Below are 461,373 nucleotides of genomic sequence, written 5' to 3'. Positions count from 1 at the left end.
AAGTGTGATAAATGGAAAACTATTGATCCGTAAATGCGCTACTCCCCACTTGCGCATAATGGTATGCTGTTGACCGTCACTATGTCATAGCCCGATCACAGTCTATTTCTCTAAAAATAGCGTCAAACACCTATCAATGATCGGGAAATATTACACAAAAGGAGTTATCTGTGTCTGAATTCCATTCTGAAATCAGCAAGTTATCACCTGCCCCTGTGTGGCAGTTTTTCGATAAGATTTGCTCAATTCCACACCCTTCAAAACACGAAGAAGCTTTGGCGCAATACATTATTGGCTGGGCCAAAGAACAAGGGCTGGATGTTCGCCGCGATCCAACCGGCAACGTTTTCATCAAAAAACCAGCTACCCCGGGTATGGAACATAAAAAAGCGGTCGTGCTGCAAGCGCACATCGATATGGTTCCACAAAAGAATGAAGACACAGATCATGACTTCGCTAAAGATCCGATTCAGCCATACATTGATGGCGAATGGGTCACCGCCAAAGGCACCACTCTGGGCGCAGACAACGGCATCGGCATGGCAACCTGTCTGGCGGTACTGGCATCCACAGAGATCAAGCACGGTCCACTCGAAGTGCTGCTGACCATTGATGAAGAAGCGGGCATGACAGGCGCATTCGGCTTGGAAGCCGGCTGGCTGGAAGGTGAAATCCTGCTAAACACCGACTCTGAACAGGAAGGCGAAGTCTACATGGGCTGCGCTGGCGGCGTGGACGGTGCATTAACCTTTGATATTCAGCGCGAAGCACTGCCAGCGGGTTACGTGACTCGTCAACTGACCCTGAAAGGGCTCAAAGGTGGCCACTCAGGTTGTGACATTCACACTGGTCGTGGCAACGCCAACAAGCTGATTGCGCGTTTCCTTGCGGGTCATGCGCAAGAGCTGGATCTGCGTCTGATTGAATTCCGCGGCGGCAGCCTGCGCAACGCGATCCCGCGTGAAGCATTCGTCACAGTGGCGATTCCTGCCGACAATCAAACCAAACTCGATGAACTGTTCACCACTTACACTGAGTTGCTGAAAGCCGAACTTGGCCGCGTGGAAACCAATCTGGTGACGTTCAACGAAGCCAAAGAAGCGGCTCTGGGCGTTTTTGCACTGGCAGATCAGCAACGCGTTATTGCGGCACTGAATGCTTGCCCGAACGGCGTGATCCGCATGAGTGATGACATCGAAGGTGTGGTAGAAACCTCACTGAACGTGGGTGTGATCACTACAGACGAACAGCAGATTAAAGTGTTGTGTCTGATTCGTTCACTGATCGACTCTGGCCGCAGCCAAGTGGAAAGCACGCTGACGTCTGTTGCAGAACTGGCAGGCGCGGATATTGCGTTTTCTGGTGCTTACCCGGGCTGGAAACCGGACGCCGATTCAGAAATCATGCACATCTTCCGCGATATGTATGAAGGCATTTACGGTCACAAACCAAATATCATGGTGATCCACGCAGGCCTTGAATGTGGTCTGTTTAAGAAGCCATACCCAGAAATGGACATGGTTTCGTTCGGCCCAACCATCAAATTCCCGCACTCTCCGGATGAGAAAGTGAAGATCGACACGGTCGGTCTGTTCTGGGAGCAAATGATTGCTTTGCTGGAAAATATTCCGGCTAAAGCGTAATCAAAAAGCCGGGGCCAAACCCCGGCTTTGTTTTGCTAAACTATCAATAATTTTTGTCGACACGAAAAATTTAATTCATTAGATTGAATTTATTGTTCGCTGCTAGAGTTCGCGTCCTTGAAGTTCCCAGAGTTATTCACCAAACTCTATTCAAGCGATAACTCCATTATGAAGTTGTATCGGGGATGCTGCTTAAGCCCAACTCTTTCGGGTAAATTCCTGAGCAGTATCTGAAATTCTCAAACTAATGAAATTGCGATGAAAGAAAAAATGATTGTCGGATGGCGAGAAACACTCAGCCTTCCAGGGTTAGGTATTGATAAAATTAATGCAAAAATCGATACCGGAGCCCGAACGTCTTGCTTGCACGCATTCAAGGTAGAGAGCTTTACCAAAGAAGAGGCTCTTTGGGTTCGTTTTTGGATCCATCCCTTGCAACATAATGTAGATAAAGTCACTGTGTGTGAAGCAGAAGTGGTGGACGAGCGTACGGTCCGCGATTCCGGTGGCCACGAAGAGACGCGATTTGTGATCAAATCAGACCTCTCTCTCGGCGGCGAAACCTGGTCAGCAGAGATCACGCTCACCAACAGGGAAAACATGGCGTTTCGCATGCTGTTAGGCCGCACTGCCATGCACCACAGAATTGTTGTCGACCCAACTGAGTCGTTTTTAATCCCTTTCGAGGAGCCTAGATAATGAAAATTGGTATTCTGTCGCGTAATTCTTCGTTGTATTCAACCAAGCGATTGATTGAAGCATGTAAGCAACGCGGGCACGAAGTTAAAGTGATCGATGCATTACGCTGCTATATGAATATCAATTCAGATAAGCCCGAGATTCACTTCAAAGGTGAAGAGCTTGCGGGCTTTGATGCCGTGATTCCTCGTATCGGTGCATCAGTGACCTTCTACGGTACGGCGGTTCTGCGTCAGTTCGAGATGATGGGCGTGTACCCAGCCAACGAATCGGTCGCCATCAGCCGTTCGCGTGACAAGCTGCGTTCGATGCAATTGCTATCACGCAAAGGCATCGGCATGCCGATCACCGGTTTTGCCAGCAAACCTGATGATGTCAAAGACTTACTCGACATGGTGGGCGGTGCTCCGGTGGTGATTAAACTGCTTGAAGGCACCCAAGGCATCGGTGTAGTGTTAGCGGAAACCCGCAAAGCAGCGGAAAGTGTTATCGAAGCCTTTATGGGCCTGAAAGCCAACATCATGGTTCAGGAATACATTAAAGAAGCCGGTGGCGCAGACATCCGTTGTTTTGTGATTGGTGATAAAGTGATTGCCGCGATGAAACGTCAGGGCGCTGAAGGGGAATTCCGTTCCAACCTTCACCGTGGCGGTACCGCCTCGCTGGTAAAAATTACTCCACAAGAACGCAAAACCGCAATCGAAGCCGCCAAAGCAATGGGCCTGAATGTCGCGGGTGTTGACCTGCTGCGCTCAGATCGTGGTCCACTGGTGATGGAAGTAAACTCCTCACCGGGTCTGGAAGGCATCGAAGCAGCGACCGGTAAAGACATCGCAGGATTGATTGTCGAATTTATTGAGAAGAATGCGGCCAGTAAAAGGACCCGAACCCGTGGCAAAGGTTAATAGCAAGAATAAACCGTATCAGTTTCTGGGGGAGTCCATTCCCCCAGGAAGCAAAAAAGTCATAGAGCTGGAAGCAGCCAAACTCTACACCCACTCACCGCTTTCTATTCCCGTTGAAATCATTCATGGCTCGGCCCCTGGCCCAGTGCTGATGGTCAACGCCGCTATCCACGGTGACGAGCTCAACGGCGTCGAAATTGTTCGCCAACTCATCAACCTCATCGATCCGAAAAAGCTTAAAGGTACCCTGATCACGGTCCCGATCGTCAACGTGTTCGGCTTTATTCATAAATCCCGTTATCTGCCGGACCGCCGCGATCTCAACCGCTGCTTTCCCGGCAGTGAGAAAGGTTCGCTCGCCTCGCGTATGGCGCACACCTTCTTCTCTCAGGTAGCCCTCAACTGTGATTACATCATTGATCTGCACACTGGCGCGATTCATCGTACCAACCTGCCACAGATTCGCGCCGACCTGAGCAACCCGGAAACGCTGCGTGTTGCTCAGGCATTTGCTACGCCCGTGATCCTAGATTCGCCGCTGCGTAACGGCTCGCTGCGCAGTGAGGCGGAAAAATCGGGGATTACGGTCCTGACTTACGAGGCGGGTGAAGCGTTGCGCTTTGAACCGATTGCCATCAGCGCCGGCATCGTCGGTATTAAACGCGTGATGCAGGCGATCGGCATGATGCGTGTCAGCCGGAAAAAGCTACCAACATCGGTGATTGCAAAATCCACCAGTTGGCTGCGTGCCGAAGCCGATGGTATCTTGCGCACCGTCGTCTCACTTGGCGACCGCGTTGAACGTGGTCAGGTCCTGGCTTACATCAACTCGCCACTGGGTAACGTCGAAGTGGAAATCAAAGCCAACAAAGGCGGCATCGTAATTGGCCAGCAAACGCTGCCACTGGTAAACGAAGGCGATGCCGTGTTCCATCTGGCCTACTTCAGCCAGCGTGATGATATGGTGGAACAAGTGGTGGGCGACTTTATTGAGGAAGTTATCGACACCGATTTGGAACCACTGACCACTGGTCAGTTGATGCCACCATCACCAGCCTGATGGATCCGAGATAGCAAAAAGCCCCCGATCAACGGGGGCTTTTTTATTGCTGTTACCAGAGCTTAACCAAATGAAGCCCAGATAACTGCGGCCACCAGCAATGGACACACAAAGCGTACATACCAAGGCCAGATTTTACCAAACAGGCTTTGCGTAAATTCTGGGAAGCCCTGCTCCAGCTCTTTAAACTTAGCGTTGCGGTTCCATACCCAGCCACCGAACAGACAGAACATCAGTGCGGCGGTAGGTTGCAGATACTGCGTTGCCGTTGTTGCTACCAAGCCAAACAGTGCTCCGAAGTTGTAAACAATCACCACGCTGAACAGTGCAATTATCCCACCCAATACCCAACTGGTTGGCGTACGTTTGGTATTAAAGCGCTCGCCGACCAGAGCCACCGGGCACTCCAACATCGAAATCGACGACGTCAGCGCAGCAATCGTCAGCAGCAGGAAGAAGACAATCGAAAACAGCTGGCCAAACAACCCAAGGCTATCAAACATCAGCGGCAGAACCGTAAATACCAAGGTATCGGAGCTGAGCAATGAACCATCTTCCGCATAAATTTGTACGCCTTTGTGCATCGCGACAAACATCGCTGGCATCACCACCAGACCCGCAATAAACGCCACACCGGTATCGACCAAAGTCACGTTCATCGCCATCTTTGGCAAGTTCTCTTTCTTACTCAGGTATGAACCATAAATAAGCATCGAACAGCCACCAATGGTCAGAGAGAAGAATCCCTGCCCCATAGCCGCCAGAATCAGTTTGCGATCCCAGACTTTCTCAAAATCCGGTACCAGATAATGCTGCAGCCCTTCCATCGCACCTTGCTGCATCATGATATAGATGAACAAGACTCCGAACAGCACGAACAGCGCAGGCATCAGCCGTGTCGACCATTTTTCGATCCCCTGCTTAACGCCACCTTGCACAATCAGAATAGTCAGAACGTAAAAAATGAGAGTACCAAGAAGGTTACGTTCTACCGAAAAGCCTTTTAACCACGCTGTGACGCTTTCCAGACCGATGATATCCGTCACTGCACCCAGCATGAAACAGATGATCCAGCCACCCACAATGCTATAAAACGCCAGTACGGCACTCGGTACACTCAGACCAATCCAGCCCACCAGACCACCGATACGTTTGGCAAACGCATTGCCCGTCAGCGAACGCATACTATCGACCGGGTTAGCCTGACCATAACGGCCAATGGCCATTTCGACGACCAGCATCGGGAAAGCGACGACGAAAATCAGAACCAGATAGACCAACAAGAACGCGCCACCACCATTGCTGGCCGCCTGTGTCGGAAAGCCCCAGATGTTACCAAGGCCAACTGCCGCGCCTGCTGCGGCTAAAATGAACCCAAGGCGAGAGCCAAAAGTTTCACGGGTATTATTCTGTGCCATTACCACTCACACATATCATCAAACTAGTTGGCTAGTACACTAATACAAACCAACAAAATACTCAATGAGTAATAGGATGGTTTGCCGGATAAACACGAGAATAACGGGAAGTTATATCGTAAATGTTAATTTACATGGTTGTTCTGTTCATCTTTTGAACAAAAGTCGGTAATCACGTACTGAGCTCGTCCCAGCTCTTTGGCCTGATACAAGGCTTGATCCGCCTCGTGAAACAGTAACTGATAGGTTTCTCGACCCGGCTTACACGCCCTTACTCCGCCGATACTGATCGACAGGATTGGTTTGAGTGGCGAGACGCTATGCTCAATCGCCAACTGATCGACATAACTCATCATCTGTAATGCGAACTGATGCGGATCCAGTTCGTTGTCGCTCGCCAGCACCACACAAAACTCTTCGCCCCCAAAGCGAGCCAAGACCTTCGCTCCGGCAAAAGAGACCTGCTCCAGTGCGTTTGCCACTCGTTTTAGCGCGCGATCGCCTTCGAGATGGCCATAGTGATCATTGTAAAGTTTGAAATAATCCACATCGATCAGATACAGCACGATCCAAGGATATTGCTGCTCCACAATGAAACTGGTGAGCTCACTTTCCAGTTTACGCCGATTGGAAATACGGGTCAGTGGATCGTGTTCAGACTGCCAGCGCAGCTCCTCCCGGCTTTGCTCCAGCTCGGAAAAAATCTGGTTGATGGTCCGGGCGAACGCTTTCATTTCCCGTGAAACAAAAAAATGTTCATCCGGGATTTTGCCACCCGAAAGTTTGAATCGCTCCAACACTCGGTTGGCATCCGTGATGGGTCGGACCAAAGAATCGACCACCAGCAGGTTGATGAAATACATCAGCACCGAAAACGTCATCAAGGCGACAATTTCATCCGTTCGAATAAAAGTCGGTAGCTTAACCTTGTGCACCAGTTTGATAAGTACGCTGGAGTGACCGCTGAAATCGAGCTTTTCCAGATAGCTGATATTGGGTTCGGGTTTGGGCTTTGGTGCAAACGGCGCACGGCTCAACACATCAATATCGATACCGGTGGCCTGTTCAATGACGCTGGCGAACTGGCTGCGCACTTTCTTGACGAAAATCAGATAACCTTTATCACAGCCCGAACCTTCGCTGTTACACACGCGCGAGGTCGCGGCCAGATACGGCTCCTGCCCCACCACAACAAAACGCACCGACGCTTCCACATAATCGCTGCGGGACCGTTTCGGCTCACTCAATATAATCGGAAAGTAAGGGACGAAGGGTTGGTAATCACCCACTCTACTCTGCTCAAAATCATACTTCATACCCCACACCAACTTTTCCTGCGGGGTAAAAATAAAAATGCCATCCAGAGCTTTCGACTGAAATGCATGAATACCGATGCTGTCGTCGATGAATTCAGGATTGGGATGGGCAATGTAATCCGCCATATCATTCCAGGCCGCGTAGTCAGCCATGGAAGCGCCCATTTCCTGCTTCTCCAGCGCAATGATGGTTTCCACGCGCTTAGTCTCGGCCAGTTGCAACTGGCGTGCGTGCTCAAGCTCACGGTCAAACGACCAGAAGTATTTGAAGGCGAGATAAAAAGCCACAAAGCAGGCAACCACCGCCAGTGCAGTCAGCGCAGTTAACGAACGTAAACTGATATTGGAGAGAGTCATGGCACCTTTGCTAATTGTTCAGGACGATGAAAAAGAGCGCCGAAGCGCTCTTTTCAGTTTAGATGGTAAAAACTTGATAGTTCTTAAGTTCAGGAATTTTTTGATGGAGTTTCTGTTCTTGTTCAACCACATCGTCCAGCGAATCGCACAATTCCCGGCGCTCTTTCTCAATGGTTTGCGAGTGTTCATTGAAGCGCTCTTCCAAGCGAGTCTTGAGGTCAGCCATGGTATTGCCCAATTCGGTCAGATTGATACCGCCGTCTTCTTTCATCTTGGTGGCAATCGCATCAAACGCCCCCGTCAGGAACTCCTGGGTAAACAGGGCGCGAGCTTTATCAAAATCCTGCTGCCATTGTTGGCTCATCGATTCAAACGTATCTGCAGGCAGTACCCAGTCGCCGTTCTTGTTATAGCGGGCTTCGATATCCGCCACAAACGCTTTCAGGTTCTGCTTCACGCTGTCAAATGCCTGAGGCGAATCAATACTGGCAGCCACATCATCTAGAATATCGTTTGCCATTGCCAAACCATCACTGGCTACCTGACGCGCTTTCGGTAAAGCATTCGCCAGACTCTCACGGTACGACTCTACAGCTTGCTGCTGTTGAGGCGTCAGAGACTGCTTTTCACCGGACAAGTAGAGGTTGTTATTCTGATCCATCACGGCAGTTTGTCCGTTAGCAGCATGAATTTCCACATTCGAGCCACTGAGATGAATTTCGTTCTTCACGTCCACCTGTTGGCATTGTGCCGCCCATAATGAGGTACTGCACAGTAAAGAGGTTACTAAAACTAGTTTTTTCATCATCATTCCGGTCTGTGACATTGAGCTCTCTCCAAACAAAGTGGGCGCAATTGGCCAAGCGTTGAGTTCGATAAGTGCCGCTACCGCCCATTAGAGGGCAATCTTGCACTGATATCATGTTGTTAGTACAGGACGAGGCTAACCATACCCAAAACTGCGTCTCGCTAAGTTAACGGCTTGTCAGTTATTGATTCGCTATCGACCATTTAGCTGGCTGATGCGCAGGATAGGGGCAGAATCGTCAGATCGCAAGCGTTTAAAAAAAGCTCAGCTGACGAATCTGCTCCTCTGGCTTAAGCATCACGTTGAGGCCAAGCAGGCGAATCTCACGTCCTTTCTGACGTTTCAGTACTTCTGCCAACAAGGTTTTGAAGTCTTCCAGTTCCAACTCAGGGTGAATATGTTCAATGGTGGTTTGCTGAAAATCAGCAAACTTGACTTTGATACCCTGTTTGATGATTGCCCGCTCCGGTGAAGCCCGGGTTAATCGCTCATCCAACTCGGGATACAAACGTTGTTCGATGACCTGCCAACACTCTTCGTAAGTTGAGATATTTTCACTGAACGTACGCTCAACTCCGACCGATTTGCGTTCACGCTCCGTAATCACTTCGCGATTATCAATGCCCTGACTCTTCTTCCACAATGATGCCCCTAATCGGCCAAAGCGGCGCAGCAGTTCCCGATAGTCACTGTTCTTAATGTCCTCACACAAAAAAAAGCCTGCCTGATTGAGCTTCTCCAGACTCACTTTACCGACCCCGGGAATTTTCCCCAGCGGCAGTTTATCGACCACGCTCTGCACTTCATCCGGCGTCACCACATACAGACCATTGGGTTTATTGATATCGGAGGCCACTTTGGCCAGAAACTTGACCGGCGCGACGCCCGCAGACGCCGTCAGTTGCAGTTCATTCCAGATGTCACGTCGAATGGCTTCCGCAATCAGTGTCGCGCTGCCATGACAGGCGGTAGCCTCGGTAACATCGAGAAAGGCTTCGTCCAGGGACAACGGTTCGATAATATCGGTGTAGCGCTGAAAAATGGCGTGAATCTCACGCGAAACGGACTTATAGACTGACATACGCCCCGGCACAACCAGCAGTCCCGGACATAATTTGATCGCTTGCGCGGTCGGCATCGCTGAACGAATACCAAATTTTCGCGCTTCGTAGTTACAGGTACTGAGCACGCCACGCTGTTTTTCATGGCCGCCGACTGCCATAGGCCGACCTCGATACTCCGGGTTGTCACGCATCTCAACGGCCGCGTAAAAGCAGTCCATATCAATATGGATAATCTTTCTGATCCGCTCTGACATTGCCCACTCACTCAACCACTGTTTAAAAAAACAGTATATAAGCGATAGGACCGTTTGCAAAGACAGATGACAACCTGACTATTTACGCAGCATGACATCCAGCTGATCCACCAGCTCTGCCCAGTCTGCATCTTCTTCAATGGCCTGACGCAAAAAACTGGCCTGCGCATCTGTCCAGAAGCTGGCTTTATGCAGCGGTGTGGTATCACGGTGATGACGATGCGATGCAATAAAATGTTCGATTTCGTGCGATGAACTGCCCAGCCCCAACTGATCAAACAGTTCAGCCATACCATGTTGATGATGTTCCATAATGCCTCCTGATGCCGCAACTATGCTTTGAGTATAGTGCCTGAGCTTTACGGGCTGCCCGAACTGGCTGGAAAAAAATAACCCAGCCGAAGCTGGGTTATGCAAATCCGAATTGGAATATTACGCGATGCGGTCTTTTTCCCACGCAGCAATACGCTCTGCACGCGCCGCTTCTCGTGCTTCACGTTTTTTGCGCGCGTCACACGGTTCCGGGCAGTTACATACTTTTTCGATGCCAACCGCACCCAAGCCGCCACAGCTGCCTTTGACCACTTTCTTCTGGAAGATATAACCCACTGCCATCGCAGCAATCACCGCCAGAAACACCCCAAAGGTAATCAGAAAGGTATTCATAATTCCAAGCTCACTCAGTTAATTATCGGTTGAGATACGGCTTAAACGCACTTGATGCGATTTCTTTGAATCCGTCGTCGGTTTTCACAATCATGAACACCGGAATATGATTCTGCTCCGCAATCTCAATCCCTTTTTCGTCACCCAACACCATCAGTCCTGTCGCCAGGCCATCCGCTGTCATGCACGATTTATCCAGTACAGTCACCGATACTACACGGTTATGGATTGGACGCCCAGTCTGAGGGTTAATAATGTGCGAATAACGAACACCATCACGCTCAAAGTAGTTACGGTAATCACCAGAGGTAGCAATCGCCATGTCACCCGGTTCAATAATTTCCTGAATGCTGCGCTCGTCTACGGTCGGTTTCTCAACCGCAATACGCCACGGCACACCATCACGATTCAGACCTTTCAGGCGAATCTCGCCGCCCACTTCCACCATGTAGTTGTGAATGCCCTGAGATTCGATGTAATTCGCGACCACATCGACGCCCCAGCCTTTAGCGATCGTCGACAGGTCCACATACAGATGCGGCAGGTCTTTGCTCAGTTTGTTGCCATCAACACTCAGGTGATGAATACCGGTGTTGGCTTTACGCTCAGCGAGTTCTGCATCCGTCGGCACCACTTCAGGGCGCGCTTCCGGACCAAAGCCCCACAGATTCACCAGCGGGCCAACGGTGACATCGAGCGCACCTTCTGTCAGACCATTGAGGCGAATCGCCTCTCTCACTACGGTCGCAGTTTGGTTCGACACTTCAAATGGGTCAATACCTTGATACTGGTTGAAACGACTCAGCTCTGAATCTTTGCGGTAAGTCGACATCTGATCGTTCACCTCTTCCAGTAAACGGTCGATCTCCTTATGCAGCTCATCAGACGACGGCAAACCGTCTTGTTGAAGATATTTGATGTTGTAGCTGGTACCCATCGTCGGGCCACTTAAATGCACTTGCTGTGGCGGTTGTTCACAACCTGCCAGCAGCAATAAAGAAGCTAACGCAACAAGCCAAGTTTTCACTTGTTTACTCCTCAGATAATGTAAATAGATATAGGAAAATCCGAATCCTGACGGCTGGAAGGCTCCTCGCCTTATTTGCCTATAGCTACTCTGACTCACTTGAAAAAAGAATGGCTGACTCTAACGAGCCAGCCATGGATTTAGCAAATTATCGTGGATTAACCACCGAAGTCATCCAACAGGATGTTTTCGTCTTCAACACCAAGATCTTTCAGCATACCGATCACGGCTGCGTTCATCATCGGTGGACCACACATGTAGTATTCACAATCTTCAGGCGCTTCGTGGTCCTTCAGATAGTTTTCGTACAATACGTTGTGGATGAAGCCAGTGTAACCGTTCCAGTTGTCCTCAGGTTGAGGATCAGACAGTGCACAATGCCACACGAAGTTATCGTTCTCAGCCGCCAGGCCGTCGAAATCTTCTACGTAGAACATTTCACGTTTAGAACGCGCACCGTACCAGAACGACATCTTACGTTTAGACTTCAGACGTTTCAGTTGGTCAAAAATGTGTGAACGCATTGGTGCCATACCTGCACCACCACCGATGAAGACCATTTCTGCATCAGTGTCTTTCGCGAAGAACTCACCAAATGGACCAGAAATTGTACATTTGTCACCGGCTTTCAGAGACCAGATGTAAGAAGACATCTGACCCGGTGCAACTTCTGGGTTGTTTGGCGGCGGAGTCGCGATACGTACGTTCAGCATGATGATGCCAAATTCTTCCGGGTAGTTCGCCATTGAGTAAGCACGGATAATCGGCTCATCAACTTTAGATACGTAACGGAACAGGTTGAACTTGTCCCAGTCACCGCGGAATTTTTCCGGTACATCGTAATCTGCATACTTAACAGTGTGTGCAGGCGCTTCGATCTGAATGTAACCACCCGCACGGAATGGTACTGACTCACCATCTGGAATCTGCAGCTTAAGCTCTTTGATGAATGTCGCTTTGTTATCGTTAGAGATAACGGTACATTCCCACTTCTTAACGCCGAAGATTTCCTCTGGAAGTTCAAGATCCAGGTCGTTCTTCACTGCAACCTGACAAGCCAGACGCTCACCTTCACGTGCTTCACCTTTAGTAATATGGTCAAGCTCGGTAGGCAGAATGTCGCCACCGCCAGATTTGATTTTTACGCGGCACTGACCACAAGAGCCACCACCACCACACGCTGACGATACGAATACACCAGCACCAGCCAGCGCACTCAGCAGTTTACCGCCAGGCTGTGTCACGATCGATTTTTCAGGATCGCCATTGATAGAGATTGTAATGTCACCTGTTGGTACCAGCTTAGATTTGGCGAACAGAATCACCAGCACTAGAGCCAGAACAATCAGAGTAAACATCACTACACCAAGAATAATGTCCATTGACTATTCCTTTATTGTTGCGGTTTACCCGACTTACAGTTGAACACCAGAGAAAGACATAAAGCCCAGCGCCATTAAGCCAGCAGTGATGAAGGTAATACCTAGACCACGCAGACCCGGAGGAACGTCAGAATACTTCATTTTCTCACGGATACCTGCAAGAGCGACGATAGCCAGCATCCAGCCTAAACCTGAACCGAAACCGTACACGACAGATTCGGCAAAGTTGTAGTCACGTTGTACCATGAAAGATACACCACCGAAGATTGCACAGTTTACTGTGATCAGCGGTAGGAAGATGCCCAGCGCGTTGTACAGAGGCGGGAAGAAGCGATCGAGGATCATTTCCAGAATCTGTACCAGTGCCGCGATTACACCGATAAAGGTAATAAAGTTAAGGAAGCTTAGGTCAACTCCCGGAGCCAGTGCATCTGGCTTCAGCACTAGGTTGTAAACCAGATTGTTTACCGGAACAGAGATAGTCAGAACCACTGTTACCGCAATACCCAGACCGAATGATGTCTTAACTTTCTTAGATACCGCCAGGAAGGTACACATACCCAAGAAGAAAGACAGTGCCATGTTCTCGATGAAAATCGATTTAACCAGCAAACTAATATAATGTTCCATGACGACCTTACTCCTTCGCTTCTACTTGTTCAGGTTTGAACGTACGAATCGTCCAAATCATGAAACCGATCAGGAAGAATGCAGAAGGTGCTAGCAGCATCAGGCCGTTTGGCTGATACCAGCCGCCTTTGCTAATCAGAGGCAGTACTTCCATTCCGAACAGTTTGCCTGAGCCAAGTAGCTCACGGAAGAAACCAACAGAGATCAGTACGAAGCCGTAACCCAGACCGTTACCAATACCGTCGATGAACGATGGGATTGGTGCAGACTTCATCGCGAACGCTTCTGCACGGCCCATTACGATACAGTTCGTAATGATCAGACCAACGAATACAGACAGCTGTTTCGAAATGTCGTACAGATACGCTTTCAGGATTTGGTCAACCACGATTACCAACGATGCGATGATCGCCATCTGAACGATGATACGCACGCTGTTAGGAATGTGGTTACGGATCAGTGAAACGAAGAAGTTAGACAGTGCAGTAACGAACATTACCGCCAGAGTCATAACAAACGCCGTTTCCAGTTTGGTTGTCACTGCCAGTGCAGAACAAACACCAAGAACTTGTAGCGCGATTGGGTTGTTGTCCAATACTGGCGCTAGCACGCTCTTTTTAAGATCTTTTGCGCTAGACATTAGTTCAGACCTCCGTCACGGACTTTAGTCAGGAATGGACCAAAGCCCATATCACCCAACCAGAAGTCGAATGTGTGTTGAACGCCGTTACTGGTCAATGTTGCGCCTGATAGAGCGTCAACACCGTGTTCAGAACCTGCTGGAGCGCCACCTTTTACGACTTTAATCGCTGGTTTGTGGTTTTCATCAAACAGTTTCTTACCAACCCATTGTGCACGCCAAGCCGGGTTCTCAACTTCACCACCCAATCCCGGTGTTTCACCTTGTTGGTAGTAAGTGATGCCAGACACTGTGTTGCCGTCAGTTTCAACTGCAACAAACGCGTACATCATTGACCACAGACCGTTACCGTGAACAGGCAGGATCACTTTAGACACTTTGTCGCCATCTTTTACTAGGTAAACGATGCCAGTGTTCGCACGACGAATGATTTTCGCAACGTCTGCATTGGCAGGAAGCTTAATAGAATCCGCTGGATCTTTTGCTTCTTTACGTTGGTCAAATTTCGCTGCATCACCTTCAACAAAGTCGCCGGTTTTGAAGTCGATCAGACGAGGTTCGATGAACTTGTTGTACAAATCCTGAACCTTACCTTTCTCCGTGATACCAGCTACTTCAACGATCTTGCTTTGCTTATCCAGCACAGCATTCTCTTTTTGCTTATCACGCAGACCTACTGCCGCTGCCGATACGATGATTGAACAAACAAGGCTCAACCCGACAACAACAGCCAGCGTCTTTTTAATGCTGTCGTTATTACTTGCCATAGCGCGCTTGTCTCCGCTTGATGTTTTTCTCAACAACGATGTGGTCGAACAGAGGGGCAAATAGGTTAGCGAACAGAATCGCTAGCATCATGCCTTCTGGGTAAGCCGGGTTCACAACACGGATCAGAACACACATGAGACCAATCAGGATACCGTAAGCCCATTTCGCTTTGTTGGTAAACGAAGCCGATACCGGGTCAGTCGCCATGAAGAACATACCGAATGCAAAACCACCCAGAACCAGGTGCCAGTGCCAAGGCATGTTGAACATTGGGTTAGTATCTGAACCGATCACGTTGAACAGGGTAGACAGAGCAATCATACCGATCATCACGCCTGCGATGATGCGCCATGAAGCGATACCCATGTAAACGATAAACGCAGCGCCGATAGCCAGAGCCAGAGTCGAAACTTCACCAATTGAACCTGGGATGTTACCGATGAACGCGTCCATCCAAGTGATTGCTTGGCCAGTTGCTGCGTTAACCAGTGCACCGTTACCACCTTGTGCCCATTGGCTCAGAGCTGTTGCACCAGAGAAACCATCCGCAGCAGTCCAAACCAGGTCACCCGAGATTTGAGCTGGGTACGCGAAGAATAGGAACGCACGGCCTGCCAGAGCAGGGTTCAGGAAGTTACGACCTGTACCACCGAAAACTTCTTTCGCTACAACAACACCGAAGGTAATACCCAAAGCGGCTTGCCACAGAGGAAGCGTTGGCGGAACAATCAGTGCGAACAGGATAGAAGTCACAAAGAAGCCTTCGTTTACTTCGTGTTTACGCACCATACAGAACAGCACTTCCCAGAAACCACCAACGATGAATACCGTCGCGTAGATAGGCAGGAAGTACGTCGCACCCAGAAGCATTTTGCTGCCCCAACCTGCGTCGGCGGCCAGTGTGCCACCCAGCATTTGAGTCAACCAGTAATGCCAGTTGCCACCAATGATTGCTGCAAGTTGATCGCCAGCATACATATGATTGAGTGCTGCAATTGCCTGACCACCAGCATTGTACATACCCCAGAACATTGCTGGGAATACTGCTAGCCAAACCATGATCATGATACGTTTCAAATCCACGCTATCACGAACGTGTGAGCTTTTTTTCGTCACCAAACCAGGAGTGTAGAAAACTGTCGCGACAGCTTCGTACAGGGCAAACCATTTTTCATGTTTACCACCCGGCTCAAAGTGATGCTCGATATCTTCAAGAAACTTTTTGAGGCCCATGAAAATTACCCTTCCTTCTCAATCTTGTCGAGGCATTCACGCAGTAGCTGACCGTACTCGTATTTACCAGGACATACAAAGGTACACAGCGCTAGATCTTCTTCATCCAGTTCCAGAGCACCTAAGCTTTGAGCACTGTCTAAATCTCCGGCACAAAGATCACGAAGCAACAGAGTTGGCTCCATGTCCAGCGGCATCACTTTTTCGTAGTTGCCGATTGGTACCATTGAACGATCACTACCGTTCGTTGTCGTGGTCATGTTGAACAACTGACCTTTGAACAGGTGACCTAGGAATGAGCGGGTTACAGAGAACTTGTTCTTACCAGGCATCGCCCAGCCAAGGAACTCTTTGTCACGACCTTCGCGTAATACAGAAACTTGCAGATGGTAACGCCCCAGATATGCATGTGGACCTGTCGCTTTCGTTCCTGACAACACAGAGCCAGAAATCACGCGAACTTCGCCAGGCATAATTTCGTTGTTCGTTAGCTCTTCTAGGCTGGCACCTACAACAGTACGAATCAGACGAGGGTTGTTCACAACTGGACCTGCCAGCGATACAACGCGTTCGTTGTATAACTCACCAGTCAGGAACAACTTACCAACCGCAATAACGTCTTGGTAGTTAATGCTCCAAGCCACTGTTTCTGCATTTACCGGGTAAAGGAAATGCATGTGAGTGCCAGGAAGACCTGCAGGGTGAGGGCCGTCAAAGACGTGCTCTTCTACGTTTGACTGAGCAGAACGCGGCAGGCTGGTACCTTTTTTACAAACGTACACTTTGCCTTCAGTCAGAGCAGACAACACATCCAAGCCAGCAACGAAGGCTTCGGATTGCTCGTTGATGACCACAGTAGGCTCCGCTGCCAATGGATTGGTGTCCATTGCCGTTACGAAGATAGCCTTTGTGGTTGAATCAACTGCTGGAACCTTGCTGAACGGACGAGTACGCAGCGATGTCCAAAGACCAGATTCAACCAACTGAGTTTTCACCGCTTCACGGTCAAGACTCGCTAGCTGATTGGCTTCGTACTTGTTGAACGTCACCTGGTCATCACCTGCCACTTCAATCACAACGGATTGAAGAACACGTTTTGCACCACGGTTCACTTCAACAACTTTACCGCTGACTGGTGAAGTAAATAGGACACCCTTGTTCTTCTTGTCTTCAAAAAGAACTTGAGCTTTCTTTACTTCATCACCTACGCGAACATGCATTGTAGGACGCATGCCAACGTACTCTTCGCCAAGCAAGGCGACTTTTTTGATGGTTTTACCATCATTAATCACCTGGGAAGGAGTTCCTGCGATAGGAAGGTCCAAACCCTTTTTTATTGTAATCATACGCACTTGCACTACTTTTTTATCGGGAAAAAGATTCTTTCATTGCGTAAATTCGAGACGCACTAAACTCTGCTGGCTAATACGAGAACCGAAGCCACAACAGAGTTTAACTATCTCTAGACACGACATTTTCAGTGTCCGCTTCTGGCCGTTTGAAACGCCAAAACCGCAACATCCTTTTAAAAATCTCATCACATATATGAAGTGAGATTTATCAGGTGCGATAGTCTAGCATCTTTTGGGAACTTGATGCCATGACCAATGCCCTGATTGGCTGCTTTATTTGGAAGGAAATGAAGAAACTGGCCATAGTATTAACGATAATTTTGATGTATCGCACAATTAGTTATCGCGGCCAACAGTAGGCCTTACATCACAAAATTATTGATTAAAACAATAACTCAATGGGTTACTATTCCTTCCAATTGTTGAATCAGTGTTAAATATTTGCTCAAAAGTTCAACGTTCTGAGCCCTAATTCGCACCATGGACGAATTAGTGACCACCGCCCAAACACATCGGACTATCAGGCGCACCGTTCTCCAATTCATGCCACTCTTGCGGCGTGTAAGTATGAATGGCGAGTGCGTGAATGTGGTTAGAGAGCTCTTCCATCAGAGCCTGATTGACTAAACGATGACGCGCAATCAAACGTTGTCCGACAAAGCGTTCGCTGACCACTATCACCTTAAAATGGCTCTCAGAACCAGGGGCTACGTTGTGCATATAACTTTCATTCAGCACTTTAAGATAGTCAGGCTGAAAAGCATTGTGCAATTTGGTTTCAATCACTTCTTGAAGCATAGGTTTTCCTTGTCACACCACAACGAGTGAACAACACGATTTAGGAGATGGCGATAGTGTACTCGTGCCTCTCTGGAAGCGAAAGGTTTTGGTTTCATGATCTACGCCCATTTGAGAGAATAGGTCGGTTGATGATTTAATTTTATTCCAAATATGAAAACTGAGCTTACGCTTCACGACCGCACTCTGACACTGCATCGGTATCCCAAACGCAGTAATGAAACTCTACAAGCCTGGGATGCAGGTGACGAATACCTAATCAATCACGTACATGATCTGAACCTGCCTGCTGGCAGCCGTATCTTGATCCTGAATGACAACTTTGGCGCCCTGAGTTGCTGGTTCGCTCAGCATCACCAAGTCACAATGATGAGTGACTCGTTTATTGCCCATCAGGCAACCTTAAGCAACTTAGAACAGAATCATTGCACCCCGGTGACATTGCTGCGCACCTTCGATGCTATTCCTAACGATATCGATATAGTGCTGTTGCAGATTCCGCGCAATAACCGTCATCTGATTTGGCAGTTGAGCCAGTTGCGTGCAGCACTAGCTGAAGATTGTCCCGTCGTTGCCGTGAATAAAGCCAAGGAAATTCACAGTTCAACACTCAAACTGTTTGAAAAGCACTTAGGACAAACCACGACTTCGCTGGCCTGGAAAAAGCATCGTTTAGTATTTTCTCAGCCCAACGGTCAGCCAGTTATCGATGTGTCACCAGATACCCGCTGGCAAGTGGAAGGCAGTGATATTGAGCTCAACAACCTGCCCAATGTGTATTCCGGCGAAAGCTTGGATCAAGGCGCGCGTTTTCTTCTGCCTCACTTACCCAGTGATGAAAATCTGAAACATTTTCTTGATTTGGGTTGTGGTAACGGCGTGCTGTCTGTTCGTATGGGACAACTCAACCCGCAAGCGGCCGTCACCTGTGTGGATGAGAGCTTCATGGCGGTAGAATCTGCTCGGCAGAATCTGGTCGCCAACCTGGGAAACGAAAGAAAGATTGAATGCATCGCCAACAATTGTCTGGATGGTTTTGAGCCGGCCACGACTGAGCTGGTCGTGTGTAACCCCCCTTTCCATCAACAGCAAGCCATCACCGACCATATCGCCTGGCAAATGTTCTGTGACTCAAAGCATGTTCTTCGCAAGGGAGGGAAATTATTGGTGATCGGTAATCGCCACCTCGGCTACGATGTAAAACTAGCAAGGTTATTTGGCCGTTCTCAAGTAAAGACTGTCGCCAGTAATAAGAAATTTGTTATCTTACAAGCTATTAAGCAATAAACATTTTGTAACATGCTCACTCAACGAAAGGAATTGACCATGAAGAAACTGGTTCTCGCGGCTTCTATCGCACTGTTGACTGCCTGTGCAGCGCCTCAGCAGCAACAAATTAACTTTATGCCTCAGCCTGTACTGAGCAACAGCGATATCGTGAAAGGCAGTACATTTACCCTTGTCAGCAAAGATGTTCGCTCTGCGCAATACGTAGCGCTGGTTGACAGTGGTCGTCACAACATCGAGCCGGTTCATGCGAAACAAAACGTGCGTATTGCACTGGAAAATGCCCTGTCTGAGCAGTTTGGTTCTCAAGGTTTCCGCCTAACCGTCAACAGTGAAAACACACTGACGGTGGAAGTTCAAGAAGCACTCGTCAACGTAAAGCACTCTGTGTTTGAAAACGAAATGGATGCGAAAGTAACGCTAGAACTGACAGCGGAAACACCAAAAGGCAAAATGGTAAAAAGCTACAACGGCACAGCAAAACGAACTGCGCCACTAAGTGCCTCAGATGAAGACATCGAGATGGTACTGAATGACGTTGTGAATCTGGTCCTAAAAGAGATCGCCAACGATTCTGAATTGAAAACCTATATGAAGGATCACTTCCATGGCTAAGTTATGGCTCACTGCTTTGGCGCTGCTAAGTACCAGCGTTTGGGCTGGCCCGAAAGTCGAGTTTGACACTACGCTCGGTTCATTTACTGTCGAGTTAAACGACGAAAAGGCGCCGATCAGTAGTGCAAACTTCCTCAAGTATGTGGAAGACGGCAGTTACGTGGGTAGCCAATTCCACCGCGTTATTCCCGGCTTTATGGCGCAAGGTGGCGGTTTTGATGAAGACATGAACCAACTGAAAACCTATGCACCGATTAAAAACGAATCCAGCAACGGACTACGTAACGACACGGCGACCATTGCTATGGCACGTACGGCAAACCCAAATTCTGCGACTCGTCAGTTCTACATCAATCTGGTTGACAACGACTTTCTGAACAACGACCAACGTCCGCCGGGTTATGCGGTATTTGGTAAAGTGATTCAAGGCTTTGAAGTCATTCAACAAATGGCCAAACAGCCTACACACTCACTGGGCCGTATGGGCGATGTCCCTGTCACACAAATCGTGATCACTAAAGCCACGCTTATCAAGTAATCTCATTTGAGCTCTGACATTCGTCAGAGCTCACTCCTTAAGGAATGCTCCATGCCGAACGACCAAGTGCAAACCTGGAAAGAGACCGTTCTCAGCTATTTTGATCGCCGCCTGTTGTGGGTATTTATGTTGGGCTGCTCCAGTGGTTTTCCTTGGGTATTGATTGGCTCCAACATGTCAGGTTGGTTGAAAGATGCGGGGTTGACGCTCTCTGCTATCGGTTATTTTGGCAGCGTCTTCTCTGTCTATGCTATCAATTTTCTTTGGGCCCCATTGGTCGACCGGGTTAAGTTACCCCTGCTGACTCCCTTACTGGGCCAGCGCCGCAGTTGGATATTTCTCTGTCAGTCAATGGTATTGGTCTGTACACTATTCATCGCAGGCGTAAATCCCGCTAACAATTTAATGGTCACTTCCATGTTGGCTCTCGGAATTGCCATTGCCTCGGCCACGCAGGACATTGCGGTCGATGCCTTTCGTATTGACTCGTTTCCCAAATCAGAACCGTCCAAGCTGCCCCAAGCTTCCGCTATGGCTGTCATAGGTTGGTGGACGGGTTACTCTCTACCGGGTTACCTTGCCTTTATCAACGCGGATGCAATTGGTTGGAATAAGGTCTACTACGGTATGGCGGCGATTGTCGTGATTCTGATGCTGTTCACTCTGTTGGTTGGTGAACCAAACACGCAACGTGAAGCGCTGCAGAAGCAAGCCGAATCTCGCCATGAACACTATGTTCATTCTCGCTTAATGCGTTGGCTCAGCGTCACCTTGTTTGAACCTTTCTTTGATTTCTTTCGCCGCAACGGGACCCAAGTCGCCCTGACATTACTCTTGTTCGTTTTCTTGTTTAAAATCGGCGAAGCGTTTCTCGGTCGAATGTCGATTGCGTTTTACAAAGAGGTCGGCTTTAGTAACGAGCAGATTGGTTACTACTCCAAGCTCATTGGTTGGGGCATGACGATGCTGTTTACTTTTGTCGGCAGTATGTTCAACGTCCGTTTCGGAATTGTGCGTGGTTTGATGATTGGTGGTATCGCCATGTCAGCCAGTAATCTAATGTTTTCGTGGATTGCTCAAGTGGGACCGAATGAACATCTTCTGCTGGCCACGATTTTTGTCGACAACTTTACGACCGCATTCTCAACCGTTGCGTTTGTCTCTTTCCTTACTGTCGTGACAGGACAAGCCTTTTCCGCCACTCAGTATGCGTTACTCGCGTCACTCGGCAACTTTGGCAGAACGGTACTCGCGTCATTCAGTGGTGATTTGGCGGAGTACTTAAATAACTGGTCACTGTTCTTTATTTTAACGGCAGTCATGGTGATCCCAAGCCTGATCATGCTCTATTCACTGCGCCACTATTTCACAGACATGTTAAACAGAGCACACCAGAAACACGATGCTGAAATGGAATCGCTGAAGCAAAACGAATAAAGAAAAACCGCCAATCGGCGGTCTTTCTTTATTGAGCCATTACTTTTGCGCTAAACCTTTATCGTTCAGGTAGCCCATCATGAAAGGCCGCGATTCCTGACTGAGCTTTGCGGTGATCTGTTCAGACCAGCCTTGTTGTTTTGTGTTGCTTGAACGGCTTTGGTAGTAGTCAATCATGGTTTGATCGTACTGCTCAATTAAGCTCAAATCTAACGGCTGATAACGGTTTTCGTGCACGATCACTTGCGGACTTAAACGCGGTTTCAATTGAGGGTCCTGATCCGGATGCCCCAAACACATACCAAACAAAATAGCGGTATAAGGTGGCAATTCCAGCAGGGCATCCACCTCTTTCGGAGAGTTACGCAGACCACCAATATAAACACCACCGAGTCCCAAAGATTCGGCCGCCAGCAAGCAGTTTTGTGCCATGATGCCAGAATCGACAGCGCCAATCAGAGTCAGTTCGATAAACTCTGGCTTCACATTAGGATTCATCGCATAGTGACGCTGGTAATCAATACAAAACACCAGAAACTCTGCGGCACTTTCGACATAAGCCTGATTACCGGCCAACTTCGCCAATTCAGCACGCTTTTGCTTATCGGTGACTCGAATGATCGACACCACCTGCAACAAGCTGGATGAAGATGCAGAAATGCCCGAGGCAATAATCGTATCTAATTGCTCAGGGGTTATTGGCATCTCTTTAAATGCCCGAATCGAGCGGTGCCCCTGAATCGTGTCGATGACGCTGTTCATTCACACTTCCTTATGCTTAGTAATGTTCGCCGTTGTCGTAATATTCGTTTGGTTTGAGTGCGGTGAAAATCACAGCCACATTCACATCTTCTCCTAGCACCTCCCTTACCTGACGCGTGATAATGGCGGCAACTTGATCCTGTGTCTCTTGCCCACGATCAAACCACAGTACTTCGACAAATGGATAGGCTGGCGAGACTTCGCCTTCAAAGAAAAACGTGGTGTAGATATACTCAAATGTGAAATCGACACGAGGTGATTTCATTAGTGGCTGTAGTTCGTCAATCAAACTTTTAGACAGAACTTGTACGGTCTGCGGTTCAACCGCACGTAAACGAAAATGTGGCATAACGTGACTTCCTCTTTTTCCGAGCATCATAACAGCTAAGAAAATGAGGTTCGAGGTTACAGCCCTCAATTTGTTATCTATTTCATCAAGGGCTGTTAGCCATCAGGACAAATGACTGTCAAAGAAGATCAGCGTTTTACCCCAAGCAGACTCAGCGGCTTCTTCATTGTAACGAGCGGTTGAGTCGTTGTGGAACCCATGATTCACGCCAGGATACACGATTGCTTCATATGGTACTTTGTTGGCTTGCAGCACTTTCTCATAATCAGGCCAGGTCGCGTTGACGCGCTGATCCAGCTCCGCAAAATGAATCAATAGCGGTCCTTTGACGTTATTGCGCAAGCTCTCCGCTGCTGGGGTACCATAAAAGGGTACCCCAGCATCGAGTTTATCCGGGATAGTGGCGGCAAGCATATTGACGACATAGCCGCCAAAGCAGAAACCGACCGCTCCCAATTTTCCGGAGCAACTCGGATGAGCTTTCAAAAATAGGACAGCGGCAATGAAGTCCTCTTCAATTTTTGCTTTGTCCATACTGCTTTGCATGGTGCGCCCATCATCATCATTGCCCGGATAACCACCCAGTGGATACAAAGCATCAGGAGCAAAAGCGATAAAGCCATTCATTGCCAGACGTCTCGCTACATCTTCGATATAAGGGTTCAAACCGCGGTTTTCATGCACTACGAGCACAGCAGGCAAGTTGCCTTTGATTTCAGCTGGCATCACAAGATAGCCACGCCCTTTGCCATGTCCTTTAGGTGAATCAAACTCGACATAAGTGGCTTTGATCTTCGGGTCGTTGAACGACACTTGTTCTGCTAAAGCATAATTGGGTAACAATGCCGATGTCAGAACTGACATCGTAAAACCTAGTGCAACCAGGCCAGATAGCCGCCTCATAAACTCACGACGGTCAATCAAGCCATGAGCGTATTCGTCGTACCAATCAAAAGCTTCCTGCGGGATTTCGCGGGCCTGATGCGCCGTTTCCAACGACTTGTCTGTTTGTATCTGCATAACCTTATCCTTGATATAAGCAAATGATTCACCTCAGTAACTCAAAGCTTAGGCGAATCCTGATAAGTTGCATCTCAGTGAGAGAAGTAATTAGTAACGATTTTTATCAGCGAAAAGAAAAAACACACAAAGAAAAAGCCTCAGTCTTTCGACTGAGGCTTAGGATAGATGGCAGGGGTGGAGAGATTCGAACTCCCAACACGCGGATTTGGAATCCGCTGCTCTGCCAATTGGAGCTACACCCCTGTTGTTCGTGTTTAATGAGACGACTCTCGAATAAAGTGGCGGAGCGGACGGGACTCGAACCCGCGACCCCCGGCGTGACAGGCCGGTATTCTAACCAACTGAACTACCGCTCCGCACTGGTTAGACTCAAGAGTCTAAATTTAAAGCCTGGCGATGTTCTACTCTCACATGGGGAGACCCCACACTACCATCGACGCTGTTTCGTTTCACTTCTGAGTTCGGAATGGAATCAGGTGGGTCCAAAACGCTATGGTCGCCAAGCAAATTCTTAAAATTCGGAAAGCTGTTTTCGTTCTCACAACATGATAACATTACTACGTAATGTTGAATTGACTGTGCTCGATACCGAAGTATCAAATTGGTCACTCAGTTCATTGATAAATCTTTTGCGATTATCATCAACGAGTGCCCACACAGATTGATAGGTTTATATTGTTAAAGAGCGTTGCTTTTCGAAGCTTTCTTCTCAAAGCGGAGGTGCATTCTAGCGAGATAACTGAGAGTGTCAAACACTTTTTTCAATTTTCTTTTTCAGAAGCTTTCACCTCGATGACAACCGCTGAAGCCTTGTGGCGTCTGCCGTGTCAGTGAGGCGGCATTATAGGGAGGAATTAAAACAGCGCAAGTGCTTTTTTAAAAAAACTTTAAAAAAAAGACCGTTCGATGAATAAACCAGCAAAAAGACGAAAAAGAGGGCATTTTTGCCCTCTTTTTCTTATTTAACGCCATTTAGATACTAGATAAAGGCATACGCGTCCGCGAACATTCGTTCGCTACGTGCTTGTTTGTTTTGCGTAAACTGTTCACGTGCGGCACCTGCCATTTCAAAACGGCCAGCAATATAAATGTCAAACTCTGCCAGTGAATCGAAATCCTGCTCTATCGCCTGAAGTACGTTACCCACTTTACCCGTCCACTGAGGTGCTGGGTTTTCGACAACAGGAATAAAGTGAACATTCTCATTCTGAGCAGCAATCGCTTCTAACTCGGCTTTTGCATACAGTTGACTCTCATCGCGCCCACCCCAGTAGAGATAAAGAGCGTTAGGCATCTGTTGAGCGACACAATGATCCAGAATAGAACGCACGTAACTAAAGCCTGTACCGCCGGCAATCAGCAGCAACGGACGGTCACTGTCTTCTTTTACCCACGCATCGCCATGCGGCGCATCGATAATAATGTCGGATCCCTGTTCCAGCGCATGGCGCATGGCTTGCACGACTTCCAACGCATAAGCGTTATGTTCGGCGGCGCCGATATGCAGCTCCAGCTCGCCTTCATGACGACATGGGCTGCTGGCAATGGAAAACGGACGTTTGTCTTTCTCGCCCATTACGACCATCAGATACTGACCTGCGTGGAATGCGACCGGTTGTTCCGGATGCAGCAGAATCTGAAACGTATTGCTGGCTAATGGCTGAATAGACTTTACTTTACATTTAATGGTCATGAGCTTCCTTCTTACTTACTCTTCAAAAGTAAGTACTAAATGACTTTCTGCGAAGGCTTGGCAGGGAAATATCCATCCTTGAGCTTGCTCTTTCTCTGTAAGCATAGGTTCAAGATGGTAACTGACCTCACCTTCGACTTTGCGGCATAGGCAGGCGGCACAAGCACCGACCTGGCAACGGTGTGGAAATGAAATATGCTGGTTGAGCGCAGCGTCCAACACCGTTTGCCCTTCTTCTACCTCAAACTGAATATTGCTCGGAAGCAAACGGACAGTGTGGGTCATAGAATACTTAACTCATCCCAAATCGCATCGATTTTCGCGACCAGTTTAGGATCTTTCTTAATAGGCGTGCCCCACTCGCGTTGGACCTCACCTTCAAACTTATTGGTGGCATCCATGACGAGCTTAGATACTCGGCCGCCTTGTGCATGCATACGCACAGTATCACGGGCAGGATCCATTCGGGTAGTAATGGCCCAGATAATGTCATGCCAGTCGCGGATATTGACATCGTCGTCACACAGCACCACAAACTTCACATCAGCGTATGGCGCCAAAAATGCCAATACTGCCTCCATCACTGGCTGAGACTGACCCGCTTGCGTCTTATCCATTTTGACCAGCGCGAAGCGATTATTCGCTGAAGGCGGTAAGTACAGATCGCATACCAGCGGGTTCTGCGATTTGAATGCTTCGATATCGGCTTCTGCAACGATTACCTGATCAGTGCTGTCCTCCGGTTCAGACATCGCCAGCTCCACCGGCCACTTGATGGTCGCATCCATGCCCATCTTCGAACCTAGCCCTACCACGGATGAAGCAAAGTCCAGCGAATCAATCGGCGTGTGCTCTATCATCAAGGTATCGCGTACCGGATCCATATGCTCAGTCATGGCTGCAATCACACAGCCCCAGTCTCGGGCATTCACCGATTCATCACAGACAATGACATATTTGGTGTACATAAACTGACGCAGGAAAGACCAAACACCCATCATGACGCGCTTCGCATGCCCCGGATACTGTTTTTTCATCGTCACCACCGCCATGCGGTAAGAGCATCCCTCCGGTGGCAGATAGAAATCAGTAATTTCGGGAAACTGCTTTTGCAGAATCGGCACAAACACTTCGTTGAGTGCCACACCCAGTACCGCAGGTTCATCAGGTGGACGTCCGGTATAAGTACTGTGATAGATCGGTTGATTGCGCATAGTAACATGCGTCACCGTGAACACATGGTGGCGTTCGACTTCATTATAGTAGCCAGTGTGATCGCCATACGGGCCTTCATCAGCGTACTCGTTAGGGTCGATATATCCTTCCAAGACGATTTCCGCGCTGGCAGGCACTTCCAGATCATTACTGATGGACTTCACTACTTCGGTTTTGCTGCCACGCAGTAAACCGGCAAATGCGTATTCCGACAAGGTGTCCGGTACCGGAGTGACCGCCCCCAGAATGGTGGCCGGGTCAGCACCAAATGCAACAGAGACCGGGAAAGGTTCACCCGGATGGGTTTCCATCCAGTCACGAAAATCTAATGCGCCACCACGATGAGCAAGCCAGCGCATGATAATTTTATTTTTGCTGATTTTTTGCTGACGGTAGATGCCTAAGTTCTGGCGCTTCTTATTGGGACCACGCGTGATGGTCAATCCCCAGGTTAATAGTGGCGCAACGTCATCCGGCCAGCAGCTCATTACTGGTACTTTATCGAGATCAACATCCTCGCCCTGCCAAACAATATCCTGGCACGGGGCGCGGCGTAATCGTTTGGCCGGCATATTGAGAACCTGTTTGAATACAGGCAGTTTGTCGATTGCATCTTTAAAACCGCGCGGTGGCTCTGGCTCTTTCAGGTAAGCCAATAATTTGCCGACCTCACGCAATTCCTGAACCTGATCTCGCCCCATCCCCATGGCGACACGCTCTGGCGTACCAAACAGATTGGTGAGCACGGGAATGTCAGAACCAATCGGGTTTTCAAATAACAGAGCCGGGCCACCAGCACGTAAGGTGCGATCGCTGATCTCCGTCATTTCATAGTGAGGGTCAATTGGGTGCGTAATGCGTTTCAACTGGCCATGTTTGTCCAGATGATCGAGAAATTCACGTAAATCCTTAAAACTCATAGGTCTTCTGATGATTGGTTAATCTGCGCGCAGTATAACAAAAAGAAGGACTCTCGGTCCCTCTTTTGCTGTTTTTGTGGCGTACCAATACGTTATTGCGCCAGTACCTGCAAAATGGCGTGACTCTTCACCTGACGATTACTGGCCAGAATCTCCTTCAGCCATGATTGGTATCCCTGATCGGCCAGTGCCTGCGCGACAATCGGAGCTTCATCAGAATTGCCCAATCGCTCGACCAGAAATGTTTTCACTTCTTCCGACATCGGTTTAGAACGGGCCAGCTCTTTGAGGGCCTGATTTTTCAGACGTGGATTATCCACGGCCACCATCATCTGTTGCAGCGCGAATTCATCTCCTTGCTTGGCGAGCCTGTCTAGCTCCTGCTCGACATGAAAGTCAGCACGCATCAACCACAGTAACTTATATACTTGCGGATCTTCACTGACCTGAGCCATGCGCACCATGACGGAAGAAGAAGGTAGCCAACTGGTCACAGAGGCCTGAGTGAGTTGGTCCGTCAACGCCTTCACCGCCTCCGCCGACAAGCTGTCAAACTCACGAATTAACAGCGCTTCACGAGCCTGGACCTGATGTTCATTGCCCGATAGCCATTGGTGCAGGTTAAGTTCATAACGCTCCGCTTTGAGAACAAAGTCCAGTACGCTCTGATCCTGATTCCATTGTTTAATCATTCGATTAGCAATACCGAGATAATCAAAGGCAGGAACAGAAAACTCGTAGCCTTCCCCTTTTTCCATCACTTGATAAACGGGCGCGATTTGACGCTGCGCATCAACAAAATTGACCATTCTCGGAGACAACACCAAACGGCTTTGATCCAAATGTTGTAATAGCAGGTAGCGCACCGCTTCCTGCTGCGGCAGAGCTAAACGCTGTAACGCAAAACGGAGTGCATCGATATCATCTTTCACCGCCAGTTCCATTAGTTCTGCCACTTTTTGCTGCAGTTGATGGTCCTGCAACAGTTGCTGACGTTCCTGTGGAGCCATTTCCACCGCCGAAGCGGGTGTCATCCAGAGTGAAAGAGATAGGAGAAGTGTAAACAACATTCCTTGTTGCATATTAACCTCCTGTTAACATTCTTAGCCATTGTGGGCGGTTCATGGCGAGAATGCAAACAAAAACACCACCCAGAGGGTGGTGTTTTTTAATTCGCTGAAATCTTACTGACGGCGCATCGCGTCAAAGAATTCATCATTGGTTTTGGTCATGGCCAGTTTGTCGATCAGGAATTCCATCGCATCAGTTTCGCCCATAGGGTGAACAATCTTACGTAGAATCCACATTTTCTGCAGTTCATCCGGCTTAGTCAGTAGCTCTTCACGACGAGTACCACTGCGGTTGAAGTCGATCGCTGGGAAAACACGTTTTTCAGCAATCTTACGGTTCAGGTGCAGTTCCATGTTACCTGTACCTTTGAACTCTTCGTAAATGACTTCATCCATCTTCGAACCGGTATCAACCAGCGCAGTGGCGATGATCGTCAGGCTACCGCCTTCCTCAACATTACGCGCCGCACCAAAGAAACGCTTAGGACGATGCAGTGCGTTCGCATCCACACCACCAGTCAGTACTTTACCTGATGAAGGCACGACCGTGTTGTAAGCACGAGCGAGACGAGTAATCGAATCCAGCAGGATCACCACATCTTTCTTATGTTCAACCAGACGTTTCGCTTTCTCGATCACCATTTCAGCCACTTGAACGTGACGTGATGCCGGCTCATCGAAAGTCGAAGCAACCACTTCACCTTTCACCAAACGCTGCATCTCAGTCACTTCTTCCGGACGTTCGTCAATCAGAAGAACCATCAACACACACTCAGGGTGGTTGCTGGCGATACTTTGTGCAATGTTTTGCAGCAGCATGGTTTTACCCGCTTTTGGCGGAGCAACGATCAGACCACGCTGACCTTTACCAATGGGTGCCGCCAGGTCGAGAACTCGCGCCGTAATGTCTTCAGTAGAACCATTACCACGTTCCATCACCATACGTTCGTTGGCATGCAGAGGAGTTAAGTTTTCGAAAAGGATTTTATTGCGGGCGTTGTCTGGTTTGTCGTCGTTAACTGTGTTCACTTTTAACAGTGCAAAGTAACGCTCACCTTCTTTAGGCGGGCGGATTTTCCCGGCGATCGAGTCACCCGTGCGCAGGTTAAAGCGACGAATCTGGCTCGGTGACACATAGATGTCGTCAGGACCAGCCAGGTATGAACTGTCTGCACTGCGTAGGAAACCAAAACCGTCTTGAAGAATTTCCAAGACCCCGTCACCAAAGATGTCTTCACCACTTTTTGCATGTGCTTTGAGGATGGAGAAGATAATGTCTTGTTTTCTCAGACGCGCAAGGTTTTCAAGGCCCAGGCTCTCACCAAGTTTCACAAGATCAGACACAGGTCTGTTCTTCAATTCTGTTAGATTCATTGTGGTGGATACTTGTTTAGTCAAAATAGGATCTGTTTTCTAGTTAAGATGGATTTGGTCGCAGGATTGACCAAGAAGTGAACATTTGTTTAATTAACGTGCGATAAACTAGCACTAAATATTAGCCTAGTCTAGAAAATGTTTTTTACCAAAAACAAAACCGCACATATTGCTATGTACGGTTTCTGGGCGTTCCCTTATAGGTTCGCGTCTAAGAATTCTTTCAGTTGAGTCTTAGATAGCGCACCAACTTTGGTTGCTGCAACGCTACCATCTTTAAACAGAAGAAGCGTTGGAATGCCACGAATACCAAACTTAGGCGGAGTTCCCGCGTTGTGGTCGATATTCAGTTTACCGATAGTGAGTTTGCCTTCGTACTCGTCTGCGATTTCATCAAGAATCGGCGCAATCATTTTACAAGGACCACACCATTCTGCCCAAAAATCAACAAGAACCGGGCCTGCAGCTTTGATCACATCGTTCTCAAAACCTTCATCAGAAAGCTGCAAAATTTTATCACTCATCATCCACTCCAATGTGTTTTTCTGAACTGGTTGCATACTAACCAGTAAATAGATGCTCTATTGGAATGTATTTACTTCCGTATTGCAAGCCTAAGCTGATATTCTATACCTATGAAAAAGACGCATATCACAGAGCAAAAGTTCGCCGACTTCGGTTTACATCCGCAAGTCATTGAAGGATTGGAAAAAAAAGGGTTCGAACACTGCACCCCTATCCAAGCCTTGGCGCTGCCGGTACTGCTCACCGGCCAAGACATCGCAGGCCAGGCCCAGACGGGTACTGGTAAAACGCTCGCGTTTCTTACTGCTACTTTCCACCATTTATTGACTACACCAGAAATTGAGGGCCGTCAGCCAACGCAACCTCGTGCGATCATTATGGCTCCGACCCGTGAACTGGCGATTCAAATCTATAACGATGCCGAGCCTCTGATTGCCAGCACCGGTATTAAAGCAGCGCTTGCTTATGGCGGCGAAAGCTACGACAAACAGTTGGCGAAACTGCAAGACGGCGTAGACGTGCTGATCGGCACCACTGGCCGTATCATCGATTTCTACAAACAGCGCGTCTTTAACCTCAACAACATTCAGGCTGTGGTACTGGATGAAGCCGACCGCATGTTCGACCTTGGCTTTATTAAAGATATCCGCTTCCTGTTCCGTCGTATGCCGGAGCCGAAAGACCGTCTCAACATGCTGTTCTCAGCGACGCTGTCTTACCGCGTACAGGAACTGGCGTTTGAACACATGCACAATCCTGAGCACGTGGTGGTGGAGCCAACGCAAAAAACCGGTCACCGTATTAAAGAAGAGCTGTTCTACCCATCGAATGAACACAAGATGGCGTTACTGCAAACTCTACTTGAAGAAGAATGGCCGGATCGCGCGATTGTATTTGCCAACACCAAGCACCGTTGTGAACAAATCTGGGGCCATCTGGCTGCCGATGGTCATCGCGTAGGCCTGCTGACTGGTGACGTTCCGCAGAAAAAACGTGAACGTATCCTTGAGCAGTTCACAAAAGGCGAAGTGGACGTTCTGGTCGCTACCGACGTCGCGGCTCGCGGCCTGCACATTCCTCAGGTAACACACGTATTTAACTACGACCTGCCAGACGATTGTGAAGACTACGTTCACCGTATCGGCCGTACTGGTCGTGCAGGTGCCAGCGGTCACTCAATCAGCTTCGCTTGTGAAGAGTACGCAATTAACCTGCCAGGCATCGAAGAGTACATTGAGCATGCGATTCCAACGTCTGAGTACGACCCGTCAGCTCTGCTGACCGATCTGCCGAAAGCGCTGACGATGCGTTCATCACAGCAACGCCGCACCAACACCGGCGGTCAACGCAACAACAATAACGGCAACCGTAAATCTCAACGTCGTCCGCGCTCACCTCGTCCGCGTCAGAACAAGGATTCGTAAGCCGCCTATGAGTCAAGCCGTTTCTTCACCGCTGTATGCTGCTATCGACCTCGGGTCGAACAGTTTTCACATGTTGATTGTGCGCCATATTGATGGCAGCGTTCAGACTATGGCAAAAATCAAACGCAAAGTGCGTTTAGCCGCTGGTCTGGATGAAAACAATGCGTTGAGCTTTGAAGCGATGCAGCGTGGCTGGGACTGTCTCAGTCTGTTTGCTGAGCGCCTGCAAGATATTCCTGATGAGAATATCCGCATTGTCGGTACTGCCACACTGCGCACAGCTACGAATGTCGATGCGTTTCTTAACAAAGCGAACGCCATTCTTGGTCACCAGATAGAGGTGATCTCCGGCGAAGAGGAAGCGGCCACGATTTACAAAGGGGTCGCCCACACCTCCGGAGGCATGGGCCGTCGACTGGTGGTGGACATTGGCGGCGCCAGCACCGAGCTGATTATCGGTGAAGGTTTTGAAGCCAAAGCCCTGACCAGCCTGAAAATGGGCTGCGTTACCTGGTTGGAACGTCATTTTAAAGACCGTCAGCTCAATGCGACCAACTTCAATAACGCCATTCATGCTGCCAAGCAGATGCTGGATCCCATTCTGGAACAGTACACGCAACTAGGCTGGAATGTGTGCGTTGGCGCCAGCGGAACGGTACAAGCGCTGCAAGAGATCATGTTGGCGCAAGGCATGGATGAGGTGATCACGCTAGCCAAGCTCAAGCGTTTGCAAAAGCAAGCCATGCTGGCCGATCACCTGGAAGAACTGGAAATTGAAGGGCTGACGCTGGAACGGGCCTTAGTCTTTCCAAGCGGCTTGTCTATTCTGATCGCGATTTTCGAATCACTCAATATTGATGCAATGACACTGGCCGGCGGCGCGCTACGTGAAGGTTTGGTGTATGAAATGGTCGAAGGTCTGCGTCAGGACGATATTCGTGCCCGCACCATCGCCAGCATTCAGAACCGCTACCAGCTCGATACCGCTTACGGGGAACAAGTGGCTACGCTGGCCGCCAAACTACTGGCTCAATGCGGTGGTGAAGAGTGGATTAGCGAACCGCAGGCGGAAATGTTGCTGAGCAGTGTGGCACAGCTACATGAAATCGGGCTGTCTATCGATTACAAAAAAGGCGGCGAACACAGTGCTTATCTGCTCCAGCACCTTGAGCTGCCGGGCTACACCCGAGCGCAGAAGCATTTTCTCGCGGAACTGGCACGTCGCTATCGTGAACAACTGACTTCGCTGCCAGAGCAATACGCCCTGTCCGGCACCAGTGGTAAACGCGTACTGCGTCTGTTCCGTCTTGCCGTTCTGCTCAGCCATCGCCGCAACGCCGCACTGGAACCTCAGGTAACCTTGGTTGCGGAAGGCGACAAGCTGACGTTAAGTCTCGATGCCGATTGGCTGGAGCAAAATCCGCTCACCCACGCGGAACTGGAGTTGGAAGCCAACCGCCAAACTGATATTGGCTGGCCGCTGACCATCAATACGCTGTAAAAAAACGCCCTTGCAGGGCGTTTTTTATTTCGCACTCATAGGCTTATCCAACACGATTGAGCATCGCGCGCAGTTTTATCGGTTTGACGGGTTTCGCAATAAAGCCAAAGCCGTTGGATTTAATCCCATCAAGAATATCCGCGCTGCGATCAGCACTGATGATAATGCCCTCAAAGCAGTCGCCCAAACGCAAACGGCATTGCTGCAAGACTTCTAATCCTGTGCGGCCATTGTCGAGTCGGTAATCGGATAAAATCACATCCGGAATCCACTGATTATCGAGCGCTTTCAAACTGCTCACCAGATCGGTGGCGGTCTTCACTTCGCAGCCCCAGCGCTCAAGTAAATCTCGCATGCCCACCAGAATGTCTTCTTCATTATCCACGCACAGCACACGCAGATAACTGAGATCAGACACAGCCTCGGCCACCGCCACAATCGGCGCTTCTTGTACCACTGGCTGTGACTGTTCCAGCGTCAGCGAAAATACGCTGCCGCGTCCCGGCCAGGAGCGCATGGAGATCTCGTGCCCCAGCACATGGGCGATACCTTTAGAGATTGCCAACCCCAGCCCAAGCCCTTGGTCTGAACGCACCTGACCACCACGGTTGAACTCTTCAAAAATCTCCTGCTGTTTGTCTTCTTCTATGCCGATGCCGTTGTCCCACACGTCAATCCGCACCTTGCCATTAATGCGGCGTACGCCGAGCAACACTTTACCTTTCGGATTATAGCGAAACGCGTTGGTCAGGAAATTCTGCACCACACGGCGCAGCAACTTAGGATCGGAGCGTACATATAAAGAAGAGGGCACCATACAAAAGTCGACACCTTGCTGGCGCGCCAGCGCGCTGAACTCGGCATTGAGATTGGCCAGCACATCTTTAATCGCAAAGCTCTGCGGATGAATCTCCAGCTTGCCCGATTCAAGGCGGGAGATATCCAGCAAATCGCCAATTAAGTCTTCCGCCGCACTCAGCGCACTTTCGATATGGTGCGACAGGCGTTTCACTTCATCGTCTCTGGCGACTTCGGCCAGAGACGAGGCAAACAGGCGCGCAGCATTGAGGGGTTGCATCAGGTCGTGACTGACCGCAGCCAGAAAACGCGATTTGGACTGCGATTCTCGTTCCGAGCGTTGCGTGGCGGAGACCAGCTGTTTGTTGAGTTTTTCCAACTCACGGGTTCGCTCGAGTACCCGTTCTTCGAGATTTTCATTGGCTTCTTTGAGCGTCTGCTCGGCATCGCGGAACACAGTAATATCGGTGAAGCTCATGACGAATCCGCCGCCGGGCATCGGGTTACCCTGCACTTCAATCACACGGCCATCGGGACGCACACGCGATGAAGTATGACGAGAGCCCTGCTCAAGGTGATACACGCGGCGGCGCACGTGGTCTTCCGGGTCTCCGGGGCCGCACAGCCCTTGCACTGCGTTATGGCGAATCACATCTGCGATTGGCCGGCCGACCTGAATCAGGCCGAGCGGGAAATCAAACAGCTCAAGATAACGTTGGTTCCACGCCACCAGGCGCAGCTGTTTATCCACCACGGCGATGCCCTGCCCGATGTGTTCAATCGCCCCTTGCAGCAGTCCGCGACTAAAGTCGTACAGCTCCGAGGCTTCATCAACAATGGTGGCGACCTCTTCAAGCTGCATGTTGCGGCCCTGCAGCGCCGAGGTCAGCACCAGTTTGGCCGAAGATGCACCAAACACCCCGGCGAGCACCCGCTCGGTATGGCGAATCAGCGTGGATGGCGCTTGCTGGTTGGGCATCAGGGTTTCACGTTGCTGTCCCCAGTATTGAGTAAAGGCAGCGCGCACCCGAGTTCGACCAACAAACCGCGACGCGAGCATTTCCAGCTCGCCCACCGTCACTCGGCTCTGATACAAGCTCATGTTTTCGTTTTCAGGCAGCGGCGTACCGACAAACGCGGCCGATTGCAGCCGTTCACTCAGGCTTGAGCGTGTTCCCCACGACACCAGCACGTAGCACAGCGCATTGAGCGATACGCTGAGGATCATCCCCCAGTCGGAATTCTTCAGCCCCATGCTGCCCAGTACATCCGGCGGCGTGATCAACCACAACAAGATGTTGCTCTGTTCATCCCCGGCCAACATGTTGGTAGCGGTCATCAGGGTTATCAGCCACAGCGTAAAACCAACCGCGAGGCCGACATACACCCCTTTGCGGTTCCCTTCGCGCCAGTACATCCCGCCAATCAGCGCTGGCGCAAACTGAGTGATCGCCGAAAAGGAGAGAAAACCAATTGCCGACAATGACGGAATGGTATCCAGAGCGAGGTAAAAGCCCCACGCTCCCAGCAATAACAGCAGGATCAACGTGCGGCGAATAATCACCAGCAACCCGGAGAAGTGACGGTGGTTGCGCTGAGACAGCCGCATGCGGCGCAGCAATAACGGCATCACCAAATCATTGGACACCATGATTGCCAACGCGATGGTGGAAACAATCACCATGCCTGATGCCGCCGACGTGCCGCCGAGGAACGCCAATAGCGCAATATCTTCAGCGCCGACCGACATCGGTACACTAATCACAAACGTATCCGGTGACGTGCCGCCAAGCAAGCTTTGCCCGACCCAGGCAATCGGCAATACAAACAGCCCCATCAGGATCAGATAAATCGGAAACAGCCAGCGTGCAGTATGCAGATCCTGAGCTCGCTCGTTTTCCACCACCATGGTATGGAACTGACGCGGCAGACAGATGATCGCGATCATCGTCAGCACCGTGTGGACAAACAGGGTCGGCCAGTTTGGCGTCTGATAAGTTGCCCGTGCTGTCTCAATCAGGTTGACACTGTCGTGGCTGAACGCCAGAAACAGAATGAACAGCCCGACCACCAAAAAGGCCACTAGCTTGACGATCGACTCAAACGCGATCGCCATCATCATGCCACGGTGATGTTCGGTGTTATCGATATGGCGGGTACCGAACAGCATGGTGAACAGCGCCAGCGCCAGTACCACAAACCAGGAAACATGATCGTCCTGATACCCAAACTGCTCACGCAGATCCGGAGCAACGATGTTGAGCCCCATAGTGATGCCGCGCAGCTGCAACGCGATGTAAGGCAGGATCCCTGCAACCGCAATCAGTGTGACCGCAACCGCCAGGCCTTGGGATTTACCGTAACGCGCACCGATAAAGTCGGCAATGGAAGTGATGTGTTCGCGCTTGGCGATCAGAATCAGCCGGGCCAGAATACGCCAGCCAAAGGCGAACACTAAAATAGGGGCAATATAGATGGGCAGAAATGACCAAGGGTTGGCACTTGCCTGGCCGACCGTGCCGTAAAAGGTCCAAGATGTACAGTACACCGCTATCGACAGACTGTAGATCCACGGACGCCATTTCGCCAGCCAGCGGGTCTGCCGGTCACCATACCAGGCAATTAAAAACAGTACGCCCAGATACATGAGCGACACGGGTATCACTAACCATCCTTGCATTGCTTATCCTTGTTGCTGCACCGCAGTGACAAAAAAGTCCCTTCCCAGCGCAAGGCATAGTGAAGAGACTTTTATTAAACAAAGGATTAGCGAATTGCTCAATCAGCCAGCATTAAATCTGTGCTTCAGGCTCCGCTTTCTGCATTGAGACCGAGGTTTGCGGCTGTTCGACTTTCACCAGCAGCGCCAGCAGTCCCATCGCCGCCATCGCCCAGAACACTGATGCACCCCAGTGTTCGTATCCCCAGCCACTGAGTGTTGTCATCAGCGCAATGACGGCCCCCAATGGAATAGCGTTATACAGCGCCTGCAACGCCACCATTTTGTTCTGCGGTGCGTGCTGGATGTACTGAATGGCTGCAATGTGCGCCATCGCAAACGTCACGCCGTGCAGCAGCTGAATCGCCACCAGCGCAACAATCGCCGTGGTCGAAGCCGTCATGCCCCAACGCGCTATCACGCCCAGTGAGGCAATCACAAACAGCGTACGCAGACTCCAGCCGGAAAACAGACGCTTGCTGAATGCAAACACCAGCACTTCCGCCACCACGCCCAGGCTCCACAGATAGCCGATCACATCTTCCGAATGACCCGCCTGTTTCCAGTAGATAGAACTGAAACTGTAATACGCCGCATGGCTGCCTTGAATCAGGGCCACCAGCAACAGGAACTTCAGCACCGGCCATTCACGCAGTAATGACATCAGTTTGAGACGCTCAGCATGCTCACTATGCTCGGTCACTGGCATCGGATTGGGATTACGCAAGCTGATGATGAGTGAGACAAACACACCGAACAGCGCGGTATACAGAATCATGGTCGCGCCGTAATGCGCAACCAGAAAGCCCACCACGGTTGAACCGGCGATAAACGCCACCGAGCCCCACAGACGGGTACGGCCGTAGTCGAGCATTTTACGTTTGGCATAGTAGTTAGCCATCGCATCCGACAGCGGCACCACCGGACCACAACAGAGGTTAAACAGCACGGTAGCCAATGCCATCAGCCAGAAACTGCCGCCGGTAAAGAAATGAAACGCAACAAACAGCAGCGCAGCCAGACTCAGCCAGCGTAGCGCAGGTAGCAGCAGCTCCGCTTTGTGCACGCGCGGCGTGATCACCAGGTTGGCGACACAACGGGTCGCAAAACCAATGCCGACTAACACACCGATATCGGTCGCTGACACGCCCTGGTCGGCAAACCACAGCGACCAGAACGGCAGATACACGCCGTAAGCAAAGAAGAAACCGATAAAATACTGGGATATCCATCCAAAAGGTGAAGGGTTTAGCATTAGTGATCCTAAAATGAAACCGTCGTTAAAAGCGTGGGTATTATGCAATGAGTCCCGTTGGCGAAAAAGGGATCTTTGTTCAACGCACTGTTTCCCTATTCACACTTAATCCGTTTGGCGGCCGCATCCATTAGACCAAAGTCGTCTGGAGGCCGGAAAGAAATTCGTCACACTTACCATAGATGATTCTCTAAGGTGAGCTTGCGTCATGCCGGATAAATTCAACATGCAGTCCCCGCCATTTGACCGCCTGACGGCCAGTCAACAGCAATACCTGCGCGCCTCGTTGGACGTCGCCTATTTTCGTGAGCGTGAAGTGATTCTGCACAGCGGCCAGCCGTGTGCGCATCTGCATGTGTTAATCAAAGGAACCGTGGAAGAACGCTCCGCTGACGGCAAAGAGATTTATGCTCATTACGCCAACGATGACCTGTTTGATGTCCGGGCGATCTTTGAAGGCAACACCAAGCATCATTATGTCGCGCTGGAAGATACCCTCAGTTACCTGCTGCCCCAAAGCGTATTTCTCGAGCTGTACAATGAAAATGGTCAATTTGCGGCGTACTTCGATAATAATCTGGCCAAACGTCAGGAATTAATCGAAGCGGCGCAGCAACAGAAAAATATCGCCGAGTTCATTCTGACCAAAGTCGATCAGTCGATTTACCTGTCGCCGATGCTGCTCACTCCGGATCAGCCACTGCAGGCCGTCACTCAAATGATGAAAGACAACGGGGTAGATGCCGCTTTGGTGCAACTGGCCGAAGGCGACCCCAGACTGCAAAACAGCCATGCCCATCCCTACGCCATCGTCACCCGGACCAACATGCTGCATGCGGTGATGCTGGACGGATTTGCCCTCGATACTCCCGTGGGGCAGATCGCGACGTTTCCGGTCCTGCATGTCGATGAGGGGGACTTCCTGTTCAATGCCATGGTGATGATGACCCGCCAGCGCGTCAAACGCCTGATGGTGTGCGAAGGCAACCAAGCGGTCGGCATCCTGGACATGATTCAGATCCTCAGTGCTTTCTCAACCCATTCCCATGTTCTGACACTGGCGATCGCCCGAGCTTCGAGTGTTGAGGAGCTGGCGCTGGCATCCAACAAGCAGCGCCAACTGGTGGAGAGCCTGCTCAGTCGTGGCGTACGCACCCGTTTTGTGATGGAACTGATCTCGGCGGTGAACGAACAAATCATCGAAAAGGCATTTGAACTGGTAGTGCCACCCGCGCTGCATGATCACTGCTGCCTGATTGTGCTCGGTTCGGAAGGACGCGGAGAACAAATTCTCAAAACCGATCAGGATAATGCCCTGATCATCAAAGACGGGCTGGAATGGCATCAGTGCCAACCGATCATGAACGAGCTGTCTCACACCTTATTGCAACTGGGATATCCACTCTGCCCCGGCAAAGTGATGGTCAACAACCCGAAATGGGTTAAGTCGCAAGCGGCCTGGAAGCAGACTTTAACCGACTGGGTCAAGGCCGCCCGATCCGAGCAAGTGATGGACATCGCCATCATGGCCGATGCTCATGCTGTTGCGGGCAACAAAGAGCTACTGACCCCGGTCAAACAACACCTCCATCATCTGATGGCCGATCAGGAGCTGATTCTGACCGAGTTTACGCGTCCGGCGCTCAACTTCTCAGTGCCGCTGACCCTGTTTGGTAATGTGAAGAACTCTAAATCTGGCCTCGATATCAAACAGGGAGGAATCTTCCCCATCGTGCACGGCATTCGTGCTCTGAGCCTCGAACACAACATTGAGGTCAACAACACGTTTGAACGCATCGAAACTCTGGTCAAACGTAAGGTGTTAGAACAAGAGACTGGCGATAATCTCAGTGAAGCACTCAAGCAGTTCTTTAAGTTGCGTCTCGCCCAGCAACTCAGCAACCAGCACAGCGCCAACACGCTTGATTTAAAACAGCTGGATCGGGCAGAACGCGATTTACTGCGCCACAGCCTGCATGTGGTGAAGAAGTTCAAGCAGTGGCTGGGTTACCACTATCAGATTCGGGACTGAGCGATGAACTGGATTGCCCGCCAGTACTGGCATTACAAGCTTCGCGGTTCACCCTATCAGGCACTGTTCACCGCGCCTGGCGAACAGGAATATGTCTCGCTCGATTGTGAGACCACCAGCCTAGATCCCAACCGCGCGGAGCTGGTCACGATCGCCGCCACCAAAATCATCGGCAACCGCATTCTGACCAGCCAGCCGTTTGAAGTGCGGTTGCGCGCACCACAATCGCTCGACTCAGGCTCAGTGCGTATTCACCGCATGCGTCATCAGGATCTTATCGATGGCATCAGCGAGCGCGAGGCATTAACCCGATTGCTCGATTTCATCGGTAATCGTCCGCTGGTCGGCTATCACATCCGCTACGACAAAAAGATTCTCGATATTGCCTGTCGGCGCCATCTTGGCTTCCCGCTACCCAATTCTTTAATCGAAGTCAGCCAGATTTATCATGACAAGCTGGAAAAACATCTGCCGAATGCCTATTTCGACCTCAGTCTGGATGCGATTTGCCGTCATCTGGATTTACCACTGCAGGACAAACACGATGCGCTGCAGGATGCGATTGCCGCAGCTCTGGTGTATGTCCGTCTGACCAATGGTGATTTACCCACGTTTAGATCGTCGTCACACCATGTGTCTTAGCCCTAACGCTCAAATTGCGTTGTGCAAGCTTAGATCCACTTCTCAAAAACCAGCTTAACTGCCTATTTTCGCACAACAAATCGACCATTCATCCTAAAGTCTAATTGTGAAAAAACCTCCCCTGACTAAGAGTTATAGGCATATCGAATTTCCTCCCTCGTGTTTGAAACGCGGTGTGAAAGGGAAATTTGCTGTATTCACAAGGAGAATATGCAATGAGTGAAGCCCACATTTATCCGGTTAAAGAAAACATTAAAGCGCGCACCCATGCCGACAACGATACCTACCTGGCGATGTACCAACAGTCAGTATCCGATCCGGAAGGGTTCTGGAGCGAACACGGTAAGATTGTGGATTGGATTAAGCCATTCACCAAAGTGAAACACACCTCTTTTGATACTGGCCACGTCGATATTCGCTGGTTTGAAGACGGCACCCTGAACGTGTCGGCCAACTGTCTTGATCGCCATCTGGCGGAGCGTGGCGACGATGTCGCCATCATCTGGGAAGGTGATGACCCGGCCGATGATAAAACGCTGACTTACAAAGAACTGCACCGTGAAGTGTGCCGTTTTTCTAACGCGCTGAAAGCTCAGGGCGTACGCAAAGGCGACGTGGTGTGTCTGTACATGCCGATGGTACCGGAAGCGGCTGTGGCTATGCTGGCATGTACCCGCATCGGCGCCGTTCATACCGTGGTGTTTGGTGGCTTCTCTCCAGAGGCACTGGCGGGCCGCATCATCGATTCGGATTCCAAGATTGTGATCACCGCCGATGAGGGCGTGCGTGGCGGCCGTGCCGTGCCACTGAAGAAAAACGTCGATGAAGCACTGACCAACCCGGAAGTGAAAACGATCAGCAAAGTGATCGTCTTCCAACGTACTGGCGGCAACGTCGCATGGCACGAACATCGCGACGTCTGGTGGCACGATGCTGTGGCTGCAGCCTCTGATATCTGCCCGCCAGAAGAGATGAAAGCGGAAGATCCGCTGTTCATTCTGTACACCTCTGGCTCAACCGGTAAGCCAAAAGGTGTCCTGCACACCACTGGCGGTTATCTGGTTTACGCGACCATGACCTTCAAATACGTATTCGACTACCAGCCAGGCGAAACTTTCTGGTGTACCGCCGACGTGGGTTGGATCACTGGCCACACTTATCTGATTTACGGACCACTGGCGAACGGCGCGAAAACCATTCTGTTTGAAGGTGTGCCGAACTACCCGAGCACGGCACGCATGAGCGAAGTGGTCGATAAACACCAAGTCAACATTCTGTACACCGCACCCACCGCGATCCGCGCCCTGATGGCGAAAGGCGATGAAGCTGTAAAAGGCACCTCGCGCAGCAGTCTGCGCATTATGGGTTCAGTAGGCGAACCGATTAACCCGGAAGCGTGGGAGTGGTACTACAAAACCATCGGTAATGAAAAATCACCGATCGTCGATACCTGGTGGCAAACCGAAACGGGCGGCATTCTGATCACGCCACTGCCAGGTGCAACCGCACTGAAACCAGGCTCAGCGACACGTCCGTTCTTTGGCGTGCAACCCGCACTGGTCGACAACATGGGCGAAGTCATTGACGGCGCAGCAGAAGGTAATCTGGTCATTCTCGATTCATGGCCAGGCCAGATGCGTACTGTGTACGGCGACCATGAACGTTTCGAGCAAACCTACTTCTCGACCTTTAAAGGCATGTACTTTACTGGTGACGGTGCGCGCCGTGATGAAGATGGCTACTACTGGATCACTGGCCGCGTGGATGACGTACTGAACGTCTCTGGTCACCGTATGGGTACCGCCGAAATTGAATCCGCTCTGGTGGCGTTTGATAAGATTGCTGAAGCCGCTGTGGTGGGTGTGCCGCACGATATTAAAGGCCAGGCGATTTACGCCTACATCACCCTCAATGATGGCGTATATCCAAGCGCAGAACTGCATAAAGAAGTGAAAGATTGGGTGCGTAAAGAGATTGGCCCGATCGCCACACCGGATGTACTGCACTGGACAGACGCGCTGCCAAAAACTCGTTCAGGTAAGATCATGCGCCGCATTCTGCGTAAGATTGCCACGGGCGATACCAGCAATCTGGGCGACACCTCCACCCTCGCCGATCCAAGTGTGGTCGACAAACTGATTGCCGAGAAAGCGCAGTTAGCCTAACTCTGCCGCAAATCTCTTGATGACCAAGCACCTTCCTCTGGAAGGTGCTTTTGTTTCTGCGCGTTATTACCCTGCCACCAAAGCCTGACTGAATGCGCTCTGTCGTTAGCACCAGCACGGAGAAAGCCCCGTCTGCTCTGCCGCTATCCTTCTATCGCCGTTTTCGCGCGAAAGAAATGTTATCGTGATGCTACGAGAGTCAAACAAAGTGATAAGACCAGTAAATTGCTGCCATTTGCTATGAATTAGCTATAATCTTGGTCAATTTAATAAAAACCGCGAACTTTTGACAAAAAAGTTGTGTCGAATAAGCGATAATATGGGAACATTCGCAATAACTACATAATAAAGGGAGATAGCAACACAATGGCAGCAAAATCACGCATTCTGGTTTTAAATGGTCCAAACTTAAACTTATTAGGTTTACGTGAACCGGCACACTACGGCTCACAAACTTTGGACCAAATTGTAGCGAATCTACAACAACAAGCAGAAAGCGCTGGCATTGAGTTGGAACATCTTCAGTCAAATCGCGAATACGAGCTGATTGAAGCCATTCACCGTTCATACGGCAAAGTGGACTTCATTATTATTAATCCGGCAGCATTCACTCACACGAGTGTGGCGTTACGTGATGCTTTGCTGGGGGTTGCTATTCCATTTATCGAAGTGCATTTATCAAATGTACATGCTCGTGAGCCGTTCCGTCATCACTCCTACTTGTCTGATAAGGCACAAGGTGTGATTTGCGGTCTTGGTGCACAAGGCTATGAATTCGCTTTGTCGGCGGCCATTCGCGCGCTGCAAACAAAGTAACCCCAAACACTCTGCAGCTCACTTGAGCTGTCTTACTCACAAGATAAAAGAGAAAGAAACAATGGATATTCGTAAAATCAAGAAGCTTATCGAATTGGTTGAAGAGTCTGGCATTGCTGAGCTAGAAATTTCTGAAGGTGAAGAGTCGGTACGCATCAGTCGTCACGGTGTCGCACCGGTTGCACCGATTCATTACGCAGCACCTGCTCCAATCGCAGCGCCAGCTCCAGTAGCTGCACCTGCGGCGGCTCCAGCAGCTGAAGCACCAGCAGCTTCTAAAACTCCTGCGGGCCACATGGTTCTTTCTCCAATGGTTGGTACTTTCTACCGCTCTCCAAGTCCAGATTCAAAAGCGTTCATCGAAGTGGGCCAAACTGTGAAAGCGGGTGACACTCTGTGCATCGTTGAAGCGATGAAGATGATGAACCAAATCGAAGCAGACAAATCTGGTGTTGTTACCGAGATCCTCGTTGAAGACGGTCAGCCAGTTGAATTCGACCAGCCACTTGTTGTCATCGAATAATCGAGGCGCGTAGTTATGCTAGATAAGTTAGTCATCGCGAACCGAGGCGAAATTGCGCTTCGTATTCTTCGTGCATGTAAAGAATTGGGCATCAAAACTGTTGCCGTTCACTCCACTGCAGACCGCGATCTGAAACACGTGCTGCTGGCGGACGAAACCGTGTGTATCGGTCCTGCGAAAGGCATCGACAGCTACCTAAACATCCCACGTATCATTTCTGCAGCAGAAGTAACCGGCGCAGTGGCAATCCACCCGGGTTACGGCTTCCTGTCTGAAAACGCGGACTTCGCTGAGCAAGTTGAGCGCAGCGGCTTTATCTTCGTAGGCCCGAAAGCCGACACCATTCGCCTGATGGGTGACAAAGTGTCAGCGATCACCGCGATGAAGAAAGCAGGCGTTCCTTGTGTACCAGGTTCTGACGGTCCTCTGGACAATGATGAAGCGAAAAACAAAGCGCACGCGAAACGCATTGGCTACCCAGTGATCATCAAAGCCTCTGGTGGCGGCGGCGGTCGTGGTATGCGTGTGGTTCGCAGCGAAGCGGAACTGGTCAATGCTATCAGCATGACCCGTGCAGAAGCGAAAGCGGCGTTCAACAACGATATGGTTTACATGGAAAAATTCCTGGAAAACCCTCGTCACGTTGAAGTGCAGGTTCTGGCTGATGGTCAGGGCAACGCAATTCACCTGGGTGAGCGCGACTGTTCAATGCAGCGTCGTCACCAGAAAGTGGTGGAAGAAGCTCCGGCACCAGGCATTACTGAAGAGATGCGTAAGTACATCGGTGAACGTTGTACTCGTGCATGTATCGAAATCGGTTACCGCGGCGCAGGTACGTTTGAGTTCCTGTATGAAAACGGCGAGTTCTACTTCATCGAAATGAACACGCGTATTCAGGTTGAACACCCAGTGACTGAAATGGTGACTGGCGTTGACCTGATTAAAGAACAGCTGCGCATTGCGGCGGGTCAGCCACTGTCGTTCACTCAGGATGACATCAAAATCCGCGGCCATGCGATGGAATGTCGTATCAACGCGGAAGACCCAGAGCGCTTCCTGCCTTGTCCAGGCAAGATCACCCGTTTCCACTCACCAGGTGGTATGGGCGTTCGTTGGGAATCGCACATCTACTCTGGCTACACCGTACCAGCGTTCTACGACTCAATGATCGGTAAGCTGATCACCTTCGGTGAAAACCGTGACGTCGCAATCGCCCGTATGCGCAATGCGCTGGACGAGATGATTGTGGAAGGTATCAAAACCAACATTCCACTACAGCAAGTCATTATGAAAGATGAGAACTTCCAGCACGGTGGCACCAACATCCACTACCTGGAGAAAAAGCTGGGCATTCACTAACCCGGTCTTCTTATCGCAAATGCCCACTTCGGTGGGCATTTTTGTTTCCCCCCGACGCTCAAGCGGACTAGCCCTATAAAAACGGGCCAAATCTGCTACACTTTGCGCCAATTGAACGAACTGAAGAGAGCAAGAGCAATGCCTTGGATTCAAATTAAACTTAACGCGACCAACGAAAACGCTGAACGCATCAGCGATATGTTGATGGAAGAAACCGGCGCGTTATCCATTACTTTCCTGGATGCGAAGGATACGCCTGTGTTTGAACCCCTGCCGGGTGAAACCCGTTTGTGGGGCGATACCGATGTTCTTGCCCTCTACGATGCCGAAGCCGATACCTCATGGGTTCTGAGCCAAATTCGCGCCAGTAACCTGCTGGCGGACGATTTTGCCTACAAAGTTGAGCAAATTGAAGACAAAGACTGGGAACGCGAATGGATGGATAATTTCCACCCGATGAAGTTTGGCCAGCGTCTGTGGATCTGCCCAAGCTGGCGCGATGTACCTGATCCAGATGCGGTTAACGTTATGCTCGACCCAGGTCTGGCGTTTGGTACTGGTACTCACCCAACCACAGCGCTGTGTTTAGAGTGGCTGGACTCTCTCGATCTGTCCGGCAAGACCGTGATCGACTTTGGGTGTGGCTCAGGCATTCTGGCCATTGCGGCAATCAAACTGGGCGCCGCGAAAGTGATCGGTATTGATATCGACCCACAAGCCCTGCTGGCGTCGAAAGACAACGCAGCGCGCAACGGTGTCGAAGATCAAATCGAAGTCTACCTACCACAAAACCAACCTGAAGGCTTAGTGGCTGACGTGGTCGTGGCTAACATTCTGGCCGGTCCACTGCGTGAACTTTCACCCGTCATCAAGAGTCTGATGAAACCAGACGGCCTGCTGGCGATGTCTGGAGTCCTCAACACCCAAGCTGAAGATGTGGCGGATTACTACCGTGACGAACTGCACGTTGATCCTATCAAAGAGAAGGAAGAATGGTGCCGTATCACGGGTCGCAAGCAAGGCTAGATAAGACTTTGCGTGCTAATTGACTGAAAAATAGACCATTTACAAAATGTTTTTGTAAATGCTCAAATATTAGTCTTTTCACGCATCGAAAAAATGCGTAAAATGCGCGCCCTTGCTGGTATGAAGCTGTGAAGACGTTTTGAAAATCGGAAATTATCAACTTAAGAACAATCTCATCGTTGCACCGATGGCCGGTGTCACCGACAGACCGTTTCGAGAGTTGTGCCTCCGCTATGGCGCGGGGATGGCCGTCAGTGAAATGATGTCCTCCAATCCTGCGCTGTGGAAAACAGACAAGTCCAGAAACCGCATGGTACATGAAGGCGAATCGGGCATTCGCTCTGTACAGATTGCTGGTTCCGATCCACAGCTGATGGCCGATGCGGCCCAGTTCAGCGTTGAAAACGGTGCGCAAATCATCGACATCAACATGGGCTGCCCAGCGAAAAAAGTGAATAAAAAGCTGGCCGGTTCTGCGCTGCTGCGCTATCCGGATGTCATTGAAGACATCCTGAAAGCTGTAGTGAATGCAGTGAATGTTCCTGTAACACTCAAAACCCGCACTGGCTGGGACCCAGAAAACAAAAACTGTGTCCAAATCGCTAAACTTGCCGAAGACTGCGGCATTCAGGCACTGGCGCTCCATGGGCGAACCCGTACCTGCATGTACAAAGGTGAGGCGGAATACGACAGCATTAAAGCGGTCAAAGCGGCTATTCAAATTCCGGTCATCGCTAACGGTGATATCGATTCTCCGGAGAAAGCCAAACATGTGCTGGAGTACACCGGCGCTGACGCTTTAATGATTGGACGACCTGCCCAAGGACGTCCATGGATTTTCCAGGAAATCCAACACTATTTGGAAAACGGCACCACGATGCCTGATCTCCCGACTTCGGAAGTGAAAGACATCCTGCTTGGTCATGTGAACGCTCTGCATCAATTTTATGGAGAGTATTTAGGCCCTCGCATAGTGCGGAAGCACGTTGGGTGGTATCTCAAAGAACATGAACAGGCAAGTGAGTTTCGCCGTACCTTCAATGCCATCGACCTTGCAGCAATGCAAATCGAAGCATTAGAGGGTTATTTTGATAACGTTGCATCATAATTAAGAGAAGAGCTAGACCGAATATGTTCGAACAAAATCTGACTTCAGAAGCTTTAACAGTAACAACCGTAACTTCACAAGATCAAATCACGCAAAAGCCACTACGTGATTCAGTTAAAGCGTCTCTTAAAAACTACTTGGCTCAACTGAATGGTCAGGAAGTGACAGAACTATACGAATTAGTTCTAGCTGAAGTTGAACAACCACTACTGGACACCATCATGCAGTACACTCGCGGTAACCAAACTCGCGCAGCAACGATGATGGGTATCAACCGCGGTACTCTTCGCAAGAAACTGAAAAAATACGGCATGAACTGATACGAATTAGTTAAGCCACTGAATATCAAGCCACATTCTCTTAAAGGGGGTGTGGCTTTTTGTTTATATGTACCCCCATATGTACCCTAGGATGTGGGCTTAAGAGTAAAGGAGTATTTACGTTGAGCAAGCGTAGCAGTGTCAATAAGGTGATTACGATTGACTTTGAACCTGTAGATTGGAGACCATTCCCAACCGTTGGTGGCCGCCATAAGGAAAAGCAGACTCAGAAAGTCAAATCTCTCGTGACCAAACTCACCACCAAATCTAATGCTGAAAAGTTAGGTTCGGAGGTAGAAATCGCCCTGATGGACATGATTAGAGCCGCGTTGGAAAAACATCGCACGCCTTTAATGGTATCAACCGTGTTTATGAGAATGAGATTGCATCCGGAAGTGCGAGAGCTCATCGACCGCTCACTCCAGCCATCGAATATTGAACTCAATAGACTCCGGCACCTTGTCGCCACGACTATTGGCGGTATGCTCAGTCATAAACGGCAACGGAACTATAAATTGCTTATATCCGAAGCCGCTTCGTTGTTTTATTCAACGCCAGCCCACCATCATGTACGTCTTGGCTGCTTTGCAAAAGGCATAAAAGACTTAGCCAGTGAGGGCTTGTTTCCAAACATAAAGTTTGTCGCGCGTATGAGTGAAAAAACGATTAAAAAATACGCTTCGGAGCACGCTACTGATATTGCTCAATCACGAGGGCGCAACGGCGCCAATGAATTGCAGCTAGTCCGAGACTTCCTAAAGCGGCATTTCACCGCCAAAAACAAAAATTAATGGAAATCAGTATCGACTGACCAGCATCATGTTCTCCGTTACTTCATTCTGAAAACGATTCAATACCATCATGAACAATTCAGAACCGGAGAACATGGAATGCAACAGATGAATCTTAATGATAAGCAACGTCCTGATTTACTGATAGCCAGCGATCGCTTAGTGAGAGAAGTCGAACGCAAACATATTACCTCGATATCTCGCAGTCAGGCTTGGAAGTTAGAACAACAAGGTCGCTTCCCCAAGCGGATAACTCTGGGCAACCGTTCTGTATGCTGGAGATTGTCTGATTTAATCGCGTGGGTTAACGGTGAATTTGCCGGTGAGGAACTGTAAGCATGGAATACGATTTCGCCCGTGACATGGTCAAACAGCTACCACAGCATAGTTTAAGAATTATCCGAAAAACGGAACTGGCAAAGAAATTGGGAGTCAGCGTGCGCACGATTCATCGCATGGTTAAGCAAAACCGCCTACCTAGACCGCTTTACTCTCCATGCGGCAATATTAATGGATGGCTAGTCAGCGACATCGACGGATGGCAAAAAGAACGACTCCGAAACACACAGCAATAGAGCAAGGGCTTAGGCCCTTTTTCTTGGTCAATACGTGTCTTATTTTGTCCTTATCTGACACAGAAAACGAACTTTTATCTCAATGTCACGGCAACGGCTAAGCACCATCTGTTGCGATGTGGTACCTAGTCTATCCACCAAGTCGATGCAGGTAATATATATTGTATGCCCCGCCTTTCACTGCACCCAACCAAATCGAAACTGGCCATTTATGAACATAATCAGGCGTCACAACTTGTATTCATGAATCCGGAAGGCATTAACCTAAAGATACTTAAAGCGGGTTTTGAACAACTAGATGTGATGTTGGGTTATTACTCCAAGGTGACGGTTGTTCTATTACAATTGCATCAGCACACGTTCACGAAGGGCAATCAGGCTATCTCTGCCTTGTTCAAAAAACTGGTCACGCAACTCAAAAAACACTACCGATGTCGGATTGGTTATATCTGGGTTCGAGAGCAAGAACAAGCGGCAAGCCAACACTACCACGCCGCAATAATGCTAAGTGGTCATGTATGTCAGAAAAGTTATGAGATTGACAAACTGACGAAGGAACTATGGCATCAACTAGATCCGGGCAACTTTTCCTATAAAGTCAAAAACCGCATCTATCGTATCCAAACCTACCTAAAAAATCATGAGCTCAATGCGGCACGGCTTCGCCTAAGCTACATGGCAAAAAATAAAGGCAAATCCGCAGACAAAGGAGCGCAAAACTATAGCACCAGTCGCCTTAAGCCAAAGCAATATCACCGCACACGGTCAAATAATCGAAACTGATCCGATAGGTGATCACAATTGTCGGCCTAAGCCTTATGCAGCAAGGCCTCAAGCGCCATTAGAAAAGTGATATAATCAAGTGATCACAAAGCGATATTTCGATCACAACTAGATGAGTCGCCATCTGCCTGAAGTAAAGCATGCTATTAATGCCAAACACATCGCCATAGCGACGAAACCCGCGATTCAAATCGCCGCAGAGTCCAAAAATGTGGAGAACTCACTCCCCCAAATACAACTCAGCCATACCATCTAAACGGCTTTTTACTTCTTGCCAATTGGGCATCACACTAATCAGCAATCGCCAGAATTTGTCGCTGTGGTTGTGCTCAGCGATATGGCAAAGCTCATGCAGAATGACATAGTCAATACACTCTTTGTGGGCTTTCACCAAGTGCGGGTTGAGCATTAAATTGCCCCTAGTCGAGCAGCTTCCCCATTGCTTGGCCATAGGCAGAACACGGAAGCTGGGTATGCCTTCAACCCAAGAGGTTTGTGGCAACAAAGCGGCTAAACGTTCGTGAAAGATGCGCTCAGCACGCATGCTGTACCAACCAGAGACCAGAGCTTTGGTTAATGCTTGCTTGTCTTCATTAAAACGATTCAAGGTAACCACCAGCTTACCGCGTTCCATTTTGACGTTGGCAATAGCATCACGATCTTCGACCACTTTCAAAACATAGCGGCGACCAAGATAGAACTGCATCTCTCCGCTAACGTAGGCTTTAGGCTGCACATATTTCAAATGGCCACGAAACTCTTTCAGAGCGTCATAAATCCACTTGGCCCGTTTCATCACTGCATCATGAATATCACTACGCTCGGCATCTTCGGGGGCATTCACGACCACTTCGCAATTGGGGTGAACTTTGATGGCGATTTTGCGCTTTTTGCCCTCTGGATGGGGTTTCCGCACGACCTCATAGGTGACGGCTTCCTCCCCATAGATGAAGCTGTATTCCTCTAGTTTGCCTTCATTCGAACTCACTGATGTCATTAATGATGGCCTGCCACGCCCAAGCGGGTGATCTGGATGATATCGGTAATGATAGCTTTGGCTTTATCCATCCCCACCACCTTAAACAAAATAGGAAGTAATACGCGTCGGATTTGGTTTTCAATTTCCGATGGGTTAATCGAAAACTCCGCTACGGCTGCCGTCACAACCTCATCAATCTGCATCGAAAAATCAAAACATTCCGGCTCTGACAATGGATTTTCAGTGGCATGTTGTAGGAACAAACCATAGTAGGCCTGAACATGGCGTTTGATTTTCGGGTCAAGTTCAGCAAAAAGGTCGGTGGGGATACCTTCCACATTGCGCTCTTTAACTTGCTCTTCAAAATCGGCAAACAACAGATATTGCTTCACTGGTGCATCGAACATCTCTTTGGCTTGCTCGATAGCCTTTTTGAGCAAATTGGAGAAATATTCCTGCGCATATGGATCATCCGCCAGTTCTTGTTCAATCATCTTGGTCACACGGCCTGTAATCACATCTTTCTTATTCCGTGCTTCGTCGTCACTCATCTCTTCTGGCTTCGGGGCTTTGCCCATATTGCCAACCAGATAAGCACCTTTCGACTCTTGAATTTCCACACCTGCAATATGCTTATCCAGTAAAGTCCGGATGCTCTCGGCAAACTCATCATAGTTGACGGTTTCTTCAGCATCTTCGCGCACTTGCTTGCGCAGTTCCGACATGGATTTGAGCGTCTTTTTGTACAAATCACGCTTGTTATCGAAACTCTTATCTTCAAAATAGGTGGCGGACTGTAACGCCACTTTCAGACAGTTGGCAAACTCTGTCAGCGCAGAATAGAAGTCTTCGCGTTTTTTCAAATTGGTATCGGTAAGCTGGCCGTCAATAGTATCGATTTTGGGTGCTAATGCTTGGCGAAGGGCTTGCCCATCTTGCTTGTTCTGCACGCCATCGAAAATCGCCCATAAGCTGTTGTAAAGACCGGGTAGCTTCTTGTATTCGGTATCCATACGAGCATACAGCCCTTTCAGATCATCGATATCAAATCCGCTTTGAGTGCGTTCTGCCAGTTCTTGGTAATCGGCAATGGTGGCATCTAACTCTTTGAGAATGCCGCGATAGTCAATCAGGTAACCAAACTGTTTCTTCTGGTGCAGACGGTTCACCCGAGCAATTGCTTGGATCAGGTTATGTTGTTTTAGGGGCTTGTCGATATAGAGTACAGTGTTTTTCGGTTCATCAAAGCCTGTCAGTAACTTATCAACCACAATCATAATGTCGGGGCCATCATCACTACCAAACGCTTCGATGATCTGCTTGGTGTAGGCTTTTTCGTCCATACTGCCGACGTTCTCTTTCCACCAATTCTGCACCAAGTCTTTGCTGTCGCCATCCACGGTATCGTGACCTTCACGTGTATCAGGTGACGACATGGCAACGACTGAGGTGACTTTACCGATTTGGTCGAGCAATTTCTTGTACTGAATGGCGGAAGCCCTGGAGTCACACGCCAACTGGCCTTTTAATCCCTCACGTTTGAAGTTTTGAAAATGGTCAGAAATATCGTGTGCAATGAGCTCCAAACGGCCTTCAGTTTGGTAAATCTGGCCTTTCTGCGAAAACTTTTTCTTTAAGTCGGTGCGCTGATTTTCAGAAAGTTTATCGGTGATGCGGTCGAACCAGGCATCTATCGCTTTGTCGTTAGTACATAACTCAGGGATACGCTCTTCATACAGCAATGGCGTCACGGTTTTGTCTTCCACCGCTTGCTGCATGGTGTAAGAGTGGATGATTTTACCGAACTTGTTCTCAGTTTTGTCGTCTTTGAGCAGCGGAGTGCCAGTAAAGCCGATATACGCCGCTTTCGGCAGGGCTTGCTGCATAAAGATATTGTTTGAACCGTTTTGGCTGCGGTGGCCTTCATCCACCAACACAATAATGTCGGGGCTGTCGTTATAACACTCAGGTAGGGCAACTGCGGTACCGAATTTATTGATGATAGAGAAGATAATCCGCTCGTTGCCTTTACCAATTTGTTCAGCAAGGCGTTTACCTGTGGTCGCCATCGCATCCTTTTTGTCTTTATCAGACAACGCACCGCCAGAGGCAAAAGTGCGAGCAAGCTGGTCTTCCAAATCGACACGGTCGGTTACCACCACCACGCGGCATTTTTTCAGCGCTTCAAGCCAGATTAGGGCTTTCGAGAGAAAAACCATAGTAAAGGACTTGCCAGAGCCCGTGGTATGCCAAATCACGCCGCCATTGCGAGCGCCTTTATCATCGAAAGAAGTCACGCGCTCTATCAACGCTTTAATGCCAAATACCTGCTGATAGCGAGCCACAATTTTGCCAGCCTTTTTATCAAACAATGTAAATAAGCGCGTCATTTCTAGCAGACGGTCATGGCGCAGCAGTGACACGAGTAAACGGTCTTGGTCGGTGACAACCAGTTCACCACCAGCAATCAGTGACAGATATTCATCTCTTACTTTAGACGGACGATGGTTAAACAATAAGTCGAGTTTATCCTGCGTCAGCGGGGTGTTTTTCAGCCGTTGGTAAGTGGCTTCCGTGATTTGTTCTTCTTTCCATTTCGCCCAAAATTTTTCAGGTGTACCGCTGGTGGCATACAACCCATCGCTGCCGTTAACCGACAACAGCAATTGGCTATAGGCGAACAGATGAGGAATTTCATCGTTTTTCTGGTTACGGATATTTTGAGAAATACCTTCAGAAACCGTCGGTTTACCTTCATGGGAAGAATCGGGGCGCTTCGCTTCAATCACCACCCAAGGCAAGCCATTAACAAAACAGACCACATCGGGAATGCGCTTGCCCGTACCGTGGGTGTTTTCGATGCCCATCTCTTCGGTGAAGTGAAATTGGTTATTCGCAGGCGTTTCCCAATCGATGATTTGAATGGTTGGGTTGGCTTTTTTGCCATCAATAAATTCCGTCACGCTGATGCCGTAGGTTAAAGCATCATAGAGCTTTTCATTCGCCGCTTTTAAACCCGCATTCATCGCAGGATTAGCCAGCTCCTGAATGATTTTATCGATGGCCGATTCGGAGAGCGGATAGTCCTTACCCATAAAGGTATGGGTTTTGTGTTTCAGAACACTGCGCAATACATTAGGCAAGATCACCGACGACATACTGCCGCGCATCGCAAGGCAATCACTTGGCGGAATAAATTGGTAGCCGAGATTAGTGAGCAACGTCAGTGCAGGAATTTTGGCACTAAACTCTTCACGGAAATTGGGTAGCGGTGAACTCATCAATCCTCTCCCTGATAATCACGCTCAAACCGCTCCAGCTCAGAAAGACGTGCGCAAATGAATTGAATGATGTCCTCTTCCGTCATTGCTGCGACTTTGGTTCGATAACCACGATATTGGCCATTGCCTTCAACCCAACGTTCCACATTGGCATTGGTCAGGATCAATGAGTCTGCTTTGTGTTCGTCATAACCTTCACACAAGTGGGCATAAACATTGATCGAAGATTCACCTTTCTCACCAGAGAGAAACAGCACTACATCCGACTCCGTATCTTTCCAACAGGATAAGGCAAATCGCAACGCAGGATAACCACCCCAGTGATGCAAGCGAATCACAATATCCTTGCCTAACTTGCTTTGGATAGCCGTTTGTAAACGTTGATGGTATTGGTTAATCGCTTGCTGTTTGGTTTCCTGAATCTCTTTGATTGCAGAAAGGTTATTTAAGACAAAATCGAGGGTTTGCTGATTCACAGATGGTTGAGACATAAGGCTCTCCAGATGCAAGATGAACTCACGCAGCAGCAAAGTCCATTTATTGATAGGTTGGGAAAGAAACTGTTCTGCTAGCTCGACTTTTAAAGCAGCAATTAGCTCAGGATAGCTGATGCCATACCATCCGCTTGGTAAGACTTCACCCGTAGGGGAAAGCACCACAAAAATCTTCCGTTTGTCATGAAAACGAGTTTGATTTTGCGTTTCATGAATAAAACGCTGGTAATCATCGAACGGATTGTTTTGTTGATGGTAGATTTTATTTTCTATCACCATCACCCAATCAGTACCTTCCAGTAGCAAATCAATGCGCTTGCCCGCTTGAGTTTTTACTTCACGCTCAGGCGCTTCGATTAACGAGCTATCCAAACGGTCTTTTTCAGGTAAATGCAGACAACTTAGAAGCGCCTTTAGCACGGTATCACCAAGTTGATGTTGACCGTTGCTGTCACAAAAGAACGCTAATATGTCTGTCGTCGGGTTTTCGTAATAGCCTTTACTGCCAATACTAAAAATCGTGGGTTCTGCAACCGCCATAGGTTCAAGTCGCTTGAACTCAGCCAGCAGTTGCTCAAACGTTGAGAGTTGTGTCTCCATACCTAGCCTTATTGATGTTTTTTGATGGTTTTGATTGTTGTTATTTCAGGTTATTTGTTGCTCTTATTAGCTCGGGCCTGATTAAAATCGAGCATATTATCGGGAATCGAAGGTCGGCTTTCGTAATACTCATTTAACGCGCTATCCATCATCGCGTTCATTTCGGCTACTTGTTCTTGCTCAGGAAGCAAAGGGCACATTTGCACACGTAGCGAATGAAAATATTGACGAATCAGCGGCACCTCGCTGTGGTCTAGATCGCCATACTCGCTTATCCAGTCCAAAAACATCTCTTCATCAGGATGGAAATAATCTTTCTGTGTTTTGGTCGAACGAATCATGCCGTTAACCCATTCATCAAACGACGCACACTGCTCCTGAGCGTCAGGCAAACTGCCGATCTGATGAACACGATATTCAAAGTGCCACGCGACATCATTAATGTGGCTTTGCACGCTGCGATCACCACGCTGGCAAAAATAGGGTTTCGAGTGCAAGCGTATAAACTGATTAAACATGGTGTGGAAACTGGCTTCATCGCACAGTTCAAACTCTTCACCGAAGAACTGCATATTATTAAACAACCGCTCCAACGATTGATTGAAAAACTCAGCCCAGTCGCCTTTTCTCAGGCCCGTAAACACCATGACGTAACGAGTCTGCACATGCATGGCAATTAACACGTTTTTACGCTGAACCTTGATGGCATGCACCAGCCATGCACTGACAGGTTGGTTATCGTACTGCGTATCGCCAACCTTAGGTGTTGGCGATGGTTCGAGTGGTGGCTATTTTTTACCCTGACGTGTCACGGTAAAAACTCCACTGCCGTTTTGGTGCAGTTAAACACTAACATTCAGATTTATCCCTTTCCGCCTTTTCTCTGTTGCTTGAATTAGGGACATGTAGGGAACTCACGGCTGTCCTCGGTGGTAGGCAGCTAAGTCACTATCGAGAGACCAGATGAACACTTCGCTCATAGAGAACTTACCGACACACTTTTTAAACTCTTCGATGATGCTTAAATCACCAAAGCTAGTACCCTCATTCTGTTTTGTTGCTGATTTGCTTGCTCCAGCGTGTTGTGGGTAACTGTCTAGCCAAGTTAAAACCTCTGCTGAGTTTGGAAATTCACTTGGCTGATAAGGCGCAGCACCTGTGAACGCACCCTTTACCGCCGCACAAAATCTCTCAGCCGTTTTGCGTCTGGTTCCGCCGTTCCCATTTTGGGCTATATGGTTACCTGTCTCGATAATCGTGGCCATAGGTAAAATAAACGTAACGCCTGATTGAGCGTATACAGTGAAATCCTCGACTACCTTTTCTTTGTCTTGATTTTTGCCAGGTACATTCAGAAGATTTAAAAAGATCGATGTGTCGATGATACAAACAGAGCTCATTCATCCTCTCCTTGCATCTTAGCCAACCAATCCAAGGCATTTTGCTTTTTCTCTTCAGGTGTCACCGGTGACTTTACAAAGCGATCAACGATACCGTTGGTAACTAATTCACCGAGAGGTCCTTGGGCAACTAAACCTGGATAATCGTTTAGGTCTGACAATCTAATCAGCTCACTATCACCACTCTTAGGGTTACGATAACAAAACACCACATCACCGAGAGCTGAATCTGGCAGCGCATCCATTAGGGCAGGGTTATGCGTCGATAGCAAAAGCCGAACATTCCGTTTCTCCGCCTGCTCTCGCATTGTCGATAACAGCTGTTTTGCACGAGATGGGTGAACGCCGTTATCCACTTCTTCAATAACAACCGTCGAACCTTTGGGCGCAGAAAGCAGTGCCGCAGCTATGGCCAATACCCTTAGAGTGCCATCCGATAATAGCTCGACCGACCAAGTACGCTCTTCATTACCAAAACTCTCTACAAGTTCAAGCGATACCTGACCTCGGCGATCTTCAAAGAACGAAATATTTTTCACATCTTGCTCTGGCAAACTTTTGATAAAGTCCACAATTACCGCCCGCATACTCTCCTCTCTCCAGAGTGTATAAAGCACGCCAGACAAGTTCGCACAATCCCCTCTAAGCGAACGTTCAGGAAAACTATCTCCCCGCATTAATGCAGGGACAGGATCAAGAAAGAGCGTGTTAGATAGCAACTTTTGAAACTGCTCAGTGACCATCGGGATCTCTTTTTGCGCTTTCTTGTGGCCAGATTCAAACATGGCGGAAGAAACCAGTTGGCTCAAAACGGTGATTTGATCCGTTCCTGGTACTTGAGGCTTTTTACCACCGCGAGCAAAATTGTTGTAAGCAATGCGTACATCCGTACCCAAACCTGATGAAGGCTGGGCAATTTTGTAGAGAGGGAAACTCTCTTTTGGTGAGCTGATGCTTTCTTGAGAAATGTGTAATTCATCATCACGTAAAGAAATTTCAACCTCAAAGTGATTCCACACCTCATCATCGGTCATACACCCCAAAGAGAATGCTTGCGCTCCCAAATAGCCCAAATCTTTCACTTGCCCTCGCAAGATTTGCTCGGAATCATCGACTCGGTGCTTTAAAACCGACAGTTTTTGCCCTTGCGTAATCCAAGCAAGAAAGCGAAACGCTTCCAACGCGTTACTTTTACCTGAGGCATTCGCACCAATCATAAGAGTTAAGGGCGAAAGATGAAGCACCTGCTCTTGATAGCTTTTGAATTTTTTAATCTGAATTTGGGTCAGCATGTGACCTCCTCCGTATGTTCCACTTTCACTTGGCGCTTGCCCGTCAACAACTGCTGCATTAACGCCTTTTTTTCCTCTTTGAGGTGCGCGAGTTTGACTTCTAGTAATTCGATTTCTTTATCGGCAGCGGTAAGGACTGAAGCGATTTTTTTTACTTCCAAGTCATCGTAAGGAACTTTAAATTTAAACTTGTGTAAATCACTTGTATTAATTGAGTTAATTGTCGCACCCAAATTCATACTTACTTGCTTATAAAATTGCGGTGTTTGGAATAATTGATAAATAAGCTCAGGGTATTTACCTCGGAACAAAGTCATGAAAGCCCCGTGAGTCAAACCAATCGCTCGGTCAGTAATAAAAGCACTTTTCCCGATTAAGTTACGACTACCGTTTCGAACACAAACTAGGATATCCCCATATTTGGTTTTTACTTCATCCTTAACTTCTTTATTAACAAAGACATTATCATCAAAACAAAGTTTACCATTTTGAATATTCGAAGAGCGTAAAACTAATATTCCTTCTTCTCGAACATCATCAGGTGAATATGTTAGGCCTGTCAAACACTTGCCAAGTTTTTTCAACTTAACCTCTTCCCAATCCCCCTCAAACACCATCCCCGTGTCAGGATTAACCAAACGCTTTTTCCCCGTCAGCAACTGTTGCATCAGGGCTTTTTTCTGCTGCTGGCTGGTTGCAATCAATCGCTCGGTAGTGGTAATCGCTTTATCCCAAGTGGAGAGGATTTTGGCGATTTTTTGTTGTTCTGGGAGGGGGGGAAGAAAAACGTCAAGATTTTGCAAATCGGTAGTATCTAGTTTGCCTGCACCTATCCCAGTGCCTGTCACCATACTCATCAAACGATGTTCATTGTTTAAAAACCAATAAAGTAAAAATTCTGAATCAGTTTTGCTAATGTCAGGCTTAAGGCATTTAACATCTTGGTTAAACGACACTTTTCTTGTTGCAATTCCGACTGGGATTTTGTTCCAAAGCATGCTCCCACGAACAAGCAAAAGTAAACTGTTCTGTGGAGCCATCTTAGCTCCGTTACTTACCGCCTTTTCTGTTATTTTTACCTCAGAATCACCGAAATAATGACCGCGCATTGAAGCAGCACTAATCCAAGGAACGTCTCCATTCCAAAAAGCAGGATTACTTTTTGACGGAGTTCCTCCTGATGACCAATTAGTAATATCGTTTAGAGATTTGACTAGCCAACCATTAGGCACCATATCCCAACTCCTCCAAATAACCCGCCATTTCCGCTTCCAGATCCGCCAGTTCACTTTGCAGCGCCAAACGTTCACTGCGCACTGCCATCAGGTCGATCTCTTCCTCTTCCTCAAAGGTATCGACATAGCGCGGGATATTGAGGTTGTAGTCGTTCTCGGCAATCTCTTCTAACGTGGCAAGGTAAGCGTATTTATCCACGCTTGCACGGGCTTTGTAGGTATCGACAATCTTCTGAATGTTTTCTTCGGTCAGTACGTTCTGGTTTTTGCCTGATTTAAACTCACGCGAGGCATCAATAAACAGCACTTTGTTATCGTCTTTATGCTTTTTGAAAATCAGAATCGCCGCAGGAATACCTGTGCCAAAGAACAGTTTTTCTGGCAGGCCGATGACGGCATCAAGCAGGTTTTCTTCAATCAATTGTTGGCGAATTTTACCTTCTGATGAAGCTCGGAATAACACCCCATGAGGAACCACCACACCCATACGGCCAGTTTGCGGTTTTAGGGTTTCAATCATATGCGAGATAAACGCATAGTCGCCTTTGGTTTTTGGCGGCACACCACGGCGGAAGCGACCAAAGTGATCGTTCTCGGCATCTTCATGGCCCCATTTATCTAAGCTAAATGGCGGGTTGGCGGTCACCACATCAAAGTGCAGCAGGCCACCGTTGGCATCCTGAAGCTTAGGGTTGCGAATGGTGTCGCCCCATTCAATGCGGTGGTTATCTTCACCGTGCAGGAACATGTTCATTTTTGCCAGTGACCAGGTAGAGCCAATCGCTTCCTGACCATACAGGGCGTATTTCTTAGACCCGTTAAAGTTCTTCTGCACCTGTTTGCCACATTTCATCAATAGTGAGCCAGAACCACAGGCAGGGTCGCAAATCGTATCGCCTTCTTGCGGAGCAAGGATAATCGACAATAGATCGGAGACTTCCGCAGGGGTATAGAATTCACCCGCCGATTTACCGCTGCCTGCGGCAAAGTGTTTGATCAGGTATTCGTAGGCGTTGCCGATCACATCCAGTGAACCCACACGGCTTGGGCGTAAGCTCAGGGTTGGTTTACCGAAGTCTTCTAACAGATGGCGCAGAATGTCGTTCTTCTGTTTTTCATCACCCAGTTTATCGGTGTTAAAGCTGATGTCTTGGAACACGCCTTTGAGTTTGCTGTTCGCTTCTTCAATCGCGTGAAGTGCGGTATCAATACGTGTGCCGTTACCTGCTTCAAAACGCGCTTCGTACAAATCCCAGAACGAGCTGCCCATTGGGATTTTAAACGACTGGCTTTCCAGCATTTCGGCAATCAGCTCAGGAATGTCGCCAAACTCTTTTTTCAGATCTTCCACTTTATCCATATGCACATCCGAGATGTACTTTAAGAACAGCATGGTAAGGATAAAGTCTTTGTAAATGGAGGGATCAACGGTACCACGGAAGGTATCGCAAGCGTTCCACACGGCTTTGTTGATTTCACTTTGGTTTATTGGGTTATGTGGCATAAATCCTAGCTCTTAATTTTTAGGTCAATTCGTTGGACCAACAGCAAATTCATTCAATAGCGGCTGGTGGTTGTTTGTTCTCTAATGCAGCAGGGTATGATCTTTTATATTCGCTTCCTAAGGTGCTTCGCGTCTTAATCTTGAGCCAGCAGTCGGCGTTACCACCAGCACAGGTTTACTTATGCTGGTTTGAAAACGGCCTTTAACACTGCGCTTAAGACAATACTGGACCAGAGTTCAGTTAAGCTGCCAAGTCAAAAACTGGGGAGCGCGACAATCGTACTAAAAGGCGGTTTGGATTCGATTTTATCGTTTTACTCAGAACACCTAAAGCTAGTGAATGGCACAATGTTCGAATCATCACAAGTAACATCCAAGTGTTCTAGCCACATATCAAGCGCTTGCCTCTTCTCCGGCAGATACTGACTACGATTGTAAATCGCCATCACACCACCCAAGCTATGCCCCAAAAGCTGTTCGACAATATAAGGCGCGACACCCAACTCATTAAGACGCGTTGCGAATGTTCGACGGATATCATGCAACGTCCACGCCTCTTCGTGCTCCAAGCGTTGCCAGAAAAAACGACCTTGTTGGCTGACGGTTTCAGGTGCTTTCTCCTCTCCTAAAATAAATGCTTCTTTGGAACTGTTTGCCTTAAGTACAAGCAGCCAAGGTTCTAACTCAGCGGGAATCGGACGGATAATCTTTTCACCCGTTTTGCTATGCTCTTTCGGCACCGTCCACAGCAAAGCATCAAGATCCCACTCTTTCCATTTTGATAAACGTACCTCTTGGGTGCGAGCACCAAACACCACCAAGAATTTGACCAAATGGCAGTAGTAGGGAAGAAACTTTGTGGGCGTCTGAACCGCATTCCATAAGCCCATGAGCTCGCTGGCCGTCAGAACTCGGTCTTTTTTCCGTTGCTTCTTACCAACATCATTGATGGTTAAGTCGTCCAAAACACGGCTGGTGGCATAGCGGCGCACTCGGCAGAAACGCAGCGCTTGTTTTGCATTTTGCAGCACATATCCGGCTGCAACAGGCGCTGGACGCTGCTTGCCCGCAATCCCTTTGCGAACACGATCAAAACACTCAACCCAATGGTGTGTTTCTGTTTGCGCCAATGGCAAAGCGCCAATATAGGGATAAATGTGTCTTTGAAATTGAGCTCGGTGTTTGCCAGCATTAGCGCGGTTGGACTCTGCATATTCCACCAGCCAATACTCTAACGCATCTTGCACCGAAACGGGCTTCAGGGTTTCTTGTCGTGTGACAGAACGTTGTAGTTTAGGATCATGACCTTCAGCTAACCACTCTCGGCACTTCTGCGCCTCTTCGCGTGCTTTTAACAAGGACAAATCCGGGTAATCACCAAGATCGATACGCTTGTTTACGCCATTAATCTTATAGCGAAATTGCCAACGCACATTCCCCTTCAGGGAGACCCTCGCCCCCAGTCCTTCACCATCAGTCAAAATGAACACTTTCGGGTGAGATTTATTTAAAGCGGTTTTTAAATGCTTGTCGTAGAGTTTGCCCATAACGTCCTTTCCATCGGGGTACATAACCGTGTTTCATGTACCCCCATATGTACCCCGAGAACATAATAAGACCAGAAACGAAAGAAGACAAATCAATACAAAAATAAATACAATTAACTGAAAAATAACAATAAAATATAACAACAGGAAACCATCAAAAACTAATGAAAACAGCCGTTCAGTTTCTACGGCATGAACTAATACGTTCTGACCCTTTTTTATAAACCGAGCCTCTGGCTCGGTTTTTTATTGCCTACAAACTGCACGCCTTCTGCTGCAAACACACCATGATTTCGTTGAAAACAAGACCCAAGTTGCAAGTTATTGATTGTTCACCTTAAGTCTCATTTACGCTCATTTCCTCCTTTTGTTACAGTGCACAGTGCGATTAATAATTCTTCAATAACAACATCGCCTCTGTTTAACAGCCTGCATTACAAGGAGTGATGCTCATGAATTTTTCCAGTCTGCGTCAGATCAGTATCCGCGCCCGCCTCTACTTGCTGGGTGGTACGATTACATTACTTTTGCTGATCCCATTCACACTGCTCGTGCAGGACTATCAGGATGACCTGATGGATGCCAAGCAAACCAAAACCCGCCATCTGGTTGAAAGCACCACCTCTTTGCTCAACTACTTTTATCAGCAGCAAACCAGTGGCGCCCTCACCGAACAACAAGCGCAGCAACAAGCCAAACAGGCCATTGCCAGTGCCCGCTATGGTGCTGATGATTACTTTTGGATCAACGATCTGACTCCAACCATGGTAATGCACCCATTTAAACCGCAGTTGGATGGCAAAGCCTTATCTGGCATTCAAGATCCCAACGGCAAAGCACTGTTTGTCGATATGGCCAATATCGCCCGTGATCAGGGAGAAGGGTTTGTCTATTACCTGTGGCCGAAGCCGGGTGCCGAAGTCGCTGTCGAGAAAGTCTCCTACGTCAAACTGTTCAAACCCTGGGGCTGGGTGGTCGGTTCCGGTGTGTATATTGATGATGTGCAAGCGCTGGTCGCGACACGGATGCAGACCGTGTTGCTACAACTGGCGATGGCCATTGCGGTAATGTTTACCCTCGCCTACACCATCGGTCGCAGCATTACGAAACCCTGTCTGGCAACGCTGTATGCGATGGAAGATATTGCCAAGGGCGAAGGTGACCTTACCCGTCAACTCGATACCAGCGGCAGTGACGAGCTGTCGCGCATCGCACGCGCCTTCAACCAGTTTACCGGCAAGATTCGTCATATCGTTCAAGACATCGCACCAATCACCGAGAGTGTTACCGGCAGCGCTCAAGAGCTGACGCAAGTGGCACAGAGTGCCTCTGGCAAAGCGATGGAGCAGCAGCAGTCGGTCGATACCGTTGCTTCGGCCATGAACCAGCTGCACGCCAGCAATCAGGAAGTGGCAAATGCGGCGCAGGAAGCTGCAGTAGCCGCGCAAACTGCCAGTGCCAAGGGTCAGGAAGGCAGTAATGTCATCGCCAAAGCCTCCGGCTATATGGGCTCTCTGTCTGAGCTGCTGAGTAAAACCGATCGCGACACTCAGGCGCTAGCCAGAGAAACAGAAGAAGTGGGCGCGGTGCTGGAAGTGATTCGTGGCGTCGCCGAACAAACCAACTTACTGGCGCTTAATGCCGCGATTGAAGCCGCCCGCGCCGGTGAACAAGGACGTGGCTTTGCCGTCGTGGCTGATGAAGTACGCACGCTCGCAACACGCACACAAAGCAGCACCAATGAAATCGAAGAGATCATCGCCAGCTTGCAGCAGCGCACTCGCGATGTCAGCGCGTCCATGGAGCAAACACAGCAGCAATCGAAAGCCACGCAAGAGCAAGCGGATTTGGCTCAGCAGGTTCTCAATGCGATTGATCAGCAGGTCAGCACCATTCTGACTCTCAATCAGCACATTGCTGAGGCGAGTAACCAACAGTCGCTTGCCACCGATGAAATCAGCCGCAACCTGACGCAAATTGCCGATCACAGCACTCAATCCGCCGCACAAGCCCAGCAAGTCGCGGCTGCCAGCGAACTATTGATGGAAAACGGCCAGCAGCTGATCCACAGCTTCTCAACGTTTAAGGTGTAAATCGAGGGCTTCGGCCCTCTTGTTAATGCAAGCCCGTTCAGCCAGCCGAGGCTTAATGTTATAGTGTGCGAACGCTCAACAAGCCAACTCATGGCTGTCGTCTACATCAATAAGGAACATTCAGAGTGAAAATCGTTGCTGTCACGGCCTGCCCAACCGGAATCGCTCACACCTACATGGCTGCGGATGTGCTGCGAAAAGAGGCGCACAAACGTAACATCAGCATTCAGGTGGAAACGCAAGGCGCGATGGGAATCGAAAATGCCCTGACAGTCGCGGACATCGTATCTGCCGACATTCGTATGATTGTGTCTGACATCGAAATCGAAGCAAAAGAGCGCTTTCGTGGTTGTAAAACCTTCACCTTCAGCATTGAAGAGGTTCTGATCAACGTTCATCAGGTCATCGACCAGTGCTTATCTGACGTATGATCACATCGCGTATCACTTTCGTACTTGAGCACGATGGCCTCGCAGGATGGCAATTGCAAGAACTCAAGCAGCTAACCGACTATTTTCATTCCCTATTTGTGTTTTACAATGTGACCCGTGGCAAGCAAGCGACACTCAATGAATCACTGCGAATCATGAGTTTGGGAAGCTGTCGACACGACCTCTGTCAGCTCGCCATAGAAGGGCTCGACGCAGAACTCGCTTGCATCGTATTTACTGAATATTTGCGAGAACATGCTACGCTAATCTCCACCTCACATAAACCCAATCATCACGCGAAGCGCCTGTTTACTGAACATTCCGCCTTTCAACTGCCTTTTGTTTACGACTGGCACTATCAACGCTCGCAAATCCTGTCAGACAAACGCTCAGCGCTAACACGTATTGCGGAGCTCGCAAACCCCAATGCCACATCCGGCCTACTGACACAATTACTCGCACGTGAATGCATCTCTTCAACCGCTATGGCCGGTGGCATCGCACTCCCCCATGTCGTCAGTGAACACATCGACCGACCGTGTTTGATTGTGTTCTCGCTGGACGAGGCGCTGGATTGGCAATCGGCACATGAACCCGTTCACTTGGTGTGCTCAATTCTTCTACCCGCCGCGTTGCATCAGGAATGGCTGATTGCCGTCACTCGGCTGACACGCTGGTTCATTGCCGATGCCAGCACACATCTATTACTTTCGGCCCGTCGAGAAGAGACCATACAGAGTATTTTGTTGCACATCATGGCTCACTATCAACCGAGCTAAACCACCACTATTGAACCTGAACTCGGTATTGGGACGGCGTCATGCCAGTACGCTGCTTAAACACACGAAAGAAATAGTTCACATCCTGAAACCCACAACGTGTGGCCACTTCAGCTAACCGAAAGCGATATTTTTTCAGCATAAACTTGGCCCGTTCCATCCTGACCCAAGTAATGTAATCGGCCAGAGTCATATGTCCCTGTTGACGAAACAGACGCGATAAATGATTCGCAGAAATGTTAAAGCGCTGCGCAATGCTGTCGCGCGTAATCGCGCGATGAAAATTCTCCTGAATGTAAATGCAGATTCCCTGATACAAATCTTCACTGCGCTTTTTCGAGGAAAGCGTTGGCGGTTCCAAGATCATCAGTGTGTAATTGAGCAGCGCACGCAGAAGATGTTCGTCCATCGGTGTTTTGCGCGGTTCGCGCGCCAACGCACTCAGACTTTCCAGAATATTATCGATCGCATACCCCGTGCGAGTCTGAATACTGTGCTTTTGTACGTCATAAAATCCGACCTCACCTTTTCGCTTAGCGACGAAACTGAACCCCAATTGGCGACGGCCAAACAACAAGCTCAACACCGAGCAATCCCCCTCCCAATCCGGCTTGTTCCAGCAGTTGGGAGGAATGTACAACGCATCCCCCTCCATGATGTCAACCATCTGTGCGCCATGCTCCCCATCTTCAATTTGATTGCGATAACACCCTTTAAGCACTAACTCTAAACGCGGAAAGTTAACCTGATAGCTGAATGGAGGTGGCGTATGCTTATCTCCCGCAAACCAAATCCGATGACAACTGTCTCGTTCATCCACTAATGCTTCAATAATGTGGGTAAAAACTTGGCTCATTACGCCTCCAAACCACGCACCAATAGTCCAATTCTATTCATTATCTCCATATAGAACCAGATGACACCATAAAGAAATCAGTTAACAAAATAAACATAACAACTTGTTTTTATTGAATTTTAATATTAAAAACTGACTATAAAAACTAATCCATCAAAAGAGAGCAAGATCACGTTTAGGTATAGAGGTTACAATAATCCAGTAAATGCATTGTTTGTACACTACCCCCTACTTACCTTCACGCTCACAATTAGAGCATTAGAAAACAAGAAACCAAGGGAACGACAATGATCACCGAACTGATTAATGAGCGATTAATTCGGCTCAATCTAATTGCACAGGACAAAGACGGCGTGCTGTCTGAACTGGTTGATGTATTGGATCAGGAAGGCCGCCTTCACGACAAACAACAATTTTTGGCAGACATTTATGCACGTGAAGAATTAGGCAATACCGGCTTTGAAGACGGCGTAGCCATTCCACACGCGAAGAGTCGCGCGGTGAAAGCACCAGCCGTGGTCATCGGTATCAGCCGCAACGGGATCGAATACGGCGCGGAAGATGGGTTACCATCTAAATTGTTTTTCATGATTGCGTCACCTGACGGCGGCGCGAATCATCATATCGAAGTGTTGGCCGAACTCTCTTCCAAACTCATCGAAGAGGGCTTTATTGCCCAATTTCTTGCCGCACAAAACGAACACCAAGCACTTGAATTACTGCTGGCCCAATCTGAAGCTCGCACAGAAAGCCTTGGTGAAAACGGCTTTTTGATCGGCGTAACAGGTTGCCCAACGGGAGTTGCGCATACTTACCTGGCGGCGGAAGCACTAGAAAAAGGCGCGGCAGAACTGGGGTATCGCATCAAAGTCGAAACCAATGGCTCAATCGGAATAAAAAACTCCCCAAGCGCAACAGAGATTGCCGAAGCGGCCGCCATTATGGTTACCAGTGACAAACAAGTGGATATGGCGCGATTTGCCGGTAAACGACTGATTGAAACAGGAGTGAAAGAACCGATCCGTGACGCAAAAGGTCTGATTCAACGTGCATTGCAAGCACCGATCTATCAACCGGATGCACGCACACAAGCGAGTGCCGACGCGAAAGGAAAAGCTTCGCAGACCCGTTCTGATCTATATCGCTACCTGATGAATGGCGTCTCGCATATGATTCCGTTTGTTGTGACGGGCGGTCTATTGATTGCCTTGGCACTGGCGATTGGCGGACAACCGACGGAAGCAGGCATGGCCATTCCCCCAGGCAGCATGTGGAATAAAGTGTTGGATGTCGGTGTGGTCGCGTTCACGCTGATGATTCCAATTCTGGCAGGCTACATTGCATACGCGATTGCTGACCGGCCAGCGCTCACCCCGGGCTTAATTGGCGGCTGGATTGCCAACAACGGTTCGTTCTACGGCGCCGATGCAGGTACTGGCTTTATCGGTGCCATCATCGCAGGTTTGTTAGTAGGCTATTTTGTAAAATGGCTCACCAGCATTCACTACCATAAATTTATCCAACCTTTGGTGCCCATCATGATCGCACCGATTGTTGGATCGCTATTTATTTCTGGCTTGTTCATCTTTGTCATCGGTGCGCCGATTGCCAGCTTGATGGATAACATGACAGCACTGCTGACCTCGATGAGTTCAGGTAACTTGGTGCTACTAGGTATCGTGCTTGGTGGGATGGCAGGCTTTGATATGGGCGGCCCATTCAATAAAGTCGCCTTCCTGTTCTCGGTCGGTATGATCGCCAGCGGTCAAACTCAATTTATGGGCGCCATGGCGTGTGCGATTCCCGTTGCGCCATTGGGCATGGGACTTGCCACCATTCTTGGCCGCAAACTAAACTTGTTTGAAGCGTCAGAAATTGAAGCGGGTAAAGCAGCGGGAGCAATGGGCTTAGTGGGTATTTCTGAAGGCGCCATTCCATTTGCCGCGCAAGATCCAATGTCAGTAATTCCGGCTAACGTCGTTGGTTCGATGGTGGCAGCAGTAATGGCGTTCTCTTTTGGTATCACTAACAGCGTGGCACATGGTGGACCAGTTGTCGCTCTGCTCGGTGCGATGAACAAACCATTGCTTGCAATTATGTGTATGATTGCTGGTTCAGTTGTCACAGCGCTAGTGTGTGTGACATTGAAAAAGATGCGTCAGGCTAAGTTGCAGCAAGTTGCCGCCTAAAAATATAAATCACCCTCTTCCGCCTGACTATTCGGGCGGAACTTGACAACAATCATGCTCCTAATCGTTAGGTTCTGTTGTACTCCTGCACCAAGCAGGAGTTTTTTGCTATAAATGCGAAGTAATTTTTCGGGGACCTGGAATGAATACCATCACTACTCCGTTCTTTGTGATGAAGAACAAAATTCAAAACTACGCTTGGGGAAGCTCAGACTCCATCGAACAGCTGTTTGATATTGCTAATCCAAATAAACACCCCCAAGCTGAAATCTGGATGGGCGCACACCCAAATGGATGTTCGGAAGTAGAGCTGAATGGCTCATCTTTATTGCTGAGTGAACTCATCGCGCAAGATAAATCGCGTTTTCTATCCCAACAAACTGCCGCTCAGTTTGGTGAACTTCCTTATCTGTTCAAGGTACTGGCAGCTGCTCAGGCACTATCGGTTCAGGTACATCCAAGTAAAGAAGAAGCGCAGGCTGGCTATGCCAAAGAAAACGAGGCAGGAATTGATATCAAAGCGGCTAACCGCAATTACAAAGACCCAAACCACAAGCCCGAACTGGTTTATGCGATAACGCCTTATCAGGCAATGAACGGCTTTCGTTCCATCTCGTCCATCATTGATCATTTTGAACCGTTGAAGATCGAGTGTATTCAACCGTTGGTAGAAGAACTACGCAACAACCAGCATGAACAAGGTCTGCAACAATTCTTCACCCTACTGTTGTCGTTGACTGGTGACGCCAAGCGACAAGCCGTCGAAAAGTTGCTCGCGTATGCTCAGTCGCATCAGTCTCAAAGCATATCTACGTTGATCCTTGAACTGGCTGAACAATACCCGAATGATATCGGCTTATTCGCCCCATTGATGCTCAACGTTCTCACGCTACAACCAGGTGAAGCCATGTATCTGGATGCGCGCACACCGCATGCTTACCTGAAAGGCACCGGGCTGGAAATCATGGCAAACTCAGACAATGTATTGAGGGCAGGACTTACACCAAAACACATGGATGTACTGGAATTAGCAAAATGTACTCGTTTTGCCGAAAAGCCAGAGAGTACACTCCTACTTACTCCAATAGAACAAGACGGTGCGCTGCTGTATCCTGTTCCCGTCGACGATTTCAAGTTCGCGTTATACACCAAACCAAGCCAGACCTCGGTGACTGTGAGTAGCGCCGAAATCATTTTCCCAATCGATGAGGATGCAACGCTAATCAGTGACGAAGGTATCGAAGTCACCATCCGCAAAGGGCAATCTGTATTTGTTCCGGCTTATACTTCTCATTATCGGCTAAGTTCTGCTGGCCGCGTTGCACGAGCATACAACTGATCACCGCCACATGCCCACGGCAGTCAATGTAGAAACGAATGAAGGCGGCATAACTTGGCCGCCAGTTCAGATAAGGACGCAAAATGAGAATTGGCTTTGATATCGGCGGTACAAAAACAGAAATCTGCGTACTCAGCCTATCCGGTGACATGATTTGGAACCATCGCGTTGCAACCCCGAAAAGTTATGACGGCTTAGTCACCGCGATTGTTGAACTCGTTACCTTTGCAGAGCAACACCATGGTCAAGCCAAAGCCATTGGGCTGGGGTTGCCTGGGGCTATAAGCCCAGTCACCGGCCTCATCAAAAATGCCAATTGCGCGTTTTTAAACGGGCGCGATCTGCAGGCAGACCTTACAAAGGAATTGGGTAGAGCGGTGAACTTGGCTAATGATGCCAACTGTTTTGCTTTATCTGAAGCCATCGATGGTGCGGGTAAAGGTGCCCCAGTTGTGTTTGGCGCCATCCTCGGCACCGGATGTGGCGGTGGCATCGTCATTCACCAGAGGTTGCTGGTTGGTCCCAACGCCGTTTGTGGCGAATGGGGACACAATCCGTTGCCGGGATACCATGAGCCTCAAGACGGCCCCGCTCGTTCATGTTATTGCGGGCGCAACAATTGCATTGAAAGCTACATTTCAGGCACTGGGTTACAACAAAGCTACCAGTTGAAGACTGGTCACACACTGAGTGCAGAACAGATCATTCAAGCATATGAGCAAGGGCAAACGGCGGCCATCGACTGCTATCATCAACTCATTGATCACATGGCGCGCAGCTTTGCCGCGCTAGTCAATGTCCTTGATCCAGATATCATCGTATTGGGTGGCGGCTTGTCTAATGTTATCCAGTTATACAGAGATTTGCCGGACGCCACAGCCCGTTACGTGTTTTCGGACACTGCGCAGATACGCTTTGCACAAGCGAAATATGGCGACAGCAGCGGCATTCGCGGCGCTGCTTGGCTCGGCCTATAAACTTTCCAGCGCTGCCAGAATGGAGCAATGGCTGGCGTCGTCATCCCGATGACCGCAGCAGGCATCATTGATTTTTTTCAGGGCGCTGCGAATGCGCGTCAGCTCAGCAATTTTTTCATCGATTAACGCCAGCTTAGCGGAAGTAATCGATTTGACCTCCGCGCAGCTGTGCTCAGTCGCTTCCAACCGAATCTCAAGCAGTTCCTTAATTTCTTCCAGACTCAGCCCCAGTTCTTTGGCTTTGAGGATAAAACTCACCTGCTTCTGATTCTCTTCATCATACAAACGGTAACCCGAATCGCTGCGACCAGCTGGCGAGATCAGCGCATTTTTCTCGTAAAAACGCAGCGTATCGGTGGAAACTCCGCACCGTTTCGCCAATTCACCTATCTGAAACATAATTGTGCCTATTTACTCTTTGGTTACTTTTTTCGCTTGAAAAACCTGTTTTTAGCTATTATTTTTCCCATGCCAAACGATTGCGCGAGATCTTTTGTAATAAATTGGTTAGAATACGCGCCATCCAAACTCCTGGAGAAAAAGGTCTTTACCAAAACTGGCCAAGTTGTGATGCTATGCCATCACCCATGAACAATTTTGGCAAACATCTTTCGTCATTAACTCCGTGAATTTAAGGAAAATGGAAGCATGAATAACGCTCGTCCAATTCGCCGTGCACTCATCAGCGTATCAGATAAAACTGGCATTGTTGAGTTTGCAAAAGCGCTCTCTGAGCGCGGTGTCGACATCCTGTCTACTGGTGGTACCGCTCGCCTACTTGCCGAGCAAGGCATTGCAGTAACCGAAGTCTCTGACTACACCGGTTTCCCAGAAATGATGGACGGGCGCGTGAAAACGCTGCATCCGAAAGTTCATGGTGGCATTCTTGGCCGTCGTGGTCAGGACGACGATGTCATGAACACGCACGCCATTAATCCAATCGACATGGTGGTAGTGAACCTTTACCCATTCGCGCAAACCGTGGCGAACCCGAACTGCACCCTGGCAGATGCGGTGGAAAACATCGATATCGGCGGCCCGACCATGGTGCGCTCTGCGGCAAAAAACCACAAAGATGTGACCATCATCGTGAACGCGAGCGATTACGACCGCGTGATCGCCGAAATGGATGCAAACGACCAATCACTGACGCTGGACACACGTTTTGACCTCGCCATTGCTGCGTTTGAACACACCGCGGCTTACGACGGCATGATTGCCAACTACTTTGGCACCATGGTCCCGAGCTATGGCGAAAACAAAGAAGGCGATGAGGAATCAAAATTCCCACGCACCTTCAATCAACAGTTCATCAAGAAACAAGACATGCGTTACGGCGAAAACAGCCACCAAGACGCGGCTTTCTACGTGGAAGCAAACCCAGAAGAAGCGTCGGTGTCTACCGCACGTCAGATTCAGGGTAAAGCTCTGTCTTACAACAACATCGCCGATACCGATGCTGCGCTGGAATGCGTCAAAGAGTTCGCAGAACCAGCCTGTGTGATCGTCAAACACGCCAACCCGTGTGGTGTAGCACTGGGCGGTGACATTCTGGAAGCGTACAACCGCGCCTACCAAACCGACCCAACCTCCGCATTCGGCGGCATTATTGCGTTTAACCGCGAACTGGATGCCGCAACAGCCACGGCCATTGTGGAACGCCAGTTTGTTGAAGTGATCATCGCACCAAGCGTCTCAGCAGAAGCGATTGACGTGGTGGCGGCGAAGAAAAACGTGCGTCTGCTGGAATGTGGCGAATGGCACAGCAAAACCACTGGTTTTGATGTGAAACGTGTTAACGGCGGCCTGCTGGTTCAAGACCGCGATCAAGGCATGGTGACACTAAGCGACCTGAAAGTGGTTTCTCAACGTCAACCGACCGAAGAAGAGCTGAAAGATGCGCTGTTCTGCTGGAAAGTCGCGAAATACGTCAAATCAAACGCGATTGTGTACGCCAAAGGCGACATGACCATCGGTGTTGGCGCTGGCCAGATGAGCCGCGTCTATTCCGCGAAAATTGCTGGTATTAAAGCTGCCGACGAAGGTCTGGAAGTGGCTGGCAGCGTGATGGCATCCGATGCGTTCTTCCCATTCCGTGATGGTATCGATGCCGCCGCAGAAGCGGGCATCAAATGCGTGATTCAGCCAGGCGGTTCAATGCGTGACGATGAAGTGATCGCCGCTGCGGACGAACACGGCATGGCGATGATCTTCACTGGCATGCGTCATTTCCGTCACTAATTCTTCGAGCCGTCACTTGGGAGCCCGTCAGCTTGGCCGAGCTCCCAATGATTAAGAGATCCGAATTTAAAATTAAGGAATTCATTTATGCGAGTTTTAATTATTGGTTCTGGCGGTCGCGAGCACGCGCTGGGCTGGAAAGTCGCGCAAAACCCTGCCATTGAAACCGTATTTATCGCTCCGGGAAACGCGGGTACCGCGCTGGAAGCGAAACTGCAAAACGTCAACATTGCGGTTGAAGATGTCGCAGGCCTAGTTGCCTTTGCACAAGACAACGGGATTGAGCTGACGATCGTTGGCCCTGAAGCGCCGCTCGTGATTGGCGTGGTGGACGCATTCCGCGCCGCTGGCCTGCCAATCTTTGGTCCGACTCAAGCCGCTGCGCAATTGGAAGGCTCGAAAGCATTCACCAAAGATTTTCTGGCGCGTCACAACATTCCAACCGCCGCTTATGCCAACTTCACTGAAATTGAGCCTGCACTGGCTTATGTGCGTGAACAAGGTGCACCGATCGTCGTCAAAGCCGACGGTTTGGCCGCAGGCAAAGGTGTGATTGTCGCCATGACGCTGGAAGAAGCGGAAGAGGCCATCAAAGACATGCTGGCGGGCAACGCGTTTGGTGATGCAGGCAGCCGTGTTGTGGTTGAAGAGTTCCTGGATGGCGAAGAAGCCAGCTTCATCGTGATGGTCGATGGCGAAAACGTTTTGCCAATGGCCACCAGCCAAGACCACAAACGTGTCGGCGACCAAGACACCGGCCCGAACACCGGCGGCATGGGCGCTTACTCACCAGCGCCTGTGGTGACCCAAGCCATCCACGACCGCGTGATGCAGGAAGTGATTTACCCAACCGTGCGTGGCATGGCGGCCGAAGGCAATCCATACACCGGATTCCTGTACGCTGGCCTGATGATCGACAGCACTGGCGCGCCAAAAGTGATTGAATACAACTGCCGCTTTGGTGACCCAGAAACACAGCCGATCATGATGCGCATGCAGTCTGACCTGGTTGAACTGTGTCTGGCGGCGATTGACGGCAAACTGGACCAAGTGGAATCGAAATGGGATCCGCGCGCGTCCATCGGTATCGTACTGGCCGCGGGCGGCTACCCGGGTGATTACGCCAAAGGCGACATCATTTCCGGCCTGCCAACCACTGAAGTGGAAGGTCAGAAAGTGTTCCACGCCGGCACCACCGACAAAGATGGCCACGTCGTCACTAACGGCGGCCGCGTTCTGTGTGCGACTGCACTCGGCAATACCGTTTCAGAAGCGCAGCAACGTGCGTACGAACTGGCGAAACAGATCAGTTGGAATGGCATGTTCCACCGCAACGACATCGGTTACCGCGCGATCGCTCGCGAGCAGGAAAACCAATAACTTCCAAAGTTGATTAGCAGAAAGGCGCCGTTAGGCGCCTTTTTTATGTTCGTAGTGTCCGCTCAAATGAGAACGTGATTATTCGCTGATCAGATTCGGACGACTAATGCAGTCGTGGTTATCATCAGCCAGCATCAGTAACTCTTCGACATACACTTTGTCGTTACGGATTTTGCCCAGAAAGGCGACATAGCTGTCGAGCGATGAGAGACGGTTGACTACAAAATTCGGTAAGGTCTGATTAAATTCAATCCTGCGATATTCTCGCCCGGTACAGGTTTCGAAAACCTCACCATCCCACACACCCTGAATCAATTCCAACCCTTGTGCATCCTGAGATTTGGTCATCTCTGCCAGAGCATTCGCCTGCTGCTGATAGTGCGACAACTGATCCTGATTAAGTGGCAGCACTTTACCATCGACACGGTATTGCTGATACACCGCTTCACCATCTTTATTGAAACGCAGCTGCACACGATAAGGGACTAAGGTTTGGTTCTTGGGCTGAACGCCTTCACGCACCACTTCTCGCACCTGGCCTTCATCCCAGCGATAGCTGGATTGATACCAGCCAAAGCGTTCAGACGAAACATAGTCGGCGGCGCTGCTGGGTTGATTCTGACGTTCGGTGTACCAATAGAAACTGGTGGCGTCTCCCATACTCTGACCACCCGTGTAGTCATTAATTTGCTCGAGATTAGCCGTCGGGAGAGAAGATGAGCATCCGGCCAGTAGGCCAAACGCAAAAATAGGAAACAGAAGTTTTTTCATAAAGGGAAAAACGCCGAGATACATATCTCGGCGTAGTATAGATTACTTCACTGAATCTTTCAGTGCTTTACCAGCGACGAATGCAGGTACGTTAGCTGCTGCAATTTTGATCTCTTCGCCAGTTTTTGGGTTACGACCAGTGCGTGCTGCACGGTGGTTTACTTTGAATGTACCAAAACCAATTAGTTGAACTTGGTCACCCTCTTTCAGTGCGCCTTCAACCGCGCCAAGAGTAGCTTCAAGAGCAGCTTTAGCCTGAGCTTTAGATAGATCTGCTTTCTCTGCGATAAAGTCGATTAATTGGGTCTTGTTCATTAGGTTTCCCTTCTCATAGGTTATCGAATTCAGTTCACTCTAAAGCATAAATGCCCCGTCTGGCAAAGGTTTGTCGCGTAACTTGTGCCTCTCTGACGTACTTTTAACCATAATATGAGTAATAACTCACAATTTGTTACCCATTGAACGAGGCGCCTGACTTGTTTTTAACGCAAAATGTCTCCAAATATTTCCGGTCAAACACCCGCTAAGCCTGATATATCAAGGTGTTTCGGAAATAAGATTGTTCACAATCAATACCGATGCGTAACAAATCCAGCACACTTTTTTGCGGAAAAAACGTCATCAATCTGAATGTTTAATCGTTGGATAACACCATTAAGGAACCAGCATGTTTTTGCTTACGATATACGTCACTGTGGCGATTGGCGTATCGTTTATTTGTTCTGTACTCGAAGCCGTTTTACTCAGCCTGACGCCCAGCTATCTCGCCCAGCTCCGCCAGCAGTCACACCCGTCGGCCGAGAAACTGGCCCAACTGAAAGGCGACATCGACCGCCCACTGGCCTCGATTCTGACCTTAAACACCATTGCTCACACCATTGGTGCCGCAAGTGCCGGTGCGCAAGCCGCCGTTGTCTTTGGCAGCCAGTGGCTGGGGGTTTTCTCTGCCGTGCTGACGCTCGGTATTCTGGTGTTGTCTGAAATCGTGCCGAAAACTATTGGTGCAACCTATTGGCGCCAGCTCGCACCAGCCAGCGCCGTGATCCTTGGCTGGATGGTGTGGTGTCTGACGCCGTTTGTGTGGTTCTCGCAGCAAATCACCAAACGTCTGGCACGCAACATTGAAGTGCCGCGTCTGCGTGACGAACTGTCTGCCATGGCGCTGCTGGCCAACGAAAGTGGTGAACTGGCCGAAGGCGAATCGAAGATACTCAATAACCTGCTGGCCATCAGCGACGTGCCCGTCACTCAGGTCATGACGCCGCGTACCGTGCTGTTTCGTGTTAATGCAGAACTGAGCATCAACGAGTTCCTGCTTGAACACCGCGATACGCCGTTTTCCCGCCCGTTAGTCTATAGTGAGGACAGCGATAACATCATCGGCTTTGTGCATCGCTTAGAGCTGTTCAAGCTGCAACAAAGCGGCTTGGGCGAGCAACAACTTGGCGCTGTGATGCGGCCGATCCATGTGTTACTTAATACTCAAACCCTACCCAAAGCCTTTGCTCAGATGATGAAAAACCGTCTGCAGCTTTCCTTAGTGGTGGATGAATATGGCACCGTACAAGGTCTGCTGACGCTGGAAGATGTGTTTGAACACTTGCTCGGTGAGGAAATTATCGATGAAGCCGATAAGACCACCGACATGCAGAAACTGGCGACAGAACGCTGGGAAAATTGGAAAAAGCAACACGGTGTGATTGAAAGCCGTGACGAAGATGACCCGCAAGAGAGCCGTAAATAAGCACTCAGCTTGCAAAGACAACGCCCCTCGATAAGAGGGGCGTTTTTGATTGGCTAGTTCGCGTGCAATTGTCGGAAGTCGTGCCCTGTCGGCGCCTGAGCAACCCGCAAGCCGAAATCTGGCAACACGGCATACAAGTGGTCAAAGATATCGGACTGAATACGCTCGTACTCGACCCACGCGGTGGTATTGGTAAAGCAGTACAACTCCAACGCGATGCCTTCATGAGTCGGTGCCAGCTGGCGTACCATTAACGTCATACGCTGATGGATTTCCGGATGTGCACGCAGGTAACGCTCCAGATAGGCTCGGAAACTGCCCAGATTAGTCAGTCGGCGGCCGTTGATCAGACACTCTTCATCAAACTGCTGGCGATGATTGTATTGCGTGATCTCTTCCAGTTTGGTTTTGATGTAAGGTTCCAGCAACTTGGCCCGGGTTAAATGGCCAATATCCTGCTGAGACAGAAAATGTACGCTGGTCGCGTCAATCAGCACACTGCGTTTAATGCGGCGTCCGCCCGAATCCTGCATCCCTTTCCAGTTTTTAAATGAATCGGAAATCAGTGCATAAGTGGGAATAGTAGTGATGGTTTTGTCCCAGTTCTGCACTTTCACTGTGGTCAGGCTGATATCAATCACGTCACCGTCGGCACCATACTTCGGCATTTCCAGCCAATCGCCTACGCTGAGCATCTTATTGGCCGAGAGTTGAATTCCAGCCACCAGCCCGAGGATCGGGTCTTTGAACACCAACATGATGACCGCGGTAAGAGCACCGACCCCACTCAACAGAATGAGCGGCGATTTACCCACCAGAATCGATGTGGCCAGCAACGCCGCAATCACAAAGAAAACGATCTTCAGACTCTGCACAATGCCGCGCACGGGCATGTTGCGGCCAAGCGGCGTACGTGACAGCAGCGTATCCGCCACGTCAAGTAGCGAGAACATCGCCAGCAAGACAAACAGCACGATCCACAGCGCCACCAACGTCAGAATCCAATCACGGATTGCGCTCTCCGGCGACAGCCACATGCTGGTCTGAACCGCAATCAAAATGCCTTGAATGACCAAAGCAATCCGGCTGAACAACTTGCCGGCAAACAGCGCATGACGCCACACCGCCTCAGATTTGGTTGCGCGTCGTTTCAACCACGCGACCACTCCGCGATGCAATACGAGATGCACCACTACGGCAATCAGAACAATTAAGCCTAATGCTTCTGAAATCTTAAGAAACTGAGACATCTCAATACCAAACTGACTCAGCCAAGTCTCCAGAGACTGCAACATGTTTAACTCCTGCATTGGGACAACGTGATACGCATCGTAACGCATTCTGCACTGCAGAACTGCGGCGGCAACAATTTATGACAATATTCGGACGCAATGAGGCGATGAATGAAGGATGTTGTGGGTAAGGGAACGGATAAAGAAAAGGCAGGAGAGAGTCTTCTGCCTTGGGGAAATATTACAATGACACGCCGATATTGCTGATGCAGTCGTCGCGCAGCTCCTGACGCAGATCTTTGATCAGATCGATATCGCGCTCACTTGCTTCACGCAGTGGTCGGTAGATGGCCCATTGCACATCCCACTCTTCGCACACGGCTTCGTTCTCTTTCTGATTGTCGTTGGTGATGGTTTCACCGGTTTGCGCTTCTTCCAGTTGCGCGACGGTTTGCACCGAAATCTGGCTGACTTTCTGCATCGATTCGTACAAATCATCGCGATCCAGCAGGCCATGCAGCGCCGTTGCGAGCGCTTCACACGCATCAATCGCAGGATAAACCGCGTACAGATCAAACTCGTCTGAGGTCGGGATCAGCTCTTCCAGCTTTTCCAATTGACGCTCAAAGTTAATCTTGGCGTTTTTCACCGTCATCAATTCCCAGATACTGTCGAGAATTTCACGGTAACGGCGTGGCTCAGCGAATTGGGTATGTTCACAGAACATGGCGTAATTCGGATACATGCGTTCACATAGACACGCCATAAAGGTAATCTGTTGCCAAGGTTCAAACTTCTCAAGGCGAAGTTGCAAAGGGTTCTGTAACCCATTTGATGTCTGTAACATGGTCACTCAATTCGTTGCGGATAAAGACAGCGGAAGTGTACTGGATAACCAGCAGGGAAAAAAGGCGCATCTATGAACAATTTCACTCATCAGCTGTACATTTTAACGGAGCACAATGACCTCTATCGTGACGCCATTGAAGCGCTGCAGCTGCCCGATCTGGTGATTACCGAAGATCGCAGTCAGGCAGACTTGTTACTGGCCGCACCGCCGATGGCTGCTCGCTGCCTGGAGGAATTTCCGCGTTTAGAGTGGTTGCAATCGGCTTACGCTGGCGTCGATGCGCTTATCGCCCCGGCACTGCGCCAGGATTACGAGCTCACCAACGTGAAAGGCATCTTCGGCCAACAAATCGCGGAATACGTGCTCGGTTACACCATCGGTCACTATCGCCATTTCGCGCGTTATCAGCAGCAACAGCAGCATGCGCAGTGGCAGCCGCACTTATATCAATCGCTGACTGGCCAGGTGATGACCATTCTCGGCACGGGCTCAATCGGTGCCCATCTGGCTGATGTGGCTGCCGCATTTGGCCTAACGGTGATTGGCGTCAACAGCTCCGGCATTCCGCCCAAGCAAGGCGCCTTCAGTCAGACGTATCACATTAATGAATTACCTGCCGCACTCGCTCAGGCGAATATCGTAGTCAACACATTGCCCAATACGCCAAGTACGATTGGATTGTTGGGCCAAGAGACCTTGAGCCATTGCCAGCAGGCGCTGCTGTTCAACGTCGGTCGGGGCAAAACCTTAGTCGAAGATGAGCTGATTCCACTGATTGAACTTGGTCATATTCAGCACGCGTTTTTAGACGTATTTGTGGCTGAACCGCTCGCCGAATCACATCCATTCTGGACACATGCGGCGATCACCGTCACGCCGCACATTGCTGCGCTGAGCTTTCCGCATCAGGTGGTGGAAATCTTTGCCGAAAATTACGCGTTATGGCGCGATGGCTTCCAGCTCAATAACCGCATTGATTTTGCCAAGGGGTACTGATGCTCTGTGATCTGCTGCGAGAAGTTCGTCAATGCCGGGTATGTGAGCCCGCACTGCCGCTGGGTGCCAATCCGGTGATTCAGGCGCATGAAGAGGCGCGGATTTTGATCATCGGTCAGGCACCCGGTATTCGCGTACATGAAAGCTCGATACCGTGGAACGACCCGAGTGGCGATCGCCTGCGCCAATGGCTGAACGTGGACAAAGAGACGTTTTACGATCCAAAGCAGATTGCCATCATGCCAATGGGACTGTGTTATCCGGGCAAAGGTAAGAGCGGCGATCTGCCGCCACGTAAAGAGTGCGCGCCGCTATGGCATCAGAAAGTGCTGGCGCAACTGCCCAACATCGAAATAACGCTGCTGATTGGTCAGTATGCGCAAAACTACTACCTGAAAGATAAACCATCCACCCTGACTGACACCGTCCGTCAATGGCAACGCTGGGCGCCACACTACATTCCTCTGCCGCATCCTTCACCACGCAATACCTTGTGGTTAAAGAAAAACCCGTGGTTTGAAGAAGAAGTGGTGACGTATATCCGCCAACATTTCCATACTCAGCTCAGCGCTCACTAGCGGTTCGGGTGTTATTCGATGACGTTGTAGCCTTTGTCACGCAGCAGTTGAGCGAACGCTTGCTTGGCCTCTTGCTCACCGTGGATTAGGTGCACTTCTTTTGGCTTCTCATCAATACCTTCGATAAATGCCAGCAGATCATCCTGGTCTGCGTGCGCGGAATAACCCGACATGACATGAATCTGAGCATTCACTTCAACCTCTTCCCCTTCAATCATCACCACTTTGTCGCCCTGCTTAATGGCGCGCCCCAGAGTCCCTTCAGCCTGAAAGCCAGCGAAAATAACGTCGGTCCGAGGATCAGGAAGCAACGCTTTAAGATAATCAACAATTCGCCCGCCTTCACACATGCCGGACGCGGCCACCACTATCGATGCCTCTCCGGTCGAAACCAGTCGGTTCACCAAGGCTTCATGCGAGCGATAGTCCTGAACCAGTACACACTGATCGAACGCCAGCGGATGGCGATGCATTTCTAAACGCTCTTTGGCTTCTTCACCCCAGAGCTGTTTGAATCGACGATAAGACTCGGTGACTTTTTGTGCCATTGGAGAATCGAGAATGATAGGTAAATCAGCGTTGATCTGATGTTCATACACCAATTGCTCAATATCGAACAACAGCTCTTGCGTGCGGCCAATACTAAAGGCGGGGATGAGAATCGTGCCACCATCGGCCAATGAACGATCGATGATTTCACGCAGTTTGTTGGCGCGCTCTTCAACGCCATCGTGATGGGTGTCGCCATACGTCGTCTCAATGACCAGATAATTTGCATGCATTGGCGGCACCGGATCGGGCAGTAACGGCGTGTTGCTCGGACCTAAATCACCAGAGAAGACAATCACTTCCTGATTCGGGAGTTGAATTTCAAGATAGGCGGAACCCAGAATATGCCCGGCAGGTACAAACTGGCACTGCAACATGACGCCGGAATCAGACTCAATGCGAAAACGCTGTTCGTATTCAATCGGCTCAATCAGGTGGTCAATCTTATCCAGTACCACCTCCCGCTGCGCACGCGAGAAGCCGGATTGTAACTTCATACCATCATCCAGCATCAGAGGAACTAATTCTGCTGTCGCCGGTGTGCAATAGATTGGTCCGGTAAAACCCGCTGCAATCAACCAAGGCAACCGACCGATATGGTCGATGTGCGCATGTGTCAGAATAAGCGCCTGGATGTGTTCAATCGGGAAATCCGGTTCGATATCCAGCGCATCTTTGCCCTGAAACAGACCACAATCGACAAGAATCGCCAGATCATCAACAACCAGTTCATGACAAGAACCAGTCACCGTCTGTTTGCCACCATGATGTATGAGTTGCATGTCCTACTCCCATGTATTTAAAAGTAAACACATTTAGAAGTAAGACACAGAAAATGAAGAAGGAAAAGCGCTGAGGAGAATAGATGAGAAATAGCACCAAGTTTACATATGAAAAGAGCAGAGACTGTCAATCTCTGCTCTTTCGAATCAGCTTTCTTTTCTGAAGGCAAATCTAATCAATACTATCGCTATACCAAGCATTCCACCAAGTAGTGTACCCAAGACAACAATCAAAGCGCGTTTCGGCTTATCACGAGAAATAGGCTGTTCAACATTCTCCAAAAAGCGGAACGTTTGGAACTTAACATTGCGATCAATATGCAGATTATTCAACATATCCAGCTTAGCGTCGATTTGTTGCAAACGCGGTTCAATTACGCTTAGGTTCTTAATGGATTCCAGCACCTTCACTTTTTCTGATAGCGCCTTGGTACCCATATCTATTGAGAAAATTTCAGAACCATTGTTACTCTGGATTGGTGTCGTCACATCTGCCGCTTTGGCAATATCTAACGCATACTTTGCTCTTTCGGCTTCTACTTCAAGGCGGTTCTTCGCTTGTGACTCTAGGATTTTCTTTTGTTGCACTAGCTCATTGCGTTTTGAGGCAACAATAGCTTGCAAGTTGCTTAGCGCACCTTCTCGCTCTTTCTGGCTGATGTCATCAAGGTATTCGTTAAGTAAAGAATAACTACTTTCCTTCGTAGTTGACTGAAAACTCAGATTATAAGGTGACAGCTCTGCCTTTTTATCTTCAGCTTGTGCCACTATTTTTTCGAACCAACTCGCGTAGAGCCGACGACTCGCATCTTTTCCTTCATCAGTATCAGAGTTCGCAACACCAATAGCGGATTTATACTGTTGAAACTCTTCACTTGAATCTAAAAACTCTCGCTTATTATTGTTTGAATTATAGGCGTCGACAGCTCGTCTAAATAGAATTTCAGAATCGATCAAGTCATCAAGCTCTTCGCTCACAAGAACCGTTCCATCTTCTTGATAAATATCAAATACCGGTTGAAACTGTTTCACTTGCTGTCGATAAGCGGCAATATCCTGCGGCTGAGGCTCAGCAATTTTGGCAGTTGATGACCACCATTCTTGAGCACTCAAGGAGTAGGTAATAGCACAGATAACTACAATACATGTCGAAATAACGATAGTTAACTTACTAGTCCATAGCGCAGTAAGTAGCTCTCTTAAATCAATTTCGTCACTAGATTGTTGAATCATAGCGGACTTGGGATAGTGAGAACCTGACACATTGAATCCTTTAATTATCAAAGTATTATAATAATAAAACTAAAAATCACCTGCTACTTTAACACAAGCTTAAAAAGATAAGAATGTCGATTTAAGTGAATGCCCTTCAAAAAGCATAATCCACCTAATTTTCAGTAAAAATTTGCTCCTCATGTGTTAGCAAATCTGCTCTTTATTCAAAGGATAAATTCTACTAGAATTTCCACCTATTTATTACTTGGGGCTCATAATAGTGCTTGTTTCATTCGTCGACCTAGCTTTCTTGTTTTTCTTCTCTTTAGCTTCATTGTTTTTGCTCCGCAAAGTAGCAAAAGCTATCGGCCTAGTTGACAAGCCTAATTCCCGAAAGCTGCACAATGGTTCAGTTCCATTAGTGGGAGGAATCTCGATCTGCCTTACACTTATGTACTTTCTCTTTAACCATCAAAATATTATACCAAACACAACACTCTATGCTGGGTGCATTCTAATTTTGGTGTCAGTCGGTGCAATTGATGATAAGTATGACATCAGTTTTAAGATTCGTTTTTTAATACAAGCGATTCTTTCCATCGCCATGATGGTACTTGGTGGTATAGAGCTCCACACGATAGGCAATGTACTAGGGGCGGGAAATGTTACACTAGGCCCTTTGGGTTATTTCGTTACTATTGTTGCGGTAGTAGGCGCGATCAATGCGTTCAACATGGTAGATGGCATTGACGGTTTATTAGGTGCTCTTTCTGTTGTGACGTTTGGTGGCTTGGGGATAATGCTTGCGCACGATGGTCAAACAAACATTGCTTATCTATGCTTAGTCATGGTTGTAATAATAATCCCCTATATCCTTCTAAACTTGGGGTTGTTTGGAAGAAAGAGAAAAGTATTTATGGGGGATGCGGGAAGCATGCTAATTGGATTTACTGTCATTTGGTTACTTCTGCTTTCAAGCCAAAATGGTAAAGCACCTCCTCTTCGTCCGGTAACGGCACTTTGGCTAATAGCCGTACCATTAATGGATATGGCTGCAATCATGATTCGTCGCATACGTAGAGGGGACTCACCATTCAAACCAGACAGAGAGCACTTGCATCATATATTTCAAAGACTTGGACTTAGCTCATCACAGACCTTGATTACTATCTTCCTAATCTCTACAGCTTTCGCATCAGTAGGGATACTCAGTGAAATTTATAATGTTAGCGAAGCTGTAATGTTTTATAGTTACGTCTTATGTTTTTTGATTTATGCAATAATTTTAAATTATGTCTGGAGAATAACCACTTGGATTCGAACACTAAAAGAAAAATAATTAGCATTTTAAAAATTCGTAGCACTAATAATAGTGCTACGCTATAAACCACTCTTAACTAAAAGATATGTTTTTTATTTTCAAAAGGACAGTTTGTACAAGAGACTTCGCTTTTTCAACGGTATCAGACTCTGCATAGCATCTTAATTCTGGAGCATTACCTGATGGTCGCAAGTGAATTACATCATTGTTAGCTAATGTAATTCTCAAGCCATCTATTACATCGATAGACACAATGTCACTATCATATCCCAACTTACTTAATAAAAGTCTTTCTTTCCCATAAGATTGCGTTAATATTTCTTGACTCCTTTGGTTAGAAAAATTTGGTATGCGATCACTGTCAGTATAACGGGTTGATACTTTTTTAACTAGTGGTGCAATTCCTTGCTCTATACCAGCGCTTAATACCATCAATGCCGGTAATACGGCATCACGAGTGGGGAGCGCTTTTAAGCATTTTGAGTTGATAGAAATATCAGTACCTAATAGAAATCCTCCATTAGCCTCAAAACCAGCAACTGTGGAGTATTGCTTAGTTAAATTAGAAAACTCATTAATAACAAATGGTGAACCAATTTTAGTTAGAACCACAGTTGAAAAAACCGACGACTTGCTAATAATCGTATTGCAACTTACAGGAATAGCTACTGCTTCAACATTCATTTCTTGCGCAGCCAAGAAACCAAGAATATCGCCTCTAAGCCATTCACCATCCTCGCCAGCTACTAAAGGTCTATCACCATCACCATCGGTGGAAAAAATAAAATCAAGCTGATATTGGTTTGACCAACTTTTTGCCTTGGACTTGTCTTCATCTGTAACGGCTTCTGTATCAATTGGCACAAAATCATTACTACGGCCCAATGATATTACTTCTGCACCAAGCGTACCAAATATTTCTGGATAAAGATCTCTACCAGCACTTGAGTGTTCATAAATGCCAATCCGCTTACCCGATAGAAAACAACTATCAAATAAGCTCGTGTATCGTTCAATATATTGTTGTGCGGCATTTTTAGATATTATTAAGACCGGAAAGTCTTGGGGTGGTTCAAATTCACAATCAATGTTTGTAATTAGTTGTTCATCAGATTTAGTTATCTCGCCTCTAGGCGTATAAAACTTCAACCCATTGCGATCAAAAGGAATATGGCTACCTGTCACCATTATACAAGGAATCCCTTCTTGCATCGCAGAATAAGCTAATGCAGGCGTAGGTATTACTCCATAATAAACATGTTCAATACCTACATTCATTAAAGCTGCAATACATGATTGGGCTATTTTGGGGCTGCTCGGACGATTATCAATAGCAATAGCTATGCGTTTAAACTGATATACCTCTTTTAAACTAGTAACAAAAGCAATAGTATATGCTGCACACGCTTCTGGAGTAAACTGCGTTACTAAGCCTCGAGCACCACTTGTACCAAATTGAATACCTGATTTCGCAATCACTTGTTTAGTGTTTAACACTTTAATAAACCCTTTAATAACCTATTCCATACTCTTCTAAGCGAACAATATCATCTTCTTCGAGATAACTTCCGGATCTCACCTCAATTAAATGAAGATCGACCTTTCCGGGGTTTTCTATGCGATGAGCAGACCCCAAAGGAATATAAGTCGACTCATTCTCACTCACCAAGTACGTTTTATCACCGTTTGTCACCTTTGCCGTGCCTTGCACAACAATCCAGTGTTCTGCTCGATGGTGATGCATCTGAAGCGCCGTTTTCTCTCCGGGTTTTACCTTGAGATGCTTCACATGAAAACGCTCACCCTCAGCAATCTCATCGTGAGACCCCCACGGTCTATATACTTCTCTATGTTGTTCACATTCAGAGCGATTTTGCGCTTTAAGCTTGTTGACGATGTTTTTTACATCTTGCACTTTGTCTCTTTTGGCCACCAAAACAGCATCTTTTGTTTCAACGATCACAAGGTCATCGACCCCAACCGTTGAGACTAATTTATTCTGTGCATAGATATAGCTATTGTTCGTCTGCTCCGTGATCACATCACCGACAATCGCGTTACCTGCCTCATCCTTTCCAGAGATCTCCCATAACGCACTAAAAGAGCCGACATCACTCCATCCAGCATTCATTGGGACAACTAACGCATCTTGGGTTTTCTCCATTACCGCATAATCGATTGATTCATCCGGACATCCAATGAACTCACACTCTGCGACACGAATAAAATCTAAATCAGGTCTCGCACCGTCCATTGCCGCTTTACAGGCTTGCAGAATATCAGGACGATGTTTTTCAAGCTCCTTGAGGTAACGAGACGCTTTAAACATAAACATCCCGCTATTCCAATAGTACTCACCACTATCTAAATAAAGCTGTGCGGTTTTCAAATCTGGTTTTTCGACAAATCGTTCAACGCGGAAAATCGACTCTTTCACCACAGCGCCCTGCTTGATGTAGCCGTATCCGGTCTCTGCCGCCGTTGGCACAATACCGAAAGTGACCAACATACCTTCCTCGGCGGGTTGCATTGCATTTTCGACAGCCGTAACAAAGGCTTTCGAATTTTGAATCACATGGTCAGCAGCCAAGACAAGGAGTAACGGATCATCGCCGTCGCGAATCGCATGCAAAGCAGCTAAAGCGATTGCAGGAGCGGTATTACGGCCTGTCGGCTCCAGAATAATTCCACCATGTTGGACTTTATTTTGTCGTAGTTGCTCCGCAACAATGAAGCGATGTTCTTGATTGCAGATCAACATTGGAGCGTTATGCTCAAGGCCATCTAATCGAGCGATGGTGTCTTGAAGCATGGTTTTATCACTAGCCAAACTGATAAATTGCTTCGGATGCAGGCTTCTTGAAAGCGGCCACAATCGGCTTCCTGATCCGCCAGCCATAATTACAGGTAATAGCATTTCACTTACCTAATTCATTTATAATGTTCAGAAAAATATGCTTTGGTATTGCGATGAACAAGAGAAGAGCTCAATAACTCTTCTTCATTCCACCATTTATAATTATTATGCTGTTCAACAGGTAGCGCATCTAAATCAATATCCAAAACAATTTGATATCCAAGTACAACGTAATGTGTACTGAAATCTGTACCGGAGAAGTTGTCGTTGTACAGATGCTGATATGGACCCATAAATTGGGCTTTTGACCATGAGACTACCTGACCTAATTCAGCTTTTGTCAGGCGTTCGAAAGCTTGCTCAAACGTTTCGTCTTTGCATATACGTCCACCAGGAACAAACCAAAACCCTTGTGCTGGTCGATTTGTTCTCAGACCTAACAGGATCTGGTTGTCCGAATTACGAATAACCAGATCGATAGAGACTAATGGCGTCGACGCAACAACGGTTTTAAACGTTTCATCATTGAGTCGTTGCATCATTTTGCGAATACCTACTTACGGAAGTTGTTCTGGTTTGCCAAAAACCACTGATAGGTTTTTGCTAATCCATCTTCTAACTCGGTGCTGAATCGCCAACCTAAACTCGCCAAACGCGAAACATCCATCAGCTTACGCGGTGTGCCATCAGGTTTTGTCGAATCAAAAACAACATCCCCTTTAAAACCAACGACACGCGCCATCGTTTCAGCCATTTCACGAATCGTACAGTCAACGCCAGTACCAACGTTGATATGCGACAACATAGGTTGAGTATTGGCTTGATAAGTCTCCTTGTCTAATTCCATCACATGAATCGACGCAGCAGCCATATCATCCACATACAGGAATTCTCTCATGGGTGTACCAGTGCCCCATACGACAACTTCGGCATCACCACGTTCTTTTGCTTCATGGAAACGACGCATCAATGCGGGAATTACATGAGAATTCTCTGGATGGAAATTATCATTTTCACCGTACAGGTTCGTCGGCATCACACTGCGGTAATCTCGACCGTACTGACGGTTATATGATTCACAAAGCTTAATACCCGCAATTTTAGCGATAGCATAAGGTTCATTTGTCGCTTCCAAAATTCCCGTCAGCAGCGCCGATTCTGACATCGGTTGCTCTGCCATCTTCGGATAAATGCAAGAAGAGCCCAAGAACAACAAATGCTGAACATCGTTCTGGTGAGCAGCGTGAATTATGTTGCATTCCATCATCATATTTTCGTAAATAAATTCTGCTGGATACGTATTATTCGCATGAATGCCACCCACTTTCGCCGCAGCAAGGTAAACTTCATCAATAGACTCTTTCGCAAAGAAATTATTCACGTCATTTTGATTCAAAAGATTCAACTCACTGCGAGTTCGAGTCACGATTTCAACATCATCACGAACGGCAAGCTGTCTTACAATTGCTGAACCCACCATGCCGCGGTGGCCAGCAACAAAAATTCTTTTTTTCACAATCAGCCTACGTCTTAGCTTTCTACCGAGATGGACACGTCAAAACCGCTCGCTTTAAGAAGTGCATGCTGTTTTGCTTTATTGATGTCTGCCCGAACCATCTCTGAACACATTTCTTCAACGGTAATTTCAGGAACCCAACCCAACTTCTCTTTTGCTTTGCTCGGATCACCCAGCAACGTTTCCACTTCAGCTGGACGGAAGAACTTAGGGCTCACACGAACAATCACATCGCCAACATTGACGTGTGGCGCAATCGCAGAGTCAACCGCTGTTACTGTCGCGATCTCATCGACACCAGTACCAGAGAATACCACGTCGATACCCGCCTCTTTGGCAGACATACGGACAAACTCACGAACAGAGATTTGCTTACCTGTTGCAATCACGAAATCGTCCGCTTGCTCTTGTTGCAGCATCATCCATTGCATACGAACGTAGTCTTTTGCATGGCCCCAATCGCGCAGTGCATCCATGTTGCCCAGGTATAAGCACGCTTCCAAACCTTGAGAAATGTTCGCAATCGTACGAGTGATCTTACGGGTTACAAACGTTTCACCGCGGCGTGGAGATTCATGGTTGAACAAAATCCCGTTACACGCATACATTCCGTATGACTCGCGGTAGTTCACAGTGATCCAATACGCGTACATTTTCGCAACAGCGTAAGGGGAACGAGGGTGGAACGGAGTTGTTTCTCGTTGAGGGATTTCTTGAACTTCACCATACAGCTCAGAAGTAGACGCTTGATAAAAGCGAGTTTTCTTTCCCAATCCATTAATTCGAATAGCTTCAAGCAGGCGAATCGTACCTAACGCATCGACGTCTGCAGCGTATTCTGGAGATTCAAAAGAAACAGCAACATGAGACATTGCACCTAAGTTGTATACCTCATCAGGTTCAATTTCTTTCACTAGGCGAATCAAGTTCGAAGTATCCGTCAGATCACCATAGTGAAGGTGAACCTGATCGCTTTTGCTACGAAGAGCATCGATACGCTCAGTATTAAACGATGATGCGCGACGGATAATACCATGAACCTCATAACCTTTATCGACGAGGAACTCAGCCAGATATGAACCGTCTTGACCCGTAATACCAGTAATAAGTGCTTTTTTCAAAATTTACTCCTATATGTGAAAATACACTAATAATATATATGGTTTAGATTATAACTGATGAGCTTGGCTTTGTTAAACCTCTACGACTAGACAAAAATCTAAAAACACTTCTAATATGCCAAAAAAAATGTCTGGAGAACAATCTTCTATTTGAATGTTTAGCAAGATGAAGAGCGAAAATATCAGGATAAAATATAGGTTTATGTCCTAGATTTCCGCTTCTTAAACAAATGTCTGTATCTTCACAGTACATAAAATATTTTTCATCAAATCCAAACAAAAACGCGTAGTGACTTGCCTTAAACGCCAGAAATGATCCGGCAGCCCAATCGACTTCTATTGAGCATTTGATATTTTTTTTATCTAAAATAGTCGAATTTCCTAATCCCAAAAATGAGGATACAAAATCGAAAAGTTGTGGAAATTTCCGCACAGAAAAATCATAAATAAGTGGTTCAAATGACTTACATAAGTTTATCGTTGCTATTAAAACACCGTCAGCGTTCATTCTATTTATTAGAGAAAAAACATCCTTATTATTAACAAGAACGTCTGGATTGAGGACAATAAAAATATCATCTGGGTTCATCCCCAACACGGACTTGCAGTAATTATAATTTACGTTATTGTTTTTCCCAAACCCTAAATCATAATTATCATTAATCCAATGAAAATTTTGGCTACAAACAAATTCCTTATAGTCATCTCCAGACTTATTACTTTTAACGATTACTTGAAAATCATCGATAAGATTAGACACGCAATTCAACTCACGAATTAAATCGCCATGCCCATGAGAAACAATTGAAACAAAAACAGTCATAATTAAAAATCTATATTACATTAAAAAAGTTTCAAATGGAGTTAACTTATATACATTACCATTCTGTGCCAACACCACGACATTATAAGTTAAAATTAATAATAAAAAGGTAAAAATAAACAAAAATCTAGTTGTCTTATCAAAGAGAATGAATATATAAGGAAGCACTACCATTTCAACCCAAAATATTGACTCGATGAATCTCATTCCATGTAATAACGGAGGTCCAATATAGGTAACTAGAAATGATACCCCGGAAAGCATGAGAAGCAATGAATATAAAACCCCATATTTACGCTTGTCTATTTTATCTCTTACGCTTTGAAACAGATATATTTCTATAATAGAAAGAATGAAAATCATCAAATAAGGTAAATAAAACCCACCAAAATCATCGAGATATATTCGATACTTTGTGAATTCCAAAAACTTGTATCCTATTATTCCAACAGGAACACCAGCAATAATTAATAAATTAATCACTCTTTCTTTAATATTAAATTTAAACAATAATAACAAGAGAGACAAAAGAACCACTGATAAATGTACAAGTGGAGCCAAAAAAATCGCGACAACGGATGAGATCCTATAGCCTTTAATGTACAAAGCATAGCCAAACATTATAAGTGATATAGCCAACCACTGCCTAATATGATTAAATGTCGCCAAGTAAAAAACCGTAACCAACAAAAATATCAAAAAGGAAACTTCTTTACTTAATGACAATACCTTAAATGAGTAAGAAATTAAGAAAATGGTTACAATAGAGTAAAAGCCAAACACTGCATGTTCACCACCGAAGTTGTAAAAAATTTTTATTATTATATTATTAACAACCTCAAATTGGTTATTAAGTCCTGATACAACTAGAGGAAATAAATCTGAATATTCTTGATAATCGACACCGACTCCTTCTCTTAATGATGCAAATATAGCCACAACTAAAACTGAGAAAAAGTAAAAAAAGTCAAGCTTGTATCTAGAACTGATAACCAAAAATGATATAGAAACTACATAGAGAACCAAATAGTAAATCATATCGACAACCTATAACTATCTATTTGAAATTTTTTCAAATAAATAATAACACACTTTAACGAACCCCATGCTCTTTGCAACTAAATAAAAAACTTTTGCCATGTTGAAATATTTTTTTTCAAAAAAACACACTCTTAATTTAACATTAATTAAATAACCATCAGAGGATTTCGAACTAAAATACTCTGATTTAGAAACTAAGAAATCATCACACCATAAACTTGATATTCTGCCACTAGCAACACGTTTGGCTAAATCATTTTGGGAAAAAATATATTTTGATGTCGCTATATTAATGAATTTAATCTCCACTCCAAGTTTCTGAGCTCTCATCATAAAATCAGAATCTTGATGACGAGTAAGAGTTTCGTCAAATAGAACTTTTTTTGCAGTCGAGGTTTCAACGACAAACGTTGATGTTTGCATATGCTGCCCATGAAAAAAAACATACTCCGAGACTAACTCTCCTGGTGACAATGGTCTTTTAGGTCTAATATCTCGTTCCAAGCCACTCGTATCAGTCAATATAAATGGGCTAAAAAATATGACATTTACTGGGAAACTAAGATTTAAAATATTCTTATAGTATTTTTCAATGTGGCCATCCAACCATACGTCATCTGCATCGAGAAAAGCTATATATTTTGAATTAGAGTTTTTTATTCCTACATTACGACTATAAGAACCATTTTTATTCGACTCATTCCTAAGAAAAAGAATATCGAGAGAACATCTAAAGCTTTCTATTACTTTGCATAATTCATTACTATCAGATGAACAGTCATCTACAACAATTACTTTAGAAATTAAATCCCTATTCTGTCGACAAACAGAATCAAGGGTACTCTTAATTGTGGAACTGGAATTATAAGTGGGAATAACAACGGTAAACACTTACTTCCTCCTAAAAATAATAGAATTAAAAATAATTTTAAAATATGGGTATAAAAAATATATTGGCATTAATAAACCGGCGTGTCTCAATAGCAAATGCATCCTTTCACGAGGAGGGAAATTTTTCACATTATGCAATGATTTCAATTTTTCATGTAATGTAAGGCTTGAATCCTCCCATGTATTCAACTTAGTATTTCTTGGGCATATTCCTATATATTCCGGAAGTTGAACAATGTTAAATCCAGCTTTCTTTGCTCTTAGCCCAAAATCAAAATCGGCCATTGAATGAGTAAACGTTTCATCCAAAAAACCTATTTTGTCTATAACTGGCTTGGGAATGAGAGCAAAGTTCATATTCAATGTATCACCAAACTGAAAAGAATTACTGAAAGGTAATACTTCAAATGAATAGGGCAGAAATCTATTCTTTCTAATCTGAACACCATATGTAACATGGTGAATTTCGCCATCAGAAAAGGCACCAACCATTATAGAATCATTTAGATTACATCCGGATGTTTCTACCAAACTGAATACATCAATTAGTTTTTCAACATTAAAGTCAGAATCATCATTAAAGACTAAAACATGGCTATATTCATCACTCCAAGATTTTTTAAAACCCTTGATCATTCCTCCAGCCCAATAAAGATAACCATTGCCTAGTATTATCTCTATATCCGGAAAATTAGTATTCAACATATGAATAGTATTATCAGTTGAAGCGTCATCCACGACTATTATTTTGTGGTGAATAGCATTTACATGCTCCAACGCTATTTTTAATTTCTTTATGCTATTAAATGTTTTTTCTGACCTATTTCTTACCGTACACAGGCAAAGAATATTCACTTTTTTGCAATCCAACTTAACAACCTTTTCTGATAAAAATCTACCTGACAGAACCTGAGTACAGTCCCAAACTAAATAATAATCTTTTCACGCTAAACTTTAAGAAAGCAACTAATGGATGAGAATCTCTGCATCGATAAAAAACAGTGCCGTAGTTGTAACTGTAATTAGACGCTTTAAATAGCATTCCGTTCTCTAAATTGTATACAGCACCTAAACTAGGATTAAAATTGTTTAAACCAGAATATCCCCCGGGGTACTGTCCCAGCTGTGTAGGATCCCTAAATGCGCTGAAACCATATGACTTGTATAATAGACTAAATAAAGACTGGTCATGACGATGGTCAATGAAATGATCATATTTCTCACATGATTCTGAATCGGATATATAACTTTCGTTACAACACAAATTAAGCCAATCGTCGACAAATGCTATACTTTTATTCGACTTTTTTATGATGAAGACTGAGGCCATGATCTGATTTGTGTTTCTAAGACTAGAAAACCTAGCATTTTCGATACTGAACAAATCTGGCTTTGTCCATTGTTTTTCTATTAATGGAAGCTCAAATGCGATTACGTCTTGTTTTTTTGAGTCTATACTATCAAGGATGGTGTTTATGTTTTTTAAAAAAAACAAACCTGCATCTGAATAAACAATATAGTCACCATATTTTATGTTTTTTAGTTTTTTTTGTACAAGATATGGTTTCCACAACCAATATCCACCGCCTCTTTTAGAAGACATTATACTATGATTTTTTTTAACGAACTCTATGTCTATATCATCTGGACCAAACGCAGTTATTGATTCAAATTGGTTCAGAAATCTAGCAGATAGTACAGCAAAGTCCATTTGTTTTTTGTATTTTTCATCACCATAGGTGATATAATGAATACGTCTTACCATTAATTAACTACCAACCAAAACATGACCAATTGAAATATACGAGCACTTTAATAAAACATGGCATTATATCACCCTCCCCTTATGGGTAATTCTGTAAACATATAACTTTATTGATTTTTTAAGCAACTCAACTCGTTTAGGTTTGTATAATTTCCCAGTAGAACCCGAGCAACCAAAAATTTCAGGGTATTTATTCATTACAATTTTATCCACTTTAAAATTATTATTTTTAAACGTGCTAAAAAAAACATCTTCTAAATGAATTCGATTAAGATCTTCGACTCTATTATGGACATTGATTAAATTTTCAAAATAAAATTTCTTAGATGTAATATAGAATCGTGTATCGATACATATCGGATTATCATACCGAGCAAGAGTTGGTAGAAACGCTGCAAAATTATTGTAAGAATTAATAATCTCCATTAAATTTTCTACCCACAACTTCCCTGTCAGTTTCGCAAAATGTTGATAGCCAGAAAGTATTGCGCTATTTTTTAGCGCATACTCAACAATTTCGCCCTCACCGAAGCCTTTTCCTTTTAAAGCGACTTCTTTTTCGGAATTTAAAAATGATAGGATTTCAACTTCATTAAACAATGCATTTATTTCATCCTGATAATCTGCAAAATCAAATCCCGAACCATCACATATAACCACCTTGACTTTACGATTTGTAACTCGACTCAACTCTCGCACCCCATTTAGAGTGCTATCAATTCTCTTGTCGATATCATTTAAAACTGTAAAAGGAGCTGATGGCTTTATACATGTTGTTAACAATATTGGAATGACTTTCATTTCAACCTACTTTTATCTATCACAATAATCCTTAATTATTTTTATTAACTTTCTGTATCTTATTATTTTTAAATTATTATCTCTATGAACCATATATAAGAAAATAAAAACAACAACTTCGGACAGAACACTTGCTATTGCCCCTCCCATGGCCCCAAAAAAATAAACAGTAGGGATAATCATGATCATGGTGATAATTGATGCTCTTATTACAGCTTTACCGAAATCATCCTTCATACCTAAGGGAATTAATGTTTGAACACCATAAAAGTTATTAACTGCGGAAAAAAGCACAGTGAACATAAGAATTTTTAATATATTATTAGCACTTTCAAACTCATCGCCAGATAGAATATCTATAACTATACCTGATATAAATAAGTTCGACAGGCAACCTATAAAAATTAGTCCTATCAAAATTAAAAATGATTTATTGATAACATTTTCCACCTCTTCATTACTTCCATAATGTACTTTCCTAGATATATTTGGGAATAGAACTCGAAAGAAAACATTGATAAAGTTTTGTGCAATATTTTTAATTGTATTGGCAACATTGAATACACCAACCAATTCATACCCGTAGAAACCTCCTATAAAAAGAGGTATTGAATTGGTGTATATTGAAGAGGCGCAAGAAGTTTTGAAAATCATTAAACTGTCAAAAAAAGAAAACTTTAATGTCCGTATATTTGTCTTACATAAAAAACTTTTACATGAAATATTTAAATATATAAAACTAGTTATTCCTATTAGAAAAGCGCTTAGTGACTGTATATATAATGCCACTATGATATCTAACTCACTATTAACTAGAAAATATATCGATGGAATCGTTAGCAATCTAAAAAAAATAGTTATTAAGGACATATGCTTAAGCAAGTTGAATGCTTGAAATATGTATACAGAAGAAAAAACCATCCCAAATAACATAGGTAACAACGCGGCAATATTTTGAGCTTGTTCCCAGGGAATTATATTAAGGAATATTAATATAGATAATATGATTACTACAATAATGAAAAATATAAATTTCAAAATATATATAGATGTGACATATTCATTTAGCCTGTATCTACACCCCTTCAAGCTTACAATCGTTACTGTAGCTGACATGTCAAAGCCAAAACTTATTAACATCAAGGGATATGCCATCAACGCAATCACATAACTATACTCACCAAAGCCAGATACACCTAACGTTCTAGTAAGATAAGGGAAAGTAAATAACGGAACAACGTAGTTCAAAAATTGAACCACACCTAAATATTTTACATCGGATATAAAGCGAGACTTGTCTGACATTTCATTTTACACTAAGTAACCAATACACTTATTTTTATTCAAATTCTAATCCAATCAGACGGAACAATATCAATGCTAGATTTATTTCTATACCATTCTTTAGGTGCTACAACTAATTTTTCTCTGTTTTCTCCCAACCATGCTCCCCACCAACTAAATGTACTATTTGCAATAATATGCGCATCACATTTTGACATAAAATACAGGTCTTCGTAATCTGTATCGTTCGAAGGGTACACAACCATTTCACATTTCAAAAAATCATACTCTTTTTTAACCCAACTTAGATCATCAGAAAAAACCATAAAAGTCACATTATTACCAAATTTATTCTTAATATACTCCACTGCTAGTTTGTAATAATTTTTCCCGCAAACTCCACCTAAAATTTTATTATATTTTGGATTACTTATATAATCTCCTCTACGGACATGTAGACTAACTATCTTTTTATTTCCCTCAATATTGCAATTTAGACGAAGCCATTTTTCATCCAGAAGTTCATCATGAAGAGAGTAAGAATTTCTCACATCCGTACCTATTTCTTTGAAATACTCCTCGGATTGCCATAAACCTCTTATGTAATAGTCTTTACCGGTATCTAGCTTGCTCAAATCACGTTTGCACTTCCCATCAACTTCTAGAATGAAGCTTTCCTTTGCACCAAAGATTTTTCGTCTGACTTTAGATCTCAATGATAGATTTTCATCCAGATATTGACTTACGTCCTCGGTAAACACCCTAGACTTACATGATGTAAAGTAACTTCCTATCTGATATCCTTTATTATCTTCAGTATCATTAAATCTACCTAAATAAATATACGTATTCTGATCGCCATAAATTTTTTTGAGTTTTAAGTATAATGCATACTGAAACATCTGATTGCCTAATCCACCGATAATCTCAACTATTTTTTTACCTTCCATTACAATGCCCTAAAATTTAATGTCGATTGATTTTCAATTTTTATTGATTTCTATGAATTCATTGAGTGTCAATGCTTCATTGTCTTTATTGGATAAGAATGGCTTATTGGTTAATGGCCAGTTAATATTAATTTCCGGATCATTCCACATAATAGACACTTCAGCGGAAGGATTATAATAATCCGTACACTTGTATACAAACTCAGCTTCATCAGTAGTTACATAGAATCCATGAGCAAAGCCTTTCGGAATCCACAATTGACGTTTATTATCAGAAGAAAGGTATTCGCCCACCCACTGTCCAAATGTTGGTGAGTTTCTACGAATATCCACTGCTACATCAAACACTTCTCCGCAGACAACCCGCACTAGTTTTCCTTGAGTATTTTCTGTCTGATAATGCAAACCACGTAAAATTCCTTTTCTTGATTTTGAATGATTGTCTTGGACAAATTGAGTCGATTTACCTGTTACCCTTTCTTCAAAACGCTTCTGGTTCCATGTTTCCATAAAAAATCCGCGTTCATCACCAAACACAGTGGGTTCAATAATTTTCACATCAGGGATTTTAGTATCGATAACTTTCATATTTTAATTACTTATATGCTTGAATATTTTTTAAGGCATCTTTCCAATCGCTTGGTTTAATACCAAACTGATTTTTAATCTTAGAGCAATCTAATCGAGAATTGGTTGGACGTTTAGCGAGTGTAGGATAATCCGATGTAGGTATAGCAAAAATTCGAGGAGATACAGAAATTGCGTGATACTGCTCCGCAGATAGAAAGATTATTTTGGCGAACTCATACCAACTTGTGTAAGGCATACCTGAGAAATGGTAAACTCCCCACTCAGGAACATTGCCATCTTCGACATATTGAATTATATCAATCAAAGCATCAGCAATATCTCCAGCATAGGTTGGCCCACCTATTTGATCAGCAACAATAGTGATCTCATCACGAGTCTGAGCAAGGCGCAGCATAGTTTTTACAAAATTATTCCCATATTCCCCAAATACCCAGGCAGTGCGTAGAACTATATATCTATGACAATTTTCTGATACCGCTTTTTCGCCAGCAAGTTTGCTTTTCCCATAAACACTTTGAGGCCTAGGATTATCGCATTCCAGGTAAGAAACCTCCTTTTTACCATCAAAAACATAGTCGGTAGATATATGAAGTATTACGGCCCCATATTTTTCAGCTGCTTGGGCTAAGTTACGAGGCCCATCACAATTAATTGCATATGAAAGTTCAACTTCTTGTTCTGCACAGTCTACTGCAGTATACGCCGCAGCATTAATAATATATCCAGGATTGAAATTCCCTACAGCATTCATGACGGCTTCAAGATTGGTGATATCCAAAGCTTGATGATCTAGCGCTAGTACATCAACTTTATCTTTTAAACGTTCAGTAAGACAGCGACCGACTTGACCACCACAGCCTGTAATTAACACTTTCATTATTATATCTCACTGTTTAATTAGTGACCGTAAATATTGCCCATAACTATTTTTCAACATCGGTTTTGCTATTTTTATCAGCTGTTCACTACTAAGCCAGCCGTTACGCCACGCTATTTCCTCTAGGCACGCAACTTTTAGCCCTTGTACGTTTTCAATAGTTTGCACAAAAGAAGACGCCTCATGTAGGCTCTCGTGAGTGCCAGTATCCAACCACGCAAAGCCCCGCCCCAGTAGCTCTACATTCAGTGAGTCATCGCTGAGATACATTTCGTTTAAGGTCGTGATTTCAAGTTCACCCCGAGCAGATGGTTTCACCAGTTTTGCCATCTCAACGACGCGATTATCATAAAAATACAGGCCTGTTACTGCATAATTGGATTTGGGTTGTGTAGGCTTTTCCTCAATAGAGATAGCCTTCATGTGTTTATCAAATTCAACTACTCCGAAGCGCTCTGGATCTTTAACTTGATAACCAAACACCGTCGCTAATCCTTTAGACGTTAGCTCTCGAGCATGGTTCAATTGCCTGCTGAATGACTGACCATAAAAAATGTTGTCGCCCAGAACCAAGCAAACAGAATCGTCACCGATAAACTGTTCACCGATAAGAAATGCTTGGGCTAAACCGTCCGGACTTGGTTGGATCGCATATTGCAATTGAATACCAAAATCACTGCCATCACCTAACAAACGTTTAAAACTATCATTATCTTCTGGAGTCGTAATAATTAAGATTTCTTTGATACCCGCCAGCATAAGTGTTGAAAGTGGATAGTAGATCATTGGTTTGTCGTAAACGGGTAACAACTGTTTAGATACACCACGAGTGATGGGATACAAACGTGTACCGGAACCGCCAGCTAATATAATACCTTTCATACTACTCTCCAGCCCCCAAACGTTCACAACTATACGAACCATCAAGAACTCGGCTCCACCACTCTTTGTTGGTTAGATACCATTCCACTGTTTTTCTAATGCCAGATTCAAAGGTTTCTTGCGGCTTCCAGCCTAATTCTCGTTCAATTTTCGTTGCATCAATCGCATAGCGTACATCATGACCAGGACGGTCCTTTACGTAGGTGATCAAATTTTGGTAATGCACAACTCCTTGAGGTTTAGTTGGCACCATTTCTTCCAACAGTAAACAAATAGTCTTCACTACTTCAATGTTAGCTTTTTCGTTGTGACCGCCAATGTTATAGGTTTCACCGACTTTGCCTTCGGTAACAACCTTATATAATGCTCGGGCATGATCTTCTACGAATAACCAATCTCTGATTTGCATACCGTCACCATACACAGGTAGTGCTTTTCCATCCAACGCATTGAGAATCATTAGCGGGATAAGTTTTTCAGGGAAATGAAAAGGCCCGTAGTTATTCGAGCAATTCGTTACTATCGTCGGCAGACCATAAGTACGTAACCAAGCTCGAACTAGGTGATCACTCGATGCTTTAGACGCAGAATAAGGGGAAGAAGGCTCGTAAGAAGTTTGTTCGGTGAATAGATCGTCAGTTCCTTGTAAATCACCATAAACTTCATCAGTAGAAATGTGGTGAAAGCGAAATGATGCTTTTTTTTCACTATTCAATTGGTTCCAATAGTTACGGGTAGCTTCTAATAGGGTATAGGTACCTACTATATTGGTTTCAATAAATGTAGCGGGACCATCAATTGAGCGGTCTACATGTGATTCTGCCGCTAAGTGCATTACGGCATCAGGCATATAGTTTGCAAACACACGGTCTAACGCTGTGCGATCACAAATATCAACTTTTTCAAATACGTACCGCTCATTAGACTCAACATCGAGCAAAGATTCTAAGTTACCAGCATAAGTTAACTTATCCACATTGACTACGCTATCCATTGTATTTTGAATGATATGGCGAACTACCGCTGAACCGATAAAGCCAGCCCCACCCGTAACTAAAATTTTCATACCTTTACCCAACAATCGCTATTTTAATTCTTTGATAATGAGAGAATAAACATGCTACCGCCCTTGAGTCAGGCAATCTCACGTTCCATTAATCACAAAGTCAAAGATGTGTCATTTTCCCAAAGTCAGCGTAGACTACCCGAAAAGAAAGTATCTATCGACCTTATTCATATTGAACAGATATTCATCTCAACGAACATGTGCACTATTTTATCGGTTCAATTGATTAATTCTACTTTGCACCAATAGTAGCACGATGCATGGAGTGACTAAATTGATCGTGTTCGTTCAACTTGTTCTCTATTGCCATACCCTACCTAAGTCACATTTTTCCCATTCTTTTATTAAATCAATCATCAGTTAAAAGGTTTAGCAAACTATTCACATAGGTGATTATTAGTCCCGATAAATCTTTTGCCGTTTGCAGTAGGGGGCAGTTCGCTTCCCTTCAACATGTGATTCCTGCTACTATTCCGTGCAAATGTTTTAGGCGTAACGGAAAGACTATGATCATCGTAACTGGCGGCGCTGGCATGATTGGCAGCAACATTGTTAAAGCTCTGAATGAAAAAGGTATCACTGACATTCTGGTTGTTGACCATCTAAAAAATGGCCGCAAGTTTAAGAATTTAGTGGATCTTCAAATCGCGGATTACATGGATCGCGACGATTTCCTGACTCAGATCATGGCCGGAGATGACTTTGGGCCAATTGATGCCGTCTTCCATGAAGGTGCTTGTTCTGCCACCACCGAATGGGATGGCAAATACATGATGCTCAATAACTATGAGTATTCAAAAGAATTGTTGCACTATTGCCTTGAACGCGAAATTCCTTTCCTTTATGCCTCATCTGCCGCCACATACGGCGACACCGATACCTTCGTTGAAGAACCTCAATATGAAGGAGCGCTGAACGTTTATGGTTATTCAAAACAGCAGTTTGACAATTACGTACGTCGCCTGTGGTTAGATGCTGAAGAACACGGTGAAAAACTGTCTCAAATTACTGGTTTCCGTTATTTCAATGTGTACGGCCCGCGCGAACAACACAAAGGTTCCATGGCATCCGTCGCCTTCCATCTCAACAATCAAATGAATGCAGGTGAAAATCCAAAATTGTTTGCGGGTAGTGAACATTTCAAACGAGACTTTGTCTATGTTGGTGATGTGGCAGCCGTTAATCTATGGTTCCTGGAACAGGGTGTTTCTGGGATTTTCAACTGTGGTACAGGTAATGCAGAATCATTCAATGAAGTCGCTAGCGCCGTCATAGCTCATCATGGAAAAGGGCAGATTGAAACCATTCCGTTCCCAGAACACCTCAAAGGCGCCTATCAGGAATATACGCAGGCAGACCTGACTAAGTTACGTTCTGCAGGTTGTGATATCGAATTTAAGTCGGTGGCACAAGGCGTCGCCGAATACCTATCTATCATCAACGAATGAATTAACAATACAACGTCATCAAGCTTTAAGAGAGAACAACATGAAAATCGCAGTCGCGGGGACAGGCTATGTCGGTCTGTCGAATGCCTTACTCCTAGCCCAACACAATGAAGTGGTGGCTCTGGATATCGTCCAAGATAAGATAGAGATGCTCAACCATCAGCAGTCTCCGATTGTTGATAAAGAGATCACGCAGTTTCTGACCGAAAAGCAACTGAACTTTACAGCGACAACCGACAAAACGTTGGCCTATCAAGACGCAGCATTTGTGATTATCGCGACACCGACCGACTACGATCCCAATACCAACTACTTCAACACGTCATCCGTTGAAGCGGTGATTCGTGATGTCATGGCCATCAACCCTGATGCGGTGATGGTAATTAAATCCACGATTCCTGTCGGCTACACCGAAAAATTAAAACAGGATCTCAACTGCTCAAACATTATTTTCTCGCCTGAGTTCCTGCGTGAAGGCAAAGCGCTGTACGACAACTTGTACCCCTCACGCATCATTGTGGGTGAACAAAGCGAGCGTGCCGAAACGTTTGCAAACCTATTGAAAGAAGGCGCCATCAAACAAGACATTCCGGTTTTGTTTACCAACTCAACCGAAGCAGAAGCGGTGAAGCTGTTCTCGAACACGTACCTCGCTATGCGTGTGGCGTACTTCAATGAATTGGACTCTTACGCTGAAGTTCATGGCCTTGATAGTCGCCAAATTATCGAAGGCGTGAGTCTTGATCCTCGTATCGGCAATCACTACAACAACCCCTCCTTTGGCTACGGCGGTTACTGCCTGCCAAAAGATACCAAGCAACTTCTCGCTAACTACCACGATGTGCCAAACAACATTATTGGCGCTATCGTGGATGCGAACCGCACTCGTAAAGATTTCATTGCAGACTCTATTATTCAGCGTCAGCCAAAGGTGGTGGGTATCTATCGCCTAATTATGAAGGCAGGTTCCGATAACTTCCGAGCCTCTTCTATACAAGGCATCATGAAACGTATCAAGGCGAAAGGTATCGAAGTGATCGTATATGAGCCAGTACTGAAAGAAGAGCACTTCTTCCATTCACGTGTTGTGAACGATATTGAAGCGTTTAAACAGCAAGCAGACATCATTGTCTCAAACCGTTTAGCAGAAGAGCTCAAAGATGTGGAAGCCAAAGTCTATACCCGTGACCTTTTTGGCAGTGATTAAAACCTCAAACACACAATAAGTTGCTGGATTCGGCAGATTGGATGGCTACCTTAAGGTGGCCGTTTTTATTCATCAACAACAAAAGATCTATTTACATAGGGGTGTCCAGAAAATAACCTCATACTGAACTTACCCCTACATTGCTTACTGTTTCCCGCACAGTTAACTGTTATACTCGGTCACAATTTTACTCGAAAAGCAATCGAATCCGAGCCTCTTATGTCGTCATCAAACTTTTCATCATCACCACGCAATGACCATGATGATTACGCCTATAATCCGCAGTTCAGTTGGCACTTTCTTCATCCTCGTTATTGGGGGACCTGGCTGGCGGTGATTTTCGCCTGTCTACTGAGTTTTCTTCCAATTTGTTTGAAAAAAGTACTTGCCCAAAGTCTCGCCAAGATCGCTGTGAAAGTAAAAAGTAAGGCGAATACTCGGGCACGGGTCAACTTGCAAATGTGTTTCCCCGAAAAATCCGTTGATGAGCGAGAAAAGATTCTGCAAGAGATGTACATCACCTCTGTGATGTTCTTAATTGGATTTGCGTCCACATCACTGCGCAGTAAAGCATGGCTGGAACACAATACAACCATGCGTGGCTTTGAGCATGTAGAACATGTATTGGAGCGGGGTGAAAACGTTATTCTTCTCGTACCACATACTTGGGCTATCGATATTCCTGCTATTTTACTTGCCTCACGAGGTCACCCGGTTTCTGCAATGGCGAAAAGTCAGAAAAATAAGGTCTCGGACTGGTTAATGCACAAACAACGTGTTCAATATGGTGGCCGAGTTTACGATCGCAGCGTCGGTATCAAACCCTTTATCAAATCTGTGCGCAAAGATGGCTATTTGGGGTACTACTTACCTGATGAAGACTTAGGTCGAGAACACAGTGTATTTGTGGATTTTTTTGCTACGCAGAAAGCAACCATCGCGGGTTTAGGTCGTCTTTCTACATTGAGTAAATCGAAAATCGTCCCTCTGTTTGCCATGTTTAACAGCAAAACCGGGCAATATGAATTGGATTTCTACCCTGAGCTTCCATTCCCAACCGGAGATGAGCATCAGGATGCGAGAATGATGAACGAATGCATTGAAAACTATGTTTCACAACGCCCAGAACAATATATGTGGATTCTTCGACTGCTAAAAACGCGTCCAGATTCAGACATCAACCCATATCAAGTAAAGCTGTAAATAATGAACAATCCAATAACCAAGAAAAATTTGAGCGAAACAGTACTGCTGCTACCTTTCGTTTTTTCTTTCGTGTTGATGATTTGGTTTGAAGGTGCAAGTAAAGTTTTAGTGATTACCACTGTGCTTTCTTTGCTGTGCGCGATAACTGTATACCGAAAAAATATCAAGACTTTCATTAGTGAGAATCTGCGCCAACCATTTCATATACTCATTTGGGTCCTCGCCCTGTTTATATTCTTTCAATCATGGCTAAACGGAGTGAGTTCACGAGAAATTAGAACCATTCTTTGCTTGTCTCTTATTGCTCTCTATTTCCCTTTTCAAAGAATACGACCGTCTTATTATGAAACGATTGTGATTCTTGGTTGTTGCACGATTTTTCTCAATAGTGCCTATTTCAATATCGTCTTAGGACTCAATCGAGAATCGGGCGTGGTTAATGCGATACCTTATGCTGGTATCGCCGCACTGTTAGCCCTTTGGGCTCTTCATTTTTCTTTTGAGGCACACACCTCTAAAATGAGGTTTCTATTTGGGATGCTCGCAATGCTGCCGATCACCTGCTTGGTCCTGACCGAATCTCGCGGAGTTTGGTTAGCGTTTATCTGCGCATCCTTGGTTTTGTCTTGGGGTAAGTTCAAGCTGACTTTCAAGAAAATGCTCGTTGCTGGTGTCGTGGTATCTGCAGCCATGTTTATGCTTTCTGGTAGCTTTATTGAACAGCGCATCGAGAAAACACACTATGAAATCGAGCAGATCCAACAAGGCAATATGAATACTTCAATTGGTCTCAGACTTCAGATGTGGCAAGCGTCACTCAAACTGGCTGATGACAATTGGTTATTCGGACTAGGAACAGGACACGCTGATAAATTAGAGCAACTGTATCAACAACATCAGATATCAAAAGCGCTCTATGAGTTTCATCCTCCACACTATCACAACCAGTTTATCGACAGCATGGTAAAGTCTGGACTTGTTGGTCTTATTTTTTTGCTATTGATGCTGTGCATACCCTTCTTTCTGACCAAACACGCTGACAAGAGAATAAAAAGCATGGTCTGTTCTGTCATCATGCTGTATGTGATCATGGGCCTCACTGATGTGCCATTTTATAATGGCCAAACATTTATTTTGTACGTCCTCACTATGCTTATTTTGATCAACACTTCCTTTCAGTCCACAAAACAGACGAACCATGTGAGATTCAGCGGTGCTTAAAAAATTAAAACAGCTCAACAGAGCATTACGCAACAAGCAGAAGAAACTCAAGTTGAGCTACTACTGTCAGCGCTTTGATAAGGCTCCGCAAACAACCGTTCCACTTCGTGACATCAAGAGTTTGGCTCTATTGCGTTGGGACAACAAACTGGGCGATGCAATCATGAGTGGTTTATTGATCCAAATGTTACAACAATACCGCCCAGATATTCAGATTTCCGTCATCACACCGAATTTTTGCGCAAGTTGGTTTGAACAATCAACCCATTGCAAGATCATTCCTTGTGGGAAACGCGGGGTGAAGACTGCGCGAGCATTCAGCCAATATCGCGGGCAATTTGATGCGGTGGTTGAATTAGGAACCAGTTTTGACTTTAAGGAATTGCTTGCTCTACATGAATTGGGCGCGGCTTATAACATCGGATTTAATAAAGAATCACATCCGATTTTCAACGTTTGTCTGCCCAATGAGCATGTACACTTTAAGGATCGCTACCTTGCGGTCGCCAGGCTATTTTGTGATGTGCCAGAATCCGCAGACATTCCGTTGATTCCTTATTCAACGTCAACGATCGTCGATCCTCATACGACGACCGTTGCAATCAATCTATTTGGCTCCAGTAAATATCGTCAGTTTTCCAAAACGGAAGCCAACAAGTTGCTGAATCATTGGTTACGCGATTTCCCGCAAGACACCCTTTATCTGATTCCTGTCCCGGGTAAGATTGAATTTCTGAAAGAGCTCGTCACTGAACTCGAGAATCCACGCGTGCAATTGTTAAGCGAAACACCTTCGCTGGAGTTTTCGCTTCAACTGCTCAGTCAAGTCGACTTGTGTGTCACGCCCGACACCTCTGTGGTTCATATGGCCAGCGCTTTGAACACACCCATTCTGGCGATCTATGCCGACGACCCTCGCAATTTCCAAGAGTGGCATCCTCTGTCAGATAAAGCAGAAGTGGTGTTTAACCCACCCGCCAAAGACCGAAACGACCGTGTCTATGTGCATGATTTTGAATGGTCAGAGCTAAAGAAAAAGCGTGAATCTCTGCTATCTTCACACTAAAAGAGCAAAACGCTTGTGTTCATTCTTCCTCTACCGCCAGAATGAACACAGCATCAAACGAATCGAAGTATCGAATGAAAATTCTAGTGATTGGCCCCTCTTGGGTCGGAGACATGGTGATGTCTCAATGCCTCTATACTCGCATCAAGCAACAACATCCCGACGCCGTCATCGATGTCATGGCGCCAGCATGGTGCAAACCCATTCTGGAACGCATGCCCGAAGTACATCAAGCGATCGAAATGCCGTTAGGGCATGGTGATTTTAACTTTCTTGGTCGCCGAGCCATCGGTAAGTCGATGCGTGGTCAATATGATCAGGCTTATATTCTGCCGAATTCAGCCAAATCCGCGCTGATACCTTGGTTTGCCGACATTCCAATCAGAACTGGCTGGAAAGGTGAGATGCGTTACGGGTTGCTGAACGATTTACGCCCAAATAAAAAATCCTTCCAATACATGACCGAGCGTTATGTAGCCTTGGCACACCCCAAAACCACCATGGTGGACTCCGCATCATTGGGCGGCCTAGACACCTTACCACGCCCAAGTCTTTACATTGATAAGGATGCTCAGCAACAAACTCGCGATAAGTTTGCCCTTCACTCCTCTCGCCCAGTCATTGGCTTGTGTCCTGGTGCTGAATTTGGACCGGCGAAACAATGGCCGACCGAACATTACGCCGCCGTCGCAGCGGCGATGATCAATGCAGGGAAACAGGTATGGCTATTTGGTTCAGCGAAAGACAGTAAAACCACGCAAACCATTGTGGCCGACCTCAGCGACGACCAAAGATCACACATCGTCGATTTGGCGGGCAAAACCAGTTTGATCGAAGCCGTCGACATGCTGGCCTGCTGCGAGAGCGTCGTCAGCAATGACTCGGGGTTAATGCATGTGGCCGCAGCAGTCGGTTGCCAAGTGGTCGGGGTGTATGGCTCCACTTCGCCAACATACACGCCGCCTCTGGCAGAGAAAAAAGCCATCATTCATACCGATATTGAATGCAGACCGTGCTTCAAACGGGAATGTCCGTTAGGGCATTTGAAATGTCTGAAAGATCTCGCTCCGCAGCGTGTCATCAACGCGTTGATGCAATTCGACAACGCAGAACAGGAGTAATTTGAACAATGCGCCTGATCTATACTCTGTTGCTGATTGTCGCTAGTCCATTACTGCTCTATTCATTGTATAAAAAGAAAGTCGGCAAACCGGCTTTTGGTGCACGTTGGAAAGAGCACTGGGGAATGACACCAAAAGTTAGTTCTCAGAATCCTATTTGGATACATGCGGTTTCCGTGGGTGAGTCAATCGCCGCGATTCCCGTGATCAAAGCCATGAAGCAAGCGCAGCCGGATCAGGCGATTGTCGTTACCACCACCACCAGCACTGGTGCGGAACAAATCGCCAAACTGGGCGACCTGGTTGAACATCGCTACATGCCGTTGGACTTTGCCTGGTGTGTGCGCCGCTTTTTGCAAGCTGTTAAACCGTCTCGACTCCTGATCGTTGAGACGGAACTGTGGCCGAATACCGTACACACAGTGCATCAACATAACATTCCAATAACCATCATTAATGCTCGCTTATCAGAGCGATCTTGCCTTCGCTATCAAAAGTTTTCCGCGCTATTTAATCTGATTCGCCCCTACGTCGATCGCATTCTTTGTCAGTATGAAAGTGATGCTGGGCGTTTTGTTCGCTTGGGTTTTCAACCAGAGCAAGTTCAAGTGACCGGCTCGATTAAGTTTGATATTGAAATTGCACCCACGGTACTCGAACAAGGAAAACAATTGCGTGAAGAGCTGGGCTTAGACCGTCCGGTATGGATTGCAGCCAGCACCCACGAAGGTGAAGATGCCATTCTCCTCGACGCTCATCAAGCCCTGTTAGAGCATTTTCCCCAGGCTTTACTGATCTTAGTTCCACGCCATCCGGAACGGTTTAATTCCGTCTTTGACCTCTGCATAAAGCGAGAGTTTATAACTTGTCGCAGAACGTTCCCAACACCAATGAAACAAGATTGTCAGGTCTACCTTGGCGACACAATGGGCGAGTTACTAACACTACTCAGTGCGGCGGACATCTGCTTTATGGGAGGCAGCCTTATCGGTGATAAAGTAGGCGGGCACAACTTACTTGAACCTGCTGCTCTCGGAAAACCACTACTCAATGGCCCAAGTTATTATAACTTCAGTGAAATTATGCAATTGCTGCAGGACAATGATGCCGTAACTATTTGCGAAAATGCCCAGCAGATTACGTATAATCTTCAACAACTTTGGACAACTTCCCATCTGCTACAAGTTAAGGGAGCTAACGCACAGAAAGTCGTTGAGCAGAATACAGGCGCAATTTCTCGTACAATCGCCAATATCGCCTAGAACAACTACAAGATGGATTTGAACGCAGTGATGGTTAACTCATGAACATAAAATTTTTAATCAGAGACTTAAAAATCGAAGGCGTACAGGTGGTAACGGTGCGCCTGGCTAGACTGCTGCAGGCGAACGGACACAACGTACAAATCATCACTCTGTTCGATCACATTGAGTTACCGGAATTAAGTGATTTAAACATCTCTTGTCTGAATATTCCTCAGAACAATAAATGTGAGAGAGTACTGCTGTCGCATTTTAAATCCTGGTATCAGGACGCTGAGTTTGACTATTTGATTGCCCCACACAGTGAATGTATCAAGTTAATCGCACATTTTTCTGATCAGCGTTTAGTTCCATTTATCCATAACTCGGACCAGTATTCCTACAGTCAACGCAACTGCTTCAAACGCTTTCGATACCGCAACAGATTGGCTAAGCGACTCAAAGGAAAGCATGTGTTGTGCGTCTCCGAGAGTATAAAAAAGTTTACTGAGCAGTGTTGTGGGAAACACATCCAGCCCGCTAGCGTGCTTTATAATCCGTTCGACATTGAGACCATCCGACATTACGCTTGTGATGAAAGCGCACAGGCTTCTCAAGAAAACTACCTGCTTTTCGTTGGCCGCCTAGAAAAACAAAAACGTGTTGATCGCTTGCTTACTTCGTTTTCTTACGTAAAAAATCCGTCCATCAAGCTAGTGATCTTAGGTGAAGGCTCTTTGGAGCAAAAGCTAAAAATACAAGCAGAAGAGTTAAATCTAGGCGAACGAGTAGAATTCAAAAAATTCGACACCAATCCGTACCCAATTATTAAAGGTGCGAAAGCGGTCATACTGACCTCGGATCATGAAGGTTTACCAACCGTTATCATTGAAGCTTTGATTCTCGGCATTCCCGCTCTCAGTGTGAACTGCCCTTCCGGCCCAGATGAAATTCTTACCGGAGAGCTATCGAAATATCTGATTCACTCTTACGATGAAAAAGTCATCGCGGAGAGAATCGATGCATTGTTGGAAGACCGCGACATTCCAGATCTTTCCGCGGGTTATGAAAAGTTTACCGAAGAGAAAGTCTATCAGTCTTTTATGACTATCGTAGAGCAATGGAATAACGATAAGCATTAAACTGTTGCTTGGTAACCGTCCAGCAACGCTTGCCATTCGGCGTCTTGCCATTTGATATTGGCGCGTAACTGCTCTTTGCGAAACGAACGCAGCAGTCGTGCCAAATTTTCTTCTTTCCAGTTATTCCCGTATTGAATGGCACATTTATCAAAATCAATGATCCACACATGGTCGTGATCATCGAGCAGAATGTTGTGAATATTCAAATCGGTGTGATTGACCTGAGCACGATGCAGCTTCGCCACCTGTTGACCAATGCGATGATAAAGCGCCTCAGGCAAAGCTTCGGTTTGTAACACCGCCACCAAGTCCCGCGCATTGGCGACTTTCTCACTGAGAATATCGGCTTGATATACACAGCCCCGACGCAAGGCGCGGGCAGCAATCGGGCGCGGTACATTCACCCCCTGCTCACGCAAATGATGCAGCAATTGAAATTCGGCGCAGCTGCGGGTTTTCTCCCACCCTTGAAACCAATAACTGTCACTGACCAATTTGCCAAACAAGCCGCCGCGGCGATAATGGCGTAACGCAGCTGGCAACGCCGCCATTTGAACAAACCACGTGGTGCCACGCCCTTGTGCGCTGCCAATCACCCGTTGATTAGCTTGCCAATATTCAGGGTCAAACAGCGACGCCAACGGTTCATTGACCCATTGGTCGTCGTACCAAATTGTCTGATGTTTGCTGAGCTGTTGTTGTTTGATCACGTTAGGTTCCCGCTATGGTGATTGGCACATAAGGTGGCTGCTCTCGTCAGAATTGGCATCTTCACACCAATAAAGAGAGGAAAAGAATGCGGTTATTTTACATTTATCGGCGGACTCTGCATAATTTAGCCTCATTAATTGAAGAGCTTATTTGATGCCACTGTTCACTGCGCCTCCGAAGTCGGTCTGTTTTCTGCGCCTGTCGGCGATTGGCGACGTTTGTCATGCCGTTGCCGCAGTTCAAAACCTGCAACAACACTGGCCAGACACCCAAGTGACCTGGGTGATTGGCAAAGTCGAAGCCCAACTGCTCCAAGGTTTGCCGAACGTTGAATTGATCGTCTTTGATAAAAAAGCCGGCTGGTCTGGTATCAAAGCGGTTTGGCAGCAACTGAAAGGGCGTCATTTTGATGCGCTCGTGCACATGCAGTTAGCCCTGCGCGCCAGTTTCGTCACGCTGGGCATTCGCGCGCAGTACAAAGTGGGATTCAACCGCAAACGGGCCAAAGAAGGTCAGTGGTTGTTCACTAACCGCAAGATTGCTGACACCGAATCGGCGCACGTGCTCGACAGTTTTTTCTCGTTTACCGAATTTCTTGGCGTGCCACGCCAAACACCAACCTGGAACCTGCCGATTTCCGAACAAGATAGGCAATTTGCCCGTGCGCAACTGGGTAACCAACCGACCATCGTCATCAGCCCGGCCGCCAGTAAAGATGAGCGCAATTGGGTCACGGAACGCTACGCGCAATTTGCCGATTACGTTATCTCTCAAGGGTATCAGGTCGCCTTATGTGGCTCTCCTGCGCCGCGCGAGCAGAAACTGGCAGAGCAAATCAGCGCCTTGATGACGCACCCGGTACTCAATCTGGTTGGCAAAACCAATTTAAAACAACTGGCCGCCGTCTTGGGCGAAGCGAAGTTAGTGCTTGCTCCGGATTCTGGCCCGGCACATATTGCCACCACACAAGGAACGCCCGTACTGGGCTTGTATGCCCACAGCAACCCGAAGCGCACGGGGCCATACTTTAATATCAAAGATGTGGTGAGTGTGTACGAACCGTTCGTGACCGAGCAGCAAGGCAAACCGCTGGAACTGCTGGCGTGGAGCACACGCGCCAAAGGCACAGACCTGATGCAGGCCATCTCGCTCGATGCGGTCATCACCACCTTTGATCGCATGATGTCAGCGACAACACAGTTAGGTAACCCAAATCATGGCTAATACCACTCCAACATTGGCGGTCGCCCTGATCGTGAAAAATGAAGCCAAGCACCTGCAAGCCTGCTTAGACACGGTGTATCAATGGGTCGACGAAATCGTCATTCTTGATTCCGGCAGCAGCGATCAAACTGAAGCCATCGCTCGCCGCTATACCGATAAATTTTTTGTCAACACCGAGTGGCCCGGCTTTGGTCCTCAGCGCCGTTTGGCGCAATCGCACATTACCTCAGACTATGTGTTGTGGCTCGATGCCGATGAACGCGTGACCGATGCGCTCAAAGAACAAATTTTACAAGCGGTCCACGCCGACAAACCCAACACCGTCTACCAGATTGATCGTCTCACCACCGCGTTTGGCAAACAGATTCGCTATTCCGGTTGGTCCCCCGACTGGGTCACGCGTCTTTACCGCACGCGCGACACACAATACAACCAAGCCTTGGTGCATGAGAGCGTAGAAATCCCATCCGGATTTCAACTGCGGTCGTTAAAAGGTTATCTCGAGCATTACACCTTTGAGTATCTGCCACAGTACACCGCAAAAACGCAGCAATACATGAAAGCGTGGGCTGACCAACGTGAAGGACGCAAGAAAGCGTCGTTGGGCGGCGCAGTCCTGCATGGCTTTTTCCGCTTCTTTAAAATGTACGTGATTAAACGCGGGTTTCTCGATGGTCGCCATGGCTTACTGTTGGCGATGTTAAGCGCCAACACCACGTTTACTCGGTATGCGGATTTGTGGCTGCGCGACTACGTGCGCAAGCAGGAGCAAAAACAGAAATGAACATCTGCCACGTTAACTTGGCATCCGGCTATCACGGCGGAGAAAACCAGACACTGCAACTCATCAAGCAGCAGATTCGCATGGGCTATCAGCTGACAATTGTCGCTAACCCCAAAAGCCCGTTTTTTGCGCGTGTGTCCGAGCTGCCTTGTCGAGTCATCGCCGCCAGCCATTATTTACTCCAACATGGCAAACGCGTGACCGACGGCTGTGAATTGATTCATGTGCATGAAGGCCGAGCCATTTACTGGGCGTGGCTGCAACACGCATTGCATGGCGTGCCGTATATGGTGACGCGTCGCATCGACAATCCGCTGCGCAAAAAATGGTTATCGAACCAAGCATACCGCCAAGCCGCGTTATTGGTTGGCCTGAGCCATGAAATCGCGGCCCGCATTCGTGACGCGTACCCAACCCAAAGCATTGAGATCATTCCCAGCTCGCCAGTCACCTACCCGATTGATGACGCCAACGTGGCACAAATCAAGCAGCAATTCAGTGGCAAATTTCTGGTCATCCATGCCGCTAACATGCTCAAACACAAAGGTTTTGATGTCACCCTGAGCGCAGCAAAAGCGTTGGTTCAGCGCGCCCCTGAGGTTCATTTTGCGCTGTTAGGAGACGGCAAAGAGCGAGCCGCCTTAGAGCAGCAAGCCGCAGGCTTAACCAACGTGTCGTTCATGGGTAAACAGAGCAACATGGGCGATTGGTTTGCCGCAGCCGACTTGCTGGTTCACCCCTCCTACAGCGAAGGTTTGGGTTCAGTGATTCTGGAAGCGATGGGCAATGGCTTACCGGTGATTGGTGCTCGCGCGGGCGGTATCCCGGATATTATTGACCACCAAGAGTCAGGGCTTTTGATTGAGCCCGGCGATGGCCTCGGACTGGCCAATGCGATTGAAACTATTCGCAGCGACGCCACGTTGCGTGAAAAGCTCGCCATCGGACGTGAGAAAAAACTGCAAGGCTTTCTGATTGAGAATACCGCCAAACGCTATGAGCAGCTTTACGCTCGCGTTGCGGCCGGAAAGTCATAATCTGGGCTCGCGACGCGAAAGCGTGTCAGCCACCAAATTTGAACACCGCTGCAGTTTCGCTGCGGCTGAGGTAATGTGAGACCATGAAAATCTTAATTTTTAGCTCCTATCGTGATGCCTGGAACAGCGTGCGTCCGGAAGCGGAGATGTTTATTGAAATGGCCAAGCTCGGCCATGAGGTGACCATCATGACGCAAGGCGATGCGGAGTATGTGCCGCGTTTTCGCGACAACGGCGTGAAGATCATCGACTGTTACCCGAAGAAAAAGATTTGTCTCAACACGATCAAGACGTTACGTCACGCGCTGCATCAAGAACGCTATGACGTGGTGTACGCCATGAACTCCAAAACCATTCCCAACGCGGCATTTGCCTGCATCGGTTTCAAACACACCAAACTGGTGAGCTATCGCGGCACAGTCGGCGGGTTGTATCGTCACGATCCCACCGCCTACCTGACCCATTTGCATCCTCGTATCGACGGCATCAGTTGTGTGGCACAGGCAGTGACTGACGATGTGCGCAAACATGTTTGGAAACGCGCCGACAAAGTGGTCACGATTTACAAAGGCCACGACATTGCTTGGTATCAGGCGCAGCCAGCGAATTTAAGCGCACTGGGCTTGCCGGATGACGCGTTCAGCGCCATCTGTATCGCCAATGCGCGGCCAAGTAAAGGCGTGCACGTGTTGCTTGAGAGCGCGAAACAACTGGCGCCATTACCAAATTTGCACCTGCTGCTGGTCGGTCGCGATATGGATACCGAACAGAACCTGAAATTGGCCGAAGCAAGTGGCATGCGCGATCGCATACATTTCCTCGGTTACCGCAAAGATGTACCGGAACTGCTGGCGGCAAGCCAAGTGCAAGTTCAGCCTTCGATTAGCGGGGAAGGCTTACCCAAAACCATCATTGAAGCCATGGCGATGGGCATTCCTTCCGTGGTGACCACCACCGGCGGTGGTAAAGAACTCTTGATCGACGGCGAAACCGGATTCGTTGTTCCGGTGAATGATGCCTCAGCCATCGCCGATAAAATTCAGTGGCTGTACGCGTCTGAGCAAAATCGCCAAGAGATGGGGCGCAAAGCGCAGCAGCGGATGATCAACGATTTCTCCTGTCAGGAAAGCGCTCAGCAACATCTGGACTTTTTTCAATCGCTATTGGATGAAAAATAATCACACTTGCCGTCAGATTGTCATGATTTGGCGGTACAGTTTTGTTTAGCATACCCTTACACGCACAAACACTGAGTAGAACATTGTGAATTCAAAAAGTATTTCCCGCGTTATTTACCCGGGCACCTTTGACCCTATTACCAACGGCCATCTGGATTTGATTGAGCGTGCTGCCAGCATGTTTGATGAAGTGATCATCGCGGTGGCCGCCAGTCCAAGCAAAAATACCCTGTTTACGCTGGAAGAGCGCGTGGCCTTTGCCAAAGCGGTCACTTCACATCTGGATAACGTTACGGCAAAAGGGTTCTCTGGCTTGATGGTGGATTTTGCCAAAGCCGAAGGCGCCACCGTATTGGTGCGCGGCCTGCGCACTACGGTCGATTTTGAATACGAATTCGGCCTGACCAACATGTACCGGCGCTTGATGCCCGGGTTGGAGAGTGTTTTCCTCACCCCGGCGGAAGAGTACGCATTTATCTCCTCATCGCTGGTACGCGAAGTCGCGATTCATGGGGGCAACGTGGATGCGTTTGTGCCTGAGTTGGTGGCCAACGCGCTGCACAGCAAAAAGATTGTGGAATAACGTCACACCTCAAAAAAGGGCTGCTCACTGAGCAGCCTTTTTCTTGATGTGTTGCGCCAGTTTATGGCGTCATCGGCAACACTTGCGAACGCAGGTAATAATCTTGCAGCAACGAGTACTCTTTGCCCCAGTCCGTCTCTTGCGGTGGGTTCTTCTCCGGTCGGGCTTGATTCAACAGCGCATTGTGTTCGTCCCACGCATAAAACAACCCCGAGCCACTGCTACTGAATGCGCCCTTTTCACTGATAGTACGCGAGGCATTAAAACCGATGTTACTCACTCCGTCTTTGGCCAACAGGTTTTCGCCGCCTAAACTGATGTAATCCTGATTCGACAAACTGAAATGATACAGGGTCGGAAACAGGTCGCGATGCGAACCAATGCGCTGCGGATCATAGGAAAATGGCGTGTGATCCAAAATCGGCTGTGGCACATCAAGGAACAGTGGCACAGCAAACGTCAGGCCGTATTCGGTCGGCTCATCGGTGCTGCTGTAACGCATGCGATGATCCCCGGTCACCGCAATCACGGTATTGTCCTTCAACTTGTCTGAGGCTTTGACTCGGCCGATAAACTGTCCCAACGCATCCGACGCATACTGGAATGTGTTGAGTAACACTTTGGCCTGATCGCCCTGATAACCAATCAGCGAGGACAAACGTTCACTCATGGCCGTTGGCTTCGGCTGATAATAATCCGGCACTTTGTACGGCGAGTGGTTGGTCACCGTCATAATAAAAATCAGCGTCGGTTTTTTCGCCTCCTCCAAAACCTTGTTGGCATACTTAAACAAGTAGCCATCCGGTACGCCCCAAGTTCCGGAATATTGGGCCGCCTCCGGAAATGCCTCAATAATGTCGTTCTCATCGTACACGCGGTCAAACCCTTGTACCGGCAAATAGTTGGCCAAATTTCGCCACATGCCATTGCCGCCATACAGGAATGTGACTTCATAGCCCGCGCGCTTATAAGGCAGAACAGCTGAGCTTGGCAGCGCAATGTTTTGGATCGATGAGTGGCTGATCGTCGCCACCGGGCTGTGGAACAACGTCATGACAATGCTGTCGATGGTCGCCGACGTGCCCGCCATAAAGCGCTCGAATAAGAAACCGTTCCCCCAATACGGACGCAGGCTCCCCAGTAAATCGTTCGTCTGCGGATCGTCTTCCACCAAAATATTCATGCCCATGCTTTCCATCATCGCGACCACGACATGCGGTGGATTGTCAGCAAGGAAAGGGTTGGTCGGTACATGATAATTTGGCGTCGGCTGACCGAGCATCTTTTCCATCTGCGCGGTCAATATGCGTTGTGACACAGGGTCAAAACGGCGCTGCTCTTTGTAATCAGTTGTCGCCCAATCAAGCGCCATAAACACGTTCGGCGTGATCATATTCAGCGGTTTGTACTGCGACACACTGGCGTGATAGCGCTTAAGCGGATGGCTATCGAGCGAACCGCGTGCGACCGCGAACGTGACCACAATCGTCAGCAAGACCACCAGAGAGGTCATGCTCCAATGCCAATACATGCGTGGACGTAACTGTCCCAGCGTTGTACGCAAGAACCAGCGCGAAGAGACATAAGCCAGCAATGCGGCCAACACGGCCAGCAACGAACCGCGCATGATAGGGTAATCTTGCCACATATTGATCAGTACGGCGTTAGTGTCATCCTCCCACAGACCAAAGACAAACAGGTCAACGTAGCTGCCATAAGTCAGGTAATAGTAGTAATTACCGATGCCTCCGACTACATACAAAAAGGCAATCACGCTGTGATAACCCAAGGCAAATTTCAGCCAGCGGCGGTAGATATTGTGAAACGCAGCGGCAATTAAACCGCTGAGCAACAAGGGGGCGTAAGCAATAGCGGTGACCTTGGCATCAAACCGCCCACCGACCCAGAACGCCCGCCCAATATCATCACTGACCCCGGCCTCCGGCAATACATCGCGAATGTGAAGAAAAAACACCACACGGGCAATCAGCAACAGGCTGAAGGAGAACAGGAAACACTGGAGTAACAGCAGACACAGCTGGCGCAGATGAGATGGATACTTCATTTTTATGGACAACAAACAGGTGGACAATCTGACGAGCGAAAAGCGAGTGTTTTCTTGGTCAGGGAATAAAATCAGTCAGTCACATTAGCAAGAATGATACCGAATTCAGGGCATCAAATTCAGGGAATAATATGGCGTTGAGCCAGAGTTGGCTCATCAATATCTGAGCATCCGGCAAAGCGGAAGATTATCGTTTACAGCACGGGACACAAGTCCCGGCCGCAAAGAGTGTGTGAAGTATCGCTATACAGAATAGAATTCTTTGTACCATTTCACAAAATTCGCCACGCCTTGTTCAACCCCCATCTGAGGTTTGTATTGCGTCGCGTTGAATAGGTCTTGAGTGTCAGCGTACGTCACATACACATCACCCGGCTGCATCGGCAGCATGTTTTTCTTCGCTTCTATACCCAACGCCGATTCCAGTGCTTTGATGTAATCCATCAGTTTCACCGGGCTGCCGTGACCAATGTTATATACACGGTAAGGTGCTGAACTGGTCGCTGGCGATCCTGCTTCCACGCTCCACTCTGCATTCGGCTCAGGTACCACATCTTTGATACGCAGGATGCCTTCAACGATGTCATCAATGTAGGTGAAATCACGCTTCATATCGCCGTTGTTATACACATCGATAGCGTCACCATTGATGATAGCTTTAGTGAATTTAAACAGCGCCATATCCGGACGTCCCCAAGGACCATACACGGTGAAGAAACGCAGCCCTGTTGTTGGTACACCGTACAGGTGAGAGTATGTATGCGCCATCAGCTCATTAGACTTTTTGGTCGCAGCGTAGAGGGAAATCGGGTGATCCACACTATCCGACGTGTTGAATGGCGTTTTGCGGTTCAGACCGTACACCGAACTCGACGATGCATAGACCAAGTGCTTGATTTTGTGATGGCGGCAACCTTCCAGAATGGTCAGATGGCCGACCAGGTTGCTGTCGGCATACGACATCGGGTTATCAATCGAATAACGTACGCCCGCTTGCGCTGCCAGATGAATGACCTTATCAAACTGTTCAGCCGCAAACAGATCGGCAATCGCTTCGCGATCCGCGATGTCCATTTCAAGAAACGAGAAACGTTCATGTGCAGCTCGCTCCAAGCGCGCGTCTTTCAACGCCACATCGTAGTAGTCGTTCAGGTTATCAATGCCCACCACATCGTGGCCTTCGGCGCACAGACGCTCAACGACCGCTGAGCCAATAAAACCCGCGGCACCAGTTACTAAATATTTCATACCATTCTCTCTTCAGAACGAAAGCTACACGCGTTATATCATAATTTTGCGGTATTTTCCGGCTCGGCAGGCTGACAATGCAAGCAAAAGAACGAGTTGCGTTGGCCAATTTTCAGCTCGGCGATTTTCTCGCCGCAGCGAGGGCAAGGTTGACCCTTCTTGCCATACACCTGTAACTCCTGGGCAAAATAGCCTGGTTTTCCATCCGCTTGGGCAAAATCTTTCAGCGTGGTGCCACCTTGCGCAATAGCGGTAGTTAAGACCGCTTTGATGTCAGCCACCAGAGAAATCCACTCGGCTTCACTCAGAGAATGGGCAGGTCGCAGCGGATGAATATGAGAGCTGAACAGCGACTCATTGGCGTAGATATTGCCCACACCGACGACAATTTTGTTGTCCATGATAAACGACTTCACCGCCACCCGCTTATTACGCGCCTTATTTTGCAGATACTCAGCATTAAACGCCTCCGTCAGTGGCTCTGGCCCCATATGGCCCAGCACTTCGTGACTCTCGCCGACCGGACACCATAACCAGGCACCGAAACGGCGCGGATCGTTGTAGCGCAGTACTTTGCCATTGGTCAGCGTCAGATCCACGTGATCGTGTTTGGCGGGTGGAAAATCGCCATCCAACACGCGCAGTGACCCTGACATGCCTAAATGGACGATAGCGCTGCCCACCGGTGTTTCAATCATTAGATATTTGGCGCGGCGAGAAATGGCGGTGATGACCTGCCCTTCCATCTGCTTCAATTCAGCGGGAATATCCCAACGCAGTTTAGGCGTACGGAACGTCAGCGAACGCACTGTTTCTCCCACCAGATGCGGCGAGATACCCATTCGGCTGACTTCAACTTCCGGGAGTTCTGGCATGTTGTGTAATTAAACCTCTAATGATGGAGCGGTGCTCAGGATGACGGCAGCAGGTAACCATTGTCGACAGAGATGGCGATCCACTTATCCTGCCAGTTCTTAAACAGCCAGAACTGTGGCGTACGGTAATAAGTGATCCTTTGCGGCTCTTCCTGATCGCTATACCACACTTCGATCGTCTGCGGACTGCGTAAATTCGGTTGCAACGACAGATAGGTCTCATCGTTCACTTCCGTACCAACCAGCTCTTGCCAACGTTTCACCAGCTCTTCCGGAGCCACCTCTGTCGGTGGTGTGGCTCGCCAGCGACCCTGATTCAGCTCCAGTGACAAACGGGCAAAATGCATAGCCTGTAACTTGGCGTGCGGATTGAGTAAGGTTGGATACGAGCTAACCTCCGGTTCGATCAAATACGATTTGATGAACGCAGGCAGATTCAACACTCCGATAAACACAATCACCGCCAGAATCAGAATGTTATTCCATCGGCGACGACGATGAGGCGCGACGCGCATAATCGCTGTCCTTAGTTGATTACGATACCGCTAGAGTAGCAGAGGAAGAAAAGAGATCCTAGATAAGTGCTTGGCAGGACACCGAAAGCAGAAAAGAAAAAACCCAGCCAAGAGGCTGGGTTTTTATCGTTCCAAGGAAGCCATCAATTACTTGATTTTCGCTTCTTTGTATACAACGTGCTGGCGTACAACTGGATCAAATTTCTTGATCTCAAATTTGCCTGGCATGTTGCGTTTGTTCTTGTCAGTTGTGTAGAAGTGACCAGTACCAGCAGAAGATACTAGACGGATTTTCTCACGAATGCCTTTAGCCATTGTTTAATTCCTCTTAAACGTTTTCGCCACGTGCACGGATATCAACAAGAACAGCATCGATGCCTTTCTTATCAATGATACGCATGCCTTTAGCAGTTAGACGTAGTTTAACAAAACGTTTTTCGCTCTCTACCCAGAAACGATGAGTTTGTAGGTTCGGCAGAAAACGACGCTTAGTAGCATTTCGTGCGTGTGAACGGTTGTTACCCGTTACTGGACGCTTACCAGTTACTTGGCATACTCGGGACATGAATGTCTTCTCCAAATCGTTTCAGCTCGATATCAACCTTGGTGGCCGAACCTCTCTCTTTCTACATAAGAAGTTGAGGTTAAAAACCGTTATGGAAAATCCATACAAGGCTATCAAAGGTCGCGCATTATACTAACTTGACACGCATTGCTCAAGACCCGAACAGATCCTTTTTACAGGATTACCTGATCTTTTTTGTGTTGAGCTGAATTGGGGTTAAAAAATGTGTGCGAATCATACCAGAAAACCACAGAAAGCTAAGCATTTTTTGTGCATTCAAGTGAATTGCTGATAAGGGCTGTCGGAATTTTCCTGATAAAAAGTGAAAGTTTGTCCCTACAGCCTTGTATTTGCTCAATAGTTTAAACTTTCAACAACCCGAAATTTATTTTTTGTGTCGCTTTATATCCAGCCCCGCTCCGCAAATGAGACCACGTCACCGTCACCCACTACGAAGTGATCCAACACGCGAATGTCCACCAGCGCTAAAGCATCGGTTAGACGCTGCGTGATCCTTCGGTCCGCCTGACTGGGTTCCGCAACACCGGACGGGTGGTTGTGTGCCAGTATCAGCGCCGCCGCGTTGTGGTACAGTGCGCGTTTGACCACCTCTCGCGGGTAGACGCTCGCCGCATCAATCGTACCTTCAAACAGCACTTCATCACGAATCACGCGGTGTTGGTTGTCGAGAAACAGAATGTAGAACGCTTCACGCTGGCGATCGCGCAGCACACTCGACAGATACAGTTTGGTCTGCTGCGGACTGGTGAGCGCTTCGCCGCGTTTGAGCGTTTCTGCCAGATAACGCTGAGTCATCTCCAACACCGCCTGCAACTGAACAAATTTCGCTTCGCCAAGCCCTTTGTGGGCACAAAACTGATCCTTGGTGGCGGAAAACAGGGCGCGCAGCGATCCAAACTCGCGCAGCAGAAAGTCGGAGAGTTCGAGGACATTCATACCCTGAGTGCCAGTGCGCAGAAAAATCGCCAGCAATTCAGCATCGGATAATGCCTGAGGGCCGCGTAACAACAACTTTTCACGCGGCATGGATTCGTTGGGAAGGGATTTGAGGCTCATGTATGGCTCCTGTGATTTGCCATACTCAAGCCGATCTCTCCCTCAGGCTGCAAGCGGCCTGAGGGATCTTTAGAGCGGCGTCATTCAGCGGTGCAACGCCGTTGTCAGTTAAAGCTTAAAGTGACCGACCAGGTTCCCCATTTGCTGGCCCGATTGTGCCAAACGGGTGCTGATCGATTCTGAACGCTGCAGGTTATCGCTAAGCTCATTGACTATCTGCTGAATCGCGACCAGGTTTTGGTTGATGTCTTCCGCCACTGCGCTTTGCTGCTCAGCGGCAGAAGCGGTCTGAATCCCCATATCGTGAATGACACTGACCGCATCGGAAATGCCAGACAAACTGTCTTTAATCTGCACCGATTCCAGCGCGGTTTTTTCGCCGCGATCCTGACTCAGTGCCATACTGCTGACCGCTTTACTCACCCCTTGATGCAGCGCCTGCAGCATCTCACCGATTTCCTGTGTGCTGTTTTGCGTGCGGCTTGCCAATGAGCGTACCTCGTCGGCCACGACGGCAAAACCGCGGCCCTGCTCGCCAGCGCGTGCTGCTTCAATTGCCGCATTCAATGCCAGCAGGTTGGTTTGTTCAGCGATATCCCCAATCACGTTCAGAACTTTCGTGATCTGCTCCGTTTGCTGGCTCAGTTCCTGAATCGCATCCGAAGTCAGGTTGACTTCATTCACCAGCTCACCAATGCCTTCTATCGCCAGATTCACCTCTTTCTGCGCATCCATGATCTGGCGGTTGGCAGAATCAATCGCCTGAGCGGTAGAGTTGGTGTTATTGGCCACTTCACGGGCTGTGGCGCTCATTTCGGTTACCGCGGCAACCACTTTGTCGGTCTCCATGCAGTGGCTGTTCATTTGCTGGCTGGACTGCGTGGTTTGCACATCGAGATCGGCCGCGGCAGACTGCACGTCCTGCGCCGAGGTACGCAGATCGACAATCAGCGGATGCAGTTTGTCCATAAAGGCATTGAATGCTTGCGCAACTTCGCCCACTTCATCGTGGCTTTCGACTTTCAAACGCGCGGTGAGATCGCCGCCACCCGCCGCGACCGCTTTCAGTGAGTCCACCACGTGCTGCAACGGCGCCACGCCGCGCGCAACCAGCACGCTCACCACGATGATAGTCAGCACAAGGCCGACGACGGAAAGACCAACTGCCGACAGGGTTTGTTCATACAGCTGCGCTTCGCGCTGCGCCTTAAACTGCGCGACCTGAGTATCGATGTCATCAATATAGATACCAGTTCCCAGCACCCAGTCCCATTTCGGCAGATATTCCGCATACCCCAGTTTAGGCGCCTGCGCATCAATCGACGGTTTGTGCCACGAGAAATAAAGGAAGCCGTCGCCCGATTTTGCCGCTTGGATCAATCCGGCGATCACCGGCACGCCATTTTTATCTTTCAGATCGTAGAGATTCTTGCCTTCCAATGACGGATTGATGGCGTGCAGCGTGTTGATGCCTTTGGAGTCATAGGCAAAAAAGTAGCCATCGCTGTCAAAGCGCATCGCTTTGAGAATCGTTTTCGCCTGCGCTTTGTTTTCCCCGCTCTGATCGGCGTCGTACAGCGATTTCACTGCAGTGACACCCATCATCAGGTAGGCTTTGAGCTCCGCTTTGCGGCTGTCGACCAGCTGCGCGCGGTATTGAGTCAGTTCTTGGTCGAGGGATTTCATCCCATTCCAGTAATACACCGCCGTGACCATGGCAGTAATTATCACCAAAGGAATGACCGTTAGCAGTAAAAGTTTAGTTCGGCTTCTCAGGGAGGTAATCATAAAGGTCCTTGTGCTTTATTATTGGTTTTTATAAAACAGTATGTTGCATAATCCAGAAAGAATATCTGTGAGGCTGGCATAACTTTGCAGCGTCCGGCTGAGGATTTATTACCTCCACATGCCGAGATTTGACACAGCTCCGACATCTTTCTGGAGTTGTGCTAACATAGCGCGCAGAATTTTTGAGGAATCCAGCATGCAAACATTGGCAGGAAAAAAGATTCTGCTTGGTATCAGCGGCGGTATCGCGGCGTACAAATGTGCAGAATTAACCCGTCGCCTGATTGAGCGCGGCGCCGACGTTCAGGTCGTGATGACCAAAGCGGCAAAAGAATTTATCACGCCTTTAACGATGCAAGCGGTCTCCGGTCGCCCTGTCTCTGACAGCCTGCTCGACCCGGCCGCCGAAGCGTCGATGGGCCACATCGAACTTGCCAAGTGGGCCGATCTGGTTCTGCTGGCTCCGGCCACCGCCGATCTGATCGCGCGCATGGCCGCAGGGATGGGCAATGACTTGCTCACCACTCTCGTACTGGCGACGGATGCGCCTGTGGTCGTTTCTCCGGCAATGAACCAGCAGATGTACCGCAATATCGCGACTCAAGAAAACATTGCCACTCTGGCTCGTCGCGGCATGCAGATCTGGGGACCAGCCGCCGGTGAACAAGCGTGTGGCGATATCGGCCCGGGCCGCATGCTCGAACCGATGGATCTGGTGCATCGCTGTGAGGATTTTTTCGGCCCAAAGCCGCTCGCAGGTAAACGCGTCCTGCTGACCGCGGGCCCGACCCGGGAAGCGCTCGATCCGGTGCGTTACATCACCAATCACAGTTCCGGAAAAATGGGCTTTGCGATTGCCGATGCGGCGGCGAAACTGGGAGCGCAAGTGACGCTGGTCAGTGGCCCGGTGAATTTAACAACGCCTGCCAACGTGTCGCGTATCAATGTAGACAGTGCCATCGACATGCACCAAGCGGTGATGGCGCACGCAGGCGAGCACGACATTTTTATCGGCTGCGCGGCGGTGGCAGATTACCGTCCGCAGAGCATGGCACAGCAAAAAATCAAAAAAACCGACGACAGTGATACGCTCAGCGTCACTATGGTCAAAAATCCGGACATCGTCGCCTCGGTCGCCGCGATGACCGATAACCGACCATTTACCGTCGGTTTTGCCGCCGAGACACAGGATGTGGAAAAATACGCGCGCGGCAAATTGGTGAAGAAAAATCTCGATATGATCTGTGCCAACGACGTCTCCGTCGCCGGCCAGGGGTTCAACAGCAACGACAATGCCCTCACGGTGTATTGGCGCCCGAGTGAACCAAGTGCACCCAGTGAGCAATCACTGCCATTGGCCTCCAAAGCCGAATTGGCACAAGCACTGATGCTGTTGATCAACGACAAACTGTAAGCGGCTCCCCGCCTGCTTACACCATTTTATCGAAACGCTCTGAAGTGAGGTTGGGGCGCGAAACAGTGACCGTTTCGCCCGACTCATTTCTAACCAAGCAGTGGTATTAAAAGGAAACACGGTTATGGCCGTCAGTAAGAAAAGCAATCGACGTGAAGAAATTCTCCAAGCCTTAGCAGAAATGCTGGAGTCGCACGAAGGCGCCTCGCGCATCACCACCGCCAAACTGGCAAAACAGGTCGGTGTCTCTGAAGCGGCGCTGTATCGTCACTTTCCCAGCAAAGCACGCATGTTCGAAGGTCTGATCGAGTTCATCGAAGAGTCGTTGATGTCGCGCATCAACCGCATTCTGGATGATGAAAAAGACACCCTGAACCGTATTCGTCTGGTAATGCAACTGCTGCTGGCGTTTTCAGAACGTAACCCCGGTCTGACAAGAATTTTGTCCGGCCATGCTCTAATGTTTGAAAATGAGCGTCTGCGTGAGCGCATCAATCAGCTGTTCGAGCGCATCGAGACCTCACTGCGTCAGATTCTGCGTGAACGTAAAATTCGTGAAGGCAAATCATTTCCTGTTGACGAAAACATTCTGGCCGCCCAGTTACTCGGTCAGGTCGAAGGCAGTCTGAACCGCTTCGTGCGTTCCGATTTCAAATACCTGCCCACGGCCAACTTCGACGAATACTGGTCGCTGCTGAGTGCTCAGATTAAGTGAACCCCATGAGTCAAGACAAATACGGCAAACCTCAATTCACCCTGTCTCTGCTGCACCCTAAAAACTGGGGCGTGTGGCTGGGATTCGGCACCCTCGCGCTGATCGTTAACCTGCTGCCTTATCCTGTATTGCTGAAACTCGGCCAGAGCTTAGGCTTGTTGGGCATGCGTTTGGGTAAAAAACGCGTGCACGTGGCCAAGCGTAACTTTGAACTGGCGTTTCCTGACAAAGGCAGCGACGAGATCGATCAGATGGTGGTCGAGAACTTCAAAAATACGGGTCTGGCACTGATTGAAACCGGCATCACCTGGTTCTGGCCCACCTGGCGGTTCAAACGTCGTATTGTTGAGAAAGACTTGGCGGTCTTGCGCGAATACAAAGCCAACGGCCAAGGCGTGCTGCTGTGCTGCGTGCATGCCCTCAACCTGGAAATTACCGCGCGTGCGTTTGCCGTGCTGGGTCTGCCGGGTTATGGCGCGTTTCGCCCACACAACAACCCCGCCTACAACTTCATTCAGTATTGGGGCCGCACACATAATGGCAACGTACTGATTGACCGTAAAGACGTGAAGAAAATGATTCGCGTTATGCGCCAGGGTGAGCTGCTGTTCTATTTGCCAGACCACGATTACGGGCGTAACAAATCGGTATTCGTACCGTTTTTTGCAGTGCAAGATGCGTGTACCACCACCGGCACCAGTATTCTGGCGTACACCAGCCACTGCGCCATCGTGATGGGATCCGGCTTTCGTAACGACGAAGGCAAGTATGAACTACTGGCCGACATCTCCGTGGGAGACAACTACCCACAAAAAGATGAAGTCGCCGCCGCGGCCTATATGAATAAGTACGTGGAAATGGTCATCATGCGCGCGCCAACGCAATGGATGTGGCTACATAAACGCTTTAAAACCATGCAGGATCCGAATGTGCCGAAAGGTATCCGTTACCAATAATGCCTGCAACGCCAGCTTGAAATAGAAAGCCCACCAATCGGTGGGCTTTTTGTTGTCCGTCCATTCCCCTTTGAGGAGGTCGGTATCAGATACCGTATTGCGCGCGGTACGCTTTCACCGCGTCGAGGTGTTCGCGGTTACCGCCTTGCTCTTCCAGATAGGTGATAAGGTCGGTCAGGCTGACAATCGAAATCACCGCGCAGCCAAAGTCACGCTCAACTTCCTGAATCGCCGATAATTCGCCTTTGCCTTTTTCCTGACGGTCAATCGCCACCAGCACACCGGCCAAATCTGCGCCGTTGTTCTGAATGATTTCCATCGACTCACGAATCGCCGTGCCTGCGGTGATCACATCGTCTACCAGCATGATACGGCCTTCCAGCGCGCTGCCCACCAGATTGCCACCTTCGCCGTGATCTTTGGCTTCTTTGCGGTTAAAGCAGTATGGCGTGTCCACATCGTGGTGATCCGCCAGTGCCACGGCGGTGGTGGTCGCAATCGGAATCCCCTTGTAGGCTGGGCCAAACAGCACATCGAATTCAATCGCTGAATCCACCAGCGCCGCCGCATAAAAACGGCCGAGGCGCGCTAAATCGCGGCCAGTGTTGAAAAGACCAGCGTTAAAGAAATATGGGCTTTTACGGCCAGACTTCAAAGTAAACTCACCAAATTTCAGTACTTCCTTTTCTAGGGCAAACTCAATAAATTCACGCTGGTATGCTTTCATCACTTTCTCTCTATGTTTACATGGTTCTGGTTTGAGCATCGTCAAACTCAACGGTGGGCGTTTACGTCAACAAGCGCCCAAGGTTTCTTGCTGCCGCTCACGCGGCAAAAAATTCAGACAAAAAAATAGCCCCCAATCGGGAGCTAAATATCAATTCTCTAACGACGCCTTCTGCGCCGAGACGATATCTGCAATGCCTTTCTTGGCCACCGCCAACAAATCAAGCAACTGTTCGTGACTGAACGGTTCGCCTTCGGCCGTGCCCTGAATTTCGATCATCTTGCCTTCTTCGGTCATCACCACGTTCATATCGGTGTCTGCCGCCGAATCTTCAACGTATTCGAGATCGCACAATACGTCTTGACCCAGGATCCCCACTGAAACTGCCGCGACATGGCCTTTCATCGGGTTCTTCTTCAGTTTGCCGTCCGCGACCAGTTTGTCGAACGCATCAGCCATCGCAACACTGGCACCAGAAATCGATGCGGTACGTGTGCCGCCGTCGGCTTGAATCACGTCACAGTCCACAGTGATCATCAGTTCGCCCATCGCTTCCAGGTCAACCACAGCACGCAGACTGCGCGCGATCAGACGCTGAATTTCCATGGTACGACCGCCTTGCTTGCCGTTCGCCGCTTCACGACGTGTGCGCGAATGGGTGGCGCGTGGCAGCATGCCGTATTCTGCGGTTACCCAGCCTTTACCCTGACCTTTCAGCCAGCGTGGCACACCTTCTTCTACCGTTGCGTTACACAGCACTTTGGTGTTGCCGAATTCCACCAGCACAGAGCCTTCTGCGTAGGCCGTGTAGTGACGAGTAATGTTAATCGGACGAACCTGATCCGCAGCGCGGTTATTTGGACGCATAAGGTTTTTACCTGTGTTGGGTGAACCGCCATCGAGGGGGCGGATTTGATTGGGGCAGAATTATAGCGGAATTCGAACGTCAATCCTAGGTTTGCGTCCCATCGTTACACTAAGTTGGCCACGCAACTGGGAAGTGCATCTCGCCACCGCAGGGTTTTTCTATGCTAGTATTAGCGCCAGTTCATTTAAAAAAATTCAAAACCAAGGACATATCGATGATCTACAGCATGACGGCGTATGCACGCAAAGAAGTCAAAGGCGATTGGGGCAGTGCCGTGTGGGAAATTCGCTCGGTTAACCAACGCTATCTGGAAACTTACTTCCGCCTGCCGGAGCAGTTCCGTGGCCTGGAGCCCGTGTTACGCGAACGTTTCCGCCAACGTCTGGCGCGCGGTAAAGTCGAATGTCATCTGCGTTTTGATGCCAACCCTGCAGCGCAAAGCAAGTTAAACATCAACGAAGCGCTGGCCGAACAAGTGATTAAAGCAGCGAGCCAAATCATGCACATGACCGGAGAACTGAGCCGTATCAACCCGTTCCAGGTCATGCAGTGGCCGGGCGTGATGGAAACTCCTGAGCAGGATATGGATGCGATCAACAAATCACTGCTGGAAGGTTTCGACGAAGCGGTGAGTGAATTCATCGAAGCGCGTGGTCGCGAAGGCGAAAACATGAAAGCGCTGATTGAGCAGCGTCTGGATGGCATCAGCGCCGAAGTGGTGAAAGTGCGCGCGCGCATGCCGGAAATCATCGACTGGCAACGTGAACGTCTGGTCAGCAAATTTGAAGAAGCCAAAGTGGAGCTTGACCCGAGCCGCATCGAACAAGAGCTGATTCTATTGGCGCAGAAATCCGATGTAGCCGAAGAGCTGGATCGCCTCGATTCGCACGTCAAAGAAACGCGCAATATTCTGAAAAAAGGTGGCTCGGTCGGTCGCCGCCTCGATTTCATGATGCAGGAGTTCAACCGCGAGTCGAACACACTGGCTTCCAAATCGATCAGCACCGACATCACCGCCTCTGGCGTAGAACTGAAAGTGCTGATTGAGCAAATGCGCGAGCAGATCCAAAATATAGAATAGATTCTCCCCTACTCCACACCCTTCCACAAAGCCCTTATTTATAAGGGCTTTGTTATTTTCATCATCCATATACATCCATAAAATTCATCAACAGCCATGAACAAACGGGGAGTATCTTGGGTAGTACTTTGCTATTTACTCCCCATCGTAGTATAAATATCACAATATACTCCCCACTTCTGGAGGGTGATGTAATGATAACTTCGATTAGAGCTATAAATTCAAGGAGATAGAGATGGGGAATCTCACCGTCAACCAAGTTAAGGCGATAGTAAAAGACCAAAAAACAGGTCGTCATGCCGATGGTGATGGTTTCTATCTAATGATTCCTAGAATAGGTCGACCATACTGGATGCTAAGGTATACCCTTTTTAAGAAAAGAAAGGAGGTGACTATTGGCAAGGTCGATGAACTTTCTCTTGCAGATGCAAGGTTGAAAGCATCTGAGCTTCGAAAGCAAATCAGCGAAGGGATTAACCCAATTGCAGAAAAAAAGCGGAGTAAGCAAGCCGATATACAAATAATCGATGATCTCTTCGAAGACTGGTACAAGGATTTGTCCAAAAGGCTCAAGCACCCAAATATACCTAAGCGTATCTATCAGAAAGAGATCTCTCCGCAAATTGGTCAATACACGTTGAAACGTGTCACACCTTTAGATATCCGTAATATCATCCAAATAGTCGCTGACAGTGGCCGTCCAACCACAGCTAACGACACGCTAATGTATTGTAAGCAGCTTTTTAAACACGGTATAAAGATTGGTGTTATTGAGTCTAACCCCGCACTAGCATTTTCTAACTATGATGCTGGTGGCATTGAAGAAAGCCGAGATCGGGTCTTAGAACTGGAAGAGATTAAACATGTTTTTTCCGTCTTCAACCAAAACATTTATAGCTTCAATCGAGACAACTACCTAGCTTGTGCACTGCTTCTTTGTCTTGGCGTTCGTAAATCAGAGCTAACAGAAGCAAAGTGGGCTGAGTTCGATCTAGATAATGCTTTATGGCACCTACCAGCGGAGAGAAGCAAATCTGGGACAGGTTTCACTATTCCGCTTCCGGAGCTGTGCATACAGTGGTTTAAAGAACTGTATATGCGAGCTTGTGGTTCAGAATACGTCTTCCCTAACAGAAGAGAAAGCAAAGTACCGCACATGGGCAAAGACACATTGAACAGAGCTATTTCAAAGCTATTTGGTCGAGAGCCCGGCCGTAAGGTACAACCACCAAATAAAATGGGCGATATCAAACATTTTGCGGTTCATGATCTACGCCGCACATGCCGTAGCCTACTCGCTTCGGTAAAAGTTCCTAGCCATATCGCAGAGCGCTGTTTAAATCATAAGCTGAAAGGAGTCGAGGGTATCTATGATCGGTATGACTACTTGGAAGAGCGCAAAGAAGCACTGGAAAAAGTCACAGATCTGGTTAAGAGTCATATTGTCATTTAGACATAAGCAAAAAAAAGAGGATGCCAGTGGCATCCTCTTTTTAAATGTGCGGACTCATACATAATCTAACAATTTTGATTTAGTAGTACGACAGAATCGCTTGGTGAGCAGTAACACGTTTCTGGACAGAAACGTTTCAGTGATTTTACTAATTTAGAATAATGCGGATAACCTCAGGTATTGCGGTGTATCTTACTTGCTCCGTTCACTTCTCATTTGTGACATCCTTTTTTGGAGTTCTTTCTTTAGGATGTTCAGAGCATAAGGTTTCAGTGTTTTCCATTTCTGACATTCATCTCGAGTTCTGGCACAACCCAAACACCAACCTTTAGGATTCGAGAAATCGCAAAGATCGACGCAAGGACTCTTCTGCTTTTTCATACCGTTAACCTTAAATTAGCTGTGTTCAAGTAACCATATTTATAAGCGAATCATATTAAATAGCCCCTACGAAACTCATCTCCGTAGAGGCTAGACTTAGCTTAATTACAGAACACGCTTCATTTCTGCGTAATCACCATTCGTTTTCAGAATAACCATTACTGTTTTGTCGTTACGGTTACGGAAGAACCAGCCGTGATTACCCGTGAAAGCAGCTTCTAACTCACCTTGATCGTCAGGTACGCCACGGCCTTTTTCGTAGCTAATCGAATTGCCATTGCCATCACCATGAGTGTCGTAATTGACAGGGCCACCTTTCGATGTCCATTCAAATTGAGCAATTTGGCCTTTTTCCATGACCAACTTAACTTCCGCACCTTGGCCTGGTTTCAGTGAAAGCATAATTTTGTCTTTCCAAACTGGCTCCACTGCAATAGCAACGTCAGGTTTTGTAGAAGACACCTCAAGTTGTTGAGGTGCTACTTCAGGTTCCGCTTTAACAGGCTCGCTTTGAACGGTTTTAGTGGCGACTACGACTGAGCTATTGGCTTGGTCTTCTTCTGCTTCTTGGGCTAATTGAGCCTTAATCTCACCCATTTCAGTTAATCCCAGTGCTCTGCCCATTCCTGTTGGGTCAAGAGCGTACTCAGCAGGCAGAATGACGGTGATGAGCAGTACAATAGCGGTTCCTAGAGCAATAAAGGTTGAGCGAACAAGCTGTTTGGTTGTCGGTAGCTCGGCACGATTTGGCATATCTGTGTTGTACATGATTGATTCCTTTTTCTTTTTACTGAGCAACAACGTAGCCCGTTAGTTGATAACCGATAAGCATGAAACCCAAGCTCATCATAACGACATTGACTGAGTAGGCTTGACTATAAAAACTGGTATGTCGTCTCCAAAAGCCCATCACAATCAAAATGGTGCCTAGGGCAATCAATTGCCCAATTTCTACACCTATGTTGAACGCCAGTAGATTAGGAATTAATCCATCAGGAGAAATATCATATTCGATGATCTTCGACGACAACCCAAAACCATGACAGAACCCGAACAACAAGGTTGCGAGTTTTGTATTGGGCTGTACGCCAAACCATCGCTGAAATGCGCCTAAGTTATCCATTGCCTTGTAGACCACAGATAACCCGATGATGGCATCGATAATGTAACTGTTAATGCCGATATTGAAGTACACACCAAGCAGCATGGTAGACGAATGTCCGAGCGCAAAAAGGCTTACATACAACGCGATGTGTTTCATTTTGTAGAGGAAGAAAATCACACCAAATAGAAACAGGATATGATCGTATCCTGTTACCATGTGCTTCGCACCTAGATACATAAAGGCAATGATATTGGTGCCTGTGATTTCTTGGATATAACCTTTGTCACCCTGTGCCACAGCATGAGCAAAAACGTCAGTGCTCATCACCATGAGTAAGGCGAGAATGAGATAAAGCATCCCCTTACGAAGCGACGTCGCCATACCGATAGGCAACGTACTCACTTCGCGTAAAGAGAGTAAGTTCATAGTAACTCCATTGTTTGTTGAATCTTCTTTAGCCGCTGATTGCGGCAGTTATCAAGTAAACAACAACGCTCTTGGAGGACGCTCTATTTTGAAGGGTTTATGGATAGGCGTTCCGCTGACTTGCCTGCCATAGGTTGACACCATCACTCTCGTAAAGACGGAATGACTCAGCGCTTTTAATGTTGCACTGTCATACGTGTGATTATGATTACTCGCATCATGTTGAAATGAATACTCATCATCGACGTCATGTGAATGACTGGAGGAATGGGAGTGTGCATGGTCACTATCGATAACCGATATCGCCGACAAGCTATGAGAACGAAATTCACCTATCGCAGACGTAGTCGTCCCCAATGCGACGATAAGTAGCATCAGCAAGCTAATACATTGTGTGAGTGCTTTAGAAACCATACACCATCGCCGACATTGAGATAATTCATTGAGAATGACAAAACTTGAAGTGTTATATTATAACAAAACCAAGAGTTCAACCGTCATTTGTTAATTTATGTAAGTTCTATGCCAAACTCTTTAACCACAATTGCCACGATAAAAAAGCAGACGATTGAAATAATGGCACAAATACCTAACGAGAACCAAAAGGAGTATCGACTCAATAGAAACGGAAAGATCAGAAACATTGGCAACGTAGGCAGCACATACCAGAAGGTGTAGTAGGCATGATTGGCGAGCTTTTCCTGACCTTGCCCTTCGATATACATCCAAATCAAAGCCAAAATAGTCACTGTAGGCAGTGCGGCTATTAGCGCTCCCGCTTTATCACTTCTTTTAGCTACTTCAGATATCAAAACCACAATCCCAGCGGTTAATGCGTACTTAGTAATAATCCACAACATGAAATCGTTACCTTTATTAAAACTGTAAGCAAAGTCATCATTACCACAGAGCTTAGCTCATCAGTGATGTATATCCGTGCATACCCATGTATAAGCCAACAGCACTGATCAAAACGCCCGATAAGTAAGGTGCTCGGCGTGCAACATCGTTCAAACCACTCCATTTAGATGTCGCTTTTTTCACCCCCACGGCAGCCACAACGCCGACTGCAACCAGAGTCAGAGCTAAGCCAATGCTGAATGACACAACCAAAGTCGCACCAAGTGTCATCGCCTTTAGCTGCAAGCAGATAAGCAAAACCGTTACCGCAGCAGGACATGGAATCAAGCCACCTGTTAAACCAAAAAGCAGTATTTGCCCATTAGTGACGTCTCGGTTCTCAAAACGTTTTTGTATGTCTAAAGCGTGAGCGCGTTCATGAGCATCTTGATATTCCTTGTTATCACTTCCTGGATGAGATCCTGAACTAAAATGTACATCAAAATCATGGGTATGATCGTGGTGTCCGATAATCAATGTGACAGATAAATCATCAGAGGCTTCGATACATGAGGCCGATTCTAAGTACCCATCACGCTCAATAAAATGATAGATGTCAGCAGATTGAGAATCGTTGCTTGGTACTGAAATCTTGACACCTTCAGCCGTTAAAGGCTTGCCGTTGAGTGTTCGCAACTGAAAACGATGATGAAACCCTTCTTCTGTGATAGAGAGCGAAACATGTCCATGTCCTGTATCGACAACTTGAGTAGTCCATTCATGAGCATGGTTATGAGCTTTATGCCAAGCACGCTCATCGCTCCACGTCCGCCAGAACATCCATAAACCTGTCGAAACGATAATGACGCCTGAGATGAGTTGCATCCACGGCTCAGCAGCTTCAGCCGTGAATTTCTGGCTGATATACATCCCGCCAACAGCGATTAACCACACAATAGCCGTGTGAGAAAGTGTGGCAGCCAACCCCAGCATCACTGCTTGTTTGACCGTTCCTTTAACCGCGACAATGAAAGCCGCCATCATCGTTTTCGAGTGTCCAGGCTCAAGACCATGCAAAGCACCAAGTAAAATGGCACTGGGAATAAAGAACCACCCATTACCCTGTTGTAGTAGTGCGACAAAATCCATTGTTATTCTCTGTTGCTATTTCAAATTTGACGCAAACTATACTCCCCCCTAGTATTAAATACTACCCCCCAGTATAAATTGAGTGCTACATTATCGGTTAGAATCGCTCAGCCCGTAACATAAAGAAGATAAGCCATGTCGCATACAACCAGAGATCAGAAGAAGCTCAACACCCGAGTCAGTAAAATACAGGGTCAGGTGAATGGACTTAAAAAAATGCTGGAAGAAGAGCATGAGTGCCAAGATGTGTTGCAGCAGATAGCTGCTATTCGAGGCGCGGTAAATGGCTTGATGCGAGAAGTGATCAAAGGTCACTTGCTTGAGCACGTTGTACTTGAGGAAGACAAAGAGCAACGTGAAGTAGATATGGAAATAGTGCTGAAAGTTCTGGATTCTTACATCAAATAACGAGGTAGTTACAATCAGTGACCATACTTTGGTTCGAGTTGGAAATGTATTAGTTTTTGTTATTCAAAATTCAGCTCTCGTGGCTCAGAAAGGGGCATAAATCATTTAGAGTAAAGAATCAATAAATTGTGATCACAAGCGATTCTGTCCTACCCTCTCTCATTCTAACGCCATCAGCTTTCCTCCTTAAAACTAACAGCCCTTATGCTCTCATTAGGAGCTCGCAACCTCCTTCTTCTTGCCTACAATAGCCCTCCACCCTAAATCCAAAAATATTCAGGCATATGTCATCAATGTGAATAACCACTATTGATTCCGACAGGAGCCTGAAATGAATACCAAAACTCCCGATTACCAAAAGCAGCAACGCTATCAGGAAAATGAAATCCTAGAGCATGCCGCTGAGATACTGGCTACACGCTACGTGCGTGGCGATGCCCTAACCAATCCTGATGCCACCAAAGAGTATGTGCGCTGTAAGCTAGGCAGCCATGAGCGTGAAGTGTTTGCCTTATTGCTGCTGGATAACCAAAACCGACTGATTGAGTTTAAAGAGCTGTTTCATGGAACGGTGGATGCGGCCAGCGTTTACCCACGTGAAGTAGTGAAAGCAGTGTTAGAAGTGAATGCCGCAGCGGTGATATTTGCCCATAACCACCCATCTGGTGACTCAACGCCGTCTCAAGCCGATAGACGCATAACCGAAAGACTCAAAGATGCTTTAGCTCTGGTGGATGTTCGCGTTCTCGACCATATCGTGACAGGCGATACCTGCACATCATTTGCTGAAAGAGGTTGGTTATGATTGAACAACATTATGGTGAGCTTTCTATTGATGATGCATTACATAAGTCACTAGAAGCACTCATGAATCGATACACTCTCCCAGATAATGCCGAGAGACTCGTGCTGAACTGCCGCCAAATGAGTTACTACCGACATAAACAAGGTTTACATCCGATTGAAGTACAGCTTAAACGTGAGTCAGTCTCAAGCCCTTGGCTGGTGGTGTTCTTTGCTAGCTTCTCTTATCCCGATGACAACAGTACAACCGTTGAGCCTGAGTTGTACTTTCACCTTGCTAATCGCTGGTGCTATCAACCCGATGTGGGAAGCACTGATTTATCCCATCCTGAAGTACAAGAGCTACTCTCGGTATGGATGAAAGCCTTTGGTCGTCATCTCTCCAGAAACGTCTTTGATGACGTGCAACTGACGATGGTCGGTACGTTTCACTAAATCCTAATCTCTCATTTCTTATTTGAATCCTGAAACAAGGAGGACTCACTATGTCCAAATTAAACTTCACAGCATCATTACTACCTGTGTCAAAGAAACTGCATACACTACTGAGTAAGCAACTCACCACTCATTTGCTGAGTAATGAAGCACTGACCACCAGCCGTTATCTGGTGTTTAACTTTCGCGATAAAAGTTACAGCGCGGATGAAGGCGGCTTCCATCCGGTTGAGATGGCGATTTGCCAAACTTCAACCGGAGAATGGAGCATCGAGTACATCACCGACTTTGCTTACATGGGGAACTACTATCCAGAGCTAGAGCGCAACTTGGATTTTGATTTTCGGGTTGGGCAGTTCTTTGTTGCTTATCGTGGCTGGCTACCAATGCAAGGTAGCCGTGATGCTAAAGAGCTGTATCGGCTATGGGAGAATAACTTTCTTGCCTATGTCGACATGGACTCCTACAACGAGATAGCCGTCACCCCGCAATAACTCATGACTTCCCTTCTTCTACAAACCATCAAACTTGTCACTGCCCTTATCACGCTGTTTTCACTTTCCCCGTTCTTCGGTGCTATTGGAGCCCTATCCAGTTTAGGGTTTTTGGTGGTGCTGTTGATTGGGTTATTGGCAGCCATTGCCGAGCTCAGTGATAAGCATAAGCCTCGTTAATGTTAATCGGCTCACTCTTTGGTGATGCCGATTGATGCTGTTTTCACCGTTGGACATTATGTGTCTGACCCACCTCTATTCTCCCGACATTAAATGTCCGACTCCGGTGTGGAGCTTTGATGTATTGAGAGCGTAGTCATGAGCAATAAAACCAGCATTGAAGGGTTATCCGCTTTGCTGCACACGCTGATGCTTATTCCTCAACATCGATGGATTACCGTTAGGGAGTTGCAGCAGCAGTTAGCCCTACTCGATATCCACCGCACCACTCGCAGCATTAAACGCTACCTCGATGACATCATTGTGGAGGTGTTTAACGTTGAGTGTGATTCGATGAGCATGCCCCATGTTTATCGAAAAACCTCAGAGCAATTACTGAAGCTCAACAAACAGGAAATGCTCTATTGGCAACTGACCAACAAGTACTTACTACCGCTAGTACCTGATGCACTGAATTACGGGCAAGGGTCCTCCTCGGAGAGAGACAAACCCTTGCCACACAAGGGTTCAGCACATTCAAAAGAGCAAGCATGGTTAGCCAAAGTACATGTGACATTGCCCACTATTCGCGAGTGGAGTGACGAGCAACGGCACGTGTTGAATGCGGTACACACGGCATTACTGCACAACCGTATGCTCAAGATATCGAGCCAAGTATTGCAGCAAGAGAAGGCGCTCATTGAGCCACTGGGACTCTCGGTTCAGTGTGACGCGCTCTTGCTGCTCTTTCGATTATCCGGTCAACACACGATACGTACCCTAGCCTTGCCTTTGATTGATGAGGCCAGTGTATCGACGTTTTCTTTTACCTATCCGACTGATTTCAATCTTGAGCGGTTCATGCGTGAACACGATGGAATCAGTACACCCTGAATTTCCCTCACCGATAAGGAGAGCACCGTTATGACATTAACCAGCACCCTACTCCGATACGCCGCTATGACCATCCTGTTTATCGCGCTCACCGCTTGTGGCGACCAAGAAGAGACTCAAGCAGCAACAGCAGATATTGAAGTGTCGATATCGACTAACTCGCATTGGGGAACATTGGTTTTTGACCTGCAAGCTATCGCCGACAACACCGTAATCAGCAATGTGGTGATTAACCGAGGCAACTGCCGATTACCCGCAGGTACAGCCTCAGAGCTATCAAGAAACGTTTCGTTAAAGTTCGGCCAAACCTATACCGGATACAGCAACAACTGCACCGTGGACAACGTGAAAGAAATCGAAGTCACCTCCAGCGCTGGCACCTTTGTCTACAACTTCTAACTTCCAATATCCAAATAACACACTCAACCAACTCGTAAGGATAAACTATGAACAAGTCATCTCTACTCATCACAGCAGCGTTAGTTTTCTCAACCTCTTCCGCCTTTGCTGGTGGAACACTGGGCGGCAACCCATCAGCAGATTCGGGAGTCGTCAACGTCAGTGTTGGCAAATGCACTCAATACAAAATGGATGTGAAAGCGGCGCAGCAGGCAGGCAAAGACATATCGACCATCACCGTGCCTAAAGGCTGTGAATCAGTCGAAGAAAAGTAACGCCACCAACAGCGGTAAAAATGATAATGGGGAGCAATCACGCTCCCCATTTTTTTCTTCTGTGCATTCTGCCCATCCAAAATAAAACAAAATAGCAGATTGCAGTAGCCAAAATCTCAGACCGGCTTCTACTGAATCTTAAAATCAACTCCCAATCTCGCTAAGGAAGTCATAAACGCGCTTCAACTTTATCTTCAACAGATATACCAATTAGTTTTTTAAGTATGCTTAACAACGGTTCGATCTTGCATTCATCAAGGCCAATAAAGCCTAACTGAGGTTTTGAGTCTTCTACCAAACGATTAATACTACCTACATGGGGATTTCTGAACATTGATACGTAAGCTGACGATTCACCCGAATACAACAACGTGACTGAATCAGGTACAGTTAACTGCGGGTGACCATTCACGACATTGTACATCCGTGTTTCTAATCCATATTTCCTCGCACATTCAGGCATGTGTCGTTCTTCTACCGTTTTGCGATTGGAATACTTTGCATCCAGAATATGGCATTCGGTACTATTTTCGCTTATGACGCGTAACTGGTAGTCGGGGCGCCATGTTTTAGTCCTAACAACATGCTTCATGTCATAAAGTCGACCAACAACTGGATTTTCTAAATCATCAATACGACCGGTTTGCAGATCATAAAGCAACTTAATCACAACACCGCTGAAATGCTTAAATACATAAACATTGCAGGGTTCATTTATTGGGCGATCAATCTCTACCCCGCTAATATCCACATAGCGTGATTCATCCAAGTTGAACCCCATCTCAACTAGCGATTTGTGAATGTTAATCAGACTCACAAATTCGTATAGCTTACTGATGTTGCGAATTCCATAAAGTTCACTAGTACCACGCCATGAGGGCTCACCAATCCTGTAAAACTCATCCATAAACCGATACAGCGTAATATAGTGAGATTTACTCAAAACCTGTTGTGTGGGTATTGGCATTAAATTTCGAGTGGTATCTAACACGCATTTGAAATCTCGCTGCATTCGATTCAGAGCCAATCGGGCCGCATTATAGGCCACTTCTATTTTTTCTTGCTGAAATGTTATGAAGATCCCCGAATCCCTCAACACTTGATCCAGAGAGATATAGTCGATCCCATTAACCGAAATGGTCCCCTGATTTATTTGATTTTTGGCCAGCTCAGATTTAAGTTGCGTTACGAACTGATGAAACGTCTTCAGAAAGAACAAAATCACCTGATTTTCGAACACATTAAGGTTCTGGATAATCTTGTTTTGCACCATCTGTTGAATGGCGTAGTGCTGCCCTCGGATTAGTACATCACCCGATTGCGGATCTGAACGCGTTAAACTGTCTGGATGCGTCGAAAGATAGGAAATCGTCCGATCATCCACTGGCATCGACTTTGAAAATGGTCTGATTTCCGACTTGGCGCTTTTTTTCACGCAAGGATCATGGTGAAACCTACCCCATTCGTTATTCAAATACTCAACAACGCGTAATCCCGCGATCAACTTCTCTGAGAGATTGTTCGTTGAACGATTAGCATCACTACCACCTTTGGTGACGGTGAAACAAACAGAGCTAATATCCTCGTTGTTGAGGATAAAACGAAGATATCCAAGCGCACGCTCATAGCTGAGCTTACTGGCAAAGACGTTGATCGGGCGAGATACGGCAATGATCTCCTTGTCAGAGTCGAAACCATCTACTATTTCAGCATGCGTAAACCCAACAAAGTTTTTGAATGGCTGACTTGGGGTGCTTTCGTACACATGGAGCCCGTCTTGCATGAAATGATTTGTGAGCAATAAAGAATAATCGCCCAGTAGCATCATAGGCTTCATTGGCTCATCGACCACCAGACGATAAGACACAGTTTCGTATTCGTTGACCGTGATATAGGCTTCATCCCGATCTAACAAATCCACCACATTAGGGCCGCTATGTAGAGAAAATTCAAGCACATTCATGATTCTTCCCATCTCTGTCCTAGTAATGAAAGAAGTTATATGTTTCCAAGTTCTGCTCACCGCGTAATAAAATATCTTCCAGCTTAGCGGAGGACAATTCGAAATCTTTGTCCTGAAGCCATTCACTCAGCAATGCCAAACGCTGTTTAATTCCGGAACCTGCACCTTGAATTGATGGCAACACGTAATACAGCATGCCGTAGTCAATAGCCTTCTCTAACGCCGGACTCTCGCTTAGCTTTTCGGTAACCATTAATACCGAAGTCAGGGTGTAAACATAATCTTTCAGGTTTGAGATCTTACGACGACTCAAGATAATTGGAGAACCTAACCTAGGATCTGTTTTTTTCAGTATACTGAGAGCTTCTTCCAATAGTTGTGGCAAACCATCACTGGTTATAGCGAGTTGAGTACGCAAGAATGCATTTCGACCGAACATCCCCGAAAATGCTTCATATGATAGTTTTTTGTAACTGTCGACCTCATCGATGTAGTCCACAGTATCGTTGATGAAACTATCGAATGGAATCACTGGGGCACGGTCAATTAATCGAGGTGAAAGTGCTTCTGTGGTTAAATCATGGTTAATCGTTGCAATGATCCTTAGTGAATCAGGAATAACGATTTCCTCTTTCGACAACCGTAACATTTTGTCAGCTTCATCATCACTAATATTGATAAGGAACGCCCCATAGTGCTCGATGGCAGATAAGTTCGCCTCATCAAGCAGCATTAAACTTAGCGGAGCGGTTTCTGGCTGATCTTTACTTACCCCTTTAAGGAATTGATATACACCAGAGGAAGATGGCGAAAATGAATTTGAGAGGCTGTTGAAGAAACCAATAAACTCACGCTCAGATACCCAACTACGACCCACAGGCACTTCAAGGAAACGCTCATCCATTTTCAGCATTCCTTTAAGCAAACGAACAAATGATGTTTTTCCAAGACCTGGTGCACCAGTGAAGATACTGATCAATGATTGAGCATTAGCCACCAGCACTGAAGAAATAAACTCATTTGAATAGGATCGGTCGTACTTTGACATTTGACCAGCAATATAATTGACAAACTTAGAAATTTCGGATTGCGCGACACTCATTTCCCTAAATTTCAGCGATTGCAATTCTGGCATGCTGAACGGCAAAAATTTGTCATCAGTTGCGATCGGCGCTTGAATAATTGTCGAAACAAAAGGTACCAACTGACGCAGCTGCGTTTGCAACTCTGATTCATTAGTACGTAATGTTTGCTCGACCTTCTGAATGGATTGTTTTAACTCATTTTCACGGTTAAGTAGATACGATTGCTGAGTTTCGAGCACTTTGATCGCTTCAGCAATTGTTCCATACTGTTCTAATTGCTTATGCTCTAATCTCAGTCGCGCCAACTCAGCTTCACTTTCTTGGACCTGAGAGTCTAACTCCTGACGTCTCTCTTGTATTCTTTGCTCTAAATCTACATTGCTTTCCGCTTTTTCTAGCAACGCTTCATACTCGTTTTGCTTGTTCACGAGCAACTGTTCTTGTTCCGCAACTTTGGCTTTAGTTTCGGTTAAACGCAACTCTACGTCCTTAAGTTTGCGATCTATGGCTGAGTGCTTCTCGGCAGCAACTTTATCCCAGTTAGCCACATAGCTTTCTTTAGTGGCTTCAACATAGTTTTCAATGAGCTTTTTACCGCGGTCGTCATTACTAACAATATCAATGATCGCTTTCTGCCAATCAGAGTCATCGGCAGCAGCGTCGCAAATCTTGTAGATTGCCTCCTTGCCTTCTGGTGTCAGTGGGTAGTTTTTGTTTTGGAGCTCAAGACGTACTGCTGCCACCACCTGACCGGTAATTTTGCGTCGGTCTTTCAACCTATTGAACAACGCCATAAAGTCGTTACGCATCATATACTGATGAACAGTGTGGGACGCTTGTTTAAGAACAGATACATCTAGTAGATATTGCGAACCATGAACGGTGATTAAGTGTGGTTCTATGTCATTAAAATTAATTTTCGAGATATATGTAGACTTGGTATTTAATGGATCAATTCCTGTACTTAATTGCAAATTCCCTTCATATGGCCCAGAAAAGCTCATGTTTTTGTCCATGTTTTTCCGGCATTCATTGGAAGGTTCAAACTTGAATGGACCATAGGCAAAGCCTTCATCGACAATGTAAAAACTACGCGTTGAAGGTAAAAAAGGAAGAATGATATCGTTGCAATCAAGCGGAGATGGCAATTTCATATGTAGCATGCCAAAAACGACTGTAGAAAACTCTCTAATATTGTTCTTAAACGTGACGTATCGAGTTACATCACTTTTTTCTTCATACTGATTGTTTGGTATAACGTCAGCGGCTATTAGTGTTCGGTGGTGTCTTACTTTTACGTCCTGAAACCCATCAATTACAAATACTTTTTCAATATCATCAAAGAACTGGTTACTGTTGATTTTAGTTATTGTTCCATCATCTTCTTCAAACAAAACATCTATAAATCCTTTACTAATTTTGGTTGTTTCATCTTCGCCATACATAGGCTTCGGTTCATCTAGAAAGCCGATGATACGTCTAAAGTTGTTGTCGCTATTCATCTAAACACTATTCCCTGTTAGTTAATTATGGAAAACTTATATATCTTGTATTGAAGGGACTATGTAATTGTCATTTATTCAGTCCTTCTTAGAAGTGATTGGACCATCGCAGGATGAGCTATAACTCTCTAACATTACAGGAATTCGGTCAATTATTCACACTCGCAAAAGCTTGTCTCTGACGGTTCGATCAAACTTTGAAGGCAACACGCTAACAGTTGGGCTAATCTATGCCCCGCATCGTATCCATCTTCAGATATATGTTATCTAGAAAAACGCAAATAACAGGCAATAGCGGCTTGTTGGACTATGCCTACAAGCCGCCTTACATACATCAATCTATACCACTTCTAGCAGCATCAACTGCTAACGAATCCGCTATCTCATTACCTCTAACACCAGAATGAGATTTGACTTTAAGTACCTCGACATACTTTCTAGAACGCAGTTCATCGACTTGTTTCCAGAGTTGCCGATGCTTAACTGGCTTCTTATTCGCTTTACGCCACCCTCGGTCTTTCCAGTCATCAAGCCAAATGTTGAAACCTTTCACACAGTAATCATTATCTGAATAGATGACATCACCGTCTTCGGCATACTCTAATCCTTCGATAAACGCCAGTAACTCCAGTTCCGCACAATCCGTCTCTCGGTCAATGGTGATGCTCTCTTCATGGACTATCTCATTGTCTTCATCCATGACCACCAGCCCTATACCACCTCGCATACAGACGTGTTGATTGTTTGGTGCTGCGCCGTCTACGTAAATTGAATAGCTCATTTTTTATCTCTCTAATTGAAAAAGGGCGCATGACTTTGCTTAGCCAGCGCCCTGTTGATGTTTGTGTTACTGAAAGGATTCTTGGTTGTCTCGCAGTGCTAGACGTTGCTCCATCCATTCCTCGATTTCACTTTCTACCCAAGCCACCGCTCGTCCACCGAGTGGCACACTCTTCGGAAAATCGGTTTCATCAGCCATGAACTTGTAGATAGTGGAGCGGCCTAGCCCTGTAATCGCCATTACGTCTTTAAGTCGTAGAAATCTCATGGGAATTGTCTCCTCTTGTATATACCCATGGATAAGCCGCCACGGTAAAAAAGTGCAGTCGGCCTAATCTAATCTAGGCTAGAGCCAAAGCAGTAACGCTCTTCTTTCCACGCTTCAGCAAAGCTACTCAGACGGTGGAAGACACAACGCTTTATATTGGTATCTTTGCTCTTACAGCGTGTTCCTAGTCCATAGTTCCCTCGGTCGTTAAACAAGATCATTGATCGCTCTTTGCCTTTGTAGTGCTTTTCTATCGCTTCCTTCCAAGCTGTTTTTAGATGATCCACAAGCTGATTACCTTTATCCCAACAAATGGCAGGGCCGAAGTACTGACTATCATCAAGAAACAGCATTACTCGGTAGTTATGTGAAGGGGTTTTATCAGCTCGCTTACGCCATACATAAGGCAACGAATCGGCATCGATTTTCTCTTTCAGAATGTCAAAGTAATCATTGAGGATGCTGAGATCGGTGTCTTGATGATCTTTAGGCAGGTATAAATCCAAACGCATCGCAAGAGTACGTTGATACTGAGTCAGAGCCTGATCAAAGACCTTATCCATCGTGGTAAGCGCTGATTCATAAAGTCCCTTATTGCTGTAAAACAATGGATAATCTTTAAATGTTCTAGCACGAGTAATGGTTGGAAGGTGGGTTGTGTTCGACATGAGTAATACCTCTCAGTGTGTGAATGACATAGGCATTACTCGCTCTGTATTTTTTAAGGTGAGTCGTGACTGCAACCAAAACTCTTGTTGGGGTAAGCGTTCCGGTTGGCAATGGGCTTCGCGAGACGACTGATTCGATAAAAGAACTCGTTTAACTGTAACGGGAACACTTCAGCATCAGACAACAGCTCAAAACCTTCATTCGTAGGAGAGTAGGCTAATCCTGGGCATGGTTGGCTGTAATAAGCTTCAACCACCCTATCCCATGTCTTCCTCACTTTTTTGTAGAGAAAACGTCCCCAACCCTCTCGGCCAGTGCCTAAGTTTTGAAAGAGATCCCTATCAAAGAGCAAGATAAGATGATGGTGATCGCTGGTGGATTCACTGGCTTTCGTCCAGATATAGCGAATGACCGTTTGCTGGTATTGATAAGTTCTGTCGGTGTATTTGTCTCTACAGAGCTCATTAGTCTCCGATTCTAAAATACGAAAGAAATGGGCAAACACCGCTAGGTAATCTTCTCCGAAGTCACTCGGTAGGTTTAGGTTGATGTGAACAACAAAGATTCTTGGGTATTGGTTTAGTGCTTCAGTCAGCACTCGGTCTATCTCCTCTAGGTATTCGAGAACGAGACCATCCTTGTGGTAGTAGAGTGGCTTTCCATTAAAGGTTCGGTCATGAGTGATGGTGTGGACTCTTTGATGAGCCTCGTTGAGTTGATGAATCATGATTGGTTCCTGTGGTTTGTTGTGATTCCCACAGGAACTGGTACTACCGTTACTTTTTAAGCTACTTATGACTATGACCGAAATTTCGTCTACCGCTACCAAAGTGCTTAGTGTTCTCTTTTGCTAGATAGCTAATGTGCTTGAAGAACTCATCAAACGCATCATCAAAGTCATCAGAGTTACAATTCAAGCGGTGGATGACCACACTGTCGCTATTCTTTCTCTTTGAAAAATGAACCAGTCCATTGGCTTCCTCGTAGTCGACACCAGCCACCCTCGCCCATGCCTCTACGATAAAAGAGCCTAAGTTCTCCTGTTGTGTTTGAGTTTTACCCAACCAGTTAAATCTATCTTTGTTGAACATGAGTACTAGGTGATAGTGGTCGTTTATCGAGCTAGAGCGCTCCCTCACCCAAGCAATCCGCACTTTGCAGGGATGCACTCTAGCACTCCCTTCTCTTTTCTTTCGTTTTCCGGAGTGATCAATCTGCGACTGTAACGAGCGTAGAAAGTCGGTCATGACATTACCGCTCTTTTCATTGTTCCTGAGCTTAGGAAACCTCAAATCCACTCGAATAGCCATCAGCCGAGGGTACTCGCCCAATGCGAGATCAATCGTATCGTGCATTTTCTCTAAGTAGTCGATGTAGAGTGGACCGTGCTCGGTCTGGATAGGTCTACCCAGAAACGTTTTCTTGTTGGTCAGTCTGAGGTTTTTGTTTTTTCTAGAACGTACATTCATTCCTATCTACTCCTGTGTTTAGGTTCATAGATAGGTCTGTGTCGTTAATTTTAATTGCGTACTGTGAGTCACTAGGGATGACTCAGTTGATGAGCTTATGCCGATGAATGGGTGTATTGATAGGGTAGATATGACTGTAATAATACTAACCAGACAGACAATGCAAAAAACTGCTACGTATACATTTCCTGTCCATCTAAAGGGGCAAGTGCTAGTTAACCATCAACATCTAGGCACTGAACAGTGGAAAATCGATGTCCTCTCCCCACTTTCGAATCCAAGTAAGTTACAAGTTAAATGACAATCCGTTGAGCTAGTAAATGAAGAGAGAGCTCATAATGCCCACGACTTCAACTGCAATCCATCACTCCAAAACAACCCCACGCATCCTCATTTATTGTCAAAAACTTCAGTTCATACGTTTTTACTTCTGGAGCTTACTCACATAAAAAAGTGAAAAAACCATTTTATCTATATTATTGATTTTTAATCGGACTACACTAAAATATATAATATAATCTGCTAGACAAACAACGGCTAGAGGTCCTTATAATGGAAGAAAGTGAAAACCTAAATCTGGAAAAGAATGACACTCATCAGCTACACAATTTCATCAATCCGTACGATAGGGAAGGCGGATATATTTTGTTTTCTGGAGGGTATTCAAAAGAAGAAAAGATCGATAGGAAATCCTACTCTCCTATTCGTTATTTGATGATGAAAGATTGGCATGAACTGAAGTCAATACTGCCATACTTCACTCCTTATGCTGATACTTACCTTCTTCCTTCTTGTCCATTGAGCGAGTCTAAGTTTCGCTCAAATGTTATCTCAAAAGATCTTGTTGAATATAAAAACATCTACAACTTTTTCGAACAAAGAGACGACATTGGGCAGCAACGTAAATCAACCCTGATTAGCCTGTGTTTCCTGTTAGCGGAAAACTATGTATTTGAGTTTGGAGGTATTCCGAGGGGTATAAAATGGCTCGCTGCTCGCTTAGGGACCAATAGCCGAAAGATCACTGACTGTATAAAATCGCTCGTAAAGATGGAGCTAATCATTTTTCATAAGAAAAGAGCGGATATCGACAGCGTAACTCTACCGTGCTTCATTGAACCTACAAGGACATTTCTATTCACTTTTACATCTTTATTCGTAGAGGATAAGACAAAAGAAGAATCTGGAGAAAAGGCGACTCATCGTGAGAAAAATTACCAAAAAAGAATGAGTATCATCGCCAAAAAAGAGTCCATCTATACATCTAAAGATGAAAGCTCAAATACTTCAAGCATTGACTATTATCTTTATGGTAAGGAGGGATTTTTCTGGTACCAAAACCAGTTATACACGCTGAAAGTGAATCTGTTGAAACTGGTAAGAGATCCACAAGTGGATGATGCAGTTAAAGTCCACGCTTATCGCATTTTGCTCTAGAAACACAGATGAAACATTCCTGTATTAGTGTATGTTTTCTTGCTAAATCTTACAGATCGTACTAGAGGGTTAACATCCGTCAAAGGCAATAGATTTACCTTGGAGTGCAAAGATTATCCACACCCACACGCTAATAAAAATGAATATCATTTACATTTATATCATGCCAAAATCTACCTAAATGGTAATTTATGCGGATAATGTGTAAATCATTAGATATCCACCAACTGTTAAATGCGGCGACATCTCTATTCGCAGTAGTAGACAAAGGCTGGGGGGCTGAATCTCAAGACAGTACGTAAAAAATGTGATATTACCTAGACTAGCACTGGAAGACTCAATCATCAAAAGTAAAACTATTGTTAATGTAAAAACGCGATGATTTAAACCAACTGGGTAGTATATTGGGTAGTAAGATCCTGAAACACACAAAACAAAAAACATAAATTACTGTTTTTAAAAAATAAAAAATAAACACTCAACGAACAGATCCAAAACATCGAATAATCGCCGCTGCATACTTGCCAAGCCCTGCTTTTGCAGGGCTTTTTGTTTTCTGCTTGCTGCGATTTCGCTCCTCAGGCAATGGAAAAATTTTACCGTTTGCCGATAGTCAAACCCGCGGCAATCAGAGTAATATCGCGCCATTACGGTGGGCACTGTGCGCACCGCTGTCTAATAACAACAAATCGGCTTCTTCATGATGGAAAATTTAGTGGAAAAACTTTTGTATTCAGCGCGTTGGATTATGGCGCCTATTTATCTTGGCCTCAGTTTGGTTCTGCTGGCGCTGGGTATTAAATTCTTTCAGGAGGTGTTTCACCTGCTGCCTATCATCTTCTCAATTAAAGAAGTGGATCTGATTCTCGTCACTCTCTCGCTGATTGATATTTCGTTGGTTGGCGGCCTGATCGTGATGGTGATGTTTTCCGGTTACGAAAACTTCGTTTCGAAGCTTGATGTGGATGAGAACGACGACAAGCTGGGCTGGCTGGGTAAACTCGACACCAGCTCACTGAAGAACAAAGTGTCAGCGTCGATTGTGGCGATTTCGTCGATTCATCTGCTGAAGGTGTTCATGAATACCGAGCACATCGACAGTGAAAAAATTCAGTGGTACCTGCTGCTGCACGTGACGTTTGTGTTGTCGGCGTTCGCCATGGGCTATCTGGACAAGATCACCAAGAAGTAATGATAAAAAAACCAGCCGAAGCTGGTTTTTTTGTGGGTCATCAGAAATCGTAGCTGGCTGACAGAACAAACGTGCGTGGCGCGCCCTGCACCAGGTAGTTGCTGCCCGGGTAGCCACCTGCTGAAGCCCAGTAGCTCTTGTCGGTCACGTTGTCGACGCGTGCGCGCAGCGTCAGTGCATTATCACCCAGCTTCATGCCGTAACGCGCCCCCAGGTCGAAACGAGTCCACGATGGCAGTTCCAGTGAGTTGTCCGCACTGGCGTACTGAGAGCCGGTGTACAACGTACGACCTTCCAGAGTCAGGCCTTCAACAAACGGGGTTGCCCACTCAATGTTAACGTTGGCCTGCACTTTCGGCACACCGATCGCCTGTTTCCCTTCACTCGCCGTCGTCGCACTCTTAACAATTTCCGCATCAATCAGCGTCACACCGCCCAGCACTTTTACGCTTTCAATCGGTTCACCAAACGCAGACAGTTCGATACCACGGTTACGCTGCTCGCCGTTGTCGGTATAGCTGTTGTTGCTGTCGTACATGTAACTTGGCTTGCTGATTTGGAACAGGCTCACCACAGCACCGTAGCTGCCATTGTCGTATTTCGCGCCCACTTCATACTGTTCTGAGCGGTTTGGCTTCAGTACTTCACCGGCGTTCGCCACATCGCTACCATTATTGGTCGACGGCGCAATTTCACCTGGCAACAGCGCTTCTGAGTAGTTGGCGTACAGAGACACATCCAGCATTGGCTGGTAAACCACACCGACCGATGGTGTTAACGCTGTGCTGCCGTAACTGCTGCTCTCGTCACCGCTGTTGTAATCAAAGCTCTTGGTCTCCACACGCTGCAGGCGCGCGCCCAGCATCACTTTCACCTGATCATCAAACAGCGACAAGGTGTCTGCCAGCGCAGCACTGCTGTAAGTCACGCGTTCGGTTTCTTTTGGATCGCTGAGCGAACCGCCGTAGTACAGACCGGCAAATTGATCGAGTGAGTCATAGTCGTACAGTGAGCCAACGTCAGTGCTGGATGACATCACGTAGGCGTTTTTCGAACGAGACTGATAGACTGAACCCGACACCACCACAGTGTGACCTACACTGCCGGTTGAGAATTCATGACGTACACCGGTATCCCCTGACATGACGGTGTCTTCACGTACGTTCTCAAATAGGTAAGCCGTCAGGTTGCCATCGGCATCCGCCGTTGGGTTAGCCAGCAGGTTGTGTTCTTTACCGCGGCGCATGCCGCCAGCAATCCAACCAGTCGTCTGGCTGGAGAAATCGTATTCGCCACGCACAACACCAAACAGTTGTTTTTCGTCAGTGTAAGTCCAGTCCTGCGCATAGTTGGCCTCTGAACTTGGTAACGAAGGAATTGCGCTGCCCGGTGTCACACTTGGGCGCGGCGCATCAATGTGATGATCCTGATAGCCAAGATCGGCGGACATACGGAAATTTTCACCTTGGTGGTCAAAGCCTAAGCTCAGCACACCCAATTGGGTTTCCTGATCGTCCACAGCGTCATCACCGTTACGCGCCACGACGTTCACACGCACGCCATTTTCCTGGTTATCACCAAAACGGCGAGCCACATCCATCGCGCCATATGCCTGGCCACCGGATTGCGTACCCAGTGTCACGCGGGTCAGCGGTTCACTACCCGCCCGTTTTGGAACCAGGTTAATGGAACCACCGATCGCACTGCCGCCCGGCGCTGCACCGTTGACGAACGAGTTCGCACCGCGGAACACTTCCACGCGCTCCAGCATCTCTGCCGCCACATACTGACGAGGCAGAATACCGTACACACCGTTCAGCGTCATGTCGTCGGAATAGACCGGAAAGCCGCGAATCATGTACAGCTCCTGGAAGTTACCGTAACCCACAGCCTGACGCACCGTCGGATCATTTTTCAGCACATCGCCAACACTTTTGGCCTGCTGATCTTCGATCAGCTTCGAAGTGTAGTTACTTGATGAAAAAGGAGTATCCATGAAATCTTGGTTGCCGAGAATACCGGCGCGGCCTGAGCGTGCAACCTGACCACCCTGATAGTCGCCACCTAAGTCGACCTGAGAACCAACGATGGTGATGACCTCTTTCGCTTCACTGCTTTGTGTGGCGGTTTCTTCCGCGCCAACATAGCCAGTTTGTCCAAGCGCGAGCGCGGCGACCACACCAAGCCCGACTGGAGAAAGACGGAACGATTTCATAAATACCCCTGCTTTAATTTATAAACTAATCATTAAAATTTTTACGAATGATATTGCCAATGAGAACGATTTGCAATGCCATAAAAATAATCAATGTGGGGAAAAGTGAGATAACTATCAGGAAGACAGAAGGAATCGCGCCGCCATTCCTTCTGTTTGCGTAAAGGGAAATGAGATCAGCGCTTCGCCAGACGATTAACAATCAGCAGCGCGAGGAAATACAGCGCGCCGAGAATCGCGACCAGCGTGCCGGCGGCAATCTGATTCGGAAACAGCAATACCTGCCCGAGCCAGTCTGACCACAGCATGGTCGTCGCGCCAATCAGGCTGCCGAGCAGCAACTGCGCTTTGACCTGCTGCGCACCGAGCATGCGCGCCAAATGCGGCGCGATCAGGCCGACAAAGGCCACCGGGCCCATGGTCGCCGTCACCACGGCGCACAGCATGGCCACCAACACCAGCAAGCCGAGCGACATCCAGGCGCTATTGAGGCCGCGTGCCGTCGCAAACGAACGGCTGATGGAAATCAGCGTCAGCGCGCGGCTGCTCATCAGGCTCAGGACAAACAGCGCCAGCACCAGACCAGACAGCAGTGTCGCTTGTTCGGCAGTCACTCGGTAAGTCGACCCTGCCAGCCATTGCAGAATTTTGTAGCTGTCCTGATTGCCTTTCGCCAGACAGAACTGCACAAACGCCTGCAGCAGCGCTGTCATCGCGATCCCGGTCAGAATCACACTCGATGGCGCGAACTGATGTTTTCGCCCGAGCAAGATCAGCACCAACAGCTCCGCCAGACTGCCTGCCAGCGCCGTCCCCCACTGGGTCGACAGCAGCGACTGGCCAAGAAACAAGCTGGAGAACACCAGCGCAAATGTCGCTCCGGACGACACGCCGAGAATATCCGGGCTGGCTAACGGGTTGTAAATCAGACGCTGCAAAATGGTCCCCGCCAGCGCGAGGCCAATGCCGGTGCACAGCGCCGTCAGCGCGCGCGGCCAGCGCAGCGACCACTGATAATCACTCGGCAATGCCAGCCAGGTGTGCGTGCTGTCTGGCTGATAGCAGAAATAGAGCACCACCCCCGCCGCCAAGAGCGCAGCGACGGTGACACTCAACCCACGGCTGACGCGCTGACGCGAGCCTGGCAGCGCCACGGCAATGCCATCCTGCGCTTTCAGCTGACGGCGACTGAACCAAATCAGCGCAGGCGCGCCAATGGCGGCCGCGGTCACACCACTCGGCACCACCTGACCAAACCATAAGGTCAGCCACTGTGCCAGCATATCCGTCAGTAGCAGTAACAACGCACCAAACACGACACTTGCCACCAGCTCCATACGCGGTGTGCGCGCGCCAAGCGCACGCACAATATTGGGGGTCAGCAGGCCGATAAAACCAATCAGGCCGACAACCGTGATCGACGCGGACACCAGCCAGATGCCGATGATCATCAGCAGGAAAAACGCCGGAATAACCGACAATCCACGCGCCTGCGCGCCCTGATGACCCAAGCGCAGCAGCGTCAATACGCGGGGCGCCAACAGCAACAGCAGCACCAGCGGCGATAAGCGCGGCACCAACCACTCGATCATCTCCCAGCCATTCTGCGCCAGGTCGCCTGCGCCCCACATGAACACGTTCTGCGCGTAATCCTGATGCAGCAAAATGATCGCGCCGGCAATCGCGCCAAGCAGAATGTTGATCACCATACCGGAGATCACCATCGGTAAACCGGTCATGTTGTCCAGCCCGGCGATCAGCAGAATCAGACCGAATGCCAGCAGCGCGCCAGTCATCGCCGCCAGCGCACTGTAGTCGGCAATGGCATCCGGCCACCAGATGCTGACAATGATCAGCGCCAGCCAGGCACCGGACGACGTTCCCATCGTCAGCGGAGAGGTCAGCGAGTTCTGCGTCAGTTGCTGCATCAGGCTGCCGACCAGCCCGAGCATGGCGCCGACAATCAGCGTCATCACCAGCCTTGGCAGTTGCGCGTAAGCAAAGTTGAAATCATCAAACGATTCAGCCAATTGCGGACTCCCGATCAGGCTCCACTGCTGACTGAGCGCTAATGGCTGATTGAACTGCAGGCTCGCCAGTGCGGCGGCGGCCAATAACATCACCACCGCGAGCAGATGTTTGGCACTCATGACGCGGGGGCCATTTCAAGCAGGCTGGTGGTGATGGCTTCCGCGGTATACAGCAGTGACATCGCGCCACCATAGCTCCAGACCGACTCGACCGAGTTGACATGTTGCTGGCGCACAAACGGCATCGCTTTCCACAGCACCGAGTTTTTCAGTTTTTTCTCTTCATTGAACGGTTCGATGTAGAGCACATAACCATCACGCACGTTACGTAAATCAGCGATCGGCTTTTGCACGATGCCCCACTGCTGCGGCGCTTCCACCAGCGCCGGAGTCAGGCCGAGTTTTTCCACCACGTAGAACGCCATCGAATCTTGGGTGTAGATAAAGGTCGATTTAGTGTCGGCAAAACGCATCACCAGAGTACGCGGCAGCGGCGAGCCAAAATGCGCATTGAGCTCGGCTTTCAGTTCGGCAAAACGCTGGTCCATCATGGCCAGTTTTTGCTCGGCGAGCGCTTGCTGACCAAACACCTGCGCCAGTTGTTTAAATTGGGTGATCGCCACTTCGGCTTGCGCGTCATTGGCGCTGAAATTGGTGTAGAGCAACACTGGCGCGATTTGCTCCAGACGCGGTTTGAGATCGCGCTGTGAACCGGTGATCAGAATAATGTCGGGTTTCAGTGCCGCGATTTTTTCCAGATTGGGCTCACCGCGCGTGCCGACATTTTCCGCCGAAGCCGGAATAGCCGGCTTCACCACCCAGTCACGGTACGAATCGGCATCGGTGACCGCAATCGGCGTCACACCCAGTTCAATTACCTGCTCAAGCAGGCTCCAGTCCAGCACCGCCGCACGCTGAGGCACGGCATTCAGTGTCTGCTTGCCGAGCGAATCACTCACCTCAATGACCGCCAGAGCGGAAGATACGCCGCAGACCAACAGGCCAAACAGCAGCAGAGTTTGCTTCACAGTCGATTTCAGGCACATACAATCGCGACCTTATTGGTAGTGGCCTCGCTCACCGCATGCGGGTGATCGATCAGCGTAATCGGAGTTTGGTACAAATCGGAAAGTCGTTGCTCATCAGCCAGCGTCGTTGCCGGGCCGTCAAAGGCAATCCGCCCTTGCTTGAGCGCAACAATATGGGTCGCGTAGCGCAGCGCCAGATTGAGATCGTGCAGAATCACAATAATGCCGCAGCCCTGCTTCTGATTCAGTTCTGCCAGCAGCGCCATCAGTTGGTACTGATGCTGCACATCCAATGCCGAGGTCGGTTCATCCAGGATCAGTACCGGCGATTCTTGCGCGAGCAGCATCGCGACCCAGGCCCGCTGGCGTTCACCGCCCGACAGCTCATCAACAAACGTATCGGCAAACGCACTGACGCCGGTTTTGTCCATCGCCGCTCTGATAATATCGGCATCCTGCTGACGCCAGAAGCCGAGTGCGCCGCGCCAGGGAAAACGGCCAAGGCGCACCAGTTCCCGTACCGTCAGGCCCGCACTGGCAGGCAGTTTTTGCGGCAGGAATGCGACGGCTTTGGCGAGCGATTTGCTGCTCAGTGACGTCAGCGGCGCGTCATTCAGCCATACCGACCCGGTATCCGGTGCCTGTTGACCGGACAGCAAACTGACCAGCGTTGATTTGCCGGATCCATTGTGGCCCAGCACCACCGTCAGTTCGTTGGTGGGGATGTTCAACTGCTCAATCGCCAGAATGCGGCGACCTCCGCGGACCATCTCCACGCCAGATAGGGTGAACATTCGCTTACCTCCCGCCTCTCAGATCACCCAAAGGTTATTGAGAACCGTTTTAATTATCATTACTATACCAATTCCGCCATTTTACTGATTATTCTGTCGATGAAAAGTCAGTAACCACATTCAAATTGCAACTACTCCTCAAAGAGCAAGGTCACTTTCATGTTTCACTGGTTTGAAAATCTCACCAACGCGTTTCCGGATCACGAGCCGCAACAACCGCCCAAAACCCTGTTTGGCTTCTGCCGTTATTACACGCGCGGGTTTGAAAAACCGCTGCTGCTGATGTCACTGCTCAGCGCCTGTGTGGCGATCGCAGAAGTCACGTTGGTGCGTTACATGGGTGAACTGGTCGACATGCTGAGCAACAGCTCACGCGCCAACTTCTGGGCGGAAAACGGCAGCGCGCTGCTGTCGATGGCGCTGTTGGTATTGGTGGTGATGCCAGTGCTGGCGTTTGTGCACTCCAACCTGCTGCATCAGGCGATCCTAGGCAACTACCCGATGTCGATTCGCTGGCTGGTGCACCGTTACCTGCTCAAACAGAGTGTTGGTTTTTTTCAGCGTGACTTTGCCGGGCGCGTGGCCACCAAAGTGATGCAGAGCGCCCATTCGGTGCGCGAAGTGGTGATGAAACTGGTCGATCTGTCGGTCTACATCGCGGTCTACTTCGTCTCGATGCTGGTGATGATTGCCAGCGCCGACGACGTGTTAGTGCTGCCGATTCTGGTGTGGCTGTGTCTGTATATTCTGATCCAGGTGTTCTTTATTCCGCGCCTGAAACGCATCTCTACCGCTCAGGCCGACGCACAGTCGAGCATGACGGGCAGCATCGTCGATACTTACACCAACATCACCACCGTGAAGCTGTTCTCGCATTCGCAGCGCGAAACCCAACACGCGCAAAAAGGGATGAAAAACTATCTGGCAACGGTCTATCAGCAGATGCGCACCCTCACCAGCCTGCTCTACAGCGTGGATTTGATTAACTACCTGCTGCTGTTTTCGATGGCGGCGCTGTCAATTCATTTGTGGCTGGCGGAAAGCGTAACTGTCGGCGTGATCGCGATTGGCATCAGCATTGCGCTGCGCCTGCAAGGCATGTCGAAATGGATCATGTGGGAAATCCGCGGCATGTTTGAAAGCATCGGCATGGTGATCGACAGCATCAACACCATCGCCAACGACATTGAAATTGAAGACGCAACGCACGCCAAACCGCTGACCGTCACCCAAGGCGACATTCGCTTCCATCAGGTTGGTTTTCAATACAACGACCAGAAAGCGGTGTTTGACGGGCTCGATCTGCACCTCAAACCGGGCGAGAAAGTTGGCATTGTCGGTCGATCCGGCGCGGGCAAATCGACGCTGGTTAACCTATTGCTGCGCTTTTACGATTTAAACGCCGGCCGCATTGAGATCGACGGTCAGGACATCGCGCAGGTCACGCAAGAATCGCTGCGCCAGCAGATCGGCATGATCACCCAAGACACGTCACTGCTCCACCGCTCGATTCGTGAAAACATTCTTTACGGCAACCCGCACGCCAGCGAAGCAGAGCTGATGCACGCCAGTCGTCAGGCCGAAGCGCACGATTTTATTGAACTGCTGCAAGATGAAAGCGGCCACTCAGGCTACGACGTGCAAGTGGGCGAACGCGGGGTGAAACTCTCCGGTGGTCAGCGCCAGCGTATCGCCATCGCGCGCGTACTGCTCAAAGACGCGCCGATCCTCATCATGGACGAAGCCACCTCTGCGCTGGACTCGGAAGTGGAAGCGGCGATTCAGGAGAACCTGGACAAGCTGATGGAAAACAAAACCGTGATTGCGATTGCGCACCGTCTGTCGACGATTGCCGCCATGGACCGTTTGATTGTGATGGACCAGGGCCAGATCGTGGAGCAAGGATCCCACCAGGAACTGCTGGCGCAAAACGGCGTGTACGCGCAGTTGTGGGTGCACCAGACCGGCGGCTTTATCGGCGAAGCCTAACTGATGAGACAGAAAAAGCCCCGTTTGGGGCTTTTTTTATGCGTCCGCTAGGCCTCTTCAGCGCAATGCATGCGATGAAAAACGCGGTGAATGATCGGCGCAAACAGCGTGGCGAGCGCAACGAAGAATACGGTTTCGATGAACAGGCTATAAAACGCGAGAAACAGATGCAGCGACGCTGATTGGTGAAAATCCGCCACCGGATACGGCAGCTCCAGCCCGCTGACCATCGACAGCGCATTGAGCCACGCCTGCACAGCGGTGAGTTCCGCCAGCAGCAGAAAACCGAGCACGCCCGGCAACAGGCCCAGCAGCAACAAACCCAGCGCGATCAGCGCGTAACGGATACAGCGCCCGATAAAACGCTCAAACGAAATGACATCCTGATGAATGGATTCCAGACGCATGGTGCTCTCCTTGTTCTAAGCCGAGTAGGAGTAGCATAAGCGTTGAAAAATAAAGAAAAAGGGAAATGGCGACGAGATGGAACAGCCGTCGCGCTTTGGCACTCAGATGCCGCGGCGCAGTAAACTGGCGATAAAATCGAGCTCTTCTTTGGCCAAGCCTTCCCCCATGGCTTCGAGCCACACACATTCGCTGTAGTGTTCGGCACGCAGCATCAGGTGGCAGCCTTCAAAATCAATCAGCCACGAGTGCAAATCGGCATCGCTCTGCTTTTCCAGCACGCGCGCCGACAACAGCGCGACCAAACGCTCACCGAGCGGCGGAAAGGAGTCAAAATCAAACGCGGGCGTTGCCACAATCAGGCGGCCGTCACTGGCCAGATAATCACGTAAACCAAACTCAGCCATGATAGGTCAGATGCTCCTGAATTAAGTCCAAAAACGGGTCGGCGTATTTTTCCAGTTTGCGCTGGCCCACACCGCTCACCGCCAGCATTTCGCCATACGATGTCGGCAGAATGTCCGCCATATCAATCAAAGTCGCGTCACTGAACACCACGTACGGCGGTAACCCTTCTTCATCGGCAATCGACTTACGCAGCTTGCGCAGTTTGGCGAACAGTTTCTTGTCGTAGTTTTTGCTCGACAGTTTATCCGCTTTGGCCGCGCGCACCGCGGTATCCAAACGCGGCACCGCCAGTTCCAGCGACATATCGCCGCGCAGCAGCGGACGCGCTTCTTCGGTCAGTTGCAACGTCGAGTTGCGCGTGATGTTCTGATGCAGCATGCCTTTGTGGATCAACTGGCGAAAGATACTTACCCAGTAGTCGTGGCTGTGATCGCGCCCGAGCCCGTAAGTCGAAATCTTGTCATGGCCATGCTCGCGAATACGAATGTTCTGCATGCCGCGCAGCACTTCCACCACATAGCCGATCCCAAAGCTCTGATTGACGCGATAGACACACGACAGCGCTTTGCGCGCCTCTTCGGTGGCATCGAAATGCTTGGGCGGATCAAGGCAGATATCGCAGTTGCCGCACGGCTTGTCGCGATATTCACCAAAGTAGTTGAGCAGCACCTGACGGCGGCAGGTTTGCGCTTCAGCAAAGTTGCTCATGGCGGTCAGCTTGTGCGTTTCCACCTGCTTTTGCGGGCCGTCGTTTTTCTCATCCAGCATGCGGCGCAGCCAGGCAATATCCGCCGGGTCATACAGCATCACGGCTTCTGCGGGCAAGCCATCGCGGCCGGCGCGGCCGGTTTCCTGATAATAGGATTCGATGTTGCGCGGAATATCAAAGTGAACCACAAACCGCACGTTGGGTTTGTTGATGCCCATGCCGAACGCCACGGTGGCGACCACAATCTGAATGTCGTCGCGCTGAAACGCTTCCTGCACATACGCCCGTTCATCGGCGTCCATCCCGGCATGATAGCCGGCGGCGCGAATGTGGTTGTTGCACAGTTTTTCCGTCACCATTTCCACTTTCTTGCGGCTGCCACAGTAGATGATGCCGCAATGGCCTTTTTGCGTGTCGAGATAACGAATCACCTGCGACACCGGCTTGTGTTTTTCCATCAGCGTGTAGCGAATATTTGGCCGGTCAAAGCTGCCGAGATAAACGTGCGGGTCAGTCAGGTTGAGACGCGACAGAATGTCGCTGCGGGTGGCATCGTCGGCGGTCGCCGTCAGTGCCATGATCGGCACCTGCGGAAACTGCTGTTTGAGCTGGCCAAGCGCCGCGTATTCCGGGCGGAAATCGTGTCCCCACTGGGAAATACAGTGCGCTTCATCGACGGCAATCATCGCCAGCGGCAAGTTGTGCAAACGCTCGATAAATTCGCCGGTCAGCACGCGCTCTGGCGACACATACAGCAGCTTGAGTTGGCCAGAATGCATGCGATTGTAAATGCCAATCAGCGCCTCGCGGCTCTGGGTCGAGTTGACGCACTCCGCTGCCACGCCGTTGGCTTTAAGCTGATCGACCTGGTCTTTCATCAGCGAAATCAGCGGCGAAATCACTACCGTCACGCCTTCGCGAGCCAACGCCGGAATCTGATAACAGAGCGATTTACCACCGCCAGTGGGCATGATCACCAGCGAATCACGACCCGCAACAGCCGATTCGATCACTTCCTGCTGACCATCACGAAAAGTCTGGTAGCCAAACACATCGCGCAGAATGGCCTGCGGATCGGGCAACGCGTCGGATTGTTCAGCGATTAAAGTAGCGGTCATGCTGGGTCTCAGTGGCGGTCTGCAAGCAGACGATTGGGCATTTCAATAAGCCGGATATTGTAGAGGCGTTTAGCGGTGAATTAAACCGCTATTGGCAAAGTAATTGCGCCGCAAGCGTGGGCAACGTGCTCAGGCCAGAACGTGCGCAGGCGCATAATGGTTCGAGGAAAACGATTTGCCCTGTATACTGCCCGGTAACTCGCCACCCTTCGGTGCGCGATCTTAGTGAGAAGTAAAGCATGACACCCGAAGAACAACAAAACGCCAAAAAAGGCGTGATACTGGCCATCAGCGCCTACACCATGTGGGGCATTGCGCCCATCTATTTCAAAGCGATCAGTTCGGTTTCCGCTCTGGAAATTCTCAGTCACCGCGTGATTTGGTCTTTCTTCCTGCTGGCCGCGCTGCTGCATTTCGGCCGTCAATGGCGCAGTGTAGTGAGCGTATTCCGCGACAAAAAGAAGATGGTCTATCTGCTGACCACTGCTCTGCTGGTCGGCGGCAACTGGCTGATTTTCATCTGGGCGGTCAACGCCAATCACATGCTCGACGCCAGTTTAGGTTATTACATCAACCCGCTGCTCAACGTGGTGCTCGGCATGCTGTTTCTCGGCGAACGGCTACGTAAATTGCAGTGGTTTGCGGTGGCTCTGGCAACCATTGGCGTCGCCATTCAGTTGGTAGTGTTCGGCTCGGTGCCGATCGTGGCGTTCTCGCTGGCCATCACCTTTGGTTTGTACGGCCTGCTGCGCAAAAAAGTCGGCGTGAATGCGCAAACCGGCCTGTTTATTGAAACGCTGGTACTGGTTCCTGCGGCGGCGATTTATCTGTTGTGGATTGCCGACTCGGCCACCAGTTCCATGCTGGCGAACGACTGGCACCTCAATCTGCTGCTGATCTCAGCCGGTATCGTCACCACGCTGCCGTTGCTGTGCTTTACCGGCGCGGCGACCAAGCTCAAACTCTCGACGCTGGGCTTTTTCCAGTACATCGGCCCAAGCCTGATGTTCCTGCTGGCGGTATTGGTGTACGGTGAAAACTTCAGTGCTGACAAAGCGATTACCTTTGCCTTCATCTGGAGCGCGCTGGTGATCTTCAGTGTCGATGGTCTGACCCAAGGGCGCAAACGACCATTGGCCAACGCGGTCGCCAAGTAACGCGGCGGCGAAGCGCCACCGCACAGAAATAATTTCGCGCTGAAGCCATTCAGCGCTGAAAACACATCGCAACGGCGGGTGATCGTTTTTTACAAGACAAACGGCGCCCGCCTCGCTACGCTAGAAGTGTTTGACGACTTTTTCACCACTGTTTCATTCTATGGCATGCCGCTGCGCATGCCTTCAGCGCCGGGCACACACATCATCATGGACAAAGTTCGCTACAGTACCACCCCTCATCAGGCGATCAGTCTGATTGAAGCGGACTATCATGAGTTCGCGTTCGAGCGCCATTATCACCTCGATTTTCACCTCGGGCTCATCACTCAGGGGCAGCAGCGTTTTCTCCATCAGGGCACACATCACAACGTCGGCCACGGCGAGCTGGTGATCATGCCACCGGATGAATTGCACGACGGCCGTTCACTGCTCGATTCCGGCTATCAGGTACGCGTGTTCGCTATTGAACCCGAATGGTTTCACCAAACGCTCGAACTGAGTAAACCCAGCGATGTGATGAGCTTTGATCGCCTGATCGTCAGCGACCAGCAAGTGTTTGCGTCCCTGACCCAGTTGCATCAGAAACTGGCACAGCCGGATTTGTGTCAACTCGCCAAAGATTGCCTGCCTTATGAAGGGTTTTCCGGTTTAGTGTCGCGCTATGGTGCCATCAAAGAAAAAGATGCCGTCGCGCTTGGCACCCAGTCGCTGGCCACCTTAAAAGAGTATCTGCTCGCCAACCTCGATCAGGCCGTGCGCTTAGAGCAACTGGCCACCTTGTGCAATCTCACGCCAACACAATTGCAGCGCCATTTTAAAGCGCGCACCGGCATGACGCCGTATGCCTGGCTGACCCGCCTGCGTCTTGAGCAAGGCATGAAGCTGGTGAAAGCGGGACTGCCCGGCACCGACGTGGCTCATCAGGTCGGCTTTTACGATCAGGCGCATTTCACCAAAGCGTTCAAACACACCTACGGCGTCTCTCCTTCCGCGGTCAACTCGCACTGAGTGTCAGAATTTTACAAGCGGCGCGAACGCGCGCTTGGCACAATGACGACATCTGTTGTTGGAGATCCTTTCATGAATGAAGCCAGTATTCTTATTACCCTTGCGACGGTGCATTTTATCGCCCTGATGAGCCCCGGCCCCGACGTGGCGCTGGTGGTTCAAAATGCCACGCGTTATGGCCGCCAGACCGGTGTCTACATCGCCCTCGGTTTGTCATTCGGCATTTTACTGCACTCGCTGCTGAGCCTGACCGGCGTCAGTTATCTGGTGCATCAGCAGCCGCTGCTGTTTGCCCTATTGCAGTTGTGCGGCGGCAGCTATCTGCTCTATCTCGGCAGCGGTGCCTTGCGTGCGACGCTGGCCAACTGGTCACAAGCCCCGGGCGAGTTATCAAGCAAACCGGAGCTGCTGCTGAGCAACAAACGTCAAGCCTTCTCGCGCGGCTTTATGACCAATATTCTTAATCCGAAAGCGCTGGTGTTTTTCGTCAGCCTGATGTCGACCTTGGTGCCGGCAGGCATGTCACTGGGTGGCAAAAGCCTGGCCTTGCTGATCTTATGGAGCCTGTCGCTACTGTGGTTTGCTGCTCTGGCGTGGATGCTGTCAACCCAGCGTTTGCAGCGTAAATTGCAGGCCGCCAGCCGTTATATCGATCTGCTGTGCGGCGCGATCTTCACCCTGATCGGCGTGATGATTCTGTGGCAATCACTGACAGGCTTGCTCGGTTAACCTCAATTCTGAGTCAAGGTTGCATATTTATCATCTTTGGCTAGAAAAACACCACGTCCACTGCCACTCTGAATGTTGACCATTACAACAAGGAGAAGAGTATGCAGTGGACTCTCGCAACGCTCGCTACGTCAGGGCTGATATTTTCTTTCGCCGCGCAAGCCGCACCGAATCAAGTCACCGACGCGATTGCACCTGAGCAAAGCAGCGGACTGGCAAGCAAACAACTGGTGAAATCCCAGAACTGGATGGTGACCGCAGCCAACCCGCTCGCCGCCGAAGCGGGCGCGCAAATTCTGCGCGATGGCGGCAATGCCATCGACGCCATGGTGACGGTGCAGCTGATGCTGGGTTTGGTCGAACCGCAGTCGTCCGGCATTGGCGGTGGCGCCTTCCTAGTATATTGGGACGCCAAGCAAAAGGCGCTCACGACCTTTGATGGCCGCGAAACCGCGCCGATCGATGCGACGCCGCAGCTGTTTCTCGACAGCGCCGGCCAGCCGCTGAAATTTTACGATGCCGTGGTCGGTGGCCGCTCCGTCGGCACGCCGGGCACTGTCAAACTGCTGTGGGAAACCCATCGTCTGTACGGCAAAATGGCCTGGGCGCGCCTGATTGAGCCGGTAGTCAAACTGGCACAAGAGGGGTTTGAAGTCAGCCCGCGCCTTGCCACGCTGATTGCCGACGATCAGCAGCGTTTGAGCCGTATCCCCGCCACCAAAGCCTATTTCTTTCAGCCCGACGGCTCGCCGCTGACCGCAGGCTCCGTGCTGAAAAACCCCGAGTACGCCGCCACGCTGAGCGCCATCGCCCAGCGCGGTGACAAAGCGTTCTATCAGGGCGAAATCGCCGAAGACATCGTCCACACGGTTCAGACCGCGATGGGCAATCCGGGTGTGCTGGCGCAGCATGATTTCGATGCGTACCAAATCAAACAACGTGCAGCCGTGTGCGCGCCGTATCAAAGCTATCAGGTGTGTGGCATGGGGCCGCCAAGCTCCGGCGCCCTGACCGTCGGCCAGATTCTGGCACTGACCGAGCAATATGACCTCAAAGGCTGGGGCGCCAGCAGCGCCAAATCGTGGCAGGTGATTGGCGATGCCTCACGCCTGGCGTTTGCCGACCGCGGCTTGTACATGGCCGATCAGGATTATGTGCCGATGCCAACGCAAGGACTGCTCGACAGCGGGTATCTGGCGCAGCGCGCCAAGCTGATTCAGCCGGGCAAAGCCCTGACCAGCGCCGAAGCCGGCACGCCACCTTGGCAACATGCGATGCTGCAAAGCCCCGATCAGTCCATCGAACTGCCGTCCACCAGCCATTTCAACATCGTCGACCGTGACGGTAACGTGGTGTCCATCACCACCACCATCGAAAACGCGTTCGGCTCTCGTCTGTTTGTACGCGGCTTTTTGCTCAACAACGAACTGACCGATTTCTCCTTTGCGACCCACGATAACGGCCGCCCAATAGCCAACCGTCTGGAGCCGGGCAAGCGGCCGCGTTCTTCGATGGCCCCCACGATTGTGCTGCACAACGAGCAACCTTACTTAGCCATCGGTTCACCGGGTGGCAGCCGCATCATCGGCTATGTGGCGCAGGCGTTGATTGCCCATCTGCAATGGGGCATGGACATTCAGAGCGCGATTGACCAGCCACATGTGCTCAACCGCTTTGGTGAAACCGATGTCGAACAGGGCACCCAAGCGGAGCAGCTCAAACCGGAACTGGAGAAGATGGGCGTGAAAGTCGCCGTGCGCGATCTCAACTCCGGCTTGCACGCGATTCGCATCACAGCGCAAGGTCTGGAAGGCGCGGCGGATCCTCGTCGTGAAGGGGTCGCGATCGGCGAGTGATCCTTGCGTAATCGATCGCCCCACCGCTTTGTAAGAGATCTCGCACAAAGCGGTGGGGTAATCTCGCTTTTTATCTGGCAAAAAGGACAACAACAAACCGTAAGTGGTTGTTTTTAAATAAACTCAATGTATTAGAGCAAAATAAATCGCTACGTAATCGATTTCCTCACATTGCCCCACAGAGCGAAATCCGTAAGATGAATCGTGTCGGAAGGATGCTGACACGGAACAGGAAATCACTACGGATTGGTGATCTTCAGGAAGAAGATACGGTTATTCAGGATGAATGATCGGCAAGGATAGCAAACAGGACATTGAACGGACTCAATCGTTACCAGGAAGGCGACGACAAGGGAATGACAATGGACTCCTCTGGACGAGGCAAGGACTCAGCATCAGGATGATGCCAAGGACACCGCTCAGGGAACAAGTGATGAGAGCTAACCAGGATAGTTAGCAGATCAGGAAGATCAAGGACACCGCTAGGATGGCGATGAACGGATTACGCTGACGGATACAGCATACTTATCAAGGAATAGATGCAGGGAGCACCTATTAGTAGCCGGATTGCTGCGAGTAAGACTATAACCCCGAAGGGCTTTGGCCCCTCGGGGTTTTTCTTTTGCTATCGCTCAAAAATGGCGTGTTATCCGTCGTCGGCGGCGGACATAAAAAACCCGGTACACTGACCGGGTTCTTCGTGACTCATCCGTCGGGTCAGACTTTTTCCAGCTTGGCGTAAGCCGTCACCAACCACTTGATGCCTTCGCCATTAAAGGCGACCTGCACCCGGCTTTGCGGACCGCTGCCTTCAAAGTTAATGATGGTGCCTTCACCAAATTTCGGATGCTGCACACGTGAGCCGAGTGTAAAGCCAGTTTCGTTGAAGTTCTCTTTCACCGCGCTCTGGCTGAAACGGCCGCTGCTGGCCGGACGGCTGACTTGCGCTTTCATGCGCACTTCATCAAGGCAGGTTTCCGGCAACTCGCGAATAAAGCGCGATGGCTTGTGGTATTTGTCCTGTCCGTACAGACGGCGCATTTCCGCATAGGTGATGTACAGCTTCTGCATCGCACGGGTCATACCCACGTAGCACAGACGGCGCTCCTCTTCGAGACGCCCCGCTTCTTCGGCCGACATCTGGCTGGGGAACATGCCCTCTTCCACGCCCACCATAAACACCAGCGGAAACTCCAGACCTTTCGCACTGTGCAGCGTCATCAGCTGCACGGCATCGTCGAATTCATCCGCTTGCCCTTCACCCGCTTCCAGTGCCGCATGGGTCAAAAACGCGGTCAGCATGGTCATTTCGTCCGCTTCTTCCGGCTTTTCAAACTGGCGGGTCGCAGTGACCAGCTCTTCCAAGTTTTCAATCCGCGCTTTGGACTTCTCGCCTTTTTCCTGCTGGTACATATCAAACAGACCCGAAGTCTTGATCACATGGTCGGTTTGGCTATGGAGCGGCATCTCGGCGCTGTCATCTTCCAGCGCGTTGATCAGTTCAACAAAACGGCTCAGTGCCGAGGCCGCGCGGCCCGTCAGCACTTTTTCGTCCAGTAGCTGCACACTGGCTTCCCACAAGGTGCAGCCGCGATCGCGCGCCGCAAAGCGCACGGTATCCAGCGTCTTATCGCCCAGACCACGGGTGGGCGTGTTGACCACGCGCTCAAAGGCGGTGTCGTCGTTGCGGTTGTTCATCAGGCGCAGATAGCTCAGCGCATCTTTGATTTCCTGACGTTCGAAGAAGCGCATGCCGCCATAAATGCGGTACGCCAATCCGGTTTGCAGCAGGGCTTCTTCCAGTACCCGCGACTGGGCGTTGTTGCGGTACAAAATCGCGCAGTCATTAAGAATGCCGCCTTTGTCCTGCCACTCTTTGATTTTGCCCACCACAAAACGCGCTTCATCCAGCTCGTTGTACGCCGAGTAGACCGAAATCGGCTCGCCGACGTTGCCGTCGGTCCACAGCTCTTTGCCCATGCGTTCGGTATTGTTAGCGATCAGGGTGTTGGACGCTTCGAGAATGGTTTTGGTCGAGCGGTAGTTCTGCTCAAGGCGAATGGTGTTCACACTCGGAAATTCCAAGGTGAATTTCTCGATGTTTTCCACTTTCGCCCCGCGCCAGCCGTAAATCGACTGGTCGTCATCGCCCACGATCATCACGTGCGACTGCGGCCCCGCCATCATGCGCAGCCACGCGTATTGAATGTTGTTGGTGTCCTGAAATTCGTCGACCAGAATGTGCTTAAAGCGCGCCTGATAATGTTCGCGAATGTGTTTGTTGTCGCGCAGCAGCTCGAGCGCGCGCAGCAGAATTTCGGCGAAATCGACCAGACCCGCGCGGTCACAGGCATCCTGATACGCGGTGTAGAGTTGCAGGTACGTCTGAGTCACCGGATCGCGATAAGCGTCGATGTGCGCCGGGCGCAACCCTTCGTCTTTCTTGCCGTTAATCCACCACGACACCTGACGCGCAGGCCACTGTTTGTCGTCCAGATTCTGCGCTTTGATCAGACGTTTCAGCAGACGCTGCTGGTCATCGCTGTCGATGATCTGAAAATCTTCCGGCAGTTTGGCATCAAGATAATGGGCGCGCAGAATACGGTGGCAGATGCCATGGAACGTACCGTTCCACATCCCGGACGAACTGCCCATCATCAGTTCTTCAATACGGCCGCGCATTTCCGCCGCCGCTTTGTTGGTAAAGGTCACGGACATGATGGAGAACGGCGAGGCCTGTTCAACCGACATCAGCCAAGCGATGCGGTGCACCAGCACCCGGGTTTTGCCACTACCGGCCCCTGCCAGCACCAACAGGTTTTCAAGCGGTGCCGCTACCGCTTCGCGTTGTTTGTCGTTTAAACCGTCAAGTAAAAGAGAGGGATCGATCATGGCTTAGCTACTGGTTATTTATACATAATTTGAACGATTATACCCCTAAACGCAGCGAGACCCAAGCGAGCGAAATTTCCCTCGGATTTCCCCTCTCCTCGCACAAAACTTCTGCTCTCAGGTAAAAAATATCAAAAATTTTCCCAGATTAAATTGTTCGATAAATCATCACCTTAATTATAAATTTCATCAATATTTCACTTTTCCCTATTTTCGTTGTGAAAGTTTTCTGCGCGCCTGCCTCTCTTTTTGGGTAAGCAAGCCACAACAACGGCCTGCGACAATAACGACCAAGGAACAGTCTCGAGGAAATGAAGATGAAAAAATCAAACCTAGCAGTCACAGCAGCAATCACTGGCCTACTGGCAATGGGCGGCACTCTGTTGACCGCAGCGCCAGTCGCCGCCGCAGAGAAAGAAAAATGCTACGGCGTGGCGAAAGCGGGCAAAAATGACTGCGCGACCAAAACCAGCTCCTGCGCAGGCACGTCAAAAATGGATCATCAGAAAGATGCGTTTGTCGTGGTACCAAAAGGTCTGTGCGACAAACTGGCTGGCGGCAGCACCATGGACAAGTAACCGCACTCTGCGACTTGAGTGCGCGGCGCTGGCGGCGCACTCGATTTCTCTCCCTGACCCCGCGATAAGGACACGCCCATGCACTCAACGCACTCTCACCCTCAGGTCGGCGTGGGGTTACGCAGCCCACACATGAGTCATTTTCTCAGCCAACCGACCCCGTTGAACTGGCTGGAAATTCACAGTGAAAACTATTTTCAGCCTCACGCCCCGGCCAGGCGCGATTTGCGCCGCCTGCGTGAACGCTACGACATCAGCTGCCACGGCATCGGCTTATCACTCGGTTCGGTGGCGGCGGTCAATACGCAACATCTGGCGCAGCTCAAAACGTTAGTCGATGACATCGACCCCATCCTGATTTCCGATCACCTCAGCTGGAGCGAAAACGGCGGCCACTATTTTAACGACCTGCTGCCACTGCCCTACACCGAAGAGGCGCTGGCGGTGTTCTGCCGCAATGTCGATCAGGTGCAACACGCACTGGGTCGCCCGCTGCTGATTGAGAACCCGTCCAGCTACCTGCGTTTTTCCCACTCAACCATTCCGGAGTGGGAGTTTTTGCGCGCGGTGCAACAGCGCACCGATTGCCGTTTGCTGCTCGATCTCAACAACGTGCATGTGTCCGCGTTTAACCATGGCTTTGACAGCCAGACATACCTTGATGCCATTCCCGCCAGTGCAGTGGAGGAAATTCATCTCGCGGGTTACTCCGTCAAAACGCTGCCGCAGGGCGAAATCTGGATTGATACGCACAGCCGACCGGTGAGCGATGCGGTGTGGCAACTGTTTGAACGCTGGTGTCGTCAACACGGCACGCGCCGTACCCTGATTGAGTGGGATCTGGATATTCCAGCGCCTGAAGTCCTGCTGGGCGAAGCGCACCAAGCGGCCGCACGCCTGCATGCGATTGATGCCGAGCGCGGCATAAGGAGAGCCTCATGACGCTGGCGCAATTGCAGGCGCAGTTTGCCCGCGGCCTCAACTATCAGGCGGGCGGCGACGAATGCGCGATTATCGCGGACGGCTTAAGCGCCGATGAGCGACTGCAGATTTATCGCAACAACCGTGTGATCAGCCTGAGCGAAGTGCTCGAAGCCACCTATCCGATGCTGCTGGCGGTGCTGGGCAACGAGTGTTTTGCCGCGCTGGCACGCGAATACGTGCTGTCGCATCCGCTGACCCGTGGTGATGTCAGCCACTATGGCGAAGGGTTTGCGGCGGTGATTGAACGCGCGCAGCCCGTGATGCAGGCCGCGCCGTATGCCGCGGCACTGGCGCGGTTTGAATGGGCGCTTGACCACGTGCAGCAACAATACGCACAGGCACCGCGCAATGAATATCAGCCACTCAGCACGCTGAGTCAGGTCGCGCCGGAACAGCAGCCACAACTGGTGTTTGAGTTAGTGCCGTGGGCCGCACCATTTTGCGCGCCGTTTGCGCTGTTTGATTTGCAGCGTGCGATTCGGGATGACGACTTTAGCCAGCTCACTTTAAATGCGCTTCAGTCGGGGATCATCGCCTGCACTGCCGATGGCGAGCCGTGGACACAAGCGCTGGATGAGCCGACTTATCAGTTGTTGCTGGCGATGCATCATCGCGCGCCGTTGGGGCAGATTCATCCGGATGCACTGGCGGCGTTGCCCGCCATCATGGCGATGGAGATTGTCGCCGGCTTTCGTGTAGCCGCCCCCAATACCCACGATTAAATTAAGGAGCCCGACATGTCTGACTTCATGCACCGTTATCAAGCCCTGTGCCATTGGCTGCAACGCGACTTCGCCAGCCTGGTTTTACTGCTGTGCCGCGTCTGGGCTGGCTGGGTGTTCTGGCAATCAGGGCTGAGTAAAATCGCCAACTGGGACAGTACGCTGTACTTGTTTGAACTGGAATATCAGGTCCCGCTGCTACCGTGGCAGCTTGCCGCGTATCTGGCAACCGGCGCCGAACTGGCGCTGCCGCTGCTGTTGATGCCGGGGCTTTTCGGTCGACTCAGCGCACTGGCCCTGTTTGCGGTCAATACGATGGCGGTGGTGTCGTATCCGCTGTTGTGGCAACAAGGATTTACCGACCACCAGCTGTGGGGATTAATGTTATTGATGGTGTTCGTGTGGGGGCCGGGCAATCTGTCGCTGGATAACTGGCTGAGCCGCAAGTGGCAGCGCGTTATTCTGCAGAATTGAGATCGTCTTTCACCGAGTTAACCGCATCGCGCGTCGCATGCCCAATCGCTTTGGTGGTGTCGCGCGTGGCATGGCCAATGGCTGTCGCCGCATCACGGGTCGCGTGACCGACGTCGGTGCCTGCCTGTTTCATTTCGGCACAGCCCGCCATCGTCAGTAACGCACTGACCGATAACGTTTGAATCCACAACTTAGCGCGTTTTGTCGTTTGCATGGCGAATCTCCAACTAATCCATAGGGTCGCGTAATATCGCTTACTGTAACAAATAACCCCGCTCAATGGAGCGGGGTTATTGTCATGCTTTGGTTAACTGCGCCAAGAGCGCGACTCAGGCCGCAATGCCGGCGTGGCGCAGCAGCGCATCGATCTGCGGTTCACGGCCGCGGAAGCGTTTGAACAGCTCCATCGGCTCTTCGCTGCCGCCCATTTCAAGAATGTTATTGAGGAAGCTCAAACCCGTTTCGCGGTTAAAGATACCCTCTTCTTCAAATCGAGAGAACGCATCGGCCGACAACACTTCAGCCCACAGGTAGCTATAGTAACCCGCGCTGTAGCCGCCAGCAAAAATATGGCTGAAGCTGTGCGAGAAACGATTCCATTCCAGGCTTGGCAGCACCGCCACTTTCTTCTTCACGTCGGCGAGCGTTTCCAGCACTTTCGGGCCTTGTTCCGGATCGTATGTAGTGTGCAGGGTGAAATCGAACAAGCCGAATTCCAATTGACGCAGAATAAACATTGCAGACTGGAAGTTCTTCGCAGCCAGCATTTTTTCCAGCATCGCTTTTGGCAGCGGTTCACCGGTTTCGTAGTGACCGGAGATAAACGCCAGCGCCTCTTCTTCCCAGCACCAGTTTTCCAGGAACTGACTTGGCAGCTCGACAGCATCCCACGGCACACCGTTGATGCCAGACACCGAACCCACCTCAACTTGCGTCAACATGTGGTGAATGCCGTGGCCGGTTTCATGGAACAGAGTGACCACTTCATCATGGGTAAACAGCGCCGGTTTGTTGCCCACCGGACGGTTGAAGTTACAGGTCAGGTACGCGACCGGCGTTTGCAGCTCGCCTTCGCCATTAATGCGACGCACGCGGCACTCATCCATCCACGCGCCGCCACGTTTGTGCTCACGGGCATACAAATCGAGGTAGAAGCTGCCACGCAGTGTGCCTTCGCTGTCGAAAATATCGAAGAAACGCACCGATTCGTGCCAGGTATCAACACCTTGACGCTCTTTCACTTCCATACCGAATACGCGATTGAGTACTTCAAACAGGCCATTCACCACTTTGTGTTCCGGGAAGTAAGGGCGCAGTTCTTCGTCTGAAATATCAAACAGATGCTGCTTTTGTTTTTCACTGTAGTACGCGATATCCCACAGGTTCAGCGCCGTCACGCCAAACTCTTGCTCGGCGAACTGGCGCAGCTCTTCCACTTCGCGCTCGCCCTGCGGCTTGGCTTTGGCGGCGAGGTTGTTCAAAAAGCCCAGTACCTGCTCTGGCGATTCGGCCATTTTGGTCGCCAGCGATTTTTCGCTGTAGGTGTTGAAACCGAGCATGCGCGAGATTTCGTGGCGCAGTTTCAACTGCTCGGCAATGATTTCGCTGTTGTCCCATTTCCCGGCATTCGGACCGCGATCCGAGGCGCGGGTCACATACGCTTCGTACAGTTCCTGACGCAGCGCCTGGTTGTCACAGTAAGTCATCACTGGCAGGTACGACGGAATGTCAAGCGTCAGCAGGTAACCTTCCAGCCCTTTGGCCTCTGCCGCTGCTTGCGCGGCCGCCAGCGCCGATTCCGGCATGCCTGACAGCTCACTCACGTCCGTGACGTGTTTGGTCCAGCCCATGGTGGCATCAAGCACGTTGTTGGAGAATTTCGAGCCCAGCTCCGACATGCGTTTGCTGATTTCGCCGTAGCGTTTTTGCTCTGCCGCTGGCAGGCCGATGCCCGACAACTCGAAATCACGCAGGCCGTCGGTGATGGTTTTCTGCTGCGCGCGGCTCAATGTGGCAAACGCTTTGCTGGCTTTGATTGCTTTGTAGGCCTCAAACAGCCCTTTGTGCTGACCGACCCACGTGCTGTATTCCGACAAAATCGGCAGGCAGCTTTCGTAGGCATCACGCAGCTCATCGCTGTTCATCACCGAGTTCATATGGCTGACCGGCGACCAGATACGGCTTAAGCGATCATCCACTTCTTCAATCGGCGCAATCACGCTCTCCCAGCTCGGCTCGGCGTTGCCTACCAGCACCGCATCAATGCGCGCGCGGCAATCTTCAATCGCCTTCTCAACCGCTGACTTGACGTGTTCCGGTTTAATCGCAGAAAACGGTGGCAAATCCGTAAAGGTAAGAAGTGGATTAGACATATAACGTTCCTTTTAATAAAAGAGAGTACGTGACGAACCATCACGATACCTGAAGTCATGGATGCTGGCGCAACGCGGCAGCCGGCGCGGCTAAGCACCTAAAATAATTCGATGATTTGCTGAGCGTACGTTATCAATAAGTCACTACGCCAGCAAAGAAGGATATGGCTATTACGTTAATAGATATAGTCAGGTTCAGCAATTTTCAATACTGGCGTATAATCGGGCGAACTGTTTTTTGAACTGACCAGCACCTGGTTTCGGGTGAGAGAGCGCAATTTGTTAAGTTACCGACACAGTTTCCATGCCGGAAACCACGCAGATGTGGTGAAACACATCGTACAGAGCCTGATCCTGTCTTCCCTGCAGCAGAAAGACAAACCCTTTGTCTACCACGACACGCACTCGGGTGTCGGACGCTATGATCTGACCCACGAATGGTCAGAAAAAACCGGTGAATACAAGCAAGGCATCGCCCGCCTGTGGCAGCAAACCGAGGTTCCGGAAGACATTCACAGCTACCTCGATGCAATCAAAGCGCTCAACGACGATGGCGAGCTGCGTTACTACCCGGGTTCACCGCGTGTAGCGCGTGCGCATCTGCGCAGCCATGATCGCATGGTGCTGACGGAGCTGCATCCGAGCGATTACCCGCTGCTGGAGCAGGAGTTTCACCGCGATCGTCAGGTGGCGATTTTCAAAGAAGACGGGTTTGCCCGTCTGAAAGGCAGCCTGCCGCCGAAAGAACGCCGTGGTCTGGTGCTGATTGACCCACCGTATGAGCTCGCCAAAGAGTATCGTGATGTGGTACAGGCGATCGCGCAAAGCTACAAACGTTGGGCGACCGGCATTTACGCCATCTGGTATCCGGTGGTTAACCGCTGTGACATCGATGACATGATTGAAGGCCTGCAAGGTCTGGGCATTCGCAAAATCTTACAAATTGAACTCGGCGTGTCACCCGACACCAACGAGCGCGGCATGACCGCCTCTGGCATGATTGTCATCAACCCGCCGTGGAAACTGGAAAGCCAGATGCAGAGCATACTGCCGTTCCTGAAAGAAGCAATTGCGCCGGCCACTGGTCACTATAAAGTGGAATGGATTGTTCCTGAATAAGGTCGCGACCGCTCAAAATTACTCAGCGACTGAGGATTGCAATTTGGCAATCCACCCCCAACTAACCTAGATTAGGTCGTTGGATACATGCATAACAGAGGCTTGGTGCGGACCTGTTCGCGATGAGCCCAAATTGGAGAAAGTAATGGCAACACATTTTGACTATATCTGTATCGGTGGCGGCAGCGGCGGTATCGCCTCAGCCAACCGTGCAGCCATGTACGGCGCCAAAGTCGCCCTGATTGAAGCCAAAGATCTTGGCGGTACCTGTGTGAACGTCGGCTGTGTGCCGAAGAAAGTGATGTGGCACGGCGCTCAGGTAGCAGAAGCGATGAACCTGTACGCGGCAGATTACGGTTTTGATGTGGACGTGAAACACTTCGACTGGGCCAAACTGGTGGAAAGCCGTCAGGCGTACATCGGTCGTATTCACCAGTCTTACGATCGCGTGCTGGGCAACAACAAAGTGGAAGTGATTCGCGGCTTTGCCAAATTTGTCGATGCAAAAACCGTGGAGGTAAATGGTGAGCACTACACCGCCGATCACATTCTGATCGCCGTTGGTGGCCGCCCAACCATTCCCAACATTCCGGGTGCCGAATTCGGTATCGACTCCAACGGTTTCTTTGAACTAAACGCGCAGCCAAAACGTGTCGCGGTCGTCGGCGCGGGTTACATCGCGGTGGAAATCGCGGGCGTACTCAACGCACTGGGCACCGAAACGCACCTGTTCTGCCGTAAAGAGTCGCCACTGCGCAGCTTTGATCCGATGATCATCGACACGTTAGTGGAAGTGATGGCGGCAGAAGGCCCGCAACTGCACACCCACAGCGTGCCAAAAGAAGTGGTCAAGGAAGCCGATGGCAGCCTGACCCTGCATCTGGAAAACGGCGAAAGCTGCAATGTCGATACTCTGATTTGGGCCATTGGCCGTCACCCAGCGACCGACGCGATTAACCTCGCGGCGACGGGTGTGGAAACTAACGCGCAAGGCTACATCAAAGTGGATGCTTACCAAGCCACCAATGTTAGCGGCATTTACTGTGTCGGCGATATCATGGAAGGCGGCATCGAACTGACGCCTGTGGCCGTGAAAGCAGGTCGTCAGCTGTCTGAGCGCCTGTTTAACAACAAGCCGGATGCGAAAATGGATTACGATCTGGTGCCGACCGTGGTGTTCAGCCACCCGCCAATCGGCACCATCGGCCTGACGGAAACCGACGCGATCGCGAAATTCGGCGCAGACAACGTGAAAGTGTACCAATCGGGCTTTACGGCCATGTACACCGCAGTGACTCAGCACCGTCAGCCATGCAAAATGAAGCTGGTGTGCGCAGGACCAGAAGAAACCGTGGTTGGTCTGCACGGCATCGGTTTTGCGGTGGATGAGATGATTCAAGGCTTTGGCGTCGCGATGAAAATGGGCGCCACCAAAGCCGATTTCGACTCTGTCGTCGCGATTCACCCAACGGGCAGCGAAGAATTCGTTACCATGCGTTAATGCATTAAGCATTCATTTGGCGTGGCGTACGCCAAGAGATATCAAAGCCCTGCACTTGCTGCGGGGCTTTTTTATGCCTGCTGTTTGGCGTTCTGGTTAAATCGCGCGTTGATTCTGCTCGACTTTCCCCATATAGTTTGAATTCAAACTATATCAATCAGAACTATTATGTCCCGACAAAAATTTGGAATTCAGTTTTCTATTGCCGCCCGTCTGTGGCGCCGTCATCTCGATCAACGCCTTGCGCATGCAGGCATCAAAGACATCAGTTGGGCACCATTGCTGCACCTGGATGAGTTTGGTGATGGTATCAGCCAAAAAGATTTAGCGGCATCAGTCGGCATGGAAGGCTCAACCCTAGTACGCTTATTAGATACGCTGGAGCAGAAAGGGCAGATTGAACGTCAGGCGGATAGTCATGATCGCCGGGCAAAACGCATTTATCTGACTGACGCCGGGCGCGAACAAGTAGGCGCGCTGCGTGCAGAGCTGCTGCAGATAGAAACGGAGATGTTGGCGGATGTGTCCGATGAGCAGATTGACGTGATGCTGGAAGTACTCGACGGACTGATCACCAAATTCAAGCATTGATTGCTGAGGGCAAATCATGAAAGCTCAACTTGCAAATCTGGGACTCGATTCCGGACGTCTTGCCTTTGCACTGCGCACTGCGCTGGCATCGTGTCTGGCACTTTTTATCGGCTGGAAGCTTGGTCTGGAGCATCCGCAATGGGCAGCGATGTCTGTATGGGCGGCGTCGCAACCGGGGCGCGGTATGCTGTTGGAAAAAAGCCTGTTCCGTTTTGTCGGTACCGTGATTGGCACCCTGGCCGGGGTTGCGCTGGTGTACCTGGCGGGTGACAACATTCTGCTGCTGGCTCTCGGCTTATCGTTGTGGGTCGGGTTGTGCGCCGGTGCGGGCAATGTGATTCATGGTTTGTTCAGTTACGCGACGCTGTTGTCTGGCTACTCGGCCTCGCTGGTGGCGCTGCTCGGTACCGCCAATCAGACCAACATGCTTGAGCTCGGCATGGACCGCCTGCTCACGGTACTGACGGGCGTTATCATCGCTCTGCTGGTCGGCCTGATGTTTGCCCGTAAAAGTGATGAAGATGCATTGGTGTGGCGGGTGCGAACCCTGACTATCTCCGTTCTGCAAGCGCTATTGCAGCACGCGCGTCAGCAGCCGTTCTCGCAACCACTGGAGCACCTGATGCTCGAAGCCGCGCAGATCGAAGAAGCGCTGGAACCGCACAGTGCCGGTTCGCTGCGCTCAAGACGTTCGGTGCAGTCGCTGCGTTCGGTGGTGTTTTCTCTGATCTCGATCCTGACCTGGCTGACCCATCAACGCACCCGGATTGACGGCGAGGAATTCGTGACTCAAATCCAGCAGGCGATCAATGTGCATGAACTCCAATCCCCGCTCGAACAGGTCGTGACACATTTAAAACTGGCGAATGAAGCGTGTGATGATCTGACGCTGTCGCAAGCCCTGACCGAACTGGGCCAAGCGTTAAGCGGACGTCACACATTTCGTGAACGCGGTAAACTCGACAACTATTCGGTCAGCGGTAATGTGGTGCTGCACCGCGATTGGGTCGGCGCCAGTCAGGCGATGTACCGCACCACCAGCTTAATGGTCATGCTCGGCCTTGGCTGGGCGTTATCAGGCTCGCCGGTTGGCGCGTACGTATTGCTGGGAGCATCGGTGATGGTGACGCTGTTTTCCACTTTTGAAAATCCAGCGCTGATTATGACCCACATTTTCTGGTGGCAGCTGGTCGGCGCGGCCGCCAACCTGATTTGTCAGTTGTGGCTATGGCCGCTGGCCGCCAACGAGTGGCAGATGCTGCTGATGATGGTTCCGTTTATTCTGCTGGGCGTGGTGCCATTTGGTCACCGTCGCCTCAGCTCCGGTTCGATGGATTATTTCATGATCTTTCTGCTGCTTTCTCATCCGCAGCAACCTTACAGCGCGGACAGCACCCATGCCATCGTGATGGCTCTGGCAGTGGTGGCAGGTCCGATGCTGGCGCTGCTGGCGTTCAAACTGATTTTCCCGACCAATCTGGTGCGCCGGCAGCAGCTGCTCATGGAAGCGATGTGGCATGCTCTGCCGAGCCTGATTCAACACGGCACGCCGTTTAATTTCTGGCAGGCGCGCATGAAACACCGGGTTCTAAAGCTGATCGCGATGACACGCAAAAACGGCCTCAACTGGGCAGAACACAGTGAGACCGGGCTGACTCTGGTGCTGCTCGGCCAGTGCCTGCATCATTGGCAACAAATCGCCAGCCATAGCACCAGTGAATACCACCAGCAACGCCATCAGGTGTGGTTAAAGCGGCTGCAACATGCGCTGAATCAGTCGCCGCAGGCTACCATTGAACTGCTGCACCGTTATGCGCGCCAGGAGCAACAGCGCACTCCGCAACCCAGCCTGATGGCTGAACGCGCTGCGCTGCGCCTGAGTGAGTATCTACCCCGATGGCAACGGCTCAAACGTCGCTGAGCGCTTCTCTCCCAAGCGGCTCTTGCCTACAAAGAGCCGCTTTCCTCCTTTTAGATCACCCTTTTCTAAGAATGAGAAAAATGCCAGAGAACAAAAATGCACATGCATCAAAGTGCATTCAGTGCGACAATCATTCGCTCAAAATGGTCGCAAAGTAGACACCCAAAATTAATTGTCCGTTTGTATAGTAAAATTTACTTGTCCATTTGTGCAATAAATGACAGAGTTCTGTCAGCAGCCAATTCATTACGATTCTTAACCCGTTGTTAACTGTGGTTACATTATCTTGTCGAGAGGCATTGCGATTTTTTAGCATTCTCACAAAGACATTTAAGCCTGTGAATCTGAGTGGTGGGTTGTACGTATACCAGAATGGATCACTGAGTTTAATGCGTTCGAAGTGGTAAAGGAGAGAGAGATTATGGGCGACGGTAAAGCCTTTTCTAAACAATGGCTAACCGCAATTGTTGCCGCAGTTGCGCTTGCTGGATGTCAGCCAGAAGCCACACCACAAGCCGCCAGTAACGGCGCGCCGCCGCCAGTTGCGGTGGATGTGGTCAAGATTAACACCCAACCCGTTGAAGTCACCAGCACACTGCCGGGCCGTACCAGTGCATACCGCATTGCCGAAGTACGTCCGCAAGTGAGCGGTATTGTCACCAACCGCCTGTTTGTTGAAGGCAGCATGGTGAACAAGGGCGATGTTCTGTTTGAACTCGATCCTTCAACCTACAAAGCGGCGCTGGCCAGTGCCAAAGCCAACTTAGCCAAATCAGAAGCAACTCTGGCTCAGGCTGAATTCCAGGCGAAGCGTTACCGTGAACTGGTGGCGAAGAAGTCTGTCAGCCAACAGGATTACGAAGATGCACAGGCGAGCTACAAAGAGGCGCTAGCGTCGGTAGAAGCATCAAAAGCCAACGTGAACTCTGCGCAAATCAACTTAGGTTACACCAAAATTGCCGCGCCGATTTCAGGTCGCATTGGCCGTACGCTGATCACCGAAGGTGCGCTGGTTACCGCTAACCAAACTGATGCGCTGGCCACCATTCAGCAATTGGATCCGCTGTATGTTGACCTGTCTCAGCCAAGTAATGAACTGCTGAAGCTGCGCCAGTCAGCGGGTAAAGGCAATCAAGAGCTGAGTGGTATTGAGCTGTTCCTGGATGACGGTACGCCGATTGAACAGCGTGCGACGCTGCAATTTGCTGAAGTATCGGTGAACGAGAAAACCGGTACGGTGAATGTGCGCGCAACCATTCCAAACCCGGATCAGTTCCTGTTACCAGGTCTTTATGTGCGTGCCTCGGTTCCGACTGAACACCGCGATGACGGTATTCTGATCCCTCAATCTGCAGTCAGCCGCGACGCGCGTGGTCAGGCTTCGGTCCTGATCGTTAACGATCAGAACCAGGTTGAGAGCCGCAACATTGTTGCAAATCGCACGATTGGCAATCAATGGCTGGTGGACTCAGGTCTGAACGCGGGTGAACAAGTGATTGTAAAAGGTCTGCAGAAAGTTCGTGCGGGCAGCAATGTCACTCCTAACGTCCTGGAAGCTTCTAAGGAACAATAAGACATGGCTCGATTTTTCATAGATCGCCCCATCTTTGCGTGGGTGATCGCCATTATCATCATGCTAGCGGGCGTGTTGTCGATCATGACACTGCCTGTCTCGCAATACCCGGATATCGCGCCGCCTTCGGTGTCGATTTCGGGTTCATACCCAGGTGCCTCTGCGGAAACGGTGGAAAACAGCGTAACCCAGACCATCGAGCAGAACATGAACGGTATCGACAACCTGCTTTACATGTCGGCGACCAGTGACTCTGCGGGTAACTTCAGCATCATGCTGACCTTTGAATCAGGCACCGATCCGGACATCGCGCAGGTACAGGTACAGAACAAACTGTCTCTGGCCGAAGCGACACTACCAACTGAAGTGACTCAACAAGGGATTACCGTTGCGAAATCCTCGACCTCATTCCTGATGGTGGTCGGCTTTATTTCCAGCGATGGCAGCATGGACAACACCGAAATCGCGGACTTCATGGTATCGCAGGTCAAAGACCCGCTCAGCCGAGTTCAGGGTGTCGGTGAAGTGCAGGTGTTTGGTGCTCAGCACGCAATGCGTATCTGGCTGGATCCGAACAAACTGAACAACTATCAGTTAACGCCGGCGCAGGTTAAATCGGCCATCAGCGCGCAGAACACACAGGTTTCTGTGGGTCAGTTGGGGGCAACACCGTCTCTGCAAGGTCAGCAGCTTAACGCCACGATTACCGCGCAAAGCCGCTTCACCACCGTGAAAGAATTTGAAAACATTCTGCTCAAAGTGGACACCGACGGCGCGCAAATTCGTCTGAAAGATGTCGCTCGTGTTGAACTGGGTGCAGAAGACTATCAAGCCGTCGCGCTGTACAACGGTAAATACGCATCGGGTATCGCGGTTAAACTGGCGACGGGTGCCAACGCTCTGGAAACCGCAACCGCGGTGAAAGCGCGTCTGGCAGAACTGCAGCCAATGTTCCCGGCGAACATTGAAGTGGTTTACCCATACGACACCACCCCATTCGTCAAAATCTCGATTGAAGAAGTGGTACATACGCTGTTTGAAGCGATCGTACTGGTCTTCCTGGTGATGTACCTGTTCCTGCAAAACTTCCGTGCGACCCTGATTCCAACCATCGCAGTCCCTGTGGTTCTGTTGGGTACATTCGGGGTTATGGCGGCGTTTGGCTTCTCGATCAACACCCTGACGATGTTTGGTCTGGTGCTCGCCATCGGCCTTCTGGTTGACGATGCCATCGTTGTGGTGGAAAACGTTGAGCGGGTGATGAGCGAAGATGGCCTGTCGCCACGTGAAGCCACCCGTAAGTCGATGAGTCAGATCACCGGCGCGCTGGTTGGTATCGCAATGGTACTGAGTGCGGTATTCATTCCGATGGCGTTCTTCGGTGGCGCGGCGGGTGCGATTTATCGTCAGTTCTCGCTCACCATTGTCTCGTCCATGGTGCTGTCGGTACTGGTGGCCATGATTCTGACGCCAGCGCTGTGTGCGACCCTGCTTAAGCCAATCAAAAAAGGCGAAGATCACCACGTTCATCGCGGCCCGCTGGCTTGGTTTAACAAATGGTTCGACCGCAGTACGCAAGGCTATCAGAACACGGTAAACCGCGGCGTCAATCAGCGTATTCGTTACATGCTGGTGTATGCGGCGATCGTCGGCGTTCTGGCGACCTTGTGGACGCGTCTGCCAACCTCATTCGTGCCAGAAGAAGATCAGGGTATTTTCCTGTCTATCGTTCAATTGCCGGTCGGTTCGACGCAAGAACAGACTCTGCAAGTGATGGATAAAGTGCGTAAGCACTTCCTCGAAGATGAAAAAGACGCAGTAGAATCGGTCTTTACCGTCGCGGGCTTCAGCTTCGCGGGTCAAGGTCAGAACATGGGTATGGCGTTCGTTCGCCTTAAAGACTGGAGCGAACGGACCAATCCAGCGCTGTCGGTCAGCGCCGTCGTCGGCCGCTCTTACCCTGCGTTTGCACCGATCAAAGAAGCGCAAATCTTCTCGTTTAACGTCCCTGCGATTCAAGGCCTGGGTAGTGCGAGTGGTTTCGATGCGTATCTGACCGACAACGGTAACCTTGGCCACGAGCAGCTGATTGCCGCGCGTAACCAGTTACTGGGTATGGCAGCCAGCAACCCGAACCTGACATCCGTGCGTCCGAACGGTATGGAAGATACGCCGCAATTCCGCATCAACATCGACTACGAAAAAGCGATGGCGATGGGTGTGTCGGTATCTGACATCAACTCTACCCTATCAACGGCACTGGGTTCGAGCTACGTCAATGACTTCATCGACAACGGTCGTGTGAAGAAAGTGTACGTGCAGGCCGATGCGCCGTACCGTATGAATCCGGATGACTTAAAGCTGTGGCATGTGGCGAACTCGGATGGCGATATGGTGCCGTTTGATGCGTTTGCAACCACCGAGTGGACATTTGGCTCACCACGTCTGGAACGTTTCAACGGGGTGTCGGCGGTCAACATTCAGGGTTCTGCGGCGCCAGGTAAGAGTACCGGTGAAGCGATGCAAGCGATTCGCGATATCGTTGCTCAGCTGCCACAAGGTATTGGCCTGGAGTGGACTGGCGCGTCCTATCAGGAAATTGAATCAGGTTCTCAGGCTCCGCTGTTGTATGCGCTGTCGATTCTGATCGTCTTCCTCAGCCTGGCAGCTCTGTACGAAAGCTGGAGTGTACCGTTCTCCATCATCCTGGTGGTTCCGCTGGGTGTATTCGGGGCGATTGCCGCGGCTACTGTTAAAGCGCTGTCGAACGACATCTACTTCCAGGTGGGTCTGTTGACGACCATTGGTTTGTCGGCGAAGAACGCCATCCTGATCGTCGAGTTCGCCAAAGACCTGTATGACGAAGGGATGGATCTGGTCAAAGCGACCGTAGAAGCATGTCGTATGCGTCTGCGTCCGATCATGATGACCTCGTTCGCGTTTATCCTTGGCGTACTGCCACTGGCACTGAGCACGGGTGCTGGTGCTGCCAGCCGTAACGCGATTGGTTGGGGTGTGGTCGGTGGTATGTTGGCCGCCACGATTCTGGCGATTTTCTTCGTACCAGTGTTCTTTGTGATGGTGATGAAACTGTTCCGCACTAAACCACATAAGATTCCAAAAGACGCCTAACCTGAACGCTCAGTACAAAAAAGCCCAGTGATTTCACTGGGCTTTTTTTATTTGACTGTTTTGCGGTTATTTAACGCACAACACATTCAGCAGCGACGTCCCTTTGAGGTTGGTAATCTTGCCGCTGGTAAACAATCCTTTTTTATTGAATCCCCAGTAAGGCAGATAGACCGGCCACTGTTCTTTTTCCATCACTTTGGAGCTGAGCAGCTGTTTCCACTCCTCTTCCGTCGCCAGGCGCATGCTTTGGCTGCGGCACAATTTCTCCGCATCGTCATAGCTGAGGCGGTTCCACGCCAGATTGTGCTCCATGTAAAACTGCACGTTATCCGCCATGGTGTAAGGCACCACATAGGTGAGACCATTCAATGCGGTCTGATGACGGATCACCACATCACCGCCTGAACTCGCGGCTTTCGGTGGCGTCTGTAGCGTTTTGCCAGTAGGTGCAGGTGCCGCAGGTTTGGTAACAGGCGCGGCAACGGGTGCCACTTTAACTGGTGTCGCTTTGACAACCTTTTCCGCTTTCGGCGCTGGTTTAGGGGCAGGCTTTTTCACTGGCGCAGCCACTCCGGCCGCCTCGCTGCCGTTCTTACGCACCTCACGAATAAACGCTTCTTTATAGCCCGGCACACTACGCACGCCAGCCAGGTCTTTCTTTGCTTGTGCGTAATCGGTGTACGGCCCAATCAGGCAACGCTGGCCTTTCTGTTCCGGCTTCATCCAGACGTCCGTTGAGATTTTCTGATACAGCACTTTGGCTTTATCGACCGGCAGTGGCTCCTTCAGCAAGCCACACTGAATCCAGAAATTCGAGTCTCTCTTTTTCGGGGCCGAGTTTCCCCACAAACCTTGCCCAATAGGGCAGGCTTTATCCAGCACAGGCAATTGATTACTCGACGCTTGTGTGGCATCGCATAGAAAGTCCTTGGCGTGCACCGGTAGTGAGAATAGCGGAACGGTACAGCAGGACAGACTTAATAGAACTCGATGGCTGATTTTAGGCATCACGACCACTCTCATATCCATAGTTATCCTATTCTTAGTGACAATGGTTACTGCTCAATGTTCAGCGATAGATGCAAAAAAAGAGCCGTAATCACTTACGACTCTTAGTTTAGGTAGGTTATGTGAACAAAATCAATCGACTCTGATCACCCTTTATAGATTTTCGGGTTAAATACATCACGCAACCAGTCGCCTAGCAGGTTAATCACCAGCACCAGCGTCACCAGTACGATACCCGGGAAGATGGTGATCCACCATGAACCGGAGAAGATGTAGTTAAAACCGATACTGATCAGCGATCCCAGTGACGGTTGGTCAACCGGCAAACCCAGACCAAGGAAAGAAAGTGCCGCTTCTGACATGATGGCATTTGCCACCTGTACGGTTGAAATCACCAGAATTGGCGACAGACAGTTTGGCAGAATGTGGCGGAACATGATGCGAGGCGATTTAAAGCCCATCACTCGTGCCGCTTCAACATACTCTTTCTTCTTCTCAGCCAATACCGATGCACGAATGGTACGCGCGTACTGCGGCCATTCCGCCACACCGATGATTACCACCAGCATAATCACCGCGTATTCGCTGTAAAATTCGCTACCAAAGCTGGCTTTAAAGATGGCAGAAACGATGATCGCGACCATCATGGTCGAGAACGACAGTTGCACATCGGCAAAACGCATCAGGAAGCTGTCGATACGGCCACCGAAGTAACCCGAAGACAGACCAATCACAATGCCGAGGAACAATTGCAGCGCCACAGCAAGGAAGCCGATGGTCAGCGACAAACGCGATCCGTAAAGAATCGTCGACAGAATATCGCGGCCTTGGTTGTCGGTACCCAGCAGGAAGCGGGCATCACCGTCAGCCATCCATGATGGTGGCAATTCAGAGTCCATGATGTCGATGGATGACAAATCATACGGGTTGGTCGGCGCCACCAGCGGCGACACCAGAGACAGTACCAGCACCACCATAAACACGGTAAAGCTGAACATCGCCACTTTGTCGCGCAGGAAGTAGTACAGAAAATCGGATTGTTTGAAACGCTCCCAACGTGAAGGAGCAGCAGCTACTTGACTCATGATTATGCTCCTTTACCAGTCAGGTTAACGGTTGGGTTGATCAGACCATACAACAGGTCAACGATAGTGTTGGTGACCACGAAGATCAGGCCGACGAAAATAACGTAAGCGGTGATCAGTGGCGTATCAACACGGTTGATCGCCTCAAGGAACAAGAAGCCCGTACCCGGCCATTGGAATACCGTCTCGGTCAGAATGGTGTACGCCACCATGGTACCGATTTGCACCCCGCCGACGGTCAACACTGGCAGCATGGTATTTTTCAGCGCGTGCTGGTAGTAAATCTTGTTCATTGGCAGACCTTTTGCAGTCGCGAACTTGATGTACTCCGAGCTCAACACTTCGAGCATTTCCGCTCGAACCAGACGGATGAACAGCGGCAGCATGATCGACGCCAGTGACACACACGGTAAAATCAGGTGCGCCAGACCATCAAGTGTAAAGTAGCCCGAATCCCAGCCCAGCCAGTTGGCGGTTTCACCCCGGCCGTAGGACGGTAGCCAGTTGAGTTCAATCGAGAACACATACATCAGCATAATGGCCGTCAGGAACACCGGGATCGAGATACCGATACTACTGCCCGCCATAATGAGTTTGGTAAAGAAGCTTTTCGGATGTATTGCCGAATACACCCCAAGCGGAATCGAACAGATAACAATGATTAACGAAGCACCGAACACCAGTTCCAGCGTCGCTACCAGTTTATCGAGGATCACTTCAACCGCAGGACGCTTGAAGAAGTAGGATGTGCCCAAATCACCGTGCACAGCAGCGGTAACAAAACGAGCGTATTTAGTAACGAAAGGATCGTTGAGGCCCAGCTCGTCACGCAGCGCTTGACGCTCTGCTTCCGAAACCGATTGACCGACAAGCTCACGCAGCGGATCGCCCAGGTTATCCTGAATGGCAAACGCCACCAAACTGATCACAAACATCACTATCAGTGCCTGAAACAGGCGCTTGACCAGAAACGAAAACATTCCTTGCCCCTTAACTTTCCATGACGAATTCACCGCGGGTCAACGCACCGCCAGTGAACTAACTTCAGTCTCAAAAATGGCACCTAACCCGACTGAAACAAAGTTAAGTACCAAAGCTTTAAACAGGCCTCCAGAACCGAAGCTCTGGAGGCCCTATTCACGAACGAAGAACGTGATTACTGTTTAACCACCAAGTCACCGAAGTATGGGAATTCCATCGGGTTGACGATTGGTTTGATATCCAGAGTTGATTTCGCGCCCCAAGCCAGGTTCTGCCAGTGTAGAGGAACGAACGCTGCGTCGTTGTACAGCGTCGCTTCAACTTTCTGCAGCATCTGTGCACGTTTCGCCGGATCGGTTTCTACGTTTGACGCTTCAACCAGCTTGTCGACTTCTGGGTTTGAGTAGTGACCACAGTTGTACTGACCTTTACCTGTCTCTTCGTTACGAGTCATAGTCAGGAATTCAGAGAAGTTCGCTGAATCTTCTGTGTCTGAGTGCCAGCCGATCATCAGCATGTCTGCCGCACATTTGTCGAACTCAGGCCAGTATTGCGCTTTAGGCATGGTTTTCAGGTCAACTTTGATGCCGATCTTAGACAGCATCGCAGAAGCAGCCTGTGCCACTTTCGCATCGTTCACGTAACGGTTGTTCGGTGCGATCATCGTTAGAGTGAAGCCTTTCTCGTAGCCCGCTTCCTTCATCAGCTCTTTCGCTTTCTTCAGATCGTAGCGAGGAACCAGCTCAGGGTTGTAACCTGCGTAGCCTTTAGGGCTTTGCTGGCCAGCTGCTGTCGCGAAACCTTTCATGATCTTGTCAACGATACCTTCGTTGTTGATCGCGTAAACGATCGCCTGACGAACGCGTACGTCTTTCAGCGCTTCGTTGCTAGACTGGTTCATTTGGAACGTGATGATACGAGTACCTGGCAGAGTCACCAGATCAACACCTTTCGCTTCTTCCACACGTTTGTGGTCGTTAGGAGCAACCGGTGCAATCATGTCTACGTCGCCAGACAGCAGCGCAGCAACGCGAGTCGCGTCTTCTTTGATTGGTACCAGAGTCAGGTGATCCACGTTACCTTTTGAATCTTTGTCCCAGTAATCTTTGAAACGTTCGAATTCAACTTTCACGCCTTGTTCACGCTGAGTCACGATGAACGGACCAGTACCTGAAATGTGCGTTGATGCGAACGAGTTACCGTGCTTAACGATTTCGCTCTTGTCTTTACCGTCTTCAGTCTTACCCGTGTAGAACTTGCTGTCCATTGGGAAGATGTAAGTAGCGGTTTGCAGAACCAGTGGGTATGCGCCTTTTGAAACCAGATCAACGGTGTTGTCATCAACTTTCACCATCTTCTCGTACGGTTCAAAGATCGCTTTGAAATCTGGAGAGTTCTGAAGACGTTGGAATGTCCATACCACGTCGTCAGCAGTCATTGTGTTACCTGAATGGAATTTCACACCTTCACGCAGGTGGAAACGAACGGTTTTGTCATCCAGACGTTCCCAGCTTTTTGCCAGGCGTGGTTCAAAATCCAGGTCTTGCGTGTAACGAACAAGTGGATCAAACACCATGTGAGACAGTTGCAGCGTGCCGCCTGACAGCTGCTCATGCGGGTCGAGAGACACTGGGTCTGCGTCGTAAGCCACTGTGATGTCTGCAGCACTTGCCGCAAAGCTCAAGCCAGCTGCCATTAAAGCCACTACTAGTTTGCTTTTCATGGTTTTCATTGCATAACTCCTTATGCGGGAATCCGAATCCCTAGTTGTTGTATTTGCTTCTGTTTATCAATCCCCATCCCGAAGGATGGGTAATCCAGTACGGCTTTAAGCCGTTTTTACATCTTCTCTCAAGCCTGTAAATTCAGGCATCAAGGAAATCAGTTGTTTGCTGTATTCATGCGACGGTGAATTAAAGAGCTGTTCGGTCGGCGCCACTTCCAGCAGCGTCCCCATCTTCATCACACCCACGCGATCACACATCTGGCGAATCACCGGTAAATCGTGACTAATAAACAGCATGGTCAGATTCAGCTCATCCTGAAGATCTTTGAGCAGGTTCAGGATTTGAGCCTGAACCGATACATCCAGCGCCGACGTCGGTTCATCACAGATCAACAGACGTGGACGGGTTGCCAGTGCGCGCGCAATCGAAATACGCTGGCGCTGACCGCCGGAAAATTCGTGCGGGTATTTCACACCCGATTTGCGTCCCAGACCAACGTGATCCAGCAGGTCGCTCACGATTTGACGTGTTTCCGCTTCACTGTTGGTCAGTTTGTGGAAACGAATCGGCTCCGCGATGATGTCAAAAATCTTCATACGCGGGTTCATTGAGGTGTAAGGGTTCTGGAACACCATCTGCATCTGACGACGCATCGGACGGCGTTCTTTCTCTGATTTCAGTGCCGTGAGGTCAATACCTTCAAACGTCACGCGACCATCATTCGGCTCATACAAGCCGGCAATCACTCGGGCAATGGTCGATTTACCTGAACCAGATTCGCCCACCAGACCGAAAGTTTCCCCTTCAAACACGTCAAAACTGACATTGTTTGATGCCTGCACGTATTCACGGCGGCTTTCAAACAGCGAATCTTTGGTCACGAAACGCAGGTTCACGTTTTCCACTTTCAGCAGTGGTCCCGTGTATTTGCGCTGATCCTGACTCTGTCCCAACCAGTGATTCTTGATATCCAGCGTTTTATGTTCAGCAACATCTTCGATGTAGGTGACCAGCGGGAATCGATCCAGTTTGACATCAGAACGTGGTACGGCCGAAATCAGACTGCGGGTGTAAGGATGATCCGGGTCACCCAGCACTTTCGCCGTCGGGCCAAATTCTACCAAGTCACCACGGTACATTACCGCAACACGGTCAGTGACATTCGACACCACACCCATGTCGTGCGTAACCAGCATACAGCCTACATTGTTCTTGATACACAACTCGCGGATCAGGTTCAGAATCTGGTCCTGAATGGACACGTCCAGTGCCGTTGTCGGTTCATCGGCAATGATCAGATCCGGCTCGCCCGCCAGTGCAATCGCAATCACCACGCGCTGACGCATACCGCCCGAGAATTGGTGCGGGTATTGTTTAAGACGGTTTTCCGGTTGAGGAATCCCCACCTGTTTCATCAGAGACAGCGCACGTTGATACGCTTCGTCATCACTCACCTTCATGTTGGCGTGAATGGTCTCTTTGAGCTGCTGCTCAACGGTAAACAGTGGGTTTAGGGAAGTCATTGGATCTTGGAAGATAAAGCCAATTTTAGACCCACGTACAGCACGCATCTTCTCAGCGGACAAGCCGGAGATTTTCTGACCATCAAGAAAAACCTCACCACCAGCGATGGTGCCCGGAGGGCTCAACAAGTCGATGATCGCATTGCCGACGGTCGATTTACCCGCCCCGGACTCGCCCACTACGCCAACGATCTCGCCACGCTCAATGTTGAACGACAGCGATTTTACCGCAGCGTGTACGCCATGACGTGATGGGTATTCAATACGAAGGTTTTTAACTTCTAAAAGTGACATCTAAACCAGACCTCTACTGCTTCGGCAGTTTTCTGCCCTGTCTGCGACTCGGTGCCCACAGCACAAAATGGCGTGGGGGCAACGAGTACAAGTGAATCCATTCTTGCCAGTACATTATTCTGGCAATTTACAAGGTCATCAATTTGGCAAATATTTCACAGAAAAGCAACATTGAGAGGATAAAAAATCGATAACACGCAAAAAGAAAGCAGCATTATCGAATTTTTATGCATTTAAATTACATATATAAATTATTGAATCATTTTTCTGGCACGTAAATTCACACCGATTCATATAGATTTAAACTCTATTTTCTGGTTAAAAACAAAAATTTTGTAAACCAGCATCCGCGCATATTTCTGCACAATCGTCCGACACACCACATTTAACATTAAAGAAACAAGTACCGAGTGAAAACCATTACTTAAGCCAAACAACACTGCATTAAAAACAAAACCCAGTGTTTGAATCTAGTTATAAAAACATAAACAGCATGATTATCGGTCGCTTAATCTCATTAAAAAGCAGGGAAATCACCGCCAGAAAGAAAATTTCACCGCCACTTCGCACAAAATATCCAATTTGAGCTTAGATGCGTTTTTTGAACGCAAAACGCATAAAAACAGAAAGTGTTAAATAAGCCACATAATCAGCAACTTTTAATGACTAGACAAAAACTAACCACTGAAGGGCTGAGTTTATACAGCAGAATTACTCTTATCCGCCGGATTCCGAGCAACCATTAATGATACAAACCATCACGATGAGGAAAACCTTTTCACTGCATGACATATAGTGAGTGAACGCTATCGCGACCCAGTCCAAGCTGGCGATCCGCGGCAAGCACCGGGAGCGCGCACGAAGCGAAATAAAACGTGATATGCGAATCCGTGAAGAAGAAGAAGAAGAAGAAGACGGCAGACATTCCAAAACGTGTCCAAAATGCGATGAAGCCGAGCCCAGAATCCAAACCACAAGTGCAAAAAACGTCATGTCTAACGAAGCCTTAAATGGTAGCTGGTGAAGGGGCATTCGATCGGACTGGCGCTCCAGCCCACGACCTGAGTGTGATGAAAGCGAACTCAGCTCCCAAACCATCAATGCAAAAAAGCCCCGTCATTTCTGACGAGGCTTTGAATGGTGGTCGGTGAAGAGGGATTCGAACCCCCGACCCTCTGGTCCCAAACCAGATGCGCTACCAAACTGCGCTATTCACCGAGCTTTTATTCTTTAGAAAAGAATGGGGTGGCTAACGGGATTCGAACCCGCGACAACCGGAATCACAATCCGGGACTCTACCAACTGAGCTATAGCCACCATCAATTTGTGTAACCGGCTGTTTGCCGAACTAGTCACGCTATCAAAGCCTAACTATTAAATAGTGGTCGGTGAAGAGGGATTCGAACCCCCGACCCTCTGGTCCCAAACCAGATGCGCTACCAAACTGCGCTATTCACCGACGAATGGGGTGGCTAACGGGATTCGAACCCGCGACAACCGGAATCACAATCCGGGACTCTACCAACTGAGCTATAGCCACCACTATAAATTTTACCGATAATTCCTCCGGGAAATGGCGCGCCCGAAAGGATTCGAACCTTCGACCTTTGGCTCCGGAGGCCAACGCTCTATCCAGCTGAGCTACGGGCGCATGCCCTATCGGCGGAGTGGAATAATACGTATATCCCCCTAGGCCGTCTAGTACTTTTTCAACTTTTTTTATCGTTTGACGTCTTTTTCGTCAGTTACTTGCCAATAACCCCACACAAAGGATGTGACTAAGCCCCTGAAGATCGCAACTTGTTGTTTATTGCAACAAGTTATCGGGATATAATCACCCAATATTTACATTGATTTAACAGCCTTGATCGCTATTTAAATCGCCCTACACTAAATAATAATTGGGTAAGCAGCACTTACCTTTGGAATGTAAAGTGAGTTTAATGGATATGTCTCGATCAGTCTTAAGCGTATTGTTCGCTGCACTAACCTTTTCTACTGCAGCTTTTGCCACCAGCCAAGCCGATTACGACGCTATTGCCGAGCGCATCAAACCGGTTGGTGATGTGTATCTGGCCGGTAGCGAGCCGGTTGTGGCTGAACCAACCGGACCACGTGATGGCGCTAAAGTTTACGGCACATTTTGTATCGCCTGTCACGCATCTGGAGTAAACGGTGCACCGAAAGCGGGTAATGCAGCCGATTGGGGCCCTCGTATCGCCCAAGGTAAAGATGTTCTGAAAAACCATGCTCTGAATGGCTTTAACGCAATGCCACCAAAAGGCACCTGTATGGATTGTTCAGACGATGAAATCGTTGCAGCCATTGAGCATATGATTGAAGGCTTGTAAGCAAACCGGACACAAAAAAGGCTTGGGAATCCCAGGCCTTTTTTATTGGGCGCTATTTCTTGAACATCGCCCGAATGTTGGCAATGTGAGCCTGACCTTTGGCCATACGCTCTTCCTGTGAAAGCGGCTTTTTCTTTATTTCCCACTCCACATCATCATACGGCAGCTCGTCCAAAAAGCGGCTTTGTGTCGGCTTGAGTAACTCACCAAACTGGCGACGCTCTTTACACATAATAAAAGTCAGTTCACGCTGGGCGCGAGTGATGCCTACGTACATCAGACGGCGCTCTTCCTCAACGTTGTCTTCATCAATGCTGGTTTGATGGGGCAAGATGCCCTCTTCCGCCCCAATCAGGTACACGTAAGGAAACTCCAGACCTTTGGATGCATGCAGCGTCATCAGTTGTACCGCATCACTATCATCATCTTCTTCGCCACGTTCCATCATGTCGCGCAATGTCAGGCGCTGTACCACCTCTTTGAGGGTTTTCTCTTCCTGGTCATAGTTATCGCCTTCCAAATCCGACACGATCCACGAATACAGGTCAGAGACGTTTTTCATCCGCATCTCTGCCGCTTTAGCGCTGGACGAGGTTTCATACAACCAGTCTTCGTAATTGATGTCACGCACCAATGAGCGTACCGCGTCCACGGTATTACCCCGTTCGGCATTGTCAGCAATGGCGACCAGCCATTGAGTAAAGCGGCGCAAATTCTCCAAACCACGGCCGGAAAGGTGCTGTTCCAAGCCCAACTCAAAACTGCACTCAAACAAGCTTTTGCCACGCATGTTGGCATAACTGCCGAGCTTTTCCAGTGTCGCCGGACCGATTTCCCGACGCGGCGTATTGACGATACGCAGAAACGCATTGTCGTCATCCGGATTCACCAGCACCCGCAGGTAAGCCATGATGTCTTTGATTTCTGCGCGCGCAAAAAACGATGTTCCGCCGGAGAGCTTGTAAGGCACCCGGTTCTGCATCAAGGATTTCTCAATCAGACGTGACTGGTGGTTACCACGGTACAAAATGGCGTAGTCACGATACTCAGTACGATTCAGGAACTTGTGCGCGATGATCTCAGCAGTGACTTTTTCCGCCTCATGATCTTCGTTGTTGGCCAGGATCACTTTGAGTTTTTCGCCATCCGGGATCTCGGAAAACAGCGACTTGTCGTACACGTGCGGGTTGTTGGCAATCAGAATGTTCGCGGCACGCAGAATACGACTGGTTGAACGGTAGTTCTGCTCCAGCTTGATTAAGCGTAAATTCGGAAAATCCTGACCGAGCAACACCAAGTTCTGCGGTTTCGCGCCACGCCAGGAGTAAATCGATTGGTCATCATCGCCCACCACCGTCAAACGGCCACGCTCACCCACCAACAGTTTCACCAGTTCATACTGGCTGGAGTTGGTATCCTGATATTCATCCACCAGCAAATAGCGAATGCGATTGCGCCAACGCTGACGCACCTCTTCATTGGCGCGCAGCAGGAGTACAGGCATCAAAATCAAATCGTCAAAATCCAGCGCATTATAAGCCTGCATCTGTTTTTGATACATTTCATAGCAGAACGCGAATAGCTGCTGCTGTTCACCCAGTGCCTGAGCTTTGGCCTGATCGGGCGACAGCATGTCGTTCTTCCAATTCGAGATGGTGCTCGTCAGTTGGCGCAGCAAATCTTTGTCGCCATCAAGCTGTTTTTCCGTCAGCTCTTTAAGCAGCGCCAACTGGTCTTGATCGTCAAACAACGAGAAGCCGGCTTTCAAGCCCAGCTGTTTGTATTCACGGCGAATGATGTTCAACCCCAGCGTGTGAAACGTTGACACCATCAGACCACGGGATTCGGCTTTACCCAATGTCTGCCCCACCCGCTCTTTCATTTCACGGGCCGCTTTATTGGTAAATGTTACCGCGGCAATATTGCGCGCTTTGTAGCCGCATTGCTGAACCAAATAGGCAATTTTATTGGTGATCACCCGGGTTTTACCCGAGCCAGCACCCGCCAGTACCAGGCACGGGCCGGATACGTATTTCACGGCTTCATCTTGTCTTGGATTCAGCTTCATATTGCTCTCTGGTCTGTGTATTCAAGGCGCTAATGATAATGCCCGTTGGCGCCGCTTTCCACCCAAAGAAAAATCATTATTTACATTTTTACTGCACAAGTGTGTTGCAAAAATGCCTACGTTATAAGCTATAATGTGTGAACGTTCATTCACCGCGGAGTTTTTCTGTGCCCGATCAACAAGCTGACAAACGTCTGGCGATCATTGAATCAGCGGAAACCTTGATTGCAGAACTGGGGTTTCGCGGTTTATCGATGCACAAACTGGCCCAGAAAGCCGGGGTCGCAGCGGGAACGTTGTATCGCTACTTTGATGATAAGGAACATCTGCTCCTGGAAGTGCGTTTACATGTCAGCCGCCGTATTGCGGAGGCTGTGCAGGCGAATGTCAGTGATGACATGCCGCTGAAACAGCGCTTTCGTACCATGTGGCTGAACATCTGGAGCTTGGCTAGTTCCGACGGCGATCTGATTTGCAACCGACTTCAATATGAATCACTACCCACAACAACGGGTTGCAATACCAGGGAACTTGAGAGGAAAATGTTTACCAAAGTCGATTTGCTGTTTGACCAAGGTAAAAATCAAGGCTTATTCAAACCACTGGATAATCAAATTCTGGCGGCGTTAAGTTTTGAAACGACTGTCGTTCTGGCACAAAAACATGTGTCGGGGCTGTATCAACTGGACAATGACCAACTGCAAGCCGTCATTGAAGCCAGCTGGGACGCAATCATTCAACACTAATTTGGGGTTCTCACGAGAATGAAAAAGTGGACATTCTTCATGATACTTATCGTGATTCTGCTGTTTGGCAGCGTGATAGGTTTCAATCTGTTTAAGCAAAAGAAAATTGCTGAATACATGGCTAATCGTCCGGAAGCGGAATTTCCCGTGACGGTAACCGAAGTGAAGCCCGTGGACTGGGTTCCGGTCATTGAAGCGATCGGCTTTATCGAGCCTAATCAAGGCGTCACCCTGACGACTGAAACCAGCGGCGTGATCGATAAAATTGCTTTCGAATCAGGCGCGCAAGTTCAGCAGGATCAGCCGCTGGTGCTGCTGGATTCAGAAGTGGAAAAAGCCAACCTGAAAAGCTCACAAGCTCGTTTGCCGGCCGCCAAAGCCAAATATGAGCGTTATAAAGGTTTGTATACTAAAGGCTCAATTTCTAAAGAATCTTTCGATGAAGCCGAAGCAAACTACTACTCACTGTCTGCAGACATTGAGAGCCTGAAAGCCTCGATTGCGCGTCGTGAAATCAAAGCACCATTTGCGGGCGTAGTGGGTATTCGTAATGTGTATCTGGGTCAGTACCTGCAACCGGGCACAGACATTGTGCGCCTGGAAGATACCAGCGTCATGCGTTTGCGTTTTACCGTGCCACAAACAGATATCTCGCGCATTTCCATCGGTCAGGAAGTCGACATCGCCGTGGATGCTTACCCGCAAACCACATTCCGCGGTTCGATCACCGCGATTGAGCCAGCAGTCAGCGTGCAAAGTGGTCTGATTCAGGTTCAAGCCGACATTCCGAACAGCGACGGTAAACTGCGCAGCGGTATGTTCGCGCGTGCCAACATCATTCTGCCGAAACTGGACAACCAGGTCACTCTGCCACAAACCGCCATCACCTTTACTCTCTACGGTAACAATGTGTTTATTGTCACTGAAGAAGAGGGTGTGCAACGCGTGCAACAGCACGTGGTGAAAGTCGGTGAACGCACTGAGGATATCGCCCACATTCTTGAAGGTGTAAAACCGGGTGATATGGTCGTGACCTCTGGTCAGGTTCGTTTAAGTAATGGCGCGAAAGTTCGCATTGTGGAAAGTGATGCCACTACGCCACCTGCTGAAACCCCAATGCTGTAAGCGGAGGACGTATGCGCTTTACTGATGTTTTTATTAAACGTCCGGTACTCGCGGTTTCGATCAGCTTTTTGATCGCCCTGCTTGGTTTGCAGGCCGTGTTCAAAATGCAGGTCAGTGAATATCCGGAAATGACCAATACGGTGATCACCGTCAGCACCAGCTACTACGGTGCGAGTGCCGACCTGATTCAAGGCTTTATTACCCAGCCGTTGGAACAGGCGGTTGCTCAGGCGGACAATATCGACTACATGACATCGCAGTCGGTTTTGGGTACTTCGAAGATCACGGTCAACATGAAACTCAACACCGATCCGAATGCGGCGTTGTCGGATGTATTGGCCAAAACCAACTCGGTGCGCTCTCAGCTTCCAAAAGAAGCGGAAGACCCGACGGTGACGATGTCGACCGGTTCCACAACGGCGGTACTCTACATCGGTTTTACCAGTCATGAACTGGACTCAAGCCAGATCACCGATTACCTGCAACGCGTGATCAACCCTCAGTTGTACTCGATTAACGGCATTTCCAGCATCGACCTGTACGGTGGGATGAAATACGCCCTGCGCGTGTGGCTGGATCCGGCCAAGATGGCGGCTTTCAACCTGACGGCCACCGATGTCATGGGCGTACTGAGCGCGAACAACTACCAATCGGCCACCGGTCAGGCGGTAGGCGAATTCGTGCTGTTTAACGGCAGCGCGGATACTCAGGTATCGAACGTCGATGAACTGAAAAATCTGGTGGTGAAAAACGAAAATGGCAGTGTCACTCGCCTGAGCGACATCGCCAACGTAACTCTGGCCAAGAGCCACGATACCTACCGCGCGAGTGCGAACGGTCAGGAAGCGGTGGTTGCAGCGATTAACGCCGCACCAAGTGCTAACCCGATCAACATCGCGAAAGATGTGCTCGACATTTTGCCGGAACTGAAACGCAACATGCCAAGCAACATCTCGATGAACGTGATGTATGACTCGACGGTAGCGATCAACGAATCGATTCACGAGGTCATCAAAACCATCGTCGAAGCGGCCGTGATCGTACTGGTGGTGATCACGCTGTTCCTTGGTTCGTTCCGCGCCGTTATCATTCCTATCGTCACCATTCCGCTGTCGCTGATTGGTGTCGCGATGGTGATGCAGGCAATGGGTTTCTCCTGGAACCTGATGACGCTGCTGGCAATGGTACTCGCCATCGGTCTGGTGGTGGATGATGCGATCGTGGTACTGGAAAACGTTGACCGCCATATTAAAGAGGGCGAATCACCGTTCCGTGCCGCCATCATTGGTACGCGTGAAATCGCCGTTCCGGTTATCGCGATGACGCTGACGCTGGGTGCGGTATACGCGCCAATCGCGCTGATGGGCGGTATTACCGGCTCGCTGTTTAAAGAGTTTGCCCTCACGCTGGCAGGTTCGGTGTTTGTGTCCGGTATCATCGCCCTGACTCTGTCGCCAATGATGTGTTCAAAAATGCTCAAAGCGAATGAAAAACCCAATCGCTTTGAACAGAAAGTACACCATGTACTGGATAAGATGACCAACCGTTACGAGAAAATGCTTGGCGCGGTAATGCAACATCGTCCGGTGGTGATTGCGTTTGCAATCATCGTATTTGGCAGCCTGCCGGTACTGTTCAAGTTCATCCCAAGTGAACTGGCACCGTCGGAAGATAAAGGCGTGGTCATGCTGCTCGGTACCGGTCCTTCTAACGCGAACCTGGATTACCTGTCTAACACCATGGCGGACGTGAACAAGATTCTGTCCGATCAGCCAGAAGTGCAATTTGCGCAGGTCTTTACCGGGGTGCCGGATTCCAACCAGGCATTTGGTATCGCTTCGATGGTCCCTTGGAGCCAGCGTGAAGCAAGCCAGGCAGAAGTGACCACACGCGTGGGTAACTTGGTGAAAGACATTCCGGGTATGGCCGTAACCGCATTCCAGATGCCTGAATTGCCAGGTGCGGGTTCGGGTCTGCCAATCCAGTTTGTCATTACCACTCCGAATGCGTTTGAGAGCCTGTTTACCATTGCGACCGACGTGCTGACCGAAGTGCAGAGTAGCCCACTGTTCGTGTATTCGAACCTGGACCTGAACTACGATTCCGCAACGATGAAAATCAACATCGATAAAGACAAAGCGGGTGCGTATGGCGTCACCATGCAGGATATCGGTGTCACGTTGGGAACTATGATGGCGGACGGTTACGTCAACCGTATCGACCTGAACGGTCGCTCGTACGAAGTGATCCCACAGGTCGAGCGTAAATGGCGTCTGAACCCGGAATCGATGAACAACTACTATGTTCGCGGCGCCGATGGTAAAGCCGTCCCTCTGGGCAGCCTGATCAGCATTGACGTGATTGCAGAGCCACGCGCACTGCCACACTTCAACCAGCTGAACTCGGCGACAGTGGGTGCCGTGCCTTCACCGGGTACAGCCATGGGTGATGCTATCAACTGGTTTGAAAACATCGCTGAGACCAAACTGCCGAAAGGCTACAACCACGACTACATGGGCGAAGCTCGTCAGTACGTGACCGAAGGCAGCGCGCTGTACGCGACGTTTGGTCTGGCACTGGCGATCATCTTCCTGGTTCTGGCGATTCAGTTTGAATCTCTTAAAGACCCAATCGTGATCATGGTGTCGGTACCACTCGCCATCTGTGGCGCGTTGATCGCGCTGGCTTGGGGCATGGCGACGATGAACATCTACTCACAAGTCGGTTTGATTACTCTGGTCGGCCTGATCACTAAACACGGTATTCTGATCTGCGAAGTGGCCAAAGAAGAGCAGTTACACAATAAGCTCAGCCGCATTGATGCCGTAATGGCCGCTGCGAAAGTGCGTTTGCGTCCGATTCTGATGACCACAGCCGCGATGATTGCTGGTCTGATCCCGTTGATGTACGCCACTGGTGCAGGTGCGGCGCAGCGCTTCAGTATTGGTATCGTTATCGTCGCTGGTCTGGCGATCGGTACGATCTTTACGTTGTTCGTACTGCCCGTGATTTACAGCTATCTGGCTGAAAAACACAAGCCACTGCCGGTGTTTGTCGAAGACAAAGACCTGGAGAAGCTGGCCCGTGTCGATGAAGCCAAAGCAGCGCACCGCCAATTGGCTGAGAATAAGTAAACCAATAAAGAGTTTCTGACTCACAAAAGGTCACTTCGGTGGCCTTTTTTATTGTCGCAATTAACGACATTGCACGGTGAATTGCATAGAATGAGCGGAATAAATATAGGAGTGAAGAACGAATGTTTGATCCAAAGAAACTTGAGCAAATTGCCAAACAGATTCACGAATCTATGCCTCAGCCAGTGAAAGACCTGGGGGCGGATGTGGAACAGAAAGTACGTCAGGTTATTCAGGGACAACTGAACAAACTGGACGTGGTCAGCCGCGAAGAGTTCGATGTGCAGACTCAAGTTCTGCTGCGTACGCGCCAGAAGCTAACCGAGATGGAAGCCAAACTGGCGGAGCTTGAAGCGAAACTGGCTGACAAATAAGCAGCGCCCCCTGCTTTGCGGGTGGTTGATTGAATATATAAAGGGCTTAGTCTTGCGACTAAGCCCTTTTTCTTTTTTATGTTGTTGTGTTTGCTTTTGTAATTCTTTTAAGCCGAGTGATTAATCACCTACCGCGATGCGCTTCATGTCTTTCATGTAGCCACGCAGTTCTTCACCGATGTATTCCACTGGGTGATTACGGATGATGCTGTTCACTTCGATCAGAGTGGCATTGTCCACCTGATTAGATGTTTCGCCCAGACCTTTACCAATCACGTCAGTACCCACGTTCGGCATGAATTTTTCGCGCAGTAGCGGAGTCGCTACGTTAGCGAATAGGTAGTTACCGTACTCAGCAGTATCAGAGATAACCACGTTCATTTCGTACAAACGCTTACGAGCGATGGTATTAGCGATCAGCGGCAGTTCATGCAGTGATTCATAGTACGCAGACTCGTCAATGATGCCTGATGCGGTCATTGCTTCAAATGCCAGTTCAACCCCAGCGCGAACCATCGCGATCATCAGAATGCCGTTATCAAAGTATTCTTGTTCAGCAATCTTCACATCCGTTGCCGGGTAGTTTTCAAACGCCGTTTCCGCCGTTTCTGCACGCCAGCCCAGTAGGTTCACGTCATCGTTCGCCCAGTCTGCCATCATCGTGCTGGAGAAGTGACCAGAGATGATGTCATCCATGTGTTTGTTATACAGAGGACGCAGCAGATCTTTCAGCTCCTCAGACAGTTCAAACGCTTTAATTTTCGCTGGGTTAGACAGGCGATCCATCATGTGCGTGATGCCGCCGAACTTCAGCGCTTCAGTTACGGTTTCCCAACCAAACTGCAGCAGTTTACCTGCGTAACCTGGTTCGATACCGTCAGCAATCATTTTCTCGTAACATACGATAGAACCCGCTTGCAGCATGCCACACAGGATAGTCTGTTCACCCATCAGGTCAGATTTCACTTCCGCCACGAAAGACGATTCCAGACAGCCAGCACGGTGACCACCCGTCGCCGCAGCCCATGCTTTCGCGATGTCCCAACCTTCACCTTTTGGATCGTTTTCTGGGTGAACCGCAATCAGTGTCGGAACACCAAAGCCACGTTTGTACTCTTCACGAACCTCAGTACCCGGACATTTAGGTGCCACCATAACCACGGTCAGGTCTTTACGAATTTGCATGCCTTCTTCAACAATGTTGAAGCCGTGTGAGTAACCCAGAGCAGCGCCTTCTTTCATCAGAGGCATAACCGTCTCTACAACGTTTGAGTGCTGTTTATCCGGAGTCAGGTTAACCACCAGGTCAGCTTGTGGGATCAGATCTTCATAGCTGCCAACCACAAAACCGTTGTCTTTGGCGTTCTTGTAGGACTGACGCTTTTCATCGATGGCTGCTTGGCGCAGAGCATAAGAAACATCCAGACCAGAGTCACGCATGTTCAGACCTTGGTTCAGGCCTTGAGCACCACAACCTACGATGACGACTTTCTTGCCTTTGAGGTAATCTGCTTCTGTTGCAAATTCTTCACGTGCCATAAAGCGGCAGCGGCCAAGTTGGTCTAATTGCTCGCGCAGGTTTAGCGTATTGAAATAGTTAGCCATGAGGGTGCTCCTTTATCGTTATTCCATCAGGTCGGTGGCTCTGCACCGAATGAATTCATACTAAAACAGACAGCAAGTTGCTTAAAGTGATATATTCACAATTAGTTATTGCAATTAATGCAACATGCGAGTGCACATGAACATTAAAACCTTACAACTGTTTCTCCACCTTTGCGACAGTATGAATTTCAGCAAAACCGCCACTGCGATGCACGTCAGTCCCTCGGCGCTCAGTCGCCAGGTACAGAAACTGGAAGAAGAGATTGGTCACGTCCTGTTTGTCCGCGACAACCGCAGCGTCGAGCTGACACCAGCGGGCAGCAAGTTACTACCAGTCGCGATGCGCATGATCAATGAGTGGCGCCAGTTTCAGTCGCAACTCAACGATCAGGAAGCAGAGCTAAAAGGAGAGATTCGTCTGTTCTGTTCCGTCACCGCCAGCTACAGCCACTTACCTGAACTGCTCAATGCTTTTCGCCTCAAACACCCTTATATTGAATTCAAACTGCTGACTGGCGATCCAGCACAAGCGATCGATAAAATTCTTAACGACGAAGCGGACATTGCGATTTCCGCGATGCCAGAAAGTCTGCCATCCCGAGTTGAATTTGAAACGATCAGCGAAATCCCATTGTCGGTGATCGCGCCTATTGGTATCAGTAGCTTTGTCGAAGAAATACAAAAAGAGCACCCAGACTGGACGCAAGTACCCTTTATTGTTCCTGAAGCCGGGACCGCGCGGGACCGCGCCAACGCTTGGTTTAAAAAGATGAAGATTAAGCCCAGCATCTATGCACAGATCGCGGGCCATGAAGCGATCGTCAGTATGGTCGCTCTGGGATGTGGCGTCGGAATTGCGCCGGATGTGGTGATCAACAACAGCCCAGTGCGAGAGAAAGTACAACGCCTCTCCTTTTCACCGATCAAGCCATTCAAACTCGGAGTGTGCTGTAAGCGTTCACAGCTCGATGATCCGTTGGTCAGAGCGTTGTGGCGAGTGGTGTCATCCAAACGCAGTATCGTTGACTGAACGTTCTAGCCGCCATCACCGCGGCTTTTTTACAATGTATTTTCATCAGGACAAATAGCAAAAAACCCGCTGATTGCTCAGCGGGTTTTTTAATAGTGGCGGAGAGATAGGGATTTGAACCCTAGGTACGCTATTAACGTACGCCGGTTTTCAAGACCGGTGCTTTCAACCACTCAGCCATCTCTCCACAAATTGTCACTAAAAATCGAGTCTTATACTTACGATGCTGGATATTTAGCTGTGCTCTCAGACTATTCAATTTAGATGGATATCTGAAAACGATATTAAAGCCTGGCGATGTTCTACTCTCACATGGGGAAACCCCACACTACCATCGACGCTGTTTCGTTTCACTTCTGAGTTCGGAATGGAATCAGGTGGGTCCAAAACGCTATGGTCGCCAAGCAAATTCTTAAAATTCGGAAAGCTGTTTTCGTTCTCACAACAGACAATAAACAGCAAGTTAGGCATTTTCACTATATTAGTAATTTGTGATGAACTTAAAAGATGCCTACTCGTTGCGTATTGGTTATTCATTCAGGAATGAAATTGATTTTACATAAACCATAATAATGCGCACTGAAATGGTGACGCTTTAACCTCGGTCGCATACAGCGCAAAACTGCTCGTTTCCACCAAAGTGTTTGTTAATCTGCTGTCGCATTTCTCTACGGTTTTACTGCTTGATCATTTCGTCGCTACACTTTCATGCTGTGTGCAAATAATGTTCGTCCGTGATGCGAGTTGCCACATGCTTCATCATGGCGTTGAGCATTCCAAGTAACTAACTCTATGGTTCGACGTTCGCTGACTGTTCAATCGATGACAGAGAAATTACTCCGGTTTAAACCGCGTTTTGTCCGCTGCCAGTCATGCCTAAACGCGCGTTTTTAACCACATCCAAATTCCAAATACTGAATGACACTTGAAATCTTTCTCCGTTGCCATTCACGCGCCATCAAATTAAGACAGAAGCACTCACCATGTTTCAAGCCTTCTCCATCTGCGCGATAAGCACACGAATCTTAATCAAGTGACGTTGTCACCTGGTGTGTTTTATGCTGTATTGCGCTTGTCATTAGCGACCAAATCAAATCTTGATGCGATACCTTTCGATTGGCGGTTGGATCGATTGTCATTTCTTCCATGTTTAATTCAATGATTGTTACTACGGTGGATATGACGACAGTGAGTAATCACACCGTAACGCATTAGGATAATAAACTGGCTTTTATTTTGAGTGTAATTTGATGTGTAATAAAATTACAAAATAGTGAAAACTAACCCTTGTATTAGGACTTTATCCTGTCGTAAGTGATTGTTATAAATTGATTTATTTTGGTTTCTTGGTGTTTTTGGTGGAATTATTGATTTGAAGCGTGACTTGTAAGTCTAAATGAAAGGCAAAAAAAAGAGCACTTACGTGCCCTATTCTTTGGTTTGTTGCTCTGTTTGTTGTTGTCTTATTTCTTGAGCAACGATTTTTATTGCTTCTGCAGTGCTGATTCCTTGCGCCATAAGCGCCTGAATCTTTTCTACTGCCGCCTGCTGTTCGGCGTGAGAAAGAGTTGGTATATCGTCAAACATAAAAAAGGCTCCTTTTAAGGAGCCCAACTATAGTGTTTCGCTTAATAACTCGCAAGGAAGTTTACGTAAGCACCCATTGCTTGTTCATTGGTGTAACTTGCGCCAATGTCTAATTGGAATAGGTTGAGTGGCGAAATACCCACACCAGCCGTTACCGTCCCTTCACTACCGCTGTAGGCCAGATTTTTGTAATAACCAGCACGCAGTTTTAGCTGGCGTAGTAAATCAATTTCACCACCGACACGAATCATTTGCGTGTTGTCAGCAAAATTTTTGTAACGCTCGTCTTCGTTGAGATCGTAGTCCACGCTCAGAGTGACATAGTCGGCAACCAAACCGGCACCAACTGTGTACTGTGGACGAATCTGATAGGAGTACTGCAGATTGGGATTGCCTGAAACTTTTGACGCTACGGTTTTGGTTTCAATGTCTCGACTGATCAAGTTGGTTGCTGCAAAACCGATTCGAAATGGGCCATAGAACCACAAGGCACCAGCATCAATATTGAACGTTGTTTCGCCCGTGCTGTTTTCGCGAAGATCTTTAAAGTCATAATCGCTGATGCTGGCTTCATACACGTATGTGTAGATACGTTGCAATTTCGGGCTGATACCAAACGAAAGATGCTGTCCCATAAAGGTTTGATATTTGGCTAATGAAATCCCTACTTCGGTCACAGCGACAGATACCGCATTAACGGTACTGTTCTGGGCTTTTTCGAACGTACACTCGTCGGAGCCTTCGCTATAACTTGGGCAACTATCGGCAATATTGGTGGTTGCAAATGATTCAGTGTAAGCCTTACCAAAGATGTTCATGGCCAGATATTGGTTTGGAATACCAAATGCCACCACGCCACCAAGATGTGCGCTTAGAACATCGCCACTGACGTCATTCATTGCACTCTGTAGTTCGTCGACTCGAGAAACGTCATTGCTATCGAGAATGCTTGAGATCTGATCAAGGCCGTCGACCATTTTATCTGGGTCATTATACGAACCACCGATACTTGGCAGGATCATACCGGCATCGTCATTGCGGCGGTATATTGCAACAATCGCTGGGTTGTAGAAAGGAGCTGTCAGATAGTTTGCTGATACGACACCAACACCACCCATTGCATCACCGCGAGCTTCGACGGCGTAGTTGGCTGCGAAAGCACTTGGTGCTGCCAATGCGACAGACAGTGCGAGAAGTTTGATTTTATTATTCATGCCGATATAAACCGTAAGTTCCGTTTCGTTTTATAACGGCATATTGTCCATTATCTTTAGTTATTCCTCTAGCGAAACGTCATATGTTTTGCTGATAACTTGAGATTGCTCAATGGTGATTGGCCCTTGCCAACGTTGATGGGTCATCGAGATTGCCAATACATAGCGATCGGACGGCAAATTATTTAGCCCTAGCGATGTCGGGTAATCCGATTCGTAACTCTGGCTCCAAATTTCCTTATATTTGCCGTCTACGTAATCAAAGACCGACACGCCAAGTTTTGGTAGTGGACAGAATCGATTTAGGAGTGCATTTTTCTCCACAATCCACTGATCTTTGGATGCCCAGCGAACAGTTTGCTTCGCTTTGGGTTCACCAAATATAATCCACGCGCTCCAGGATTCTTGATCACTCGCCGTAATATCCAGTCGGTACAAGCCCATACTTAGCTTAGTATTCAAGTTGTAACGTTTAAGATAGGAAATGGTTGAGCTAGTGACGTTGTCACTATCGGTTTTGGTGAGCGTACTGTCTGTGGATAACGGTTTATCTACCCACTGAGTGAGTCGAATGTCAGAAATATTCTTTTTGGTTTTCGCGTCAATAATTACCTGATAGGCGTCTCGACCAGGGCTTTGTATGTCGACCCGACGAATAAGAACAGACTTAATCCACTCTGGGAAAGGTTTGGAATCGAGTCCTTTTCCACAATCGACAGTCAGTGACTGAACTAACAGATCGTTCAGATGTGCAGTTATGCTTTTGTTGTGCTCCAACTGCCACACCTCAACTAAGGAAGCGAACATGCTTTCCAAGTCGTTGTTGAGCAAATGTTGGTGTGCTTGGGTTAATGGCGTGTTTTTCTCAAACCATTCGACCGCTTGTGTAGATAAGGGCACGCATAATAGCGTGCCCATTAACAATGCTGATTTCCGCATTCGTTACGCTTTCATCTTATAACCGACACCACGTAGGGTTTCGATTTCCAGACCGGGCAACTTTTGGCGCAACTGAAGTACGTGAGTATCTACAGTACGGGTTGTTGGGAAATGGTTGTAACCCCAAACGTGGTCCAGCAGCTCGTCACGGGTAAATACACGGCCTAAATTGCTTGCCAAAAACAGCAATAGATCGAATTCAGTACGAGTTAGTGTTACCGATTCGCCGTTGAAATAGACTTCACGTGTTGCTTTATCAATCGTCAGGTTCTCGGTGACCACTTTGCTGTCGTCCTGATCTTCATTTTCAGGCGAACGAAGCTGAGCGCGCACGCGTGCAAAGAGTTCTGCTTCGGCAAAAGGTTTAGTCAGGTAATCATTCGCACCTGCGTCCAGACCTGTTACTTTATCTTTAACCGTCACCAATGCAGTCAAAAGAATCACAGGGACATCTTTCAGTTTTTTCCAATCAGCCAAGTGCTGTACTGAATCACCATCAGGTAGCTGGCGGTCCAGAATCACTAAATCCGCTTTCTCCCAGTATTGCTTTACACCAGCAATCGTTTCTGCATGTAAACAGTCATATCCTGCTTGCTCCAAACTAACCAGAAGTCCGTCAGCTAGGTTTTTATCATCTTCAACGAGAAGCAATGTCTGTTTCACAGGGTATCTCCAATATAAAAGTGGTCGGCGGTCCAACAAGGGTCATTGTTCCCCCCATTCTTCCGACCATCGATTCTACTATAGTTAAGCCAAGTCCTAAGCCACTTTTACTGACAAATGGCTTGCGTAAATGACGCCAATCCTTGTTTGTAAGCGTTCCTTGGTCCGTAACCTTAATTGTGACAGCGTTAGATTTTGTTGTTACTTCTAGTGTCACTGGAGCAACGCCGTATTTCACCGCGTTGCGTATTAAATTATCTACACAGGTTCCTAGCCAGTAGACATTGAGTTTGGCCGCTATGTCTTTGTCTATTTTAAGTTCTACGGGATCTACGAACTCTTCTTCAACTTTGTATCTTAACCACTCTTCAACCGACGGAACCCAGTCTGTTGCAAGAGGTTTGTTATCGGATTGCAAATAATCTTTGCTTGCTTCCGCTAATTGACGTAATCGGCGTGAATCTTCACACAGTCTACGGAACTCATCGTATACAGACTCAGGCAAATGTTCAAATTCGCGACGAAATCCTTCTACGGTCAATGAGAGACTTGCGATCGGTGTACGCAGCTCATGAGTCAGAATTTGCAGGATGAGCATTCGGCTCTTCATTTCCTGACGCTTTGAATTCCAACGATAAATTGACCAGCCAAGTACCAAGAGTATGTTGGCAATGACTAGGGCAACCATGCTGATACGCAGCAAGTCAGAATGGTCTTCTATATCCCAACAAATGTTACCACGCTGTACGAAACAGGTGCTTTCTGAGGTTGCGATACTGTAGGAAAGCCCCGCTTTGCTTGCGTTACGGTTCCAAGTCTCTTCGTCGAAAACGTAATATTCGTCCCCTTTTCTCAGCCAAAGTTCCGTATCGTCACCAAACATTACCGCGCCAGCGATTAACGCGGTCATGGTATCTTCATTCATACTTTGCAAGCGGCCTAACAATGAATCTTTCGCTGCTTTCGGGCGTTCCTGAATATGCATGTATTGCTGCAACTCATTCAGTTTGTCCGGGTGCATCTCAGCATATCGTGAAGCATAAGTGCCTCCGCCTGGATGGATCAACGCACTTCTTGCAAACCAACGCATCGGCAGTTGGGTACCTTTACATATGGCACGTGTAAACACTAAAGGTTCAGTTACCAGCGGGTTCAGCGGCAGTTTACCGGTACAGGTTTGAGCCAGACTATAAAGTTGCTGGATATCTTTTAATGGATACGCTGATGTTTGCGGCAGCATGCTGTCTGGGGTCAGCAAACGTGTTGGATAATCATTCTGAATGCCGCGAATGTCGTAGGAGACCGCCGCCGATTTGTAGTCAAATAGCGATACGAACAGATCTATGCGCTCAGGCAGAGAATCCGCGTATGAGGAGGATGTGGTAAACAGCCCTACAACGACTAGGGTTCTTAGTATCGCTTTAATCAATTTGAATCTTCGGCAGATCATAGGGTTACAAAACTATAACGTATTATCCTAGAAAGATACATTTGGCTTGTTATATTGCTGTCAATAATGCATCAACGAAAAATAAAGAAGCCAGCGAAATGCTGGCTTCTTAGAGGTCTTAACCGGAAGGTTACAGTGCTTTAGAAATCGCGTCTACACTATCCTTCGCATCGCCGAACAACATATGTGTGTTCTCTTTGAAGAAAAGTGGGTTTTGGACGCCAGCGTAACCCGTATTCATCGAACGTTTGAATACGATAACGTTTTGCGCGTGCCACACTTCCAACACTGGCATTCCCGCGATTGGGCTGTTTGGATCTTCTTGTGCGGCTGGGTTCACCGTATCATTCGCGCCAATCACCAGTACGGTATCCGTATCTGAGAAATCATCGTTGATTTCGTCCATTTCCAAAACGATGTCGTAGGGCACTTTCGCTTCAGCAAGCAGTACGTTCATGTGGCCAGGCAAACGACCAGCTACCGGGTGAATACCAAAGCGCACTTCAACACCCATGGAACGAAGTTTTTCTGTGATTTCATACACTGGGTACTGAGCTTGCGCTACCGCCATACCGTATCCAGGAGTGATGATGACAGATTTTGAGTTCTTCAGCATATCTGCCACATCTTCAGCGTTGATTTCGCGATGCTCGCCCTGCTCTTCCTCACCGCTAATCACCACTTCTTGGCCAAAGCCGCCGGCAATAACACTGATAAATGAACGGTTCATAGCCTTACACATGATGTAAGACAGAATCGCACCCGATGAACCAACCAATGCACCTGTTACGATCAGTAGATCGTTTGCCAGCATAAAGCCCGCTGCCGCGGCTGCCCAGCCTGAGTATGAGTTCAGCATTGAAACGACGACTGGCATGTCAGCACCGCCAATCGATGCTACCAGGTGGTAACCGAAAGCAAACGCGATCAGAGTCATCACGATCAACGCAAACATGCTGCCGTCTGCGTTAACAAAACGCGTCAGTAGCAGTGCTGAAATTACAATAGCAGCCAGATTCAGTTTGTGTTTATGAGGTAAGTTCAACGGCGACGATTTAATGATGCCGCGCAGTTTACCGAATGCCACGATAGAACCCGTAAAGGTTACCGCACCGATGAATACACCGATAAATACTTCAACAAGGTGAATGACATGTTCGGCATGGGTGGCCACTTCTGGAGCATCCAGATAGCTGTTGTAACCAACCAAAACGGCAGCCATACCCACGAAGCTGTGAAGAATCGCCACAAGTTCTGGCATCTCGGTCATTTCAACTTTCTTCGCGAAATGCATACCGATAGCACCACCAATCACCATAGCCAGAATGATCCAAGCAAGGCCAGATGCACCCGGGCTGAAGATCGTTGCCAGCAGCGCGATGGTCATACCCGCGATACCGTAATAGTTACCTGCCTTTGCAGATTCCTGCTTAGACAGACCCGCCAGACTCAAAATGAAAAACAGAGCAGCAACAATGTACGCCGCTTGTACTAATCCTGCAGACATTGTGTACTCCCTTAGTTTTTACGGAACATTTCAAGCATACGTTTGGTCACGGTAAAGCCACCAAAGATGTTAATGCTTGCAATTAGAACTGCGATGAACGCAAGGAAGGTGACTGCACCATTGCCTTGCCCGATTTGCAGTAGTGCACCTACCACGATGATGCCTGAAATCGCATTGGTTACGGACATCAGAGGCGTGTGCAATGAATGCGTTACGTTCCAAACAACGTAGTAACCCACAACACATGCGAGAACAAATACAGTGAAGTGACCAAGGAATGCGGCTGGCGCAACCGATGCGATCCACGCGAAGGCGCCAACGCCAATCACCAGCCCAGCAAGTTTCTTGATTGGAGAAACGGGTTCTTCAACTTTTTTCTCTTTGATCGGTTGTACTTTTGCCTGTTGCTGAGGTTGTGCAGAGACCTGAATGGGTGGTGCTGGCCAGGTAATTTCACCACCTTTCACCACTGTGACGCCACGCAGTACCACATCTTCAAAGTTGATGTCGATGTTGCCGTCTTTCTCTTTGCATAGCAGTTTCAGAAGGTTGACAAGGTTCGTTGCGTACAACTGAGAAGATTGCGTTGGCAGGCGGCCGACCATATCGGTATAGCCAATGATTTTCACGCCATTTGGAGTAACAAATACTTGGTCTTTGACTGTGTATTCACAGTTACCACCGTTTGCGGCCGCAAGGTCAACGATCACACTACCCGGCTTCATGCTGTCGACCATCTCTTTGGTCACCAGTTTTGGCGCTGGCTTGCCCGGGATAAGGGCGGTCGTAATGATGATATCAACGTCTTTGGCTTGCGCGGCATACAGCTCCGCAGCTTTCTTGTTGAAGTCATCGGACATTTCTTTCGCGTAACCATCACCTGAGCCCGAATTTTCCTTGTAATCGACTTCAAGGAACTCTGCACCCATAGACTGTACTTGTTCTTTTACTTCAGGGCGAACGTCGAATGCGCGCACGATAGCGCCAAGGCTACCAGCCGCGCCGATAGCCGCAAGGCCAGCAACACCCGCACCCGCTACGAAAACTTTCGCTGGTGGTACTTTACCTGCAGCCGTGATTTGGCCAGTGAAGAAACGGCCAAACTCGTGAGCAGCTTCAACCACGGCGCGGTAACCTGCGATGTTGGCCATTGAAGACAACGCATCAAGAGCTTGTGCGCGTGAAATACGTGGAACGCAATCCATCGCCATCACGTTGATGTTCTTAACGGTCAGTTTTTCCATCAGCTCAGGATTCTGAGCAGGCCAGATAAAGCTAATCAGTGTAGCGCCTTCCTTGAGCAAAGAAATCTCATCAACTTCTTCGTTGCTAACAGGAGCATTCACCTTTAAGACGATGTCTGATTGCCATACGTCATCTTTACTCACCACTTTCGCGCCCGCTGCTTCATAAGCAGTATCTTCGAAACTGGCCAGTGATCCTGCCTGAGACTCGATAGCGACCTCAAACCCTAGCTTAATGAGCTGTTCAACCGACGTTGGTGAAGCAGCGACTCGCGTTTCTCCTGCGAGTATTTCTTTTGGTACACCAATTTGCATAGCTGTTCCTTGACTATTGGCACAATGATTATTCTGTTTTTATCTAACGACTAACCTAACTTCAAGCTATTTGTTATATAAATACAAACTTTCATTAGTTATAACGTTAGGTAGTAAAGGATTCTGTTGACTCTGCCCATGGAATACAACATCACTTCAACACAGCAGAGGTCAAACCAGTATAGGCAAATATCTATAAAAACAGGAATTTGCAAAGTGCACAGAAAAACAAAAGAGCCACAAGCATATCGACTTATGGCCCTTTTATTTATGATTTCTGTCAACGACTGGATGAGTTAAGAGAAGATCTGACCACTCATTTGGTCGATAAACATCTGCGCCTTTTTCAGCATCAGTTCTTTGGCATCTTCTTTACTTGGCAGTACATCGGAACGAATAAAGCGGTGGGTTTTCAATTCACCATCGACTTCTTTGGTTATGCGCCCGGCAATACGATATTGCCCGCCTTCAGCAAGCGGCTCCTGATAAATGAGAAAGCCTTTGTATTCGACAGGCTGAACGACTTCGATTTGGTTTTCTGACTTACCGCCAAACAAACGAGAAAACAGTCCCACAACAACTCCTTTGGGTAATCAATTTTAGGCTGGATCTTTATGGCCGAGAATCGGCTTTTCGTACCACTCTAATTCTGCATCGTCATCAAAACGCGTCTGAGCGATGACAACCGGCAGGTCATCATCACGATTTTTTCGACGATCATCAACGATCATCGATTCTGCGGCCTCAATAGCTGTTTCGGCCCTTTTCTTCAATATCACCAAACGAGCCTCGGGCAATGCCGATAAAAAATCGATGTCATGGCGAATGTAGATTGGGCGAATCTGGCTGAGCGCGAGGCATGCCAAATCGGCTAACTGCTCATTGGAGTAGTTTTCCACGTAATACTCTTGGGCTAACACCTGGCCTACCAGAGCTTCCATATAGTTGTGTACGTCGACACTGATTTGCATCTTGACTCTCCTGAACACAAATAATCGGCGATCCTACGCGCGATTTGATGTTTTGCTACACTAGCCAACACTTAACCGATAGGCAATCAATGTCGCGTATACAAGATTAAATGTATGGTCAAGCACCCTCTTTTACGACTTAAGTTTAGCAAAAAGCTTGGAAAATCATTAAATAGAAGTATGCTAGCGAACATAACTATTTTTGAATTTATCATTAAGTCAAATGGCTAGTTGTTAGAACATGTCGTCGAGTCTGGTTACCTCGTATTGGTTTCGTTTTTCATTTCCCATCATTCTGCTGGCTGCACTGTGGTTCGGAATGAACAACGTCATTCTTATTACCCGCTCAAATCTCGGATTTGCGGGCAACTTGCCCTACGTGCTATTTATTGCCGCTATTGCGATCGCGCATCTCTTTAAGCAAAGTCGTATGGCTATGGTGGCCTGTGCGATGATGATATGTTATTGGGTGATTCAGTATCGTTTGCAAACCCCGCTAACGACAGGCACCACCCTGCTCGAACTGTCTCTGTTGGCTATTTTACTGCCTATCGCTTGCTTGCTCAGCTATGCCTTTAAAAACGGCGGATTATTTAGCCGTGGATTTGCGGTGTACTTAGGTATTCTCACTCTATTCGGCGTGTGGTGTTATCTCATTATCACGCAATATCAATCCGGTGGCTTTGCGGATCTTAACGACGGCTTGCTCTATTCAGTTGAACAAGTATCTAAACTGCCGTTCATTTTGGTGCTCTATCTTGCGGCATTGACGGGCATCACCAGTATTTTTGTGTTAACCAAAAATCGTCTAATGGATGTGGTGATTTACACCTCAATTCTGTTGGCGTCGAACACCTTCATTTTCTTTCAGGTGCAGTATGTCTCCAGCACCATGTTCTCGTTAGCGGGTGTGCTGCTGATACTGTATTTGCTATCGGCCAGCCACGAGATGGCATTTAACGATAGGCTGACGCAGCTACCTGGGCGTCATGCACTGGATCTTGATATGCGCTATCTCGGGCGACGTTTTACGGTAGCAATGGTGGATGTGGACCACTTCAAGAAGTTCAACGATTCCTATGGCCATGAGACCGGCGATGACGTGCTCAAGTTAGTTGCGGCCCGGCTGCGCTTGGTTCAGGGGCGCGCTAAAGTGTATCGCTACGGCGGCGAAGAATTTACCGTTCTGTTTAAAGGTAAAACCGCCGATCAAGCGGCGGATTTTCTGGAGCTGCTGCGCTCTGATATTGAACAGTATGATCTTGTGATTCGTAATTTTGATTCGCGGCCAAAGAACGATAAAGATGGCGTGAAACAGCGCTCTGATGCAAAACGCACATCGGTGAACATCACCGTCAGTATTGGTGTCTGCGACAGTACCGTGGAGCGCAATCCTATCTCGGCAATCAAATTGGCAGACCAGGCGCTCTACTCGGCGAAAAAAGCGGGTCGAAACTGTGTCAAAGTGGCGAATCAGTCCTGATTGAAAAACAGCACAATACTGCCGCCTTTGAATGCGCTGCCGTAGTTTAAGGCCAATCCAATTCCAATATTGTCTATAAAACTGATTTCAAATGGTGGTGTCATTAACCATCCAACGCTTGCCTCATAGTACATCGATGTGCCCAGAGGCTGGTTGATGTCTCCACCCACGTCCACCCTTTTTAGGCTTGAGTAGATAGACTGAACAGAACGACCGAGCTGTGAAAAGTCATAAGCTGCAGTTACTCCGTTGGCGATATACCACCCTTCGGGATGACCGATATCGCCTTCATTCGCTTCCCCCCATCCATAGCCATAAAAGTAGTGCCAGGAGGATGAAACTTGCCAACGCCCCCAGGATTCTTCTGACTTATATTTCACTTTAAAGTGCGGCTCATAAACGTTGGCCCACGCTGTGGTATTGAACAATAAATTGTCAAGAAACGGCGCAATTTGTTTTCCGGTTGGGCTGTTGTAATCCATGCTATTTTCATAGCGCAACAAATGAGCTCCAAATCCGGGCTCAAACGACCAGTGTTCATCGAAATGGTGTGTAAATCGGTAGGCGACATATAAGTCAGCGATCACCTGACGAAAATCGTCTTTCGGCTCGTCAGTAGCAAACTGCACCGTTTCTTCAGATACCATCCCGGATAAGCGCAGTAAAATGCTGTGCTGATTAATGGCATCCGCCTCGCTGAGTTCAAACGTATAAGGTAGTGTCGAAACAGCATATTTCTTGCGGTTGTCGAGCGACTCCTCCGTGCCCCATTCTTCATTATCAGTGTTGAGCAACTTGTTAGGATCAAAATCGCTGATGCCAACGGTAAATACATCACTGTCGCTCAGTACGATCGTTGCCGCAAAGCTGTTCTCCAAAAAATTCTGGATGGATGAGTAACCTGCGATGGCCCATGAGGAGTAAGTAAAAAGGAAAGTCCCAAGAGGTATAGCGAAGTTGCGTTTCAACATACGTCTGCAAGTCATCTGTATTCAGTTGAATATTAAACTTATGTTAGTCGATACTCGGCACCGAGGACATCAAAGTTTTTCCGTATGTCTCCATGTTGAGAACTGGCGCTACTCTAAGTGCTATCGTGGTGCAATCTTATGATTTATGTCAAATTTCTTTAATCAACTTGTAAGTAAATGAATAAAAACTCAATAACGACTTAGTGAGTTATTGTTCAGTAACTACTATTAAATAAGCCTACGTCATGCAGTGAAGGTCAAGGAGGACATTTGGCTGTTAATCAAGATGTTCTGTCGATTTATGACAAATGGATGCGATCAATTTCTCTACGCCCGATTTTGGTCGCTTGTGCTTGGCTTATCATGTGGCGGGCTGCTGCTCTGATGGAATATGAGCCACACGTCAGTGTCTGGTTTCCTCCCTCCGGTGTAACATTCGCTATCTTTTTGGTTTTGGGCTGGTCGTATTTACCCGTTCTCATTTTGTGCTCAATTACTGCGACCTTTTGGGAAAATAGCATTTACGGTGCCAATCAGTCATTTACGACATTGGTTTCCACCGGTTTGTTATTCGCAGGTATTCACAGTTTCGCATACTGGCTTGGTGCTTCGTTGCTTAAGCAGATCAGTGCAGAGCAAGACACCGTTAAAGTTCCCAATCTGATTTTGCTATTTTTGATCTTAGCCGTGTGCTCCTCGTTGGTTGCCGCCATCGGCGGCTCGACTGCCTTGGCGATGACCGGCATCATCGATTACTCCGACATCATGCAATTGTGGGTCCCTTGGTGGGTGGGTGATTTGATTGGTGTTGTGGTCATCACACCGCTGATCGTATCAATTCTCGGGAAATTTTACCCTTCTGAAGGCCGATGGTTGATAAAGCATTTCAAACCATTGTTGGATGATTTACCGCTGAAGCCTTTTATTTATAAGCTGATTACCGCAGGCCTTATTTTATTGAGCATCAGTATGCTTGTGGCCGCCTATCCTTCTTCACAGATTGTGTTCATGGTGTTCTTTCTTGGTATTGCACAGATGTGGATTGTGTTTACCGAAACTGCCTCACGTTCGTTCATCAGCTTGGCAGTGCTCAGCACGCTAACGGCGGTGCTGGTGGATGTTCTGGGATTATCTGAACGCGCGATGGTGTATCAGTTCACCATCTATTTACTGGCGGCCAACACTTATTTCGGGCTCTGGGTGCCGCACATTTTAGTCGACAATCAGAAGCTACGCCGCCTTTCCGAGCAAGACATTCTGACGGATGTACAAACCCGTCAGTTCTTTATTCGTAATGTTCATGACGAAGTTGTTCGCGCGCGTCGTTATAACCAGCCGATTTCAATGATTTTGTTCGATATCGACAAGTTTAAAGTGATTAACGATAATTACGGCCACATCATTGGCGATAAAGTATTGATAGCCATTGCAAATCTCGTTAAGCAGGAGATTCGCCCTTCCGATAAAATCGGCCGATTTGGTGGCGATGAGTTTATGCTGTTGTTACCCGGCGATGACCTACCGGGAGCGTTACAGGTTGCAGAACGCCTGTGTGAAGCAATCGGAAAGTTACGCGTCCACGGAATGAGTGACATTGTCACTTGTAGTTTCGGTGTCACTGAGATAAAAGATAACGATAACTTCGTTTCGGCGTTTGAACAGGCAGATAAATTGCTGCTTGAAGCTAAGAAAGAAGGACGTCATCGAGTGAAGTCCTAACGACAAAGGAGCCGATTGGCTCCTTTGTCGTTTATGGCGTAAGTCTATTCTGCCCGCGCATAAACAGATTGCTTAAGTACAATGTGTTGCTGTAAAAGTTCGTCAAACGTCTGCTCAACAATCAGGGAGTGGATTTCGGGATTATCAATACGTGTCGAGTCATACAGCACCGCGCACAGTTCATCACCGGATTGTAATTGGTGCTCTTCACCGTATTTCGTATAGCGAGATGAACCCAGTGAGATCAACATGCGTTTGGGGTACCCTGCCTCGCCAATCAGCTTGGTGAGGTTATGCAGTGCTCCTTCGTTTTTCTGGGTGTTGAGCTGTTCTATCAACCAAGAAATCAACTGTTCATAGCAATAACTGTAATCACTCAATGAGACGTCATGGCAACACGCTGACCAAACGCCATCTCGGCGATGAAAGCTGCAGAATCGGTACTTCCCGAGCCCATCTTCGGAGCTGAAACTGGTCAGTGGCCACGCTTTTTTCGCAATGCCTTTTGATGCCAACCCCCAGTTTTTCTTTTCAGCCAATTTGCTAACAACGGCATTGCGATGAGTCAAATCGTTGAGCAGCGTCATCGATTCTGGTTCCAGCCCGATAACGGTTGTGCCAAGATAGTTCACCTTAACCACAAGTGCGATTTCAGGCTCCATCTGCACCCGTGCCGTTGGAGCATTAGGTAACAGAACACTGTCAAACGAATACGGATTAACCGTTAAGTATTCGTCGCTGGCGTCCGTGACATAAAAGGGAAAAAGCGCCTGCGGGCGACTGGTATCCACGTCACCTTGAAGCGCTTTTGCTTCGCCAGTCTGTTGTAAGTGGCCAGCGAAATTGCCGGCAATCCCGATCCCAAATAATGGGACTTTTTTACTGCTGTTCGGGCTCAAGTCTTCCTCCATGAAGCTTAAAGTTACGATGTCACGGCAAGGCCGCGTAAAATCATATCGACAAGAAATTGCTGTGCCTGTTCAAACTCTTCTTCGGACATGGGCGCACCTTTGATGAGCTGAATTTCAGTATCAAAATCAGCGTAAAATTGGGTGGCTCCCCATATCAAAAACAGCAAATGTAGCGGATCGACCGGGCGAATTAGCCCCTGTTCTACCCACGCGTTGATCACACTTGCTTTGCCCGCTGCCCAGTTGACGACCGGAAACTGAATTTCATCACGAATCACCGGCGCGCCCTGAATAATCTCTTGAGCGAAGATCTTCGACTCTTGAGGATGCGTTCGGCTATAGCGCATTTTGCCGACGATATAATTGCGAAGCACAGCTTGTGGCGAACTGTCGATGGCACTTTCTGAAAAACCTTCATTCCACAGCGTGAGAATATCCTGCAATAACGCTTTATACAGTCCCGTTTTGGACTTGAAGTAATAGAGAATATTGGCTTTGGGCAAATTCACTCGATCGGCAATCGCTTGAACCGATGTGCCTTTGTATCCATGTTTTACGAATTCATCAGCAGCAGCCTGCAAGATTAATTCCTGGTTGCGACGACGAATTTCTCCCGAAATAGAGCGTTTCTGCTGTCCCAGTTCAGTCTCCAAGAGAACTCCTTTCATATTGGCCCTTTATTACAGTAATCATTGCTTACGCATCGGTTGTCAAGTGTCTAAATATGCACCGTTTTCAGGCATCTGCACATTTATGGTTCAGCAGGTTGCGACATAGCGCAGCGCAGCCCTTGTTGCCACTCTATTTGAACACTTGGTCAAGTTTTTGCATTTACCCTTTCGAAAAAAATAGAAAGGAATCTGCTCAAAATGACTACACCACTTCTCGAACTGTGGAATCTCAGTAAGTTCTTCCCGGGTGTCGTGGCGAATGACAAAGTGAATCTCAAACTGTTTCCCGGCGAAATTCTCGCTCTACTGGGTGAAAATGGAGCCGGAAAGTCAACGCTGGTGAAAATGATTTATGGGGTCAACACGCCCAGTGAAGGTGCGATTTTATGGAATAATCATGAAGTCAGCATGACATCCCCCAATCAGGCTCGCGCCATGGGGATTGGCATGGTGTTCCAGCACTTCTCTGTGTTTGAAACCCTGACGGTGTTAGAAAATATCCAGTTGGGGCTAGATAAGGAATTTCTCGACTCCTTGGATGATTTACGCCAAACCATTGTCGAAAAAAGTGAACAATATCAGTTACACGTTGACCCGGACCGTTACGTTCACAGCCTGAGTATCGGGGAGCGCCAACGAGTCGAAATTTTGCGTTGTTTGATTCAGAACGTAAAACTGCTGATCCTTGATGAACCGACCTCGGTACTGGCCCCTCAGGAAATCGAAGGGCTGTTTACCGTGCTCAATCAACTGGCGTCGGAAGGTTGCGCGATTTTGTTCATCAGCCATAAGTTGAAGGAAGTCACCACGCTTTGTCATCGCGCCGTTATTCTGCGAGGCGGCAAAGTGACTGGGGAATGCAACCCTTCACACGAAACGCCCAATTCAATTGCGCGCATGATGGTTGGCGATGAAACCCAGTTGTCGGAAACGTATCCGAAAACTGCCGGTGAAGCAGTGGTGCTGCGCACGGTCAATCTGTCACTCGCGCCGTCTCATCCGTTTGGATGCAGCTTAAAGCGCATTAATCTTGAGCTTCGCAGTGGCGAAATCTTTGGTTTGGCTGGCGTTGCAGGCAATGGTCAGGAAGACTTGTTGGCTGTGCTGAGCGGCGAAGATACTCGCGCCGATAACGACTCTATCCAGTGGCAAAATGCGCCGATTGGCCATTTGCATGCGGGACGCCGCCGCCAACTGGGCTTAGCCTACGTCCCTGCCAATCGCTTGGGGCAAGGCGCCGTGCCGGAGATGAGTTTAGAAGAGAATACCTTGCTGACGCATGCGCGTTCGCTTTGTCGCAGCGGTGTGATTCAATTTCCCAAACTCAAAGACATGGCCCAAAAACTGATTCAAACCAATCAGGTCAAGTGCCGCAATGAGCAGTCGCAAGCGAAAAGTTTGTCTGGCGGGAATCTGCAAAAATTCATCATGGGGCGTGAGGTTGCACAAGCACCGCGTTTGTTGATTTGTGCGCACCCTACTTGGGGTGTGGATATCGGTGCGGCCAGCGCGATCCACCGACAGTTGATCGCATTGCGCGACGAAGGCGCTGCCATTCTGGTGGTGTCTGAGGATATTGATGAGCTGTTCGTTCTTTGCGATCGCCTCGCCGCAATTTATGAGGGCCACGTCTCTTCGGCGGTGAAAACGGCGGACACATCCATTGATCAAATCGGTGAATGGATTGCAGGCGGCTTTATTGTGTCGCAGGAGGTGGCCCATGCTTAACGTGCAACCTCGTCTAGAAAGTTCAAAGTTGATGATGTGGCTCTCTCCTTTTATCGCCGTTACCTTAACGTTAGCCGTCTCCAGTGTGCTGTTTGTGTGGTTGAACGTCAGCCCGCTGAAAGCGTTTCAGGTGTTTGTGATGATGCCCTTTTCCGACAGCTACAACTTGGGCGAATTGCTGGTGAAATCCGCGCCGTTGATGCTGTGTGCCGTGGGTTTAGCGCTCTGTTATCGAGCCAACATCTGGAATATTGGCGCTGAAGGCCAGTTATTGATTGGCGCCGTGGCGGCAAGTGCGGTAGCGGTAAATGCCGATGATACCTCAGGAATTGGCATGCTACTGGCGACCTTAATTGCGGGCATGGCTGCAGGCGCTGGCTGGGCCGCGATTCCGACGTGGCTGAACCGTCGTTTTCACACCAACATCATTCTCACCACCATCATGCTCAACTACATCGGTTTGTATGTGCTGCTGTGGGCGGTGCATGGCCCGCTTCGCGATCCGCAAGGGTTCGGCTTTCCTGAATCCCAAATGTTTGCCGATGCTGCGCTGCTGCATCCGCTGTTTGACAGCGGACGCGCATCAGCATCGATCATTGTTGCAGTCGTGATTGCGATGGTTTCGGGTGTTGTGCTGTTCAAAACCCTGCCCGGCTTTCAATTGCGCGTGCTCGGTTCTGAGCGTGCGGCTGCCAAATACGCCGGTTTTTCAGAGCATCGCCTAGTTTGGGGCGTGATGTTGTTTGCTGGCGCATTGGCAGGTTTTGCAGGGGCAGCCGAAGTCGCGGGCCCGATTGGTCAACTGGTGCCGTCCGTTTCGCCTGGCTATGGTTACGCAGCCATTATCGTGGCGTATTTGGGGCGCCTGAATCCGATCAGTGTCATTGTTGCGTCGCTGTTTATGGGCGCGCTCTATATGGGAAGCGATCTGGCACAAATCGAACTCGGGCTGCCAACCGCGGTCACCGGGCTGTTCCAAGGCACGCTGCTGTTTTTCCTGCTGGCGTGTGATTTTCTGATTCACTATCGCTTTGTCCCCAAAAGCGCGTTACGGGCGCCCGCGCAAACTACACTTGTTGACGAAAAAGGAGCCGCATAATGGATGCGTTATTGATTCAATCGCTGTGTATTGCGGCACTGAAAACCGGAACCCCGTTACTCATCATCGCATTGGGCGAGTTGATTTGTGAAAAAACGGGCGTATTGAATTTAGGCCAAGAAGGCATGATGTTGATGGGTGCGATGGCAGGCTTCGCGGGCGCCTATTTCTCCGGTAGTTTGTTGGTTGGCATTCTGGTTGCCATGTTGGCCGGCATGCTGATGGCGTTGCTGTTTAGCGTCCTGACCTTAACTCTGAACACCAATCAGGTGGCGACTGGGCTGGCATTAACCATCTTTGGCACAGGTCTCAGTGCGTTTCTCGGCGGCAGCTTGGTTGGATCCACGATCGTCGGCTTCAAAGCGATGCCGATTCCGCTGCTGAGTGACATTCCGTTCATTGGTCCATTGCTGTTCAATCATGACTTGCTGGTCTACCTCAGCTTCGTGTTGGTCGTTGGCGCTTGGTGGGTGCTGCACAAGACGCGTGCGGGGCTGATTATTCGCGCGGTTGGCGAAAATCCTCACTCAGCCAATGCGCTTGGCATTGAGGTGATTAAAGTTCGTTACATTGTCACGTTAATCGGGGGGGCATTGGCAGGTTTGGCTGGCGCGTATATGTCCCTCGCCTACACGCCAATGTGGATGGAGAACATGACCGCAGGCCGCGGCTGGATTGCGCTGGCTTTGGTGGTGTTCGCGTCGTGGCGAATTGGCTATCTGGTTTTGGGCGCGTATCTGTTTGGTTTCACGTCGATCATGCATTTGATGATGCAAGGTGTGGGCGTGGATATTTCACCAAACCTCTTAGCGATGACGCCTTATGTGGCAACGGTTGTGGTGATGGTGCTGCTCAGTTCAAACGAGCTGCGCCAGAAATTGGCAACGCCGATGAGTTTAGGCAAACCATTCGATCCCAAACGCCACTAAATTGTATCGTCATGAAGTTTCATCGTAATTAAAACCAAAACGTCACGACATGAAGAAGCCCGCCACTGCGGGCTTTTTTAATCGCGGCTGATTTAAGCTGCATCAAATGTGTGCACATCGTGAATCACTAAGCACCAAAATTACGCATTCTCCCATCCGTTCCAACGTATGTTTTCCATGTTTGAAGCACGTCTTTCGCTTTCGGTGCCTTACTGCGTAAGGCTTTTTCTCATCAATGAAAAATAAATTTTCAAAACACGACCAATTGGTCAAGTTTTTGCTTTATCCATTCATAACGATGCGTTGTAAACCGAAAGCCTTAATTCAAACAGCAACAATCTCAACTCAAACCATAAAATGAAAACGGAGAATTTCATGAAACTAAATCAGTGGATGACTGCTGCGGCACTTTCTGTGTCTGCACTGCTCTCAACTTCGGCACTGGCGGATGATCCGCTGAAAGTCGGCTTCGTCTATGTCGGACCGATTGGCGATCATGGCTGGAGCTATGAGCACGACCAAGGCCGTATTGAAATGGAAAAGTACTTCGGTGGAAAAGTCAAAACCACGTTTGTTGAAAACGTACCGGAAGGTGCGGATGCGGAACGCGTGATCACGCAGTTGGCGAAATCGGGCAATGACGTAATTTTCACCACCTCTTTTGGCTTTATGAACCCAACGGCGAAAGTGGCGAAACGTTTTCCGAAAGTGACCTTTGAGCACGCCACCGGCTACAAGATGGATAAAAACCTGGGCACGTACGTGCTGCGTACCTATGAAGGTCGTTATGTATCTGGTGTCGCTGCGGGGATGGCCACCAAAACCAACACGCTGGGCTACATCGCAACGTTCCCGATTCCGGAAGTCATTCGTGACATCAACGCCACCTATCTGGGCGCGAAGAGCGTCAATCCAGACATCAAACTGAAAATTGTTTGGGTCAACACCTGGTATGACCCAGGCAAAGAGTCGGATGCAGCGAACGCACTGATTGACCAAGGCGCAGACATCATCATTCAGCACACCGACAGCCCGGCGCCACTGATTGCCGCTGAAAAACGTGGCGTGATGGGGATTGGCCAAGCGTCTGACATGAGCCATTTTGCGCCGAAAGCGCACATGTTCTCTGTGCGTGACCACTGGGCGCCGCACTACATCAAAACTGTCGAAGGTGTGATGGATAAAAACTGGAAGCCACAGGATTACTGGGGCGGCCTGAAAGATGACGTTCTGCAGATCGTGTCAATTAACCCTGACCTACCTGCTGAAATCAAACAGGCTATACTCAGTACAGAAGACAAAATTAAATCTGGCGCTATCGTTCCGTTTACCGGCCCGATGAATGATAACCAAGGTCATCAAGTGATCGCTTCAGGTCATTCTCTGACGGATAAAGAACTTGCAGGCGTGAACTGGTACGTCGAAGGTATCGACGCCAAGATCCCTAACTAATCTCACCTCCGGCTCGCGTCTCCTGCTCACGGTGCGCGAGCCGTTTTTTACCTAGCAAGTTGACCAATTGGACAAGTTTTAAAAAACAGAGGAAGTTATGTTAGAGCTCATGATTAACAGCGAAGTGATCAAAGTGGAGTCGGCCAAGGCGGATTCCATGCTGCTCAACTATTTGCGAGAACAAAAACAGATGACAGGCTCTAAAGAAGGATGCGCCAGTGGCGATTGCGGTGCCTGCACCGTCGTCATGGTTGATCTGGATGAATCTGAGCACCTTCGTTATCGTCAGATCAACGCCTGCATTACGCCGATTCATGCACTGCATGGCAAACAGATCATTACCGTCGAACATCTTAAACAGGGTGACACCTTGCACCCGGTTCAGCAAATGGTGGTCGATAAACACGGCACGCAATGCGGTTTTTGTACGCCGGGGATTGTGATGTCGCTGTACGCCCTTTCAAAACAAGAAACAGCACCAGAAAAACCCAGTGACTTTCTCGCCGGAAATTTATGCCGCTGCACAGGCTATGGCCCGCTGATTGACGCCGCCAACACCATTGCTCATAGCCAAATCGACGACCCACTGAGTCGTCATGACGACACGCTGAAAGTCTGGCTCGGCTCTGTGGCCGAAAGCAGTGAGCCGCATTATGCGCGTCCTGCTAACCGTCAAGCGTTAGCCGAAGCGATAGCCGCCATGCCGGATGCCAAAATTATCGCGGGCGGGACCGATCTATCGCTCGAAGTGACCCAACAAATGAAATCGCTGCCTCAGCTCATCGATATTTCTCATGTGGATGATCTGCTGGGGATTTCTGAAACCACGTCAGGCTGGCGAATTGGCGCTGCGGTGCCGATGAATCAGGTTCACGAGTTCGCCAAAGCGCATTTCCCAACGGCAGATGAAGTTATTGAACGCTTGGGCAGTTTAACCATTCGTCACCGCGCAACGCTCGGTGGCAGCCTTGGTCATGCCTCGCCAATTGGCGATATCGCCCCGCTTCTGATTAGCCTCAATGGTCGTATCGAAGTCGATGATGGTGAAACCCGCATTCTGTTTGCACCCGAAGATTACATTACCGGCTATCGCGAAACGTTATTGAAGCCAAATCAATGGATCAGCGCGATTCACCTGCCGCGTTTAGCACCGAATCAGCATCATGCGATCTACAAAATCAGTAAGCGTTACGAAGACGACATTGCGACCGTGACTCTGGGCATCAATATGACCATTGCCACCGATGGTCGTGTCAAGAACTGCATTATTTCAGCAGGCGGCGTCGCAGCGAAATCAGTGCGATTGCATGAGCTGGAAAAAGTGTTTGTCGGTCGTCCGTTGACACTGCCAATCGTAAATGCCGCGAAAGCGTTAGTGCCAACATTGATTCAGCCGCTGAGCGATGTGCGTGGCAGTGCTGACTATCGGGTGAAGTTGGTACAAAACCTGCTGCAACGCTTTTATCTTGAATCGCAACACGTTGAAACAAGGTTGGTGCAACATGCGTAAGTTAACGTCGATTGAATCCTCACACACGCAGTCGCATACCGCGTTCCAGGTGGTTGGGCGTTCTCAGAAGCACGAAAGTGCTGAAAAACAAGTCAGTGGTGAAGCGCAGTTTCTGGATGATTACGCCACGCCACGCGGTTGTTTGCACGCTGCCGTCGTTACCAGCACGATTGCAAAGGGCCAAGTCAGCTCGGTGGATCTGAGCGCCGTCAGTCAGGCCGACGGTGTCGTTCGAGTGCTCACGGCGGACGATATTCCGGGCGAAAAAGACATCGGGACCATCTTTAAAGGTGACCCGTTGCTGGTGCTGAACGGAGAGATTCGCTATTTTGGTCAACCCATCGCTTTGGTGCTGGCGACCAGTCATGAACTGGCCTGGAAAGCGGCTCGTCTGGCGAACGTCGAATACACAAAAAGTGACAATGTCACCCTGAGTTATGCCGAAGCGAGCCTTCTCGAACCTTTACTGGCTCGCCATCAAATGGGCCCGAATCCCGATACGACGCTGTTCGACCAAGCCGACATTCATCTTGATGGCGACCTGCATGTGGGCGGTCAGGAGCACTTTTATCTGGAAGGCCAAGCGAGCCTTGCTGAACTCACGGAAGATGGCGGCATCTTTCTGCGCTCTTCAACCCAAAACCCGTCGGAAGTTCAAAAGCTGGTTGCCGAAGTGCTGGCAGTTGATTTTAACCGCGTCACCGTCGATATGCGCCGCATGGGCGGCGGATTTGGCGGTAAAGAGAGCCAGGCTGCGCAGTGGGCATGTATGGCGGCGCTGGGGGCGTTCTACACTAAACGTGCGGTAAAAATGCGTTTGCCACGCGCCGTGGATATGACGGCGACGGGTAAACGCCACCCCTTCTATAACCGTTATCAACTCGCGGCGGATAAACAAGGTGTGATCCAAGCCGCCAGTATCGAAGTCAACGGCATCTGTGGTCACTCGCCGGATCTTTCGGATGCCATTGTCGATCGCGCGATGTTCCATGCCGACAATGCTTATTCCCTCGGCAAGGCCACGGTGGTTGGCAATCGTCTCAAAACCGATATGGTCTCTCACACTGCGTTTCGAGGCTTTGGGGGCCCACAAGGCATGATCGTGATTGAAAAAGCGATGCAGGATCTGGCGCTAGCCACCGGACTCGATGCACTGGATGTGCGCCTGAATAACCTGTATCGCGCGGGCAAGAACATCACGCCATACGGGATGGAAGTGGATCAGTATGACGAGATGCGCGGCATCATCGAGCAGTTAGAAGCTGATGCTGACTACCGCGCGCGCCGCTTAGAAATCGAACAGTGGAACATGCGCAATCCGGTGCTGAAAAAAGGTCTGGCGCTTACCCCCATCAAGTTCGGTATCGCGTTTACCGCTACTCACCTCAACCAAGCGGGCGCGCTGATTCACATCTACACCGATGGCACGTTGCAGGTGTCGCACGGCGGGACGGAAATGGGCCAAGGTCTGCACACCAAAGTTCAGCAGATTGTGGCGCAGTCGATGGGGATCTCGCTTGATAAAGTGCTGGTGACATCAACGCGCACCGACAAAGTGCCAAACACCTCGCCAACCGCCGCCTCTTCGGGTGCTGATCTCAATGGGATGGCAGCTCACAATGCGGTCATGACCATCAAGGAACGTTTACTGGCGTTTGCTCGCGAACATTATCACTGCGATGACTTAGATATCGTCAACGACACTTTAGTGGGTGCCGCGAACCCTGTTTCTTGGGCGGAGCTGGTGCAACAGGCCTACATGCATCGCGTGTCGCTCTCGGCCAGTGGTTTTTATCAAACACCGAAAATCGGTTACGACCGCGCCACCGCGACCGGTCGTCCGTTCTTCTACTTCTCGCTCGGCGCCTCTTGCTCAGAAGTCACCATTGATACGTTGACGGGCGAACTGCGCGTGGATCGCGTGGACATTTTGCATGATGTGGGTAGCAGCCTTAACCCAGCAATTGACCGCGGCCAGATCGAGGGCGCGTTTATTCAGGGGTTGGGTTGGCTGACAACCGAAGAATTGGTGTGGGCCAAAGACGGTCGCCTGCTCAGCAACAGTCCGATGAACTACAAAATTCCGACCATTGGCGATTATCCAAAACAGATGCAGATTGCGCTGTATGACAAAGCCAATCCGGAGCACAGCATTTATCGCTCGAAAGCCGTTGGTGAGCCGCCGTTTATGCATGCCATCAGTGTTTGGTGTGCCATTTACGATGCAGTGGCGTCGATTTCTGAGCATCGCTGCGCGCCGCACCTGCATGCGCCGGCAACAGGCGAAATGATTTTGAGCGCCTGTGAGCATCAACAGCAGTGGCTTGAAAGCCATCCAGTGAAGGAGAACGCCGATGTCATTCTCTCATAACACCTTTCTGGCAAGCCCAGGCCTCAATTGGCTGGCGGCGTGTCAGCAGCTAGAACAGCGCGGCGAAGCGTACTGCATCGCAACGGTTGTCGCTTATGTCGGCTCCGTGCCCCGTACCAGCGGTGCCAAAATGGTGATCACAGAGACGGCGCAGTTTGACACCTTAGGTGGTGGCAATCTGGAGTTTCAAGTCATTGCGCTGGCGCGTGAATATCTCAAAGCCAAGCACAGCGACGTCACGATTGAACGCTTTTCTCTCGCGGCGGATTTGGCGCAATGTTGTGGTGGCGCGGTGCAAGTGATGTTTGAGTACTTTCAAACGCAAACGCCGCAAGTGGTTATCTTCGGCGCAGGCCACGTGTGTCAGGCGTTGACGCGTGTACTCTCAGAGTTACCGTGTCACGTAAGAGTGGTGGATAACCGTGCTGAGTGGCTCACGCCGCTCGCTCAACTTGGTGTCGAAACACGCCATTACGACGACCCGCGTCAGGCGATGATCAGCCTGAACGATAACGCCTATCTCATCATCATGACCCAAGATCACGCGCTGGATTTCGAACTGACGCTGTCTGCGCTAGAAGCTCGGCGCTTTGCGTTTGTGGGTCTAATTGGTTCGCAAGGCAAGCGTCAGCGTTTTGAGTTTCGTCTCAAAGAACAGCTGAGCAATCCGGCATGGATTGATGCCCTGACCTGCCCGATCGGTCACCCGGATGTGCAAGGAAAGTTGCCGATGCAAGTGGCAGTGTCTGTCGCGGCGCAATTGATTGGCCTGTTCGCCCTTCAAACATCAACGCCATCATCCGGTGATGCGCAGTGGCAGCAGGCCAACCAAGCCCGCAAATCACTCAAGGAAACGCACGAATGAACTCCACCCAGAATCAACTCGATTTGAGTGAAGAACAGCTGGCACAAATTTGTACCAGCAGACGTTGGCAGCAACTCACGCAAGCTGCCATGCCGTTTGAGTCGGCCGCGGTATTGAAGAATGCCGCAGATGCCGCGTTTGCCCAACTTGATGAAGCCGATTGGCTGGAAGCCTTTGCCGGACACCCTATGATCGGTGACATGGCCAGTCTTGAGAAGAAATACGCGCAGGGTAAAGCGCTGAGTGCGAAAGAACAAGGTCAGGTTCAGCTCGCGTCCAACGAAACGCTGCAAGAACTGTTGGTGTTGAATCAACAATACCGCTCGAAGTTTGGTTTTATTTTCATTGTCTGCGCCACCAACAAAAGTGCCGACGACATGCTGTGCCTGCTCAAGGCGCGCATTCACCGAACTTACCAACAAGAGCTGCAACAAGCTGCAATTGAACAACAAAAAATCAGTCATATCAGAATGGAAGCGTATCTATGAATCAATTAAGTTGTCATGTACTCGACACGGCCAATGGCCGCCCGGCCGCAGACATTACCGTTAAGCTGTTTCGCTTGGGCAGTTTTGAGTGCCTTGCTGAAGCGCAAACCGACCAAGATGGTCGAGTCAAATTTTCCGAGGTCTCACTCGATACGCACAACTACACCCTACGATTTTTGGTGCAACCCTACTGTGAGGCGCAATTTGGACAGGCATTTTTCCCGATGATCGACGTTCATTTCACGGTGAGTGAAACGCGTAACTATCACATTCCATTGCTGCTCTCGCCTTATTCCTACTCGAGTTACCGAGGCAGTTAATATGGTGAAAGACAATTCAGCATGGCAAGTTCACCGGGGAAGCATTCTGCACTTCCCTAAAGTGACATTGTCACCAAAAGACAACTATGAATACTGGAACGACGGTGTTTTAGTCATTGTACATGGTCGTATACAGCATGTGGGGGATGCGAAAGCATTCTTCGCTGTGTCGGCCAATAAAGCGTTGCTGATCCAGGGCAACGTGGTCCAGCACCGCGGGTTGTTGATCCCCGGCATGATTGATTCACACGTGCATTTTCCACAAGTCGAAATCATCGCCAGCTACGGCAAACAATTGCTCGACTGGCTCAACACCTACACGTTCCCGACCGAACTGCGCTTTTCCAATTACGACTACGCAAAAGTTCAGGCGCAATTTTTCCTGCAACAATTGTTTGCGCATGGGACGACAACGGCGAGCGTTTACGCGACGGTGCATCCTCAGTCGGTCGACGCCTTTTTTGAAGCGGCCGAGCAATACGACGCGCGCATGGTTTGCGGCAAAGTGATGATGGATCGCTTCTGTCCTGACGAGCTGCAAGACACGCCTGAATCGTCGTATCGCGACAGCAAAGCGCTGATCGAACGCTGGCACAATCAGGGCCGCTCCCTGTACGCAATTACGCCGCGTTTTGCGCCAACCAGCACGCCGCAACAGTTGGCAAAAGCCGGACAGTTGGCCGATGAGCATCCGGACACCTTCATTCAGACTCACTTGAGCGAAAACATCAACGAAGTGGCGTGGGTGAAAGAGCTCTATCCGCATGATGATGATTATTTGGGGGTGTATGAACGTAATCATCTGGTGCGCGACCGTGCGCTGTTTGGCCATGCGATTCATCTGAGCGAGCGTGAACAACAAACGCTGGCCAGTAGCGGCGCGTCCATCGCCTTCTGCCCGTCTTCCAACCTCTTTCTCGGCAGCGGGCTGTTTCCGTATGACAAAGCGAAAGACGCCGGCATTCCGGTGTCGATTGCCAGCGATGTGGGTGGTGGAACCAGTTTGAGCCTGCTGCGCAATCAGGCCGATGCCTACAAAATCTGTCAGTTACAAGGCGTCAGCCTGGATGCGTTTGAATCGCTCTACCTCTGCACTCAAGGCGCCGCCGCTTCAATGGGACTCGATCACCTGATTGGGAATTTTAACATCGGCACTGAAGCCGACTTTATCGAACTCGATCTCACTGCATTTCCGATGCTCAAGCAGCGCACATTGCGTTGTCAGGATTTGTCTGAGCAGCTTTTCGCCCTTATCACCCTTGGCGATGAGCGAGTGATCGAGAGAACTTACGTTCATGGAAAATTAGTCTATCAAAAGGATATGTTGTTATGTGGCCACAACTCTACGAATGGTTTGCGTTATTCATCAAATGGTTTCATGTAATTTGTGGCATCGCATGGATTGGTGCGAGCTTTTATTTCACTTGGCTGGACAACAGCTTAGAAACCCCGCCCCAATGGAAAAAAGACAAAGGTATTAAAGGCGATCTTTGGGCTGTACACGGTGGCGGTTTTTACGAAGTGGCCAAATATCAGGTTGGCCCGGAAAAAATGCCGGAGAAACTGCATTGGTTTAAATGGGAAGCCTATTCGACCTGGCTGACGGGTTCGGCATTGCTGATTTGGATGTATTACTTCAACGCGCAAGCGTATCTGGTCGACCCACGTGTGATGGAACTCACCTCGCTTCAAGCGGTTGGTGTGGGTGTGGGCGGTATTTTGCTTGGCGTCGTGGTGTATGAGGGTTTGATGCGATCTCCGCTTGGCCGCAACACGCTGTTGTTCAGTGGCGCGTTAATCGCCTTTGGCGCGCTGTTTTTCTATGGATTTACGCACCTGTTCAGCGGCCGCGGTGCGTTCATCCATATGGGGGCATTAATTGGCTCCATTATGGTCAATAACGTCTTCTATAAGATTATTCCGGGTCAGCGCAAAATGGTTGCGCAGGTGGCCGCGGGTGAACCTGTCGATCCTGCGCCCGGCCTGGAAGGCAAACGCCGCTCGATTCACAATAACTACTTCACACTGCCGGTGATTTTCCTGATGATCAGCAACCATTACCCGATGGTGTATCAACATGCGCACAGCTGGTTGGTGGGGATGCTGATTCTGGTGATCAGTGCTTACATCCGGCACTACTTCAACCTCAAGCATTCCGGTGAGAAAAAACCGTTCGTGATGTTTTCCGGTGCGGCCGCGATGTTTGCTCTGGCCATCGTGATTAGCTGGCAAGCGACCGAACAGATGCACATGGCGAAATCACTTCCCCGTGAAGCTGCGCTTGCCAGCGCGACGGTCACGGCCTCGCTCAATGCGGAGCAACACATTGCGCAGCAGATCATTGAGCAGCGGTGCAGCCAGTGTCACAGCGCCACGCCAACAGATGATGTATTCAAAGTGGCGCCGAGTGGCGCGGTGTTTGACAGTTGGCAAGACATTGACCGCTGGAAATCTCGCATTATTGCCCGCGCCGTAGACAGCGGTGATATGCCGTTTCTCAACAAAACCCAGATGACGGACGAAGAGCGCCAGCAGCTTAAGCGGGCATTGTCCGCACTCAATTAATTAAAAAGACGAACATAAGTAAAAGCCACCTAGGTAACTAAGTGGCTTTTTTATCGGCTATGGACTAACCATGGTTGCTGGTTAAAGGGGGGGAAAAGAAGTGACCAGAACAGTGACTTAATTTCTCGCCGAGGAAACTTGGTGAATCATCGCAGAAAGCGATAATTCCGGTAGGTTTAACAATGCGAAGACCACCAACGCAACAATCATGAAGGTTGGTAACAACTGCATAAAGTAGGAAAACAAAAAGCCTTCACTGTAGTTTGAAGAGGAGTATTTCTTTTTCATCACTCTAGCCTCAATCTCCATCGCCTATGGAGCGGTTTGACGTCGTTAATTTGGGTTAACGCATGGTCACTGCTTGTCATTCCGAAAACATCAATGAGGGCGATTGAACTTTGCCAATTTGTGCCGTTCATTTTTCATGAATATTGAAACCATACGTACGCGAGTAGCGTGATCTTTAGGTCGTGAGTTGACAGACTTCAAGGTGATCACATACCTACTTCTCCTGTTCGGGAGGATGATATTAATGCTAGTGCATATATTTTGAATTGCCACTTAACACAAATAAAAAACATTCTTATTTGCTGTTTCTTATTTTAGAGACACAAATGCGGCAGATTGAACCTCAATGTAAAGCATTGTAAATCGACGAACCCTTTTTCTGTTGGATGCTCCAATGCTGAGTTCGATAAAACGAACGGCATTAAATATTCCAATAAATTAAGGACTAACACATGAAATCTGTTTCGCTTTTTGCCTTACTGGGCTGCGCTTTGTTGTCGACTTCAACCATGGCACAAGATCAACCCTCTGGTCGTCCGGACATGGGGCCGCCTCCGAGCTTTTCGGATATGGATAGCAACGGCGATGGCGTATTGACGCAAGATGAAGTTCAGGGACCCATGCAGCGTGATTTCAGCGACATGGATACCAACAATGATGGGCAGTTAACCGAAACCGAAGTGGATACGTTTATGAAGAACCATCAACCACCACAGCGTCCAAACCACGATGAATGACATCGGATTGCGATAGAAAGAGAAAGCCCGGTTATTACCGGGCTTTCAGTTGAATTATCCGATGATGACGGTTAGCGAAAGCGTTTCACCATCTCAATAAAGCAGCTGAGCGCAGTCAGCACATCAGCTTCCATTACTTGTTCTCGCGGATTATGACTGATTCCTTTCTCGCAGCGCACAAACAGCATGCCAATGTCGGTGAGCTTGGTCATTGCCAGCCCGTCATGCCCTGCGCCACTCGGCAGGAAACGTGGCGCGATCTGCGTAACAGTTTCGACCACATCCGCCCATTGTTGCTGAAGCTTAACGTTGCACAGTACCGCTTCGGCCTGGTAGATGTTTTCGTGGTGAAAAACCAAGTTGCGATTGTGTGCAATGTCGGTCAACTGCTTCAGCAGATCAACCGTGCACTGCTCCAGCGATGGTTGAGACAGGCTGCGAATATCAATCGTAAAACGGGTTTCGCCGGGGATCACATTGACAGCGCCCGGCAACACGTCACATTTACCAACGGTGGCAACAATCCCATTTTGCTGCGCAAACTTCTCGATGGCGATGATCATTTCCGCAGCGCCACACAACGCATCGTGGCGTAAATCTACCGGCACGGTGCCAGCGTGGCCTGCCATGCCTTTTACTTGGCATTGAAAGCGCTTCGCGCCCGCGATGCCCGTGACCACTCCTACTGGCAGGTTTTCCGCTTCCAAAACCGGGCCCTGCTCAATATGCACTTCCAGATAGGCCAGAGTTTCCTTTGCTGTCCGTGCATCGCAGCCCGCTTGGTTCGGGTCAAGGCCAAAGGTGCGCATCGCTTCCGCCATCGAAATGCCATCAGCATCTTTCACGTTCAGCCATTGCGGATTAAAGCATCCGGCCACGCCGCTGGAACCGATCAATGTGGTGTTAAAACGGGTGCCTTCTTCATCGGCAAACGCAACCACGTCGATATGAAATGGAAACGCTTCATCCGCCAGTTGAGCGAGCGTTTCGATGGCCAACAGTACGCCTAAATTGCCGTCATATTTGCCTGCATTAGTGACGGTGTCACTGTGAGAGCCGAGGATCAGCGTCGGTTGGGTTGGATTAGCGGACACTTTACGCCCCCACTGATTGCCGACACTGTCTTGCCATGTTTCAAGGCCCGCTTCACGCATCCATTGCGCCAATTGGTCATGGGCGGCGCGATGCTGTGGCGTCAGATAGGCGCGCGTAATTGCGCCCTCGTCAGCGCTGAATTGAGCCAGCGCGTCTGCTTGCTCCATCAGCTTTTTCGCCTGCTGCGCCATGGTATTTTTTTCTGCTGTAATCATCAGCGCTCCTTGCGTTGAACCACCAAACTCACGTTGTGTTCTGTATGCACCTTACTGGTGTGATTAGGCATAGAATTCCATCGCTGCAATGACGGATTGCCCCGGCACAATCGCCGCTTTGTGTTTGATCAGAATCGCTTCCAGCGCCGCAAGCGTTGCCAACACGCATTCTTGGCGAGCGTTATACCCCATGGTACCGATGCGCCAAATTTTGCCATGCAGCGGACCAAACGAGGTGCCAATTTCAATCCCGAAGCGTTGCAGCAGCTCAAGGCGAATCGCATCACCATTCACATTTGCCGGAATGTAGACACCTACCACGTTGTTCATTTTGTAAGCTTGGTTGCCGAACAACTCCAAACCCATGGCACGAAGGCCTGCCGCCAGCGCATCCCCTGCTTGTTTATGGCGTGCAATCACCTTGTCTGCGCCTTCTTCAAGGAAAAGGCGCGCACATTCACGTGCGGCATAGAGCATCGACGTCGCTTCCGTATGGTGGTTCAAACGTTCCGGGCCCCAGTAATCCATGATCATCGCCAAATCGAAGTAGTTGGACTGAATCATCGCCTCTTCACCTTGGGTGTGATGGTCGGCACGAATGCCCGCTTCGACGTGTTTACGGCGGTTAATCAATGCTGCGCAGCGATCGCTTAAGGTAATGGGCGCAGAACCGGAAGGACCGCCAAGGCATTTCTGCAAGCCAGCCGACACCGCATCAAGATGCCATTCGTCGACTTTAAGATCGTTCCCCGCAATTGACGCGGTGGCATCACAATAGAACAGCACGCCGTAGCGCTGACAGATTTCGCCCATCTCTTTGAGCGGCTGGTTCATTGTGGTGGAGGTATCGCCCTGCACGGTCGCGAGTAGCTTAGGTTGAAACGCTTTGATTGCTGCTTCGACTTTTTCCGGCGGGCACACTTCCCCCCATTCGATATCGATGGTCTTCACTTCAGCGCCAACGCGTTGGGCAATTTCACACAGCAAGTGACCAAAGCGACCAATCACCGGCACCAGCACCTTATCGCCGGGCTGCAACACCGAAACCAATACCGCTTCAATGCCGGAGCGCGCCGTGCCATCCACCAACATGGTTTGCTGGTTTTGGGTCTGGAAAACACCACGATACAGTGACTGTACCTGATTCATGTAGCCGGTCATGACCGGGTCGTACTGGCCAATCAGAGATTGAGAAATGGCCTGATGAACGCGCGGGTAGGCATTGATTGGTCCCGGGCCCATCAGCAGACGCTGCGGTGGGTTCAGGGTTTCAAAAAGTTCGTTTTGAGCGGTCATGTTATTCTCCAAGTAAACTGGTTCCATCACTACGAGGATCGCTGGTCGCACACGCCTTTCCATGCGTATCGAGAATGATTGCGCCAGCGTGTCCCATGAGTTCGTTACAATCGGCCACAAAGGTGACATCGTGGCCACGTTGTTTTAAGGCATCGCCATATTGCTCATACAGCGATTGTTCAAGTCGTAAATTGTTGGTGCTGTTACCCCATGTGCGGCCAAGAAGCCAGCGCGGTGCAGCAATCGCATCACTGAGCGAGAAATTTTGATAGTGGTAGCGACTAAACAGGCACGCTTGTGTTTGTGGCTGGCCTTCGCCGCCCATGGTGCCGTAACTCATGCGGCGTCCATCGGCGAGTTCGGCATAGGCCGGGTTCAAGGTATGGAACGGCTTTTTACCCGGCGCCAACACATTGTGGTGACGCGCATCGAGCGAGAAACTTTTTGAGCGAATGTTCCACAAGATGCCCGTTTCTGGCAAAAACACGCCCGAGCCGAACTCCCAATACACGCTTTGAATAAAGCTCACCATGGTGCCGTATTGATCGCTCGCGCCCATCCAAATGGTATCGCCCGGTTTGGCCTGATGCGGCCAAGGCAGCGCCCCATTTAAGGAAACATTGGCCGCACATTGGTCGACGACGGAATCGATGAGCCATTCCTGCAGCGGCTGGCTTAAAAACTCTTCGTCGCACACTTCGCGATCACGAATAATGAAGGCTTGTTTGGTCGCTTCAACCAGCAGATGAATATGGTCGACTTCGCTCTGCGCTTGTGACGCCAGCCGGTCGTAAATCGCCAGAATCAGCAGTGATGCCACACCTTGCGTAGGCGCGCCAAAGTTGTATAAGCGCCCTTTTGCGGTGTTGACGGTGAGCGGTGCCATCACTTTTGCCTGATGAGCGTGAAAGTCGTCCAACGTCAGCGGGCTGCCTGCGGCTTGCAGCTCTTTCGCCGCGGAGGCGGCGATCTCGCCACGATAGAAATCATCCAGCCCACGTTCAGCCAGAGCTTGTAGTGTGTTGGCGAGCGCCTCGTTCACCAAGGTATCGCCGACTTTGAGCGTTTTGCCTTGCTTGAGAAAGTTCTGCGCAAAAGCTTGCAATGAGGCCAGGCGTTCAAAGGTTTTTTCGCTGGCGTTGACTAAGCTTTGCGTCACTACCACACCGTCACGGGCGGCATCAATGGCAGGTTGCAGCAGTTCGGTTAACGTGAGCGTACCCGCGTCTACTTCCAGCGCTTTTTGCCAAGCCGCAATGGTGCCGGCCATGGTAATCGCCGATTCACCGCCGCTGAATGGCAGTTCATCACCCAGCGCGCGATAGTGTTCGACATCCACATTCAACGCTGCGGCGCCGCAGCCATCGATGGCAACGGGTGTCTGGCCAGCTTTGGCGATCAGCCAAAAACTGTCACCACCTATGCCGTTCATGTGCGGGTATTGCACCGCAATCATCGCGGCAGCGGCGACCATGGCTTCACTGGCGGTGCCGCCAGCGTCGAGAATTTGCTGACCGACTTGCGCGGCCTTAAAGTGCGGGGCAGTAAATGCCGTTTGATGCTTCATTCACGTTCTCCTTAACATTAGCCGTTGTAGACGGCTTCACCCGTTACGAACAGAGTCTCTTCCTGATGAGGCAAGCCCATTAGTGAGATACCGCACGGGCCTTCTAATAATTCTTCCATAGGCAGATGGAGTTGCGGTAATCCCGACAGTCCTGCAATGCTGGTCAGTCCCATCAACTGTGAGCGATAGACCGCCAGTTCATCAGCCGGCATCGTCAGTGACGGCGGACCCGATGGCGTAGTCGGCATTGCCCATAGGCAACGTTGTTGTTTCAGGTGTGTCAGCACCTGTTGCTGAAAGTCCTGTTGCCGGGCTTTCGCGTGTTCATACTGCTCATGAGTGATGGTTCTGGCCCACTCCACACGCTCCCAGATCGCCGGATCCAGGCCGTCGCCATACAGCGTGAGCCACGCATCGTGATGTTCGATAATTTCAAAACCTTGAATGGTGCGAAACAGTAAGCTCAGTTCGGTCAGTGACCAGCCGTTTTGTGCCAGGACATTGCCTTGAATAATCTCAATCCCCGCGCGCTGACACTGCTGACTCAAACGTTCAATACGAACAGCGCTCATCACCGCTTGGCACTGCGCATCGAGATAAACGCGCGTCACCCGTTCGCCAGATTGATGACGTGCCGCCAGCACCGACCACACATCGCGCATCAGGCGTAATTCGCGCGTAAAAATGCCGGCGGTATCGAAACTTTTCGCTAATTCAAAACAGTGGGAAAGATCAAGCGTGCCGAGGGTTGGACGCAAGCCAAACAATCCGCAATAACTGGCAGGCACTCGGATCGAGCCACCAGTGTCGGTGCCGATAGCAAAGTCACACTCCTCATTCGCGACTGCGACAGCGCTGCCACTGGATGAACCACCGGGAATGCAATTCGGCGCTTTCGGATTGATGGGCGTGCCGTAATGAATATTCTGACCATTGAGGCTGTAGGCCAACTCGTCGGTTTGAACGCGGCCAACGCATTCAGCGCCCTGCCCGAGCAGCGCGGTGATCAGTGGTGACGTGGCCGTCGCAATTTGATGGGTTTTCAGCCAAGTTGGATTGCCAGCGCCTGTGGCGTAGCCTTCGACGTCGAATAAATCTTTGAAGACAAATCGGGTGCCAGAGAGCGTTCCCTGCGCGGTAGCGGGCAGCGTGTCAGGCCCCTGAGAGCAATAAATACGAGCGTCCTTACTCATTGTGCATCCTTACGTGGTGTTCCTTTCAGGCGCTGAATCCGCCGCGCCTGACCTAGTGTTGATTTTTTGAAGCGTTTTGGCTGATGCTACTTAATTGGTCACCGTCTTCAGGGATTCGCTTTGGCGCGCGTATCGGTTTGCCAGTACCGCGCAGTAGAAAATCTGAATCGGGTGATACAGCATGATGGGCAGCAGAATCATCCCCAGCGACGGATCCGCGCCGAAAATCACCTTCGCCATCGGAATTCCCGCGGCCAGCGTTTTCTTCGTACCACAGAACACCGCAGCCACTTCATCCGGTAACGTAAACTTGGTGCGGCGCGCGCCCCACTGAATGAGGTGTACCATGACCAACAGAATCACGGTACAAATGATGATTGATGTAGCCAGCAGGCCAACCGAGAACTCACTCCAGATGCCATTCACCACAGAATCACAGAAGGCGTTGTAGACGATTAAGAGAATGACGTATTTGTCGACTTTATTAACCACTGCTTTGTGACGGTCAACCCACGCAACCAAGTATGGACGCATGATCTGACCTGCAATCATCGGCAGCAGCAACAGTTTGGAAATTGAAATGACCGAGTCCAGCAAATCCAGTTGTACGCCTTCAAATCCCATGAAAAGTTGAATCAAAAGTGGAGTGATGAACACGCCAAGAATGCTGGAAAGCGAAGCGTTAAAGATAGCGCCCGGGACGTTCCCTTTGCCGACACTGGTCATCGCCACCGACGACGAAATGGTGCTTGGCAGAACCAGCAAATAACAGAAACCGAATGCCAATGCAGGAGGCATGTAAGCCAGGAACGCTTCGCCGAAAATCACCCACAGAATCGGGTAAACCACGAACGTTGCCATTTGGATATAAACGTGCAGGCGCCAGTTAGTCAGCCCCGCTTTGATTGCTTGTGGAGAAAGCCCCAGTCCGTGGAGGAAGAATACAATCGCGATACCAATTCCGGTCAGTTGATCCAGATGGATCACGCCACCAGAACGGCCAAATTCAGACGTAACAGTCGCCAGCGCGATGGCGACAACCATCCCGACAAGAAACCACTCCTTTTTTAGTTTTGCTAATACATTCATATTGTTATTTTTGCTCTTTGTTGTGTTATTCAACGGTTCCTGTTATTCCACTTCGTTCAACTGCGCATAGCTTTGTGAGATATGGCGACTGAGTTTCGCGGCATTCTGTCCAAGGTGTCGATACACCTTGTTAACCAGATATGATATTAAGCTCATGGGCACCGCATAGCTATCCAAAGGTGCCTGATTATTCATGTGACAGACCAGAAAATGTGCAACGGAGTCTGCGTACTTCTGCCCGGATTGATCCGTAATTAACAAACTCGGTTTGCCATTCAGATGTTGAATGATTTTCTCAAACTGAGCGATGCGACGACGGATACCAATCACAATCACAAAATCGTCGTCCGTAATCGAGACCAGATCTTCTCCCAAGGTCTGGCCTGGTAACGGCAGCAATTCCACGTTGGCGCGGCACTGCATCAGTTGCTGACGAAAATGCATCGCCAACGGATAACTGTTGCGATAGCCGATGATTTTCACCCGTTTGGCGTTGGCGATGGCCTCAACCAATTCCGTGACATCCAGCGTCGCTAACTGCGCCCACAGCTGTTCCAAAGCGCGCATATCGTGTTGAATTTCCGGGTCTTCGATGCTGGATGTTAATACCGGAATCCCCTTTTCACGCTCCTGCATCAATTCCTGACGGAGTGCAACATGATCGTCATAACCCAGTTGACGAATAAAGCGACTCACACTGGTTTTCGATACTGAGCAGGATTCAGCGATTTCTGCCGTCGACAGCATTAAAATCTTTTCCGGATTCAGTTGTAGATAGTCGGCCACCCTGCGGCTGCTTTCGGTCAAGCGTGAATACTGCTGGGTAATTCGTTCACTGAGTGAGTGGTGATTATTGGTCATGCTGACTCCATCTGGATGATTAACGAACGGCGGACAAAAAGCTTTGCAGTTCCGGGGTCTGAGGCGCGGCAAACACGGTTTCACTCGGTCCGGTTTCCCACACTTTACCCTGATTCATAAACACCACGCGATCGCCCACATCACGGGCAAAGTTCATTTCGTGCGTCACCAGAATCAGAGTCATCCCTTCCGCTTTCAGTTGTTCCAGCACTTTCAGCACTTCGCCAACCAGCTCCGGGTCCAGCGCTGACGTGATTTCATCACACAACAGCACTTTCGGATTCATGGCTAATGAACGTGCAATCGCCACGCGTTGTTGCTGCCCGCCGGACAGATTGGTCGGATACGCATCAAACTTATCCGCCAGACCGACTTTTTCGAGCAGTTCACGGGCCAGTGTTTCACACTCTTCACTGTTTTTCTTTAATACCAGCTTTGGCGCCAGCATCACGTTTTCGCCGACAGTCATGTGCGGGAACAGGTTGAAGCTTTGAAACACCATGCCCACACTGCGGCTCAACAGACGTAATTTGTAATCGTCGTTTTCTACCGCTTGGCTATCCACAATGATCACGCCTTCCTGATAGTCTTCCAAGCCATTCATACAGCGCAGCAGCGTACTTTTCCCCGAGCCACTGCGGCCGATGATCGACACCACTTCACCCGGATTTATTTTTAAGTCGACCCCTTTCAGGACGTGGTTTTCGCCATAATATTTATGGACTTGTTCAACACTAACGAGTGACATGGTTTCGTGTCTCCAAATATCGGGCTAACGCAGAAAGCGGAAAGCAAATGGCAAAGTAAAGCAATGCAACCAGCGCGAACACTTTGAACGGCTGGAATGTGGCGTTGTTGAGCATGGTGCCGGCTTTGGTCAGTTCAACGAATCCGATGATGGACGCCAGCGCAGTGCCTTTGACAATCTGCACTGAAAATCCGACTGTTGGCGCAATGGCCAGACGCGCTGCTTGCGGCGCAATGATGTAACGCATGGTTTGCAGGTAGCTCAGCCCCAAAGTGCGGCACGCTTCCCACTGGCCTTTTGGCAGTGATTCTATACAGCCGCGCCAGATATCGTGAAAAAAAGCGCTGCTGAATAACGTCAATGACAACACGGCGGCTGTCCAGGCACTGACTTCCACGCCCACCAGGGATAAACCAAAGAAGGCGAGAAACAGCTGCATCAGCAGCGGCGTGCCCTGAAACAGTTCCACATACAGCTTGATGACGCTGGTAAACACGGAGTGTCGCGTGCTACGTAGCAAGGTAATAAACAGTCCGAGCAACCCGCCGCCCACAAAAGCGATCAGCGACAGTGCGACAGTCCAACGAGCGGCCATCAACAGGCTGCGAAAAATATCCCAATCGGTAAATTGCATCATGGTGGCGCTCTCCTACAACGACGGATTCTTAAACGCGACACGCTTAACGAACGCAAACATCTGGCGCATCACAATTGCAAGCACCAGATAAATCGCCGCCGTCAGCATGTACGATTCAAAACTCAGAAAACTGCGCGACTGGACGAAGTTGGCCGCAAACGTCAGATCTTCCACCGAAATTTGTGACACCACCGCAGAACCCAACATCACAATGATGCACTGGCTGACAATCGCCGGATAAACGCGTTGATACGCAGGCGGAATCACAATGCGTGTAAAAATCTGCATGCGGGTCAATCCCAGCGTTCTTCCCGCCTCCCACTGCCCTTTTGGCGTCGCTTCGATGCCAGCGCGAATGATTTCCGCCGAATAGGCACCCAAGTTAATCACCATCGCAATGACGCCCGCCTGCCAGGCGCTGAGTTTGATACCGAGTGCCGGCAGACCAAAAAAGATAAAGAACAACTGCACGATAAACGGGGTGTTACGAATCACTTCGATGTAGCAGGTGCAGACAAACTTCAGCCATTTGGCCTGACTGGTTTTTGCTCCCGCACAAAGCGTGCCGAGCAACAGTCCGCCAACGGTTGAGATGATGGTCAGTTCTACGGTGGTTCCCAACCCTGCCACAAACTGTGGCAGGTAAGGCGTCAAACCGCTAAAGTCCAACTGGTAGCTCATGCTTCGTCCTTCACGTTACGCACCCAGGTCCGCAGGAAACGGTGCTTTTAACCATTTTTGCGAAAAGCCTTCCAACACACCGTCTTGTTTTGCTTCGGTGATCAGGCGGTTCACTTCTTTTAGCAATGCTTCTTCGCCCTTCATCACACCCACATAACATGGTGAGTTTTTGAGCAGAAACTTCGTTTGTGGCGCTTTGGCCGGATAACGGGTTGCGATTTCTGTCACCACCAGATTGCCGGTAGCAATCAGGCTCACCTGTCCAGACAGGAATGAGGACAACGTTGCGTTGTTATCTTCAAAACGTTTGATCGTGGCGTCACTCGGCGCAATCTTGCTCAGTTCCAAATCTTCCACTGATCCGCGTGTCACACCGATGGTTTTGCCGCTCAAATCCTGCGCGCTGGTCACCGCTTCATCCGATGAGCCGAATACGCCGAGATAGAAAGGCGCATACGCCGCACTGAAATCGATCACTTTTTCACGTTCCGCATTCTTACCCATGCTCGAAATCACCAAATCCACTTTACCGGTTTGCAGGTAAGGAATTCGGTTCGCACTGGTAACTGGCACCAGTTCCAGTTTGACATCGAGCTTTTGGGCAAGATACGCGGCCATATCAATGTCGTATCCGTGAGGCTTTAGGTCGGTACCGACAGAACCAAAGGGCGGAAAGTCTTGGGGTACGGCAACTTTCAACACACCTTTCTGTTGGACAGACTCCAGTTGGTCGGCTTGCGCTGTGGTCGCGCCGAACAACAGGCTGGCGGACATGAGTACACTCGACATCGCTGCAAATAATTTCATTGTGAATCTCCTTATAGATAATGAAACGTTTGAAACATTTATCAAGTAGTTTGCAACGATTGTGCCAACTTGAGATAAAAATAAAAACCGCAATGATTTTATTAGGTTATAACCAACTACGATTTTTCTGGCCTTACGAATTGCTCAATTTATGAAACTTTTGGTGCAGAATCGATCAATGGTGGTGCAATCGTTTCAAAACAGTACCTAGTTCCTGTGCTTAAATGGCGGCTGAAGTTCAACCGCCTTTTCTAACCGTAGGGATTCAAAGACTTACGCTTTGTTCTTGCTTAAACGCAGCGCTGGCACCCAGGAGAATTCGGTTTCCATCAGGTAACGATAGACAATCGCCGCCACCCCGCCACCGATAAACAGTGCGTAGTTCGCCAAGTCGGACACCACAAACGTCGCGACGATGGCGAGCAAGCTGGCGCACACCAACGCATACACGCTGTTCATGTTCACCCCGTTGTGATACCAGTATTTGCCCTGCTTCGATTCGGTGTACAGCGACGCCACATCGATCTCGCCTTTCTTCACCAGGTAGTAATCGACAATGATGATGCCGTACAGCGGACCAATCATTGCTGCCAGCACATCCACCGTGTAGTGAATCACTTCAGGATTGTTGAACAGGTTCCAAGGGGTCAGCAGCACCGAACCGAACGCGGCAATAAAGCCACCGGTTTTAAAACTGATTTTCTGCGGCGACACGTTGGAAAAATCAAATGCGGGCGCAACAAAGTTCGCCACAATGTTGATACCGACCGTCGCGAAGATAAACGTCATTGCACCCAGCACCGTAATTAATCCCGAATCGAGACGTTTCACCGTTTCGACCGGATCGGTGATCATCTGGCCAAATACCGGAATCGACGCCGACACAATCACTACGCTGAACACTGAGAACAACAAGAAGTTCAGCGGCAGGCCGAGCAAGTTACCCAACTTCAATTTTTGGTAACTGCTGCAGTAACGGGAAAAGTCACTGAAGTTGAGCGTTGGTCCGGCGAAGTATCCGGCAACCAGCGCGCTGGCAATGAACATCTGCACCACGACATCCCAGCCTTCGAGCTTTTTCGTGCTCAGGTTAAAGCTGATGTTGTCCCAACCCGCAAGATCAATCATATACAGACACAGCGCGAACATGGCGACGTAAATCGCCGGGCCCGACCAGTCGATGACCTTGCGAATCATGTCCATGCCGAACATGAACACGATGCCCTGAATAACCCACATGGCACTAAAACCAATCCAGCCAAGGTAGGAAAGCCCTAAAAACGTTGGCTTAGCCAGGCTTTCCAGCCCGGGGAAAAAGTACAGTAACAGAATGATAAATGAACTGGACGCCAAAAAGGTCTGGATGCCATACCACACGACCGCAATCAGGCCGCGAATCACCGCGGGGATATTAGCGCCAAATACGCCGAACGACATCCGCGCCACCACCGGAAACGGCACACCCGCTTTCTGACCCGGTTTACCCATCAGGTTGGCAAACACCATCACAATCGAAATGCCAACCAATAAACTGATAAACACCTGAATACCGTTCAGACCCAACGCAAACAGGCTGGCGGCAAACACGTAGCCACCGACGCTGTGAACGTCTGACATCCAGAAAGCAAAAATACTGTACCAGCCCCACTTCTGTTCTTTATCCGGAAGCAAATCTGCGTTAGCGAGTCTGTCGCTGACTGGGAATTCCTTTTTCATCATGTCGCATCCTTGTTTTACATTGTATACAATCCTAAATACAAGGAGCGTGCCAAAATCGAAATGTATTGAAATCACTGGCTTTCAGTGATGATACCTACTTTGGACTAGACTTAGAATGCACCACGAAAGTTCAGCGCGCCACAAGTTAGTGCATAAAACTTCAACAAATTTAAGCTTCAATGCAGGCTATGACCGATTTATTGGCTTGTATGCCTTCCACAACATGGTATACATATTGCAGCGGTAAGTTGTATACAACAGTAAAGAGAATGCGTATGTCTAACGACGAAAAAATTTATCAAAAGATGCTGAAAGCGATCGTCGAGCACCAGCTTCCCCCGGGCGAACGACTGCCAGAAGATAAGCTTTCAGAAGCGTTTGGTGTGAGCCGGACGGGCATTCGAAAAGTGCTGCAACGTTTGGCGCTGGAGCGGTTTGTGGTGATTCAGCCCAATAAAGGCGCACAGGTTAACCGCCCCAGCCGCCAAGAAGCGGAAGAAGTGCTGGATAGCCGCATTATGTTGGAGCCGCTTCTGGTGCCTGAAATCAGTGAAAACTGGAATCTGAAAGTCGCGCAGCATTTTCGAGACATGGTGGAGTTGGAAAAACAGGCAGACAATGAAGGCAATCTCTCTAAGTCGATTCAACTGACGGCGAAGTTCCACTATGAACTGGCGCGTATGGGAAACAATCAGGTGTTGTCAGAGTTTATTGAGCAGTTGTGCTATCGCTCATCGTTAGTGATTGCCGCCTACGGTACGCGCGAAAGTGTGAGCTGCGATTGTGGCGATCATGTTGAGCTGATTGATCTGCTCGACCAACGTAAAGTCGTCGAAGCACAAGAATGGATGCGTCACCACCTACTTCACATCAAACAGTCGATCTCGTTAACCGGCAAACAGGATGCTCAGGTGGACTTTAACTCGCTGTTCGCGCAAATGGATTAATCAATGAAGATTCAGCTTATCAACCCCAATACGTGTCAGGGCATGACCGACAAAATAGCGCTTTCTGCGCAATCTGTATGTTTATCCAGTAGTGAGATAATTGCCCGCAATCCGGCGCATGGCCCGGAAAGTATCGAATGCGCCTTGGATGAAACCATTGCCGCCGCGGCGTTGCTCGATGTGATTGCACAAGGTGAAGCAGAAGGCGTTGATGCCCATATTATCGCCTGCTTTGGCGATCCGGCGATAGATGCCGCGCGCGAACTGGCTTCGGTGCCTGTCATTGGCATCGCGGGCGCCGCGTTTCAATTGGCAAGCCTAGTGTCACACCGCTTTGGAGTGGTGACCACCATGTCGCGCACGCTGCCTACAGCCGAGCATCTGTTGCATCGTTACGGTTACCATCATCTGTGCTCAGGCGTTCGCGCAACCGACATCGCAGTGCTGGATCTGGAACAGATTCAGGCATCGGCCTATCAACAGTTGTTGCAAGAATGCCGGGCAGCGGTCAACCAAGACGGCGCGGAAGCAATTGTGCTCGGCTGCGCCGGAATGTCTGATTTAGCGACGGAACTTTCGGCGGCACTCAATGTGCCGGTGATAGATGGTGTGGCTGCCGCCGTTAAGCTGGCCGAATCATTACACGCACTCAAACTTACTACGTCCAAAAGTGGCAACTACGCCGCTCCACTCAGCAAATCGTTTCACGGCCGTTATCAACATTGGAGCCGTTAAGTCAGTGACAAGGAACTTCGATATGGAAATCTCAAATCCTCGCGATTACATCGGCTACGGCCGCGACAAGGTGCCGGATGCCAACTGGCCAGGCGGCGCAAAGATTGCGCTGCAATTTGTCTTGAACTACGAAGAAGGCGGAGAAAACTGCGTCTTACACGGCGATCCGCACGCCGAGACCTTTTTATCGGAAATTGCGGGCGCCGAGCCGTTCCCCGCTCGCCACATGAGCATGGAATCCCTGTATGAATACGGTTCGCGCGCTGGGGTGTGGCGCATTCTTAACGAATTTAAAAAGCGGGAATTACCGCTGACCATTTTTGGCATCGCCACTGCGTTACAACGTAACCCAGAAGTAACACAAGCCTTCATTGAAGATGGGCACGAAATCGCATGCCACGGTTTAAAATGGATTCATTACCAAAACATGCCGATCGAGCAAGAGCGCCAGCACATGCATCAGGCGCTCGAGCTGATTGAAACCCTCACGGGGAAACGCCCAATCGGTTGGTACACTGGCCGCGATTCTCCCAACACCCGCGAATTGGTCGCTGAACAGGACAGTTTGCTTTATGACTCGGATTACTACGGGGACGATCTGCCGTTCTGGACCCAGGTGCCTGACAAGAAGCATCCCGGTTCAACGCGCCCTCACCTGATTGTGCCCTACACCTTGGATACTAACGATATGCGGTTTTCCTCGCCTTATGGGTTTAGCCACGGGGAGGAATTCTTTCAGTATCTCAAGGAGAACTTTGACTGTTTGTACGCTGAAGGTGCCGAGAAACCTAAAATGATGTCGATCGGTCTACACTGCCGCGTCATTGGTAAGCCCAGTCGTTTTATGGCATTAAAGAAATTCCTCGATTACGTCGCGCGGCATGAGGGCGTTTGGGTGGCGACTCGTGAACAAATTGCTCGTCACTGGATCGAGCATCACCCTGCTTAACCCGTTGATTCTGTCTTTACAAACCGCCGCGACGCCCTTCCTGTCCGGCGGTTTTTTTATGCAACCCAATTTAATGCAAGTGCACCACAATCGAACAACATTTCAGCGCCAATATTCGTGCGTTATATCCTAACTCGCTGAATTACCTTGACTAACTGGTCAGAAATTTACTGGCATAGTGTTTGCTGTATTGATGAAAAATATGTCAACAATATTGTATACAAGGAAGTCAGAATGTCTCACAAGGAAAGTCACGACCTGATTTACGGGCTCGACGATAAGCCGACGCCCGGCGCAGCACTGTACGCCGGCCTACAACATGTGCTGGCCAGTTTTGTCGGAATCATTACGCCTACGCTGATTATCGGCGGCGTGTTGGGATTGGGCGACCATGTGCCTTACCTCATCAGTATGGCGCTGATTGTGTCCGGTATCGGGACGTTTATTCAAGCGCGCCGCATTGGGCCAATTGGCGCAGGCATGATCTGTGTGCAAGGCACCAGCTTCGCGTTTTTGAGCTCAGTGCTGGCCGCAGGCTTTATCGCCAAAGCCAAAGGCGGAGGCCCGGAAGAGATTCTGGCGCTGATCTTTGGCGTCTGTTTCGTTGGGGCATTCATCGAAATCGTGCTTTCACAATGCATTGGCAAGTTACGGCGCATCATCACGCCGATGGTCACGGGCATTGTGGTCACCACCATCGGTATTTCCCTGATTAAAGTCGGCATGACGGATTTAGCCGGCGGCGTCAACGCACCCGATTTTGGCCAATGGCACAACTTAGCGCTCGGCGCAGTCGTGTTAGTCACCATCATTGCGCTCAACCGCTCTCGGCATTTGATGGTGCGCCTCTCTTCGATTCTGGTCGGCATGGTATTGGGTTATGTGGCCGCCGCCAGCATGGGCATGGTGCATCTGGGTCACGCATTTCATCAGCCGTTGGTCAGTATTCCTGTGCCATTCAAATATGGCTTTGACTTCGACTGGTACGCTTTTGTGCCGATTGCCGTGATTTATGCGATTACTGCGATTGAATCGATCGGCGACATCACCGCCAACTGCATGATCACCAAGCAGCCCGTCACTGGCCCAACGTATTTAAGCCGCGTGAAATCCGGCATTCTCGGCGACGGCGTGAATTCAATGCTGGCCGCGATATTCAACACTTTTCCAAACACCACGTTCAGTCAGAACAACAGCGTGATTCACCTGACTGGCATTGCCAGTCGCTACGTAGGTTACTTTGTCGCTCTGATCCTATGCGTACTGGGTTTGTTCCCGCTGATTGGAGCCATTCTCACCACCATTCCCAAACCGGTGATTGGGGGCGCAACCTTGGTGATGTTCGGTACCGTCGCGGCGGCAGGCATTAAAATCATCGCGCGTGAGCGTTTGGATCGCCGTAATCTGATGATTCTGGCCGTTTCGTTCGGGATCGGTTTGGGCGTGATGCTGGTGCCGGATGTGATGAAGGAGATGCCTAAGTTGCTGCAAAGCGTGTTTGGCTCTCCGGTGACGACCAGTGGCATTGCTGCCATCGTGATGACTTTGGTTCTGCCGGAAAACCAAACGGATGCAGCCGAAAAAACCGCTTCATCGGTGGCCGCCGTCAGCGAAAGCTGATCCAGCCGGATTCCCATACTGCCAAAGCCTGCGTTCAAGCAGGCTTTTTATTGCGCCTGATCGGGTTTCTCCCGTCGCGTCAATTTGCTAGAGTCGCACCACATTCATGACGTTGTAGATGTGAACAATGGAAGAAATTTATTTTGCGGGCGGCTGCCTGTGGGGCGTTCAGGAATTCATGCGCCATTTGCCGGGCGTAACGCACACCGAAGCCGGACGTGCCAATGGCACTACTGATACCACTCAAAGCGAATATGACGGCTACGCCGAGTGCGTGCGCACCCAATTCGATCCCGCGCAAGTCAGCGTTGAGCAGTTGATGGATTACTTGTTTGAAATCATCGACCCATACAGCATCAACAAACAAGGTATCGATGTCGGCCCTAAGTACCGTACTGGTGTTTACAGCGACAATCCGGCACACCTTGAACGAGCGATAAAGTACATCGACGAGCGTCCGGACGCCGACAAAATCGCGGTTGAAGTGTTGCCACTGACCAACTATGTCAGAAGTGACGATGAGCATCAGGATCGCCTGACACTACATCCGGATGATTACTGCCATATTCCGGTTGATTTGCTGCACAAATATCGCAATCAGGAGTAATAACAGGTTGTTAGCGGTGGGTTGCGATCAGAATCTTCTTCAATCAGCAACAATTCTGTAAGACAGCAAGGTTAATGTACAAACGCTTAAACACGAGTCTTGTTTACGCATTACTCCATTTAAGGTCCATGTCCTTTTCTTACACCGCTTCTGTTAGGTACACGCCAGCCCCCTGGCGTGTTTTTTTTGCCTGTTTAACATGAATATCCGCGACGTCAGAAGAAGCTGATTGGCAAATAGAAGTCGATTTCGAACCGTTCATCCTCATTGAGGAAATGGTTCTTGTGGTAATGCACGTAAGCGGGCGTTGAACGCAGCTTATAACCGGAGTTCGGCAGCCATTTTTCAAATATCTTGCTTACCTGAGGCAGTAATTCACCGTACACGCCGCGCAGACGAAACACCGCATGCAGCCCGCCGGGTATGGTCATTTGGTTCACCACGCCGCGTACTTTCAACGGCTCATCAATTTCCAGACACGCCACGTAGCGACACTTATCCAATTCTACCCATGCCGGGTTTGAGTGATGCAGACCAAACAATTGTTCAAACGTGCGCCCTTCTTCTTTGGCCCACGCTTTAAGAACTAACCAGGCGCGACGAATGGAACGGTTATAGCCTTGGTGGCGCACATAGGCGGTGATCCGCTCTTTGGTCTCTACAATTTTCGGTGTCGGCAAATCAAGATTCGCGACCCGATTGTAACCGGCGGCGACTTCCGGATCTTTCAGATACGGCTTGCTATCGAGATGCTGCTCGCCATGTCGCCAGTTACCCGGCGCCATATGAAAAGTCGCTTTGAACGCTTTGGAAAATGATGACAATGAGCTGAAGCCGCACTTGTTGGCGATATCAATCACCGATGCGTTGCCATCAAACATCAGTTGGTTAGCGGCATATTCCATGCGAGTGCGGCGAATGTACTGATGAATCGATTCTCCCACTACCTGTTTAAACACTCGGTGAAAGTGCTGTTCGGAGTACGCAGCAAGGTCTGCCAGATGTTTTGCCGACAGATCGTTGGTGATGTCCTGATGGATGTAGTACAGAATGTCGTTAATACGGGAGACGTGCTGCTGATTCATTTCAGTAGATCGCATAAATGGACAAGTATTTGAGCATAAATGGACAAACAAATTTACGCAACGAGTCGTACTATTCGAAAGATAAAAAAAGCATAAATACAGGAAGCACACATGGAAATCGCCCGTTCACTGCAACAGATCAAATCCTCTTATATTCGCGAAATTTTGGCTGCAGCAAGTGACCCAAACGTTATTTCTCTCGCTGGCGGTCTGCCAGATGAAAAAACATTCCCCATCGATCTGATGCGTTCTACGCTCGCTGAACTGGCGGAAAGACCTGAAGTTTTTCAATACGGTGCAACCGCAGGTTACGCGCCACTCATCGCGTTTCTGAAACAGTACTTTGATTTACCACAGACACACGAAGTCATGGTGTGTACGGGTTCTCAACAAGGTCTGGATTTGATTGCCCGTGCTTACATTAACCCTGGCGACAAGGTTGTGATGGAAGCTCCGAGCTACCTGGGTGCGATGCAGGTGTTTGGTTTGGTGCAGGCAGAAATCGTCACTGTAACACAAACATCGCAAGGTCCGGATTTGGCAGAGCTGGAAGACGTATTCCGTCACCAGAAGCCTAAAATGTTCTACGCGGTTCCGGATTTCCATAACCCAACAGGCATCAACTGGGCATTGGAGACGCGCAAAAAAGTGGCGGAGTTGTGTGAAGTGTTTGATGTGGTGATGGTAGAAGACGTGCCTTACCGCGAACTGCGTTTTGAAGGCAGTGCTTTCCCGCTCGTTTCTGATTTCTGTCCGAACAAATCGATCGTACTGCGTTCTTTCTCGAAAATTGCATCACCAGGCCTGCGTTTAGGTGCAGTTTCTGGCCGTAGCGAATACCTGACGCCGATGATCAAAGTAAAACAAGGCGCAGATTTGCACTCCAGCGTACCGATGCAAGCTCTGTTACATGCCCTGTTGGCGCACCCTCAGTTTCCGGAGCACCTGACGCGCATTCGCGAACTGTACCAATCTCGTTACGAAGTATTGTCTAACGAACTGAATAAACAACTGCCAGAAGGCTGCGAACTCAAACCTGTTGAAGGCGGCATGTTTGTGTGGATGACGATTCCTCAATGCGACACCTTTGAACTGGCTAAACAGCTGCTGGCAAAAGGCGTAGCGGTCGTGCCGAGCCCGGTATTCTACCCGAATCCGGACAATGCACCTTCCGCACTGCGTTTGAACTTCACAAACTCCACGCCACAAGATTTGGCTGACGCTGCAGAGCGCCTGACTTCAGTGCTGCGTTCGCTGTAATGGTTAAATGAAACAAGCAAAGAAAAGCCCGGTTATACCGGGCTTTTCTTTGCTTGTTGAGTATGCATGAACCTCGATTTACGCGCTCTTTGGCTTAAACTTTTTCGTCATACCGTGACTGGCCGGCGCAACCAGTTGATAGCCCAATTTTTCGTAGAAGCCCGGTTCATCAGCAATCATCGAGACGTATGACCCTTCCAGTACCACCGAGGCGAGATAGTTGTCGATGTATTCCATGATTTCTCGTCCAAAGCCGTTTCCCTGATAGTGCGGGTCGACGGCAACATCGACAATTTCAAAATTGCACGCACCATCACCCACCACGCGTCCCATGGCAATGAGCTCTTCTCCATCTCTTATTGAGATGCCGTACAAGCTGTTCGGCAGTGCGATCGTGGCCGCTTGTAATGACTTAGGCGATAAGCCCGCTTTGACGCGCATATCGCAGAATTCCTCTGGGCTTGGGACTTTCTCTTCGTATTTAATGGCCATTCCTTTACTCACTCTTTGATCAATCTTGCACCCTGTTTTCGCTACCAGATACATGCGTGACATTGTAACCAATGTATCTGCCATATCCTTAAGCGATAACCTGTTTTATATCTTTCTTTAAATCAATAACATAGTTACTGATTAGAAGCATCAGGTCAACGTTAATGCGAATAGCGAATTCGCCGCAGTGTTAAGCTATCGCGACCAACACGATGATGTCTGCCGGTTTGCTGCATCCTGCGCATTAAATGAGTGATTCATGAGTATAAAAAAGCCCAGTGAATGCCGGACTTTATTCTTCCTCTGAAACGGTTACTTAAATAAGCTGAATTTTCCCGTGAACTCTTTCAGCTCGGCGGCATCACCGAACATACAAATACCAAAGTATTCGAGATCTTGTTCTGCGGTTTCTGCGGTCGCATTCACCTGTTCCTCTGACGAACCGACAATCATGGTATGAGTAAAATCAGTAAAGGGAAGTCCACGCTGCAGCAGTTCTTCGCGCACTTTTCTAATTTTATTGGAGTTGTCCGCTTTCAATACGATGAATGGATAATGAGAAATGGATGGATGCGTGCCGCCATCCTTATCTTGATATTGTAGAAAACAAAGGTCATCGACTTTTTCAATTTGACCGACCAGCCCCGCGGTCATGTGACCCAGCGCGTTAAACAGGCGCCCCATCTCCACTTTTTTATTCAGTACGGCGATAAATCGCTTTGAGTTTTCATCAGGCAAAGTAGAAAAATCGATCATAAACGTCCTTAATTGTTTGAAATATTGTGCTTTGTTTAAACGGTAAGTGGTGTGAACATGAAAATACTAACCGGGAGCACGATGTTAGAAGTATGCGGGTAATGGGCGTTCGTAAACCAACGGGTCAGCATAGATACACATGCAATCTGAACCTTGTAACCGGCAAAACCCGAGTTTTTCGTAGTAGCGATGGTCGATTTCACAATGCAAGTAAATCGCTTTCGCTTGTTGATTATTAAACAGTTCAGCTTTGACCAAATTCACTAATTCAGCGCCATAACCTTTATTGCGCTGCTCAGGAAGCGTTGCTAACGAACCGATACCAAAGCAGTCATTTTCCAGGCCAAACATGCGGGAATAAACTATCAGGGAAGCGACGATTTGCTCGCCTTGAGCCAACACATACCAGGTACCGGAACGATACTTTCCACTATCGCGGCAACCAGCCAGGTATTGTTCAAAACCAAGGCCACCATTCCACACATCGAACCCCATTGCGTAGATGGTATCCAATTCATCAACTTTGGCTTTTCTTAGAGGCATCGTCAGTGCTTTCCTTGGTGAGTTTAAATTTGCTTTGTTAATCGTGTAGTTTCTTGGAGAGTATGTTGAACTGCACATTTAGACAAAATACCCGCGGTCGCTCCTAGACTGCCATGGCCACAAGGATTGCCGGAAGCTGACTCGCCAACAAACACATCATAAATATCTAGTTCAATAACCCACCACCTTCACTTCCTTATTGCGTTGAAGCTAAAGACTTATACCGCCTTCGCCTTAATTATTAAACCAGGTGAATATTATCCATAAATCCTAGCTAATTCAGCCCTTTAGCCTGGCAGCATATATCGTGTGCTGCGGCCACCAGCGTCGGATTTAACTAAACAGCCCAGTTCCACCAGCGCGGCTAAGTGGCGGGTTGCGGTGGGTTTACTGACTTTGGCAACTTTATGATATTGGGTGGTGTTGATGCCCTGTTCGAAATCACCATCCAGCATGCGGTTCAAGACCTTAACCTGTTCTGCAGTCAGTTTGGTTTGATCCACTGTACGCCAGAAGTTGGTTTTGAATAGGGTTTGATCGATCTCTTTCAGTACGTCCGCAAAGGTTTCATTCAGCGTATTAAAAAACCAAACCAGCCAGGGCGTGATGTCTATATCGCCCTTTTGAGTCTGTTCGAGGATCTCATAGTAGCTTTTGCGGTTCGCCAGAATGCACACCGACATTGCGTAAAACCGGACTGATTGCTGCTCGGCCTGAGCGAGCGCCAAGTCGGTGAGTAAGCGCGTTATACGTCCATTACCATCATCCAGCGGGTGCAGCGTAACAAACCATAAATGGGTGATGGCCGCTCTTACCAATGGATCAAGCGAAACGTTTTGTTTGGAGCTGTTGAACCATTCTAAGAACATCGCCAGTTCGTTATCGAGCCGCTCACGATCCGGCGCTTCAAAGTGGATCGTCGGTTTATCGATACGGCCAGACACCACCTGCATTGGCGCGTCACCACGCAGTTGGCCACCAATGACGGGATTAAACATGGTGTAACCTTCAGGAAAAAGCCTGTCGTGCCAGTGGAGAATACGTTCCAGAGTCAGTGGAGCCTCAAGGTTCTCAACAGCGTCGAGCATGATTTCGGCCAAACCGTCCGTCTGCTCTGTGGTTGGAAATGGTCTTTCTTCCGTCAGGCCAAGTCGGTTCGCCAGCGACGAGCGCACCGAAAACGCATTGAGCGTTTCTCCTTCGATAGCGCTGGAATGGACGATGTTCGCCAGTAAAGTATCAAGCATACTTTGCTTTTGATCCTGAGACTGACTGGTGATTTTACCCAACAGGATGCCTTGGTTAAGGCGTGTTTGCCTCACCATGGGTTCGATGGTGTTCTTATCCCACGTAAAGTGAGGCCAGTTATCCTGCTGCCAGATCCACATAATGCTACTCTTGATGCGAAAATCGTTGTTATTCAAATCACAATGTAATGCGATTAATTACAATAATCAAATCACAGATTGATTTGTTTAAGTGAGATATTCGAATCATGGCTTGGTTTGTATCGGTAAATGCACTATCCGGCCTAGCACTTCGCTCGTGTTAGAGCGATAATCCCGCCATTCGTGAGTGTTACGCTCGACTCTTAGCAATACAGAAGTAGAACAACATCAATGACAACACAGTCAACGGTCATTATTGGACTGCATAACCCGAAAAGCCCGACCAATGTGGGCGCGGTCATACGCGCAGCAGGATGCTATAACGCCACTCAGGTACGTTACAACGGCAGCCGCTACAATCGCGCAGCGAAATTTCAAACTGATACACAAAACATGCAGGAACGTATCGATTTAGTCGAAATGGACGAACTCACCGCAGGCCTTGGCAGCAACGTGGAGATCGTCTGCGTTGAGTTGGTGGTTGGTGCAACAGCGCTGCCGCATTTTGAGCATCCGGAAAACGCCATTTATCTGTTTGGTCCGGAAGATAGCTCGCTGCCGCAAGAGGTGGTCGATCAGGCTCATCATGTGGTTTACATCCCTACCCATGGCTGCATGAATCTGGCGGCCACAGTGAATGTTGTGATGTACGACCGCTTAGCGAAAACCCTGGGGGCAATAGACGACCGGGAACAAGTGATCGCCAATCGTGACAACAAGAACCGCTTAATAGTGAAAGAATTCGCTTAAACGTGAAAAGGGCCATAGGCCCTTTTTTGTTGCGGCTTACTCTGTTTAACGTGGTGTTATCGAGCCTGCTACACGCTCACTCTAAAATGCTGCGATAAAGGTATGAGAGCATACCTTGCGAACCGTTAAAGTCGATGAGAAGCAACGATGTCAGCAGGACTGCCATAATCGGCGTAACCAGTTGTGATAAACGGCGCTTTGAAGCCTCACACCGAGCGTTTTCATCAACGGGGTCGTGTTTCGTATTGATATAACGATGACCGGATTGCGCTTCGCCATTCAACTTAACAGACTCGGCTCCCTCCTCTCGTGAGGTTTCCACCAGATCGTCCAGCGGAATCTCAGAATACAGCGGATCAACCGGTGCAATGAACCGATAACCGATGCGCGACTCGGTCTTGATGTATTCGGGTTTCGTTGCCTTATCGCCCAACATTTTGCGCAGCAGTGAGATAGACTGCGTCAGGCTTGAATCATCCACTTTGCCGCCTCGTTCCGTCCATACCTGCCGGTAGATCTCTTCTCTGCTCAGCACTGAATTGGGATGGTTGACCAACAGTGAAAGTATTTGTGCTTCATTAGTGCCGATGATGATTTTCTCGTCATACGCGTCGGTTAAGCTTCTCTCTACCACATCGAACAGGAAGCGCGAGTTAATGACAACTTTTTCGTTTGGTGTTTCCATTGGGAATAGCAACCTCAACTAACCATATTTTTCATAAAGTTGTTTCAGGGTTTGATTCAACGAATCATACCATTTGAGAATTTCGCTATTTGTGTAGAATCTTGAATGACTTTATTAGAAAAATTATTGCGTTATCGTTATAAGAATTGAATCAGAATCTGAGTTCTGTTGCCAGCAGGCACCGTCGAGGCGTCAACTGGCAACAGTGTAACCTATTTTTTATGCAAGATGCTGCTGAAAAAATGCGGTAATTTTGTCGAATGGAATGACATCCATCTGATCATAAAGGTCAGTGTGGTTGGCACCCGGGATAATCATCAGCTCTTTTGGCTCTGCGGCCGCTTCGTATGCTGTTTCACTAAAGTAACGCGAATGCGCCTTCTCTCCGTGAATAAACAGCACCGGGCGTGGCGAAATTTCTGCGATGTACGTCAGGATGGGCATGTTCATGAACGACAATGGAGTCGTGACTGTCCATGATGCATTCGAGTTAATCGCGCGAGGATGGAAGCCACGTTCAGGCGATTTATAATAAGCTGCGTACTCCACCACAAACTGAGGTTCACCACCTTTAAGCTCAAGAGATACCGGGCCATAAGCGGGTTCACCTTTTTCGGCATCAGCCCAACGCTGCTGGCCTAGTTGATCTAATGCAGCGGTACGTTGCTCAAGCGTGACGCTATCGAAGTAGCCTTTAGACATCACACGTGTCATATCATACATGGTGCTGGTCACCACGGCTTTCACGCGTTTGTCGATAGCAACCGCATTGAGAGCCATGCCGCCCCAACCGCAAATACCAATAACGCCAATACGTTCGCGATCCACATTTGGCAACAAGCCAACAAAATCGACCGCGGCACTGAAATCTTCAGTGTTGATATCCGGTGAAGCCACATTACGAGGCTCACCACCACTTTCGCCAGTGTAAGACGGGTCAAATGCGATAGTGACGAAGCCACGTTCAGCCATCGTCTGCGCATAAAGGCCGGAAGATTGCTCTTTCACGGCACCAAACGGGCCGCTCAGGACTAGGGCTGCAAGCTTACCGCTGGCATTTTTAGGTTGGTACAAATCAGCTGCCAGAGTGATCCCGTAACGGTTCTTAAATGTCACTTTCTGATGGTCTATTTTGTCGCTCTTGGCAAATGTTTTGTCCCACTCGTCACTCTGTTTGAGTTCCGATTGCGCGATCGCTTTACTTGAAGTCATCGTACCTACTCCTAATGCAACTAAACCTGCGCCCGTTAATTTAAGTACGTCGCGGCGTGCTTCATTTGGCGCTTTTTCTGCGTTATCGGCCATAGCCGTTTCGCTGTGTGATTTCATGATCAATTTCTCCAAAAATAACATTCAGAACAACAAGGAAATGTCGCAACTGAATACCATCAAATACCGTTTTCTGACCGAGCAAGAAAAATAAACGTGACGTTTAAAGTTGGAATTTACTGGCCTTCTTGATGTTCGTATTGTCGCTTTTTATTCCGCTAATTCGGTAGCGCGATAGTCTTGACTTCTTGCCTGATATTCCAAATTTCTCATTGACCACTGAGGTACTGCTCGTCCGTAACTTTCTCTTTCCAGATGACGTTTTTTCCCTCAGCTGACGCCGTTACCACAAGATGTGTCATGGCCGCATCCGGTGTCGCTCCGTGCCAGTGGTCAATACCGGGTGGACACCAAACGCTTTCACCAGCATGGAAATGGATGACATTGCCGTCGCGAGTACCAGTTAAAGCCTCGCCCTGAGTGACAATCATGTGCTGACCTGCTGGATGAGAATGCCATGCAGTTCGTGCACCAGCTTGAAAAGTCACGTACGCCGCGCTGTAATGGGCGACCTCGTTTTCCGGAAACAACATGTCGACGTTCACGCTGCCAGTGAATAAGTTATCTGGCCCAGTGAAAGATTGCAGATCCTGCGCGCGATACACTTGTTGGCCGTCTGCGGCCTGAGCTTGGGTTAGCGTTACGCCGCTCACAGCAGCGATCAATAACATCATTGACCTTGTATTTTTCATCATATTGACTCCTGATTTGATTGATTTTTCCGATGAGATGTCATCAGGCTATTGTTTACTCGCAAGCACCTGATCCAACACCTGCTGGGCATTGACTGAAATGGCTTCGCCACAATACGTCTTCAGTACGGAAATGAATGCCTTCAGCTCCGCCGGAGAAATGTGGTTGTTCATGCTGATGTTGAAATGGGCAGCCAGCTGGCTGTTTACACCATGGATATTGGCCAGCGCAGCAATCGTCGCCAGTTCACGTTGTTTCCAGCTCAGTACGTCACGCTCGAAAATGTCACCAAACAGGTGTGCTTTCAGGTATTCATCAACCTGAGGAGAGAAATCGAATAGCGCTCCTTTTACTTCCACTCCAATCAACTTGGTTTGGTTCTCGGTACCCAATTCAAGGCTGGATTTATCTGTGGGGAGCGGAGATGACTCTCGACCTAACACATCCTGAATACCCTGGCTTTTACGTGCATCCAGCACGGTCATAAACGTTGCCAAGCCATTCAAACTACGTGGAAACCCAGCGTAGGCGTAGAGTTGAACCAACACCTCTTTGAGTTCGTTAATGGTTAAGCCAGCATCCAGCGCTTCGTTCAGGCTGATTTTCAGTTTTTCGCTTTCACCGCTTGCCGTAAAAGCGGCAACAGGAATGATTGCGCGATCTTTCGCGCTTAGGATTTCGGACGACCAAGCACTGGCCGCACTGAATAACGATGTCATCGCAAATATTAGCGAGAGGGATTTTATATAGGCTTTTAACTTCGACATTCTGATTACCTTCCGTTAGTGAATGAGAACTGATTGAACGGGTTGATTTAATCTAGCGTGACTGCTTGCCTCATCCATTGCCTATAAGCTTCTATTTTTTGCCTATTCTTCCGAGTAGAAACATCCAAAGCCTCTGATGAATTCAATCCAAACAGAAAATTACATTTAGCAACATTTGGCGGAATTTTTTATATTCCGTTGGTGGATAGTTATTCGACGTTTATAAAAAGCAGCGAGCAAGTTCCATCAGAGAAAACGGATATAAGTAGTGAGCAAATTAAGATGCGAAAACGAATAAATATTTTCTGGCAAACTTTAAGGAGGAATGGGCAACGAGCTCACCGCATCAGACCTTTACAATAATGCTATCCGCTGAATCAGCCGTTATTCATCTCAAGGACTCTTGCGTGCAAATCACTACTAATCGATTTTCTTTTGTGAGCGCTTCACTTGCTCTGATGGTCACCTATGTGACCTCTGCCGTTCCGATTCCGTTATATGGAACCTATCAGTTGTACGACCATGTCAGTTACTGGCAGCTCTCGCTGAGCTCTGTGGTGTATTTCATTGGTGCCGTGACGGCATTAGTACTGCTCGGACGTTTGTCCAATCATTGGGGACGAAAACCTGTGGCTCTGCTCTCACTCATGCTCGCCGCTCTATCGGTCGCGGTGTTTGTGAATGTACACAGTGCGCCGCCTTTAATTGTCGGGCGTTTGCTGCAAGGATTGTCGTGCGGGTTGGCGTCTACAGCTTTGGCTTCCTGGCTGGTCGATCACGCGCGTTCCGTGCCTAGCTGGATTCCTGCTGCTGTCATCAGTTGCGGGCCAATGACAGGCCTGACACTAGGAGGCGTCGGCTCTGGCTTTCTGATCGAATATGCGCCCTATCCACGCCAATTGCCTTTCGTCACCGCACTGGTTCTTATTGCTGGCTGTTTACTGTTGGTGGCAAAAAGTCAGGAAACCATGCCACGTAAACCGGGCTCGCTCAAATCACTCAGGCCAAACTTCACATTACCTGCCAGAGCCAAAAAAGCGTTTCCTCTGGCGGCGTGTACCTTTGTTTGTACCTGGGCACTGGGTGGGTTCTTTCAGGCATTTGGTCCTGCGATGGCACGTGAACAACTTCACTCTCAAAGCGCTATCGAGGCGGCTCTGGTCTTTGCGTCAATCATGGCGCCCAGTTCTGTTGGTGCATCATTGGCAGGACGAATGACTGCGGCCAAAGCGCAGTTTACAGGGATGCTGATGTTCAGTGTGTTTGTGGGTGGTGTACTGCTCGCTTTGCAGCACGGCGTTTTAACTGGCTTTCTGATTGCAAGCATTTGTGCGGGTATTGCACAAGGCATGGTACTCACCGGCAGCATCGGAACAATGGTGAACGGCTTACAACCCGAAGAGCGGGCCAACGTCTTTGCCGTTATCTATTCCACATCCTACGCGGGTGCCGCGATACCGACGCTTATCTCTGGCCAGCTCTCTTCCCACTTCAGCTTGCTACAAATCGCGAGCGGTTATGGTTTGCTCGCTCTGTTCGGTTCGGTCATCGTATTGACCAGTCGACTGATAAAGAACCCACGGCAAACCTCTCGTGAAATACTTTAAACACAAAAAAGCGCCTTTGATTTCTCAAAGGCGCAGCCACTTCATTCCTATAGGGGGAAGGATGAATCAGCTTAAATCGACATTCTTGCTGCCGACGAAGTAAGTCGCAATAAAACCCACAACATAAGAGATAAGCAGGCCAGTAACGAATACCGCCATGCCAGCAAAGATACCGCTGTTTGAGGTCATCAATGGGATCGCAACGATACCTGACGGACCAAAGACGGTGTTCAGACCCACTGGCAACCCAAGGTAAGAAACCAGACCGATAAAGAAACCCCCGGCCGCACCGCCCACGCAAGCGGTCACGAATGGTTTTACGCGAGGAAGCGTAACACCGTAAATCAGTGGCTCACCGATACCGAGAATCCCCGGAATGATGGCCCCTTTCACCTGAGTTCGCAGCACCGCATCTTTGTTGGCTTTAAAATACAGCGCGAGTGACGCTCCCACTTGTCCGGCACCCGCCATAGCAAGAATCGGGAACAGCGAGTTAAAACCTTGCGCTTCCATCAACGCGAAGTAAACCGGTACAAACCCCTGGTGAATACCAAATACGACGGAAATCAGAAACAGACCAGCCAGAACAGCGGCACCCAGCGGGTTATCGTTGAGGTTCATGAATAGCCACGACATACCTTTAAACAGCTCGCCACCGATTGGCATGATCACCACGTAAGTGACTACGCCCATGATGAGCAGCGTGACCACAGACGTCAGAATCATATCGAGGTCATCCGGCATGTATTCACGTACTTTACGTTCTACCTGCGCACCAATGATCGCGGCCAGCAGTACACCAATGATGTTCCCGCGCGGGTCAATGGTGTAGCCGAAGAACTCACTCATCCCGGAATAGATCCCCGATGTCGCATCCGGGTTATAGCCGAGCACGAACAGAGACGCGAGTATGGCGCCGTTCACACCTGAGCCACCAAACGCCTGTTGCGCGTTGTAGCCAATCAAAATACTCAGGAACGCAAACAGGCCTTTACCAAACACTTTCATGTACGCAATCAAATCCAACATGAACTGACTTGGCGTCTGATCGACCACGTAGATTTGTTCCAGCAACGTGGCGAATCCCAACAGCAAACCCGCAGCGATAAAGCCTGGGATCAGCGGCGTAAAAATGGTGGCGAACTTGCTCAGAAAACGTTGCACCGCGCTGGTTTGCTTACTTTTGATTTGTTTTTTCTGCGCTGCCGCCACAGAAGAGAGATCCTGAGAGTCGTTGGCCTCAATAGGCTGCGCGTTTCCACTGATGATGCTTTCTATCAGTTGATTCATCAGATCCGCCGCTTGTTGGGCTTTGCCCGGGCCGAGAATGATCTGAAACTGCTCATCACTTTCCACAACCCCCATGACACCGGGAATTTGTTTGAGCGTTGCCTGATCCGCTACCCCATTGTTGGCCAGAGTCAGGCGCAACCGGGTCATACAGTTGCCACATTTGTTGACGTTACCGCTCCCCCCGACTGCCGCCAGAATCTGCGATATCATTGTTTGGCTAATCTTTGCCATAACGCTCTCCTTGAGAACCTGAATACTTTATTGGTCGTTAAGTGCAGCGCGAATAAATCCATTGTGCTGCTGTAATTTGGCCGTTGCTTGTTTTGCATCAAGCCCGGATAGAATCATCAGAATCGCGGTTTTGCAGTGACGATTGCACGCGTTCAACGCCGATTCCGCTTCTTCGGCCGAAGCACCTGTCGCTTCGACTACGATGTTGGTTTGGCGTTGAATCAGCTTGGCGTTGGTCGCTTCAACATCCACCATCAAGTTGCCAAATACTTTTCCGCTGCGAATCATTGCGCCCGAAGTCAGCATGTTGAGCACCAGTTTTTGCGCCGTTCCCGCCTTCATGCGAGAAGACCCGGTCACCACTTCGGGCCCGACAACGGGCAGAATCGCTATCTTGGCCGCATCGGCCATCGGACATTCCGGATTGCAAGCCACAGAAACCGTCGTCGCGCCCATCTCATTGGCGTAGTCCAGTCCACCGAGCACATACGGCGTACGTCCGCTGGCGGCGATGCCTACCACCACATCACGTTCGGTTAGGTTGAGCGATAGAAGGTCTTGCTTGGCCAGTTCGCGGTTGTCTTCTGCATTTTCCACTGCTTTGAGAATAGCCTGATGTCCGCCAGCAATCAGGCCCACCACCAGTTCGTGCGGCGTGCCATACGTTGGAGGACATTCGCTGGCATCAAGAATGCCCAAACGGCCAGACGTGCCAGCGCCCATGTAAATCAAACGTCCACCTTCAGCAAAAGCGCGGGTGATTGCATCCACTGCCAGCGCAATGTTCGGTAGCACCGCCTTCACCGCCAGTGCGACTTTCTGATCTTCTTGATTGATGACTTTTAACATCTCAACCGTAGATAACGTGTCTATAGCAGCGCTTGCCGGATTGCGGCTTTCGGTGACCAAACGGGTTAAATCAATTTTCATTACGACATCTCTAAACGGAATTGAACTGAGGGCGATTCTATGGAATAAAATATTCAAATTAGGTGATAAAAATCACACTTGAGGTTATTCTTTAGACGCTAAAACTCTGGAATAATGCCCAGTTAAATCGCGTTACAGTTGAAGAAATTTGGCCAAACAATCTTTGGCGTGAGTAAGTTAGCGTATTTGACTTTTATTTATTGATTGGAATAATTTATTTCACTTTTTTGAGATTTTCACATGTCAGTCATCCATAAAATCGTATCGAGACGTACTCAGTTATCGCACAGTGGTCGCCAGATTGGTGATTGGGTTGTTGAACACACGGCTCAGGCTGCCCAGTTAACCAGTCAGGAGTTAGCTCAAGCGGTGAATGTGAGTCAGTCAAGCATTGTGAAATTTACCCAGCGATTGGGGTTTAAGGGCTACAGCGCGTTTAAGCTGGCGTTAACTGAAGAGATTGGCCGTAAACAGGCGATGCAAAATACGCCGCTACACAGCGATATTCTGGCCGATGACCCTATCGCCGTGATCGCGCAAAAGCTGGTGAAAGCCAAAACCGACGCGATGTTTCACACCACCAACGCCTTGTCGATGGAAGCGTGTCACCAAGCCGTGCAGTGGTTAAGCGACGCGCGCCGAGTGCAGATTGTGGGCATTGGCGGATCCGCACTCACCGCCAAAGATCTCAGTTATAAGTTGCTCAAACTCGGCATCACCGCATTGGCCGAACAAGACAGCCATGTCCAGATTGCGGTCGCGCGTACGCTGACCGAGCAGGATGTACAAATCGCGATTTCGTTTTCCGGCGACCGAAAAGAGATTTTGGTGGCGGCCGAAGCGGCAAAAGAACAAGGGGCGAAAGTCATAGCACTCACCTCGCCCAACAAAAGCCGGCTACGCCAGTTGGCGGACATGACGTTCGACACCATTGCCAACGAAACCGAGCATCGAAGCTCAGCCATTGCTTCGCGCAGCGCTCAGAATGTGATCACCGATTTGCTGTTCATCATTCTGGTCCAGCTACGTGATGAGAGCGCAAGAGAGATGATCAGCAACATTTCGTCCGATATTCGGCAGATTTTGTAATGTTAGACAAAGGAGCCGGAACGAAACGTTCCGGCTTTTAGCTTACTCAGCATCCCAATTTATCTCGCGTTGTACGCCAGATTCTTCGGCGAATGTTGGATCGTGGCTGATCAACATAAAACCACCTTGGTATTGTTGTAGCGCTTGTGCCAGCATGAGTTTGGAATCGAGATCGAGATGGTTATCCGGCTCATCCAGCAACAAAAACGGTTGTGCGTTCTGATGGCTGGCAATCAGCATTGTCAGTTTCATCTTTTCGCCACCGCTCAGCGCTTTACCTTGGCGAAACACACTGTCACGGCGAAAACCGATGCCAGCCAACAAGGTTCGCGCATCCGGTTCTTTCATTCCCGCGCACTGTTGAAGTAGGTTTTCAAGCACCGACCAGTCTTCACGAACCGCACCAAAATGTTGGTCGAGATAATACAGCGTGCTATTCAACTGTAACTCGCCGCATGCCAGCGCCACGTCTCCAAGTAGGGTTTTCAGTAACGTCGATTTACCGCAACCATTGCTGCCGGTCAGGTGAACTTTTTCGTGAGCATACACCCTGAACGTTTTAGGTTTTGCATTACCAAACGCCAACACCGCTTCGGTTATCGTGATCGCTTTGCCGGTATTTTGAAGGGAGCCAGCCAAGTACAACTTCTGGCCTTTCAGTTGCTCCTTTCGCGCGCTCAAGGATTGTGCCTTCGCTTGCAAGTGGCTTTGCCGTAGCTGTTCATTCTTACTGCGGTTTGCCGCTCGAGCCGTTGCTTTATCCTTTTTACCATCGAGCAAAATGGTCGCCTGACTGCCCGCTCTGCGCAGTTTGTTTCCTTGCGACGCTCTTTGCTCCGCTTTTTCACGATTACGCTGCGCCTGTTCTTCCAGTTGTTTTTGTTGCTTGGTGACACAAGCTAACTGACGCTCTACCGCCAACAATTCGCTACGCTTTTGCTCGGCGTACACATCATAATTACCGCCAAACACCTGCAAACCGAGGCCAGACAGCTCCCAGATTTCGTCCATTTCGCGCAGCAACTGGCGATCGTGACTGATCAGTAAAATGGCGCCTTGGAAAGATCGCATGGTTTCGATCAGCCACTGCTTGGCATGGGTGTCGAGGTGATTCGACGGCTCATCAAAGATCAGCAGCGCTGCATCGCTCGTGAGCAGTTGCCACAATTGAAGCCGAGCAAGTTGTCCTCCGCTTAGCTTGGCACATAAAAAGGCCGGATCTTGTGGCAAGTGCATGCTGGCCAGCTGTTGGTTGAGCTTCGCGGGCAGATCCCACTCATCCCCCACGATATCAAACCAATGTTGAGAGCAATCACCCGATTCAATCCGTTTGAGCGCATCAAGAATCGTCTGCTTACCCAGAAACTCACCGATTGAGCGCGTTCCTGACAGCAATTCAGACGGTAACTGGCGATAAATGGCAACGGAATTAGGTAACGCGACGCTGCCTGTTGATGGCTGGCGTTCGCCGCTCAATAGTTCAGCCAGCAGCGATTTTCCCACACCGTTTCGCCCAACCAATCCCACACGGCGCTGGGTCATGGAACAGGTGATGGAATGAAACAGCGTGTCGCCATTATCGAACTGGTAACTGATTTGGGTTGCTTGTAAAAATGGCATCGTTTGCCTCCTGTGTGACAGGGGCAATAGCCGTAGCTGAATGAAGCTGAGCGCACGAATCAATGCGCGCGATGACAAAGAATGTCGGAAAGTGAGCTACGCCTACTAACCCTGTATATCCAAAAATAAAATCAAACATGGATGACAGGTTTAGTTGTTCATATTGGCGTAAACTCCGAAAGAAATGATGGCGAAACCTTAACCAACTTACCGATACGCGTCAAGCTGCTTACCGAGAATACTGTTCCTGGAATAAGCGCAGCGCAATATCACTGCTAATCGGCTCGCTCGATAGTGACGCTCATTGAGCCGTTGCTGGTAAAGCGATCCAAACCACCATCAATCTTACCCAAATTGATCAGTCCAGAGGCGTAACCAAAGTCTTTGTAGAAAACGACTAAATTTCCCCATGGCGCATAATAAGAAATATCACCCGCTTTTGAGCTGGTGCCGGATGGTGCGCCTTGGCTGGTTAGTTTAGCGGGCAAATAGGCAATTTTTTCCGTACGCGCGTAATCTTCCAATTCAAAGCTCAACGGCAGTTGACGAAGGAAATCCTGCGTAGACGGTGAATCACTGAGTGTTGCAGTCACGGTGCGATCGTCAAAGACGAAACGGATCTTCATGGTTTGTTCTCCTTGGACGGGCGCAGTGTTGGCGCTCGCCGTTTTGATTATCAATGTATTGAGTAGAAACAACCCAAATCGCAATGAACGTGAGAGTTTTCTCATTCAATGTCACCTAGTTCAATTTGCTTATCACTACGCGAAGTCGGTTTAAACCGTCTATCAATTGCTCGCGTGGGCACGCCATGTTCAGGCGCAAATACCCTTCTCCCGCGCCGCCATACACGGTGCCAGCATTGAGCATGAGTTTGCCTTCACGGCGCAGCATGTCGGTCAGTTGAGCAGAGTTCATTGTCAGGCTTCGGCAGTCAATCCACGCCAGATAGGTCGCCTGCTGTTGAGTCAGTTTGAGCTGTGGTAAATGTGTGGCGATAAAATCACTCACCACTAAGTAGTTCTGATGTAAATACCCGGTCAGAGCATCCAGCCAGGCTTCACTGTCGTTATAGGCCGCAATCAGCGCGGTGACACCAAACGGGTTCACATCGCACACTTCGTGAATATTAAGCGCGCGCTCGATCTTCGCTCTGAGAGTTTCATCCGCCGCTACAATATTGGCGATTTGCAATCCGGCGATATTGAACGATTTACTCGGCGAATGGGTCGTGACGCTGTTACGCAGGAACTCTTCACCTAACGCCGCAAACGGTTGATGCGTTTGCCCCGGAAATATCAGATCGCAATGAATTTCATCACTGATCACCGTTACGCTATGTTTAAAGCAGATCTCACCAACACGTCGCAACTCTTGCTCACTCCATGCTCGGCCGACCGGATTATGTGGATTGCACAAAATCATCGCTGTCACATGGGGTTGCGCCGCTACTTGTTCCAGATGTTCAAAATCCATCTCATAAAAGCCATCACGATTGACGAGCGGATTTTCCACCAACTGACACTGCATATTACGCACGGAGCTGAAAAAGCAGTTGTATGCTGGCGTTTGCACAATGACGCCATCGCCCGGCTCAGTCACACCTTTTAATATGGCCGACAGCGCGGGCACGACACCGGAGGTATACAAAATCCATTCACGCCGCATGGCAAATTGATGACGTCGTTCAAACCAATCCAATGCCGCCTGAAAATAGGCGTCCGGTACACTGGCATAGCCAAAAACACCGTGCTCCACTCTGCGCTTCAGCGCGTCAATAATCGGCTCTGCAGCGCGAAAATCCATGTCGGCGACCCACATCGGTAATACCGATTCATCTTGTGGGCTGTCCCATTTCACACTGCCGGTTTGGTGCCGGTTGATGATACGGTCGAAATCAAATTGCGTCATTGCGTGCCTGCCTTGGTTTGCGTTTCAATCTTACAGGCATAGGGATCTCGGCTGTTTTCGTCGATGATGATGTCACCAATCGAGCGCGCCTTGATGTAGCCTGACAGTGGGTTCTTGACGCTCATAATGTCAGAAATAATCTCAGCATTCAGTGTTGCATACTCAAAACAGAGATCCGTCTCTTCCATCACGCAATTTTCCATCACTAGGTCCTGCGCGTAGCACAGAGGTTGCTCACCACGAATGGTGCAATTAACCAAACGCAGATTTTTTGAGTGCCAGCCAAGGTATTCACCGTCGAGCACACTGTCATATACCGTGACATTCTCCGCTCCCCAGAAGGCATCTTTGGAATCGAGATAGGCATTGCGGATGGTGACGTTTTTCGCGTCCTGAAATGAGTAGTTACCTTGCAGTTTGAAGCCATCAATTTCCACATTTTCGCCATTCATGAACACATAATCAGCACCGCGCATTTCCACATTGTTGAGTGTCACATCATGGCAATTCCACAATGTTTCACCTGCGTTCGGGAAACGGGAGTTCTCAATATAGATGTGCGAGACTCGGCGAAACATCTTCGGCGCCTCCACCACACAGTTTTTCATGATCAGATTGTCGGTGTACCAAATCGCAGCACGCGCATAAACAGTAAACAGGCACTGTTCTAATAACACATGATTGCTGTGCCAAAATGGATACTTGCCCATGAATTCACATTGCATGGCTGTCATATTTCTGGTGTGCTTCATCGCCGACTCGCCCGGATAGAAGCGGACTTTGTGTAGATATTTGTTTTTCTCTGCGTACAAAGGACGTTCACCTTCGTAAAAACGGTCGCAGATTTTTTCCTGAGTTTGGATAAAGCTTTTCATAAGTTACCTGAGCTTAGCGATGAAGAGAGAAAAGAAGCGCCAGACTGATTCTGGCGCAAAGACGTTGTCGTGCCAGCGTTTAGTGCAATGCGTTGTACTCTTCGTCCGAAACCGGCTCACACCATTCATTGCTTGAACCTTCTGCCGGGATTTCAACCGCCACATGAGCAAACCAACTGTCTTTGGCCGCGCCATGCCAGTGTTTAGTGCCCGGCGCAATGTGAACGACATCGCCGGGGTTGAGTTCTCGTGCTGGTTGACCCGCTTCCTGATACCAACCACGACCTCCTGTCACCAGCAGGATCTGGCCACCTTTGTGGTGAATGTGCCAGAAGTTGCGGCAACCGGGTTCAAATGTCACATTCGCGACTATCAGACCTGGCATATTCAGCAGAGCCAAATAACTGGTTCCGGTAAAATAGTCGGCATACGCGACGTTCTCTTCACCAAAGTCAAAAATGCCTTTGCCGTTAAAATTGCCCGCTTTCAGCGCTTCCGGGATAAACGTTTTTTGTTCATTACTCATCATAAACTCCAGTGATTTCTTAGTGTCATTCGCAAATGGTGCGGAAAACGATTCAATTCAGCACGGTGTTGAGAACATCCGCGGCGTTTAATGCAATGTGTTCTCCACACTCTTCGCGCATAACGTCGATAAAATTCTTTAATTGAGTCGGCGTGACACCATTGTTCATTGCAATCAAATAGTGCGCTTGCAGTTGGCTGTTCACCCCGTTCATATTGGCCAGTGCTGCGATGGTGGCGAGCTCCCGCTCTTTCCAACTCAACACTTCACTTTGGAAGATATCGCCAAACAAGTGTGCTTTGAGATACGCATCGATGGCGGGAGCGAACTCAAATAGCGCGCCAGACACTGGTTGGCCAACCAACAGGGTCTGATTTCGAGTACCGACTTCCAGGCTGTCGCCATTAGTGATCGCCCGCCCGACATCGCCTTCCTCGTCAACAATGCCGCGACGTTTACGCGCTTCCAACACAGCCATGAACGCCCCTAATCCGTTCAGGCTGCGTGGAAACCCTGCGTACGCATACATTTGTACCAACACAGATTTGATGGTGTTTACCGTCAGCCCGGATTCCAGCCCGTGTTCAAGGCTGGTTATCAGTCGTTCGATTTGCCCGCAGGCAGTAAATGCTGCGATTGGCAAAATGGCGATTTCTTTATTATTCAAGGCTTGTTCACTTTGGGTTTGCATAAGCATCTCCGGCAGGACGGGAAAACACGGATCCAGTTTGATCTTGATATCAGCCGCATGAGCTTAATCGCCAAACTGTGAGAACAATTTACGCCTGAGGGGGGAATTTACGTTAGCCTATTCAACGCTAATTCTTGCCCATTCCTCCAATCATCTTTTAGGGAAAGGAAAAACAAGCCATGTTCCCAACCAAGTAGAGAAACCCGCAAGGTAACTATAACTAATTGTATATAAATGAATACGTGTTCAACTCGCGTTGATTTTCTTAGCCCAAAACCAGCTAAATAGTTGCCTCTGAGCAAGACAAGGATTCAAACTACCTTTGCCTGATATTCTTTACATACGCCGATTTGCTGTTATAACTACTGACATTAATCACAGCCAAAATGACCCTTTGCGTCACTCAGGGAGCCGCGATGACACGTTCAAATTCCATAGCAGAAGCCACCGCAACGTTTGCCAGGCAAATCGAAAAATGGACTCACAATACCAATCAATTTGAGACTGCGATTCCAGGAGTTCGGTTGAGTCATTGGACGGCGCCGACCCCACCGACCAGCTACACGCATAAGTCCAGTATCTGCTTGATTGCACAGGGTAAAAAACGTGTTCTGCTCGGCGAAGAGAGTTTTACTTATGACGCGAACCACTTCCTGATTTCTTCTGTCGACTTGCCTATCATTGCCAACATCATCGAAGCCAGTGGAGAAACACCGTATCTCGGCTTAGTGATGGAACTCGATCTGCAGGAGATCTCGCAGTTGATCGTCGACAGTGAACTGTCGTTCAATCCGAGCAAAGAAGCGCAAAAAGGGATAGCGGTTGGCGAACTGTCTGAACCGCTACTGAATGCTTTTGTGCGTCTGATGGAGTTACAGGACGATCCGGCAAGCATCAAGATTCTCGCACCAGTGATTAAACGCGAAATTTTCTACCGCCTGCTTACGTCCGAACAAGGTGGACGTTTGAATCAAATCGTGACCGCTGGCAGCCACAGTCACCAGATTTCCAAAGCGATTGATTGGCTGAAAAATAATTTTGTGAAGCCGCTTAGCGTCAGTGAACTTGCCTCCTACACCGGGATGAGCAAATCGGCGTTTTATACTCATTTTCGAGCCATGACATCGATGACTCCACTGCAATTTCAGAAGAAACTGCGCTTAAGTGAAGCCCGCCGTTTGATGCTGACCGAAAATCTCGACGCAATGGCGACCACTTTTCGGGTTGGCTACGAAAGCCCTTCCCAATTCAGCCGCGAATACAGTCGTCTGTTTGGAGCGCCGCCTTCTAAAGACATTAAAGCGCTGCGCGAAGCCGACATTGTGTGATAGCAAGCCCGCCGATACCAGGCGGGCTTTTATTTCCTTTGTCTGCTACTTCAAAAATAAAGAAGATTAAGCAATGATTTTTCATTAATTTGGTTAATTAATTCATCCCGAAAGGCATACATCTAAATTAAAACAAAAACTTACAAGAGTTAATGTTAGTTTTCGCTCTGGGGCGTTCATATACCAACTAAATAACGATTGGACGATAAGGCAAGAGTCAAAGACGATCGGACATTCACCATTACACCCTCTCGCCGTAAACTTTGCTTCATCTCAACGACGTTGCCTGACTTATTAGGTAGCGACGATTTATGAATGTCGCATTGAACACTGAGTCGATAACGCCTCAGTAAGCGGCCGAAAAAAGAAGGATGTGACAATGCAACTCGACTTTTCTTACTACAATCCAACCACTATTCATTTTGGCAAAGAGTCTCTGACCAAACTGGCCGATGAACTGCCACATTACGGTGAAACCGTCCTGTTGGTGTATGGCCGCAATGCGATTAAATCGAACGGTCTTTATGATGACGTGATGGCGATTTTGTCCGCTGCGGGCAAAAACGTAGTGGAACTTTCCGGTGTGATGCCTAACCCGACGTACGACAAGATGATGGAAGGCGTAGCGCTGGTACGCGAACACAATGTCAGCCTGATTCTGGCGGTCGGTGGCGGTTCGGTCATTGACTGCGCCAAAGGTATTTCCGTATCAGCTCACTGCCACGATGCAGACCCATTCCAGAAATACTGGGTGGAATTCAAAGATGTTGACAACGATGTCGTGCCAGTGGCCTCAATACTGACCATGGTTGGCACAGGTTCCGAGATGAACGGTGGTTCAGTGATCACACACGAAGCCACCAAATACAAAGCAGGCCGAGTATTTCCGGCGCATGTGTATCCGAAGTTCTCGATCTTGAACCCAGAGTACACCTACAGTGTTTCTCAATATCAAATGGTCAGCGGCGTTTTCGATACCATGTCCCATCTGATGGAGCAGTATTTCTCGGATCAAGGTGCAAATACCACCGACTATGTGATTGAAAGCCTGCTGAAGTCGTCAATTGACAACCTGCGCGTGGCGCTCAGCACGCCTGACGATTACGAAGCGCGCAGTAACCTGATGTGGAACGCCACTCTGGCACTCAATACCATAACTGGCCTGTCTAAAACTCAAGACTGGCAGGTGCATATGATTGAGCACCAACTGGGGGCTTACACAGACTGTGCACATGGTATGGGACTGGCGGCAGTATCTCTGCCTTATTACCGCCTGATTTATAAGTTCGGCATTGAGAAGTTTGTTCGCTTTGCCACTCAGGTTTGGGGAATCTCAACCGCAGGCAAATCTCAGGAACAAATTGCCCAAGAAGGTCTGGACGCGCTGGAAAACTTTACTAAAGAGTGCGGTATCGTTACCTCTCTGGAAGCTCTGGGGGCGACCCAAGAGATGCTGCCAGCGATTGCTGATTCCACCATCATTCTGGGCAACGGCTACAAAACGCTGACTAAGGAAGAGGTGCTGGATATTCTGCAAGCGTGCTTCTGAGCGAATTCAACACAAAAAAGCGAGCGGATATCCGCTCGCTTTTTCATTTAGCGAATTCGTACCGCCAGCGCATCAGCATTTCAGGCGTGTCAATATCGAGAGCAGCATTGGGAAGTGAGATTTCTCGGACTGAGGTAGTGTCTCCACGCAACAGACTGCGGGCACCATGCTCTCCGTTGAGCATGGTTAATTGAGAAAAGCAGCTGGCCGGAAACAGTGCAGGAACGCCACGGCGCTGATTATAGTAGGCGCAAACAATGTGCTGCGAAGAAGCAGCTTCAACAAGTTGCTGAAAATCTTCACTTTGCAGTGCCACTTGGTCGGCCAACGTAATCAAAACAGCATCGAAATCCGGTGCCAGTTGACGAACGCCATAAGCAATAGAGGCCCCCAAACCTTGTGACCATTGGGGGCAATAGATCAGCGGCACGATGGGTACTTGCCCTTGCTGCTGAGCGAGCTTTATCTCCTGATGCCAGCGCCCGGTAACAACGAAAACCGGGCCGACATCGCTCTGCAACGTTTGTTGAATCGAACGAGAGAGCAGGTTTTCTGTTTGGCTAACCGCAGTTAACAACTTACATTCGCCAAAACGCCGGCTCTCTCCCGCTGCCATGATCATGACTGCGATCTTCATGACATCGTAACCGGCAAAACACCACTCAGTGATTGCGCATTGGTGCAAGTCACCGCCGCCTGACATTCTGCCAGCATCGCCAACGCGATGGTTTCTGGCAGGTCTGCACCGATATTCAGGCCAGCGGGTCCGGAAAGCGGCACCGACAGTTGATTCAATTCGATGCCCGATTGCTCGATCACACGTTCACGCCGATTTACCGGCCCTAAAAGGGCGATGTATTTCATCGGCAACCCCGCGACAGCGGCCAACGCCGCAGCATCAAACGTGACGTTGTGACTCATCAGAATCACGGCCTCCACGCTGTGTTGCTGGCAGTAATGCGTAAGTTCACTGGCATCGCCACTGAGCTTATTCTCCAGATTGGGAAAATACTCCATTCGCCCGTTGGCAGGCCGCGGATCCCACAAGCTCACCTGCCAGCCTAACTGATGTGACAAGTGAGCAACGGGTCTTGCATCAATACCACCGCCGACAATTAGCAGATGCAGTGGCGCTTCTATCGGCGTGCACAGCCATAGGCCATCATCCTGTTCCATCAACTGTGCGCGCACGTTATGCTGCTCATTCATTGGTTCTGGCATAAAACGGGCTGAGATTTCTTTATTGGAAATCTTCTGAAAATAGTGCCCTTTCTGATGCCTCCGTAACGCGTCCAACACTTGGGGAAGCCCAAGGTAATCATTTTCTGCCGTTAACGGTTGTAAAAGAATGTGAACCGTGCCGCCGCAGCCGATTCCAAGCTGAAAAGCCAGATCATCTTCGTCGCTGCCATCGTAGGTCAGAGTGACAGGCTGACAACTCAACGTCACTTTGCGTGCATGTAAGTGAATGTCCGATTCGAGACAGCCACCACTGAGCATACCGAGTTGATGTCCGGCATCGCTAAACAGCATCATCGCACCGGATTTTCGATACGCAGGCCCCTGCGTTTTATAGACAGTGCCCAGAACCCAGTTGGCCTGGTCTTTAAGACCAAGCCACTGAGTCAGCAGATACATCAAATGATTAGACATCATGACCACCTGAAGTCGTTATCTGAATAAGTCATACATCATCATGAAAACGGCGGCCTACGACGTCGCCAATTTCAATGGTAACGTATGCAGGCGCTGACCCGTTGCTGCGGCCACGGCATTCGCCACGGCAGGTGCAATCGGAGGGACACCGGGTTCACCAACACCAGAAGGCGCTTCCGCCGAAGGGACAATGTGTACTTCCACGTCCGGCATCTGGTTCATTCGCAGCACCTGATAGTTATGGAAATTCGACTGTTCGACCATGCCGCCTTCGCCGAGCGTGATGGCACTCATTAATGTCGGAGACAGACCAAAGCCAATTCCCCCTTCCATCTGAGCAGCGATCACATCCGGGTTAACTGCAACACCACAGTCGACGGCACACACCACTTTGTCCACCGAGATCTGACCATTCTTGACCGAAACCTGAGCCACCTGCGCCACAAAAGTATTGAACGACTCATGCACTGCAACGCCCATGCCGCTTCCGGCAGGCAGGGTTTTCCCCCATCCGGCTTTTTCGGCGGCCAGTTTCAGCACACCTTGCCAACGTGGATGTTTGGCCAGCAGTTGCATGCGCATTTCCACCGGATCTTTCCCGGCGTTTGCGGCCAGTTCATCAATCATGGTTTCCACTGCAAATGCGGTGTGTGTACTACCCACCGAGCGCCACCACTGAACCGTTGGCCCGTCCTTGACCGTCGTCAGTTGAATTGAAAGATTGGGAATCGCGTAAGGAATATTCGATGCCCCCTCAACGGAAGTGCCGTCAATGCCCTCTTTCACCGCAAAAGCTTCAAAAGCAGTGCCCGTCAGAATCGACTGACCAACAATGTGCTGCTTCCAACTGGAAATATTGCCGTTCGCATCCAGACCAGCCTGAATACGATGCACATAAGCCGGGCGGTAATAGCCGACTTGAGTATCATCTTCCCGGCTCCACACCATTTTGATTGGCGTGCCTTTTTTCTGTCTGGCGATTTCGACCGTTTCAATCAGGTAGTCCGAATGTGGGTTGGCGCGGCGGCCAAAACTACCACCCGCTAACAGCATGTGCAGCGTGACTTGTTCCGGTTTCAAGCCCAGCAGCTGAGCAATGTTCATCTGATCAACGGTTTGGAATTGCTCGCCATTCCAGATTTCGCATCCCTGATCGCTGACCTGAGCGACACAGTTCATCGGCTCCATCGGAGAGTGAGACAAGAACGGGAACTCGTAAGTGTTGTCGATAACGCTATCGGCTTGCTTGAGCGCAGAGACCGCATCGCCTTCATTGCGGGCAGAAAGGCCCTCTTTCTGGCTGAGCGTTTTGTACTCCGTCATAATTTGCGCGGAGCTCTTGGTGAACGCCTGACTTTCATCCCAGGTGACTGAGAGCAAGTCGCGGCCTTTCTTCGCACTCCAGTAGTCTTTCGCCAGCACAGCCACGCCCGTCGGAATGGTGACCACATCCACCACACCCGGTGACGCTTTGGCTTGCGTCGCATCGACGGTTTTCACTTTCGCTCCAAATTTAGGCGCATGCAGTACCATCGCCGTCAGCATACCCGGCAACTTGATATCCTGCGTGAAGATTGCGGTGCCGTTGTTTTTGCCTGTGTCTTTGCGACTAACTTTCCGCTTGCCGATAAACACAAACTGCTCCGGCGTTTTGAGCTTCACACTGGCTTCATCAGGAACAGGTTGCTTCGCCGCGTCCAATGCCAGTTCGCCAAAGGTGGCTTTGTTGTTGCCATGGCTCACAATGCCCGCACGAACCTGAATTTGATTCGCATCCACGTTCCAACGCTGCGCAGCAGCGGCAACTAACATCGCTTTGGCAGCCGCCCCTGCGGTACGCATTTGTATGTAAGAGTTGGCAATTGCGGTACTGCCGCCCGTACCCTGCATCGGGCCCCAGAATGTGTTGTTGTAACGACTGGCATCTGCCGGTGCGCCTTCGGCAACCATTTGTGCCCAGTCAGCATCCAGCTCTTCAGCCACTAGGGTAGTCAGGCCGGTATAGGTGCCCTGGCCCATCTCTATGTGTTTGATCATCACGGTCACCTTATTGTCGGTGCCAATGCGAACAAACGCGTTAGGTTCAAATGGCACAGCACTCGAGGTCATATCCGCAGCCTGCGCCTGATTAGAAACAGGCAGAGAGAAACCCAAAGTTAATCCGGCTCCCACACCACCCATCAATTTGAGAAATTTTCGGCGACCGGGTACCACCTCATCAGCCACCGTCGAAAAGGACATTCTACGCATGATTTATCACTCCTTTCTTCAACGAGTTACAGCTGAGCGGCTGCATCTTTAATCGCTTTGCGAATACGAACATAGGTTGCACAGCGACAAATATTTCCCGACATCGCTGCGTCAATATCCTCATCGCTTGGATTCGGATTGCGTTCGAGCAGCGCAACCGCAGACATGACTTGCCCTGACTGACAGTATCCACATTGCGGCACTTGCAACTGATCCCACGCTTGCTGAACGACTTGCGCGACCCGGCTCTGTATACCTTCGATGGTGGTAATTTTCTGGCCGACTGCTGCCTGAATTGGAGTAACGCAAGAACGAATAGGCTGGCCGTTCAGATGCACCGTACACGCGCCGCACTGCGCCAGTCCGCATCCAAACTTAGTACCTGTCATTTCCAGATGATCCCGAATGGCCCATAAAATGGGCGTATCTGGGGTAGCATCGATTTCGCGATCGACACCGTTCACATTTAAAGTTACTGACATGGAGCTTCTCCTGCTCTCTTTATAAATGAAGAGCGCGCTCCTTTTTCTTTGACGAAAATAGTGAGGCACTCAGTTTTTGGATAGTCTTGTTGAGCATTACTAATTATAGAAATACGTGAAATATGTGTTAGGCAAATAATCCAAATTGTTTGCCTAATCTTCCAAGATTTAAAATGGAGAGAAACGGGCCACACACTGACGATGAGTATTGCCTGTGTGCTATAAGGCTTTGTTTGGGGGCGCTAGTCATTACAGCGTTGTGTTTAAGAAATAAAGGTAAGCCGCCTGTGCTACTAAAATCGTCCAGAGCACAGGCCTTTAACATGTTGTTTACGTGAGGAATAAAAGGCAACAAGCCACTGGTGAAACGTGCTGGTAAATGATGAGCCTAACCGACTCTCCTCACGCGGTAACAGGAAGACTTACTAGCCATTCCTTGCGAAGGACGGCGAGTACCACGGTATCCAACCATTTTCCTTTGAAGTAGCGATGTTCTCTAAAATGCGCTTCTTTTCTCATGCCAAGCGACTGACACAGACGGATTGCGGGCAGGTTTTCACTGATAGTCTCGGCGTAGATGCGATGGAGACTTAAGTTTGCAAAGCCAAAATTTGCCAACGCCTGTGCCGCTTCAAAGCTTAACTTACGCCCTTGTGCCGCTCTGGAGAACGCACATCCCATCGAGGCTTGCCCGTTATCTTCTAAACGTAAGCAAACTGTGCCGATAAACAGACCTGTCTCTTTACATTCAACCGCCAACTGATAAGACATGCGCGGGGATTCCATCGCCTGAGTGACAAACAGCTGGGTCAGCTCCCGATACTTTTCCGGCTTACAGTCGCCTTCATCATAAAAACGCTGATACTTCGCGTCCTGAGACATCATCACAAAGGCATCTTCATCAGCGAGCTGCATATCACGAAGGAGCAACCTTTCTGTTTCCAGTTTAAACATCAACACCGCCTTTTGGTTACAAGAACTCGTTTGCCTGAACGTCAACAAAGAACACAATAAACCAAACACTTAGCGAATGAGTCAGCAAATCTGGGACACGCGCAGCGAAACGTCAACAGAGTGAAACACGAGGTACAAAATTTAATTTGAAATGGGATACGTTAGAAACACAAAATCACGCAAAGCGCGTGTTCAGGACATTTCATATAAGATGTAATTTAAGAAGGATTTGGAGCGGGCAGCGGGAATCGAACCCGCATCATCAGCTTGGAAGGCTGAGGTAATAGCCATTATACGATGCCCGCGCATCGAGGTGATGGGGTTAATATGCCACAGCTTTAGAAAAAGAAAACCGTTTTTTTACTTGAACGTGACTGTTTGAGTAGTTAATAAACAATTGAACATCAGAGAGTTAGGAATCTGACTCACATCACAGTTATTTCGTCAGGAATCCAGAGTCATAAAGAACGAAAGCCTCCACAACGGAGGCTTAGTGAAGAACCACGAAAGAATCGGATTATAGTTGAGTGGTTTGAACGTAGTTTTCCAGTTCCATATTGGAAACGGTGGTTACGTACTCATTGTTGACGTAGAAAGCCACACCATCTTCAGTTTTCTTACCGCGCAGCGTTTTTTGCTGACCATCCAGGTAAGTCACATCCATTTCAATGGTGTTGTCATCAATTTTCTTCCAGTTGGTATCTTTAATTTCAGAGTTGTTGCCCAGCGGGGTCTCTGTCATCGAACTATCCAACTTGTCGTTTACTTTCAACATGGTGTCCGCAGGTCTATCAACCACAGCGGGTGACTTACCAGAGATTGGGTTGGTACCTGTCCAGAATTCAACGGCGTTGACAATGAATAAGTCGACGATAGACGCAATACCATACACAGGAGAAAGCAGAAGGAACAAACCTTCTCGGCCGTAACGGTTATCCACGACTTCAAGGTTAAATTTAGTCACAAGACCTGTTGTTGCCATTTGGCCCATACAACCTGTAAGAGAACTGACACCCAAGCCGACGGCCATTGCAATAACTAGAGATTTACGTTTCATATTTATCACCACTGATATCGTTGTTGTTTCCCTCCTACACTCTAGTACATATGCAAGTCATTGATCGATTTTGATTAAAAAAAATGCAGTTTTCTGAAGCGTTCGCAACCTTTCTTATAAATTAGACAGTTAAGAGACAAAAAAGCCTCCCGAAGGAGGCTTGTCGTTTATTGAAGCGATGCTGTTTCCAAATAACGTTCCATTTCCAGATTTGAAACGGTCGTGACGTATTGGTCATCAAGGTAAAACGCCACTTCATCGTTTTGTTTCTCACCGCGCAGTATCGCCTGTTCACCACTCAGGTAAGTGATGTCCATTTGCATTGAGTTGTCATCGATTTGTTTCAGCGTCGCAGACTCGATATCACGGTTGTTGCTTTGTAGCGGTACCTGTGTCATTGACTTATCGAGTTGATCGTTCACTTTGATCAGTGAATCAGCCGGAATATCAACCACCGCCGGAGACTTACCGGAAATAGGGTTTTTACCCGTCCAGAACTCAATCGTGTTGAAAATGAACAAGTCGGCAACAGAAGCGATACCATAAACTGGAGATAGCAAAAGGAACAAACCTTCGCGGCCGTAACGGTTATCCACGACTTTCAGGTTGAATTTTGTCACCAGGCCTGCTGTTGCCATTTGCCCCATACAACCCGTTAATGTGCTGACACCGACAGTCAGAGCTACTGCCATTGCAATCGTTTTGCGTTTCATAATATCCACCAGTTAAAAAAAGCAGTGGTAAATAATACGGTTAACCTTATAAAAACAAAGGGAATAAAGACCAATTGCATACAAACTAGCCGTATAATTTAGCTGACAGCATACTGATAACTCGCACGGATAGTTATTTAACAAAATCAAACATATAGTTTCGAAATTGTTATCCTTCCTTTAGCACAAACCACATTGTGGTTACGTCTGCACAAAGGCCCATGTGCAGTTCAATTCAAAGCCAGTTAAGATGTAACACTCAACCGCGAAGAGATTTTGAGATCGATAAAACTATGCCACCGCTCCCTACTCTGCCTGACGACTATTATCTGACTAACTTTCGTAAACTGACTTCCCATGCGCTGGAATGGTATGCGGATTTACTCACTGACGAAGAGCGCCGTTGGTTGGCCGACTTTGATCGCTTGTCGCACGGCGGACAATGCTTACTTGTGCGTCTGTTGTCACGCAGAGGAAACTGGTTTCGCAGCGACAAAGCTGAGTATAAGGAAATTGGCGACCAGCAACAGGCATTAAGCGAACTGGCCGCTTTGGGATTTATCACACTCAATCCCGACGCAGACATCAGTACGCTCGCAGAGAAACTGCTCACCAAGGCAGAGATTGTTGCCCTGTTTCCAACGCTTCCTAAACAGAGCCGCAAGGAAGCGTTATTGGCACAACTGAGCCAACAAATCATCGCGAAGGAAATCGGGTTACCTTTCAGCGTGATCTACCTCAACCAAGGAGAGATGATTGAGCTGCTGCTGGTGCTATTTTTTGCCAACACTCATCAGGATTTTTCTCAGTTTGTCCTCGATGATTTGGGACTGAACAATTTTGAGCGCTATCAACTTAGCCGCGAGCGTCGTTTCTTTCAAGACCGAGAGCAAGTGGAAGTGCTGCGCAAACTTACCCACATTCAATCCCTTTACGACCTTTGCCCAAAACCGACACCCACAGAGTTGGATAAGTGGCAACGTCTGCTGCCAGAGCCTTGTGAACATCCTTCCATCGAGCGTAAACGTCAGCATCTCATGAACCAACTGGCGCGCGACTACGAACGGCACCAAGCTTTTGCACCTGCGTTGATGCTCTATCGACAAACGCAGGTTATGCCCACTCGCGAGCGTCAGGCGCGTATTCTGGATAAACAACAGCAAATCCAGGCAATGCGTGACATTGTCACTGAAATGCTCGATACCCCGCTCAATTATTCCGAACTTGAGGTCGCGCAAAAACTCAATCAGCGAGTCCTGCGTTTGCAGGGGCAAAAAGTCCCACGCACGATTAAGCCAGCACATAACACGTTGCATCTCGAACTGGATCTCTCACAGCAGCGTGTGGAACTGGCCGTGAAGAGCCACTTTGAACAGATCGGTTATCAGGTTTACTATCTTGAGAACCAATTTCTCAACACGCTGTTTGGCCTGACATTCTGGGACGCCATTTTTGCACCGGTAGAAGGCGCATTTATCAATCGCTATCAACATCGTCCACTCGATCTCTATCACGATGACTTTGTGTTAAAACGTCAAAGCTATATTGAATCGGCAATAGCGGAGCTGATGAACGATGGTGTTAAACCTCTGTGGCTGCGCTGGCAGAACAAATTTTCAATCACCAATCCTTTTGTGTTCTGGACCGACTGTGACGAAAGCTTGTTTGAACTTACGGAACAATCGTTTCCGCGCGCTTTGCTGGTTGATCTGTTTAAGGTGCAATTGAGCGACCTCAAGCTCTATCGTAATGGGATGCCGGATTTGATCCTGTTTAAAGACGGAGAATTTGAATGGGTTGAGGTGAAAGGCCCGGGTGATAAGTTACAGGACAATCAATGGCGTTGGATCGAGCAATTTTCGCGGCTAAATGTGCCTTTTTCAGTCTGTTATGTGAATCACACCGTCTAAAAGATGGTGATCCTCAGTTCTCTTTGCTTTAATTAACTCAAATTTAATTAATAAGATAACCGAATGAAATTACGTAAATTATTCGTCGTTGGTTTGGTCACCCTTTTCTCTGGCTGCGCGGTATTGGCCAGCCTCAATTTCGACCAAATCTTTGGCAAAGCAGAAGTACGAGATCGTCAAGCTCCTATAGAGTCAATCCAGGCACATTTCTTTCTGGATCAGGTTAAACCTATCATCGATAAACGTTGCGTGGTTTGTCATGCCTGCTATGACGCGCCATGTCAGCTCAAAATGTCCTCCGTTGAAGGTATCGACCGTGGAGGCAGCAAGGATATGGTGTATCAGGGTACACGTCTGACCGCTGCCACGCCGACGCGCCTGTTTGAAGATGCGCAGTTAACCGAAGAGTGGCGCAAGTTTAACTTCCATCCCGTGTTGAACGAACGCGATCAAACCCCGGAGGCCAACCTGCAAGCAGGCTTGATGGCGCGTTTGTTGGCGCAGAAAGAAGCACATCCTCTGCCACAACAGGATCAACTAGAAGGGTTTGATTTTTCCATCGATCGCGAACAACAGTGCGTCACGATTGAAGAGTACGAGTCCTATCAGCATAACTACCCGAACTGGGGTATGCCCTTCGGCATGCCGAATCTGGCAAAGTCTGAATACAATACGCTGATGACCTGGCTGGAACAAGGTGCGGTGATGAACGCGCACATGCCACTGACCGCAGAAGAGCAGTCCGAAGTCAATCTGTATGAAGCGTTGTTCAACCACGACGCACTTAAAAATCGTTTGGTCGCACGCTACATTTATGAACACCTGTTCTTGTCGCACCTTTACTTCTCGGACATCAAAACCGCCGATGGTCGTCCGCGCTTCTTTACTATGGTGCGTTCTTCTACTCCGCCCGGACAACCCGTTCAGCGCATTACCACCCGCAGACCATACGATGACCCGGGTGTAGAGCGCGTGTACTACCGTCTGATTCCGGAGCAAGGAACGATCGTCGATAAAACGCACATGCCTTTTGCGCTCAACATGAAACGCATACGCGATTGGAAAACTTGGTTTATTGATGCGCAATACGTTGTCGATGAATTGCCAAGCTATGACCCTGAAGTTTCCGCCAACCCGATGACTGCATTTATCGAGATGCCCGTCAAAGCACGCTTCAAGTTCATGCTCGACAACGCACAGAACACCATTATGGCGTACATCAAAGGCCCGGTGTGTCGTGGCCAGTTAGCGCTCAACGTGATTAATGACCGTTTCTGGGTGTTTTTCCTCGATCCGGATAAAGCCGACATGCCAGAAGTGAACGAATTTTATCGTTCTCAGGCAGACAACCTGAAACTGCCTGGCGAGCTTGAGAGTAATACATTGCCACTGACCAACTGGGTTCGTTTTTCGAAACAGCAGGCGCGCTATCTGCAAGCTAAGTCGGATTTCATCAACCACTGGTTTAAAAACGGCACCCACTTATCCACCGATGTGATTTGGGATGGTAATGGCACCAATCACACCGCCGCACTGACGATTTTCCGCCATTTCGATAGTGCCTCTGTGGTTGAGGGTTTGGTGGGAGAAAAACCGAAAACTGCTTGGGTTATTGATTATGCATTGCTGGAACGGATTCACTATCTGCTGGTAGCTGGATTCGATGTGTATGGTAACTTCGGCCATCAGTTGATCACGCGCATGTTCATGGATTTTCTGCGCATGGAAGGCGAAAGTAACTTTGTTGCCCTGCTGCCTCGGGATGTACGCCACAAAGAGATGTCGAGCTGGTACGCGGATCAGAGTCCGCAGTTTTCCGACTATCTGCTGCGTAACGTTAAGCCGTTCGATCAGCCGACTCAGGTTCAGTACCAGACTACCGATTACAAATCAGAACTGTTTGACAAACTCAAAGAGCACGTAGCTCCGATCCTGACTCAGCGTTATGACATTGTCGATACCGGATTTAAGCCGGAATACGAGAAAGCACTGGCCAGCATCAGCCATATCAAGGGCGAGGGTTTGCGTTCTATCCCACAAATCATCATGTTAATGATTGAGTCGGATAAGGGGCAATCACAACTGTTTACCCTATTGCACAAAAACGCCCATACCAATATCTCGAGTTTGTTTGATGAAGAGAATAATCGGGACTATAAAAATGATGATCTCACGATCGTTCGTGGAGTGATCGGTAGCTACCCGGCTGCGTACCTAAATCTCAGAGAAAAGGATATTCCGGAACTCGTACAGCGTTTACAGACACTAAATAGTGAAGACGATTACGTCCAACTGTTGGATCGATTTGCTGTTCGCCGCAGCTCACCGAAGTTCTGGCCTTTCAGCGATAAGGTTCACGCTTGGTACCGTCAAGACCAACCTATCGAATTTGGTCTGCTTGACTACAATAGATTTGAGAACCGATAAAAACTCTCAACTCACGTTTAATGAACAGGAGGTGCGAGATGAACATTCGAGAGAACATTGATGCATTAGAGCAACAAATTTACATTGCCTGCTCTGAAGGGGACTACGAAACCGTCAACTTGTTGGAACAAAAGCTTGAACGCCTGCGGGGCAAAATCGAGCATCCATTTGACGAAGACCCCTATTCACTTGAAGGTCGCACCTTTATGGATGACGACTGGCGTTAGCACTAAAGGGAGCCAATTTGGCTCCCTTTTTATTTTCCTCAAACAGAAGTAACACGTGAACTTTGGGTAACCAATATTGCAAAAGTGTTAAGTCGTTCATTTCACTAATAAGCTTATTAATTGGAATATAATTCCAAACATTAATATCAATATAGAAATATCCACTATTCACTGTTCAAAGGGTTGCCACGTTATAGGGCATCCGTTTATAACAAGCCCACACAGGGGAGATGAACTCCCCGGAATTTACTGCCAGCCGGGACTCAGTATGTCATTCGTCGCTACCACAATTTGTCTGTTGCATCGTCGCCAGCAAGCTATTGCGACTTATCTGCTCCTCCTGCTCTCTCTGGGTCTACTACACAGAGGCTGACAGGCTATTTTATTTTCTGTCAGTCAAGAGTTGCTGGCAGAGTCATCTTAACGTTCACTCACCAGCCGCTTCCTAACTGACAATATTGAGGAAGACTATGTTAAGTGCACGCAACATCGCCGCTTTGGGCTTTATGACCTTCGCCATGTATTTGGGCGCCGGCAACCTTATCTTTCCCCCTTTTCTAGGCTATCAGGCCGGTGGACATCTGTTTGAAGGTATGGCTGGATTTCTGCTGGCGGGTGTCGGCCTACCCGCTTTTGCTTTAGTGATTGTCGCTCTGGTCGGCGGCTCGGATAACCTGACATCGGTACTTCCACGCCCTATCGCAACCGCGTTTTGGATCATGGTGTTCATCGTGATCGGACCGGCTTTCGTGATTCCACGCGCGATTACCGTCGCATACCAATTTGGTTTCAGTCCATTTTTTGGCGACAACGCGCTGGTTCCTTTTTCTATCGTTTTCTGTATTGTCTCTGTGCTGTTTTCTTTGTACCCGGGCAAACTGATTGACACTTTAGGCAAATGGTTAACTCCGGCTCTTCTGGCGATTCTTGTCGTGATGGCGGTTGTTGCGTTGCTGTATCCAAGCCAGGGGATCTCTGAAGCGACTGGCGCGTACGTCAACGGCGCCTTTGCAGAAGGCGTCACTCAAGGTTATATGACGATGGACGCGCTCGGCTCAATCGGCTTTGGCTGGGTTATTTTCCGCGCGATTCAAAGCATGGGCGTCAGCCAGCCGAAAGCGATTGCCAAATACACCTTGATTGCTGCGGTGATGTACGCGGTAGCCATGGCGCTGGTTTATATCGCGCTGGCTTACATCGGAGCCACCAGCGTCGGCACATTCACTAACGGCGGTGACATCCTGACCACATTCACCACGCAACATTTCGGCGTATTTGGCACGCTGCTGCTTGGTGCCGTTATGGTATTGGCCTGTTTAACGACAGTGATCGGGGTTACAACCGCAGGCAGTGAGTTTTACAGCCGCACATTTAGCAAAGTCTCTTACCGAAACAGCGTTATCGTTACCATGATCATTGCCGCACTGGTAGCGAATATTGGTCTGGAACAATTGCTGGCGATCACCTTGCCTGCCGTTGTCGCGCTGCATCCGATTGCGATTGCGTTGCTGTTTATCGCGCCGTTGAAACGTATCATCTCAATGGCTGGTGTATTGGCGACAGTAGCAACAGCACTGGTTTTCGGTGGATTAGATGCGCTGCATATTCTGGGCAGCATGCCAGCGAAATTCGATGCCACGTTGTCTCAACACCTGGCACTTTACACTTACTATGCTGGTTGGATCGTGCCGACTGTGATCGTTTTAGCATTGGTAAGCAGTGTGAGTCTGTTTACCCGCCCAGCTCTTGCTCGCGCAGTAACAGAAAGCTAAGCTCATGACGAAAAAAAGGCCCCAATCGGGGCCTTTTCTTATGCAACATATTTGCAGACTCAGAAGAAACTGATGGCGTTACGGCCACCTTTGCTGTCCTTCGGTTGATCGTCTTCGCTTTCCTTTGAAGCCTTGGCTTTTGCCTTGTTATTTTTGCTGGCCGACTGGGACAACTTACTCGCTTTACTGCCCGATTTCTTACCTGCTGCCGGCTTATTGGAAGGCTTTTTCTTCGGCGCTGGTGGTGGCGTCACCGCTTTAGGTTTCTCTTCCACTTCAGTCACCGGCGCATCACAAATGATCAGGTAGTATTCTTCATTGAATTCAACCAAGTCACCATCATAGAGTTTGCGACGCTTGCGCATTTCAAGCTCGCCGTTGACCGCAACATAACCTTCAGCAATCGCATACTTTGCTTCACCACCACCGCTGACTGCGTTGGCGATTTTCAATACTTTGTACAACTCAATCGGCTGAGCATCGACTTCGATACCAATTGCTTCGATTTCGACTTCTTCATCTTCCCATTGAGGGTTCTCAAATTCATTCATTCTAAGTGTCTCAACAACATTTGGCGCTAGTGTACCGTGCAGCTGGCGAATAATAAACGTAATCCTTTGCGCGGCTCGAATTGTATGCAGACAAACGTTTTCGGTAAACGACAGCTAAATTATATAATTCTTATATACGAGACTTTTCATTTGTCTTTGCACCAATTAGTATGCATACACACGGATAATATCTTGCTTAATGGAAGGAGTGCCATATCAACTATAATCACAGAATATAACTGAGATGGATTAATATGCCTAACGTTATAAACCGCGCACTTGTCGTCAATCCGTATCCGCTAGAGCAACACGCTCTGGAAGATATCATTCAATCAACCAATCAATTTCAACACATTCACTTTGCCGTTTCACCTGCTGAGGCCTACCGCATTGTGAGTCAACAACCAATCGCTTTTGTCATGCTGGAAGTTGAAGCTGATGATGCCAGTGGACTCGACATTCTTCGTCGTTTGCGCGCTAAAGGCTTCGCCGGAAAAATTTTGTTTATCAGCGCAATCGATAAAGCGATGTATTCAAAAGCAACCCAAAAGCTCGGTGCCAACGGTTACCTACTCAAAAGCGAACATGTTTCTGTCATTCAGGACGCCATATGCAGCGTGATGCGTGGATACAATATCTTTAAGCACGAGAATCACGCCGCTATATGTGAAACCGCTGAGTTGTCAAAACGAGAAACGGTGATTTATCACTATTTGATTGCGGGTTTAACCAACAAAAAAATCTCGGAACTGTTGTCTATCAGCAGTAAAACCGTGAGTACCTACAAAACACGTATTCTTACCAAATTCGGCGTCAAATCCGTGATTGAGCTGATCAAACAAGAGAAACTTGCCTGATATCAAACGGTTTGAACTTCGGAAGGTTGAAGAGAGCTACCAGATTTGCTGATGTACGCCCCTCTTCGCTGCATCCAATAACGAAGTTCCGAACCATACGCTCACGAATGCTCATGGCGAGCAGAGAAGCCGGAACCCCGTCCTCCATCGCGTTGAGCATCTTCACTGCCACTTTCGGACAGTAAAAACGCCATTAATATTGCGTATATGCTAGCTCGATCCCCTGAATTCGATTATCAACGTTCAGGCTTTAATCTCTTTAAGCAGTGGTAATTTTCGGTGCATGTAAATGAATCTAAACCAAGCCAGGACGTGGAGATAAAGGACTCAGCTGTTTTTCCGAATACAGGTTGGAATCCGCGCGCTTAAGTGCATCGTCGAGTGACTCCGAATTCATCAGTAATGTTATTCCGACGGAGATACTCACCGTCAGTTTGTAGGAGGAAAACGCGGTGTCCGTCACCGCCTCTTTCAATCGCTCGGCAAGAATGATGGCATTGTCGATATTGCACCCCGGCAGAACTGCTACAAACTCATCGCCGCCGGTTCGAATCAGGTAGTCGTTTTCCCTAAACACCTGACGCATACCATAGGCTATTTGCTTGATTGCTTCATCCCCCACATGATGACCATAATTGTCATTGATCTGTTTAAGTTTGTTCCCGTCGATCGCCAGAATCGCCGCACCAAACTTCTCCAGATCCGCTGTGAATTTTTGATCTTTGAAGATGTTCCGATTGAGCAATCCGGTCAGGTCGTCCAGCTGCACGTTCGATTGAACTTCAAACAGTTTGGTTCGGTTGAGTTTTAGTGTGCGGAACAGATAGATCACATACGAAAGCGCAATCCACAACACCAGAAATAGCCACAGCAGTTTAAACACAATCCAAATGAACGGCACCTGATACACATAGACCGTGGAGTTGTCGGCAACATACTCCTTAGTGTACGCGATATGCGCCATCAATGCGTTGCCATAAATCATCTCATAGAAGGTGTTGGCGTTGAGTTCACGGGTGCGAATCTGCAATGCGCCAAGGTCGAAGAACCGAGCCAACCCCACATCGATATTGAGATCGCCCACAATGATATTGTGTAAGTAAACAGGGCTCGATACCGTGATATACAGGTCGTCCGAACCGTTTTTGCGGTAAGTGCCGGAGACCAGAATACGGTCGGCCAGACGTCGTTCCGGTGCGTTAATCGTGCACACAGAAGCTGTGCCGCAATCCTTCACCACGGAGACTTCATCTTTATCTGATGAGGTCATGTCGCTCAGATAGGAGCGGTAATACAGCACGTCCACTTTTGGCAGAATGGCCGGCATCGTCGAGACCAAAAACTGAAATTCGTTCGCCAGTTCAATGTCGATATTGGTCGGTTTCAGCTTCTTGTGCAGATTGTATTTGCGTTTCTCAATGTCCTTGATCGCCGCCAAGTCACTCTTTTTGATGGTATCAATTTCCTGAATGCGGTTTTCTAGAATTCGACTGGTCAGAAACAGCGTCTGTTTGTACTGCTCCATCACATTAACGAAGTTTTCAAATTCGTGATTGCGGCGATCCAAATAGGACTCAGAGAAGATAATCACCGCCACCAGATATAGCACCAGGCTGCAGGTAAAACCGTGCACGATGATGTCCGAGATATACTTCTTATTCAGCTCTTTCATAACTCCACCCGACCAATCACGCTGCCGTTGAGACTCATGAGCTCAACAATAGAGTTAACCTGATATTTATCGAGGATGCGCGTTTTGTAGGTACTGACGGTTTTCGGGCTCAGATTGAGTATTTGTGCGATCTCTTTGTTGGATTTGCCATCTACCAGAAAACGAAATACCGCCAACTCTTGCTTTGATAACTGAATATCCACCGCCTGTGTCTCTTCTGCGACTTTAAAAAAGCTGTAGCCATTTAGAATGCACTCCACCGCATCTTGCAAAATAGACAAATCTTCTGCTTTGCTGACATAACCATCGGCACCCACACGTAGCGCCGTTTCCGAATAGAGGCGGCTGTTGTTGCCTGACACAAACAGGGTTTTACCCGTAAACCCATGATGCTTCAGCCGGCGCAACACCTCGAAACCATCCTGCTTTTCCAGATTGACGTCCAATACCAGAAAATCGATTTGGCCTTCGCGTAACATTTTCACGCCTGCTTGGGTGTCAGTTTCCACCAGTACTTGGCCAAAACGCGGGTTTTGCTCCATTAACTTTTTGATTGCCATACATACCAAAGGATGGTCGTCGAGTACCAAGGCTGTCAGGCCGGATGTTGTTCTTTTGTTCATGACTTAATTCACTATCATCAAATGTTCAATGGGACGTGGCTTTCCTGTGTAATACCCCTGACAAAGATCCATGCCGAGCAGGCTTAAATACTTCCATGTTTCTCGATCTTCGACGCCTTCCGCGACAAGGCGCATGTTGAGCTGTTTGGCCATTCGAACAATGACATCCAGAATGGTCCGTTTGCGACGGTCCTGATGGCAGGAAACAATCAGCGCGCGGTCTATTTTCATTTCCGTAAACGGCAAATCAGCCAATTTCAACAACGAAGAATAACCTGCGCCAAAATCGTCAATCGCGAGTTCAACGCCGTTGAGCCTTAACCGGGCAAAGTTTTCAATCATCACTGAATCGTACTGGTATACCTCCATCTCGGTGAGTTCGATAATCAAACGCGAGGGAGCAAACCCCAGCGTCTGACAGCACGCCAATACCCGACGGGCAAATTCAGGCGAGGCAAAATTAGTGTGAGTCGCATTGACTGACACGGTGCCAGCAAGCCCCTTATCAGAGAAATCGTTAAGTGCCTGCTTGAGAACATAAAAGAACAGGCGATCGTGCCAGTTCGCTTGTTCAATCAACGGCAAAAACAAGTATGGGGTTATCACGCCGTATTGCGGGTGATACCAACGAATGAGTGCCTCGTACCCATCAGCGATCCCATTATTAAAGCGGTGCTGAGGCTGATAAACGTTGCGTAAATGCCTCAATTGAAACGCTCGGTCTAAATCAGCAACGAACAGAGATGGCAAGGTTTTGGCGTAATGCATTCCGCTGTTTGACGACGCTACCGTGTGCAGCGCCGATTTCAGGTTCGCGAACGTCACTGGCTTGGACAACGTGGCCACTAAATCGAGCCCCAGTTTCTGACACATGGTCGTCGCCAGAGACAGGATGTTCTGTTCATGTCCGCTGAGCAAACATAATCGGCTGTGATACTGCCGGGCAGCGAGTTCGTTGAGTAGTGCCAGTCCATCCATTTACGGCATGGCCAAATCAAACACAATCAAATCAAATGTGAACTGATCACACAGTGCCAGCGCGTCCCTACCGTGGTGCGCGACATAAATATGGCTCACTCCCAAAGTTCTGAGTGCGACTTCGATGACGCGGCAATGCAACTTGCAATCGTCCACCACCAAAACGTGTTGCGATGCAGGATCAATGCTCATTCAGCCATACCTCCGCTCGATGAATTGATAACGTCATGGCCGCAACGAGTTGCTTCAGCTCTGCATCGTAGCCTTGTTCGCTCTGTTTACTGCGGTTTTCCAGCTGGGTCGCCGCGACACAAATTTTCTGGTCGCCGACTGTCCCCGCTCCGCCTTTGATGCGATGAGCCAGATCATGGATCGCTTTTCTGTCTGTTCGCTTGGTTTGGAGTGCCATCAGGTCATCGTTCATGCTGGTGATAAACACTTCAACCAACATTTCAGCATCCTGCATTTCATAATTCTGCCACCACATAGCCGGAGCGTTTTCAGCTCGTTTTGGCACAAACTGTGCGACGGTTTGATATAAGCGCTGCAAACCATAAGGCTTGTAAAGCACGCTATCAAAACCCGATAACATTGCTCGCTCATTAGCCACTCGTGAGTCTTCCGCTGTGCAAGCAATAATGGCGTGGTTAGAAAACTGCGGCAGATGATCGCGGACTAAAGTCGCCAGTTCATACCCATCCATCACGGGCATGTGGCAATCGGTTAGCAGCAAGTCGAACTGCTCAGCGTCTTTTTGAAGCCGCTCATAAGCTTCCTGTCCGTTGTTCACCAGTTCAACACTCAGGCCAAACGACGTCAGTTGCTGGCTGATCACCAATTGATTAATGGGATTGTCCTCAGCAACCAGTACATGTCCGAAAAGCGGTTCGTTAGTCTCGTCAGTCGCCTCTTCACTGGCTGCTGTGTTAGTCAGGACGGCATAAAGCAGATCAGGAAAGAAAGGGCTCACGCTCAGCTCAACGACATCTTTCGAGCGCAGGCTGAATACGGTGATGTCCTGGCGCATCAACACGGTCATTCCTCCCGGACAAGAGTCAGGAATGGGTTGGTCGCCGTCGTAAATATGGATGCCTTTCATTGCCTCATCGGAAGATGGGTCAAGACGCCAAACTGACAACCAAGCTTGAATAACCGGATCTTCCCCGTGGTAGTGCACCAGTTGTTGTGAAATCGGCTCGAGAAAATGACTTTCCACCTTAACAGGAATGCTCACCTGAATACTGGTGCCTTTACCCGGTTCGCTCTGAAGCGAAATCTCGCCCTGCATTACATCGACCAGATCATGCACAATGGCAAGCCCGAGCCCGGTGCCACCATACCGACGAGCAATACTGGAATCTGCCTGCACAAAGGGATTAAACACGGTTTGCAGAAGCTCAGGAGACATACCATCGCCGGAATCGCTGATCGCCATCAGAACTTCGTTTTCGGTGACGTTAATGTCGACGCGGACAAAACCTGCGTGCGTAAACTTGATGGCATTCGACAATAAGTTATTGAGGATCTGGCGTAGGCGCAGCGCGTCAATAGTGACGGTTTTCACCGTTCCCGGCGTCCAGTTCACCTGAAAATCGAGCGACTTTTCACAAGCAGCGCTGCAATGCACCCGCAGTAATTCTCCGATTTCACGCAACAGGCAGCATTCCGCTAGGTCCAGTTGGAGCTGCTGAGCTTCGAGCTTGGAAAAATCGAGAATGTCGTTCACCAGCAGGTGTAAATGATCCGCAGAGGAAATCACGTTGTTAAGGATCAAACGTACATCTTGGTTGGTTTCGCGAGTTTTCAGCATCTCCAATAACCCAACCATGCCAGCGATTGGCGTACGAAGTTCATGGCTCATGCTGGCGAGGAATCGTTCGCGAGACAATACCGCTTGCTGAGCGACGTTCTTAGCCTGCAACAGGTTACGTTCCTGCTCTTTATGCCTCGTCACATCGTCAATCACCGTTAGTATTATTTTCTCGTCACGGTTCCCACCAGAGAGCGGTGTGCGGTGGTAATTGATGGTTTGAATCCCACAAGGACAAGACTGCACATCGACGTCACTTTCGCTTACATCCCGACCACGCAGAACAGTGTCAAACTCGGCCTGATTCTCAACTACACAGGTATGCTCTGACGATGAAATGCGCATTTGACAAACCTTACCGTTGCCGGACGCTGCGATTTGGCAGTGATGACAATTGGTCAGCAACAGTCTGTGGTTGGTGTCGTGGATAAAAATTCGGTTGGGCAGCGCGTCAATCACATGTTGCAACAGCGCCAATCGTTCGTTGCTGCGTAAGGCTTCGCGCTCTTGAATCGAGACCTTCAACTTAAGGTTTTTGTGCCACAAAAAGCCAATCAAACCGAGCAGTATGAAGACCGAAGCCCCGATATAAGAGCCGGCCATCACCAGAGATTTATCCACTCCGTAGATAATATTGAATGGGCTGTAACTGTTTTGCAGGCGCTGTATATCGCTGGCATCCACCGATGCAATAATGCCAGCCAGAATTGCTTTTAACTCGGTGTTGTCCCCTCGCACCGCCATTGCGATTTCAATATGTTTATCGTCCCCCTTCAACACGACATAGCGATCATCGCCACGCTGTTTAGCGAGATATTCCAGAATATCGTGGCGCAGATAGGCACTGCCAAGTTTGCCGCTTTCAAGATCACTGATCAGCGAAACGACACTGGTATAAGTCGTTAGTTCTTCGCCAAACACCTGGTTTTTGACGTATTGATAGGTCGGACTGTCTGAGAACAGCACGCCGATCTTCGCATCAGATTTCGCCAGCACGCCAGGCAACTTGATATGTTGGTACGTGATAGACATCAACGTGTCTGTCACGTACATCCAAGCCGGGTTATTCACTCCTTTTACGACCAAAGGCAGAATGTCAATCTCACCGTACTTCAGCATTTGAACCGGTGTTAACCCTCCACTTGCCGGAACATAATCAAAATCGAAAGCAGTTCTGGCCTCAACCAGTGTGAGTAAGTCGTTCAGATAGCCTCCGTGGTGGCCGTCCCGATTGCGGTAGAAAAGTGGATAGGCATCATTCCAAGCGGAATACCTGATGGGTTGCATTCCGGAATTTTGATAGTTGAGCGCGACAATATCGACCTGATGATAAGGGTTGGCCGAACGTAACCGAGAGGTTTCGCTCTGACGGCTTAATACCACATCTATTTCGTCAATTAGGGCACGAAAATCTTGCGTGGCGGCGATGCGTACCTGCTGCGGTTTCGCCCAAGATGGCAGTTCTACTTGCCCCAACGTATTCATCGGATGTTTCACCGAAGTGAGCAACGTGGTGTAACTTTCAAGCACCGCATCGATTTTGCCCTGCATCAAGTAGTCAGGCAGAGTGACAAAATCCGGCAGCTCCACAATATGAGCAAATCCCATCTTCGACAGTTGCTGACAATACACTGCCCCCTTATGGCAGCCCCAAGTCAGGGATTCAGCCGCCCAATGACTCAGGCTCTGATTACGGTACCAAACTGCGGTCGAACTGGTATACAGCGGTTGACTTAAGATGAGGTCGTTTTTGCCAGAGTCAAAGATGCCGACGGCTATATCGGCCTTCTTCGTTTCAACAGCCAGAATCAACGACTTCATATCGGCAAACATCTTATATTTGGGTTTGAAACCAATTTCGCGAGCCAAAGCCTCGATGTAGTCGGTATTGATGTCTCTCAATGGATCATGACCATCCAACTGATGCTGTAACATCGCGACTGTAAAAGAGTTCACTTTGGACTGCCCGAACGAAAACGCCAGGTCCGGCAAACTCATGCTGTAGGCAGACATTGGAAAAACAGAGATAAATAAGGCGATAAGTAAACGTTTCACTGTCGTCTCGATTGGGGAGGTTTCAGACGGCGAAAGAATAGGATTTGTGGAAAGAATGTCAAATTTACACTACGACACAGATTATCGTAATTAATTGTTATTATTAGAAAATATTTTCACTTGTAGGCCTATTCCCACAGAAAGTTCAGACCTTAGACGAGCTTTAATTGATCGAGGTCATAAGACGTAGAAGACGCCTTACAACCTCAGACAGGATATTATTGGAAAGCAGGACGCTGCTGAATCATTTCAAACCAACGTGCAATGTTTGGATATTGCGCTAATGGGCTGAGTTCCAACGCTTTATCCGCAAAACCGATAAAGATAAACGCGGTAATATCCACAATCGTGAAATAGTCTGTTGCGACAAAGTTCGATTCCTTCAGGCGCGCATCAAGCTGAGGCAAGAAACTGGCCGCGCGGGCTTTGCTTTCTTCACCCCAAGCCAATACGCAGTTTTCGCGATCTTTGTAGATTCCCGTAAGGTTACGGAATGCCTGAAAACCGGCGTACAGTCCCTGAAATTCCGTTACGCGGTGCCACATTTCAACTTTCGCCTTATCCAGCGCATCGCGACCAAACAGATGACGGTCATTCGGATTCGATTCATCAAAGTAACGGCAAATCGCCACGCTCTCACACAGCGTGGTGCCATCATCAAGTTCCAACATCGGTACTTTGCCATTGACACTTTTGCTTTTAAACGACTCCGTCAGGTTGTCCCCTTCGCGCACATTTAACGCCACACGTTCAACATCCACACCCAATTCTTTGAGAAAAATGCTGACACGACGGCAACTTGGCGTAACGGCAGTTTCGTATAGCTTCATAAATCTTCCTTTTTATCTCTTTTTCAGAACGATCGTTTAGGTTAGACTCTACCCGTTAACTAAACGATCAGTCAAGAATGAGTTTGCAGGTAGTCACACCATGGCACGAAAATGTAATTTTGACCGCGATGAGAAGCTCACTCAGGCAATGGAATTGTTCTGGCAGCGCGGCTACGCCAATACGGCGATTTCTGATTTGGTTGATACATTGCAAATCAACCGTTTCAGCCTCTACAACACCTTCGGCGACAAGCAGAATCTTTATTACGAAGCGTTGGATAAATATCTCAACACCGTTTCATTGCCGGGCTTAAGCGCGTTGCGGGAAGATGGTGCGTCGCTGAGCGCCATTGAGACATTCCTCAATCAGTTTGCCGCGCTACAACGCAAACGCAGTTGCGGCTGCTTCATTCAAAACGCCTTAGTTGAACATGCCGGGAGCGATGAAAAGGTGCTCGACAAAGGACAAGCTCTGTTTGATCAGCTTTTAGAACTGCTTTCCCATGCCATCCACAATGCGCAGCAAGAAAAACAGATATCAATGGCCGTAAGCCCTCATGCTCTGGCGCAATTGATTCTGACTCAGATGCAGGGAATGCGGGTACTTGGCAAAGCCAAACGCTTTGACGATTTGGATCAGGCGGTAAATGCGCTGCTGCAACTGCTTAAGTGTCACTAACCGAGGTTTGCAGAGATGATAAAGGTATTGGCGACACGCCTGACACAAGGCGCTGACTTAAAACAATCAATTATGGCACTGGTGCAGGAGCACAGCATAACAGCAGGTTCCATTGCTTCATGTGCGGGATGTTTATCACAGCTCAACATCCGCTTAGCGGTCAGCACTTCAACGTTATCAGTGCAGGCACCGTTTGAAATCGTGTCGCTAATGGGCACCTTGACTCCTCATCATCTTCACCTGCACATTGCCGTGGCGGATTCGCAAGGCAACGTCTGGGGCGGTCATCTGCTCGATGGCAACCTCATCAACACCACTGCTGAATTGATAGTGCATGGCTACCCTGATTTAGCCTTTGACCGCGAATACGATGCGCACACTGGATTTACTGAGCTGACCATACAAACCAAGTAAGCACTCAACAGAACACAAGCAAAAAGCCCGGATTCTCCGGGCTTTTCTTTTACTAAGAACAACGAGTTAGAACGATGAGAGGCGAACCAACTCCTGAGTGTAAGGGTGATTAGGATGTTGGAACAGGTTTTGTGTCGCGCCCTGTTCGACAATCTGCCCCTGTTTCATCACGATGGTGTAGTGGCACAGCGATTTCACGACATTGAGATCGTGGCTGATGAACAGGTACGTCAGGCCATACTTCTCCTGCAGTGATTTCAGCAGATCCAGCACTTGCGCCTGCACCGTGCGATCCAGCGACGAGGTCGGTTCATCCAGCAGAATAAACTCCGGTTTGAGCACCAAAGCGCGGGCAATGGCAATTCGCTGGCGCTGGCCACCAGAAAACTCATTCGGATAGCGATGACGCGTGTCGGGATCCAAATCCACTTCGCGCATCGCTTCACAAATAGCGGCATCAATCTGTTCATCGCTGAACTCGGTGTGCACATACAAACCTTCACCAATGACCTGAGCAACAGACATTCTTGGGTTAAGCGCCGAAAACGGATCCTGAAACACGACCTGCATTTTGCTGCGATATGGCAGCATGCCCTTGCGATCAAGTTGCTGGATGTCCTGCCCCGCGTAGTTAATCACGCCTTCTGAATGCACCAGTTTCAGAATCGCCATGCCCGTCGTGGATTTACCGGAACCACTTTCCCCCACCAGTCCGATAGAATGGCCTTTGCGCAGTTCAAACTGCATGTTAGTGACGGCTTTAATGTGGTTAACTGTGCGTTTGAACAATCCGCCAGTGATGGGAAACCACACTTTGAGTTGCTCAGTTTTGAGCAACACCGGGCTTTGACTGTCAGTCTCCACTGGCAAACCACGCGGATCCGATTCAATCAGGAGTTTGGTGTATGGGTGTTTAGGTTCACTGAACAACGCTTTGCATTCGTTTTCCTCAACCAAGCGCCCTTCTTGCATGACCGCAACGCGATCGGCAATGCGACGCACGATACTGAGGTCGTGTGTGATAAACAGCATCGCCATCCCCAGTTCTTGTTGTAAAGATTTAAGTAAATCGAGGATCTGCGCCTGAACCGACACGTCCAGTGCGGTGGTGGGCTCATCAGCAATCAGCAGTTCGGGCTCATTGATCAGCGCCATGGCAATCATCACTCGTTGGCGTTCTCCACCGGACAACTCATGGGGATAAGCGTTGATTTTCAGTGTCGGATTACGAATCCCGACTTTTTCCAGCCAACTGATGGCCAGAGATTCTGCCTTTTTCTGGCGCATGCCGCGGTGAATCGCCAAGGTTTCCACCAGCTGTTTACCGACCTTATGCAGCGGGTTGAGCGACACCATCGGCTCCTGGAAAATCATGCCGATACGCCCGCCACGAATACCGCGCAACTGACGCTCAGAACACGCCAGCGTATTGGTGCCAGCAAAGTCAATTTTACCTTCCAGATAGTGGGCCGAACCTTTGGGTAGCAGCTTTAATATCGCGTTCGCAGTGACCGATTTCCCCGAGCCGCTTTCCCCTACCAGAGCCAGCGTTTCCCCTTTACGAATCGAAAGCGAAACCTGATGAGTGACAGGTTCTACATTACCAGCGCGACCAAAGCCGACAGAGAGGTTTTCAATGGTAAGTAACGTTTCGCTCATTAGCCTCTCCTTTGTAGATGTGGGTCAAAGGCGTCACGAACCGCTTCACCAACGAAAACCAATAAGGTCAGCATTAAGGACAACACCACAAAGGCCGAAATGCCCAGCCAAGGCGCCTGCAAGTTCGCTTTACCTTGCGCCAGCAATTCCCCTAAAGACGGCGAACCAACCGGTAAGCCGAAACCCAGAAAATCGAGCGACGTCAGTGTGGTTACGGAACCAGAAAGAATAAACGGCATCATGGTCAGCGACGCGACCATGGCGTTGGGTAACATATGGCGCATGATGATGCGAGAATCACTCACGCCCATCGCCTGAGCCGCACGTACATAATCAAAGTTGCGGCATCGCAAAAACTCGGCGCGCACCACGCCCACCAAGCTCATCCAACTAAACAGTACCATGATACCCAACAACCACCAGAAGTTCGGTTCAACAAAGCTCGACAAGATGATCAGCAGAAACAGCGTCGGCATGCCCGACCAGATTTCGATGAAGCGCTGACCGAAGAGATCTAACCAACCACCGTAGTAACCCTGACTCGCGCCAACCACGACGCCCACAAAGGACGAAACAATGGTCAGCACAAATCCAAACAGCACCGAAATACGGAAACCGTAAATAATACGTGCCAGCACATCACGCCCTTTATCATCGGTACCCAGCCAGTTGACCGAGTCTGGTGCCGACGGCACAGAGCCTACAATGTCGTAGTTGATGGTGTCGTAACTAAAACGAATTGGCGCCCAAATGATGTAGCCTTTTTCTTCAATCAGACTCACAACATAAGGATCGGTGTAGTCCGCTTCGGTTTCAAATTCGCCGCCAAAGCGCGTTTCTGCGTACTGCTCCACCACCGGGAAATACCAGTGATGGTCATAGGAAATAAACAGCGGTTTGTCGTTAGCGATCACCTCAGCAAACAAGCTGATGAAGAACAGAATGGAAAAAATCCACAGCGAATAGAAACCACGCCGGTTAGATTTGAACCGCTGCCAGCGTGCGGCGTTCAGCGGGTTAACTTTCTTCTTTAACAACGCCATTTAACGGGCCTCAAAATCAATGCGCGGATCGACCCAGGTGTAAGTCAGATCCGAAATAATGCCGAGCAACAAGCCCAATAGAGTCATGATATACAGCGAACTGAACACCACAGGATAATCACGTTGAATGGTCGATTCAAAGCCAAGCAGACCAATGCCTTCGAGCGAAAACATCACTTCAATCAGCATCGAGCCGGTGAAGAAAATGCTGATAAACGCACTTGGAAAGCCAGCAATGATGATCAGCATCGCGTTGCGAAACACGTGTTTATACAGGATGTTACGCTCGTCGAGTCCCTTGGCGCGCGCGGTCACTACATACTGCTTATTGATTTCATCGAGAAACGAGTTTTTCGTCAGCATGCTCAACGTTGCAAAACCGCCGATCACCATGGCGAAAATCGGCAGCGCCAAATGCCAGAAATAGTCGATGATTTGCTGATACCAGGTCAATTGAGCGAAGTTATCCGACACCAAGCCGCGCAGCGGGAACCAACTGAAGTAGTTACCGCTGGCAAATACAATGATCAGAATGATCGCAAACAGGAAGCCGGGAATCGCGTAGCCGACAATCACCATGGCGCTCGACCAGACATCAAATCGCGAGCCGTGATGAATCGCCTTCATGATACCGAGCGGAATCGAAATCATGTAAATGATGAGCGTGCTCCACAACCCAAGAGAAATGGAAACCGGCAAACGTTCGACAATCAGGTCGATGACGTTACCACCGCGAAACAAGCTTTCGCCGAAGTTAAACGTCACGTAATTCTTGAGCATATCGAAATAACGCTCATGCAGCGGTTTATCAAAACCGAACTGGCGTTTAATGGCTTCCACCACTTCCGGGTCCAGGCCACGTGATCCCTTGTAACCGGACGGGCTGCCGTTATCCATTTTCGATAAGTCAACTTCCTGCCCGCCACCGGAAAAGCGCTCCATGATGCCGTTAGAATGCCCTTCCAAATTGGCGATGGCCTGTTCAACCGGGCCACCCGGCGCAATTTGAATGATAAAGAAGTTAATTGTGATAATGGCCCACAGCGTTGGGATCACCAACAGCAAACGGCGAATAATGTACGCAGCCATACCTTCCTCTTAACGACGTTTTTCAGGTAACTTCTGGGCTTTCTCTTGTGAGATCCACCAGGTATCAATGCCTAAATCGTATTTTGGCATTTCAGCCGGACGTTCAAACTTATCCCAAGTCGCGACTCGGTACATGCTGGTGTACCACTGCGGAATGAGATAGAAGTTCCATTGCAGAATTCGGTCTAACGCTTTGCCGAGCGATTTCAGCTTGTCCGGATTCTCCTGATTTTTGGCAATCTGCATGGTCAGTTCATCAATCACCGGATCCATCACCCCTGCCGTGTTGTAGGTCGAATCAATGTAGTGTGAGTTCCAAACAATCATCAGGTTCGGACTTGGGAACGGATTGGCGGAATAAGCCGACGACACCATATCAAAGTCACGGTCACGCAAGCGCTTGATGTATTGAGTGGTATCGACGGTACGGATCTTCATATCGATGCCCATGATCTTGAGATTCTTTTGCAGAGGAATCGCAATGCGCTCCGTCGTCGGGCTGTAAATCAGCAGTTCAAACGTCATCGGCTCGCCTGTTTTGACGTCGGTCATCACTTTATTCTTCAGCTCCCAACCCGCCTCTTTCAGCAGCTCAAACGCTTTGCGCATTTGTGGGCGAATACGACCGCTGCCATCGGTCACCGGTGGCTGGAACTCTGTTGTAAACACACGCGGCGGGATCTTATCTTTTACCGGATTGAGAACGGCAAGTTCCTCTTTATCCGGCAACCCTTTGGCTTCGTACTCGGTGTTCTGGAAGTAGCTGCGGGTGCGAGTGTACTGGCTGTAGAACATGTTCTTGTTCATCCACTCGAAGTCCATCGCATAGTTCAGCGCCTCACGTACGCGCACGTCGCTGAACACCGGACGCTGAATGTTGAATACAAAGCCCTGTGTTGCGGCGGGCGCATTATGTGGAATCTCTTCTTTCTTGATGAAGCCGTTGTCAAAGTTCACCCCAGTATAAGAAGTCGCCCAGAACTTGGCCTGACTCTCCTGACGAATATCGAACTCACCGGCTTTAAAAGCTTCCAGCATCACCGTGTCATCACGGTAATAGTCGTACTGCACCTGCTTGAAATTGTTGCGTCCAACGTTAACCGGCAGATCTTTTGCCCAGTAGTTGTCGTCGAGCTTATAGGTAATGCTTTGTCCCGGTTTGAACTCGGCCACTTCATAAGGACCGCTGCCCACTGGGGGTTCATTGAGGGGTTCGGAGAGATTTTTGTCTTTCCAGAAGTGTTCTGGCAGTACGCGGGTTTGCTGAGCAAAACTGAACAGTTTGTCGCGGTTCGGTTCGCTCATTTCAATGCGTACCGTTTTGTCGTTCAACGCTTTAACCGATTTGATCTCTTTGTAGTACACGCGATATTGCGGCACGCCTTCAGTCATGAACTTATTGAAGGTGAATTCCACATCGTGCGCGGTGATGGGAACCCCATCCTGAAAACGCGCCTTAGGATTGATATCCAGTTCGAGCCAGGTGTAATCGTCGGAATAACGCACTTTTTCGGCAATCAACGGGTAGTATGAGTCGATTTCATCGGAAGGCGAAAACATCAATGAATCGTAAAGCTCACCGCTGGCTGCCGCCGCGACGCCGCGTGATGCATAGCGGTTAAAGTTATCGTAAGTACCGACCTGACCATAAGTCACTTTGCCATACTTAGGGGCATCAGGATTCACATAGTCAAAATGAGTGAAGTTATCGGGGTATTTAGCTTGACCAAAACCGACCAGACTGGTGGTTTCGATGACGTTGGCGAGAGAAACGTGGCTGAATAACGACAGTGCCACACCCAACGTAATTGGTTTTATTTTGCCCATTAAAGAATCCTTCTACTTAACGTCGTGCTGCCCATGTTCAGGCCATTTGAATGCGTAAGTTTGGCCTGACAGGAAAATCATCGGTTCGCATCGCTATGCTTCCGAATTAAATCCGCTGCGGTGTTACCAGCAACTTCAAATAGTTCAGGTACATTTCTTATTAATAATTCAGCTACTTGGGTAAGTATAGAGAAATTTATCGATTAGGAAACCGCTGAAACCTTATAGACACGCCAAGCGGCGGCATAGTTCAAAGATTTCAGCGGTTGATGGGCGTCAGATGAGGAGAATCAGAGCAGTTCTTTGGCAATCAGGCGCAATAAAAAGGTTTCGCGTTCAATGCTCATGCCCTTTTTCTCACTTTCCGCCATGGTCAGTTCATTGTGCGTAATTGCATCACGAATGTTGATCCAAACGGGCTTCATGCCGTTTTTGATTTCGTAGTCTTCGTAGTTGGTGTCGCCAAGCTCACGATCGATTTTGCAGGTAAAACAGTAAGAAACCATGTGCATTACATCCGCATCGTCTTTATACCAAGGACGGAACTCTTCATAGAGGCCGAATGGTTTAATGTTGTGAATGTTCTGTGCACCTGTCTCTTCTTCCAGTTCACGCACCATGCCCTGCAGAATGTCTTCGCCTTCATCGACCCCACCGCCAGGCAAGGTGTAGTCGTGATAACGCTCGGTATACAGCATCAGGATGTCTTCTCCATCCAGAACGATGGCGCGAGCGGCTTTGCGTTGCAAAATACGTTGTTGGCTGAGCGGTTCCACTTCTGGATGCGTAGCAATATGTAAGTGTCTCATATGGCGTCCCTCTAGAAATTTGGCGCCAACTTTATCAGAGAGGTAAACAAAAAACCCTGCCGCAGCAGGGAATTTTCGCCATTTATCGAGAAACAGCGTCAATCATGACGCATGATTAACCATCTTTTGTGATTTGCAAGACCAGCTCTCGCTCTACCTGCGCGGCTTTCTCAACTGTAATCTGGCACGTGCCAGCGGCCGGATGACCGCCACCACCGTACTGCAACATCAGCTCGCCGATATTGGTGCGTGAGCTGCGATCAAAGATCGACTTGCCCGTAGCAAACACAATGTTCTGCTTCTGAAAGCCCCACATTTTATGTATTGAGATATTGCATTGCGGAAACAGCGCGTAAACCATAAAGCGGTTCCCGGCATAGATGACTTCTTCTTCGGTCAGGTCAAGCAACACCAGATTATCGTGAATGTGCGCGCAACGTTGAATCTGCTCTTTAAACAGATTTTCGTGCTCACGATACAAAACGATTCGCTCTTCCACATCCGGCAACGCCAGAATCTGTTCGATCGAATGATCGGCGCAGTAATCGATTAAATCCATCATCAAGTTATAGTTGGAAATGCGGAAATCGCGGAACCGACCGAGGCCAGTGCGGGCATCCATCAGGAAGTTCAGTAAATTCCAGCCCGTCGAATCCAGAACTTCATCGCGGCTGAATTGCGCCGAATCCCCTTTGTCGACCGCCGCCATCATTTCCAGCCATTGGTCGGGAAAGACATCTAAACCGCCATAATATTCCCACACGACACGAGCAGCCGAAGGAGCATCAGGGTCAATGATGTGGTTATGCCTGTCCCCTGCGTTACGCAGAGTTTCAGAATGATGATGGTCAAAGACTAAGAATGCATCACCGACATACGGCAAATTAGTGACAATGTCACTGTCATAGATCTCTATCTTGCCATCTTGCATATCTTTGGGATGAACGAATTTTATATCATTGATTAGTTGAAGTTTTTTAAGCAAAACAGCGCACACAAGTCCATCGAAATCACTGCGTGTCACCAGTCGATACTGTTTCTCTGTCATGGGCAGATCCCCTAAAAATACGTTCACCACAGCCGCGCCGGAACGATGCGGAAACCAAAAGCAAGCTCGATTTTTGGCACCAAGATCAAAGTGCCTTATGAAATAATTCTAGACAGCATACTGCTTTTGACAAATTTGAAAGTAGCCGCAAAAGAAGTTATTTGATCGCTCTGAAACGTCGCTCACACCTTAAACGGTTGTTCGGGGTCAAAGTGACGATTCAAACGGGTGAGATGCGGATGTAAAATCCGCAATGCATGTTGTACCTGATCAACAGGTGCATCCGGCGTTGTTTCCAGCATGGTGAATTCGATTTCAAACAACGCAGTGAGAACGTCAGCACCTTCCCCTCTTTGCTGACACAGAGTTTGCGCCAAGCTGATGGCGTTCTCCGCTAAACTGAACGGCACCTCTCTAACCAGCGCCAGCGGACGTTGAAAAACGCCGCCTACCACACCTTCGAGATACACACGGTAAGGCGTGATTTCATCCATCAGCAAAAACAGTGCAGCTCGATCGCAGCAGTAGGGATAAGGCGCAAGAATATGGTGCCCGAGGTTACTGTCGATATGAAGATTCAAGCCATGCTCAGCACAACGTTGCTTCAGTACGCGCAATAACCCCTGCTCATCCATCAAGGACTGAATCTCAAAGATGCGCTTGAGGTGATAATCGTTCGAGGCAAAAATGACGTCAATGTCGCTACCTGTGGTAAAAATGCCCTTCTCAATCAGGGTCTGAGCCATGCATTCAATGTTTTCAATGGTATTGGTGGATTCTTGCTCTAATACCAAGGTCATTTCACTGGGATTCAGACCGCGTTTAAGGCATTGCTGAATAAAGGCGTCGGCCATGGCAGAGGCTTCCGAAACGCTCTGCCCATCGGTATAACCGCCACAAAAACCAATGACCGGATTAGAGAACTGCTTCGCTGTGAGCCATTCCACCAACGCAGACACACGGCTTTTACCTTCCAAAGTTAACTGGTTATTCACCAAACGTTTTCCGAGTGCCAGAATAAGTGTGTGCTGCATGGTTTTTCCTTTATTTATAAGCCCTCAGATAGTGCAACAAATTCAGCGTGTTGGCGAGCCTAATCCCCGACTATCCCGATGTGATCGGACGGTTATTTTGCAAATCAATAGAAAACACAGAGTTCATATATTAAACCTTAATGGGTCATTTGGTGTTTTGTGTAAATTTAGGTAAATGACAACAATTATCATTGCCGAATAGAAAGATTAACGCTAAGGTTACAGGCAATAATAAGTTGTTACATTTATGGGCTACTATGCAAAACAAACCACAAAAACGAAGCTTTCATGCTCTGACCGTTACGGATACCCAACAGATTTCTAATAATTTTCAACGCATTACCCTACAAGGCGATGCGATCGCGCATTTTGGTAAAGAGAGTGAAGGCGGCTACATCAAGCTGCTGTTTACGCCCGATGGCGGCACGGATATCAGCACACTAGGCGATGACGCCCGCCCACTGATGCGCACTTACACCATTCGTCAGTTCGACCCACAAACCAACAGCATTGTGGTCGACTTTGTGCGCCATATTACACAAGACCTTTCTTGCGGCTTTGCAGCACGTTGGGCCGAAAGCGTTCAAGTGGGCGACACCATTTCGATCGGTGGCCCAGGGAAAAGCCAAGGCCTCAATACCGAAGCGGATTGGGTCTTTATGGCAGCCGACATGACTGCCCTGCCTGCACTTTCCGTCACGCTCGAAAGCTTAAGCGCCGACACGCAAGGTTACGCAGTGATTGAAATCGAAGATGAAGACGACAAGCAAGCACTCAATGCACCAGCTGGCGTCAAGGTCATTTGGAGTGTTGGCACGCCGTTGGTTGAAGCAGTGAAAGCGCAGCCTTGGCTTGATGGACAATGTTCTGTGTGGTGTGCGTGTGAATTTGAATCGATGCGCGCGCTGCGTCAATACTTCCGCAACGAAAAAGAGATTGACCGCGAACACATCTACATCAGCAGCTATTGGAAAAACGGCGTCAGCGAAGATGGCCACAAAGTAATTAAACGCGAAGACGCGGAAGCCAACAGCTAAGCAACCGAACCTTAAGAAGTGTCACAACACTTCCCCCTCAATGGCCTTCGGGCCATTTTTTATGTCTACGACTTATTGGTGTCAGGAACCAAGACAAAAAAAGCCAGCGATATGGCGCTGGCTTTCAATTTCAACAGTCCGCTTGAATTAGATCTTATCCGACACAGCGAGAACTGCCGCCAGCATGTCCTGACCAAACAACACACTGCGTTCTGGCGACCATCCGTACAGCGGATCCGGGTGATTGTTGTGATCTTTAAATGGCATTTCGACGGTGTAAGACAGGCAGTGGAATTGCTCGGCAACCCAATTCGAGCCCACAGTCAGGTTCGCTTTGCCCGCTTCGTCTTTGTCGTAGCCGATGTCATCCTGAAACTCTGGCGTGATCGTCAGCAGTGCTTGTTTAAATGCCGTTTCCAGTGCCGCCAGTTCTTCATCGTAAGAAGGAATGCCTTCCGAACCGGCCACAAAGTTGTATGGAATCGCTTCATCCCCGTGGATATCAAGGAACATGTCGACGCCGGTTTGAAGCATGCGCTCACGCACCAAGTAAACTTCCGGGCTCTTTTCCATCGATGGCGTTTGCCATTCGCGGTTGAGGTTTACGCCGACCGCATTGGTGCGCAGGTGACCACGCACACCGCCATCCGGGTTCATGTTCGGCACCACGTACAGCACCGCTTTTTCCAGCAATGCACGAGCCACGGTATCGTTGTCGTCCAACAGGCGCTGAATCATCCCTTCCACAAACCATTCGGCCATGGTTTCACCCGGGTGCTGACGCGCAATCACCCAGATTTTCTTTTTGCCTTCGTCTGGCTCGCCAAACGTCAGTAGGCTCATGTCGTTGCCGTCTAGCGTATGACCCAGCGTTTCCAACTGGCAGTGGTGCGCGCTTTGTGCCATATGCAGCAGATCAAGGTGACGATCGTAGCTGTACGGTGCAAAATACGCGAAATAGATAGAGCTGCGCTCAGGGATCACCGTGAAAGTCAGGGTGTCGCCATCAAATTCAGACGGAATGCGGAACCACTCTTCACGATCGTAAGACGCCACAACATCGTAGCCTTGCCAGCCTTCCGGATAGGCCGATTTGGCCAGGTCGAGCAGTTTGATGGTGTGCGATGCTTCGGCTTGTGTTTCGAGACGAAAGTGGAACCACTGATAAAACTCCGACATGTTGTCGTTCGGGATCTTCAGTTGAATATCGTCTTTGTTGTCCGCGCTGACAACGTGAATGCTGCCGCTGTCGAAGTTGCTGAATATTTTCATGATTGACTCACCTATTGAATCTGAGCTGAAGCGCAGAGGCTATCACAAATGAGAATACGTCCCTATTACTTTGAGCACATTTCCATAGGTTAGCTGGCAGGAATCACTGTTTGAATACGCTCGTTGAGGACGTTTATGCTTTGCCCAGTGTCAGAACGATCCCAGAGAGGATCAACACCACGCCCGCCCCGCGCGTGTAGTGCCATTTCTCTGCCAGAAACCACACGCCCATCAACAAGCCCATCACAATACTGATTTGGCGCAGCGCCACGACTAAGCTGACGTTATCTGTCATCGTCATCGCAAACAGCACCAAACCGTACGTCGACGCCATCATCACCCCGGCCATACTCGCCGCTTTACGGATTTGCCACGCGCGCTGCAGCTCTTTACGGTTACCCGTCACCAAGCACCACAAAATCACCGGCAGCACCATGGCCCAGAATTGAACACCCAGATAGAAAATCGCGCTGTAGGAGTTGCCCAGCACCTCGCCTGCTGCTTGAGTCAGTAAAAGCAGCGCCTCTTTATCAATTACGGAATAGCCCGTCGTGCCAAGTGCAGCCACCAAGGCCCACAACACCCCGACATTGAAGTACGAGCGTGGCGTAAACTGGCGAAACCCCGTGAGCGGCACCAGCATGCACCCCAACGTGATGAGTACAAAACCAAGCCATTGGAATTGCGTTAAGGTGTGGCCGAGCAGCATGCTAAGCGCACCAACCATCATCACAGGGAGTGCGCGTGCGATGGGGTAAATCACACCCACATCGGCGTGTTTATAGGCCACGATCAGTCCTACCAGATAGACCATCTGCGCCAAGCCGCTGATGAGCAACAGACCCCAAAATGCCATCGGTAGCGTTGCCCAGCCAACGGTCACTAAATACCAAATGAGATACGGCGTCAGCAACAAACACGCCGAGAGACTAGCCGCCATGGTAAAGGCAACGCCTGAACCAGCGTGACTTTTGCCCAGAATGTTCCAGCCTGCGTGCAATACAGCTGAAAAAACCACTAACCCTATCGCCAGGACGTCCATGGCAGCTTCCTTACTTCGAAGAAAAAGGCTCCGTGCGGAGCCTTAAGACCTGTTCGTTCTGTTTTTAACGGCTCAACTGCGCGACCGATTCAATACTGATCGCATCATGACGCCAATATTCAATATCGCAGTCGATCAAGTCGCCATTTTGGTTGTAGTTCACTCGTTCCACAACCATGGCGGGGGTGCCCGCGGTGGCTCGCAGCGCCTGCGCAGTCTCGCCCAACAGGGAACTGGTCGTGATGCGGTAGCGAATGGTTTGATACTGGGTGCCAAAGTGCTCGCGGTAGATATCCGTCAGTGAATTCGACAAATCGAAATCGAGCAAATTGGGAAACAGTTCCGGGTGAATGTAGTTGGTCACATACACCACCGGACGGTTTTCCAGATACCGCACTCGGTCGACGCGATACACATCCGAAAACGGTTTGAGATTGAGTAGCTTGGTTGCCAGCTTGTTGGCAATCATCGACTTGGCACTCACAAGTTCAGTTTTCGGCTGGCGATTTTGCGCCAACGCCATGTTGGTGAAATTGAGCGTTTGTGACGGATCGTAACGCAGCGTCTCTGGCGAGATAAACCAGCCGCGGCGATCTTCACGGTAGATTTTTCCTTCCGCTTCCAACAGCGACAGCGCTTCGCGCAGCGTGACGCGCGTGGTATCGAACGACTCGGCCAACTTTCGCTCAGCGGGTAACTTCTGTCTTGGGGTGAGCATGCCCGCGTCGATTTGCTCCACGATGGCATCTTTAATTTTTACGTATTGCACGTGATTCCTTATTACTCGTTTATCACTCAATCGCGGTCATTGGGCTTTGATCTTTGGGCTTAGGGCTTAGGGCTTAGCACTTAGCGTTTTCGCCAAGCTTGAGTGCGTTTAGTCAGCAGCCTTTCGGTCACCAGATGCACAACTTTCGCCCCTGCCGCCGAGCCCATGATCATCACCGCCATCGCCGCTGCGGCGCCCGTTTGCCCTGCATCGTCCATATTCAATACCGAGACCGATGCCGGGATGGTGTCTGTTGAGTAAAGAAATACTACCGCAGAAGTGGTGGTCAATGCATTAATAAACAGATAACTAGCGATGTCCAGTACCGCAGGCAAGCACACCGGCAGCGTCACTTTAAACAGCAAGCCATATTGCGGCAGTTTAATCGATGCCGCCGTCGCTTCAATTTCCCCGGGCAGTTGTTTAAGCGCGGTCAGCGCCGTCATGTGCCCCACGGTGTAGTAATGCACGATGGTATTCACCACTAAAAATGCCATGGTGCCGTACAGCACACTGAGCGGATTTGCCGCATCGTTAAAATAGAAAATATATCCCAACCCCAGCACCATGCCCGGCACCGCCATCGGCACCACACTCAGCATCTGCATCAGTTGGCGCACCGGCGCAAAGGCACGGCCTTTTTCGATGCCATACGCACCAAGAAAAATCACCACCGTGCCAATCAATGCGGTAAAGGTCGCCAGAATCAGCGAGTTGAAATACGGGCTCCAGCCGTAGGTGCTCATCTCTGCAAAGTTGTAGTTATTGAGCGTCAGCGCTTTGTTCCATGGCCAGAACGTGACCAATGATCCGTACACCGCCATGCCCAGCACCAGCAAAATCGCGCCGCACACCGTCAGGCAATAGAGAAAGCACAGTGAATCACGCACGCGATTTGGGCTCGGGACATACGCAACAGAGCGGGTATCAAACAAGTTCTTTTGCTTTTTCTGCACCCAACGATCGGCGATAAACGCCAACGCCGCAGGAAGCAACAGTAACAAGCTGGTGACCGCGCCCATGGCAAAGTTTTGTTGCCCCACCACCTGTTTGAAGATGTCGGTGGCCAACACGTTGTAGCTCCCGCCGATGACTTTCGGCACACCAAAGTCACACACCACCAGCGTGAACACCACGATGAGCGTGCTGATTAAACCGTACTTCGCAGCGGGCAACGTCACGACAAGAAAGGTTTTCCAGCCGGGCGTTTTCAGGGCGCGCGCCGCTTCGTAAAGACGCGCATCAGACGTGCGCAGCGAGGTATTTAAAATCATCAAGGCATGGGGAAACGTCCAGAAGATCAACCCAAGGCTAATCCCCATCAGCCCATACACCGATTCACCGCCAAGCCAGGACTTGAAGATGCCCTGATTGCCAAACAGAAAAATCAGGCTGATCGCGGGCAACAACGAGGGCGCCAAAATCGGCGCGCTGCCCAGCACTTGAAACAGCCCCTTCATCGGCATGCACGAACGGCTTAACGCGTAGGCATAACCAAATGCCAACGTCGCCACCACTACCGTCACCAGCACACCGACGGTGAACGTATTGCCCATCGACTGCCACAAAGCGTTGGAGGAGAAATACGTCGCAAAGTTGGCCAAGCCGACATACTCACCAGCGCGGTTTTGTACCGATTTGACCAACATGGCCCACAACGGCATCAAAATGAATAGCCACATAAACAGCAAGAGCGCGGTCAGTGTCACGCCCAAAATCAGGTTGTCGCGACTGATGCGTTGCCACCAGCGACTTGATGTAACAGCGGTTGCGTTGGATAAAATCATAGCTTTCACTTTCTCACCTTAGGCTGCATCGCGCGTCGTCATGCGGGTTGGATAAACCTGAACTACGGTGTCGCGAATCGCCAGATGACGCACATCACCGGCCTGAATGGCGCTATCGACAACGTGTTGTACCGAAAGATCCACATGCACCGCGGGCAACGACGGTTCATCCTGAAAGCGGCACTCAATACGATAGAACGCGCCAAGAAACTCCAGCGATACAATCTTCACCGGAATCGCATTGCTGTTGCGTTCCACAAACGCCAACTGTTCCGGCCGCACGGCCAGTTCAAATTGATCGCCCTTCTGCACACTGGCATTGCCAATCGCAGGCAGACTGCTCAGCGACTCGGCAACGCGCATTTGTAGCGGCGTGGTCATCGACGCCGGAATGAAGTTCATGTGGCCGACAAACTGCGCCACAAATCGGCTGGCCGGTTGCTGGTAGATCTCTTGAGGCGAGCCAACCTGCTCAATAACGCCGTGGTTCATCACCACAATCCGGTCGGCCATGGTCAACGCTTCATCCTGATCGTGCGTCACCATGATGGTGGTGATCCCAAGCTTGCGTTGCAGACGGCAAATTTCATCGCGCAGATGGGCGCGAACTTTGGCATCCAGCGCCGACAAAGGTTCATCCAGTAGCAATAAGCCGGGCGACAGCGCCAATGCACGCGCCAGCGCGACACGCTGTTGCTGGCCGCCGGAGAGCTGATTGGGGAATTTTTGTCCTGAAGTTGGCAAACCGATGGTGTCCAGCCAATCATCGACTTTTTCTAATGCCTCGCGTGTCGAGAGTCCCTGATTTTTCAAGCCGATAGCAATGTTTTCTTGCACGGTTAAATTGGGAAACAGCGCGTAAGATTGGAAGACGATGCCGAAATCACGCTTTTCAGGCGGCAAAAAGGTCATCTCGTGCTGGTTTTGAAAAATGGCGCCCGACGTGGGTAAGTCTAATCCGGCGATTGCACGCAGCAATGTGGTTTTGCCACAGCCCGAGGGCCCAAGAAAACAGACAAACTCTCCTTGCTGAATGTGAAGGTCGATGCCTTTGAGCGCCGTAAACTGGCCAAATTGTTTGATGACGTTGTGAATTTCTAAATAAGGCTGTGAGGTCATAACAAGATCCTTAATTTGGTATAGTCCAAATATAGAACCCCTATGTGACACTGTGGTGACGATTTTATAGACGTGAGATGACAGGAATGTGTCAGTCAATTGTTCAGCCAAAAGATTGCAGCACATGTAACGCGACAAACGAAATAAGGAGGCCAAAGCCTCCTCAATCATTCGTTGACGAACCCATTAAGATTTGGGTTCAGACTTCGCATCAAACTTCTCAGACCAAGTTTTCAGCACGCGGGCACGTTCGTTGCCCATCTGCGCAAAGTCCATCTTCGCCATCGCTTTTTCGACGTTCGGATAGTTCGCCACGGTTTTGCTGACGTCTTTGTGGCCCACGACCGGATACATATCAATGTACAGCTCGTTGGCTGCTTTGGAGATCGACCAGTCCACCACGCGCTTTGCCGCATCCGATGCTTTCACCAAGCCCACCGCTTCCGATTCCCAGCCGATGCCCTGAGGAATGATGACATCCAGCGGCGCACCTTGCGTTTTCAACTTCGCACCGCGACTTGCCATCGAAATGCCAATCGCCACTTCACCCATGCCCGCTTGAACGCACGGTTTTGAACCCGAATGGGTGTAATGCGCGATGTTTTGGTCCAAACGCTGCATGTAGTTCCAACCTTTATCTTCTCCCATAATTTGCAGCCAAGCCGACACCTGCATGTAACCTGTGCCCGAAGATGCTGGGTTTGGCATCGCGATGTGGCCCTTATAAACAGGCTTGGTCAGATCTTCCCAACTTTGTGGTTTTGGCAGATTCAACTGTTTAGCAACCGTTTCGTTGAAACACACCGCATTGAAGAACGCGTCATTGCCGTACCACGCCTGCTGACCTTGCGGATCATTCAAATTGGCGCGCAGTTCATTCGCACCTTTCGGCGTGTATGGCTTCAAGATGCCTTCGTTTTTGAGCAGTGCCATGGACGAGCCCGCAAGCCCCCAAACCACTTCGGCGCGTGGGTTTGATTTTTCAGCTAATAGCTTGGCCGTCATGATACCGGTCGAATCACGCACCCACTTAATCTCGATATCTGGGTTCTCTTTTTCAAACGCAGTTTTGTATTTCGCCAAAATGTCGGTTTCGAACGCGGTATACACCGTCACCTCTTGCGCTGCGTGCGCTTGCGCCGCAAACAACGCGACCAGTGAAGCCAGAGTTCCTTTCATAAAACGGGTTTTCATCGCTATCTCCAAGTTGTAGTTAATTTGGTATGTACCAGATTTATTTTCTACGCTAATCCTGTTATGTGACGATTCAATGACGTTCATTTGGCATTTTTGTGAGCATTTCATACTTACATTCGCGGCATGACGATCCGTATAGCCGCGACGGAAGATGTGAAAGTTTTATGAAATCCGCGTTGGTTGCCTTTACCGAAGCGATTTTTCCTTGCTAGAGTAGCGATAAATAATTGGTATAGTCCAAAATGGAGTTCACATGAAAAACGACTACTTGCTGCTCACCCCTGGCCCCCTTTCGACCACAGAAACTGTGCGCGAAGCCATGTTAAAAGACTGGTGTACGTGGGATGACGAATACAACAAAGACATTGTGGAAGTGATTCGCCAAAAATTGGTGGCGCTGGCAACCCGTCACAGCGGATACACCTCGGTGTTGATGCAAGGCAGCGGCACCGCGTCGGTCGAAGCCACCATCGGCAGCACCTTAGGCCAACACGGCAAGTTGCTGGTCGTTGATAATGGTGCGTATGGCGCTCGAATCGCACAGATTGCAGCATACCTGCACATTGATTGTGCCATCGTCTCACCCGGTGAAACTGCGCAACCGTCCCTTGAACACATCGAAGCATGCATTCAGCAAGATGCCACAATTACCCATGTGGCCATCGTGCATTGTGAAACCACCACCGGCATGTTGAACCCCATCACGGAGGTCGTCGCGCTGGCCAAAAAGTACGGCAAAACTGTGATTGTGGATGCGATGTCGAGCTTTGGTGGCATTCAGATGGATATCGGCGATCTCGGAATCGACTTTATGATCAGCTCGGCCAACAAATGCCTTCAAGGTGTGCCGGGGTTTGGATTTGTGATTGCCAAGCAGAGCGAACTGGAACAATGCCAAGGCCAAGCCCGTTCGCTGAGCCTCGATCTGTACGACCAATGGCAATGCATGGAGAAAAACCACGGCAAATGGCGCTTTACATCGCCAACTCACACCATGCGTGCGTTTTATCAGGCGCTGCTTGAACTGGAACAGGAAGGCGGCATCGCTGCTCGTCATCTGCGTTATCAAACCAACCAAACCACGCTGGTGCGCGGCATGCAATCCCTTGGCTTCACGCCTCTACTCGATGTGTCATTGCACTCGCCGATCATCACTTCATTTTATTCCCCCACGCATCCGGACTACCAATTCGCCGAATTCTATCAGCGCCTGAAAGCGCAAGGGTTTGTGATCTATCCGGGGAAAGTGAGCCATGCCGACTGTTTTCGCATCGGCAATATCGGGGATGTTCATCCGCACGACATTGAGCGCCTGATTGAAGCCGTGCAAAACGCCATGTACTGGAACGTAGCCTCATGAGCCACGCAAAACCTGAATCTCATTGGCGAAGCGAGGGCGATATCAACACTACGCCCGCACGCAAGCAATGGGGTCGTAACCTGCAACATCCCGACACGCGCTCGCTGCTTGAACGCGATGCGAATGTGTTTCTTCATCAGGCGATGTCGACGCCGTGCCTCAATGCGCTGAGTAGCGCGCGCGATGTGTACCTAGACGACTTGGCTGGCAAACGCTATCTCGATTTTCATGGCAACAACGTGCATCAGTTGGGGTATAGCCATCCGCATGTGGTCGAAAAAGTGACTCAGCAAATGCAAACCTTAGCGTTCTCGCCGCGCCGATTTACCAATCCGATTGCGGTGGCATGCGCCGAAAAACTGACTGAGATTTGCGGCGGTGAACTCAATCGGGTGCTGTTTGCACCCGGTGGCACCTCGGTGATTGGCATGGCGCTGAAACTCGCTCGCCACGTCACCCAGAATTTTAAAGTCGTGTCGCTGTGGGATGCGTTTCATGGCGCATCACTGGATGCCATTTCTGTTGGTGGTGAAGCCTGTTTTCGCCACAACATGGGGCCGTTGCTGGCGGGCGTCGAACGCATTCCCCCAGCGGTGAGCTACCGTGGCGCTTTCCCTCGCGAAGACGGCAGCGATGTTCACTACGCCGATTTCTTGGAATATGTGATTGAAAAAGAAGGCGGCGTTGGCGCGTTTATCGCTGAAGCGGTGCGCAATACCGATGTGCAAGTGCCCAGCCGCGCGTACTGGAAACGTGTGCGTGAAATCTGCGACAAACACGGCGTGTTGCTCATCATTGATGACATTCCCAACGGCATGGGACGCAGCGGCCATTGGTTCACCCATCAGGCGTTTGATATCGAACCGGACATCCTGTGCATCGGCAAAGGCTTGGGTGGCGGCATCATGCCCATGGCGGCGCTGATCACCAAAGACCAATACAACACGGCCGCTGCAGTGTCGTTGGGGCACTATACACACGAAAAAAGCCCACTGGGCTGCGCCGCTGCGCTCGCTACCATCGAAGTCATTGAACAGCAACAGCTACTGAACAAAGTACAACGCGACAGCCACTATTTGCACCAACGCTTGCACGCGATGAAGCAGCGTTACGCGTTGATCGGCGATGTGCGCGGCATCGGCTTATTGTGGGGCGTGGAGCTGGTGCAAGACCCCACCAGCAAAGAGCGCGCGTACGATGAAGCCGAAGCGGTACTCTATCACTGCCTCAACCACGGATTGAGCTTTAAGGTGTCGCAGGGGAATGTGATTCAACTCAGCCCTCCACTTGTTATCGAGCGTGCCGAACTTGATGACGCACTCGCGATCTTCGAATCCGCACTCCAAGAAATCAGCGCCACATTTGGCTACGCCATCAAGCATTCGTAAAGCAAACCATTCATGAAACAAACCGTTCAAGGAAATCATCATGCACTCACCGATTCAAGCCGTTATTTTTGACTGGGCTGGCACCATTGTCGACTTCGGATCTTTCGCCCCGACAACGATTTTCGTCGAAGCCTTTCAGCAAGGTTTTGATTTTGAAATTTCACTCGATGAAGCCCGCGTACCCATGGGATTGGGCAAATGGGATCATATTCAAGCTGTTGGCCGGCTGCCCGACGTGGCTCAACGCTGGGAGCAACAAATGGGCCGCGCCATGAGCAGCGCGGACATCGATGCCATTTACGCCGCGTTTATGCCGCTGCAAATTGCCAAAGTGGCGGATCACGCCGCGCCGATTCCACACGCGATTGAGGTGGTGAACGCGCTTAAGCAGCGCGGCATTAAAATCGGATCTTGCTCCGGCTATCCGCGTCAGGTGATGGATGTGTTGATCCCGGCCGCGCAGGCATACGGGTATCAACCAGATTATGTGGTCGCAACCGATGATCTGCCGCAAGGGGGGCGACCTGCGCCGTTCATGGCACTCAAAAATGTGATTGAACTTGGTGTGACAGATGTACGCGCCTGCATCAAAGTCGATGATGCAGTGCCCGGCATTGATGAAGGCCACAACGCTGGTATGTGGACGGTCGGATTGCTGCTGTCGGGCAACGAAGCAGGACTCACCGAACAAGAGTATCTGTCTGCGGACAGAGCCACACTCAACACCGCCCGCGCTCGCGCTCGCGACAAACTCTCGCAAGCCAATCCCCATTACCTGATTGATACCATCGCCGACTTTCCGGCTGTGGTTGCTGATATCGAACGCCGCTTACTCGCAGGGGAACGACCATAAAAAAACGGGCCTTAGCCCGTTTTTCTTCAGAACAGTTTTAAACTCGAGATGATCGTCGACATCAACATCGCTCCGGGCGCCGTCAGGGTATAGACGAAGATGGAAAAATTAATCAACACGGTTAACCAAAATATCATTCGAAATGGCTGTTCAAGGGTTTTGAATTTCAGCAGTGCCTGCGCCATCAAGGCACCGGGCCAGCCACCCAGAACGGATAGCGTGTGCAGCAACCACTCAGAAACCCGCCAATCGTTGTGATACATAGCACTTCGGTCAAACGCGTACACCGCATAGGTAATGGCGCTGATTAAGATGTAGAACAACACCACTATCGGCGGATATTTCACCAGATAGATACTGGCAAAAAGCACGGTAATAAACCAGACTGACAAAGCGAGTGACAATCCGTACACCAAAGGCCGATGAATATCGACGGCGTGCAGAGAACCGTCTGGTTCTTTCGTCAGTTTGAAATGTACCGCCTCATTAACTTTTGGTCTTTGCGCGTGACCTTGAAGATCGGAAATGTGGAAGAAGATTTTGCCGCGATAGTTATCGACCGTAATAAAGCCATACCCTTTCGCGTCATTCCATTCAGAGATTTTACCTGCAATAGCCATGATGAACTCGCACTCATCCCTCACACTCAGTGTCAGAGACTTGTTATGCCCAGCCGCCACTTCGCCTGTCGTTATTATGTTTGGCAAAGCTCCTGAGAACGCACAGACGCACTCAATTAAAGCGTAGTCCCTGCTTAAAAATAAGATCAAGCCGAAGATCGTTTTTTTGTCGATTTTGCTTCGCCGGCTGTGGCTGGATGAAAGCTCATCACTATTTACAAACATACACAATTTATTACTTAAAAACTGTGTGCATATCGATTGAATTCTTACATTACAAAGACTAAGGTTTCACGTACCACCTTGTGAAATCTATAAACCGTATGGTTTTATGCCGCCCTGACCTGTCAGGGCGGTATTTCTTTTTGGAGAAAATAAAATGTCTACTAATCATACAATCGTGGTATCAACTCTGGATATGGACCGCATCAGTGCGCTTCTGGAGCAGATGCCAAAATTGTCACCAGAACTGGAAAAACTAGAAGATGAACTCGACAGAGCGACCATCAAAGAGCCACAGGAAATGCCGGACAATGTCGTCAGCATGAACTCAACCGTGCGGTTTAAGTTCATGGGTAAAGAAGAGATCATTCAGAAGAATCTGGTCTATCCGAACGAAGTGAAAAGCAATGACGATATTTCTATCTTTGCTCCGGTTGGCAGTGCATTGCTAGGCTTAGCAGCAGGCCAAACTCTCACTTGGCCAATGCCTGGCGGCGCGGAGAAAACCATCGAGATCCTCGAAGTGGTGTACCAGCCAGAGCGTGAAGGTGACTTTAGCCGTTAAGAGCGGGATTCCGGTGCAAAGTGATCACTTTGCACCAGGAGCGATTTACGCGAGCAGAATATCTTTTAATTCGTGCAGTGAGCCCACTTCATAGTGCGCATCGATACCGTCCGGCTTTGGATGCTGATGCACATTCAACCAGCAAGTTTCAATCCCAAAGTTCAAACCGCCCAGAATGTCTGAATGCGGGTTGTCTCCCACCATCAACACACGCGCTTTTTCCGGATTTCCCATTACCGACATCGCATGAGCAAAAATGCCCGCATCTGGTTTGGCGATCCCAACCTCTTCTGAAATCACGATGTGGTCGAAATATTCCTTCATGCCCGTTTTAGTCAGGCGTACATCCTGAAGCTCCGTAAAACCATTGGTGATGATCCCCAGTTTTGCTTTGCCTTTTAGCGCTTCCATCAGTTCTTTAGCACCTGGCAGCAACGTACAAATGTCGGCCATCGCTTCCAAAAACGCGCTGTTCAGCTCTGCCGTGGTGGTTTCCAGCTTTTGCGCCCAGGATGCAAAACGAATGTGTTTCAATTCTGCCGCCGTGATCGTACCGTTCTGGTAATCAACCCACAGGGGCTTATTGACTTGTTGGTAGTGGTGAAAGTCTTGTTCCGTAAAGTCTACGCCTTTACGCGCAAACATCAGCTGCATCCCTTTAAAAGCATCGAAATGAAACAGGGTTTCGTCAGCGTCAAATAAGATCCAATCGTACTTCATGTTGGTTTCCTCAAAATGTCGCGCTCAGTCTAGATTGTTTTCCATGAGATGTTAATCTCTGTATATGGAAACTTTTTGTTAAGAATATCTCAACAATTATGATGAATAACACGTTTGCCGCCATTCCTATTTTTGTCGCAGTGGTCGAATGCGGCAGTTTCTCGAGCGCGGCCGAGAAACTCAACATCACTAAGTCTGCCGTGAGTAAACGGGTGACGCAACTCGAAGATGATTTAGGCATTCGCCTGCTGAACCGCACCACACGAAAACTGAGCCTGACCGAGGCCGGAGAGCGTTATTACTACCATGTATCCCAAGCCTTGAGCTATGCGCAACAAGGAAGTGACGCGGTCACTGAATTACAAGGTGAGCCCCAAGGTAAACTCAAAATTACGGCCCCCATGTCATTTGGTGTGTTGCATATTGCGACCATCATTGCTGAGTTCCTTGCCCGCTATCCTAAAGTGGAAATCGACTTGCAGTTGGAAGATCAAATGGTTGACTTGGTTCAAGGCGGCTTTGACCTGGCGATTCGTATCGGCCATTTACCGGTCTCAAATCTGGTGGCCAAACGATTGGTCCGTTGCCGCAGTGTGCTGTGTTGCTCGCCCGATTATCTGACCCGTTATTCCGCGCCGCAGAAACCTTCTGATCTGCTGCAACACAATTGCCTGGTGTATTCCTATTTTCGTGGCGGCAGCGAGTGGACGTTTACCCAAAACGGGGCAGATTTCAAAGTCATTCCTAAAGGCAACCTTAGCGTGAATAATAGCGAAGCGATTCGCCGCGCCCTGCTTGACGGCCTTGGTATTGGTCAGTTGCCAACGTTTCTGGTCAGCAAAGATATTCAAGCCGGAAAACTGCAAACCATCATGGCGGATTTTCCTCTTCCTGAGCACGCCATTTATGCCGTATTTCCTGAAAGAAAACATCTGCCACACAAAGTGCGCGCCTTTATGGAATTTGTCAGTGAAAAATTGGGAGCAGATCAACCATATTGGGATCAAGGTATCTTCTGAGCCAATACGTGCTCAAAAACTCAGAATGACAGTGATTTAACGCAAAGAACGTGTGCCAGAACCGGCTTATAAAACGGGGTAAATCAACCACCGGAGTAGCCGATGAAACACTTTTTGCCCTCGTCCGTCATGCTGATTCCTTTTGTGGTGAAACCCTACCCCGAATCAGATCACGAAATTCGCGACAATGAACAACAACACGAGCAAACAGCTCAACTAGACTTACAAAATAAGCGTCAATCTCAGGCAGGATCAGACCAAGAATAGCACTGGATAATTATTGCACTAGCTCTGGATAGTTAAGGAATCGACCGATGAAAAAAGTAGCCGTGATATTGAGTGGATGTGGTGTTTTCGATGGTGCCGAAATTCATGAATCGGTGCTTGCCCTCCACGCCATTGAAAGACACGGTGCCTCTTGGCACTGTTTTGCTCCCAATATTGATCAGATGCACGTCATTAACCACCTCACGGGTGAAGAGATGGACGAAAAACGAAACGTGCTGGTAGAAGCCGCACGTATCGCACGTGGCAAAATTGAGGATGTCGCGAAGCTTAAAGCCGAAGATTACGACGCTTTGCTATTACCCGGCGGTTTTGGCGCAGCGAAAAACCTGACTGACTTTGCCGTCAAAGGCGCCGATTGCAGCATCAACACTCATGTCGCAGCCGCGTGTCGCGCCTTTGCTCAAGCGGGCAAACCGGCCGCCTATCTTTGCATTGCGCCCACCATCATTCCAATGATCTACGAACATGGCGTGGAAGGCACCATCGGCAGCGACCCGGATACGGCGTGCGCGTTCCGTAAAATGGGCGGTGAACATGTCACCTGCCCGGTCGATGACTTCGTTTTTGACCAGAAACACAACGTACTGTCCACTCCGGCTTACATGCTGGCCGAAAATATTTCCCAAGCGGCAGCGGGTATTGATCGTCTGGTGGACGAGTTGATCAAACTTGCCTAATCACAGTAAAGCGCCGACCGTGGCGCTTTAGTTTTACGCAACTGCGTCCAGCAATTTGCTCCCGATGCAATTGATCGAAATCAGGAATGGTTTAGAATTCTCGCCTCGCAAAACAATCCTCTCGTTAATTCGCTTTACAACCTTCCATTTAAAGCTATTATCGCGACGCAAACGTTTTCCTCACCAATTTCATCCTTATGATGAGGGTTTTATGCTGCCAGATATTGAAATTTGCCGTACCACACCGCTGACTGCCATTGAACAGATCGCCCACAAAGCCGGACTTCTGCCCGAGGAGTTTCACAGTCAGGGACGCTATAAAGCCAAAGTCTCGCTCAATTGCCTGAATCGCCTGCACGATAGACCTTCTGGAAAATTCATTCTGGTCACCGCAATCACGCCAACACCTTTGGGTGAAGGTAAAACGGTGACCACGATTGGTCTGGCACAAGGTTTGGCTCGCTTACAGCATTCGGTCATGGCCTGTATTCGTCAGCCGTCCATGGGGCCAATTTTCGGCGTCAAAGGTGGCGCTGCTGGCGGTGGTTATTCGCAGGTCGCACCAATGGAAGAGCTCAACCTGCATCTGACCGGCGATATTCATGCCGTCACTGCAGCGCACAATCTCGCCGCGGCAGCGATTGATGCGCGCATTTATCACGAACAGCGCAACGGTTATGAGGATTTTGCCGCAAGAACGGGTATGCCTGCCCTGCGTCTCGACCCGCAACGTATCGTGTGGAAGCGTGTGATGGACCATAACGATCGCGCGCTGCGCATGGTCACGGTTGGCCGCAACGAAGATGGCAAAACCATCAACGGTTACGAGCGTGAAGACGGGTTCGACATCTCAGCAGCGTCTGAATTGATGGCGATTCTTGCCCTTGCTGAAGACCTCAAAGATCTGCGCCGCCGCATTGGTAATATCGTCGTCGGCTACAACATTGATGGTCAGCCTGTCACCACCGAAGATTTGAAAGTGGCTGGCGCGATGGCGGTCAGTATGAAAGAAGCCATTGAACCCACACTGATGCAGACCCTTGAAGGCGTGCCGACACTGATTCACGCAGGCCCGTTTGCCAATATCGCACATGGAAACTCATCAATCATTGCCGATGACATCGCCACACGCCTCGCCGACTACACCGTGACCGAAGGCGGCTTTGGTTCCGACATGGGCTTTGAGAAGGCTTGCAACATCAAAGCTAAAGCCTCCGGTAAAGCGCCGGACTGCGCGGTGATCGTCGCAACGTTACGCGGCCTGAAAGCCAACTCGGGGCTCTATGATCTGCGTCCGGGTCAATCCGTACCTGAAACCCTGTTCGCGCCAGATTGCAACGCGTTGACCGCTGGGTTTGAAAATCTCAAATGGCACATCAACAACGTCAATAAATACGGTATTCCTGCAGTGGTGGCGATTAACCGCTTTCCGCAAGATAGCGAAGAAGAACTGGCGCAGTTGAAAACAATGATCGAAGCGCTGCCGAATGATGTGACGGTTGCGTTGTCTGAAGGCTTCGCCAAAGGCGGAGAAGGCACACGTGAACTGGCGGAAAAAGTAGTCGAGCAATGCAGCAAAGCCGCGCACTTTACACCGTTGTATCAACACGATGCGCCGTTATTCGACAAGCTTAAGGCTGTCGCTATCAATGGTTATGGTGCCGGCTCAGTCACTCTGAGCGAAAAAGCGCAAGCCCAGCTTGATGATTTGCAAGCAAAAGGCTTTGGTCATCTTTCCGTGTGTCTGGCGAAAACGCCGTTGTCCATCACCACAGATCCAGCGCAAAAAGGTGCGCCAAGCGGATTTGATGTTCCCATTCGTGAACTGAAACTGTGCGCGGGCGCAGAATTTGTCTATGCCTTATGCGGCAACGTGATGACCATGCCGGGGCTGCCCGAGAAACCGGCGTTTATGGGGCTGGATATCGACGATCAAGGCCGCATCATCGGGCTGAGCTAAGCACCTGCATTACATCCCCCTATTGAAAAGCTTCGCCACTGCGAAGCTTTTTTCTTTGCGTTCGATTTGAAATTTTTCCGTCCGTGTGCCGTTCTTTTCGTATATCCGTTCAACAAAACGAGTAAGAACCGCCATGAAACGTATTACGTTATTTTTGTTTGCCTTACTGGTCTCCGTACCACTCTCTGTATCGTTTTTCTCACAGGCAGAAACTTCTGCCACCAGCAAACACGCCAGTCATGAAGAAATCGCAACACTGGCTGGTGGCTGCTTTTGGTGTACTGAATCTGATCTGGAAAAACTTGATGGTGTGATTACCGTTGTCTCTGGTTATTCCGGTGGCAATGTCGACAATCCGACTTACAAGCAGGTCTCTTCAGGTTCTACGGGTCACATCGAGTCGGTTCAGGTCACGTATGACCCCGATAAAGTCAGCTATGAACAGGTATTGGACCATTTCTTCCGCCATATCGATCCCACCGATGATCAAGGCTCGTTTGTCGATCGTGGTAACCAATATCGCCCGGCGATTTTTTATCATAACGCCCAGCAAAAGCAGATAGCCGAGCGCTTTATGAAAGAGATCGACGAGTCCGGAATCTTCAGAAAACCGCTCAAAACCGAACTGATCGCCTTTAAGAAGTTCTGGCCGGCTGAAGAGTACCATCAGGATTTCTACAAAAAGAGCTCACTGCGTTACAAATACTATCGTTACGCCTCTGGCCGCGATCAGTACTTAGATGAGATCTTTGGCAAAGACCGCGTTGAACACCCAAAAACACTGCGCCAAATCATCGACGAGAGAAAAGGCATCAGCAGTGTGAAGGCCTACACCCGCCCTTCGGATAAAGAGATTCGCGCCAAACTGACTGAGCTACAGTACTACGTCACGCAAGAAGAAGGCACCGAGCACGCGTTTAAAAACGAGTATTGGGATAATAAAGCAGAAGGTATCTATGTTGATGTTGTCTCAGGAGAACCGCTGTTCTCGTCCACCGACAAATACAAATCCGGCACTGGCTGGCCAAGTTTTACCAAGCCGATTAACCCGGCGTATATCGTGACCAAAGACGATAACACGCTGTTTTACACCCGCACCGAAGTGCGCAGCCGCTTTGGTCAATCCCACTTGGGTCATGTATTTAATGACGGCCCTGCGCCGACAGGTTTACGCTACTGTATGAACTCCGCTGCGATGCGATTTATACCTAAAGCGGAGATGCAGGCACAAGGTTATGGTGAATACCTGACACTGTTTAAATGAATGCTGAACGCGATGTGGTGACGAACTGTTGCACCACCGCGGCATGTTGATACCTAAGCGCCCGGTCACGCGTCTGACTGGGCGTTTCACCAAATAACAGCTTGTAATAATGGTTGAACGTGCCGAGATGATAGAAACCAAAGCCAAGTGCAACGTCGCAGATTGCCCGCTGCTGCGATTGATCCAGTAGTACGCGTCGCACCGCATTCAAACGGCACTCACGCAAAAACGTCGCCGGGCTCACTCCAAGCTCTTGTTCAAAACAGTTCTGCAACGTGCGTTGGCTGACACAAGCAATCGCGCACATATCGCTAATACTTAACGGATAATCCCCATTCTGATCAATGTATTGATACAAGCGCCGCAACGCCTGACGCCGAGTATGGTAACTGCGCGGTTCACGTTCAGTCGACACTTGAAACGCACTCAGACGATCAATCACCGCTGCTCGCAACATGGCATGCAAATGCGCTTGTGCGGCACTTTCTTCAATCAGCTTCTGTCCGAGTATCGACCGCGGGCTCAGCGCGTCTCGAATCAAAGACACCAGCGACCAGCAACCGTGTTGCGGTAGACTGTTTTCAACCAATGCTGCCGTTTCCCACTGGGCATTTTCCCATTGTCCCTGACTGCCAAATTGCATTCCGTTCAACAGCAGATCACGGTCGATCACAATGCCAAAAATATGAAAATCCTGTGGTGTGGCCAATTCAAATGATTCTTGCGCCGGACGAATCATCAATTGATGCGTCTCAGCTTGCAGACCATTGACTTTAGGCCGTTGACTATCCATCGAAAAACCAATCCAAACGGCGTTGGGATTCACACAACATTCCTGATGGACGGCGTGACTGGTGTACTCCTCAAACAGGTGCAAACCGGGCAACTTTATTTCATCCAGATACCCATTAAATTGCCCTGCACCGTGTTGATTATACTTTTGTTCCCAAGCACTTAGGCTTTGTGCCTGCTGATTGACATCAAAACTGTATTGTTTGCACCTCGTTGGTGCGCATGAATTCCCTTCATGAAGCAATTGAACCAAATTCATTTTCACCCTCTTGCACCAGCATTACGCACAATTTCTTTTATCTCACTGTTTTTATTGGTTTATTTAACTTTGCCTATTTCCGTCATGCTCGCGGAACAGTTTTCGCAGTTTGTATACCAAGGCAAATTGCAATGTTCAGGCCGCACAGCTCTGAACAAACCCACACCGCACAACGGTAAAGATAGAGAGGCACAATGAGTTCACACTACCGATATCAATTAGGCAGTCAGACCTACCAGTTTGCTTCTTTAAAAGAAGTGATGGCGAAGGCGTCGCCGCTGCGCTCCGGCGACCAATTGGCGGGGGTGGCCGCCACATCGGCAGAGGAGCGCGTGATCGCGCAGATGATATTGGCGGATCTGCCACTCAAAACCTTCCTTAATGAAACTTTGATTCCCTACGAGAACGACGAAATTACCCGTCTGATCATCGATGAGCATGATGCCCGCGCATTCTTGGAAATCGCGCATCTCACTGTAGGCGATTTTCGTAACTGGCTGCTGCAAGAAACCACCACCCATATTGAATTGGCGCGGGTTTGCTCTGGCATCACGCCCGAGATGGCCGCGGCAGTCAGCAAAATCATGCGCAATCAGGATTTGATTCTGGTGGCGAAGAAGTGTCAAGTGACCACCGCATTTCGTAACACCATCGGTCTGCCCGGCCGTTTATCGACCCGTTTGCAACCCAATCACCCGACCGACGATATGAGCGGCATTACGGCATCGATTTTTGATGGCCTGATGTACGGCAACGGCGATGCCGTGATTGGCATCAACCCCGCCACCGACAGCGTAAGCCAGGCGATTAAGCTCATGAAGCTGATGGATGAAGTGATTCAGTATTACGACATCCCGACCCAATCGTGCGTCCTGACCCATGTGACGAACACGGTCGAAGCGATCGAGAAAGGCGCGCCGGTCGATTTGGTGTTTCAATCCATCGGCGGAACCGAAGCCACTAATCAAGGGTTTGGTATCAACCTGAATGTGATTGCCGAAGCCTATGATGCCGCTCAGAGCCTCAATCGCGGCACGGTCGGCAACAATGTTATGTATTTTGAAACGGGCCAAGGCAGCGCGCTGTCGGCCAACGGCCATCACAACGTCGACCAACAGACCTGCGAAGTGCGCGCCTATGCGCTCGCGCGCAAGTTCAAACCATTACTGGTCAACACCGTGGTAGGCTTCATCGGCCCGGAATATCTGTTTGACGGCAAGCAGATAACTCGTGCCGGGCTAGAAGATCACTTCTGCGGCAAACTGCTTGGCCTGCCGATGGGATGTGACATCTGCTATACCAACCACGCTTACGCCGATCAAAACGACATGGACAATCTGCTGACGCTGCTCGGCGTCGCCGAGTGCTCATTCATCATGGGCATTCCGGGCTCCGATGACATCATGCTCAACTACCAGACCACCTCGTTTCATGACGCGCTCTACGCCCGCCAAGTGTTGGGTTCCCGCCCTGCTCCAGAATTTGAAGCCTGGTTGAAGAAAATGGAAATCATCGATCAGGATGAACGCAAGCAACTCGCCGACGATTTATCGCCGCACTTTAGCCATCCCTTACGATTGATTCAGGAGGCCGTATGAGTAAGACGCTGACTTCCTCGTTGATCCATGAGGATCCATGGCACAAGCTGCGCCAGTTTACGCAGGCGCGCATCGGTATTGGCCGTGTGGGTACCAGCATTCCGACGCATGAGCTATTGCGTTTTCAGCTCTCGCACGCTCAAGCGATGGATGCGGTGCATGTGCCGCTCGACGAAGCGGAGCTGGTTGACGCCTTGGCGCAAAAATCAGCCATTGTGCCCTATCTTCCTGCGTTTTCGCTACATAGCCAAGCCAGTGATCGCCTCACGTATCTGCAACGGCCCGATTTGGGCCGCAAGCTCGATGATGCCTCGATAGAACGTTTGAAGCAGCACAGCGATAGCACGCCAAGTCCGTACGATCTGGCGATTGTCATTGCCGATGGTTTGTCGTCTTACGCAATCAGTCATCACGCGGCTCCCTTTATCGACGCCTTAATCACGCAGCTCCATGCCGACCAACGACATGATTGGCGTATCGCGCCATTGAGCATCGTGCATCAGGGCCGAGTTGCGGTCGGTGATGACGTGGGTGAAGCGATCAACGCACGCGAGGTGCTGGTACTGGTGGGCGAACGCCCGGGATTAAGTTCCCCCGATAGCTTGGGGCTGTATCTGACCTGGCACCCACAGCGCGGCACCGAAGATTCACTGCGCAACTGTATTTCCAACGTGCGCCCACAAGGGCTGCCTTATGAAGCGGCCGCGATGAAATGCTTCTATCTGCTGGCGGAGTCACGTCGGCTCAAACTCACTGGCGTCGGACTGAAAGATCGCTCTGACGACGCGCAGTTGAATCAACCGATTCAAGCAAACCAATTTTCGTTAACCACTGAATAGATTTTAAGGACATTACTGAGGATCGTTATTATGGAAAATAGCAGCAAACCGGGTCTGAAACGGACCCTTGGAAAATTTCACTTATGGGGCATTGCCGTCGGGCTGGTCATTTCGGGCGAATACTTCGGCTGGAGTTACGGTTGGGCACAGGCCGGAACACTCGGCTTTTTGATCACCACCCTGATCATTGCCACTATGTACACCGCGTTCATTTTCAGCTTTACCGAGCTGTCGACGTCGATTCCCCATGCGGGCGGTCCGTTCGCTTATGCGTATCGCGCCTTTGGCCCGTTAGGCGGCTATGTCGCGGGTTTCGCCACCTTGGTTGAGTTTGTGTTTGCGCCGCCCGCCATCGCCATGGCCATCGGGGCTTATCTCAATGTTCAGTTTCCGACGCTCGACCCGAAATTGGTTGCCGTGGTTGCTTATGTCATCTTCATGGGGCTCAACCTTGTTGGGGTAAGCATTGCCGCGACGTTCGAACTTTTGGTCACCATTCTTGCTATCGTCGAACTGCTGGTCTTTATGGGCGTGGTCTCGCCCGGTTTCTCGATGGCAAACTTTGCCGCGAACGGTTGGGCTGGCAGCGATGTCTTCTCTGGAGAAGCCATTTCCGGCATCTTTGCTGCGATTCCTTTTGCCATCTGGTTCTTCCTCGCCATTGAAGGCGCGTCGATGGCTGCAGAAGAAGCGAAAGATCCGAAACGCACCATTCCGGTGGCGTTTATCGCCGGCATTTTAACGTTGGTAGTATTGGCTGTTGGTGTGATGTTCTTTGCGGGTGGCGCCGGTGACTGGCGTGAACTGTCCAACATCAACGACCCACTGCCGCAAGCCATGAAAATGATTGTTGGTGAATCGAGTGGCTGGTTACACATGCTGGTGTGGCTGGGTTTGTTTGGCCTTATTGCGTCATTCCACGGCATCATCATGGGGTATTCACGTCAGATTTTCGCTTTAGCGCGCGCAGGCTTCCTGCCAAAATCACTCGCCGCTGTAAACCAACGTTATCAAACGCCGCATTGGGCGATTCTGGCGGGCGGCGTGGTGGGTATCGCAGCTATCTTCTCTGACAACCTGATTGTCATTGGCGGGCAACCACTGACTGCAAATATCGTCACCATGGCAGTGTTTGGGGCCATCGTGATGTACATCGTATCCATGTTGGCGCTGTTCAAACTGCGACGCACGGAACCAGCGCTGGAACGTCCGTTCCGCGCCCCGCTCTACCCATTTGCTCCGGCGCTTGCTCTGGGTCTGGCGGTACTTGCTCTGGTTGCGATGGTGTACTACAACTTCCTGCTGACACTGATCTTTGTTGGTCTGTTTGCCCTTGGTTTCATCTACTTTAAAGCCACACACGATGAAAGCTCGATGCAGGAAGGCAATGAAATGCTGCTGATGCCACAAGCCAGTGAAGCGTGACAGAACACCGTCTCCCTGAATTTCAGAGACAAAAAAAGGACATCCTCGGATGTCCTTTTTCATTGAATATTCGTGTAGTTAGCGCAAACCGTGCAGAAATTCAGCGCGGGTGGCGGGGTTGGACTTAAAAATACCACCTAGCGCCGTGGTTGTGGTTTCGCTGGTTGCATCCATCACACCACGTGATTTCACGCAGTAGTGAGTTGCATCGATGGTGACTGCCACGTCTTCTGATTCCAACAGGGTTTGCAGCGCAACCAGAATTTGTTGCGTCATACGTTCTTGCACCTGTGGGCGCTGCGCAAAAAAGCGCACAATGCGGTTAATTTTCGACAGGCCGATAATCTTGCCACGCGGAATATATGCCACCGCCGCTTTCCCATCGATAGTCACCAAGTGGTGCTCACAGGTACTGGTCACGGTAATATCTTTAACACGCACCATTTCGCTCACGTTCATCTTGTTTTCGATGACCGTGATTTTCGGGAAGTTTTGGTAATCCAGACCCGAGAAGATCTCATCAACATACATCTTAGAGATTCGGTGCGGGGTTTCTTCAAGGCTATCGTCAGTGAGGTCCAGTCCTAGGAGAGTCAGAATTTCACGCATGTGGTGTTCAATTCGTTCTTTTTTCTCATCTCGACTGATCGTGTTTGGTTGCATTGGCGTTTCCAAACCACGACGTTCCAGCGCATCTTTTACTAACTTCGCGGATTCGCTCAGACCTGACATTACCTTACCTCGTATTTAACCCTTTCGGATGGCTGACAAGGATACTCGGATTTTTTAATAATTACACCCATATTTTATTGGTGGACATTATTGCCACCGGGCTTTGTATGCTAAAGTACTTCTCAAAAATGAAGACCATAGGATTTCATCATGGGCTGTTGTGACGCTCCTGGCTTAATGCCAATTGAAGACGCGCTGGATAAAATGCTCTCGCGCATCACTCCGATTCAAACCACACTGACTCTTCCCCTTGCCGACGCACTCGGTTTTGTCCTTGCTGAAGATATTCTCTCCCCGATTAACGTGCCGCCATTTGATAACTCCGCGATGGATGGCTATGCCGTGCGCCGTGCCGAACTTGCGACCGCGACGCCACTGTCGGTTGCAGGCAAATCGTTTGCAGGCCAACCCTTTGACGGCGAATGGCCAGCAATGAGCTGTGTGCGCATTATGACCGGTGCAAAAATTCCGGACGGTTGCGATGCAGTGATCATGCAAGAGCAAGCCACGGTGTCGGAGCAAGGCGTCACATTCAGCCACACCGACGTCAAACTGAACGACAACATTCGGCCGACCGGTGACGACATTCACCAAGGCGATGTGGTGTTGAGTAAAGGCGCGCGTCTCACGCCCCGTGACATTCCGATGATCGCCACACTTGGCGTGGCTAATGTAACCGTTTATCGCAAACCGAAAGTGGCATTTTTCTCAACCGGTGACGAGCTGAAACCGCTGGGTCAACCGCTGGATGCAGGCCAGATCTACGACAGCAACCGTTACGGCATTAAGCCGCTGATTGAAAACTTCGGCTGCGAAGCGATTGACCTTGGCATCATTCCTGACTGCCCAGAGACGTTAAAAGCCACGTTTGAGAAAGCCCAAAGCCTGGCGGATGTGGTGGTCACTTCCGGCGGCGTGAGCGTGGGCGAAGCGGACTATACCAAAGATATTCTGGAACAGTTGGGTCAAATCGGGTTCTGGAAACTGGCAATTAAACCGGGGAAACCGTTCGCGTTTGGCGAACTGGAAAACGCTTGGTTCTGCGGCCTGCCGGGTAACCCGGTCTCCGCGGTTCTGACTATGTACGTTCTGGTGCAACCAATGCTGGCAAAACTGTCTGGCCACACTGAATGGACAGCACCTGAGTCAATTCCGGCCATCACCCGCACCACCTTCAAAAAAGTCCCGGGACGCACCGATTACCAACGCGGCATTTACCGCATCGAAAACGGTCAGTTCGTAGTTGAAACCACTGGAAACCAAAGCTCCGGCGCATTCCGCTCGATGAGCTTGGCGAACTGTTTTGTGGTGCTCGAACGCGAGCGCGGCCGAGTCGAAGCTGGCGAAACCGTCAACATTCAGCTATTCAACGCAACCTTATACTAGGAGTTCGTGTGGATATTCTCAGCGACTCAGAAATGCTGCGTTACAACCGTCAAATCATTCTCAAACAGTTTGATTTTGATGGTCAGGAAGCGCTGAAACAGAGTGCCGTATTGATCCTCGGTGCAGGCGGTTTGGGCTGTGCGTCCAGCCAATATCTGGCCACAGCGGGTGTGGGAAAGATCACGCTGATTGACGATGACACCGTGGAGCTCTCTAACCTACAGCGCCAGGTATTGCACCATGATGCCAATATCGGCGAGCTTAAAGTGGCATCAGCGGCCCAATCGCTGCAAGAACTCAACCCGCACATTGCCATTGAAACCGTCGCCAAGCGCCTGAGCGACAACGAACTGGAAGCCCTGATTGAACAACATTCATTAGTTTTGGATGCCTCAGATAACGTCGATACGCGTAATCAGTTGAATCGCTTGTGCTTTAAAACCAAAACCCCACTGGTTTCCGGCGCGGCGATTCGTATGGAAGGCCAAGTGAGCGTGTTTACTTACCAAAGCGAAGACGAACCGTGTTACCAATGCCTGAGCGCCCTGTTTGGCAACGCCGCATTAAGCTGCGTGGAAGCTGGCGTCATGGCGCCCGTGGTTGGCATCATTGGCGCCGTGCAAGCGATGGAAGCGATCAAAGTATTGGCCAATTACGGCACACCGATTCGCGGTAAAATTCTGATGTTAGATGCCATGAGCATGTCTTGGCGTGAAATGAAACTGATGAAGCTGCCCACCTGTCCGGTGTGCCACCCCTAATCCACAGGCGCAATGAAGCGCCTGTTTTTATTTGGATTCTTAGCCAGAATTGAGTAACGTAGCTCAATACCCCCAACACAGGATGAAGTGGAATGTCGCCATTAGTAAGCCCAGCTTGGCTCGCAGAAAAACAAAACGATCCGCGCTTAGTCGTGCTCGACGCCAGCATTGATTTTCAAATTCCGAGCGAAACCGAAAAAGACAAAGTCAATAATATTCCCGGCGCACGCCGTTTCGATTATGACGGCGTGTTTTGCGACACCGAATGCGACCTTCCCCACATGATGCCCACTGAAGCACGCTTTAATGAACTGGCGCAGCAACTGGGACTCAATCAAGATTCCATTGTTGTGGTGTACGACAACAGCGGTACGTTTGCATCGCCTCGTGCGTGGTGGATGTTTAAAGCATTTGGGCACAGCGACGTCTACATTCTCGATGGCGGGCTGACTGAATGGAAAGCCCAAGGTTACACTGTCACACAAAATTACGATGATTCATACGCGCCCGGTAACTTTGCCGGTACGCTCGACCCGCGTTTTTTTGTCGATGCGAACTACGTGTTAAATAAAATCAATGACAACAGCAGCCTGACCGTTGATGCGCGCTCCAAAGCCCGTTTCCTGGCGCAAGTAGCAGAACCACGCGCGGGTGTGCGCAGCGGCCATATTCCCGGCTCCTGCTGCCTGCCCTTTGCTGAGCTGATGAACGACCATAAAATGAAATCACCGACGGATCTTAAACCGATTTTGCAACAAGCGCTCATTCGCCCAGCCGATGAGTATCTGTTCAGCTGCGGATCCGGCGTCACCGCCTGTATCGTGTTGCTGGCTGCCACATTATGCGACTATCAGAATCTGGCGGTCTACGACGGTTCTTGGACGGAATGGGGTCAGCGCCACGACTTACCGATTGAGAAGTAACTTCTCAAACAGCAAAAAGGCCACGTTAAGTGGCCTTTTTAATTTCATTTCGCGACCAATATACCAGCGCGCTACTGAGCATCTCGCATCTGTTCATCTAAGTTGAGCACCGTCAGCGCGTTGGTCACGCTGGTCGCTATCACATCGATGGCACCAGTGCGCAGTGCACCAAGCAGTGCCAGCGGCTTGCTGTTCTCGGCCGCAATCGCGATCACTTCAGCAATGCGGCGAAACTCTTCAATGCCCAGACCAATCACGCGATCGCTCATCACGGTGTTGGCAATCTCGCCATGCACATTAAAGAAGTCGTACCCGGCGAAATCACCGACCACGCCTTGCTGCAAACGCGACTGCACCACTTCATCCGGCGTAAACCAGCCCAAATCGACCATGTAGCTGTTTTCACTCATGTCGCCGATACCGACCAACGCGATGTCTGCTTTGCGCGCCAGATCGAGCGTTTGCTTGACGGTGGCGTTTTGCATGAAGGCCAGTTTCTGCGCGCGGTTCTCGGCATACGCCGGCGCATACAAGGTTTCTGAGGTGCCACCGTACTTCTTCGCCATCTGACGGCAAATGTGGTCGGCGTTAAACATACCGCCACGTGGGTGAATGCCGCCAATACTGCAAACGAACTTACAGTCACGCGGCGTAATCACGCCGACATGATGCGCTACCGACGACACATTGCGCCCTTGACCGACACTGACCACCATGCCGTTCTTCAGGGTGCTGGAGAGATAATTCGACACCAATCCCGATACTTGTTGGCGCTGCAACTCTTCGTTCGGTTGGTCAAGCGCCACCAGCGCTCGTTTCACCCCAAAGCGTTCGATCAAACGTTGCTCAATCTTGGCACTGAACACCGGGTGATATTTAACGGTGATCTCGACAATGCCTTCATCACGCGCCTGTTTCAGCATTCGGCCCACTTTGGCACGCGAAATGGCAAACTTCTTGGAAATTTCTTCCTGAGTTGCCCCATCCTGATAGTAGGCAACGGAAATCTCCGTCAGCAAATCGGTGCTTTCCACCGAGATATCTTGGTTAGAACCGCTCATGTTACGCTCTCACTCACTACTTTGCTCAGCATAGTATCCAATACTGAGCATCTGCTCATTGACGTAGCATATGTTATAGCGCCAATTGAATGCAACATTTGCTCACTTGGATGACATTTTCTCACCTCGTATTTTGACGGCATTTTTACTTTGCAACGCTAGGCATGACTTAGGCAAACGTTTCTTTATTTGTCTCGGCTGACGTCGGATAAAATTAGTGAGTAAAAGTCGGCATAAAGGGCAAATCACGATTGACTTTCAGCATAGATAAGATAAATATGGGTACATCATTTACTCAACGAACGAGCAAATGTTCACTACAGTTGCTCGGTCGCTGAAAAACATTGTGTTAGTCATAAGCAGGCTTGTCATTGCATGACAATTCGCTTAACTAACCTGCATGCCAATGCCCAGCGAATCGCTGGCCTAGCCCAAAGAATAGGACGATCGAAATGAGCAACAAATTAGAGCAACTACGTAAACTTACAACTGTTGTGGCTGACACTGGTGAAATTGATGCAATCAAAAAATACCAGCCAGAAGATGCAACAACGAACCCTTCTCTAATTCTTAAAGCCGCTCAAATTGCAGAATATGCTCCACTGATCGATCAAGCGATCGAATACGCGAAATCACAGACCAGCGATAAAGCAGAACAAGTTCAAGAAGCGTGTGACATGCTAGCGGTAAACATCGGTAAAGAAATCCTGAAAACTATCCCAGGCCGTATCTCGACTGAAGTTGATGCACGTCTGTCTTACGACACTGAAGGCAGCATCGTTAAAGCTCGCAAACTGATCAAAATGTACAACGATGCAGGCATCTCAAACGACCGCATTCTGATCAAACTGGCGTCAACTTGGGAAGGCATCCGCGCGGCAGAAGTGCTGGAGAAAGAAGGCATCAACTGTAACCTGACTCTGCTGTTCTCTTTCGCGCAAGCTCGTGCTTGTGCTGAAGCTGGCGTGTTCCTGATTTCACCATTCGTTGGCCGCATCATGGACTGGTACAAAGCAAAAGAAGGTCGTGACTTCGAAGCTCAGGAAGATCCAGGCGTACTGTCAGTATCTAAAATCTACAACTACTACAAACAGCACGGTTACAAAACTGTGGTGATGGGCGCAAGCTTCCGTAACATCGGCGAGATTCTGGAACTGGCTGGCTGTGACCGCCTGACTATCGCACCTTCACTACTGGCTGAACTGGAAGCGGCTGAAGGCGAAGTGGTTGAGAAACTGGTTGATTCTAACGGTACACAAGAGCGTCCAGCAGCGATGACTCATTCTGAGTTCCTGTGGGAACACAACTTGGATGCAATGGCGGTAGAAAAACTGGCTGAAGGTATCCGTAACTTCGCAGTAGACCAGGGCAAACTGGAAACGATGATCGAAGCGAAACTTTAATCGCTCAACAACTTCCCGCCGAGGGAAATCAAATTCAAGGGGGAGCGCCCGCTTCCCCTTTTAGTTTCGACTATAACTTTTAAATCCTAACGATTACGGAATCTATTATGAACCGCAAACAACTGGCTAACGCAATCCGTGCACTGAGCATGGACGGTGTACAAAAAGCTAACTCTGGCCACCCGGGCGCACCAATGGGTATGGCTGACATCGCTGAAGTGCTTTGGCGCAGTCACTTGAACCACAACCCACAAAACCCGAACTGGGCAGACCGCGACCGTTTCGTACTGTCCAACGGCCACGGCTCAATGCTGATTTACTCTCTGCTGCACCTGAGCGGTTACGAGCTGTCGATTGACGATCTGAAAAACTTCCGTCAACTGCACTCAAAAACCCCAGGCCACCCTGAGTACGGTTACGCACCTGGCATCGAGACCACCACTGGTCCTCTGGGCCAAGGTGTCACCAACGCAGTAGGTATGGCGATTGCAGAAAAAGCACTGGCAGCGCAGTTCAATAAACCTGGCCACGATATTGTTGACCACTTCACTTACGTGTTCCTGGGCGACGGCTGTCTGATGGAAGGCATCTCGCACGAAGCGTGTTCACTGGCTGGCACTCTGGGCCTCGGCAAACTGATCGCTTTCTGGGATGACAACGGCATCTCGATCGACGGTCACGTGGAAGGCTGGTTCTCAGACGACACTCCAAAACGCTTTGAAGCTTACGGTTGGCATGTGATTCCAGCGGTTGACGGTCACGATTCAGACGCGATCAACGCAGCGATTGAAGCGGCAAAAGCCGATCCTCGTCCAACACTGATCTGCACCAAAACCATCATCGGTTTCGGCTCGCCAAACAAAGCCGGCTCACACGATTGTCACGGTGCTCCTCTGGGCGCTGACGAAATCAAAGCTGCGCGTGAATTCCTGGGTTGGGAATACGCACCATTTGAAATCCCGGCAGACATCTACGCTGAGTGGGATGCCAAAGAAGCAGGCGCAGCCAAAGAAGCCGCATGGGATGAGAAATTTGCCGCATACGCAGCCGCTTACCCAGCAGAAGCTGCAGAATACAAACGTCGTGTAGCGGGTGAACTGCCAGTCAACTGGGAAGAAGCCACCAGCGCTATCATCGCAGAACTGCAAGCGAACCCAGCGAACATTGCGTCACGTAAAGCATCGCAAAACGCGCTGGAAGCATTTGGTAAACTGCTGCCAGAATTCATGGGCGGCTCAGCGGACCTGGCACCTTCTAACCTGACCATGTGGTCTGGCTCGAAGTCTCTGGAAGCGAGCGATTTCTCAGGCAACTACATCCACTACGGTGTACGTGAATTTGGTATGACTGCCATCATGAACGGTATCGCGCTGCACGGCGGTTTCGTGCCTTACGGCGCGACCTTCCTGATGTTCATGGAATACGCGCGTAACGCGATGCGTATGGCCGCGCTGATGAAGATTCAGAACATCCAGGTCTATACGCACGACTCGATTGGTCTGGGTGAAGATGGTCCGACTCACCAACCGGTTGAGCAAATGGCTTCTTTGCGCCTGACACCAAACATGAACACTTGGCGTCCATGTGACCAGGTAGAATCGGCGGTGGCTTGGAAACTGGCTATCGAGCGTAAAGACGCGCCAACCGCGCTGATCTTCTCGCGTCAAAACCTTGCGCAGCAACCGCGTGATGCAGAGCAACTGGCCAACATCGCTAAAGGCGGCTACATCCTGAAAGATTGTGCAGGCAAACCTGAGCTTATCCTGATTGCCACCGGCTCTGAAGTTGAGCTGGCTGTGGAAGCGGCAGCGCAACTGACTGCTGAAGGCAAGCAAGTGCGCGTAGTGTCGATGCCATCTACGGATGCATTCGACAAACAAGACGCTGCATACCGTGAATCCGTGCTGCCAGCAGACGTGACCGCTCGTATCGCTATCGAAGCCGGCATTGCAGACTTCTGGTACAAGTACGTTGGCTTTGGCGGTCGCATCATCGGCATGACCAGCTTCGGCGAATCGGCACCAGCCGGCGAGCTGTTCAAACTGTTCGGCTTCACCACTGAAAACGTGGTGAACACAGCCAAAGAACTGCTGGCATAAGCACGTTTCTTAAGCTGAACGCCAAGTAAAAAGCCCCGCTCAATGAGCGGGGCTTTTTTATCATTATTTTTCTTCAAACCGCTTGGCAAGCTGCCTGAAATCATCCACTCGCGCGTTCATGTCTCTACTGTATTCTTCAACCATATTGGTAGCAGCCAGATTCTGAGTGGCCATTGAGGCAATCGAATGGACATGTTGGTTCACTTCACTGGTCAGTTCACGTTGCGCTGTTGCCGATTTAGCCATGTCGCCAACGATGTTGTGCATATCCAGCAGCAGTTGTTCTACTTCGTATAAACGAGTCGCACTTTCCTGAGCGACTTCACCGCACGCCTGCGTCTGCTGTTGGCTATCGATGATTTCACTTTGCCACGATTCAATCGTACTCAGCATCTTATCAATGCTGGCCTGAATCTGATGCGTAGCTTTCTGAGTACGGCCGGACAGTGCACGAACCTCATCGGCTACCACCGCAAAACCACGCCCCTGTTCGCCCGCTCGCGCAGCCTCAATTGCGGCGTTGAGCGCTAACAGATTGGTTTGGTCGGCGATGCCACCAATCTCTTCCATCATCTGGCTGACATGCTGCGCCTGATCATTTAGCGCATAGGTAGTGCTGGTTGCACGTTCCGCTTGATCGCACAGTGCTTCAAGATTGTGGTGCGTTTGATCAATGCTTTGCTTGGTTTTCAGGCATTGCGATTTCGCTTTGTCGATCAGTTCATACGCTGTCTGTGTGTTGCTCGAGACTGAATCGGCAGCCGCTTCCACCGCATCGGTTGCCTGCATCACACTGCGAATATCCTGATTCTGTTGTTTGAGCGCCTGTACCACTTCTGCGCTGGTCTCATTGAGTTTTGCCGACATCTCACGCAGCGGTCGCGCTGAATCCACCATACGACCGAGAACTGTACGAATACGTGCCGAAGCCATTTTCAGGTGGTAGTCCGCAACGGAAAACGCGCTGTTACCCGAATAGATCAAGCGACTGATACTGTCATATTGTGACTGCAACTGCCCTAAATGTTTCGGTGTATCAATCAGTTCCTGACGGAACAACAAAGCCAATGAAGCGGCAGGCAATAAGCTCGCCAATAGCTGCATATTTCCGCTAAGCGACAGGAAATGCGCCGCTGCTGGGGCTGCAAGAGAGCCCAGCAGAATTGCATAGCGAACTGATGCGGAAATACTCAGAGAAAACTGACGGCCTTTCTGCTCGGCATCACGCAGCGCTTTATACGCTTTAGTTGCTATGTCTACCCATTGACGCTGCGCTTTGACTCGTACCGATTGATAACCGCACATTTTACCGTCTTCATAGATAGGCGTGACATACGCGTCTACCCAGTAGTGACCATTGGTTTTGGTTCGGTTTTTTACGATGCCGCGCCAAGCGTGACCTTGTTTGAGGTTTTTCCACATGTCAGCAAACGCCGCTTTCGGCATATCGACATGACGGACAATATTGTGGTTTTGACCAAGAAGCTCGTGTTCCTGAAACCCTGCAACACGACAAAACGTCTCGTTGCAGTATGTAATGACACCTTTAAGATCCGTGGTTGAGACCAGTTGATCGTGTTCGCCAACAGGAACTTCTTGTTGCATAGATGATTGAGTGGCTGACATATTTTCTTAATAGTTGTTATAAATTTTGGGGTGATTGTATACATAAATCCCCCTTGTGTTTCCATACAATGTACCGATAAAACATCATAACCGTGAGTGCCATCAATATCCTTTGGGGTTATATGGATAAAAAACATCCCAACCGAGGCTGGGATGTGATTGAAAGCAGATTAGGTTTGAAAATTCGGTACGGCTTTGTTCAGTTGTTTGACACAATAAACAGCAGTTCAACACGGCGGTTACAGGCTCTGCCCGCTGTCGTGCGGTTGGTGCATGCCGGGACATATTCGCCATACCCACGGGTGTAAATCGCATCGCGTGATACATTCTTCTGGATCAGGGTGTTTTTCACCATCTGGGCACGTTTGACCGACAGCGAATCATTAAATTTAGGCTTGCCTGTATTGTCAGTGTGCCCGTCAATCACGACATCAATGCCGTGCTCGCGTGACAGGAAACTGCCCATCACATTCAACCAGTAAGCTGAATCTTGAGAGACGTTTGAAGACCCCGTATCGAATTTGACGGTGTTTTTCAATTTCACCATCACATGATTGCCCGGCATCACTTCATAGTCGATCCCGTTGTCCAGCAGGAAACGCTGTAACGAATCGTAACTTGAGGTTCTGGTTTGCCCCATCGGACCATGAACACCAGCAGCCACTGGCGCAGGAGTGTTTCCCCAGTCCGGATAAATCACGTCGAAATCACCCTTCGGCGCAGTATCGAGCATGTTGTTGCCCATCATCTGCATCGGAGACATGGAACCACAACCGGTCAACAGCAATAATACGGAAAGCGCGATAATTCTCATGTAACCATCATCCATTCTTCAAACTACTCTCTAGTTATCGGCAGATGAGCGAAAACTTTATGGCGAATTGGTAACAAAACCCTTTTTCTCTGTTTGCCTCACAATTTGAACCCGCTAAAATCAGGGTATTCGTATTCAACTCTTGGTTTTCAATGAAAAAGTTCATTAAACACACTCTTGGCATTATGGCTGCGTTGTTGGTTCTGGCTGGCTGTAGTGACAACTCGACTCCCAAAGAAGGCGTTCAATATCAGGCTCTGCCAGTTAACCTGGCCACTTACCGCCTCGCTCCCGTTACGGAAGTCTTCTCCTTGACCTGTGGCCACTGCCGCAGCATGGAAGATGTGATCCCTGAATTGGAAAAAATGGTGGGGCAGCAGTTTGGTCGCGTCCATGTGACGTTTAACCAAGGCGCGCAGATTGGCGCGATGTTCTTCTACAGTGCGGTGATGCAGTTGGGCCACAATCCCGACCATGACATGATGCAAGAGTTGTTCGCCGCGGTGCAAATGGCTGAGGGCAGCACACTGACCGATCAGAAAAATGCTATCGATAAAGCTTTCCACGACCGTAACCTAGTAAGCCCGTACGAATTTGATGAAGCGCAGCAGAAACAGTTGTTTGTTCTGATCAAAACCGCTGACGAAATTTCGCAAAAAGGCCAGATCAACTCTGTACCTACCTTTGTCATCAATGGCAAATATATGGTACTGACAGCCGGTCATGAAAATGCCGAAGGCATTGGCAAAACCATCTCCTATCTACTAACCCAACCTTAATTGAGTGTTCCGACCATGTATAAAATTGTGTTACCCATTGTTGTCTTTGTGCTGGCAGCTCTCTTCATTTATCGCACCTGGAATAATCATAAAGCGGCAGAGCAAAACATCGCAGAAGGACAAGCGTTCATGATCGAGAACGCAAAGAAACCTGACATTCAAACCACAGAGAGTGGTTTGCAGTATGAAGTTTTAGAACCAGGCACCGGAACTGAACATCCAAAAGCAAACAGCCGGGTAAAAGTTCATTACGAAGGACGTCTGCTTGATGGCACCGTGTTTGACAGTTCATACCAACGTAACGAGCCTATCGTATTTGGCTTGAATCAGGTAATCAAAGGTTGGCAAGAAGGTGTGCAACTGATGACCGTTGGTGAGAAAGTTCGTCTCTATATTCCTTCGAACCTCGGTTACGGCAAAAATGGCGCGGGTCCGATTCCACCGTCAGCTACCTTGATTTTTGAAGTAGAACTGCTGGAAATTCAGTAAATTTGCACTGAATGAGGATAAAAAAAGAGCTGCTTTGGCAGCTCTTTTTCATTGGCGATATCGTTATGGCAGCGGGAAAAACTTTAATCCCTCTTCGGTTACCATGATGCAATCCATTCCACCTGCATGCGCTGCTTGCTTACCCAGCTCGGTATCTTCAAACACCACACAATCATTCGGCGTTAAACCAATCAGCTCACACGCACGCAGAAATGTTTCAGGATGTGGCTTATGGTTCTCAACGTCAGTGGCCGTCACCACCGCATCCAGCTTATCCAGCACGCCAACGCGTGTTAGCAATTTCTCGGCACTCTGACGTTGACTACCGGTTCCGATGGCCAGTTTTTTACTGCCCAGAAAGCGCTGAAAAACCGCAAACGTATCGGGAATCAGGTCACTTTTCTCATCCATTGCAGCGAAGGCTTTCATTTTGTATTCAGCCACATCTTGCGGAATCAAATCGATGCCAAATTTCTGGTTAATCTCGCCGACAATTTTAAAACTCGGCATACCGCCCAAACTATTCAGCCAAGTGGCTTCAAACGGAAAGTCGTAAAATTTTGCGGTTGCACGCCAAGCTTCGATATGCGCAGGCATGGTATCAATCAATGTGCCATCCATATCGAAAATCAGCCCTTTATAGCGCTCTAAGTTCATAAAAACTCCATATGACTGTGCTAATGATGGAATCAGTCTTACAAACCCATTCTATTGTTTATTGCTGGCGATGCAATTGCCATCTAAACTTCACACATAATAATTACATCTATCAATATATCTCATTCATTGGTCTACATATGAATATTAAACAGAAGCTATACTTGCTTGGTTTTATCGCCGTAATGGGCATTATCTCATTGGTGATCACCACAACACACTTTGCTCGTCAAACCAACGAGCTGTCGTCCGCAATCGGTTTGGTAGAGAAGTTAGAAATTCGCCTTCTCAATCTGCGCCGGAATGAAAAAGACTTTTTGCTACGTAAAGACGCCAAATATCTGGACACCTTCAAACAAAACAGCGAGCTGTTCCTTTCTATGGAAAGCCAGCTTTCAACCATCTTAACCAATCACAATCTGGCGTCTTCTGCAGCATTAAAAGCGGATCTGCTGAAGTATAAACAAGGTTTTGAGCAATTGGTCGGCGCTTATCAGGTACTGGGATTAAGCGACGGTGATGCGTTGTTGGCGAAATATCATGCCCTGCTGGCACAAGCTGAAAATGGGTCGGATGCCGAAACGCTGCTGGCTCTGGCCAACTTTGATGAAGCGGTGAAAGCAGGCAAAATGCTCGACATGCCCGTGCTTTCTCAATATTCCGCTCTGGTACAAGCCGCCCGAGGGGTCATCGAGCAGGAAAAGTTGATCGGCCTAGCCTATAACGAAGGTTACCTTGGCAATACTCGCAGCTTGTCACATAACGTTGAAGAGCAGTTTAAAACCTTCTCGGAAACGCTGACGGCTGAAGTCAGCAAAATGCGCAGCGAACTGGATGTGATTAAGCAGATTGTGACTGTCATCGTCGTGATTGTGATCCTCGGTTTCATCTGGCAGATTTCACGCTCTATCAATCTTCAGGTACAACGACTGTTACAAGTCATGCAGAACATTGCCAGCACTAACAACGTTGGACTAAGAACCGATTTACAAGGGCGCGATGAACTCACTTCTATTGGCACCTACTTCAACCAACTGTTGGATAAGTTCGAACACTTGATCTCGGGATCACAAGCTAAGTCACATCAGCTGACCAGCAGTACGACCAGCATGCATAACGAGCTTGAGGAAGTGATTAACCAGTTCCATGTTCAAGCCGATCACACCACCATGATGGCCACGTCTGTGCAAGAAATGGTTGCCACCATTGGCGAGATTTCAGAAAGCACCAATGTGGCGGTAGAAGGTGTTCAGCAGGCGGTAAGAAATGCAGAGAATGGACGCAGCGTTGTCGAGTCGACGTTGAAGAATATTGACCAGCTTTCTACCACTCTGCAATCAAGCCAACAATCGATCGCTTCACTCAATGATCACGTGGAAAAAATTGGCGGTGCGGTCACCATCATTCAAAGCATCGCTGAACAGACGAACTTACTGGCACTGAATGCGGCCATCGAAGCGGCACGAGCAGGCGAACAAGGCCGAGGATTTGCGGTAGTGGCGGACGAAGTTCGTTCCCTGGCGACACGCACTCATCAATCGACCGAGGAGATCACGAAAGTGGTCTCTGCGATTCAGGCACAAATGAGTTTGGTGATCAGCGACATCGACCAGTGCAATTCGCAGGGCCAGGAAACGCTGCACGCTTCGCACCAGCTTGATGAGAGCCTGCGCCAGATCATCACTGACATGTCGACGATTCAGGCCAACTCCGAACGTATAGCGTCAGCCATTGAGGAACAAGGGATTGTGATGAATCAGGTGAGCGGTTCGATTGCAGAGCTCAATACTATCTCTGAAAACAACATGCATTCTGCTCAGGAAGTGTTGTCAGAAGTCGACAGTGTTTCACAACAAGCCCGGCAAATGGATGAAGCGGTATCTGAGTTTCAGACTCGCTAATGTCAGCTTGATAGCGCGCACAAAAAAGCCCGGATTAACCGGGCTTTTTTAATTGATGACCAACCGACTCTTTTTTGCCTGAAAAGCGAAGATACCAATCACAATCAGTACGAAAGGCAGCACGTAAATATTCAACGCTTGCCAGCCAACGGTAGATTCAAGCCAACCAGAAAGCAGCGCAGTCATGGTCACACAACTGAACACGGAAAACTCATTAAACGCCTGTGCTTTGGGTTTGTTGTGTTCCTGATAAGACTGACTAAACAAACCCGTCGCCGCAATAAACATAAAGTTCCAGCCAACGCCAAGTAGCACCAGAGCCGCACGGAAATGCCAGATGGACTGACCGTGGATATTGATGGTCACACACAATATAAACAGCAAGCCGCCGGCCAATATCATGCGTTGCGGACCAAACTTTTCAATTAGACGCCCCGTAAAGAACGCCGGAACGAACATGCCCAGCACATGCCATTCAATGACCCCAGCCGCTTTAGTGAAATCAAAACCACAACCAATCATCGCCAGCGGTGTTGCGGTCATCAGAATATTCATCACCGCATAAGAGACCATGGCAGCAAAGACGGACTCTTTGAAATTGGTCCCTTTGGCAATCACCGACAACTTATCCGTCGCTGGCTGGCTATCATGGCGAACAGGTTTGGGAAACTGAATTGTCTGCAGCAAGGTCAGCGCCAACAGATTAAGGCCAATCAGCGCGGCGAAAGCACCAATGTACAAACCGCCCTCGCTCCAACGTTGAGAATAGATGGCAAGATTCGGCCCCAATACCGCAGCCAGCACACCGCCAGCCATCGACACCGAAATTGCTCTGTGACGCAGATGGGCATCGCACACTTCAATCGCCGCAAAACGATACAGAGTGCCAAAGCCAATGCCGATCCCCAACAGGAAAGTCGCAGTACAAAATAGCCAAAATGACTGGTGATACAGTGCGTAAGTGGCGAGAGACGCGCCGATAATTCCCACGCTGTTACCGATACTAAATCCCAGACGGCGCCCCAGCCTGCCCATGATCAGCGACGCGGGAATAGTGGCCGACATTAAGCCGAGAAATTGGAGAGCGACTGGCAGTGTAATCATACTGCTGCTCGGCGCAATTACCTTACCAATCAGACCAATCACAGAGATTAACAGTATGTTGCCGGTCATCAGCAGCGCCTGACAGAGCGACAAAAGCCACACGTTGCGGTTCATTACTTATCCTTTTCATTTGAATGTGGTTACTACAACAGAATGCTCTAATCTATTCAACGCCAAGAAAAAAAGGGCTATTCGCCCTTTCCTTTATTCCATCGCCGCCATCAGCGCCTTGGGTGTTTTCCAGCTATATACCCGCTCAGGGACATCAACGCCTCCCGGCGCGTGCCACATCTTTTCCGTCAGCAGTTCACCACCAATGTGATCGTAAAAATCGATGGCTTGTTGGTTTTTCTCCAGCACTTCAAGGTAAACACCGTTGTCCGGGAAATAACGCTCAATCCAAGTTGCCATCTCTTTTACCAGCAAACGGCCTAAACCACGCCCCTGGTTTTTAGGGTCAATATGCAGGGATTCGATAATTGTGCCTTTTTCAAAATCATGATTGCCGAACGCACAAATAAAACCACACAGCACGCCACCCTCTTCAATGAGCAGAATATGTTGATTAAAAGGTGGGTTGGTCAAACGCGTTTGCCAGATCAACAAACGGTCTTGCAGCGCCTCGTTGGCGAGATAATCCTTGTCCAAAATGTCAGCGTAATTGATCTGCCAGCTTAGTGCGTGCAGATGGGCAATTCGCTCAAAATCGCTATATTCAGCTACCTTAATTTCCATTTAATAGTCCTTATAACTTCCTGTAAGGATTTTTAACCACTCTTCATACTATGCATTTAGAGTTGAAAAGCAAAACATCCTGATCACAATTCAGTTAAACATATTTGACTTACACATGTTCGCTGATATTCTGGCGCACAGTTGTAAGCTTAAAGGGTCTTTAAATGGCAAATAAACCGCCTTTGATTTGGTTGAATATTACGATTTTCGCCGTCAGCTTTGTTCTGGCCGCTGTTGTCGCGCCTTGGTATGGCTGGCAATTTGGTTATGGATGGGAACACCTGATTTGGCTGATTGTCTGCTTCTCGTTCTGCAACTTGTCGATCACGACGGGTTATCACCGCCTGTGGTCACACAAAGCTTTTGAGGCTCACTGGTTGGTTCGCCTATTGTGCGCGCTTGGCGGCGCATTTGCGGTACAAAACAGCGCACTGCATTGGGCATCCGATCACCGTGTTCACCATAAGTTTGTCGATCAGAACGACAAAGATCCTTACTCTGCCAAACGCGGATTTTGGTTTTCGCATATGGGATGGATGCTGAGAAACTACAACTCGGTGACCTACGACGACTACAGCAACTGTCGCGATCTACATAAAGACAAGATTGTCATGTGGCAACATCGCTTCTACGTACCACTTGCGCTAATCATGAACTTTGGTGTGCCTATCGCTCTGGGCTGGTACCACAACGATATCTGGGGAATGTTGCTGATCGTCGGTGCCGTCCGTCTGGTACTCAATCACCACACCACCTTCTTTATTAACTCGCTGGCGCACATCTGGGGTAAACAGCCTTACACCAACAAGAACACTGCGCGCGATAACGGTATTCTGGCCTTTTTCACCTTCGGTGAAGGCTACCACAATTACCATCACATCTTTGAAAATGACTATCGCAACGGCATTTACTGGTGGCAATACGATCCAACCAAGTGGTTGATAAAAAGCTGTGCTTGGCTTGGTCTGGCGAAGAAACTACGCACCGCTCCCGCTATCAAGATAGAGAAAGCGCGGGCGGAGATGAGCCTGAAATACGCCGCTGAACGTGTCGCTCATCTGCCAAACCATCTGGTGATACTGGCGAACGTTCAAGCCGAATTTGACGCTTTCATTCACGAATTGCACAACTACTACGATGTGAAAAAGCAACTGCTGGAAAGCAAGAAAAATTCGGCACTTAAGCGTTACGAACATTCAGTGCTTAAAGCTCGTTATCAATCTGTGAAATCTGAGTTTCTTGAAAAAAGGCAGCGTTGGCAGCAAACGATTGCTCAATACGCTTAAATATCTACAATCGTGAAAAAGTGACGTTTAAACGTCACTTTTTTTATACCTCCTCGTTTCACATTAGAAATTTCAATCCATTTAATAACACTGGATAATGCATTTAACACGGCATTTACCTCTAAAATATATTTATTTCAATAGGATTTTACTCCGCAAAACTAATTAATAGTTTTGTTTGTTTTAGATCATGAGAAACTCAAGTTGACCTCGTGCTACAAGTCAGTTTTCAGTAAATTCAGCTCATACCTTGAAATACTTTTTGACAACTTAAAATATTTAACTGGAGACAACTATGCTCGAGCTCTTAATCGGCTTAGTCGTTACGATTGCAGTGGGTTACTTCATCGTAAAAGGCTATAAACCAGCGGGTGTACTGCTAACAGCAGGGATTGTGCTATTGCTACTGACTGGCGTACTTGGCCATTCGGTGTTGCCTGCAAAAATGACATCCACGGGTAACATGGTGACCGACTCGCTGGAATACGTGAAATACATGCTGCAAAACCGTGGCGGCGGTCTGGGTATGCAAATCATGCTGTTGTGTGGTTTTGCGTCTTATATGACTCACATCGGTGCCAACAATGTGGTGGTAAAACAGTTTTCTAAGCCGCTGTCAGTCATCAACTCGCCTTACATTTTGTTGGTTGCGGCTTATATCGTTGCCTGTTTGATGTCACTGGCGGTGAGCTCAGCTACCGGCCTTGGCGTTCTGTTGATGGCAACCCTGTTCCCGATGATGACAGCAATGGGTATCTCTCGTCCTGCTGCAGTAGCTGTGTGTGCGTCGCCAGCAGCAATCATCCTGTCGCCAACGTCAGGTGACGTCGTGATTGCAGCCGAAAAATCCGGCCTGCCGCTGCACGTTTTTGCCGTTGAAACAGTTCTGCCAGTCTCTATCTGTGCGATCATCGTGATGGCTGTCGCCGCGTTTTTCTGGAACAAATATCTGGATAAGAAAGACAACACACCGATGGAACGCGTTGATGTATCAGCGATTGAAGTAAAAGCCCCTGCCTACTACGCAGCGCTGCCTTTCCTGCCTATCATCGGTGTCTTCCTATTCAACGGTGAAACGATTAAAGGTCTGTATCTGGATATCTACACCATTGTCGTTCTGTCCATTTTTATTGGTGCACTGGTAGATTTCGTCACCAAACGATTCAAAGGGAAAGAAACACTGGAAGACTTAGAATCTTGCTACGAAGGTATGGCTGAGGCATTCAAAGGCGTGGTGATGTTGTTGGTAGCCGCGGGTGTATTCGCTCAGGGCCTGATGTCGATTGGCGCTATCGATAACCTGCTGCATCTGGCAGAGACTGCTGGCGCAGGTGGTATGGCACTGATGCTGATCCTGACTGGCCTGACGGTTGCCGCAGCGATTGCAACGGGTTCTGGTAACGCACCTTTCTACGCGTTTGTTGAACTGGCACCGTCTCTGGCAGCGAAAATGGGCATCAACCCAGCATTCCTAATCATTCCAATGCTGCAAGCATCTAATCTGGGCCGTACCATTTCTCCGGTTTCAGGCGTAGTCGTTGCCACAGCTGGTATGGGCCACATCAGCCCGTTTGAAGTCGTAAAACGTACTTCTGTACCCGTACTGGCAGGCCTAGTTACTGTTATTATCGGTACCATGGTTCTGGTTCCGATGTACAACTGATAATCTGTTTATAAAAAAGGGCGCTGATTTCAGCGCCCTTTTTGTTTATTTCTGAATCGGATTACTTGAGTTCGCCATAGCGCTCAAGAAACAGTACAGTTGCAGCTGTACGCGAAGGCACTCTTAATTTTTTCAGTAAGCTCTTCATGTGTACTTTCACGGTTGATTCCGAGATAAACAGGCGGTCAGCGATTTGTTTGTTGCGATACCCTTTCGCCACCTCACCCAGAATCTGCGCTTCACGCTCTGTGAGCAGGTCAAACACATCGGTTTGATCCTGACGATCGCGCAGATAAGCCGCCACGACATCGCTGTAAGCTTTATTACCGTGAACGGCATCTTTGAGCAATTCAACCAGTTGATCCGGCTCCGTATCTTTCAGCAGGTAACCGTCGGCCCCCGCACGTACAATCGCCTCAATGTCCGCCGCACTGTCTGATACAGTCAGAATCACAATCGTTGCGCTGGAGCCGTCGGTCCGCAGCGCTTTCAGCGTGTCCAAACCGGACATCCCTTTCATATTAAGGTCGAGCAGAATCATGTCCGGCTCAACTTCATGGGCTAACGCAATGGCTTCAGTACCATTACTGGCCTCTGCAACCACTTCAAATTCATCTTCCAGGCTTAAAAGCTGATTGATTCCTCTGCGCATCAAAGGATGATCATCCACCAGCATTACTCTACATTTCGTCAACATGTGTATCCTTTGATCTTGTATATTTGAGTGTGACTTTGCAGCCGGTATCCGGTGAGGTTTCTATGCTCAAATCACCGTTCAATCTTGCTGCCCTTTCTTGCATGATGCTCATTCCGTAGTGATTCAGCTTGGCATTGTTCTGTTCAAAGCCGACGCCATCGTCTTCAATACTCACTACGACGTCACCATCGCTTTCGTTACATTCGATGTTGATTCGAGTCGCGTCTGCATGCTTGATTGCATTGATGGTCGCTTCACGAATCAGTTGTATCAAGTGCACCTGCTGATGGGCATCCAGCTCCATCGATGACAGGTTATTATTCAGCGCAATCGTTGCGCTGGTTTGTTCTCCGAGCTGGTTCAGCATCTCTACCAAGGCCTGGCCAAAATTACCCTCTTTGATGGTCAGGCGGAACGTGGTCAACAGTTCACGTAACTGTGTATAAGCGCCGGACAATCCTTGATCGATATCGACAATTATCTCATCGGTTTTCTCGGAATATTGATTGTGTTCAAGCTTTGACATCACGCGTTTCAGCAATGACACCTGAATTTTCAGGTAAGAGAGCGATTGCGCCAATGAATCATGCAATTCTCGTGCGATGGTCGCACGCTCTTCCATCAGTAAAAGCTGTTCGGCTTTCTTCTGAGCTCGGTTGTAGTACACCGCCCGCGATAGAATCTGGACAAAGTTATCGATGAGCGCCTTATCCGGGCAAGGTAAACCCGCTTCCCAGTGTAAATATCCAAGCTGGATACCATCCAACATTAGCGCCTGATGGTTCGGATTTTCACCACACATATTGCCTTGAGAAAGCAGCAGACCTTTGCCTGCCTCTTCTTCGATCTCCAGTTGCACCGCAGTGATGCCCTCAATACTGACAATATGTTTCAAAATAGCCTGAAAATTGTCCTGACTGATGCGTGAAGCCGTCAGCTCCTGAGAGGAGTTATACAGCACCTGCAGCGACTGATTGGCGTGTTGCAGCTTACGTGTTTTTTCGTTAACCGCTTGCTCCAGGCCGCGATATAGCTTGCCCAGTTCTCCGGCCATAACGTTAAACGTGCGGGTCAGAATGCCCATTTCGTTCTGACTGTTGGTACTGAGTTCAATATCAAATTCGCGATTCTGAATCTGCTCACTCGCCACCACCAATGCTCGCAGAGGGCGCACAACCTCTTTGCGAATGTAGTGAATAACAAACAGTGAAATGAACAAAACAGCCCCCAACCCAAGCCCACCGACCCAGGCAAGATTGATGAGCTTTTGTTCCGAAAAGCGTTGTAACTTGAAGACAAAACTGTCGATCTGGCTGACAAACCCCGCGACCAGCGTGAGATAGTCGCGGTTATCTTCACTACGAAGAACCTGTTTCAGTTCGTGCCAGCGGGCGATTAACGTGTAGTAATCATGAGTAATGTCTGACGGTACATTCCATTTCTGGAGCGCTTTCATCGATGGCGAATACAACGAGTGTTCAAATGCCGCGATATGTTCAACATAGTTAACTGAGTTACTCTGAATATCGTGTGCTAATCGGTAGCTTTGCATCCGCATCGAGCCTGCGACGTTAACGGCTTCAGCATCGTTCAGAGAAGATGCCAGAGTGATAATGGCAAAACCCGTGGTGGCTATCGAAAGCAATAGAATCAACAGCATCGATTTCGCAATCGTGCTGGTCACCGACTTCTCAACTTTTATCCCCAATTCACCTTCCCCAACGGCGCTTTTTAAACGCACTTTCGCATGCTCTAGTCTGGCTTTTTCATAATGGTATCAATATGTGATCATACTCGCCCGAATTTATTGATCCAAAACAATATTCCATCCTAATTAACCCCTTAGGGGTATTTATACAAATATGGCAAAAACTACAATTTGTGTATGGATAAATGACAGTTTATTAATAGAAATTGTGAACTACGCTTTATTAATAATCTTTCAGCATGCTGGGTGAATTCAGTGGTAGATCTTTCCAAGCGGCGTTTATTTGCACGTCGTTCCGTCGACACATCAAAGGTACGTTTACCTTGGATTGCCAATCCAGAATCCTTTATTGACGACTGTACGCGTTGTGGCCGCTGCCGCGATGCCTGTGAAATGAAAATTATCGTCAACGGCGATGGGGGGTATCCCACTGTCGATTTTCATATTGATGAATGCACCTTCTGCTACCAATGCGCAGAAGTTTGCCCAGAACCGATTTTTTTACCGCAAACCAATACCGCATGGCTGGCCAAAGCCGCCATCAACGACCAATGCCTGGCTAAGCAGAACGTCGAGTGTCGAAGCTGCGGAGAAACCTGCGACCCAATGGCAATTCAGTTCCAACTGCAAGCCGGAAAAGTTGCACAGCCAATTATCCACCTTGATGAATGTACTGGCTGCGGCGCGTGTGTATCGCTCTGCCCCACTTCAGCCATCAGTGTGAGCAATATTGAATAAGAACGAGAGATAACTATGTCACTCAATGAAGTGCACATTTCAAGTTTGGTGGTTCACGCTCTTCCGGAACATCTGGAAACCGTAAAGGCGCAAATCGAGCAGTTCGAGAACGCGGAAATTTACGGCGACAGCCCGGAAGGCAAAATCATTGTGGTGCTTGAAACTCAGAACCAGGGGTTTGTCACCGACACCATCGATGCCATCAACAACTTGCCAAACGTCCTGAGTGCGGTTCTGGTGTACCACCAAATTGAAACCAACCTGGACGAGCTAGATTCAGACACTGGAAATCAACATTCCCAACTCGAGGGTGAAGTATGAAAATGACAAGACGTGCGTTTGTGAAAGCAAACGCGGCAGCATCAGCAGCGGCGGTAGCAGGTATCACTCTGCCAGCATCCGCAACTAACCTGATTGCCAGCTCAGATCAAACCAAAATTACCTGGGACAAAGCTCCTTGTCGTTTCTGTGGTACCGGATGTTCCGTTTTAGTGGGTACGCAGGATGGCCGCGTCGTGGCAACTCAAGGTGATCCTGAAGCGCCGGTAAACAAAGGTCTGAACTGTATCAAAGGCTACTTCCTCTCGAAAATCATGTACGGCCAGGATCGTCTGACACAGCCTTTGCTGCGTATGAAAGATGGTCAATACAGCAAAGATGGCGACTTCACTCCAGTTTCATGGGATATGGCCTTTGATGTGATGGCGGAAAAATGGAAAGCCTCACTGAAGAAAAAAGGCCCAACCAGCGTTGGTATGTTCGGTTCTGGCCAGTGGACAGTCATGGAAGGTTACGCAGCGGCGAAAATGATGAAGGCGGGTTTCCGCTCAAACAACATCGACCCGAATGCGCGTCACTGCATGGCTTCTGCGGTTGTCGGCTTTATGCGTACTTTTGGTATTGACGAACCAATGGGCTGTTACGACGACTTTGAAAACGCCGACGCATTCGTGCTTTGGGGTTCGAACATGGCTGAAATGCACCCGGTTCTGTGGACTCGCATCACTGACCGCCGCCTAAGCCATCCTCACGTTAAAGTGAACGTGCTGTCGACATACTACCACCGTTCATTTGAACTGGCAGACCACGGTTACATTTTCCATCCTCAATCTGACCTGGCGATCGCTAACTTCATTGCTAACTACATCATTCAGAACGATGCGGTGAACTGGGACTTCGTGAACAAGTACACCCACTTCAAGCAAGCGGTGACCGATATCGGTTACGGTCTGCGTGATGACCACCCGCTGCAAAAGCAGGCAAAGAATGCCAACTCCGGCGAAATGACCAACATCTCGTTTGAAGAGTACAAAAAATCTGTCGCGGAATATACGGCTGAAAAAGCGTCTGAAATGTCCGGCGTGAGCGTTGAGAAACTGATCACGCTGGCGAAACAGTATGCCGATCCAAACACCAAAGTGATGTCCCTTTGGACCATGGGTATGAACCAACACACCCGTGGCGTGTGGATGCAAAGCCTGGTCTACAACCTGCACCTGCTGACGGGTAAGATCGCGACTCCGGGCAACAGCCCGTTCTCGCTGACAGGCCAACCATCTGCATGTGGTACTGCGCGTGAAGTCGGTACATTTGCACACCGTCTGCCTGCGGACATGGTGGTTGCCAACCCGAAACACCGCCAGATCGCTGAGAAAATCTGGAAACTGCCAGAAGGCACCATTCCACCAAAACCGGGCTTCCACGCGGTTCTGCAAGACCGTATGTTGAAAGACAGCGTATTGAACTGTTACTGGGTGCAATGTAACAACAACATGCAAGCAGGCCCGAACATTAACGAAGAGCGTCTACCGGGTTACCGTAATCCTGAGAACTTTATCGTGGTTTCCGATCCATACCCAACCGTGACTGCGCAAGCCGCTGACCTGATTCTGCCAACCGCTATGTGGGTAGAGAAAGAAGGTGCTTATGGTAACGCTGAACGTCGCACTCAGGCTTGGTACCAACAGGTGAAAACCGTGGGTGATGCGAAATCGGATTTATGGCAGGTCATGGAATTCTCCAAACGCTTCAAAATGGAAGACGTTTGGCCGGAAGAGCTACTGGCGAAAGCGCCTGAGTACCGCGGCAAAACCATGTACGACATGCTGTTCCGCAACGGTCAGGTTGACCAGTTCCCTATCGCGGAAGCTCGTGAACTAAACGACGACGCGCACCACTTCGGTTACTACGTACAGAAAGGTCTGTTCGAAGAGTACGCAAGCTTTGGCCGCGGCCATGGTCACGACTTAGCCCCATACGATGTGTACCATAAAGTGCGTGGCCTGCGCTGGCCAGTGGTTGATGGTAAAGAGACCCAGTGGCGCTTCAAAGAAGGCTCTGACCCTTATGCGAAAAAAGGCAGTGGCTGGGATTTCTACGGTAAACCTGATGGCAAAGCATGGATCATCTCTGCGCCATACGAAGCGCCACCAGAAGTGCCGAATGAAGAGTACGATCTGTGGCTCTGTACCGGCCGTGTGCTGGAACACTGGCACACTGGCACCATGACCCGTCGTGTTCCTGAGCTGTACAAAGCGTTCCCGGATGCGGTTTGCTTCATGCATCACGATGACGCTCAGGCTCGCGGTCTGCGCCGTGGCGATGAAGTGGTCATTGCCAATAAACGTGGCGAAGTGCGTGCCCGAGTAGAAACTCGTGGCCGTAACAAGCCGCCAAAAGGTCTGGTGTTTGTGCCGTTCTTTGACGCGCGCATTCTGATTAACAAACTGATTCTTGATGCGACCGACCCACTGTCGAAACAAACCGACTTTAAGAAATGTCCGGTCAAGATCACCAAAGTGGCGTAAGCCGTTAACAGAATGTTCGGGGCAGCGGTTTGCTGCTGCCCCAGTCAGGAATTGAGCCATTAGGCGGAGAATGTACGATGAAAAAATTACTTATTGCACTGTTGTCTGTAAGTGCACTCATCACCGGGGTTGCACAAGCTGAACTCGATAACCCGGGCGGTGTCGGTGGCGTGGAATCGCTGCGCGGCGCAACGCTGATTGAGTCAACTCGCCCAGCGGATGAAATGAAAAAGTACCCTCGCGAGCAAGCATTGGATAGCGATTACGTGTATCAGCCACCACTGATCCCACACAATATTCGCAACTACGAAGTTTCTCTGAACGCCAACAAGTGTCTGTCTTGCCACAGTTGGAAAAACGCGAAAGAAATGGGCGCGACTAAAATCAGCGTAACCCACTTCATCAACCGCGAAGACGCTGTACTGGCCGATGTGTCGCCACGCCGTTACTTCTGTCTGCAATGTCACGTTCCTCAGGCAGAGGCAAAACCTCTGGTTAAGAACGAGTTTGAACGCGTTGATTCGCTTCGCTAATCAGGCACCGCATTAAATTAAGAGGCGATTTATGAAACTACTAAAAGCGTTTTGGAAGAGACTGACAAGCCCGAGCAAAGCTGCCGTTGGTGTGGTGTTGTTCATGGGTTTTGCTGGTGGTCTTCTGTTCTGGGGCGCATTCAACACCGGCATGGAAGCCACGAACTCAGAAGAATTCTGTTCTGGCTGTCACGCGCCTATCGTCGCTGAAATTCAGGAAACCATCCACTACTCAAACCGCTCAGGCGTACGTGCTATCTGTTCTGATTGTCACGTGCCACATGAATGGACAGACAAAATCGTGCGTAAAGTTCAGGCTTCGAAAGAGTTGTTTGCCCACTTTATGGGGAACATAGACACGCCAGAAAAATTCCAGGCTCGCCGGTCTCATCTGGCAGAACGGGAATGGGCGCGGTTGAAGAAGAACGACTCGCTGGAATGTCGTAACTGTCACCAGTTTGAATACATGGACTTCTCTGAACAAAGTGAACGTAGCCGCAATCAACATTCAACAGCACTGGCATCTGGCGAGAAAACCTGTGTAGACTGCCACAAAGGTATCGCACACAACTTGCCGGACATGCACGGCGTTGAAGGCTGGGAATAAGGAGCGCACACGATGAGTACACTTGAATCGGTTATCTGGCACATTCTGGGTTACAGCGCGATGCCAGTCATTATCCTGAGTGGATTTCTTGCTGTCGCAGTATTCTGTATCTGGCTACTGTCGCTGACCAAAGACAAACAGTTGTAATGAACTGAAACCATAAAAAAACCGGTGACGTTTCACCGGTTTTTTTGTTTCTTATTAATCGCCAATCCAGAGTTTATAAAAATCACTGTAACCAGTGCTATTAACCTGTATGCCCTGCACTTGCTGGGTACACGTCACTTCCTCTCGTCCGACAAACAGTGGCAAACAGCGCCGTTGTTCATAAAGCTGTTGTTCCAGTTGCTGTAATCGGCAATAGGGCTCGGGATCACTCACAGCCTGCGCGAGAGCTTGCTTGTGCTGCGCCATTTCCGCTTCAGTAAACGTAAAACGCAGCCCCGTCGACACCAATAACCACTCATATAATCCGTAGTGCTTCGGTTGCTCCACTACTTCTTCAATCAACATCATATCCGCCAGATGAGCAACGCTGTGCGGTTCGCTTATCGCTTGTAGCTCAATCACTTCCAGTTCCAATCCGGTGCGACGAATAGCATCGTGTAGCCAATCCGCCACCGTTTGAAGGTACGGTATCGTCCAGATCGGTTCTGCCAAAACGATGTTGCCTTTCAGGGTTGGCGCTACGCAGGCTACTGCATTGTGATGGCCCGCGGCACCACGGCTATCACAGGCCAAATTTTCGACACAATTGTCGGCATCAAACTGATACTTTTCTCGAGCCAGATAGGTATACAGCTGCGTCAGTGTATCTGCATCCACGCCGCATTTGCTTCGAGGATTAAATGTCAGGTAGGACAACGCGCTGATGACCGAGCTTTCGGTTGCCCCATTTTTCTGGTTAAAACTCATCGCACGAACCACCTGTTCATCGCTGTGCGACAGTGTGATTTGCTCAATCAGTGCTTTGCTTGAGTAGTAATGTTGATGGCGAATGAGTGTCAGTTTTTCATCGTCCCAACTTCCGACACTAAACGGCCCTGTCCCCACGCATTTACGTAGATTCACGCCATTCCGCTGCGGTCGACATAAAATCGCGCTGTTGGACATCGCAAGAGCATAAGGAAAGAAGGCATTCGGCGCATTCAACTCAATGACGATTCTGTGGTCAGATTCCGCATTCACCGCCACCATGCTTTCGAACAGATGCTGCACAGGTCCAGACGTATTCTTTAGCCGCTGCAGGCTCCATACGACATCTTCAGCCACCAGTTTTTGACCATTATGAGCAACGACATCCGGTCGCAACCATAGAATTAACCGGCACTCCTCCTGTTTCCAAAAGTGCGCTAATGCGGGAATCAGGTTGCCCATCACATCTTGCTTCAACAGCGTGTCATAGACACTTTTAATCACCTGAAGCTCAGCCAGACGCAACGTCTTCAACGGATCCAAGGTATCGACTGCAGGATATCGGGTGATGAGCAAATGATTGTTTGATTCGTTCCACTGATTCTGCTTCAAGGTCGCCGAGGCAAGCGCCAGCACCGTGTCGTCACCATGGAGTTCCAACAACCGCGTGATCAACGTAAAGCGGCCTTTGCTCAGCTCCTGAATGATCACTTCAAGCAACGCACCAGAAAAAGACACCAACACCACTAATTGACTGGCTTTGCTGCGACCCACCGCTGGTTTCCACGTTACCCAACCGATATCCGCCAGATGCTTGAGGATCAACGAGGTATTTCTGCGTGAGGTGGCAAGCACCTCCTCCAGCTTATCAATACTGACGGAATGAACAGCACCGGTCGGATAATGTTGTAGCAGTTGATTCAGTCTTCTTAGGTACGTGTCATTCATCGTCGTCGTTTGAGTGTTCATTTAGCTTAGGGCAGAAACAACCAATGCCCTTAACGGGCATTGGTTTAACAATTAATGGAAATGATAGCTGACCCCGAGGGAGAAAACATTGATATCCGTTTCAACCGTTGCACTCGCGTAACCCACGTTGACGACATCCAGTTCCGGTCTCAAATAATCCCATGACGCGCGAATGTGCCAGTTGTCCGTCGCAGCTACTTCAACACCCAATCCCAAAATCCCCGTTACGTCTGAATCTGAAAATGTACTGTAACCTGAATACCCGGCAACGGAGTTGCTGACTTTGATTTCGGCATTGAAGTAGGCCAAACCAGCTTTGGCAAAAAGGCTCACTTGGTCAGTCACTGGAAGGGAGAATTTTGGCTGAAGCGCAATGTAGCTCATATCGCCAACCGTCACCACAGAGCCATCGAGCGCATCAATCCCGGTAATGGTGCCTTCCAGCGCGATATAGCGGTTGAACTGATAGCCACCAAAAATTGAGGCCGTCGTAGATTTATCATCTTCCAGAGACAGGTCTTGAGTCGTTGAGTACCCCATCACCTTGCCACTTACGCTGGCGTCATCAAAACGAGCCTGACCCAACGCACCACCCACATACCACTCGGCTTGAGCAGAGAGAGAAAAGAGACTTGCCGCAGTGGCAAGCAGAAGTAAATTTTTAGACATAAATGGATTCTCAGGTGAATAAACAACACGGTTATCTTGCTCAAACCCTGAGTCCCAGTGCGTTCCCTGCCACGACGATAACCACGCGGATCATGCACTAACGAATTACCTTAAAACAGGAAACAATTAGGGAGATTATTGCTTGATTTACTCGAATGAAAAAAGCGCCATGAGGGGGATTCAATGGCGCTGATAAAGGTCAACTATTCCGAATCGGGGATCGGCAGAACCTGTTTCACGTATTGCCCCGGTGCAACATCAATCACCGGATATTCATCGTTACCAATGGCGTACGGCGCCACCTGCTCTTTGGCGCTGAACGCGGTAAGCCACTCGTTCCAATGCTTCCACCAAGAACCATCTGTGCGCTGCGCACTTTCCAACCATTCTTCGGCAGAATCTTCCAACGTATCATTGGTCCAGAAGCCATATTTGTTTTTGTCCGGATGATTGACGATACCCGCAATGTGGCCCGATTCACCCAACACAAACACTTTATTGCCACCGGTCTTCAGAGCACCGCGATAAGTCCCTTGCCACAAAGCAATGTGGTCTTCTTTGGTCGAGATGAAGTAGCTCGGGATTTTGATCTTATCCAGATCGATCCACACACCACCGACTTTCACGCCTTTGTCCTGAACGAGTTTGTTGTCCAGATACAGTTCGCGCAGCAAGAAGTTGTGCGTTGAAGCAGCAACGTTGGTACTGTCACTGTTCCAGTACAGCAGATCGAAGTCAACCGGGCTGCTGCCTTTCAGGTAGTTATCAACGTAATAGTTCCAGTAGAGGCTATTTTCACGCAGTAAACTGAATGTCACGCTCAACGAGCGACCATCCATATAGCCTTTGGCGTTATTCTGCATTTCAATCGCGCTGATAATGGTGTCATTGATATAGGCACCCACTTCACCTGGCTGTGAAAAGTCCAGTAGCGTCGTAAAGAAACTGGCTGACTTGATGCGTTTTTTCATGCGCTTCGCAGCGTAGTAAGCAATCGTCGTTGCCAGAACGGTGCCGCCAATGCAGTAGCCTGCCGCATTGATCTGTTCCTGGCCCGTAATTGACTCAATCGCCGTTACCGCTTTAACAACGCCTTCCAGCACATAGTCTTCGAAGTTGACTGCAGCCTGAGCTTTGCCCGGGTTACGCCAGGACATCATAAATACCGTATGTCCCTGCTCAACCAGCCAACGTACCAGTGAGTTCTTTTCACGCAAATCGAGAATGTAGTATTTGTTGATGAACGGCGGAACAATCAACAGCGGTGTAGAGTGAACGGTTTCCGTCAGTGGTTTGTACTGAATCAGTTCAAACAGATCATTTTTGAACACCACTTCGCCTGCCGTATTCGCCACGTCTTCACCCAGGCGGAACGCGTTGTTGTTGGTCATGCGAATTTTCAGGATTTCCGCGCTCGACTCCACATCTTCTTTCAGCAGTTCCAGTCCCTTAAGCAGATTCTCACCGTTTTGTTCAACAGTCAGTTTCAGCAGCTCTGGGTTAGTTGCAATGAAGTTGCTTGGTGATAGCGCATTAATAGCTTGGCGCGAAAAGAACAGAATGCGTTCTTTGGCTTTCTCATCCAAACCCTCAATCGAGTTAATGGTGTCCAGATAGGTTTTGCTGTAAAGCAGGTAGGATTGTTTGATGAAGCTGAAAAACGGGTCGGATTGCCATGACTCACCAGCGAAACGTTTATCACCGTGTTCGCTTTCGACCACCGACTCTTTTTTGCCTTCCAGCACCACCGTTTGCCAGATTTTCAGTTGTTGTTCCCACCACTCGGTTTGCAACTGCAAAAGAGCGGCAGGCTGATTAGCCGCCTTTTCAAGGAACTGGACTGAGTCGTCCCAGTTCACTTCTTGTAGCGCCTTATTCAGGGGGGTATTGACCGCTGCCTTGTTGACTTCGAAGTCTTGCCACCACTGGTGGTTGGCTTCTTGCAGCTTCACAAGATAGTCGGTAAAGACATGTTGAAACATAGACTTACTCCTTAAACAGAAAAAGCGCCGCCCTGAGGCGGCGCAGAATTGCAGTGTTAAGCAGGAGTCACTGACTTAAGGTTTTCTGAAGCAAGTTTGTCGATGTCTTCTTTGAACTCTTTAGCAATAGATTGCAGCTTGTTGCTGTCATCCATCATTTGTTGAGACAGTTTAGTCAGCACGCCCATTTGCTGAGAGCTGAATGCGGTAAGCGTAGCTGTGTCTTTCACTTCGCTGGCAGCTTTCATTTGCGCCAGGCCCATTTCACTGTAAGTACGGATTGAGCTCAGTTGCAGCTCAGTAAGTACTTCAACATTTTTCGCAACCAGTTTGTTGAATTTCACATATGGTTCGAGTGTTTTTTCAGTTTGGTCAGTGAAAGTTTTGAAAAAATCCGTGTACATGACGTATCTCCTAGTGATTGAAATAAATATCTGAACCGTTATTACAACGCTTTGATGACCACTGCGGTACCCATACCACCACCTACGCAAAGTGATGCGACACCGTAATTCTCACCACGACGTTTTAATTCGTGAACCAGAGTAACCAGAATGCGGTTACCCGAAGCGCCTAGCGGATGTCCCAAAGCGATGGCACCGCCATTGACATTCGACTTGGCTAAAATGGATTCGGTTGAAACATGATGTTCCGCTGACAGGCCGTGGATGACACCCAGCGCCTGCGCTGCAAACGCTTCATTCAGTTCGAACAGGTCAATTTGTTCGATAGAAAGCTCTGCTTTTTCCAGCGCTTGGGTCACTGCACTTACCGGCCCTAAACCCATAACGCGTGGGTCAATACCTGTTTGGGCGTAACCCAGAATTTCTGCCAGAGGCTCCAGGCCGTATTCATCAACCGCAGATTGTGATGCAACGATGATGACACTGGCACCATCATTGATACCGGATGCGTTACCTGCCGTGACCGAGCCTTCTTTGTCGAACGCTGGGCGCAGGCCTTGCAAGCCCGCCAGAGTCGCCTCGGCTTTCGGATATTCATCGATGGCAAATGTCACAGTCTCACGGCGTTGCTGCACTGAAATTGGCACGATTTCATCGTTAAACTTGCCCGCTTCAATCGCCGCCACCGCTTTTAACTGGCTATCCAGAGCAAAGGCGTCCTGCGCTTCGCGAGAAATCTCAAACTGCTTGGCAATATTCTCTGCCGTGACACCCATGTGGTATTGGTTGAACACGTCAGTCAAACCATCATTGATGAGCAGATCTTTCATCTCGAATCCGCCCATTTTGTTGCCATCTCGCAGTGTGCTTGGTGTAGCGAACGGAATTTGAGACATCACCTCAACACCGGCAGCAATAGCAACGGAGACGTCACCCGCACGAATATGTGCCACGGCATCCATCACCGTTTTCATGCCGCTACCACACACCATATTGACGCCATAGGCTGGCACTTCTTCCGGAATGCCAGCATAGATGGCAGCCTGACGGCCAACACCCATACCCTGACCCGCGCTGATCACGTTACCCATGATCACTTCATCAATTTGATTGGCATCGACATTACCAGCCTGCAGCGCACCCTTAATCACATCAGCGGCGAGCTTACCCGCTGATACATTTTTTAGTGATCCGCCAAAGGCGCCGATTGGGCTACGTTTCGCTGCAACAATAAATACTTTTTCCATCTCATCGCTCCCTTAACGCATGTACAAGCCGCCGTTGACCGACAGCGTTTCACCAGTGATATAAGCACCTGCTTCGCTTGCAAGAAAACTCACTGCTGAAGCAATTTCTTCTGGTTTAGCCAGGCGTTGCATTGGGATCGTTTGAACAATGGATTCCAACACTTCTGGACGCATTTGCTCTACCATCGGTGTGGCTGTGTAACCCGGGGCAATAACATTGACCGTTACACCACTGCGCGCACCTTCTGCGGCCAGCGCTTTGGAAAAACCGATCATGCCGGCTTTTGCCGCAGAATAGTTGGTTTGACCGAACTGGCCTTTCAGGCCGTTCACGGATGAGATGTTGATGACACGGCCATTCCCCTTCTCACACATGGCGGCGAAGAGAGGCTGAGTGACGTTAAACAAGCTGTTTAGATTGGTATCGATGACTTCCTTCCATGAAGCCGCCGTCATTTTTTTAAATACGCCGTCACGGGTGATTCCGGCATTGTTGACCACAACGTCGATAGTGCCTTCTTCTTCAAGCAGTACACTCAAACGTTCTGCACATTCCTGAGTGTCCGTCACATCGAGTTCGAATAGGCGAACCTGCTCTTCGGTGAAGTGTTTCTCGTTGAACCAGTCCAAAGCACACTGATAATTTCCTGTGTAATAGGTTGCAATTACACGATAACCGTCTTCCACTAATTTCGAAGAAATAGCCGAACCGATTCCACCTTTTGATCCCGTGATCAAAGCGACTTTTTTCATTGATGACTCCATTCAAAAACAACTTGTAGGTTACAAATCATTGTTAACTTGATGCCAACTACATATATAGCATCAACGGACGTTTATATTTCTTTGCAAAGAATAATTTGTCTGTCGCTACTTATTTAAATTAATGGGTGATTGTGACAATTCAAATTAAAGTTTAGTGTTTTCTAATAAATTTGATTTAGTTCTCAATGCAGGTGAAATGTAGAATAAATGTTAACAAAATACAGGTTGTTGATTTAACGGAGTTTTATTTCTGGATTTTTTGCACTAATTTTTATAACAAACTGATTTAAAAGGTTTTTGTTTTTATATTTGTGTTACACACAATATGGTAAATATACCTATTAATCAGTGAATTATCATCAAGCACCTACTGCTCATTTTGGTTCATCTGCACCAAAACATTACAAATAAATTGCACTTTCATGGTGATTGCAATAAGACTTTCGCACAAGAATGGTGAAGAAATATTCCAAATAGAATTAATTAGCATTTAATTAATGATGATTATCATCCATGAAATGACGCCGATATTTATAATAATTGGAAATTAGATAGATAGTTATAAATCGATAAAACAGTCAGAAGTAAATATAACACAGTCAGTTTTGAGGTCTGACCTTATACCAGTCAGCATCTCCAACAAAAAAAAGGCCGACATAAGTCGGCCCGATAAAACAATATCTTATGGTGCTAAATCAACTTCAACAGGTAAATAATGTTTTGGTTGAAGCTTTAGCCATTCTGGCAAAACAGTACCAATCGAAATGGATGACCAAGTACCGGAGATAATCCCGATAAACATCGCAGTGGCAAAGCCCTCCAAAGGAGCACCACCCATTAACCATAGCGCGGCAACAGTGATCAACGTGGTCCCTGACGTCACCATGGTACGTGAGAATGTCGCGATAACCGCTTGATCATTAATATCAGGAGTTGGCGTTTTCTGTTTCGCTACCAGCAACTCACGAATGCGGTCCGCAATGATGATCGAATCATTGAGCGAGTAACCCAGAATCGCCAACACGGCGGCAAATACCGTCAGATTGAACTCCATTTGGGTTAATGCGAAAAAGCCCAAGACCAATACAACATCGTGCACCAGTGCCAGCAATGCTCCACTCGCTAAACGCCATTCAAAACGGAAACAGAGATAACCAAGAATACACAGCATGCACACCAAGAGCGCTAAACCACCTTGGTCAACCAAGTCCTCACCGACCTGTGAACCAACCATGCTGTTGCTGATGATCTCAACGTTGCTCGATACTTTGTGCAACAGTTGATCAACGTTCGGCGTTTCCTGTCCTTCTGCCGCCAGAGGATAGCGAATCACCCAGCGGCCATCTTCTCCAGACTGAGTCACAGAAGTTGAATCACCCAACACTGGCTTCAAAACATCCAGCAGTTGGTGATTCGTTACCGAACTGTTGACCATCGCTTCAGTCACCATACCACCGGTAAAATCGAGGCCCATATTCAGGCCACGAACGGCAAACGCTGCCAATGAAATCACCATCAGCGCGATCGAAACAAAGCTGGTGATGTAGCGGATTTTACGAATGCGAGATTTCAGAAATTCAATCATGATTTAAACCCTTACATCACGACGGTTGTCGCGTCCCCAAACCAAGTTAATCAATGCACGTGAAGCGAATACGCCGGTAAACATACTGGTCAACAGACCCAGTCCTAAAGTCAACGCAAAACCCTGAATAGGTCCGTTACCAATTGAATAGAGAATCAGTGCAGTGATCATTGTGGTGATGTTGGCATCAAGAATGGTACTGAACGCGCTGCTAAAGCCCAAATCAATGGCCTGCGCGAAACTGCGCCCTTCCGCAAGTTTGTCTTTAATCCTTTCAAAAATCAGTACGTTGGTATCTACCGCCATACCGACCGTCAATACCAGACCAGCAATACCCGGCAGCGTCAGCACCGCACCAGGCAATAGTGCGATCAAACCCAGTAAACAGATCATGTTGGCGATCAGAGCGACGTTTGCAACCCAGCCCAGACGGCGATACCACAGGGCCATGAACGTCAACGTCATTGCCATACCCAGCGCCAGCGCCGAGAAACCGTTTTCAATGTTTTCTGCACCCAGAGATGCGCCGATAGTGCGCTCTTCCACAATCGTAACAGGGGCAGTCAATGAACCTGCACGCAGCAGCAGAGCCAGTTGCTGCGCTTCCTCAGTAGATCCGGCTCCCGTGATACGGAACTGGCTACCAAGCTGGGACTGAATGGTCGCGACACTGATCACGCGTTCACTGCGTTCCGTTTCGCCACGGGCATTGGTTTTGTATTCGCGATAGACCGTCGCCATTGGTTTGCCGATGTGCTTGCCGGAAAAGTCACTCATGATTTTTCCGCCTGCATGATCAAGCGAAATGTTCACTTCGGAGAAGCCCATTTTATCGATACCCGCACGGGCATTGACAATATGATCGCCAGTCAGTACCGGACGTTTGCTCAACATAACGGTTCTGCCGTTGTTGTCTTTCAGCACCAGATCATCACCCGACACCGCTTCTGAACCGCTTTTCGCTTCGTAGAATGCCAAGCTCGCGGTTGCACCAATCACTTTTTTCGCTTGTGATGGGTCTTGAACACCTGGTAATTCAATGCGGATACTGTGCTCACCCTGACGCTGGACCAGCGCTTCGGTAATGCCTAGTTCTTCAATACGATCGCGCATGATCTTGAGGTTTTGTTGCAGTGTCGCTGACTGGAAATCCAGCTTATTCTGTTTAGTTGGCGTCACGGTCAGGCTGTCGGAGCCGCGTTTAACGTCCCATCCTGAGTAGTTTTGCTTCAGGTAGCTCGAGACCTTATTGAGTGCCTCACCAGATTTTGTATCGACACTGAATCCATCAACGCCTTGCTGTGCAAGGCGCACACCACGCAGATGCTCGCTGCGTAACATATCTTTCAGTTCGTCTACCATGGTGTCGCGCTGTTCCTGAAATGCTTTGTCGACATCCACGTTAAGCAGGAACTGAACACCACCTCGCAAGTCCAGACCCAGCTTGATTGGGCTAAAACCCAGTTTGCCGTACCATTTGGGCGCCACCGACACGTAAGAATAGGTAATGCTGTCCCCCTCTTTGACCAACTTATCAAGCGCCTCACGAGCATGCGTCTGATCGGTTTCATTGCCAAAGACTAAGACGATTTGATTTTTCTGTTGCGTGATTTCCTGCGCATCCACTCCTTGCTGCTTCAGATAGCGATTGACAGATACCACGTTTGCCAGCTGACCACTCGGATCAGAGGATTGAATTTGAATGGATGGCTGCTCGCCATACCAGGTCGGAATTGCGCTTAAGGCCAGTACCACTACCGTTACCACGAGGACCACATATTTCCAGGTCGAATAGTGGTTAAGCACTCGCGACGGTGCTTTTGATTTACTTTTCTTCATAAATATCCCCTCAGCATATGCCGAGTCAAAAAACAAGAAATATGACAATGTCACCTAACAGTTGGGGAGTATCAGATGAAGTACTGGCTGTTTAATGCCACATACATGGCATTCGTTTCTTTCCAACCGGAAAGACGGTAGGACGGATGAAATTCCTGATAGGCTGCTGGCGTCGAGCGTTGGAGAAAACGCAAAACCAGACTGGTATCAATGATCGGATAAAACGGCGGAACGGTATCGAGAACATCCGGATCGCCATCGCTGAAACTGTAGCGCTCACTGATGTTCCAGCGAACAGAATTGAGGATAGCCAGGCCAGAGCCAGCATAGTGAGATTGAGTCGCTGGCGTCGACTGAACAGGCTTGTGTTCGTTTGCTGTGGGTTGTTGATTCAGCGTCTGAACAACAGAAAGTGGTGCCGATAAATTTGTCGTGGCCGATTGCTCTTCCAGACACGCCAAAGCCTGCGCGGGTAATACCAACGCAAACAGCGATAACCAGAAAATACGAATTAAATGCCAGGACATACAGCGCCTACTTCAGTGACTAGAGGCAGTGTATGTCTGAGTGTGACTTCGCTCAAGTAAAATTTTGAACAGCATTCATTGGCCAATCGCTGGATATTGAACTGGATTGACGAACACTAACGATAAAATATCTCGCCAGTCTGCACATTGAGATAGATTTTATTGGCTTGTTTCATACCACCGCAATAGACGAAGTACACATCACGATCCTGATATTTCACCGAACGTACCCATCCGCCCAGTTCTTCAAAGTCGTCCGGAGAACACGTTCCTTCTTTCAACAACTCATCGGTCTTCTGGACAAATACGGTTTCAAATTGAAGTAGATCGTCGGATTTTTCAATGTAACCTAAAAGTGTTTTCTTGCGTTCGTCCAGAGTGATGACCGGCGGTTGCTCCACCAGCCCGGATAACGGTACCCACTCTGCCACTTCCGGCCCGCCTTCCTGATACACGAAATATTGGGTGATTCGGCCCCAGCCGTCTTTCTTCTCGTACAGGTGCACTTTGTCGCCGCGATACATTAAACGTTCAACAAACGCTTCTTCGCTCGGCGCTTCGCGAATGCCGAGTTTTGGAAGGTCGACGTAGTAATCCCAAACTTCAGGCTTTTTCACGACAGCTTTAGTTGTCGCCCCCTCCGACACGTCTTCACTTGCCGCTTCGTCAGTTTGCTCGTTAGCAGCATTTTTTGCGGCCTGCTGCGGCTGATAGTAGAAAAGATAATAGCCAGCCCCTGCACCACCCAGACCTAATAGCAGAATCACGATCATCACTAGTTTTTTCATTGATGTTGTTGCTCCGTTATCTCAGACACAAAAATGAGGCATGGCGCTCACTTATCCTTTCCTATACTAAAGCTAGACTCATTAATGGTCTCAAACGATGACAGGTACACGAGCGAGCTTATTTCTATTAACGGCCATAGTTGGCATGACTTTACCTTCACAAAGTCACGCTAATCTGTGCAATGAAAAAGATTGGAATAAAGCCCTCACTTCTCAACAGATTTTAGACCATAGGTACAACTTGCTCGCTTCTCAATACAACAGTTGGCTGCCTAATTTCAAACAAGCGATTTTTCTCCATCAGGAGTTTTCCCGCCCCGAGCTCGACTATTTGTGGCGCAACAATAACAACGATTTTCAAACAACGTTAACCATGCAGTTGGAAAGTGCGGAGAAGGCCACACGAGATATCGATAATTTGCTCGCATTGTTAGACAACACGCCGCCCTATATTCAGAAACAGTGGGATAAATGGTACGCCATCGGAGAAGATTGCAAACAGGAAGGATTAATGAGCAACTTTTTCGCCACTGAACTCTATTTAAAAGCCAATAAAGAGCTCAATATCGAAATCATTAATCTGCGCCAATATCTGGTTACCATGCGCCATTATTACGAATTTGAAGTGGTGACGCTGACCGAGGTCATGCAAACTGCGGAAGAGAAACCGTAGGTCTCTTTTCAGTCCGCGGAAACATGCCCAAAACAAAGCGTCTTCGCACCAATTGGTCCCTCTGCTTTACATTGTAAATTGATCTTCATTTGTCCGATAATGACCCTATTATTCGTGAGAATAATTCGCGCTCGCATATGCATCGGGTAGATATGTCAAAAAGTGACCATTTAAGTTTGAGCTAAGCCACGATCTGGAAAAATTGGAAGCGAAATCTCATTTACAAGCGATATACTGTGCGCCTGATTATTTGATTAAACCGCCATGTCTTCTTCATTTGCTAAATCTTTCAGCCAATTTCTGATCGTGCTGTTTGTCATTGGGTTCGTTCCTTCTCTTTACTTTATCCAAGAGTTCAAAAAGTTGGATGAACGCGCGATCGCCCTCATCGAGCAGAAACATCGGGTCAAGCTGGAATTTAGCAAGCACGAGCTGGTCTCATCGCTGAACGAATCATACAAATCGATATCCACGCTGATCAACAACGGCATTTTTCATCAGGCCGTGCGTCAGCCTTCCCTACTTAACGTCGCCAGCGTTGAAGATTTCTGGTTGCTGGTTGCCCGCGCTCAAGGTTTCTACTCCTGTTTACGTTTCATTGATACTCATGGGCAAGAACAAATACGCGTTGACTATGAAGATGGCCAGGCGCAGATACTGAACGGTTCTTATCTGCAAAACCGCGCGAAACAAGATTACTTCCTTTATGGCCAAAGCCTTAAGACGGGTCAAATTGGCGTATTTGGTATGCAGTCAACTGGCCAGCAGATGACTCCGATAAAACCATCACTGCATTTTGTCGCCCCGATAGAGCTGGATGGACAGCGCCAGGGCTATTTTGTCGCTAATATCAACCTGACCTACATCTATCAACAAATCGCAGGCAGCAGCAACACGGAACCGCTACCGGATATCCTTAACCTGAGTGGCGATGTTTTAATGAGCCAACGTAAGACTGACGCAGAGCAACCCTATACCAATGTCGCACAGCAATACCCAACACTGTGGGCAACGCTGATGTCACACGATCAAGGCACCGTTTCAGACCACGGTCAGTGGTACAGTTTCGTGAAGGTTTCGCTTAATACCGCTCTGTCGAACATGCCTACGGTGGTGCTTCTGGATAAAGTCGAAAGCAGCGAGATTCGCCAATTTGTGCGCATCAATAAGAACACCTTAACGGTGCAGATGTTCGCGCTGTTTGCGTTAATCAGCCTGATTGCCTCGATATTCGTGCTTTGGAACAACAACCACCAGAAAAACAGCATTGAGAGTAAACTGGCTCGCGCGGCAATGAACGGTATGTCAGCGGTGATCATTACCGATAAACAAAATCGCATCATCAAAGTCAACAACGAGTTCACACGTCTGAGTGGCTATTCATTCGAAGAGGTAGAAGGCCACCAGCCGTCAATGTTTGCGTCGGGTAAACATGATCCCCAGTTCTATCTGGAAATGTGGAAAGCCCTGCAAGAAGATGGATTCTGGGAAGGTGAAGTGGTGAACAAGCGTAAAGATGGTTCAATGCAAACTGAAATCCTGCGTATCCAGACCATTCTGGACGACGAAGAGGTGATTCAGTTTTATGTTGCCTCCTTTGTTGATATTACCGAGCGAAAGCAGCTTGAAGATCAGCTTCGCGATCAGAGTGAGAAAGACGGCCTGACCAACATCTGGAACCGACGAAAATTTGATCAGGAGTTCCGTTCCGAGTGTGTTCGGGTGAAACGCTACCCCGCCCATGAGCAGTCTTGTCTGGCAATCATTGATATTGACCACTTTAAACGTATCAACGATAAGTTCGGGCACGCAAAAGGGGATAAAACGATTGTTGAAGTTGCCCAATGTTTGCGCAATGAACTGCGTGAATCGGATTTCCTTGCACGAATTGGTGGCGAAGAATTTGCCATCATCCTCCCTCATACGCCGATTGAAGAAGCTGAAGCGGTACTCAATCGCCTGCGCTTAGCGGTGTTTAATCTGCATCAAGAATCATTATCAATCAGCGGCGGAGTCACTGATATTACAGAGATTCCGGAAGAAGTGTATCAGCGTGCTGACATGGCGCTGTATGAGTCCAAAGAGTGCGGCCGCAACGTCATTTCGATACTGACCAGCACGGAAATGGAACAGTTCGCTTAAGCACTAATTAGGTGCAAATTTTGCGCTGTTTTTGCGCCATTTAAGTGCATTAGCGACAACTTAACTAATATACCGCTATATTTGACGGACTTTCCAATTGTGGCGTGAAACTTGTACTACTCTCTAAAGTGGTTATGAATTGCACATAATTAGGGAGTAAAAGATGCAAGATACCTTAGCAGTCGTTTTGGCCGGCGGTATGGGCTCACGACTTTCCCCCCTCACCGATGACCGAGCTAAGCCAGCGGTACCGTTTGGCGGCAAATACCGGATCATCGATTTTACCCTCACTAACTGTCTTCACTCCGGCTTACGCCGAATTCTGGTGCTGACACAATACAAATCGCACTCATTGCAGAAACACCTGCGCGATGGATGGTCCATTTTCAACCCCGAATTGGGCGAGTTCATCACTGTGGTCCCCCCACAAATGCGTAAAGGTGGTAAATGGTACGAAGGAACCGCAGATGCGTTGTTCCATAATATGTGGCTGCTTTCACGCAGCGACGCCAAACACGTTGTTGTTCTTTCTGGTGACCATATCTATCGGATGGATTACGCTGCCATGCTTGAAGAACACATCGAAAAAGGTGCCACACTGACCATCGCCTGTATGGATGTGCCGCGAGAAGAAGCCAAAGCGTTCGGTGTCATGGCGATCGATGATGAACACCGTATTACGTCATTTGTTGAGAAGCCGAGCGATCCCCCATCAATGCCTTCACAACCTGACCGTAGCCTCGCTTCTATGGGTATCTATATTTTCAACATGGATACTCTGCAGCAGGCACTGAACGAAGATTCAGAAAACAGCTGTTCCAGTCATGATTTCGGTAAAGACATCATTCCTAAACTGATTCCGACACGCAGCGTTTACGCGTATCAATTCGGCAACGATAAAGGTCGTGTAGCCAAAGACTGTTACTGGCGCGATGTTGGCACCATCGATTCTTTCTATGAAGCGAACATGGACCTGCTGGAACCCGTACCACCGATGAACCTGTACCAGAAAAACTGGGCTATTCGCACTTACGAGCCACAGCTCCCCCCTGCACGCACCGTGTCATCTGCGACAGGAAACGAAGGTATTTTCATTAACTCGATCATTTCCAATGGCGTGATTAACTCCGGTGGCTCGGTGCAGCACTCGATTGTTTCTTCCGGCGTACGCATTAACGACGGCGCGACAATCGTCGACAGTATTCTGTTTGATGATGTTGAAGTGGGCGACGGTTGCCAACTGGTGAACTGCATCATCGATAAACACGTGAAAATTCCGCCACACACTCAAATCGGCCTCAATCGCATCGAAGATGCACAGCGTTTTCAGATCTCTGAAAAAGGCATTGTGGTTGTTCCGGAAAGCTATCAGTTCCAGAAACAATAACTGACCTCATCTAAGCCTTAACAGCGTGTGTTAAGGCTTAGTCATTCATGAGCTAGCTCTACGCAGAAATACTGGCAGACACGCCGACACAATATGATCAACGTGCCGTTGATCGGTCCCACAACATCCACCGACAATATTAACGTTGGTCAGCTGCTTACCTAGCAGCCGACTGTAATCCTCGCTCAGCTCTACCGGATCGCCATCATCCAGTTCTTCACATTCATTGAGTTCAGAATGACTCAGTTTGGAGGCATTGGCACGAACACCATGAATTCGCCTGACCCAAAGATCGTCGGTGCTGACCGCAGCGATAAAATGCTGCGGATGGGCGCAATTAATCATGTAATAAGCCGGATAGAATTGGGTCTCCAGGTCGACCTGTTGAATCGCCGCTGAGAGTAATTGACCCGATGGGAGACGCCCGTCCGTTTCGACGGTGAATGAAATGACAACCGGTATGTGCATGCGTTTGGCTGCGCGTACTATGCCGATCGCTTCATCAGCGTAGGTCAGCGTCAATGCGGTGACCATATCCGCCGCCGTTTCCGCAAACGTATGGATCTGAAATTCGTGGTAATCCTCAGCTTCCTCGTCAGACATTCGCTCTTCGGCGACATAGCCGTCCCCTCGTGGACCAATGCAACCACTGATGACCACTGGTGTATGTGATGACTCATATTCCTGACGCACATCCAGCAGCAAACTGACGGCCTTACGATTCTCTTCTTCCAGCTCTGCCAGGCTGTACCCCAGAATTCCGCCCCAGTATGGATTGGAACGCCAGGTAGCGGTTTCCAGGATCAAACCAATTTCGTGTTTGCGAGCAAGTTCTGCATAAGACTTGAAGTAGCGCCGCAGCGCCTCTTCTCCCTCTTCAGACTGGAACAACAGGAACGCCGCGAAATACGGAAGTTCACAATTGTCGAGATAGATAAGCGTGGTTTCAAGGCCACCATCCGTCATAAAGAAACTGTGTTGCAGCTGCGGCAACGCTTGTCGATATTTCGCCATACCCCCTCCTTGTAAAACGCTTTACGGGGTGTTTGTGGTGCGACGAACCGAACCACTCGGTTGCTAAGCGGCAACTTCTTGTTGGGATTTTCTGTTCACACTGAGGCTGGCAGTAGACTTACCACCGCCCTTAAATGACAATATAGTCAACATAAGTCATTCTTTCGCAGTTTTCAGATAGAAAAATAAAAAAACCGCCTCGAAAGGCGGTTTTCATGGACTCATCTACCCATTAAGGACAGGTGACCTCTTCCCAGAACCAGTTGGTTTGTGTTGGGCTTTCCCACACACCCGGGCTGTTTTTCGCGATAAAGCATTTACCGCTATAGCTAACTGTTGTGCCATTGCTGACTTGTGTTGATCCCGGAACCCACTCAACTACATCACCCGGTTGAGTCGTACCACCACCCGTATCACCACCGCCAGTGTTACCGCCGTTACCCGCAGACAAATCAGCAACAGGTAGCTCAGGCTGCTCAAACTTGAATGCGTAGTCCACGCCGTTGATCTTCACGCTGTAGTTAGCTGGGCCGGAGATTGGCAGGTAATACACCATATCCAACTCATAGCTATCGCCTGCTGGCAGTGTTTTCCACGCTGGCAGAGAGAACGCAACGCGGTGCATCGTACCATCCAGACCACCGATATTGTCAGCGCGAGTATGGCCTGAAGCAATCACACTCAGACCCGCTCCTGATTGATCTTTGGCGTTGTCTGGCGAAGAAACCGGGATATCAAACTGGAACTCTGTACCTCCTGGGATCTCCACACCGCTGTTGTTGGTGAAGGTAATTTTCGGGTTGATTGGATAGTTCTGATCACCCACTTTAAAGCCAGCAATCGAAACAGTGATGTCCACGGTTTCAGTAGGGATCGCGCCAGTCGCGACTTTGTTACCGTATGGCGTCGCCACTTTGAACTTGTCGTAGATGGCTTTGGTCATCGTGTTACCCATGTGGTATTCACCCTGACCGCTTGCACACGCCTGCTCAGAGGCATCCACACTGGTGCGCTGACCATTCGCGTCCAACACGTAACAGTTGTAATCGCCCGCCAGTTCCCAGAACATGATGCCGCCGATCTCTTTATCGATAACGTAATCCGCTTTGACATCGATAGACTGCTTGTCTTCAGTTGAAAGGAAGACTTTCTTCTCCGCATTCCACAGCCAAGGCGCTACCGCTACGTTATCGTAATGACGCGCATAGGTGCCCACCAGCGGAGCCGTTGCCGGATCCAGACCATAGGCGGCCAGGTAAGAACCCCAAATACCATGCTCCAGGTTCTTCGCATGCCACATTGGGTTAGAACCCGCGCCCATTTCATCGCCAGCGGCGTTAACGTCATGCCACATGTTATCCAGGCCTGTTGCACCGTAACCGCAGTTGTTCTTCTCACCTTCACCAGTTCCAGCCGGACAGTCGCTCTGATTAGGCAGCGCTGCACGCCCCCATAAGCCATTGTCACCACCCGTTACGCCTTGCCAGCCACGGGTATAGTACGGAACACCGATGTTGATACGTCCCGCAGGCATCGAACCACGGAAATAGTGGAATGCCCAGTCGGTGTTCAGATAACCAATGCCGCCATACTGCGCAGTGCCGTACACGTTCCACTGTGCCAGTTCAGAATCTTTACCTGTGTCATACAGCGCGGCGTTGTGACCCACGTGATCGTTCCACGCACCGTGCAAGTCATAAGACATGATGTTGACGTAGTCGAGGTACTTCGTCACCGCCATGGTTTCCATGCCGCGCAGTAAGTAAGCTGAGGAAGGCGCCGCAATGGTCAGCATGTAGTGCGTGCCATCTTGCGAGCTGGCGACATCCAGTTTTTCACGCAGCACACGCATTAATTCGTGGTAGGAATTCATCAGGTAAGCACGACGAGATTCAGAGAAAGCTTTGTCGTCCGGGTTACCCGCGCCAGCCATCGACGTTGGGTATTCGTAGTCGATATCCAGACCATCAAAACGATATTTACGCATCATTTCTACGGCTGAATTGGCAAATGTTTCGATACCTTGCTGGTTGATTGAACCGTCAGCATTGGTCGTCATGGTGTAGAAGCCGCCGTCCGCAACACGGTTACCACTGTTATCAAAATGACCGCCGGTTTCTGCCCAACCGCCAATCGAAATCAGCGTTTTCACACCGTATTTCTGCTTGTATGTGGCCAGCGCACCGAAGTGCCCTTTGAAGCCAAGTGTCGGGTCAATCTCAACACCATTCCACTCTTTGCCCACTGCTGCGTTATTCGGATCATTAACATCCCCGATGTTCACTTTGCCATCTGAACCGATACTGACGAAGGCATAGTTAATGTGTGTGAGCTGTTCCCAAGGAATATCTTTAACCAGATACGCCGTTTGATCGTCGTCTCCGGCACGCCAACTGGTGAAGTAGCCAATGACACGGCGTGGGTGGTCCGCGCCCATTTTCTCGCGGCCATCTTCATCGTAAACCGTACAGTAAGGTACGTTTACCCCTTCGGTTTGATACAGACCATCCGGACGACAATTACTCACCACAGGCCCTGCCGCCACGCTCAGAGTGCTTAGCGCCGAGTCAGTTGTCGCGCCCAGGTTGTCTGTTGCGCGTGCAAAGACTGCCAGTGAGCCGGATTTGGTCGTTGTGTAGTCGAGTGTGTAAGGCGCAGTGGCGGCGGTGCCAACCAGCGTGCCGGCCACATAGAAATCAACTTTATCTACCGTGCCATCAGCATCGGCCGCATTAGCGGTTAAGGTCACTACGCCGCCGACATCGACGCTCGTCGCAGACAAGGCCAGGCTCACACTCGGCGCTTCATTACCCGGTTGTGTACTGTCACTGACCGATACCGTCACTTGGCTCGCAACGCTCGCCAGACCTTTATCATCATACGCAATGGCGCTGATTTGATGACTGCCTGTAACCGCTGTCCAAACAACGCTGTAAGGTGCTGACGTTGCCTGACCGACTACAACGCCGTCCACCAGAAAATCTACGTTGGCGACAGTGCCATCGCTGTCTGCTGCATTCGCAGCCAGCGTGACCGCATCACCCACCGTCAGCGCATCTGTTGCCGAAGGAGAAGTTAACGTTGCCGATGGCGCTTGGTTTTCGCTGCCGCCGCCAGTCGTACAAGTGTCGAGAAGTTTCCACTGTGCGTAATCGCCCGAGAATTGCTCCGGGTCTTGGTTTTGAGTCCAGTAATTGGCCTGATAAGCTGAACCCTTGTATTGAACCTGATCACCGCCATTGTAAATGGTGCCAGCTTGCCACTCATTTAGCGAAGAACAATCCACCGCTGCATAGCTGTTGAACGCCATCAGGCACGAAGCCGTCAAAGTGCTGAGAGTAAAGATACTCTTCGTCACCTTAGCTCGATCTAAGCGCATTTTCATTTCCTTAAGTTATTGTTTCACGGGAATAAAGCTTTCAGTCCTTACTCTGAAAACTTTAATTTTTTCGTAAAACAACTTTAGGTGAGTTGGCGAATTTGGCACCGAGTAAAGTGCAAAACTTCAAAATCACTCGCAAACAGAACGCCAAATCACACAAATGTCACAGTGTTAATTTGCAGCAACAACTAAATTTTTGGTATTCATGGAAACAAAAAAAGCCCGTATCTAACGATAAATACGGGCATCTCAATCAGGAGCACATCGAATGCTCTATAGGGGTAGAGCGAGTATGGCCGCGATGCAAATGTTAGAAAAGAGTAAACATTCGCAGATACACTTCCCCTTTTAAGCCGCTTTGGCACCTCGTGGTGTTTCATTAAAATGACGTTTATATTCGCGGCTGAACTGCGACGGACTGGTGTAACCAACTAAACGCGCCGCATCGTTCACCCGTTTACCTTCAACCTGAATCAACTCTTTCGCTTTATTCAAGCGAACTTTTTTCAGGTACTGCAAAGGCGATTCCATCGTCACACCGCGAAATGCCTGATGGAACGCAGAGACGCTCATATTGGCCTCTTCCGCCAGTAATTGCACCGTTAACTGCTGATCATATTCGCGGTGCACTTTACTCAGCGCTTTCGCAACACGTGCGTAATGCCCCTCATGATGGGCCAGGTCGAACAAAACATGGCCTTCGCAACTGGTCAACGCACGATACACCATCTCTTCCATCAGTGACGAACCGAGAACTTGCGCTTCCAAACCGTCATTGAGAGCATTCATTAATCGTTTACAGGTATTGAGCATCTCTTCACCCATTCGCACCGATTTCAGGCCACACTGATTCTCTTTATCCTGATTGCACGGTTTGAAACCTGCCTGTTCCAACATGTCGACCTGTTTAAGCAGAATCGAATGATCAATATCGATACTCAAACCCAACATGGGTTTGCCATCTTCGACAATCGCCTCGCATTCCAGCGGCATCGGAACGCCAACCACCAGATAGTCATTCGGGCCGTATTGCACCGGGTTGGGTCCGATGTGGATGTTTTTCTGCCCCTGACCGAGAATGATGATGCCCGACTGATAGATAAACGGACGACGCTGATTACCAGCACTACTGCGATAAAACCAGACGCCCGGAATCTCGGTTTCAGCAATGCCTTCTAATTGATGTAATGATTGACGCTCAACATACTGTTGCATCAGTTCAGCCAACTCAGTCATGCTTGTTCACTCCGTATTCAATATCGCGCCAAATTGCCACATCCTGTAGAAATAGGCAATTTATTTGCAGAAATCGCTCTATTAAGAGTGACAATCAAAGACTATTATGCATTTCGTAACTTCCTGAACATGTGTAGCGCGTGGATCAGGAAACACTGCCTTTGGGGGAAATTTCCCCCTTTTTTGATGCACGAGGTGAGAACAATGCAATTTACCTATGTTAACCCTACACGTATTCATTTTGGTCAGGCGCAAATCGCAAAGATTCAGAACGAAATTCCACAAAATCAAAAAGTTCTGGTGATCTACGGCGGAGGCTCGATCAAACGTAACGGCGTTTACGACCAAGTGGTTGCCGCGCTGAAAGACCACACTTGGGTCGAGTTTTCAGGCGTTGAGCCAAACCCAACAAAAGAAACGCTGGATAAAGCCGTCGCGATCGTCAAAGAACAAGGTATCGACTACATTCTGGCCGTTGGCGGTGGTTCAGTGATTGATGGTTCTAAATACGTTGCAGCAGCTGCCAAATACAACGGTGACGGTTGGGATATTCTTACCGGCAAACACGCTGTGTCAGACGCTACATCAATCGGTGCGATCCTGACTCTGCCAGCAACCGGTTCGGAATCGAACTCAGGTGCTGTAATCACCAAAGCGGAAACGCAAGACAAACTGGCATTTATGTCTAAATTCGTGCAGCCAACATTTGCGGTAATGGACCCGGATGTGATGAAAACTTTGCCAGAACGCCAACTGATTAACGGTATCGTTGACGCTTGGGTACACGTATGCGAGCAGTACATCACTCTGCCAGCTGATGCGATGGTTCAAGACGGTTACGCGGAAACGTTGCTGAAAAATCTGCTAGTGCTGGGCCGTAACTTTGCAGGTCGTGACAACGATTCATGGCGCGCAAACCTGATGTGGACTGCCAACCAAGCGCTTAACGGTCTGATTGGTACTGGGGTGCCACAAGACTGGGCAACTCACATGATTGGTCATGAACTGACAGCACTGTGGCATGTGGACCACGCTCGTTCTCTGGCTATCGTTCAACCTTCTTTACTGCGTAATCAGATTGAAGCGAAACGTGCAAAACTGGAGCAGATGGGTAAAAACGTATTTGGTCTGGAGCAGACGGCGGATCTCGCTGAACGCACCATCGATGCGATTGAAGCCTTCTATCATGAGCTGAATGTAGCGACTCAGTTTGCCGACCACGGCTTGTCTCACACTGAAGCGGTTGACGCGGTCATCGCTCAATTGGAAAGTCACGGCATGCTGAAACTGGGCGAAAACCACGCGATCACACTCAAAGAATCACGTGAAATCCTTTCCAGTGCTTTAGTGTAAGTCTCTGACAAAGCTAACAATAAGTTAAAGGCCTACTATAACCCTAGTATTCCTGTTAATATTTGGCAGCGCATTCGCGCTGCCTTTATTTTTGGGAAATCACATGTGGCCAACCATCCTGCTGCTGTCTAGCATTCACCTGTTCACCATAGAACGCGGGCCGCGTTGGCTATTTTATGGCTCAAAGCCCCTACCCGTTTTATTGATGGCGGCTCTGATTACGCTCAATCCGACGGTGGATGCCAACCTTGCATTCTGGATATTCAGTGGTTTGATTCTCTCCGCCATTGGCGATGTACTGCTTTCTCTTCCCAAAGATAAATTTATCAGCGGCCTGAGCAGCTTCCTGCTTGCCCACATCTGCTATGTTCTTGGTTTTATTGGCATGGTGAACACCATATCCTGGTGGATACCCGTCATGATCCTGGCTCTCGGGATTCTGGCCTTTTTACTGCTCCTGCCTAACCTAGGCACCATGACGTTGCCCGTTGCCATTTACATTCTGATTATTGTTGCGATGGGCTCTGCCACCGCAGAATACTGGCTCAGTTACAACAGCAGTTCCGCCCGGCTGGCATTCACCGGCGCCTGTATCTTTATGGTGTCGGATCTGGTGCTGGCTATCGATCGTTTCCGCTCGTCGTCCAAGTTCTCGCGCCATGTCGTGATGTTCACCTACTACACAGCACAGGCGCTACTCACGCTGTCGGTACTCGATTCCTGATCAGCCTTTTGATTTGAACTCTTCTTTTTCCAGACCGTGTTTTTTCATGCGCAGGTAGAGTTTCTTACGCGGGATTTGCAAGTAATTGGCCGCATCCGCTACGCGCCCCGAATAGAGAAACAACGCATCTTCGATAATCTGCTTCTCATAATCATCCACCAGTTCATCAAGCGGAGAGGTCATCTCCACTTGATTGTAAATTCGCTCTTTACCCGTCAGTTTAACGATGCCGATGGCATACAACTCCGCAACGTTGCGCAGCTCTCGAACATTTCCCGGCCATTGATGTGCACGCAGCAGCGCCAGATAACTGCTGTCAACCGAAGGCATTGATTTACCAAGCTTATGACAGCTTTGTTTGAGGAAATAATGGAATAACGCAGCAATATCATCCGGACGATGACGCAGCAACGGCACGTCAATCGTGCCTTGATTCAGCAGATAATAGAGCTCCGGCAGTAACCGATCCTCTGCAATCAATTGCTCCGGATCCGGCCCGATAATAGTTATCACCCGAACTTTCGGCATGCTCATTCGTTCCTGATGCAGCAAAATGCGGCTCAAATGACGCTGCATCGTTTCAGAGAGCTGTTCCACGTTATCCAAAACCAGCGTGCCACCTTGCGCCTGTTTAACTTTATCATCGAGTTGTTCGGTGCTGGTCTCTGCCGTCACGGCCAGTTCAATCAAAGGTTTGCTGTGCGCAGCAGAAGTAAGTTGGTGCACCAGATAGGCAATCGTATGACGCCCTACGCCGGATTCACCACAAATAGCGATGTGATTGTCCAACATCGCATACTGCGTCACATGCGAGCGAATACGCTCGATCTGGGCGGATTTGCCGACCAGTTCACGTTTCACGGTACGGACCAAAGAGATCTTTTGCTCGATGTAATGCCTGCGCTGCTCAATATGCTGCTTCACCAGCGTCAGCAATACAGGTGGATTAATCGGCTTTTCGAGAAAGTCACACGCGCCAAGCTTCACCGCTTCCACCGCCATAGGGATATCGCCATGTCCGGTCACGACAATCACCGGGATCCGCTCATCGATCTGCTTAATGGCTTTCAACACGTCCATACCATGCATCGTCGGCATGTACATATCCAGCAGCACCACGCCATTCCAGTCTTCAGAGAGCTGAGTCAGAGCCTCAACAGGATCTAAATGCGCTTTTGAAGTCAGCCCGGAAATCGCCATCAGGTGCTGATAGGAATCGAGCACATCCTGATCATCATCAATCAATAACACCGTACTTTTAGTCATGCGCGAGCTCCAAAACCACCATTGCCCCTTTGTCTAACGTCGACGCCAGGTAAATATTGCCATTCATTTTTTCAATCAGGGACTGACAAATACTCAGCCCCAAGCCCAAGCCCACCTCTTTGGTTGAGGTGAACGGTGTAAACAGTTGTCCGACGACGTCATGAGCAAAGCCGGCTCCGGAGTCTTCAACCGCAATACGATGCCAGTGATCATCACTGCCAATCTGACTTAAGGTGACTCGTTTGACCTCGCTATTGCTGACGGCATCACAACCATTGACCAGTAAGTTAATCAACACCTGCTCCAATCCGAGCGCATCCCCCATCACGCGAAGATCCGGCGCAAGTTCTGAACTCAGCGCCACTTGCTGGCGCTTCGCTTTGGCCTGCACCAGAGTTAAGGCCTGCTCCACGACGAGTTGCAGACTGAGCGCTTGCAGCGGTTCGTCGACCCGGCTCTTGCGGGCAAAGTTACGCAGGCTATTGACGATTTTTCCCATTCGCTCAGTGAGACTTTCAACCTGATCGAGACTCATGGCTATTTGCGAATGTTCTGCCTGTTCCAGCGCCAAACGCGCGGTAAAAAGGTAGGTCGACATCGCACTCAGAGGCTGATTAAGTTCATGTGCAAGGCTGGTCATGGTTTGTCCGACTACCGCCATCTTTGCGGCCTGAATCAGTTCGTTCTGCGTGCGTTTCAAGTACGCTTCAGCACGTTCACGCTCTTCCACTTCAGCCTGCAACTGCTCGTTTTTATCGATCAGGTCACGGGTTTTCTCCCGCACCCGTTCTTCAAGCAGCCGATTGGCGTGTTCCTGATCCGTTACGTCGGTAATGGTTACAATGATCTTGTCGCTCAGGCCCTGATTGAACTTGCGCAGGTAAAGCCGCAGGTAATGCGGTTTCTCTTCGCAGCCTAACGACAGAGTCACGCTTTGCGCCCCTTTTCTAATCAGGTCATCATTGGGAGCAAACAGAGCTTCGATCGAGGCTCGCAATTTTTCTGGAAAACAGCGCCACAGTGTTTGTTGCAGCTTACCCACTTCCAGCTTCAGCGTGGCTTGAGCACTTGGGTTAGCCGATTCGATCACACCTTGCAGATTGCAGGTGATCAGACTCGCCTGAGTATTGTTGATAAGGCTCAGTGCATTAGTGCGCTCCATCTCTTCCACTTTGCGCCCGTACTCAATCAACTGTTTGCTGAGCTTGCCGATTTCATCTTTGCCATCCACCACAATAGGGTGCGACAAGTCATTGTGAATGATCGCATCCAGGCTATTACTGAGGTTGGCCAGCCGAGCCACAATGCGTCGTTTCACAAAGTAATACGCCAGAATCAGACTCAGACAGATCGAAACACCAAAGCAGGCTAAGAGCACGCGGTTCCCTTCGCGGATCATCTGTGTGGTGTCGTTCTGCACATCGGTGAATGTATTGTCCGCCAACTCGACCAGTTTGGCGATTTCCGCGTGCTGAACGGAAAGCTGCTGCTGAATGTTCTGCATCAGGTCATCAAGTTCATTGTTCAACCGCACCATTTGGCTGATTCCCCGATGAAAAGGACCATCAATGACCAATAGCTCCGCCAGCTCACCCAGCATCTGCTGGTAAGCAATCGAAGCTGGGATCTCGAAAATAGGCTGACTGGCGGTCTGCAGCTCTTCCAGTCGGTATTGCAAAACCTTCATCCCGTTTTCAACCTGAGTCTGATGGCTGGCCAACATCAGTTCGCGAGAGAAGGTGTAAATCTGCGCTTCACTATCCAGCAGTGATTGGATCAAATTGATTTTAGCCAGCAACGCACCAGACATTTCCCCTGCGTCGCCTCGTTCCAGTTGCCATTGCAGTTCCTGACGCAGTGGCGTCAGCTCCCAGTTGATGTCCTGATGCGTCCATTGCAGTTGCTCGATCAACATATCGATCTGGCGTTGAACATCAATACGCAGCGAGACTAACTCGCTGTAGCGTTCGGTAAAGGTGCGTAAGCGTTGATAGCCAACGCGCAACGTTTGCACCTCACTGTCATTCGCGAGCGTATTCCACACCTGATCCATGACCAGAAAATCTTGTTGTAGCCGCTCTGTCTGAGAATCCAGAACTACCTTATTGGTGGCACTGCCGATAATTTGTATCCGACGGCGAATTTCAGAGCTGCGACTTTCGAGCACATAACTGGCGTTGAACTTCGGCACACTTTTTTGCAGCACTTCACTGACCTGCGATTCCAGTTTGTTCCAGTTGAACCAGGCAACCAGACAGACAGCAATCACCACCAAGGTACTGGCACCGAAGGCCAGCAATAAACGAGCGCCAATCGTGTGAGACTTGGGTAAACTCATTGGCCCGATTCTCTCAGCAGCTGTTTGATGTCAGCATTGGCCCGGTTGAGCGAGACTTCCAACTGTTTTTTCCATTCGTGACTCAGCTTGGCCAGCAACATAGCTTTGTTCGCCTGCAATTCGGTATCCTGTTCATCGGCCAGCGGATAAATACTATTGATGACGCCATCCAACGCCGATTCCGTAATAGGAACAGAAAACAGGCTGCGCTCTATCTGCTGCAAACGCGCTAATACTTCCGGCTTACTTTTAAACTGCTCGCGCGCATTGATGATCATCAGCCAGGTATCTTTCAGCGCAGGCAGACGTTTGGTGATAGCCAGATCAAACAGCAGGTTCATGCACTCTTCACGGCGCATCATCGTCGCCATCGACAGGCGAGTGAAACTGTCACTGAACAGCGAATCATCATTGACGCCATGTTTGGAGAAATCATTGGCGTCCATGTTGGCCTGCACCCCTTTTGACATCAAAAGATCAATAAAGGCCTTGGCGTAGACATCGTTTTGCTTTTGGCTGACCTGAGCGACATAAGTCGGCATCAGAGTAAACGCATCATCATAGGCGAAACTGACGTGCGGAAACTTGCGCTCGAGGATCAATGCGTAACTGTCAATAGTCGGCCCGGCACCAAATTGGCCGCGCGCGATATAATCACTGACGCCAAAACTGCGGGAGGAGACAGTTCCCAGGTTGGCACCAACATTCATCAGTAAACGCCAGCCAGCTTCCCAGCCATATTTTTTCAGTACGCTTTCTACCATCAGTTGCGTGGTACCCGAGCGCGCTGGCGTGCTCATCGTGACGTGGCCAAAAAACACCGGGTTGGCTAAATCCGTGAACGTCTTTGGCGTCGGCAGATGATGAGCGGTCAGATAGTCTTTGTTCCAGGTCACACCCGCGCCGGAGTAACCAATGGTGACGACTTTATTGGTCGGCGGCAGCACAAACGGATGCAGCCAGTCCGGCGTCTGAAAACGATCGGGCAGGATTGCCAGCCGGCCACTTTCCGCCAACTGCTGCATCAGGTAAGGCGAGGAGCTCAGCACCAAGTCAATATTGTTGATGTAGCTCTTATTGAGCAATTGCACGCTCGATTGCGCCCGGCGGTGAACAATCTGAATATCAACACCTTCATATTGGCGGGTAAATTCGTCTATTAAGGGCAACAAAGGTTCGCGCGAAAAGGTGGTCAGGATCACCAATTCACGTTCACTGCCCACCGCCAATGAACTCATAAGCGAGCTCAGCACCATCACATGGCGCAGCCTCAACCCACTTCGAATCCCTCGGACGAAGCGATAAATCCCTATGTTTTGTGCGTTCAATCAAATACCCGTCAATTCATCAAAATTTGTTTGTTCAGAGAGTGAGTCAACTCTGACGCATCCACATTATGAATTTTATCAATATTTGGCGCATTGCCCCTCGTCAACTTCCCACTTTTGACCCGCCTGAGTACGTCAGTTGAGTCAGTTTTGCCCCAAATCCGCCATTTTGTGCCTTGTGCGTAATTCACCAATGATGCTCCCGAAACACGTAATCCGCTTTATTGTTGTTACTTATGGAGAGCATTTATGTTCAACTTCTTTAAAACCCGCCCGGATCTGCCGTTATCGGACAGCTCCAGCGCGGAGATGCAAAAACGCTACAAAAGTTTTCAATGGCAGGTCTTCTCTGGCCTGATCTTTGGTTATGCTGTGTTCTACGTCGTGCGTATGAGCCTTGGCGTGGTGAAGAAGCCGATGCTGGATGCAGGCATCGTCACCATCGAAGAACTGGGTATCATGGGTTCTGCGTTCTTCTTTACCTACGCATTCGGTAAGTTCCTCAACGGCTTCTTATCCGACTATGCGAACATCGGCCGTTTCATGTCGATCTCTTTGATGTTCTCCGGTGTTACCGCCGTTTTCATGGGGATGAATACCGTCGGCTTCTTCTTCGTTCTGCTTTGGGGCTTGAACGGTTGGTTCCAATCTGTCGGCTCCGCACCTTCTTGTGTATCCCTGTTCCAATGGTTTTCGCCGTCACAGCGTGGTAGCCGTTACTCTATCTGGGGTGGTTCACGGAACATCGGCGAAGGTATTACCTGGATTCTGACAGCTTCTCTGGTGAGCTACTTCGGTTGGCGTGCAGGTTTCATCGGCGCGGGTATCGCAGCAGTAGTTGCAGCGCTAATTATGTTGAAGCTGTTGAAAGACCGCCCTCAAACTTACGGCCTGCCAGATCCGGCGTCGGCATTTGGTGAAGAAGCAGAGATCAAAAAAGCTTCTGATCCGAAAGAAACTCGCCGCGCGCAGATGTTCATTCTCAAACAGCCGGTGGTGTGGCTGATTGCTTTCGCTTGTGCTGCGATGTACATCTCTCGCTACGCGATGTCTTCATGGGCGGTTCTCTATCTGCAAGAGTCTAAAGGTTACTCACTGATTGACGCTGGCTTTGCGATGTCCATGTACCCAACGGCTGGTCTGGCGGGCGCAATTTTGTCCGGTATCCTGTCTGACAAAGTCTTCAAAGGTAACCGTAATATTCCTAACCTGATGTACGGACTGGCTAACGTGGCGGGTATGTGCCTGATGTTCTTCGGCCCGGACAACCGCTTCGTTGATGCAGCCGCACTCAGCATGATCGGTTTCTCTATCGGTGGTCTGGTTGTCTTCCTTGCGGGCCTGATGGCGTGTGACCTGATGCCGAAAAACGCAGTGGGCGCAGTAAAAGGACTGATTGGCCTGTGTTCATACATCGCCGCTTCTGCGCAAGAACTGATTTCAGCGTCGCTGATCAAAATCACTGAAGTGGATGGCGTATCAAAGTACGACTTCAGCAGCGCGCAGTACTTCTGGCTGGCCGCAAGTATTGTCTCTGTTCTGCTTGCTCTCACCGTTTGGAATGCGAAGAAAGTGGTCGATATCGACGACGTTGAAGGCAAAAAGCTGCAAACCAGCACCGCTTCTTAATTATTGATCTTGCAGGGGCTTCGGCTCCTGCTCTTCATTTTTGTATTTTGTTTCGTCGTTATTAGGAATTACAGATGTGTAAAACCAAAATTGTGGCTACGCTAGGCCCTGCCAGTCAGAGTCGTGAAAAGCTGACTCAACTTATTCAATCCGGCGTCAATGTCGTGCGCCTGAACTTTTCACACGGCAGCGCAGAAGAACACATTGCCCGCGCTGAACTGGTGCGAGACATTGCCCGAACGTTGAATGTCAGTGTCGGAGTGCTGGTTGATCTTCAGGGTCCCAAAATCCGCATCTCCTGCTTTGAAAATGATGTGGTACAACTCACCGCTGGCGATACCTTCATATTGGACGGTCGATTGGGTCAACAAGCTGGCAATCAGCAACGTGTCGGACTCGATTACCCACAGCTGATTGCCGACTTAACGCCAGGCAACATCCTGCTGCTCGATGATGGACGCATTCAACTGGAAGTGTTGGACGTCAATCAAGCCGAACAACAGGTCACCACCAAAGTGCTCAACAGTGGCAAACTTTCTAACCGTAAAGGCATCAACCTGCTGGGCGGTGGCCTGTCTGCACCAGCACTGACGGACAAAGATAAACAGGACATCATCACCGCCGCCAAACTGAATGCCGATTTTCTCGCGATCTCCTTCCCTCGTAATGGTCAGGATATTGAGTACGCCCGCAAGTTAGCTCAAGACGCCGGCTGCTTTGCACAAATTGTTGCCAAAGTTGAGCGCGCTGAAGTGGTCAGCAGCCTCGAAGCCATGGATGACATCATTCAGGCTTCCGACGTCATTATGGTTGCGCGTGGCGACCTTGGGGTCGAGATTGGCGACGCACGTTTGCCAAGTGTGCAAAAAGCCTTGATTGCCCGCACCAAACATCACGGCAAGCCAGTGATCACCGCAACACAAATGATGGAATCGATGATTGAAAACCCTCTGCCAACGCGCGCAGAAGTGCTGGATGTTGCCAACGCCATTCTGGATGGTACAGACGCGGTAATGTTGTCGGCAGAATCGGCGGCAGGCCAGTATCCGGTCGAAGCGGTTCAGGCCATGGTTCGCATTGCGACGGGCGTTGAGAACGAAGTGTCTTGTGCTCAGGACTGCTGGGACAAGCTGCATCATCTGTGCAGCGATGCGGGTAAAAGTTTTGCTCTTTCATCGATGATTTCCGCCTCAAAAGTACACAAAGATCTTGGCGTAGCCATCATCACTCAAAAGGGTGAAACACCGCTTTTGATGTCTCGTTGCCAAAGTCAGGCAACCATTTGGGCTATTTCAGATAAGCCTGAGCTACTGAACAAACTGGCTCTGCTGCGTGGTGTCACGCCGATTTATTTGCCAAACATCACCCCAAATGCCGACCAGCTATCACAACAATTGCTCAATGTATTGCGGCCTCAAGCCGAGCAGAAGCAGATTTCGTCTATTTTGCTGACGCAACTGGAATCCGTTGAAGGGGTCGGCAGCGTGAATGTCTGCCGCCTGCTGAGCCTCACCACTCCCAAAGATTTAGCGGCTTAAATTGTAGGGTTTACCGCACTAGCTGGTTCACATAGTGACCACACCCTCCCCTGCTCCACAGGGTTTTGGCCTGCGCTTGTCGCAGGCCCTTTTTATGACCAGTTAATTTCTGCCTCTAGTGCAGCGAGCGAAGCGTCTATCGTTTGCTGAATTTCATCCAGCTTCTCACTCGCTCGTTGGCGTGGCGATGCAGCGCGCTCCACCTCCTCACACAATTTCATCAATTGTATTAAGCCCAAGCTTCCGGCCGATCCTTTGAGTTTATGGGCAGCCTGCTTGATCGCCTCTTCGCTGAGCGTTTGGTCAGCAAACTGCATCGATGTGTGCTGCGCGCCTTGTCGGAAATAGCGGACGATTTCGGCCATTTTCTCCATGCCAAGTACCTCAATATCGTCATGCAATTGCGCAGTATTGAGAATATTGTCCTGATGAGACTGGCTGTTTGTCGCCTTGTGCGGTGTATCGCTCAGCCTCAGTTGTTGCACCAGCATGCGTGCCAATTCTGACTTCACCAGCGGTTTGGGCAGATAACCGTCAAAACCGGAAGCGAGATAATGGTTCACTTCTTCATTAAATACGTGAGCCGACACCGCCACCATCGGTATCGGTGTTTGCCCTTGCTGCTGTTCCAGTGCTCTGAGCTGATTCATCAGGCTCACGCCATCTCCGTCCGGCAGATTGATATCAAGCAGCGCAATATCGAACCGCTGCTGGGCAAACACGCTCAACGCTTGTTTAGCATTGGCGGCGATCACCACTTGATGGCCCAGGCTATTAAGAAAACCTTCCGCCACCAACTGGTTAACGTCGTTATCTTCGACCACCAACACCTTGACTGATGACGTATTGGTCAGCGGCACCTCCGCAGGTTCCGTTACCGCGTCTACGAGTTCCAAAGGCAGAGAGAAGTAAAAGCGACTACCTTCATTGAGGCTCGATTCAACCTGCAGTTCACCTTGCATTGCTTCCACCAAGCGAGAACTGATGGCCAAACCGAGCCCTGTTCCGCCTTGAGTTGCAAGCCCAGCCTCCGCCTGAGTGAAGGCGTCAAACAGGGTTTGCTGATCGGCAGCACTGATGCCAATACCCGTATCGCACACTTCAAACAGCACGGCGCACTCGTCATTCGGGTCAGGATAAACCGCCAGGTCAACATGCCCTTGCGGCGTGAACTTAATCGCATTGCTCACTAAATTGTTCAGAACTTGTTGTAGACGGGTTTCATCCCCTTTCCAGTAATCCGCCAAATCCGAATCAATGTGCAGGTTGAGAGCTAAACCTTTTTCCTTCGCCCGGCTTTCCATCAGCTGATACACGCAGCGCAGCATGTGACGCAAATTAAAGCTGGCATGGCGAATCTGTAAATGTCCGGCTTCGATTTTTGAGTAATCCAAAACATCGTTAAGAATGGCCAATAAGTTCTGTCCGCTGCGGTCAATCACGTTGACATAATGACGCTGCGTGTCGGACAGCGGAGTATCTTGCAGCAGATGCGCGGTACCCAATACTCCGTTCATCGGGGTGCGAATTTCATGGCTCATGGTGGCGAGGAATACCGATTTAGCGCGACTTGCCTGCTCTGCATCCAGACGCGCTTTGGCATGGTTGAGTACTTCCTGATTGAGCTTTTGGTTCGTTTCGCGTAGCTGTAAGGTGCGCTCTTCAACCACATCTTCCAGATGCGCCTTGTGCTCTTGCAGCTCTCGCTTGGCCTTAACTTCGCTTTCCGCGACAACTTTCAGCGCTTTTGCGGTGTCACGAGCCGTCGCAATCGCGCGGCCCATTTCCGCCAGCTCATCATGGCCTTGCGTTTCCACTTCGACTTGTAATTGTCCTTTTGCGACCGAAAGCAGTGCTGATGTATGCCGCGCCAAGCGTTTAACCACCGATTGATACACCACGCGCCAGACAATGATCGTCGTGGCGATCAGACCAACTAAGCTCAGAACTGACAACGTCCATTGCGCCAGACTTAATGTCCGCGACAGTTCATACACCGCGGCAGTGGCCGACTGGTTAGACGTATCCACCAACTGGTTGACCCGCTGGTTCAAAGAGGCGAACTGGTCCAGCGATTGAGTGGCGAGATCCTGCGCGCGCAACGTACTGTTATGGCGTGCGATCAAATCATCAAACAGAGTCTGCTGCTGTTCCAATTGAGTGAGCAGCAGAGTCATCTGTTTGGAACGGGTTGGATCTTCAACCGCCTGGACGCGGCGCTGCATCACTTCAATATTGGTGACAAATTCCTGCTGAAGCGCGACGATACGCTGAATATCCGTGACGGTGCGGGTCTCTTCAATTTCATTAAGCACTTTGTAGGCCAGCAGATGTAATTCGTGCAGGCGTTCGGACAAATCCAAATCGACCTCGACCAAGGTATCGAGCGCCTTATAAACCTGCGCCGTGCGTTTTTCCTTTAGCAGATCGTAGATATGTGTGACATTGGCCACCGCCACTGTGCTGGTGTTGAGCACCTGCGTGCGGGTGAGCTGTTCAAGCTCTTGCGCCGAAGCGCGCATGTTGAGCGCCTGGTAGTTTAGCGTTTCCGTCAGCTGCAGTTTACGTTCAACTTCTTGTCCGAGCAGACCCAGTGTATCAATCACACTTTGCACATCCGCTTCCAGCGAGCTCAGCAACTGAGTATCGGAAGAGTCCTGGCCCAGGGTTTTAACGTGTTCAAGCAACTGGCCGAGTTGTTCAAACAGGGTTTTACCAACCTGCTTACGCTGCTCTTCATTGGTAGCAGTAGAGAGCGTTTGCACCGAACCAATGATGCGATTACTGAGTTCGGCCACCTGACGCGCTTCCAGCATGGCCGGAATGGCGCTGTTGACGACCTGACGTTCGGTTTTTGAAACCTGCGAAAAACCCAACACGCCGATAATTGCGGATAGCAGCACCAGAAATGCCATCGCGATAAACGATAACAATAATTTACGTCCGATGCTGGTTTTGCTGATTCGCATATTGTTGACCTGCTAAGTCGCTTCTTTAAAGGGTGGGAATAGGCTATATTTTGCAGTGTTTACCACTGTTCGCCAATGAATAACCTCATGCTTTATCCGTTTTTTTCTCGCTTGTTTCACACACTGTTGATCCTCGCCTGCTCTGCCTTCAGTGGCATAGCGGCTGCGCAACCTAAAGTGTGCGCTCTTTATCCGCATCTGAAGGATTCCTACTGGTTGTCGATCAACTACGGCATGGTTGATGAGGCGCGCAGAGAACACATCGAACTCAAAGTGCTGGAAGCTGGTGGCTACCCAAACCAACTTAAGCAGCAGCAACAGATCAAAGACTGTATTGAATGGGGTGCCCAGGCGATTCTGCTTGGCACGGTATCGCCCAATCTATACCAGCATGACTTGAGCCGATTGACTGGCGAAGTGCCCGTATTTGCCACCGTCAACCATCTGATTTTAGACGATACTCAGCGTTCGCATCTCAAAGGAGAAGTGGGCGTCGACTGGTACTGGATGGGGTATTATGCTGGCGATTACCTTGCCAAACTTCATCCTCAAGGCAGTGGAATTACGCATATCGGATTGCTACCCGGACCAGAACAGCGTGGCGGTACGAAACCCATGGTACAAGGTTTTTATGATGCGATTCAGCGCAGCGATATTCGCATCGACATCACTCTGTGGGCAGATAACGACAAAGAGCTGCAACGCAATCTGGTACAACAAGTGATCGAACAGCCAGGTATTGATTACATCGTCGGCAGCGCCGTTGCGATTGAAGCAGCCATCAGCGAACTCAGAAATGCTAACAAACAACAGCAGATTCAGTTGGTATCAACCTACCTCAGTCACGGCATCTATCGGGGACTATTGCGAGACCGTGTGGCGTTCGCTCCAAGTGACAGAATGGTCGAACAAGGACGCTTATCGGTTCGTCAGGCCGCGCACTATTTACGCGGTGAATCGTACCAACATCACGCGGCACCAGAGATCGCCAAACTGACCCCAGAAACGCTGAGTGAGCAGATTATTGCTGAATCGTTATCTCCATCAGAGTTCAGGCCAACTTTTGAAGTAAAAGTCGTTGAATAGCCAAGCGCTTTTGGTTATTACACTCCAAGATAAGAAACATTAGGAATGGAACCAATGAAAAAAACAACGCGCACAATGGCGGCGAGCAAACACGTCGCACTGGTTGCTCACGATAACTACAAAGGCGAGCTGCTGCGCTGGGTGCAAGAAAACCGCGAAAAACTGGAGAAACATTCGTTGTACGCAACGGGCACCACGGGTCACATGTTAAGCAAAGAGACCGGATTGGCGATCACCAGTATGATCAGTGGTCCGATGGGCGGCGACCAACAGATTGGCGCACTGATTTCTGAAGGTAAAATCGATGTGCTGATTTTCTTTTGGGATCCACTCAACGCGGTACCGCACGACCCGGATGTCAAAGCGCTGCTGCGTATCGCCAGTGTGTGGAACATTCCGGTTGCCACCAACCGTGCCACCGCCAAGTTCCTGTTCAACTCTGAACTGATGGCACAAGACGTCGACATTGAAATTCCCGATTACCAAGCTTACCTGGCTGACCGCACATAAGAAAATCCCCTCAATTGAGGGGATTTTTGTTTAGCAGTGCGCCAGAAACTCAGTGGAAGTGATCACGTGGCAGCCTGCCGCTTTCATCGCAGCCAAAGCCTGCTCAGAATCTTGCGGCGACATATTCACGCCGCGGCATGCATCTTCAATCACTGAGGTCTGAAAACCGAGTGATGCCGCATCCAGTGCCGTGAACTTCACGCAGTAATCTGTCGCTAAGCCAACGATGTAGACTTCACGAATCCCTTTATCTTTCAGGTAATCTTCCAACCCCGTACTTTGCAGACGTTGGTTATCAAAAAAGCCGCTGTAACTGTCGATATCCGGATTCGTTCCTTTATAAACCACGTAATCAATCGCGTCGGTATTCAAACCGGGAATAAACTCCGCCCCGGGTGTTTTCTGTACGCAATGATCCGGCCACATGATTTGGCTGACACCTTTAAGATCCACCACTTCACCAATCGATTTGCCTTGCACGGAAGCAAAGCTGGCATGCCCGGCTGGGTGCCAGTCTTTCGTCGCGATAACGTGTTCAAAGTGAGGCAAAAGCCGGTTTATCACAGGGACAATTACATCACCTTCTGGCACAGCCAATGCCCCACCCGGCGCAAAATCATTTTGCACATCAACTAAAATCAGCGTCTTGCTCATCATGTGTCCTTATTTGATAAAGATGTACGTTATTTCTGTTTCACCACCGGATAGTCGCCGGCCAAGAGCTCCTGCACAAACGCAGAACCATTGCCACTGTGCGTTATCCATACTTTCTCTTTCGCACGAGTCATCGCGACGTAAAACAGGCGACGCTCTTCTGCATAAGGGAAGCGATCATCAGACTGGGTCAGTGCGCCGTCGAGATGTAAACTTTTCACTCTGGCCGGGAACTGTCCCTCATCGACCGCCAACACAATCACATAGTCGGCCTCTTTGCCTTTACTGGCGTGGCAAGTCATAAACTCAATGCGCAGCGACAGGTAATGGTTTTGCCAGTCACGTAATAATTCTGGTTTGTGGTAGTGATTGCGGCCAAGCAGCAGGACCGTTTTCATGCCGCTCGCTTGGCGGTTAAGTTGATCGAGCACTTTTTCGACGTGATTGCTTGGCGCTACATACACCGCTTTCTGTTTTTGGGTTTTGAAGCTGTTGAGCTCTTTCGGCAACTGGCTGGGGTTTTCCTGCACAAACCGGTTGGCAACGCTGCCAATTTGGTCATTAAATCGATATGTTGTATCGAGATGATGGATCGTCGAATGTGGGAAACGCGCAGAAAACCCCGTCGTCAGATTGACATCAGAACCGGCAAACTGATAAATCGACTGCCAGTCATCACCAACGGCGAACAAGTTGGTAGCATCCGGTTTCTGCTCACAAAGAGACTGAATCAGTTCTAAACGCTGCGGCGAAATATCCTGATACTCATCAATCATGATGAACTTCCACGGACTATTGAACTTGCCTTTTCGGACGTAATCCGTTGCGCGGCTGATCATGATATTGAAATCGATCTGATTGCTCTCTTTCAGCATTTGCTGCCAGGCCTGATAACAAGGCCAGGTCAGCGACAGTTCGCTGTTCAGCCGTGCGTAATCGGGATATTCAACCAACCGTTGCAATATCTCTTTCTTACCGATACTGAGCTGCGCCAACTGATCCAACTGTTTTTCCAGCCACGCAATCAGTTTCGGGTTTTCGACATGGCTGCCCAGTTCATCGTCGCCAGCCAGATAAGCAATCGGCCATTTCGCCAGATGCTTCTGCCAGCGTTTGAAGTTGGTTGGCGTCATCCAGTGGCGTTTGAGCCAATCGATGCACCACGCCTTTTTGAGCTTATCGTCCAGTGCAATCGGGGAAATCACCACGCTTTGCTCTTCCACCTGATTAAGAATATACAGTCCCAATTGATGGAAAGTGTTAACGCGTGCCTTTTCAGCCGCCAAGCCAATCTTATCGCTCAGGCGCTGCTCCATTTCTTTTGCAGCATCGCGGCCAAACGCCACCAACAAAATGTCTTCCGCATTGGCCAGATGGCTTTGCAGCAAATACGCAACCCTTGCCGTCAATACGCTGGTTTTTCCTGAGCCGGCGCCAGCCAACACCAAGTTGTGATCGTCATTGAGCAATACAGCTTGTTGCTGCGACACATTGAGCGGTGACGATTCCAGTTTGGAGAACAGCACTTCCCAGTTCAGCCGCTCGTTTTCAATCCAGCGGTGGTTACGCTCTAAAAGCGATTCACTGGTATCAAGCAGCCAGGGCGAGAGATGTTCAATATGCTCCGGCAGGCGTTTGTGCGCCTCTTCGAGAGTCATGCCCATGGTTGCAAGATCGTCAAAAACAGACGTCACCCAATTGTCGACCAAAGAATGTGGGAGAAATGACGGTAAACGCTGCAAATGAATCAGTTCATTTTGCCATTTCGGTAAGTAGTGACTGAGCTGCTCGCATTGACGGTTATGCCATTGCTGATAAATAGCAACCAGCTTATGCGCAAACTGGCGACATTCCGGCCAAGGTAATCCCTGTACCAACCAAGAGCGTTGCACACCGAGTTCTTCGTGGGCGTAGAATTGAAGCGCGCCCCAAACGAGCCCGCGATGAATTTTAATCTGCCCATTCCAGACGTTAAACGGAATACGTTCTTCACTGAGGTGCGACGAGAGCACAACCAGCTCATCTTCAAGCTCAACTTGATGATATTCGTTAGATATAAAAAATTGTGCAGTCTTTTTCGCACTTAGCTGCATTGATTATCACTCGCCGATTTCGTTGCGGACAATAATAACCTAAACGACCATTGCTATGAAAAATTAATGTCAATTGTTTGATTAGACAACAACCACAACCTGCGATTAAACAAGATGTTAAACCTGATTTTCTGAAGGAATCAGGATAGAAAAAAGCCCACCAATGGGTGGGCTTTGTCTATCAGTTATTATCTTGCTTGATAATATCGTGCAGCAGATTCGTTATCTGTGTACCTGAAGAGCTATCACTGATGCCAAATTCGGTCGCGCCATTATTCAATACAATCGATTGAGTATAGTTATTGCCTTCAATTTTAAGCTCAAGCTCAGTTCCGTCGACTTTTACCTCAATGTGTGACAACAGATCTTCCATCGAACTGTAAGGCGTCTCGTCCAGCATCTGTGACAAGTCAATTTTATCGCCAGAATGGAAGTCAGTAATCACGTCCATATGGGTCTTAAATTGATCTTCAGCTTTGGCAGCACCTTCACCACCGAAGACAAACAGATCATCACCATCACCACCCGTCAGAATGTCGTTGCCATATCCGCCGATGAGAATGTCATTCCCCGCACCACCGTTTAGTGTGTCATCACCACCTTGGCCATAGAGGATATCATTACCATCGCCGCCATTTAGGATATCGTCACCACCACGACTATCACCGGCGACGTTAAACAGTTCATGGTTGTCTTTGATGAACTCATAGATATCAATCTGAGACGGTGTAGAACCATCACGCAACTCAAGGAACGTCACCAGAGCGTCATAACCCGCACCATCGGCTAAGTCGGAAGGTTTATCTGGGTTACCATCTTGCCCCCATGGTAACTCGTCAGTATTAATTGAGTCGCCAAACAGGATATCGTTACCTTCGTTACCGTTGACCGTATCGTTGCCCATCTCCGCAATATCAGTGATGGTTTTACCACCTTGCAGAGCAGCCTGAAGATCCTCGGCTGAATTTACAATTTGGACTTCGCCAGCTTGAGCATATGTATACGATGTGACATCGATATCATCAATTCGCGCCCACGCATAGCTACTTCCCCCTCCAGCGTTAGTACCTCTGTCGCCGTCAAAAGAGAACTCGAAATAATAACCATCACTAGACAAGTCTTTAATGGAAACGGTGCCGTCACCAGTTAACACTCCAGAGGAAATCAACTGATTCGAATCATTAAATAACTTCCAGCTAAATGTTCCATAGGCCAACTCAACATCAAAGTCGATGTCTGAACTACTTCCAGATAAATATTTAACATCCGATCGATACACAACAGGTTCCGAATTATCGTTGTAGTATGAATCTGGGTCTGTCATTACCAACTTACTTTGACTTCTATAGACGTTACCACTTCCATCATCACTAAGCTGTACCCCTTCAATCGAATTATTGAACCTAAATAAATGATATGAAGAATCTAAGTCCTTAACGCGGCTTAGTCCGGTTGTGTCCGTATTATCAAAGAACTTCAAAGTATCTTGCGAAATATTATCACCAATGCCGATTGCCATGACTGTCGACTTGCTACTCAACTCTGCGAATTCATCCAAAGCGCTTTGTAGGGTACTGCTATTAGGCTCACCATCGGTCAGGAAGAAAGTCAGATTCTGGCCGTCATTGCTTAAGCTATCGAACCAATCATTCGCAGCTTTCATCGCAACATAATAATCAGTACCGCCATCCGCATTGAGTTGAGTCGTAATCTGATTGATGAGGTCAGTGTAGCCCTGTGTGTCCGGTTGCAAGTCACTGACTTCAAAAGACACATCAATATAGTAATCAAAACCAATAAGCTTAAGGTTGATTGTTCCGTCGTGTTGACTGATCTGTTCAACCAGATTCACCAACGCTTCTTTAACGACATCTACACGTGATTTGCTGTAATACCCACCATCGATCGAGTCATCCATACTGCCCGATGTATCGATGACCAGCGCTATGTTGTAATCCACACCAGACTGAACGCTGACAACATAACCGCCAATATCGCCCATCAGGACATCGTCGCCTTTGCCACCATTTACAGTGTTATCACCGTTAGGTGCGCTATCCGGCAGGCCAACGGTACCAATGTCTGTTGAAGCATATTTAGGCAGATCCGCAGCTTGGCCGTTGCTATCGACTTCCTGAGCACCAACCGTAACTGAAAGATCTGGAGAAGTACCCGCTGGAGCCTCTACGACTAGCGTGACTTTACCATCAGAATCCAATGCGCTTGCCGGAATACTCCAGCGGCCGTTACCAAGGTCCTCACCAATAGACAACGTCACGCCATCAGGCACACCGGATACAATAACCTCCGTGATCACTTCGCTGCCATCAGCATCGTTAAGATCAACATCGATGTTCAATTCAAGAAAATCAGTGACTTTAGTCAGAGTACCATCATGAATTTCGTACTTGCCATCATTGAGGTACAAAGTTTCGATGCTGTAAAAATCGTGATACGCATCGTTCCCTTTATACTTAAAGGTAAAATCTGCCTGTGGTGCTAGCGGGTTGTCGCCTTGGGCAATAAAGACAAGATCCGACAATGAAGCATTCAAATAAGCCGTATCGTTTCCTTCACCGCCATAGTATGTTGTTGTGGCTTCTATCGAAGTAGAAATCAACACATCATCACCACTGCCATGCTCGTCACCGTACATCACTAAGTTAGTAACGTTGCCACCAATCAAAATATCCGAACCTTCATGACCGAAAATCTGTTGGGTTGAGTCGTCTCCAATCAGGATATCGTTGCCTGATGTACCAGTCGTTCCCGCATCTGGGTTATTCGCGATAATGCTTTCAATGTAATCGGACACGTAATGGTCACTATTGCTGAGCGACGCAGTTACCGATAGACCATCGGAAATAGGCGCAACGTGGACAGTTACGGTAGCAGTATCCGTCAACCCATCACTATCCTTAACGGTATAAGTAAACGTGGCGTCGCCATCGAAACCTGGCGCAGGCTTAAAGCTAATAGAGCCATCATCATTCAATGTCACAGTGCCCGTCGATGGAGAATCGACCGACGTGATTTCCAATGTGTCACCGTCAGGGTCAGAATCGTTTGCCAACAAGACTGAAGGATCGATAGTCAGACTTCCGTCTTGAACCATACATAACTCATCGCCCAACACCGGCGCATCAAGCAGTGGAGAGAAGCCACCGACCAAAGCGCCATCTTCATACTGTCCAATCGCAACATCCAGAACAGCATTGCCACCTTGATCCCAGTACACAATTTCAACGTTATGGTAACCATCAGAACTCAATGTAAAAGTGTCATGAACACGCTCAGTCGTAGACTGAATGCCGTCGTACTGAGCAACCACTTGACCATCGACTTTAATAAAGTAACCGTCGTCCGCATTCACTTTCAGTGAATAAGTCCCTGCAGCCAAGTAAACCGCACCAGTGAGCAACATCACGCCATCTGTGGTGTTGCTCGGTACGGCCCCCTTCATCGAGCTCGCGTCAGAACCTAAGAAATCTTGCAGCTGCGAATTGGACGTTAACCCACCATTCTGATTCCCGTTGCTTAACTGGTAATCAATGTTAGACACATCAAACGTCACGTCCGGTTGATTTTTAGCGATAAGAGCCAAAGCATCTGCAACCGAATCCATATTACCCAAACCACCAGTCCGCTCGTCGTACGCATAATATTTGCCCGAGAAGCAGTGGTTACTGGTTGATGTATCGTCTTGGGCTATAGGTGCGTCTGCCGCACCATTGATGGTGATCGTGATGGTTTGTGTATCTTTGCCATCCTCCGTCGCAACCGTGTAGGTTTCCACGATTGTCTCGCCTGCGTTCAGACCTTGGACAGTGGCATTGTTGTTATCCACTGTGTACGTCCAGTTGCCTTCCGCATCGATGGTCAACGTACCCAGTTGAGCTCCGCCTTCCACTGTGCTGCTTGTGAACGTTGGCGTGGTGTTGAACGCGCCGTCGCCATCCGCATCGGTCACGGTCAAGCTGCCTGATGTGGTCAGATTGCCATCCGTCACATTCTCGTCTTCGGTCACGCTCTCTGCCGCGCTGTCGCCAGAGCCCACGGTGATGGCTGAGTCGTCTGCCGCACCATTGATGGTGATCGTGATGGTTTGTGTATCTTTGCCATCCTCCGTCGCAACCGTGTAGGTTTCCACGATTGTCTCGCCTGCGTTCAGACCTTGGACAGTGGCATTGTTGTTATCCACTGTGTACGTCCAGTTGCCTTCCGCATCGATGGTCAACGTACCCAGTTGAGCTCCGCCTTCCACTGTGCTGCTTGTGAACGTTGGCGTGGTGTTGAACGCGCCGTCGCCATCCGCATCGGTCACGGTCAAGCTGCCTGATGTGGTCAGATTGCCATCCGTCACATTCTCGTCTTCGGTCACGCTCTCTGCCGCGCTGTCGCCAGAGCCCACGGTGATGGCTGAGTCGTCTGCCGCACCTGTTGTGAGAACGAAAACAGCTTTCCGAATTTTAAGAATTTGCTTGGCGACCATAGCGTTTTGGACCCACCTGATTCCATTCCGAACTCAGAAGTGAAACGAAACAGCGTCGATGGTAGTGTGGGGTTTCCCCATGTGAGAGTAGAACATCGCCAGGCTTTAAATTTTAAGAGCCCGTTGTCAGACGGGCTTTTTTAGTCCACGGACAAAAGATTTCGTGTGCTGATATGGCTCAGTCGGTAGAGCGCATCCTTGGTAAGGATGAGGTCCCCAGTTCGATTCTGGGTATCAGCACCATTTATTCGATACGCGACACGCGGTCAAAAAATTTGTTTGGCGACCATAGCACTTTGGACCCACCTGATTCCATTCCGAACTCAGAAGTGAAACGAAGTAGCGCCGATGGTAGTGTGGGGTTTCCCCATGTGAGAGTAGGACATCGCCAGGCTCTATTCTAAAGCCCTGACTGAAAAGTCAGGGCTTTCTCGTTTTCAGCTAATAACGTTATCACACACTATTCTATCCAAGTAAAAAGCCTCGATTGTATCGAGGCTTTTTACTATTTGTTCTTCTGGTCATTGAGTTGCCAGTTATACTCGTATTTCAACTTGCCTTGATAATCTGCAAGTTCGGGGCGGTAGGTGGCTAAATGCTGTATCAGTGCTTGTTGGGAGCCAAAGTCTTCGCTAAACCAGTCGTAAATGGAAGAAATGACCCACTGATTTCCCTCTTTGTGTGCGCCTTTCGTGCTATTGATAAACGTGCGTGCCGCTCGCTCCAATAATCGTTCACGGTTCTCTGCTGTAAAAGCCTCTCCTTGCAAGTTGGGACAACCTAAGCTGGCACAGTTCACCGCATAATGGGTCCGAGGGTCACGCCAAATCGGGCGTAAAATGCGATGCTCGATATCATTTAATGTTACCGCCTGACCTTGAATCGTAAGCAGCTCTTCATCCCAAGGGCCAAAGCTTAACCAGCTACCTAATTTGGTGATGGAAGATACCGGGTAATTCGCCATGATCAACTGCACCGTTGTTGCATTATACAGATTGACCCAATAGGCATACTGCTGAGGCTTCGTTAACGTGCGAGGGTCAATATTGCTAAGATATTCGATGTAGTGATTGAGAGACTGCTGATCCTCATTGCTCACGGCAGAATAACGGAACAAGCTGTATTCACCTTGTGTGACTAAGTAGCGGTCAAGTATTTGCTGCCAGGCTTGATGTGAAATGGATACCGATTGAGTTACTGAGCTGCTGTTCCAAAGAGGCCAAAGTTCAGCTTTAGGTGCAGCCCAACTTGTGGCAGATAAGGTTGATAACAGAATGGCGATAAGAGGTTTCATAACATTGGACCGGTTTAGTATCGTGCTGATAAGACCCGATGATGTTGGACTTTCTTTCAGGGATAAAAAAGGGCTGCGAAGCAGCCCGTATGGTTATTTCAGAAAGCTTGGGATTTTCGCTTCATATTCGGCAATTTTGCTCTCATGTTGCAGAGTTAGACCGATGTTGTCCAAGCCATTCAGTAAGCAGTGACGACGAAACTCGTCAATCTCAAATGAATAACTTTTTCCATTTGCGGATACTGTCATTGACTCTAAGTCGACAGTAATTTCTGCACCTTCGTTGGCCTCAACATAAGTAAACAGTTCATCTACCTCTTGTTCGGTCAGACGAACAGGCACCATTTGGTTGTTAATGGAGTTACCATAGAAGATGTCCGCAAAGCTTGGCGCGATCATGACACGAATGCCGTAATCAGCCAGCGCCCAAGGAGCATGTTCACGCGACGAACCACAACCGAAGTTTTCACGCGCCAGCAGAATGCTAGCCCCTTGATAACGCGGTTTATTCATCACGAAATCCGGATTTGGCTGTTGACCCGCATCATCAAGGAAGCGCCAGTCGTGGAATAGGTGCTTACCAAAACCGATACGGTTTACTTTCTGCAGAAATTGCTTTGGAATGATAGCATCCGTATCGACGTTTGCCGCATCCAGAGGAACCACTAAGCCTGTATGTTGTTGAAAACCTGCCATTGAATATTTCCTCTGTCCTTAGTTAATTTCACGAATATCGACGAAGTGGCCTGCAATTGCGGCGGCCGCGGCCATCGCCGGGCTGACGAGGTGAGTACGACCATCGCGACCCTGACGACCTTCGAAGTTACGGTTTGACGTTGATGCGCAGCGTTCTCCTGGACCTAAGCGGTCATTGTTCATCGCCAGACACATCGAACAACCCGGCAGACGCCATTCAAAACCTGCTTCGATAAAGATCTTATCCAGGCCTTCAGCTTCCGCCTGAGCTTTAACTTGCTCTGAACCTGGGACGATCAGAGCCTGAACGTGACCTGCCACTTTCTTGCCTTTCGCTACGGCAGCTGCGGCACGCATGTCTTCAATGCGCGAGTTGGTACAAGAACCGACAAACACCTTGTCTACCTTGTAGTCAGCCAGCATTTTACCCGCCTCTAAGCCCATGTAGGCCAGCGCTTTTTCAGCCGAAGCGCGCTCAACCGGATCACTGAATGAGGCTGGAGATGGAATCGGTTGATCGACCGCGATAACCTGACCTGGGTTCGTGCCCCAAGTGATTTGCGGTTTGATGTCGGCAGCATTGAGTGTTACCACAGCATCAAACTGTGCATCTTCATCAGTCTTAAAGGTTTGCCAGTATTCCACTGCCGCATCCCAATCTGCGCCAGTCGGCGCGAACTTGCGACCTTTGATGTAGTTGAAGGTGGTGTCATCCGGCGCAATTAAGCCCGCTTTGGCGCCGAGTTCGATCGCCATGTTACACACGGTCATGCGGCCTTCCATGGACAGGTCGCGAATCGCTTCGCCGCAGAATTCAACGACGTAACCTGTACCGCCTGCTGCAGTGGTCTTGCCAATGATCGCAAGCACGATGTCTTTCGCGGTAATGCCCGGTGCCACTTTACCCTGAACGTCGATTTTCATGGTTTTGGCGCGGGCTTGCTTCAATGTTTGTGTCGCCAGTACGTGTTCTACTTCTGATGTACCGATACCAAACGCCAATGAGCCAAACGCGCCGTGTGTCGCGGTGTGTGAGTCACCACATACGATGGTCATTGCTGGCAGAGTAATGCCTAACTCTGGTCCCATGACATGGACGATGCCCTGATATTTGTGGTTGATGTCATACAGAGTTACACCGAACTCTTCACAGTTTTTCGACAGCGTTTCCATCTGGATGCGAGCCATTTCACCAGAGGCATTGATGTCTTTGGTGGTGGTTGACACGTTATGGTCCATGGTGGCGAATGTTTTACCGACCTGACGCACTTGACGCCCTTTTTCACGCAGGCCATCAAATGCTTGCGGAGAAGTCACTTCGTGCACTAAGTGACGATCGATGTACAAAATTGGGTTCTCGCCCTGCGCCGCAACGACAACGTGCGCATCATAGATTTTTTCGTATAAGGTTTTTGCTTGTGACATTGCTTCTTCCTTGAGCTCAAAGAGCTAAATGGAGCCGGAGCGTCGCCGGCTCTGCGAATTATGCGTTCTGAATGTAGGCGGCGATGATATCGCCCATTTCACTGGTCGACAGTGCTGGCTTGTTGCCCGCCAGGTCCGCCGTTAGCTGACCGGCTGACAACGCTTTGCCTACTGCGGTTTCAATCGCTTGAGCCGCTTCTTCTTCACCCAGACTGTAACGTAGCATCAGCGCGGCTGACAGGATCTGCGCAACCGGGTTAGCGATGTTCTTACCCGCGATATCCGGTGCGCTGCCGCCTGCTGGTTCATACAGGCCGAATTTGCTTTCGTTCATACTTGCCGAAGGCAGCATGCCCATCGAGCCTGTGATCATGGCGCATTCATCAGAAATAATGTCACCAAAGATGTTGGAGCACAGCATCACATCAAACTGCGCAGGATCTTTAATCAGCTGCATGGTCGCGTTGTCGATGTACATGTGTGATAGCTCGACATCCGAGTAATCTTTGGCAATCTCGCTGACCACTTCACGCCACAGAATAGAGCTTTGCAGCACGTTGGCTTTATCGATAGAGCAAACTTTTTTACGACGCAGACGTGCAGATTCAAACGCAATCTTGGCAATACGCTCAATCTCAAAGCGGTGGTACACCTCGGTGTCGAACGCTTTCTCATTGGCGCCTTCGCCTTCACGACCTTTTGGTTGGCCGAAGTAGATGCCACCGGTTAACTCGCGAACCACAACAATGTCAAAGCCGCGGTCAGAGATGTCAGCACGCAATGGTGAAAATGCTTCCAAGCCTTTGTGGATTTGCGCCGGGCGCAAGTTGCAGAACAGTTGGAAATGCTTACGCAGAGGCAACAGTGCACCACGCTCAGGCTGATCATTGGGTGGCAGATGTTCCCATTTCGGACCGCCAACTGAACCGAACAGAACCGCGTCAGAATCTTCACAAGCTTGCAGCGTGCTTTCTGGGAGTGGGCAACCGTGATTGTCAATCGCGATACCGCCGACATCATGTTCTTCACGCACGAAAGCTAACTGAAATTTCTGTTCGATAGCGTCCAGCACTTTGTGTGCCTGCTGCATTACTTCTGGGCCGATGCCATCACCCGGAAGTACGGCAATCTTGTAAGTTTTGTCTGTCATGCGAATCCTTTACTTATTTAATCGTTATTCGTTCAAAGTTGTGTTTGTGATAACGGCGGCATTACACCGACGCTACTTTCTTTTTCTGTTTGATTTCGGCGATTTGGTCTGCGCGATGAATGCTGTTGATGACATGCAGCAGCGCCTGACCAGAGGCTTCAACGATATCGGTAGATACACCGGTACCGTGATATTTACGGCCTTTGTAGTTAGCAATAATGTCAGCCTGGCCCAATCCATCTTCGCCTTCCCCTTTCGCAGTCAGGTCGAATTTATCCAGTACGATATCGTAACCAGTGATGCGGTAAATACACTGATATAGAGCATCGACCGGGCCATTACCGACGGCCGCTTCACACTTCTCATCATCGCCACATTGCAGCTTAATTGAGGTGGTCGCCATTACACTACCAGATTGCACGCTCAAGTAGTTCAATTTATAGAAATCATCTTCTTCACGCAGATTGGAGAAGTGCATCAACGCTTCCAAATCGTAGTCAAACACCTGGCCTTTACGGTCGGCTAGTTTCAAGAAGTCTTCGTACAGGGCGTCCAGGTTATATTCGTTTTCGTTGTAACCCATGGATTCCATGTGGCTCTTCACCGCTGCGCGGCCGCTGCGACTGGTTAGGTTCAACGCTTGGTTTTTCAGGCCAATGGACTCTGGAGTCATGATTTCGTAGGTGTTTTTGTTCTTCAGCATGCCGTCCTGGTGGATGCCTGAAGAGTGGCTGAAGGCGTTGGCACCGACGATAGCTTTGTTGCTTTGAATCGGCATATTGCACAATTGGCTAACCAGTTTGCTGGTGCGGCTGATTTCATCGTGTTTGAAGTTGGTGGTCACGCCGAGTAAATCCTGACGCGTTTTGATGATCATCGCGATTTCTTCCAGCGCACAGTTACCCGCACGCTCACCAATACCGTTAATGGTACCTTCAATCTGACGGGCCCCGGCTTGCACGGCGGCGATGGAGTTGGCAACGGACAAGCCTAAGTCATCGTGGCAGTGTACGGAAATCACGGCTTTATCGATGTTAGGTACGCGATTGAACAGTTGCTCAATGATGCCACCAAATTCGCTTGGCAGGGTGTAACCCACGGTATCTGGAATGTTGATGGTGCTGGCACCCGCATTAATGGCAGCTTCAACCATACGACATAGGTTGTCGATGGGAGTACGGCCCGCATCTTCACAGGAGAATTCCACATCGTCAGTGTACTGACGTGCATGTTTCACAGCTTTGACGGCCATCTCGACCACATCGTCGTAAGTGCGGCGTAATTTGTCTTGAACGTGAATGGTGGAAGTAGCAAGGAAGGTGTGAATACGGAAGGCTTCAGCGACTTTTAACGCTTCAGCAGCGGCGTCAATGTCTTTCGCTACGGCTCGCGAAAGTGCACAGATGCGGCTGTTCTTAATATGTTTGGCGATGGTTTGTACGGATTCGAAATCGCCAGGTGATGATACAGGGAAGCCTGCCTCGATCACGTCGACACCCAGACGCTCGAGTGCGAAAGCAATTTGCAGCTTCTCCTTAACGGTTAAGCTGGCTGATAATGCTTGTTCACCATCGCGTAAGGTGGTGTCGAATATAATGACCTGATCGTTCATGTTTGCTTCCTCATTCCGAGAGTTAATCGTTTACTTCCTGGATTTAGTTATAAAAAAACCCGCATCATGTGCGGGTTTTTGTGTTTCTGTTGTGGTGTCTTTCTTCCACAGCCTACCCGCGCGATTGGTTCACGATAAGGAGCAGGCTCAGGAGTAGAGAAAAACGAGTTGTCATTAGTAACAATCCACAATTTAAGTTAACAAATTAGTACCGCACTCGCTGAGTGACGTCAACCCTAAAGTTGATTTTTTATTCATGCTCAAGAGCTTTTGGTTTCAAGGCTCTGAAAATTAGCATTTTCTGCTAAGTCGGCGGATTTTTATCCTGATGCTATTCAGTCACAAAAGATACTTCTATAATTCATCGATTGATGAATAGGCGGAATCAAAAATGAGTACAAGGAAAGCGGGGCGTCCTCAACAACCCACGGATGTGCGTGAATTGCTGTTGCGGCACGCCAAAGAGCTGTTCACCGTGATGGATTACGACAAAGTGTCGACCCGGTTGATTGCCCAAAAAGCGCAAGTCGATATTGGCATGATTCGCTACTACTTTGGTAGCAAAGGAGGATTGTTTGAAACCATGTTGCGTGAAACGCTGGCTCCTATGAAAGAGCAGATCGATCATCTACTGGCAGACAGCAATCACAAGAACTTGACTGAAGTGATGCGGACCTACTATCGCGAGATGATTAAGGTGCCACATTTCCCGCGCTTGATCATGCAGGTGATGCAGATGCCGCCATCGGAACTGCAGCGACAGTTGATCGAAAAAGTGATTCTGGATGTGACTAAACCTGTTCAGGATATGATGTTCCAGAAATTGATTCAGCGTGGCGTGGTTCGTCCCGATGTAGATCCTCAGCTTTGCAGGGTCTCTTATATCAGCTTGATGGTGTTTCCGTTTATCGCCCCGCGGGCTTTGCTGGCCGTGCATGGTATTGAACTCAATGAGGAGTTTCTGGATCGTTTGATTGAACACAACATTCGATTAATGGAGCAGGGCTTTCTAATCGTGGATTAGCATCCGCATTGATTGTCATCCATTTACAAACAAAGCATCACGGATTTGTCATCTCCTCCTCTTATCTTGTGCCTAGATAGGAGACTCAACAGGGAGAGGAGGTGCTTATGCGTGCCATCGAGCCTATCGCTAAGCTGGACTTAGCCTTTTCAATTTTCTGCTTACAGCACAAATTCAATCAACCTATTGCCCGCGTAAGCAAAGCGGTCTCGCACACCGGCGATGGTCATCTTTATGCTTTGTTTGGCGCTCTGGCATGGTGGCTGGATGGTCAACACGGCGAGTATTTTCTGTTGGCTGGCTTGCTCGCCTTTGCGATCGAACTGCCAATCTATTGGGGGCTGAAAAACAGTTTTCAGCGCCGCCGCCCACAAGAGCTCTCACCACTGCTGACGGCTTTTATTACGCCGTCTGATCGCTACAGTTTACCTTCAGGGCACACCGCTGCGGCTTTTGTAATGGCAACACTCATCGGACAGTTTTACCCGGAAATTTACGGACTTGCACTGATGTGGGCGGTGTTAATTGGCAGTGCGCGTATTCTGCTTGGGGTTCATTTTCTTACTGATGTGATTATTGGTGCCATGTTGGGAACGGGATGTGCCACGCTCTCATTAACACTGCTGGAGTATATGGCTTGAAAATATTGTATGGCGTACAAGGTACAGGTAATGGCCACATCACGCGCGCGCGCGCGATGTGTGAAGCATTTTCACAGCGCGATGCAAACGTTGATTTTCTTTTTTCAGGTCGTGAGCAGAACAAGTATTTTTCGATGGAATGTTTTGGCCGTTACCAAACTCGCCGCGGATTGACGTTCTCGACTCATCAGGGGCAAGTTAATTACGTCAAAACGGCTTTTAACAACAGCCCGATGCAGTTAATGCGAGAAATTAAGCAGCTTGATTTGTCTGCTTACGATTTGATTATTAACGACTTTGAACCCGTCTCAGCCTGGGCTGCCAAGCGTCAGGGCATTCCTTGTATTGGCATCAGTCACCAGAACGCATTCCGCTATCCGGTACCGCTCAAAGGAGCGAATTGGCTGGACAAGCTTATCATGCAACGCTTTGCGCCTGCCGATTATCATCTGGGGTTGCATTGGTATCACTTTGACCAGCCAATCCTGCCACCGATTGTGCATACGGCCGGGCTTTCCACCATCAGTCAGGATTACATTCTGGTCTATTTGCCGTTTGAGCAGATTGACCATGTGTGTGAGTTACTGTTTCGTTTTGTGAATCAACATTTTGTTTTCTATCACCCGAATGTGATGGAAGAAGAGGTGATTGAGAATGTTGAATTACGTCCACTATGCCACAGCAAATTTCACCAGCATCTGCAGCATTGTGCTGGTGTGATTGCCAATGGCGGATTCGAATTGCCTTCTGAGGCGCTGTCGCTGGGCAAAAAGCTGCTACTGAAACCGCTGAATGGCCAGTTTGAACAACAAAGTAATGTCGCGACCTTAGATATTTTGGGGCTCGCTTCGGTGATGGATTTTCTTGACGCTTCTGCGGTGAGTAAGTGGTTGGATGAAAAGCAGGCTGAACGCGTGGTCTATCCGAATGTCGCCAATGCGATCGCCGACTGGGTATTGCAGGGACGCTGGCATGATCATTCTGAACTTTGTCATTCACTGTGGCAGCAAGTCGACTTCCCGAGTTACGTTTCCATTAATTAATGACGCTGTAGATTGCAAAAATGCTAACTTATAGCGAGCGTGAATATTAGTTGTTGCGCATAAGTTCAATCATTAATCTCGTCAATGTTTTATAAAAAAGCCATTGATATCGATTTTTATGTTTTTTTATAAAAAGCTAATATTTTGAAAAATATTGGCTTTTTTTCTAATTGGGTAAAATAAACTGAGATTTTATCAATCTTATTGCTATTCGATAAATGAATGGTTGATAGTAACGGCCAGCCCGGAAACATCTGGGGAATAAATACTACAAATAGCGGTTATCTATTCGCCAACCCAAATTCATTGTGTCACTGATCATCCAGCGACATAGATCAGAATAACAATAAGAGGCGTGCCTAATGTTAGACAAAAAAGATCCGATGAGCGCGATTGCGAGCTATCGAATGGAAAGCACTCTACGTGGTGTGGACCTCAACCTGTTGACGGTTTTCGATGCCGTAATGCAAGAGCAGAATATTACTCGTGCCGCGCACAATCTCGGAATGTCACAACCTGCAGTCAGTAACGCGGTTGCTCGTCTGAAAGTGATGTTCAATGATGAACTCTTTATGCGCCAGGGACGTGGTATTCAGCCAACCCAACGAGCTCGTCAGCTTTTCGGTCCGATTCGTCAGGCACTGCAACTGATCCGTAATGAACTGCCAAGTTCCGTGTTCTCTCCGGAGACATCGACCCGCTTGTTTAAACTGGCAATTTGCAGCCCATGTGATATCCGTTTTGCACCTAAAATCATGTCCAGCATCTATGAGCAGGCGCCAAGTGTGCAGCTCCATCTGGATGCGGAATTTGATCGCAAACTGGCTGAGCGCATGCGCTACCAGGAAATTGACTTTGTGATTGATTATGCTCGCTTTGACGAGCAGGGTTTTTCCAGCACTGAAATCTTCCAGGATGAGCTGGTGGTAGTGGCTGCAAAATCTCACCCTCGCATGCAGGGTGCAGTCACTCGTGAAGCGCTGGCCAACGAGCAACACGCTAAACTGTCAAAAATTCATGGTCAACGCAGCTTCTCTGAACAGGCGTATCGTGATTTGGATTGCCAGCCAAGCTATGAAGGCACCAGCCTGAGCAACGTACTCTACGTGGTCGGTCAGTCTGAACTGGTGACGATTGCGCCGCGTTGGATGGTAGAAAATGCCGCCAATAAAGATCAGCTCCAAGTTCTGGAATTCCCGTTTGATAATGGCAGCATCAGTGGTTATCTGAGTTGGCACGAATCAAGCGAAAAAGACAAAGGACACATTTGGTTACGAGATCAATTGATGATGATTTGCGGAGAAGTGGTTGCGTTGAAATAACGCCAAACGCCTCTTTATTTAGCCTTAGGTTAGGAAGCCCTGATCTAAGGCTTTTTTATTGGCTGTAAGCCAAGGTTTAGTTGATAACTTTGACATCCGTCAGTTGCCTTTTTTAAGGCTGAATGTACACTTGTGCGCTCAAAAGAGCTTACAGGTGTAAGCTATAGGTAAATAAGATGGCCAATTTAGATTTTCATATCGTAAAACGCATTCGGGAGCAGGTTGCTTCTGGCGGTAGTCGTATCGCGTTGAAACATAAAATGGACAACGAATGGCAGGGCATCAGCTGGACTCAGTTTGGCGATGAGATGGATGCAATGTCGATGGCGTTACTGACATTCGGAATGGATGTTCAGGACAAGATCGGGATTTTTTCCAACAATATGCCTCAATGGACGATCGCCGATTTTGCAGCGTTGCAGATCCGGGCGGTAACCGTGCCGATTTACCCGACCAATACTGCCGAACAGGCTGCTTACATTCTGCAGGATGCGGATGTCAAAGTGTTGTTTGTTGGTGAACAGCCGCAGTTTGATGCTGCCGTCGCCATGTTTGAACAATGTGGTCAACTCCAGCTGATCGTGGCGATGAGTGATGCGATTGAGCTTGGCGACTTTGAATTTGCCATGAGCTGGAAAGCGTTTGTTGCTTTGGGCGAGAGTACATCGCGCGGGTTGCTTGATGAACGTCTGGATCAGGCCAGCGATGATGATCTGTTTACACTGATTTATACCTCGGGGACTACAGGTAAACCTAAAGGCGTGATGCTCGATTACCGCAATGTCGGCGCGCAGCTTGAAGGACATGATCAGCGCCTGAACCTGAGCCGTGATGACGTGTCGCTGTGTTTCCTGCCGCTGTCACATGTGTTTGAGCGCGCTTGGACCTGCTACGTGCTGTATAAAGGTGCAACCAACTGCTATTTGCAGGACGTAGGGCAGGTGCGTGATGCGCTGAGTCAGGTTCGTCCGACGGTGATGTGTGCAGTTCCGCGATTCTATGAAAAAATCTTCTCGGCGATTCATGAAAAAGTCGCCCGCGCGCCGCTGCATCGTAAAGTCATGTTCACCTGGTCGGTCAACATGGGCGCGAAGATGGCGTTGTGTCATCAGGAAAAACGCACGCCATCCTGGCTACTGAAAAAGAGCCATCAGTTGGCAGACAAACTGGTGCTGAGTAAACTGCGCGCGTTATTAGGTGGACGCATTAACTTTATGCCTTGTGGCGGTGCGAAGCTGGACGAAACCATTGGCCGCTTTTTCCACGCCATCGGTATTAACGTCAAGCTGGGCTACGGTATGACCGAAACCACCGCGACTGTCTCCTGCTGGGACGACCAATGTTTTGACCCGGACTCAATCGGCATGGCTATGCCGGGTGCTCAGGTGAAAATTGGTGAGAACAATGAAATTTTGGTTCGTGGTCCGATGGTGATGCGTGGCTACTACAAGATGCCGGAAGAAACGGCACTGTCATTTGATGACCATGGCTTCCTGAAAACGGGCGACGCCGGACATATTGACGAGCAGGGTAATCTGTTTATTACTGACCGTATCAAAGAGCTGATGAAAACGTCAGGTGGTAAATACATTGCACCGCAAGTGATCGAAGGCGCGATTGGTAAGGATCATTTCATCGAGCAGATTGCTGTCATTGCTGACACGCGCAAGTTTGTGTCCGCGTTGATCGTGCCATGTTTTGATACTTTGGAAGAGTACGCCAAAGAGCTGAACATCAAATATCATGATCGTCTGGAGCTGATCAAACACAGCCAGATCATCGAGATGTTTGAAAAGCGGGTGAACGAGTTACAACATGGCTTAGCTAAGTTTGAGCAAGTTAAACGCTTCAAGTTGCTGCCAAAAGCCTTTTCGATGGATGACGGTGAACTGACACCAACGCAAAAACTGCGTAGAAAAGTCATTAATGACCGTTATCAGGATGAAATCGAAGAAATGTACCAAGATAAGCCAAAAGACAAACGTTCTTAGCTTTGTTTCCGCTTTATACTGAGCCTTTACATCCCCGTCAGGTTTTCCTTGCGGGGATGTTTATTTTTACGCAGTGAGAAAATCCATCGCTCTTACCTATTTTCTGTGGTTTTTATTTGGCTCCAACAAAATATTCCACTTTTTTTAATCCACTTAATTGCTCTCTGGTCTGAATCTCGCGTCAGATTTGGAATTGAATACTTAATATCCGTTTTTTTGCCATATCTTGTTAAAAATGCGCCATTTTCACCGTTAGACCTGATGAAAAGAAAGCGTTACAGTTGTTGCGTTACCTTAGTGCTTGTTATGACAAGTACGGGACATAGCCGAAAGCGGAGAGTTTTCGAATTAGGCTACGAATAAGCCCTAACTATGTATAACCAGATCCTTTTACTGACCTTGTGATTGGCACTGGTAAGGAGAAAATATGGCAATGTTATCCGGCGCAGAGATGGTGGTTCAGTCTCTGATCGAAGAAGGCGTAGAACAAATTTTTGGATACCCTGGCGGTTCCGTTCTTGATATCTACGACGCCCTCCACGAAAAAACCGACAAAATCAAACACGTTCTCGTTCGTCATGAACAAGCCGCAACTCATATGGCCGATGGCTACGCACGTGCAACTGGTAAGCCGGGTGTGGTGTTAGTCTGTTCAGGCCCGGGAGCGACCAATACCGTTACTGGTATTGCCACTGCTTATATGGATTCCATTCCGATGATCGTTATCTCTGGTAACGTTGCGACCAATCTGATTGGTAACGATGCATTCCAGGAATGTGACATTGTCGGCGTATCGCGTCCGATCGTAAAACACAGCTTTTTGGTGAAAAAAGCGGAAGATATTCCTGAAACGATCAAAAAAGCCTTTTATATCGCCTCGACTGGCCGTCCCGGGCCGGTGGTGATCGATCTTCCTAAGGACGTGATGAACCCGCAGATCAAACTGCCGTACCAATACCCTGAATCGATTAAGATGCGTTCTTACAACCCGACCACATCGGGTCATAAAGGACAGATCAAAAAAGCACTGAAAGCGTTGCTGGAAGCGAAGAAGCCAGTGCTGTACATCGGTGGTGGGGCAATCATCTCTGAAGCGCACCAACAAGTGTTCAAGTTGGCAGAATCGTTAAACTTGCCAGTCGTCAGCACTCTGATGGGATTGGGCGCGTTTCCTGGTACGCATAAAAACTTCCTCGGTATGTTGGGTATGCATGGGATGTATGAAGCCAACATGGCGATGCATAACTCTGATCTGATTTTTGGTGTGGGCGTCCGTTTTGACGACCGTACCACCAACAACCTCGAAAAATACTGTCCGAACGCAAAAGTGATGCACATCGATATCGATCCGTCTTCGATTTCGAAAAACGTCAAAGTTGATCTGCCGATCGTAGGTTCGGCAGATCAGGTGCTGGAAACCATGCTCAAGCTGCTGGCCGAACAGGAAGGCAGTAATGACGAGCAGGCGATGGACAGCTGGTGGAGTGAGATTCAGAGCTGGCGCGAGCGTCAGTGCCTGGCTTACGAAACCTCTGCTGAGCGTATTAAACCGCAGCAAGTTATTGAAACCTTACATAAGCTCACCAATGGTGATGCGTATGTGGCGTCAGATGTGGGCCAGCACCAAATGTTTGCCGCGCTGTACTACCCATTTAACAAGCCGCGTCGCTGGATCAACTCGGGTGGCCTTGGCACGATGGGCTTTGGCCTGCCAGCTGGTATGGGCGTGAAGTTTGCGATGCCGGATGAAGAAGTAGTGGTGGTAACAGGGGATGGCAGTATCCAGATGAACATTCAGGAGCTGTCGACCGCACTGCAGTACGATATTCCAGTCAAAATCATCAACCTGAACAACCGTTTCCTGGGGATGGTGAAACAGTGGCAGGATATTATTTATCAGGGCCGTCACTCTAACTCGTACATGAGTTCTGTGCCGGATTTTGCAGCTATCGCAGAAGCTTACGGTCACGTGGGTATTCGAATTTCAACACCGGATGAATTGGAATCTGGCTTGAAGAAAGCGCTGGAGATGAAAGATCGACTGGTGTTTGTGGATATTAACGTTGATGAAACGGAGCACGTCTACCCAATGCAGATAAAAGGCGAGGGTATGGACAAAATGTGGTTGAGCAAAACGGAGAGAACTTAAGATGAGACACATTATTTCGCTATTACTAGAAAACCAGCCGGGTGCTCTGTCTCGTGTTGTCGGTTTGTTCTCGCAGCGTGGTTACAACATCGAGAGTCTGAACGTATCGCCAACTGATGATGAGACGTTATCACGCCTGAACATCACAACCACCTCGGATGAAATGCAGCTGGAGCAAATTCAGAAGCAGCTGCATAAGCTGATTGACGTCCTGAAAGTTCAGGAAGTGTCTGAGTTTGAGCACATTGAGCGTGAACTGATGTTGGTGAAAGTCAAAGCCAGCGGTTTTGCTCGTGCTGAAGTAAAACGTACCGCTGATATTTTCCGTGGTCAGATTGTGGATGTGACAGCCTCGCAATACACCGTGCAGCTTGCCGGTGCCAGTGAAAAACTCGATGCCTTTATTGATGCGATTGCTGAAGTCACCGAAGTGATTGAAGTGGCCCGCAGTGGTGTTGTTGGGATTGCGCGTGGAGAGCGCGCGCTACGTGGTTAATCAGTATTCAATGAAAAAAACCAGCCACTTGGCTGGTTTTTTATTTCTCAATCAAACGGAGCCGAGACTCCGTTTTGCTGCGTTAGTGCAGAATACGCGCTCGAATCGTGCCGTCGATCTCTTTCAGTTTCGCCAATGCTTCTTCTGAACGTTCCGCTTCAACATCCACAACCACGTAGCCAATATCGGCAGACGTTTGCAGGTACTGAGCCGCAATGTTGATACCGTCTTGAGCAAAGATGGTGTTGATTTGGGTCAGAATGCCTGGACGGTTCTCGTGAATATGCAACAGACGAGAAGTGTTGCGGTGTTCTGGCAGAGAAACTTCCGGGAAGTTGACGCTCGACAGCGTTGAACCGTTGTCTGAGTATTTCGCCAGTTTGCCTGCGACTTCAATACCAATGTTCTCTTGCGCTTCCTGCGTTGAGCCGCCCACGTGCGGAGTCAGAATCACGTTGTCGAACTTCATCAGTGGTGATTCAAACGCTTCTTTGTTTGACGCTGGCTCAGTCGGGAATACGTCGATGGCTGCACCGGACAGATGACCCGATTCCATTGCATCGCAAAGCGCTGGGATATCGACCACGGTACCGCGCGCTGCGTTGATGAAGATTGAGCCTGGCTTCATGCGTGCAAATTCTTCTTTGCCCATCATGTTTTTAGTTTCTGGAGTTTCAGGCACGTGTAGAGAAATCACGTCACACTTATTCAGCAGTTCGCTCATGGTGTGAACTTGAGTAGCGTTGCCCAGCGACAGTTTGTTTTCAATGTCGTAGTAGTAAACGTGCATACCCAGGTTTTCAGCAATGATACCCAACTGAGTACCAATGTGACCGTAACCGATGATGCCCAGGCGTTTTCCACGTGCTTCGTAAGAGTTGTCGGCACTCTTTTTCCAGATACCGCGGTGAGCCAGAGCATTTTTCTCCGGAATGCCGCGCAGCAGAAGTAGGATTTCGCCCAGAACCAGCTCGGCTACGCTGCGAGTGTTTGAGAACGGTGCGTTAAACACCGGAATACCACGTTTAGCTGCGGCGCTCAGGTTAACTTGGTTCGTACCGATACAGAAACAGCCGATCGCAACCAGTTTATCTGCAGCGTTGATGACGTTTTCGGTCAGATTAGTGCGCGAGCGGATACCAATGAAGTGAACATCTTTAATGGCTTCGATCAGTTCTGATTCTTCCAGGGAGCCCTTGTGGTATTCAATGTTGCTATAGCCGGCAGCTTGCAGAACTTCTACTGAAGATGGATGAAGTCCTTCAAGGAGTAGGATTTTAATTTTGTCTTTTTCCAGTGAAACTTTGGCCATTATTCTCGTCCTTAAATATGGGAAGGTGGGCTAATGAAGCGAACATAAAGCGAAACGTGCAATAACTGAGCCTTTTATAAGAAAGCAAACGTTTGCATTGTGTATCTTCTACGCAATAAATTAACAAACTTTTTTTGTTTTGGGTAAGAAAATTACGGAATAAGGCATAATTTTCTTAGAGAAAAGAAACAAAAAACGGCACCCTGAGTGCCGTTTGTAATCTAATGACGGAAAAAAGACGCTTTTTCCAATCTTATTCTTCGATTTTCGCCCCTTCAGGGGTGCCGGTGATAACAACGTCAGCACCACGGTGGGCGAACAGACCGTTTGTTACCACGCCTGCAATCGCGTTGATTTTGCTTTCCAGATCTTTTGCATCTGTAATGCGCATGTTGTGCACATCCAGGATGATGTTGCCGTTGTCTGTGACTACGCCTTCACGGTAAACCGGATCGCCGCCCAGTTTGACCAGTTCGCGCGCGACATAAGAACGCGCCATCGGAATCACTTCCACTGGCAGTGGGAAAGCGCCCAATACGTCAACCGCTTTGGTGCCATCGACGATACAAATGAATTTGTCCGCAATCGCTGCCACGATTTTTTCGCGGGTCAGCGCCGCGCCACCACCTTTGATCATTTCACGGTGTGCGTTAATTTCGTCTGCGCCATCCACATACACATCCAGACCAGCGACGTCGTTGCAGTCGAACACTTCAATACCTAAACCTTTCAGTTTTTCCGTTGAAGCAATCGAGCTTGATACAGCCCCTTTGATGTCATCTTTGATCGAACCCAGAGCGTCGATGAAGTGATTCACCGTTGAACCGGTGCCAACACCGACAATGCTGCCTTTCTCTACATATTTCAGTGCAGCCCAACCGGCGGCTTTTTTCATTTCATCTTGAGTCATGCCTATCTCCTGATTTCGATTCTGTGGGGGAACGCGTTTGCGCGGCGCGATTATACCCTCAAACCAACGGGAGATGTACTCTGATAGCGGCATAATCACCTCACTTAATTATGTAGAGATCACGCTTTCCACTGCCAAATTTGGCTGGGGGTGATGATCTTCGGTAGCGGTATATCCCAGGCTTCGGTAGGCAGCTGTTCAACATGCTGACAATCATGTGCCAGTCCCATAGGCTGGGCACCTTCCCCGGTTTTAAACCAATGCGCCAACGTACGATCGTAATAGCCGCCACCCATGCCAAGGCGATGGCCGTGAGAGTCGAATGCAACTAAAGGTGTGCAGATAAGATCGAGCTCTTTAACCGGTTTCACCAGTGTTTGGTCGAGTTTGGGCTCCAGAATACCGAATTTGTTATACGTCATCGGCGTGGAGCTTTGATAGTGAAGAAATAGCAGGTGACCCGCAGAAAAGGGATGTAATACGGGCAGGTAGACGGCTTTGCCTTGCGACCATAACCATTCGATCAGCGGTTGAGTGTCGAGCTCGCCGTCGGTCGACAGGTAAAGAGCAATATGATGACAGGTTTGCATTTCAGGCAGAGCGGCAAAACGGCGGATCAAATCCTGGCTCGCTTGATATTGAATGTCGCTGGACAGCTGATTGCGTTGTTGGCGAACGAGCTTACGCAGCTCATGACGAGAGTATTGCATAGAGGGACCCCAGAGTGCCGTTGAGGATTGTAGCCCTTGAACCAGCTGGTTCAAGGCGGATCAGCAATGATAACCGTAGGCTTCTCGGTACAAGCCGAGCATGCTCAATAGCTACCAAGTACTAACCCTTACGTGTTGCTTATCGGCTCAGGGACATAAATCCGCTGACGAACACTCCAGGGAAAATCTTTGGATGGTAAAGGCTACAGCTCTCCTGGCTTGACTTTACTGAGTGCTTCTTCAAGCGAAGCCGTGAGCTTTTCCATTCGCTCGCTCATTTCCGACTGCTGGCCATCTTTTTCTTGCTGCTTGGTTTGCAGCTCATAACAGATGTTCAGTGCGGCGATTGTCAGTAACTTTACCTCATTCGATACCTTAGTACGATCAGCCATTTCTTTCAATCGTCGGTCGAGGTCCTGTGCGGCACGCAACAATGGTTCTTCTTGCCCTGGCGGACAATTGACCCGTGTTACTTTGCCTAAAATTTCAACGTCAACCGCTTGATTACTCATGATAAATGAACTCTATTGGCGTAACTAAAGATGATATCGCTTACGTGACCATCGAGGGTCAAACTATAGGTAAAGCGTTCCTAAGATTCAAGCTTTTCACACACGGAAGCTAGATTTGGTTGGGCAAAAACACAGTTCTTGGGCAATTTGCATAAAAGCTGGTCACAATTGGCGACGCGAGCGTTTTCGCCGGATCGTTGAAGTGGTACGATTGGACATATTTTTTTAATGACGAGCCCATTATGAGCGACAACACTTTTCCAAATTATGCAAACTTAGCCTCCGAACTGCAATCGGCATCACTGGGTGTCACGCCGGCAGAGTTGCACGGTTTGCTCACCGGTATGCTGGCTGGCGGGTTGAGTTTGAGCGATAAAAGTTGGCAGCCGCTGATTTTTGATTACACCAATGATGGTATGGGCTGGCCGATGCAGGTGCTGGCACTGGCTGAGCAGACGCTCAAAGCGACTAACGCAGAACTGACCAGTACCGATTTAGAATTGACTCTGATGTTGCCAGTCACAGAAGGTGAAGAAGCACTGTTCCAATTTGCTGATAGCGTGGCGGAATGGGTTAATCATTTCATTTCCGGCCTGGGGTTGGTCGGCGCGAAATTACAGAGTGCGTCAGACGTCGCGAAAGAAGCGCTGGAAGATCTGGAAGAGATCGCCAAGCTGGGTATCGATGAAGAAGATGATTTTGAAGAGCAGGCTCAGTTACTGGAGCAAGTCATCGAGCACGTGAAGGCCTGCGTTCTGACGCTACACGCAGAATTCGGCGTCAAACCACAACAAGTTTCTGAACCAACCATTCATTAAGTGAGGCGGCAGTGAGCGAGGCAAAGTCTTTTGATGTGATTATTGCTGGTGGCGCGATGGCTGGTGCCACTTTGGCACTGGCGTTGGACTCCCTCAGTCAGGGAGGTCTGAACATCGCGGTGATCGAAGCGTATCAGACGAATCACCACGCCCACCCGGGATTTGATGCCCGCTCGATTGCTCTCTCATATGGCACGGTTGGGGTTCTGCAACAACTGAAACTGTGGCCTGCGATTCAACCCGTGGCTACACCGATCACTCACATTCATGTATCTGACCGCTTTCATGCGGGGATGACGGATATTACTCGCGAATCTGCTGGCGTTGATGCGCTGGGTTACGTCGTTGAACTGGCTGATGTCGGCCGTATTTACGCGGAAAAAATGGCGCAGTGCGCTGCGATTCATCAATTTTGTCCGGCCAGTGTATCGACGGTAGAACGCAGTGATGCATCGGTCACAGTGACACTGAGTAACGGTGAACACCTCAATGGTAAATTGTTGGTGGCGGCTGATGGCGCGGTGTCTACCTGTTGTCAGCAGATCGGTTTAGAGCTTAAAGAACACGATTTCGAGCAAGTGGCCATCATTGCCAATGTTGTTGCCAGTCAACCACACAAGGGCCGCGCCTTTGAACGTTTTACGTCGACGGGGCCGGTGGCGCTGCTGCCGATGAGCGACAACCGTTTGTCGCTGGTGTGGTGTTTGCCTCCCGAAGAGGCGGCAAACGTGATGCAATACAGTGAGAGTGAATTTCTGGCTGAATTGCAGCAGGCATTTGGCTGGCGTTTAGGTCGTTTGACGAAAGCGGGTGAGCGCAGCGCGTATCCGTTGCTGCTGCGTTATCGCGAGCAGAATGTTTCTCACCGCTTTGCGATTGTCGGTAATGCCGCGCAAACCCTGCATCCTATCGCCGGTCAGGGATTCAACCTTGGTATTCGCGATGTCGCGACGTTGGCAGAAGAACTGACCCATGGAGATGAAATTGGCGGCTACGCGCAGCTGAACCGTTTCAGAAAGCGTCGAGAAGCCGATCGAGAGGCGACCATTGCTCTCACTTCAACCCTAGTGCACTTGTTCTCGAATGACTGGCTGACATTAAGAATCGGACGAAATCTGGGCCTGGCTGCGATGGATAATCTGCCAGTGCTGAAAACTCCGTTGCTGCGCCGCACGCTGGGTGTGGTAAATCGATAAAAGGTACAAAATTATGATGCAAAGCGTGGATATTGCGATTGTCGGCGGCGGAATGGTCGGACTGGCTTTAGCGGCTGCATTCAAAAACACCGATTTGCGAATTGCCGTGATAGAAGGCAAATTGCCGCAAGAAGGGTTGAGCGAGCTGCCAGATGTGCGTGTTTCGGCGCTTAGCCGTTCCAGTGAAATTATTTTGCAGAACCTGAACGCCTGGCAGGGAATCAAGGCCCGTCGAGCGGCACCTTACACTGCGATGGAAGTGTGGGAACAAGACAGTTTTGCCCGCATTGAATTCAGCGCAAATAGTCTCACTCAGCCTAATCTGGGGCACATTGTCGAAAATCGCGTGATTCAACTGGCGCTGCTGGAGCAGGTTAAACAGCAATCCAACGTCTCTTTGTACATGCCGGCAAGTTGTCAGAGCCTGGCGATTGGTGAAAGCGAAGCGTGGCTGACACTGAGTAACGGTCAGTCGCTGACAGCGAAACTGGTTGTGGGCGCAGATGGCGCGAATTCCTGGGTACGCAAACAACAAGACATTCCGCTGACGCACTGGGATTATGGTCACAGCGCGGTGGTGGCAAACGTGCGAACAACTGAACCGCATGGATCGGTGGCGCGTCAGATCTTTACGCCGCAAGGTCCGCTGGCATTTCTGCCTATGGGCAATTCGCACATGAGTTCCATTGTCTGGTCAACAGATCCGAACCGCGCTGAACGCTTGGTCGCTATGGATGCGAGTGAGTTCAATAAAGCCCTGACGGCTGAATTTGACGTCAAACTGGGTGTGTGTGAAGTCGTTGGTGAACGCCATGCGTTTCCGCTCAAAATGCGTTACGCCCGAGACTTTGTCGTCGAGCGCGTCGCCCTCGTTGGTGATGCGGCGCATACCATTCATCCACTGGCTGGACAGGGGGTCAACCTTGGTCTGCTGGACGCCGCGAGTCTGGCGCAGGAAGTGATGGCGTTATGGCATCAGGGGCAGGACATCGGCAGCAAACGTAACCTGCGCGGATATGAGCGCTGGCGTAAAGCGGAAGCGGCGAAAATGATTGCCGCAATGCAAGGCTTTAAAGATCTGTTTGCTGGCAACAACCCAGCCAAGAAATTGATTCGTGGTATCGGTATGCGTTTGGCGGGGCAACTGCCTGGGGCGAAAGATGAAATCATGAAACACGCGCTGGGCTTAAAAGGCAACTTGCCTGAACTGGCGAAAATAAATCGTGCTTCTCATATCGCGTAACATGATGTGTGACAAAATGGCAAAAGGGTTGGCAATCGCCAACCCTTTTTAATTCGTTTCGAGAGCGTTACGCGTAAGCACAGCGTAATCTTCTTATCTCCAGATTCACTTCTTTGACGGTCTGGAAGTGCCGCTGTTCTGCGCGGTCTGGCAACATCAGTTTGCCGTTGTCGAATTCAAATTTACCTACGCCGTAGATATATATTCTTCCCTTAAAAAGACGACTTACGTGTTTAGCAATCATACCTGGTGTATAGCGCTTAAACAGTCTCATACTTCGATCCTTTGTTTGTTTTCGCACTGCAAAGTATATGGAAACCCCTGAGAAAATAGTGTGATTGAGCTAGGGATACATGCAGTATTAGCTGACCAATTTAGATATTTGTGCTGCTGTAAGCAAATTCATGGATAAATATCCACAATTGTGTGACTTTTACCTCAAATAGATAGGGTTGACGAAACTTCCTCTCTAACCAAGACGGCGCTCATTAAGCCAGAGGAATATGACAGTTTTAAGAATAGTTGGCTTTAAGAAAAACGGGTAAAAAAGATGTCATATTTCTGCATAAAAAAAGCCCGCAATCAGATGCGGGCGAAATAGTCACAGATGCATTACACAAAAAGTGGATGTCCTGAAACAATCAGTGGATTCACTTTTTTGTTGGAGAAGGATATCAACAGAGTCGTACCTCTGTGTGAACTTTAACCAACGAAACAGAGAGTAAACTAAAAAAAATGGCGTGACTATTTATGTTTTTAAATTGGATAAAAATTCATAACAAAATAATCTTAAATTAGAAGTTGATCACGATCACATGTAATGGATTGCATGGTTTGCATCACTTATTCACGTTGAATGTGTGCAAACTGAGGCTGACAAAGTTGTACGAGATCGTTTACGTCGAGCGCGATACCTGCCAACGTCGAACCGCTGCTGATAGTGACCAGCGGTTGTTGCAAAATAGCGTGATCAAAAATGATCGGCATGGGGGTTTTGAGTAACAGTGGTGTGACGGTGCCGAGCGCATAGCCCGTGATCGTTTCCACTTGCGAGAGATCCACGCACGTCATTCGTCGCCAATTAAGTAAGGCGCGCACTTTTTTGGGATCCACATTGCGATCGCCCGGGGCGCAAGCCAGAGCGAGATTATCCCCCATATCACGCAATAAAATACATTTGACCATTTGGTTGGGCTTAATGCCGCGTTGGCGCGCAGCATCTTCGATCGTGGTCGCGGGTGTAAGGTGCGGCAGCAGGCGATAGGGTACCTGCTGCGCATCCAGATATTGGGTGATTGGTGTGCTGATGGTGTTATTCATCATCCAGTGAATACGGCAGTGGCTGAATTGTCCAACGGGTTCCCGGTTGAGCCGTCAGACGCAGTTCCGTGCCTTCTTCCAGATTGTTAGGTAACACAATCAAACCAATAGCGGTGTTATCGGCAAAGGTGTAGTGCGCTATTAAGCGGCCTGCGCTGCGCCAGTTTTCACCGACAGAACGTTCCATTTCCTGTGCATCACTGTTGGTCAGTGGCTGAGTGACATCGCCCGCTACGATGTACATCGCACGTTTATTAATGCCGCGGTATTTTGCGCGCGCGACGGTTTCCTGACCGGTGTAACAGCCTTTGGTAAAGCTGATGCCGCCGACCGCCTGAACGTTGACTGCTTGAGGAATGTGTTCGTTTTGGTCAGCGCGCTCGATCACTGGAATTGCTTCTTCAATGTCAAAGCGTGTCCAGAGTGTGGCGTCGACTTTAGTGGCATCGGTGCTGGTCGCCAATTGTTCTGCGGTCTCTGGGGTGACGAACAGTAACCAGCGTAGGTCGCTGATACGAACCGCTGTTCCGCCTTGGATTGCGCGCACGTCGCCTTGTGAGTCGCTGAGACGATCAATATAAGCCTGTGCTTGCACGCCCATCACGCCGAGCGCGATATCCTGGCTTTCAGCGATCTCGACTTTGGAGAAAATGGCGTACTTTTTCAGTTCACGCAGCTCTGCTTCAATCGCGGATTGTGGCTGAAACATAGCGTAGCCATCGTGATGATGAAACAGTCGAAATACCGACCATACTTTGCCTTTGGCATCGCAGTGGGCACCGAATGTGGATTGATCGCTAGCCAGAGTCACAACGTTACAGGTGACCTGACCTTGCAGATAGCTTTTCTTGTCTGCGCCGACCATAGTGATTGCGCCCCAAGAATCAAGATAAGTGAGCATCAGCTCAGGCAGAGTATCGCTTGCGTTGACGCTGAGCGGAGAGAATGTGTTTTTCCAGTCCATGTCCTTCACCTAAGTGAAATAATTTCCACTATGTTAATCTGGATCAACTTTTTTGTCAGCTTGAACAGGGACTGTGACTGAGCTACTAGTTGAGCAAGCCCGGTGTTTGATAAACTTGGCCGCAAATAATCATAAGGTGAGGATAACCGATGTACACCGCGGAAGAAAAAGCGCGTATTAAATGGGCCTGTCGTCGTGGAATGTTAGAGCTTGATGTTGTCATCATGCCATTTTTCGAAGAGTGTTTTGATACGCTGACTGAATCAGAACAACAAGACTTTGTTTCTTTGCTTGAGTGTGATGATCCGGATTTGTTTACTTGGGTCATGGGTCATGGTCGTTCAGAGAATCTTGGTCACGCCGCTATGGTAGACAAGATTGTCGCTCATAACCTCAGCAAAGTGCGTTAAGCTCCACCTAACTCCTTCTTATAACGCCCGCGTTGTCGCCGCCATGGTCTTTGGTTGTGTGCTGTGGGCGTTACTTCTCTCTCCAATCCCCCTTGTTGTTACATTACTCATTATCGGTATGGGCATGGCTCTGCCTATGCAGCAATGGTTGACTCCTGCGCTCTGCGGCGATGTTGAAATCGATTTTTCCGGTAGCGTTCAGATTGGTGACGAGCGGTATGCAATTTCTCGCGTGCAGTACCTGTTTGCTTTTGCGTTTATCGTAATGGAGGGGCAAGGGCGGCGCTGGCTGTTGTGGCGCGACAGCTGCTCCGAACGGGAATACCGTCAATTATTGGTGAGACTAAAACGGGAGCTGTAGCGCTCCCGTTTTTAGGATTTATTCCTGCTCCGGCGTCAGAATTGTCGGACCGCTGTCTTCCTGAAGTTCTGGGTAATCGAGCGTGTAGTGCAGGCCTCGGCTCTCTTTGCGCTGCATCGCACAACGTACCATCAGCTCTGCAACTTGCAGCAGGTTACGCAGTTCCAGCAGGTTGTTCGATACACGGAAGTTGCTGTAGTACTCGTGAGTTTCCTGTTGCAACAGTTGGATGCGGCGTAGTGCGCGTTCCAGGCGTTTGTCGGTGCGCACGATACCCATGTAGTCCCACATAAACAGGCGCAGTTCGTGCCAGTTGTGCTGAATGACCACTTCTTCGTCTGAGCAGGTCACCTGACTTTCATCCCAGCCTGGCAGGCTAGGCGGCAGTTGAGCGTCTTTCAATTTACTCAGGATATCTTTCGCTGCTGACCAAGCGTAAACCACACACTCCAACAAGGAGTTCGATGCCATGCGGTTGGCACCGTGCAGGCCGGTGTAGCTCACTTCGCCAATCGCATAAAGCTGATCAAGGTCGGTCTGACCGTTCTGATTGACCATCACGCCGCCACAGGTGTAGTGTGCGGCCGGAACAATCGGGATAGGCTCTTGGGTCATATCGATACCGAGATCCATCAATCGGCTGTAGATCATCGGGAAATGCTTTTCGATGAAATCGGCGGGTTTGTGGCTGATGTCGAGATACATGCAGTCTGCGCCAAGGCGCTTCATTTCAAAGTCTATCGCGCGGGCGACCACGTCACGTGGCGCAAGCTCGGCGCGTTCATCAAAGTCCGGCATAAAACGCGAACCATCCGGACGGCGCAGATAGGCGCCTTCGCCGCGCAGCGCTTCGGTGAGCAGGAAGTTACGGGCATCCGGGTGATATAAACAAGTCGGATGGAACTGGTTAAATTCCAGGTTGGCCACTCGGCAACCGGCACGCCACGCAATCGCGATCCCGTCACCGGAAGAGACATCCGGGTTTGAGGTGTACTGGTACACTTTTGATGCGCCGCCAGTGGCGAGAACCACAAACTTGGCGCGAATGACTTCGACGTGTTCTTCGTTACGGTTCCAGACATAGGCACCGACGACTTTGTCGGCGCGGCCGCCAACTTTATCTTCAGTGATTAAGTCCAGCGCGTTGTAGCGCTCAAGCAACGTAATGTTCGGGTGATTATGAACGTTGTCCTGCAGAGACGTTTGCACGGCCATGCCAGTGGCATCGGCGGCATGCAGAATGCGGCGATGACTGTGGCCGCCTTCACGAGTCAGGTGATAACGCGGCTCGTCTTCGTCACTGTCTTCTTCTTTATCAAACGGTACACCGCCATCGATCAGCCACTGCACACACTCTTTGGCGTGTTCGGCAATAAAGCGAACCGTGCCTTCTTCGCAAATCCCTGCGCCGGCAATGAGAGTATCCTGAACGTGAGAATCAATGCTGTCCGATTCATCAAACACGGCGGCAATTCCGCCCTGAGCATAATAGGTTGACCCTTCGCTGCGAGGGCCCTTACTCAGAACGATGACTTTGCTATGCTTGGCCACACGCAGGGCTAACGACAAGCCTGCGGCACCACTTCCCACGACTAATACATCACACTGATGTTCTCGGTTGGCGTTCATAAAATGTTTATATTCCCGAACTAAAGTTAGAGTGGTCCTACTCTAAGTTTAAAATACAGCACGCTGTGTTCCCGTTGCCCGCTAGCGAGATTGAGCAACCGTGTCATCTGAATGGCCTAATTGTCAGGGAACAATACAACGTGAGTCCGTTTTGCTTCAAAGTGTCGGGTGGTCATAGGCATGACCCGAAATTCTTTGAGGGCTTTATCTTCGCGCTAAAAGCAATACTTTGTAAATGCTATTGTCTTTTCCGATTCCTGTCCCCAATATTCAGGGAGTTTTCCAGGAACCTAGATTACATCACAATGCGATTGGTGAATGGTAAAAAAATTCACACAGAATTGAACTTTCCCTGCGCGACTGAGTCACAATAGTGCTCATGTAGGCAGTGGTGTCAAGATAACATTCTGCATAATTAGAGCCCATATCTGAGAAGGTACGGGATATAACAATAGGAGTAACCGCTCGAATGAACGAGCAGCTGACCGATCAAGTGTTGATTGAGCGAGTTCAGAACGGAGATAAGCAAGCGTTTAATCTTTTGGTACTTAGATATCAAAACAAGGTCTGCAATCTTATCTCCAGGTATGTGAGCAATTCAGGAGATGTGGCGGATGTTGCCCAGGAAGCCTTTATTAAGGCTTATCGCGCTATTCCGACCTTTCGCGGCGAAAGTGCGTTTTACACTTGGCTTTACCGTATTGCTGTTAATACCGCAAAAAATCACATCGTGGCGCAAAGCCGTCGTCCGCCGGCAAATGATGTTGATGCTGAAGAAGCTGAATTTTACGAAAGCGGCAACGCGTTAAAAGAAATATCGAACCCAGAAAACATTACGCTGTCCAAAGAGTTAAAGCAGGCGGTGTTTAGTGCGATAGAAGCGTTGCCTGAAGATTTAAAAACCGCGATGACGTTGCGCGAGCTTGATGGCTTGAGTTACGAAGATATCGCAGAAGTCATGGATTGCCCCGTAGGTACGGTGCGTTCTCGTATCTTCCGTGCTCGTGAAGCGGTAGAAAAGAGAATCAAACCTCTTTTATAGCGCAAACCGGCAAAAACAATGGTGAAAATAATGGCTGACAAAGAGAAACTTTCAGCTCTCATGGATGGAGAACTGGTCGACAAGCTGCTGATTCAAGAATTGGCCAGCGACAGTGACAGTCTCGACACGTGGAAAAATTACCATCTGATTGGTGATGTGATGCGTGGCGATGCGCCTGTACGACCAGAATGGAATATCGCTGAAAGTGTGGCATTAGCGTTGGAAAATGAACCTACGCATACCTCGTTTAGCACTGCCAGCACAAATGTTACCGACCTCAACCAAGCCCGCGTCGAAGCTCAGCCAAAACCTGAGCAGGCTCGTCGTCAGTTACCAGCTTGGTTATCCCAGTTTGGACAAGTTGCCGTTGCAGCTTGCGTATCTTTAGCGGTAATCATTGGTGTGCAGCAATATGGCGGCGGTGACGGCACAACGCCACAGCAGGATCAGTTACCTGTGCTGCAAACGGTTCCGTTTTCAGGCAGTGCAGAACCTGTTAGCCTGACTCGTGAATCTGTCGAAAGACACAGTAATGAAGCGAATGTTCAAGAGCAGCGTCGTCGTGTAAACGCCTTGCTGCAAGACTATGAACTGCAATTAAGATTGAACAGTGAGAACCTGGGTTCTCAGTCCGATCCAGTCGAACCGGTAGTTGAATGAAGAAACTTCTGATCAGTGTGCTGACACTGTTCAGTTTGGGCACCAGTACCGCCTTTGCAGAGGAAGAATCTGCAGAGGCGTTGTTGCATCAAATGAACGAAGCCAGTCAGCATCTCAATTATGAACTGTCTTATATCCTGATTAAGAAAAACAGCATTGAACCTTTGTTGTATCGTCATGCGCGTGAAGCCAACGATCAACAGCTGGCTCATCTGGTGTATCTCAGTGGGCCTGTGCGCGAAGTGATTCGTCGTGGCAACGAAGTCAGCTACGTCGAGCCGGGTGTTGAACCTTTCACGATCGAATCGGGCAACATGGTGGCACCGACCATTCCGATGCTCAACAGCGATGTTGATGAACTCAGCCAGTACTACGACTTTGTCAAAGTAGGGCGCGCTCGTGAAGCTGGCGCCGCTTGTCAGGTGCTGCGTATCGTCCCGAAAGATGGTCTGCGTTATTCGTATGTGTTGTGGGTTGATGAACACAGCAATCTGCCGTTACGAGCCGATCTGGTTGACCGCGATGGTGAAGTGCTGGAGCAATACCGCACCATTTCATACTCAGTCAGCGACAAACTGGCTGAACTGATGGCCGGGCTGAATAAAGTACAGCTGCCAGAAGTGCTGTCACTGCCTAAAGGCAATATCACTGACACATTCTGGTCGGTGGGTTGGACGCCGGAAGGCTTTAAACCATTGGAGCTGAACCGTTACCGCATGGCGATTACGGAACGTCTGGTGGAGAGCCAGATGTTCTCTGATGGGCTGTTCAGCTTCTCAGTCTATGTGTCTGCCAGTGACAACTTCTCCCTTAAAGGTCAGTTGGTTCGTCAGGGCCGCCGCACGTTGCACAGCTTTGTGAAAGGCGACAGTGAAATTTCTGTGGTGGGCGATATTCCGCCGGATACCGCCAAACGCATCGCACAATCGGTGGTGTTCCATACTGACGGAGCACCGAAACCATGATGACCGCATTAGCCACAGTGACTGCCGTAGCAAGCCAAAAACACGGCTATCATGTTGAACTCAGTTGTGAGCAGCAGACAAGTTGCAACAGCTGTGCGTCTTCAAAAAGCTGTGGCACAGGGATTGTCTCGAAAGCGATCGGCAATAAATCACTGTTCTGGCAACTGGATACTGACAAAAAAGTCGAGCAGGGTCAGGTGGTTGAAATCGGTTTTCCTGAGAAAAGCCTGCTGCAGTCAGCGGCGCTGGTTTATCTGGTTCCGCTACTGATGATGATTCTCGGCGCCTGGCTGGCGGATGCCTGGCTGGCACCGCTGCTCGGCATGGGCGAAGGCGCGATTATCCTCACGTCTCTGCTGTTTATCGGATTAGGCATCGCGATGGCGAAACGCTGGTCGACGCGACTGGAGAAGCGCTCTGCACAAGAGGTGGTTCTGCTGCGTGTCCTTGGGCAACCCATCGCCTAAATTATGGTGCGAACCCCAACGAAATTGGGTAGAATCGGCCAACTTGAATGAAATGCCGCCAGCTGCGGCCTTTCTTATGTCCTAATTAGTAAAGAGTTTAGTCATCCCAAACCTATGAAGCACATTCGTAACTTTTCGATTATCGCCCACATTGACCATGGTAAATCGACCCTGTCTGACCGCTTAATCCAAGTCTGTGGAGGCTTAAGCGACCGTGAAATGGCCGAGCAAGTTCTTGATTCCATGGACCTTGAACGTGAGCGTGGTATCACCATCAAAGCGCAGAGTGTGACTCTCGATTACCATGCAAAAGATGGCGAAACCTACCAACTTAACTTCATCGATACTCCGGGACACGTGGACTTCTCGTATGAAGTGTCTCGTTCTCTGGCTGCGTGTGAAGGTGCACTGCTGGTGGTGGACGCGGGTCAAGGCGTAGAAGCGCAAACATTGGCCAACTGTTACACCGCGATCGAAATGGATCTGGAAGTCGTGCCAATCCTGAACAAGATCGACCTGCCAGCGGCAGAGCCGGAGCGTGTGGCTGAAGAGATTGAAGACATCGTCGGTATCGATGCGATTGACGCTGTACGTTGTTCAGCGAAAACCGGCGTTGGTGTTGATGATGTACTGGAAAAAATCGTGTCTGCGATTCCAGCACCAGAAGGCGATCCTGATGCACCGCTACAAGCGCTGATCATCGACTCTTGGTTCGATAACTACCTGGGTGTAGTGTCTCTGGTTCGAATCAAAAACGGTAAGCTGAAGAAAAACGATAAGATCAAAGTGATGAGCACTGGCCAGGTTTGGGGTGTGGATCGCTTAGGTATTTTCACACCAAAACAAGTCGACACTAACGATCTCGAAACGGGTGAAGTGGGCTGGGTTGTGTGTGGTATTAAAGACATTCTTGGCGCGCCAGTAGGTGATACCCTGACGCTGGCGAAGAACGGCTGTGACAAACCACTGCCAGGCTTTAAGAAAGTCAAACCTCAGGTTTATGCGGGTCTGTTCCCAGTGTCGTCTGACGACTACGAAGCTTTCCGTGATGCGCTGGGTAAACTCAGCCTGAACGATGCGTCGCTGTTCTACGAACCAGAAACGTCTGCGGCTCTGGGCTTTGGTTTCCGTTGTGGTTTCCTTGGCATGCTGCACATGGAAATCATTCAGGAACGTCTGGAGCGTGAATACGATCTGGATCTGATCACCACGGCACCAACCGTAGTGTACGAAGTTCTGAAGACTGACAAAGAAATCATGCATGTTGATAGCCCGGCCAAACTGCCTGCTATTAACGATGTAGAAGAAATTCGCGAGCCGATTGCGCGCTGTAACATTCTGGTTCCAGCGGATTACCTGGGTAACGTGATTACACTGTGTATTGAAAAACGCGGTATTCAGGTTGACATGGTTTACCACGGTAATCAGGTTGCGCTGACGTACGATATTCCTATGGCCGAAGTGGTTCTGGATTTCTTCGACCGTCTGAAATCGACCTCTCGTGGCTACGCTTCTCTGGATTACGGCTTCCAGCGTTTTGAAGCGTCGAACATGGTACGTGTAGACGTGCTGCTGAACGGCGACAAAGTGGATGCTCTGGCGATCATCACGCACAAAGATCAGTCTCAGACGCGCGGTCGTCAGCTGGTTGAGAAGATGAAAGAGTTCATTCCTCGTCAGATGTTTGATATCGCGATTCAGGCGGCGATCGGTAACCACATCATCGCGCGTTCAACCGTGAAACAGCTACGTAAAAACGTACTGGCGAAATGTTACGGTGGTGACGTGAGCCGTAAGAAGAAACTGTTGAAGAAACAGAAAGAAGGTAAGAAACGCATGAAGCAAATCGGTAACGTTGAGCTTCCACAAGAAGCGTTCTTAGCCATTCTTCACGTAGGCAAAGACTAAACTCTGTTGTCTACGTTAGGTTGCTTGCATTAACTCTCAAGTGAAAGGGTCTCGGCTCTTTCACTTTCGTATTTTTAGATAAGGGAAGTCAATGGCTAATACATTTTCACTCATTCTGGTCATCATCACACTCGTGACTGGTGTCATTTGGGCACTGGAAAAATGGGTGTGGGCGAAGAAGCGTCAGGCAAAAATGGCGCAACTACAAAGTGAAAACCACGGTATTGATGCCTCTTTGACGGCGAAAATCCATCCACAACCGTGGTGGGTGGAAAACTCGGTGTCGATTTTCCCTGTGATTGCGTTTGTTCTGGTGCTGCGTTCGTTTGTGTTTGAACCGTTCCAGATCCCGTCCGGTTCGATGATGCCAACTCTGCTGGTGGGCGATTTTATTCTGGTCGAAAAATACGCATACGGTCTGAAAGATCCGGTGTGGCGCACGCAACTGCTCGAAACGGGCAAACCACAACGCGGCGATATCGTGGTATTCAAATACCCGAAAAACCCTAATGTGGATTACATCAAACGTGTGGTCGGCATGCCGGGCGACACGGTACGCTACAGCAGTACCAAAGAAGTGTGTATTCAGCCAAAAGGCGAATCGCAATGCAAACAAGTGAAGCTTTCCAACGTGGTGGAGAGTCCGTTCATTCAGAATAATATCCCGCTGATTCAACTTGATGAGCAGCTGGGACAAGTGAAACACAACATTCTTATTAACCCGCTGCGCATTGACGATGTCGCTGAATATCAGCCGCGCCGTGGTGTGAACGAATGGGTGGTTCCGCAAGGGCACTATTTTGTGATGGGTGATAACCGTGACAACAGTGCTGACAGCCGTTTTTGGGGCTTTGTTCCAGAAGCTAACTTAGTCGGTAAAGCCGTGGCGATTTGGATCAGCTTTGAGTTTGATCGTACGCCAGACAGCGTGCTGCCGGCTTGGATTCCAACTGGTGTGCGTTTCAACCGCATCGGTGGCATTAACTAGATCAGCGACAGCTGATCGCAACACATCGAGAGAGTATGAATTCTCCAATTAGTAGACTAGAAACTAAGCTCGGCTATCAATTCAATAATGCTGAGCTTATCTCTTTGGCGCTGACACACCGCAGCGCCAATGGTAAACACAATGAACGTCTTGAGTTTCTGGGCGATTCAATTTTAAGTTTTGTCATTGCAGATGATCTTTATCGTCGTTTCCCGAAGGTAAACGAAGGCGACATGAGTCGCATGCGTGCAACTTTGGTGCGTGGTAATACGCTTGCAGAACTGGGCCGTGAATTCGACCTAGGAGATTACTTAAAATTAGGTCCAGGCGAGTTGAAGAGTGGCGGTTTCCGTCGTGATTCAATTCTGGCCGATGCAGTAGAAGCGATTATCGGTGCCATCTATCTCGATAGCGATATCGAAATGGTGCGCACTATTGTGCTGAGCTGGTATCAGTCTCGTCTGGAAGCGATTAAGCCGGGCGTTTCGCAAAAAGACCCGAAAACTCGTCTGCAGGAATTCCTTCAGGGCAGAAGAAAACCGCTGCCTGTCTACACTGTGACTAATATTAAAGGTGAGGCACACAATCAGGAATTCACTGTAGCGTGTGAAATTGCAGGCATCGGAGAGCCTGTGATTGGTAAAGGTACGAGCCGCCGCAAGGCAGAACAAGCGGCTGCAGAAACGGCACTAGAGCAATTGACAAATGTCTGATCAAGAATTCGATATCGATGCATATTTTGCATCCAGTGGTGAAAGTTCATCTTCACCAGACAATCAACACTGTGGTTTCGTGGCGATCGTCGGTCGTCCGAACGTAGGTAAATCGACGCTGCTGAATAACATTCTCGGCCAGAAGATTTCGATCACGTCGCGCAAACCACAAACCACGCGTCACCGCATCATGGGCGTGGACACCGATGGTGATTATCAGGCGATTTACGTCGATACACCGGGACTGCACATTGAAGAAAAACGCGCCATCAACCGCCTGATGAACCGTGCGGCGAGCAGCTCGCTCAGCGACGTGAATCTGGTGTTTTTTGTGGTGGAAGGCACGCACTGGACCGCCGATGATGAGATGGTGCTGAACAAGCTGAAGAATGCCAACTTCCCGGTGGTGCTGTGTGTCAATAAAGTCGACAACGTGAAAGACCGCAACGACGTCATGCTGCACATGATGGAGCTGTCGAACAAGATGGGCTTTGTCGATGTGGTGCCAATTTCCGCCAAACTCGGCAAGAACGTTGACGTGCTGCGCAAGCATGTGCGTGATCATCTGCCAAAAGCGGTGCACCATTTTCCGGAAGAGTACGTCACTGACCGCTCTCAACGCTTTATGGCATCAGAAATCATTCGTGAAAAGCTGATGCGCTTCACCGGTGAAGAACTGCCATACTCGGTGACCGTTGAGATTGAACGCTTTGACTACAACCCGGAAACCGACGGTTTCCATATCAACGCCCTGATTCTAGTTGAGCGTATCGGTCAGAAGAAAATGGTGATTGGTAACAAAGGTGAAAAGATCAAAACCATCGGTACCCAAGCACGTCTCGATATGGAGGAGCTGTTTGGCCGCAAGGTGTATCTGGAAACCTGGGTGAAGGTAAAATCGGGCTGGGCGGATGACGAACGTGCGCTGCGCTCACTGGGTTATATCGACGACCTGTAATTTATCCTGCACTGGCTCCGTTACGGGGCCAGTGTTTTATTGACGCCTTGCCCACTGCGAGAACGGATTTCCTCAATATGTCAGACGGCCTACAACGCTGCTTTGTGCTCCATCGGCGTCCGTACAGCGAAACCAGCCTGATTCTGGATGTGTTCAGCGAAGAGTACGGACGACTGACGTTGCTTGCCAAAGGTGCGCGCAGTAAGCGCTCCAATCTCAAAGGTGCATTGCAGCCGTTCACGCCTCTGTTGCTCAAATGGTCGGGTAACAGTTCGATGAAAACGCTGCGTCAGGCAGAAGCGATCAGTCTCGGGCTGCCGCTGTCGGGTATCCATCTCTATTCGGCGATGTACGTCAACGAACTGGTTGGACGCGTGCTGGCACCAGAAGTACCATCGCCGGGGCTGTTTCATGACTATCTGTTTGCGCTGACCGAACTGGCTCAGTGCGATAATCCGGAGCCGCCGCTGCGCCGTTTTGAACTGGCTCTGCTCTCTTCTATGGGGTACGGCGTTGATTTTCTTCACTGCGCGGGAACGGGGGAGCCGATCGATCCGGACATGACTTACCGTTATCGCGAACAAAAAGGCTTTATTGCGTCGGTGCGGCGCGATAACCTGACATTTCTTGGCAATGAACTGATCGCTATCAGTGAACGCCGCTTCACCTCCAAAGAGCAGCTGCAGGCGGCAAAACGCTTTACACGTATTGCCTTAAAGCCGTATCTTGGCGGTAAACCTTTAAAAAGCCGGGAATTGTTCCGGCAAGCAACGCAACCCAGAGCACGGAGTATAGGAAAATGAGCTCAATTCTTTTAGGTGTGAATATCGACCATGTCGCCACTTTGCGTAATGCACGCGGCACCAAATATCCGGATCCAGTGCATGCGGCGGAAATCGCAGAGCGTGCGGGTGCGGATGGTATCACCATTCACCTGCGAGAAGACCGTCGCCATATCCTGGACCGTGATGTGCGCATTCTGCGTGAAACGATTCAGACCCGTATGAACCTGGAAATGGCGGTGACGGATGAAATGGTGGAGATCGCGCTGCAAACGCAACCGGAATTTGTGTGTCTGGTTCCGGAAAAACGTGAAGAGCTGACCACTGAAGGTGGCCTGGACGTGATTGGCCAGCTGGAAAAAGTCAAAGCGGCAACGCAAAAACTGACCGCAGCAGGTATCAAAGTGTCACTGTTCATCGATGCAGACCGTGAACAGATTGACGCGGCAAAAGCGTGTGGCGCACCGTTTATCGAGCTGCACACTGGCCACTATGCGGATGCTGAGTGCGAAGTGGAACAGCAGAACGAACTGAAGAAAATCGCCGCCGCCGCAAGCTACGCGGCCGATCAAGGCATCACTGTCAACGCTGGTCACGGCCTGACGTACCACAACGTCGCGGCGATTGCAGCGATTCCGGAAATCTACGAACTGAATATCGGCCACTCGATTATTGGTCGCGCGGTATTTGATGGTCTGTCAAAAGCAGTCGCGGACATGAAAGCCGTGATGGAAGACGCGCGTCGTTAATCAGCATGATTGTCGGACTCGGTACAGACATCGCGGAAATTGAGCGCATTGAAAAAGCCCTGGCCCGCAGTGGCCGTGCTTTTGCCGAGCGCATTCTGACGCCGCAAGAACTCACGCAGTTTGATGGCCTGAAACAACAAGGTCGTTATCTGGCTAAGCGTTTTGCTGCCAAAGAAGCGGCGTCCAAGGCGCTGGGTACAGGCATTGCGCATGGCGTGAGTTTTCAGGACTTTGCCATCAGCAACGATGACAATGGTAAACCTTTGCTGAGCCTGAGTGGCAAAGCGGCGGAATTGGCGCAGCGCAGCCAAGTGGTGTCGGTGCATCTGACCATTTCCGATGAGCGCCACTATGCGGTGGCGACAGTGATACTCGAAGCGTGAAGCAGAACGATATCTCAATAAAAAAGAGGTGCTGAGCACCTCTTTTTTTGTTTGCGGTAGCAGCCCTCTACTCGGGCTGTTCGGTTAAGTACGGTTGCGCGGTGGCAATGACCTTTTCCATCTCATCCTGCAGTTCAAACAGTTCTGGCTCGACATCGCTGATGCTGGCGCCCGAACGCAGCGTTTGCTCCAGCGTGGCACACACTTTCTTCAAGCGTGGTACGCCGCTGTAGGAGCAACTACCGTGCAGTTTGTGTACGTGATGGAGCAGATCGGCAATCAAGTATTCATCATCTTCCAGAGCCATTTCGACTACCTGATTCACTTCCGGAATCGACTCGACCAGCATCTTGAGCATTTCACGCGCCAAGTCTTCCTTATTGGCCGCTTGTTTGAGCGCTGCCTGCCAGTCGACGATGATGTTGCTGTGTTCCGGCTCATCGCTGCTGATGGCGTTGGCATCGAACTCAATCGGCTCGGGCAACTCTATCTTGTTTACGTCATGCTGCAGTGATTCCGGACTCCAGTGCACCAGTACCTGTTGCAGAATATGCTCTTCAATCGGTTTGGTCAGGTAGTCGTCCATGCCTGCCTTAAGCAGGCGATCGCGTTCGCCGGACATCGCATGCGCGGTGACGGCAATCACGGGCGTATTCTGATTGAGTTCCAGTTGCTTAATCTCTTTACACGCCGTCACGCCGTCCATGTGTGGCATCTGAATGTCCATCAGAACGATGTCGAAGTGACGCTGGCGAGCTTGCTCAATCGCATCCTGACCGTTGGTGCAGGAGACTACGGCATCCACGCGTTCTTGCAGTAGGGCAGTGATCAGTTTCAGGTTAGCCGGGTTGTCATCGACTGCCATTACGGTGAGTGGCATCTTGTCTTGCTTGACGGGCAGTTCCTGCGGCGGCGCTTCCACCACTGCGGGTTGATGCGCGATCAGCGTCTGCAGCAGTTTCTTACGCGACAGCGGCTTGGTAATACACTGCACCGGATACTGCTTCATCAGCAGGTCGGCCAGTGCCAGTTCAGTACTCGGGGTACCGACAATCACATTCGAGGTGATACTAATCGCACGCTGCACCCACTGCTCAACCAGTTCAACATCGGTTTCTTTGCTCGGCGCCAGATTCAGCAACACATAATCGAAATGATCCGATTCTTCCGGCATCGCTGAACGATAGGTCACGGTCAGGCCCGCTTGCACCAGCAGTTGCTGCACTATCGACGCCGCCTGCATGTTCGGCTCAACCAGCAGCAATTGTTTGTTGCTCAGTACTTGCGGATCCAGCCAGTCGCTCATTGGCATTTCGGTAATGTGCAGACGCAGAGTGAACCAGAAGGTGGAACCCTGGTGCAGGCGGCTGGTGAGGCTGATTTCGCCGCCCATCTGGCTGACCAGTTTCTGGGTAATAACCAAACCCAAACCAGTGCCGCCGTAGCGACGTGAAATGCTGGCGTCGGCCTGACTGAAGGCCTGGAACAACTGCGCTTGCTGACGCTCGGAAATACCAATCCCGGTATCACGCACCATAAATTGCAGTTCTACCACATCATCGCGCTGCGAACGCATTTCGACACTGATGTCGATGTTGCCACGCTCGGTAAACTTGATGGAGTTACCGACCAGGTTGGTCAGTACTTGTTGAATACGCAGCGGGTCGCCGACCAGACCGGCCGGGATCTTCGGATCCACTTTGAGCGTGATTTCCAGCCCTTTTTCATGCGCGCTGGTGGCTTGCAGATTAACCACTTCTTCCAGCGTTTCCTGGAACTCAAACGGAATGTTTTCCAGTGCCAGTTTGCCCGCTTCCAGTTTCGAGAAGTCGAGAATGTCATTGATGATGGTTAGCAGGTTGTTGGCCGACTTTTCAATTGTTTGCAGGTAATCGGCCTGACTGTTAGTCAGCTGGGTTTTTAGCATCTGACGGGTAAAGCCAATCACACCATTCAGCGGAGTGCGCAGCTCGTGCGACATGTTGGCGAGGAATTCCGATTTGACCCGCGCCGCTTCCTGCGCGCGTTTTTTCGCGATATCCAGCTCGACGTTCTGGATCTCCAACTGTTCCAGCGTTTCGCGCAAATCCGAAGTCGCCTGATCGATGCTGTGCTGCATCTCTACGTGGTATTCCGACAGCGAGACCGCCATTGCGTTGATGCCTTTTTTCAGCGAATCGAGCTCGCCGTGCATTTTGCCTTCGATACGCACATCAAGATGGCCGCGGCGAATGCGGTCGACCATATTTTTCATGTGCGTAATCGGGCGGGTCACGTCGTGCATCAGACGGAAGGCAAATACGCCGGACAGCAGCAGTCCCATGATCAGCACCAGACAGGCGGAGAAAATTTCCTGATATTGCTGCAGGCGCAGTGACGAGAGATCCAGTTCAATAGCGATGTAACCCAGCACTGGGGTGGATTGCGCATTAAGGTTATCTTCGACCAAACGGCTTTCAGCCAGGATTGGTGTGCGCAGGATCAGGGTGTTGTCATCCAGTTGTGAGCTGCTGAGGACCGGGATCGGTTTGTCCTTCGGGTACATCAGCGCTTCGAAATTGGGATGGAAGTTGGAGGTGACGAACAGCTCATGGCGCGCGTCAAATACCGCGATACTGCGGACAAATTTAGAATTCTTGCGGTGTGCGTAACTGATGATGCGGCGCACCGATTCGCGGCTCTGATTTTTCAGCGCATCTTCACTGGCAATCGCCAGTGGTTCAATGATACTGGCGCCGGCATTGAGGACTTGCGTCTCCAGATCATGATAGCGGTTGAAGGAAAACAGGGCGCTGAGCAACAGCCCGATAATCAGGGTCGGAGCCAGAGTCAGAGTAATTACGCGCGCACGTAAGCCATATCGGGTCATTATTGTCTAAACATCGTGGTGTGGATATGGGAAAATAACCGGACAAAATGATTCGCCGGAGTATCGAATAAGCGGTTAGCTTAATTCAAGTACAGTTACTTCGACAATCTTCCCCGGACAGAATAGTGATTCGGGGGCGAAAACCATCATATAAATCACATTTAGGCACAGAGCATGGCACGTTTTTTCCAACCGAAAAAGAAAACCACCATCAATCAGAAACATCAGTCCGTCACGGTGACGAAACTCGACCATCAGGGCGCGGGTATCGCCTACCATGAAGGTAAACCGGTGTTCATTGACGGTGCCTTACCCGGTGAAGATGTACTGATGCAACTGACCGAAAGCAAAAGTAAGTTTGCCCGTGCCAAGCTGATTAAAGTACTGAAACCGAGCGCGCAACGTGTGACGCCTTTTTGCCCGTATTATGCTGAGTGTGGTGGCTGCGACTTACAGCACCTAGAGCACGCGGCACAAATCGAACACAAGCAGCAGGCGCTCAGCCAACTGATGACGAAATTCGCCGGTCAGCAACTGGCGCTGTCTGAGCCGGTTATCGCGAGCGATAAAGGTTATCGCCGCCGCGCACGTCTGAGCCTGATGTGGGATAGAAAAACGCAGCAACTGCAGTTCGGTTTTCGCCGTAAGCAAAGCAAAAGCATTGTCACTGTCACCGACTGTGCGGTTCTGGAACCTAAGTTAAATGAATTGTTGCGTGAGCTGAACACGCTGCTGGGCGGCTTTGCTCACCCGGAGCAGTTGGGGCATGTCGAGCTGGTCAAAGCCGACAACACGCGCGTACTGGTGCTGCGTCATCTGGCGCCGCTGGCCGCCAAAGACCAAAGCGCATTGGAGGCATTTGTCGCTCTGCATGACCTCACTCTGTATCTGATGCCAAGTAGCGATAAGCTGGAACTAATACGCGGTGAAGGCGCCGTCTATGGTGAAGCGGGCGTGACGATTCCGTTTCTGCCGAGCAACTTTATTCAGGTGAATCAGCAGGTCAATCAGGCGATGGTCGCTCAGGCTCTGGAGTGGTTGGAGGTTTCACCTGACGAGCGTGTGTTAGATTTGTTCTGTGGTTTGGGCAACTTCAGTCTGCCGCTGGCGAAAATCGCGAAACAAGTCGTCGGCGTGGAAGGCATTGACGACATGGTTGAGCGTGCCAAAGCGAACGCCGCACTAAATAATCTCAATAACGTCTCGTTTTATCAGGCTAATTTGGAACAAGATATGACAGGTGAGGCGTGGGCAGCCGAAAAATTTGATAAAGTATTGCTCGACCCGGCCCGAGCCGGAGCGGCAGGTATCGTTGACCAGTTGGCCGAATTGGGTGCCAAACGTGTGGTTTACGTCTCGTGTAATCCTGCTACGCTTGCTCGTGACAGTCAAAGCTTGCTGAGTCAGGGATACCAGTTGGTGAAATTGGGAATGCTTGATATGTTCCCTCATACCAGCCATCTGGAATCAATGGCTTTGTTTGTAAAAAATCGGTAAGCGTCGAACTTCCGGGAGCGGAAGGGAGTCGAATACCACAAAATATAAGAATTAGGATAATCCCATGGTTGCGGTACGTAGCGCACACTTAAATCCAGACGAACAGTTTGAGCTAGAAAAATGGATTTCTAGTTTGCAACAGGAGCAGAAAACCTCAGCGAGGCTGACCGAGGTGTATCGCCAGTGCGAACATCTGCTGGAAGGTAATGCTCAGGGGCCACTACTATTGTGGCGCGGTCGTGAAATGATCGAAATCCTGATCACGCTGTCGATGGACCGCCCGACGCTGGTGGCGGCGTTGCTGTTCCCGATCGCGACCAGCGGCTTAGTGGATCGCGAAGAGCTGGAAGAAGATTACGGCAAAGAAATCATCAAGCTGATCCATGGCGTCGAAGAGATGGCGGCGATTGGTCAGCTCAACGTGACCGTGCAGGGCAGCGAAGCCTCGGCGCAGGTCGATAACGTGCGCCGCATGTTGCTCGCGATGGTCGATGATTTCCGCTGCGTGGTCATCAAGCTGGCAGAACGTATCTGTAATCTGCGTGAAGTGAAAGATCAGCCGGATGACGTCCGTCGCTCGGCTGCGAAAGAGTGTGCCAATATCTACGCGCCGCTGGCCAACCGTCTTGGTATTGGTCAGCTCAAGTGGGAAATCGAAGATTACGCCTTCCGCTATCAGCAGCCAGACACTTACAAGCAGATCGCCAAACAGCTGTCTGAGCGCCGTATCGTGCGCGAGCAATACATTCGCGACTTCGTCAATGATCTGCGTAACGAGATGAAAATCTGCAGTATCAACGCCGAAGTGAGCGGTCGTCCGAAACATATCTACAGCATCTGGCGCAAGATGCAGAAGAAAAACCTCGCGTTTGACGAGCTGTTCGACGTGCGCGCGGTACGTATCATTGCCGACAAACTGCAAGATTGTTATGCCGCGCTGGGCGTTGTGCACACCAAATACAAACATCTGCCCAGCGAGTTTGATGATTACGTCGCCAACCCGAAACCGAACGGCTACCAGTCGATTCATACGGTGATCCTGGGCCCGGAAGGCAAAACGATCGAAATTCAGATTCGTACCAAGCAGATGCATGAAGAGTCGGAACTTGGCGTAGCGGCGCACTGGAAGTACAAAGAAGGCGCCAGCAGCGGCCGCAGTGGTTACGATGAAAAGATCACTTGGCTGCGTAAACTGCTCGATTGGCAGGAAGAGATGTCCGATTCTGGCGAAATGCTGGATGAACTGCGCAGTCAGGTATTTGATGATCGCGTATACGCATTTACGCCGCGCGGTGATGTGGTCGATCTGCCGATGGGTGCAACACCACTGGATTTTGCCTACCACATTCACTCTGAAGTCGGCCATCGCTGTATCGGTGCGAAAGTGGCGGGACGTATCGTGCCGTTTACGCACAAACTGCACATGGGCGATCAGGTGGAAATCATCACCGCCAAAGAGCCCAACCCATCGCGTGACTGGCTGAACCCGTCGCTTGGCTTTGTGCACTCGGGTCGTGCGCGTGCCAAGATCAACGCTTGGTTCCGCAAGCAGAGCCGCGAGAAGAACCTCGAAGCAGGGCGTGAGATCCTTGAAGCCGAACTGGTGAAAATTGGTGCCACGCTGAAAGATGCCGAAGCGTACGCGCTGAAGCGGTTTAATGTGAATACCGCAGATGAGCTGTATGTCGGAGTCGGCAGCGGTGACCTGCGTATCAACCAAATTGTTAACCATATCAATGCATTGGTGAACAAGCCGACCGCCGAAGAAGAAGACAAGCTGGTGCTTGAAAAACTTCAGGTCGGAGAGAACAAATCCGCAAGCGCGCACCATCGTCCGCATAAAGATGCGGTGGTGGTGGAAGGTGTCGATAACCTGATGACTCATCTGGCACGCTGCTGTCAGCCGATCCCGGGCGATGAAATCAAAGGTTACATCACGCAGGGGCGTGGGATTTCTGTCCATCGCAGCGACTGCGAACAGCTGGAAGAGCTGAGCCATCACGCGCCAGAGCGTATCATTGATACCGTGTGGGGCAGTGGTTTTGTCGGCAGTTATCATCTGACCCTGCGCGTTGAAGCGATGGAACGTGTTGGTCTGCTGAAAGACATCACGACGCTGCTGAGTAACGAGAAAGTAAAAGTCAGCACCATGAAGAGTCGCAGCGACTACAAGCGCCAGATCATCATCATGGACTTCGAGCTGGAAGTGAACAGCGTTGAAGTGTTGGAGCGCGTATCTAAACGTATCGAACAGATCAAAGATGTCATGCTGGTGAAACGTCTCGGCTAACCTCTGCGAGGTTCAGCGCCAAATAATCTAAGGCGAGTGGTGATGCTGCTCGCCTTTTTGTTTTAAGGAAGTAAGTCATATGAGTCATCCAATCGAACAGCTTGAAAACATCATGGCCAGCCTGCGAGATCCGCAAACGGGCTGCCCTTGGGATAAACTGCAAACCTTCGACACCATTGTGCCGCACACAATTGAAGAAACTTATGAAGTGGTGGATGCGATTCACAATCAAGACTGGCCGAATCTGCAGGAAGAGTTGGGCGATTTGCTGTTTCAGGTGATTTTCTACAGCCAGCTGGCGAAAGAGCAGGGGCTGTTTGAGTTTCGTGATGTGGTGGAGTCGGTGAATGAGAAGCTGACCCGCCGTCATCCGCATGTGTTTGGCGAGGCCAGTTTCGAGGACGAAGCGGCGTTGAATGCCAACTGGGAAGCGGAGAAAGCCAAAGAAAAAGCCGAGGCAGGCAAAAGCGAACAAAGTATCCTAGACTCTATACCACAATCGCTTCCGGCATTATCTCGCGCCAACAAGATTCAGAAGAAGTGCGCTAAATATGGCTTCGACTGGAAAACGCTCGGGCCGGTGGTCGATAAAGTGCACGAAGAAATCGATGAAGTGATGGCGGAAGTGCTGCACGTCGACGTTGATCAACAGAAAGTGGAAGAAGAACTGGGTGATCTGCTGTTTGCTACCGTGAATTTGGTTCGCCATCTTGGCAAGGACCCGGAAGTGGCTCTGATGAAAGCCAATCAGAAGTTTACCCGCCGTTTTCACGGGGTTGAAGCTCAGGTGCGAAATCAGGGTAAGTCCTTAAATTTCTTCACACTTGAAGAGCTGGATGCGATGTGGGACAAGGTCAAACAGCAAGAAAAAGCATGACCACCATGTGACAAATTATGTTGAGTCAAAATTGACTCAGATAATAACGACGGATCTTTTTCACGTTAATGCTCTTTGATTTGAAGCAAAAAATAAAAAACTGAGTGTGATAGATTTCACGTTGTGGCGATAAATGGGTTCTGGTATAGTTTCGTCCCGTCCAGAAGAAATCCATTTCCCTCATTCAACCAATTTCAGGTTAAACATGACGACAAATTATATTTTTGTTACTGGCGGGGTTGTATCCTCTCTAGGTAAAGGTATTGCAGCGGCATCCCTTGCAGCGATTCTAGAAGCTCGTGGTCTTAAAGTGACTATGATGAAGCTTGACCCTTACATCAACGTTGACCCAGGCACAATGAGCCCAACTCAACACGGTGAAGTGTTCGTTACGGAAGATGGCGCGGAAACTGACCTAGACCTTGGTCACTACGAGCGTTTCATTCGTACCAAAATGACCAAGCGCAACAACTTTACCGCAGGTCGTGTTTACGCTGACGTTCTACGTAAAGAACGCCGTGGCGACTACCTGGGGGCAACCATTCAGGTTATTCCTCATATTACTAATGCGATCAAAGATCGTGTGATTGCTGGCTCTGAAGGCCACGATATCGCTATCGTAGAAGTGGGCGGTACTGTGGGTGACATCGAGTCACTACCTTTCATGGAAGCAATTCGTCAGCTGGCGATCGAAGTTGGCCGCGAAAACGCGATGTTCATGCACCTGACGCTGGTTCCTTACCTGGCAGCGGCAGGTGAAGTGAAAACGAAGCCAACTCAGCACTCGGTTAAAGAACTGCTGTCTATCGGTATTCAGCCAGACATCCTGGTTTGTCGTAGCGATCGTATGATTCCGGCCAACGAGCGTAAGAAGATTGCGCTGTTCTGTAACGTGCCTGAAAAAGCCGTTATCTCAATGAAAGACGTAGACTCTATCTACAAGATTCCACAACTGATCCGTTCTCAGGGTCTGGATGATCTTGTCTGTGCACGTTTTGGCATCAATGCGCCTGAAGCTGATCTGTCTGAATGGGAACAGGTTATCTATGAAGAAGCGAACCCAACCGGTGAAGTGACTATCGGTATGGTGGGTAAGTACATTGAACTGCCAGATGCTTATAAATCAGTGAACGAAGCGCTGAAACACGCGGGTCTGAAAAATCGTCTGAGCGTGACTATCAAGTACGTTGATTCACAAGATGTTGAGACTAAAGGTGTTGAAATCCTTGAAGGTCTTGACGCTATTCTGGTACCAGGTGGCTTCGGCGATCGTGGTATCGAAGGTAAGATTCGTGCGGCGCAATACGCACGTGAAAACAACATTCCTTACCTGGGTATCTGTCTGGGTATGCAGGTAGCACTGATCGAATACGCGCGCAATGTGGCGGGTATGGAAGGTGCGCATTCAACAGAATTTAACAAAGACACCAAATACCCTGTGGTAGGCTTAATCACAGAATGGGTAGACAGCGAAGGTAACGTTGAAGAACGTACTGAAACGTCAGACCTGGGTGGTACGATGCGTCTGGGTTCACAACTGTGTCACCTGGCGAAAGGTTCTAAAGCTTACGATATGTACGGTAGCGCAACGATTCATGAGCGTCACCGTCACCGTTACGAAGTGAACAACAACCTGCGTCCGCAAATTGAAAAAGCGGGTCTGAAAGTGTCTGGTTTGTCTGCTGATAAGAAACTGGTAGAAGTGATTGAGAACCCTGCTCACCCATGGTTTGTAGCAGCTCAGTTCCACCCAGAATTCACATCAACGCCTCGCGATGGTCACCCATTGTTTGCAGGCTTTGTGAAAGCTGCGGGTCAGTTCCAGCGCGGCGAATTGAAGTAAAAGGATATGGGTAGCGGCTTGTGTTGTGCGGCTACCCTTTTAGTTTTGACATTTAAATTCAATGAGAGGAAACATTAATGTCTAAGATCGTTAAAGTTCTAGGTCGTGAAATCATCGACTCACGTGGTAACCCAACTGTTGAAGCTGAAGTTCACCTAGAAGGCGGTTTCGTAGGTATGGCTGCTGCACCATCGGGTGCATCAACGGGTTCTCGTGAAGCTCTTGAGCTGCGTGATGGCGACAAATCTCGTTTCCTAGGTAAAGGCGTTCTGAAAGCTATCGCAGCTGTTAACGGTCCAATCGCTGACGCTCTAGCTGGCAAAGACGCGAAAGATCAAGCAACTGTTGACCAGATCATGATCGACCTAGATGGTACTGAAAACAAATCTAACTTCGGTGCGAACGCAATCCTAGCGGTTTCTCTAGCGAACGCTAAAGCAGCAGCAGCTTCTAAAGGCATGCCTCTGTACGAGCACATCGCTGAACTGAACGGCACTGCTGGTCAATTCTCTATGCCTCTGCCTATGATGAACATCATCAACGGTGGTGAGCACGCAGACAACAACGTTGATATCCAAGAATTCATGATTCAACCAGTTGGCGCGAAAACTCTGAAAGAAGCGGTACGTATCGGTTCTGAAGTGTTCCACAACCTGGCTAAAGTTCTGAAAGCGAAAGGTTACAACACTGCAGTTGGTGACGAAGGTGGTTTCGCTCCTAACCTGAAATCTAACGCAGAAGCACTAGAAGTAATCGCAGAAGCGGTAGCTGCTGCTGGTTACGTTCTGGGTAAAGACGTAACTCTTGCTATGGACTGTGCTGCATCTGAGTTCTTCGACAAAGACGCTGGCATCTACAACATGAAAGGCGAAGGTAAAACTTTCACTTCTGAAGAGTTCAACCACTACCTGGCAGAGCTAGTTGAGAAATTCCCAATCGTTTCTATCGAAGACGGTCTGGACGAATCTGACTGGACTGGTTTCGCACACCAAACTCAACTTCTTGGCAACAAGATCCAACTTGTTGGTGACGATCTGTTCGTAACTAACACTAAGATCCTTGCTGAAGGTATCGAGAAAGGCATCGCTAACTCTATCCTGATCAAGTTCAACCAAATCGGTTCTCTGACTGAGACTCTAGCTGCAATCAAGATGGCTAAAGATGCAGGTTACACTGCAGTAATCTCTCACCGTTCAGGCGAAACTGAAGACGCAACTATCGCTGACCTAGCGGTAGGTACTGCAGCAGGCCAAATCAAAACTGGTTCTATGAGCCGTTCTGACCGTGTTGCTAAGTACAACCAACTGATCCGTATCGAAGAAGCACTGGGCGAACGTGCACCTTTCAACGGTCTGAAAGAAGTGAAAGGCCAAGCTTAATTTAAAGCTTAGCGTTGACGCTTAAAAAGAAGCCCTGCATTGCAGGGCTTTTTGTTTTCAAACGATTATCAATATTGATTATTCATCCAGCGTAAATGCTTCATCCCGCATTCTGAATGGCATGGACCCGGCGTTTATCTAGTTCGTCGCGAATCTGTTTGCCACTAAAACCTGCGGCGATCACCTGCTGCACATCCACTTTGAGCGCGGCACGGTAGGCGCGCAGAAAAATATCCCGTTGTGGATAGGGGTTCTGTTCTAAGCCTAAACGTCCACGATGGTCCGCTTCGCAGCACAGCAGTACTTCATCGAGTCGCTGCGGTTTACGCCATACATCCAGTAGATTGAGCACTTTCAGCTTGGTTGCCGGTTTGAGCTCTGCGGCGCGATGGACATTGGAATGTTGCGCGCACACCGCTAACGCCAAATCGCGAAACTCATTCGGTACTTTGACACGTGCGCACAGCGCCTCAATGAGCTTCAATCCGGTATGACAATGCAGTTTGTGGCTCGGCCACTCTGATTCAGGCGTCACGCCCTTGCCGAGATCGTGCACCTGCGCGGCAAAGCGTACAGTGAGTGATTCCGACAGCAGCGCTGCTTGTTCGGCCACCATTAGCGTGTGTACGCCCGTATCGATTTCCGGATGCCATTTCTCAGGTTGAGGCACGCCAAACAAGCGGTCGAGTTCCGGCAGTACGATCTTCAATGCACCGCAGTCACGCAGGACTTGCAGAAAAATATGCGGGTTTCGCGTCGACAGCGATTTGTGCCACTCCTGCCAGACGCGCTCCGGCGTCAGATGTTGCAGTTCACCCGATGCGCTGATGTGTTGCATCAGCGCCAGCGTCTCTTCGGCGACAGAAAAGCCGAGATGCGTGAGTTTGGCGGCAAAGCGCGCGACGCGCAGTACGCGCAGAGGGTCTTCGACAAACGCTTCCGAGACATGACGCAGCAGGCGATCTTGCAAATCGCGCTGACCTCCGTAGGGGTCGATCAGCGTTCCGTCTTTGGTTTGTGCCATGGCGTTGATGGTGAGATCGCGGCGCAGCAGATCCTCTTCCAGCGTGACATCCGGCGCGAAGTGGCAGGCAAAGCCAGTATAGCCGGAACCTGTTTTACGCTCGGTACGAGCTAAGGCGTGCTCTTCACGGGTCTTAGGATGCAGAAACACCGGAAAGTCTTTGCCCACGGCCTGAAAGCCAGCGTTGAGCATCTCTTCCGGACTGCTGCCAACGACCACCCAATCTTTGTCATATACTGGAAGCTGAAGCAATTGATCGCGAACTGCGCCGCCAACGAGATAAATTTGCACCACCGAACCTCAATATTTACGTTTATGGCGTTGGATAATCATAGTCACAATGATACTTTGCGCCTAACAACATTCAAAGAGACGAGAGCATGTATCCAGAATTTTTCGGCCTGATAGAACATCCGTTCTCGATTGTGCCCAATTCTCGGTATTTATATTTAAGTCAACGACATAAAGAAGCGATGGCTCATCTTCAGGCCGGACTGGGCGATGGCGGTGGTTTTGCGATGCTGACTGGCGAAGTGGGCACCGGAAAAACCACGGTCGCCAAGGCGATTCTGTCCGGACTTCCGCCACATACCCGTGCGGGTTTCATTCTCAACCCGACCTTTTCAGAGCGTGAGCTGCTGGAAGCGATCTGTGATGAGTTCGCCATCAAATACCCGCAGCAGGCGACGCTCAAGCAACTGAGTCAGGTGTTGTACCAGTTTCTGCTCAATGAATACGCCAACGGAATTCAGGTGCTGCTGGTGATTGATGAAGCCCAGCATTTGGCGCCGGATGTGCTGGAGCAACTGCGTTTATTAACCAATCTGGAAACGGAAAGTCGCAAGCTGCTTAAAGTGCTCTTGATTGGCCAGCCCGAGCTGCAATACAAACTGCAATTGCCGCAATTGCGACAGCTGGCACAGCGAATCACCGGACGTTACCACTTGCTACCGCTCGATGTCAGCGAAACCGCGCACTACATTCGTTTTCGTCTGCAACAGGCCGGGGGCGACGGTAATCTGTTTTCGGCCCGCAGTGCCAAATGGATTGCGCAGCAGACGCATGGAATTCCACGTTTGATCAATCTGGCGTGTGATGCCGCGCTGAAAGGGGCGTATCAGGCCGGAGAACGTGCCATCAGCCTTGAACGAGTGAAGCAGGCATGCACACAAATCATGAGTTTTCAGTCCACGGTGTATCAGCCTCAGGTGCAGGAAAGGTCTCGACGTTTTCCGCTTGTCGGAGTGATGTCTGCGCTCATCGGGATTGGTTCGGCAGCGGCCATCGCATATTGGTTGCCACCTTATCTCAATCAACAAATTCAGCAACAGTGGCCATTGCCTGCGCCTGTGGAAGCCGCGGAGCAGACGGTGTTCCCGACGACAGTGGAAGACCAGCTCAAAGGTGCGACCGACCGTGAGTTGGCAATGAAGGCGCTGTATGCGGTGTGGGGTTATGATGCCTCGGTGATTGAAAGCTTCTGTCAGCGCTCTGCGTCATCACAATTGGAATGCGAGCAAAATATGGGGAGCTGGCAGGATCTGAAAAAGCTGAATCTGCCGGTGATGTTAACCCTCAACCTGCGAGGGTTGAGAACCTATGCGGTGCTCTATCATCTGCAAGGTGATGAGGTAGAACTGCTGATCAACGATAAACGGGTACGTATCGGCCGCGAGTGGATTGAACCTCTGTGGCAGGGGGAGTATCGGGTAGTATGGCAACCATCGTTCTATCAGACCCTGCGTGCCGGCATGCGCGGTGAAGATATCACGCTGCTGGATAACAAACTGTCTCGCTTGTTGGGCGAACCTGAACGCCATGTCACGGTGTATGACAAAGAGGTTAAACGTAAGGTGGAAGTATTCCAACGTTGGCAGAATATGCAGGTGGACGGCATTGCCGGACGCCAGACACTGCGCCAGTTAGATTTGCTGACTCAGCAGAGCGGACCACGCCTGACGGAGGTGCAGTGATGTCGCAGGTGATGAAAGCGTTGCAACGTTCTGAACTCAGTCATCAGCAATACACCGGGCATGTGATGCCTACCCCACACAGCGCGCAGGCTAGTGCTCAGTCAGCAGGTTTTCGCTGGTATCACGCGTTATGGCTCACGCTGCCGGGCTTGGCCACAGCGGCAGTCATCGGTTATCAGGGATTCCAGCGTCAGCAGCTCGCGATTGCTGAGCAGGCCACTGCGTCGCCTGCGGTCAATCAGGTGGCGGCACCGTTTGAACAATTGGATTACCCCAACTTTGGCCCGCTGATCCGCACGGATGTGGATGTCCCCGTGTTCAATGAGTTCGCCGATGTGTCGGTTGCAGAGCCGGAAGAGGAGCCTGTTGCAGCATCGGCTCAACCTGTGAGGTCTGCTGCTACTGTCGTGACGGCAACGTCTCCATCGAAACCACAAACTCAGGTGGATAAACAGAGCCAGATGGCACTGAGCGAGCTGGATCTCAGTCAGTTGTCTCCAGAAATGGCCGCCAGAGTCGAATCGATTCTCAAAGCGGATGATAGCGAACAACGCAATCAGACAGATTCGCAGGCATCTCAGGCCGTGCCGCTGTTACAACACAGTGATGAGTTTAGTGGCGCGCTGCCGGCGATGAACTTTCAGACGCATGTCTACGCCAGTAATGCGGTCAAGCGCTGGATTAAAGTCAACGGCGTGGAATATCACGAAGGCGACAACATTTTTGATAATGTGCAGCTGGTGGCGATTAAGCCACAAAGTACGATTGTGCGTTTTCGCAATAAGCAGATAGAAATACCGGCACTGTATGATTGGCGGGGATAAAAAAACGGTCACTATTGAGTGACCGTTTTTCTTCAATCAGGATTATGCCCAGCCAGCAGGGTTGCGTTTACGGCGAGGGATAATGTGCGGCAGTACTAAGCCTAACAGCAGGCCACCACCGGCAACACCGCCGCCGTACATGAAGTACTTCAGCAGCAGATCTTCTTTTTGTGTGTCCAGCTTGGCACGCAGTTCACGCACTTCGCTTTGTGAAGCAGTCAACTGCTTGCTGATGTCGCTGTAATTCTTTTCCAGTTCGGCAATCTGTTTGTTGCGTACTTCCAGAGAGTCCACTAAGCCTGCTTTTTCGCTGTCCGCGCTTTGACGTGCATTGGCCAGCTTGCTTTTCACATCCGCCAGCTCTTTTTCCAGTTGAGGCAGGCGCACGGCCATGCTCACATCGCGAGTCACAAATCGACTTTCTACCCAGCCGGTACGGCCACGTTCGTCGACGATTTGGGTGTAGTCCGTGTCTTTATTCGTGTTGATAAGTTTCACTTTCTCACCCGCATCAATACTGCCGATAATGCGATATTGATTGCTTGGACCTGAGTGCATGTAAGTAAACAATTTGTCCGCGATATAGCGGTCTTGTGCAAACGTTGGTGCAGCCAACATGGAGAAAAGCACCATGCAGATCAGTTTTTTCACGGTTAATCCCTTGTTATGACGAGTTTGGCATGAAAAGCCATAGTGTTTGATTGCCAAATAGTAAGAACTTTCCACATGCGGTGCAACAAAGAAGGGAGGCAAAGCCTCCCTTTCTGTGCGTTTGAGTCAATAATGACAAAGCGCTTACACAGTACTGACGTGGCTACTTAGGCGAAAATGCCTTGAATTGCATAATAGAACACCACGGCCAGCAGCGCACCTGCAGGCAGGGTAACAATCCATGAAGCCACGATGTTACGAACTACGCCAAGGTTCAGTGCTGCAATACCACGAGCAAAACCTACGCCCAGTACCGCACCGACCAGAGTCTGAGTGGTCGAGATTGGCAGACCAGTACCTGATGCCAGTACTACCGTCGATGCTGTTGCCAGCTGCGCGGCAAAACCACGGCTCGGAGTCAGTTCGGTGATACCGGTACCGACCGTTGCCATAACTTTGTGGCCCATCGTTGCCAGACCCACGACGATACCGAAACCACCCAGTGGCAGAATCCACCAAGCGATAGAGCTCTTCGCTGCGATTTCACCCAGGTTTTCAACGGTTGATACCACGGCAGACAGAGGGCCGATCGCGTTTGCGACGTCGTTTGAGCCGTGAGCAAATGCCATTGCACACGCTGTGATAACCATCAGAATGCTGAAGATGCTTTCCACACCGGCAAAGCTGTGGTCTTCATCGCGGTTCGCGAATTTTTTCTGAATGTAGATGTAACCACCTACCATCACGATTGCAGAAACAATCGCCGCGCAGATCCAAGCTTCTGAGCTGGTCAGGTGCAGGCCTACGTGTTTCAGACCTTTTTTGATGGTTACCAGAGCGATCACCATGGTGGTGATGAACATGTACACCGGAACAAATCGCTTGGCGTTAATAAGAGGATCTTCGGTATCAAAAATCAGACGCTGCGCGCTGACGAAGATGATGTAGGCGAAGACGCCGGAAATCACTGGAGTGACGATCCAACTGCCTACGATACCTTGAACTGAGCTCCAGTCCACCGCTTCGGTACCCACGGAAACACAGGCAAAACCGATGATAGCACCGATAATAGAGTGGGTTGTTGAGACAGGCCAGCCCATGTAGGAGGCCAGCAGAAGCCAGGTGCCGGCTGCCAGCAGTGCTGACATCATGCCGTAAACCAGAACATCTGGTTGATTGGCAAAAAGAGATGTTTCGATAACACCGTTACGGATTGTTTCGGTTACTTCACCGCCCGCCAGATAGGCGCCCGCAAATTCAAAAATCATCGCGATGATGATCGCTTGTTTCACGGTTAGTGCTTTTGACCCTACGGAGGTGCCCATTGCATTGGCCACGTCGTTCGCGCCAATACCAATTGCCATTAGAAAACCGAAGAGCGCAGCAACAATAATCAGGATAGTGCCGTAGTTCGCAAGGATATCCATCGTAATACCTAGTTGTTTATAACAAGCGGAGCGCATTCGAATCGTGGTTTTTTGACACGAGTAAAGACCATCAGCGAGGTAACATATTCAACGCCTAAACTGTGGTCTTTCGAAATTGTGCTCTTAGTTATTTGGTTAACTTTATGATTTATGAACGAGACAACATGACTTCCAGACGAGCGCCAACGCGCTGAGCCTGGTCGGCAATGCCACCAATCCACTCAAAAATTTTGTACAAGAACATCACATCGATAGGGTTCATGGTAGATTCAATCGCCATCAGTTGTTGGCGCAGGCGAATCTGCATGGCATCGGTGTCATCTTCAATCACATCCAGTTGATGGATCATTTCAGCCACAAGCGTTACTTCACGGCCTTTAAATCCAGTTTCCAATAACTCATCGAGCTCATTGATGACTTTCTGTGCTTGGTTGGCTGCATCTAGGCAACGCTTTACGTAAGCAAGGAAGTTTTCTTGAAGAGGCTCAGGAATAACGAGTTGACGACCGTAAACACGGCCTGCGATGTCTTTCGCAAGGTTGGCAAGTTTATCTTGTTGAGTGAGAAGTTCCAGCATGTCGGTACGATCAACTGGCAAAAACAGACCGCGAGGAAGTTTAAGACGAATTTCACGCTTTAATACATCCGCTTCTTTCTCAAGATGAGAGATCTGCGCGCGAATTTCTGCTGCTTTTTCCCAATCACCTTTGGCACACACTTCAAAGAAGTTAACCAGGTGGGAACAACATTCATTCACACACACAACGTGTCGTTGCAAAGGCTTAATAGGGGACTTTGCAAATAACCCCATGATTGTATTTACTGGCATGGTCATTCAACCTAATAGCTATAACCTAAAAAGAACATACACCATTGTATGGCGAAATGTTGAGCGTTGGCTATAAAGGCGCGCATGTTAACCCATTCATTGGCGCATTTAAACTGTTTTAGATCATCAATCGGGCGATATTTCTTTCTTGCCCCGGTGCCTATTAGGCAATATCCTGTCGCTATCTGCTTCGAAAGGTATAACTATGGAAACCGAGATAGAACTGAAGTTTTTTGTTTCTCCTGAATTTTCAGAGGTTTTACTGAAAAAAATTTCTGAAACCAAAGTACTTCAGCATAGTTGTCGTGAGTTAGGGAACACATATTTTGACTCTCCCGATAACTGGTTACGACAACATGATATTGGACTTCGTATCCGCCGTTTTGATGACGTTTATGTACAGACTGTGAAAACAGCAGGCCGGGTAGTCGCAGGGCTACACCAAAGGCCAGAGTACAATGCAGAACACAATTGCAATGATCCGGATTTATCTCTCCATCCGGCAGACATCTGGCCTGCAGAGCGTGATATCGCGACACTGCAATCTGAGCTGGTTGCTCTGTTCTCTACCAATTTTAACCGTGAGCAATGGCTGATTGGCATGCCAGATGGTAGCCAGGTTGAAGTGGCGTTCGACCAGGGACTTGTCATCGCGGGCGACCGTGAAGACCCGATCTGTGAAGTGGAACTGGAACTGAAATCCGGTCAGACCGACGCGCTGTTTACCCTTGCCCGTCAACTGTGTGAGCAGGGCGGAATGCGACTGGGTAACCTGAGCAAAGCGGCGCGCGGTTATCGCCTCGCCGCGGACTATCTAGGCGATGAAGTGAAGCCTTTGGCGCTGGTTAACACCCAAAAACACGACAGCGTTGAATCCTGCTTTATTAACTCGCTGGAACATGCCTTGTCACATTGGCATTACCACGAGCAAATTTACACCGAACGCGATTCCATCCCTGCGCTGCATGAAATCAGTCATGCCATCAGCTTTATTCGTCAGGTGCTGGCAGTGTATGGTGGTGTGGTGCCACGCCGTGCCAGTGCGATTCTGCGCCAGGAGCTGAAATGGCTTGAAGGTGAACTGACCTGGCTCAAGCAGTATGATTACTTAAGCGAGTTGCTGCAAGACAAAGGTTATGCACTGCGTAAGCTGGATGCGCGCAAGTTTCTGATCAGCGAACTGAAACAGCTGCAGGATGATTTGCCACAACGTGGTGAAATCCTGAAGCTACTCAACTCGGCTCGTTATACCGGCCTGTTGCTCGATTTGAGCCGCTGGATTCTGACCCGAGGCTGGCAGCCGTTCCTGGATGAAAAAGCGCGTGAGAAGATGGCGCTGAATATCCATCATTTCTCCGTTAAGCAACTTGAACGCACGTGGACGGAGTTATTGGAAGTGTTTCCACCGGAGCGTCAGCTCACCAGTCAGGAATACATTGACCAACAGTACCGCCTGATGCGCAGCCTTTATACTGGTATCAGCTTTGCGAGCCTGTACGATGCGGAAGAGCGTCAGGCATTCCGTATGCCGTGGGCCGATCTGTTGCATGGTATTGATGATTTGCTGACGCTAAAACCCGTTGAAGCGATGGTCGAGTGTTTGCAAGGCGAAGAGCAGGAGCAGTTAAAGCGCTGGCTGATTCGTCAGGAAAACTCGATTTTGCACGCGATGGAACAGACCCGTATCATCGGGATTGAAACGCCGCCTTACTGGCGAGAATAATCTGTCTAAACATTAAGGGATGCTCAGGCATCCCTTTCTTTTTCTAGGCCTTCACGCTCTAAATCGATGCGTGCTTCCAACTCTTTGATGCGCAGAATCAGCTCCTGCTGTTGAGTAACGACTTGTTTTATCAGTCGCTCCTGATGCTCTGCTCTGGCAGTTTGACCATGATCGGGGGAGGACAGAAACGACGCGATCAGACCAGAAATCATACCGAACATTCCCACACCACAGACGATCATGATCGAAGCAACGATTTTACCTGCTGTGGTCACCGGATAATGATCGCCGTAACCGACGGTTGAGATCGTTACCAACGCCCACCACAGTGCATCCCCACCATCAGTGATATTGGCGTTGGGATCTTGCACTTCAAAGAACAGCATCATGCTTGATCCGAGCGTCAGCAATACCACTAAGAGCAGCAGAATGGTCGCCAGTGTGGTTTCGCGGCGATTGGCGAGCAACTGGCGCAAAATAGTACGGCCAGAGCGGATCACTAAAATGACGCGCAGAATATGAAAGATGCGTGCAAAGCGCAGCGGTTCGATCATCGGAATGCTGGCGAGAATATCGATCCAGTGGCGTTTCAGAAATTGCACGCGATCTGAGGCTCGGATCAAATCTATGCAGAGTTGCAGAATAAAAATACTACAGATGACGAAATCGAGGCCGATAAGTACCTGTCGAGTTTCGTGTTCTACAGGAACAAACAACAAGCCTGAGATCACAAATAGCGCCATGAAAGACAGGATTAGCGACAATAAGCTCATTGGCTTGGTTTCATCTTTGATATCATCGTTTTTCATACGAAGCTCGAAATAAATAAGTTTGCGGCTTAGCCAGTAAGCGGCAAAAAATAATGAGTGTTTTCAATATAAAAGACTTAGTGGAGAACTGACAATGGCGAGGATGGCTTTTAAACCATGGGAGCGCGTGATCACGGATATCCGACTCGTGCCGAAAATGATCATGCTGATGGTGTTCAGTACCGTCTTGATCATTGGTAAGCAACTGTGGGATGCCGGTACTTTTTACGATTCTCTGCTGGCGGCGACGCAAAATGCTGAAGTCGCACAAAAGCATTACGATGATTATCTGGTGCAGGTGGTGTGGCAAACAGGCCTGATGATCGTGGTATTTGTGGTCCTGCTGCTGTTTGCCGCGCGCATTATGCTTCGTCAGACTCAGTATCTCAGTGAAGCTATTAATCAGATGGCGCGACGTGATTTGTCTGAACCGATTTCCATGGACTGTAAAGATGAATACGGTGATGTAGCGCGCGAGCTGGAAAAGACCCGCCTGCAACTGCAAGAGCTGATTAAAACTCAGGTGAATGCGTCGCAGGAGCTGACCGCGTTGACCGAAGTCATGACCCTGAGTATGTCTGAAACCAAAGAGTCGGCGCAGGAAGAATTCAACGAGATCGACCAACTGGCCACGGCGATGAGCGAAATGTCTTCGACCGTTCAGACAGTTGCCGAACATGCACAGAACGCCTCTTCCTTGACAGAAAACGCCTCGCACCAGGCCGGTACTGGCCAGCAGTTTGTCAAACAGACGATCGGTAAAATGAGCGAGCTGTCGAAAGACATCGCGGCCTCGGCGGAAGCGGTCAACCAGGTTGAAGAGCGCGTCGTCGCTATCGGCAGCGTGGTGGGCACCATTCAAGGTATTTCTGAGCAGACCAACCTGCTGGCACTGAATGCGGCGATTGAAGCAGCGCGTGCTGGCGAAGCGGGTCGCGGCTTTGCCGTGGTGGCTGACGAAGTGCGTAACCTTGCGCAGCGCACCCAAAACGCAACTGTGGAAATCCAGGACATGATTTCACATCTGCAGGCGAGTGCGAATTCTGCCGTGAATCTGATGGAAAAAAGCGTGGTGGAAGCCGCGGATGGGGTTGAGCTGGTCACCAACGCCGGGCGTGAACTGGATGGCATTGTCCAGCAAGTGCAGCAGATCAATGACATGAACTTCCAGATCGCAACAGCGGCAGGTCAGCAGAGCAGCGTTGCTGAAGAGATGAACCAGAATCTGACCAATGTACGTGAGCTGGTAGAAGCATCGGTCACAGTGGTCAGCGAGCTGCTGGAAACCTCCGAAATCATGCAAAGCAACGCGGAAGAGCTGGATCGTAAAATTACCGTATTCAAAGTCTGATTCCCGGTTGAATCCACACTATGAAAGAGCGCCCACAATTGATTTGTGGGCGTTTTTTATTGGTCCAAGTCTGTTATAACTACTCTATTCGTAAAGACAAGGATGCATCATGTCATTGCCGCCAAAACTCGAGGCTCACGCCGATCATCAGTATCAACTTCTTCTTCAGCAACAGCCGGTGATCGCCGACTGGGACAGCGAACATCAACAACAGCTCAAAACTGTGCTCGGTTTCAGTCAGTTTGTTGCGGACACTCTGCAACGTGATGGCATTCTGTGCCGCGATCTGCCAGCTATGCTGGCCACATCGCAGCGCAGTGAAAGCTATCGCCAGCACCTGAGTGCGCTGTTGAGTGAATGTCAGGATGAAACCAGTGGTCAGCGCGTGCTGCGCCAGTTCCGTAACCGTGAAATGGTGTACATTGCGTGGCGTGATTTTCTCGCCGACTGGAGTCTGGATGAGAGCCTGGAGCATCTCTCGCAACTCGCGGAAGCGCTGATTTTTGAAACCTATCAGTGGCAGTATCAGATTTGCTGTCAGGAGTGGGGCACTCCGTGCAACGCACAGGGCGAAGCGCAGCCGATGCTGATTATCGGTATGGGCAAACTTGGTGGCGGTGAACTCAACTTTTCATCCGATATCGATCTGATTTTTACCTATCCGGAGAACGGAGAGACACAAGGTGCTCGCCGCTCGATTGCTAACGCGCAGTTCTTTACCCGCTTAGGTCAGCGCATCATCAAGATGCTCGATCAGCAAACCTTTGACGGCTTCTGCTACCGGGTTGACATGCGCCTGCGTCCATTTGGTGAAAGCGGCCCGCTGGTAATGAGTTATGCCGCTCTGGAAGATTATTACCAAGAGCAGGGACGGGACTGGGAGCGTTACGCGATGATCAAAGCACGCGTAATGGGGCGGGAGATGTATTCGCAGTACCAAGAGCTGCGCCAAATGCTGCGCCCATTTGTGTTCCGCCGCTATATCGATTTCAGCGCCATTCAGTCGCTGCGCCGCATGAAGTCGATGATCACCAGCGAAGTACGCCGCCGCGGTCTGAGCAACAACATTAAGCTGGGCGCCGGCGGCATCCGTGAAATTGAATTTATCGCGCAGGTGTTCCAGTTAATTCGTGGGGGGCGTGAGCCATCACTGCGCCATCGTGGGCTGCTGGAAACCTTACAGGCGATTGGTGAGCTGGATCTGCTTAGCGCGCAAGAAGTTGCGGAGTTGACCGCAGCGTACCGTTTCCTGCGCCGTCTGGAAAACTTACTACAGGCACTGGCCGACAAACAAACTCAGACTCTGCCGGATAAAGCGGATGATCAATTGCGTCTGGCTGTTGCGCTCAACTTCTCGTCCTGGCAGGCGTTGTTGGATGAAGTGCAGCTTCAGATGGGGCGCGTGCACGCCGTGTTTGCCAACCTGATTGGTGATGAAGAGGAAGATGAAGAGGACACCATTGCCGCTCATTTCCATGAGTTGTGGGATATGGCCCATAAACGCGATGTGATTGAGCATATTGTCCAGCACGATCTTTCTCAACAGCAGACGGAAGCGATGGCGAATACGATTATCCGCTTTAAGGACGATCTGGCAAAACGCACCATCGGTCCGCGTGGGCGTGAGGTGCTCAATCGCCTGATGCCGAAAGTGTATCAGGCCATTTTCTCGCATCCTGACGCTGAGTTTGGTTTGTCGCGTGTGTTATCGCTGCTGCACAGCATCGCCACCCGTACCACTTACATGGAGCTGCTTGATGAACATCCGGCGGCGCTGACGCAACTGGTGCGATTGTGTACCGCCAGCCCGATGATTTCTGAGCAACTGGCCCGCTACCCGATTCTGCTTGATGAACTGATTGATCCGCAGCATCTCTACAACCCGATTGCGCTTGATGCGTATAAAACCGAACTGCGCGATTTTCTTGCCCGTATTCCGGAAGATGACATGGAGCAGCAGATGGAAGGGCTGCGTCAGTTCAAACAGATTTGTATTCTGAAAATTGCCGCAGCCGACATTGCGGGCGTGCTGCCAGTGATGAAAGTGAGTGACCACTTAACCTATCTCGCTGAAGCGATTGTTGAAGCGGTGGTGCATCAGGCCTGGCTGCAAGTCAGCGCGAAATATGGCGAACCAACTCACCTCAAAGATCGTGACGGTAAAGGTTTTGCCGTCGTGGGTTACGGTAAAGTCGGGGGCTGGGAGCTGGGCTATAACTCAGATCTCGATATCGTGTTTATTCACGATTGTCCGTTGGACGCCTATACCGATGGGGCAAAAGAAATTGATGGCCGCCAGTTCTATCTGCGTCTCGCACAGCGCGTAATCCATATTTTCTCTACTCGCACCGCGTCCGGTATTTTGTATGAAGTGGACACTCGCTTGCGTCCGTCCGGCGCGTCCGGTTTGTTGGTCAGCCCGATTGATGCGTTTGAAGAGTATCAGCGTCAGGATGCCTGGACGTGGGAACATCAGGCATTGGTGCGCGCTCGCGTTATCTATGGTGATGCTCCGTTGCAACAGGCATTTCTTGCCACGCGCCACGCGATTTTGTCTCTACCGCGTGAAGAGGAAAAACTCAAAAAAGAGGTGGTCGATATGCGCTTGAAAATGCGTGAGCACCTCGGAGGCAAAAAAGCCGGACGTTTTATGCTCAAGCAGGATGTCGGCGGGATTACCGACATTGAATTTTTGGCTCAGTACCTAGTGCTGCGCTACAGTCATGACAAACCTAAGCTGACTCGTTGGTCAGATAACGTGAGAATTTTTGAATCTTTGCTCACCCAAGGTGTCATGGAAGAAGAGCAGGCGATGGCATTGACTCATGCTTACACCAGCATGCGTGATCAAATCCATCATCGTAATCTGCTCAATCAAGAGGCCGATGTCAGCGAGAGTAAATTTGTCGCTGAACGTGAACAGGTAAAACGAGTTTGGCAACAGTGGCTGGGTTGATATCTTTAGCCGCTAAAAGGGCTGTGATACACTCCGCCCAGTCATAAATATTGGAGATCCATAATGAAACCAATCCTACCTGACTACAGCAATGCTGGGGTTTTGATTATTGGCGATGTGATGCTTGATCGTTATTGGTACGGTCCAACGGGTCGCATCTCGCCAGAAGCTCCGGTGCCTGTGGTAAAAGTAGAGCATAACGAAGAGCGTCCGGGCGGTGCAGCGAACGTTGCGATGAACATTGCTTCACTCGGCGGTCAGGCGCATATCATTGGTTTAACAGGGATGGATGAACCCGCTCAGGTACTGGCGGACAAACTGACGTCGCTGAGCGTGAAGTGTGATTTTGTGGCGCTGCCGGATTATCCGACCATTACTAAGCTGCGCGTCCTGAGTCGCGGTCAGCAGCTGATTCGTCTGGATTTTGAAGATAAATTTGAAAACACCGATCCAGCGCAGATCCTGTCTCGCATGGAAAAAGCGTTGCCAGCGGTGAAAGCCGTGATCTTGTCGGATTACGCGAAAGGTGCGCTAGAGCATGTGCAGCAGTTTATTCAGGCTGCGCGCAAGGCTGGCGTTCCGGTATTCATCGACCCTAAAGGTTCCGATTTTGAACGCTATCGTGGCGCAACGCTGCTGACACCAAACATGTCTGAGTTCGAGCAGGTGGTTGGTAAAGTCAAATCGAATGAAGATTTGGTGGAAAAAGGCTTTGGTCTGATTGAACAGTTCGATCTGGACGCCCTGTTGGTGACCCGCAGTGAACACGGTATGACGCTGCTGCGTCGCGGTATGGACCCATTCCATCTGCCAACGCAGGCGAAAGAAGTGTACGACGTAACGGGCGCAGGCGATACCGTGATTTCAGTCTTGGCTGCGTCAGTGTCCGCGGGTAAGCCGTTGGATGAAGCGTGTGCTCTGGCTAACGCGGCAGCCGGTGTTGTGGTCGGTAAACTGGGCACCTCGACCGTGTCGACCATCGAACTGGCGGAAGCGATTCATGGTAGCAGAGACACCGACTTTGGTGTGATTGATGAAGCATCGCTGATTGCAGCGGTGAAAAAAGCGCAGGCTCGCGGCGAGAAAGTGGTGATGACCAACGGTTGTTTCGACATTCTGCATGCCGGCCACGTTTCTTACCTCAATCACGCGGCTGAGCTTGGCGATCGCTTAATCGTCGCGGTGAACACCGATGAGTCCGTTAAGCGTCTCAAAGGTCCGGGTCGTCCGGTGAATCCAACCGATCGCCGTATGGCGGTACTGGCGGGATTGGGCGCCGTTGACTGGGTGGTGCCATTTGCAGAAGACACGCCTCAGCGACTGATCTCTGAAGTCCTGCCTGACCTGCTGGTCAAAGGTGGAGATTACAAACCGGAAGAGATTGCGGGTGGGAAAGAGGTGATTGCGGCGGGTGGCGAAGTTAAAGTCCTCAACTTTGAAGACGGCTGCTCAACCACTGAAATCATCGAAGCCATTAAAGGCGGCCGCGGCTAATCTCGCGGGCTGATAACAAGCTTCCCGATAGAAAAAGGGCTCACAGTGTGAGCCCTTTTTGTCAGAACTGACCGCCACAGCAACGGTGACGAACAGGCACTTTATTACTTGATCGCTTTGAGACCCGCATTGACATCAATGATGTCCTGCTCGCTCAGTGTACCTACTGCCTGACGCAGTTGCAGTACGTTGATGATGTAGCTGTAACGCGCATCAGACAGGTTTTTCTTCACGCTGTACAGAGTACGGGT

Annotated in this window: 404 protein-coding genes, 10 tRNA genes, 4 rRNA genes, 1 other RNA gene and 1 pseudogene (1 of these 420 running past the window's edge); 190 read left to right on the top strand and 230 right to left on the bottom strand. The window is 49.3% G+C overall.

Annotation, left to right across the window (positions count from 1 at the left end):
- Positions 1-170 precede the first annotated feature (170 nt).
- From LGV68_RS19225 to LGV68_RS19210, 4 genes are all read left to right on the top strand, one after another.
- Positions 171-1,643: an aminoacyl-histidine dipeptidase gene (locus LGV68_RS19225; protein WP_208592871.1), complete on the top strand. Its 1,473-nt coding sequence runs from the start codon at positions 171-173 to the stop codon at positions 1,641-1,643.
- Positions 1,644-1,901: 258 nt separating this feature from the next.
- Positions 1,902-2,342 (top strand): ATP-dependent zinc protease, encoded by a 441-nt coding sequence (locus LGV68_RS19220; protein WP_020331633.1) that lies wholly within the window; start codon positions 1,902-1,904, stop codon positions 2,340-2,342.
- Positions 2,342-3,247, top strand: a complete 906-nt coding sequence (gene rimK, locus LGV68_RS19215; protein WP_020331632.1) for a 30S ribosomal protein S6--L-glutamate ligase — start codon at positions 2,342-2,344, stop codon at positions 3,245-3,247. Before LGV68_RS19220 ends, rimK begins: the two co-directional genes overlap by 1 nt.
- The gene (locus tag LGV68_RS19210; RefSeq protein ID WP_080650564.1) at positions 3,207-4,307 is read left to right on the top strand and encodes a succinylglutamate desuccinylase/aspartoacylase family protein; all 1,101 of its coding nucleotides are present in this window, start codon (positions 3,207-3,209) and stop codon (positions 4,305-4,307) included. Before rimK ends, LGV68_RS19210 begins: the two co-directional genes overlap by 41 nt.
- A 62-nt stretch (positions 4,308-4,369) precedes the next feature.
- Here the strand turns inward: LGV68_RS19210 and LGV68_RS19205 are convergent, their stop codons facing one another.
- The 14 genes from LGV68_RS19205 to bolA form a co-directional block, all read right to left on the bottom strand.
- The gene (locus tag LGV68_RS19205) at positions 4,370-5,725 is read right to left on the bottom strand and encodes a sodium-dependent transporter (RefSeq protein ID WP_172570550.1); all 1,356 of its coding nucleotides are present in this window, start codon (positions 5,723-5,725) and stop codon (positions 4,370-4,372) included.
- A gap of 125 nt (positions 5,726-5,850) precedes the next feature.
- On the bottom strand, positions 5,851-7,398 hold the full coding sequence (locus LGV68_RS19200) for a diguanylate cyclase (RefSeq protein ID WP_252535907.1): 1,548 nt from the start codon (positions 7,396-7,398) through the stop codon (positions 5,851-5,853).
- Positions 7,399-7,456: 58 nt separating this feature from the next.
- Positions 7,457-8,203, bottom strand: a complete 747-nt coding sequence (locus LGV68_RS19195) for a YggN family protein (protein WP_038129493.1) — start codon at positions 8,201-8,203, stop codon at positions 7,457-7,459.
- Between the two features lie 256 nt (positions 8,204-8,459).
- The gene (gene dinB, locus LGV68_RS19190; protein ID WP_080650565.1) at positions 8,460-9,524 is read right to left on the bottom strand and encodes a DNA polymerase IV; all 1,065 of its coding nucleotides are present in this window, start codon (positions 9,522-9,524) and stop codon (positions 8,460-8,462) included.
- 78 nt (positions 9,525-9,602) lie between these two features.
- Positions 9,603-9,836, bottom strand: coding sequence for a DUF2789 domain-containing protein (locus LGV68_RS19185; RefSeq protein WP_222739140.1), 234 nt, complete (start codon positions 9,834-9,836; stop codon positions 9,603-9,605).
- Positions 9,837-9,956: 120 nt separating this feature from the next.
- Positions 9,957-10,190 (bottom strand): (Na+)-NQR maturation NqrM, encoded by a 234-nt coding sequence (gene nqrM / locus LGV68_RS19180; protein ID WP_020331624.1) that lies wholly within the window; start codon positions 10,188-10,190, stop codon positions 9,957-9,959.
- Positions 10,191-10,212: 22 nt separating this feature from the next.
- Positions 10,213-11,217: an FAD:protein FMN transferase gene (locus tag LGV68_RS19175; RefSeq protein ID WP_222739142.1), complete on the bottom strand. Its 1,005-nt coding sequence runs from the start codon at positions 11,215-11,217 to the stop codon at positions 10,213-10,215.
- A 158-nt stretch (positions 11,218-11,375) separates the two neighbouring features.
- Positions 11,376-12,599: an NADH:ubiquinone reductase (Na(+)-transporting) subunit F gene (gene nqrF, locus LGV68_RS19170; protein WP_020331622.1), complete on the bottom strand. Its 1,224-nt coding sequence runs from the start codon at positions 12,597-12,599 to the stop codon at positions 11,376-11,378.
- 33 nt (positions 12,600-12,632) lie between these two features.
- Positions 12,633-13,229 carry an NADH:ubiquinone reductase (Na(+)-transporting) subunit E gene (gene nqrE, locus LGV68_RS19165; protein WP_020331621.1) on the bottom strand — a complete coding sequence of 199 codons (597 nt, stop codon included), beginning with the start codon at positions 13,227-13,229 and terminating at the stop codon, positions 12,633-12,635.
- Between the two features lie 7 nt (positions 13,230-13,236).
- Positions 13,237-13,869 (bottom strand): NADH:ubiquinone reductase (Na(+)-transporting) subunit D, encoded by a 633-nt coding sequence (locus LGV68_RS19160; protein ID WP_020331620.1) that lies wholly within the window; start codon positions 13,867-13,869, stop codon positions 13,237-13,239.
- Entirely contained in the window at positions 13,869-14,636 is a 768-nt protein-coding gene (locus LGV68_RS19155) for a Na(+)-translocating NADH-quinone reductase subunit C (RefSeq protein WP_020331619.1), read from the bottom strand. Before LGV68_RS19155 ends, LGV68_RS19160 begins: the two co-directional genes overlap by 1 nt.
- A complete protein-coding gene (locus LGV68_RS19150; protein WP_020431962.1) occupies positions 14,626-15,870 on the bottom strand; it encodes an NADH:ubiquinone reductase (Na(+)-transporting) subunit B in 1,245 nt (414 codons plus the stop codon). Before LGV68_RS19150 ends, LGV68_RS19155 begins: the two co-directional genes overlap by 11 nt.
- A 5-nt stretch (positions 15,871-15,875) precedes the next feature.
- The gene (locus LGV68_RS19145; RefSeq protein ID WP_051141209.1) at positions 15,876-17,216 is read right to left on the bottom strand and encodes a Na(+)-translocating NADH-quinone reductase subunit A; all 1,341 of its coding nucleotides are present in this window, start codon (positions 17,214-17,216) and stop codon (positions 15,876-15,878) included.
- Between the two features lie 495 nt (positions 17,217-17,711).
- Positions 17,712-18,020 carry a transcriptional regulator BolA gene (gene bolA / locus LGV68_RS19140; protein ID WP_020331616.1) on the bottom strand — a complete coding sequence of 103 codons (309 nt, stop codon included), beginning with the start codon at positions 18,018-18,020 and terminating at the stop codon, positions 17,712-17,714.
- 153 nt (positions 18,021-18,173) lie between these two features.
- Between bolA and LGV68_RS19135 the strand changes: the two genes are divergently transcribed.
- From LGV68_RS19135 to LGV68_RS19120, 4 genes are read left to right on the top strand one after another with little or no spacing between them, the layout of a single operon-like run.
- Positions 18,174-19,307: a methyltransferase gene (locus LGV68_RS19135; protein ID WP_143683349.1), complete on the top strand. Its 1,134-nt coding sequence runs from the start codon at positions 18,174-18,176 to the stop codon at positions 19,305-19,307.
- A 39-nt stretch (positions 19,308-19,346) separates the two neighbouring features.
- A complete protein-coding gene (locus tag LGV68_RS19130) occupies positions 19,347-19,922 on the top strand; it encodes a YajG family lipoprotein (protein ID WP_020331613.1) in 576 nt (191 codons plus the stop codon).
- Entirely contained in the window at positions 19,915-20,460 is a 546-nt protein-coding gene (locus LGV68_RS19125) for a peptidylprolyl isomerase (protein ID WP_252535904.1), read from the top strand. Before LGV68_RS19130 ends, LGV68_RS19125 begins: the two co-directional genes overlap by 8 nt.
- 51 nt (positions 20,461-20,511) lie before the next feature.
- Complete coding sequence (locus tag LGV68_RS19120; RefSeq protein WP_158130036.1) at positions 20,512-21,897, top strand: MFS transporter; 1,386 nt, start codon at positions 20,512-20,514, stop codon at positions 21,895-21,897.
- A gap of 39 nt (positions 21,898-21,936) precedes the next feature.
- On the opposite strand, the gene nfsA is transcribed toward LGV68_RS19120, so the two are convergent.
- The 12 genes from nfsA to trxA all read right to left on the bottom strand — a co-directional run bounded on the left by nfsA (position 21,937) and on the right by trxA (position 30,827).
- Positions 21,937-22,659, bottom strand: coding sequence for an oxygen-insensitive NADPH nitroreductase (gene nfsA / locus LGV68_RS19115; protein WP_222796148.1), 723 nt, complete (start codon positions 22,657-22,659; stop codon positions 21,937-21,939).
- 16 nt (positions 22,660-22,675) lie between these two features.
- Positions 22,676-23,008: a DUF1904 domain-containing protein gene (locus LGV68_RS19110; protein ID WP_100268664.1), complete on the bottom strand. Its 333-nt coding sequence runs from the start codon at positions 23,006-23,008 to the stop codon at positions 22,676-22,678.
- 102 nt (positions 23,009-23,110) lie between these two features.
- Positions 23,111-24,028 (bottom strand): dienelactone hydrolase family protein, encoded by a 918-nt coding sequence (locus tag LGV68_RS19105; RefSeq protein WP_252535897.1) that lies wholly within the window; start codon positions 24,026-24,028, stop codon positions 23,111-23,113.
- A gap of 169 nt (positions 24,029-24,197) precedes the next feature.
- Positions 24,198-24,274, bottom strand: a tRNA-Trp gene (locus tag LGV68_RS19100).
- Between the two features lie 36 nt (positions 24,275-24,310).
- Positions 24,311-24,387, bottom strand: a tRNA-Asp gene (locus LGV68_RS19095).
- Between the two features lie 32 nt (positions 24,388-24,419).
- A 5S ribosomal RNA gene (gene rrf, locus LGV68_RS19090) occupies positions 24,420-24,535 on the bottom strand.
- A 475-nt stretch (positions 24,536-25,010) separates the two neighbouring features.
- The gene (fre, locus tag LGV68_RS19085; RefSeq protein ID WP_020431188.1) at positions 25,011-25,724 is read right to left on the bottom strand and encodes an NAD(P)H-flavin reductase; all 714 of its coding nucleotides are present in this window, start codon (positions 25,722-25,724) and stop codon (positions 25,011-25,013) included.
- A 15-nt stretch (positions 25,725-25,739) separates the two neighbouring features.
- On the bottom strand, positions 25,740-26,009 hold the full coding sequence (locus LGV68_RS19080) for a 2Fe-2S iron-sulfur cluster-binding protein (RefSeq protein WP_020332361.1): 270 nt from the start codon (positions 26,007-26,009) through the stop codon (positions 25,740-25,742).
- The gene (ubiD, locus tag LGV68_RS19075; RefSeq protein WP_252535896.1) at positions 26,006-27,859 is read right to left on the bottom strand and encodes a 4-hydroxy-3-polyprenylbenzoate decarboxylase; all 1,854 of its coding nucleotides are present in this window, start codon (positions 27,857-27,859) and stop codon (positions 26,006-26,008) included. Before ubiD ends, LGV68_RS19080 begins: the two co-directional genes overlap by 4 nt.
- 92 nt (positions 27,860-27,951) lie before the next feature.
- On the bottom strand, positions 27,952-28,941 hold the full coding sequence (locus LGV68_RS19070) for a hypothetical protein (protein WP_222787226.1): 990 nt from the start codon (positions 28,939-28,941) through the stop codon (positions 27,952-27,954).
- A 102-nt stretch (positions 28,942-29,043) separates the two neighbouring features.
- Positions 29,044-30,303 carry a transcription termination factor Rho gene (rho, locus tag LGV68_RS19065; RefSeq protein ID WP_024374422.1) on the bottom strand — a complete coding sequence of 420 codons (1,260 nt, stop codon included), beginning with the start codon at positions 30,301-30,303 and terminating at the stop codon, positions 29,044-29,046.
- Positions 30,304-30,500: 197 nt separating this feature from the next.
- Complete coding sequence (trxA, locus tag LGV68_RS19060) at positions 30,501-30,827, bottom strand: thioredoxin TrxA (RefSeq protein ID WP_004728344.1); 327 nt, start codon at positions 30,825-30,827, stop codon at positions 30,501-30,503.
- 111 nt (positions 30,828-30,938) lie between these two features.
- Here trxA and rhlB point away from each other — a divergent pair, with 111 nt between their 5' ends.
- Both rhlB and gppA read left to right on the top strand, forming a co-directional pair.
- Positions 30,939-32,252, top strand: a complete 1,314-nt coding sequence (rhlB, locus tag LGV68_RS19055) for an ATP-dependent RNA helicase RhlB (RefSeq protein ID WP_208592706.1) — start codon at positions 30,939-30,941, stop codon at positions 32,250-32,252.
- A gap of 7 nt (positions 32,253-32,259) precedes the next feature.
- Positions 32,260-33,753: a guanosine-5'-triphosphate,3'-diphosphate diphosphatase gene (gene gppA / locus LGV68_RS19050; protein ID WP_024374421.1), complete on the top strand. Its 1,494-nt coding sequence runs from the start codon at positions 32,260-32,262 to the stop codon at positions 33,751-33,753.
- A 43-nt stretch (positions 33,754-33,796) separates the two neighbouring features.
- Here the strand turns inward: gppA and LGV68_RS19045 are convergent, their stop codons facing one another.
- On the bottom strand, positions 33,797-37,231 hold the full coding sequence (locus LGV68_RS19045) for a PAS domain-containing hybrid sensor histidine kinase/response regulator (protein WP_252535895.1): 3,435 nt from the start codon (positions 37,229-37,231) through the stop codon (positions 33,797-33,799).
- Between the two features lie 112 nt (positions 37,232-37,343).
- A complete protein-coding gene (locus LGV68_RS19040) occupies positions 37,344-38,525 on the bottom strand; it encodes a 3-phenylpropionate MFS transporter (RefSeq protein WP_165881423.1) in 1,182 nt (393 codons plus the stop codon).
- A gap of 208 nt (positions 38,526-38,733) precedes the next feature.
- On the opposite strand from LGV68_RS19040, the gene LGV68_RS19035 reads away from it, so the two are divergent.
- From LGV68_RS19035 to LGV68_RS18980, 13 genes are all read left to right on the top strand, one after another.
- Positions 38,734-40,557, top strand: coding sequence for a DUF294 nucleotidyltransferase-like domain-containing protein (locus tag LGV68_RS19035; protein WP_024374419.1), 1,824 nt, complete (start codon positions 38,734-38,736; stop codon positions 40,555-40,557).
- A 3-nt stretch (positions 40,558-40,560) separates the two neighbouring features.
- Positions 40,561-41,199 carry a 3'-5' exonuclease gene (locus LGV68_RS19030; protein ID WP_020332372.1) on the top strand — a complete coding sequence of 213 codons (639 nt, stop codon included), beginning with the start codon at positions 40,561-40,563 and terminating at the stop codon, positions 41,197-41,199.
- A gap of 215 nt (positions 41,200-41,414) precedes the next feature.
- Positions 41,415-43,364: an acetate--CoA ligase gene (gene acs, locus LGV68_RS19025; protein ID WP_252535894.1), complete on the top strand. Its 1,950-nt coding sequence runs from the start codon at positions 41,415-41,417 to the stop codon at positions 43,362-43,364.
- A gap of 366 nt (positions 43,365-43,730) precedes the next feature.
- Positions 43,731-44,180, top strand: a complete 450-nt coding sequence (aroQ, locus tag LGV68_RS19020; RefSeq protein WP_020332374.1) for a type II 3-dehydroquinate dehydratase — start codon at positions 43,731-43,733, stop codon at positions 44,178-44,180.
- A 61-nt stretch (positions 44,181-44,241) separates the two neighbouring features.
- Positions 44,242-44,703: an acetyl-CoA carboxylase biotin carboxyl carrier protein gene (gene accB / locus LGV68_RS19015; RefSeq protein WP_020332376.1), complete on the top strand. Its 462-nt coding sequence runs from the start codon at positions 44,242-44,244 to the stop codon at positions 44,701-44,703.
- A gap of 15 nt (positions 44,704-44,718) precedes the next feature.
- Positions 44,719-46,062, top strand: coding sequence for an acetyl-CoA carboxylase biotin carboxylase subunit (gene accC / locus LGV68_RS19010; protein WP_020431203.1), 1,344 nt, complete (start codon positions 44,719-44,721; stop codon positions 46,060-46,062).
- 138 nt (positions 46,063-46,200) lie between these two features.
- Positions 46,201-47,088 (top strand): 50S ribosomal protein L11 methyltransferase, encoded by an 888-nt coding sequence (prmA, locus tag LGV68_RS19005; protein ID WP_032081850.1) that lies wholly within the window; start codon positions 46,201-46,203, stop codon positions 47,086-47,088.
- Between the two features lie 139 nt (positions 47,089-47,227).
- Positions 47,228-48,196, top strand: a complete 969-nt coding sequence (dusB, locus tag LGV68_RS19000; protein WP_038130037.1) for a tRNA dihydrouridine synthase DusB — start codon at positions 47,228-47,230, stop codon at positions 48,194-48,196.
- 23 nt (positions 48,197-48,219) lie between these two features.
- Entirely contained in the window at positions 48,220-48,516 is a 297-nt protein-coding gene (gene fis, locus LGV68_RS18995; protein WP_000462885.1) for a DNA-binding transcriptional regulator Fis, read from the top strand.
- A gap of 122 nt (positions 48,517-48,638) precedes the next feature.
- A complete protein-coding gene (locus LGV68_RS18990) occupies positions 48,639-49,307 on the top strand; it encodes a hypothetical protein (RefSeq protein ID WP_252535893.1) in 669 nt (222 codons plus the stop codon).
- 99 nt (positions 49,308-49,406) lie between these two features.
- On the top strand, positions 49,407-49,643 hold the full coding sequence (locus LGV68_RS18985) for an AlpA family phage regulatory protein (RefSeq protein WP_252535892.1): 237 nt from the start codon (positions 49,407-49,409) through the stop codon (positions 49,641-49,643).
- 2 nt (positions 49,644-49,645) lie between these two features.
- Positions 49,646-49,882: a helix-turn-helix domain-containing protein gene (locus LGV68_RS21495; RefSeq protein WP_222766514.1), complete on the top strand. Its 237-nt coding sequence runs from the start codon at positions 49,646-49,648 to the stop codon at positions 49,880-49,882.
- A gap of 165 nt (positions 49,883-50,047) precedes the next feature.
- Complete coding sequence (locus LGV68_RS18980; protein ID WP_252535890.1) at positions 50,048-50,665, top strand: inovirus-type Gp2 protein; 618 nt, start codon at positions 50,048-50,050, stop codon at positions 50,663-50,665.
- A gap of 220 nt (positions 50,666-50,885) precedes the next feature.
- Here the strand turns inward: LGV68_RS18980 and LGV68_RS18975 are convergent, their stop codons facing one another.
- From LGV68_RS18975 to LGV68_RS18935, 9 genes are all read right to left on the bottom strand, one after another.
- A complete protein-coding gene (locus LGV68_RS18975) occupies positions 50,886-51,662 on the bottom strand; it encodes a SprT family zinc-dependent metalloprotease (protein WP_252535888.1) in 777 nt (258 codons plus the stop codon).
- Entirely contained in the window at positions 51,662-54,925 is a 3,264-nt protein-coding gene (locus LGV68_RS18970; RefSeq protein ID WP_252535887.1) for an HsdR family type I site-specific deoxyribonuclease, read from the bottom strand. Before LGV68_RS18970 ends, LGV68_RS18975 begins: the two co-directional genes overlap by 1 nt.
- Positions 54,925-55,959, bottom strand: a complete 1,035-nt coding sequence (locus LGV68_RS18965) for a PD-(D/E)XK nuclease family protein (RefSeq protein WP_252535886.1) — start codon at positions 55,957-55,959, stop codon at positions 54,925-54,927. The genes LGV68_RS18970 and LGV68_RS18965 overlap by 1 nt, the downstream gene beginning before the upstream one ends.
- Before the next feature lie 110 nt (positions 55,960-56,069).
- Positions 56,070-56,702 carry a hypothetical protein gene (locus LGV68_RS18960; protein WP_252535885.1) on the bottom strand — a complete coding sequence of 211 codons (633 nt, stop codon included), beginning with the start codon at positions 56,700-56,702 and terminating at the stop codon, positions 56,070-56,072.
- Between the two features lie 231 nt (positions 56,703-56,933).
- Positions 56,934-57,419: a hypothetical protein gene (locus tag LGV68_RS18955; RefSeq protein ID WP_252535883.1), complete on the bottom strand. Its 486-nt coding sequence runs from the start codon at positions 57,417-57,419 to the stop codon at positions 56,934-56,936.
- Entirely contained in the window at positions 57,416-58,711 is a 1,296-nt protein-coding gene (locus LGV68_RS18950; protein WP_252535881.1) for an ATP-binding protein, read from the bottom strand. The genes LGV68_RS18955 and LGV68_RS18950 overlap by 4 nt, the downstream gene beginning before the upstream one ends.
- Positions 58,705-59,946, bottom strand: coding sequence for a restriction endonuclease subunit S (locus tag LGV68_RS18945; protein ID WP_252535880.1), 1,242 nt, complete (start codon positions 59,944-59,946; stop codon positions 58,705-58,707). Before LGV68_RS18945 ends, LGV68_RS18950 begins: the two co-directional genes overlap by 7 nt.
- The gene (locus tag LGV68_RS18940; RefSeq protein WP_252535874.1) at positions 59,936-61,450 is read right to left on the bottom strand and encodes a type I restriction-modification system subunit M; all 1,515 of its coding nucleotides are present in this window, start codon (positions 61,448-61,450) and stop codon (positions 59,936-59,938) included. The genes LGV68_RS18945 and LGV68_RS18940 overlap by 11 nt, the downstream gene beginning before the upstream one ends.
- A gap of 314 nt (positions 61,451-61,764) precedes the next feature.
- Entirely contained in the window at positions 61,765-62,997 is a 1,233-nt protein-coding gene (locus tag LGV68_RS18935) for a site-specific integrase (RefSeq protein ID WP_233958739.1), read from the bottom strand.
- Positions 62,998-63,449: 452 nt separating this feature from the next.
- On the opposite strand from LGV68_RS18935, the gene LGV68_RS18930 reads away from it, so the two are divergent.
- From LGV68_RS18930 to LGV68_RS18920, 3 genes are all read left to right on the top strand, one after another.
- Positions 63,450-65,090: a methyl-accepting chemotaxis protein gene (locus tag LGV68_RS18930; RefSeq protein WP_222789534.1), complete on the top strand. Its 1,641-nt coding sequence runs from the start codon at positions 63,450-63,452 to the stop codon at positions 65,088-65,090.
- Positions 65,091-65,215: 125 nt separating this feature from the next.
- A complete protein-coding gene (locus tag LGV68_RS18925; RefSeq protein WP_154183642.1) occupies positions 65,216-65,521 on the top strand; it encodes a fructose PTS transporter subunit IIB in 306 nt (101 codons plus the stop codon).
- Between the two features lie 53 nt (positions 65,522-65,574).
- Positions 65,575-66,300 carry a PTS sugar transporter subunit IIA gene (locus tag LGV68_RS18920; RefSeq protein WP_238853835.1) on the top strand — a complete coding sequence of 242 codons (726 nt, stop codon included), beginning with the start codon at positions 65,575-65,577 and terminating at the stop codon, positions 66,298-66,300.
- 7 nt (positions 66,301-66,307) lie between these two features.
- Here the strand turns inward: LGV68_RS18920 and LGV68_RS18915 are convergent, their stop codons facing one another.
- On the bottom strand, positions 66,308-67,156 hold the full coding sequence (locus tag LGV68_RS18915; RefSeq protein WP_212571058.1) for an AraC family transcriptional regulator: 849 nt from the start codon (positions 67,154-67,156) through the stop codon (positions 66,308-66,310).
- A gap of 287 nt (positions 67,157-67,443) precedes the next feature.
- Here LGV68_RS18915 and LGV68_RS18910 point away from each other — a divergent pair, with 287 nt between their 5' ends.
- From LGV68_RS18910 to LGV68_RS18900, 3 genes are all read left to right on the top strand, one after another.
- Complete coding sequence (locus tag LGV68_RS18910; protein WP_154183648.1) at positions 67,444-69,345, top strand: fructose-specific PTS transporter subunit EIIC; 1,902 nt, start codon at positions 67,444-67,446, stop codon at positions 69,343-69,345.
- 142 nt (positions 69,346-69,487) lie between these two features.
- The gene (gene manA / locus LGV68_RS18905) at positions 69,488-70,684 is read left to right on the top strand and encodes a mannose-6-phosphate isomerase, class I (protein WP_222771934.1); all 1,197 of its coding nucleotides are present in this window, start codon (positions 69,488-69,490) and stop codon (positions 70,682-70,684) included.
- Between the two features lie 83 nt (positions 70,685-70,767).
- Positions 70,768-71,661: an ROK family protein gene (locus LGV68_RS18900; RefSeq protein WP_165881417.1), complete on the top strand. Its 894-nt coding sequence runs from the start codon at positions 70,768-70,770 to the stop codon at positions 71,659-71,661.
- On the opposite strand, the gene zntR is transcribed toward LGV68_RS18900, so the two are convergent.
- Entirely contained in the window at positions 71,656-72,060 is a 405-nt protein-coding gene (zntR, locus tag LGV68_RS18895; protein ID WP_154183654.1) for a Zn(2+)-responsive transcriptional regulator, read from the bottom strand. The genes LGV68_RS18900 and zntR overlap by 6 nt on opposite strands.
- 2 nt (positions 72,061-72,062) lie before the next feature.
- On the opposite strand from zntR, the pseudogene LGV68_RS18890 reads away from it, so the two are divergent.
- The 3 genes and pseudogenes from LGV68_RS18890 to purD all read left to right on the top strand — a co-directional run.
- Positions 72,063-72,188 (top strand): annotated as a pseudogene (locus LGV68_RS18890) (phosphoribosylamine--glycine ligase); the annotation flags it as partial.
- Positions 72,189-72,309: 121 nt separating this feature from the next.
- Entirely contained in the window at positions 72,310-73,902 is a 1,593-nt protein-coding gene (gene purH, locus LGV68_RS18885; RefSeq protein ID WP_020332387.1) for a bifunctional phosphoribosylaminoimidazolecarboxamide formyltransferase/IMP cyclohydrolase, read from the top strand.
- 87 nt (positions 73,903-73,989) lie between these two features.
- Complete coding sequence (purD, locus tag LGV68_RS18880) at positions 73,990-75,282, top strand: phosphoribosylamine--glycine ligase (protein ID WP_158147998.1); 1,293 nt, start codon at positions 73,990-73,992, stop codon at positions 75,280-75,282.
- Positions 75,283-75,360: 78 nt separating this feature from the next.
- On the opposite strand, the gene LGV68_RS18875 is transcribed toward purD, so the two are convergent.
- Together LGV68_RS18875 and hupA are read right to left on the bottom strand one after the other, a co-directional pair.
- Positions 75,361-76,053: a DUF1481 domain-containing protein gene (locus tag LGV68_RS18875; RefSeq protein ID WP_158147997.1), complete on the bottom strand. Its 693-nt coding sequence runs from the start codon at positions 76,051-76,053 to the stop codon at positions 75,361-75,363.
- Positions 76,054-76,095: 42 nt separating this feature from the next.
- Positions 76,096-76,368: a nucleoid-associated protein HU-alpha gene (gene hupA, locus LGV68_RS18870; RefSeq protein WP_004728324.1), complete on the bottom strand. Its 273-nt coding sequence runs from the start codon at positions 76,366-76,368 to the stop codon at positions 76,096-76,098.
- Positions 76,369-76,720: 352 nt separating this feature from the next.
- Here hupA and LGV68_RS18865 point away from each other — a divergent pair, with 352 nt between their 5' ends.
- Positions 76,721-77,797: a hemolysin family protein gene (locus LGV68_RS18865; protein ID WP_020332390.1), complete on the top strand. Its 1,077-nt coding sequence runs from the start codon at positions 76,721-76,723 to the stop codon at positions 77,795-77,797.
- 53 nt (positions 77,798-77,850) lie between these two features.
- Here the strand turns inward: LGV68_RS18865 and LGV68_RS18860 are convergent, their stop codons facing one another.
- Complete coding sequence (locus LGV68_RS18860; protein ID WP_158125625.1) at positions 77,851-79,092, bottom strand: mechanosensitive ion channel family protein; 1,242 nt, start codon at positions 79,090-79,092, stop codon at positions 77,851-77,853.
- Between the two features lie 178 nt (positions 79,093-79,270).
- A complete protein-coding gene (locus LGV68_RS18855; RefSeq protein WP_020332392.1) occupies positions 79,271-79,876 on the bottom strand; it encodes a DUF416 family protein in 606 nt (201 codons plus the stop codon).
- A 72-nt stretch (positions 79,877-79,948) separates the two neighbouring features.
- On the opposite strand from LGV68_RS18855, the gene LGV68_RS18850 reads away from it, so the two are divergent.
- Together LGV68_RS18850 and LGV68_RS18845 are read left to right on the top strand one after the other, a co-directional pair.
- The gene (locus LGV68_RS18850; protein ID WP_222755830.1) at positions 79,949-80,875 is read left to right on the top strand and encodes a D-2-hydroxyacid dehydrogenase; all 927 of its coding nucleotides are present in this window, start codon (positions 79,949-79,951) and stop codon (positions 80,873-80,875) included.
- Positions 80,875-81,453, top strand: coding sequence for a uracil-DNA glycosylase family protein (locus LGV68_RS18845; protein WP_047463325.1), 579 nt, complete (start codon positions 80,875-80,877; stop codon positions 81,451-81,453). Before LGV68_RS18850 ends, LGV68_RS18845 begins: the two co-directional genes overlap by 1 nt.
- Positions 81,454-81,464: 11 nt before the next feature.
- On the opposite strand, the gene LGV68_RS18840 is transcribed toward LGV68_RS18845, so the two are convergent.
- Positions 81,465-82,784: an MBL fold metallo-hydrolase gene (locus tag LGV68_RS18840; RefSeq protein WP_047463322.1), complete on the bottom strand. Its 1,320-nt coding sequence runs from the start codon at positions 82,782-82,784 to the stop codon at positions 81,465-81,467.
- 147 nt (positions 82,785-82,931) lie between these two features.
- Positions 82,932-84,017, bottom strand: coding sequence for a Wzz/FepE/Etk N-terminal domain-containing protein (locus LGV68_RS18835; RefSeq protein ID WP_233976452.1), 1,086 nt, complete (start codon positions 84,015-84,017; stop codon positions 82,932-82,934).
- Positions 84,018-84,279: 262 nt separating this feature from the next.
- Here LGV68_RS18835 and wecA point away from each other — a divergent pair, with 262 nt between their 5' ends.
- On the top strand, positions 84,280-85,338 hold the full coding sequence (gene wecA, locus LGV68_RS18830) for a UDP-N-acetylglucosamine--undecaprenyl-phosphate N-acetylglucosaminephosphotransferase (protein WP_252535872.1): 1,059 nt from the start codon (positions 84,280-84,282) through the stop codon (positions 85,336-85,338).
- Positions 85,339-85,392: 54 nt separating this feature from the next.
- Here wecA and LGV68_RS18825 read toward each other — a convergent pair whose 3' ends face one another.
- The 17 genes from LGV68_RS18825 to rfbB all read right to left on the bottom strand — a co-directional run bounded on the left by LGV68_RS18825 (position 85,393) and on the right by rfbB (position 101,785).
- Positions 85,393-86,817: a phosphomannomutase gene (locus LGV68_RS18825; protein ID WP_233976424.1), complete on the bottom strand. Its 1,425-nt coding sequence runs from the start codon at positions 86,815-86,817 to the stop codon at positions 85,393-85,395.
- Between the two features lie 13 nt (positions 86,818-86,830).
- Positions 86,831-88,237: a mannose-1-phosphate guanylyltransferase/mannose-6-phosphate isomerase gene (locus tag LGV68_RS18820; RefSeq protein ID WP_233976425.1), complete on the bottom strand. Its 1,407-nt coding sequence runs from the start codon at positions 88,235-88,237 to the stop codon at positions 86,831-86,833.
- A 14-nt stretch (positions 88,238-88,251) separates the two neighbouring features.
- The gene (locus LGV68_RS18815) at positions 88,252-88,716 is read right to left on the bottom strand and encodes a GDP-mannose mannosyl hydrolase (RefSeq protein WP_199251406.1); all 465 of its coding nucleotides are present in this window, start codon (positions 88,714-88,716) and stop codon (positions 88,252-88,254) included.
- 14 nt (positions 88,717-88,730) lie between these two features.
- A complete protein-coding gene (locus LGV68_RS18810) occupies positions 88,731-89,696 on the bottom strand; it encodes a GDP-L-fucose synthase (RefSeq protein ID WP_252536788.1) in 966 nt (321 codons plus the stop codon).
- A gap of 11 nt (positions 89,697-89,707) precedes the next feature.
- Positions 89,708-90,814, bottom strand: coding sequence for a GDP-mannose 4,6-dehydratase (gene gmd, locus LGV68_RS18805; protein ID WP_252535869.1), 1,107 nt, complete (start codon positions 90,812-90,814; stop codon positions 89,708-89,710).
- Positions 90,815-90,857: 43 nt separating this feature from the next.
- Positions 90,858-91,637, bottom strand: a complete 780-nt coding sequence (locus tag LGV68_RS18800; RefSeq protein WP_233976426.1) for a glycosyltransferase family 2 protein — start codon at positions 91,635-91,637, stop codon at positions 90,858-90,860.
- Positions 91,638-91,652: 15 nt separating this feature from the next.
- The gene (locus LGV68_RS18795) at positions 91,653-92,675 is read right to left on the bottom strand and encodes an EpsG family protein (RefSeq protein WP_233976427.1); all 1,023 of its coding nucleotides are present in this window, start codon (positions 92,673-92,675) and stop codon (positions 91,653-91,655) included.
- A gap of 15 nt (positions 92,676-92,690) precedes the next feature.
- A complete protein-coding gene (locus tag LGV68_RS18790) occupies positions 92,691-93,569 on the bottom strand; it encodes a glycosyltransferase family A protein (RefSeq protein ID WP_233976428.1) in 879 nt (292 codons plus the stop codon).
- Positions 93,570-94,439, bottom strand: coding sequence for a glycosyltransferase (locus LGV68_RS18785; RefSeq protein WP_233976429.1), 870 nt, complete (start codon positions 94,437-94,439; stop codon positions 93,570-93,572).
- Between the two features lie 25 nt (positions 94,440-94,464).
- Positions 94,465-95,334 (bottom strand): hypothetical protein, encoded by an 870-nt coding sequence (locus tag LGV68_RS18780; protein ID WP_233976430.1) that lies wholly within the window; start codon positions 95,332-95,334, stop codon positions 94,465-94,467.
- A gap of 63 nt (positions 95,335-95,397) precedes the next feature.
- On the bottom strand, positions 95,398-96,135 hold the full coding sequence (locus tag LGV68_RS18775) for a hypothetical protein (protein ID WP_252535868.1): 738 nt from the start codon (positions 96,133-96,135) through the stop codon (positions 95,398-95,400).
- 12 nt (positions 96,136-96,147) lie between these two features.
- Complete coding sequence (locus tag LGV68_RS18770; protein ID WP_252535867.1) at positions 96,148-97,440, bottom strand: oligosaccharide flippase family protein; 1,293 nt, start codon at positions 97,438-97,440, stop codon at positions 96,148-96,150.
- A gap of 38 nt (positions 97,441-97,478) precedes the next feature.
- Positions 97,479-98,369 (bottom strand): alpha-1,2-fucosyltransferase, encoded by an 891-nt coding sequence (locus LGV68_RS18765; protein ID WP_252535865.1) that lies wholly within the window; start codon positions 98,367-98,369, stop codon positions 97,479-97,481.
- A 33-nt stretch (positions 98,370-98,402) separates the two neighbouring features.
- On the bottom strand, positions 98,403-98,957 hold the full coding sequence (rfbC, locus tag LGV68_RS18760; protein WP_233976434.1) for a dTDP-4-dehydrorhamnose 3,5-epimerase: 555 nt from the start codon (positions 98,955-98,957) through the stop codon (positions 98,403-98,405).
- Between the two features lie 7 nt (positions 98,958-98,964).
- Positions 98,965-99,837: a dTDP-4-dehydrorhamnose reductase gene (rfbD, locus tag LGV68_RS18755; RefSeq protein WP_252535864.1), complete on the bottom strand. Its 873-nt coding sequence runs from the start codon at positions 99,835-99,837 to the stop codon at positions 98,965-98,967.
- A 9-nt stretch (positions 99,838-99,846) separates the two neighbouring features.
- Complete coding sequence (gene rfbA / locus LGV68_RS18750) at positions 99,847-100,719, bottom strand: glucose-1-phosphate thymidylyltransferase RfbA (RefSeq protein WP_233976436.1); 873 nt, start codon at positions 100,717-100,719, stop codon at positions 99,847-99,849.
- A gap of 1 nt (position 100,720) precedes the next feature.
- Positions 100,721-101,785, bottom strand: a complete 1,065-nt coding sequence (rfbB, locus tag LGV68_RS18745; RefSeq protein WP_233976437.1) for a dTDP-glucose 4,6-dehydratase — start codon at positions 101,783-101,785, stop codon at positions 100,721-100,723.
- A gap of 506 nt (positions 101,786-102,291) precedes the next feature.
- Between rfbB and rfaD the strand changes: the two genes are divergently transcribed.
- From rfaD to LGV68_RS18705, 8 genes are all read left to right on the top strand, one after another.
- Positions 102,292-103,233 (top strand): ADP-glyceromanno-heptose 6-epimerase, encoded by a 942-nt coding sequence (rfaD, locus tag LGV68_RS18740; RefSeq protein ID WP_233976438.1) that lies wholly within the window; start codon positions 102,292-102,294, stop codon positions 103,231-103,233.
- A gap of 40 nt (positions 103,234-103,273) precedes the next feature.
- Complete coding sequence (locus LGV68_RS18735; protein ID WP_252535863.1) at positions 103,274-104,440, top strand: nucleotide sugar dehydrogenase; 1,167 nt, start codon at positions 103,274-103,276, stop codon at positions 104,438-104,440.
- A gap of 219 nt (positions 104,441-104,659) precedes the next feature.
- Complete coding sequence (gene lpxM, locus LGV68_RS18730) at positions 104,660-105,643, top strand: lauroyl-Kdo(2)-lipid IV(A) myristoyltransferase (protein WP_252535859.1); 984 nt, start codon at positions 104,660-104,662, stop codon at positions 105,641-105,643.
- Between the two features lie 3 nt (positions 105,644-105,646).
- Positions 105,647-106,867 carry an O-antigen ligase family protein gene (locus tag LGV68_RS18725; RefSeq protein WP_222797460.1) on the top strand — a complete coding sequence of 407 codons (1,221 nt, stop codon included), beginning with the start codon at positions 105,647-105,649 and terminating at the stop codon, positions 106,865-106,867.
- A gap of 163 nt (positions 106,868-107,030) precedes the next feature.
- Positions 107,031-107,933 (top strand): glycosyltransferase family 9 protein, encoded by a 903-nt coding sequence (locus tag LGV68_RS18720; protein WP_252535857.1) that lies wholly within the window; start codon positions 107,031-107,033, stop codon positions 107,931-107,933.
- A gap of 74 nt (positions 107,934-108,007) precedes the next feature.
- Complete coding sequence (waaF, locus tag LGV68_RS18715) at positions 108,008-109,054, top strand: lipopolysaccharide heptosyltransferase II (RefSeq protein ID WP_252535856.1); 1,047 nt, start codon at positions 108,008-108,010, stop codon at positions 109,052-109,054.
- Positions 109,055-109,062: 8 nt separating this feature from the next.
- Positions 109,063-110,316 (top strand): lipid IV(A) 3-deoxy-D-manno-octulosonic acid transferase, encoded by a 1,254-nt coding sequence (gene waaA / locus LGV68_RS18710; protein ID WP_222766481.1) that lies wholly within the window; start codon positions 109,063-109,065, stop codon positions 110,314-110,316.
- Between the two features lie 41 nt (positions 110,317-110,357).
- A complete protein-coding gene (locus LGV68_RS18705; RefSeq protein WP_222766480.1) occupies positions 110,358-111,437 on the top strand; it encodes a glycosyltransferase in 1,080 nt (359 codons plus the stop codon).
- Here LGV68_RS18705 and LGV68_RS18700 read toward each other — a convergent pair.
- The gene (locus LGV68_RS18700) at positions 111,434-112,147 is read right to left on the bottom strand and encodes a 3-deoxy-D-manno-octulosonic acid kinase (RefSeq protein ID WP_252535855.1); all 714 of its coding nucleotides are present in this window, start codon (positions 112,145-112,147) and stop codon (positions 111,434-111,436) included. The two genes, LGV68_RS18705 and LGV68_RS18700, sit on opposite strands and share 4 nt — an antisense overlap.
- 154 nt (positions 112,148-112,301) lie before the next feature.
- Between LGV68_RS18700 and LGV68_RS18695 the strand changes: the two genes are divergently transcribed.
- The 5 genes from LGV68_RS18695 to coaD all read left to right on the top strand — a co-directional run bounded on the left by LGV68_RS18695 (position 112,302) and on the right by coaD (position 116,954).
- Positions 112,302-113,372, top strand: a complete 1,071-nt coding sequence (locus tag LGV68_RS18695) for a glycosyltransferase family 9 protein (RefSeq protein WP_252535854.1) — start codon at positions 112,302-112,304, stop codon at positions 113,370-113,372.
- Positions 113,365-114,156 (top strand): glycosyltransferase family 2 protein, encoded by a 792-nt coding sequence (locus tag LGV68_RS18690; protein ID WP_020332724.1) that lies wholly within the window; start codon positions 113,365-113,367, stop codon positions 114,154-114,156. Before LGV68_RS18695 ends, LGV68_RS18690 begins: the two co-directional genes overlap by 8 nt.
- Entirely contained in the window at positions 114,153-115,193 is a 1,041-nt protein-coding gene (locus tag LGV68_RS18685) for a glycosyltransferase family 4 protein (protein ID WP_154183735.1), read from the top strand. The genes LGV68_RS18690 and LGV68_RS18685 overlap by 4 nt, the downstream gene beginning before the upstream one ends.
- Positions 115,194-115,276: 83 nt before the next feature.
- Positions 115,277-116,371, top strand: a complete 1,095-nt coding sequence (locus tag LGV68_RS18680; protein ID WP_029628138.1) for a glycosyltransferase family 4 protein — start codon at positions 115,277-115,279, stop codon at positions 116,369-116,371.
- A gap of 85 nt (positions 116,372-116,456) precedes the next feature.
- Positions 116,457-116,954, top strand: a complete 498-nt coding sequence (coaD, locus tag LGV68_RS18675) for a pantetheine-phosphate adenylyltransferase (RefSeq protein WP_014204064.1) — start codon at positions 116,457-116,459, stop codon at positions 116,952-116,954.
- Between the two features lie 61 nt (positions 116,955-117,015).
- Here the strand turns inward: coaD and LGV68_RS18670 are convergent, their stop codons facing one another.
- The 8 genes from LGV68_RS18670 to LGV68_RS18635 all read right to left on the bottom strand — a co-directional run bounded on the left by LGV68_RS18670 (position 117,016) and on the right by LGV68_RS18635 (position 125,087).
- Complete coding sequence (locus tag LGV68_RS18670; protein ID WP_252535853.1) at positions 117,016-119,019, bottom strand: LTA synthase family protein; 2,004 nt, start codon at positions 119,017-119,019, stop codon at positions 117,016-117,018.
- 243 nt (positions 119,020-119,262) lie between these two features.
- A complete protein-coding gene (locus LGV68_RS18665; RefSeq protein ID WP_165881378.1) occupies positions 119,263-120,267 on the bottom strand; it encodes an NAD-dependent epimerase in 1,005 nt (334 codons plus the stop codon).
- A gap of 38 nt (positions 120,268-120,305) precedes the next feature.
- Positions 120,306-121,142 carry a bifunctional DNA-formamidopyrimidine glycosylase/DNA-(apurinic or apyrimidinic site) lyase gene (gene mutM, locus LGV68_RS18660; RefSeq protein WP_024374706.1) on the bottom strand — a complete coding sequence of 279 codons (837 nt, stop codon included), beginning with the start codon at positions 121,140-121,142 and terminating at the stop codon, positions 120,306-120,308.
- Positions 121,143-121,177: 35 nt separating this feature from the next.
- Complete coding sequence (locus LGV68_RS18655; RefSeq protein ID WP_024374705.1) at positions 121,178-121,657, bottom strand: hypothetical protein; 480 nt, start codon at positions 121,655-121,657, stop codon at positions 121,178-121,180.
- A gap of 147 nt (positions 121,658-121,804) precedes the next feature.
- On the bottom strand, positions 121,805-121,972 hold the full coding sequence (gene rpmG / locus LGV68_RS18650) for a 50S ribosomal protein L33 (RefSeq protein WP_004728408.1): 168 nt from the start codon (positions 121,970-121,972) through the stop codon (positions 121,805-121,807).
- A gap of 13 nt (positions 121,973-121,985) precedes the next feature.
- Positions 121,986-122,222 carry a 50S ribosomal protein L28 gene (gene rpmB / locus LGV68_RS18645; protein WP_004728407.1) on the bottom strand — a complete coding sequence of 79 codons (237 nt, stop codon included), beginning with the start codon at positions 122,220-122,222 and terminating at the stop codon, positions 121,986-121,988.
- Between the two features lie 402 nt (positions 122,223-122,624).
- Entirely contained in the window at positions 122,625-123,299 is a 675-nt protein-coding gene (gene radC / locus LGV68_RS18640; protein WP_222749980.1) for a DNA repair protein RadC, read from the bottom strand.
- A 108-nt stretch (positions 123,300-123,407) separates the two neighbouring features.
- Positions 123,408-125,087, bottom strand: a complete 1,680-nt coding sequence (locus LGV68_RS18635) for a methyl-accepting chemotaxis protein (RefSeq protein WP_202661160.1) — start codon at positions 125,085-125,087, stop codon at positions 123,408-123,410.
- Between the two features lie 196 nt (positions 125,088-125,283).
- Between LGV68_RS18635 and coaBC the strand changes: the two genes are divergently transcribed.
- From coaBC to LGV68_RS18620, 3 genes are all read left to right on the top strand, one after another.
- Positions 125,284-126,501 carry a bifunctional phosphopantothenoylcysteine decarboxylase/phosphopantothenate--cysteine ligase CoaBC gene (gene coaBC / locus LGV68_RS18630; protein WP_020332547.1) on the top strand — a complete coding sequence of 406 codons (1,218 nt, stop codon included), beginning with the start codon at positions 125,284-125,286 and terminating at the stop codon, positions 126,499-126,501.
- 124 nt (positions 126,502-126,625) lie between these two features.
- Positions 126,626-127,216 (top strand): nucleoid occlusion factor SlmA, encoded by a 591-nt coding sequence (gene slmA / locus LGV68_RS18625; RefSeq protein ID WP_020332546.1) that lies wholly within the window; start codon positions 126,626-126,628, stop codon positions 127,214-127,216.
- Between the two features lie 5 nt (positions 127,217-127,221).
- A complete protein-coding gene (locus tag LGV68_RS18620; RefSeq protein WP_047463208.1) occupies positions 127,222-128,172 on the top strand; it encodes a Kdo(2)-lipid IV(A) acyltransferase in 951 nt (316 codons plus the stop codon).
- A gap of 85 nt (positions 128,173-128,257) precedes the next feature.
- On the opposite strand, the gene pyrE is transcribed toward LGV68_RS18620, so the two are convergent.
- Both pyrE and rph read right to left on the bottom strand, forming a co-directional pair.
- The gene (gene pyrE, locus LGV68_RS18615; RefSeq protein ID WP_004728401.1) at positions 128,258-128,899 is read right to left on the bottom strand and encodes an orotate phosphoribosyltransferase; all 642 of its coding nucleotides are present in this window, start codon (positions 128,897-128,899) and stop codon (positions 128,258-128,260) included.
- Positions 128,900-129,049: 150 nt separating this feature from the next.
- Positions 129,050-129,766 carry a ribonuclease PH gene (gene rph / locus LGV68_RS18610; protein WP_020332543.1) on the bottom strand — a complete coding sequence of 239 codons (717 nt, stop codon included), beginning with the start codon at positions 129,764-129,766 and terminating at the stop codon, positions 129,050-129,052.
- A gap of 215 nt (positions 129,767-129,981) precedes the next feature.
- Here rph and LGV68_RS18605 point away from each other — a divergent pair, with 215 nt between their 5' ends.
- Together LGV68_RS18605 and LGV68_RS18600 are read left to right on the top strand one after the other, a co-directional pair.
- Complete coding sequence (locus LGV68_RS18605) at positions 129,982-130,848, top strand: YicC/YloC family endoribonuclease (RefSeq protein WP_047463205.1); 867 nt, start codon at positions 129,982-129,984, stop codon at positions 130,846-130,848.
- Between the two features lie 235 nt (positions 130,849-131,083).
- Entirely contained in the window at positions 131,084-132,301 is a 1,218-nt protein-coding gene (locus LGV68_RS18600; protein ID WP_252535850.1) for a site-specific integrase, read from the top strand.
- Positions 132,302-132,493: 192 nt separating this feature from the next.
- On the opposite strand, the gene LGV68_RS18595 is transcribed toward LGV68_RS18600, so the two are convergent.
- The 5 genes from LGV68_RS18595 to LGV68_RS18575 all read right to left on the bottom strand — a co-directional run bounded on the left by LGV68_RS18595 (position 132,494) and on the right by LGV68_RS18575 (position 136,202).
- Positions 132,494-132,682, bottom strand: a complete 189-nt coding sequence (locus LGV68_RS18595; RefSeq protein ID WP_071652982.1) for a DUF1289 domain-containing protein — start codon at positions 132,680-132,682, stop codon at positions 132,494-132,496.
- A 105-nt stretch (positions 132,683-132,787) separates the two neighbouring features.
- Complete coding sequence (locus LGV68_RS18590) at positions 132,788-133,450, bottom strand: hypothetical protein (protein ID WP_045618543.1); 663 nt, start codon at positions 133,448-133,450, stop codon at positions 132,788-132,790.
- Between the two features lie 19 nt (positions 133,451-133,469).
- Positions 133,470-134,213: a HupE/UreJ family protein gene (locus LGV68_RS18585; protein WP_045618544.1), complete on the bottom strand. Its 744-nt coding sequence runs from the start codon at positions 134,211-134,213 to the stop codon at positions 133,470-133,472.
- A 509-nt stretch (positions 134,214-134,722) separates the two neighbouring features.
- Entirely contained in the window at positions 134,723-135,073 is a 351-nt protein-coding gene (locus LGV68_RS18580) for a DUF3147 family protein (protein ID WP_005463347.1), read from the bottom strand.
- A gap of 52 nt (positions 135,074-135,125) precedes the next feature.
- On the bottom strand, positions 135,126-136,202 hold the full coding sequence (locus tag LGV68_RS18575) for a nickel/cobalt efflux protein RcnA (protein WP_045618545.1): 1,077 nt from the start codon (positions 136,200-136,202) through the stop codon (positions 135,126-135,128).
- 135 nt (positions 136,203-136,337) lie between these two features.
- Between LGV68_RS18575 and rcnR the strand changes: the two genes are divergently transcribed.
- The 7 genes from rcnR (at position 136,338) to LGV68_RS18540 (ending at position 140,070) form a co-directional block, all read left to right on the top strand.
- On the top strand, positions 136,338-136,610 hold the full coding sequence (gene rcnR / locus LGV68_RS18570) for a Ni(II)/Co(II)-binding transcriptional repressor RcnR (RefSeq protein WP_045618547.1): 273 nt from the start codon (positions 136,338-136,340) through the stop codon (positions 136,608-136,610).
- A 331-nt stretch (positions 136,611-136,941) separates the two neighbouring features.
- Positions 136,942-137,415: a DNA repair protein RadC gene (radC, locus tag LGV68_RS18565; RefSeq protein ID WP_017050839.1), complete on the top strand. Its 474-nt coding sequence runs from the start codon at positions 136,942-136,944 to the stop codon at positions 137,413-137,415.
- On the top strand, positions 137,412-137,849 hold the full coding sequence (locus LGV68_RS18560) for a DUF2787 domain-containing protein (RefSeq protein WP_172775048.1): 438 nt from the start codon (positions 137,412-137,414) through the stop codon (positions 137,847-137,849). The genes radC (LGV68_RS18565) and LGV68_RS18560 overlap by 4 nt, the downstream gene beginning before the upstream one ends.
- A gap of 50 nt (positions 137,850-137,899) precedes the next feature.
- Complete coding sequence (locus tag LGV68_RS18555) at positions 137,900-138,343, top strand: DUF2787 domain-containing protein (protein ID WP_148511508.1); 444 nt, start codon at positions 137,900-137,902, stop codon at positions 138,341-138,343.
- A 318-nt stretch (positions 138,344-138,661) separates the two neighbouring features.
- Positions 138,662-139,396: a WYL domain-containing protein gene (locus LGV68_RS18550; RefSeq protein WP_252535849.1), complete on the top strand. Its 735-nt coding sequence runs from the start codon at positions 138,662-138,664 to the stop codon at positions 139,394-139,396.
- A 30-nt stretch (positions 139,397-139,426) separates the two neighbouring features.
- A complete protein-coding gene (locus LGV68_RS18545; RefSeq protein WP_252535848.1) occupies positions 139,427-139,795 on the top strand; it encodes a hypothetical protein in 369 nt (122 codons plus the stop codon).
- Positions 139,796-139,842: 47 nt separating this feature from the next.
- Complete coding sequence (locus tag LGV68_RS18540; protein WP_252535847.1) at positions 139,843-140,070, top strand: hypothetical protein; 228 nt, start codon at positions 139,843-139,845, stop codon at positions 140,068-140,070.
- Positions 140,071-140,239: 169 nt separating this feature from the next.
- On the opposite strand, the gene LGV68_RS18535 is transcribed toward LGV68_RS18540, so the two are convergent.
- The 7 genes from LGV68_RS18535 to LGV68_RS18505 all read right to left on the bottom strand — a co-directional run bounded on the left by LGV68_RS18535 (position 140,240) and on the right by LGV68_RS18505 (position 147,806).
- Positions 140,240-142,033 carry a hypothetical protein gene (locus LGV68_RS18535; protein WP_029827291.1) on the bottom strand — a complete coding sequence of 598 codons (1,794 nt, stop codon included), beginning with the start codon at positions 142,031-142,033 and terminating at the stop codon, positions 140,240-140,242.
- Between the two features lie 19 nt (positions 142,034-142,052).
- Positions 142,053-144,620: a hypothetical protein gene (locus LGV68_RS18530; protein WP_252535846.1), complete on the bottom strand. Its 2,568-nt coding sequence runs from the start codon at positions 144,618-144,620 to the stop codon at positions 142,053-142,055.
- Between the two features lie 334 nt (positions 144,621-144,954).
- Complete coding sequence (locus tag LGV68_RS18525) at positions 144,955-145,401, bottom strand: ribonuclease HI (RefSeq protein ID WP_252535845.1); 447 nt, start codon at positions 145,399-145,401, stop codon at positions 144,955-144,957.
- 66 nt (positions 145,402-145,467) lie between these two features.
- Positions 145,468-145,668, bottom strand: a complete 201-nt coding sequence (locus tag LGV68_RS18520; protein WP_252535843.1) for an AlpA family transcriptional regulator — start codon at positions 145,666-145,668, stop codon at positions 145,468-145,470.
- 68 nt (positions 145,669-145,736) lie between these two features.
- Positions 145,737-146,336 (bottom strand): inovirus Gp2 family protein, encoded by a 600-nt coding sequence (locus tag LGV68_RS18515; RefSeq protein ID WP_032477045.1) that lies wholly within the window; start codon positions 146,334-146,336, stop codon positions 145,737-145,739.
- 53 nt (positions 146,337-146,389) lie between these two features.
- Positions 146,390-147,064, bottom strand: coding sequence for an inovirus Gp2 family protein (locus LGV68_RS18510; RefSeq protein WP_252535842.1), 675 nt, complete (start codon positions 147,062-147,064; stop codon positions 146,390-146,392).
- Between the two features lie 61 nt (positions 147,065-147,125).
- Positions 147,126-147,806, bottom strand: a complete 681-nt coding sequence (locus tag LGV68_RS18505; RefSeq protein ID WP_001102917.1) for an inovirus Gp2 family protein — start codon at positions 147,804-147,806, stop codon at positions 147,126-147,128.
- A gap of 552 nt (positions 147,807-148,358) precedes the next feature.
- Between LGV68_RS18505 and LGV68_RS18500 the strand changes: the two genes are divergently transcribed.
- Together LGV68_RS18500 and LGV68_RS18495 are read left to right on the top strand one after the other, a co-directional pair.
- Entirely contained in the window at positions 148,359-149,243 is an 885-nt protein-coding gene (locus LGV68_RS18500) for a hypothetical protein (protein WP_071192534.1), read from the top strand.
- 703 nt (positions 149,244-149,946) lie between these two features.
- A complete protein-coding gene (locus LGV68_RS18495; protein ID WP_038130135.1) occupies positions 149,947-150,435 on the top strand; it encodes a TIGR00645 family protein in 489 nt (162 codons plus the stop codon).
- 40 nt (positions 150,436-150,475) lie between these two features.
- On the opposite strand, the gene LGV68_RS18490 is transcribed toward LGV68_RS18495, so the two are convergent.
- The 4 genes from LGV68_RS18490 to LGV68_RS18475 all read right to left on the bottom strand — a co-directional run bounded on the left by LGV68_RS18490 (position 150,476) and on the right by LGV68_RS18475 (position 156,502).
- On the bottom strand, positions 150,476-152,650 hold the full coding sequence (locus LGV68_RS18490; RefSeq protein WP_047463202.1) for a TonB-dependent siderophore receptor: 2,175 nt from the start codon (positions 152,648-152,650) through the stop codon (positions 150,476-150,478).
- A 176-nt stretch (positions 152,651-152,826) separates the two neighbouring features.
- On the bottom strand, positions 152,827-154,800 hold the full coding sequence (fhuB, locus tag LGV68_RS18485) for a Fe(3+)-hydroxamate ABC transporter permease FhuB (RefSeq protein WP_252535841.1): 1,974 nt from the start codon (positions 154,798-154,800) through the stop codon (positions 152,827-152,829).
- Positions 154,797-155,726 carry an iron-siderophore ABC transporter substrate-binding protein gene (locus tag LGV68_RS18480; RefSeq protein WP_252535840.1) on the bottom strand — a complete coding sequence of 310 codons (930 nt, stop codon included), beginning with the start codon at positions 155,724-155,726 and terminating at the stop codon, positions 154,797-154,799. Before LGV68_RS18480 ends, fhuB begins: the two co-directional genes overlap by 4 nt.
- On the bottom strand, positions 155,717-156,502 hold the full coding sequence (locus tag LGV68_RS18475; protein ID WP_061057020.1) for an ABC transporter ATP-binding protein: 786 nt from the start codon (positions 156,500-156,502) through the stop codon (positions 155,717-155,719). The genes LGV68_RS18480 and LGV68_RS18475 overlap by 10 nt, the downstream gene beginning before the upstream one ends.
- A 159-nt stretch (positions 156,503-156,661) precedes the next feature.
- Here LGV68_RS18475 and LGV68_RS18470 point away from each other — a divergent pair, with 159 nt between their 5' ends.
- Positions 156,662-158,491, top strand: coding sequence for an ABC transporter ATP-binding protein (locus LGV68_RS18470; RefSeq protein ID WP_252535839.1), 1,830 nt, complete (start codon positions 156,662-156,664; stop codon positions 158,489-158,491).
- A gap of 47 nt (positions 158,492-158,538) precedes the next feature.
- On the opposite strand, the gene LGV68_RS18465 is transcribed toward LGV68_RS18470, so the two are convergent.
- The 3 genes from LGV68_RS18465 to recQ all read right to left on the bottom strand — a co-directional run bounded on the left by LGV68_RS18465 (position 158,539) and on the right by recQ (position 161,131).
- Positions 158,539-158,898, bottom strand: coding sequence for a hypothetical protein (locus tag LGV68_RS18465; protein WP_044366999.1), 360 nt, complete (start codon positions 158,896-158,898; stop codon positions 158,539-158,541).
- 102 nt (positions 158,899-159,000) lie between these two features.
- On the bottom strand, positions 159,001-159,306 hold the full coding sequence (locus LGV68_RS18460; RefSeq protein WP_172465300.1) for a DUF3630 family protein: 306 nt from the start codon (positions 159,304-159,306) through the stop codon (positions 159,001-159,003).
- Positions 159,296-161,131: an ATP-dependent DNA helicase RecQ gene (gene recQ, locus LGV68_RS18455; RefSeq protein ID WP_222738667.1), complete on the bottom strand. Its 1,836-nt coding sequence runs from the start codon at positions 161,129-161,131 to the stop codon at positions 159,296-159,298. The genes LGV68_RS18460 and recQ overlap by 11 nt, the downstream gene beginning before the upstream one ends.
- A gap of 239 nt (positions 161,132-161,370) precedes the next feature.
- Between recQ and rarD the strand changes: the two genes are divergently transcribed.
- The 4 genes from rarD to ggt all read left to right on the top strand — a co-directional run bounded on the left by rarD (position 161,371) and on the right by ggt (position 165,881).
- Positions 161,371-162,288 (top strand): EamA family transporter RarD, encoded by a 918-nt coding sequence (gene rarD / locus LGV68_RS18450; RefSeq protein ID WP_252535837.1) that lies wholly within the window; start codon positions 161,371-161,373, stop codon positions 162,286-162,288.
- A gap of 207 nt (positions 162,289-162,495) precedes the next feature.
- Positions 162,496-163,296: an AraC family transcriptional regulator gene (locus LGV68_RS18445; protein WP_024374646.1), complete on the top strand. Its 801-nt coding sequence runs from the start codon at positions 162,496-162,498 to the stop codon at positions 163,294-163,296.
- 72 nt (positions 163,297-163,368) lie between these two features.
- Complete coding sequence (locus LGV68_RS18440; RefSeq protein ID WP_032081434.1) at positions 163,369-164,025, top strand: LysE family translocator; 657 nt, start codon at positions 163,369-163,371, stop codon at positions 164,023-164,025.
- 101 nt (positions 164,026-164,126) lie between these two features.
- Positions 164,127-165,881 carry a gamma-glutamyltransferase gene (gene ggt, locus LGV68_RS18435; protein ID WP_252535832.1) on the top strand — a complete coding sequence of 585 codons (1,755 nt, stop codon included), beginning with the start codon at positions 164,127-164,129 and terminating at the stop codon, positions 165,879-165,881.
- Positions 165,882-166,598: 717 nt separating this feature from the next.
- Here ggt and uvrD read toward each other — a convergent pair.
- The gene (gene uvrD, locus LGV68_RS18430; RefSeq protein WP_020332525.1) at positions 166,599-168,773 is read right to left on the bottom strand and encodes a DNA helicase II; all 2,175 of its coding nucleotides are present in this window, start codon (positions 168,771-168,773) and stop codon (positions 166,599-166,601) included.
- A 317-nt stretch (positions 168,774-169,090) separates the two neighbouring features.
- On the opposite strand from uvrD, the gene LGV68_RS18425 reads away from it, so the two are divergent.
- The 4 genes from LGV68_RS18425 (at position 169,091) to LGV68_RS18410 (ending at position 171,531) form a co-directional block, all read left to right on the top strand.
- Positions 169,091-169,351, top strand: a complete 261-nt coding sequence (locus tag LGV68_RS18425; protein ID WP_252535829.1) for a DUF2282 domain-containing protein — start codon at positions 169,091-169,093, stop codon at positions 169,349-169,351.
- Positions 169,352-169,429: 78 nt separating this feature from the next.
- Positions 169,430-170,293, top strand: coding sequence for a DUF692 domain-containing protein (locus LGV68_RS18420; protein ID WP_222741193.1), 864 nt, complete (start codon positions 169,430-169,432; stop codon positions 170,291-170,293).
- Complete coding sequence (locus tag LGV68_RS18415) at positions 170,290-171,057, top strand: DNA-binding domain-containing protein (RefSeq protein WP_222741194.1); 768 nt, start codon at positions 170,290-170,292, stop codon at positions 171,055-171,057. Before LGV68_RS18420 ends, LGV68_RS18415 begins: the two co-directional genes overlap by 4 nt.
- A 27-nt stretch (positions 171,058-171,084) precedes the next feature.
- The gene (locus tag LGV68_RS18410) at positions 171,085-171,531 is read left to right on the top strand and encodes a DoxX family protein (protein ID WP_233971421.1); all 447 of its coding nucleotides are present in this window, start codon (positions 171,085-171,087) and stop codon (positions 171,529-171,531) included.
- On the opposite strand, the gene LGV68_RS18405 is transcribed toward LGV68_RS18410, so the two are convergent.
- Complete coding sequence (locus LGV68_RS18405) at positions 171,515-171,745, bottom strand: hypothetical protein (protein ID WP_020332520.1); 231 nt, start codon at positions 171,743-171,745, stop codon at positions 171,515-171,517. The two genes, LGV68_RS18410 and LGV68_RS18405, sit on opposite strands and share 17 nt — an antisense overlap.
- A gap of 115 nt (positions 171,746-171,860) precedes the next feature.
- Entirely contained in the window at positions 171,861-173,903 is a 2,043-nt protein-coding gene (gene prlC, locus LGV68_RS18400) for an oligopeptidase A (protein WP_252535828.1), read from the bottom strand.
- Between the two features lie 279 nt (positions 173,904-174,182).
- Between prlC and LGV68_RS18395 the strand changes: the two genes are divergently transcribed.
- From LGV68_RS18395 to LGV68_RS18370, 6 genes are all read left to right on the top strand, one after another.
- Positions 174,183-175,022, top strand: a complete 840-nt coding sequence (locus LGV68_RS18395) for a 23S rRNA (adenine(2030)-N(6))-methyltransferase RlmJ (protein WP_038130126.1) — start codon at positions 174,183-174,185, stop codon at positions 175,020-175,022.
- A gap of 145 nt (positions 175,023-175,167) precedes the next feature.
- Complete coding sequence (gene gorA / locus LGV68_RS18390) at positions 175,168-176,523, top strand: glutathione-disulfide reductase (protein ID WP_055453355.1); 1,356 nt, start codon at positions 175,168-175,170, stop codon at positions 176,521-176,523.
- A gap of 168 nt (positions 176,524-176,691) precedes the next feature.
- Positions 176,692-177,114: a MarR family transcriptional regulator gene (locus LGV68_RS18385; RefSeq protein WP_222737115.1), complete on the top strand. Its 423-nt coding sequence runs from the start codon at positions 176,692-176,694 to the stop codon at positions 177,112-177,114.
- Positions 177,115-177,130: 16 nt separating this feature from the next.
- Positions 177,131-179,035, top strand: coding sequence for an FUSC family protein (locus tag LGV68_RS18380; RefSeq protein ID WP_222749993.1), 1,905 nt, complete (start codon positions 177,131-177,133; stop codon positions 179,033-179,035).
- A 421-nt stretch (positions 179,036-179,456) separates the two neighbouring features.
- Complete coding sequence (locus LGV68_RS18375) at positions 179,457-180,608, top strand: efflux RND transporter periplasmic adaptor subunit (protein ID WP_020332514.1); 1,152 nt, start codon at positions 179,457-179,459, stop codon at positions 180,606-180,608.
- 3 nt (positions 180,609-180,611) lie between these two features.
- Positions 180,612-183,740, top strand: a complete 3,129-nt coding sequence (locus LGV68_RS18370; protein WP_020332513.1) for an efflux RND transporter permease subunit — start codon at positions 180,612-180,614, stop codon at positions 183,738-183,740.
- Positions 183,741-183,806: 66 nt separating this feature from the next.
- Here the strand turns inward: LGV68_RS18370 and LGV68_RS18365 are convergent, their stop codons facing one another.
- The 10 genes from LGV68_RS18365 to LGV68_RS18320 all read right to left on the bottom strand — a co-directional run bounded on the left by LGV68_RS18365 (position 183,807) and on the right by LGV68_RS18320 (position 192,009).
- Complete coding sequence (locus LGV68_RS18365) at positions 183,807-184,769, bottom strand: SPOR domain-containing protein (RefSeq protein WP_158125567.1); 963 nt, start codon at positions 184,767-184,769, stop codon at positions 183,807-183,809.
- 125 nt (positions 184,770-184,894) lie between these two features.
- The gene (locus LGV68_RS18360) at positions 184,895-185,833 is read right to left on the bottom strand and encodes an ABC transporter permease (protein ID WP_020332740.1); all 939 of its coding nucleotides are present in this window, start codon (positions 185,831-185,833) and stop codon (positions 184,895-184,897) included.
- Between the two features lie 2 nt (positions 185,834-185,835).
- The gene (locus LGV68_RS18355) at positions 185,836-186,813 is read right to left on the bottom strand and encodes an ABC transporter permease (protein WP_004728362.1); all 978 of its coding nucleotides are present in this window, start codon (positions 186,811-186,813) and stop codon (positions 185,836-185,838) included.
- A gap of 176 nt (positions 186,814-186,989) precedes the next feature.
- Positions 186,990-188,546, bottom strand: a complete 1,557-nt coding sequence (locus tag LGV68_RS18350) for an ABC transporter substrate-binding protein (RefSeq protein ID WP_020332739.1) — start codon at positions 188,544-188,546, stop codon at positions 186,990-186,992.
- 96 nt (positions 188,547-188,642) lie between these two features.
- Complete coding sequence (locus LGV68_RS18345) at positions 188,643-190,358, bottom strand: ABC transporter ATP-binding protein (protein ID WP_020433571.1); 1,716 nt, start codon at positions 190,356-190,358, stop codon at positions 188,643-188,645.
- A 1,141-nt stretch (positions 190,359-191,499) separates the two neighbouring features.
- Positions 191,500-191,576, bottom strand: a tRNA-Pro gene (locus LGV68_RS18340).
- Positions 191,577-191,599: 23 nt separating this feature from the next.
- Positions 191,600-191,675, bottom strand: a tRNA-His gene (locus tag LGV68_RS18335).
- A gap of 65 nt (positions 191,676-191,740) precedes the next feature.
- Positions 191,741-191,817 (bottom strand) — tRNA-Pro (locus LGV68_RS18330).
- Positions 191,818-191,822: 5 nt separating this feature from the next.
- A tRNA-His gene (locus LGV68_RS18325) sits at positions 191,823-191,898 on the bottom strand.
- Positions 191,899-191,932: 34 nt separating this feature from the next.
- Positions 191,933-192,009, bottom strand: a tRNA-Arg gene (locus tag LGV68_RS18320).
- A 292-nt stretch (positions 192,010-192,301) separates the two neighbouring features.
- On the opposite strand from LGV68_RS18320, the gene LGV68_RS18315 reads away from it, so the two are divergent.
- Positions 192,302-192,709 (top strand): cytochrome c5 family protein, encoded by a 408-nt coding sequence (locus tag LGV68_RS18315; protein WP_032081990.1) that lies wholly within the window; start codon positions 192,302-192,304, stop codon positions 192,707-192,709.
- A gap of 52 nt (positions 192,710-192,761) precedes the next feature.
- On the opposite strand, the gene rep is transcribed toward LGV68_RS18315, so the two are convergent.
- A complete protein-coding gene (gene rep / locus LGV68_RS18310; protein WP_024374233.1) occupies positions 192,762-194,777 on the bottom strand; it encodes a DNA helicase Rep in 2,016 nt (671 codons plus the stop codon).
- Positions 194,778-194,944: 167 nt separating this feature from the next.
- On the opposite strand from rep, the gene LGV68_RS18305 reads away from it, so the two are divergent.
- The 4 genes from LGV68_RS18305 to LGV68_RS18290 all read left to right on the top strand — a co-directional run bounded on the left by LGV68_RS18305 (position 194,945) and on the right by LGV68_RS18290 (position 200,156).
- A complete protein-coding gene (locus LGV68_RS18305) occupies positions 194,945-195,523 on the top strand; it encodes a TetR/AcrR family transcriptional regulator (RefSeq protein WP_020433568.1) in 579 nt (192 codons plus the stop codon).
- Between the two features lie 18 nt (positions 195,524-195,541).
- Entirely contained in the window at positions 195,542-196,648 is a 1,107-nt protein-coding gene (locus LGV68_RS18300) for an efflux RND transporter periplasmic adaptor subunit (RefSeq protein WP_024374231.1), read from the top strand.
- Between the two features lie 11 nt (positions 196,649-196,659).
- Entirely contained in the window at positions 196,660-199,782 is a 3,123-nt protein-coding gene (locus tag LGV68_RS18295; RefSeq protein WP_020433565.1) for a multidrug efflux RND transporter permease subunit, read from the top strand.
- Between the two features lie 122 nt (positions 199,783-199,904).
- Positions 199,905-200,156 (top strand): accessory factor UbiK family protein, encoded by a 252-nt coding sequence (locus tag LGV68_RS18290; RefSeq protein ID WP_024374230.1) that lies wholly within the window; start codon positions 199,905-199,907, stop codon positions 200,154-200,156.
- A gap of 120 nt (positions 200,157-200,276) precedes the next feature.
- On the opposite strand, the gene ilvC is transcribed toward LGV68_RS18290, so the two are convergent.
- Positions 200,277-201,761, bottom strand: coding sequence for a ketol-acid reductoisomerase (ilvC, locus tag LGV68_RS18285; protein WP_222774337.1), 1,485 nt, complete (start codon positions 201,759-201,761; stop codon positions 200,277-200,279).
- Between the two features lie 136 nt (positions 201,762-201,897).
- Between ilvC and ilvY the strand changes: the two genes are divergently transcribed.
- A complete protein-coding gene (ilvY, locus tag LGV68_RS18280; protein ID WP_024374228.1) occupies positions 201,898-202,791 on the top strand; it encodes an HTH-type transcriptional activator IlvY in 894 nt (297 codons plus the stop codon).
- 96 nt (positions 202,792-202,887) lie between these two features.
- On the opposite strand, the gene LGV68_RS18275 is transcribed toward ilvY, so the two are convergent.
- From LGV68_RS18275 to LGV68_RS18225, 11 genes are all read right to left on the bottom strand, one after another.
- Positions 202,888-202,978: transfer RNA gene (locus LGV68_RS18275), tRNA-Ser, on the bottom strand.
- Positions 202,979-203,080: 102 nt separating this feature from the next.
- Positions 203,081-203,196, bottom strand: a 5S ribosomal RNA gene (gene rrf, locus LGV68_RS18270).
- 1,023 nt (positions 203,197-204,219) lie between these two features.
- Complete coding sequence (locus LGV68_RS18265; protein WP_020328558.1) at positions 204,220-204,378, bottom strand: YoaH family protein; 159 nt, start codon at positions 204,376-204,378, stop codon at positions 204,220-204,222.
- A gap of 41 nt (positions 204,379-204,419) precedes the next feature.
- Positions 204,420-205,592, bottom strand: a complete 1,173-nt coding sequence (locus LGV68_RS18260) for a conjugal transfer protein TraF (protein ID WP_158126266.1) — start codon at positions 205,590-205,592, stop codon at positions 204,420-204,422.
- A gap of 60 nt (positions 205,593-205,652) precedes the next feature.
- On the bottom strand, positions 205,653-206,510 hold the full coding sequence (locus tag LGV68_RS18255) for a DUF2861 family protein (RefSeq protein WP_252536785.1): 858 nt from the start codon (positions 206,508-206,510) through the stop codon (positions 205,653-205,655).
- 24 nt (positions 206,511-206,534) lie between these two features.
- Positions 206,535-207,194 (bottom strand): response regulator transcription factor VxrB, encoded by a 660-nt coding sequence (gene vxrB / locus LGV68_RS18250; protein ID WP_020328561.1) that lies wholly within the window; start codon positions 207,192-207,194, stop codon positions 206,535-206,537.
- Positions 207,169-208,644 (bottom strand): sensor histidine kinase VxrA, encoded by a 1,476-nt coding sequence (vxrA, locus tag LGV68_RS18245; RefSeq protein ID WP_020328562.1) that lies wholly within the window; start codon positions 208,642-208,644, stop codon positions 207,169-207,171. The genes vxrB and vxrA overlap by 26 nt, the downstream gene beginning before the upstream one ends.
- Before the next feature lie 130 nt (positions 208,645-208,774).
- Positions 208,775-210,151, bottom strand: a complete 1,377-nt coding sequence (gene pntB, locus LGV68_RS18240) for a Re/Si-specific NAD(P)(+) transhydrogenase subunit beta (RefSeq protein WP_024375590.1) — start codon at positions 210,149-210,151, stop codon at positions 208,775-208,777.
- Between the two features lie 11 nt (positions 210,152-210,162).
- Positions 210,163-211,710 (bottom strand): Re/Si-specific NAD(P)(+) transhydrogenase subunit alpha, encoded by a 1,548-nt coding sequence (locus LGV68_RS18235; RefSeq protein WP_020328564.1) that lies wholly within the window; start codon positions 211,708-211,710, stop codon positions 210,163-210,165.
- Between the two features lie 296 nt (positions 211,711-212,006).
- Positions 212,007-212,285, bottom strand: a complete 279-nt coding sequence (locus LGV68_RS18230; RefSeq protein ID WP_020328565.1) for an HlyU family transcriptional regulator — start codon at positions 212,283-212,285, stop codon at positions 212,007-212,009.
- A gap of 24 nt (positions 212,286-212,309) precedes the next feature.
- The gene (locus LGV68_RS18225; protein WP_024375431.1) at positions 212,310-212,681 is read right to left on the bottom strand and encodes a late competence development ComFB family protein; all 372 of its coding nucleotides are present in this window, start codon (positions 212,679-212,681) and stop codon (positions 212,310-212,312) included.
- Between the two features lie 241 nt (positions 212,682-212,922).
- Here LGV68_RS18225 and LGV68_RS18220 point away from each other — a divergent pair, with 241 nt between their 5' ends.
- Positions 212,923-214,164 carry a GGDEF domain-containing protein gene (locus LGV68_RS18220; protein ID WP_252535826.1) on the top strand — a complete coding sequence of 414 codons (1,242 nt, stop codon included), beginning with the start codon at positions 212,923-212,925 and terminating at the stop codon, positions 214,162-214,164.
- On the opposite strand, the gene LGV68_RS18215 is transcribed toward LGV68_RS18220, so the two are convergent.
- Positions 214,155-215,135: a Solitary outer membrane autotransporter beta-barrel domain gene (locus LGV68_RS18215; protein WP_061055638.1), complete on the bottom strand. Its 981-nt coding sequence runs from the start codon at positions 215,133-215,135 to the stop codon at positions 214,155-214,157. The two genes, LGV68_RS18220 and LGV68_RS18215, sit on opposite strands and share 10 nt — an antisense overlap.
- 270 nt (positions 215,136-215,405) lie before the next feature.
- On the opposite strand from LGV68_RS18215, the gene LGV68_RS18210 reads away from it, so the two are divergent.
- Positions 215,406-216,854, top strand: a complete 1,449-nt coding sequence (locus tag LGV68_RS18210) for a diguanylate cyclase (RefSeq protein ID WP_233932789.1) — start codon at positions 215,406-215,408, stop codon at positions 216,852-216,854.
- Positions 216,855-216,898: 44 nt separating this feature from the next.
- Here LGV68_RS18210 and LGV68_RS18205 read toward each other — a convergent pair whose 3' ends face one another.
- The gene (locus tag LGV68_RS18205) at positions 216,899-217,753 is read right to left on the bottom strand and encodes a DUF5718 family protein (RefSeq protein WP_252535824.1); all 855 of its coding nucleotides are present in this window, start codon (positions 217,751-217,753) and stop codon (positions 216,899-216,901) included.
- A gap of 23 nt (positions 217,754-217,776) precedes the next feature.
- Entirely contained in the window at positions 217,777-218,418 is a 642-nt protein-coding gene (locus tag LGV68_RS18200) for a TetR family transcriptional regulator C-terminal domain-containing protein (protein ID WP_020328571.1), read from the bottom strand.
- A 216-nt stretch (positions 218,419-218,634) separates the two neighbouring features.
- Between LGV68_RS18200 and LGV68_RS18195 the strand changes: the two genes are divergently transcribed.
- From LGV68_RS18195 to LGV68_RS18140, 12 genes are all read left to right on the top strand, one after another.
- A complete protein-coding gene (locus LGV68_RS18195; protein ID WP_222754120.1) occupies positions 218,635-220,164 on the top strand; it encodes an ABC transporter ATP-binding protein in 1,530 nt (509 codons plus the stop codon).
- Positions 220,157-221,263 (top strand): ABC transporter permease, encoded by a 1,107-nt coding sequence (locus LGV68_RS18190; RefSeq protein ID WP_020328573.1) that lies wholly within the window; start codon positions 220,157-220,159, stop codon positions 221,261-221,263. The genes LGV68_RS18195 and LGV68_RS18190 overlap by 8 nt, the downstream gene beginning before the upstream one ends.
- A complete protein-coding gene (locus tag LGV68_RS18185; RefSeq protein WP_047458294.1) occupies positions 221,263-222,192 on the top strand; it encodes an ABC transporter permease in 930 nt (309 codons plus the stop codon). Before LGV68_RS18190 ends, LGV68_RS18185 begins: the two co-directional genes overlap by 1 nt.
- Positions 222,193-222,567: 375 nt before the next feature.
- A complete protein-coding gene (locus LGV68_RS18180; RefSeq protein WP_024375425.1) occupies positions 222,568-223,644 on the top strand; it encodes a BMP family ABC transporter substrate-binding protein in 1,077 nt (358 codons plus the stop codon).
- A gap of 97 nt (positions 223,645-223,741) precedes the next feature.
- On the top strand, positions 223,742-225,154 hold the full coding sequence (gene xdhA, locus LGV68_RS18175; protein ID WP_252535823.1) for a xanthine dehydrogenase small subunit: 1,413 nt from the start codon (positions 223,742-223,744) through the stop codon (positions 225,152-225,154).
- Entirely contained in the window at positions 225,147-227,525 is a 2,379-nt protein-coding gene (gene xdhB / locus LGV68_RS18170; RefSeq protein WP_252535821.1) for a xanthine dehydrogenase molybdopterin binding subunit, read from the top strand. The genes xdhA and xdhB overlap by 8 nt, the downstream gene beginning before the upstream one ends.
- Positions 227,509-228,390, top strand: coding sequence for a xanthine dehydrogenase accessory protein XdhC (xdhC, locus tag LGV68_RS18165; RefSeq protein ID WP_252535817.1), 882 nt, complete (start codon positions 227,509-227,511; stop codon positions 228,388-228,390). The genes xdhB and xdhC overlap by 17 nt, the downstream gene beginning before the upstream one ends.
- On the top strand, positions 228,387-228,878 hold the full coding sequence (locus LGV68_RS18160) for a 2-oxo-4-hydroxy-4-carboxy-5-ureidoimidazoline decarboxylase (protein WP_252535816.1): 492 nt from the start codon (positions 228,387-228,389) through the stop codon (positions 228,876-228,878). The genes xdhC and LGV68_RS18160 overlap by 4 nt, the downstream gene beginning before the upstream one ends.
- Positions 228,875-229,198 (top strand): hydroxyisourate hydrolase, encoded by a 324-nt coding sequence (uraH, locus tag LGV68_RS18155; protein WP_020328581.1) that lies wholly within the window; start codon positions 228,875-228,877, stop codon positions 229,196-229,198. Before LGV68_RS18160 ends, uraH begins: the two co-directional genes overlap by 4 nt.
- A gap of 1 nt (position 229,199) precedes the next feature.
- Entirely contained in the window at positions 229,200-230,582 is a 1,383-nt protein-coding gene (gene guaD, locus LGV68_RS18150) for a guanine deaminase (protein ID WP_252535815.1), read from the top strand.
- Positions 230,528-231,763, top strand: coding sequence for a urate hydroxylase PuuD (locus tag LGV68_RS18145; protein ID WP_252535814.1), 1,236 nt, complete (start codon positions 230,528-230,530; stop codon positions 231,761-231,763). The genes guaD and LGV68_RS18145 overlap by 55 nt, the downstream gene beginning before the upstream one ends.
- Positions 231,764-232,503: 740 nt before the next feature.
- Complete coding sequence (locus tag LGV68_RS18140) at positions 232,504-232,788, top strand: EF-hand domain-containing protein (protein WP_203344406.1); 285 nt, start codon at positions 232,504-232,506, stop codon at positions 232,786-232,788.
- A gap of 71 nt (positions 232,789-232,859) precedes the next feature.
- Here the strand turns inward: LGV68_RS18140 and LGV68_RS18135 are convergent, their stop codons facing one another.
- From LGV68_RS18135 to LGV68_RS18085, 11 genes are all read right to left on the bottom strand, one after another.
- Complete coding sequence (locus tag LGV68_RS18135) at positions 232,860-234,098, bottom strand: allantoate amidohydrolase (RefSeq protein WP_238828529.1); 1,239 nt, start codon at positions 234,096-234,098, stop codon at positions 232,860-232,862.
- 63 nt (positions 234,099-234,161) lie between these two features.
- A complete protein-coding gene (locus LGV68_RS18130) occupies positions 234,162-235,394 on the bottom strand; it encodes an alanine--glyoxylate aminotransferase family protein (protein ID WP_020328588.1) in 1,233 nt (410 codons plus the stop codon).
- 1 nt (position 235,395) lies between these two features.
- On the bottom strand, positions 235,396-236,961 hold the full coding sequence (locus tag LGV68_RS18125; RefSeq protein WP_222736555.1) for a gamma-glutamyltransferase family protein: 1,566 nt from the start codon (positions 236,959-236,961) through the stop codon (positions 235,396-235,398).
- A 17-nt stretch (positions 236,962-236,978) separates the two neighbouring features.
- Positions 236,979-238,154: an amidase gene (locus LGV68_RS18120; RefSeq protein ID WP_222808463.1), complete on the bottom strand. Its 1,176-nt coding sequence runs from the start codon at positions 238,152-238,154 to the stop codon at positions 236,979-236,981.
- 90 nt (positions 238,155-238,244) lie between these two features.
- Positions 238,245-239,243 (bottom strand): bile acid:sodium symporter family protein, encoded by a 999-nt coding sequence (locus LGV68_RS18115; RefSeq protein ID WP_222757379.1) that lies wholly within the window; start codon positions 239,241-239,243, stop codon positions 238,245-238,247.
- Positions 239,244-239,285: 42 nt separating this feature from the next.
- Positions 239,286-240,104, bottom strand: coding sequence for a MurR/RpiR family transcriptional regulator (locus tag LGV68_RS18110; protein ID WP_020328592.1), 819 nt, complete (start codon positions 240,102-240,104; stop codon positions 239,286-239,288).
- 19 nt (positions 240,105-240,123) lie between these two features.
- Positions 240,124-240,852: an amino acid ABC transporter ATP-binding protein gene (locus tag LGV68_RS18105; protein WP_020328593.1), complete on the bottom strand. Its 729-nt coding sequence runs from the start codon at positions 240,850-240,852 to the stop codon at positions 240,124-240,126.
- Complete coding sequence (locus LGV68_RS18100) at positions 240,839-241,489, bottom strand: amino acid ABC transporter permease (RefSeq protein WP_165880619.1); 651 nt, start codon at positions 241,487-241,489, stop codon at positions 240,839-240,841. The genes LGV68_RS18105 and LGV68_RS18100 overlap by 14 nt, the downstream gene beginning before the upstream one ends.
- Before the next feature lie 12 nt (positions 241,490-241,501).
- Entirely contained in the window at positions 241,502-242,170 is a 669-nt protein-coding gene (locus LGV68_RS18095) for an amino acid ABC transporter permease (protein ID WP_020328595.1), read from the bottom strand.
- 15 nt (positions 242,171-242,185) lie between these two features.
- Positions 242,186-242,977 (bottom strand): transporter substrate-binding domain-containing protein, encoded by a 792-nt coding sequence (locus tag LGV68_RS18090; protein ID WP_020328596.1) that lies wholly within the window; start codon positions 242,975-242,977, stop codon positions 242,186-242,188.
- Positions 242,978-243,250: 273 nt separating this feature from the next.
- The gene (locus LGV68_RS18085) at positions 243,251-244,696 is read right to left on the bottom strand and encodes an NCS1 family nucleobase:cation symporter-1 (RefSeq protein WP_020328597.1); all 1,446 of its coding nucleotides are present in this window, start codon (positions 244,694-244,696) and stop codon (positions 243,251-243,253) included.
- A 275-nt stretch (positions 244,697-244,971) separates the two neighbouring features.
- Between LGV68_RS18085 and LGV68_RS18080 the strand changes: the two genes are divergently transcribed.
- The 5 genes from LGV68_RS18080 (at position 244,972) to LGV68_RS18060 (ending at position 249,554) form a co-directional block, all read left to right on the top strand.
- Positions 244,972-245,643: a GntR family transcriptional regulator gene (locus LGV68_RS18080; protein WP_143682819.1), complete on the top strand. Its 672-nt coding sequence runs from the start codon at positions 244,972-244,974 to the stop codon at positions 245,641-245,643.
- Positions 245,644-245,646: 3 nt separating this feature from the next.
- The gene (locus LGV68_RS18075) at positions 245,647-246,378 is read left to right on the top strand and encodes an aspartate/glutamate racemase family protein (RefSeq protein ID WP_061055623.1); all 732 of its coding nucleotides are present in this window, start codon (positions 245,647-245,649) and stop codon (positions 246,376-246,378) included.
- 22 nt (positions 246,379-246,400) lie between these two features.
- Positions 246,401-247,327: an allantoinase PuuE gene (gene puuE, locus LGV68_RS18070; RefSeq protein ID WP_061055622.1), complete on the top strand. Its 927-nt coding sequence runs from the start codon at positions 246,401-246,403 to the stop codon at positions 247,325-247,327.
- Positions 247,328-247,561: 234 nt separating this feature from the next.
- Positions 247,562-248,947 (top strand): nucleobase:cation symporter-2 family protein, encoded by a 1,386-nt coding sequence (locus LGV68_RS18065; RefSeq protein WP_252535813.1) that lies wholly within the window; start codon positions 247,562-247,564, stop codon positions 248,945-248,947.
- A 127-nt stretch (positions 248,948-249,074) separates the two neighbouring features.
- Positions 249,075-249,554, top strand: a complete 480-nt coding sequence (locus LGV68_RS18060; protein ID WP_158126285.1) for a peptide-methionine (S)-S-oxide reductase — start codon at positions 249,075-249,077, stop codon at positions 249,552-249,554.
- Positions 249,555-249,769: 215 nt separating this feature from the next.
- Here LGV68_RS18060 and LGV68_RS18055 read toward each other — a convergent pair whose 3' ends face one another.
- Positions 249,770-250,639 (bottom strand): GyrI-like domain-containing protein, encoded by an 870-nt coding sequence (locus LGV68_RS18055; RefSeq protein WP_020430936.1) that lies wholly within the window; start codon positions 250,637-250,639, stop codon positions 249,770-249,772.
- A 111-nt stretch (positions 250,640-250,750) separates the two neighbouring features.
- Between LGV68_RS18055 and LGV68_RS18050 the strand changes: the two genes are divergently transcribed.
- A complete protein-coding gene (locus LGV68_RS18050) occupies positions 250,751-251,899 on the top strand; it encodes a PLP-dependent aminotransferase family protein (RefSeq protein ID WP_252535811.1) in 1,149 nt (382 codons plus the stop codon).
- A gap of 78 nt (positions 251,900-251,977) precedes the next feature.
- Here LGV68_RS18050 and LGV68_RS18045 read toward each other — a convergent pair whose 3' ends face one another.
- From LGV68_RS18045 to LGV68_RS18030, 4 genes are all read right to left on the bottom strand, one after another.
- A complete protein-coding gene (locus tag LGV68_RS18045; protein ID WP_158143279.1) occupies positions 251,978-252,391 on the bottom strand; it encodes a GNAT family N-acetyltransferase in 414 nt (137 codons plus the stop codon).
- Between the two features lie 312 nt (positions 252,392-252,703).
- The gene (locus tag LGV68_RS18040; protein ID WP_020328606.1) at positions 252,704-253,147 is read right to left on the bottom strand and encodes a DUF2000 domain-containing protein; all 444 of its coding nucleotides are present in this window, start codon (positions 253,145-253,147) and stop codon (positions 252,704-252,706) included.
- 84 nt (positions 253,148-253,231) lie between these two features.
- Positions 253,232-253,690 carry a GNAT family N-acetyltransferase gene (locus tag LGV68_RS18035; RefSeq protein ID WP_252535809.1) on the bottom strand — a complete coding sequence of 153 codons (459 nt, stop codon included), beginning with the start codon at positions 253,688-253,690 and terminating at the stop codon, positions 253,232-253,234.
- 287 nt (positions 253,691-253,977) lie between these two features.
- Complete coding sequence (locus LGV68_RS18030; RefSeq protein ID WP_158148724.1) at positions 253,978-255,078, bottom strand: Fic family protein; 1,101 nt, start codon at positions 255,076-255,078, stop codon at positions 253,978-253,980.
- Between the two features lie 231 nt (positions 255,079-255,309).
- Between LGV68_RS18030 and LGV68_RS18025 the strand changes: the two genes are divergently transcribed.
- The gene (locus tag LGV68_RS18025; protein ID WP_165880628.1) at positions 255,310-255,828 is read left to right on the top strand and encodes an RNA methyltransferase; all 519 of its coding nucleotides are present in this window, start codon (positions 255,310-255,312) and stop codon (positions 255,826-255,828) included.
- Between the two features lie 76 nt (positions 255,829-255,904).
- Here LGV68_RS18025 and LGV68_RS18020 read toward each other — a convergent pair whose 3' ends face one another.
- The 4 genes from LGV68_RS18020 to LGV68_RS18005 all read right to left on the bottom strand — a co-directional run bounded on the left by LGV68_RS18020 (position 255,905) and on the right by LGV68_RS18005 (position 259,302).
- Positions 255,905-256,513, bottom strand: coding sequence for a winged helix-turn-helix domain-containing protein (locus tag LGV68_RS18020; RefSeq protein WP_020430947.1), 609 nt, complete (start codon positions 256,511-256,513; stop codon positions 255,905-255,907).
- A 219-nt stretch (positions 256,514-256,732) separates the two neighbouring features.
- On the bottom strand, positions 256,733-257,842 hold the full coding sequence (locus LGV68_RS18015) for an alpha/beta hydrolase (RefSeq protein ID WP_252535808.1): 1,110 nt from the start codon (positions 257,840-257,842) through the stop codon (positions 256,733-256,735).
- Between the two features lie 209 nt (positions 257,843-258,051).
- Positions 258,052-258,534, bottom strand: a complete 483-nt coding sequence (locus LGV68_RS18010; protein ID WP_038127516.1) for a cupin domain-containing protein — start codon at positions 258,532-258,534, stop codon at positions 258,052-258,054.
- Between the two features lie 48 nt (positions 258,535-258,582).
- Positions 258,583-259,302, bottom strand: a complete 720-nt coding sequence (locus LGV68_RS18005; protein WP_222795394.1) for a carboxymuconolactone decarboxylase family protein — start codon at positions 259,300-259,302, stop codon at positions 258,583-258,585.
- Between the two features lie 437 nt (positions 259,303-259,739).
- On the opposite strand from LGV68_RS18005, the gene LGV68_RS18000 reads away from it, so the two are divergent.
- Positions 259,740-260,909 (top strand): MFS transporter, encoded by a 1,170-nt coding sequence (locus LGV68_RS18000; RefSeq protein ID WP_252535807.1) that lies wholly within the window; start codon positions 259,740-259,742, stop codon positions 260,907-260,909.
- A 66-nt stretch (positions 260,910-260,975) separates the two neighbouring features.
- Here the strand turns inward: LGV68_RS18000 and murP are convergent, their stop codons facing one another.
- Both murP and murQ read right to left on the bottom strand, forming a co-directional pair.
- A complete protein-coding gene (gene murP / locus LGV68_RS17995; RefSeq protein WP_020328619.1) occupies positions 260,976-262,433 on the bottom strand; it encodes a PTS N-acetylmuramic acid transporter subunit IIBC in 1,458 nt (485 codons plus the stop codon).
- A 27-nt stretch (positions 262,434-262,460) separates the two neighbouring features.
- Entirely contained in the window at positions 262,461-263,363 is a 903-nt protein-coding gene (murQ, locus tag LGV68_RS17990; protein ID WP_252535806.1) for an N-acetylmuramic acid 6-phosphate etherase, read from the bottom strand.
- A 240-nt stretch (positions 263,364-263,603) separates the two neighbouring features.
- Here murQ and LGV68_RS17985 point away from each other — a divergent pair, with 240 nt between their 5' ends.
- On the top strand, positions 263,604-264,452 hold the full coding sequence (locus LGV68_RS17985; protein WP_252535804.1) for an SIS domain-containing protein: 849 nt from the start codon (positions 263,604-263,606) through the stop codon (positions 264,450-264,452).
- A 42-nt stretch (positions 264,453-264,494) separates the two neighbouring features.
- Here the strand turns inward: LGV68_RS17985 and LGV68_RS17980 are convergent, their stop codons facing one another.
- The 6 genes from LGV68_RS17980 to LGV68_RS17955 form a co-directional block, all read right to left on the bottom strand.
- Positions 264,495-266,072, bottom strand: coding sequence for an ATP-binding cassette domain-containing protein (locus tag LGV68_RS17980; protein ID WP_252535798.1), 1,578 nt, complete (start codon positions 266,070-266,072; stop codon positions 264,495-264,497).
- A gap of 275 nt (positions 266,073-266,347) precedes the next feature.
- The gene (locus LGV68_RS17975) at positions 266,348-266,698 is read right to left on the bottom strand and encodes a cyclophilin-like fold protein (RefSeq protein ID WP_208553304.1); all 351 of its coding nucleotides are present in this window, start codon (positions 266,696-266,698) and stop codon (positions 266,348-266,350) included.
- A gap of 115 nt (positions 266,699-266,813) precedes the next feature.
- Positions 266,814-267,983, bottom strand: coding sequence for a MalY/PatB family protein (locus LGV68_RS17970; RefSeq protein ID WP_252535793.1), 1,170 nt, complete (start codon positions 267,981-267,983; stop codon positions 266,814-266,816).
- Positions 267,980-268,858, bottom strand: coding sequence for a DUF3737 family protein (locus tag LGV68_RS17965; RefSeq protein ID WP_222725769.1), 879 nt, complete (start codon positions 268,856-268,858; stop codon positions 267,980-267,982). The genes LGV68_RS17970 and LGV68_RS17965 overlap by 4 nt, the downstream gene beginning before the upstream one ends.
- Positions 268,859-268,937: 79 nt before the next feature.
- On the bottom strand, positions 268,938-269,387 hold the full coding sequence (locus tag LGV68_RS17960) for a cupin domain-containing protein (RefSeq protein ID WP_104965336.1): 450 nt from the start codon (positions 269,385-269,387) through the stop codon (positions 268,938-268,940).
- 49 nt (positions 269,388-269,436) lie between these two features.
- Positions 269,437-270,075 carry a carboxymuconolactone decarboxylase family protein gene (locus LGV68_RS17955; RefSeq protein WP_252535791.1) on the bottom strand — a complete coding sequence of 213 codons (639 nt, stop codon included), beginning with the start codon at positions 270,073-270,075 and terminating at the stop codon, positions 269,437-269,439.
- A gap of 416 nt (positions 270,076-270,491) precedes the next feature.
- On the opposite strand from LGV68_RS17955, the gene LGV68_RS17950 reads away from it, so the two are divergent.
- Entirely contained in the window at positions 270,492-271,403 is a 912-nt protein-coding gene (locus tag LGV68_RS17950; protein WP_252535789.1) for an AraC family transcriptional regulator, read from the top strand.
- A 379-nt stretch (positions 271,404-271,782) separates the two neighbouring features.
- Positions 271,783-272,952, top strand: coding sequence for an iron-containing alcohol dehydrogenase (locus LGV68_RS17945; protein WP_252535788.1), 1,170 nt, complete (start codon positions 271,783-271,785; stop codon positions 272,950-272,952).
- 43 nt (positions 272,953-272,995) lie between these two features.
- Here the strand turns inward: LGV68_RS17945 and LGV68_RS17940 are convergent, their stop codons facing one another.
- From LGV68_RS17940 to LGV68_RS17905, 8 genes are all read right to left on the bottom strand, one after another.
- Positions 272,996-273,589: a nucleotidyltransferase family protein gene (locus LGV68_RS17940; RefSeq protein WP_252535786.1), complete on the bottom strand. Its 594-nt coding sequence runs from the start codon at positions 273,587-273,589 to the stop codon at positions 272,996-272,998.
- Positions 273,586-274,608 carry an XdhC family protein gene (locus LGV68_RS17935; protein ID WP_252535784.1) on the bottom strand — a complete coding sequence of 341 codons (1,023 nt, stop codon included), beginning with the start codon at positions 274,606-274,608 and terminating at the stop codon, positions 273,586-273,588. The genes LGV68_RS17940 and LGV68_RS17935 overlap by 4 nt, the downstream gene beginning before the upstream one ends.
- Before the next feature lie 54 nt (positions 274,609-274,662).
- Positions 274,663-276,858, bottom strand: a complete 2,196-nt coding sequence (locus tag LGV68_RS17930; RefSeq protein WP_055452628.1) for a xanthine dehydrogenase family protein molybdopterin-binding subunit — start codon at positions 276,856-276,858, stop codon at positions 274,663-274,665.
- 26 nt (positions 276,859-276,884) lie between these two features.
- Positions 276,885-277,340: a (2Fe-2S)-binding protein gene (locus LGV68_RS17925; protein WP_202640038.1), complete on the bottom strand. Its 456-nt coding sequence runs from the start codon at positions 277,338-277,340 to the stop codon at positions 276,885-276,887.
- 402 nt (positions 277,341-277,742) lie between these two features.
- Complete coding sequence (locus LGV68_RS17920; RefSeq protein WP_252535782.1) at positions 277,743-278,294, bottom strand: GNAT family protein; 552 nt, start codon at positions 278,292-278,294, stop codon at positions 277,743-277,745.
- A gap of 230 nt (positions 278,295-278,524) precedes the next feature.
- Positions 278,525-278,599, bottom strand: a tRNA-Gly gene (locus LGV68_RS17915).
- Positions 278,600-278,811: 212 nt separating this feature from the next.
- Positions 278,812-279,351: a DUF3332 domain-containing protein gene (locus LGV68_RS17910; RefSeq protein ID WP_020328639.1), complete on the bottom strand. Its 540-nt coding sequence runs from the start codon at positions 279,349-279,351 to the stop codon at positions 278,812-278,814.
- Between the two features lie 167 nt (positions 279,352-279,518).
- Positions 279,519-280,064: a DUF3332 domain-containing protein gene (locus LGV68_RS17905; protein ID WP_222749882.1), complete on the bottom strand. Its 546-nt coding sequence runs from the start codon at positions 280,062-280,064 to the stop codon at positions 279,519-279,521.
- Between the two features lie 293 nt (positions 280,065-280,357).
- On the opposite strand from LGV68_RS17905, the gene LGV68_RS17900 reads away from it, so the two are divergent.
- From LGV68_RS17900 to brnQ, 4 genes are all read left to right on the top strand, one after another.
- Positions 280,358-281,974: a VRR-NUC domain-containing protein gene (locus LGV68_RS17900; protein WP_252535780.1), complete on the top strand. Its 1,617-nt coding sequence runs from the start codon at positions 280,358-280,360 to the stop codon at positions 281,972-281,974.
- Positions 281,975-282,037: 63 nt separating this feature from the next.
- On the top strand, positions 282,038-284,401 hold the full coding sequence (locus tag LGV68_RS17895; protein WP_252535778.1) for a fatty acid cis/trans isomerase: 2,364 nt from the start codon (positions 282,038-282,040) through the stop codon (positions 284,399-284,401).
- Positions 284,402-284,439: 38 nt separating this feature from the next.
- Positions 284,440-284,628, top strand: coding sequence for a hypothetical protein (locus LGV68_RS17890; RefSeq protein ID WP_020328644.1), 189 nt, complete (start codon positions 284,440-284,442; stop codon positions 284,626-284,628).
- Positions 284,629-285,098: 470 nt separating this feature from the next.
- Entirely contained in the window at positions 285,099-286,400 is a 1,302-nt protein-coding gene (gene brnQ / locus LGV68_RS17885; protein WP_252535776.1) for a branched-chain amino acid transport system II carrier protein, read from the top strand.
- 59 nt (positions 286,401-286,459) lie between these two features.
- On the opposite strand, the gene LGV68_RS17880 is transcribed toward brnQ, so the two are convergent.
- Positions 286,460-286,951 (bottom strand): RNA-binding S4 domain-containing protein, encoded by a 492-nt coding sequence (locus tag LGV68_RS17880; protein WP_024375540.1) that lies wholly within the window; start codon positions 286,949-286,951, stop codon positions 286,460-286,462.
- A 254-nt stretch (positions 286,952-287,205) separates the two neighbouring features.
- Between LGV68_RS17880 and LGV68_RS17875 the strand changes: the two genes are divergently transcribed.
- Entirely contained in the window at positions 287,206-287,808 is a 603-nt protein-coding gene (locus LGV68_RS17875) for a response regulator transcription factor (protein WP_222736582.1), read from the top strand.
- 295 nt (positions 287,809-288,103) lie between these two features.
- On the opposite strand, the gene LGV68_RS17870 is transcribed toward LGV68_RS17875, so the two are convergent.
- From LGV68_RS17870 to LGV68_RS17845, 6 genes are all read right to left on the bottom strand, one after another.
- Positions 288,104-289,480: a GGDEF domain-containing protein gene (locus tag LGV68_RS17870; protein ID WP_024375049.1), complete on the bottom strand. Its 1,377-nt coding sequence runs from the start codon at positions 289,478-289,480 to the stop codon at positions 288,104-288,106.
- Positions 289,477-290,103, bottom strand: coding sequence for a response regulator transcription factor (locus tag LGV68_RS17865; RefSeq protein ID WP_289781542.1), 627 nt, complete (start codon positions 290,101-290,103; stop codon positions 289,477-289,479). The genes LGV68_RS17870 and LGV68_RS17865 overlap by 4 nt, the downstream gene beginning before the upstream one ends.
- A 3-nt stretch (positions 290,104-290,106) precedes the next feature.
- Positions 290,107-291,081, bottom strand: a complete 975-nt coding sequence (locus LGV68_RS17860; RefSeq protein ID WP_252535774.1) for an EAL domain-containing response regulator — start codon at positions 291,079-291,081, stop codon at positions 290,107-290,109.
- A complete protein-coding gene (locus LGV68_RS17855; protein WP_252535772.1) occupies positions 291,082-291,273 on the bottom strand; it encodes a response regulator in 192 nt (63 codons plus the stop codon). It lies immediately after the preceding gene.
- Entirely contained in the window at positions 291,263-294,946 is a 3,684-nt protein-coding gene (locus LGV68_RS17850) for an ATP-binding protein (protein WP_252535770.1), read from the bottom strand. The genes LGV68_RS17855 and LGV68_RS17850 overlap by 11 nt, the downstream gene beginning before the upstream one ends.
- Positions 294,947-295,164: 218 nt before the next feature.
- Positions 295,165-295,776: a glutathione S-transferase gene (locus LGV68_RS17845; protein ID WP_020328657.1), complete on the bottom strand. Its 612-nt coding sequence runs from the start codon at positions 295,774-295,776 to the stop codon at positions 295,165-295,167.
- A gap of 100 nt (positions 295,777-295,876) precedes the next feature.
- Here LGV68_RS17845 and LGV68_RS17840 point away from each other — a divergent pair, with 100 nt between their 5' ends.
- Positions 295,877-296,455: a TetR/AcrR family transcriptional regulator gene (locus tag LGV68_RS17840; protein WP_158126310.1), complete on the top strand. Its 579-nt coding sequence runs from the start codon at positions 295,877-295,879 to the stop codon at positions 296,453-296,455.
- A gap of 15 nt (positions 296,456-296,470) precedes the next feature.
- Positions 296,471-296,869, top strand: coding sequence for a PPC domain-containing DNA-binding protein (locus LGV68_RS17835; protein ID WP_252535768.1), 399 nt, complete (start codon positions 296,471-296,473; stop codon positions 296,867-296,869).
- 66 nt (positions 296,870-296,935) lie between these two features.
- On the opposite strand, the gene LGV68_RS17830 is transcribed toward LGV68_RS17835, so the two are convergent.
- From LGV68_RS17830 to LGV68_RS17800, 7 genes are all read right to left on the bottom strand, one after another.
- Entirely contained in the window at positions 296,936-298,528 is a 1,593-nt protein-coding gene (locus tag LGV68_RS17830; RefSeq protein WP_055452640.1) for an ABC transporter ATP-binding protein, read from the bottom strand.
- The gene (locus LGV68_RS17825; RefSeq protein ID WP_024375055.1) at positions 298,528-299,571 is read right to left on the bottom strand and encodes an ABC transporter permease; all 1,044 of its coding nucleotides are present in this window, start codon (positions 299,569-299,571) and stop codon (positions 298,528-298,530) included. Before LGV68_RS17825 ends, LGV68_RS17830 begins: the two co-directional genes overlap by 1 nt.
- Complete coding sequence (locus LGV68_RS17820; protein WP_020430993.1) at positions 299,572-300,660, bottom strand: microcin C ABC transporter permease YejB; 1,089 nt, start codon at positions 300,658-300,660, stop codon at positions 299,572-299,574.
- Between the two features lie 9 nt (positions 300,661-300,669).
- The gene (locus tag LGV68_RS17815; protein ID WP_252535766.1) at positions 300,670-302,487 is read right to left on the bottom strand and encodes an extracellular solute-binding protein; all 1,818 of its coding nucleotides are present in this window, start codon (positions 302,485-302,487) and stop codon (positions 300,670-300,672) included.
- Positions 302,488-302,777: 290 nt separating this feature from the next.
- Positions 302,778-303,296: an NUDIX hydrolase gene (locus LGV68_RS17810; protein WP_032081339.1), complete on the bottom strand. Its 519-nt coding sequence runs from the start codon at positions 303,294-303,296 to the stop codon at positions 302,778-302,780.
- Between the two features lie 115 nt (positions 303,297-303,411).
- On the bottom strand, positions 303,412-304,344 hold the full coding sequence (locus LGV68_RS17805; RefSeq protein ID WP_222751282.1) for an exopolyphosphatase: 933 nt from the start codon (positions 304,342-304,344) through the stop codon (positions 303,412-303,414).
- Between the two features lie 182 nt (positions 304,345-304,526).
- Positions 304,527-305,378 carry a YdcF family protein gene (locus tag LGV68_RS17800; RefSeq protein ID WP_252535765.1) on the bottom strand — a complete coding sequence of 284 codons (852 nt, stop codon included), beginning with the start codon at positions 305,376-305,378 and terminating at the stop codon, positions 304,527-304,529.
- Between the two features lie 257 nt (positions 305,379-305,635).
- Between LGV68_RS17800 and LGV68_RS17795 the strand changes: the two genes are divergently transcribed.
- Positions 305,636-306,415, top strand: coding sequence for a siderophore-interacting protein (locus tag LGV68_RS17795; RefSeq protein ID WP_158143298.1), 780 nt, complete (start codon positions 305,636-305,638; stop codon positions 306,413-306,415).
- Between the two features lie 147 nt (positions 306,416-306,562).
- Here the strand turns inward: LGV68_RS17795 and LGV68_RS17790 are convergent, their stop codons facing one another.
- From LGV68_RS17790 to LGV68_RS17765, 6 genes are all read right to left on the bottom strand, one after another.
- Complete coding sequence (locus tag LGV68_RS17790; RefSeq protein WP_020328670.1) at positions 306,563-307,687, bottom strand: M14-type cytosolic carboxypeptidase; 1,125 nt, start codon at positions 307,685-307,687, stop codon at positions 306,563-306,565.
- Between the two features lie 133 nt (positions 307,688-307,820).
- Positions 307,821-308,729: an EamA family transporter gene (locus tag LGV68_RS17785; protein ID WP_233958860.1), complete on the bottom strand. Its 909-nt coding sequence runs from the start codon at positions 308,727-308,729 to the stop codon at positions 307,821-307,823.
- Positions 308,730-308,793: 64 nt separating this feature from the next.
- The gene (gene phnR, locus LGV68_RS17780) at positions 308,794-309,498 is read right to left on the bottom strand and encodes a phosphonate utilization transcriptional regulator PhnR (protein WP_252535764.1); all 705 of its coding nucleotides are present in this window, start codon (positions 309,496-309,498) and stop codon (positions 308,794-308,796) included.
- 80 nt (positions 309,499-309,578) lie between these two features.
- On the bottom strand, positions 309,579-311,285 hold the full coding sequence (locus LGV68_RS17775; protein WP_252536781.1) for a putative 2-aminoethylphosphonate ABC transporter permease subunit: 1,707 nt from the start codon (positions 311,283-311,285) through the stop codon (positions 309,579-309,581).
- Positions 311,286-311,303: 18 nt separating this feature from the next.
- Positions 311,304-312,404, bottom strand: a complete 1,101-nt coding sequence (locus LGV68_RS17770) for a putative 2-aminoethylphosphonate ABC transporter ATP-binding protein (RefSeq protein ID WP_252535763.1) — start codon at positions 312,402-312,404, stop codon at positions 311,304-311,306.
- A gap of 186 nt (positions 312,405-312,590) precedes the next feature.
- The gene (locus LGV68_RS17765; protein ID WP_252535761.1) at positions 312,591-313,598 is read right to left on the bottom strand and encodes a putative 2-aminoethylphosphonate ABC transporter substrate-binding protein; all 1,008 of its coding nucleotides are present in this window, start codon (positions 313,596-313,598) and stop codon (positions 312,591-312,593) included.
- Between the two features lie 256 nt (positions 313,599-313,854).
- Here LGV68_RS17765 and phnW point away from each other — a divergent pair, with 256 nt between their 5' ends.
- The 3 genes from phnW to phnX are packed head-to-tail and all read left to right on the top strand — an operon-like array spanning position 313,855 to position 317,202.
- A complete protein-coding gene (gene phnW, locus LGV68_RS17760) occupies positions 313,855-314,961 on the top strand; it encodes a 2-aminoethylphosphonate--pyruvate transaminase (protein ID WP_252535760.1) in 1,107 nt (368 codons plus the stop codon).
- Complete coding sequence (locus LGV68_RS17755; RefSeq protein ID WP_222748815.1) at positions 314,958-316,349, top strand: aspartate aminotransferase family protein; 1,392 nt, start codon at positions 314,958-314,960, stop codon at positions 316,347-316,349. Before phnW ends, LGV68_RS17755 begins: the two co-directional genes overlap by 4 nt.
- 37 nt (positions 316,350-316,386) lie before the next feature.
- Positions 316,387-317,202 carry a phosphonoacetaldehyde hydrolase gene (gene phnX / locus LGV68_RS17750; RefSeq protein ID WP_252536780.1) on the top strand — a complete coding sequence of 272 codons (816 nt, stop codon included), beginning with the start codon at positions 316,387-316,389 and terminating at the stop codon, positions 317,200-317,202.
- 26 nt (positions 317,203-317,228) lie between these two features.
- On the opposite strand, the gene LGV68_RS17745 is transcribed toward phnX, so the two are convergent.
- Positions 317,229-317,909: a DUF1294 domain-containing protein gene (locus LGV68_RS17745; RefSeq protein ID WP_230857658.1), complete on the bottom strand. Its 681-nt coding sequence runs from the start codon at positions 317,907-317,909 to the stop codon at positions 317,229-317,231.
- A gap of 292 nt (positions 317,910-318,201) precedes the next feature.
- Here LGV68_RS17745 and rnk point away from each other — a divergent pair, with 292 nt between their 5' ends.
- Positions 318,202-318,609: a nucleoside diphosphate kinase regulator gene (rnk, locus tag LGV68_RS17740; RefSeq protein ID WP_020328682.1), complete on the top strand. Its 408-nt coding sequence runs from the start codon at positions 318,202-318,204 to the stop codon at positions 318,607-318,609.
- Between the two features lie 45 nt (positions 318,610-318,654).
- Here rnk and yjjG read toward each other — a convergent pair whose 3' ends face one another.
- Complete coding sequence (gene yjjG, locus LGV68_RS17735; protein WP_044366646.1) at positions 318,655-319,329, bottom strand: pyrimidine 5'-nucleotidase; 675 nt, start codon at positions 319,327-319,329, stop codon at positions 318,655-318,657.
- Between the two features lie 101 nt (positions 319,330-319,430).
- Between yjjG and LGV68_RS17730 the strand changes: the two genes are divergently transcribed.
- From LGV68_RS17730 to msrB, 4 genes are all read left to right on the top strand, one after another.
- Positions 319,431-320,348: a LysR family transcriptional regulator gene (locus LGV68_RS17730; protein WP_238848570.1), complete on the top strand. Its 918-nt coding sequence runs from the start codon at positions 319,431-319,433 to the stop codon at positions 320,346-320,348.
- A 314-nt stretch (positions 320,349-320,662) separates the two neighbouring features.
- Positions 320,663-321,313 carry an isoprenoid biosynthesis glyoxalase ElbB gene (gene elbB, locus LGV68_RS17725; protein WP_024375070.1) on the top strand — a complete coding sequence of 217 codons (651 nt, stop codon included), beginning with the start codon at positions 320,663-320,665 and terminating at the stop codon, positions 321,311-321,313.
- Positions 321,314-321,524: 211 nt separating this feature from the next.
- The gene (locus LGV68_RS17720) at positions 321,525-323,273 is read left to right on the top strand and encodes a formate--tetrahydrofolate ligase (protein WP_252535758.1); all 1,749 of its coding nucleotides are present in this window, start codon (positions 321,525-321,527) and stop codon (positions 323,271-323,273) included.
- A gap of 133 nt (positions 323,274-323,406) precedes the next feature.
- The gene (msrB, locus tag LGV68_RS17715; RefSeq protein WP_100267867.1) at positions 323,407-324,537 is read left to right on the top strand and encodes a peptide-methionine (R)-S-oxide reductase MsrB; all 1,131 of its coding nucleotides are present in this window, start codon (positions 323,407-323,409) and stop codon (positions 324,535-324,537) included.
- Here the strand turns inward: msrB and LGV68_RS17710 are convergent.
- Entirely contained in the window at positions 324,530-325,363 is an 834-nt protein-coding gene (locus tag LGV68_RS17710; RefSeq protein WP_100267868.1) for a helix-turn-helix domain-containing protein, read from the bottom strand. The genes msrB and LGV68_RS17710 overlap by 8 nt on opposite strands.
- A 419-nt stretch (positions 325,364-325,782) precedes the next feature.
- Here LGV68_RS17710 and LGV68_RS17705 point away from each other — a divergent pair, with 419 nt between their 5' ends.
- The 3 genes from LGV68_RS17705 to eat are packed head-to-tail and all read left to right on the top strand — an operon-like array spanning position 325,783 to position 329,450.
- On the top strand, positions 325,783-327,186 hold the full coding sequence (locus tag LGV68_RS17705; RefSeq protein ID WP_252535757.1) for an ethanolamine ammonia-lyase subunit EutB: 1,404 nt from the start codon (positions 325,783-325,785) through the stop codon (positions 327,184-327,186).
- Entirely contained in the window at positions 327,183-328,025 is an 843-nt protein-coding gene (gene eutC / locus LGV68_RS17700; RefSeq protein WP_222765827.1) for an ethanolamine ammonia-lyase subunit EutC, read from the top strand. The genes LGV68_RS17705 and eutC overlap by 4 nt, the downstream gene beginning before the upstream one ends.
- A gap of 30 nt (positions 328,026-328,055) precedes the next feature.
- The gene (gene eat / locus LGV68_RS17695; protein ID WP_020328692.1) at positions 328,056-329,450 is read left to right on the top strand and encodes an ethanolamine permease; all 1,395 of its coding nucleotides are present in this window, start codon (positions 328,056-328,058) and stop codon (positions 329,448-329,450) included.
- 78 nt (positions 329,451-329,528) lie between these two features.
- On the opposite strand, the gene folE is transcribed toward eat, so the two are convergent.
- Positions 329,529-330,182, bottom strand: a complete 654-nt coding sequence (gene folE, locus LGV68_RS17690) for a GTP cyclohydrolase I FolE (RefSeq protein WP_020328693.1) — start codon at positions 330,180-330,182, stop codon at positions 329,529-329,531.
- A 150-nt stretch (positions 330,183-330,332) separates the two neighbouring features.
- Here folE and moeA point away from each other — a divergent pair, with 150 nt between their 5' ends.
- From moeA to LGV68_RS17675, 3 genes are all read left to right on the top strand, one after another.
- The gene (gene moeA / locus LGV68_RS17685) at positions 330,333-331,568 is read left to right on the top strand and encodes a molybdopterin molybdotransferase MoeA (RefSeq protein ID WP_202660749.1); all 1,236 of its coding nucleotides are present in this window, start codon (positions 330,333-330,335) and stop codon (positions 331,566-331,568) included.
- An 8-nt stretch (positions 331,569-331,576) separates the two neighbouring features.
- A complete protein-coding gene (gene moeB / locus LGV68_RS17680) occupies positions 331,577-332,329 on the top strand; it encodes a molybdopterin-synthase adenylyltransferase MoeB (protein ID WP_252535755.1) in 753 nt (250 codons plus the stop codon).
- Positions 332,330-332,421: 92 nt separating this feature from the next.
- Positions 332,422-333,252 (top strand): sulfurtransferase, encoded by an 831-nt coding sequence (locus LGV68_RS17675; protein ID WP_252535753.1) that lies wholly within the window; start codon positions 332,422-332,424, stop codon positions 333,250-333,252.
- Between the two features lie 71 nt (positions 333,253-333,323).
- Here LGV68_RS17675 and LGV68_RS17670 read toward each other — a convergent pair whose 3' ends face one another.
- The gene (locus LGV68_RS17670; protein ID WP_020328697.1) at positions 333,324-334,313 is read right to left on the bottom strand and encodes a sugar-binding transcriptional regulator; all 990 of its coding nucleotides are present in this window, start codon (positions 334,311-334,313) and stop codon (positions 333,324-333,326) included.
- Between the two features lie 452 nt (positions 334,314-334,765).
- On the opposite strand from LGV68_RS17670, the gene tal reads away from it, so the two are divergent.
- Together tal and tkt are read left to right on the top strand one after the other, a co-directional pair.
- Complete coding sequence (gene tal / locus LGV68_RS17665) at positions 334,766-335,716, top strand: transaldolase (RefSeq protein ID WP_020328698.1); 951 nt, start codon at positions 334,766-334,768, stop codon at positions 335,714-335,716.
- Positions 335,717-335,823: 107 nt separating this feature from the next.
- The gene (tkt, locus tag LGV68_RS17660; RefSeq protein ID WP_158129265.1) at positions 335,824-337,815 is read left to right on the top strand and encodes a transketolase; all 1,992 of its coding nucleotides are present in this window, start codon (positions 335,824-335,826) and stop codon (positions 337,813-337,815) included.
- Between the two features lie 63 nt (positions 337,816-337,878).
- Here the strand turns inward: tkt and LGV68_RS17655 are convergent, their stop codons facing one another.
- Both LGV68_RS17655 and LGV68_RS17650 read right to left on the bottom strand, forming a co-directional pair.
- Positions 337,879-339,441, bottom strand: a complete 1,563-nt coding sequence (locus LGV68_RS17655) for a PAS domain-containing methyl-accepting chemotaxis protein (RefSeq protein WP_222807049.1) — start codon at positions 339,439-339,441, stop codon at positions 337,879-337,881.
- A 199-nt stretch (positions 339,442-339,640) separates the two neighbouring features.
- Complete coding sequence (locus LGV68_RS17650) at positions 339,641-340,255, bottom strand: OmpA family protein (protein WP_024375611.1); 615 nt, start codon at positions 340,253-340,255, stop codon at positions 339,641-339,643.
- 152 nt (positions 340,256-340,407) lie between these two features.
- Between LGV68_RS17650 and LGV68_RS17645 the strand changes: the two genes are divergently transcribed.
- A complete protein-coding gene (locus LGV68_RS17645; RefSeq protein WP_158129267.1) occupies positions 340,408-341,034 on the top strand; it encodes a thiol:disulfide interchange protein DsbA/DsbL in 627 nt (208 codons plus the stop codon).
- 15 nt (positions 341,035-341,049) lie between these two features.
- Positions 341,050-341,523 carry an FKBP-type peptidyl-prolyl cis-trans isomerase gene (locus LGV68_RS17640; RefSeq protein WP_024375634.1) on the top strand — a complete coding sequence of 158 codons (474 nt, stop codon included), beginning with the start codon at positions 341,050-341,052 and terminating at the stop codon, positions 341,521-341,523.
- A 63-nt stretch (positions 341,524-341,586) separates the two neighbouring features.
- Here LGV68_RS17640 and LGV68_RS17635 read toward each other — a convergent pair whose 3' ends face one another.
- A complete protein-coding gene (locus tag LGV68_RS17635) occupies positions 341,587-342,180 on the bottom strand; it encodes a beta-phosphoglucomutase family hydrolase (RefSeq protein ID WP_047462903.1) in 594 nt (197 codons plus the stop codon).
- Positions 342,181-342,320: 140 nt separating this feature from the next.
- Here LGV68_RS17635 and LGV68_RS17630 point away from each other — a divergent pair, with 140 nt between their 5' ends.
- Positions 342,321-344,081 (top strand): methyl-accepting chemotaxis protein, encoded by a 1,761-nt coding sequence (locus LGV68_RS17630; RefSeq protein WP_199464677.1) that lies wholly within the window; start codon positions 342,321-342,323, stop codon positions 344,079-344,081.
- 48 nt (positions 344,082-344,129) lie between these two features.
- Here the strand turns inward: LGV68_RS17630 and LGV68_RS17625 are convergent, their stop codons facing one another.
- Both LGV68_RS17625 and LGV68_RS17620 read right to left on the bottom strand, forming a co-directional pair.
- Positions 344,130-345,299, bottom strand: coding sequence for an MFS transporter (locus LGV68_RS17625; protein WP_202643892.1), 1,170 nt, complete (start codon positions 345,297-345,299; stop codon positions 344,130-344,132).
- Positions 345,300-345,389: 90 nt separating this feature from the next.
- Positions 345,390-345,920: a GNAT family N-acetyltransferase gene (locus LGV68_RS17620; protein ID WP_202643893.1), complete on the bottom strand. Its 531-nt coding sequence runs from the start codon at positions 345,918-345,920 to the stop codon at positions 345,390-345,392.
- Between the two features lie 164 nt (positions 345,921-346,084).
- Here LGV68_RS17620 and LGV68_RS17615 point away from each other — a divergent pair, with 164 nt between their 5' ends.
- Positions 346,085-347,206 (top strand): fatty acid desaturase, encoded by a 1,122-nt coding sequence (locus LGV68_RS17615; RefSeq protein WP_252535751.1) that lies wholly within the window; start codon positions 346,085-346,087, stop codon positions 347,204-347,206.
- A 295-nt stretch (positions 347,207-347,501) separates the two neighbouring features.
- Positions 347,502-348,869, top strand: a complete 1,368-nt coding sequence (gene dcuC, locus LGV68_RS17610; RefSeq protein ID WP_020332420.1) for an anaerobic C4-dicarboxylate transporter DcuC — start codon at positions 347,502-347,504, stop codon at positions 348,867-348,869.
- A 61-nt stretch (positions 348,870-348,930) separates the two neighbouring features.
- Here dcuC and LGV68_RS17605 read toward each other — a convergent pair whose 3' ends face one another.
- A complete protein-coding gene (locus LGV68_RS17605) occupies positions 348,931-349,563 on the bottom strand; it encodes a response regulator (RefSeq protein WP_024375531.1) in 633 nt (210 codons plus the stop codon).
- Complete coding sequence (gene narQ / locus LGV68_RS17600) at positions 349,550-351,274, bottom strand: nitrate/nitrite two-component system sensor histidine kinase NarQ (protein WP_032081938.1); 1,725 nt, start codon at positions 351,272-351,274, stop codon at positions 349,550-349,552. The genes LGV68_RS17605 and narQ overlap by 14 nt, the downstream gene beginning before the upstream one ends.
- 255 nt (positions 351,275-351,529) lie before the next feature.
- On the opposite strand from narQ, the gene napF reads away from it, so the two are divergent.
- The 6 genes from napF to LGV68_RS17570 all read left to right on the top strand — a co-directional run bounded on the left by napF (position 351,530) and on the right by LGV68_RS17570 (position 356,106).
- Positions 351,530-352,012 carry a ferredoxin-type protein NapF gene (napF, locus tag LGV68_RS17595; RefSeq protein WP_020433118.1) on the top strand — a complete coding sequence of 161 codons (483 nt, stop codon included), beginning with the start codon at positions 351,530-351,532 and terminating at the stop codon, positions 352,010-352,012.
- Between the two features lie 15 nt (positions 352,013-352,027).
- A complete protein-coding gene (locus LGV68_RS17590; protein WP_252535749.1) occupies positions 352,028-352,333 on the top strand; it encodes a chaperone NapD in 306 nt (101 codons plus the stop codon).
- Positions 352,330-354,819 (top strand): periplasmic nitrate reductase subunit alpha, encoded by a 2,490-nt coding sequence (gene napA / locus LGV68_RS17585; RefSeq protein WP_020433120.1) that lies wholly within the window; start codon positions 352,330-352,332, stop codon positions 354,817-354,819. Before LGV68_RS17590 ends, napA begins: the two co-directional genes overlap by 4 nt.
- A gap of 77 nt (positions 354,820-354,896) precedes the next feature.
- Entirely contained in the window at positions 354,897-355,352 is a 456-nt protein-coding gene (locus LGV68_RS17580) for a nitrate reductase cytochrome c-type subunit (RefSeq protein ID WP_020433122.1), read from the top strand.
- Between the two features lie 31 nt (positions 355,353-355,383).
- Positions 355,384-355,959, top strand: a complete 576-nt coding sequence (locus LGV68_RS17575; RefSeq protein ID WP_020332428.1) for a NapC/NirT family cytochrome c — start codon at positions 355,384-355,386, stop codon at positions 355,957-355,959.
- A gap of 12 nt (positions 355,960-355,971) precedes the next feature.
- Complete coding sequence (locus LGV68_RS17570) at positions 355,972-356,106, top strand: TIGR02808 family protein (protein WP_020332430.1); 135 nt, start codon at positions 355,972-355,974, stop codon at positions 356,104-356,106.
- A 54-nt stretch (positions 356,107-356,160) separates the two neighbouring features.
- On the opposite strand, the gene LGV68_RS17565 is transcribed toward LGV68_RS17570, so the two are convergent.
- From LGV68_RS17565 to LGV68_RS17520, 10 genes are all read right to left on the bottom strand, one after another.
- A complete protein-coding gene (locus tag LGV68_RS17565; protein ID WP_252535748.1) occupies positions 356,161-357,822 on the bottom strand; it encodes an ABC transporter substrate-binding protein in 1,662 nt (553 codons plus the stop codon).
- Positions 357,823-357,894: 72 nt separating this feature from the next.
- The gene (locus LGV68_RS17560; RefSeq protein WP_020332432.1) at positions 357,895-358,512 is read right to left on the bottom strand and encodes an outer membrane beta-barrel protein; all 618 of its coding nucleotides are present in this window, start codon (positions 358,510-358,512) and stop codon (positions 357,895-357,897) included.
- Between the two features lie 203 nt (positions 358,513-358,715).
- Positions 358,716-360,494 carry a class I poly(R)-hydroxyalkanoic acid synthase gene (gene phaC, locus LGV68_RS17555; protein ID WP_024375583.1) on the bottom strand — a complete coding sequence of 593 codons (1,779 nt, stop codon included), beginning with the start codon at positions 360,492-360,494 and terminating at the stop codon, positions 358,716-358,718.
- Positions 360,495-360,550: 56 nt separating this feature from the next.
- The gene (locus LGV68_RS17550) at positions 360,551-360,898 is read right to left on the bottom strand and encodes a phasin family protein (protein WP_020332434.1); all 348 of its coding nucleotides are present in this window, start codon (positions 360,896-360,898) and stop codon (positions 360,551-360,553) included.
- Positions 360,899-360,939: 41 nt separating this feature from the next.
- Complete coding sequence (locus LGV68_RS17545; protein ID WP_020433128.1) at positions 360,940-362,145, bottom strand: acetyl-CoA C-acetyltransferase; 1,206 nt, start codon at positions 362,143-362,145, stop codon at positions 360,940-360,942.
- A gap of 12 nt (positions 362,146-362,157) precedes the next feature.
- On the bottom strand, positions 362,158-362,898 hold the full coding sequence (locus LGV68_RS17540; protein WP_024375584.1) for an SDR family oxidoreductase: 741 nt from the start codon (positions 362,896-362,898) through the stop codon (positions 362,158-362,160).
- 694 nt (positions 362,899-363,592) lie between these two features.
- Positions 363,593-364,495 (bottom strand): protein translocase subunit SecF, encoded by a 903-nt coding sequence (gene secF, locus LGV68_RS17535; RefSeq protein ID WP_020433131.1) that lies wholly within the window; start codon positions 364,493-364,495, stop codon positions 363,593-363,595.
- Between the two features lie 3 nt (positions 364,496-364,498).
- Complete coding sequence (secD, locus tag LGV68_RS17530; protein ID WP_222725954.1) at positions 364,499-366,334, bottom strand: protein translocase subunit SecD; 1,836 nt, start codon at positions 366,332-366,334, stop codon at positions 364,499-364,501.
- A gap of 71 nt (positions 366,335-366,405) precedes the next feature.
- The gene (locus LGV68_RS17525; protein WP_252535746.1) at positions 366,406-366,861 is read right to left on the bottom strand and encodes a hypothetical protein; all 456 of its coding nucleotides are present in this window, start codon (positions 366,859-366,861) and stop codon (positions 366,406-366,408) included.
- 116 nt (positions 366,862-366,977) lie between these two features.
- Entirely contained in the window at positions 366,978-367,649 is a 672-nt protein-coding gene (locus LGV68_RS17520) for a hypothetical protein (protein WP_252535745.1), read from the bottom strand.
- A gap of 241 nt (positions 367,650-367,890) precedes the next feature.
- Here LGV68_RS17520 and LGV68_RS17515 point away from each other — a divergent pair, with 241 nt between their 5' ends.
- From LGV68_RS17515 to glgC, 3 genes are all read left to right on the top strand, one after another.
- The gene (locus tag LGV68_RS17515) at positions 367,891-368,322 is read left to right on the top strand and encodes a hypothetical protein (protein ID WP_252535744.1); all 432 of its coding nucleotides are present in this window, start codon (positions 367,891-367,893) and stop codon (positions 368,320-368,322) included.
- A gap of 264 nt (positions 368,323-368,586) precedes the next feature.
- Positions 368,587-370,464 carry a sensor domain-containing diguanylate cyclase gene (locus LGV68_RS17510; protein WP_055452351.1) on the top strand — a complete coding sequence of 626 codons (1,878 nt, stop codon included), beginning with the start codon at positions 368,587-368,589 and terminating at the stop codon, positions 370,462-370,464.
- A gap of 163 nt (positions 370,465-370,627) precedes the next feature.
- The gene (gene glgC / locus LGV68_RS17505; RefSeq protein ID WP_020433140.1) at positions 370,628-371,851 is read left to right on the top strand and encodes a glucose-1-phosphate adenylyltransferase; all 1,224 of its coding nucleotides are present in this window, start codon (positions 370,628-370,630) and stop codon (positions 371,849-371,851) included.
- A gap of 45 nt (positions 371,852-371,896) precedes the next feature.
- Here glgC and LGV68_RS17500 read toward each other — a convergent pair whose 3' ends face one another.
- The 3 genes from LGV68_RS17500 to LGV68_RS17490 all read right to left on the bottom strand — a co-directional run bounded on the left by LGV68_RS17500 (position 371,897) and on the right by LGV68_RS17490 (position 377,483).
- A complete protein-coding gene (locus LGV68_RS17500; RefSeq protein ID WP_020332444.1) occupies positions 371,897-372,865 on the bottom strand; it encodes a homocysteine S-methyltransferase family protein in 969 nt (322 codons plus the stop codon).
- 232 nt (positions 372,866-373,097) lie between these two features.
- Positions 373,098-376,244 (bottom strand): glycosyl hydrolase family 18 protein, encoded by a 3,147-nt coding sequence (locus tag LGV68_RS17495; protein ID WP_222750349.1) that lies wholly within the window; start codon positions 376,242-376,244, stop codon positions 373,098-373,100.
- 351 nt (positions 376,245-376,595) lie between these two features.
- Entirely contained in the window at positions 376,596-377,483 is an 888-nt protein-coding gene (locus tag LGV68_RS17490; protein WP_252535742.1) for an AraC family transcriptional regulator, read from the bottom strand.
- A 204-nt stretch (positions 377,484-377,687) separates the two neighbouring features.
- Here LGV68_RS17490 and LGV68_RS17485 point away from each other — a divergent pair, with 204 nt between their 5' ends.
- Together LGV68_RS17485 and LGV68_RS17480 are read left to right on the top strand one after the other, a co-directional pair.
- The gene (locus LGV68_RS17485; protein WP_032082577.1) at positions 377,688-378,836 is read left to right on the top strand and encodes an iron-containing alcohol dehydrogenase; all 1,149 of its coding nucleotides are present in this window, start codon (positions 377,688-377,690) and stop codon (positions 378,834-378,836) included.
- Positions 378,837-378,939: 103 nt separating this feature from the next.
- Entirely contained in the window at positions 378,940-379,560 is a 621-nt protein-coding gene (locus LGV68_RS17480; protein ID WP_024375215.1) for a lysoplasmalogenase, read from the top strand.
- Here LGV68_RS17480 and LGV68_RS17475 read toward each other — a convergent pair whose 3' ends face one another.
- Genes LGV68_RS17475 through LGV68_RS17465 form a run of 3 tightly spaced genes read right to left on the bottom strand, consistent with a single transcriptional unit; the run spans position 379,561 to position 384,420 of the window.
- Positions 379,561-380,826: a sigma-54 dependent transcriptional regulator gene (locus tag LGV68_RS17475; RefSeq protein WP_020433148.1), complete on the bottom strand. Its 1,266-nt coding sequence runs from the start codon at positions 380,824-380,826 to the stop codon at positions 379,561-379,563. It lies immediately after the preceding gene.
- A complete protein-coding gene (locus tag LGV68_RS17470; protein ID WP_165880702.1) occupies positions 380,819-383,164 on the bottom strand; it encodes an ATP-binding protein in 2,346 nt (781 codons plus the stop codon). Before LGV68_RS17470 ends, LGV68_RS17475 begins: the two co-directional genes overlap by 8 nt.
- Positions 383,161-384,420, bottom strand: coding sequence for an ABC transporter substrate-binding protein (locus LGV68_RS17465; protein ID WP_252536778.1), 1,260 nt, complete (start codon positions 384,418-384,420; stop codon positions 383,161-383,163). Before LGV68_RS17465 ends, LGV68_RS17470 begins: the two co-directional genes overlap by 4 nt.
- Positions 384,421-384,741: 321 nt before the next feature.
- On the opposite strand from LGV68_RS17465, the gene LGV68_RS17460 reads away from it, so the two are divergent.
- Complete coding sequence (locus LGV68_RS17460) at positions 384,742-386,121, top strand: MFS transporter (protein ID WP_020332452.1); 1,380 nt, start codon at positions 384,742-384,744, stop codon at positions 386,119-386,121.
- Between the two features lie 74 nt (positions 386,122-386,195).
- Entirely contained in the window at positions 386,196-387,659 is a 1,464-nt protein-coding gene (gene pyk, locus LGV68_RS17455) for a pyruvate kinase (protein WP_252535741.1), read from the top strand.
- A 92-nt stretch (positions 387,660-387,751) separates the two neighbouring features.
- On the opposite strand, the gene torS is transcribed toward pyk, so the two are convergent.
- Positions 387,752-390,628 (bottom strand): TMAO reductase system sensor histidine kinase/response regulator TorS, encoded by a 2,877-nt coding sequence (torS, locus tag LGV68_RS17450; RefSeq protein WP_252535738.1) that lies wholly within the window; start codon positions 390,626-390,628, stop codon positions 387,752-387,754.
- 75 nt (positions 390,629-390,703) lie between these two features.
- Between torS and torT the strand changes: the two genes are divergently transcribed.
- Both torT and LGV68_RS17440 read left to right on the top strand, forming a co-directional pair.
- Entirely contained in the window at positions 390,704-391,714 is a 1,011-nt protein-coding gene (gene torT, locus LGV68_RS17445) for a TMAO reductase system periplasmic protein TorT (RefSeq protein WP_252535733.1), read from the top strand.
- A gap of 54 nt (positions 391,715-391,768) precedes the next feature.
- Positions 391,769-392,224, top strand: a complete 456-nt coding sequence (locus LGV68_RS17440; RefSeq protein WP_020433155.1) for a methylglyoxal synthase — start codon at positions 391,769-391,771, stop codon at positions 392,222-392,224.
- A 30-nt stretch (positions 392,225-392,254) separates the two neighbouring features.
- On the opposite strand, the gene pncA is transcribed toward LGV68_RS17440, so the two are convergent.
- The 3 genes from pncA to LGV68_RS17425 form a co-directional block, all read right to left on the bottom strand.
- Positions 392,255-392,878 carry a bifunctional nicotinamidase/pyrazinamidase gene (pncA, locus tag LGV68_RS17435; protein ID WP_047462149.1) on the bottom strand — a complete coding sequence of 208 codons (624 nt, stop codon included), beginning with the start codon at positions 392,876-392,878 and terminating at the stop codon, positions 392,255-392,257.
- Between the two features lie 29 nt (positions 392,879-392,907).
- Positions 392,908-394,971 (bottom strand): DNA helicase IV, encoded by a 2,064-nt coding sequence (helD, locus tag LGV68_RS17430; RefSeq protein WP_252535732.1) that lies wholly within the window; start codon positions 394,969-394,971, stop codon positions 392,908-392,910.
- Positions 394,972-395,152: 181 nt separating this feature from the next.
- Positions 395,153-399,463 carry a VCBS domain-containing protein gene (locus LGV68_RS17425; protein WP_252535730.1) on the bottom strand — a complete coding sequence of 1,437 codons (4,311 nt, stop codon included), beginning with the start codon at positions 399,461-399,463 and terminating at the stop codon, positions 395,153-395,155.
- On the opposite strand from LGV68_RS17425, the gene rrf (LGV68_RS17420) reads away from it, so the two are divergent.
- The 3 genes from rrf (LGV68_RS17420) to rrf (LGV68_RS17410) all read left to right on the top strand — a co-directional run bounded on the left by rrf (LGV68_RS17420) (position 399,452) and on the right by rrf (LGV68_RS17410) (position 399,857).
- Positions 399,452-399,567, top strand: a 5S ribosomal RNA gene (rrf, locus tag LGV68_RS17420). The two genes, LGV68_RS17425 and rrf (LGV68_RS17420), sit on opposite strands and share 12 nt — an antisense overlap.
- A gap of 63 nt (positions 399,568-399,630) precedes the next feature.
- Positions 399,631-399,706: transfer RNA gene (locus LGV68_RS17415), tRNA-Thr, on the top strand.
- A 35-nt stretch (positions 399,707-399,741) separates the two neighbouring features.
- Positions 399,742-399,857, top strand: a 5S ribosomal RNA gene (rrf, locus tag LGV68_RS17410).
- A gap of 111 nt (positions 399,858-399,968) precedes the next feature.
- Here the strand turns inward: rrf (LGV68_RS17410) and LGV68_RS17405 are convergent.
- From LGV68_RS17405 to leuA, 5 genes are all read right to left on the bottom strand, one after another.
- Positions 399,969-400,757 carry a DUF547 domain-containing protein gene (locus tag LGV68_RS17405; protein ID WP_143683481.1) on the bottom strand — a complete coding sequence of 263 codons (789 nt, stop codon included), beginning with the start codon at positions 400,755-400,757 and terminating at the stop codon, positions 399,969-399,971.
- Between the two features lie 93 nt (positions 400,758-400,850).
- The gene (gene leuD, locus LGV68_RS17400; protein WP_020332131.1) at positions 400,851-401,453 is read right to left on the bottom strand and encodes a 3-isopropylmalate dehydratase small subunit; all 603 of its coding nucleotides are present in this window, start codon (positions 401,451-401,453) and stop codon (positions 400,851-400,853) included.
- Between the two features lie 18 nt (positions 401,454-401,471).
- Entirely contained in the window at positions 401,472-402,878 is a 1,407-nt protein-coding gene (gene leuC, locus LGV68_RS17395; protein ID WP_020332132.1) for a 3-isopropylmalate dehydratase large subunit, read from the bottom strand.
- A gap of 58 nt (positions 402,879-402,936) precedes the next feature.
- A complete protein-coding gene (gene leuB / locus LGV68_RS17390) occupies positions 402,937-404,028 on the bottom strand; it encodes a 3-isopropylmalate dehydrogenase (RefSeq protein ID WP_252535728.1) in 1,092 nt (363 codons plus the stop codon).
- A 61-nt stretch (positions 404,029-404,089) separates the two neighbouring features.
- Positions 404,090-405,640: a 2-isopropylmalate synthase gene (gene leuA, locus LGV68_RS17385; RefSeq protein ID WP_020332134.1), complete on the bottom strand. Its 1,551-nt coding sequence runs from the start codon at positions 405,638-405,640 to the stop codon at positions 404,090-404,092.
- Between the two features lie 391 nt (positions 405,641-406,031).
- Between leuA and LGV68_RS17380 the strand changes: the two genes are divergently transcribed.
- From LGV68_RS17380 to ilvN, 7 genes are all read left to right on the top strand, one after another.
- On the top strand, positions 406,032-406,664 hold the full coding sequence (locus tag LGV68_RS17380; protein WP_143683482.1) for a TetR/AcrR family transcriptional regulator: 633 nt from the start codon (positions 406,032-406,034) through the stop codon (positions 406,662-406,664).
- A 107-nt stretch (positions 406,665-406,771) separates the two neighbouring features.
- A complete protein-coding gene (locus LGV68_RS17375) occupies positions 406,772-407,305 on the top strand; it encodes a phosphatase PAP2 family protein (protein ID WP_024373489.1) in 534 nt (177 codons plus the stop codon).
- The gene (locus LGV68_RS17370) at positions 407,302-408,348 is read left to right on the top strand and encodes an MJ1255/VC2487 family glycosyltransferase (protein WP_020432372.1); all 1,047 of its coding nucleotides are present in this window, start codon (positions 407,302-407,304) and stop codon (positions 408,346-408,348) included. Before LGV68_RS17375 ends, LGV68_RS17370 begins: the two co-directional genes overlap by 4 nt.
- Positions 408,349-408,710: 362 nt before the next feature.
- Positions 408,711-409,670 carry a transcriptional regulator LeuO gene (leuO, locus tag LGV68_RS17365; RefSeq protein ID WP_020432370.1) on the top strand — a complete coding sequence of 320 codons (960 nt, stop codon included), beginning with the start codon at positions 408,711-408,713 and terminating at the stop codon, positions 409,668-409,670.
- Positions 409,671-409,846: 176 nt separating this feature from the next.
- The gene (locus LGV68_RS17360; protein ID WP_252535727.1) at positions 409,847-411,661 is read left to right on the top strand and encodes a long-chain fatty acid--CoA ligase; all 1,815 of its coding nucleotides are present in this window, start codon (positions 409,847-409,849) and stop codon (positions 411,659-411,661) included.
- Between the two features lie 427 nt (positions 411,662-412,088).
- Complete coding sequence (locus tag LGV68_RS17355; RefSeq protein WP_032081262.1) at positions 412,089-413,810, top strand: acetolactate synthase 3 large subunit; 1,722 nt, start codon at positions 412,089-412,091, stop codon at positions 413,808-413,810.
- Position 413,811: 1 nt separating this feature from the next.
- Positions 413,812-414,306 (top strand): acetolactate synthase small subunit, encoded by a 495-nt coding sequence (gene ilvN / locus LGV68_RS17350; protein ID WP_020332142.1) that lies wholly within the window; start codon positions 413,812-413,814, stop codon positions 414,304-414,306.
- Between the two features lie 82 nt (positions 414,307-414,388).
- On the opposite strand, the gene serA is transcribed toward ilvN, so the two are convergent.
- The 5 genes from serA to LGV68_RS17325 all read right to left on the bottom strand — a co-directional run bounded on the left by serA (position 414,389) and on the right by LGV68_RS17325 (position 417,750).
- Positions 414,389-415,618, bottom strand: a complete 1,230-nt coding sequence (gene serA / locus LGV68_RS17345) for a phosphoglycerate dehydrogenase (protein WP_024373485.1) — start codon at positions 415,616-415,618, stop codon at positions 414,389-414,391.
- Positions 415,619-415,871: 253 nt separating this feature from the next.
- Positions 415,872-416,528: a ribose-5-phosphate isomerase RpiA gene (rpiA, locus tag LGV68_RS17340; protein ID WP_020332144.1), complete on the bottom strand. Its 657-nt coding sequence runs from the start codon at positions 416,526-416,528 to the stop codon at positions 415,872-415,874.
- A 119-nt stretch (positions 416,529-416,647) separates the two neighbouring features.
- On the bottom strand, positions 416,648-417,238 hold the full coding sequence (locus LGV68_RS17335) for a 5-formyltetrahydrofolate cyclo-ligase (protein ID WP_055452835.1): 591 nt from the start codon (positions 417,236-417,238) through the stop codon (positions 416,648-416,650).
- Between the two features lie 2 nt (positions 417,239-417,240).
- Positions 417,241-417,424, bottom strand: a non-coding RNA gene (ssrS, locus tag LGV68_RS17330) — 6S RNA.
- Between the two features lie 17 nt (positions 417,425-417,441).
- Positions 417,442-417,750 (bottom strand): cell division protein ZapA, encoded by a 309-nt coding sequence (locus tag LGV68_RS17325; RefSeq protein ID WP_024373483.1) that lies wholly within the window; start codon positions 417,748-417,750, stop codon positions 417,442-417,444.
- 242 nt (positions 417,751-417,992) lie between these two features.
- Here LGV68_RS17325 and LGV68_RS17320 point away from each other — a divergent pair, with 242 nt between their 5' ends.
- Genes LGV68_RS17320 through LGV68_RS17310 form a run of 3 tightly spaced genes read left to right on the top strand, consistent with a single transcriptional unit; the run spans position 417,993 to position 421,007 of the window.
- Positions 417,993-418,568 (top strand): YecA family protein, encoded by a 576-nt coding sequence (locus tag LGV68_RS17320; RefSeq protein WP_252535725.1) that lies wholly within the window; start codon positions 417,993-417,995, stop codon positions 418,566-418,568.
- Between the two features lie 11 nt (positions 418,569-418,579).
- Complete coding sequence (ubiH, locus tag LGV68_RS17315) at positions 418,580-419,764, top strand: 2-octaprenyl-6-methoxyphenyl hydroxylase (protein WP_289781541.1); 1,185 nt, start codon at positions 418,580-418,582, stop codon at positions 419,762-419,764.
- A 13-nt stretch (positions 419,765-419,777) separates the two neighbouring features.
- Positions 419,778-421,007 (top strand): FAD-dependent 2-octaprenylphenol hydroxylase, encoded by a 1,230-nt coding sequence (locus tag LGV68_RS17310; RefSeq protein ID WP_024373480.1) that lies wholly within the window; start codon positions 419,778-419,780, stop codon positions 421,005-421,007.
- Positions 421,008-421,074: 67 nt separating this feature from the next.
- Here LGV68_RS17310 and LGV68_RS17305 read toward each other — a convergent pair whose 3' ends face one another.
- The 3 genes from LGV68_RS17305 to ygfZ all read right to left on the bottom strand — a co-directional run bounded on the left by LGV68_RS17305 (position 421,075) and on the right by ygfZ (position 423,291).
- Complete coding sequence (locus LGV68_RS17305) at positions 421,075-421,281, bottom strand: DUF1107 domain-containing protein (RefSeq protein WP_020332150.1); 207 nt, start codon at positions 421,279-421,281, stop codon at positions 421,075-421,077.
- A gap of 569 nt (positions 421,282-421,850) precedes the next feature.
- On the bottom strand, positions 421,851-422,327 hold the full coding sequence (locus tag LGV68_RS17300; RefSeq protein WP_020332152.1) for a YbaK/EbsC family protein: 477 nt from the start codon (positions 422,325-422,327) through the stop codon (positions 421,851-421,853).
- A complete protein-coding gene (gene ygfZ, locus LGV68_RS17295) occupies positions 422,320-423,291 on the bottom strand; it encodes a tRNA-modifying protein YgfZ (RefSeq protein WP_165881246.1) in 972 nt (323 codons plus the stop codon). The genes LGV68_RS17300 and ygfZ overlap by 8 nt, the downstream gene beginning before the upstream one ends.
- Positions 423,292-423,440: 149 nt before the next feature.
- Here ygfZ and LGV68_RS17290 point away from each other — a divergent pair, with 149 nt between their 5' ends.
- Positions 423,441-423,701 carry a succinate dehydrogenase assembly factor 2 gene (locus tag LGV68_RS17290; RefSeq protein ID WP_024373477.1) on the top strand — a complete coding sequence of 87 codons (261 nt, stop codon included), beginning with the start codon at positions 423,441-423,443 and terminating at the stop codon, positions 423,699-423,701.
- Positions 423,702-423,744: 43 nt separating this feature from the next.
- The gene (locus LGV68_RS17285) at positions 423,745-424,062 is read left to right on the top strand and encodes a protein YgfX (RefSeq protein ID WP_158130576.1); all 318 of its coding nucleotides are present in this window, start codon (positions 423,745-423,747) and stop codon (positions 424,060-424,062) included.
- Between the two features lie 18 nt (positions 424,063-424,080).
- Here the strand turns inward: LGV68_RS17285 and nadB are convergent, their stop codons facing one another.
- Positions 424,081-425,691 carry an L-aspartate oxidase gene (gene nadB / locus LGV68_RS17280; RefSeq protein ID WP_020332155.1) on the bottom strand — a complete coding sequence of 537 codons (1,611 nt, stop codon included), beginning with the start codon at positions 425,689-425,691 and terminating at the stop codon, positions 424,081-424,083.
- 469 nt (positions 425,692-426,160) lie between these two features.
- On the opposite strand from nadB, the gene rpoE reads away from it, so the two are divergent.
- The 11 genes from rpoE to acpS all read left to right on the top strand — a co-directional run bounded on the left by rpoE (position 426,161) and on the right by acpS (position 435,306).
- Complete coding sequence (gene rpoE / locus LGV68_RS17275) at positions 426,161-426,733, top strand: RNA polymerase sigma factor RpoE (RefSeq protein WP_020332156.1); 573 nt, start codon at positions 426,161-426,163, stop codon at positions 426,731-426,733.
- Positions 426,734-426,763: 30 nt separating this feature from the next.
- Positions 426,764-427,393 carry a sigma-E factor negative regulatory protein gene (locus LGV68_RS17270; protein WP_199252524.1) on the top strand — a complete coding sequence of 210 codons (630 nt, stop codon included), beginning with the start codon at positions 426,764-426,766 and terminating at the stop codon, positions 427,391-427,393.
- Positions 427,390-428,358: a sigma-E factor regulatory protein RseB gene (gene rseB / locus LGV68_RS17265; RefSeq protein WP_020332158.1), complete on the top strand. Its 969-nt coding sequence runs from the start codon at positions 427,390-427,392 to the stop codon at positions 428,356-428,358. Before LGV68_RS17270 ends, rseB begins: the two co-directional genes overlap by 4 nt.
- The gene (locus LGV68_RS17260) at positions 428,355-428,825 is read left to right on the top strand and encodes a SoxR reducing system RseC family protein (RefSeq protein ID WP_165881245.1); all 471 of its coding nucleotides are present in this window, start codon (positions 428,355-428,357) and stop codon (positions 428,823-428,825) included. Before rseB ends, LGV68_RS17260 begins: the two co-directional genes overlap by 4 nt.
- A gap of 114 nt (positions 428,826-428,939) precedes the next feature.
- Positions 428,940-430,733 carry a translation elongation factor 4 gene (gene lepA / locus LGV68_RS17255; protein WP_020332160.1) on the top strand — a complete coding sequence of 598 codons (1,794 nt, stop codon included), beginning with the start codon at positions 428,940-428,942 and terminating at the stop codon, positions 430,731-430,733.
- Between the two features lie 91 nt (positions 430,734-430,824).
- Positions 430,825-431,721, top strand: a complete 897-nt coding sequence (lepB, locus tag LGV68_RS17250; RefSeq protein ID WP_020332161.1) for a signal peptidase I — start codon at positions 430,825-430,827, stop codon at positions 431,719-431,721.
- 35 nt (positions 431,722-431,756) lie between these two features.
- Entirely contained in the window at positions 431,757-432,434 is a 678-nt protein-coding gene (gene rnc, locus LGV68_RS17245) for a ribonuclease III (RefSeq protein WP_020332162.1), read from the top strand.
- Complete coding sequence (gene era, locus LGV68_RS17240) at positions 432,427-433,392, top strand: GTPase Era (RefSeq protein WP_032081247.1); 966 nt, start codon at positions 432,427-432,429, stop codon at positions 433,390-433,392. Before rnc ends, era begins: the two co-directional genes overlap by 8 nt.
- Positions 433,393-433,469: 77 nt before the next feature.
- Positions 433,470-434,195: a DNA repair protein RecO gene (recO, locus tag LGV68_RS17235; protein ID WP_020332164.1), complete on the top strand. Its 726-nt coding sequence runs from the start codon at positions 433,470-433,472 to the stop codon at positions 434,193-434,195.
- A complete protein-coding gene (gene pdxJ / locus LGV68_RS17230; RefSeq protein ID WP_020332165.1) occupies positions 434,192-434,923 on the top strand; it encodes a pyridoxine 5'-phosphate synthase in 732 nt (243 codons plus the stop codon). The genes recO and pdxJ overlap by 4 nt, the downstream gene beginning before the upstream one ends.
- Positions 434,924-434,928: 5 nt before the next feature.
- Positions 434,929-435,306, top strand: a complete 378-nt coding sequence (acpS, locus tag LGV68_RS17225; protein WP_032081245.1) for a holo-ACP synthase — start codon at positions 434,929-434,931, stop codon at positions 435,304-435,306.
- Positions 435,307-435,373: 67 nt separating this feature from the next.
- On the opposite strand, the gene barA is transcribed toward acpS, so the two are convergent.
- On the bottom strand, positions 435,374-438,175 hold the full coding sequence (barA, locus tag LGV68_RS17220) for a two-component sensor histidine kinase BarA (protein WP_252535723.1): 2,802 nt from the start codon (positions 438,173-438,175) through the stop codon (positions 435,374-435,376).
- Positions 438,176-438,349: 174 nt separating this feature from the next.
- Here barA and rlmD point away from each other — a divergent pair, with 174 nt between their 5' ends.
- From rlmD to eno, 5 genes are all read left to right on the top strand, one after another.
- Entirely contained in the window at positions 438,350-439,672 is a 1,323-nt protein-coding gene (gene rlmD, locus LGV68_RS17215) for a 23S rRNA (uracil(1939)-C(5))-methyltransferase RlmD (RefSeq protein WP_252535722.1), read from the top strand.
- Positions 439,673-439,736: 64 nt separating this feature from the next.
- A complete protein-coding gene (gene relA / locus LGV68_RS17210) occupies positions 439,737-441,962 on the top strand; it encodes a GTP diphosphokinase (protein WP_024373468.1) in 2,226 nt (741 codons plus the stop codon).
- A gap of 79 nt (positions 441,963-442,041) precedes the next feature.
- Entirely contained in the window at positions 442,042-442,839 is a 798-nt protein-coding gene (gene mazG, locus LGV68_RS17205; RefSeq protein ID WP_222750912.1) for a nucleoside triphosphate pyrophosphohydrolase, read from the top strand.
- 205 nt (positions 442,840-443,044) lie between these two features.
- The gene (locus LGV68_RS17200) at positions 443,045-444,682 is read left to right on the top strand and encodes a CTP synthase (RefSeq protein WP_020332172.1); all 1,638 of its coding nucleotides are present in this window, start codon (positions 443,045-443,047) and stop codon (positions 444,680-444,682) included.
- A 77-nt stretch (positions 444,683-444,759) separates the two neighbouring features.
- Complete coding sequence (gene eno / locus LGV68_RS17195; RefSeq protein WP_020332173.1) at positions 444,760-446,061, top strand: phosphopyruvate hydratase; 1,302 nt, start codon at positions 444,760-444,762, stop codon at positions 446,059-446,061.
- A 100-nt stretch (positions 446,062-446,161) separates the two neighbouring features.
- Here the strand turns inward: eno and LGV68_RS17190 are convergent, their stop codons facing one another.
- Positions 446,162-447,376 (bottom strand): multifunctional CCA addition/repair protein, encoded by a 1,215-nt coding sequence (locus LGV68_RS17190; protein ID WP_020432353.1) that lies wholly within the window; start codon positions 447,374-447,376, stop codon positions 446,162-446,164.
- Between the two features lie 89 nt (positions 447,377-447,465).
- Here LGV68_RS17190 and LGV68_RS17185 point away from each other — a divergent pair, with 89 nt between their 5' ends.
- Both LGV68_RS17185 and LGV68_RS17180 read left to right on the top strand, forming a co-directional pair.
- Complete coding sequence (locus LGV68_RS17185) at positions 447,466-449,058, top strand: ExeA family protein (protein WP_038129826.1); 1,593 nt, start codon at positions 447,466-447,468, stop codon at positions 449,056-449,058.
- A complete protein-coding gene (locus LGV68_RS17180; protein ID WP_252535717.1) occupies positions 449,058-449,882 on the top strand; it encodes a general secretion pathway protein GspB in 825 nt (274 codons plus the stop codon). Before LGV68_RS17185 ends, LGV68_RS17180 begins: the two co-directional genes overlap by 1 nt.
- Before the next feature lie 42 nt (positions 449,883-449,924).
- Here LGV68_RS17180 and LGV68_RS17175 read toward each other — a convergent pair whose 3' ends face one another.
- From LGV68_RS17175 to LGV68_RS17165, 3 genes are all read right to left on the bottom strand, one after another.
- On the bottom strand, positions 449,925-450,533 hold the full coding sequence (locus LGV68_RS17175) for a TIGR04211 family SH3 domain-containing protein (protein ID WP_020432350.1): 609 nt from the start codon (positions 450,531-450,533) through the stop codon (positions 449,925-449,927).
- Positions 450,534-450,700: 167 nt separating this feature from the next.
- Positions 450,701-451,960, bottom strand: coding sequence for an inorganic phosphate transporter (locus tag LGV68_RS17170; RefSeq protein ID WP_020332182.1), 1,260 nt, complete (start codon positions 451,958-451,960; stop codon positions 450,701-450,703).
- A 148-nt stretch (positions 451,961-452,108) separates the two neighbouring features.
- On the bottom strand, positions 452,109-452,789 hold the full coding sequence (locus tag LGV68_RS17165) for a TIGR00153 family protein (protein ID WP_020332183.1): 681 nt from the start codon (positions 452,787-452,789) through the stop codon (positions 452,109-452,111).
- A 205-nt stretch (positions 452,790-452,994) separates the two neighbouring features.
- Here LGV68_RS17165 and LGV68_RS17160 point away from each other — a divergent pair, with 205 nt between their 5' ends.
- Positions 452,995-454,512: an inorganic triphosphatase gene (locus LGV68_RS17160; protein WP_202640914.1), complete on the top strand. Its 1,518-nt coding sequence runs from the start codon at positions 452,995-452,997 to the stop codon at positions 454,510-454,512.
- A 23-nt stretch (positions 454,513-454,535) separates the two neighbouring features.
- Here the strand turns inward: LGV68_RS17160 and LGV68_RS17155 are convergent, their stop codons facing one another.
- Positions 454,536-455,321 carry a potassium channel family protein gene (locus LGV68_RS17155; RefSeq protein WP_252535716.1) on the bottom strand — a complete coding sequence of 262 codons (786 nt, stop codon included), beginning with the start codon at positions 455,319-455,321 and terminating at the stop codon, positions 454,536-454,538.
- Between the two features lie 94 nt (positions 455,322-455,415).
- On the opposite strand from LGV68_RS17155, the gene LGV68_RS17150 reads away from it, so the two are divergent.
- The 3 genes from LGV68_RS17150 to hldE all read left to right on the top strand — a co-directional run bounded on the left by LGV68_RS17150 (position 455,416) and on the right by hldE (position 461,122).
- On the top strand, positions 455,416-456,672 hold the full coding sequence (locus tag LGV68_RS17150; protein ID WP_047459115.1) for a methyl-accepting chemotaxis protein: 1,257 nt from the start codon (positions 455,416-455,418) through the stop codon (positions 456,670-456,672).
- Between the two features lie 109 nt (positions 456,673-456,781).
- A complete protein-coding gene (gene glnE / locus LGV68_RS17145; protein ID WP_143683497.1) occupies positions 456,782-459,628 on the top strand; it encodes a bifunctional [glutamate--ammonia ligase]-adenylyl-L-tyrosine phosphorylase/[glutamate--ammonia-ligase] adenylyltransferase in 2,847 nt (948 codons plus the stop codon).
- A 63-nt stretch (positions 459,629-459,691) separates the two neighbouring features.
- Positions 459,692-461,122 carry a bifunctional D-glycero-beta-D-manno-heptose-7-phosphate kinase/D-glycero-beta-D-manno-heptose 1-phosphate adenylyltransferase HldE gene (gene hldE / locus LGV68_RS17140; RefSeq protein WP_047459109.1) on the top strand — a complete coding sequence of 477 codons (1,431 nt, stop codon included), beginning with the start codon at positions 459,692-459,694 and terminating at the stop codon, positions 461,120-461,122.
- Between the two features lie 104 nt (positions 461,123-461,226).
- Here hldE and tolC read toward each other — a convergent pair whose 3' ends face one another.
- A protein-coding gene (gene tolC / locus LGV68_RS17135) for an outer membrane channel protein TolC (protein ID WP_020332188.1) crosses the window boundary here: on the bottom strand, positions 461,227-461,373 show its 3' portion. 1,170 nt of this gene lie beyond the right edge of the window; 147 of the gene's 1,317 nt are visible here — the last part of the coding sequence; its start codon lies beyond the right edge, outside the window; it ends in the stop codon at positions 461,227-461,229.

The sequence above is a fragment of the Vibrio sp. LQ2 genome (assembly GCF_023920125.1).
Classification (GTDB): domain Bacteria; phylum Pseudomonadota; class Gammaproteobacteria; order Enterobacterales; family Vibrionaceae; genus Vibrio; species Vibrio fluvialis.
This window is presented reverse-complemented; position numbering and strand designations above follow the sequence as displayed.

Coding starts and splice junctions, on each gene's coding strand:
- LGV68_RS19200 (WP_252535907.1), bottom strand. CDS start 7,398: ATGACTCTCTCCAATATCAGTTTACGTTCGTTAACTGCGCTGACTGCA.
- LGV68_RS17580 (WP_020433122.1), top strand. CDS start 354,897: ATGAAAAAATTACTTATTGCACTGTTGTCTGTAAGTGCACTCATCACC.
- LGV68_RS18420 (WP_222741193.1), top strand. CDS start 169,430: ATGCACTCAACGCACTCTCACCCTCAGGTCGGCGTGGGGTTACGCAGC.
- LGV68_RS18135 (WP_238828529.1), bottom strand. CDS start 234,098: ATGATTACAGCAGAAAAAAATACCATGGCGCAGCAGGCGAAAAAGCTG.
- LGV68_RS17640 (WP_024375634.1), top strand. CDS start 341,050: ATGTATAAAATTGTGTTACCCATTGTTGTCTTTGTGCTGGCAGCTCTC.
- LGV68_RS17305 (WP_020332150.1), bottom strand. CDS start 421,281: ATGAGACTGTTTAAGCGCTATACACCAGGTATGATTGCTAAACACGTA.
- LGV68_RS17425 (WP_252535730.1), bottom strand. CDS start 399,463: ATGGTCGCCAAGCAAATTCTTAAAATTCGGAAAGCTGTTTTCGTTCTC.
- LGV68_RS17560 (WP_020332432.1), bottom strand. CDS start 358,512: ATGTCTAAAAATTTACTTCTGCTTGCCACTGCGGCAAGTCTCTTTTCT.
- LGV68_RS18225 (WP_024375431.1), bottom strand. CDS start 212,681: ATGCAAATCAGTGTCGACGTACACAACTATATGGAAGCTCTGGTAGGC.
- LGV68_RS17650 (WP_024375611.1), bottom strand. CDS start 340,255: ATGAGAATTATCGCGCTTTCCGTATTATTGCTGTTGACCGGTTGTGGT.
- LGV68_RS17625 (WP_202643892.1), bottom strand. CDS start 345,299: ATGAACCGCAACGTGTGGCTTTTGTCGCTCTGTCAGGCGCTGCTGATG.
- LGV68_RS19040 (WP_165881423.1), bottom strand. CDS start 38,525: ATGCTAAACCCTTCACCTTTTGGATGGATATCCCAGTATTTTATCGGT.
- manA (WP_222771934.1), top strand. CDS start 69,488: ATGAATACCATCACTACTCCGTTCTTTGTGATGAAGAACAAAATTCAA.
- LGV68_RS18770 (WP_252535867.1), bottom strand. CDS start 97,440: ATGTCAGACAAGTCTCGCTTTATATCCGATGTAAAATATTTAGGTGTG.
- LGV68_RS17635 (WP_047462903.1), bottom strand. CDS start 342,180: ATGAACTTAGAGCGCTATAAAGGGCTGATTTTCGATATGGATGGCACA.
- rnk (WP_020328682.1), top strand. CDS start 318,202: ATGTCTACTAATCATACAATCGTGGTATCAACTCTGGATATGGACCGC.
- LGV68_RS17630 (WP_199464677.1), top strand. CDS start 342,321: ATGAATATTAAACAGAAGCTATACTTGCTTGGTTTTATCGCCGTAATG.
- ygfZ (WP_165881246.1), bottom strand. CDS start 423,291: ATGGACTGGAAAAACACATTCTCTCCGCTCAGCGTCAACGCAAGCGAT.
- LGV68_RS18405 (WP_020332520.1), bottom strand. CDS start 171,745: ATGCAAACGACAAAACGCGCTAAGTTGTGGATTCAAACGTTATCGGTC.
- LGV68_RS17765 (WP_252535761.1), bottom strand. CDS start 313,598: ATGAAAACCCGTTTTATGAAAGGAACTCTGGCTTCACTGGTCGCGTTG.
- LGV68_RS17770 (WP_252535763.1), bottom strand. CDS start 312,404: ATGACCTCACAGCCTTATTTAGAAATTCACAACGTCATCAAACAATTT.
- LGV68_RS17670 (WP_020328697.1), bottom strand. CDS start 334,313: ATGAGCGGTTCTAACCAAGATATCTCGGTGGAAAGCACCGATTTGCTG.
- LGV68_RS19030 (WP_020332372.1), top strand. CDS start 40,561: ATGAACTGGATTGCCCGCCAGTACTGGCATTACAAGCTTCGCGGTTCA.
- LGV68_RS17470 (WP_165880702.1), bottom strand. CDS start 383,164: ATGAGTTTACCCAAGTCTCACACGATTGGCGCTCGTTTATTGCTGGCC.
- LGV68_RS18425 (WP_252535829.1), top strand. CDS start 169,091: ATGAAAAAATCAAACCTAGCAGTCACAGCAGCAATCACTGGCCTACTG.
- LGV68_RS18965 (WP_252535886.1), bottom strand. CDS start 55,959: ATGGCGGTTGCAGAACCCACGATTTTTAGTATTGGCAGTAAAGGCTAT.
- LGV68_RS18550 (WP_252535849.1), top strand. CDS start 138,662: ATGAGCAATAAAACCAGCATTGAAGGGTTATCCGCTTTGCTGCACACG.
- LGV68_RS17825 (WP_024375055.1), bottom strand. CDS start 299,571: ATGGCGTTGTTAAAGAAGAAAGTTAACCCGCTGAACGCCGCACGCTGG.
- glnE (WP_143683497.1), top strand. CDS start 456,782: ATGTCATTGCCGCCAAAACTCGAGGCTCACGCCGATCATCAGTATCAA.
- rfbC (WP_233976434.1), bottom strand. CDS start 98,957: ATGAAAGTTATCGATACTAAAATCCCTGATGTGAAAATTATTGAACCC.
- torS (WP_252535738.1), bottom strand. CDS start 390,628: ATGCGAATCAGCAAAACCAGCATCGGACGTAAATTATTGTTATCGTTT.
- LGV68_RS17755 (WP_222748815.1), top strand. CDS start 314,958: ATGAGCCACGCAAAACCTGAATCTCATTGGCGAAGCGAGGGCGATATC.
- glgC (WP_020433140.1), top strand. CDS start 370,628: ATGCAAGATACCTTAGCAGTCGTTTTGGCCGGCGGTATGGGCTCACGA.
- waaF (WP_252535856.1), top strand. CDS start 108,008: ATGAAAATTCTAGTGATTGGCCCCTCTTGGGTCGGAGACATGGTGATG.
- LGV68_RS18525 (WP_252535845.1), bottom strand. CDS start 145,401: ATGAGCTATTCAATTTACGTAGACGGCGCAGCACCAAACAATCAACAC.
- uvrD (WP_020332525.1), bottom strand. CDS start 168,773: ATGATCGATCCCTCTCTTTTACTTGACGGTTTAAACGACAAACAACGC.
- LGV68_RS17840 (WP_158126310.1), top strand. CDS start 295,877: ATGGCACGAAAATGTAATTTTGACCGCGATGAGAAGCTCACTCAGGCA.
- LGV68_RS18605 (WP_047463205.1), top strand. CDS start 129,982: ATGATCTACAGCATGACGGCGTATGCACGCAAAGAAGTCAAAGGCGAT.
- LGV68_RS18360 (WP_020332740.1), bottom strand. CDS start 185,833: ATGAGTCAAGTAGCTGCTGCTCCTTCACGTTGGGAGCGTTTCAAACAA.
- tkt (WP_158129265.1), top strand. CDS start 335,824: ATGAACCGCAAACAACTGGCTAACGCAATCCGTGCACTGAGCATGGAC.
- LGV68_RS19150 (WP_020431962.1), bottom strand. CDS start 15,870: ATGGGCCTCAAAAAGTTTCTTGAAGATATCGAGCATCACTTTGAGCCG.
- LGV68_RS19080 (WP_020332361.1), bottom strand. CDS start 26,009: ATGACCCACACTGTCCGTTTGCTTCCGAGCAATATTCAGTTTGAGGTA.
- LGV68_RS18140 (WP_203344406.1), top strand. CDS start 232,504: ATGAAATCTGTTTCGCTTTTTGCCTTACTGGGCTGCGCTTTGTTGTCG.
- LGV68_RS17775 (WP_252536781.1), bottom strand. CDS start 311,285: ATGATTTTATCCAACGCAACCGCTGTTACATCAAGTCGCTGGTGGCAA.
- LGV68_RS18350 (WP_020332739.1), bottom strand. CDS start 188,546: ATGAAAACCATGAAAAGCAAACTAGTAGTGGCTTTAATGGCAGCTGGC.
- dcuC (WP_020332420.1), top strand. CDS start 347,502: ATGCTCGAGCTCTTAATCGGCTTAGTCGTTACGATTGCAGTGGGTTAC.
- LGV68_RS21495 (WP_222766514.1), top strand. CDS start 49,646: ATGGAATACGATTTCGCCCGTGACATGGTCAAACAGCTACCACAGCAT.
- leuO (WP_020432370.1), top strand. CDS start 408,711: ATGTTAGACAAAAAAGATCCGATGAGCGCGATTGCGAGCTATCGAATG.
- LGV68_RS18520 (WP_252535843.1), bottom strand. CDS start 145,668: ATGAGATTTCTACGACTTAAAGACGTAATGGCGATTACAGGGCTAGGC.
- rfaD (WP_233976438.1), top strand. CDS start 102,292: ATGATCATCGTAACTGGCGGCGCTGGCATGATTGGCAGCAACATTGTT.
- coaBC (WP_020332547.1), top strand. CDS start 125,284: ATGCAAACATTGGCAGGAAAAAAGATTCTGCTTGGTATCAGCGGCGGT.
- LGV68_RS18635 (WP_202661160.1), bottom strand. CDS start 125,087: ATGATTACCTCCCTGAGAAGCCGAACTAAACTTTTACTGCTAACGGTC.
- phnW (WP_252535760.1), top strand. CDS start 313,855: ATGAAAAACGACTACTTGCTGCTCACCCCTGGCCCCCTTTCGACCACA.
- pyk (WP_252535741.1), top strand. CDS start 386,196: ATGTGTAAAACCAAAATTGTGGCTACGCTAGGCCCTGCCAGTCAGAGT.
- LGV68_RS17160 (WP_202640914.1), top strand. CDS start 452,995: ATGGAAACCGAGATAGAACTGAAGTTTTTTGTTTCTCCTGAATTTTCA.
- acpS (WP_032081245.1), top strand. CDS start 434,929: ATGATTGTCGGACTCGGTACAGACATCGCGGAAATTGAGCGCATTGAA.
- LGV68_RS17155 (WP_252535716.1), bottom strand. CDS start 455,321: ATGAAAAACGATGATATCAAAGATGAAACCAAGCCAATGAGCTTATTG.
- LGV68_RS19145 (WP_051141209.1), bottom strand. CDS start 17,216: ATGATTACAATAAAAAAGGGTTTGGACCTTCCTATCGCAGGAACTCCT.
- murQ (WP_252535806.1), bottom strand. CDS start 263,363: ATGAAAATTGATTTAACCCGTTTGGTCACCGAAAGCCGCAATCCGGCA.
- LGV68_RS17300 (WP_020332152.1), bottom strand. CDS start 422,327: ATGAATAACACCATCAGCACACCAATCACCCAATATCTGGATGCGCAG.
- LGV68_RS18105 (WP_020328593.1), bottom strand. CDS start 240,852: ATGTCACTCGTTAGTGTTGAACAAGTCCATAAATATTATGGCGAAAAC.
- LGV68_RS17870 (WP_024375049.1), bottom strand. CDS start 289,480: ATGAAAGAGCTGAATAAGAAGTATATCTCGGACATCATCGTGCACGGT.
- LGV68_RS17835 (WP_252535768.1), top strand. CDS start 296,471: ATGATAAAGGTATTGGCGACACGCCTGACACAAGGCGCTGACTTAAAA.
- LGV68_RS17185 (WP_038129826.1), top strand. CDS start 447,466: ATGTATCCAGAATTTTTCGGCCTGATAGAACATCCGTTCTCGATTGTG.
- LGV68_RS18295 (WP_020433565.1), top strand. CDS start 196,660: ATGCGCTTTACTGATGTTTTTATTAAACGTCCGGTACTCGCGGTTTCG.
- LGV68_RS18180 (WP_024375425.1), top strand. CDS start 222,568: ATGAAACTAAATCAGTGGATGACTGCTGCGGCACTTTCTGTGTCTGCA.
- LGV68_RS18865 (WP_020332390.1), top strand. CDS start 76,721: ATGTTTTTGCTTACGATATACGTCACTGTGGCGATTGGCGTATCGTTT.
- recO (WP_020332164.1), top strand. CDS start 433,470: ATGTCAGACGGCCTACAACGCTGCTTTGTGCTCCATCGGCGTCCGTAC.
- era (WP_032081247.1), top strand. CDS start 432,427: ATGTCTGATCAAGAATTCGATATCGATGCATATTTTGCATCCAGTGGT.
- rseB (WP_020332158.1), top strand. CDS start 427,390: ATGAAGAAACTTCTGATCAGTGTGCTGACACTGTTCAGTTTGGGCACC.
- rfbA (WP_233976436.1), bottom strand. CDS start 100,719: ATGAAAGGTATTATATTAGCTGGCGGTTCCGGTACACGTTTGTATCCC.
- LGV68_RS18050 (WP_252535811.1), top strand. CDS start 250,751: ATGGAAATCGCCCGTTCACTGCAACAGATCAAATCCTCTTATATTCGC.
- LGV68_RS18955 (WP_252535883.1), bottom strand. CDS start 57,419: ATGAGCTCTGTTTGTATCATCGACACATCGATCTTTTTAAATCTTCTG.
- LGV68_RS17875 (WP_222736582.1), top strand. CDS start 287,206: ATGCCTAACGTTATAAACCGCGCACTTGTCGTCAATCCGTATCCGCTA.
- rimK (WP_020331632.1), top strand. CDS start 2,342: ATGAAAATTGGTATTCTGTCGCGTAATTCTTCGTTGTATTCAACCAAG.
- LGV68_RS18290 (WP_024374230.1), top strand. CDS start 199,905: ATGTTTGATCCAAAGAAACTTGAGCAAATTGCCAAACAGATTCACGAA.
- LGV68_RS17310 (WP_024373480.1), top strand. CDS start 419,778: ATGATGCAAAGCGTGGATATTGCGATTGTCGGCGGCGGAATGGTCGGA.
- LGV68_RS17335 (WP_055452835.1), bottom strand. CDS start 417,238: ATGCAATACTCTCGTCATGAGCTGCGTAAGCTCGTTCGCCAACAACGC.
- LGV68_RS18445 (WP_024374646.1), top strand. CDS start 162,496: ATGGACAAAGTTCGCTACAGTACCACCCCTCATCAGGCGATCAGTCTG.
- nqrF (WP_020331622.1), bottom strand. CDS start 12,599: ATGGACATTATTCTTGGTGTAGTGATGTTTACTCTGATTGTTCTGGCT.
- LGV68_RS17975 (WP_208553304.1), bottom strand. CDS start 266,698: ATGAAGATCCGTTTCGTCTTTGACGATCGCACCGTGACTGCAACACTC.
- LGV68_RS19070 (WP_222787226.1), bottom strand. CDS start 28,941: ATGCAACAAGGAATGTTGTTTACACTTCTCCTATCTCTTTCACTCTGG.
- LGV68_RS18915 (WP_212571058.1), bottom strand. CDS start 67,156: ATGAGCCAAGTTTTTACCCACATTATTGAAGCATTAGTGGATGAACGA.
- LGV68_RS17525 (WP_252535746.1), bottom strand. CDS start 366,861: ATGTCCTGGCATTTAATTCGTATTTTCTGGTTATCGCTGTTTGCGTTG.
- LGV68_RS18795 (WP_233976427.1), bottom strand. CDS start 92,675: ATGATTTACTATTTGGTTCTCTATGTAGTTTCTATATCATTTTTGGTT.
- LGV68_RS18130 (WP_020328588.1), bottom strand. CDS start 235,394: ATGACCGCTCAAAACGAACTTTTTGAAACCCTGAACCCACCGCAGCGT.
- LGV68_RS18840 (WP_047463322.1), bottom strand. CDS start 82,784: ATGCAACTCATACATCATGGTGGCAAACAGACGGTGACTGGTTCTTGT.
- LGV68_RS18060 (WP_158126285.1), top strand. CDS start 249,075: ATGGAAGAAATTTATTTTGCGGGCGGCTGCCTGTGGGGCGTTCAGGAA.
- helD (WP_252535732.1), bottom strand. CDS start 394,971: ATGCAGCTAAGTGCGAAAAAGACTGCACAATTTTTTATATCTAACGAA.
- relA (WP_024373468.1), top strand. CDS start 439,737: ATGGTTGCGGTACGTAGCGCACACTTAAATCCAGACGAACAGTTTGAG.
- rfbB (WP_233976437.1), bottom strand. CDS start 101,785: ATGAAAATTTTAGTTACGGGTGGGGCTGGCTTTATCGGTTCAGCGGTA.
- LGV68_RS17730 (WP_238848570.1), top strand. CDS start 319,431: ATGAATAACACGTTTGCCGCCATTCCTATTTTTGTCGCAGTGGTCGAA.
- pncA (WP_047462149.1), bottom strand. CDS start 392,878: ATGAGCAAGACGCTGATTTTAGTTGATGTGCAAAATGATTTTGCGCCG.
- LGV68_RS18970 (WP_252535887.1), bottom strand. CDS start 54,925: ATGAGTTCACCGCTACCCAATTTCCGTGAAGAGTTTAGTGCCAAAATT.
- lepA (WP_020332160.1), top strand. CDS start 428,940: ATGAAGCACATTCGTAACTTTTCGATTATCGCCCACATTGACCATGGT.
- LGV68_RS18680 (WP_029628138.1), top strand. CDS start 115,277: ATGAAAATCTTAATTTTTAGCTCCTATCGTGATGCCTGGAACAGCGTG.
- LGV68_RS18005 (WP_222795394.1), bottom strand. CDS start 259,302: ATGTCGAAGTTAAAAGCCTATATAAAATCCCTCTCGCTAATATTTGCG.
- eutC (WP_222765827.1), top strand. CDS start 327,183: ATGAGTAAGACGCTGACTTCCTCGTTGATCCATGAGGATCCATGGCAC.
- slmA (WP_020332546.1), top strand. CDS start 126,626: ATGGCCGTCAGTAAGAAAAGCAATCGACGTGAAGAAATTCTCCAAGCC.
- LGV68_RS18985 (WP_252535892.1), top strand. CDS start 49,407: ATGCAACAGATGAATCTTAATGATAAGCAACGTCCTGATTTACTGATA.
- LGV68_RS18510 (WP_252535842.1), bottom strand. CDS start 147,064: ATGATTCATCAACTCAACGAGGCTCATCAAAGAGTCCACACCATCACT.
- LGV68_RS17360 (WP_252535727.1), top strand. CDS start 409,847: ATGGCCAATTTAGATTTTCATATCGTAAAACGCATTCGGGAGCAGGTT.
- LGV68_RS18010 (WP_038127516.1), bottom strand. CDS start 258,534: ATGAAAAATACAAGGTCAATGATGTTATTGATCGCTGCTGTGAGCGGC.
- LGV68_RS17930 (WP_055452628.1), bottom strand. CDS start 276,858: ATGCGTAGAATGTCCTTTTCGACGGTGGCTGATGAGGTGGTACCCGGT.
- LGV68_RS18160 (WP_252535816.1), top strand. CDS start 228,387: ATGAACTCCACCCAGAATCAACTCGATTTGAGTGAAGAACAGCTGGCA.
- LGV68_RS17520 (WP_252535745.1), bottom strand. CDS start 367,649: ATGAAAAAACTAGTGATGATCGTGATTCTGCTATTAGGTCTGGGTGGT.
- LGV68_RS17810 (WP_032081339.1), bottom strand. CDS start 303,296: ATGAGACACTTACATATTGCTACGCATCCAGAAGTGGAACCGCTCAGC.
- LGV68_RS18415 (WP_222741194.1), top strand. CDS start 170,290: ATGACGCTGGCGCAATTGCAGGCGCAGTTTGCCCGCGGCCTCAACTAT.
- lpxM (WP_252535859.1), top strand. CDS start 104,660: ATGTCGTCATCAAACTTTTCATCATCACCACGCAATGACCATGATGAT.
- LGV68_RS17510 (WP_055452351.1), top strand. CDS start 368,587: ATGTCTTCTTCATTTGCTAAATCTTTCAGCCAATTTCTGATCGTGCTG.
- LGV68_RS18470 (WP_252535839.1), top strand. CDS start 156,662: ATGTTTCACTGGTTTGAAAATCTCACCAACGCGTTTCCGGATCACGAG.
- LGV68_RS17170 (WP_020332182.1), bottom strand. CDS start 451,960: ATGGATATCCTTGCGAACTACGGCACTATCCTGATTATTGTTGCTGCG.
- LGV68_RS18480 (WP_252535840.1), bottom strand. CDS start 155,726: ATGTGCCTGAAATCGACTGTGAAGCAAACTCTGCTGCTGTTTGGCCTG.
- LGV68_RS17800 (WP_252535765.1), bottom strand. CDS start 305,378: ATGCAGCACACACTTATTCTGGCACTCGGAAAACGTTTGGTGAATAAC.
- LGV68_RS17375 (WP_024373489.1), top strand. CDS start 406,772: ATGCGTGCCATCGAGCCTATCGCTAAGCTGGACTTAGCCTTTTCAATT.
- LGV68_RS18775 (WP_252535868.1), bottom strand. CDS start 96,135: ATGAAAGTCATTCCAATATTGTTAACAACATGTATAAAGCCATCAGCT.
- LGV68_RS18620 (WP_047463208.1), top strand. CDS start 127,222: ATGAGTCAAGACAAATACGGCAAACCTCAATTCACCCTGTCTCTGCTG.
- LGV68_RS18655 (WP_024374705.1), bottom strand. CDS start 121,657: ATGCGCGTCGCGCCTCATCGTCGTCGCCGATGGAATAACATTCTGATT.
- LGV68_RS18815 (WP_199251406.1), bottom strand. CDS start 88,716: ATGCAACGACTCAATGATGAAACGTTTAAAACCGTTGTTGCGTCGACG.
- xdhB (WP_252535821.1), top strand. CDS start 225,147: ATGCGTAAGTTAACGTCGATTGAATCCTCACACACGCAGTCGCATACC.
- LGV68_RS17950 (WP_252535789.1), top strand. CDS start 270,492: ATGACACGTTCAAATTCCATAGCAGAAGCCACCGCAACGTTTGCCAGG.
- LGV68_RS18215 (WP_061055638.1), bottom strand. CDS start 215,135: ATGTTGAAACGCAACTTCGCTATACCTCTTGGGACTTTCCTTTTTACT.
- rpoE (WP_020332156.1), top strand. CDS start 426,161: ATGAACGAGCAGCTGACCGATCAAGTGTTGATTGAGCGAGTTCAGAAC.
- LGV68_RS18370 (WP_020332513.1), top strand. CDS start 180,612: ATGGCTCGATTTTTCATAGATCGCCCCATCTTTGCGTGGGTGATCGCC.
- LGV68_RS17570 (WP_020332430.1), top strand. CDS start 355,972: ATGAGTACACTTGAATCGGTTATCTGGCACATTCTGGGTTACAGCGCG.
- LGV68_RS18935 (WP_233958739.1), bottom strand. CDS start 62,997: ATGGGCAAACTCTACGACAAGCATTTAAAAACCGCTTTAAATAAATCT.
- LGV68_RS18940 (WP_252535874.1), bottom strand. CDS start 61,450: ATGCCACATAACCCAATAAACCAAAGTGAAATCAACAAAGCCGTGTGG.
- purH (WP_020332387.1), top strand. CDS start 72,310: ATGAATAACGCTCGTCCAATTCGCCGTGCACTCATCAGCGTATCAGAT.
- LGV68_RS18800 (WP_233976426.1), bottom strand. CDS start 91,637: ATGACTGTTTTTGTTTCAATTGTTTCTCATGGGCATGGCGATTTAATT.
- LGV68_RS18545 (WP_252535848.1), top strand. CDS start 139,427: ATGACATTAACCAGCACCCTACTCCGATACGCCGCTATGACCATCCTG.
- waaA (WP_222766481.1), top strand. CDS start 109,063: ATGCGCCTGATCTATACTCTGTTGCTGATTGTCGCTAGTCCATTACTG.
- pntB (WP_024375590.1), bottom strand. CDS start 210,151: ATGTCTGCAGGATTAGTACAAGCGGCGTACATTGTTGCTGCTCTGTTT.
- LGV68_RS17320 (WP_252535725.1), top strand. CDS start 417,993: ATGAGCGACAACACTTTTCCAAATTATGCAAACTTAGCCTCCGAACTG.
- LGV68_RS19135 (WP_143683349.1), top strand. CDS start 18,174: ATGAAAACTGAGCTTACGCTTCACGACCGCACTCTGACACTGCATCGG.
- LGV68_RS18500 (WP_071192534.1), top strand. CDS start 148,359: ATGGAAGAAAGTGAAAACCTAAATCTGGAAAAGAATGACACTCATCAG.
- ilvY (WP_024374228.1), top strand. CDS start 201,898: ATGAACATTAAAACCTTACAACTGTTTCTCCACCTTTGCGACAGTATG.
- LGV68_RS18900 (WP_165881417.1), top strand. CDS start 70,768: ATGAGAATTGGCTTTGATATCGGCGGTACAAAAACAGAAATCTGCGTA.
- LGV68_RS17895 (WP_252535778.1), top strand. CDS start 282,038: ATGAAATTACGTAAATTATTCGTCGTTGGTTTGGTCACCCTTTTCTCT.
- LGV68_RS18095 (WP_020328595.1), bottom strand. CDS start 242,170: ATGAGCTACCAGTTGGACTTTAGCGGTTTGACGCCTTACCTGCCACAG.
- LGV68_RS17165 (WP_020332183.1), bottom strand. CDS start 452,789: ATGCCAGTAAATACAATCATGGGGTTATTTGCAAAGTCCCCTATTAAG.
- accB (WP_020332376.1), top strand. CDS start 44,242: ATGGATATTCGTAAAATCAAGAAGCTTATCGAATTGGTTGAAGAGTCT.
- LGV68_RS17985 (WP_252535804.1), top strand. CDS start 263,604: ATGTCAGTCATCCATAAAATCGTATCGAGACGTACTCAGTTATCGCAC.
- LGV68_RS17540 (WP_024375584.1), bottom strand. CDS start 362,898: ATGAAAAAAGTCGCTTTGATCACGGGATCAAAAGGTGGAATCGGTTCG.
- LGV68_RS17485 (WP_032082577.1), top strand. CDS start 377,688: ATGCAATTTACCTATGTTAACCCTACACGTATTCATTTTGGTCAGGCG.
- ilvN (WP_020332142.1), top strand. CDS start 413,812: ATGAGACACATTATTTCGCTATTACTAGAAAACCAGCCGGGTGCTCTG.
- LGV68_RS19155 (WP_020331619.1), bottom strand. CDS start 14,636: ATGGCAAGTAATAACGACAGCATTAAAAAGACGCTGGCTGTTGTTGTC.
- prmA (WP_032081850.1), top strand. CDS start 46,201: ATGCCTTGGATTCAAATTAAACTTAACGCGACCAACGAAAACGCTGAA.
- hupA (WP_004728324.1), bottom strand. CDS start 76,368: ATGAACAAGACCCAATTAATCGACTTTATCGCAGAGAAAGCAGATCTA.
- trxA (WP_004728344.1), bottom strand. CDS start 30,827: ATGAGTGATAAAATTTTGCAGCTTTCTGATGAAGGTTTTGAGAACGAT.
- LGV68_RS18190 (WP_020328573.1), top strand. CDS start 220,157: ATGCTTAACGTGCAACCTCGTCTAGAAAGTTCAAAGTTGATGATGTGG.
- gppA (WP_024374421.1), top strand. CDS start 32,260: ATGAGTCAAGCCGTTTCTTCACCGCTGTATGCTGCTATCGACCTCGGG.
- puuE (WP_061055622.1), top strand. CDS start 246,401: ATGGAAATCTCAAATCCTCGCGATTACATCGGCTACGGCCGCGACAAG.
- zntR (WP_154183654.1), bottom strand. CDS start 72,060: ATGTTTCAGATAGGTGAATTGGCGAAACGGTGCGGAGTTTCCACCGAT.
- LGV68_RS18980 (WP_252535890.1), top strand. CDS start 50,048: ATGCCCCGCCTTTCACTGCACCCAACCAAATCGAAACTGGCCATTTAT.
- uraH (WP_020328581.1), top strand. CDS start 228,875: ATGAATCAATTAAGTTGTCATGTACTCGACACGGCCAATGGCCGCCCG.
- radC (WP_222749980.1), bottom strand. CDS start 123,299: ATGAGCCTCAAATCCCTTCCCAACGAATCCATGCCGCGTGAAAAGTTG.
- LGV68_RS17830 (WP_055452640.1), bottom strand. CDS start 298,528: ATGAGCGAAACGTTACTTACCATTGAAAACCTCTCTGTCGGCTTTGGT.
- LGV68_RS17910 (WP_020328639.1), bottom strand. CDS start 279,351: ATGAAACGTAAATCTCTAGTTATTGCAATGGCCGTCGGCTTGGGTGTC.
- brnQ (WP_252535776.1), top strand. CDS start 285,099: ATGTTAAGTGCACGCAACATCGCCGCTTTGGGCTTTATGACCTTCGCC.
- LGV68_RS19130 (WP_020331613.1), top strand. CDS start 19,347: ATGAAGAAACTGGTTCTCGCGGCTTCTATCGCACTGTTGACTGCCTGT.
- hldE (WP_047459109.1), top strand. CDS start 459,692: ATGAAACCAATCCTACCTGACTACAGCAATGCTGGGGTTTTGATTATT.
- elbB (WP_024375070.1), top strand. CDS start 320,663: ATGAAAAAAGTAGCCGTGATATTGAGTGGATGTGGTGTTTTCGATGGT.
- mazG (WP_222750912.1), top strand. CDS start 442,042: ATGAGTCATCCAATCGAACAGCTTGAAAACATCATGGCCAGCCTGCGA.
- LGV68_RS17440 (WP_020433155.1), top strand. CDS start 391,769: ATGAAAAAAACAACGCGCACAATGGCGGCGAGCAAACACGTCGCACTG.
- rlmD (WP_252535722.1), top strand. CDS start 438,350: ATGGCACGTTTTTTCCAACCGAAAAAGAAAACCACCATCAATCAGAAA.
- aroQ (WP_020332374.1), top strand. CDS start 43,731: ATGGCAGCAAAATCACGCATTCTGGTTTTAAATGGTCCAAACTTAAAC.
- LGV68_RS17285 (WP_158130576.1), top strand. CDS start 423,745: ATGGTCTTTGGTTGTGTGCTGTGGGCGTTACTTCTCTCTCCAATCCCC.
- LGV68_RS17550 (WP_020332434.1), bottom strand. CDS start 360,898: ATGTACACGGATTTTTTCAAAACTTTCACTGACCAAACTGAAAAAACA.
- LGV68_RS17495 (WP_222750349.1), bottom strand. CDS start 376,244: ATGCGCTTAGATCGAGCTAAGGTGACGAAGAGTATCTTTACTCTCAGC.
- LGV68_RS18555 (WP_148511508.1), top strand. CDS start 137,900: ATGTCCAAATTAAACTTCACAGCATCATTACTACCTGTGTCAAAGAAA.
- guaD (WP_252535815.1), top strand. CDS start 229,200: ATGGTGAAAGACAATTCAGCATGGCAAGTTCACCGGGGAAGCATTCTG.
- mutM (WP_024374706.1), bottom strand. CDS start 121,142: ATGCCAGAACTCCCGGAAGTTGAAGTCAGCCGAATGGGTATCTCGCCG.
- LGV68_RS17980 (WP_252535798.1), bottom strand. CDS start 266,072: ATGCCATTTTTACAAGCAACCCAAATCAGTTACCAGTTCGATAATGGC.
- LGV68_RS17920 (WP_252535782.1), bottom strand. CDS start 278,294: ATGTTTAAACTGGAAACAGAAAGGTTGCTCCTTCGTGATATGCAGCTC.
- LGV68_RS18045 (WP_158143279.1), bottom strand. CDS start 252,391: ATGGCCATTAAATACGAAGAGAAAGTCCCAAGCCCAGAGGAATTCTGC.
- purD (WP_158147998.1), top strand. CDS start 73,990: ATGCGAGTTTTAATTATTGGTTCTGGCGGTCGCGAGCACGCGCTGGGC.
- LGV68_RS18235 (WP_020328564.1), bottom strand. CDS start 211,710: ATGCAAATTGGTGTACCAAAAGAAATACTCGCAGGAGAAACGCGAGTC.
- LGV68_RS17355 (WP_032081262.1), top strand. CDS start 412,089: ATGGCAATGTTATCCGGCGCAGAGATGGTGGTTCAGTCTCTGATCGAA.
- LGV68_RS18385 (WP_222737115.1), top strand. CDS start 176,692: ATGTCCCGACAAAAATTTGGAATTCAGTTTTCTATTGCCGCCCGTCTG.
- eno (WP_020332173.1), top strand. CDS start 444,760: ATGTCTAAGATCGTTAAAGTTCTAGGTCGTGAAATCATCGACTCACGT.
- LGV68_RS17270 (WP_199252524.1), top strand. CDS start 426,764: ATGGCTGACAAAGAGAAACTTTCAGCTCTCATGGATGGAGAACTGGTC.
- LGV68_RS18255 (WP_252536785.1), bottom strand. CDS start 206,510: ATGGGCACGCTATTATGCGTGCCCTTATCTACACAAGCGGTCGAATGG.
- LGV68_RS19035 (WP_024374419.1), top strand. CDS start 38,734: ATGCCGGATAAATTCAACATGCAGTCCCCGCCATTTGACCGCCTGACG.
- LGV68_RS17490 (WP_252535742.1), bottom strand. CDS start 377,483: ATGACTGAGTTGGCTGAACTGATGCAACAGTATGTTGAGCGTCAATCA.
- LGV68_RS18120 (WP_222808463.1), bottom strand. CDS start 238,154: ATGAGTAAGGACGCTCGTATTTATTGCTCTCAGGGGCCTGACACGCTG.
- LGV68_RS18855 (WP_020332392.1), bottom strand. CDS start 79,876: ATGTTACAGACATCAAATGGGTTACAGAACCCTTTGCAACTTCGCCTT.
- rcnR (WP_045618547.1), top strand. CDS start 136,338: ATGTCGCATACAACCAGAGATCAGAAGAAGCTCAACACCCGAGTCAGT.
- LGV68_RS17815 (WP_252535766.1), bottom strand. CDS start 302,487: ATGGGCAAAATAAAACCAATTACGTTGGGTGTGGCACTGTCGTTATTC.
- LGV68_RS18020 (WP_020430947.1), bottom strand. CDS start 256,513: ATGGAAACACCAAACGAAAAAGTTGTCATTAACTCGCGCTTCCTGTTC.
- LGV68_RS17620 (WP_202643893.1), bottom strand. CDS start 345,920: ATGGAAATTAAGGTAGCTGAATATAGCGATTTTGAGCGAATTGCCCAT.
- LGV68_RS17325 (WP_024373483.1), bottom strand. CDS start 417,750: ATGAGTAATCAAGCGGTTGACGTTGAAATTTTAGGCAAAGTAACACGG.
- LGV68_RS18575 (WP_045618545.1), bottom strand. CDS start 136,202: ATGGATTTTGTCGCACTACTACAACAGGGTAATGGGTGGTTCTTTATT.
- LGV68_RS19220 (WP_020331633.1), top strand. CDS start 1,902: ATGAAAGAAAAAATGATTGTCGGATGGCGAGAAACACTCAGCCTTCCA.
- LGV68_RS17940 (WP_252535786.1), bottom strand. CDS start 273,589: ATGAAGATCGCAGTCATGATCATGGCAGCGGGAGAGAGCCGGCGTTTT.
- pyrE (WP_004728401.1), bottom strand. CDS start 128,899: ATGAAAGCATACCAGCGTGAATTTATTGAGTTTGCCCTAGAAAAGGAA.
- bolA (WP_020331616.1), bottom strand. CDS start 18,020: ATGCTTCAAGAAGTGATTGAAACCAAATTGCACAATGCTTTTCAGCCT.
- LGV68_RS17945 (WP_252535788.1), top strand. CDS start 271,783: ATGCAACTCGACTTTTCTTACTACAATCCAACCACTATTCATTTTGGC.
- LGV68_RS18110 (WP_020328592.1), bottom strand. CDS start 240,104: ATGACCAATAATCACCACTCACTCAGTGAACGAATTACCCAGCAGTAT.
- LGV68_RS19210 (WP_080650564.1), top strand. CDS start 3,207: ATGCGGCCAGTAAAAGGACCCGAACCCGTGGCAAAGGTTAATAGCAAG.
- LGV68_RS17790 (WP_020328670.1), bottom strand. CDS start 307,687: ATGAAAATATTCAGCAACTTCGACAGCGGCAGCATTCACGTTGTCAGC.
- LGV68_RS18705 (WP_222766480.1), top strand. CDS start 110,358: ATGAACATAAAATTTTTAATCAGAGACTTAAAAATCGAAGGCGTACAG.
- LGV68_RS18265 (WP_020328558.1), bottom strand. CDS start 204,378: ATGTTTGACGATATACCAACTCTTTCTCACGCCGAACAGCAGGCGGCA.
- leuC (WP_020332132.1), bottom strand. CDS start 402,878: ATGTCACAAGCAAAAACCTTATACGAAAAAATCTATGATGCGCACGTT.
- LGV68_RS17405 (WP_143683481.1), bottom strand. CDS start 400,757: ATGAAACCTCTTATCGCCATTCTGTTATCAACCTTATCTGCCACAAGT.
- LGV68_RS17465 (WP_252536778.1), bottom strand. CDS start 384,420: ATGGTGCTGAGCTCGCTTATGAGTTCATTGGCGGTGGGCAGTGAACGT.
- LGV68_RS18670 (WP_252535853.1), bottom strand. CDS start 119,019: ATGAAGTATCCATCTCATCTGCGCCAGCTGTGTCTGCTGTTACTCCAG.
- LGV68_RS17260 (WP_165881245.1), top strand. CDS start 428,355: ATGATGACCGCATTAGCCACAGTGACTGCCGTAGCAAGCCAAAAACAC.
- nqrM (WP_020331624.1), bottom strand. CDS start 10,190: ATGAATACCTTTCTGATTACCTTTGGGGTGTTTCTGGCGGTGATTGCT.
- gorA (WP_055453355.1), top strand. CDS start 175,168: ATGGCAACACATTTTGACTATATCTGTATCGGTGGCGGCAGCGGCGGT.
- LGV68_RS18765 (WP_252535865.1), bottom strand. CDS start 98,369: ATGGAAGGTAAAAAAATAGTTGAGATTATCGGTGGATTAGGCAATCAG.
- LGV68_RS18115 (WP_222757379.1), bottom strand. CDS start 239,243: ATGAATGTATTAGCAAAACTAAAAAAGGAGTGGTTTCTTGTCGGGATG.
- LGV68_RS17150 (WP_047459115.1), top strand. CDS start 455,416: ATGGCGAGGATGGCTTTTAAACCATGGGAGCGCGTGATCACGGATATC.
- LGV68_RS17565 (WP_252535748.1), bottom strand. CDS start 357,822: ATGAATGACACGTACCTAAGAAGACTGAATCAACTGCTACAACATTAT.
- LGV68_RS17545 (WP_020433128.1), bottom strand. CDS start 362,145: ATGGAAAAAGTATTTATTGTTGCAGCGAAACGTAGCCCAATCGGCGCC.
- LGV68_RS18355 (WP_004728362.1), bottom strand. CDS start 186,813: ATGTTTTCGTTTCTGGTCAAGCGCCTGTTTCAGGCACTGATAGTGATG.
- rph (WP_020332543.1), bottom strand. CDS start 129,766: ATGCGTCCAAATAACCGCGCTGCGGATCAGGTTCGTCCGATTAACATT.
- LGV68_RS18720 (WP_252535857.1), top strand. CDS start 107,031: ATGAGTGGTTTATTGATCCAAATGTTACAACAATACCGCCCAGATATT.
- murP (WP_020328619.1), bottom strand. CDS start 262,433: ATGGCAAAGATTAGCCAAACAATGATATCGCAGATTCTGGCGGCAGTC.
- LGV68_RS17655 (WP_222807049.1), bottom strand. CDS start 339,441: ATGTCAGCCACTCAATCATCTATGCAACAAGAAGTTCCTGTTGGCGAA.
- LGV68_RS18665 (WP_165881378.1), bottom strand. CDS start 120,267: ATGAAATATTTAGTAACTGGTGCCGCGGGTTTTATTGGCTCAGCGGTC.
- vxrA (WP_020328562.1), bottom strand. CDS start 208,644: ATGATCTGCCGAAGATTCAAATTGATTAAAGCGATACTAAGAACCCTA.
- LGV68_RS17960 (WP_104965336.1), bottom strand. CDS start 269,387: ATGATGAGTAATGAACAAAAAACGTTTATCCCGGAAGCGCTGAAAGCG.
- LGV68_RS18945 (WP_252535880.1), bottom strand. CDS start 59,946: ATGGTGCCTAATGGTTGGCTAGTCAAATCTCTAAACGATATTACTAAT.
- serA (WP_024373485.1), bottom strand. CDS start 415,618: ATGGCCAAAGTTTCACTGGAAAAAGACAAAATTAAAATCCTACTCCTT.
- dinB (WP_080650565.1), bottom strand. CDS start 9,524: ATGTCAGAGCGGATCAGAAAGATTATCCATATTGATATGGACTGCTTT.
- acs (WP_252535894.1), top strand. CDS start 41,415: ATGAGTGAAGCCCACATTTATCCGGTTAAAGAAAACATTAAAGCGCGC.
- LGV68_RS18345 (WP_020433571.1), bottom strand. CDS start 190,358: ATGTCACTTTTAGAAGTTAAAAACCTTCGTATTGAATACCCATCACGT.
- LGV68_RS17785 (WP_233958860.1), bottom strand. CDS start 308,729: ATGGACGTCCTGGCGATAGGGTTAGTGGTTTTTTCAGCTGTATTGCAC.
- LGV68_RS18380 (WP_222749993.1), top strand. CDS start 177,131: ATGAAAGCTCAACTTGCAAATCTGGGACTCGATTCCGGACGTCTTGCC.
- rpmG (WP_004728408.1), bottom strand. CDS start 121,972: ATGGCTAAAGGCATTCGTGAGAAAATCCGTCTAGTATCTTCTGCTGGT.
- LGV68_RS17675 (WP_252535753.1), top strand. CDS start 332,422: ATGTCGCCATTAGTAAGCCCAGCTTGGCTCGCAGAAAAACAAAACGAT.
- LGV68_RS19110 (WP_100268664.1), bottom strand. CDS start 23,008: ATGCCACATTTTCGTTTACGTGCGGTTGAACCGCAGACCGTACAAGTT.
- leuA (WP_020332134.1), bottom strand. CDS start 405,640: ATGAACGATCAGGTCATTATATTCGACACCACCTTACGCGATGGTGAA.
- LGV68_RS19105 (WP_252535897.1), bottom strand. CDS start 24,028: ATGCAGATACAAACAGACAAGTCGTTGGAAACGGCGCATCAGGCCCGC.
- phaC (WP_024375583.1), bottom strand. CDS start 360,494: ATGTTTCAACATGTCTTTACCGACTATCTTGTGAAGCTGCAAGAAGCC.
- LGV68_RS18540 (WP_252535847.1), top strand. CDS start 139,843: ATGAACAAGTCATCTCTACTCATCACAGCAGCGTTAGTTTTCTCAACC.
- LGV68_RS18300 (WP_024374231.1), top strand. CDS start 195,542: ATGAAAAAGTGGACATTCTTCATGATACTTATCGTGATTCTGCTGTTT.
- LGV68_RS17475 (WP_020433148.1), bottom strand. CDS start 380,826: ATGACTAAAAGTACGGTGTTATTGATTGATGATGATCAGGATGTGCTC.
- nfsA (WP_222796148.1), bottom strand. CDS start 22,659: ATGAACAGCGTCATCGACACGATTCAGGGGCACCGCTCGATTCGGGCA.
- LGV68_RS18440 (WP_032081434.1), top strand. CDS start 163,369: ATGAATGAAGCCAGTATTCTTATTACCCTTGCGACGGTGCATTTTATC.
- LGV68_RS19205 (WP_172570550.1), bottom strand. CDS start 5,725: ATGGCACAGAATAATACCCGTGAAACTTTTGGCTCTCGCCTTGGGTTC.
- LGV68_RS17880 (WP_024375540.1), bottom strand. CDS start 286,951: ATGAATGAATTTGAGAACCCTCAATGGGAAGATGAAGAAGTCGAAATC.
- rhlB (WP_208592706.1), top strand. CDS start 30,939: ATGAAAAAGACGCATATCACAGAGCAAAAGTTCGCCGACTTCGGTTTA.
- LGV68_RS18560 (WP_172775048.1), top strand. CDS start 137,412: ATGATTGAACAACATTATGGTGAGCTTTCTATTGATGATGCATTACAT.
- LGV68_RS18040 (WP_020328606.1), bottom strand. CDS start 253,147: ATGATCGATTTTTCTACTTTGCCTGATGAAAACTCAAAGCGATTTATC.
- LGV68_RS18025 (WP_165880628.1), top strand. CDS start 255,310: ATGACAACACAGTCAACGGTCATTATTGGACTGCATAACCCGAAAAGC.
- LGV68_RS18015 (WP_252535808.1), bottom strand. CDS start 257,842: ATGAAATCACACAGCGAAACGGCTATGGCCGATAACGCAGAAAAAGCG.
- LGV68_RS18260 (WP_158126266.1), bottom strand. CDS start 205,592: ATGAATAATAAAATCAAACTTCTCGCACTGTCTGTCGCATTGGCAGCA.
- LGV68_RS18590 (WP_045618543.1), bottom strand. CDS start 133,450: ATGTACAACACAGATATGCCAAATCGTGCCGAGCTACCGACAACCAAA.
- LGV68_RS18145 (WP_252535814.1), top strand. CDS start 230,528: ATGTGGCCACAACTCTACGAATGGTTTGCGTTATTCATCAAATGGTTT.
- nqrE (WP_020331621.1), bottom strand. CDS start 13,229: ATGGAACATTATATTAGTTTGCTGGTTAAATCGATTTTCATCGAGAAC.
- LGV68_RS17480 (WP_024375215.1), top strand. CDS start 378,940: ATGTGGCCAACCATCCTGCTGCTGTCTAGCATTCACCTGTTCACCATA.
- LGV68_RS18860 (WP_158125625.1), bottom strand. CDS start 79,092: ATGTTGCAGTCTCTGGAGACTTGGCTGAGTCAGTTTGGTATTGAGATG.
- ubiD (WP_252535896.1), bottom strand. CDS start 27,859: ATGAGTTTTAAGGATTTACGTGAATTTCTCGATCATCTGGACAAACAT.
- LGV68_RS18975 (WP_252535888.1), bottom strand. CDS start 51,662: ATGACATCAGTGAGTTCGAATGAAGGCAAACTAGAGGAATACAGCTTC.
- LGV68_RS18685 (WP_154183735.1), top strand. CDS start 114,153: ATGAACATCTGCCACGTTAACTTGGCATCCGGCTATCACGGCGGAGAA.
- LGV68_RS18580 (WP_005463347.1), bottom strand. CDS start 135,073: ATGTTGTGGATTATTACTAAGTACGCATTAACCGCTGGGATTGTGGTT.
- LGV68_RS17590 (WP_252535749.1), top strand. CDS start 352,028: ATGTCACTCAATGAAGTGCACATTTCAAGTTTGGTGGTTCACGCTCTT.
- LGV68_RS17290 (WP_024373477.1), top strand. CDS start 423,441: ATGTACACCGCGGAAGAAAAAGCGCGTATTAAATGGGCCTGTCGTCGT.
- LGV68_RS17865 (WP_289781542.1), bottom strand. CDS start 290,103: ATGAACAAAAGAACAACATCCGGCCTGACAGCCTTGGTACTCGACGAC.
- LGV68_RS19120 (WP_158130036.1), top strand. CDS start 20,512: ATGCCGAACGACCAAGTGCAAACCTGGAAAGAGACCGTTCTCAGCTAT.
- yjjG (WP_044366646.1), bottom strand. CDS start 319,329: ATGAAGTACGATTGGATCTTATTTGACGCTGACGAAACCCTGTTTCAT.
- eat (WP_020328692.1), top strand. CDS start 328,056: ATGGAAAATAGCAGCAAACCGGGTCTGAAACGGACCCTTGGAAAATTT.
- LGV68_RS18080 (WP_143682819.1), top strand. CDS start 244,972: ATGTCTAACGACGAAAAAATTTATCAAAAGATGCTGAAAGCGATCGTC.
- LGV68_RS17805 (WP_222751282.1), bottom strand. CDS start 304,344: ATGACAGAGAAACAGTATCGACTGGTGACACGCAGTGATTTCGATGGA.
- nadB (WP_020332155.1), bottom strand. CDS start 425,691: ATGAACGCCAACCGAGAACATCAGTGTGATGTATTAGTCGTGGGAAGT.
- secF (WP_020433131.1), bottom strand. CDS start 364,495: ATGATTGAATTTCTGAAATCTCGCATTCGTAAAATCCGCTACATCACC.
- LGV68_RS18035 (WP_252535809.1), bottom strand. CDS start 253,690: ATGCCTCTAAGAAAAGCCAAAGTTGATGAATTGGATACCATCTACGCA.
- fis (WP_000462885.1), top strand. CDS start 48,220: ATGTTCGAACAAAATCTGACTTCAGAAGCTTTAACAGTAACAACCGTA.
- LGV68_RS19195 (WP_038129493.1), bottom strand. CDS start 8,203: ATGAAAAAACTAGTTTTAGTAACCTCTTTACTGTGCAGTACCTCATTA.
- LGV68_RS18410 (WP_233971421.1), top strand. CDS start 171,085: ATGCACCGTTATCAAGCCCTGTGCCATTGGCTGCAACGCGACTTCGCC.
- LGV68_RS18125 (WP_222736555.1), bottom strand. CDS start 236,961: ATGAAGCATCAAACGGCATTTACTGCCCCGCACTTTAAGGCCGCGCAA.
- lepB (WP_020332161.1), top strand. CDS start 430,825: ATGGCTAATACATTTTCACTCATTCTGGTCATCATCACACTCGTGACT.
- LGV68_RS18375 (WP_020332514.1), top strand. CDS start 179,457: ATGGGCGACGGTAAAGCCTTTTCTAAACAATGGCTAACCGCAATTGTT.
- LGV68_RS18820 (WP_233976425.1), bottom strand. CDS start 88,237: ATGCTATTACCTGTAATTATGGCTGGCGGATCAGGAAGCCGATTGTGG.
- LGV68_RS19185 (WP_222739140.1), bottom strand. CDS start 9,836: ATGGAACATCATCAACATGGTATGGCTGAACTGTTTGATCAGTTGGGG.
- moeA (WP_202660749.1), top strand. CDS start 330,333: ATGGGCTGTTGTGACGCTCCTGGCTTAATGCCAATTGAAGACGCGCTG.
- leuB (WP_252535728.1), bottom strand. CDS start 404,028: ATGACAGACAAAACTTACAAGATTGCCGTACTTCCGGGTGATGGCATC.
- LGV68_RS17855 (WP_252535772.1), bottom strand. CDS start 291,273: ATGAGCATTGATCCTGCATCGCAACACGTTTTGGTGGTGGACGATTGC.
- LGV68_RS18055 (WP_020430936.1), bottom strand. CDS start 250,639: ATGAATCAGCAGCACGTCTCCCGTATTAACGACATTCTGTACTACATC.
- LGV68_RS17200 (WP_020332172.1), top strand. CDS start 443,045: ATGACGACAAATTATATTTTTGTTACTGGCGGGGTTGTATCCTCTCTA.
- LGV68_RS18085 (WP_020328597.1), bottom strand. CDS start 244,696: ATGATGAAAAAGGAATTCCCAGTCAGCGACAGACTCGCTAACGCAGAT.
- LGV68_RS17460 (WP_020332452.1), top strand. CDS start 384,742: ATGTTCAACTTCTTTAAAACCCGCCCGGATCTGCCGTTATCGGACAGC.
- LGV68_RS18100 (WP_165880619.1), bottom strand. CDS start 241,489: ATGATGCAATTTACCGATTGGGATATTTTTCGCAGCCTGTTGATGGCC.
- LGV68_RS18535 (WP_029827291.1), bottom strand. CDS start 142,033: ATGAATGTGCTTGAATTTTCTCTACATAGCGGCCCTAATGTGGTGGAT.
- LGV68_RS17795 (WP_158143298.1), top strand. CDS start 305,636: ATGCAAAACAAACCACAAAAACGAAGCTTTCATGCTCTGACCGTTACG.
- LGV68_RS17380 (WP_143683482.1), top strand. CDS start 406,032: ATGAGTACAAGGAAAGCGGGGCGTCCTCAACAACCCACGGATGTGCGT.
- LGV68_RS18315 (WP_032081990.1), top strand. CDS start 192,302: ATGGATATGTCTCGATCAGTCTTAAGCGTATTGTTCGCTGCACTAACC.
- LGV68_RS17705 (WP_252535757.1), top strand. CDS start 325,783: ATGAGTTCACACTACCGATATCAATTAGGCAGTCAGACCTACCAGTTT.
- LGV68_RS18850 (WP_222755830.1), top strand. CDS start 79,949: ATGAACAATTTCACTCATCAGCTGTACATTTTAACGGAGCACAATGAC.
- LGV68_RS18030 (WP_158148724.1), bottom strand. CDS start 255,078: ATGTGGATCTGGCAGCAGGATAACTGGCCTCACTTTACGTGGGATAAG.
- LGV68_RS17720 (WP_252535758.1), top strand. CDS start 321,525: ATGCTGCCAGATATTGAAATTTGCCGTACCACACCGCTGACTGCCATT.
- LGV68_RS17645 (WP_158129267.1), top strand. CDS start 340,408: ATGAAAAAGTTCATTAAACACACTCTTGGCATTATGGCTGCGTTGTTG.
- LGV68_RS17845 (WP_020328657.1), bottom strand. CDS start 295,776: ATGAAGCTATACGAAACTGCCGTTACGCCAAGTTGCCGTCGTGTCAGC.
- LGV68_RS17890 (WP_020328644.1), top strand. CDS start 284,440: ATGAACATTCGAGAGAACATTGATGCATTAGAGCAACAAATTTACATT.
- folE (WP_020328693.1), bottom strand. CDS start 330,182: ATGTCAGGTCTGAGCGAATCCGCGAAGTTAGTAAAAGATGCGCTGGAA.
- LGV68_RS18090 (WP_020328596.1), bottom strand. CDS start 242,977: ATGAAATTATTTGCAGCGATGTCGAGTGTACTCATGTCCGCCAGCCTG.
- accC (WP_020431203.1), top strand. CDS start 44,719: ATGCTAGATAAGTTAGTCATCGCGAACCGAGGCGAAATTGCGCTTCGT.
- LGV68_RS17935 (WP_252535784.1), bottom strand. CDS start 274,608: ATGATGTCTAATCATTTGATGTATCTGCTGACTCAGTGGCTTGGTCTT.
- leuD (WP_020332131.1), bottom strand. CDS start 401,453: ATGGCAGGTTTTCAACAACATACAGGCTTAGTGGTTCCTCTGGATGCG.
- LGV68_RS17905 (WP_222749882.1), bottom strand. CDS start 280,064: ATGAAACGCAAAACGATTGCAATGGCAGTAGCTCTGACTGTCGGTGTC.
- LGV68_RS18595 (WP_071652982.1), bottom strand. CDS start 132,682: ATGAAAAAGCAGAAGAGTCCTTGCGTCGATCTTTGCGATTTCTCGAAT.
- LGV68_RS18195 (WP_222754120.1), top strand. CDS start 218,635: ATGACTACACCACTTCTCGAACTGTGGAATCTCAGTAAGTTCTTCCCG.
- rpiA (WP_020332144.1), bottom strand. CDS start 416,528: ATGACTCAAGATGAAATGAAAAAAGCCGCCGGTTGGGCTGCACTGAAA.
- ilvC (WP_222774337.1), bottom strand. CDS start 201,761: ATGGCTAACTATTTCAATACGCTAAACCTGCGCGAGCAATTAGACCAA.
- LGV68_RS18910 (WP_154183648.1), top strand. CDS start 67,444: ATGATCACCGAACTGATTAATGAGCGATTAATTCGGCTCAATCTAATT.
- LGV68_RS18950 (WP_252535881.1), bottom strand. CDS start 58,711: ATGCTGACCCAAATTCAGATTAAAAAATTCAAAAGCTATCAAGAGCAG.
- fre (WP_020431188.1), bottom strand. CDS start 25,724: ATGACCATTAAATGTAAAGTAAAGTCTATTCAGCCATTAGCCAGCAAT.
- rnc (WP_020332162.1), top strand. CDS start 431,757: ATGAATTCTCCAATTAGTAGACTAGAAACTAAGCTCGGCTATCAATTC.
- LGV68_RS18185 (WP_047458294.1), top strand. CDS start 221,263: ATGGATGCGTTATTGATTCAATCGCTGTGTATTGCGGCACTGAAAACC.
- LGV68_RS18530 (WP_252535846.1), bottom strand. CDS start 144,620: ATGAATAGCGACAACAACTTTAGACGTATCATCGGCTTTCTAGATGAA.
- LGV68_RS18490 (WP_047463202.1), bottom strand. CDS start 152,650: ATGAAATCGTTCCGTCTTTCTCCAGTCGGGCTTGGTGTGGTCGCCGCG.
- secD (WP_222725954.1), bottom strand. CDS start 366,334: ATGAAGAAAAGTAAATCAAAAGCACCGTCGCGAGTGCTTAACCACTAT.
- napA (WP_020433120.1), top strand. CDS start 352,330: ATGAAAATGACAAGACGTGCGTTTGTGAAAGCAAACGCGGCAGCATCA.
- LGV68_RS19125 (WP_252535904.1), top strand. CDS start 19,915: ATGGCTAAGTTATGGCTCACTGCTTTGGCGCTGCTAAGTACCAGCGTT.
- LGV68_RS18875 (WP_158147997.1), bottom strand. CDS start 76,053: ATGAAAAAACTTCTGTTTCCTATTTTTGCGTTTGGCCTACTGGCCGGA.
- LGV68_RS18780 (WP_233976430.1), bottom strand. CDS start 95,334: ATGGTAAGACGTATTCATTATATCACCTATGGTGATGAAAAATACAAA.
- pdxJ (WP_020332165.1), top strand. CDS start 434,192: ATGAGCTCAATTCTTTTAGGTGTGAATATCGACCATGTCGCCACTTTG.
- xdhC (WP_252535817.1), top strand. CDS start 227,509: ATGTCATTCTCTCATAACACCTTTCTGGCAAGCCCAGGCCTCAATTGG.
- LGV68_RS17970 (WP_252535793.1), bottom strand. CDS start 267,983: ATGACGCAATTTGATTTCGACCGTATCATCAACCGGCACCAAACCGGC.
- LGV68_RS17820 (WP_020430993.1), bottom strand. CDS start 300,660: ATGGCTGCGTACATTATTCGCCGTTTGCTGTTGGTGATCCCAACGCTG.
- torT (WP_252535733.1), top strand. CDS start 390,704: ATGAATAACCTCATGCTTTATCCGTTTTTTTCTCGCTTGTTTCACACA.
- prlC (WP_252535828.1), bottom strand. CDS start 173,903: ATGTCTAATCCACTTCTTACCTTTACGGATTTGCCACCGTTTTCTGCG.
- LGV68_RS18845 (WP_047463325.1), top strand. CDS start 80,875: ATGCTCTGTGATCTGCTGCGAGAAGTTCGTCAATGCCGGGTATGTGAG.
- LGV68_RS18835 (WP_233976452.1), bottom strand. CDS start 84,017: ATGATTCAACAATCTAGTGACGAAATTGATTTAAGAGAGCTACTTACT.
- LGV68_RS17965 (WP_222725769.1), bottom strand. CDS start 268,858: ATGAAAAGCTTTATCCAAACTCAGGAAAAAATCTGCGACCGTTTTTAC.
- LGV68_RS19045 (WP_252535895.1), bottom strand. CDS start 37,231: ATGCAAGGATGGTTAGTGATACCCGTGTCGCTCATGTATCTGGGCGTA.
- LGV68_RS18690 (WP_020332724.1), top strand. CDS start 113,365: ATGGCTAATACCACTCCAACATTGGCGGTCGCCCTGATCGTGAAAAAT.
- rho (WP_024374422.1), bottom strand. CDS start 30,303: ATGAATCTAACAGAATTGAAGAACAGACCTGTGTCTGATCTTGTGAAA.
- LGV68_RS18465 (WP_044366999.1), bottom strand. CDS start 158,898: ATGCGTCTGGAATCCATTCATCAGGATGTCATTTCGTTTGAGCGTTTT.
- LGV68_RS18515 (WP_032477045.1), bottom strand. CDS start 146,336: ATGTCGAACACAACCCACCTTCCAACCATTACTCGTGCTAGAACATTT.
- LGV68_RS18220 (WP_252535826.1), top strand. CDS start 212,923: ATGTCGTCGAGTCTGGTTACCTCGTATTGGTTTCGTTTTTCATTTCCC.
- LGV68_RS18365 (WP_158125567.1), bottom strand. CDS start 184,769: ATGGATATGAGAGTGGTCGTGATGCCTAAAATCAGCCATCGAGTTCTA.
- LGV68_RS17925 (WP_202640038.1), bottom strand. CDS start 277,340: ATGTCAGTAACTTTAAATGTGAACGGTGTCGATCGCGAAATCGATGCT.
- LGV68_RS17615 (WP_252535751.1), top strand. CDS start 346,085: ATGGCAAATAAACCGCCTTTGATTTGGTTGAATATTACGATTTTCGCC.
- LGV68_RS17955 (WP_252535791.1), bottom strand. CDS start 270,075: ATGCAAACCCAAAGTGAACAAGCCTTGAATAATAAAGAAATCGCCATT.
- LGV68_RS18930 (WP_222789534.1), top strand. CDS start 63,450: ATGAATTTTTCCAGTCTGCGTCAGATCAGTATCCGCGCCCGCCTCTAC.
- tal (WP_020328698.1), top strand. CDS start 334,766: ATGAGCAACAAATTAGAGCAACTACGTAAACTTACAACTGTTGTGGCT.
- msrB (WP_100267867.1), top strand. CDS start 323,407: ATGAAACGTATTACGTTATTTTTGTTTGCCTTACTGGTCTCCGTACCA.
- LGV68_RS18065 (WP_252535813.1), top strand. CDS start 247,562: ATGTCTCACAAGGAAAGTCACGACCTGATTTACGGGCTCGACGATAAG.
- rpmB (WP_004728407.1), bottom strand. CDS start 122,222: ATGTCCCGAGTATGCCAAGTAACTGGTAAGCGTCCAGTAACGGGTAAC.
- recQ (WP_222738667.1), bottom strand. CDS start 161,131: ATGACCGCTACTTTAATCGCTGAACAATCCGACGCGTTGCCCGATCCG.
- LGV68_RS18695 (WP_252535854.1), top strand. CDS start 112,302: ATGCCACTGTTCACTGCGCCTCCGAAGTCGGTCTGTTTTCTGCGCCTG.
- rep (WP_024374233.1), bottom strand. CDS start 194,777: ATGAAGCTGAATCCAAGACAAGATGAAGCCGTGAAATACGTATCCGGC.
- LGV68_RS17500 (WP_020332444.1), bottom strand. CDS start 372,865: ATGGCGAAATATCGACAAGCGTTGCCGCAGCTGCAACACAGTTTCTTT.
- rarD (WP_252535837.1), top strand. CDS start 161,371: ATGACACCCGAAGAACAACAAAACGCCAAAAAAGGCGTGATACTGGCC.
- ggt (WP_252535832.1), top strand. CDS start 164,127: ATGCAGTGGACTCTCGCAACGCTCGCTACGTCAGGGCTGATATTTTCT.
- LGV68_RS18735 (WP_252535863.1), top strand. CDS start 103,274: ATGAAAATCGCAGTCGCGGGGACAGGCTATGTCGGTCTGTCGAATGCC.
- LGV68_RS17180 (WP_252535717.1), top strand. CDS start 449,058: ATGTCGCAGGTGATGAAAGCGTTGCAACGTTCTGAACTCAGTCATCAG.
- LGV68_RS18495 (WP_038130135.1), top strand. CDS start 149,947: ATGGAAAATTTAGTGGAAAAACTTTTGTATTCAGCGCGTTGGATTATG.
- LGV68_RS19160 (WP_020331620.1), bottom strand. CDS start 13,869: ATGTCTAGCGCAAAAGATCTTAAAAAGAGCGTGCTAGCGCCAGTATTG.
- LGV68_RS18600 (WP_252535850.1), top strand. CDS start 131,084: ATGGGGAATCTCACCGTCAACCAAGTTAAGGCGATAGTAAAAGACCAA.
- LGV68_RS18075 (WP_061055623.1), top strand. CDS start 245,647: ATGAAGATTCAGCTTATCAACCCCAATACGTGTCAGGGCATGACCGAC.
- radC (WP_017050839.1), top strand. CDS start 136,942: ATGAATACCAAAACTCCCGATTACCAAAAGCAGCAACGCTATCAGGAA.
- LGV68_RS18725 (WP_222797460.1), top strand. CDS start 105,647: ATGAACAATCCAATAACCAAGAAAAATTTGAGCGAAACAGTACTGCTG.
- xdhA (WP_252535823.1), top strand. CDS start 223,742: ATGTTAGAGCTCATGATTAACAGCGAAGTGATCAAAGTGGAGTCGGCC.
- rfbD (WP_252535864.1), bottom strand. CDS start 99,837: ATGAAAGTGTTAATTACAGGCTGTGGTGGTCAAGTCGGTCGCTGTCTT.
- LGV68_RS17575 (WP_020332428.1), top strand. CDS start 355,384: ATGAAACTACTAAAAGCGTTTTGGAAGAGACTGACAAGCCCGAGCAAA.
- LGV68_RS18505 (WP_001102917.1), bottom strand. CDS start 147,806: ATGAATGTACGTTCTAGAAAAAACAAAAACCTCAGACTGACCAACAAG.
- LGV68_RS17860 (WP_252535774.1), bottom strand. CDS start 291,081: ATGGATGGACTGGCACTACTCAACGAACTCGCTGCCCGGCAGTATCAC.
- LGV68_RS17900 (WP_252535780.1), top strand. CDS start 280,358: ATGCCACCGCTCCCTACTCTGCCTGACGACTATTATCTGACTAACTTT.
- LGV68_RS18475 (WP_061057020.1), bottom strand. CDS start 156,502: ATGTTCACCCTATCTGGCGTGGAGATGGTCCGCGGAGGTCGCCGCATT.
- barA (WP_252535723.1), bottom strand. CDS start 438,175: ATGACCCGATATGGCTTACGTGCGCGCGTAATTACTCTGACTCTGGCT.
- fhuB (WP_252535841.1), bottom strand. CDS start 154,800: ATGAGTGCCAAACATCTGCTCGCGGTGGTGATGTTATTGGCCGCCGCC.
- LGV68_RS18585 (WP_045618544.1), bottom strand. CDS start 134,213: ATGAACTTACTCTCTTTACGCGAAGTGAGTACGTTGCCTATCGGTATG.